The organism is Sodalis sp. RH22 (assembly GCF_047324165.1).
Lineage (GTDB): Bacteria > Pseudomonadota > Gammaproteobacteria > Enterobacterales > Enterobacteriaceae > Acerihabitans.
Genome location: NZ_CP178731.1, coordinates 1667790 through 2129162, shown reverse-complemented (window position 1 = coordinate 2129162; position 461373 = coordinate 1667790). Strand labels below are relative to the sequence as shown.

Annotated in this window: 396 protein-coding genes, 5 tRNA genes and 2 pseudogenes (2 of these 403 running past the window's edge); 221 read left to right on the top strand and 182 right to left on the bottom strand. The window is 58.5% G+C overall.

The window, feature by feature from the left end; genetic code table 11:
• The 5 genes from ACL2XN_RS09635 to ACL2XN_RS09615 form a co-directional block, all read left to right on the top strand.
• Nucleotides 1-2607, top strand: partial view of a DNA translocase FtsK 4TM domain-containing protein gene (locus tag ACL2XN_RS09635; RefSeq protein ID WP_413730719.1) — the 3' portion only. Its footprint begins 864 nt before the window's first position; the window shows 2607 of its 3471 coding nt (coding positions 865-3471); its start codon lies off the left edge, out of view; it ends in the stop codon at nucleotides 2605-2607.
• Nucleotides 2608-2817: 210 nt separating this feature from the next.
• Nucleotides 2818-3429, top strand: coding sequence for an outer membrane lipoprotein chaperone LolA (lolA, locus tag ACL2XN_RS09630; protein ID WP_410015914.1), 612 nt, complete (start codon nucleotides 2818-2820; stop codon nucleotides 3427-3429).
• 7 nt (nucleotides 3430-3436) lie between these two features.
• Nucleotides 3437-4780, top strand: coding sequence for a replication-associated recombination protein A (locus tag ACL2XN_RS09625; RefSeq protein WP_413728745.1), 1344 nt, complete (start codon nucleotides 3437-3439; stop codon nucleotides 4778-4780).
• A gap of 109 nt (nucleotides 4781-4889) precedes the next feature.
• Nucleotides 4890-6182 carry a serine--tRNA ligase gene (gene serS / locus ACL2XN_RS09620; protein WP_410015912.1) on the top strand — a complete coding sequence of 431 codons (1293 nt, stop codon included), beginning with the start codon at nucleotides 4890-4892 and terminating at the stop codon, nucleotides 6180-6182.
• Nucleotides 6183-6507: 325 nt separating this feature from the next.
• The gene (locus tag ACL2XN_RS09615; RefSeq protein ID WP_410015911.1) at nucleotides 6508-7653 is read left to right on the top strand and encodes an MFS transporter; all 1146 of its coding nucleotides are present in this window, start codon (nucleotides 6508-6510) and stop codon (nucleotides 7651-7653) included.
• 1396 nt (nucleotides 7654-9049) lie between these two features.
• On the opposite strand, the gene ACL2XN_RS09610 is transcribed toward ACL2XN_RS09615, so the two are convergent.
• From ACL2XN_RS09610 to ycaO, 7 genes are all read right to left on the bottom strand, one after another.
• The gene (locus ACL2XN_RS09610) at nucleotides 9050-10795 is read right to left on the bottom strand and encodes an ABC transporter ATP-binding protein/permease (protein ID WP_413722382.1); all 1746 of its coding nucleotides are present in this window, start codon (nucleotides 10793-10795) and stop codon (nucleotides 9050-9052) included.
• Between the two features lie 314 nt (nucleotides 10796-11109).
• Nucleotides 11110-11907 carry a pyruvate formate lyase 1-activating protein gene (gene pflA / locus ACL2XN_RS09605; RefSeq protein WP_413728744.1) on the bottom strand — a complete coding sequence of 266 codons (798 nt, stop codon included), beginning with the start codon at nucleotides 11905-11907 and terminating at the stop codon, nucleotides 11110-11112.
• A gap of 690 nt (nucleotides 11908-12597) precedes the next feature.
• On the bottom strand, nucleotides 12598-12873 hold the full coding sequence (locus ACL2XN_RS09600) for a bacteriocin immunity protein (protein WP_413728743.1): 276 nt from the start codon (nucleotides 12871-12873) through the stop codon (nucleotides 12598-12600).
• Between the two features lies 1 nt (nucleotide 12874).
• Nucleotides 12875-15067: an S-type pyocin domain-containing protein gene (locus ACL2XN_RS09595; RefSeq protein WP_413730718.1), complete on the bottom strand. Its 2193-nt coding sequence runs from the start codon at nucleotides 15065-15067 to the stop codon at nucleotides 12875-12877.
• Between the two features lie 1129 nt (nucleotides 15068-16196).
• A complete protein-coding gene (gene pflB / locus ACL2XN_RS09590; RefSeq protein ID WP_413722383.1) occupies nucleotides 16197-18479 on the bottom strand; it encodes a formate C-acetyltransferase in 2283 nt (760 codons plus the stop codon).
• A 62-nt stretch (nucleotides 18480-18541) separates the two neighbouring features.
• Nucleotides 18542-19399: a formate transporter FocA gene (gene focA, locus ACL2XN_RS09585; protein WP_410015906.1), complete on the bottom strand. Its 858-nt coding sequence runs from the start codon at nucleotides 19397-19399 to the stop codon at nucleotides 18542-18544.
• A 528-nt stretch (nucleotides 19400-19927) separates the two neighbouring features.
• Nucleotides 19928-21691, bottom strand: a complete 1764-nt coding sequence (gene ycaO, locus ACL2XN_RS09580; protein ID WP_413730717.1) for a 30S ribosomal protein S12 methylthiotransferase accessory factor YcaO — start codon at nucleotides 21689-21691, stop codon at nucleotides 19928-19930.
• 247 nt (nucleotides 21692-21938) lie between these two features.
• On the opposite strand from ycaO, the gene serC reads away from it, so the two are divergent.
• From serC to ACL2XN_RS09525, 11 genes are all read left to right on the top strand, one after another.
• Nucleotides 21939-23024, top strand: coding sequence for a 3-phosphoserine/phosphohydroxythreonine transaminase (gene serC / locus ACL2XN_RS09575; protein ID WP_410015904.1), 1086 nt, complete (start codon nucleotides 21939-21941; stop codon nucleotides 23022-23024).
• Between the two features lie 243 nt (nucleotides 23025-23267).
• Nucleotides 23268-24557: a 3-phosphoshikimate 1-carboxyvinyltransferase gene (gene aroA, locus ACL2XN_RS09570; protein WP_413722386.1), complete on the top strand. Its 1290-nt coding sequence runs from the start codon at nucleotides 23268-23270 to the stop codon at nucleotides 24555-24557.
• A 182-nt stretch (nucleotides 24558-24739) separates the two neighbouring features.
• Entirely contained in the window at nucleotides 24740-25423 is a 684-nt protein-coding gene (cmk, locus tag ACL2XN_RS09565; RefSeq protein WP_410015902.1) for a (d)CMP kinase, read from the top strand.
• Between the two features lie 111 nt (nucleotides 25424-25534).
• Nucleotides 25535-27217: a 30S ribosomal protein S1 gene (gene rpsA, locus ACL2XN_RS09560; RefSeq protein ID WP_410015901.1), complete on the top strand. Its 1683-nt coding sequence runs from the start codon at nucleotides 25535-25537 to the stop codon at nucleotides 27215-27217.
• Nucleotides 27218-27310: 93 nt separating this feature from the next.
• A complete protein-coding gene (gene ihfB / locus ACL2XN_RS09555; RefSeq protein WP_331120830.1) occupies nucleotides 27311-27598 on the top strand; it encodes an integration host factor subunit beta in 288 nt (95 codons plus the stop codon).
• A gap of 297 nt (nucleotides 27599-27895) precedes the next feature.
• Complete coding sequence (locus tag ACL2XN_RS09550; protein ID WP_413728814.1) at nucleotides 27896-30169, top strand: ComEC family protein; 2274 nt, start codon at nucleotides 27896-27898, stop codon at nucleotides 30167-30169.
• Between the two features lie 37 nt (nucleotides 30170-30206).
• Complete coding sequence (gene msbA, locus ACL2XN_RS09545; protein ID WP_410015900.1) at nucleotides 30207-31958, top strand: lipid A ABC transporter ATP-binding protein/permease MsbA; 1752 nt, start codon at nucleotides 30207-30209, stop codon at nucleotides 31956-31958.
• Nucleotides 31951-32946, top strand: a complete 996-nt coding sequence (gene lpxK / locus ACL2XN_RS09540; protein ID WP_413730716.1) for a tetraacyldisaccharide 4'-kinase — start codon at nucleotides 31951-31953, stop codon at nucleotides 32944-32946. Before msbA ends, lpxK begins: the two co-directional genes overlap by 8 nt.
• 388 nt (nucleotides 32947-33334) lie before the next feature.
• The gene (locus tag ACL2XN_RS09535) at nucleotides 33335-33517 is read left to right on the top strand and encodes a Trm112 family protein (RefSeq protein ID WP_162365646.1); all 183 of its coding nucleotides are present in this window, start codon (nucleotides 33335-33337) and stop codon (nucleotides 33515-33517) included.
• Nucleotides 33514-34269, top strand: a complete 756-nt coding sequence (gene kdsB, locus ACL2XN_RS09530; RefSeq protein ID WP_410015898.1) for a 3-deoxy-manno-octulosonate cytidylyltransferase — start codon at nucleotides 33514-33516, stop codon at nucleotides 34267-34269. Before ACL2XN_RS09535 ends, kdsB begins: the two co-directional genes overlap by 4 nt.
• Before the next feature lie 109 nt (nucleotides 34270-34378).
• Nucleotides 34379-35272, top strand: a complete 894-nt coding sequence (locus tag ACL2XN_RS09525; protein ID WP_410015897.1) for a YcbJ family phosphotransferase — start codon at nucleotides 34379-34381, stop codon at nucleotides 35270-35272.
• 65 nt (nucleotides 35273-35337) lie between these two features.
• Here ACL2XN_RS09525 and elyC read toward each other — a convergent pair whose 3' ends face one another.
• Nucleotides 35338-36117, bottom strand: coding sequence for an envelope biogenesis factor ElyC (gene elyC, locus ACL2XN_RS09520; protein ID WP_413730715.1), 780 nt, complete (start codon nucleotides 36115-36117; stop codon nucleotides 35338-35340).
• A gap of 153 nt (nucleotides 36118-36270) precedes the next feature.
• Here elyC and cmoM point away from each other — a divergent pair, with 153 nt between their 5' ends.
• From cmoM to ACL2XN_RS09485, 7 genes are all read left to right on the top strand, one after another.
• A complete protein-coding gene (gene cmoM / locus ACL2XN_RS09515; protein ID WP_410015895.1) occupies nucleotides 36271-37056 on the top strand; it encodes a tRNA uridine 5-oxyacetic acid(34) methyltransferase CmoM in 786 nt (261 codons plus the stop codon).
• Nucleotides 37053-38375: a chromosome partition protein MukF gene (gene mukF / locus ACL2XN_RS09510; RefSeq protein WP_410015894.1), complete on the top strand. Its 1323-nt coding sequence runs from the start codon at nucleotides 37053-37055 to the stop codon at nucleotides 38373-38375. The genes cmoM and mukF overlap by 4 nt, the downstream gene beginning before the upstream one ends.
• Complete coding sequence (gene mukE, locus ACL2XN_RS09505; RefSeq protein ID WP_410015893.1) at nucleotides 38356-39087, top strand: chromosome partition protein MukE; 732 nt, start codon at nucleotides 38356-38358, stop codon at nucleotides 39085-39087. Before mukF ends, mukE begins: the two co-directional genes overlap by 20 nt.
• Nucleotides 39084-43538, top strand: coding sequence for a chromosome partition protein MukB (gene mukB / locus ACL2XN_RS09500; RefSeq protein ID WP_413728734.1), 4455 nt, complete (start codon nucleotides 39084-39086; stop codon nucleotides 43536-43538). Before mukE ends, mukB begins: the two co-directional genes overlap by 4 nt.
• A gap of 529 nt (nucleotides 43539-44067) precedes the next feature.
• Nucleotides 44068-45864 carry a L,D-transpeptidase gene (gene ldtD, locus ACL2XN_RS09495; protein WP_413728733.1) on the top strand — a complete coding sequence of 599 codons (1797 nt, stop codon included), beginning with the start codon at nucleotides 44068-44070 and terminating at the stop codon, nucleotides 45862-45864.
• A gap of 182 nt (nucleotides 45865-46046) precedes the next feature.
• Nucleotides 46047-46595: a DUF882 domain-containing protein gene (locus ACL2XN_RS09490; RefSeq protein WP_410015890.1), complete on the top strand. Its 549-nt coding sequence runs from the start codon at nucleotides 46047-46049 to the stop codon at nucleotides 46593-46595.
• A 61-nt stretch (nucleotides 46596-46656) separates the two neighbouring features.
• Nucleotides 46657-47286, top strand: coding sequence for an MBL fold metallo-hydrolase (locus ACL2XN_RS09485; protein ID WP_413728813.1), 630 nt, complete (start codon nucleotides 46657-46659; stop codon nucleotides 47284-47286).
• A gap of 229 nt (nucleotides 47287-47515) precedes the next feature.
• Here ACL2XN_RS09485 and ACL2XN_RS09480 read toward each other — a convergent pair whose 3' ends face one another.
• Complete coding sequence (locus tag ACL2XN_RS09480; RefSeq protein ID WP_413728732.1) at nucleotides 47516-48706, bottom strand: amino acid aminotransferase; 1191 nt, start codon at nucleotides 48704-48706, stop codon at nucleotides 47516-47518.
• Nucleotides 48707-48745: 39 nt separating this feature from the next.
• Here ACL2XN_RS09480 and ACL2XN_RS09475 point away from each other — a divergent pair, with 39 nt between their 5' ends.
• Complete coding sequence (locus ACL2XN_RS09475; protein WP_413730714.1) at nucleotides 48746-48916, top strand: hypothetical protein; 171 nt, start codon at nucleotides 48746-48748, stop codon at nucleotides 48914-48916.
• 26 nt (nucleotides 48917-48942) lie between these two features.
• Here ACL2XN_RS09475 and ompF read toward each other — a convergent pair whose 3' ends face one another.
• From ompF to pncB, 3 genes are all read right to left on the bottom strand, one after another.
• Nucleotides 48943-50058, bottom strand: coding sequence for a porin OmpF (gene ompF, locus ACL2XN_RS09470; RefSeq protein WP_413722395.1), 1116 nt, complete (start codon nucleotides 50056-50058; stop codon nucleotides 48943-48945).
• Between the two features lie 300 nt (nucleotides 50059-50358).
• Nucleotides 50359-51759, bottom strand: a complete 1401-nt coding sequence (gene asnS, locus ACL2XN_RS09465) for an asparagine--tRNA ligase (RefSeq protein ID WP_410015886.1) — start codon at nucleotides 51757-51759, stop codon at nucleotides 50359-50361.
• Between the two features lie 211 nt (nucleotides 51760-51970).
• Complete coding sequence (gene pncB, locus ACL2XN_RS09460) at nucleotides 51971-53176, bottom strand: nicotinate phosphoribosyltransferase (protein ID WP_410015885.1); 1206 nt, start codon at nucleotides 53174-53176, stop codon at nucleotides 51971-51973.
• 304 nt (nucleotides 53177-53480) lie between these two features.
• Here pncB and pepN point away from each other — a divergent pair, with 304 nt between their 5' ends.
• The 3 genes from pepN (at nucleotide 53481) to ACL2XN_RS09445 (ending at nucleotide 57987) form a co-directional block, all read left to right on the top strand.
• Nucleotides 53481-56093, top strand: coding sequence for an aminopeptidase N (gene pepN / locus ACL2XN_RS09455; RefSeq protein WP_410015884.1), 2613 nt, complete (start codon nucleotides 53481-53483; stop codon nucleotides 56091-56093).
• Between the two features lie 171 nt (nucleotides 56094-56264).
• Complete coding sequence (gene pyrD, locus ACL2XN_RS09450; protein ID WP_410015883.1) at nucleotides 56265-57275, top strand: quinone-dependent dihydroorotate dehydrogenase; 1011 nt, start codon at nucleotides 56265-56267, stop codon at nucleotides 57273-57275.
• Between the two features lie 163 nt (nucleotides 57276-57438).
• Complete coding sequence (locus tag ACL2XN_RS09445; protein ID WP_413728729.1) at nucleotides 57439-57987, top strand: cell division protein ZapC; 549 nt, start codon at nucleotides 57439-57441, stop codon at nucleotides 57985-57987.
• A gap of 41 nt (nucleotides 57988-58028) precedes the next feature.
• Here ACL2XN_RS09445 and ACL2XN_RS09440 read toward each other — a convergent pair whose 3' ends face one another.
• Nucleotides 58029-59132 carry a YcbX family protein gene (locus ACL2XN_RS09440; RefSeq protein WP_413730713.1) on the bottom strand — a complete coding sequence of 368 codons (1104 nt, stop codon included), beginning with the start codon at nucleotides 59130-59132 and terminating at the stop codon, nucleotides 58029-58031.
• Nucleotides 59133-59234: 102 nt separating this feature from the next.
• Here ACL2XN_RS09440 and rlmKL point away from each other — a divergent pair, with 102 nt between their 5' ends.
• From rlmKL to rmf, 6 genes and pseudogenes are all read left to right on the top strand, one after another.
• Complete coding sequence (gene rlmKL, locus ACL2XN_RS09435) at nucleotides 59235-61352, top strand: bifunctional 23S rRNA (guanine(2069)-N(7))-methyltransferase RlmK/23S rRNA (guanine(2445)-N(2))-methyltransferase RlmL (RefSeq protein ID WP_413730962.1); 2118 nt, start codon at nucleotides 59235-59237, stop codon at nucleotides 61350-61352.
• 5 nt (nucleotides 61353-61357) lie between these two features.
• On the top strand, nucleotides 61358-63277 hold the full coding sequence (locus ACL2XN_RS09430; protein ID WP_413730712.1) for an ABC transporter ATP-binding protein: 1920 nt from the start codon (nucleotides 61358-61360) through the stop codon (nucleotides 63275-63277).
• Nucleotides 63278-63350: 73 nt separating this feature from the next.
• Entirely contained in the window at nucleotides 63351-64622 is a 1272-nt protein-coding gene (pqiA, locus tag ACL2XN_RS09425) for a membrane integrity-associated transporter subunit PqiA (RefSeq protein WP_410015879.1), read from the top strand.
• A pseudogene (pqiB, locus tag ACL2XN_RS09420) lies at nucleotides 64609-66249 on the top strand (intermembrane transport protein PqiB). The gene pqiA and the pseudogene pqiB overlap by 14 nt, the downstream one beginning before the upstream one ends.
• Complete coding sequence (gene pqiC, locus ACL2XN_RS09415) at nucleotides 66249-66818, top strand: membrane integrity-associated transporter subunit PqiC (protein WP_410016589.1); 570 nt, start codon at nucleotides 66249-66251, stop codon at nucleotides 66816-66818. Before pqiB ends, pqiC begins: the two are co-directional and overlap by 1 nt.
• Before the next feature lie 266 nt (nucleotides 66819-67084).
• On the top strand, nucleotides 67085-67252 hold the full coding sequence (gene rmf, locus ACL2XN_RS09410; RefSeq protein ID WP_162364658.1) for a ribosome modulation factor: 168 nt from the start codon (nucleotides 67085-67087) through the stop codon (nucleotides 67250-67252).
• A 58-nt stretch (nucleotides 67253-67310) separates the two neighbouring features.
• On the opposite strand, the gene fabA is transcribed toward rmf, so the two are convergent.
• Nucleotides 67311-67829: a bifunctional 3-hydroxydecanoyl-ACP dehydratase/trans-2-decenoyl-ACP isomerase gene (gene fabA / locus ACL2XN_RS09405; protein WP_410015877.1), complete on the bottom strand. Its 519-nt coding sequence runs from the start codon at nucleotides 67827-67829 to the stop codon at nucleotides 67311-67313.
• Between the two features lie 64 nt (nucleotides 67830-67893).
• Nucleotides 67894-69645: an AAA family ATPase gene (locus tag ACL2XN_RS09400; RefSeq protein ID WP_413722402.1), complete on the bottom strand. Its 1752-nt coding sequence runs from the start codon at nucleotides 69643-69645 to the stop codon at nucleotides 67894-67896.
• Between the two features lie 209 nt (nucleotides 69646-69854).
• On the opposite strand from ACL2XN_RS09400, the gene matP reads away from it, so the two are divergent.
• On the top strand, nucleotides 69855-70310 hold the full coding sequence (gene matP / locus ACL2XN_RS09395; protein WP_410015875.1) for a macrodomain Ter protein MatP: 456 nt from the start codon (nucleotides 69855-69857) through the stop codon (nucleotides 70308-70310).
• A gap of 70 nt (nucleotides 70311-70380) precedes the next feature.
• Here matP and ompA read toward each other — a convergent pair whose 3' ends face one another.
• Both ompA and sulA read right to left on the bottom strand, forming a co-directional pair.
• Nucleotides 70381-71463: a porin OmpA gene (gene ompA / locus ACL2XN_RS09390; protein ID WP_410016588.1), complete on the bottom strand. Its 1083-nt coding sequence runs from the start codon at nucleotides 71461-71463 to the stop codon at nucleotides 70381-70383.
• Between the two features lie 351 nt (nucleotides 71464-71814).
• A complete protein-coding gene (gene sulA, locus ACL2XN_RS09385; protein WP_410015874.1) occupies nucleotides 71815-72321 on the bottom strand; it encodes an SOS-induced cell division inhibitor SulA in 507 nt (168 codons plus the stop codon).
• Between the two features lie 209 nt (nucleotides 72322-72530).
• Here sulA and ACL2XN_RS09380 point away from each other — a divergent pair, with 209 nt between their 5' ends.
• Complete coding sequence (locus ACL2XN_RS09380; RefSeq protein ID WP_410015873.1) at nucleotides 72531-73136, top strand: TfoX/Sxy family DNA transformation protein; 606 nt, start codon at nucleotides 72531-72533, stop codon at nucleotides 73134-73136.
• 43 nt (nucleotides 73137-73179) lie between these two features.
• On the opposite strand, the gene yccS is transcribed toward ACL2XN_RS09380, so the two are convergent.
• Nucleotides 73180-75300, bottom strand: a complete 2121-nt coding sequence (gene yccS, locus ACL2XN_RS09375) for a YccS family putative transporter (protein ID WP_413730711.1) — start codon at nucleotides 75298-75300, stop codon at nucleotides 73180-73182.
• 32 nt (nucleotides 75301-75332) lie between these two features.
• Nucleotides 75333-75779: a YccF domain-containing protein gene (locus ACL2XN_RS09370; RefSeq protein ID WP_410015871.1), complete on the bottom strand. Its 447-nt coding sequence runs from the start codon at nucleotides 75777-75779 to the stop codon at nucleotides 75333-75335.
• 157 nt (nucleotides 75780-75936) lie between these two features.
• Between ACL2XN_RS09370 and helD the strand changes: the two genes are divergently transcribed.
• A complete protein-coding gene (gene helD, locus ACL2XN_RS09365; RefSeq protein WP_413730710.1) occupies nucleotides 75937-77991 on the top strand; it encodes a DNA helicase IV in 2055 nt (684 codons plus the stop codon).
• Between the two features lie 47 nt (nucleotides 77992-78038).
• On the opposite strand, the gene ACL2XN_RS09360 is transcribed toward helD, so the two are convergent.
• The gene (locus ACL2XN_RS09360; RefSeq protein WP_410015869.1) at nucleotides 78039-78497 is read right to left on the bottom strand and encodes a methylglyoxal synthase; all 459 of its coding nucleotides are present in this window, start codon (nucleotides 78495-78497) and stop codon (nucleotides 78039-78041) included.
• A 179-nt stretch (nucleotides 78498-78676) separates the two neighbouring features.
• Nucleotides 78677-79159, bottom strand: a complete 483-nt coding sequence (locus ACL2XN_RS09355) for a DUF2057 family protein (protein ID WP_413730709.1) — start codon at nucleotides 79157-79159, stop codon at nucleotides 78677-78679.
• A gap of 177 nt (nucleotides 79160-79336) precedes the next feature.
• Here ACL2XN_RS09355 and ACL2XN_RS09350 point away from each other — a divergent pair, with 177 nt between their 5' ends.
• On the top strand, nucleotides 79337-79750 hold the full coding sequence (locus ACL2XN_RS09350) for a CoA-binding protein (protein ID WP_413730708.1): 414 nt from the start codon (nucleotides 79337-79339) through the stop codon (nucleotides 79748-79750).
• 108 nt (nucleotides 79751-79858) lie between these two features.
• On the opposite strand, the gene hspQ is transcribed toward ACL2XN_RS09350, so the two are convergent.
• Together hspQ and rlmI are read right to left on the bottom strand one after the other, a co-directional pair.
• Entirely contained in the window at nucleotides 79859-80176 is a 318-nt protein-coding gene (gene hspQ, locus ACL2XN_RS09345) for a heat shock protein HspQ (RefSeq protein WP_162364646.1), read from the bottom strand.
• A 160-nt stretch (nucleotides 80177-80336) separates the two neighbouring features.
• Nucleotides 80337-81527 (bottom strand): 23S rRNA (cytosine(1962)-C(5))-methyltransferase RlmI, encoded by a 1191-nt coding sequence (gene rlmI, locus ACL2XN_RS09340; protein WP_413728811.1) that lies wholly within the window; start codon nucleotides 81525-81527, stop codon nucleotides 80337-80339.
• Between the two features lie 89 nt (nucleotides 81528-81616).
• On the opposite strand from rlmI, the gene yccX reads away from it, so the two are divergent.
• Nucleotides 81617-81895, top strand: a complete 279-nt coding sequence (yccX, locus tag ACL2XN_RS09335) for an acylphosphatase (protein ID WP_413730961.1) — start codon at nucleotides 81617-81619, stop codon at nucleotides 81893-81895.
• A gap of 1 nt (nucleotide 81896) precedes the next feature.
• Here the strand turns inward: yccX and ACL2XN_RS09330 are convergent, their stop codons facing one another.
• Together ACL2XN_RS09330 and yccA are read right to left on the bottom strand one after the other, a co-directional pair.
• Nucleotides 81897-82223, bottom strand: a complete 327-nt coding sequence (locus ACL2XN_RS09330; RefSeq protein WP_410015866.1) for a TusE/DsrC/DsvC family sulfur relay protein — start codon at nucleotides 82221-82223, stop codon at nucleotides 81897-81899.
• A 111-nt stretch (nucleotides 82224-82334) separates the two neighbouring features.
• Nucleotides 82335-82994, bottom strand: a complete 660-nt coding sequence (yccA, locus tag ACL2XN_RS09325) for an FtsH protease modulator YccA (RefSeq protein WP_410015865.1) — start codon at nucleotides 82992-82994, stop codon at nucleotides 82335-82337.
• Nucleotides 82995-83236: 242 nt separating this feature from the next.
• Between yccA and ACL2XN_RS09320 the strand changes: the two genes are divergently transcribed.
• The 4 genes from ACL2XN_RS09320 (at nucleotide 83237) to ACL2XN_RS09305 (ending at nucleotide 85713) form a co-directional block, all read left to right on the top strand.
• Nucleotides 83237-83324: transfer RNA gene (locus tag ACL2XN_RS09320), tRNA-Ser, on the top strand.
• Nucleotides 83325-83691: 367 nt separating this feature from the next.
• A complete protein-coding gene (gene nac, locus ACL2XN_RS09315) occupies nucleotides 83692-84615 on the top strand; it encodes a nitrogen assimilation transcriptional regulator NAC (protein ID WP_410015864.1) in 924 nt (307 codons plus the stop codon).
• A gap of 224 nt (nucleotides 84616-84839) precedes the next feature.
• A complete protein-coding gene (locus tag ACL2XN_RS09310; RefSeq protein ID WP_410015863.1) occupies nucleotides 84840-85106 on the top strand; it encodes a sigma-S stabilization anti-adapter protein IraP in 267 nt (88 codons plus the stop codon).
• 313 nt (nucleotides 85107-85419) lie between these two features.
• On the top strand, nucleotides 85420-85713 hold the full coding sequence (locus ACL2XN_RS09305) for a hypothetical protein (protein WP_410015862.1): 294 nt from the start codon (nucleotides 85420-85422) through the stop codon (nucleotides 85711-85713).
• A gap of 225 nt (nucleotides 85714-85938) precedes the next feature.
• On the opposite strand, the gene ACL2XN_RS09300 is transcribed toward ACL2XN_RS09305, so the two are convergent.
• The 3 genes from ACL2XN_RS09300 to wrbA form a co-directional block, all read right to left on the bottom strand.
• The gene (locus tag ACL2XN_RS09300) at nucleotides 85939-86142 is read right to left on the bottom strand and encodes an HHA domain-containing protein (RefSeq protein WP_410015861.1); all 204 of its coding nucleotides are present in this window, start codon (nucleotides 86140-86142) and stop codon (nucleotides 85939-85941) included.
• A 687-nt stretch (nucleotides 86143-86829) separates the two neighbouring features.
• Nucleotides 86830-87039: a YccJ family protein gene (locus ACL2XN_RS09295; protein WP_410015860.1), complete on the bottom strand. Its 210-nt coding sequence runs from the start codon at nucleotides 87037-87039 to the stop codon at nucleotides 86830-86832.
• A 176-nt stretch (nucleotides 87040-87215) separates the two neighbouring features.
• On the bottom strand, nucleotides 87216-87815 hold the full coding sequence (wrbA, locus tag ACL2XN_RS09290) for an NAD(P)H:quinone oxidoreductase (RefSeq protein WP_410015859.1): 600 nt from the start codon (nucleotides 87813-87815) through the stop codon (nucleotides 87216-87218).
• 502 nt (nucleotides 87816-88317) lie between these two features.
• Between wrbA and ACL2XN_RS09285 the strand changes: the two genes are divergently transcribed.
• Nucleotides 88318-88491 (top strand): general stress protein, encoded by a 174-nt coding sequence (locus ACL2XN_RS09285; RefSeq protein WP_410015858.1) that lies wholly within the window; start codon nucleotides 88318-88320, stop codon nucleotides 88489-88491.
• A 155-nt stretch (nucleotides 88492-88646) separates the two neighbouring features.
• Here the strand turns inward: ACL2XN_RS09285 and ACL2XN_RS09280 are convergent, their stop codons facing one another.
• On the bottom strand, nucleotides 88647-88904 hold the full coding sequence (locus ACL2XN_RS09280) for a DUF1883 domain-containing protein (RefSeq protein WP_410016585.1): 258 nt from the start codon (nucleotides 88902-88904) through the stop codon (nucleotides 88647-88649).
• Between the two features lie 672 nt (nucleotides 88905-89576).
• Between ACL2XN_RS09280 and ACL2XN_RS09275 the strand changes: the two genes are divergently transcribed.
• Both ACL2XN_RS09275 and ACL2XN_RS09270 read left to right on the top strand, forming a co-directional pair.
• Complete coding sequence (locus ACL2XN_RS09275; RefSeq protein WP_413730707.1) at nucleotides 89577-90296, top strand: helix-turn-helix domain-containing protein; 720 nt, start codon at nucleotides 89577-89579, stop codon at nucleotides 90294-90296.
• A 167-nt stretch (nucleotides 90297-90463) separates the two neighbouring features.
• Nucleotides 90464-90539: transfer RNA gene (locus tag ACL2XN_RS09270), tRNA-Lys, on the top strand.
• A 616-nt stretch (nucleotides 90540-91155) separates the two neighbouring features.
• Here the strand turns inward: ACL2XN_RS09270 and ACL2XN_RS09265 are convergent.
• The gene (locus ACL2XN_RS09265; RefSeq protein ID WP_410015856.1) at nucleotides 91156-91326 is read right to left on the bottom strand and encodes a KGG domain-containing protein; all 171 of its coding nucleotides are present in this window, start codon (nucleotides 91324-91326) and stop codon (nucleotides 91156-91158) included.
• A 604-nt stretch (nucleotides 91327-91930) separates the two neighbouring features.
• Nucleotides 91931-92113, bottom strand: coding sequence for a hypothetical protein (locus ACL2XN_RS09260; RefSeq protein ID WP_410015855.1), 183 nt, complete (start codon nucleotides 92111-92113; stop codon nucleotides 91931-91933).
• A 449-nt stretch (nucleotides 92114-92562) separates the two neighbouring features.
• On the opposite strand from ACL2XN_RS09260, the gene ACL2XN_RS09255 reads away from it, so the two are divergent.
• Nucleotides 92563-93594, top strand: a complete 1032-nt coding sequence (locus tag ACL2XN_RS09255; RefSeq protein ID WP_410015854.1) for a helix-turn-helix domain-containing protein — start codon at nucleotides 92563-92565, stop codon at nucleotides 93592-93594.
• A gap of 340 nt (nucleotides 93595-93934) precedes the next feature.
• Here ACL2XN_RS09255 and ACL2XN_RS09250 read toward each other — a convergent pair whose 3' ends face one another.
• Complete coding sequence (locus ACL2XN_RS09250; protein ID WP_410015853.1) at nucleotides 93935-94279, bottom strand: GlpM family protein; 345 nt, start codon at nucleotides 94277-94279, stop codon at nucleotides 93935-93937.
• Nucleotides 94280-94406: 127 nt separating this feature from the next.
• Entirely contained in the window at nucleotides 94407-94631 is a 225-nt protein-coding gene (locus ACL2XN_RS09245; RefSeq protein ID WP_410015852.1) for a DUF2594 family protein, read from the bottom strand.
• A 652-nt stretch (nucleotides 94632-95283) separates the two neighbouring features.
• Between ACL2XN_RS09245 and uvrY the strand changes: the two genes are divergently transcribed.
• From uvrY to ACL2XN_RS09215, 6 genes are all read left to right on the top strand, one after another.
• The gene (gene uvrY / locus ACL2XN_RS09240; protein ID WP_410015851.1) at nucleotides 95284-95940 is read left to right on the top strand and encodes a UvrY/SirA/GacA family response regulator transcription factor; all 657 of its coding nucleotides are present in this window, start codon (nucleotides 95284-95286) and stop codon (nucleotides 95938-95940) included.
• Entirely contained in the window at nucleotides 95933-97765 is a 1833-nt protein-coding gene (gene uvrC, locus ACL2XN_RS09235) for an excinuclease ABC subunit UvrC (RefSeq protein ID WP_410015850.1), read from the top strand. Before uvrY ends, uvrC begins: the two co-directional genes overlap by 8 nt.
• A gap of 57 nt (nucleotides 97766-97822) precedes the next feature.
• Nucleotides 97823-98371 (top strand): CDP-diacylglycerol--glycerol-3-phosphate 3-phosphatidyltransferase, encoded by a 549-nt coding sequence (gene pgsA, locus ACL2XN_RS09230; RefSeq protein ID WP_410015849.1) that lies wholly within the window; start codon nucleotides 97823-97825, stop codon nucleotides 98369-98371.
• Between the two features lie 158 nt (nucleotides 98372-98529).
• Nucleotides 98530-98604: transfer RNA gene (locus ACL2XN_RS09225), tRNA-Gly, on the top strand.
• Between the two features lie 34 nt (nucleotides 98605-98638).
• A tRNA-Cys gene (locus ACL2XN_RS09220) sits at nucleotides 98639-98712 on the top strand.
• 17 nt (nucleotides 98713-98729) lie between these two features.
• A tRNA-Leu gene (locus ACL2XN_RS09215) sits at nucleotides 98730-98816 on the top strand.
• Nucleotides 98817-99055: 239 nt separating this feature from the next.
• Here ACL2XN_RS09215 and ACL2XN_RS09210 read toward each other — a convergent pair.
• The 6 genes from ACL2XN_RS09210 to ACL2XN_RS09185 all read right to left on the bottom strand — a co-directional run bounded on the left by ACL2XN_RS09210 (nucleotide 99056) and on the right by ACL2XN_RS09185 (nucleotide 101803).
• Nucleotides 99056-99340, bottom strand: a complete 285-nt coding sequence (locus ACL2XN_RS09210) for a HigA family addiction module antitoxin (protein WP_162364622.1) — start codon at nucleotides 99338-99340, stop codon at nucleotides 99056-99058.
• Nucleotides 99340-99618, bottom strand: a complete 279-nt coding sequence (locus ACL2XN_RS09205; RefSeq protein ID WP_410015796.1) for a type II toxin-antitoxin system RelE/ParE family toxin — start codon at nucleotides 99616-99618, stop codon at nucleotides 99340-99342. Before ACL2XN_RS09205 ends, ACL2XN_RS09210 begins: the two co-directional genes overlap by 1 nt.
• A 496-nt stretch (nucleotides 99619-100114) precedes the next feature.
• A complete protein-coding gene (locus ACL2XN_RS09200; protein ID WP_410015795.1) occupies nucleotides 100115-100528 on the bottom strand; it encodes a DUF2442 domain-containing protein in 414 nt (137 codons plus the stop codon).
• Complete coding sequence (locus ACL2XN_RS09195; RefSeq protein WP_410015794.1) at nucleotides 100518-100721, bottom strand: DUF4160 domain-containing protein; 204 nt, start codon at nucleotides 100719-100721, stop codon at nucleotides 100518-100520. Before ACL2XN_RS09195 ends, ACL2XN_RS09200 begins: the two co-directional genes overlap by 11 nt.
• Nucleotides 100722-101267: 546 nt before the next feature.
• Nucleotides 101268-101399 carry a helix-turn-helix transcriptional regulator gene (locus tag ACL2XN_RS09190; RefSeq protein WP_413730706.1) on the bottom strand — a complete coding sequence of 44 codons (132 nt, stop codon included), beginning with the start codon at nucleotides 101397-101399 and terminating at the stop codon, nucleotides 101268-101270.
• Between the two features lie 80 nt (nucleotides 101400-101479).
• Nucleotides 101480-101803, bottom strand: a complete 324-nt coding sequence (locus ACL2XN_RS09185) for an I78 family peptidase inhibitor (protein WP_410015785.1) — start codon at nucleotides 101801-101803, stop codon at nucleotides 101480-101482.
• Between the two features lie 269 nt (nucleotides 101804-102072).
• Between ACL2XN_RS09185 and ACL2XN_RS09180 the strand changes: the two genes are divergently transcribed.
• Together ACL2XN_RS09180 and ACL2XN_RS09175 are read left to right on the top strand one after the other, a co-directional pair.
• The gene (locus ACL2XN_RS09180; protein ID WP_413730705.1) at nucleotides 102073-102198 is read left to right on the top strand and encodes a YgdI/YgdR family lipoprotein; all 126 of its coding nucleotides are present in this window, start codon (nucleotides 102073-102075) and stop codon (nucleotides 102196-102198) included.
• 1542 nt (nucleotides 102199-103740) lie between these two features.
• Complete coding sequence (locus tag ACL2XN_RS09175; protein WP_413730704.1) at nucleotides 103741-103893, top strand: hypothetical protein; 153 nt, start codon at nucleotides 103741-103743, stop codon at nucleotides 103891-103893.
• Nucleotides 103894-104467: 574 nt separating this feature from the next.
• Here ACL2XN_RS09175 and ACL2XN_RS09170 read toward each other — a convergent pair.
• A complete protein-coding gene (locus tag ACL2XN_RS09170; protein ID WP_410015783.1) occupies nucleotides 104468-105208 on the bottom strand; it encodes a carbonic anhydrase in 741 nt (246 codons plus the stop codon).
• Between the two features lie 663 nt (nucleotides 105209-105871).
• Nucleotides 105872-107038, bottom strand: a complete 1167-nt coding sequence (locus ACL2XN_RS09165; RefSeq protein ID WP_410015782.1) for a L,D-transpeptidase family protein — start codon at nucleotides 107036-107038, stop codon at nucleotides 105872-105874.
• Between the two features lie 232 nt (nucleotides 107039-107270).
• On the opposite strand from ACL2XN_RS09165, the gene ACL2XN_RS09160 reads away from it, so the two are divergent.
• The gene (locus ACL2XN_RS09160; RefSeq protein ID WP_410015781.1) at nucleotides 107271-107597 is read left to right on the top strand and encodes a hypothetical protein; all 327 of its coding nucleotides are present in this window, start codon (nucleotides 107271-107273) and stop codon (nucleotides 107595-107597) included.
• Between the two features lie 270 nt (nucleotides 107598-107867).
• Complete coding sequence (locus ACL2XN_RS09155; protein ID WP_413722421.1) at nucleotides 107868-108563, top strand: phosphohydrolase; 696 nt, start codon at nucleotides 107868-107870, stop codon at nucleotides 108561-108563.
• A gap of 59 nt (nucleotides 108564-108622) precedes the next feature.
• Here ACL2XN_RS09155 and ACL2XN_RS09150 read toward each other — a convergent pair whose 3' ends face one another.
• On the bottom strand, nucleotides 108623-109081 hold the full coding sequence (locus tag ACL2XN_RS09150; RefSeq protein ID WP_410015779.1) for a tail fiber assembly protein: 459 nt from the start codon (nucleotides 109079-109081) through the stop codon (nucleotides 108623-108625).
• Nucleotides 109082-109450: 369 nt separating this feature from the next.
• Between ACL2XN_RS09150 and ACL2XN_RS09145 the strand changes: the two genes are divergently transcribed.
• From ACL2XN_RS09145 to ACL2XN_RS09135, 3 genes are all read left to right on the top strand, one after another.
• The gene (locus tag ACL2XN_RS09145; protein WP_410015778.1) at nucleotides 109451-109633 is read left to right on the top strand and encodes a DUF2158 domain-containing protein; all 183 of its coding nucleotides are present in this window, start codon (nucleotides 109451-109453) and stop codon (nucleotides 109631-109633) included.
• Between the two features lie 172 nt (nucleotides 109634-109805).
• A complete protein-coding gene (locus ACL2XN_RS09140; RefSeq protein ID WP_410015777.1) occupies nucleotides 109806-109946 on the top strand; it encodes a hypothetical protein in 141 nt (46 codons plus the stop codon).
• Nucleotides 109947-109975: 29 nt separating this feature from the next.
• A complete protein-coding gene (locus ACL2XN_RS09135; RefSeq protein ID WP_410015776.1) occupies nucleotides 109976-110158 on the top strand; it encodes a hypothetical protein in 183 nt (60 codons plus the stop codon).
• 93 nt (nucleotides 110159-110251) lie between these two features.
• On the opposite strand, the gene ACL2XN_RS09130 is transcribed toward ACL2XN_RS09135, so the two are convergent.
• On the bottom strand, nucleotides 110252-111442 hold the full coding sequence (locus tag ACL2XN_RS09130) for a beta-glucosidase (RefSeq protein ID WP_413722422.1): 1191 nt from the start codon (nucleotides 111440-111442) through the stop codon (nucleotides 110252-110254).
• Nucleotides 111443-111695: 253 nt separating this feature from the next.
• Between ACL2XN_RS09130 and ACL2XN_RS09125 the strand changes: the two genes are divergently transcribed.
• The 5 genes from ACL2XN_RS09125 to ACL2XN_RS09105 all read left to right on the top strand — a co-directional run bounded on the left by ACL2XN_RS09125 (nucleotide 111696) and on the right by ACL2XN_RS09105 (nucleotide 118733).
• Nucleotides 111696-113132: a phospholipase D family protein gene (locus ACL2XN_RS09125; protein ID WP_413722423.1), complete on the top strand. Its 1437-nt coding sequence runs from the start codon at nucleotides 111696-111698 to the stop codon at nucleotides 113130-113132.
• Nucleotides 113133-113556: 424 nt separating this feature from the next.
• Nucleotides 113557-115125 carry a glucan biosynthesis protein G gene (locus ACL2XN_RS09120; RefSeq protein WP_410015773.1) on the top strand — a complete coding sequence of 523 codons (1569 nt, stop codon included), beginning with the start codon at nucleotides 113557-113559 and terminating at the stop codon, nucleotides 115123-115125.
• Entirely contained in the window at nucleotides 115118-117637 is a 2520-nt protein-coding gene (gene mdoH, locus ACL2XN_RS09115) for a glucans biosynthesis glucosyltransferase MdoH (protein ID WP_410015772.1), read from the top strand. Before ACL2XN_RS09120 ends, mdoH begins: the two co-directional genes overlap by 8 nt.
• Nucleotides 117638-117826: 189 nt before the next feature.
• On the top strand, nucleotides 117827-118459 hold the full coding sequence (locus ACL2XN_RS09110) for a hypothetical protein (RefSeq protein ID WP_410015771.1): 633 nt from the start codon (nucleotides 117827-117829) through the stop codon (nucleotides 118457-118459).
• A 43-nt stretch (nucleotides 118460-118502) separates the two neighbouring features.
• On the top strand, nucleotides 118503-118733 hold the full coding sequence (locus ACL2XN_RS09105) for a YceK/YidQ family lipoprotein (protein ID WP_410015770.1): 231 nt from the start codon (nucleotides 118503-118505) through the stop codon (nucleotides 118731-118733).
• A 45-nt stretch (nucleotides 118734-118778) separates the two neighbouring features.
• Here ACL2XN_RS09105 and ACL2XN_RS09100 read toward each other — a convergent pair whose 3' ends face one another.
• Nucleotides 118779-119159 carry a MysB family protein gene (locus ACL2XN_RS09100; protein ID WP_410015769.1) on the bottom strand — a complete coding sequence of 127 codons (381 nt, stop codon included), beginning with the start codon at nucleotides 119157-119159 and terminating at the stop codon, nucleotides 118779-118781.
• Nucleotides 119160-119468: 309 nt separating this feature from the next.
• Between ACL2XN_RS09100 and ACL2XN_RS09095 the strand changes: the two genes are divergently transcribed.
• Nucleotides 119469-119876, top strand: a complete 408-nt coding sequence (locus ACL2XN_RS09095; RefSeq protein WP_413722424.1) for a hypothetical protein — start codon at nucleotides 119469-119471, stop codon at nucleotides 119874-119876.
• 9 nt (nucleotides 119877-119885) lie between these two features.
• On the opposite strand, the gene mdtG is transcribed toward ACL2XN_RS09095, so the two are convergent.
• The 3 genes from mdtG to ACL2XN_RS09080 form a co-directional block, all read right to left on the bottom strand.
• Nucleotides 119886-121112, bottom strand: a complete 1227-nt coding sequence (mdtG, locus tag ACL2XN_RS09090) for a multidrug efflux MFS transporter MdtG (protein ID WP_410015767.1) — start codon at nucleotides 121110-121112, stop codon at nucleotides 119886-119888.
• A gap of 230 nt (nucleotides 121113-121342) precedes the next feature.
• Nucleotides 121343-122263 carry a Kdo(2)-lipid IV(A) acyltransferase gene (locus ACL2XN_RS09085; protein ID WP_410015766.1) on the bottom strand — a complete coding sequence of 307 codons (921 nt, stop codon included), beginning with the start codon at nucleotides 122261-122263 and terminating at the stop codon, nucleotides 121343-121345.
• Nucleotides 122264-122442: 179 nt separating this feature from the next.
• Complete coding sequence (locus ACL2XN_RS09080) at nucleotides 122443-123540, bottom strand: NADH:flavin oxidoreductase/NADH oxidase (RefSeq protein WP_413722425.1); 1098 nt, start codon at nucleotides 123538-123540, stop codon at nucleotides 122443-122445.
• Nucleotides 123541-123704: 164 nt separating this feature from the next.
• Here ACL2XN_RS09080 and ACL2XN_RS09075 point away from each other — a divergent pair, with 164 nt between their 5' ends.
• Nucleotides 123705-124769 carry a rhodanese-related sulfurtransferase gene (locus ACL2XN_RS09075; protein ID WP_410015764.1) on the top strand — a complete coding sequence of 355 codons (1065 nt, stop codon included), beginning with the start codon at nucleotides 123705-123707 and terminating at the stop codon, nucleotides 124767-124769.
• A 49-nt stretch (nucleotides 124770-124818) separates the two neighbouring features.
• Here ACL2XN_RS09075 and solA read toward each other — a convergent pair whose 3' ends face one another.
• The 6 genes from solA to rne form a co-directional block, all read right to left on the bottom strand.
• The gene (solA, locus tag ACL2XN_RS09070) at nucleotides 124819-125937 is read right to left on the bottom strand and encodes an N-methyl-L-tryptophan oxidase (RefSeq protein ID WP_410016582.1); all 1119 of its coding nucleotides are present in this window, start codon (nucleotides 125935-125937) and stop codon (nucleotides 124819-124821) included.
• 161 nt (nucleotides 125938-126098) lie between these two features.
• Nucleotides 126099-126353, bottom strand: coding sequence for a biofilm formation regulator BssS (gene bssS, locus ACL2XN_RS09065; protein ID WP_410015763.1), 255 nt, complete (start codon nucleotides 126351-126353; stop codon nucleotides 126099-126101).
• A 223-nt stretch (nucleotides 126354-126576) separates the two neighbouring features.
• Nucleotides 126577-126846, bottom strand: coding sequence for a hypothetical protein (locus tag ACL2XN_RS09060; protein WP_410015762.1), 270 nt, complete (start codon nucleotides 126844-126846; stop codon nucleotides 126577-126579).
• Between the two features lie 179 nt (nucleotides 126847-127025).
• Nucleotides 127026-127265, bottom strand: coding sequence for a DNA damage-inducible protein I (dinI, locus tag ACL2XN_RS09055; protein WP_410016581.1), 240 nt, complete (start codon nucleotides 127263-127265; stop codon nucleotides 127026-127028).
• A 123-nt stretch (nucleotides 127266-127388) separates the two neighbouring features.
• Nucleotides 127389-128435: a dihydroorotase gene (gene pyrC / locus ACL2XN_RS09050; RefSeq protein ID WP_413722426.1), complete on the bottom strand. Its 1047-nt coding sequence runs from the start codon at nucleotides 128433-128435 to the stop codon at nucleotides 127389-127391.
• Between the two features lie 130 nt (nucleotides 128436-128565).
• Nucleotides 128566-132255 (bottom strand): ribonuclease E, encoded by a 3690-nt coding sequence (gene rne, locus ACL2XN_RS09045; protein ID WP_413730702.1) that lies wholly within the window; start codon nucleotides 132253-132255, stop codon nucleotides 128566-128568.
• 563 nt (nucleotides 132256-132818) lie between these two features.
• Between rne and rluC the strand changes: the two genes are divergently transcribed.
• On the top strand, nucleotides 132819-133775 hold the full coding sequence (gene rluC, locus ACL2XN_RS09040) for a 23S rRNA pseudouridine(955/2504/2580) synthase RluC (protein ID WP_410015759.1): 957 nt from the start codon (nucleotides 132819-132821) through the stop codon (nucleotides 133773-133775).
• A 61-nt stretch (nucleotides 133776-133836) separates the two neighbouring features.
• Here rluC and ACL2XN_RS09035 read toward each other — a convergent pair whose 3' ends face one another.
• On the bottom strand, nucleotides 133837-134442 hold the full coding sequence (locus tag ACL2XN_RS09035) for a Maf family protein (RefSeq protein WP_413728670.1): 606 nt from the start codon (nucleotides 134440-134442) through the stop codon (nucleotides 133837-133839).
• A 139-nt stretch (nucleotides 134443-134581) separates the two neighbouring features.
• On the opposite strand from ACL2XN_RS09035, the gene yceD reads away from it, so the two are divergent.
• The 22 genes from yceD (at nucleotide 134582) to ACL2XN_RS08925 (ending at nucleotide 153424) form a co-directional block, all read left to right on the top strand.
• On the top strand, nucleotides 134582-135103 hold the full coding sequence (gene yceD, locus ACL2XN_RS09030; protein WP_331122489.1) for a 23S rRNA accumulation protein YceD: 522 nt from the start codon (nucleotides 134582-134584) through the stop codon (nucleotides 135101-135103).
• A gap of 17 nt (nucleotides 135104-135120) precedes the next feature.
• Complete coding sequence (gene rpmF, locus ACL2XN_RS09025; RefSeq protein ID WP_162364591.1) at nucleotides 135121-135291, top strand: 50S ribosomal protein L32; 171 nt, start codon at nucleotides 135121-135123, stop codon at nucleotides 135289-135291.
• Between the two features lie 15 nt (nucleotides 135292-135306).
• Nucleotides 135307-136341: a phosphate acyltransferase PlsX gene (gene plsX, locus ACL2XN_RS09020; protein WP_413722429.1), complete on the top strand. Its 1035-nt coding sequence runs from the start codon at nucleotides 135307-135309 to the stop codon at nucleotides 136339-136341.
• Nucleotides 136342-136347: 6 nt separating this feature from the next.
• Nucleotides 136348-137301 carry a beta-ketoacyl-ACP synthase III gene (locus ACL2XN_RS09015; protein WP_410015756.1) on the top strand — a complete coding sequence of 318 codons (954 nt, stop codon included), beginning with the start codon at nucleotides 136348-136350 and terminating at the stop codon, nucleotides 137299-137301.
• Nucleotides 137302-137322: 21 nt separating this feature from the next.
• Nucleotides 137323-138252 carry an ACP S-malonyltransferase gene (gene fabD / locus ACL2XN_RS09010; protein ID WP_410015755.1) on the top strand — a complete coding sequence of 310 codons (930 nt, stop codon included), beginning with the start codon at nucleotides 137323-137325 and terminating at the stop codon, nucleotides 138250-138252.
• Between the two features lie 14 nt (nucleotides 138253-138266).
• Nucleotides 138267-139001, top strand: coding sequence for a 3-oxoacyl-ACP reductase FabG (gene fabG / locus ACL2XN_RS09005; protein WP_413730701.1), 735 nt, complete (start codon nucleotides 138267-138269; stop codon nucleotides 138999-139001).
• A 154-nt stretch (nucleotides 139002-139155) separates the two neighbouring features.
• Entirely contained in the window at nucleotides 139156-139392 is a 237-nt protein-coding gene (gene acpP, locus ACL2XN_RS09000; RefSeq protein ID WP_011410921.1) for an acyl carrier protein, read from the top strand.
• A gap of 81 nt (nucleotides 139393-139473) precedes the next feature.
• Complete coding sequence (gene fabF, locus ACL2XN_RS08995; RefSeq protein WP_410015753.1) at nucleotides 139474-140715, top strand: beta-ketoacyl-ACP synthase II; 1242 nt, start codon at nucleotides 139474-139476, stop codon at nucleotides 140713-140715.
• Nucleotides 140716-140796: 81 nt separating this feature from the next.
• Nucleotides 140797-141597 carry an aminodeoxychorismate lyase gene (gene pabC / locus ACL2XN_RS08990; RefSeq protein ID WP_410015752.1) on the top strand — a complete coding sequence of 267 codons (801 nt, stop codon included), beginning with the start codon at nucleotides 140797-140799 and terminating at the stop codon, nucleotides 141595-141597.
• A 12-nt stretch (nucleotides 141598-141609) separates the two neighbouring features.
• Nucleotides 141610-142626: an endolytic transglycosylase MltG gene (mltG, locus tag ACL2XN_RS08985; protein ID WP_413730700.1), complete on the top strand. Its 1017-nt coding sequence runs from the start codon at nucleotides 141610-141612 to the stop codon at nucleotides 142624-142626.
• Entirely contained in the window at nucleotides 142616-143257 is a 642-nt protein-coding gene (gene tmk, locus ACL2XN_RS08980; RefSeq protein WP_413730699.1) for a dTMP kinase, read from the top strand. Before mltG ends, tmk begins: the two co-directional genes overlap by 11 nt.
• Nucleotides 143254-144258 carry a DNA polymerase III subunit delta' gene (gene holB, locus ACL2XN_RS08975; RefSeq protein WP_410015749.1) on the top strand — a complete coding sequence of 335 codons (1005 nt, stop codon included), beginning with the start codon at nucleotides 143254-143256 and terminating at the stop codon, nucleotides 144256-144258. The genes tmk and holB overlap by 4 nt, the downstream gene beginning before the upstream one ends.
• A gap of 12 nt (nucleotides 144259-144270) precedes the next feature.
• Nucleotides 144271-145068 carry a metal-dependent hydrolase gene (locus tag ACL2XN_RS08970; protein ID WP_413722432.1) on the top strand — a complete coding sequence of 266 codons (798 nt, stop codon included), beginning with the start codon at nucleotides 144271-144273 and terminating at the stop codon, nucleotides 145066-145068.
• 284 nt (nucleotides 145069-145352) lie between these two features.
• Nucleotides 145353-146792: a PTS glucose transporter subunit IIBC gene (gene ptsG, locus ACL2XN_RS08965; RefSeq protein ID WP_413730698.1), complete on the top strand. Its 1440-nt coding sequence runs from the start codon at nucleotides 145353-145355 to the stop codon at nucleotides 146790-146792.
• A gap of 208 nt (nucleotides 146793-147000) precedes the next feature.
• Complete coding sequence (gene hinT / locus ACL2XN_RS08960) at nucleotides 147001-147351, top strand: purine nucleoside phosphoramidase (protein ID WP_410015746.1); 351 nt, start codon at nucleotides 147001-147003, stop codon at nucleotides 147349-147351.
• Between the two features lie 43 nt (nucleotides 147352-147394).
• Nucleotides 147395-147772, top strand: coding sequence for a YcfL family protein (locus ACL2XN_RS08955; RefSeq protein WP_410015745.1), 378 nt, complete (start codon nucleotides 147395-147397; stop codon nucleotides 147770-147772).
• Between the two features lie 21 nt (nucleotides 147773-147793).
• The gene (lpoB, locus tag ACL2XN_RS08950; protein ID WP_410016580.1) at nucleotides 147794-148381 is read left to right on the top strand and encodes a penicillin-binding protein activator LpoB; all 588 of its coding nucleotides are present in this window, start codon (nucleotides 147794-147796) and stop codon (nucleotides 148379-148381) included.
• The gene (locus ACL2XN_RS08945; RefSeq protein WP_413730696.1) at nucleotides 148368-149231 is read left to right on the top strand and encodes a phosphotransferase; all 864 of its coding nucleotides are present in this window, start codon (nucleotides 148368-148370) and stop codon (nucleotides 149229-149231) included. The genes lpoB and ACL2XN_RS08945 overlap by 14 nt, the downstream gene beginning before the upstream one ends.
• 11 nt (nucleotides 149232-149242) lie before the next feature.
• Complete coding sequence (gene nagZ, locus ACL2XN_RS08940) at nucleotides 149243-150286, top strand: beta-N-acetylhexosaminidase (protein ID WP_410015743.1); 1044 nt, start codon at nucleotides 149243-149245, stop codon at nucleotides 150284-150286.
• 38 nt (nucleotides 150287-150324) lie between these two features.
• On the top strand, nucleotides 150325-150867 hold the full coding sequence (gene ycfP / locus ACL2XN_RS08935; RefSeq protein ID WP_410015742.1) for an alpha/beta hydrolase YcfP: 543 nt from the start codon (nucleotides 150325-150327) through the stop codon (nucleotides 150865-150867).
• Nucleotides 150868-151092: 225 nt separating this feature from the next.
• Nucleotides 151093-152400 (top strand): NAD(P)/FAD-dependent oxidoreductase, encoded by a 1308-nt coding sequence (locus tag ACL2XN_RS08930; RefSeq protein WP_410015741.1) that lies wholly within the window; start codon nucleotides 151093-151095, stop codon nucleotides 152398-152400.
• A 484-nt stretch (nucleotides 152401-152884) separates the two neighbouring features.
• Nucleotides 152885-153424: a glycine zipper 2TM domain-containing protein gene (locus tag ACL2XN_RS08925; protein ID WP_410015740.1), complete on the top strand. Its 540-nt coding sequence runs from the start codon at nucleotides 152885-152887 to the stop codon at nucleotides 153422-153424.
• Nucleotides 153425-153512: 88 nt separating this feature from the next.
• Here ACL2XN_RS08925 and mfd read toward each other — a convergent pair whose 3' ends face one another.
• On the bottom strand, nucleotides 153513-156962 hold the full coding sequence (gene mfd, locus ACL2XN_RS08920) for a transcription-repair coupling factor (RefSeq protein WP_413730695.1): 3450 nt from the start codon (nucleotides 156960-156962) through the stop codon (nucleotides 153513-153515).
• 210 nt (nucleotides 156963-157172) lie between these two features.
• On the opposite strand from mfd, the gene lolC reads away from it, so the two are divergent.
• From lolC to pepT, 8 genes are all read left to right on the top strand, one after another.
• Nucleotides 157173-158375, top strand: a complete 1203-nt coding sequence (gene lolC, locus ACL2XN_RS08915; RefSeq protein WP_413730694.1) for a lipoprotein-releasing ABC transporter permease subunit LolC — start codon at nucleotides 157173-157175, stop codon at nucleotides 158373-158375.
• Nucleotides 158368-159075 (top strand): lipoprotein-releasing ABC transporter ATP-binding protein LolD, encoded by a 708-nt coding sequence (gene lolD / locus ACL2XN_RS08910; RefSeq protein WP_410015737.1) that lies wholly within the window; start codon nucleotides 158368-158370, stop codon nucleotides 159073-159075. The genes lolC and lolD overlap by 8 nt, the downstream gene beginning before the upstream one ends.
• On the top strand, nucleotides 159072-160319 hold the full coding sequence (gene lolE, locus ACL2XN_RS08905; protein WP_410015736.1) for a lipoprotein-releasing ABC transporter permease subunit LolE: 1248 nt from the start codon (nucleotides 159072-159074) through the stop codon (nucleotides 160317-160319). Before lolD ends, lolE begins: the two co-directional genes overlap by 4 nt.
• 44 nt (nucleotides 160320-160363) lie before the next feature.
• Nucleotides 160364-161194, top strand: coding sequence for a Sir2 family NAD+-dependent deacetylase (gene cobB, locus ACL2XN_RS08900; protein ID WP_410015735.1), 831 nt, complete (start codon nucleotides 160364-160366; stop codon nucleotides 161192-161194).
• A gap of 606 nt (nucleotides 161195-161800) precedes the next feature.
• Nucleotides 161801-162226 (top strand): hypothetical protein, encoded by a 426-nt coding sequence (locus ACL2XN_RS08895; protein WP_410015734.1) that lies wholly within the window; start codon nucleotides 161801-161803, stop codon nucleotides 162224-162226.
• A 48-nt stretch (nucleotides 162227-162274) separates the two neighbouring features.
• On the top strand, nucleotides 162275-162466 hold the full coding sequence (locus ACL2XN_RS08890) for a hypothetical protein (RefSeq protein ID WP_413730693.1): 192 nt from the start codon (nucleotides 162275-162277) through the stop codon (nucleotides 162464-162466).
• Nucleotides 162467-162706: 240 nt separating this feature from the next.
• Complete coding sequence (locus ACL2XN_RS08885) at nucleotides 162707-163915, top strand: IS256 family transposase (RefSeq protein ID WP_413729587.1); 1209 nt, start codon at nucleotides 162707-162709, stop codon at nucleotides 163913-163915.
• A gap of 620 nt (nucleotides 163916-164535) precedes the next feature.
• Entirely contained in the window at nucleotides 164536-165783 is a 1248-nt protein-coding gene (gene pepT / locus ACL2XN_RS08880; protein ID WP_410015733.1) for a peptidase T, read from the top strand.
• 89 nt (nucleotides 165784-165872) lie between these two features.
• Here pepT and ACL2XN_RS08875 read toward each other — a convergent pair whose 3' ends face one another.
• From ACL2XN_RS08875 to ACL2XN_RS08835, 9 genes are all read right to left on the bottom strand, one after another.
• Complete coding sequence (locus ACL2XN_RS08875; RefSeq protein ID WP_410015732.1) at nucleotides 165873-166994, bottom strand: JmjC domain-containing protein; 1122 nt, start codon at nucleotides 166992-166994, stop codon at nucleotides 165873-165875.
• A gap of 147 nt (nucleotides 166995-167141) precedes the next feature.
• Nucleotides 167142-168608 (bottom strand): two-component system sensor histidine kinase PhoQ, encoded by a 1467-nt coding sequence (phoQ, locus tag ACL2XN_RS08870; RefSeq protein WP_410015731.1) that lies wholly within the window; start codon nucleotides 168606-168608, stop codon nucleotides 167142-167144.
• A 5-nt stretch (nucleotides 168609-168613) separates the two neighbouring features.
• Nucleotides 168614-169285 (bottom strand): two-component system response regulator PhoP, encoded by a 672-nt coding sequence (gene phoP, locus ACL2XN_RS08865; protein WP_162364562.1) that lies wholly within the window; start codon nucleotides 169283-169285, stop codon nucleotides 168614-168616.
• A 178-nt stretch (nucleotides 169286-169463) separates the two neighbouring features.
• Nucleotides 169464-170834, bottom strand: coding sequence for an adenylosuccinate lyase (gene purB / locus ACL2XN_RS08860; protein ID WP_413730691.1), 1371 nt, complete (start codon nucleotides 170832-170834; stop codon nucleotides 169464-169466).
• 25 nt (nucleotides 170835-170859) lie between these two features.
• A complete protein-coding gene (gene hflD / locus ACL2XN_RS08855; protein ID WP_410015729.1) occupies nucleotides 170860-171486 on the bottom strand; it encodes a high frequency lysogenization protein HflD in 627 nt (208 codons plus the stop codon).
• A gap of 152 nt (nucleotides 171487-171638) precedes the next feature.
• Entirely contained in the window at nucleotides 171639-172748 is a 1110-nt protein-coding gene (gene mnmA, locus ACL2XN_RS08850; protein ID WP_410015728.1) for a tRNA 2-thiouridine(34) synthase MnmA, read from the bottom strand.
• A gap of 121 nt (nucleotides 172749-172869) precedes the next feature.
• A complete protein-coding gene (locus tag ACL2XN_RS08845) occupies nucleotides 172870-173322 on the bottom strand; it encodes an NUDIX domain-containing protein (RefSeq protein WP_413722439.1) in 453 nt (150 codons plus the stop codon).
• A 65-nt stretch (nucleotides 173323-173387) separates the two neighbouring features.
• Nucleotides 173388-173939: a 23S rRNA pseudouridine(2457) synthase RluE gene (rluE, locus tag ACL2XN_RS08840; protein WP_413730690.1), complete on the bottom strand. Its 552-nt coding sequence runs from the start codon at nucleotides 173937-173939 to the stop codon at nucleotides 173388-173390.
• Nucleotides 173940-174074: 135 nt separating this feature from the next.
• Nucleotides 174075-174734 carry an MgtC/SapB family protein gene (locus ACL2XN_RS08835; RefSeq protein ID WP_410015726.1) on the bottom strand — a complete coding sequence of 220 codons (660 nt, stop codon included), beginning with the start codon at nucleotides 174732-174734 and terminating at the stop codon, nucleotides 174075-174077.
• A 581-nt stretch (nucleotides 174735-175315) separates the two neighbouring features.
• On the opposite strand from ACL2XN_RS08835, the gene ACL2XN_RS08830 reads away from it, so the two are divergent.
• Nucleotides 175316-175585, top strand: coding sequence for a DUF1471 domain-containing protein (locus tag ACL2XN_RS08830; RefSeq protein WP_410015725.1), 270 nt, complete (start codon nucleotides 175316-175318; stop codon nucleotides 175583-175585).
• Between the two features lie 134 nt (nucleotides 175586-175719).
• Here the strand turns inward: ACL2XN_RS08830 and ACL2XN_RS08825 are convergent, their stop codons facing one another.
• Nucleotides 175720-176841 (bottom strand): mechanosensitive ion channel family protein, encoded by a 1122-nt coding sequence (locus ACL2XN_RS08825; RefSeq protein ID WP_410015724.1) that lies wholly within the window; start codon nucleotides 176839-176841, stop codon nucleotides 175720-175722.
• A gap of 109 nt (nucleotides 176842-176950) precedes the next feature.
• Complete coding sequence (locus tag ACL2XN_RS08820) at nucleotides 176951-177400, bottom strand: DUF4385 domain-containing protein (protein WP_410015723.1); 450 nt, start codon at nucleotides 177398-177400, stop codon at nucleotides 176951-176953.
• Between the two features lie 183 nt (nucleotides 177401-177583).
• On the opposite strand from ACL2XN_RS08820, the gene ACL2XN_RS08815 reads away from it, so the two are divergent.
• From ACL2XN_RS08815 to ACL2XN_RS08805, 3 genes are all read left to right on the top strand, one after another.
• Nucleotides 177584-178375 carry an SDR family oxidoreductase gene (locus ACL2XN_RS08815; protein WP_413730689.1) on the top strand — a complete coding sequence of 264 codons (792 nt, stop codon included), beginning with the start codon at nucleotides 177584-177586 and terminating at the stop codon, nucleotides 178373-178375.
• A 139-nt stretch (nucleotides 178376-178514) separates the two neighbouring features.
• A complete protein-coding gene (locus tag ACL2XN_RS08810) occupies nucleotides 178515-179480 on the top strand; it encodes a 2-hydroxyacid dehydrogenase (protein WP_410015721.1) in 966 nt (321 codons plus the stop codon).
• 51 nt (nucleotides 179481-179531) lie between these two features.
• Nucleotides 179532-180077 carry a GNAT family N-acetyltransferase gene (locus tag ACL2XN_RS08805; protein ID WP_410015720.1) on the top strand — a complete coding sequence of 182 codons (546 nt, stop codon included), beginning with the start codon at nucleotides 179532-179534 and terminating at the stop codon, nucleotides 180075-180077.
• A 9-nt stretch (nucleotides 180078-180086) separates the two neighbouring features.
• Here the strand turns inward: ACL2XN_RS08805 and ACL2XN_RS08800 are convergent, their stop codons facing one another.
• From ACL2XN_RS08800 to ACL2XN_RS08775, 6 genes are all read right to left on the bottom strand, one after another.
• A complete protein-coding gene (locus tag ACL2XN_RS08800; RefSeq protein WP_413728663.1) occupies nucleotides 180087-181391 on the bottom strand; it encodes an alpha/beta fold hydrolase in 1305 nt (434 codons plus the stop codon).
• A gap of 48 nt (nucleotides 181392-181439) precedes the next feature.
• On the bottom strand, nucleotides 181440-182618 hold the full coding sequence (locus tag ACL2XN_RS08795) for an FAD-dependent oxidoreductase (protein WP_413730960.1): 1179 nt from the start codon (nucleotides 182616-182618) through the stop codon (nucleotides 181440-181442).
• A gap of 203 nt (nucleotides 182619-182821) precedes the next feature.
• Nucleotides 182822-183805, bottom strand: coding sequence for a toxin glutamine deamidase domain-containing protein (locus tag ACL2XN_RS08790; RefSeq protein WP_413730687.1), 984 nt, complete (start codon nucleotides 183803-183805; stop codon nucleotides 182822-182824).
• Between the two features lie 230 nt (nucleotides 183806-184035).
• Nucleotides 184036-185373 carry an argininosuccinate synthase gene (argG, locus tag ACL2XN_RS08785; protein WP_410015716.1) on the bottom strand — a complete coding sequence of 446 codons (1338 nt, stop codon included), beginning with the start codon at nucleotides 185371-185373 and terminating at the stop codon, nucleotides 184036-184038.
• Between the two features lie 689 nt (nucleotides 185374-186062).
• A complete protein-coding gene (locus ACL2XN_RS08780) occupies nucleotides 186063-187844 on the bottom strand; it encodes a sensor histidine kinase (RefSeq protein ID WP_413730686.1) in 1782 nt (593 codons plus the stop codon).
• Nucleotides 187844-188494, bottom strand: coding sequence for a response regulator (locus tag ACL2XN_RS08775; RefSeq protein ID WP_410015714.1), 651 nt, complete (start codon nucleotides 188492-188494; stop codon nucleotides 187844-187846). The genes ACL2XN_RS08780 and ACL2XN_RS08775 overlap by 1 nt, the downstream gene beginning before the upstream one ends.
• A gap of 669 nt (nucleotides 188495-189163) precedes the next feature.
• Here ACL2XN_RS08775 and ACL2XN_RS08770 point away from each other — a divergent pair.
• The 8 genes from ACL2XN_RS08770 (at nucleotide 189164) to ACL2XN_RS08735 (ending at nucleotide 194842) form a co-directional block, all read left to right on the top strand.
• Entirely contained in the window at nucleotides 189164-189712 is a 549-nt protein-coding gene (locus ACL2XN_RS08770) for a PTS glucitol/sorbitol transporter subunit IIC (RefSeq protein WP_410015713.1), read from the top strand.
• 15 nt (nucleotides 189713-189727) lie between these two features.
• The gene (locus ACL2XN_RS08765) at nucleotides 189728-190753 is read left to right on the top strand and encodes a PTS glucitol/sorbitol transporter subunit IIB (RefSeq protein WP_410015712.1); all 1026 of its coding nucleotides are present in this window, start codon (nucleotides 189728-189730) and stop codon (nucleotides 190751-190753) included.
• A gap of 23 nt (nucleotides 190754-190776) precedes the next feature.
• Nucleotides 190777-191139 carry a PTS glucitol/sorbitol transporter subunit IIA gene (srlB, locus tag ACL2XN_RS08760; RefSeq protein ID WP_413730685.1) on the top strand — a complete coding sequence of 121 codons (363 nt, stop codon included), beginning with the start codon at nucleotides 190777-190779 and terminating at the stop codon, nucleotides 191137-191139.
• Nucleotides 191140-191164: 25 nt separating this feature from the next.
• Nucleotides 191165-191944, top strand: coding sequence for a sorbitol-6-phosphate dehydrogenase (gene srlD, locus ACL2XN_RS08755; RefSeq protein WP_413728659.1), 780 nt, complete (start codon nucleotides 191165-191167; stop codon nucleotides 191942-191944).
• Nucleotides 191945-192004: 60 nt separating this feature from the next.
• A complete protein-coding gene (gene gutM / locus ACL2XN_RS08750; protein WP_410015709.1) occupies nucleotides 192005-192364 on the top strand; it encodes a transcriptional regulator GutM in 360 nt (119 codons plus the stop codon).
• 99 nt (nucleotides 192365-192463) lie between these two features.
• On the top strand, nucleotides 192464-193237 hold the full coding sequence (srlR, locus tag ACL2XN_RS08745; RefSeq protein WP_410015708.1) for a glucitol operon DNA-binding transcriptional repressor SrlR: 774 nt from the start codon (nucleotides 192464-192466) through the stop codon (nucleotides 193235-193237).
• Nucleotides 193230-194195: an arabinose-5-phosphate isomerase GutQ gene (gene gutQ, locus ACL2XN_RS08740; protein ID WP_413722452.1), complete on the top strand. Its 966-nt coding sequence runs from the start codon at nucleotides 193230-193232 to the stop codon at nucleotides 194193-194195. Before srlR ends, gutQ begins: the two co-directional genes overlap by 8 nt.
• Before the next feature lie 224 nt (nucleotides 194196-194419).
• Nucleotides 194420-194842, top strand: coding sequence for a DoxX family protein (locus ACL2XN_RS08735; RefSeq protein WP_410015707.1), 423 nt, complete (start codon nucleotides 194420-194422; stop codon nucleotides 194840-194842).
• A gap of 43 nt (nucleotides 194843-194885) precedes the next feature.
• Here ACL2XN_RS08735 and ACL2XN_RS08730 read toward each other — a convergent pair whose 3' ends face one another.
• From ACL2XN_RS08730 to ACL2XN_RS08695, 8 genes are all read right to left on the bottom strand, one after another.
• Entirely contained in the window at nucleotides 194886-196175 is a 1290-nt protein-coding gene (locus tag ACL2XN_RS08730; protein ID WP_410015706.1) for an arsenic transporter, read from the bottom strand.
• Nucleotides 196176-196309: 134 nt separating this feature from the next.
• Complete coding sequence (locus ACL2XN_RS08725) at nucleotides 196310-197536, bottom strand: MFS transporter (RefSeq protein WP_413730684.1); 1227 nt, start codon at nucleotides 197534-197536, stop codon at nucleotides 196310-196312.
• A 59-nt stretch (nucleotides 197537-197595) separates the two neighbouring features.
• On the bottom strand, nucleotides 197596-198573 hold the full coding sequence (locus ACL2XN_RS08720; protein ID WP_410015704.1) for an ABC transporter ATP-binding protein: 978 nt from the start codon (nucleotides 198571-198573) through the stop codon (nucleotides 197596-197598).
• A complete protein-coding gene (locus ACL2XN_RS08715; protein ID WP_410015703.1) occupies nucleotides 198570-199607 on the bottom strand; it encodes an ABC transporter ATP-binding protein in 1038 nt (345 codons plus the stop codon). The genes ACL2XN_RS08720 and ACL2XN_RS08715 overlap by 4 nt, the downstream gene beginning before the upstream one ends.
• Nucleotides 199608-199611: 4 nt before the next feature.
• A complete protein-coding gene (locus ACL2XN_RS08710; RefSeq protein ID WP_413730683.1) occupies nucleotides 199612-200466 on the bottom strand; it encodes an ABC transporter permease in 855 nt (284 codons plus the stop codon).
• Between the two features lie 66 nt (nucleotides 200467-200532).
• Entirely contained in the window at nucleotides 200533-201480 is a 948-nt protein-coding gene (locus ACL2XN_RS08705; protein WP_413730682.1) for an ABC transporter permease, read from the bottom strand.
• A 65-nt stretch (nucleotides 201481-201545) separates the two neighbouring features.
• Nucleotides 201546-203111: an ABC transporter substrate-binding protein gene (locus ACL2XN_RS08700; RefSeq protein WP_413730680.1), complete on the bottom strand. Its 1566-nt coding sequence runs from the start codon at nucleotides 203109-203111 to the stop codon at nucleotides 201546-201548.
• Nucleotides 203108-204298: a M20 family metallopeptidase gene (locus ACL2XN_RS08695; protein WP_410015699.1), complete on the bottom strand. Its 1191-nt coding sequence runs from the start codon at nucleotides 204296-204298 to the stop codon at nucleotides 203108-203110. Before ACL2XN_RS08695 ends, ACL2XN_RS08700 begins: the two co-directional genes overlap by 4 nt.
• Nucleotides 204299-204826: 528 nt before the next feature.
• Between ACL2XN_RS08695 and ACL2XN_RS08690 the strand changes: the two genes are divergently transcribed.
• The 3 genes from ACL2XN_RS08690 to ACL2XN_RS08680 are packed head-to-tail and all read left to right on the top strand — an operon-like array spanning nucleotide 204827 to nucleotide 207353.
• Nucleotides 204827-205795: a glycine betaine ABC transporter substrate-binding protein gene (locus ACL2XN_RS08690; RefSeq protein ID WP_413723419.1), complete on the top strand. Its 969-nt coding sequence runs from the start codon at nucleotides 204827-204829 to the stop codon at nucleotides 205793-205795.
• A gap of 8 nt (nucleotides 205796-205803) precedes the next feature.
• The gene (locus ACL2XN_RS08685; RefSeq protein ID WP_413722457.1) at nucleotides 205804-206577 is read left to right on the top strand and encodes an ABC transporter permease; all 774 of its coding nucleotides are present in this window, start codon (nucleotides 205804-205806) and stop codon (nucleotides 206575-206577) included.
• Nucleotides 206574-207353, top strand: coding sequence for an ABC transporter ATP-binding protein (locus ACL2XN_RS08680; protein ID WP_413728655.1), 780 nt, complete (start codon nucleotides 206574-206576; stop codon nucleotides 207351-207353). Before ACL2XN_RS08685 ends, ACL2XN_RS08680 begins: the two co-directional genes overlap by 4 nt.
• Before the next feature lie 85 nt (nucleotides 207354-207438).
• On the opposite strand, the gene ACL2XN_RS08675 is transcribed toward ACL2XN_RS08680, so the two are convergent.
• The 6 genes from ACL2XN_RS08675 to ACL2XN_RS08650 form a co-directional block, all read right to left on the bottom strand.
• The gene (locus ACL2XN_RS08675; RefSeq protein ID WP_413722459.1) at nucleotides 207439-208128 is read right to left on the bottom strand and encodes an amino acid ABC transporter permease; all 690 of its coding nucleotides are present in this window, start codon (nucleotides 208126-208128) and stop codon (nucleotides 207439-207441) included.
• Nucleotides 208118-208927, bottom strand: coding sequence for an amino acid ABC transporter permease (locus ACL2XN_RS08670; RefSeq protein WP_413730678.1), 810 nt, complete (start codon nucleotides 208925-208927; stop codon nucleotides 208118-208120). Before ACL2XN_RS08670 ends, ACL2XN_RS08675 begins: the two co-directional genes overlap by 11 nt.
• The gene (locus ACL2XN_RS08665) at nucleotides 208927-209757 is read right to left on the bottom strand and encodes an amino acid ABC transporter ATP-binding protein (protein WP_413730677.1); all 831 of its coding nucleotides are present in this window, start codon (nucleotides 209755-209757) and stop codon (nucleotides 208927-208929) included. The genes ACL2XN_RS08670 and ACL2XN_RS08665 overlap by 1 nt, the downstream gene beginning before the upstream one ends.
• Nucleotides 209758-209770: 13 nt before the next feature.
• Nucleotides 209771-210601, bottom strand: a complete 831-nt coding sequence (locus ACL2XN_RS08660) for an ABC transporter substrate-binding protein (RefSeq protein WP_413728654.1) — start codon at nucleotides 210599-210601, stop codon at nucleotides 209771-209773.
• A gap of 428 nt (nucleotides 210602-211029) precedes the next feature.
• Nucleotides 211030-212907 (bottom strand): phosphatidylglycerol--membrane-oligosaccharide glycerophosphotransferase, encoded by a 1878-nt coding sequence (gene opgB, locus ACL2XN_RS08655; protein WP_413722463.1) that lies wholly within the window; start codon nucleotides 212905-212907, stop codon nucleotides 211030-211032.
• Nucleotides 212908-213284: 377 nt separating this feature from the next.
• The gene (locus ACL2XN_RS08650) at nucleotides 213285-213722 is read right to left on the bottom strand and encodes a nuclear transport factor 2 family protein (RefSeq protein WP_413722464.1); all 438 of its coding nucleotides are present in this window, start codon (nucleotides 213720-213722) and stop codon (nucleotides 213285-213287) included.
• A 525-nt stretch (nucleotides 213723-214247) separates the two neighbouring features.
• On the opposite strand from ACL2XN_RS08650, the pseudogene ACL2XN_RS08645 reads away from it, so the two are divergent.
• Both ACL2XN_RS08645 and ACL2XN_RS08640 read left to right on the top strand, forming a co-directional pair.
• Nucleotides 214248-214493: pseudogene (locus ACL2XN_RS08645) on the top strand (helix-turn-helix transcriptional regulator); the annotation flags it as partial.
• Nucleotides 214494-214811: 318 nt separating this feature from the next.
• A complete protein-coding gene (locus tag ACL2XN_RS08640; RefSeq protein ID WP_413730676.1) occupies nucleotides 214812-216956 on the top strand; it encodes a TonB-dependent siderophore receptor in 2145 nt (714 codons plus the stop codon).
• Between the two features lie 115 nt (nucleotides 216957-217071).
• Here the strand turns inward: ACL2XN_RS08640 and ACL2XN_RS08635 are convergent, their stop codons facing one another.
• Both ACL2XN_RS08635 and ACL2XN_RS08630 read right to left on the bottom strand, forming a co-directional pair.
• Nucleotides 217072-218406, bottom strand: coding sequence for an MFS transporter (locus ACL2XN_RS08635; protein ID WP_410015689.1), 1335 nt, complete (start codon nucleotides 218404-218406; stop codon nucleotides 217072-217074).
• A 707-nt stretch (nucleotides 218407-219113) separates the two neighbouring features.
• A complete protein-coding gene (locus tag ACL2XN_RS08630; RefSeq protein ID WP_413730675.1) occupies nucleotides 219114-220520 on the bottom strand; it encodes an NAD-dependent succinate-semialdehyde dehydrogenase in 1407 nt (468 codons plus the stop codon).
• 263 nt (nucleotides 220521-220783) lie between these two features.
• Between ACL2XN_RS08630 and ACL2XN_RS08625 the strand changes: the two genes are divergently transcribed.
• The 6 genes from ACL2XN_RS08625 (at nucleotide 220784) to ACL2XN_RS08600 (ending at nucleotide 229654) form a co-directional block, all read left to right on the top strand.
• Nucleotides 220784-221059 (top strand): metal/formaldehyde-sensitive transcriptional repressor, encoded by a 276-nt coding sequence (locus ACL2XN_RS08625; RefSeq protein ID WP_413730674.1) that lies wholly within the window; start codon nucleotides 220784-220786, stop codon nucleotides 221057-221059.
• Nucleotides 221060-221114: 55 nt separating this feature from the next.
• Nucleotides 221115-222224, top strand: a complete 1110-nt coding sequence (locus ACL2XN_RS08620; RefSeq protein WP_413730673.1) for an S-(hydroxymethyl)glutathione dehydrogenase/class III alcohol dehydrogenase — start codon at nucleotides 221115-221117, stop codon at nucleotides 222222-222224.
• 1986 nt (nucleotides 222225-224210) lie between these two features.
• Complete coding sequence (gene scpA / locus ACL2XN_RS08615; RefSeq protein ID WP_413730672.1) at nucleotides 224211-226355, top strand: methylmalonyl-CoA mutase; 2145 nt, start codon at nucleotides 224211-224213, stop codon at nucleotides 226353-226355.
• A complete protein-coding gene (meaB, locus tag ACL2XN_RS08610; protein ID WP_410016577.1) occupies nucleotides 226348-227343 on the top strand; it encodes a methylmalonyl Co-A mutase-associated GTPase MeaB in 996 nt (331 codons plus the stop codon). The genes scpA and meaB overlap by 8 nt, the downstream gene beginning before the upstream one ends.
• A 12-nt stretch (nucleotides 227344-227355) precedes the next feature.
• Complete coding sequence (gene scpB, locus ACL2XN_RS08605) at nucleotides 227356-228141, top strand: methylmalonyl-CoA decarboxylase (RefSeq protein WP_410015684.1); 786 nt, start codon at nucleotides 227356-227358, stop codon at nucleotides 228139-228141.
• 34 nt (nucleotides 228142-228175) lie between these two features.
• A complete protein-coding gene (locus ACL2XN_RS08600) occupies nucleotides 228176-229654 on the top strand; it encodes a succinate CoA transferase (protein ID WP_413730671.1) in 1479 nt (492 codons plus the stop codon).
• Here ACL2XN_RS08600 and srsR read toward each other — a convergent pair.
• The gene (gene srsR, locus ACL2XN_RS08595; RefSeq protein ID WP_413730670.1) at nucleotides 229646-230566 is read right to left on the bottom strand and encodes a LysR family transcriptional regulator SrsR; all 921 of its coding nucleotides are present in this window, start codon (nucleotides 230564-230566) and stop codon (nucleotides 229646-229648) included. The two genes, ACL2XN_RS08600 and srsR, sit on opposite strands and share 9 nt — an antisense overlap.
• A 208-nt stretch (nucleotides 230567-230774) precedes the next feature.
• On the bottom strand, nucleotides 230775-231959 hold the full coding sequence (locus tag ACL2XN_RS08590; RefSeq protein WP_410015681.1) for a sugar transporter: 1185 nt from the start codon (nucleotides 231957-231959) through the stop codon (nucleotides 230775-230777).
• A 259-nt stretch (nucleotides 231960-232218) separates the two neighbouring features.
• Between ACL2XN_RS08590 and ACL2XN_RS08585 the strand changes: the two genes are divergently transcribed.
• From ACL2XN_RS08585 to ACL2XN_RS08565, 5 genes are all read left to right on the top strand, one after another.
• Entirely contained in the window at nucleotides 232219-233076 is an 858-nt protein-coding gene (locus ACL2XN_RS08585; protein WP_410015680.1) for a transporter substrate-binding domain-containing protein, read from the top strand.
• Between the two features lie 13 nt (nucleotides 233077-233089).
• Complete coding sequence (locus ACL2XN_RS08580; protein WP_413730669.1) at nucleotides 233090-233758, top strand: amino acid ABC transporter permease; 669 nt, start codon at nucleotides 233090-233092, stop codon at nucleotides 233756-233758.
• Nucleotides 233755-234423: an amino acid ABC transporter permease gene (locus ACL2XN_RS08575; RefSeq protein ID WP_413730668.1), complete on the top strand. Its 669-nt coding sequence runs from the start codon at nucleotides 233755-233757 to the stop codon at nucleotides 234421-234423. Before ACL2XN_RS08580 ends, ACL2XN_RS08575 begins: the two co-directional genes overlap by 4 nt.
• Nucleotides 234401-235228 carry an amino acid ABC transporter ATP-binding protein gene (locus tag ACL2XN_RS08570; protein WP_413730667.1) on the top strand — a complete coding sequence of 276 codons (828 nt, stop codon included), beginning with the start codon at nucleotides 234401-234403 and terminating at the stop codon, nucleotides 235226-235228. Before ACL2XN_RS08575 ends, ACL2XN_RS08570 begins: the two co-directional genes overlap by 23 nt.
• Nucleotides 235229-235379: 151 nt before the next feature.
• On the top strand, nucleotides 235380-236390 hold the full coding sequence (locus ACL2XN_RS08565) for an ROK family protein (protein WP_413730666.1): 1011 nt from the start codon (nucleotides 235380-235382) through the stop codon (nucleotides 236388-236390).
• Here the strand turns inward: ACL2XN_RS08565 and ACL2XN_RS08560 are convergent.
• From ACL2XN_RS08560 to fdnG, 9 genes are all read right to left on the bottom strand, one after another.
• Entirely contained in the window at nucleotides 236357-237205 is an 849-nt protein-coding gene (locus ACL2XN_RS08560) for a glycosyltransferase family 8 protein (protein ID WP_413730665.1), read from the bottom strand. The genes ACL2XN_RS08565 and ACL2XN_RS08560 overlap by 34 nt on opposite strands.
• Before the next feature lie 27 nt (nucleotides 237206-237232).
• Nucleotides 237233-238621: a D-arabinono-1,4-lactone oxidase gene (locus ACL2XN_RS08555; protein ID WP_413730664.1), complete on the bottom strand. Its 1389-nt coding sequence runs from the start codon at nucleotides 238619-238621 to the stop codon at nucleotides 237233-237235.
• 75 nt (nucleotides 238622-238696) lie between these two features.
• Nucleotides 238697-240877, bottom strand: a complete 2181-nt coding sequence (locus ACL2XN_RS08550; RefSeq protein WP_413730662.1) for an ATP-dependent helicase — start codon at nucleotides 240875-240877, stop codon at nucleotides 238697-238699.
• Nucleotides 240861-242138, bottom strand: coding sequence for a citrate synthase (locus tag ACL2XN_RS08545; RefSeq protein ID WP_410015672.1), 1278 nt, complete (start codon nucleotides 242136-242138; stop codon nucleotides 240861-240863). Before ACL2XN_RS08545 ends, ACL2XN_RS08550 begins: the two co-directional genes overlap by 17 nt.
• Nucleotides 242139-242424: 286 nt before the next feature.
• Nucleotides 242425-244473, bottom strand: a complete 2049-nt coding sequence (locus ACL2XN_RS08540; protein ID WP_413730660.1) for an NAD(+) synthase — start codon at nucleotides 244471-244473, stop codon at nucleotides 242425-242427.
• Between the two features lie 200 nt (nucleotides 244474-244673).
• A complete protein-coding gene (gene fdhE / locus ACL2XN_RS08535; protein WP_413730658.1) occupies nucleotides 244674-245588 on the bottom strand; it encodes a formate dehydrogenase accessory protein FdhE in 915 nt (304 codons plus the stop codon).
• Complete coding sequence (fdoI, locus tag ACL2XN_RS08530; protein WP_413722478.1) at nucleotides 245588-246241, bottom strand: formate dehydrogenase cytochrome b556 subunit; 654 nt, start codon at nucleotides 246239-246241, stop codon at nucleotides 245588-245590. Before fdoI ends, fdhE begins: the two co-directional genes overlap by 1 nt.
• Nucleotides 246238-247149, bottom strand: coding sequence for a formate dehydrogenase subunit beta (gene fdxH / locus ACL2XN_RS08525; RefSeq protein WP_410015668.1), 912 nt, complete (start codon nucleotides 247147-247149; stop codon nucleotides 246238-246240). Before fdxH ends, fdoI begins: the two co-directional genes overlap by 4 nt.
• A gap of 10 nt (nucleotides 247150-247159) precedes the next feature.
• On the bottom strand, nucleotides 247160-250207 hold the full coding sequence (fdnG, locus tag ACL2XN_RS08520; RefSeq protein ID WP_413722479.1) for a formate dehydrogenase-N subunit alpha: 3048 nt from the start codon (nucleotides 250205-250207) through the stop codon (nucleotides 247160-247162).
• 327 nt (nucleotides 250208-250534) lie between these two features.
• Between fdnG and ACL2XN_RS08515 the strand changes: the two genes are divergently transcribed.
• Entirely contained in the window at nucleotides 250535-251413 is an 879-nt protein-coding gene (locus tag ACL2XN_RS08515; protein WP_413730656.1) for an NAD(P)-dependent oxidoreductase, read from the top strand.
• 62 nt (nucleotides 251414-251475) lie between these two features.
• Here the strand turns inward: ACL2XN_RS08515 and ACL2XN_RS08510 are convergent, their stop codons facing one another.
• Complete coding sequence (locus ACL2XN_RS08510) at nucleotides 251476-252720, bottom strand: MFS transporter (protein WP_413730655.1); 1245 nt, start codon at nucleotides 252718-252720, stop codon at nucleotides 251476-251478.
• 160 nt (nucleotides 252721-252880) lie between these two features.
• On the opposite strand from ACL2XN_RS08510, the gene ACL2XN_RS08505 reads away from it, so the two are divergent.
• From ACL2XN_RS08505 to ACL2XN_RS08465, 9 genes are all read left to right on the top strand, one after another.
• Nucleotides 252881-253453, top strand: coding sequence for a TetR/AcrR family transcriptional regulator (locus tag ACL2XN_RS08505; protein ID WP_410015664.1), 573 nt, complete (start codon nucleotides 252881-252883; stop codon nucleotides 253451-253453).
• 169 nt (nucleotides 253454-253622) lie between these two features.
• Complete coding sequence (locus ACL2XN_RS08500) at nucleotides 253623-255773, top strand: carbon starvation CstA family protein (RefSeq protein WP_410015663.1); 2151 nt, start codon at nucleotides 253623-253625, stop codon at nucleotides 255771-255773.
• Between the two features lie 68 nt (nucleotides 255774-255841).
• Nucleotides 255842-256045 (top strand): YbdD/YjiX family protein, encoded by a 204-nt coding sequence (locus tag ACL2XN_RS08495; protein ID WP_331120216.1) that lies wholly within the window; start codon nucleotides 255842-255844, stop codon nucleotides 256043-256045.
• A gap of 17 nt (nucleotides 256046-256062) precedes the next feature.
• Nucleotides 256063-257022: a GTPase gene (gene yjiA, locus ACL2XN_RS08490; RefSeq protein WP_413730654.1), complete on the top strand. Its 960-nt coding sequence runs from the start codon at nucleotides 256063-256065 to the stop codon at nucleotides 257020-257022.
• A gap of 329 nt (nucleotides 257023-257351) precedes the next feature.
• On the top strand, nucleotides 257352-258611 hold the full coding sequence (gene otnK, locus ACL2XN_RS08485; protein WP_413728637.1) for a 3-oxo-tetronate kinase: 1260 nt from the start codon (nucleotides 257352-257354) through the stop codon (nucleotides 258609-258611).
• Nucleotides 258608-259246 (top strand): aldolase, encoded by a 639-nt coding sequence (locus tag ACL2XN_RS08480; protein ID WP_410015660.1) that lies wholly within the window; start codon nucleotides 258608-258610, stop codon nucleotides 259244-259246. The genes otnK and ACL2XN_RS08480 overlap by 4 nt, the downstream gene beginning before the upstream one ends.
• 14 nt (nucleotides 259247-259260) lie before the next feature.
• A complete protein-coding gene (locus ACL2XN_RS08475; RefSeq protein WP_410015659.1) occupies nucleotides 259261-260031 on the top strand; it encodes a DeoR/GlpR family DNA-binding transcription regulator in 771 nt (256 codons plus the stop codon).
• Nucleotides 260032-260160: 129 nt separating this feature from the next.
• Complete coding sequence (locus ACL2XN_RS08470; RefSeq protein ID WP_413722485.1) at nucleotides 260161-261516, top strand: gluconate:H+ symporter; 1356 nt, start codon at nucleotides 260161-260163, stop codon at nucleotides 261514-261516.
• 32 nt (nucleotides 261517-261548) lie between these two features.
• Entirely contained in the window at nucleotides 261549-262919 is a 1371-nt protein-coding gene (locus ACL2XN_RS08465; RefSeq protein ID WP_413730653.1) for a hypothetical protein, read from the top strand.
• Between the two features lie 79 nt (nucleotides 262920-262998).
• Here ACL2XN_RS08465 and ACL2XN_RS08460 read toward each other — a convergent pair whose 3' ends face one another.
• Nucleotides 262999-263565: a flavin reductase family protein gene (locus ACL2XN_RS08460; RefSeq protein WP_413730651.1), complete on the bottom strand. Its 567-nt coding sequence runs from the start codon at nucleotides 263563-263565 to the stop codon at nucleotides 262999-263001.
• 161 nt (nucleotides 263566-263726) lie between these two features.
• On the opposite strand from ACL2XN_RS08460, the gene ACL2XN_RS08455 reads away from it, so the two are divergent.
• The 5 genes from ACL2XN_RS08455 to ACL2XN_RS08435 all read left to right on the top strand — a co-directional run bounded on the left by ACL2XN_RS08455 (nucleotide 263727) and on the right by ACL2XN_RS08435 (nucleotide 270256).
• Nucleotides 263727-264158: an Rrf2 family transcriptional regulator gene (locus tag ACL2XN_RS08455; RefSeq protein ID WP_410015655.1), complete on the top strand. Its 432-nt coding sequence runs from the start codon at nucleotides 263727-263729 to the stop codon at nucleotides 264156-264158.
• Between the two features lie 195 nt (nucleotides 264159-264353).
• Nucleotides 264354-266006: a hydroxylamine reductase gene (gene hcp, locus ACL2XN_RS08450; RefSeq protein WP_413730650.1), complete on the top strand. Its 1653-nt coding sequence runs from the start codon at nucleotides 264354-264356 to the stop codon at nucleotides 266004-266006.
• A gap of 23 nt (nucleotides 266007-266029) precedes the next feature.
• Complete coding sequence (hcr, locus tag ACL2XN_RS08445; protein WP_410015653.1) at nucleotides 266030-267019, top strand: NADH oxidoreductase; 990 nt, start codon at nucleotides 266030-266032, stop codon at nucleotides 267017-267019.
• Between the two features lie 1683 nt (nucleotides 267020-268702).
• Nucleotides 268703-269569 (top strand): carbohydrate kinase family protein, encoded by an 867-nt coding sequence (locus tag ACL2XN_RS08440; RefSeq protein ID WP_413730649.1) that lies wholly within the window; start codon nucleotides 268703-268705, stop codon nucleotides 269567-269569.
• A gap of 150 nt (nucleotides 269570-269719) precedes the next feature.
• Nucleotides 269720-270256 (top strand): macro domain-containing protein, encoded by a 537-nt coding sequence (locus ACL2XN_RS08435; protein WP_413730648.1) that lies wholly within the window; start codon nucleotides 269720-269722, stop codon nucleotides 270254-270256.
• 117 nt (nucleotides 270257-270373) lie between these two features.
• Here ACL2XN_RS08435 and yiaK read toward each other — a convergent pair whose 3' ends face one another.
• Together yiaK and ACL2XN_RS08425 are read right to left on the bottom strand one after the other, a co-directional pair.
• Entirely contained in the window at nucleotides 270374-271390 is a 1017-nt protein-coding gene (yiaK, locus tag ACL2XN_RS08430) for a 3-dehydro-L-gulonate 2-dehydrogenase (RefSeq protein WP_413730647.1), read from the bottom strand.
• A gap of 312 nt (nucleotides 271391-271702) precedes the next feature.
• The gene (locus ACL2XN_RS08425; RefSeq protein ID WP_413730646.1) at nucleotides 271703-272803 is read right to left on the bottom strand and encodes an NAD(P)/FAD-dependent oxidoreductase; all 1101 of its coding nucleotides are present in this window, start codon (nucleotides 272801-272803) and stop codon (nucleotides 271703-271705) included.
• A 337-nt stretch (nucleotides 272804-273140) separates the two neighbouring features.
• Between ACL2XN_RS08425 and rpiB the strand changes: the two genes are divergently transcribed.
• On the top strand, nucleotides 273141-273614 hold the full coding sequence (rpiB, locus tag ACL2XN_RS08420) for a ribose 5-phosphate isomerase B (RefSeq protein ID WP_410015648.1): 474 nt from the start codon (nucleotides 273141-273143) through the stop codon (nucleotides 273612-273614).
• Nucleotides 273615-273697: 83 nt separating this feature from the next.
• The gene (locus ACL2XN_RS08415) at nucleotides 273698-275494 is read left to right on the top strand and encodes a thiamine pyrophosphate-requiring protein (protein ID WP_413730959.1); all 1797 of its coding nucleotides are present in this window, start codon (nucleotides 273698-273700) and stop codon (nucleotides 275492-275494) included.
• A 60-nt stretch (nucleotides 275495-275554) separates the two neighbouring features.
• On the opposite strand, the gene ACL2XN_RS08410 is transcribed toward ACL2XN_RS08415, so the two are convergent.
• Both ACL2XN_RS08410 and ACL2XN_RS08405 read right to left on the bottom strand, forming a co-directional pair.
• Entirely contained in the window at nucleotides 275555-276046 is a 492-nt protein-coding gene (locus ACL2XN_RS08410) for a DUF1456 family protein (protein WP_410015647.1), read from the bottom strand.
• Nucleotides 276047-276232: 186 nt separating this feature from the next.
• The gene (locus ACL2XN_RS08405) at nucleotides 276233-277696 is read right to left on the bottom strand and encodes an AMP nucleosidase (protein ID WP_410015646.1); all 1464 of its coding nucleotides are present in this window, start codon (nucleotides 277694-277696) and stop codon (nucleotides 276233-276235) included.
• Nucleotides 277697-277907: 211 nt separating this feature from the next.
• On the opposite strand from ACL2XN_RS08405, the gene mltB reads away from it, so the two are divergent.
• Nucleotides 277908-279014, top strand: a complete 1107-nt coding sequence (mltB, locus tag ACL2XN_RS08400; protein ID WP_413722493.1) for a lytic murein transglycosylase B — start codon at nucleotides 277908-277910, stop codon at nucleotides 279012-279014.
• Nucleotides 279015-279038: 24 nt separating this feature from the next.
• Here mltB and ACL2XN_RS08395 read toward each other — a convergent pair whose 3' ends face one another.
• Nucleotides 279039-279872 (bottom strand): oxidoreductase, encoded by an 834-nt coding sequence (locus ACL2XN_RS08395; protein ID WP_410015644.1) that lies wholly within the window; start codon nucleotides 279870-279872, stop codon nucleotides 279039-279041.
• Between the two features lie 216 nt (nucleotides 279873-280088).
• On the opposite strand from ACL2XN_RS08395, the gene ACL2XN_RS08390 reads away from it, so the two are divergent.
• A complete protein-coding gene (locus ACL2XN_RS08390; protein WP_410015643.1) occupies nucleotides 280089-281045 on the top strand; it encodes an AraC family transcriptional regulator N-terminal domain-containing protein in 957 nt (318 codons plus the stop codon).
• 49 nt (nucleotides 281046-281094) lie between these two features.
• Here ACL2XN_RS08390 and ACL2XN_RS08385 read toward each other — a convergent pair whose 3' ends face one another.
• The 9 genes from ACL2XN_RS08385 to ACL2XN_RS08345 form a co-directional block, all read right to left on the bottom strand.
• Nucleotides 281095-282828: a nitrilase-related carbon-nitrogen hydrolase gene (locus ACL2XN_RS08385; RefSeq protein ID WP_410015642.1), complete on the bottom strand. Its 1734-nt coding sequence runs from the start codon at nucleotides 282826-282828 to the stop codon at nucleotides 281095-281097.
• A 45-nt stretch (nucleotides 282829-282873) separates the two neighbouring features.
• Nucleotides 282874-283509, bottom strand: a complete 636-nt coding sequence (locus tag ACL2XN_RS08380; RefSeq protein ID WP_410015641.1) for an ANTAR domain-containing response regulator — start codon at nucleotides 283507-283509, stop codon at nucleotides 282874-282876.
• On the bottom strand, nucleotides 283499-284665 hold the full coding sequence (locus ACL2XN_RS08375) for a transporter substrate-binding domain-containing protein (RefSeq protein WP_410015640.1): 1167 nt from the start codon (nucleotides 284663-284665) through the stop codon (nucleotides 283499-283501). The genes ACL2XN_RS08380 and ACL2XN_RS08375 overlap by 11 nt, the downstream gene beginning before the upstream one ends.
• A gap of 88 nt (nucleotides 284666-284753) precedes the next feature.
• Nucleotides 284754-285740 (bottom strand): acetamidase/formamidase family protein, encoded by a 987-nt coding sequence (locus ACL2XN_RS08370; RefSeq protein ID WP_410015639.1) that lies wholly within the window; start codon nucleotides 285738-285740, stop codon nucleotides 284754-284756.
• 49 nt (nucleotides 285741-285789) lie between these two features.
• A complete protein-coding gene (locus tag ACL2XN_RS08365) occupies nucleotides 285790-286509 on the bottom strand; it encodes an ABC transporter ATP-binding protein (protein ID WP_410015638.1) in 720 nt (239 codons plus the stop codon).
• A complete protein-coding gene (locus ACL2XN_RS08360; protein ID WP_410016575.1) occupies nucleotides 286506-287255 on the bottom strand; it encodes an ABC transporter ATP-binding protein in 750 nt (249 codons plus the stop codon). Before ACL2XN_RS08360 ends, ACL2XN_RS08365 begins: the two co-directional genes overlap by 4 nt.
• Nucleotides 287245-288240: an ABC transporter permease subunit gene (locus ACL2XN_RS08355; RefSeq protein WP_410016574.1), complete on the bottom strand. Its 996-nt coding sequence runs from the start codon at nucleotides 288238-288240 to the stop codon at nucleotides 287245-287247. Before ACL2XN_RS08355 ends, ACL2XN_RS08360 begins: the two co-directional genes overlap by 11 nt.
• Nucleotides 288241-288318: 78 nt before the next feature.
• Nucleotides 288319-289188: an ABC transporter permease subunit gene (locus ACL2XN_RS08350; protein WP_410015637.1), complete on the bottom strand. Its 870-nt coding sequence runs from the start codon at nucleotides 289186-289188 to the stop codon at nucleotides 288319-288321.
• Nucleotides 289189-289266: 78 nt separating this feature from the next.
• Nucleotides 289267-290511, bottom strand: coding sequence for an urea ABC transporter substrate-binding protein (locus ACL2XN_RS08345; protein ID WP_410015636.1), 1245 nt, complete (start codon nucleotides 290509-290511; stop codon nucleotides 289267-289269).
• A 533-nt stretch (nucleotides 290512-291044) separates the two neighbouring features.
• Between ACL2XN_RS08345 and pqqU the strand changes: the two genes are divergently transcribed.
• The 5 genes from pqqU to amyA all read left to right on the top strand — a co-directional run bounded on the left by pqqU (nucleotide 291045) and on the right by amyA (nucleotide 300723).
• Entirely contained in the window at nucleotides 291045-293231 is a 2187-nt protein-coding gene (pqqU, locus tag ACL2XN_RS08340; protein WP_413730645.1) for a TonB-dependent receptor PqqU, read from the top strand.
• Nucleotides 293232-293311: 80 nt separating this feature from the next.
• The gene (locus ACL2XN_RS08335) at nucleotides 293312-295702 is read left to right on the top strand and encodes a glucose/quinate/shikimate family membrane-bound PQQ-dependent dehydrogenase (protein WP_413722499.1); all 2391 of its coding nucleotides are present in this window, start codon (nucleotides 293312-293314) and stop codon (nucleotides 295700-295702) included.
• A 315-nt stretch (nucleotides 295703-296017) separates the two neighbouring features.
• Nucleotides 296018-297610: a methyl-accepting chemotaxis protein gene (locus tag ACL2XN_RS08330; RefSeq protein WP_410015633.1), complete on the top strand. Its 1593-nt coding sequence runs from the start codon at nucleotides 296018-296020 to the stop codon at nucleotides 297608-297610.
• 288 nt (nucleotides 297611-297898) lie between these two features.
• The gene (locus tag ACL2XN_RS08325) at nucleotides 297899-299161 is read left to right on the top strand and encodes an MFS transporter (protein WP_410015632.1); all 1263 of its coding nucleotides are present in this window, start codon (nucleotides 297899-297901) and stop codon (nucleotides 299159-299161) included.
• An 80-nt stretch (nucleotides 299162-299241) separates the two neighbouring features.
• Nucleotides 299242-300723 carry an alpha-amylase gene (gene amyA, locus ACL2XN_RS08320; RefSeq protein WP_410015631.1) on the top strand — a complete coding sequence of 494 codons (1482 nt, stop codon included), beginning with the start codon at nucleotides 299242-299244 and terminating at the stop codon, nucleotides 300721-300723.
• A gap of 56 nt (nucleotides 300724-300779) precedes the next feature.
• Here amyA and ACL2XN_RS08315 read toward each other — a convergent pair whose 3' ends face one another.
• The 10 genes from ACL2XN_RS08315 to ACL2XN_RS08270 form a co-directional block, all read right to left on the bottom strand.
• Nucleotides 300780-302135: an MmgE/PrpD family protein gene (locus tag ACL2XN_RS08315; RefSeq protein ID WP_410015630.1), complete on the bottom strand. Its 1356-nt coding sequence runs from the start codon at nucleotides 302133-302135 to the stop codon at nucleotides 300780-300782.
• Complete coding sequence (locus ACL2XN_RS08310; protein ID WP_413722501.1) at nucleotides 302132-303082, bottom strand: serine hydrolase domain-containing protein; 951 nt, start codon at nucleotides 303080-303082, stop codon at nucleotides 302132-302134. Before ACL2XN_RS08310 ends, ACL2XN_RS08315 begins: the two co-directional genes overlap by 4 nt.
• 19 nt (nucleotides 303083-303101) lie before the next feature.
• A complete protein-coding gene (locus tag ACL2XN_RS08305) occupies nucleotides 303102-303839 on the bottom strand; it encodes an ABC transporter ATP-binding protein (RefSeq protein ID WP_413723422.1) in 738 nt (245 codons plus the stop codon).
• A gap of 80 nt (nucleotides 303840-303919) precedes the next feature.
• On the bottom strand, nucleotides 303920-304786 hold the full coding sequence (locus ACL2XN_RS08300) for an ABC transporter ATP-binding protein (RefSeq protein WP_410015628.1): 867 nt from the start codon (nucleotides 304784-304786) through the stop codon (nucleotides 303920-303922).
• Entirely contained in the window at nucleotides 304779-305714 is a 936-nt protein-coding gene (locus ACL2XN_RS08295) for an ABC transporter permease (protein WP_410015627.1), read from the bottom strand. Before ACL2XN_RS08295 ends, ACL2XN_RS08300 begins: the two co-directional genes overlap by 8 nt.
• Entirely contained in the window at nucleotides 305711-306796 is a 1086-nt protein-coding gene (locus tag ACL2XN_RS08290; protein WP_410015626.1) for an ABC transporter permease, read from the bottom strand. The genes ACL2XN_RS08295 and ACL2XN_RS08290 overlap by 4 nt, the downstream gene beginning before the upstream one ends.
• A 38-nt stretch (nucleotides 306797-306834) precedes the next feature.
• On the bottom strand, nucleotides 306835-308445 hold the full coding sequence (locus ACL2XN_RS08285; RefSeq protein ID WP_413730644.1) for an ABC transporter substrate-binding protein: 1611 nt from the start codon (nucleotides 308443-308445) through the stop codon (nucleotides 306835-306837).
• Nucleotides 308446-308525: 80 nt separating this feature from the next.
• Nucleotides 308526-309968, bottom strand: coding sequence for an amidohydrolase (locus ACL2XN_RS08280; RefSeq protein WP_413722502.1), 1443 nt, complete (start codon nucleotides 309966-309968; stop codon nucleotides 308526-308528).
• A gap of 290 nt (nucleotides 309969-310258) precedes the next feature.
• Nucleotides 310259-311194, bottom strand: coding sequence for a LysR family transcriptional regulator (locus ACL2XN_RS08275; RefSeq protein ID WP_413728624.1), 936 nt, complete (start codon nucleotides 311192-311194; stop codon nucleotides 310259-310261).
• A gap of 246 nt (nucleotides 311195-311440) precedes the next feature.
• Nucleotides 311441-312334 (bottom strand): LysR substrate-binding domain-containing protein, encoded by an 894-nt coding sequence (locus ACL2XN_RS08270; protein ID WP_413728623.1) that lies wholly within the window; start codon nucleotides 312332-312334, stop codon nucleotides 311441-311443.
• Between the two features lie 366 nt (nucleotides 312335-312700).
• Between ACL2XN_RS08270 and ACL2XN_RS08265 the strand changes: the two genes are divergently transcribed.
• Nucleotides 312701-313690: an aldo/keto reductase gene (locus tag ACL2XN_RS08265; RefSeq protein ID WP_413730643.1), complete on the top strand. Its 990-nt coding sequence runs from the start codon at nucleotides 312701-312703 to the stop codon at nucleotides 313688-313690.
• A gap of 64 nt (nucleotides 313691-313754) precedes the next feature.
• Here the strand turns inward: ACL2XN_RS08265 and ACL2XN_RS08260 are convergent, their stop codons facing one another.
• The 8 genes from ACL2XN_RS08260 to ACL2XN_RS08225 form a co-directional block, all read right to left on the bottom strand.
• Nucleotides 313755-315356, bottom strand: a complete 1602-nt coding sequence (locus tag ACL2XN_RS08260) for a gamma-glutamyltransferase family protein (protein ID WP_413730642.1) — start codon at nucleotides 315354-315356, stop codon at nucleotides 313755-313757.
• Between the two features lie 18 nt (nucleotides 315357-315374).
• Entirely contained in the window at nucleotides 315375-316250 is an 876-nt protein-coding gene (locus ACL2XN_RS08255; protein ID WP_413730640.1) for an ABC transporter permease, read from the bottom strand.
• A gap of 1 nt (nucleotide 316251) precedes the next feature.
• The gene (locus ACL2XN_RS08250; protein WP_413728805.1) at nucleotides 316252-317196 is read right to left on the bottom strand and encodes an ABC transporter permease; all 945 of its coding nucleotides are present in this window, start codon (nucleotides 317194-317196) and stop codon (nucleotides 316252-316254) included.
• Between the two features lie 24 nt (nucleotides 317197-317220).
• Complete coding sequence (locus ACL2XN_RS08245; protein ID WP_410015618.1) at nucleotides 317221-318738, bottom strand: ABC transporter substrate-binding protein; 1518 nt, start codon at nucleotides 318736-318738, stop codon at nucleotides 317221-317223.
• A 22-nt stretch (nucleotides 318739-318760) separates the two neighbouring features.
• Entirely contained in the window at nucleotides 318761-319825 is a 1065-nt protein-coding gene (locus ACL2XN_RS08240; RefSeq protein WP_410015617.1) for an ABC transporter ATP-binding protein, read from the bottom strand.
• Entirely contained in the window at nucleotides 319822-320835 is a 1014-nt protein-coding gene (locus tag ACL2XN_RS08235; RefSeq protein ID WP_413730958.1) for an ABC transporter ATP-binding protein, read from the bottom strand. Before ACL2XN_RS08235 ends, ACL2XN_RS08240 begins: the two co-directional genes overlap by 4 nt.
• Nucleotides 320832-321536 carry a FadR/GntR family transcriptional regulator gene (locus ACL2XN_RS08230; RefSeq protein WP_413730639.1) on the bottom strand — a complete coding sequence of 235 codons (705 nt, stop codon included), beginning with the start codon at nucleotides 321534-321536 and terminating at the stop codon, nucleotides 320832-320834. Before ACL2XN_RS08230 ends, ACL2XN_RS08235 begins: the two co-directional genes overlap by 4 nt.
• A gap of 352 nt (nucleotides 321537-321888) precedes the next feature.
• Complete coding sequence (locus ACL2XN_RS08225; RefSeq protein ID WP_413730638.1) at nucleotides 321889-322977, bottom strand: NADH:flavin oxidoreductase/NADH oxidase; 1089 nt, start codon at nucleotides 322975-322977, stop codon at nucleotides 321889-321891.
• Nucleotides 322978-323086: 109 nt separating this feature from the next.
• On the opposite strand from ACL2XN_RS08225, the gene ACL2XN_RS08220 reads away from it, so the two are divergent.
• The 8 genes from ACL2XN_RS08220 to ACL2XN_RS08185 all read left to right on the top strand — a co-directional run bounded on the left by ACL2XN_RS08220 (nucleotide 323087) and on the right by ACL2XN_RS08185 (nucleotide 328700).
• Nucleotides 323087-323386 carry an ArsR/SmtB family transcription factor gene (locus tag ACL2XN_RS08220; RefSeq protein WP_410015614.1) on the top strand — a complete coding sequence of 100 codons (300 nt, stop codon included), beginning with the start codon at nucleotides 323087-323089 and terminating at the stop codon, nucleotides 323384-323386.
• Between the two features lie 189 nt (nucleotides 323387-323575).
• Nucleotides 323576-324325 (top strand): FadR/GntR family transcriptional regulator, encoded by a 750-nt coding sequence (locus ACL2XN_RS08215; RefSeq protein ID WP_413730637.1) that lies wholly within the window; start codon nucleotides 323576-323578, stop codon nucleotides 324323-324325.
• A 25-nt stretch (nucleotides 324326-324350) separates the two neighbouring features.
• On the top strand, nucleotides 324351-324797 hold the full coding sequence (locus tag ACL2XN_RS08210) for an RpiB/LacA/LacB family sugar-phosphate isomerase (RefSeq protein ID WP_413730636.1): 447 nt from the start codon (nucleotides 324351-324353) through the stop codon (nucleotides 324795-324797).
• 19 nt (nucleotides 324798-324816) lie between these two features.
• Nucleotides 324817-325731 carry an NAD(P)-dependent oxidoreductase gene (locus ACL2XN_RS08205; protein WP_413728614.1) on the top strand — a complete coding sequence of 305 codons (915 nt, stop codon included), beginning with the start codon at nucleotides 324817-324819 and terminating at the stop codon, nucleotides 325729-325731.
• A gap of 10 nt (nucleotides 325732-325741) precedes the next feature.
• A complete protein-coding gene (locus ACL2XN_RS08200) occupies nucleotides 325742-326419 on the top strand; it encodes an amino acid ABC transporter permease (protein ID WP_410015610.1) in 678 nt (225 codons plus the stop codon).
• 10 nt (nucleotides 326420-326429) lie between these two features.
• Entirely contained in the window at nucleotides 326430-327116 is a 687-nt protein-coding gene (locus ACL2XN_RS08195; RefSeq protein ID WP_413722510.1) for an amino acid ABC transporter permease, read from the top strand.
• Nucleotides 327117-327134: 18 nt separating this feature from the next.
• Nucleotides 327135-327860 (top strand): amino acid ABC transporter ATP-binding protein, encoded by a 726-nt coding sequence (locus tag ACL2XN_RS08190; protein ID WP_410015608.1) that lies wholly within the window; start codon nucleotides 327135-327137, stop codon nucleotides 327858-327860.
• Between the two features lie 39 nt (nucleotides 327861-327899).
• Nucleotides 327900-328700 carry a transporter substrate-binding domain-containing protein gene (locus ACL2XN_RS08185; RefSeq protein ID WP_410015607.1) on the top strand — a complete coding sequence of 267 codons (801 nt, stop codon included), beginning with the start codon at nucleotides 327900-327902 and terminating at the stop codon, nucleotides 328698-328700.
• On the opposite strand, the gene lldD is transcribed toward ACL2XN_RS08185, so the two are convergent.
• From lldD to ACL2XN_RS08125, 12 genes are all read right to left on the bottom strand, one after another.
• A complete protein-coding gene (gene lldD, locus ACL2XN_RS08180) occupies nucleotides 328690-329835 on the bottom strand; it encodes an FMN-dependent L-lactate dehydrogenase LldD (RefSeq protein WP_413730635.1) in 1146 nt (381 codons plus the stop codon). The two genes, ACL2XN_RS08185 and lldD, sit on opposite strands and share 11 nt — an antisense overlap.
• Nucleotides 329832-330629: a transcriptional regulator LldR gene (gene lldR, locus ACL2XN_RS08175; protein ID WP_410015605.1), complete on the bottom strand. Its 798-nt coding sequence runs from the start codon at nucleotides 330627-330629 to the stop codon at nucleotides 329832-329834. Before lldR ends, lldD begins: the two co-directional genes overlap by 4 nt.
• Nucleotides 330626-332275, bottom strand: a complete 1650-nt coding sequence (gene lldP, locus ACL2XN_RS08170) for an L-lactate permease (RefSeq protein ID WP_410015604.1) — start codon at nucleotides 332273-332275, stop codon at nucleotides 330626-330628. The genes lldR and lldP overlap by 4 nt, the downstream gene beginning before the upstream one ends.
• Before the next feature lie 494 nt (nucleotides 332276-332769).
• Entirely contained in the window at nucleotides 332770-334497 is a 1728-nt protein-coding gene (locus ACL2XN_RS08165) for a non-ribosomal peptide synthetase (RefSeq protein ID WP_410015603.1), read from the bottom strand.
• Nucleotides 334498-335080: 583 nt separating this feature from the next.
• Nucleotides 335081-336034, bottom strand: coding sequence for an ABC transporter substrate-binding protein (locus tag ACL2XN_RS08160; protein ID WP_410015601.1), 954 nt, complete (start codon nucleotides 336032-336034; stop codon nucleotides 335081-335083).
• 180 nt (nucleotides 336035-336214) lie between these two features.
• Complete coding sequence (locus ACL2XN_RS08155; protein WP_413728611.1) at nucleotides 336215-337267, bottom strand: ABC transporter permease; 1053 nt, start codon at nucleotides 337265-337267, stop codon at nucleotides 336215-336217.
• Complete coding sequence (locus ACL2XN_RS08150) at nucleotides 337264-338034, bottom strand: ATP-binding cassette domain-containing protein (protein WP_413730633.1); 771 nt, start codon at nucleotides 338032-338034, stop codon at nucleotides 337264-337266. Before ACL2XN_RS08150 ends, ACL2XN_RS08155 begins: the two co-directional genes overlap by 4 nt.
• Nucleotides 338015-338338 carry a hypothetical protein gene (locus tag ACL2XN_RS08145; protein WP_413730632.1) on the bottom strand — a complete coding sequence of 108 codons (324 nt, stop codon included), beginning with the start codon at nucleotides 338336-338338 and terminating at the stop codon, nucleotides 338015-338017. The genes ACL2XN_RS08150 and ACL2XN_RS08145 overlap by 20 nt, the downstream gene beginning before the upstream one ends.
• A gap of 9 nt (nucleotides 338339-338347) precedes the next feature.
• Entirely contained in the window at nucleotides 338348-339085 is a 738-nt protein-coding gene (locus ACL2XN_RS08140; RefSeq protein WP_413728609.1) for a hypothetical protein, read from the bottom strand.
• Nucleotides 339082-339933, bottom strand: a complete 852-nt coding sequence (locus ACL2XN_RS08135; RefSeq protein ID WP_413722516.1) for a BtpA/SgcQ family protein — start codon at nucleotides 339931-339933, stop codon at nucleotides 339082-339084. The genes ACL2XN_RS08140 and ACL2XN_RS08135 overlap by 4 nt, the downstream gene beginning before the upstream one ends.
• Before the next feature lies 1 nt (nucleotide 339934).
• Nucleotides 339935-340867, bottom strand: coding sequence for a carbohydrate kinase family protein (locus ACL2XN_RS08130; RefSeq protein WP_413730630.1), 933 nt, complete (start codon nucleotides 340865-340867; stop codon nucleotides 339935-339937).
• The gene (locus tag ACL2XN_RS08125) at nucleotides 340864-341619 is read right to left on the bottom strand and encodes a GntR family transcriptional regulator (RefSeq protein WP_410015594.1); all 756 of its coding nucleotides are present in this window, start codon (nucleotides 341617-341619) and stop codon (nucleotides 340864-340866) included. The genes ACL2XN_RS08130 and ACL2XN_RS08125 overlap by 4 nt, the downstream gene beginning before the upstream one ends.
• A 390-nt stretch (nucleotides 341620-342009) precedes the next feature.
• Between ACL2XN_RS08125 and ACL2XN_RS08120 the strand changes: the two genes are divergently transcribed.
• Nucleotides 342010-343173, top strand: a complete 1164-nt coding sequence (locus tag ACL2XN_RS08120; protein WP_413722519.1) for a mandelate racemase/muconate lactonizing enzyme family protein — start codon at nucleotides 342010-342012, stop codon at nucleotides 343171-343173.
• A 60-nt stretch (nucleotides 343174-343233) separates the two neighbouring features.
• Here the strand turns inward: ACL2XN_RS08120 and ACL2XN_RS08115 are convergent, their stop codons facing one another.
• Nucleotides 343234-344166 carry a LysR family transcriptional regulator gene (locus ACL2XN_RS08115; protein WP_413730629.1) on the bottom strand — a complete coding sequence of 311 codons (933 nt, stop codon included), beginning with the start codon at nucleotides 344164-344166 and terminating at the stop codon, nucleotides 343234-343236.
• Between the two features lie 138 nt (nucleotides 344167-344304).
• Here ACL2XN_RS08115 and ACL2XN_RS08110 point away from each other — a divergent pair, with 138 nt between their 5' ends.
• The 7 genes from ACL2XN_RS08110 to ACL2XN_RS08080 all read left to right on the top strand — a co-directional run bounded on the left by ACL2XN_RS08110 (nucleotide 344305) and on the right by ACL2XN_RS08080 (nucleotide 349558).
• Nucleotides 344305-345156, top strand: a complete 852-nt coding sequence (locus tag ACL2XN_RS08110; protein WP_413730628.1) for a MurR/RpiR family transcriptional regulator — start codon at nucleotides 344305-344307, stop codon at nucleotides 345154-345156.
• A gap of 259 nt (nucleotides 345157-345415) precedes the next feature.
• Nucleotides 345416-346255, top strand: a complete 840-nt coding sequence (locus tag ACL2XN_RS08105) for a transporter substrate-binding domain-containing protein (RefSeq protein WP_413730627.1) — start codon at nucleotides 345416-345418, stop codon at nucleotides 346253-346255.
• 3 nt (nucleotides 346256-346258) lie between these two features.
• Nucleotides 346259-346873, top strand: a complete 615-nt coding sequence (locus tag ACL2XN_RS08100; protein ID WP_413730625.1) for a DUF1989 domain-containing protein — start codon at nucleotides 346259-346261, stop codon at nucleotides 346871-346873.
• A gap of 1 nt (nucleotide 346874) precedes the next feature.
• Entirely contained in the window at nucleotides 346875-347528 is a 654-nt protein-coding gene (locus ACL2XN_RS08095; protein ID WP_413730624.1) for an urea carboxylase-associated family protein, read from the top strand.
• Nucleotides 347529-347535: 7 nt separating this feature from the next.
• Nucleotides 347536-348186, top strand: coding sequence for an amino acid ABC transporter permease (locus ACL2XN_RS08090; protein WP_410015587.1), 651 nt, complete (start codon nucleotides 347536-347538; stop codon nucleotides 348184-348186).
• Entirely contained in the window at nucleotides 348186-348851 is a 666-nt protein-coding gene (locus ACL2XN_RS08085; protein ID WP_410015586.1) for an amino acid ABC transporter permease, read from the top strand. Before ACL2XN_RS08090 ends, ACL2XN_RS08085 begins: the two co-directional genes overlap by 1 nt.
• Before the next feature lie 14 nt (nucleotides 348852-348865).
• Nucleotides 348866-349558 (top strand): DUF1989 domain-containing protein, encoded by a 693-nt coding sequence (locus tag ACL2XN_RS08080; protein ID WP_413722522.1) that lies wholly within the window; start codon nucleotides 348866-348868, stop codon nucleotides 349556-349558.
• A 60-nt stretch (nucleotides 349559-349618) separates the two neighbouring features.
• Here ACL2XN_RS08080 and ACL2XN_RS08075 read toward each other — a convergent pair whose 3' ends face one another.
• Nucleotides 349619-350581, bottom strand: coding sequence for a LysR family transcriptional regulator (locus ACL2XN_RS08075; protein WP_413722523.1), 963 nt, complete (start codon nucleotides 350579-350581; stop codon nucleotides 349619-349621).
• Nucleotides 350582-350952: 371 nt separating this feature from the next.
• On the opposite strand from ACL2XN_RS08075, the gene ACL2XN_RS08070 reads away from it, so the two are divergent.
• The 7 genes from ACL2XN_RS08070 to ACL2XN_RS08040 all read left to right on the top strand — a co-directional run bounded on the left by ACL2XN_RS08070 (nucleotide 350953) and on the right by ACL2XN_RS08040 (nucleotide 357355).
• A complete protein-coding gene (locus ACL2XN_RS08070) occupies nucleotides 350953-351918 on the top strand; it encodes an agmatinase (protein ID WP_410015583.1) in 966 nt (321 codons plus the stop codon).
• A 33-nt stretch (nucleotides 351919-351951) separates the two neighbouring features.
• Nucleotides 351952-352806, top strand: coding sequence for a transporter substrate-binding domain-containing protein (locus tag ACL2XN_RS08065; protein WP_413730623.1), 855 nt, complete (start codon nucleotides 351952-351954; stop codon nucleotides 352804-352806).
• Between the two features lie 31 nt (nucleotides 352807-352837).
• Nucleotides 352838-353497: an amino acid ABC transporter permease gene (locus ACL2XN_RS08060; protein ID WP_410015581.1), complete on the top strand. Its 660-nt coding sequence runs from the start codon at nucleotides 352838-352840 to the stop codon at nucleotides 353495-353497.
• A gap of 3 nt (nucleotides 353498-353500) precedes the next feature.
• Nucleotides 353501-354223: an amino acid ABC transporter permease gene (locus ACL2XN_RS08055; protein ID WP_410015580.1), complete on the top strand. Its 723-nt coding sequence runs from the start codon at nucleotides 353501-353503 to the stop codon at nucleotides 354221-354223.
• Nucleotides 354220-355020, top strand: a complete 801-nt coding sequence (locus ACL2XN_RS08050) for an amino acid ABC transporter ATP-binding protein (RefSeq protein ID WP_410015579.1) — start codon at nucleotides 354220-354222, stop codon at nucleotides 355018-355020. Before ACL2XN_RS08055 ends, ACL2XN_RS08050 begins: the two co-directional genes overlap by 4 nt.
• A gap of 4 nt (nucleotides 355021-355024) precedes the next feature.
• Complete coding sequence (locus ACL2XN_RS08045; protein WP_413730622.1) at nucleotides 355025-355999, top strand: arginase family protein; 975 nt, start codon at nucleotides 355025-355027, stop codon at nucleotides 355997-355999.
• A 114-nt stretch (nucleotides 356000-356113) separates the two neighbouring features.
• Nucleotides 356114-357355, top strand: coding sequence for a pyridoxal phosphate-dependent aminotransferase (locus tag ACL2XN_RS08040; RefSeq protein ID WP_413730621.1), 1242 nt, complete (start codon nucleotides 356114-356116; stop codon nucleotides 357353-357355).
• A 179-nt stretch (nucleotides 357356-357534) separates the two neighbouring features.
• Here the strand turns inward: ACL2XN_RS08040 and cadR are convergent, their stop codons facing one another.
• On the bottom strand, nucleotides 357535-357966 hold the full coding sequence (gene cadR / locus ACL2XN_RS08035; protein ID WP_413730620.1) for a Cd(II)/Pb(II)-responsive transcriptional regulator: 432 nt from the start codon (nucleotides 357964-357966) through the stop codon (nucleotides 357535-357537).
• An 85-nt stretch (nucleotides 357967-358051) separates the two neighbouring features.
• Here cadR and ACL2XN_RS08030 point away from each other — a divergent pair, with 85 nt between their 5' ends.
• Nucleotides 358052-360271, top strand: a complete 2220-nt coding sequence (locus ACL2XN_RS08030) for a heavy metal translocating P-type ATPase (RefSeq protein ID WP_413730619.1) — start codon at nucleotides 358052-358054, stop codon at nucleotides 360269-360271.
• 38 nt (nucleotides 360272-360309) lie between these two features.
• Here the strand turns inward: ACL2XN_RS08030 and ACL2XN_RS08025 are convergent, their stop codons facing one another.
• Entirely contained in the window at nucleotides 360310-361542 is a 1233-nt protein-coding gene (locus ACL2XN_RS08025) for an ROK family transcriptional regulator (RefSeq protein ID WP_413728598.1), read from the bottom strand.
• 112 nt (nucleotides 361543-361654) lie between these two features.
• Between ACL2XN_RS08025 and ACL2XN_RS08020 the strand changes: the two genes are divergently transcribed.
• The 4 genes from ACL2XN_RS08020 (at nucleotide 361655) to ACL2XN_RS08005 (ending at nucleotide 368802) form a co-directional block, all read left to right on the top strand.
• The gene (locus ACL2XN_RS08020; protein WP_413730618.1) at nucleotides 361655-364972 is read left to right on the top strand and encodes a DUF5107 domain-containing protein; all 3318 of its coding nucleotides are present in this window, start codon (nucleotides 361655-361657) and stop codon (nucleotides 364970-364972) included.
• Nucleotides 364973-364982: 10 nt separating this feature from the next.
• Nucleotides 364983-366413: a sugar porter family MFS transporter gene (locus ACL2XN_RS08015; RefSeq protein WP_413730616.1), complete on the top strand. Its 1431-nt coding sequence runs from the start codon at nucleotides 364983-364985 to the stop codon at nucleotides 366411-366413.
• On the top strand, nucleotides 366391-367272 hold the full coding sequence (locus ACL2XN_RS08010) for an aldose 1-epimerase (RefSeq protein ID WP_410015571.1): 882 nt from the start codon (nucleotides 366391-366393) through the stop codon (nucleotides 367270-367272). Before ACL2XN_RS08015 ends, ACL2XN_RS08010 begins: the two co-directional genes overlap by 23 nt.
• 147 nt (nucleotides 367273-367419) lie before the next feature.
• Nucleotides 367420-368802, top strand: coding sequence for an MFS transporter (locus ACL2XN_RS08005; RefSeq protein WP_413728804.1), 1383 nt, complete (start codon nucleotides 367420-367422; stop codon nucleotides 368800-368802).
• A gap of 146 nt (nucleotides 368803-368948) precedes the next feature.
• On the opposite strand, the gene araC is transcribed toward ACL2XN_RS08005, so the two are convergent.
• From araC to ACL2XN_RS07990, 3 genes are all read right to left on the bottom strand, one after another.
• Complete coding sequence (gene araC, locus ACL2XN_RS08000; protein WP_413728803.1) at nucleotides 368949-369818, bottom strand: arabinose operon transcriptional regulator AraC; 870 nt, start codon at nucleotides 369816-369818, stop codon at nucleotides 368949-368951.
• Between the two features lie 83 nt (nucleotides 369819-369901).
• Nucleotides 369902-371275: an MFS transporter gene (locus ACL2XN_RS07995; protein ID WP_413730615.1), complete on the bottom strand. Its 1374-nt coding sequence runs from the start codon at nucleotides 371273-371275 to the stop codon at nucleotides 369902-369904.
• Nucleotides 371275-373311 (bottom strand): beta-galactosidase, encoded by a 2037-nt coding sequence (locus ACL2XN_RS07990; RefSeq protein ID WP_410015569.1) that lies wholly within the window; start codon nucleotides 373309-373311, stop codon nucleotides 371275-371277. The genes ACL2XN_RS07995 and ACL2XN_RS07990 overlap by 1 nt, the downstream gene beginning before the upstream one ends.
• Nucleotides 373312-373778: 467 nt before the next feature.
• On the opposite strand from ACL2XN_RS07990, the gene ACL2XN_RS07985 reads away from it, so the two are divergent.
• Nucleotides 373779-378533 carry an ATP-dependent helicase gene (locus tag ACL2XN_RS07985; protein WP_413730613.1) on the top strand — a complete coding sequence of 1585 codons (4755 nt, stop codon included), beginning with the start codon at nucleotides 373779-373781 and terminating at the stop codon, nucleotides 378531-378533.
• 118 nt (nucleotides 378534-378651) lie between these two features.
• Here the strand turns inward: ACL2XN_RS07985 and ACL2XN_RS07980 are convergent, their stop codons facing one another.
• The 3 genes from ACL2XN_RS07980 to ACL2XN_RS07970 form a co-directional block, all read right to left on the bottom strand.
• The gene (locus ACL2XN_RS07980; protein ID WP_413728594.1) at nucleotides 378652-379302 is read right to left on the bottom strand and encodes an HAD-IA family hydrolase; all 651 of its coding nucleotides are present in this window, start codon (nucleotides 379300-379302) and stop codon (nucleotides 378652-378654) included.
• 465 nt (nucleotides 379303-379767) lie between these two features.
• Complete coding sequence (locus ACL2XN_RS07975; RefSeq protein ID WP_413730612.1) at nucleotides 379768-380505, bottom strand: SDR family oxidoreductase; 738 nt, start codon at nucleotides 380503-380505, stop codon at nucleotides 379768-379770.
• Nucleotides 380506-380521: 16 nt separating this feature from the next.
• Nucleotides 380522-380767: an Atu4866 domain-containing protein gene (locus tag ACL2XN_RS07970; protein WP_413730611.1), complete on the bottom strand. Its 246-nt coding sequence runs from the start codon at nucleotides 380765-380767 to the stop codon at nucleotides 380522-380524.
• A 190-nt stretch (nucleotides 380768-380957) separates the two neighbouring features.
• On the opposite strand from ACL2XN_RS07970, the gene ACL2XN_RS07965 reads away from it, so the two are divergent.
• The 11 genes from ACL2XN_RS07965 to ACL2XN_RS07915 all read left to right on the top strand — a co-directional run bounded on the left by ACL2XN_RS07965 (nucleotide 380958) and on the right by ACL2XN_RS07915 (nucleotide 392180).
• Entirely contained in the window at nucleotides 380958-381902 is a 945-nt protein-coding gene (locus ACL2XN_RS07965; RefSeq protein WP_410015564.1) for an AraC family transcriptional regulator N-terminal domain-containing protein, read from the top strand.
• 166 nt (nucleotides 381903-382068) lie between these two features.
• Nucleotides 382069-382917: a VOC family protein gene (locus tag ACL2XN_RS07960; RefSeq protein ID WP_410015563.1), complete on the top strand. Its 849-nt coding sequence runs from the start codon at nucleotides 382069-382071 to the stop codon at nucleotides 382915-382917.
• 27 nt (nucleotides 382918-382944) lie between these two features.
• The gene (locus tag ACL2XN_RS07955; RefSeq protein WP_410015562.1) at nucleotides 382945-383958 is read left to right on the top strand and encodes a zinc-binding dehydrogenase; all 1014 of its coding nucleotides are present in this window, start codon (nucleotides 382945-382947) and stop codon (nucleotides 383956-383958) included.
• A complete protein-coding gene (locus ACL2XN_RS07950; protein WP_410015561.1) occupies nucleotides 383955-384392 on the top strand; it encodes a PaaI family thioesterase in 438 nt (145 codons plus the stop codon). The genes ACL2XN_RS07955 and ACL2XN_RS07950 overlap by 4 nt, the downstream gene beginning before the upstream one ends.
• Nucleotides 384389-386032: an ABC transporter substrate-binding protein gene (locus ACL2XN_RS07945; RefSeq protein WP_413730610.1), complete on the top strand. Its 1644-nt coding sequence runs from the start codon at nucleotides 384389-384391 to the stop codon at nucleotides 386030-386032. The genes ACL2XN_RS07950 and ACL2XN_RS07945 overlap by 4 nt, the downstream gene beginning before the upstream one ends.
• Before the next feature lie 4 nt (nucleotides 386033-386036).
• Nucleotides 386037-387002, top strand: a complete 966-nt coding sequence (locus ACL2XN_RS07940; protein WP_413722539.1) for an ABC transporter permease — start codon at nucleotides 386037-386039, stop codon at nucleotides 387000-387002.
• Between the two features lie 3 nt (nucleotides 387003-387005).
• Nucleotides 387006-387881, top strand: coding sequence for an ABC transporter permease (locus ACL2XN_RS07935; RefSeq protein WP_413722540.1), 876 nt, complete (start codon nucleotides 387006-387008; stop codon nucleotides 387879-387881).
• Nucleotides 387878-388891, top strand: a complete 1014-nt coding sequence (locus ACL2XN_RS07930) for an ABC transporter ATP-binding protein (protein WP_413730609.1) — start codon at nucleotides 387878-387880, stop codon at nucleotides 388889-388891. The genes ACL2XN_RS07935 and ACL2XN_RS07930 overlap by 4 nt, the downstream gene beginning before the upstream one ends.
• Nucleotides 388891-389871 carry an ABC transporter ATP-binding protein gene (locus tag ACL2XN_RS07925; RefSeq protein WP_410015556.1) on the top strand — a complete coding sequence of 327 codons (981 nt, stop codon included), beginning with the start codon at nucleotides 388891-388893 and terminating at the stop codon, nucleotides 389869-389871. The genes ACL2XN_RS07930 and ACL2XN_RS07925 overlap by 1 nt, the downstream gene beginning before the upstream one ends.
• Before the next feature lie 10 nt (nucleotides 389872-389881).
• Nucleotides 389882-391438 (top strand): class I adenylate-forming enzyme family protein, encoded by a 1557-nt coding sequence (locus ACL2XN_RS07920; RefSeq protein WP_410015555.1) that lies wholly within the window; start codon nucleotides 389882-389884, stop codon nucleotides 391436-391438.
• Nucleotides 391431-392180, top strand: coding sequence for an SDR family oxidoreductase (locus tag ACL2XN_RS07915; RefSeq protein WP_413730608.1), 750 nt, complete (start codon nucleotides 391431-391433; stop codon nucleotides 392178-392180). The genes ACL2XN_RS07920 and ACL2XN_RS07915 overlap by 8 nt, the downstream gene beginning before the upstream one ends.
• A 52-nt stretch (nucleotides 392181-392232) precedes the next feature.
• Here the strand turns inward: ACL2XN_RS07915 and ACL2XN_RS07910 are convergent, their stop codons facing one another.
• Nucleotides 392233-393384, bottom strand: coding sequence for an amidohydrolase (locus tag ACL2XN_RS07910; RefSeq protein WP_413730607.1), 1152 nt, complete (start codon nucleotides 393382-393384; stop codon nucleotides 392233-392235).
• 375 nt (nucleotides 393385-393759) lie between these two features.
• Between ACL2XN_RS07910 and ACL2XN_RS07905 the strand changes: the two genes are divergently transcribed.
• The 13 genes from ACL2XN_RS07905 (at nucleotide 393760) to ACL2XN_RS07845 (ending at nucleotide 409612) form a co-directional block, all read left to right on the top strand.
• Nucleotides 393760-394656 (top strand): LysR family transcriptional regulator, encoded by an 897-nt coding sequence (locus tag ACL2XN_RS07905; protein WP_413730606.1) that lies wholly within the window; start codon nucleotides 393760-393762, stop codon nucleotides 394654-394656.
• A 448-nt stretch (nucleotides 394657-395104) separates the two neighbouring features.
• Nucleotides 395105-396100 carry an enoyl-CoA hydratase/isomerase family protein gene (locus ACL2XN_RS07900; RefSeq protein WP_413730605.1) on the top strand — a complete coding sequence of 332 codons (996 nt, stop codon included), beginning with the start codon at nucleotides 395105-395107 and terminating at the stop codon, nucleotides 396098-396100.
• 16 nt (nucleotides 396101-396116) lie between these two features.
• A complete protein-coding gene (locus ACL2XN_RS07895; RefSeq protein ID WP_413730604.1) occupies nucleotides 396117-397157 on the top strand; it encodes a 3-keto-5-aminohexanoate cleavage protein in 1041 nt (346 codons plus the stop codon).
• Between the two features lie 58 nt (nucleotides 397158-397215).
• Nucleotides 397216-398385 (top strand): thiolase family protein, encoded by a 1170-nt coding sequence (locus ACL2XN_RS07890; protein ID WP_410015549.1) that lies wholly within the window; start codon nucleotides 397216-397218, stop codon nucleotides 398383-398385.
• 2 nt (nucleotides 398386-398387) lie between these two features.
• Nucleotides 398388-399053 (top strand): 3-oxoacid CoA-transferase subunit A, encoded by a 666-nt coding sequence (locus ACL2XN_RS07885; protein ID WP_410015548.1) that lies wholly within the window; start codon nucleotides 398388-398390, stop codon nucleotides 399051-399053.
• Nucleotides 399050-399694 (top strand): CoA-transferase, encoded by a 645-nt coding sequence (locus ACL2XN_RS07880; RefSeq protein ID WP_413730603.1) that lies wholly within the window; start codon nucleotides 399050-399052, stop codon nucleotides 399692-399694. The genes ACL2XN_RS07885 and ACL2XN_RS07880 overlap by 4 nt, the downstream gene beginning before the upstream one ends.
• A 170-nt stretch (nucleotides 399695-399864) precedes the next feature.
• Complete coding sequence (locus ACL2XN_RS07875) at nucleotides 399865-401223, top strand: MFS transporter (protein WP_413730602.1); 1359 nt, start codon at nucleotides 399865-399867, stop codon at nucleotides 401221-401223.
• A 201-nt stretch (nucleotides 401224-401424) separates the two neighbouring features.
• Nucleotides 401425-402603 carry an acetyl-CoA C-acetyltransferase gene (locus tag ACL2XN_RS07870; RefSeq protein WP_413728583.1) on the top strand — a complete coding sequence of 393 codons (1179 nt, stop codon included), beginning with the start codon at nucleotides 401425-401427 and terminating at the stop codon, nucleotides 402601-402603.
• 341 nt (nucleotides 402604-402944) lie between these two features.
• A complete protein-coding gene (locus ACL2XN_RS07865) occupies nucleotides 402945-404855 on the top strand; it encodes an FAD-dependent oxidoreductase (RefSeq protein ID WP_410015544.1) in 1911 nt (636 codons plus the stop codon).
• Between the two features lie 152 nt (nucleotides 404856-405007).
• Nucleotides 405008-405694, top strand: coding sequence for a 4Fe-4S dicluster domain-containing protein (locus ACL2XN_RS07860; RefSeq protein ID WP_410015543.1), 687 nt, complete (start codon nucleotides 405008-405010; stop codon nucleotides 405692-405694).
• The gene (gene nrfD / locus ACL2XN_RS07855) at nucleotides 405691-406629 is read left to right on the top strand and encodes a cytochrome c nitrite reductase subunit NrfD (RefSeq protein WP_413730601.1); all 939 of its coding nucleotides are present in this window, start codon (nucleotides 405691-405693) and stop codon (nucleotides 406627-406629) included. Before ACL2XN_RS07860 ends, nrfD begins: the two co-directional genes overlap by 4 nt.
• Nucleotides 406630-408015, top strand: a complete 1386-nt coding sequence (locus ACL2XN_RS07850; RefSeq protein WP_413730600.1) for an MFS transporter — start codon at nucleotides 406630-406632, stop codon at nucleotides 408013-408015. It abuts the gene before it with no gap.
• A gap of 250 nt (nucleotides 408016-408265) precedes the next feature.
• On the top strand, nucleotides 408266-409612 hold the full coding sequence (locus ACL2XN_RS07845) for a carbohydrate porin (RefSeq protein WP_410015540.1): 1347 nt from the start codon (nucleotides 408266-408268) through the stop codon (nucleotides 409610-409612).
• A 61-nt stretch (nucleotides 409613-409673) separates the two neighbouring features.
• Here ACL2XN_RS07845 and ACL2XN_RS07840 read toward each other — a convergent pair whose 3' ends face one another.
• Both ACL2XN_RS07840 and ACL2XN_RS07835 read right to left on the bottom strand, forming a co-directional pair.
• Nucleotides 409674-411167 (bottom strand): sigma-54 interaction domain-containing protein, encoded by a 1494-nt coding sequence (locus tag ACL2XN_RS07840; protein WP_413730599.1) that lies wholly within the window; start codon nucleotides 411165-411167, stop codon nucleotides 409674-409676.
• 310 nt (nucleotides 411168-411477) lie between these two features.
• Entirely contained in the window at nucleotides 411478-412644 is a 1167-nt protein-coding gene (locus tag ACL2XN_RS07835) for a metallophosphoesterase (RefSeq protein WP_413730598.1), read from the bottom strand.
• Nucleotides 412645-412995: 351 nt separating this feature from the next.
• Here ACL2XN_RS07835 and ACL2XN_RS07830 point away from each other — a divergent pair, with 351 nt between their 5' ends.
• From ACL2XN_RS07830 to ACL2XN_RS07785, 10 genes are all read left to right on the top strand, one after another.
• Entirely contained in the window at nucleotides 412996-415602 is a 2607-nt protein-coding gene (locus ACL2XN_RS07830) for a sigma 54-interacting transcriptional regulator (protein WP_413722554.1), read from the top strand.
• Between the two features lie 191 nt (nucleotides 415603-415793).
• Entirely contained in the window at nucleotides 415794-416273 is a 480-nt protein-coding gene (locus tag ACL2XN_RS07825; protein WP_410015536.1) for a PTS sugar transporter subunit IIA, read from the top strand.
• Nucleotides 416270-417445 carry a glycoside hydrolase family 88 protein gene (locus tag ACL2XN_RS07820; protein WP_413730597.1) on the top strand — a complete coding sequence of 392 codons (1176 nt, stop codon included), beginning with the start codon at nucleotides 416270-416272 and terminating at the stop codon, nucleotides 417443-417445. Before ACL2XN_RS07825 ends, ACL2XN_RS07820 begins: the two co-directional genes overlap by 4 nt.
• Before the next feature lie 24 nt (nucleotides 417446-417469).
• Nucleotides 417470-417961 (top strand): PTS system mannose/fructose/N-acetylgalactosamine-transporter subunit IIB, encoded by a 492-nt coding sequence (locus tag ACL2XN_RS07815; RefSeq protein ID WP_413730596.1) that lies wholly within the window; start codon nucleotides 417470-417472, stop codon nucleotides 417959-417961.
• A gap of 14 nt (nucleotides 417962-417975) precedes the next feature.
• Nucleotides 417976-418779: a PTS mannose/fructose/sorbose/N-acetylgalactosamine transporter subunit IIC gene (locus ACL2XN_RS07810; RefSeq protein WP_413728574.1), complete on the top strand. Its 804-nt coding sequence runs from the start codon at nucleotides 417976-417978 to the stop codon at nucleotides 418777-418779.
• Nucleotides 418772-419611 (top strand): PTS system mannose/fructose/sorbose family transporter subunit IID, encoded by an 840-nt coding sequence (locus tag ACL2XN_RS07805; protein ID WP_413728573.1) that lies wholly within the window; start codon nucleotides 418772-418774, stop codon nucleotides 419609-419611. The genes ACL2XN_RS07810 and ACL2XN_RS07805 overlap by 8 nt, the downstream gene beginning before the upstream one ends.
• A 49-nt stretch (nucleotides 419612-419660) precedes the next feature.
• On the top strand, nucleotides 419661-420620 hold the full coding sequence (locus ACL2XN_RS07800; RefSeq protein WP_413722555.1) for a hydroxyacid dehydrogenase: 960 nt from the start codon (nucleotides 419661-419663) through the stop codon (nucleotides 420618-420620).
• On the top strand, nucleotides 420599-421465 hold the full coding sequence (locus ACL2XN_RS07795) for a Cof-type HAD-IIB family hydrolase (protein WP_413722556.1): 867 nt from the start codon (nucleotides 420599-420601) through the stop codon (nucleotides 421463-421465). Before ACL2XN_RS07800 ends, ACL2XN_RS07795 begins: the two co-directional genes overlap by 22 nt.
• 329 nt (nucleotides 421466-421794) lie before the next feature.
• Entirely contained in the window at nucleotides 421795-422493 is a 699-nt protein-coding gene (locus ACL2XN_RS07790; protein WP_413722557.1) for an oligogalacturonate-specific porin KdgM family protein, read from the top strand.
• Nucleotides 422494-422527: 34 nt separating this feature from the next.
• The gene (locus tag ACL2XN_RS07785) at nucleotides 422528-423103 is read left to right on the top strand and encodes a DJ-1/PfpI family protein (RefSeq protein WP_410015528.1); all 576 of its coding nucleotides are present in this window, start codon (nucleotides 422528-422530) and stop codon (nucleotides 423101-423103) included.
• A gap of 31 nt (nucleotides 423104-423134) precedes the next feature.
• On the opposite strand, the gene ACL2XN_RS07780 is transcribed toward ACL2XN_RS07785, so the two are convergent.
• The 7 genes from ACL2XN_RS07780 to ACL2XN_RS07750 form a co-directional block, all read right to left on the bottom strand.
• A complete protein-coding gene (locus ACL2XN_RS07780) occupies nucleotides 423135-424655 on the bottom strand; it encodes a glycoside hydrolase 43 family protein (RefSeq protein ID WP_413730595.1) in 1521 nt (506 codons plus the stop codon).
• Between the two features lie 148 nt (nucleotides 424656-424803).
• Nucleotides 424804-425646 carry a VOC family protein gene (locus ACL2XN_RS07775; RefSeq protein ID WP_413730594.1) on the bottom strand — a complete coding sequence of 281 codons (843 nt, stop codon included), beginning with the start codon at nucleotides 425644-425646 and terminating at the stop codon, nucleotides 424804-424806.
• 65 nt (nucleotides 425647-425711) lie between these two features.
• On the bottom strand, nucleotides 425712-426431 hold the full coding sequence (locus ACL2XN_RS07770; protein WP_410015525.1) for an ABC transporter ATP-binding protein: 720 nt from the start codon (nucleotides 426429-426431) through the stop codon (nucleotides 425712-425714).
• A complete protein-coding gene (locus ACL2XN_RS07765; protein ID WP_413728571.1) occupies nucleotides 426428-427207 on the bottom strand; it encodes an ABC transporter ATP-binding protein in 780 nt (259 codons plus the stop codon). The genes ACL2XN_RS07770 and ACL2XN_RS07765 overlap by 4 nt, the downstream gene beginning before the upstream one ends.
• The gene (locus tag ACL2XN_RS07760; RefSeq protein ID WP_413730593.1) at nucleotides 427204-428091 is read right to left on the bottom strand and encodes a branched-chain amino acid ABC transporter permease; all 888 of its coding nucleotides are present in this window, start codon (nucleotides 428089-428091) and stop codon (nucleotides 427204-427206) included. Before ACL2XN_RS07760 ends, ACL2XN_RS07765 begins: the two co-directional genes overlap by 4 nt.
• A complete protein-coding gene (locus ACL2XN_RS07755) occupies nucleotides 428084-428977 on the bottom strand; it encodes a branched-chain amino acid ABC transporter permease (RefSeq protein ID WP_410015522.1) in 894 nt (297 codons plus the stop codon). Before ACL2XN_RS07755 ends, ACL2XN_RS07760 begins: the two co-directional genes overlap by 8 nt.
• Before the next feature lie 50 nt (nucleotides 428978-429027).
• Nucleotides 429028-430146: an ABC transporter substrate-binding protein gene (locus ACL2XN_RS07750; RefSeq protein WP_410015521.1), complete on the bottom strand. Its 1119-nt coding sequence runs from the start codon at nucleotides 430144-430146 to the stop codon at nucleotides 429028-429030.
• A gap of 517 nt (nucleotides 430147-430663) precedes the next feature.
• Here ACL2XN_RS07750 and ACL2XN_RS07745 point away from each other — a divergent pair.
• The 3 genes from ACL2XN_RS07745 to ACL2XN_RS07735 are packed head-to-tail and all read left to right on the top strand — an operon-like array spanning nucleotide 430664 to nucleotide 433429.
• Nucleotides 430664-431377, top strand: a complete 714-nt coding sequence (locus ACL2XN_RS07745; protein ID WP_410015520.1) for a GntR family transcriptional regulator — start codon at nucleotides 430664-430666, stop codon at nucleotides 431375-431377.
• 59 nt (nucleotides 431378-431436) lie between these two features.
• Nucleotides 431437-432594 carry a M20 aminoacylase family protein gene (locus ACL2XN_RS07740; protein WP_410015519.1) on the top strand — a complete coding sequence of 386 codons (1158 nt, stop codon included), beginning with the start codon at nucleotides 431437-431439 and terminating at the stop codon, nucleotides 432592-432594.
• Nucleotides 432595-432628: 34 nt separating this feature from the next.
• On the top strand, nucleotides 432629-433429 hold the full coding sequence (locus ACL2XN_RS07735; protein WP_410015518.1) for a pyrroline-5-carboxylate reductase family protein: 801 nt from the start codon (nucleotides 432629-432631) through the stop codon (nucleotides 433427-433429).
• A gap of 56 nt (nucleotides 433430-433485) precedes the next feature.
• Here ACL2XN_RS07735 and fhuE read toward each other — a convergent pair whose 3' ends face one another.
• A complete protein-coding gene (fhuE, locus tag ACL2XN_RS07730) occupies nucleotides 433486-435702 on the bottom strand; it encodes a ferric-rhodotorulic acid/ferric-coprogen receptor FhuE (protein ID WP_413722563.1) in 2217 nt (738 codons plus the stop codon).
• 325 nt (nucleotides 435703-436027) lie between these two features.
• Here fhuE and ACL2XN_RS07725 point away from each other — a divergent pair, with 325 nt between their 5' ends.
• A complete protein-coding gene (locus tag ACL2XN_RS07725) occupies nucleotides 436028-437122 on the top strand; it encodes a hypothetical protein (protein WP_413730591.1) in 1095 nt (364 codons plus the stop codon).
• An 87-nt stretch (nucleotides 437123-437209) separates the two neighbouring features.
• On the opposite strand, the gene ACL2XN_RS07720 is transcribed toward ACL2XN_RS07725, so the two are convergent.
• The 13 genes from ACL2XN_RS07720 to ACL2XN_RS07660 all read right to left on the bottom strand — a co-directional run bounded on the left by ACL2XN_RS07720 (nucleotide 437210) and on the right by ACL2XN_RS07660 (nucleotide 451654).
• Nucleotides 437210-438793 (bottom strand): rhodanese-like domain-containing protein, encoded by a 1584-nt coding sequence (locus ACL2XN_RS07720; protein WP_413730590.1) that lies wholly within the window; start codon nucleotides 438791-438793, stop codon nucleotides 437210-437212.
• Between the two features lie 46 nt (nucleotides 438794-438839).
• On the bottom strand, nucleotides 438840-440042 hold the full coding sequence (locus ACL2XN_RS07715) for an acyl-CoA dehydrogenase family protein (protein ID WP_413730589.1): 1203 nt from the start codon (nucleotides 440040-440042) through the stop codon (nucleotides 438840-438842).
• A 1-nt stretch (nucleotide 440043) separates the two neighbouring features.
• On the bottom strand, nucleotides 440044-441693 hold the full coding sequence (locus ACL2XN_RS07710) for an ABC transporter substrate-binding protein (RefSeq protein WP_413730588.1): 1650 nt from the start codon (nucleotides 441691-441693) through the stop codon (nucleotides 440044-440046).
• A gap of 19 nt (nucleotides 441694-441712) precedes the next feature.
• Nucleotides 441713-442981 carry an acyl-CoA dehydrogenase family protein gene (locus ACL2XN_RS07705; RefSeq protein ID WP_413730586.1) on the bottom strand — a complete coding sequence of 423 codons (1269 nt, stop codon included), beginning with the start codon at nucleotides 442979-442981 and terminating at the stop codon, nucleotides 441713-441715.
• Nucleotides 442978-443985, bottom strand: a complete 1008-nt coding sequence (locus ACL2XN_RS07700) for an oligopeptide/dipeptide ABC transporter ATP-binding protein (RefSeq protein ID WP_413730585.1) — start codon at nucleotides 443983-443985, stop codon at nucleotides 442978-442980. Before ACL2XN_RS07700 ends, ACL2XN_RS07705 begins: the two co-directional genes overlap by 4 nt.
• Nucleotides 443982-444794 (bottom strand): ATP-binding cassette domain-containing protein, encoded by an 813-nt coding sequence (locus ACL2XN_RS07695; RefSeq protein WP_410015510.1) that lies wholly within the window; start codon nucleotides 444792-444794, stop codon nucleotides 443982-443984. Before ACL2XN_RS07695 ends, ACL2XN_RS07700 begins: the two co-directional genes overlap by 4 nt.
• On the bottom strand, nucleotides 444794-445642 hold the full coding sequence (locus ACL2XN_RS07690) for an ABC transporter permease (RefSeq protein ID WP_413730584.1): 849 nt from the start codon (nucleotides 445640-445642) through the stop codon (nucleotides 444794-444796). Before ACL2XN_RS07690 ends, ACL2XN_RS07695 begins: the two co-directional genes overlap by 1 nt.
• Nucleotides 445639-446625, bottom strand: a complete 987-nt coding sequence (locus ACL2XN_RS07685) for an ABC transporter permease (protein ID WP_410015508.1) — start codon at nucleotides 446623-446625, stop codon at nucleotides 445639-445641. The genes ACL2XN_RS07690 and ACL2XN_RS07685 overlap by 4 nt, the downstream gene beginning before the upstream one ends.
• Before the next feature lie 15 nt (nucleotides 446626-446640).
• Complete coding sequence (locus ACL2XN_RS07680; protein ID WP_413730583.1) at nucleotides 446641-447816, bottom strand: LLM class flavin-dependent oxidoreductase; 1176 nt, start codon at nucleotides 447814-447816, stop codon at nucleotides 446641-446643.
• A 243-nt stretch (nucleotides 447817-448059) separates the two neighbouring features.
• The gene (locus ACL2XN_RS07675) at nucleotides 448060-448944 is read right to left on the bottom strand and encodes a LysR substrate-binding domain-containing protein (protein WP_410015506.1); all 885 of its coding nucleotides are present in this window, start codon (nucleotides 448942-448944) and stop codon (nucleotides 448060-448062) included.
• A gap of 87 nt (nucleotides 448945-449031) precedes the next feature.
• The gene (locus ACL2XN_RS07670) at nucleotides 449032-449460 is read right to left on the bottom strand and encodes an SDR family NAD(P)-dependent oxidoreductase (RefSeq protein ID WP_413730581.1); all 429 of its coding nucleotides are present in this window, start codon (nucleotides 449458-449460) and stop codon (nucleotides 449032-449034) included.
• 147 nt (nucleotides 449461-449607) lie between these two features.
• Complete coding sequence (locus ACL2XN_RS07665) at nucleotides 449608-450093, bottom strand: NAD(P)-binding domain-containing protein (RefSeq protein ID WP_413722571.1); 486 nt, start codon at nucleotides 450091-450093, stop codon at nucleotides 449608-449610.
• Nucleotides 450094-450196: 103 nt separating this feature from the next.
• Nucleotides 450197-451654: an efflux transporter outer membrane subunit gene (locus tag ACL2XN_RS07660; protein WP_413730580.1), complete on the bottom strand. Its 1458-nt coding sequence runs from the start codon at nucleotides 451652-451654 to the stop codon at nucleotides 450197-450199.
• Nucleotides 451655-451743: 89 nt separating this feature from the next.
• Between ACL2XN_RS07660 and ACL2XN_RS07655 the strand changes: the two genes are divergently transcribed.
• From ACL2XN_RS07655 to ACL2XN_RS07645, 3 genes are all read left to right on the top strand, one after another.
• Complete coding sequence (locus ACL2XN_RS07655) at nucleotides 451744-452358, top strand: TetR/AcrR family transcriptional regulator (protein WP_410015502.1); 615 nt, start codon at nucleotides 451744-451746, stop codon at nucleotides 452356-452358.
• 75 nt (nucleotides 452359-452433) lie between these two features.
• Entirely contained in the window at nucleotides 452434-453543 is a 1110-nt protein-coding gene (locus ACL2XN_RS07650) for an efflux RND transporter periplasmic adaptor subunit (RefSeq protein ID WP_413730957.1), read from the top strand.
• Complete coding sequence (locus ACL2XN_RS07645) at nucleotides 453540-456629, top strand: efflux RND transporter permease subunit (RefSeq protein WP_413730579.1); 3090 nt, start codon at nucleotides 453540-453542, stop codon at nucleotides 456627-456629. Before ACL2XN_RS07650 ends, ACL2XN_RS07645 begins: the two co-directional genes overlap by 4 nt.
• A 245-nt stretch (nucleotides 456630-456874) precedes the next feature.
• Here the strand turns inward: ACL2XN_RS07645 and ACL2XN_RS07640 are convergent, their stop codons facing one another.
• The 3 genes from ACL2XN_RS07640 to ACL2XN_RS07630 are packed head-to-tail and all read right to left on the bottom strand — an operon-like array spanning nucleotide 456875 to nucleotide 460566.
• Entirely contained in the window at nucleotides 456875-458080 is a 1206-nt protein-coding gene (locus ACL2XN_RS07640) for an aminotransferase class I/II-fold pyridoxal phosphate-dependent enzyme (protein WP_410015499.1), read from the bottom strand.
• Nucleotides 458081-458130: 50 nt separating this feature from the next.
• Nucleotides 458131-459438, bottom strand: coding sequence for an LLM class flavin-dependent oxidoreductase (locus tag ACL2XN_RS07635; protein WP_410015498.1), 1308 nt, complete (start codon nucleotides 459436-459438; stop codon nucleotides 458131-458133).
• A gap of 51 nt (nucleotides 459439-459489) precedes the next feature.
• Complete coding sequence (locus tag ACL2XN_RS07630) at nucleotides 459490-460566, bottom strand: iron-containing alcohol dehydrogenase family protein (protein WP_413730578.1); 1077 nt, start codon at nucleotides 460564-460566, stop codon at nucleotides 459490-459492.
• A gap of 167 nt (nucleotides 460567-460733) precedes the next feature.
• Between ACL2XN_RS07630 and ACL2XN_RS07625 the strand changes: the two genes are divergently transcribed.
• Nucleotides 460734-461373, top strand: partial view of an amino acid ABC transporter substrate-binding protein gene (locus ACL2XN_RS07625; RefSeq protein WP_410015496.1) — the 5' portion only. It continues 155 nt past the right edge of the window; 640 of the gene's 795 nt are visible here — the first part of the coding sequence; the start codon lies at nucleotides 460734-460736; its stop codon lies off the right edge, out of view.

Genomic DNA, 461373 nt, shown 5'->3' with positions numbered 1-461373 from the left:
GGCGCGGTGTCGCCGCCGGTGGCGGCCCCTGCGGCCGGCCCCGCGCCTGCCGCCGTCTACTCCCAGCAGCCCGCCGCGCCGGCCCCCCAGTCGGCGTCCGCGCAGGCTATCCCGCAATATCGTTTTGAGTTGCCGGACGCACCGTCCGTTCCTCCTTCCCAGGGCGGCTTTCCCGATGAAGACGATGATGGTCCGCAGATGGGCGACTGGCAGCACGACGGTGACGAATCGCACACGCCATACGATTTCAACGTGGCGCAGCGCAGCAGCGGGCAGGTCACTGCTTCCACGCCGCCTTATGACGCCGCCGCGCTGACCTTTATGCCGGCGTTCAGCGCCACCAGCGACGAAAATCCGCAGGTCAAGCAGGGCATCGGTCCTGAATTGCCGCGTCCTAACCGGGTACGCATCCCCACGCGCCGGGAGCTTGCCTCGTTTGGCATCAAGCTGCCGTCGCAGCGCAACGCGACGGCGACGGCGCAGCAACGCCCGCAGGAAGAAGACGCGCTGTCGCAGGCGCCGCAGTCCGAGGAAGAACAAGCCGCCGCCCAGCAGTCGGCGCTGCACCAGGAATTTCTGCAGCAGCAGGAACAACGCTATGGCGCGGCCGGGACCGAGGGCGACGACGAGGAAGAAGACGCCTGGCAGCAACAGCAGCTGGCCGCCGAATTTCAACGCCGGCAGGAGATGCGTTACGTGGCGGACGCCGACGAACGGGCCATGCCGACATCGCCGGTTTCGCCGCCGGCCGGCATTGATGCGCCTGCGGCGTTCGCTCCGCCGCCGCGGGCCGATCGGGTGGATGATACTCTCGCAGCCCGGTTTACGCCCTCCACGCAGCCTGGTCACGAGTTCGGTTCCGGCGCGTCGACCGCGGCCGGGCATGTTCCCGGCGGTTATGACGAGCAGGCTCATTCCCGCGCAGAGGATTATCCGGCCGACGATGAGGACGCGCTGTCGGACGGGCATGTCCAGCCTTCGGCACGGCTAGGGGCAGGCGCCGCGCCGGCGCCATTGCCGTCGCCGGTGGGGGCGCGCGCGGTGGTTCAGCCGGCGGCGCCCGCCATGGACAGCCTGATCCATCCCTTCCTGATGCGTAATGAACAACCGTTGCACAAGCCCACCACGCCGCTGCCGACGCTGGACCTGTTAACGTCGCCGCCGGTGGAGGACGAACCGGTGGATATGTTCGCGCTGGAGCAAACCGCGCGGCTGGTTGAAGCGCGGCTGGCGGACTACCGCGTGAAGGCCGAGGTGGTCGGTATTTCTCCCGGTCCGGTTATTACTCGCTTCGAGCTGGACCTGGCGCCGGGCGTGAAAGCGGCGCGTATCTCCAATCTGTCGCGGGATTTGGCGCGCTCCCTGTCGGCGGTGGCGGTGCGGGTGGTGGAAGTGATCCCCGGCAAACCTTACGTCGGCTTGGAATTGCCGAATAAGCGCCGCCAGACGGTATACCTGCGCGAAGTGCTGGATTGCGATAAATTCCGCGAGACCGTCTCGCCGCTGGCTATCGTGCTGGGCAAGGACATTGCCGGCCAGCCGGTGATTGCCGATCTGGCCAAAATGCCCCATCTGCTGGTGGCCGGTACCACCGGGTCAGGTAAATCGGTGGGGGTCAACGCCATGATCCTCAGCATGCTGTATAAAGCGACGCCGGAAGAGGTGCGCTTTATCATGATTGACCCGAAAATGCTGGAACTGTCGGTGTACGAAGGCATTCCCCACCTGCTGACCGAAGTGGTCACCGACATGAAAGACGCCGCCAATGCCCTGCGCTGGTGCGTGGGCGAGATGGAGCGCCGCTATAAACTGATGTCGGCCCTGGGGGTGCGTAACCTGGCCGGCTATAACGAACGTATTGAACAGGCTATCGCCATGGGCCGGCCGGTGCCGGATCCTTTCTGGAAACCGGGCGACGGCATGGCCGATTCGCCGCCGATGCTGGAAAAACTGCCATATATCGTGGTGTTGGTGGACGAGTTCGCCGACCTGATGATGGCGGTGGGCAAAAAGGTGGAAGAGCTGATTGCGCGTTTGGCCCAGAAAGCCCGCGCCGCCGGCATCCATCTGGTGCTGGCGACCCAGCGGCCGTCGGTTGATGTGATAACCGGCCTGATCAAGGCCAATATCCCGACCCGTATCGCCTTTACCGTGTCCAGTAAAATCGACTCCCGTACCATTCTCGATCAGTCGGGGGCGGAATCATTGCTCGGCATGGGCGATATGCTGTACCTGGCGCCCAACTCTTCCATACCGGTGCGTGTGCACGGCGCCTTTGTGCGCGACCAGGAGGTGCACGCGGTCGTCAGCGACTGGAAGGCCCGTGGCCGGCCGCAGTATATTGACAGCATCACCAGCGCGGGCGAAGAGGGTGAGGCCGGTCCCGGCGGCATGGACAGCGACGAGGAACTGGATCCGTTATTCGATCAGGCGGTGCAGTTCGTGGTCGACAAGCGCCGCGCCTCGATTTCCGGGGTGCAGCGCCAGTTCCGCATCGGCTATAACCGCGCCGCCCGCATCATCGAGCAAATGGAGATCCAGGGCATCGTCAGTTCGCAGGGCCATAACGGCAACCGTGAAGTACTGGCCCCGCCATCGCCGGATTAACGCGCTGGTGCCCATGACAGGCCTGCTTTGGCCGCCAGGGGGGTAACCCCCTGTGCAAAGATGCGTAAAGCGGCAGGTTTTCAGAGGATTGGCCTATGCCTTCCCGTCATTGTTCCGATAAAGTTAAGCCTATCAGGGTGCCGCCTGCCGGCCGGTCTATTTCTTGCCGGCCCGGATGTTGCGCCTTTCATTTTTCAAGGAATGCTTATAATGAATAAAAGGTTATTAGTCGCTTGCCTGCTTAGCGCCGTGGTTGCCGCGCCGGCGCTGGCCGATGATGCCGGCGCGCTGCAAAGCCGCCTGAATCGGGTCAACAGTTTCCATGCCGCATTCACCCAGAAAGTGACCAGCGCGGACGGCGGCGCGGTGCAGGAAGGCGAAGGCGAACTGTGGGTAAAACGGCCGAATCTGTTTAACTGGCATATGACCGCGCCGGATGAGAGCCTGCTGATTTCCGACGGTAAAACGCTGTGGTTTTATAATCCCTTTGTCGAACAGGCCACCGCCACCTGGCTGAAAAACGCCACCGGCAATACGCCGTTTATGCTGATTACCCGCAACAGCCCGGACGACTGGCGGCAATACAACGTCAAGCAAACCAACGATCGGTTTGAGCTGACGCCCAAGACCGCCAGCGGCAACCTGAAGCAATTTACCATCGACGTCAGCGCCAGCGGCACCATCAACAGCTTTACCGCCGTCGAGCAGGACGGGCAGCGCAGCGCCTACCAGCTGAAAAGCCAGAATAACGGCCAGGTGGATGACGCCAAATTCCGTTTTACCCCTCCCAAGGGCGTGACGCTGGACGATCAGCGTCAGTGAGGTAAAAATGAGCAATCTGTCGCTTGATTTTTCCCATAACGAATTCCAGCCGCTGGCCGCGCGCATGCGCCCAAGAACGCTGGAAGAATATGTCGGGCAGCAGCATCTGCTGGCGCCGGGCAAGCCGCTGCCGCGCGCCATCCAGAACGGGCAACTGCACTCCATGATCCTGTGGGGGCCGCCTGGTACCGGAAAAACCACGCTGGCGGAGCTGATTGCGCGTTACGGCAACGCCGATGTGGAGCGTATTTCGGCGGTGACCTCGGGCATCAAGGAAATCCGCGAGGCGATCGAGCGCGCGCGCCACAATCGTGATGCCGGCCGCCGCACCATCTTGTTCGTCGACGAAGTGCATCGCTTTAATAAAAGCCAGCAGGACGCCTTCCTGCCGCATGTGGAAGAGGGCACCATTACCCTGATTGGCGCCACTACGGAAAACCCTTCGTTCGAGCTTAACTCCGCGCTGCTCTCCCGCGCCAAAGTTTACCTGCTGAAGGCGCTTACCGCCGGGGATATCGAACAGGTGCTGGCCCAGGCCATGACCGATACGGAGCGGGGCTATGGCGGCCAGAATATCGTGCTGCCGGACGAGACGCGCCGGGTGCTGGCGGAGTGGGTGAACGGCGATGCACGCCGCGCGCTCAACAGCCTGGAAATGATGGCGGATATGGCGCAAACCGATGCCCAGGGCAACCGGGTGCTTACGCCGCTGCTGCTGAAGGAAATTTCCGGCGAGCGCAACGCCCGTTTTGATAATAAGGGCGATCGTTATTATGATTTGATTTCGGCGCTGCATAAATCGGTGCGCGGTTCCGCGCCGGATGCGGCGCTATATTGGTATGCGCGCATCATCACCGCCGGCGGCGATCCGCTTTACGTGGCGCGCCGCCTGCTGGCCATCGCCTCGGAGGATGTGGGCAATGCCGATCCGCGCGGCATGCAGGTTGCCCTGGCGGCTTGGGATTGTTTTACCCGCGTCGGTCCGGCGGAAGGGGAACGGGCGATTGCCCAGGCGATTGTCTATCTGGCCTGCGCGCCAAAAAGCAACGCGGTTTACACCGCTTTTAAAGCCGCGATGCATGATGCGCGCGAAAACGCCGATTATGATGTGCCAGAGCATCTGCGTAACGCCCCCACCAAGCTGATGAAGGAAATGGGGCTGGGCGCCGAATACCGCTATGCCCATGATGAACCGAACGCCTATGCCGCCGGCGAAGACTATTTTCCCGAGCAGATGGCGCACACCCGCTACTACTATCCAAGCCCGCGTGGACTGGAAGGAAAAATTGGCGAAAAGCTTGCCTGGCTTAGCGCGCAGGATCAAAATAGCCCAACAAAACGCTACCGATAACCAGGCCGTTGCGGTAAGGTTAGCGATAGAAAATCCGTTGCCGCGATAGTCTCTGACGGCGTCGCGAAGTCATATACATCAATCTGATAACAATAAGCACAGGACTAGCATGCTCGATCCCAATCTGCTGCGCAATGAGCTAGACGCAGTTGCCGAGAAACTGGCTCGCAGAAATTTTACCCTGGATGTCGATACGCTGCGTAAACACGAAGAGCGGCGCAAGGTACTGCAGGTCGAAACCGAAACATTGCAGGCCGAGCGTAATTCCCGCTCCAAACTGATCGGCGCGGCGAAAGCCCGTGGCGAGGATATCGAGCCATTGCGCCAGGAAGTCAACGGATTGAGCGATCGCCTCGAGGCGGCCAAATCCGAACTGGATATTTTGCAAGCCGCCATCCGCGACGTGGCGCTGTCGCTGCCTAATATTCCGGACGACCGCGTTCCCTCTGGTAAGGATGAAACCGAAAACGAAGAAATCAGCCGCTGGGGCGAACCGCGCCGCTATGATTTCGACGTGCGCGACCATGTTTCCCTGGGGGAAATGGCCGGCGGGCTGGATTTCGCCGCGGCCGTCAAGTTGACCGGTGCGCGTTTTGTGGTGATGAAAGGGCAGATTGCCCGCCTGCATCGCGCGCTGACGCAATTTATGCTCGATTTGCATACCGAGCAGCACGGCTATCAGGAAAATTATGTTCCTTATCTGGTAAACCATGCATCGCTGTTCGGTACCGGCCAATTGCCGAAATTCGCCGGGGATTTATTCCATACCCAGCCCCTGAGCGAAGAAGCCGACACCAGCGCCTATGCCCTGATCCCCACGGCGGAAGTCCCGCTGACCAACCTGGTGCGCGACGAAATCCTGGAAGAAGACCAACTGCCGCTGAAGATGACGGCCCATACCCCGTGCTTTCGTTCCGAGGCCGGCTCCTACGGCCGCGATACGCGCGGGTTGATCCGTATGCACCAGTTTGACAAAGTCGAGCTGGTCCAGGTGGTGAAACCGGAAGATTCCATGCGCGCGCTGGAGGAACTGACCGGCCATGCGGAGAAGGTGCTGCAACTGCTGAACCTGCCTTACCGCAAGATCCTGCTGTGCACCGGCGACATGGGCTTTGGCTCGAGCAAGACCTACGATCTGGAAGTCTGGCTGCCGGCGCAGAATACCTACCGGGAAATTTCCTCCTGCTCGAATATGGGCGATTTCCAGGCGCGGCGCATGCAGGCGCGCTACCGCGCCAAAGAAGATAAAAAACCACGCTTGGTGCATACCCTGAATGGCTCCGGCCTGGCGGTGGGGCGCACCCTGGTGGCGGTAATGGAAAACTACCAGTTGGCCGACGGGCGCATTGAAATCCCGGCGGCGCTGGCGCCGTATATGAACGGCCTGACTCATATCGGCTAATCACCACTGGCGTTCTCCCTTTAACACGTCAAGTGCAGGTGCGGCGTCAGCGGGCTTACCGCGCCATGGGGACTCGGTCGGGCGAAAATACCACGCCCGATTCAACCCCATTGGCACGCTCTCCCTTTAACAGGGCAACCCTACGTTCGGTACCCTGATTTTTATCCCGGATGAAGTATGCGATGTTGGCGTCAGTTGCGTCATGTGGCCGCTAATTGCCTGAACACTATCAAAAAATGCTGGCGCTTATTTCGCCTGATTGACTTTTTTTACCGTAGTGGCATGATGCGCCCAATTCCTGCGCGTTGAGTCCGGTTTATTCATCATGTCCGTCTATTCCCGCCCGGTGGTAATGCTACTCACCGGGTTGCTGTCGTTGACCATTTCCATCGCGGTATTAAATACCCTGGTGCCGCTGTGGCTGTCCCACGAAGCCATGCCCACCTGGCAAATCGGGCTGGTCGGCTCTTCCTATTTTAGCGGTAACCTCGTGGGGACCCTGCTGGCGGGAGCATTGATTAAAGCGGTGGGTTTCAACCGCAGTTATCAGTATTCATGCCTGCTGTTTGCCGTCGCGACACTGGGGCTGGGCCTTTCCATCGGTTTTGGCACCTGGGTGCTGTTCCGGTTCGTGGCCGGCATCGCCTGCGCGCTTATCTGGGTGGTGGTGGAAAGCGCCCTGATGCGCAGCGGTACTCCCCATACCCGCGGGCAACTGCTGGCGGCGTATATGATGGTGTATTATATGGGCACGGTGATCGGCCAACTGCTGCTCAGCGGCGTCTCCACCGCATTGATATCGGTATTGCCCTGGGCGACCACGTTGATGATTGCGGCGGTGTTGCCGTTATTGTTCAACCGCATTGAGGGGCAGGGCATGGATGCCCCCCGGATCGCCATCTGGCCGATGCTGCGGCGTCGCAACGCCCGCTTGGGGATCAACGGCTGCATCATCTCGGGCGTGGTGCTGGGGTCGCTGTATGGCCTGCTGCCGCTTTATCTTTCCCATCAGGGGCTCAGCGACGGCAGCGTGGGATACTGGATGGCGCTGCTGGTCAGCGCGGGTATTCTCGGCCAGTGGCCTATCGGCCGGCTGGCGGATCGCTACGGCCGTCTGATGATTTTGCGGGTACAGGTGTTTATGGTCATTATCGGCAGCCTGTCGATGCTCAGTCACGCGGCCATGGCGCCGGCGTTGTTCCTGCTGGGCTGTTCGGGTTTTACCCTTTATCCGGTGGCGATGTCCTGGGCCTGTGAAAAGGTCAGCCCGGATGAGCTGGTGGCGATGAACCAGGCGCTGCTGCTGAGCTATACGGTCGGCAGCCTGCTGGGGCCGAGCGCCACGGCATTACTGATGCAACGCTACTCCGACCGCGTGCTGTTCGTTATGATTGCGCTGGTGGCGCTGGTTTATCTGGCAATGCTGTTGCGCAAACCGGATCATCATCAAACCCCGGTGGCGACGGCCTGAATAAAACAGGGCCCCGGTTGGGGTCTTGCGGTTGCGGTCAACCGGTGCTTTTTGGTCGTGGTAGGCGGTTTGCCGCGGCGGCGGCTGGCGGGGAGGCGTATGTTGCCGCGGAGTGGGTTTCGCTGGGGGCTTGCGGGGCGGTGTATGTTATCGCGGCGTGAGTTTCGCTGGGGGCTTGCGGGGCGGTGTAAGTTATCGCGGCGTGGGTTTCGTTTGGGGCTTGTGGGGCGGCGTATGATACGCCGGAGTGGGTTTCGCTTGCCGTGCGTTAGGTGGTTATATGTAGCGCCGGGCGCCGGCAAGCGACAAAGAGGCCGTACCGCGACGGCCTCCTTGACCTCCGCGCGCCCGGCAGGTCGCGCGTCGCTGCGCGATGCCTTCCGCCGCCCATGCCCCCGTAATGCACCGGCCCGGTATGCGCTCCCGGCGCCACCGGGCCTTTCGCCGCTCCCGGCGGCTCATGCCGGGGGCACAGGCGACGTCAGCGCGCTTTATGCCGGTCCACATGTCGCTGTTGGCCATGCGTTTTATGAAGTGGCTGCGGCGCTGTTGCTTGGGACAGGACCGGCGTCGGGATAGGATTGACCATAATGGGATGCAATGGGTGTGGCATGCCACTGGCGCGGCGAAAAGCAGGTCGTACAGACGTACACTTATCGGTCAGGCAGGCATACATTAAGGCAGCAACGTGTTCATCATTCAATATTAAGCTTTAAGTTTTAACAGTAAGCATTACACTTTCAGCCACCAGCCACCAGCCACCAGCCACCAGCCACCAGCCACCAGCCACCAGCCACCAGCCACCAGCCACCAGCCACCAGCCACCAGCCACCAATTGACAACCTTCACCCACAAGCCGTTAGTCTCCGACCTAAAACAAATGTGATGTTTTTCCCGGTAAGCGCATACCGCTAAGTACCCTAACACGTTGTTTTACCTACAGACGATGGTGTTGACGTTGTGCCGGCATAAAGTGCGCCGGCGGCGAGCATCACGGCGGGATGAGCCGCCGGGAGCGGCGAAAGCTAAGGGCCGCGCCGGGAGCGCGTCCCGTGCGGTCCCAAAGCCGGGATGGGCGCTGCCGGGAACCGCGCAGCGGCGCACGATCTGCCGGACGCCAGGGAGTCCAGAGGGACCGTGCGTACGGTCCCTCTGGTCGCTTGCCGGCGCCAGGCAATACATAGCCCCCTCAAACTAAAGCAAGCGAAAACCTCACCCCGTGACAAACACCACCTCACCCCCGTGACACACACCACCCCGCCGCCGCGACATCCCCCTCACCAGCCCAGCGTTAAACAACCCATCATACCCAATCCCCGAGCTTCTTTTACCGTAGCGCCCCATCAAGGCGGCCGGTGCGCCAACCGACGCAAGGCCCCGGTTTGGGCCCGGTCAATTAGCTGCTCCGCGGCAGCGGACTCAGGTTAAGCACCGCGCTGTCCATATCCTCGCCGCGCTCGAACCGCCAGCACCGGGTATGATAACGGGCAACGCTGTTACGGTGGGCGACGCTTATCAGGGTGATCCCCGGAAGCCGCTCCGTCAGCAGGCGGTACATCAACTGTTCGTTTTCATCATCCAGCGCGCTGGTCGCCTCATCCAGAAACAGGATATCCGGTTTGATCAGCAGCGCGCGGGCAAACGCCAGTCGCTGCTGCTCGCCCGGCGATAGCCAGTGGCTCCAGTTGGCCTGCTGGTGCAGCATGGGTTGCAAATGACCCAGACGACACAGGTCCAGCATCGCGCGCATATGATCTTCTGTAAAGTGATCCGGCGCTTCCGGATAACACAGCGCTTCGAGCAGGTTACCGATAGGGATATAGCTGCGCTGCGGTAAAAACAGCACTTTTTTGCCCGCCTGCAGGCTGATATTCCCGGCGCCATAAGGCCAGATGCCGGCAATGGCCCGCAGCAGGGTGGACTTGCCGCAGCCGGAGGGGCCGGCGATCAGCACCCGTTCGCCCGGGGCGATGGCTTGCGTGGCGTCGTGGAACAGGACACGACCGGAGGGGATGGTTAAACTCAGGCCGGTCAGCGCCAGGGCGGTATCCGTCGCGTCGTCGCGCGTAATGGCCGTCTTCTGGCTGCTGTGACGCTCCACCGCGGCGTTAAACCCCGCCAACCGGTTAATACAGGCTTTCCAGTTGGCCAACTGATTAAACGCGTCGATAAACCATGACAGCGCGCCCTGTATTTCACCAAACGCCGATGAAATCTGCATCAGCGTGCCAAGCTGGATGGCACCGGAAAAATAACGCGGCGCCGCCACCAGGATCGGGAAAATAATGGCAAACTGACCATAGAAATTGCTGGCCACATTCAGCCGCCGGCTAACGCGCATAATGGACCACCAGTTGGCGCGGATGGCTTCGAACTTGTTGTCCAGCAGGTTCGCTTCCCGGGGTTCGCCCTGGTAAAGGGCAATGGCATCATTATTTTCGCGAATACGAATCAGGCCAAACCGGAAATTAGCCTCAAATTTTTCCTGTTGGAAACCCAAACGCACCAGCGGTCTGCCTACATACCAAATCAGCAGCGATCCCAGCCCGGCATATAATATGGCGAACCACACCATATACCCCGGCACGGTAAACAGATGCCCGCTCAGGGTAAACGACAGCGGTCCGCTCACCGACCATAAAATGGAAATAAAAGAAACAAAAGTCACCACGCTTGAGAGCAAACCCAGGGCCAGCGACAGGGTGCCGCTGGTCAGCGCGTTCAGGTCTTCGGCGATACGCTGATCCGGGTTATCGACCGTCTGCTGTTGCTCGGTATGGTAATAGGCATGATGATGCAGCCATTTCGCCATATATTGCCGCGTCATCCAGCGCCGCCAATACATTTGCAGGCCCTGGGTGAGGTAAATTTTATAGATGGAGATCAGGATAAATAACAATGCCAGCCAGGTGAACCTGATCAGCTGGCTTTTGAACACCGCAAAATTTTTATTTTGCAACGCGTCATAAAATACCCGGTTCCATTCATTGAACAGTACGCTGATATACACCGTGGACAATGAGAGGATAATAATCACCGCCAGCATACCCCAGGCGCGCCATTTTTCCTCAGAACGCCAAAACGGCTTAATCAACTGCCAGATTTCCCGCCAGCCCGCAGCTTTAATGGGTGAAGCTTTCATAGTTAACGTATCGTTTTCAATTGTTCAAAAAGGTAATAATACGGCATAGGCTCCCAGTTCTCTAAAAATAATGAGCCTGTTTAGCACCTAAAGGTGTAACAACTCCTGTCGTGAAAAAAGAAGACCTTACACAGCCCGGTTATACCAGGCGTCTTATGCGGGATATCACCGGCGCCGCGAAACGGCGTGGCCCGGAGCGATACCGGAGCAAGAGGGGCGGGGGCGGGATTTGGGATGAATGACCGGGTATCATCCCGGCCGGCCGTGAATGCGTGGTCGATCATATCCCCCGGGGGCAATGGGGGACATCATGATCAGTACATCACTTTATGGCCATAGCCGGCCAGGATATTCTTCACGCGTTCCATGATTTCCGTAGAGGGCGGCTTAACGCCGTCGAGCTTGTACTCTTCACCCATGGCAATCCATTTATGCTTACCCAGCTCATGGTAAGGCAGCAGCTCGATTTTTTCGATATTGGCCATGTCCTTGGTGAACTCGCCCAGCATATGCACGGATTTATCGTCGTCCGACCATCCCGGCACCACCACATAACGGAGCCAGGTACGCTTGTTGATTTTTTGCAGGTAGCGCGCAAAATCCAGCGTGCGGTGGTTGGACACGCCCACCAGGTTTTGATGGATATCGTCGTTCATTTCCTTGATATCCAGCATGACCAGGTCGGTGACGTCCAGCAGTTCGTCAATGACCGGATCGTAGCGCCGGACATAGCCATTGGTATCCAGGCAGGTGGTAATGCCCTCGGCATGACAGGCGCGAAACCAGTCGCGCACAAATTCCGCCTGCAGTATGGCTTCCCCGCCGGACGCGGTAACGCCGCCGCCGGACGCGTTCATGAAATGACGGTAGGTCACCGTTTCCTTCATGATTTCTTCGACCGTGATTTCCTTGCCGCCATGGGTATCCCAGGTGTCGCGGTTATGACAGTAGAGACAACGCATCAGGCAGCCCTGGAAAAAAATGATGAAGCGGATGCCGGGGCCGTCGACGGTACCACAGGATTCAAACGAATGGATGCGTCCTATACGTGGTGTAACTGTCTCGGCCACGGCGGAGGAATCAGTTTTAAAACAGGTTGTTACATTATTCATAGAGTGCCAACTAGTGCTAAAGGATGCTGATTGGTGGACATGATATGAACACTCCATTAAGCAGGGTGAGTAACTCCGCAGCGGGTAAGCAGCCAGGCGCAAATTCCCTTAGGCCCTCGGTTGCCGTGCCGTGGAAAGTCCCAAAATAAATATCAGTAGAATTATATTACCTCTATTCATTATACAATGCGTGGCTGATGTGTGCCAAATACCTGCAACGTCAGGTCGTTCGTTGCATCAGGCTTCGTTGTGGGGACCGTTAACCAATCATCGTCAGGCCGAAAACAGAGCCTGATTGTTCCTGTTGGCGCTAGGGGGCACTCATAGCGAAACGGGGGAGTAGGGCGTTTTTCATCCGCTATTGATATGGGCATCAATTGGGCAATCAAAAGCCGCATGACGTGAGCTTGTCCTTAAGGGTTTTATGAGCAATTGAGGGTGGCATTATCCGTGGATGATTTGGCTTGCTGGATCGCTGTGTCAGTCTGCGGATAGTGGTTTTCCACTGCGTCGCGCTGCTGATTTTAAACACAGGGAAACGACCTTGCCCGCTGGCTTGCCCTTAAACACGCGAATCGGCGTTTTCTCAGCCATTTTACGGGCATTACATGCTTACGTCATCTGATAACGATTATCTCGATAGTAACCGGGACTTGATTATTAAGGTCGACAGGTATTAAACTTAACATGCTATGCTTGTTTGAAACCTGGCTTACCGTTTTTAGCCCGCCATTCTTTCACTTCCTGGAGAACACCTCGCGGGCTGTCTTCCCTACCGGCATCCGGATAATAGATTACATCTGAGCCATAGGGGTGTTCGGTGATTTTTTTAAAATGTAAAATCATCCGATCATTTAGAGCAGAATACTCATCGCCTTCAAGTCCCGATGTATTATTAAAAAATTGCCCCAGGAACTCTAAAAATTCTTGTTCGGTATAATCTTCATAATTTTCTTTGAGTAACATTTTATTTTGAGCCTTTATTTGAATGAGCTTCGATATGTTGCTTGGGTGATAATACACGCAAATTATCAATGTCATAAACTGCCCCGTCATGTTGGATGGGCTGCATATGATGAATTTCGAATTTTCGACGTTGACCGACCCATTCAGCTTCTCGAGTCACCGGAGCTGAGCCTTTTCGCAAATTTTCACTGGCAGCTTCGCCAAATTGATTCGATAATTCTGGGCTGCTACTCAATTCAAGCCAGAATGCTTTGCGAAAAGCTTTAAAAGAGCTGAATTGCCTTCCACGCAATTTATCCGCTATCTGTGCCGGTATCGGAGCACCATTTTCAGTCGCCGCATCCCTAAGCCAATTATCACCCACCTCCTGGCCCCTTCCTGTAACCACTCCCGGCAGGTCCCGAGGCCCTTGCAGCATAACATAAACCGGCCGATACCCACTATCACTTGGGGGCACCACTATCAGGTCGTTAAAATCACATTCATCGTTAGCGGGGAAGGGCAACACCGTCGGCAGCGTGACCGGCTTTGCCTCATTACCCGTATGGGATAGTGATTTTGGCGCGTCGCTTGGTGTCACCAGTGCACCCAGGCCCTGGGCGCCCGGCGCTTTTTCGGGGGTGACGAAAATGGTTCGCCCGGGTAAGCCGCCTGCCGGTGGTATTGAGCAGCGGAAAACGCCATTGCCCGCAGGCTCGCCTTTAAACACGCGAATCGGCGTCTTCTCAGCCGTTTTCACCAGCTCAAGCTGAACCCTTTGGCCATCAATGCGTAGACGACCCCGAAATTCGGACTCGATGGTGGTGTGGTTATTCGCTGCGATGGCGAGTTCTTTAGCCGCAGGCAAATTTAGCGCATCAGCCGGAAGTGTTTGCCTGTAGTGTTTTGCGCCTGGAAGCGAACTGCCTTCACCCGCTTTTAGTGGATGTAGACCAACGGCAACGGTCGTGACCTTAGCGCCAATGGGGCTTGCGGCAGCGGAGGCTTTTAACGCCTTTACCCCTTCTTTGGTCGCCATCGAGACGTTTTGCCAATTTAATGGCGATACCAGGGTGGCGGCGTTCGGTGAGGCTGGAGTTTGTGCAAACGCCTGCGCTCGGGTGTCACTAGCTTGAGTGGCTCTCCTCGGCGCCGGGTGAGGTTTCCCGCTAGAAACCGACACGTTTAATGCCGCGTTTGCTGCCCTAACCGGCACGGCATTTAACTGCGCCCTCCTCACCAAATTATCATTTGTCGCCGGTAGTGCGGTGCGCTCCGGTCTGCGTGTACCATCACGCATCCCGCACTGCTCGCGCGTGCCTTCGCAGATTTCACCGCCTAATGCAAATCCGTTGCCGCCGTTTAACACCGCCTCGCGGCCATAGCCCGCTGCCACGGTCCCTGCTGCGTTTATCGCCGCCGCAGCAGTGGCGAGTTGCGATACATCGCGTCCCGGCACCTTATCGCTGCCTTCACCCGCCTTACCGCTATAGGCTAACAACCCCATGCCTAGGGGAAGTCTGGCCATCCCCAGCGCGGCCGCCTTGAGTTCGCTTATCGCGGCGTGTATTCCAACGCTCTGAACCCTGCTGCCGACAGCGGATGCCAGACCACCTTCAGCAACGACAGTGGCCAGAGTCGCCACCCCGCTTGAGCGCACGGCTGGCGCTATGTCTCGCGGTGCGTTAACCTCCGCCAGGGACGGTGGGACGGATGCGGAATTGGCGCAAACGCCTGCTGGGGGTTTGCCGTTTGCACTGATATCCGCTGCCGGACAATGCTGGGCGCTGTCGCAGTGCGCCGGTAACCCGCTTTGCCGCACATGCGGTGTGGCGCAATTCTTAGCATCCAGCTCAGCTTGACGCTGCAGTGCCTGTTTTTCACGTTCACAGGCTGCGCGTTCGGCTTGCAGACGCGACCACAGTCTAAAACGGTCCCGGGCCTGCTGTTGCGCTAGCCGTTGGGACTCGGCTTTATTTTTTTCCCTGGCGTCCTGCTGGCTGACCCTTTTTTCATTCAGGTGGTGGCCGAAAGTACGGCCGGCGGTTTCAATCTCGCCATGGTTGCCCTCTCCTACAGGCGTCCCGGTAGATGAAAGGTCAACGGGGTAACTAAATACGCAGCTATTGCCGTGATGATTGGTTTTCACCACATAGATATTTTTAGCCACGCCTTTGCCAGACGCGACAGGTGAAAAATTAGTGACGCTATGCACAGTATTTCCGGCTACCCAGGTACAGTCCCTGGAAAATGAGATTTTGCCGGTTGGGGAGCAGCCATTATTAAAAATGTTGTGAAAATTGCCGCAGCCGCCGGCCAATGTAATACTGGATTGATGCACGGCTATGGCTCTGTCCATACATATAGCGGGAGGGCATCGATCCGCAGTAGTCCCGTAATCACCATAGCTTCCATCTCCCCGGCCGCCGCCACCCCCCCTATCGGTTGGACAACTTCGATTGGGGCCACAGCTGCCGGCGCTCGGGCCACAGCTGCCACGCGAGCCACCGCCGCCATTAGACGGCCCGCAGGTACCTCCCATCCCTACGCCCCCACCGCCTGAACATCCGCCAGGTCCACCACCTTCACGTCCCATATGTCCTCCTTGATATATCCGTGATACTGCAAGCTGCAGGTGCGTTGACTACGTGCGCTCACCCGAACCACTTACCTGAGTGGGTTCATCGGGTTCTTTACTTGCCGCCTTCCTGCAATTTGAATTATTTTGGGTATAAATTATTTAATACACTGACGCGCTATTCTTTTTATTTAATCAAGGCGATATTTATAATGCTGGATTAATGCGAAATAAAATTTAATCACGAATAATATATTTAATGGTCGCTTCAATTATTTAACTTAAAATATTCCGATTGAGGCGGTCCATGCCAATGACCGAATACGGTAGCGGCATATCAATTTTTATGTGCAACAGTTATTTATAAATACCACTGAGCGGTTTTCCGCTAACAGAGTGCGCTGCCTTTGGTCATCAACTACATGATAAGCTCATCTCGTTAACGCTATTCTGCCGTGATAAACGCACTTTACCTTGGGATTAACGGAGAATGTATGCATTTTAGCTAAACGAATTATTTATTTCGGGGTTGTGATGTGCATTGGCGTGTTTTAGAAAAAGAATAATAATTAGATAAGAGTGGGATTTCTTACGTTTTATCAAAAAAGTCTAGATTAACCTAAAATTAACCAAAATAGTAAATGAGGATCTCATGCGCGACCTTTGTCCATCAAGAGTTAGGATTGATAACTATTTTAACGGAGAAATAAAAAGGCCCCACTTTCGTGGAGCCTTTATTTTACGCCTTTTCAGACGGTGAGGGAAATTACATTGACGCGGTGAAGGTACGGGTGATGACGTCCTTCTGCTGTTCTTTGGTCAATGAATTGAAGCGTACCGCATAGCCGGACACACGGATGGTCAGGTTAGGGTAATCTTCCGGATGTTCCATGGCTTGCACCAGCATTTCACGGTTCATCACGTTCACGTTCAGATGCTGACCGCCTTCGACGCCGGCTTCATGATGGAAATAACCGTCCATCAGGCCCGCCAGGTTGGCCCTGCGCACATCTTCATCTTTACCCAATGCTTTGGGCACGATGGAGAAGGTGTAGGAAATACCGTCTTTCGCATAGGCAAACGGCAGTTTGGCAACCGAGGTCAACGAGGCGACGGCGCCTTTCTGGTCACGGCCGTGCATCGGGTTGGCGCCCGGTCCGAACGGCGCGCCTGAACGACGTCCATCAGGGGTATTACCGGTCTTCTTACCATAAACCACGTTCGAGGTGATGGTCAGGATGGACTGGGTCGGTACCGCGTTACGGTAGGTCGGCAGTTTCTGAATTTTCTTCATGAAACGTTCCACCAGGTCGCAGGCGATATCATCGACGCGTGAGTCATTGTTACCGAACTGCGGATATTCGCCTTCGATATCAAAGTCAACGGCCATGCCTTCGGCATCACGGATAGGCTTAACCTTGGCGTACTTGATGGCGGACAGTGAGTCGGCGGCAACGGACAAGCCGGCGATACCACAGGCCATGGTACGGTATACGTCGCGGTCATGCAGCGCCATCAGCGCGGCTTCGTAGCTGTACTTGTCATGCATATAGTGAATGACGTTCAGCGCGGTGACGTACTGTTTAGCCAGCCAGTCCATGAAGTGGTCCATGCTGCTCAGCACGGTATCATAGTCCAGTACGGCATCCATGATTGGCGCGGTTTTAGGGCCAACCTGGATTTTGGCTTTTTCGTCCATGCCGCCGTTGATTGCGTACAGCACCATTTTGGCCAGGTTGGCGCGGGCGCCGAAGAACTGCATTTGTTTACCGACAACCATCGGGCTGACGCAACAGGCGATAGCGTAATCGTCGTTGTTGAAATCGGGACGCATCAGGTCATCGTTTTCATACTGTACGGAAGACGTATCGATAGACACCTTGGCGGTGAATTTCTTCCAGCTGATCGGCAGTTTTTCCGACCACAGGATGGTCATGTTCGGTTCAGGAGCCGGTCCCATGGTGTACAGGGTATTCAAGAAACGGAAGCTGGTCTTGGAAACCAGGGTACGGCCGTCAACGCCCATGCCGCCCAGGGATTCGGTGGCCCAAATCGGGTCGCCGGAGAACAGTTCGTCATATTCCGGGGTACGCAGGAAACGGACCATACGCAGTTTCATGACCAGGTGGTCAATCAGTTCCTGTGCTTGTTCTTCAGTGATTTTGCCGGCTTTCAGGTCGCGTTCGATAAAGATATCAAGGAACGTCGAGGTACGGCCGAAGGACATGGCGGCGCCGTTCTGGGATTTCACCGCGGCCAGATAGCCGAAGTAGGTCCACTGCACGGCTTCCTGCGCGGTGGTTGCCGGAACGGAGATGTCGCAACCGTATTTGGCGGCCATTTCCTTGATTTGCGCCAGGGCGCGATGTTGTTCGGCGATTTCTTCACGCAGACGGATAGTCGCTTCCAGATCTTCGCCGTTTTCCATTTTGCTTTGCAAAGAGGTGAACTGGGCGAATTTATCTTTCATCAGGAAGTCGATGCCGTACAGGGCGATACGACGGTAGTCGCCGATGATGCGGCCACGGCCGTAGGCATCGGGCAGACCCGTCAGGGCCCCGGTTTTACGGCATTTCAGGATGTCCGGAGTATAGACATCGAACACACCCTGGTTATGGGTCTTGCGGTATTCGGTAAAGATTTTCTTGATTTCCGGATCCAGCTCGCGGTCATACGCTTTGCAGGAGCTTTCAACCATCTTGATGCCGCCGAACGGAATCAGGCCGCGTTTCAACGGCGCGTCGGTTTGCAGGCCGACGATTTTTTCCAGGCCCTTGGCGATATAACCGGCGTCATGGGAGGTAATGGTAGAGGCAACATCCGTATCAAAATCAACCGGCGCATGGGTGCGGTTTTCGGTTTTGATGCCTTCCATAACCTTGCCCCACAGTTCCGTGGTGGCGGGAGTAGCACCTGCCAGGAAGGCTTCGTTGCCTTCATAGGGGGTATAGTTTTTCTGGATAAAGTCACGAACATTGACTTCATTCTGCCAGTCGCCTTTGCTAAAACCTTCCCAAGCAGTGGCTAGTTTTGTGTTCAGATCGGTCATTGTATACCTACCTTCTAATGTGGATTTCTTGAAACCCGGCTTTACGATGCGAGACAAACAGGTTAATGCTTGTTCCCACCGCGCAGATAAATCATCCAGTACGTCAACCCTACCAGTAACCCCCCGCCGATAATGTTGCCGATGGTAACCGGTATCAGATTATCGATGATAAAGTTGCTAATGGTCAGGTGTGAAAACTGTTCTGGTGCCATCCCAACGGCCTGCCAGAATTCCGGCGCTGCGAAATTCTTGATAACGATGCCCAGCGGGATCATAAACATATTGGCGATGCTATGCTCAAAACCGCTGGCAACGAACATCGCGACCGGGAAAATCATGGCGAACATTTTATCCGTCAGGCTGCGGCCGGAATAACTCATCCACACCGCCAGGCAGACCATCAGATTAGCCAGGATCCCCAGACATACCGCTTCGATAAAAGTATGGTGCATTTTATGATCGGCGGTTTGCAAAACGTTAAGGCCCCACGCGCCGTTTGCCACCATATGCTCACCGGAGAACCAAATCAGGGCGACGAAAAACAACGCGCCGAACAGGTTGCCGATGTAGACGTTGATCCAGTTGCGAACCAGCTGTCCCCAGGTGATGCGTCCGCTGGCTTTCGCCACCATGATGAGCACCGTGGAGGTGAACAGGTCGGCGCCGCAAACCACCACCAACATTAATCCCAACGAAAAGCATATACCGCCGATAAGCTTGGAGATGCCGTAAGGCATGGTGCCGGCACCGGTGGTAGCTGTAATATAGAACGCGAAGGCTATGGAAATAAAAACGCCGGCGGTAATGGCCAGAAAAAACGTTTTTGACGGTTGCTTGGTTGCTTTATAGACGCCCGCCTCTTCAGCAACTTTCGCCATGGCATCGGGTAATTTCAGGTCAAAAGGGTTGTCAGACTTCACACAAACTCTCTCGTTGGATTAATTAACGACCTAATTCTAACAAACGAGTATAGAGCAAAAATTGATATAGATCATAATGGCCCAAACTTAATCCCCCTTGACAGGCAAGATAAGACGTCTCATTTATTTCAAATATTTGATAAATAAAGAAAAAATAAATTTTAATTATTACATAAAGATTTGAAGACCACATTTTTTGTACATTTTGACGCGTTATGGAATAGCCATTAATGTGGGTAATTTGTTTCATCCGGACCTATTATTTTGCCGGATTTTACTTTCCTGAAACAATGACGCTAAAAAGGAAACGTCAATAATCGCGCGGTTATCTTCACCTCGGCTTCATATTTATGGCTCTACTATACGCGCAAGGCACAAAAAATGCAGGGTTATCTTGTGGCCCACGGGCACGGCGGGCCGTCGTCATGGCCGCCGGGCGCGATGCCCGACGGTCGTGCATGTGATGCCGGGATGTTCACCGTCCCGGCGCGGCGGATCGGCGGTTTGCAGCGGCGCGCCGGCGTAACCTTATGCCAGGCGCCAATAGCGGCGTTTGGCCGTCTGCAGCTTTTCATAGGCGGCAAGCAGGGCGCGGTGGGTGGGCAGGGCGTGCAGGTCGCTGTCGATATCGAATAAGCCGTAAAAACAGTTTTCGCCCTTAAGCGCCGCCTGCGCGCGCTCAAGCGTGGCCTGGCCGTACATGCGCGCAAAGGCAGCAACATACTGCTCCAGCTCGCGGTCCGGTTCCTGGGTCAGCAACAGCAGGCTATGCAGGCAGCGGTAAAAATTTTCGCGTTCCGGCGTAAAAACCGATGCATTGAAGTCCCTGGTCCATTCGGTCCACATCAGCGCCTGCTCCAGGTCGCCGCCCGCCAGCGCCAGCATCACCTTCAGCTCGCCCACGCGCAGGGTAAACCAGCCGTTATCCCTGCCGGTCGCCAGCCCCAGCAGTTCCCGGACGCGGGTGAAGTCGTCCAGCCCTTCGTCGTCCAGTTGCTCTATCAGCGCCAGGTAGCGCTGCTTCGGCCAGCGGCTGCCGGGCAGGCTGGTCAGGGTGGCGCGCAGATGGGCGGCCATGGTGTTATTGGCCAACAGCAAGTCTTCAACCGGATAGATATCCGACATCCCGGGCACCAGGATGCGGCAGGCATACACATCCAGATGCTCGTAATCGGCGATATAGACTTCGGCGTGCAGGCGCTGGAAAATGGCCATCAGAGTGGTGAATTCGTCGCCGGTGCTGCCGCTGAAGTCCCAGTCGGCAAAGTCGTAATCAGCATCCTGCTTAAACAGATCCCAGGAAATCAGGCCGCTGGAGTCGATAAAATGGGTTTCCAGATTGGTCTGCTCCGCCACTTCCTCGTCGTCAAAGGTCGGCGGCGTGAACACATCCAGGTCTTTCAGGCTGCGGCCCTGCAACAATTCGGTTACCGTGCGCTCCAGCGCCACGCCGAAGTCCGGATGCGCGCCAAACGAGGCGAAGCAGGTGCCGTTGGCGGGATTAAACAATACCACGCACATCACCGGATACAGCCCGCCCAGCGACGCGTCATAGGCGAAAATCGGGAAGCCCTCCTCTTCCAGGCGGGCGATGGCCTCGATCACGCCGGGATAACGGGCCATTACCGCCGGCGGGATAGCCGGCAGGCTTATGGACTCGGCGATAATCCGGTTCTTTATATGGCGCTCGAACACTTCCGACAATGCCTGCACCCGGGCTTCATTGGCGGTATTGCCCGCCGACATGCCGTTGGAGACATACAGGTTGCCGATGATGTTCACCGGGATATACACCGTCTGCCGGTCGGACTGACGCTCAAACGGCAGGGCGCAGATGCCGCGCGCGGCATTGCCTGATTGCAGGTCGACCAGCGCGGGGGCGGTCAGCTCCTGCTGCGGATCGTAAAATGCCCGCAGGCCATCGTCGAGGATGCCCGACGGCAAACGGCCATCGGCGGGCAGCGCGAACCATTTCTCGTTGGGATAATGCACGAACCCGTCATTGGCGATACTGGCGCCAAGATAAAAATCGGCAAAAAAATAGTTGGTGGACAACCGCTCGAAATACTCGCCCAGCGCCGACGCCAGGGCGGCTTTTTTACTGGCGCCCTTACCGTTGGTAAAACACAGCGGACAGTCGCGATCGCGGATATGCACCGACCACACGTGCGGCACGGGATTCAGCCAGGAAGCCTCTTCGATATTAAATCCCAGCGCGCCGAGCTGCTGGTAAAAGCGGGCGATGGAGTCTTCTAGGGCGGCGTCTTTACCGGGAATAAATGTTTGTGACATGCAGGTTCTCTTTTTATTGTCTTGAAAGGCGCATAATACGGTGTTTTCTGCCGTGCCTCCATGTATTCCCCCGATCGTGAGCGCGGCAGCGGCCGGTTTTATCCGCCCTGGCGCCGTTAAGACCGGGTGCGGGTGGCGGCGCTGAAATTACGCCCGATAAGCAATAACCGTTGCGACGCCCCGATGCGAGTGATAAAAACGATAGAATGAGTATTAACGAATTTTTTGGCCAACGTGGTGGATGGAAATGAATCAGGTGTTTAATTTTAGCGCCGGTCCGGCAATGATACCGGTGGAAGTCTTGCGGCGCGCGGAGCAGGAACTGTGCAACTGGCACGGTCTGGGTACGTCGGTGATGGAGATCAGCCATCGCAGTAAGGAATTTATCGAGGTGGCCCGGGAGTCCGAACAGGATCTGCGCGAGCTGCTGAGTATTCCGGACCATTATAAGGTGCTGTTCTGCCACGGCGGCGCGCGGGCGCAGTTTGCCGCGGTGCCGCTCAATCTGTTGGGCGACAGCGCCAGCGCCGACTATATCGACGGCGGCTACTGGGCGCATAGCGCCATAAGCGAAGCGCAGAAATATTGTGACCCGAAGGTTATCGACGTCAAAACACGGATTGACGGCCTGCGCGCGATTAAGCCCATGCGCGAATGGAACTTATCCGCCGACGGCGCCTACGTGCATTACTGTCCGAACGAAACCATCGACGGCCTGGCGATTGATGAATTGCCTGATTTCGGCGATAAAGTGGTCGTCGCCGATTATTCCTCCACTATTTTGTCCCGTCCCCTGGATGTCAGCCGTTTTGGCGTGATCTATGCCGGCGCGCAGAAGAATATCGGCCCGGCGGGCCTGACGCTGGTGATTGTGCGTGACGACCTGCTGGGCAAGGCGCGGCGCGAGCTGCCGTCGGTGCTGGATTATAAGGTGCTGGCGGAGAATGACTCCATGTTCAATACGCCGCCCACCTTTGCCTGGTACCTGTCCGGCCTGGTATTTAAATGGCTGAAGGCGCAGGGCGGACTGGTGGAAATGGACAAACGCAACCAGGCCAAGGCGGATACATTGTATCATTACATCGACCAAAGCGATTTCTACCGCAACGATGTCGCCCCGGCCAACCGTTCGCGCATGAACGTGCCCTTTTTACTGGCGGATGCGGCGCTGGATAAACTGTTCCTGGATGAATCCGTCGCGGCGGGGCTGCACGCGCTGAAAGGCCATCGCGTCGTGGGCGGGATGCGCGCTTCCCTGTATAATGCCATGCCCCTGGCGGGCGTCGAGGCGCTGGTGTCCTTTATGGATGGATTCGCCCGGCGCCATGGCTAACTCCGTACTGACGGGCAGGATGGGCCGGGTCGTTAAGCCGCGGTAAATACCGCCTTGGAAACTCCGGCGCGCCGTTGCGGCTCTCATCCGTGAGAGCCGCCCTGCGGGTCAACGCCTGTGCGTTATTTTAAGGCGTTCCCGGCGCGCCGCGCTTTGCCCTCCTTGCCTATTACCCCCGCTTCACGCTGTTGTGCGGGTTTACAATCGCCTGAGTTTTTGTTTTTGCTGGAGAACGCGCTTCACATGCTGGAATCCCTGACCCTACAACCGGTGGCACTTGTCGATGGCACCATTAATCTTCCCGGCTCGAAAAGCGTTTCGAACCGGGCGCTGTTGCTGGCGGCGCTGGCCGACGGCACCACCCGCCTGACCAATCTGCTCGACAGCGACGATGTGCGCCATATGCTCGATGCCCTGGCCGCGCTCGGGGTCGTCTGCCGGTTAAGCGACGATCGCAGGACATGCGAGATCGATGGCCGGGGGCAGGCCCTGACCGCGCCGGCGCCGCTGTCGCTGTTTCTCGGCAACGCCGGCACCGCCATGCGGCCCCTGGCAGCCGTGCTGTGCCTGGGCCGGCATGACATTACCCTGACCGGCGAGCCGCGCATGAAAGAGCGTCCCATCGGCCATCTGGTGGATGCCCTGCGCCAGGGCGGCGCGGAGGTGGATTACCTGGAGCAGGAAAATTACCCGCCGTTGCGTTTGCGCGGCGGTTTTCGCGGCGGCGATATTACCGTCGACGGCAGCGTGTCCAGCCAGTTTCTCACCGCCCTGCTGATGACGGCGCCGCTGGCCGCCGGGGATACCACCATCCGCATCAAAGGCGAGCTGGTTTCCAAGCCGTATATTGATATCACCCTGGCGTTGATGAAAACCTTTGGCATACAGGCGCGCCATGACGACTACCGGGTGTTTTACCTGCAAGGCGGCCAGAAGTATCGCTCGCCGGGCGAGTATCTGGTGGAGGGCGATGCCTCGTCCGCGTCTTATTTCCTGGCGGCGGCGGCCATCCGCGGCGGCACGGTGCGGGTTACCGGTATCGGCAAAAACAGCGTGCAGGGCGATATCCGCTTCGCCGATGTGCTGGAGCGCATGGGCGCCACCATCCGCTGGGGCGATGATTTTATCGAATGCCGCCGGGGCGGGCTGCACGCCATCGATATGGACATGAACCATATTCCCGACGCCGCCATGACCATCGCCACCACCGCCCTGTTCGCCGACGGCGGCACCACCACCCTGCGCAATATCTACAACTGGCGCGTCAAGGAAACCGACCGGCTGGCGGCCATGGCCACCGAGCTGCGCAAAGTGGGCGCCGGCGTGGTGGAGGGCGAGGACTATATCGCCATCACGCCGCCGGCCAGGCTGATATCCGCCGCGATCGACACCTATAACGATCACCGTATGGCGATGTGCTTCTCCCTGGTGGCGTTGTCCGATACCCCGGTGACTATCCGCGATCCGAAGTGCACCAATAAAACCTTCCCCGATTATTTCCGCCAGCTGGCCGCCATCAGCACCCTGGCGTAACCCGCTTTTCCCGTTTATTCACCGGCCGTGCGGCGCGCCGGTGAATGAAAACGCGCGCGCGGTGTCTTAATTTCACGATCCTGACGCCGAAGGGTAACCGTTATTCCTTATGATGCGTATAATGCATCATAGTAAATTCATTATTTATGGAACCAGAATCAAACCGCTGAGAGGAGAAAACAATGACAGCAGTAGTCCCGGTGATCACCATCGACGGACCGAGCGGTGCAGGGAAAGGCACGCTGTGTAAAGCATTGGCGGAAGCATTAGGGTGGCATCTGCTGGATTCGGGGGCCATTTACCGCGTCCTGGCCCTGGCGGCGTTGCACCACCAGGTCGATATCAACGCGGAGGAAGCGCTGGTGCCGCTGGCGGCGCATCTCGACGTACGCTTCAAGGTACAGGCGGGCGAGCTGGAAATCATCCTCGAGGGCGAGGATGTCAGCGGTGAAATCCGTAACGAGGAGGTGGGCAATACCGCCTCCAAGATTGCCGCGTTTCCCCGGGTGCGCGAGGCCCTGCTGCGTCGGCAGCGGGCATTCCGCGAGGCGCCGGGCCTGATTGCCGACGGCCGGGATATGGGCACCGTGGTGTTTGCCGAGGCGCCGGTGAAGATTTTTCTCGACGCGTCCTCGGAAGAAAGAGCGCACCGCCGCATGCGGCAGTTGCAGGAAAAGGGCTTTAGTGTTAACTTTGAACGCCTTTTATCCGAGATAAAGGAAAGGGACGAACGCGACAGGAACCGCCCGGTGGCGCCGCTGGTTCCGGCATCAGATGCTCTGGTACTGGATTCCACCCGCATGACTATCGATGAAGTGATAGCTCAGGCATTGGCGCATTCACGGCGTATACTGGCGTTGTCGTAGCCTTGGAAACAACTACCCCGTTGCAGGGACTGGCAATAGGGCGTGTAAAACAACCCCATCGAGCAGGATGCCGGATGGACGTTAATCAAAAACACCTGAAGATTATCAAATATGACAGAATCTTTTGCTCAACTCTTTGAAGAATCCCTGAAAGAAATCGAAACCCGTCCCGGTTCCATCGTGCGCGGTACCGTTGTTTCCATCGATAAAGATGTCGTACTGGTTGACGCCGGTCTGAAATCCGAATCCGCTATTCCTATCGAGCAGTTTAAAAATGCTCAGGGCGAGCTGGAAATCAAGGTTGGCGATCAGGTCGACGTCGCGCTTGACGCGGTGGAAGACGGTTTCGGTGAGACCCTGCTGTCTCGCGAAAAAGCCAAGCGCCATGAAGCCTGGCTGATGCTGGAAAAAGCCTACGAAGAAGCCGCGACCGTTACCGGCATCATCAACGGCAAAGTGAAGGGCGGTTTCACCGTCGAACTGAACGGCATCCGTGCGTTCCTGCCGGGTTCGTTGGTTGACGTGCGTCCGGTACGCGATACCCTGCATCTGGAAGGCAAAGAGCTTGAGTTTAAAGTTATCAAGCTGGACCAGAAACGTAACAACGTGGTGGTTTCCCGTCGCGCGGTGATCGAGTCCGAAAACAGTGCGGAACGCGATCAGCTGCTGGAAAACCTGCAGGAAGGCATGGAAGTTAAGGGTATCGTCAAGAACCTTACCGACTATGGCGCGTTTGTCGATCTGGGCGGCGTCGATGGCTTGCTGCATATTACCGATATGGCCTGGAAGCGTGTTAAGCATCCGAGCGAAATCGTCAATGTCGGCGATGAAATTACCGTTAAGGTCCTGAAATTCGACCGTGAACGTACCCGTGTTTCCCTGGGCCTGAAACAGCTCGGCGAAGATCCGTGGGTGGCTATCGCCAAACGTTACCCGGAAGGCACCCGCCTCACCGGCCGCGTGACCAACCTGACCGATTACGGCTGCTTCGTTGAAATCGAAGAAGGCGTCGAAGGCTTGGTTCACGTTTCCGAAATGGATTGGACCAACAAAAACATCCATCCGTCCAAGGTTGTTAACGTGGGCGACGTGGTTGAAGTCATGGTTCTGGATATCGACGAAGAACGTCGCCGTATCTCCCTGGGCCTCAAGCAGTGCAAAGCCAACCCATGGCAGCAGTTCGCCGAAACCCATAATAAGGGTGACCGCGTCGAAGGCAAGATCAAGTCAATCACTGACTTTGGTATCTTCATCGGCCTGGACGGCGGCATCGACGGCCTGGTTCATCTGTCCGACATCTCCTGGAATGTTGCCGGCGAAGAAGCCGTGCGCGAATACAAGAAAGGCGACGAAATCGCGGCCGTGGTCCTGCAGGTTGACGCAGAACGCGAACGTATTTCACTGGGCGTGAAGCAACTGGCTGAAGATCCGTTTAATAACTACCTGTCTTTGAACAAGAAAGGTACCATTGTTACCGGTAAAGTCACTGCAGTTGACGCTAAAGGTGCTACAGTTGAATTAGCTGGCGGCGTTGAAGGTTACCTGCGTGCTTCCGAAGCATCGCGTGACCGCATTGAAGACGCTACCCTGGTCCTGAACGTGGGCGACGACGTTGAAGCTAAATTCACCGGCGTTGATCGTAAAAACCGCGTTGTCAGCCTGTCCGTTCGTGCTAAGGATGAAGCTGATGAGAAAGATGCTATCGCCACTGTGAACAGCACCAACAAGCAGGAAGATACCAGCAATTTCTCCAGTGCAATGGCTGAAGCGTTCAAGGCAGCTAAAGGCGAATAATAATGGGGGAGCGGCGAGACGGCCGCTCCTGGACGGTAGCTAAGTTGGGTCGTGTTCCTGCTTTATCCGCTGGAATGCGCACTTGGAGGAACTATGACCAAGTCTGAACTTATTGAAAGACTTGCTGGACAGCACGCTCATATCCCGGCAAAAATCGTCGAGGATGCTGTGAAAGAGATGCTCGAACATATGGCGACCACCCTCGCCGGCGGTGAGCGCATTGAAATCCGTGGTTTCGGCAGTTTTTCACTTCACTACCGTGCACCGCGTGTCGGACGCAACCCTAAAACCGGGGATAAGGTTGAACTGGAAGGCAAATATGTCCCCCATTTCAAGCCCGGCAAAGAGCTGCGCGACCGCGCCAATATTTATGGCTCATAATGCCTCCGGGCGTTGACCCACCGGCGTTGTAAGCCAGCCGCAAACAAGACACCTTCGGGTGTCTTTTTTTATGCCTGGACGTCAGCGGCGGTGAAAAAAGCGCCGCCGGTTGCGCCAGGGCAAATGCGCGCTTGCGCGCAGCCTGGCGCGCCCGGCTGTTAAGGCTATCTTATTGTCCTGAAGCGGCATCGCCTTATCGCATACCCCTGATGGCGGCGACCGATGGCATGGACAATACTCGGCGTCACTGTCATGTCGCCAGGATGGCACGCCGATGATTGCCGGACCCTATTACTGATGCCGTTATCCGTTAACCATATGGCGTTTTGCGCCATAGCCGGCATAGTGCCCTTGGGCTTTTTACCCGTATTGCCGGCCCCCACCGCGCTGCATGGCGTTGCGCTGGCCGCCTGGGCCTTGCTCTTATTTCCCGCTCCAGGGTGCCGTTTAGCGGCGGTATTTCTGGCCGCGTTCGCCTGGAGCGGTTTTTGCGCCATACAATTACTGGAGCAGACGGCGCTATTATCCCAACCCAGGGCTATCGTGCGCGCCCATATCGTCAGTATCCATCATGGGCATAACCCGCGCGCGGGCGCGGTGATTAAAATAACCCAGGCCGGGGGCAAACGGGTGTTTCCGCCGGTCCATGCCGCCATCAGCTGGGCGTCGCTGCCGGAGCGCTGGTGCGCCGGGCAGCAGTGGAAAATGATGCTGAAGCTGCGCCCCCAGCATAGCCGGCTCAATCAGGGCGGTTTTGACAGCCAGCGCTGGGCCGTCGCCAATCATCAACCGCTGGTGGGCCGGGTCGTCAAAGCCAAAGTGGAAGACGCCCGCTGCGGCTTGCGGCAAAGGCTTATCGACAACGCCGCCGCCCGGTTCGCCGATCTGCGCTGGCCGTCCATTTTACTGGCGCTGGGGTTTGGCGAAAGCCGGGGCATGCCGGAGGATCTACGCCTGCTGTTACAGCAAACCGGCACCGCACATCTGATGGCCATATCCGGCCTGCATATTTCACTGGCGGCCCTGTTTGGCTGGCTGCTGGCGCGCGGCGGCCAGTTTGTCCTGCCCGGGCGCTGGGTCGGCCCGGTGATGCCGCTGGCGATCGGCTGGCTGGCCGCGGCGGGGTATGTATGGATTTCCGGCGTGAATTTTCCGGCCATCCGCGCGCTGCTGGCGCTGACGCTATGGCTCCTGCTGCGTATGCGCGGCGTGTGCTGCGGGGCCTGGCAGGTTTGGCTGTGGTGCGTGGCGCTGATAGTGGTTACCGACCCGCTTAGCGTGCTGTCAAGCAGCCTGTGGCTGTCATGCCTGGCGGTGGCGGCTCTGATTTTCTGGTTTCAGTGGGCGCCGCTGCCGGCGCGTTTCCAGTCCGGGCTGCGCTGGGCCTGGCTGCGCTGGATACATTTGCAGGCCGGCATGACCCTGTTGCTGCTGCCGCTGCAATGGGGATTATTCCACGGCGTTAATCCGCTGTCGCTGCCTGCCAACCTGTGGGCGGTGCCGCTGGTGTCGTTTATCACCACGCCCCTGATCCTGGCGGCAATCTGCCTGGGCATGCTGCCGCCGCTGAGCCGTCTGCTGTGGTATCTGGCCGACCAATCGCTGACGCTGGTCTTTATGCCGCTGGCGCCGCTACAGCGTGGGTGGCGGGATTTGCCGGAAACCGGCATCCTGTGGAGCATCGGCGGCTGGCTGGCGGTGATTATCTGGCGTTTCGGCTGGTGGCGCACCTATCGACTCAATATGCTGGTGCTCGGCGCGCTGCTGCTGGCGCCGCGCGACAGGGCGGATCGGCCTCGCTGGCGGTTGGATATGCTGGACGTCGGCCACGGGCTGGCGGTGGTGGTGGAGCGCCATGGTAAAGCGCTGATATATGATACCGGCGCCGGCTGGCGCGGCGGCGATATCGGCAAAGCGGAAATCCTGCCTTATCTGGCCTGGCGCGGCCTGTCGCCGGAAGGTATTTACCTCAGCCACAGCCATCAGGATCATATCGGCGGGCTCGGCACCCTCAAACGGGCGTTCCCGGGGGTGCCGGTCGCCAGCTCTTACCGCGGCAATGGCCATCTTCCCTGCGTCGTGGGACAGCGCTGGCAATGGCAGGGACTGACGTTCAGCGTCCTGTGGCCGCCGGCGCAGGTTAAAAAAGCCGGCAATGATGATTCCTGCGTGATCAAAATAGAGGACGGCGCGTTCAGCGTGCTGTTAACCGGCGATATCGAGGCGCCGGCCGAGCGGGCCTTGCTCAGGACCGCCCGCGGCCGGCTGCGCGCCGATATTCTCCAGATTCCCCACCACGGCAGCAAAACCTCGTCCACCCGGGCCTTTTTACGCGCGGTGCGTCCAGCGGCGGCGCTGGCGTCGGCGGCGCGCTTTAATCCCTGGCGCCTGCCCGCGCCGCTCATCAGGGAGCGTTACCGGCAGGAAGGCATCGCCTGGCATGATACCGCCCGCTCAGGTCAGGTCAGTATTCATTTTTATGACAATAATTGGGTGATAAAAGGATATCGGGAGCAAATTATGCCACGTTGGTATCACCAGTGGTTTGGCGTCCACGCCGATAATGAGTAGAATGGTCGGCTATTTAGACTCAGCGCTGGTTAAATGCATGCTTAATGATAAAGATCTCTCCACCTGGCAGACGTTCCGTCGCCTATGGCCGATGATCTCCCCTTTTAAGGCGGGCCTGATAGTCTCTGCCATCGCCCTGATACTGAATGCCGCCAGCGATACCCTGATGCTGTCATTACTCAAGCCGTTGCTGGACGACGGGTTCGGCAAAAGCGACAACAGCATCCTGGTGTGGATGCCGCTGGCCGTTATCGGCCTGATGGTGGTGCGCGGTTCAACCGGTTTTGTTTCCAGTTATTGTGTATCCTGGGTATCCGGCAAAGTCGTGATGCAAATGCGCCGCCGGCTGTTCAGCCATATGATGGGCATGCCCGTGTCCTTTTTCGATCAGCAATCCACCGGTACCCTGCTGTCGCGCATTACCTATGATTCGGAACAGGTGGCCTCCTCGTCATCCAGCGCGCTGATTACCGTTATCCGCGAAACCGCCTCGATTATCGGCCTGTTTATCATGATGTTCTATTACAGCTGGCAACTGTCGCTGATCCTGGTGGTTATCGCCCCCATTGTTTCCATTGCCATCCGCCAGGTGTCGAAACGCTTTCGCAATATCAGCAAAAATATGCAGAACACCATGGGGCAGGTCACCACCAGCGCCGAGCAGATGCTGAAAGGCCATAAGGAAGTATTGATTTTCGGCGGCCAAAAGGTCGAGAACGAACGTTTCAACCATGTCAGCAACCGCATGCGCCAGCAGGGCATGAAAATGGTTTCCGCCTCGTCGGTCTCCGACCCGGTGATCCAGTTTATCGCCTCACTGGCACTGGCGTTTGTCCTGTATGCCGCCAGTTTCCCGAGCGTGATGCAAAACCTGACCGCCGGCACCATTACCGTGGTGTTCTCATCCATGATTGCGCTGATGCGCCCGCTGAAATCGCTCACTAACGTTAATTCCCAGTTCCAACGGGGCATGGCCGCTTGCCAGACCCTGTTTGCCATCCTGGATATGGAGCAGGAGAAGGATGAGGGTACGCTGGAGATCGAGCGCGCCGAAGGCCATGTTGAATTCCGCGACGTCACTTTTTATTACCCCGGCAAGGAAACACCCTCCCTTGAACATATCAGCCTGACCATCCCCGCGGGCAAAACGGTGGCGCTGGTCGGGCGTTCCGGATCCGGCAAATCCACCATCGCCAACCTCCTGACGCGGTTTTACGATGTCCAGGAGGGCGCGGTGTTGCTGGACGGACATGACCTGCGGGAATACAAGCTGTCATCGCTGCGCGATCAGGTGGCGCTGGTCTCGCAAAATGTGCATTTATTTAACGATACCATCGCCAATAATATTGCCTATGCCCGCAAGGACCGGTTTTCGCGCGAGGAAATCGAGAATGCGGCCCGCATGGCGTACGCCATGGATTTTATCGCCAAAATGGATAAGGGCCTGGATACGGTCATCGGTGAAAACGGCGTGCTGCTGTCCGGCGGACAGCGGCAGCGCATCGCCATTGCCCGCGCGTTGCTGCGTGATTGCCCGATCCTGATCCTTGACGAGGCCACCTCGGCGCTGGACACCGAATCGGAGCGCGCCATCCAGAAGGCGCTGGACGCGCTGCAAAAAAACCGCACCTCGCTGGTGATTGCCCATCGGCTGTCGACCATCGAAAAAGCCGATGAGATCCTGGTGGTGGAAAACGGCCGTATCGTGGAGCGCGGTTCGCATCAGGACCTGCTGGCGCAGAAGGGCGCGTATGCCCAACTGCACCGGATGCAGTTCGGCAATGATTGATCGCATCTGGTTCGGCGGGTCGAAACTGTATTGGCTGCTGCTGCCGTTATCCTGGCTATACGGCCTGGTCAGCGCGCTGATAAAGCTGGGCTATCGCCTGGGATGGCGTAAAACCTACCGCTTCCCGGTGCCGGTGGTGGTGGTGGGCAACCTGACCGCCGGCGGCAACGGCAAAACACCCGTGGTGTTGTGGCTGGTGGAGCATTTGCAGCGGCGCGGCTGGCGGGTCGGCGTGGTATCCCGCGGCTACGGCGGGCGGGCCGACAGCTACCCGCTGCTGCTGGACGACAATACCACCAGCCGACAGGCGGGGGATGAGCCGGTGTTGATTTTCCAGCGCACCGCCGCCGCGGTGGCGGTGGCGCCTAAGCGCGCGGACGCGGTGGCGGCCTTGTTGGCCGGACGGCCGCTGGATGTGATTATCACCGATGACGGCCTGCAGCATTATGCGCTGGCGCGGGACATCGAATGGGTCGTGGTGGATGGCGTCAGGCGTTTTGGCAACGGCTGGTGGCTGCCGGCGGGCCCCATGCGCGAGCGGGCCGGCCGGTTGAAACGCGTCGACGCCGTGATTGTCAACGGGGGCGAGGCGTTGCCGGGTGAGATTCCCATGCGCCTGGTGCCGGGCGACGCGGTCAATTTGGCCAGCGGTGAAACCCGGCCTGCCGGGCAACTGCGCTCGGTCGTGGCGATGGCGGGCATCGGGCATCCGCCGCGGTTTTTCGCCACCCTGCGCGCCCTTGGCGTGGTCACCGAAGGTGAAATTGCCTTCGGCGATCATCAGGCTTATCGCCTGGAGCAATTGGCGCCGCTGGCCTTGCCGCACCAGACGCTGTTGATGACGGAAAAAGACGCGGTGAAATGCCGCGCTTTCGCCCAGGCCAACTGGTGGTATCTGCCGGTAAGCGCCCAGTTGCCGGAGCGGGACGCGCAGGCGCTGCTGGCGCCTATTGAGCGGGCGATTATCGCCTCGCGGCAAAAGCGCTAGCGTCAATCACGCCGGAACCGGGCGGGCTGATAAGGGGGCGTTTTTTTGGCGGCGAAAAAACAATCGGCCCGGTCATCAGGGATGATCGGGCCGAGAGAGCGATGTTATTTTTTGCTTAGCGGCTAAAATTAGCAAACAAAGCAATTATTTTATTTAATTTTTTCATGGCAGGTTTGTCTCTTATATGTCTAAAGTGTGATGTAGCTCACAAAAAATATTACGCCGTTCCTGTGCCTGGATCAACCCTATTTTGCAAAAATGTTAATAGCCTGCGTCAATCGTTGTGACGTCAATTACAGCTAATCGCCGTAACCATTCCCGCCCGCCGCCGCATTATGCTATTCTCTGGGCCATCGACGCATCGCAGGGTGTGTATGCTGGAGGAAACATGGATCACCGTTTATTGGAAATCGTGGCGTGCCCGGTATGTAACGGCAAGCTGTATTTTAATAAAGAAAAACAGGAACTCATCTGTAAATCGGATGCCCTGGCCTATCCGGTCCGGGACGGTATACCGGTATTATTGGAGAGCGAGGCCCGCGCCCTGACATTGGACGAGACAAATCAATGAGTTTCGTGGCTATCATTCCCGCGCGGTTCGCCTCCAGCCGCCTGCCGGGCAAACCCCTGGCGGATATTAACGGCAAGCCGATGGTGGTGCATGTCATGGAGCGCGCGCAGGAATCCGGCGCGGACCGGGTTATCGTGGCGACCGATCACGCCGGCGTGGTGGATGCCGTCCGCCAGGCGGGCGGCGAGGTTTGCATGACCCGCCCCGATCATCACTCCGGTACCGAACGCCTGGCGGAAGTGATCGACCGCTATCAATTTCCCGATGACCAGATCGTCGTCAATGTGCAAGGCGACGAGCCGCTCATCCCGCCGGTCATTATCCGCCAGGTGGCTGATAATTTGGCCCATTGCCAGGCAGGCATGGCCACGCTTGCGGTGCCCATCACCACCGCCGAGGAAGCCTTTAATCCGAACGCGGTCAAAGTGGTGATGGATGCCCAGGGTTTCGCGCTGTATTTTTCCCGCGCCGCCATCCCCTGGGAACGTGAACGTTTCACCGTTTCCCGGGCGACCATCGGCGACACCTTTTTGCGTCATATCGGCATCTATGGCTATCGCGCCGGTTTTATCCGCCGTTATGTGGGCTGGCAACCAAGCCAGCTGGAGCAGATTGAGATGCTCGAGCAATTGCGGGTACTGTGGTATGGCGAAAAGATTCATGTCGCGGTGGCGAAAGAGGTGCCGGGCATCGGCGTCGATACGCCGGAAGAGCTGCTGCGCGTGCGCGAACTGATGCGCCATAACCGCTGATATTCCGCTAAATCTTGATCTGAAACGAAGAAGTTTGCCGGTGAAGCCAGCATGATGGCCCGTGTTTGTTATTCACACGTTTGTCCATTATATAAAGGTTGAGTCTGTCATGGAACAGTTGAAAGCTGAGCTAAGCGCAGTATTGGGGGAATCCCTGAGCCGTCTGGAGCGGATCAGCGAACAGCCTTATGCGCATCTTTATGCTATGTATGATAAGGAAGGACATCCGCTTTCATTGCTGGCAAAAAGCTATATCTGCCAAGGCATCGCACAGCAGGAGGCGTACAAGCTTTCCATGCTGGCCCGCGAGGGCGAAGTGCGGTTGCCCACGGTCTACGGGCTGGTGGTAACCCAGCAGGCGCCGTATAAGGAACTGCTGCTGATGGAACGCCTGCGCGGGGTCTCGGCGGAAGCCCCAACCCGTACGCCGCAGCGCTGGGAGCTGCTGAAAGATCAGATTGTCGAAAGCATGCTGGCCTGGCACCGTATCGACAGCCATGGCTACGTCGGCACGGTGGACAGCACGCAGGAAAATACCTGGCCCAACTGGTATGCGCAACGTATCGAAGTGATTTGGTCGACGCTGCTGAAAGTCTCCGCGCCTCTGCTGACCTATGAAGACCGCAACCTGTTGTTCCGCACCCGCCAGAGCCGTGAAAAACTGTTTGCCGATTATCAGGAAAACAGCGTGCTGGTGCACGGCAACCTCACGCTGCGCAGCATGCTCAAGGACCAGCGCACCGATCAACTGCTCGCCATGCTCAATCCCGGCACCATGCTGTGGGCGCCGCGCGAGTACGATTTGTTCCGCCTGTGCGAGGACGGCATGGCGAACGAGCTGCTCTACCATTACCTGAGCAAGGCGCCGGTGTCGGAGGCGTTCCTCTACCGGCGCTGGCTATACGGTATCTGGGAAGCGGCGGCGCGCTATATCCACACCGGGTTGCTCGACCGCGCGGTATTCGACCTGGCCGGTCGCGAACTCGTCCCCTGGCTTGATTAAACGGACGTGCGCCGGCGATAGCGCCCGCCTTGCGCGGCGCTATCGCCCCGGTACGGCGGCATCAATCAGGATGCCGGCGCGTCGCTGTCGCCGGTTATTTTTTGCCAGGCGCGTCCCAGGGTTTCATACCAGGCGCGGTCGGCATGCCCCAGCCATAGGGGCGACGGCAGCACCTTTTCCCACGGGTTTAACGGACTGTCGATCGCCAGCTGGTTGGCCGGGGCAGGGATGGGGGTCAGCCCCCGGGCCCGGAAAAACCCCATGGCGCGTGGCATATGGTTGGCAGACGTGACCAGCAAAAACGGCGCCTTGCCCACCAGGGCGGCTACGCTTGCCGCTTCCTGGCGGGTGTCGCGCGGCGCCTCCAGCACGATAATATCTCCCGCCGGCACCCCAAGGCTTTGCGCCACCCTTGACGCCGTTTCGGCGCTGCTGACGGGATTGCCCGGCGCCGCCGCGCCGGTAAATACCATTTTGGCGCCGGGATGGTCATGATAAAGACGAATTCCTTCGGCCACCCGCGGCAGGCTGTTGTTAATCAGGTTGGAACTGGGCGCCCATAAGGGATTAAAGGTGTATCCGCCGCCCAGCACCACCACGTAGGCGATACTCGGCTGGCGCCCGTGATAGGTGGGGTATGCCGCCTCCAGCGGCGCCAGCAGGCTGTCGGCCACCGGTTGCAGGCTCAGCAGCAATAAAACCGACCAGCCCAGGGTCACCAGACCCTTACCGGTCCGCTGCCAGCGCGTGAACCACAGCAGCAATAGCCCTGCGCCCATGAGCAAAATCAGCAGCGGCAGCGGCAACAATAACCCGCCGACGATTTTTTTAAGGTCAAAAAGCATCGGAAAACGCTCCAATTGGATGAAATGTAGTCAACCAGGCGCAATCCGGCGCCATAAAGATTCATTCTAAGTCAGCCTGTGACAAAATAGTCAATTCACGGCGGGTTTATGGTAAAAACGCCTTTCCCGTCCGTCGTGCCCGGAGCATTGATTATGCAGGACCGCAATTTTGACGATATTGCTGAAAAATTTGCGCGCAATATTTACGGCACCACCAAAGGGCATATCCGCCAGGCGGTGGTCTGGCAGGATTTAGAAGGATTGCTGACGCGGCTGCCCGCCCGCCCGCTGTATATCCTCGATGCCGGCGGCGGCGAGGGCCGTATGGCCTGCCAGCTGGCGGCCCTGGGGCACCGGGTGCTGCTGTGCGATCTGTCGTCCGGCATGATTGAGCGGGCGCGGCAAGCGGCGCAGGAGCGGTCTGTGATGGATCACATGCAATTTGTGCAAAGCGCCGCGCAGGATATCGCGCCCCATTTGGAAAGGCCGGCCGATCTGATATTGTTGCATGCGGTATTGGAATGGGTAAGCGAGCCGCGCGCGTTATTGCAAGGGCTGTATGATTGCCTGGCGCCGGGTGGCGCTCTGTCATTAATGTTTTACAATAAGCACGGTCTGGTCATGCGTAATATGATCCTGGGCAATATTGAATTTGTCGCCGCCGGGATGCCGAAACGAAAAAAACGCTCCCTGATGCCGGACCATCCCTGCGATCCTGAACAGGTGTTCGGCTGGCTGACCGCCATGGGCATGACGCTCAGCGGCAAAAGCGGTGTGCGGGTGTTTCATGACTATCTGCAAAACAAGCAGCAGCAACAGGATGATTTTCCGGCCTTATTGGCGATGGAACAACGGTATTGCCGGCAGGAACCCTTTATCAGCATGGGGCGCTACATCCACGTCATGGCGCATAAACCCTCCCTGAAGGATGAATTATGAGTGAATTTTCCCAGACTGTACCGGAACTGGTCGCCTGGGCCCGGAAAAATGACTTCTCGCTCTCGCTGCCCATCGAGCGGCTGGCGTTTGTGCTGGCCATCGCTACGCTTAACAGCGAACGCATGGACGGTGAAATGAGCGAAGTCGATCTGGTGGACGCCTTTCGTCACGTCAGCCAGGGGTTTGCGCAGACCAACGAAACGGTGGCGGTGCGCGCCAACAACGCCATCAACGATCTGGTGCGCCAGCGCCTGCTCAACCGCTTTGTCAGCGAGCTGGCGGACGGCAACGCCATCTATCGCCTCACGCCGCTGGGTATCGGCATCAGCGACTACTATATTCGCCAGCGTGAATTTTCCACGCTGCGGTTATCGGTGCAGCTCTCCATTGTCGCCCAGGAATTGCAGCGTGCGGCCGAGGCGGCGGAAGAGGACGGCGATGAGTTCCACTGGCACCGCAACGTATTTGCCCCGCTGAAGTATTCGGTGGCGGAAATTTTCGACAGCATCGACATGACCCAGCGCATCATGGACGAACAGCAGCAGTCGGTGAAGGACGACATCGCGGCGCTGCTCAACCAGGACTGGCGCGCCGCCATCGCCAGCTGCGAGCAGCTGCTGTCGGAAACCTCCGGTACCCTGCGGGAACTCCAGGATACCCTTGAGGCGGCGGGGGATAAGCTGCAGGCCAACCTGCTGCGCATCCAGGACACGATCCTCGGCCATCAGCATCTGGCCTTTCTCGACAAGCTGGTCTTTGATCTGCAAAACAAGCTGGACCGGATTACCAGTTGGGGACAGCAGGCGATAGATCTGTGGATCGGCTACGATCGCCACGTGCACCGTTTTATCCGCACCGCCATCGATATGGATAAAAACCGGGTCTTCGCCCAGCGGCTGCGCCAGTCGGTACAGAACTATTTCGACCATCCCTGGGCGCTGACCTACGCCAACGCCGACCGTCTGCTGGACATGCGCGACGAGGAACTGGCGCTGCGCAGCGAAGAGGTGACCGGCGAACTGCCGCCGGACATGGAATATGAAGAATTCAACGAGATCCGCGAGCAGCTGACCGCCATGATCGACCAGGCGCTGGCGCAGTACCCGCAGCAGCATCTGCCGCTGGATCTCGGCCAGGTTATGCGTGATTACCTGGCCCGTTTCCCGCGCGCGCGCCATTTCGACGTCGCGCGTATTTTAGTTGATCAGGCAGTACGTCTGGGTGTCGCCGGATCAGACTTTTCCGGATTACCGCCGCAGTGGCAGGCAATCAACGATTACGGTGCTAAGGTACAGGCCCATGTCATCGATAAGTATTGAAGAAACCATGCCGGTCAAGCTGGCAAAAGCCCTGTCGAATCCCCTGTTTCCGGCTCTCGACAGCCTGTTGCGCTCCGGCCGCCATATCGGCGTCGAGGAGTTGGACAACCACGCGTTCCTGATGGATTTCCAGGAGGAGCTCGAGAGCTTTTACCGCCGCTACAATGTGGAACTGGTGCGCGCGCCGGAAGGCTTTTTTTACCTGCGCCCGCGTTCCACCACGCTGATTCCGCGCTCGGTTCTGTCCGAGCTGGATATGATGGTGGGTAAAATCCTGTGTTATCTCTATCTCAGCCCCGAGCGCCTGGCCCATGAAGGGATTTTTACCCAGCAGGAGCTTTACGACGAACTGCTTGGCCTGGCGGACGAAAACAAACTGCTTAAGCTTGTCAACCAGCGTTCCACCGGCTCCGATCTCGACCGGCAGAAGCTGCAGGAAAAGGTGCGCACGTCGCTTAACCGCCTGCGCCGTCTGGGCATGGTGTGGTTTATGGGCAACGACGCCTCGAAATTTCGCATTACCGAGTCGGTGTTTCGCTTCGGCGCCGATGTACGCAGCGGCGATGACGCGCGCGAGGCGCAGCTGCGCATGATCCGCGACGGGGAGGCGATGCCCATTGAACAGGCCTTATCGCTAAATGACGAGCAGGACGACGACAATGGCAATCTTAATGACGGATCGTCGGAAAGCGCCGAGGATGAACTGGCATGATTGAACGTGGTAAATTTCGCTCACTGACATTGGTTAACTGGAACGGTTTTTTCGCCCGTACCTTTGATTTGGACGGGTTGGTGACCACCCTGTCCGGCGGCAACGGCGCGGGCAAGTCCACCACCATGGCGGCTTTTATCACCGCCCTGATCCCGGACCTGACGCTGCTCCATTTCCGTAATACCACCGAAGCCGGCGCCACGAGCGGTTCCCGCGACAAGGGGCTGCACGGCAAGCTGCGCGCCGGCGTCTGCTACGCCGCGCTGGATGTGATTAACTCCCGCCATCAGCGGGTGCTGGTGGGCGTACGGTTGCAGCAAATCGCCGGGCGCGATCGCAAAGTCGATATCAAACCCTTTATGATCCAGGGGCTGCCGGTCGCGGTTATGCCTACGGAAATCCTGACCCAGGCGGTAGGGGATCGCCAGGCGCGGGTCTTGAGCCTGCAGGAACTCAAGGAGCGGGTGGAGGAAACCGAAGGCGTACAGTTCAAGGTGTTCAATTCCATTACCGACTATCACGCCCAAATGTTTGATTTAGGCGTTATTCCGCGCCGTCTGCGCTCGGCCGCCGATCGCAGCAAATATTACCGCCTGATTGAAGCCTCGCTGTACGGCGGTATCTCCAGCGCCATCACCCGCTCGCTGCGCGACTATCTGTTGCCGGAGAACGGCGGGGTGCGCAAAGCGTTCCAGGATATGGAAGCGGCGCTGCGCGAAAACCGCATGACGCTTGAAGCGATACGCGTTACCCAGTCCGATCGCGACCTGTTTAAGCACCTGATTTCGCAAGCCACATCCTACGTGGCGGCCGACTACATGCGCCATGCCAACGAGCGGCGCATCCATCTTGACCAGGCGCTGAGCCTGCGGCGCGATCTGCTCGGCAGCCGCAAATCGCTGGCGGTGGAACAATACCGCCATGTGGACATGGCGCGCGAACTGGAAGAAACCACCGGTAGCGAATCGGATCTGGAAACCGACTACCAGGCGGCCAGCGACCATTTAAACCTGGTGCAGACCGCCATGCGCCAGCAGGATAAAATCAGCCGCTATCGTGATGATATCGACGAGCTGACCTTCCGGCTGGAAGAGCAAAACGAGGTGGTGGCCGAGGCCCAGGACCTGCATCAGGACCATGAGGCGCGCGCTGAGGCCGCCGAACTGGAAGTCGATGAGCTGAAAAGCCAGCTGGCGGATTACCAGCAGGCGCTGGACGTGCAGCAAACGCGCGCCATCCAGTATCAACAGGCGTTGCAGGCGCTGGACCGCGCCCGCGAACTTTGCGGCCTGCCCGGACTTAGCGCCGTGGACGCCGAGCGGGAGCTTGACGTCTTCCAGGCGCGGGAGCAGGAAGCCACCGACGTTCTGCTCGGGCTGGAACAAAAACTGAGCGTGGCCCAGGCGGCGCACGGCCAGTTCGAACATGCCTTTAAACTGGTGACGCAAATCGCCGGGCAGGTGGCGAGGAGCGAAGCCTGGCAAACCGCCCGCGAGCTGCTGCGCGATGCGGCGTCGCTCACGCATCAGGCCGAGCGGCTGCAGCCGTTGCGCAGCCAGCTTGATGAACTGGAGCAGCGTCTGCGCGAGCAGCAGGAAGCCCAGCGCCTGCTGACGGAATTCGGTAAACGTATCGGCGCCGATTACCAGCCGGACGAGCTGGAAGCGGCGCAGCAGGAGCTGGAAGCGCGGGTGGAAACCCTGTCGCTCAGCGTATCCGAGGCGGGGGAGCGGCGTATGGCATTACGCCAGGAGCTCGATCAGATCCTGCAGCGGCTGCAGTTGCTGACGCAACGCGCGCCGGCCTGGCTGGCGGCGCAGGATGCGTTGACCGCGCTTGAGGAACAAAGCGGCGAGCGGCTTGAGAACGGCTCGCACGTCACCGAATATATGCAGCAACTGCTGGAGCGCGAGCGCGAAACCACCGTGGAGCGCGACGAGGTGGCGGGGCGCAAACGCGCGCTTGAAGACCAGATCGAGCGGCTAAGCCATCCGGGGGGCGGCGAGGATCCGCGTCTGGCCACCCTGGCGGAACGTTTTGGCGGCGTGCTGTTATCGGAAATCTATGATGATGTCACCTTTGACGACGCGCCTTATTTCTCCGCGCTGTATGGACCCTCGCGCCACGCTATCGTGGTTCCCGACCTGTCGCGCATCCGCGATCAGCTTGACGGCCTGGACGAATGTCCCGACGATCTCTACCTGATCGAGGGTGACCCGCAGTCGTTCGACGATAGCGTATTCGGTATCGAGGAGCTGGAAAGGGCGGTCCTGGTGAAGGTGGCCGATCGCCAGTGGCGGTATTCCCGTTTTCCGGCGGTGCCGCTGTTCGGCCGGGCGGCGCGCGAGAAACGCCTGGAAATCCTTAACGAAGAGCGCGACGCGCTGGCGGAACGGTACGCCACCCTGTCGTTTGACGTGCAGAAAATCCAGCGTTTGCACCAGGCGTTCGGTCGTTTTGTCGGCACCCATCTGGCGGTGGCGTTTGAAGACGATCCCGAGGCCGAGATCCGCCGCCTGGGTGGCCGGCGCGGCGAGCTGGAACGCCTGCTCAGCGATCATGAGGGCCAGAACCAGCAGCAGCGCCAGCAATATGAACAGGCGCGCGAGGGGCTTGGCCTGTTGAACCGACTGATCCCGCGCATCAGCCTGCTGGGCGACGAGACGCTGGCCGATCGTCTCGACACCGTGCGCGAAGAGTGGGAAGACGCCCAGGACGCGGTGCGTTATTTGCAGCGCCACCGCGATGCGCTGGATCAGCTGGAGCCGCTGCTTGCGGTATTGCAAAGCGACCCCGAGCAGCACGAGCAGCTGCAGGCGGATTACCAGCAGGCGCAGCAGGCGCAGCGCCAGGCTAAGCAGCAGGCGTTCGCCCTGACCGAGGTGGTGCAGCGCCGCGCCCATTTCAGCTATTCCGATTCCGCCGGCATGCTGACGGAAAACTCGGATCTGAACGACAAGCTGCGCCAGCGCCTGGAGCAGGCGGAGGCCGAGCGCAGCCGGGCGCGCGACGCCTTGCGCCAGCATCAGGCGCAGTTGACCCAGCTAAACCAGGTGCTGGCCTCGCTGAAAAGCGCCTACGACGCCAAACGGGATATGTTTGCCGAGCTGACGCAGGAACTGCAGGATATCGGCGTACAGGCCGATGCCAGCGCCGAAGCCCGCGCCAAGGAGCGCCGCGATCAATTGCACGCCGCCCTGAGCCAGAACCGCAGCCGGCGCAACCAGTTGGAGAAACAGCTGACCTTCTGCGAAACGGAGATGGACGCCCTGCGCAAAAAACTGACCAAGCTGGAGCGCGATTATCATCAGATGCGCGAACAGGTGGTGACCGCCAAGGCCGGTTGGTGCGCGGTTATGCGCCTGGTGCGGGATAACGGCGTCGAACGCCGGCTGCACCGGCGCGAACTGGCCTACCTGGAGGCGGAAGAACTGCGCTCCATGTCCGACAAGGCGTTGGGCGCCCTGCGCCTGGCGGTGGCGGATAACGAGCATCTGCGCGATGTGCTGCGGCTGTCGGAAGATCCCAAACGGCCGGAGCGGAAAATCCAGTTCTTTATCGCGGTTTACCAGCATCTGCGCGAACGTATCCGCCAGGATATCATCCGTACCGACGATCCGGTCGACGCCATTGAACAAATGGAAATTGAACTGAGCCGGTTGACCGAGGAATTGACGGCCCGCGAACAGAAACTGGCCATCAGTTCCAAGAGCGTATCGAACATTATTCGCAAAACCATCCAGCGCGAGCAGAACCGCATCCGCATGCTCAACCAGGGATTGCAGGCGGTCAGCTTCGGCCAGGTGAAGAGCGTGCGGCTGAATGTGAACGTGCGCGAAGCCCACGCCACGCTGCTTGATGTGCTGAGCGAGCAGCAGGAGCAGCATCAGGATTTGTTCAGCAGCAACCGGCTGACTTTCTCCGAGGCGCTGGCGAAGTTGTATCAGCGTTTGAATCCGCATATCGATATGGGGCAGCGCACGCCGCAGACCATCGGCGAGGAATTGCTGGACTACCGCAACTATCTGGAAATGGAAGTGGAGGTCAACCGCGGCGCCGACGGCTGGCTGCGCGCGGAGAGCGGGGCGCTGTCCACCGGCGAGGCCATCGGTACTGGTATGTCGATCCTGGTGATGGTGGTGCAGAGTTGGGAAGAAGAGTCCAGCCGCCTGCGCGGTAAGGATATTTCCCCCTGCCGCCTGTTATTCCTTGATGAGGCGGCGCGTCTTGACGCCAAATCCATCGCCACGCTGTTTGAGCTGTGCGACCGGTTGCAGATGCAGCTGATTATCGCCGCGCCGGAAAATATCAGCCCGGAAAAAGGCACCACGTATAAACTGGTACGTAAGGTATTCAATAATCAGGAACATGTGCATGTGGTGGGCTTGCGTGGGTTTGGCGGGGATATTCCGCCGGTGCCGGCGGTCGTTGCGGCGCAGGAAACCTCCTGAGGTGCTGGCCAGCTCTCCCTGTAACACGCCTGCTTTAAGTTCAGCGTTAGCGGGCCTACCGTGCCATGGGGCGCTCGGTCGGGCGGGAAAAGCACGCCCGATTCGACCCCATTGGCACGCTCTCCCTGTAACACGCCTGCTTTAAGTTCAGCGTTAGCGGGCCTGGCCTGCCATGGGGCGCTCGGTCGGGCGGGAAAAGCACGCCCGATTCGACCCCATTGGCACGCTCTCCCTGTAACACGCCTGCTTTAAGTTCAGCGTTAGCGGGCCTGGCCTGCCATGGGGCGCTCGGTCGGGCGGGAAAAGCACGCCCGATTTGACCCCATCGGCATACTCTCCCTTGAACACGCCGGGTTTAGGGCGGTTTTTTTATGCCGCGCCGGGGTAAACAGGCGCACCGGAGAAACGATTACACATTAAGCCGCATACAGACAGCGCAGAGTTGGCTTTCTGCTTATATACTAAGGTAAAGTTGAGTGTAAATAATAAGACGATAATAATTAACAATTCTGCATACAGGGGACATGGGATGTTACTCACCAATTATGTGTTATGGCGACGTGGGCTTCTCGCTTGCCTGCTGGCATCAAGCCTGATCCCGCTGGCCGTCCGCGCTCAGGTGGCCACCGCCCCCATCATGCCGGATACCAAGACGTTGGGCCACAGTCCGTCCGCATTGGCGGCGGTGCTGCCCGCCGGCGTCAAGCCCTATTATTCCGCTGAGCTTAACGCGCTTTATGCCGCCCGGCATAACCAGCCCATGTGGCAGGATCGCGATGCCATCCAGCAATTCCAGCAGCAACTGGCCGAACTGGCGCTATCCGGCGTCCAGCCGCAATTTATCTCCTGGGCGCAATGGCTGACCAATCCCGATATCAGTCCTATGGCGCGCGACGTCATCTTGTCCGACGCCATGCTCGGCTACCTGCAATTTGTCACCGGGGTGGAGCAAAACGGCGAGGTCTGGCTTTACAACAACAAGCCGTATCGCCTGGCGCCGCCGCCGGTACTGGCGGTCGAGCACTGGCAGCACGCGATTAAAGACGGCGGCATCACGCGCTTTATAGCCGGCCTGGCGCCGCAGCACCCGCAATATCCCAAGATGCACCAAGCGTTGAAAACCATGCTGACGGATAATCATCCCTGGCCCCAGCTCAATGGCAATGAAAGCCTGCGCCCCGGGCAGCTAAGCGATGATATCCCGGCGCTGCGCGAAATCCTGCACCGTAGCGGCATGATATTGCCGGCGTCGGCCACCCCGCTGCCCACCGCCGATAATATGCCGGCGGATGTGCGCACCACCCCTCCGGTGACGGATGGGCAGCAGTCGGTGGTGGTCAGCCCGGCGGCCGATTCCCTGGCGCCGTCCGCTTCGACGTCCGATCCGGCCGTGGTGGCGACGGTCGACCCGCAGGATAAGGCCTATACTCCCGATCTGGTGGAGGCGGTAAAACGCTTCCAGAGCTGGCAAGGGCTGACGGCCGACGGCGTTATCGGCCGCCAGACACGGGATTGGCTGAACGTGTCGCCGCAAACGCGGGTGACGCTGCTGGCATTGAACATACAGCGCCTGCGGCTGTTGAATAACCGTATCAATACCGGTATCCAGGTTAATATCCCCAATTTTTCGCTGGTGTATTATCAGCAGGGCGCCCAGGTGCTTTCATCGCGGGTGATTGTCGGCCGGCCAAGCCGCAAAACCCCGCTGATGCGCAGCGCGCTCAGCAGCGTGGTGCTGAACCCGCCCTGGAATGTCCCCACCTCGCTGGTGCGGCAAGATATCGTCCCCAAGGCGATGCGCGATCCCGGTTACCTGCAGCGCAACGGTTTTACCGTTCTGTCGGGCTGGAGCAGCGACGCCGAGGCCATCGATCCCGGCACCCTGGACTGGGGCATGATTTCCCCTGCCCATTTCCCGTTCCGGCTGCGCCAGAATCCGGGCGCCAACAACGCGCTGGGGCGGTATAAGTTTAATATGCCCAGTTCGGACGCCATCTATCTGCACGATACGCCCAACCATAATCTGTTCCTTAGCGATATGCGCGCGCTCAGCTCGGGCTGCGTGCGGGTCAACAAGGCGTCCGACCTGGCCAATATGCTGCTGCAGGACGCCGGCTGGGGCGATACGCGGGTCAGCGCCACGCTCAAGGAAGGCAATACCACCTATGTGCCGATACGCCACCAAATTCCAGTGAATCTGTTTTATCTTACCGCCTGGGTGGCTGATGACGGCAAACCACAATTTCGTACAGATATTTACAATTATGATTCCGCGATAAAAGTAGGGGCCAAAAGCCTGGCCAATGCGCAGCGGCTGCTGCAATAACCTGCTGAACGAATGAGAATTATTTACGGCCGGAGCGATAACGCGCCGGCCGCCTATTCTGTGAACCTTTGCAAACCTTGACAAAGCGTTGGTTGACTGCACCAATAACTGCGGTTATGGTTCCCGACGGTGCGCTTATGTGCAATACGTTCGTTTCCTTATGCCGATTGGTTATTTCGCTCATGGATCATATAAATCATCACCGCCGCAAACTCTTGACGTTAAGCTGTGCCGCAATGGGTGTCGCCTTGCTGCCCAGTACCTCCTTTGCCATGCTTTCTACGCCCAGGCCCCGTATTCTCTCGCTGAATAACCTGAACACCGGAGAAACATTAAAAACCGAATTCTTTAACGGTAAAGGGTATAATGCCTCGGAATTGTCGCGCCTTAATCATTTTTTCCGTGATTACCGCGCCAATAAAGTGACGAGTATCGATCCGCGCTTGTTTGATCATATCTACCGCCTGCAAATGATGCTCGATACCAACAAACCGGTACAATTGATTTCAGGTTACCGTTCGGTGGACACCAACAACGAACTGCGCGCGCACAGTTCCGGGGTGGCCAAGCACAGCTACCATACGCTGGGGAAAGCGATGGATTTCCATATCCAGGGCGTGCAGCTGAGCAACATCCGCAAGGCGGCCATGAAAATGCGCATGGGCGGGGTAGGCTATTATCCCAGCAGTAACTTCGTCCATATCGATACCGGTCCGGTTAGAGCCTGGTGAGCCTGTTATCGCCGGGCCCCGGGTAGCGGCGGCAGGCGAAAACAGAGAGTAATGAAGTATGATGAAATACCATATTGTCCCGGTTACCGCCTTCAGCCAGAATTGTTCGCTGATATGGTGTGACAAAACCGGCGAAGCGGCGCTGGTCGATCCCGGCGGCGACGCGGCCAGGCTTATCGCGGCGGTGGCGGAAAAACCGGTTGCGATAAAACAAATTCTGCTGACCCATGGCCATCTGGACCATGTCGGCGCCGCCGCCGAGCTTGCGGCCCATTATGGCGTGCCCATTGTCGGCCCGCAGCGCGAAGATCTTTTTTTACTGGCGGGGCTGCCGGAGCAAAGCCGCATGTTCGGCCTGGATGACTGCCGGCCCCTGACGCCGGATCGCTGGCTGGAAGAGGGCGACGAGGTCCTGGTCGGCGAAGAGCGTTTCGCCATCCTGCACTGCCCGGGCCACACTCCCGGACATATCGTATTTTATAACGCCGCCGCGCATTTTATCCTGATGGGCGATGTGCTGTTTTACGGCGGGGTTGGCCGCAGCGATTTTCCGCGCGGCAATCATCAGGATTTAATCAATTCTATTCGCACCAAACTCCTGCCCCTGGGCGACGATATCGATTTTCTGCCCGGCCATGGACCTATGTCCACCCTTGGCCATGAACGCCTAACCAATCCTTTCCTGCGATAAAAAAAACCGCCGGTTAAGGCGGTTCAGACTGTTGACGGACCCGCCTCCTGCTTATTCTTAATCAATGAGCAGGAGGCCGGTGCTTTCGCTGCCACCGGGACAATCCGGCGTCCAGGCGACGCGACATCCGCCACCCCCGCCGCCAAAACCGCGCCCGGTCAACAGACATCACCCCGCCGGCAAACCTTGCCGATGCCCGTAAACGCGCACGTTATACGATTGCACGCCGTTAAAGCACCGCCACGATGGCTTCGCATAATTGCGCCATATTCCCGGTGGTCATGCCCGCCACATTTACCCGGCCAGAGTTCACCGCATACACGCCGAACTCGCTGCGCAGCCGCAATACCTGATCTTTGGTCAGGCCGCTGAACGAGAACATGCCGTTTTGCGCATTGATAAACTCGAAATCCTGCTGCGCGCCTTTTTCCCGCAGGGTATTGACGAACAGCTGGCGCATGCGCCGTATACGCTGGCGCATTTCGGTCAGTTCCTGCTCCCACAGCGCCTTCAGCGCCTCGTTGCCTAGAATGGTGGCGACAATCGCGGCGCCGTGGGCCGGCGGATTGGAATAATTGGCGCGAATACAGGATTTTAGCTGGCTGAAGATCTTGTCGGCGGTGTCGGCATCGGCGCCGACCAGGGTGCAGGCGCCAACGCGCTCATTATACAGACCGAAATTTTTGGAATACGAACTGGCGATAATCATTTCCGCATGGTTCTCGGCAAAGATACGCAGGCCCTGCGCATCTTCTTCCAGCCCATGGGCAAACCCCTGATAGGCGAAATCAAATAACGGCAGCCAGCCTTTGCTCCGCGACAGCTCGGCCAGGGTACGCCATTGCGCCTCTGTCGGGTCGATACCGGTGGGGTTATGGCAGCAGCCGTGGAATAACACGACGTCGCCGGCCTGGGCCTGCTCAAGGCTTGCCAGCATGCCGGCGAAGTTAAGCTGGTGGCTGACGGCGTCGTAATAATCGTAGTCGGCGGTTTCAATACCGGCGGCGGCGAAGATATTTTTATGGTTCGGCCAGGTGGGGGTGCTGATCCAGACGCGCCGGGTCGTGGTATTACTGGCCAGGAAATCCGCGGCGACGCGAAGCCCGCCGGTGCCGCCGGGCGTTTGCGCCGTGCGGGCGCGGTTGGCGCTGATAATCGCGCTGCCGGTGCCGAACAGCAGCGTTTGGGTACAGCGGGCGAACGCCGGCAAGCCGTCGATACCGAGATAATTTTTGGTGACTTCGTTTTCCAGCAGCAATTGTTCGGCTTTTTTGACGCTGGTGAGCACCGGTGTCTGGCCGGTTTCATCTTTGTACACGCCGATGCCTAGGTTGATTTTATTGGGCCGATCGTCGGCACGGAAAACGTCCAGCAAACCAAGGATAGGATCGGCGGCGGCCAGGGGGATAGTTTCAAACATTATGAAGGGTTCCAGAAGGTAACTAAAGGTGAGCGTAGAGTGTTATCAGGTTACCGCCAGAAACGTGCTTTGCCAACAGGCTGGGGAAAAAAACGCTGTGACGGCGCAAGGGAATTTACCGGAAAAGGGCACAGGGACGGCATTGGCGGAAAAAAACAAAAAAAAAGCGGGGCAGCCACCCCGCTTCTTTATCTTGACCTGCAGTTATGATGCGCTGCAAGGACGTCCGTGTCGGCTTAGAACTGGTAAACCAGGCCCAGTGCGACGGTGTCGTCGGTACCCATGCCCAGCTTGTTGTTGTCATCAACTTTATTGATGATGTAGTCAACATAGGTGGACATGTTTTTGTTGAAGTAGTAGGTAGCGCCAACTTCGTAGTATTTCAGGATATCAGTGTCGCCGATGCCTTCAACGTCTTTCGCTTTGGACTGGCCGTAAGCGATGGACGGACGCAGACCGAAGTCAAACTGATACTGGGCAACCAGCAGGATGTCCTGGGTTTTATTGGCAAAGCCATCAACACCGGTGGTCACGCCGCCAGTGGTAACCGGCGCGGTGATACGGGTTGCGTTGCGGGTTTCGCCGTAGGTGGCGGCCAGGTAAATATTGTTAGCGTCATATTTAACCGACGTTGCCCATTGTTCGGCACGGTCGCCCTGGCCAATCGGCGAGGCATTCTGCGTTTCGGTACGATCGGAGGAAGCATAAGCGCCTACGATGCCTAAGCCGATAGGAGAAACGTATGATACGGAACCGCCGTAGCCGTCGCCGTTAGCGCGGCCGAAATCAGAGCCGGTACGGTCGTTTTTGCCCTGGTACTGCAAGGCAAAATCCAGGCCGTCGGCCAGGCCGAAGAAATTGGTGTTGCGGTAAGTGGCAACGCCGGTGGTACGGCCAACAAAGAAGTTATCGGAGTAGGCGGTATCACCGCCGAACTCCGGCAGCATATCGGTCCAGCCCAGAGCGTCGTACACTACGCCGTAGTTACGGCCGTAATCGAATGAACCGTAGTCACCGAATTTCAAGCCGGCAAAGCCCAGACGGGTTTTATTGCCGTCTTGCGCGTCGGAGCCGCCTTCAGTGTGGTTGGCGTTAAACTGGTATTCCCACTGGCCGTAACCGGTCAGTTGGTCGTTAATCTGGGTTTCGCCTTTAAAGCCGAGACGCGCATAGGTCTGATCGCCGTCGCCCGCAAAGCTATTGTCGTTGGAATTAGAGAAGTAATGCAGGCCGACAGCTTTACCGTACAAATCCAGTTTGTTACCGTCTTTATTATAAACTTCGGCCGCATTAGCCGCGCCAGCAGCCAACAAGGCCGGAATTACCACTGCAAGAAGATTGCGCTTCATCATTATTACTACCCTCATTGGTGTTATTCGGACACCTGCCACTGCCGCTAACATTTCTAGATGAAACATTATTGAGAGTTTGGTGTCTTCCTGTGTCTGCACGCAGTGTTCCATTCGTGGACCTGTTAATCCACATGGAAAATGCTACAAAGGTCGCAATGATGTTTCAGCGGGAAACCGTGTGTTACAAGATGTAAATTTCACGGAACTTTGTGAGAGAACTCAAACTTTGAAAAGATAAAGGCCAGCATCGCTGGCCTCCAGAAGTTATATATATGTTTTTCTTATATTTTAAGAAGAAAATTAGAAGTTCGCATTGCGCGGACTGCGTGGGAAGGGGATTACGTCACGAATATTTTGCATTCCTGTGACATAAACGATCAAACGTTCAAACCCGAGTCCGAAACCCGAATGCGGCACGGTGCCGTAACGACGCAGATCGCGGTACCACCAATAATCTTCTTTATTCAGCCCCATTTCCGCCAAACGATCGTCAAGCCGGTCCAGACGTTCTTCACGCTGTGAACCGCCGATGATTTCGCCGATTCCCGGCGCCAGCACATCCATGGCGGCCACCGTTTTGCCGTCGTCGTTCTGACGCATATAAAACGCCTTGATGTCTTTGGGGTAATTTTTTACCACCACCGGCGCTTTAAAATGTTTCTCCGCCAGGTAGCGTTCATGCTCGGAGGACAAATCGACGCCCCATGAGACCGGGTTTTCGAAGGGCTGGCCGGAGGCGATTAAAATCTCCACCGCCTCGGTATAATCAACCTGGGCAAAATCGGATGCCACAAAATGTTCCAGGCGGGTAATGGCGTCCTTATCCACGCGTTCGGCAAAAAATTTCATATCGTCGGCGCGCTCGGTGAGCACCGCCTGGAAGACATATTTCAGCAGCGCTTCCGCCAGGCCGGCGATATCATCCAGATTGGCGAAAGCGACTTCCGGCTCCATCATCCAGAACTCGGCCAGATGGCGGGTGGTATTGGAGTTCTCGGCGCGGAACGTCGGGCCGAAGGTATAGACCTTGGATAGCGCGCAGGCATAGGTTTCCGCATTCAGCTGGCCGGAGACGGTCAGGAACGCTTCCTTGCCGAAAAAGTCTTCATCAAAGTTAACCTTGCCCTGGGCGGTGCGCGGCAGGTTTTCAAAATCCAGCGTGGAGACGCGGAACATCTCACCGGCGCCCTCGGCGTCGGATGCGGTGATAAGCGGCGTGGAGACCCAGAAGAAGCCGCGCTCATCCATAAAGCGGTGGATGGCCTGCGCCAGGGTATGGCGCACCCGGGCGACGGCGCCGATCATATTCGTGCGCGGGCGCAGGTGCGCCACCTCGCGCAGATATTCCACGCTGTGCCGTTTCGCCGCCATCGGATACGTGTCGGGATCGTCCACCCAGCCCAGCACGTCCACTTTGTCCGCCTGGATCTCGAAGCGCTGGCCGCCGCCCAGCGATTCGGTCACCCGGCCGGTGATCGCCACCGAACAGCCGGTGGTCAGGCGCAGGATGTCCGACTTGTAATTCGGCAGAGTATTATTTATGACGGCCTGTAAAGGATCAAAGCAGGAACCGTCATAGACGGCGAGAAAGGAGATACCGGCTTTAGAATCTCTCCGGGTACGCACCCAACCATATACAGTGACTTCACTGTCAGCCGGTATGCGCCCTTGCAGTACATCGACTACAGGCACTACGCTCATAAATGACTCTCTTAACTCATTGTGATGGGGGATTAAACATTATCGCCGCGGCGAAAGCTGTAATATGTTACTTGGCGGGCAGAAGGACACAAGCGAAAATCATCATTTAATGACAGATTTTGCCTGCGGGCGCAAACAATCGCCGGGTAAGGGGAACAATGGGGCGCGATGCGCGCGCCGGAAGAGGAGCCGGCGCGGGATAGGGCAAGCATCAGCTGGCTTTTTTCACCAGCGGTAAATCAAAGGCCTTGCGCAGCGCACGGACGAACTCTTTGTCCTGGCACATGCTTTTACCGGGGCTGTCGGACAGTTTCGCCACCGGTTTGCCGTTGCACTCCACAAGCTTGATCACGATATTCAGCGGCTTAACCCCCGGGATATCGCACGTTAGCCGGGTGCCGATACCGAACACCAGGTTAATCCGCTGCCAGAAGTGGCGATACAGCGCCAGCGCCTTGTCGAAGTCAAGGCTGTCGGAAAAGACCAGGGTCTTGGTCAGCGGGTCGATACCCAGCTTCTGGTAATGGGCAATCGCCTTCTCGCCCCATTCCACCGGGTCGCCGGAATCATGGCGCAGTCCCTGGTAGCGCGTGGCAAAACCGGCGCCGAAATCACGCAGGAACGCATCCATGGTAATGCAATCGGTCAGGGCGATGCCCAACTGGTCGGGGTATTCGTCCAGCCAGGCCTGAAGCGCGGCGCGCTGGCTATTGGCCAGCACCGGACTTATCTGCTGGTGGGCCTGAAACCATTCATGGGCCTGGGTGCCCACCGGCGTTAACGACAGCCGCCGGGCCAAATCGTAGTTGCTGGTGCCGATGAGATAAGGGAAGTCCCGCTGCAGTTCGCGGACCACATCGTATTGGACCTGGCGCGAAAACCGCCTGCGGGTGCCGAAATCCATCAGTTTGAAACGGGAGATATCGATATCGCGGCTGCGGTCGCGGAAATGCTGCAGTTTTTGCCGCAGCTGCGTCAGCGCCATGTCGCGCACATCGAAAGGCGTGCGCCGGCGATGGACCACTTCGCTGATGACCGCCAGCAATGGCACTTCCCACAGGATCACCTCACGCCACGGGCCGGTAATGCGGATATCGAGCTTGCCGTTATGATCGCGCACCCGCACCTGGCGCGGGTCGAACCGGAACGCGCGCAGCCACGCCAGATAATCCTGGTGGAAAAAAGGCAGCGCCGAGAGAAAGGCGAATTCCTCGTCGCTCAGCGCCAGGTTACGCATCAGCTCGATTTGCGCGCCGATTTCGGCGGCGTATTCGCCCAGCATATCGTCGCCGCGGCAGCGGAACTCGGCGGTACCCGTAACATCATGGTAACGATGATAAACCGCCTGCTGCATATGCAACTTGTAGGCATCAGTGTCAAGTATCGACGTTAAAATCGGCTCAATGGCTAAAGTCATGGCGCGCTACAGCATCCTCTTGCGACACATAAATACAGTCGGATAAATGGCAAATCGACTGAAGTGTACCCGGCTTGTTCTGTAAGTGTAGTCACATCAAATCATAAATGGCGCTGCAACGTCGAGGCTTAAACGTGCCGTCCGGGCTGAAACGACATGATAAAACCCGTGGTGCAGCGTCACGATCTTTTTCAACCCCCTGCGCGGGCATTTTAACGGGCCATGCCGCTTAACAATGGCAACATGGTCTTAACAGGAATAGACTTATCACAGAGAAATCAATGACGATGCCAAAAGGTTAATTATGACTCAACAGCCGCTAGCAAAATACCGCCATGATTATCGTGCGCCGGATTATACCATCACCGATATCAGCCTGGAGTTTGATCTTAACGCCGAAACCACTACGGTAACGGCGGTCAGTAACGTTGTCAGGAAAGGACCGGCGGGAGCGCCGCTGGTATTAAACGGCGAGGACCTGCAGCTGCTTAACGTCAGCATCGATGGGCAGCCTTGGGCGCACTACCGTCAGGAAGGGCCGCTGCTGGTGATTGAACAGCTGCCCGGGGCGTTTACCCTTACCATCGTGAATGTGATTCATCCGGCGCAGAACTCGGCGCTGGAAGGGCTGTACCTGTCCGGCGACGCCCTGTGCACGCAATGCGAGGCGGAGGGTTTCCGCCATATTACTTATTATCTGGACCGCCCGGACGTGCTGGCGCGCTTTACCACCCGCATTATCGCCGACAAAACACGCTATCCCTTCCTGCTGTCCAACGGCAACCGCATTGACGGCGGCGAAATGGCCGACGGCCGCCATTGGGTGGTCTGGCAGGACCCGTTCCCTAAACCCTGCTATCTCTTTGCCCTGGTGGCCGGTGATTTCGACGTGCTGCGCGACAGTTTCACCACCCGTTCCGGACGCGAGGTGGCGCTGGAGCTGTTTGTCGATCGCGGCAACCTGGATCGCGCCGATTGGGCGATGACCTCGCTTAAGCAGGCGATGCGCTGGGATGAAGCCCGCTTCGGCCTGGAATACGATCTCGACATCTTTATGATTGTCGCCGTGGATTTCTTTAATATGGGCGCCATGGAAAACAAGGGATTGAATGTGTTCAATTCCAAATATGTGCTGGCGCGCGCTGAGACCGCCACCGATAGTGATTATCTGAATATCGAGCGGGTTATCGGCCATGAGTATTTCCATAACTGGACCGGCAACCGTATCACCTGCCGGGACTGGTTCCAACTGAGCCTGAAGGAAGGGTTGACGGTCTTTCGCGATCAGGAATTCAGCGCCGATCTCGGCTCGCGCCCGGTGAACCGCATCGGCAACGTGCGCGTGATGCGCGGCTCGCAGTTTGCCGAGGACGCCAGCCCGATGGCCCACCCGATTCGTCCCGAGAAGGTTATCGAGATGAATAACTTCTATACCGTGACGGTCTATGAAAAGGGCGCGGAAGTGATCCGCATGCTGCATACGCTTTTGGGCGAAGAAAAGTTCCAGGCCGGGATGCGGCTGTATGTTGAGCGCCACGACGGATCCGCCGCCACCTGCGATGATTTTGTCAACGCCATGGAACAGGCTTCCGGTATCGACCTGACCCAGTTCCGCCGGTGGTATAGCCAGTCCGGTACGCCGGTATTGTCGGTGCGCGATGACTATAACCCCGAGTTGCGGCAATATCAGCTGCACGTCAGCCAGATGACCCCGCCGACCGCCGATCAGGCAGAGAAACTGCCGTTGCATATTCCGCTGGATATCGAGCTTTATGATATCCAGGGCCAGGTGATTCCTTTGCGGCGCGACGGCCGGCCGGTGAACAATGTGCTGAATATCACCGACGCGGTGCAGACGTTTATTTTTGACGATGTGCCGTCGTTGCCGGTGCCGTCGCTGCTGCGCGGATTCTCCGCGCCGGTGAAGCTCGATTACCCCTATAGCGATCAGCAGCTTACCTTGCTGATGCGTTTTGCCACCGACGAGTTTTCCCGTTGGGACGCCGCGCAGAGCCTGCTGTCGATTTATATTCGCCTGAGCGTGGCGCGCGTGAGCCAGGGCCTGCCGCTGAGCCTGCCGCTGCATGTGGCCGATGCCTTCCGGGGCGTGTTGCTCGACCCCTCCCTCGACCCGGCGCTGGCGGCGCAGATCCTGACGCTGCCCAGCGAAAACGAGATGGCGGAATTATTCAGCGTTATCGATCCGGCGGCCATCCATGAAGTGCATGAGGCGCTGATCCGCTGTCTGGCGACGGAGCTGGCCGATGAGCTGCTGGCGGTTTACCAGGCCAACAAGACGCCGGTATACCGGGTCGTGCACGCGGATATCGGCAAGCGCGCTTTGCGCAATATTTGCCTGTATTACCTGGCGTTCGGCGAACACGATCGGGCGGTCAGGCTCACCACCGCGCAGTATCACGCGGCGGACAATATGACCGATGCGCTGGCGGCGATGTCCGCCGCCGTGGCGGCGCAGCTGCCGTGCCAGGCGACGCTGCTGGCCGAGTTCGACGAGCGCTGGCATCATGACGGCCTGGTGATGGATAAATGGTTTACCCTGCAGGCCACCAGCCCGGCCGACGATGTGCTCGCCCAGGTTAAATCCTTGCTGACCCATCGCTCCTTCAGCCTGAACAACCCTAACCGTATCCGGTCGCTCATCGGCGCGTTCAGCGCGGGCAATCCCTCGGCGTTCCATGCCGCCGACGGCAGCGGCTACCGCTTCCTGGCCGAAATCCTGGTCGAGCTGAATACGCGTAATCCGCAGGTGGCCTCAAGGCTTATCGAGCCGCTGATCCGGCTGCGGCGTTACGATGAGTCGCGCCAGGCATTGATGCGCGAGGCGCTGGCGACGTTGCAGGCGCTGCCGAACCTGTCCGGGGATTTGTATGAAAAAATCACCAAGGCGTTAGGTTAGACCGGCGGCGGCGGGGTTATGGCGCCCCGCCGACGCGCCATAACCCCGCCGCAAGGGGGCTTTTTTGATCTGGCGCGAGCGATCGCGCTTTTTTTACGCCGTTTGATTTCTTTTCCGCGCCCGATACTTGATAATACCGCCCCGGTTGCCACCGGGATATCAGGAGACGATATGTTTTATCCCCTCATCAGACAGGCTTTATTCCAGCTCGATCCAGAACGTGCCCATGAATTAACCTTCCAGCAGTTGCGCCGAATTAGCGGCACGCCATTCGAGTTTCTGGTGCGCCAGTCGGTGCCGACCAAGACGGTCAATTGCATGGGGATAGCGTTTAAGAATCCGCTGGGACTCGCCGCCGGCCTGGATAAAGATGGTGATTGCATCGACGCGCTCGGCGCCATGGGTTTTGGCTTTATCGAGGTCGGCACGGTAACGCCGCGTCCGCAGCCCGGTAATGATAAACCACGCCTGTTCCGGCTTGTCGAGGCGGAAGGGCTGATCAACCGGATGGGATTTAACAATAAAGGCGTGGATTATCTCGTTGAAAACGTTAAAAAATCCCATTTTGGCGGCGTGTTGGGAATCAATATCGGCAAAAACAAGGCGACGCCGGTGGAGCAGGGCAAGGAGGATTATCTGCTGTGCATGGATAAGATATATCCTTACGCAGGCTATATAGCGATAAACATTTCCTCCCCCAATACCCCGGGACTGCGCACGCTGCAATTCGGCGAAGCGCTGGACGATTTATTGTTGGCGATTAAGAATAAGCAGTCCGAACTGCAAAAGTATCACCACAAATATGTTCCGGTTGCGGTCAAAATAGCCCCCGACCTGACGGACGAAGAGCTGGTCCAGGTTGCCGACAGCCTGGTCCGTCATAATATCGACGGCGTCATCGCCACCAACACCACCACCGATCGGCACCTGGTGCAGGGCCTGAACCATTGCAACCAGACCGGCGGGTTAAGCGGCCGTCCCTTACAAGCGCGCAGTACGGAAGTGATTCGCCGACTGTTCCGTGAATTAAACGGCAAATTGCCCATCATCGGGGTAGGGGGAATTGATTCCCTGATCGCCGCGAGGGAAAAAATGGACGCCGGCGCCGCGCTTATTCAAATATATTCCGGCTTTATTTTTCACGGTCCCCGTCTGATTAAAGACATTGTTACCCATATTTGATCATTTTTTTCTCATTAAACGGCTTGGGGGGTTTATTTATTCCCCAGGCTCGTTTATCTTTTATCCGTTTGCTGTTAATTTATCCGTAGAATTATTTTCTAAACGCTAAAATTCTTTGCAGGATATTTCATAATCGATTGCGACGTGATGAAAGGATTTAAAGATGAAATTCACTCCCGGCGATAATTGGCGTTGGTTTTATGATGCCGAGCATGATCGGATGATGCTGGATCTCGCTGACGGTATGATATTCCGTTCACGCTTTTGCGCTAAGACACTGACGCCCGATGCGTTTAGCGAAACGGTATTCTGCGTAGACGACGCCGCGCTCTATTTTACCTTAGCCGAAAAGTGTCGGGCGCTGCCGTTAAAGGAAGAACAGCAGGCGGAGCTTATCCTCAATGCCCTGGTGGCATTGCGCTTCCTGAAACCGCTGATGCCGAAGAGCTGGCATTTCCGGCCGCAGCCCACGCCGTTGAACTGGCATCCCGTGATGGGCGACGACGTGCTGGTGCGCCTCAATGACAATGGCGAATATGCGCGGCTGCTGGTGGCGGAAGCGGGCGATAACGCCAGCCTGTGCGTGCTGGCGCAGGCGCAGCTTACCCTGGCCGCGCGTAAAATCGTGCTGGGCGACGCCATCAAAATTATGCACGACCGGTTATTACCTTACCCGCGCCAGGACGATATCCAGTACGCCGCCGCGGTGTAGCCGCCTTTCGGCGTATGCGGGGCGCGTATGCCGCCCGGAAGTTAGCCAAGACGCAAATCGCTTTTGGGTATGCAACTGCAGGACAGCACCTGGCCGGGTTCTTCGACCGCGCTGGCTTTCAGCGGCGCGACCTCGCCTTCAAGCAACCTTACCTTGCAGGTGCCGCAGATGCCTGCCCGGCATGAATAAGGAATGTGAATCCCCTGTTGCTCAAGCTGCTCCAGCAATACCTGCTGGTTATTGCCGCGAAAGCGCCGTCCCTGGTAATCAATCATCACCTGCCGCTCGCCGTCCACCGGCGCCGCCAGGGTTGCGCTTACCGCGCCGCCTCCGTAACGCCTGGGCTCCTGTTCCGCCAGTATTTCAATCATGTCGCCGGCGCGGATGATGCCGCTGGAGCGCGCGATCAGATTTTGGCCGAAATCCACATCGCCGTTATCGGCGGTGCGGTAGCCCTGCAAGGTGCGCAAAGGCTCCGTCGCCGGGTGTTTACGGCCCAGTTCCACGCTCACGGTGGTGAGCACGCAGCGGCTGCAGGGCTTGACCGCCTCGAACTCGACGTCGCCGATGCGAATGCGCCGCCAGCCGTCCTCGGCAAAAGGCGCCGCGCCCGCCGCCACCAAATTCGGCCGGAACTGGGTAATATTGATGCCGGCGGGACAGCGCCCCTGCAAATCCCTGAACGAAGCCTCGCCGATCAGCAAAAAGGGGTAACCGTCGGCAAACGACAGCGGTATGCCGGGATAGCGTTTGACCCGCCGGTGGCTTTGCTCCCCGGTCCAGCGTAGCTGCACCGCGCGACCTAAATAGCCGCTTAACCAGTTATTGATGGCCTCGGGTGCCACATACGCGGTAAAATGGTTGCCCCAGACTTCGGTGGGGCGGCCGTCAGGCGTGAAATCGGCAAAGCGCGCCAACATGCTTTGTCCGTCCGGCGCGCCAAGGTGCAGGCCGTTTTGTACCATCACCGGCGTAAACAGCACCATTTGCGGATATTGGCGGGCGGTAATAAAAGTACCGTCCGGGTCGGTAACCATGAATATCCGGTCAAAGGCCAGACCTTCGGCGCCCGCCAGCGCATGGGATACCTGCAAACCGCGCATTGATTTCACCGGATGAATATATAACCGCGATAAACTGACCACTTTGCCTCCCTGCCGGAACACTCTGTTGGGCCAACTTTATGACAATGGGTCGGGATTAGCTATAATGCCCAACGATTTTTCTTTTTGATGATAAGTGACATGATGAACGCACTCTTTGCCAGTACGGCACAAGGTTTAGAAGAACTGTTAAAAAGCGAGCTGGAAGCACTGGGTGCGCTCGACTGTAAAATAGCCCTGGGCGGGGTGCACTTTCACGGCGACGATCGGCTGCTGTACCAAAGCCTGCTCTGGAGCCGCCTGGCTTCGCGCATCCTGCTGCCGCTGACCGATTTTGACGTTTTCAGCGATGATGACCTCTATCAAGGGGTGCGGGGTATCGACTGGCCGGCGATTTTTTCGGTGGATAAGTCCTTTGTCGTGCATTTCAGCGGCACCAATGAGGCTATCCGCAACAGCCAGTACGGCACTCTGCGGGTAAAAGACGCCATCGTCGACAGTTTCGCCGATGCCCTGGACCAGCGTCCGGACGTGGCCAAACAGCAGCCGGATATCCGCGTGCAGGTGTTTTTGCACCGCGACCATGCCATGGTATCGCTGGACCTGAGCGGCGGCGGGCTGCACCAGCGCGGCTACCGCGACGGCGCGGGCCAGGCGCCGCTCAAGGAAAACCTGGCGGCCGCCATCGTGCTGCGCTCCGGCTGGCAGGCGGGCACGCCGCTGCTGGACCCAATGTGCGGCTCCGGCACCCTGCTGATCGAAGCGGCGCTGATGGCGGCGGATCGTGCGCCCGGCCTGCTGCGTCAGCAATGGGGCTTTTACGGCTGGCGCGGCCATAACGAATCCCTGTGGCAGGAAGTGCTGGACGCGGCGCGCGCGCGCGCCGCGGCGGGGGCCGGCGCCGCTTCACGCTTTTTTGGCTCCGACAACGATGCGCGCGTGCTGGAAAAAGCGCGCGCCAATGCCCGTCACGCAGGCATCGCCGATCTGATCACCTTCTCGGTTAATGATGTGGCTAATCTGGCCAACCCGCAGCCTGACGGCCCGACCGGCACGGTGATCAGCAATCCGCCCTATGGCGAGCGGCTGGAAAGCGAGCCGGCGCTGATCGCGTTGTATAATCTGCTCGGGCGCATCATGAAAAGCCGGTTCGGCGGCTGGCGGCTGTCGCTGTTCAGCGCGTCGCCGGTATTGTTAAGCGCGCTGCAATTACGCGCGGAGCGTTCGTTTAAAGCAAAAAACGGCCCGCTGGACTGCGAGCAGAAAAACTACCTGCTGGCCGAGACGCCGAACGTGGCGGTAGCCCGCGACATCGCGCCCGATTTCGCCAACCGGCTGCGTAAAAATATCCGCGGCCTGGAAAAATGGGCCGCCAAGCAGCATCTGGATTGTTATCGTCTTTATGACGCCGATTTGCCCGAATATAACGTCGCCATCGATCGCTACAGTTCATGGGTGGTGATCCAGGAGTATGTGGCGCCAAAAACCATTGAGCCGGAAAAAGCGCGCCAGCGACTCTACGACGCCATCTCGGCGACCCTGTCGGTGCTGGATATCCCCGCCAGCCAACTGGTGGTGAAGGCCCGCGAGCGGCAAAAAGGCAAAAGCCAGTACGAGAAGCTGGCGCAGAAGGGCGAATTTCTGCTGGTGGACGAATATGACGCCAAACTCTGGGTCAACCTGACCGATTATCTGGATACCGGTCTGTTCCTCGATCATCGCATCGCGCGTAAAATGCTGGGCGAGATGAGCCGCGGCAAGGATTTCCTCAACTTGTTCGCTTATACCGGCAGCGCCAGCGTGCATGCGGGCATCGGCGGCGCGCGCAGCACCACCTCGGTGGATATGTCGCGCACTTATCTGGAATGGGCGGAAAAAAACCTGCGCAGCAATGGGCTGGTCGGCAAGCAGCATCGCCTGATCCAGGCTGATTGCCTGTCCTGGCTTGAACTGTCGCAGGAAACCTTCGATCTGATTTTTATCGATCCCCCCACGTTCTCCAATTCAAAACGCATGTCTGAAAGCTTCGACGTGCAACGGGATCACCTGGTGCTGATGAAAGATCTGAAAAGATTGTTACGCCCGGGCGGCACCATGATGTTCTCCAATAATAAACGCGGTTTCCAATTGGATGCCGAAGGATTACAGGCCCTCGGCCTGAAGGCGCGGTCCATCACCGAGCAAACACGCTCCCAGGACTTCGCCCGTAATCGCCATATTCACAACAGCTGGCTGATAAGCCATGCCGATCAGGATCAATAAACGCCATGTCATTAATCAGCCTTTCCGGCGCCTGGCTATCGTTCAGCGATGCGCCGTTGCTGGATAATACCGAGCTTCATATAGAACGTAACGAACGCGTCTGCCTGGTCGGGCGCAACGGGGCGGGCAAATCCACCCTGATGAAAATCCTCAGCAAAGAAGTGCCGCTGGACGACGGGCAACTGATTTTCGAGCAGGATACCATCGTTGCCCGCCTGCAGCAGGATCCCCCGCGCAACGTGAGCGGCAGCGTCTATGATTTCGTCGCCGAGGGCGTGCAGGAACAGGCGCAAACGCTGAAGGCCTACCATGCCGTTTCCCATCTGGTGGAACAGGATCCCAGCGATAAAAACCTGATGGAAATGGGCCGTCTGCAGGAGATCCTTGACCACCAGAATTTATGGCATCTGGAAAAACGCATCAACGAAGTGCTGGACCAGCTGGGCCTGACCGCCGATACCGAGCTGTCGGCCCTCTCGGGCGGCTGGCTGCGTAAAGCGGCGCTCGGCCGCGCCCTGGTCTGCGAGCCCCAGGTCTTGCTGCTGGATGAACCGACCAACCATCTGGATATTGAAACCATCGACTGGCTGGAAACCTTCCTGAAAAGTTTCCCCGGCAGCATTATTTTCATTTCCCATGACCGTTCGTTTATCCGCAATATGGCGACGCGCATTGTCGATCTGGATCGCGGCAAGCTGGTGTCCTGGCCAGGCAATTACGACAAATACCTTGAAGGCAAGGAAGAAGAGCTGCGGGTACAGGAACTGCAAAACGCCGAGTTTGACAAGAAACTGGCGCAGGAAGAAGTGTGGATCCGCCAGGGCATCAAGGCCAGGCGCACCCGTAACGAGGGCCGCGTGCGCGCGTTAAAGGCGCTGCGCAATGAAAGAAGCGAACGGCGCGAGGTTATCGGCAGCGCCAAGATGCAGGTGGAGGAAGCCACCCGCTCGGGTAAAATCGTCTTTGAAATGGAAGACGTCAGCTATCGCCTAGCGGATAAAGTCTTGGTCAGCGGCTTCAGCGCCCAGGTACAGCGTGGCGATAAAATCGCCCTGATCGGCCCTAACGGCTGCGGCAAGACCACGCTGTTAAAACTGATGCTCGGCCAACTGCAGCCGGACAGCGGACGCATCCACTGCGGCACCAAGCTGGAAGTGGCTTATTTTGACCAGCATCGCGCCGAACTTGATCCCGAACGCACGGTCATGGACAACCTGGCCGAAGGTAAACAGGAAGTGATGGTCAACGGCCGTTCGCGCCATGTGCTGGGTTACCTGCAGGATTTCCTGTTTCACCCCAAGCGCGCCATGACGCCGGTAAAAGCCTTGTCCGGCGGCGAGCGCAACCGGCTGCTGCTGGCCAAATTGTTCCTCAATCCCAGTAACCTGCTGATTCTGGATGAACCGACCAATGACCTGGACGTCGAGACGCTGGAACTGCTGGAAGAGATGATCGACGGCTACCAGGGCACGGTGCTGCTGGTCAGCCATGACCGTCAGTTCGTGGACAACTCGGTGACCGAATGCTGGATTTTTGAAGGGGAAGGTCAAATCAGCAGCTTTGTCGGCGGCTATTTCGACGCCCAGAACCAGCGCCGAAATATGCGCTCGCTGCGCGCCGCGCCCGCCCATGCCGAAAAAAATCGCGTCGCCGAGGCGCCAAAGCCGCTTAATGCGAAGCGCGCCCCCGCCAAATTGAGTTATAACCTACAGCGTGAGCTGGACATGTTGCCGCAGGAGATTGAACGCCTGGAGCAGGAAATCAATGCCCTCCAGGCCGAAATGGCGGACGCGGATTTTTTCAGCCAGCCGCACGAAAAAACCCAGGCGGTGATTGCGCGCATGGCCGGCGCCGAACAGGCGCTGGAAACGGCCTTTGCCCGCTGGGAAGAGCTTGAAGCGTTAAAGAACGGACCAAAAGAGTGACATGAACCCGATCGGGAACGGTGGGAATCCCGATCGGGCCGCCAAACGGCATCGGTGCTATGAGGAGAAATGCATGTGTTCTGCCGTCCATCACCCTAAGTACGTGCTTTGTCCGCATTGCGATCTCCTGGTGGCCCTGCCGGAATTGACCGACGGCCAGAAAGGCGTCTGTCCCCGCTGCGGCAATACCCTGATAAGCCGCTGGTCCAACCCGCGCCTCCAGCCGGTGATGTTTGCCATCAGCGCGCTGATAATGCTGGTGCTGGCCAATTTATTTCCTTTCGTCAATATGAAGGTGTCGGGCATCGGACGCCAGATTACCCTGCCGCAAATCCCCGGGATCATGGTGGCGGATCATTTCGCCAGCCTGGCCAGCCTGTTCCTGTTGTTTGTCCAGCTCATCCCCGCGGTATGCATGGTCGCCATCATCCTCCTATGCCTTGGGTTTCCCCTGTCGTTTCGTCTGAAGGCTTTCCTGGCCAAGTCGCTGTTCGCCCTGCGCGCCTGGGGCATGGCGGAAATTTTTCTGGCGGGCGTGCTGGTCAGTTTTGTCAAGCTGATGGCCTACGGCGATATCGGCGTAGGCATCAGCTTTCTGCCGTTTTGCCTGTTCTGCCTGCTGCAGCAGCGGGCATTCCAATGCATCGATCAGCGTTGGCTATGGGATAACATCATGCCGGCGGTGTCGCCGGTGACCAGGGTGCGCCCGGGGGTCGGCGGCCTGGCGCAGGGGATCCGCGCGTGCAGCTGCTGCACCCTGATCCTGCCCGCCGGACAGCGTACCTGCCCGCGCTGCCGTACCCGTGAGCACGCCAGGCGGCATAACAGCCTGCAGTGGACCATGGCGCTGCTGGTGACCTCCATCATGCTGTATATCCCGGCCAATATCCTGCCGATCATGATAACCGAAGGCTTGGGCAGCAAACTTAACTCGACGATTATCGCCGGGGTGATCATCTTGTGGGATGACGGTTCCTATCCGGTGGCGATGGTGATTTTTATCGCCAGTATCATGGTGCCGACCCTGAAAATGATCGCCCTGGCCTGGCTGTGCTGGGATGCGCGCGCGGACAGAGGCCGGCGCGACAGCGAGCGGATGCATTTTCTCTATGAAATCGTCGAATTTGTCGGCCGCTGGTCGATGATTGATGTCTTTGTGATCGCGGTGCTGTCCGGGCTGGTGAGGATGGGGCAGTTAATGAGTATTACACCGGGCATCGGCGCGGTGTTATTTGCCATGGTGGTGATGATAACCATGTTTGCCGCGCAGATGTTCGACCCGCGTCTTATCTGGGATCGGACCGAAAGTAAAAACCAAAAGGAGTCTTCCGTTGACGGACAATAAGTACGACGTCGCCCAGGTGGAGAAAATCAAGCGCTGGTCGCCGGTATGGATCATTCCGATCGTGACAGTGTTGATAGGCGCGTGGATCCTCTATTACCACTTCAGTCACCAGGGTAAGGTCATTACCCTGACCACCACCAGCGCGGAAGGTATCGAGGCCGGCAAAACCGCCATTAAAAGCCGCAGCGTCGACGTCGGCATGGTGGAAAGCGTGGTGCTAAGCGATAACCTGCAGCAGGTGGAAATCAAAGCCCGCATCAATAACGGCATGGAAAAGCTGTTGCGCCGCGATTCCGCGTTCTGGGTCGTCAAGCCACAGATTGGCCGCGAGGGAATCTCCGGCCTGGGAACCCTGTTGTCCGGGGCCTATATCCAGCTGCAGCCCGGCGCCAACGCCGAGGACGCCGACACCTTTAATCTGCTTGACTCGCCGCCGCTGGCCTCGCCGGATGCCAAGGGTATTCGCGTCGAGCTCGACAGCGACCAGTCCGGGCAGCTCAATGCCGGCGATCCGGTGCTGTTCCGCGGCTTCAGGGTCGGCACGGTACAAACCAGCTACTTCGATCCGCAACAGCGCAAAATGCGCTACCAGCTGTTTATCAGCGCGCCCTACGACAGCCTGGTAACCACCAATGTGCGTTTCTGGAAAGACAGCGGCGTGGCTTTTGATATGTCCGCCCAGGGAATGCGGGTGGAGATGGGGTCGCTGACCACCCTGTTCAGCGGCGGCGTGAGTTTTGACGTACCCACCGGCTGGGATCTGGGCGATCGCGCGACTGAACACCAGTCCTTCCAGCTGTTTGATAATAAGAACAGCATCTCGGATTCGCTGTATACGGTGCATAAGGATTATCTGCTGTTCTTCAATGATTCCGTCCGCGGCCTGCAGCCTGGCGCGCCGGTCGAGTTTCGCGGCATCCGCCTGGGCACCGTCGCCCAGGTGCCGTTCCTTGAGACGGCGATCAAGCAGGCTATCGATGATAATTACCAGATACCGGTGCTGATCCGCATTGAACCAGACCGCCTGGCCGGCAAACTGGGCGACAAATTTGATATTAATTCCCGCATCAAGGAAGCCGGCGAGCACGGGCTGCGCGCCTCGTTAAAAAGCGCCAGCCTGCTGACCGGCTCGCTGTTCGTCGATCTTGATTTTTATCCGCAGGCCAAGCCCTGGGACGGCGAAAAAGTCGTTAACGGCTATCCGGTGCTGCCGACCACCAGCGGCGGCCTGGCGCAAATCCAGCAGAAGCTGATGCTGACTCTTGATAAGATCAATAGCCTGCCGCTCAACCCGATGATTAATGAAGCCACCAGTACCCTGGCGCAAAGCCAGAGTACCCTGCGCGAGCTGCAAAAGACGCTGACATCGGTGAACCAGATTACCGGTAGCCAGTAGATGCAGCAATTGCCGCAGGATATGCAGCGTACCTTGCGCGAACTGAACAGCAGCATGAGAGGGTTCCAGCCCGGTTCCCCGGCCTACAATAAAATGGTGGATAATATGCAACGACTCGATCAGGTTCTGCGGGAACTGCAGCCGGTATTGCGCACGCTGAACAACAAGAGCAACGCGCTGGTGTTCGAGGCCGATAGCGGCAAAGATCCGAAGCCGAAGAGGGCGAAATGATGAGAAAAGGGATTCTGCTGGCGCTGGCGTTATTGCTGGCCGCCTGCGGCGGCAACAGCGACAAGCATTATTACCAACTGCCGGTCGCGGCCCAGGACAACGCCGGGCAGGGACTGCCGTCCGCCGGCGTCACGCGGCATATATGGCTCTCCCGGGTTAACGTGTCGGATTATCTGGCCGGCAGCGGCGTAGTCTACCAGCAAAGCGACGTGCGTTACGTCACCGCCAGCAATAACCTGTGGGCCAGTCCGTTGGAGCAGCAATTGCAGCAAACCATGATCGCCCATTTAAGCAATCGGCTTCCCGGCGTGCTGGTGTCCGCAAGCCAGGGGCAGGGAGATCAGGATACGCTGGAATTCAACGTCACCGGTTTTCACGGCCGTTACGACGGGCGGGCGGTTATTCAGGGCGAGTGGGTATTGACGCATAATAGCCAGGTGACCCGCCACCCGTTCATCCTGACGCTGAAACAGGACCAGGACGGCTATGACGCCCTGGTCAGGACCTTGGCGCAGGGCTGGCAGCAAATCGGCCAGGAAGCGGCCGCACAAATTTCCCGGCTGCCTTAATAACAAAACGTTCTAAAACCAAAACGCGCCTCGGCAGGTTAAGATTCCTTAACTCTCCAGGCGCGCAGTTCAGCCGGTTTTCAGTAGCTTAAGCTGCCTGTAACCGCCAACCTTTTAGGCAAAATGTGCCCATTATGCATTTTTGGTATGACGCTTTTGTGAAATGCTGCGTTGATTTCTTACTCTTTTATCGCTAAAGATAAAGGGTAATTGCAGAAATGTGATTACCGTTTTCTTTCCACCAAACAAGATGAGGGAAACACGGCATGAAGAGACAAAAACGAGATCGCCTTGAACGCGCACATTCACGTGGTTATCAAGCGGGATTATCCGGACGCTCAAGTGAGATATGTCCTTTTCAGTCCCTGGATGCACGGTCTCACTGGTTGGGAGGTTGGCGAAAAGCCATGGAGGACAGGTCGGTGACGTTGTAAGCCACTTGTCAGCAAAGGAATTGACCTCCGCTTTCGCGGAGGTTTCATATCCAGGCGCTTAGAATGCGCCGGTATCTTTAAACAGACCGACTTTCAAATCGCTTGCGGTGTATATAACCTGACCATCGCACAGCAGCTCGCCATCCGCAAGACCCATCACCAGGCGACGGTTCACTACCCGACGGAAATGAATACGATAAGTGACCCGCTTAGCGCTGGGCAGCACCTGGCCGGTAAATTTCACTTCGCCCACGCCTAAGGCGCGGCCTTTGCCTTCACCGCCCAGCCAGCCGAGGTAAAATCCCACCAACTGCCACATGGCGTCGAGCCCCAGGCAGCCGGGCATCACCGGGTCGCCGATAAAATGGCAACCGAAGAACCACATATCGGGATGGATATCCAATTCTGCTTCGACGTAACCTTTATTATGGCTGCCGCCGTCTTCGGTCATTTTAACCACGCGGTCCATCATCAGCATGTTTCCCGCGGGAAGCGGCGGGCCTTCTTTACCGAATAATTCCCCGCGGCTACAGGCAAGCAGGTCTTCTTTTGTATATGAGTCGCGTTTATCTACCATGTTATCCAAACCTTTATTAATGAATCACGCACATTAACCAACATCCTTACCCGGGACAAGTCCATCAGCTCTGATTGAACCAGTTAAGCCAGCGGAATCCCCAGGGTAAACGCAGGCGTTCGTGCTGATTAATATAAGCGATGCGCTCGCGTATTGAAGCAATCAGATTGGGCTTCTGCTCGTGATCGTAGGGGATCCCGGTCAGCAACTCCAACGCCTCATCAATGGTCTCCACCGGCCAGATATGGAATTGCTCATTCCGCACCGCTTCGACCAATTCTTCGTGCAGACACAGATGGCGCACATTGGCGGCGGGAATAATCACGCCGTGCGAACCATCAAGCCCGCGGCTCTCGCACAGGGCAAAGAAACCTTCGATTTTTTCATTCACGCCGCCGATGGGCTGGACGCGGCCAAACTGATCCACGGATCCGGTAACGGCAATCTGCTGCACTATCGGTTTGCCGGACAGGGCGCTTATCAGGGCGCTCAATTCCGCCAGCGACGCGCTGTCGCCGTCCACTTCACCGTAGGATTGCTCAAACACCAGCGACGCGGAGAAGGGCAACTGCTGGTCCAGTTCCAGGGACGCCATCAGGAAGGCCTGCATGATCATCATGCCTTTGGCATGAAGATTGCCGCCGAGCTCGGCCTTACGTTCAACATCGTTGATTTCGCCGTCGCCGAGATGGACTACGCAGCTGATGCGCGAGGGCTCGCCAAACGGCAGGGGATGGCCCGGGAAATCCAGCACCGACAGCGCATTGACCTGGCCGACCATGGCGCCCTCGGTTTCAACCATGATCTGTCCTTCCGATATCTCATCCTGCATGCGCTCGGTAAGATAACTTTCACGCCAGATCCGGGTCCGGTTGCTGTTATACAGGGCCTCGGCGGTGATGGCTCCCTGCTCGCTATACAGCACCGCTTCCCTGAAACGCCGGGTCAGCCAATGCGGGCAAAGCGGCAGTTGGTACTGATCGCCGCTGTAGCGCACCGCCTGCCTGACCATTTCCGGCCAGGCGTCAGGGGTCAGCTGCGGCAGCGCCAGGGTGCGCAGCAGGCTGTTGACGTAGGCGCACCAGTTCTGCATATCCTCGGCCGCCAGGATCTTTACGTCGGACTCAAATTCGGCATACAACGCCAGTTTGGTCAGATCGGGTTCCAGATCGTTCAGGTCGGCCAGCGACTCGCGATCGCCAATGATCACCAGGCGCAGATCGAGCGGCATCGACGGTATGGACACCGGCAGCGGACGGGTTTCGTCCAATGCCAGCCAGTCGAAACGCTGCTGCAATATCATCTGCTTGAGACGCAGCCACATTAACGGCTGGCTGGCCAGGGCCTTGGCGCCCAGCACCAGCACCCCGCCATTGGCTTCATGCATCTTGCCCGGCTGCAGATCAAGTACGTCGCGGTAGCACCTGACGCAGCCGAATAACTGCTCATGTTCAATCCAGGGCTGGTACAGCCCCCTGGCGCGCCCGGCAAAATTATCGTCGCGCCGGGTAGCGGGCTGCACTGTCACGCCATTACCCGTAATGACATACCGGCTGCCGATAACGCTTTCGCCCTGGGGCAGCAGCTGTTTAACCGTCTCGGTGATTAACTGGAAATATTCCTCATCTTCCTGCGCGGTAAGCAGCAGAAAACGGCTCGGCGAGCGGGAGTGGCAAAATTGCGTCAGGCCGTCCATCAAACGAGGCTGCAGCACATCCATGGGTGCTGGCAGTGGCTGGGAGGGTTGGGCAAACACCGCTTCGAAAGGCGAAAGCTCGGGAATTAAATATTTCCATTCTAATTGTTTAATGGTCAAGGTAATCGGTAACGTCGCTAAACAGGGAAACGGGGATTATACAAGAATTCCCCTCTCCGAGTCTCACGCATCTTGCATTCATCGGCGATTCAGGGAAACTTGTCGCCGTGTATGATTAAAAAATAGGCGGAATGAAACGAATGTTAGAAATTTTACGCGCGGAACTGCTATTATCGGTCTAACGTTACACGGTCACGGGTGGGCGATATATGAAATACCAGCAGCTTGAAAATCTGGAAACCGGATGGAAATGGACCTATCTGGTAAAAAAACATCGTGAAGGTGAACGAATCACCCGGCATGAAGAAAATAGCGCGGCGGAGGAAGCGGTCGCCACCTTGATGCTTTATGAGCATCAACCGGACAACATCGTTCTCTGGATCCGGGAGAATATGAATCCTGCGCTCGACAACCGGATGAAGCAGACGATACGGGCAAGACGCAAACGTCATTTCAACGCCGAGCATCAGCACACGCGCAAAAAATCCATCGACCTGGAATACCTGGTATGGCAACGGTTGGCGGCCCTGGCGCAGCGGCGGGGTAAAACCCTCTCGGAAACCATTGTTAACCTGCTGGAAGATGCCGAGCGTAAAGAGAAATACGCCACGCAGATGTCTTCCCTGAAAGAAGATTTGAAAGCCATCCTGGGTGAAGAGGGCTAGCGGGGAAATAGGGTGGGACGGACAATAAAAAACCCCGCCAGGCGGGGTTTTTTTATGAAGCTGACAACACTTAAGCCTGCGGCTGTGTTACCACTTCTTTGATACCTTTCACTTCGATTTCTACGCGACGATCCGGTGCCAGGCAGTTGATCAATGCTGCACGCGGTTTCACGTTATCGCAAGTATTGCCGGTGACGGGGTTAGATTCGCCCATGCCACGTGCGGAAATCTTGTCGGAAGGGATACCCTTGGATACCAGGTAGGTCACTACGCTTTGCGCACGAGCCTGAGACAGTTTCTGGTTGTATTGTTCAGAACCGATACGGTCGGTATAGCCCAGAACGACAACAGAACCGTCTTTAGGATCCATCGAGCTCAGCTGGGAATACAGCTGATCCAGAGCCTGCTGGCCTTCAGGTTTCAACTGAGATTTGTTGAAGCCGAACAGCACGTCGGAACGCAGGGTAAAGTGTTTGGTCTGGACAACAGGAGCCGGTGCAGCGGCAGGAGCCGGTGCAGGAGCGGCAACTTCATCTTGACCGAAACGGTAGGAAACACCTACGCTCACGAGAGCATTGTCAGGACGGGCGCCAACGGTACCGGCATCACCGATATTGTTGGTCCACTGGTATTCCAGACGGGTTGCCCAGTTTTTGGTTACTGCGTATTCAAGACCTGCAGCCGCCAACGGAGAAACGCCAGTGTCGTTGTCGCTCAGACGACCACCGGCTCCATTAGCATAGTTAGCTTTGGAGTCAGCACGCCATACCATACCACCCAGACGGGTATAGATATCCAGGTCATCGTTAAGCGGGTAGCTCAGTTTAGTGGTCAACTGAATGCCCTGGGCTTTAAATGCACCGTTATCAACGCTGCCTTTATAGGCCATACGACCCAGCCAGTCATAACCCAGTTCAAACCCTAAGTAAGGGTTAGCCTGGTAACCAACAAAAGCACCTGCGCCGATTTGATCGTTGCGGGTTGGGCCATTGCCGATGCGGCTGTCATAACCGTTACCGTAGAACCCGGTATCGTGATACTGGGACCAGCCCAGTTTACCACCGGTGTACCAGGTGTTGTCTTTCGGAGCGGCTTGCGCTACGGTCGCGAAACCCGCCAGTGCCACTGCAAGTGCGATAGCTGTCTTTTTCATTTTTTGCGCCTCGTTATCATCCAAATAGGCAATGAGCTCTTAAAGCTAATTTAAATATTCCATTGCCAGTGTCCATGCTCTGGGTTTGTACATCGCCCTTAAAAGGCGTTATAGAGCAGCCCTGGCGAATTAAAGTCTACAACGAAGTAGGAAACTTACAAGTAAGATGTAGTAAGCCGCTAATAAAAAACAGCGTTTCATATAGGCTTTATTGATGATAGGGACGAAAAAAGTGATATCGCTTTAGGCGCCGTTGCGGGCGGGGAACCGCGTATATACTGGATTGTTCTGAGTTACAGGGGCGGAAATCACAAGATGCGACGCCCCTAATGAGATTAATCTTAAATTTACTTAATGATACAAAGTAGAATGAATCTTTAAGCCTGAAAACTGTCCAGATTTCCGGCAAACCTCATTTTGCGGGTACATGATGAACCCATAAGTGCCGCCATGCTGCGCTGCGTCACGCAGGCGAATTTTCTCATCCGCCGTCAATTCCGTCGGAAACCAGCCCAAAATGACGCTGTAATTCCCCGTCCAGAGTGCTTTCTCCATGGCGGCGACGGTATCGAACGCGGTGCGATGGCGCAACTGCACCATTTTTTCCAGGGGCAGGCCCGACTGTTCAAGCCAGGGGCGGCTCAATCTGCGAGACGACGTAAGCCAGAGCAGCCAGCGCGACTGCGTGCCCAGCAGACGCAGCAACGGCAACAGAATATTCCCCACAACCGGCTGATCCTCGAAATAAACCACTTCGCTGATAAAACCCTGCTCCGGACGGGCCGTCGTGCTGTCGATCGGCTGTTCACCCTGGCTTGGCTGCGTCCGAGAAGAATTGGCATGGTATTGAGTCTGCATTTTGTGTCCGCCCCTGTGTCACTGTATAAAAACACAGTATAGAGGTTTGGCGCGAAAATCAATCAAAAATTTAATGACCTTCGCAGAATTGCCACTTAATGATCGTCGCGCCGAGATTAAGTTGAAAACCGCTGGGAAAATACCGTATTTTTATGGGCTGTTGCGAATTTTGAGTAAGGAATCTCGCGGTCCACAACAAGGAGAAGTTCATGGAAGTACTACATAAATGCCGCATTGCACAGGCTAAAAACTGCTTTTCTCCCTTGGGTGATATTTCCACCCGTTCACAGTTCGGCGGGTACAGCATCGCCGCCGATAAAATCATGTTCGGCCTGATTCTGGACGGCGAACTGTACCTGCGCGGCACCCGGCAAAGCGAGCATATCTACCTCGGGCAGGGAATGAGCCGGCTGATTTATACCAAACGGGGCCTGCCGGTGGCGCTTAACTATTATCACGTCGATGAACGCCTGTGGGAAGACGTACACACGCTGCTGGACCTGGCGCGCCGCGCCATCGACGAGGCCAGGCAGGAAACGCGCATCAAGGCGGCCAGCTTGCGGTTAAAGGATTTGCCCAATATCGGGCAGGGTATCGAGCGCCTGTTATGGAAGGCCGGTATCAGGGATATCGATGCCTTGCGCTATTACGGCGCCAAAAGCAGCTATTTGAAACTGCGTAAAATCAAGCGGAACCTGGGCGTCACCGTGCTGCTCGCGCTGGAAGGGGCATTGTCCGGGCGCCACTATGCCGCGTTGCCCCAGGTCCAGCGCAGCGAGCTTCTGGACTGGTTTTCACGGCTCCCCTGCCGCTAGCAGCCGGTTAATGCATGCCGCCCGGCGGCGGCATGCGGCGCTATCACTGTTTTTCTATGTGCTGTTTACGCTCAATCAGTTCCGGCAGCAAATCAAGCAACAGGCTGATTTGCTGCAAAACCAGCTGTTCCCTGGCTTCCGGGTCCGGCAACAGCCGCTGGATGCGCGCGATAAGCCGTTCCCGTTCCTGTTCCACCCGCTGCGCGAAATGCTCCTGGCATTGCAGCGCGTCGTCCACATAACAGACGGCATCGTCCAGCACCGCCATCAGCGCCGGGTCAACAATGCGCTCCCGGTGCGCGCCAAGCGTCGAGATGTAGCTCAGCAGGGTGTGATTCAGGCACAACAGGCGAAACGCCGACTCCAGCAGCTCGCTGCGGGTTCTCGGCTCCGCCGCCATATTGGATACCACCGAGGCCAGCTCCGCGTCGCGGTTATGGGCATCCCGCCGCGCTACGCGGTATTCCAGGCGGTTATCCCTGCCCTGATGATACTGCACCAGAATGGCGTCAAGGTAGCGGCAGTTGGCCGCGAGGCTGTTGTTCACCACCACCGGCAGGCGGCGAAAACGCCAGTCCGGCCAGATAAAGCTGACCGCGGCCCAGGCGATGGCGCAGCCGACAAAGGTGTCGAACACCCGCGGCACCGCCACATCGAATCCCTCGCCCAGCAGGTTAAAACACAGCATCACCAGCAGGGTGATAAACATGGTCGCCTGGGCATATTGCACGTTGCGAAAGGCAAAAAACAGCGTACCGCTGACCACGATCAGGATCAGTTGACCTTCGATGGACGGGACAAAATAGAGGATCGGCAGGCCGATAAGGATACCCGCCAGCGTGCCGATTATCCTTAACGCCAGCCGGCGACGCGTCGCCTGGTAGTTGGGTTGGCAGACGAACAGGCTGGTCAGCAGGATCCAATAGCCGTAACGCATCCCGCTGAGCTGGATAAAGGCATAACCGACGCACAGCACCAGCGACATGCGCACGGCATGGCGAAACAGCGCCGAGTCCGGGCTCAGGTTGCGGCTGATGCGCATGCGGATATCGCTCCAGCCGGTCAGCTTATCGTCGGCCAGATTGTTCTCTTCCGGGCTGTTGCGGGCAACCGCCTGTTCCGACTCAATGGTGGACAACTGCGCGTCGATAGCGCGCAGGTTGTTCAGCAGATGTTTCAGCGCTTTTATCTGGCTGGGCGCCACGACACGGCCGATAGCGGCATCCAGATGACTGAAGGCGCGTTCGAAACGGCTGTCGTGCTGGTAGGTCTGGTGCAGCAGGATCGATTGTGATAGGGCTTCGCAGGCGCGCGCCTGCATCGCCAGCAGCCGCTGGAAGCGGAATAGCACGTCGCTGTAACGCAGCTGTTCGCGCAATTGCCGGTATTGCACATGGGACGAACTGGCCCGTTCATGAATATCCTGGGCCACAAAATAATAATGCAGCGTACGGCGGGTGCCGCGCTGGCCGCGATCGCCGCGCAGCCGGGTCAGCAGCGACGCTTTGGTTTGATTCAGCGCCTGCACCAGATTGCCGTTCGCCATCGCCACCTCGATAAGCGCGTCGTCGTCGTCGTCTTCGGTATCCGGGTCGAACAGGTTGGCCTTGGCATCAAGATAGTGCGCCAGGTGGCTATAACAACGGGCCAGGTTATCCTGCAATGGCCGGATGGGAAACAGCAGATGGCCGAACAAGGTCAGCAGGTTGTACCAGATGGCGCCCGTCAGCAGTAACGCCGGCTGCAGATACCAAGTCTGGTACATGGCGGCCCCCAACATGGTATACACGGCGATCAAGAGCGCGCCGAACGCGATGGTGGCGTAACGCTGTCCGAGTGCGCCCAAAAGAATAAAACCGCAGGTGGAGCCGGCCAGGCCGATACCGAATAGCCAGGGATAAGGAAACAACAGTTCAATCGATACCGCGGCGATGAAAAAACTCACCAGGGTGATAAGCAGATTGCGCAGCCGGCCGCTTAGGCGATCGTCGAGATCCGCCAGCGCCGCGGCAACCACGCCAAGGGTAAGGGGAATGGTGAGCGTGGCCATATCCAGCCACCACGGCAGCGCCGCCGCGCCGCTCAACGCAATAAAAATCCGCAGGTTGTAGCGCCAGCGGCTGCTGAAGGCAAAACGCCGCAAGCCCGGTGCAAATGTCAGCACACTGTATCCCACACTCTATCCTTATGATGGCTTCAACGGTAGAAACGGCGGTCCGGATGCGCACGCAACTGCTCAGCAAGCTCGACGGGAACCACACGGCGTCCCACCGGCCATAGGGCGATAACGGCCAGCTTAAAATTGGCGATGCCCGGGGGAATGCCGATAATCGTCAGGCATTGCGCAATGCCGGTAAGAATATGCGACAGGCACAACCACCAGCCGAACAGGACAAACCACACCACGTTAAGCAGCGTGCCGCCCGATGACAGTACCGCGCTGCGGTTTTCCGGGTAAAGTTCATCCACATGCACGGCGGTATTGCCGAAAGGCAGCAGGGAGAGTTTGGTTATCTCCCAGCAGGAGCGGGTAAAAGGCAAGCTGAAGATCAGCACCACGCTGAGCACGGTGGCCAGAAGCCACGCCAGCGTGGTAAAAAAACCACCTAAAACAAAGTTCAGAATATTAAGTAAAGTACGCATAGTCCCCAAAGTGTCAATTCACAATTCTGTTATTAAAACCGTTTATCCCGACAGGATAACGGTTATTCTACCCTGATTTCCAGGCTGGAGCAGAACAAGTTAAAATGGGTACACTACGTCCCGACGCATAAACGATACGGAACCCGGGCATACCTTTATGGAACTGAAATCCACCTCGTTCGGCAAGCACCTCGCCCAGCATCCCTACAACCGGGTGCGGCTGCTCCATGCCGGCGTCGAGGTCAGCGGCGATAAGCATCAATACCTGATTCCTTTCAACCAAATCGTCGCCATCCATTGCAAGCGGGGTATCGTCTGGGGAGAACTGGAGTTTGTGCTGCCGCAGGACAAGGTGGTGCGCCTGCATGGCACCGAATGGCAGGAGACGCAGCGCTTTCACCATTATCTGCAGAAGGCCTGGCAGGAATGGAGCCGCGAGATGAGCGGCATCTGCGCCACCGTCCTGCATCAGCAGATCACCGCCATCGAGCAGGCGACCTCCCGGGACAGCTGGTTTGCGCTGCATCAACTGGCGGCTTTGCAGGAAAGTATTCGTGAAGCCTTCGCCGCGTTGCCGCTGCCGGTAACGCGCCTGGATGAGTTCGAACCCTGCCGCGCGTCTTATCACCGCTGTCTGGCGTGGCTGGAGCAGGGGCCGGCAATGGTGGCGCAGCGCAACCAGCAGTGGAGCGAAAAAATGCTGATAGCGCATCAGGATTTTTTCAATACCGTGGAAAGCTCGCCGCTGAACCTTGCCCAAAGCCGCGCCGTCATCAATGGCGAAAACGCGTTATTGGTATTGGCAGGGGCGGGCAGCGGCAAAACCTCGGTGCTGGTGGCGCGCGCCGGTTGGCTGTTGCGGCGTCAAGAAGCGTTGCCGGAACAGATCCTGATGCTGGCATTCGGCCGGCAGGCGGCGCGGGAAATGGACGAGCGCATCCGGTCGCGATTGCAGGTTGACGGGGTCAAGGCCTGGACTTTCCATGCCCTGGCGTTGTTTATCATCCGCCAGGGCAGTAAAAAGGCCCCGGTGGTAAGCGCATTGGAAACCGATACCCTGGCGCGGCGCAAATTACTGGTCGCCCATTGGCGTGAACAGTGCGCGCAGAATAAGGCGCAGGCGAAAGGATGGCGGCAATGGATCGCCGATGAACTCGGTTGGGAAATTCCCGCGGACGATTTTTGGCACGATGAGCGCCTGGCCCAGCGCCTGGCGGTGCGGATAGAGCGCTGGATAGGCTTGTTGCGCATGCACGGCGGCAGCCAGGCGCAAATGATTGAACAGGCGCCGGAAGAGATCCGCGATCTGTTTACCAAACGTGTCCGGCTGCTGGCGCCGCTGTTAAAGGCCTGGAAGCAGGCGCTCAAGGACGAGGGCGCGGTTGATTTTTCCGGCCTGATACACCAGGCGGTGGATATTTTGCAAAAAGGCCGCTTTATCAGTCCCTGGAAACATATCCTGGTGGATGAGTACCAGGATATCTCGCCCCAGCGCGCGCGACTGCTGGACGCGCTGTATCAGCAAAACCGCAGGACGTCCCTGTTTGCCGTCGGCGACGACTGGCAGTCCATCTATCGGTTCAGCGGCGCCGAGCTTGCCCTGACCACGTCCTTTGGCGAGCGCTTTGGCGCAGGCGCGCTGTGCGCGCTGGATATGACCTACCGTTTTAACCAACGTATTGGCGAAGTGGCCAATGCGTTTGTGCTGCAAAATCCCCATCAGTTGAAAAAACCGCTTAACAGCCTTGCCAAGGGGACCAAAAAATCGGTGATGATTCTGCCGGGCGACGCCCTGGATGCGCTGCTGGACAAGCTCAGCGGCTACGCGCGCCCCGATGAGCGGATCCTGGTGCTGGCCCGTTACCACTATCTGCGCCCGGCGCAGCTGGATAAAGCCGCCACCCGCTGGCCGACGCTGAATCTTGATTTCATGACCATCCACGGCAGCAAAGGGCAGCAGGCGCAGTATGTGATTATCCTGGGATTGGCGCAAGGTAAGGACGGCTTCCCCGCGCCGGCGCGGGAATCGGTGATTGAACAGGCGCTGTTGCCGCTGCCGGAAGATTTTCCCGACGCCGAGGAACGCCGCCTGTTATATGTCGCCCTGACCCGGGCAAAAGAGCAAGTATGGCTGCTGGCGGATAATGAACATCCGTCGCCCTTTATCGATGAGCTGGCGCGCCTGGGCGTGCCGAAGGCCAAAAAACCCTAACCGTGGGGCCAGGGCCGCCCGGCTGGGGGATGGCCCTGGCCCGTGCCTTATTGTAAACGTTCCGTCAGGTAACGCTGGTAATCCGGGATCTCAATAGTGATTTCCCCGCTGAAGAGTGCCGAGCTGATAAGCAGGTCGGCGGTGGAGCGGTTGGTGGCGACCGGGATATTCCACACCGTGGCCAGGCGCAGCAGCGCTTTAACGTCCGGGTCGTGGGGCACGGCGTTCAGCGGGTCCCAGAAAAAGATCAGCACATCGATTTTCCCTTCCGAAATCAGCGCGCCCACTTGCTGGTCGCCCCCCATTGGGCCGCTGAGCATACTGTGCACCGGCAGGCCGGTGTTGCGCTGCACCAGGTTGCCGGTGGTCCCCGTAGCGTAAAGAATATGCTGCGCCAGCAGATCCTTATTGATTTCCACCCAGTTCAGCAGCGACTGTTTACAGTGATCGTGCGCCACCAACGCAATATGCTTACGTACGGCGATGGTGCGGTTAATTGACTCCATTTCCTGTCCCTTCAATAGAATAGTCTGTCTATAGACTACTGAAACTCCGTTTCACTGCAAAGCGGTAAACCGGCATTACGATAAAATAAACCCCGGCCCGGATATATCGTGCCGGACCGGCCTTGGGCGCGCCCGGGGCCAGGGGAAGACAACCTTATCCGCGGTTAGCGCCAATGGTGCTACGGGGACGCGTCCGGCTGCGGCTCCCGGTTAAGATTGTAACCACGCAGGGCGTCCAGCAATGCCTCCCGATCGGCGATAAGCCGGCTGAACGTGGTATCGATGGCGTCACCGTTCTGATCAATCAGCCGCATTAGCGGCTGGCGGCTGAAACGGTCGCGTTGCTCGGGTGTGGCCAGGGGCGGCAGTTGGAAGGTTAATTGCCGGGCATTGCGGGTGTGGAACTGGACAACAATATAAGGTGAGGTATAGGCATGCCGGCTTGCCGTGGCCGCAGACCCCCGGTCGCTGACGGTGAGCACCAGTTGATGGCGGCCCCGCGCCAGCTCCAGGCTGTCGGCGCCCCGCAGCAGCGTGCTGCCAATGGGCGCGCCGTCGACAATCAATAACTCAATCTCCGCGGGCAAACGCAGCGTCGTCGCCAGGACCGGGAAAACGGCAAACAGGCCGATCCCGAGAACGAGGGCGATCAGGAAACGCATTCTCTCTCCTTACTACAGCGCTGGCTTCATGAAGCGGAACTGATTAGCAGATAATAATGTTTTTGTATCATTTAGTCACAAATAATTTTATTTTGAAATCATTATACCGGTTCGTTTTATCAAGATTTTTGTGCCTTGGTATACACTTAACTCAATAAATGCAACCGGAGAAGCCTCATGACCGATAGTGATATTGCCGATATTCTGACTTCTGTAAAGACTATTGCCTTGGTGGGCGCCAGTGATAATCCCGCCCGGGCCAGCCACGGCGTCATGGCGTATTTACTCCAGCAGGGATATCAGGTGTTCCCGGTTAACCCGGCGCTTGCCGGCGGGGAAATCCTGGGCCAAAAGGTCTTCGGCAGCCTGGCGGAGATTCCGGTCAAGGTGGATATGGTGGATGTGTTCCGGCGTTCGGAAGCGGTCTATGATCTGACCCAGGAAGCCATCGCCATTGACGCCAAGGTACTCTGGATGCAATTGGGCGTGATTAACGAGCAGGCGGCGGTGCTGGCGAAGAATGTCGGCATGAAGGTGGTGATGGATCGCTGCCCGAAAATTGAAATCCCGCGCCTGGGATTGACAAAATAGACACCGGTTTTTTCAGCGCCATGGATTGTGCGGCTGCTTGCAGCGCAGCACTGCCTGTAAGGGGCTGACTGCGGCAACGGCGGGCGGGGCCCGCCGCAAGCCGCTGGGTCAGTTTCTCAGCCGGGGCGCCTGGAGCTGTTGGCGGATAGATTCCGCCAGATCGTCCAGGGTGGGCTGTTCGGGATGTACCGGCGTCGCCTCGTACCCCAACTGGATTTCAGCCAGGTAGGTATGGACCGGCTTTCCTTCCTCGTCCTCCATAACCACATGGTACCAGGGCGCGGAACGCAGCTTATCGTCAGCCGCAATTTCATCCAGAGAAGGTTTTTCCAATGAGTATTCAGGATCGACATCGATGACAACGCCTAAATATCCCAATAACTTATGACGAACCTGTTGTCCGATTCCAAATTTGCTGGCTATCATATCAATCCCCCGCGATGTAGTACCTGCGCGGCATAGTGTAGCGTTCTCAACAATGCCGCGAAATGCGCCCGGTATGGCGTCATGGTAAGTGCCTAAATACCGCCTTATCTTAAATATGGGGGATAAGTGGGCGATTTCAAGGGGGGACGCGCTAACGCCATCAAATGACGCGACAGGCAAATCCTTTCAAATAGAGTCCTTCAGGGTAGGGCGCCATGACCGGATGGTCGGCCGCCTGGCGAAACTGCTCGATAAACTGCATATCCCGGTGGGCATCCAGCGCGGCGTCGGCGATGATTTTCTGGAACAGATCGGTGGTCATCAGGCCGGAACAGGAAAAGGTTAATAAAATGCCTTCCGGCGCCAGTAATTGCATAGCCAGCATATTAATATCTTTATAACCGCGACAGGCGCTGGCCAGCTGGTTTTTATTTTCAACGAATTTGGGCGGGTCCATGATGATCATATCGAATTGCCGTCCCTCCTCGCGATATTTACGCAGCAGCTGAAACACATCTTCACGGACAAATTCGGCTTTATCCACATCAAGATGGTTGAGTTCAATATTGCTTTTAGCGATATCCAGCACGTGTTGGGACGTATCGACGCTGGTGACCTGCAGGCAGTCCCCCAGCAGTACCGACACCGAAAAGGCCCCGGTATAGGAAAAACAATTTAATACCCGCCGGCCGGCGGCATATTTACGTGCGGCCAGGCGGCTATCACGCTGATCAAGATAAAAACCGGTTTTATGTCCCTGCGTGATATCCACCAGGATCGCCATATCATGCTCGCTAATGGCCAACAGTTCCGGCGGTGTCTCGCCGACAATCACCCCGCTGGCTAATTCGAGGCCCTCTTTTTTCCGTACCGAGACATCGGAACGATCGTAAATAGCGCAATCGGGGTAACAACGTTGCAGCGCCAGCGTCAGCGTCGGCCGGTGATACTCCGCGCCGGCCGACAGCAGCTGCAAGACAAAAAAACGGCCGTAGCGATCGATAGTAATGCCCGGCAGGCCGTCGGATTCGCCGGCTATCAGCCGATAAGCATCCAGCCCATCCCTGGCGGCCAGCCTGGTGCGAAAATCCTGGGCAACATTCAGGCGGCGGACAAAAAACTCGACATCGATTTCTTCGTCGGCGACAAACGTCCAGACGCGGGCGCGGATTTGCGAGGATGGCGAGTACGCCGCCCGGGCCAGCCAGTTGCCCTTATCATCACAGATATCGATGGTTTCGCCAGACTGGGGTTTGCCTTCCAGGCGGTGGACGGCGCCGGAGAAAATCCAGGGGTGGCGGCGGAGCAGTGATTTTTCACGGCCTTTGGCCAGGAAAAGACGTTTTGTCATCATAAGGTATACTAAACCTGAGAAATGGAGCGCCATTTTGCGAATAAGCGCAGTCAATTGCAAACATTAGCCGACGCGAGGGGGAAATGATGGACAAGGTATGTACCGCCGTTTACGTCTATGGTGTAGTGCAGGGCGTAGGGTTTCGCTACTCAACCCAGCATCAGGCAAGACAACTGGGTCTCTCGGGTTATGCCCGCAATCAGGACGACGGCGGCGTCGAAGTCATGGTCTGCGGTGAACCGGCGCAGGTGGAAAAACTGCTGGCGTGGTTAAAACAGGGAGGGCCGCGCGGCGCGCAGATCGAGCGTATCCTGACCGAGCCGAAAAACGCCGCCGATTTTAACGGATTCCAAATCCGTCATTGATTCAGATGCAGTTGACCGGTTTAGGCAATCCGGCGATTTTGGTTGCCTGCTTGGCCGGCCCCTGCGGAAATAACCGGTACAGGTAGCGGCTATTGCCTTTCTCTTCACCGTATTTCTGCCCCATGGCTTTGACCAGCATCCGGATGGCGGGGGAGGTATTATATTGCAAGTAGAAGTCGCGCACGAAATGAATCACCTGCCAATGGGCTTCCGTCATCTCGATGTGTTCCCGCAAGGCAATCTCCCTCGCCAGCGCCTCATGCCAATCCGCGCTGTTTTTCAAATAACCCTGCGTATCGGTCGCTATTTCCACGCCATTAAACTGCATCACATCTTCCCGTTATCAATAAACGATTGCGCATCCATAATAACAAATTTTGTTCTGTTGAAAAACAAAACCCCGCCGAAGCGGGGTATCGGGAAGGGGCCGTGCCAGCGGTCAATTATTGCGCATAACGCCAAGAATGCTCAGCAGGCTGACGAAAATATTGTACAGCGAGACATACAGGCCCACCGTCGCACGGATATAGTTGGTTTCGCCGCCGTGGATGATATTGCTGGTTTCCCATAAAATGGCACCCGACGAAAACAGGATAAACAGCACGCTTATCGCCAGGGACAACGCCGGAATTTGCAGGAACAGATTGGCGATTACCGCCACCAATAGCACCACGAATCCCGCCATCATCATGCCCGACAGGAACGACATATCCTTGCGAGTGGTCAGGACATAAGCGGAACAGGCAAAAAAGACCAGCGCGGTGCCGCCCAGCGCCACCATGATCACGTCGCCGGCGCCCGAGCTAAGAAGCATGCTCAGCAAGGGACCCAGCGCATAACCCAGGAAACCGGTAAACGCAAAAGCCGCCACGATTCCCGCCGGGCTGTTAGCCAAGCGGTAGGTCAGGAACATCAGGCCATAAAACCCGACCATCATCAGGATAAGACCCGGCGCGGGTAATTGCAGCAATGTGCTGGCGGTGGCCGTCAATGCCGAAAAGCCCAACGTCAACGACAGCAGGAAATAAGTATTACGCAGCACTTTGTGTGTGCTTAATAGCGAATGCTCACGCGAGTTTGTCGCGACCAAACGATCCATGGGATAGCCTCTTAGGGTGTATTGACAGGTATTCGATTGTCAGATTAATAGGTTGCCGGCGCCCGGCAAAATCGTTTTACCCTTCTTTACGCTGCGGACGCGGGCGGCGGCGGCTTACCGCCCGGCGATGAGTCAACAGACTATAAAATACTCTCCCGCATCATTATGGATGAAATTTCAAGCGATTGGATCAAAACGCGCTTTACAACAGAAACGACTCTGTTTATAGTTCGCCTCGTTGCGGAGGAGTGGCCGAGTGGTTGAAGGCACCGGTCTTGAAAACCGGCGACGCGCAAGCGTTCTAGAGTTCGAATCTCTACTCCTCCGCCATCTTTCCCTGTATTTCCCGCCCCATCCCAAACACTATCCCAATACAATACCAGTCAGTCCGGCCTCCTGCGGCGCAATACTTATTTTCCGGACTTACCATGCGTCCTTGTCCGGCGCTAGGCGTTGTTATGGTAATCAAGGGGGATGCCATGCGTCTTTATGGTGCACAGGCACGATGCAAACGGGCTTCAACCCTGCCGTCCCGTCCGGAGAAGCGCGCTAAAAGAAGACAGTGTTCGCCATAACTTATTCTTATTTAACTGTAAACTTTGCTTAATGGTTAAATTTAAGTAAAACGATATTTTTTGGTCTGCTTCTTGCATTAATTCTCTTCGTTAGTTATGGCAAAGCTGCGACGGAGGCAGAAATGAATTTAAGACGACTAAAATACTTTGTGAAAATCGTCGATATCGGTAGCCTGACACAGGCGGCGGAAGTCCTGCATATTGCACAACCCGCGCTAAGTCAACAAGTTGCCACGCTGGAAAGTGAACTCGACCAGAAATTGCTGGTGAGGACCAAACGGGGGGTAACGCCCACCGAAGCCGGCAAAATTCTTTATTCGCATGCCCGGGCTATTTTACAACAATGCGAGCTTGCGCAAAAAGCCGTCTGCAACGTTGACCAAACCTTGAATGGGCAAGTTTCCATCGGCCTGGCGCCGGGTACGTCATCTTGTCCGCTTATCATGCCTTTGTTGCAATCCGTCAGAGACCAATATCCGCAGTTAACGGTCTATCTGCATGAAAATAGCTCTACGGTGCTGAATGAAAAGGTGAGTAGCGGGCATCTGGATTTAGCTGTTCATTATGACCCGGCCATTTATTCAGGCATTAATAGCCTGCCGTTGCTAAAGGAAGATCTGTATTTGGTGGGCACCCAGGACAATCCTGGCAAAAGTATCGAACTGCACGATGTCGCCAGCCGGCAATTGTTCCTGCCATGTGATTTTTCGGCTATCCGCAAACGCGTGGATGAGGCTTTCTCCTTAAGGCGCCTGAGTGCGAAAATCATCGGTGAAATAGATTCCATCGCCACATTGACCGCCGCGGTGGCCAGCGGCATGGGCGCGGCGGTACTGCCAGAATCCACCGCCTCGGCCGTAGTGCGTTCGGCGAACGCCTGGATGTCGCGGATCGTCAGCCCTGGTTTGCCTTTACCCCTCACCTTGAACATGTCGTCGCGCTTGCCCCTTTCCCCTTCGGCTACTGTGGTCAAGAATCTGCTGACGTCCCTGGCGACTTCCGCAAAACCCGCCCAGGAAAAACAGGCATTGCTGCTGGCCAGCTAGCCTGAGTGGACCTAGGCAGCCACGATGAAACGGTCACCCGGGTATCAACGGGTGCCGTTTTTTTTTACCTGTTATCCACATCACGCGTGTCCTGGACGCTATGCTGTCCACTATCAATATTTGCTTGATATAAATTAATCTAATCAATTAATATGCTAAAAAATGCGAGCCGCTTTAAACGTTATTAAAGCGCGCTCGCACCCGATTTCATTAAAGGAACCCTAATGAACAGCTTATTGTCCCAATTGCTGATCACGCTTGCCCAAAAAGAAGCGGCGGAAAAAGAACTGCACGCCACGGTTGAATCGCTGGAAATATTAGTCGCCGCGCTGATTTCAGCCCTGGCGCCGGCTCAAAAAAAGGATGTTATCACCACGGTGGAAACAGCCCTTGACGAGATGCGGCAACGAACGGATATTGCCTACAAATCCGATCTTGATCTGCTCGGCAGCAATATCGAGCGCATCACGGCCGTGGCAAAACGTCGTTGACAGCGCACGGTTTTCAGAACCAACCGGCATTCACTTTGTGTCTGGCGTTATATTTTTTTATATATAGCGCTATGGGGGCCCTCGCCCATCAGCCCGCTTGTGTTGCCGCCAGAAGCCGATAAAACGAGGGTTTTCTTCAGGGAAGAAATATTTTTCACTATTTAAAGTACTATTTTTAGAGAGATATTATAAATTGTTTTTTTGAGCGAGCATTCCTGGCCCTGACGAATATACTATTTTTAAGATTGAGATAATTATTGGGTCTTGCGAATAGGCCGCTCAGCTGTAGTTTTTCATTAGTAGGTTGATAATTATGAAGACACTAGGGTTAATCCTCGAAAATGCACTGGAAGAAATCTGCGCGGGTAAAAAATTGTTTCTCCCCGAAGCCGGTACTCAGGAAGCAATGGACGCCTTTCAGTCGATAGCCAAAGCTATCAGTTATGCGGACAGTGAAGGATTGGTGGAACATTGCCAGTTTGGCATTGCCGATTTTACGGAGCGATTAACCTTTTCCAAGGTGCTGGTGGCAGGCGGTATAACAGAGCTGGGCTATGAGTTTTTGCGCAAGCGTTACGACAGCGACCGCCAGCAGAAAGTGAGTTAATGCCGTTGCTGGTTAGGTTACCCGTTTGCAAAACCACCAGGGCCAACTGGTGCTTGGCAGCAAAGCCAGTTGCGTAAATTGTCATGTATGATCGTGGGCAGCTCAGCGAGAGGTGACTCTCAGGGCGCCACTGATATCGGGATGGCGGCGTCGTTGGCACCGCTACAATGAACCCTATAGCACCTGACGTATTAAAACGGCACTGTTAAGCGGGTGTTCTGACGCCTATCTCACGTATTGCCATACGGTTGGGGGGACCTTGTCATACAGTTTTCCCATCGTCAGCTCCGCAAGGCGGTGATCCGCCGCACCGTAGAATTCGACCAGTTCCGCTTCCGGCAGTCTATCCTTCATATGTTCGACGACTTTTTCCAGCGTTTCAACCGTATTGCAGCGCCTCAGCCTCATTAAAAAATCAACTTTACCCATAAAATTGCATTTATCCGTTAAAAAGAGATGATAATCTCAGAAAATGAATTGGTTATGATTGCCGGGATATTATCAGCATCAAAATACCCGCGCGGCGAATCGGAATAAAATACGCAGCCCGTTTACCTTCTTCCGGGCGTTAATCATCAGCGTCTGGTAAACATGCATCTTGGATCTATGTAATATAGAAACTAACCATTCATTACCGGCATAGCCGTCCCAAAGAGGGCTAGCATAACAGCTTCTTGGCAGCTTGGATAATGATCGCTATAAAAATATCCATTTTGCGAGGGATATTAAGTTTTTAAGCGGGCGTCTATTATAAGTTACATTAGATGATGCAACGGGAAAACGATATAAACCCTATAGTTAGCATGGGGATAGGGTTGAAATGTTATAAAAACCTTTCGCGGTTAATTTATTTTAATAACAGAGAGCCCACGGCTCGAGGTAAAAATAAAATAAGGTTTTAATATTTAATGTCACTTTTTTTGATTTTCTTTCAATGGCCTTTTACTAAATTAATTACTCTGTTTACCGGCGACTAACACCGGGCCAGCGTTTTCGTTATGAAGGCTAATGATGCCAAGGCCATCTGCACTCTATCGCGCCGGCATGGCAGTGCCCGGTGTGGCATCGTCTGTTTGCTCCTGTCACCGGGCAGATGTTTGCGAGGGTTATAGACCTCTAAACGTTTTTTCGTTCAACCCTTTCCTCACCCCAAAAAAGCGTGTCTTTCGAGGTTTTGGCGAAAGCGATTTCCAGCGCTTCATCACTGCCATCTTCCCAAATTTTCTGCGCCAGGGCCTCATCGTTATCAGCGACCTGGAAGATAGCTTCGGCAATTTCAAGGGACGTTTCCCGAATCTCAGCCCATGCTTGTATGTTATCCGCCATGGTTTCTCCTTAATGCGTTTTATAAGGTGGGTGGGTGCGAGGCATATACCTATTAATGATACAACCTGAACTATAGTGCAATTACGGGCAGACCGCCTTCCAGCCCGCATGGCCTGACAAGCGGCGCCGTGTTGGGGAACGGCGCTCGCGGCTGGCGCAACAAGGCGGGTCAGGGATCAGCTTTTCATTTTTAACGTAATACCGGCGACATATTCGCCCTGGTAACGGGCAATATCCAATTCCGGGGCCGAAGGCTGGCGCGATCCGTCTCCTCCCGCAAGCGTCGACGCGCCATAGGGCGTCCCTCCCCGCACCTGCGAGATATCAAACAGCTGTTTAGCGCCGTAGCCGATAGGCACCAGAATAAAGCCGTGATGGGCAAGCGTCGTCCAGGTAGAGGTAATGGTATGTTCTTGTCCGCCGCCGGTGCCGGTGGAGGTAAATACGCTGCCTATCTTGCCGTAAAGCGCTCCGGCGGCCCATAAAGCGCCGGTTTGGTCGAGAAAAGTACGCATTTGTCCGCTCATATTGCCAAAGCGGGTAGGAGTGCCAAAAATGATGGCGTCATAATCGGCCAGCTCCTGCGGCCTGGCTTCAGGGACATCTGGGCTGGATTTTCCTCCCGCCTGCGCAAACAGGTCCGGCGGCATGGTTTCAGGCACCCGTTTTACGGTGACCTCGGCGCCACTTACCTTGCGCGCACCTTCGGCAACCGCCTGGGCCATGGTGGCGATGTGACCGTACATAGAATAATAAAGTACCAGAATCTTAGCCATATAAGTGCTTCCTTATCGGTGAGAAGATAGGGCATCAGCCTGCTGATGCCTTGATCGGTGGGATGATAGGGTATCGCCTGATCCTGCCTGATGAATCCGCCTGATTGTCTTTAACCATAATAGTTTAGCCACACTATGCAAATGAATTATAATGGATTGGTTTTGCGGTGGCTGGCCTTACGATGAAAAGGGTATTCATAAAGCCGATAAATGATAATAAATATTTCTGATTCCCAGGGGCAATAGTAATGCCTTTCGATAAAATTTATTTAGGTTCAATGCATTACATTAGCCCGTTGAAATAATAAAGTTTTTTCATCGGTGTTTTGTTTCATATTATTAATATTTTGCCTGTCGGCTGCAGGATTAGCTATACTGTTTATCAAGGCGTTGGTAATACGCTGTTTGATTTTGTGAACCAGCGTCTTAATGAAGATAATGCTTCAAGATGATTATCTTCATTATGCCCTATGATTCTCTTAACTTAACTCGGAGGTTAACAATGACCGAACATCGTGGCGGTTCAGGTAACTTTGCGGAAGATCGTGAAAGAGCATCAGAAGCAGGCAGGAAAGGAGGTCAGCACAGCGGGGGAAATTTCAAAAATGACCCGCAGCGTGCGTCCAGAGCCGGTGAAAAAGGCGGCCGCAGCAGTAATAGCGGACGCCAGTCTTAAACCGCAATGGACATGACCACTGGCCGCCGGGGAAACCCGGCGGTTTTTTTATGCGTCAAAATTTTTTTGCGAGCAGCGGGTGCTGGTTATTATTGGGAAGCAGGCCAATTCAGGTTCGACCCCACGGTTTTTCACAGGCGAGCCGGTCGCGCGTATTATGCCGGCAGATAACTGACGGAATGCTCCGGGCTTTCGCTTTTCGCATCAATCACTACACTCCATAACCCGCTGTATGGCACGCCCAGATAGGCTGTCGCCCGGTTGCTGACCCCGGGGATATCGCTGAATCCCAGGGCGGATGGCTCGGTAGGCTGCTGATTTTCACAGAGCAAATGAATATTGCATTTCTGGGAACAATGGACAACAACCGTGTCGCCACCAAATAGTTTCAGCCGCGTGCGAATAATGGACATGGAAAAACTCCCGATCTCAATGATGAATTTTAGATAATGCAGCATTTGCGTGAAGCGCATCACTGACATAACCAACAAACCACTGACCTTATAAAATCATTGAGTGGGCATAAATTTAATGACTTTAATCAAATTTTGTTGAGTTTAAAAAAAATAGTTGAATAAAAGCGCCCGCACTTGCGACAAGAGCGCGTCGTGACGTACAAAACCTGTCAATGGAGTCGCATATGGCCTGGCACGATCCTGTCCTTTGCCCATCATAAGGCCTTATGTACCCTGAAAGGTAACTGTCATCATGTCCTGAATTTTTCTCTGGTGCCAACGCCCGGCACCGGGCCGGCCCTTTCCGCCAACCCGGGATGTTGACCGGCGCTTATTGCCTGGCGCCGGCGTTGTGTGCAGGAACATCTATGCCTGCATCTTATGCCGGCGGGCAGATCCCGTCGTTTATGTTTACCTGCGCTTTGCACATTACCCTCTTTGTCGTAAGCAAAAAACGGTGGGGCGTCAGGCCAGCTAACCGGTGTGTGCCAGCGTAATGGCCAGTCATCGCGTAACAGGTCAGAACTCACCGACCTATAACGGCTTTATTATGCTTAGGTTGAACTCTGGTCAGGTAGATATAGACGTCAAAAATAGCACGCTGCGAGATAGTGAGGACTTAAAAATTTAATGGACGTTATGCATTTTATTCTTTTCAAAAAAAATGGTTCGTTACGTGTTGAAGGGGAATGCCATATTATTAAAAAAAATTATATTGTCGTGGCGGACCAGAGAATTATCACCGGTAAACAAGATAATGACGATGCAGTCTTTATCCGCTGTTACCCGGCAGACTTATTACACTTACGTCAGGACATTATTTTCGAGGAAAATTCTCTAACAGATTCTAGGTATGCAAATAAAATCTTGTATCGGTCATTCCCTATTGATAGTTTGATTATCGAAAGTACAGAAAAACTCATGCGTATGGCAAACAGTTTACCGAGCTGCTTTTTGTACCTCTATTGCCTTGGCATTGACAAATGTTATTTTTCGCACCTGTTGCGTCAATTTGTCGGCGTCAATATGAATAATACGTTACTGGACTTTTTTGAACAAAATTACCTGAAACAGTGGGCCGTGGCCAGATATGCCAGGGAGCTGGGCATTTCCCCCCCAAAATTGAACGTTGTCTTTTATCAACAATACGGGATGCCGATCAAACAGTGGTTAATGGAAAAACGGCTCAAGAAAAGCGGTGAGCTGCTTCTCAGCACCACGCTGCGCGTGGCGGATATTGCTCTGGAGTGTGGTTTTAGCAGCCATGCACATTTTTCCGCCTTATTCCGCAGGCGTTTCCAGATTTGTCCGTCGCTATTTCGTACCATGGCAAAAAAAACCGCAAAATGATCTGTCATCAACATGGCTAATATGTAATCGCCTTTGTTAACAAGTGGTTAAGTGTGGCCATAATTCCACCAAATATAAGCTGCCAAACGCGTGTTTGCGCATTTTTGTTATAAAACACCACGAAGCGTTTGACAGGAGGGCTCAACTAGAGAATAATGCACGGCGTTGGGTCGTTAGCTCAGTTGGTAGAGCAGTTGACTCTTAATCAATTGGTCGCAGGTTCGAACCCTGCACGACCCACCAACAACCCCCTCCCTGTTGTGATCTGTATTACAATTTTAGACTCACCAAAACCCCAATATCGCCTCACGGCAATCCTGTATCCGCGAATAAAAATACCGCACATTATTAGTTCGGCTTATTATTTAAGCAGGCATAACATAATGTATGCGAATATCCTAAAAGTGTCGATATCGCTATCACGCCAACTTTTTTAAATCCATTATGGGTTTGTGGGAGAAGTTTTTTGTCGATTTCCCAGGCTGTCGTCGTGTGAATGAATGCATGCTGATTAAAAACTAATCAAAAAGTCAATGTTTACCTGATGACTGCTTCAGTGATGGCGAGTTTCAGCATGCGGTGTGAATAAGTGAGTATGGCCATATCACAAAGGCGTTGAATCCGGCGCTATACATGATCTGAAGGTAAAGTTTTCGTGGGTGCCAGGCTGTTAAAGGCGTGGGAGTTGCAAAATTTAATGCCCTTTCGCAGAGTGAAAGGGCATCGGTGATTGCTCTATTTTAATTTTACAGGCATGGATAAGTCCTTAAACATTTATTAAAATAGAGAATAAATCCGGGCTATAAGAATCTTGGGCAGGAGATTGCCATAACCCGCGGTGGGCAGAGATGAGCGGCCATTATTTATGGCTGCTGGAACCGCCTTTTTTACCAGCTTCAGATGCCTTTTCAGGATTGTTTTTGAAGCCACCGCCGCCGCTGCCGCTCTTCTGGCCGCCTTTTTTACCCGCTTCCGACGCTTTTTGTTTATCATCAGAGAAGTTACCGTTACTACCACGATGTTCTGCCATAATACTCACCTAAATTTATTAAAAACGATTAATAAGATTCATCTGAAGAATGGCAATAAAAATAGCGCCAAACCCAGATGATGAGTTGGTGGTATAAGTAATCCTTATCACCAGTAAATAAAGGTTAGAAGAGCTGGCGTAAAAGCGCAAATTTACATTTTGTTTGCGAATAATCTTACCATTTTTATATGGTATTGATTCCTTGTAGAAAATTTAAGTTTTGATCAATACCGCTAATAACGTTACTCCGTTGAATTTACATAGCAATATGAATTATTTTTATTGGCAAGTATTTGGCATTATGTTTTAATTCAATAATATCAATGCGTTAACTTTAATATAACTTTAAGTAATTATCTAAATGGAAAATTATTATTTATAATAAGTACTAGGTTTAATGACATTTTCACTTAGGGAAAATACTGTCAAGCGCACGCAGGGCTGGCGCAGCGCCGGGTCAGGAATGTGCTGGATAGCATCAGAAAACTGGCAACGAGGAAAAATATCAAATTGCGGCTAATGGGCCACTAGCTGGACATAAAACCGGATGGCGGAAATAAGCGGCATCCGGTATAACGTTTAACACATACCTACAAAAAATGAATTATTTATGTTTATTTTCGTGGGATTTTTTGTTTTGTTCTCTGTCATGACCCTGCTTGGTTTGTGCGGGTTGCGCGTTGCCTGCTTCGTTGCCGGCAGACCGGTTTTCGTTCTTGCCGTTCTTTAGCTCAGCAGTGGACGCATTGTTTTTTTTGCTTGAATTTTCAACAGGTTTCTTGGACATGCTTATTCCTTAACCATAGATAACGACATTTGCCACTCTAAATGGGTTGGCCTACGAATACTGCGCCCTTCAGCGGCCGTTATTATGGATGTAGATCAATTTTTTTGTTATTGACGGGATTTCTTAGCAATGCCGACGATGTGTTTTATGCTGTGGCTCCTTGGTTCTCGTGGCGGTGGGAAGCAAACCCTCAGGGCAATTACAGGCTTATGTTATGAATAGTGATGCGATACCGGTCGTTACTGTCAGGCGTTCACGCCGGCCCATCCTAAAAAAGATCTCTTGCAAAATAAAAAGCTAAAGATTATAGTGTATAATAATTATACTTGTTATTATTTTATGGTTGATTTCGCATCATGTCATGCCTGTTTATGATATTAGACATATAGTATGGTTGCGTCGTAGTTTATTTTCCGGCGCAGGGTCTTTTACTCGACATAAGCATTCAGATGACTAACCACAGCAGTCGTATTATCCTCGATAAATCCCTTGCGACAGAAGGCATTACATCTAAAGTCGATCGTTGGCGCTCGGGTGTTAACGCCGCCTTGCTTGAATCCAATTTTTCGCATAGCCAGGCTGAACAGCTTACCTGGAGTGTCGAGGCTCATCATTTTGATGTGTTTATTTGCGGGCGACTGAGGTCTACTGGCCAAAGTCTCATTAATTTACCGCACAAATATGATAATTTAAATGACCATTTTATTTTGATGGTCGTGGTAGAGGGGGGTATTGAAGGCAAAGCGGGGTATGTTGATATTGAGCTTTCCCCTGGGGATATTATTTTACTCGACGTATTGCAGCCGATTAAAATGCAGATGAAAGAAGGGCGCAAGTCGAATTATGTCGATGTCCTTTACGTGGCTATCCCGCGCGCGCTGCTCTCGGAAATTGATGATTGCTGTCAACTACACGGAAAAATAATTCCCCAAAAAGATTTCCTGAGCCGCCTTATCGCCACTAATATTGCCGCCTTGATGAGCCACAGTGCTAATTTCAGCGACAGTGAGGTAAACCAGGTTGCAAGGCCTGTGATCGACTTTGTTATTTCAGCCATACGCTCTACTCACGCAATCATTCAGCCCATCATGATGGACACGAAAATACATATCATCACGCGGATTTGCGACTTTATTCAAGAGCATCTCCGTTTGCCGGCGCTCGGCGCGGAATTGATCTGTCAAAAATTCGGTTTGTCGCGCTCCTCGCTTTACCGGTTGTTTGAACCTTTTGGCGGCATTGTCGCCCATATCCGCAAAAAGAGAATCGTCGCCGCAACGCGAATGTTACTTAAACCGCAATATCGACAGTGGAAGGTGGCCGAAATCGCCTATTACTGGCAGTTTGAACCGGCCGCGTTTAACCGTCTGTTTTTCTCCGCTTATGGCCTGACGCCCAACCAGGCGCGCAAAGAGCATCACGAATTGTGGGCGCTGGAAAATATGAACGAATCGCAAGTAGTCTGGCTACGCTCACTTTGAAGGCCAAGGTTCGGCTCACTATCATCCAAGCCCTGGCGTTCGCGTTATCGCAGATTCATATCAGGGTTTGGTACTCGAACCGCAAGAACAGGTTACCAGGCTGCTGCAAGTACAATTTCCGACATTTTGCGGGCTGCCTTGTGGCACCGGATCGGAAGAGGCCCGGGGTTCAACGCAGCCAGTAAGAATCGATCCCGCCAGCGCAATCATCGCTAAAAACAATGCCTTTTTCATCGTTTACTCCTGCCATTTTTTTTGATTATAGCCTGCTTTTAATTAAATCCAGTATGGATTTCGCCATGAAATCAATACGAAAATAAGATTGATAGCGGTAAGGCGGTCAACCCGCGGCATAATAGCGTTGCCAAACGATGATCACCAGCAAGGCGGCGGCCGTCCAGCATAAGACCGCACCAAATAAGGCATAGGGCAGCCGCCAGGAACCGATAAGAAAATACAGGGAGATAAGATAGATCAGGTAGGGGATCACCGCCCAAATGCCGAACAGGATGGTGGTGCGCAGCGCATCGATGCCGCGCTCGCCGCCGACAATATAATGCGCGATAAGCGCAAAGGTGGGAAAGAGGGGAAGCAGTCCGGCAAGATAATAGTTGCGCGTTTTTGACAGCACCCCGATTAATACGACAATTGCGGCGCCCAACAAGGCTTTCAGTAATAAATTCATGGAATCACTAACGTACTTGAAGTCAGGATTGGCATTTTAGCATGGTTTACTTCAGGTCCGCTGTGGCCTATGGCGCTTACCCTGGCATCGGTTAAGAGGCACCCTGCCAGGGTATGCGCCTGAACGACTACTGCTTATAGGCGTACTTGATCTGTTTTATCGTATTGCTGAAGACATCCGCCTGCGCCGGGTCTTCCAGCTCGGTGATATATTTTTCCATCTTGATAATGACTTTGCCCGCGTCGGCTTGTCCCATGGCTTTGAGTATCAATGTCACCATGGCCTTCATGCAATTGAGCTCCTGCGCCAGAACGGCGTTATCATTGTCGGTGGAAAATTCAACATTGCCCATTGGGTCTCCTGGAATTTAATGTGGTCTCGGTCGATCCGGTTGCAGTGGCAAGGCCGTATCAACACCATTTCAGTGCCAATTATAACAGATTTGTTTTGGATATTTAACGAAACACCGGAGTATCTTCAGTGAAGAGGTTAAAAAATTTGCTCCCGCCAGGGATATAATTTACCGCGGGCAAAGCGGCATGGGCCGGCGAGGCATTCATCCGCAAGCGGCAATATGCGCTCGATAGCGTAAAATGTAAGTTCGAAAGTAATAACTAATTAATATTTTAATGAATATCTTTTCAAAAAGTATGATTTATTGATATGTAATTTTATAATTATTTTTTTTAATTCATTGTTTTTAATGTCTTTTCACTATTTTGTGCGACGGTCAACTTTTAAGCGATATAAACTGTGGACTGAATACCAATACGGAAGGCGAGGGTAGCGCCATCAAAGGATTGTGAAACAGTCAAGCGAATGTTGTTAAATTCTCTTGCCGTAGCTTAACCGATCTGTCTAAAATGAGTATCAACAGGTGGCACTGCTGAATTTTTATAGTATAAGCGGATATCTATATTCATTATTTACTTAAAAAGCAGTAATATTAAGTCATAAATATTTGATTCGCTTTACATCACTCCCTTTTTTTGGAGATTTTATCTTTGATAAGCGTTTTTCTTGTTGATGACCACGAATTGGTGCGTGCAGGGATACGCCGTATTCTTGATGATATCAAAGGTTTTAAAGTGGTTGGCGAGGCGCAGTGCGGTGAAGATGCGGTAAAATGGTGTCGCAGCAACTGTGTAAATGTCGTGCTGATGGATATGAACATGCCGGGTATTGGCGGTCTGGAGGCTACCCGTAAGATCATACGCTTCTCACCTGATATTAAAGTTATCATGCTCACCATTCACACTGAGAATCCATTACCTGCTAAAGTAATGCAGGCGGGAGCCGCAGGTTATCTAAGCAAAGCGGCGGCGCCTCAGGAAGTGATTTGTGCCATCCGCTCCGTCAATGCAGGCAAACGCTATATCGCTTCTGATATCGCACAGCAAATGGCCTTGAGCCAGCTCGAGCCACAGACTGAGACCCCGTTTGAATGTTTGTCCCAACGCGAGCTGCAGATCATGCTGATGATCACGAAGGGGCAAAAAGTGAATGAAATTTCAGAACAACTCAACCTGAGTCCTAAAACGGTTAATAGCTATCGTTATAGAATGTTTAGTAAACTTAACATCGGTGGAGACGTTGAGTTAACACATCTGGCCATTCGGCACGGGTTGTTTAATGCGGAGAGTTTATTAAGCAGTGACTGACAGCTTCAATCCTAAAGAATTTCTTAAAACCGTCACCAGTCAGCCCGGCGTCTACAGAATGTACGACGCTACGGACACTGTCATTTATGTCGGCAAGGCAAAGGACCTGAAAAAACGTCTGGCGAGTTACTTCCGTCTGCAGGTTTCCAGTCGCAAAACCGAAGCCTTGGTCAAGCTCATCGCCCAAATCGACGTCACCATCACCCATACCGAGACCGAGGCGCTGTTACTGGAACATAATTATATCAAGTTGTTCCAACCGCGTTATAACGTCTTGCTCAGGGATGATAAATCCTACCCGTTGATTTTCCTTAGCAGCGATACGCATCCGCGCCTGAGCTTTCACCGCGGCGCCAAGCATGCCAAGGGCGAGTATTTCGGTCCTTTTCCCAACGGCTACGCCGTGCGGGAAACGCTTGCGCTGTTGCAAAAACTGTTTCCCATCCGGCAATGCGAGGACAGCGTTTACCGCAACCGTTCCCGCCCCTGCCTGCAATACCAGATCGGGCGCTGTCTGGGGCCGTGCGTTAAAGGACTGGTGAGCGATGAGGAGTACCAACATCAGGTTGATTATGTCCGCTTGTTTTTATCCGGCAAGGATCAGCAGGTCCTGAATCAGCTGGTCGAGCGCATGGAGCTGGCGAGCCGGGCGTTGAATTTTGAAGAGGCCGCCCGGGCGCGCGATCAGATACAGGCGGTAAGACGGGTCACCGAAAAACAGTTTGTTACGGGGGATCATGAGGACCTCGACGTTATCGGCGTGGCGTTCGATGCCGGAATGGCGTGCGTGCACGTGTTATTCATCCGGCAGGGCAAGGTCTTGGGCAGCCGCAGTTATTTTCCTAAAGTGCCGATAGGAACCGACCTTTCCGAAGTGGTGCAGACGTTTGTCGGTCAGTTCTACCTGCAAGGCAGCCAGATGCGGACATTGCCCGGGGAAATTCTGCTTGATTTTTCCCTGCCGGAAAAAGATTTGTTATCGGAATCGTTAAGCGAACTGGCCGGTCGTAAAGTCCACATCCAGTCCCACCCCCGCGGCGATCGCGCGCGTTATCTGAAATTAGCGCGTACCAATGCCGCAACGGCGCTGGTGACAAAGTTAGCGCAGCAGTCCACGATTCATCAGCGTCTGGCGGCGTTGGCGGAATTGCTGGGCCTGGATGCCATCAAGCGGATGGAATGTTTTGACATCAGTCATACCATGGGGGAACAAACCATTGCTTCCTGCGTCGTGTTCGACGCCAATGGACCCGTGCGGGCCGAGTACCGCCGCTTCAATATAGAGGGCATTACCCCTGGGGACGATTACGCGGCCATGACCCAGGTATTGCGCCGCCGCTATGGCAAGGCGCTGGAGGAAAGCAAGATTCCCGATGTGGTGATTATCGACGGCGGCAAGGGACAATTGGGGATGGCGATTGATGTGTTTGCCCAGCTGGATGTGCCCTGGGATAAATCACGTGTTATTTTGTTGGGGGTGGCCAAAGGCACCGACCGTAAGGCCGGGTTGGAAACGCTGTTTTTCAAAGCCCACGGCGAAGGCATATCGCTGCCGCCTGATTCGCCAGCCCTGCACGTCATCCAGCATATCAGGGATGATTCGCATAACCATGCGATTACCGGGCACCGCAACAAACGCGCAAAGGTCAAAAATACCAGCGCGTTGGAATTAATTGAGGGTGTGGGCCCTAAACGTCGACAAACCCTGTTAAAATACATGGGCGGTTTGCAGCCTTTACGGAACGCAAGTCTTGAGGAAATTGCTCAGGTGCCCGGTATTTCGAACGCATTGGCAGAAAAAATTTTTAATGCATTGAAACACTAACGGCGATGTAGCAACATACTCGTTATCTCCGTCCAGCCAGATAGTTAACGTGGCATTATGCAATTGAATATACCGACTTGGCTTACATTGTTGCGTGTCGTAATGATACCTTTTTTCGTCCTGGCTTTTTACCTGCCTTTCTACTGGGCGCCCCTGGCCTGCGCGTTGATCTTTATCCTGGCGGCGGTCACTGACTGGTTTGATGGCTTCCTGGCACGTCGCTGGAAGCAAACGACGCGTTTCGGCGCGTTCCTGGATCCGGTGGCGGATAAAGTCATGGTGGCCATCGCCTTGGTCTTGGTGGCGGAACATTTTCATTCCTGGTGGATAACGCTGCCCGCGGCGACGATGATCGCTCGTGAGATCATTATTTCGGCGCTGCGCGAGTGGATGGCTGAGATTGGCAAACGCAGCAGCGTCGCCGTTTCCTGGATCGGCAAGGTGAAAACCACCGCCCAGATGCTGGCGCTGGTTGCATTGCTCTGGCGCCCCGAGCAGATCGTCACCGGTATCGGCATCGCCGCGCTTTATGTTGCCGCGGTACTGACATTCTGGTCGATGTTTCAGTATTTGAACGCCGCCCGTCATGATTTGTTCGAACACTGATCGAAGCGCCGTAAAAATCAACAAACAGGCGCCTGGGCGCGATAATTCTATTGACTCGCTACGTCAGGTCAGTAGAATGCAACGCATCGAAAGCAACGACCGATTGCCAGACGATAACAGTAAAAATTAGTAAGTTAAAACAAGTAGCTTTCATCGATGCGGGAATAGCTCAGTGGTAGAGCACAACCTTGCCAAGGTTGGGGTCGCGAGTTCGAGCCTCGTTTCCCGCTCCAGATGTACAACGAAGCCTTTTTAAGAGGCAGCAAAGGCGCGTTGGCAGAGTGGCCATGCAGCGGATTGCAAATCCGCCCACCTCGGTTCGACTCCGGGACGCGCCTCCAATATGTTATTCCCCGACGCCCGGGTGGTGGAATCGGTAGACACAAGGGATTTAAAATCCCTCGGCTTTATGGCTGTACGGGTTCAAGTCCCGTCCCGGGTACCACACCAGAATTCGTAATAAAAACAAAGTAGTATGAACAAGTTGATACCGCCGATAGGCGGTTTTTTTATGGCTGTGGTTTGACTGTCGTAATAGCATTTCAAAATAAAAATACTAAAGCTCCTCTCTTTTTCCCAATGATCTGCGACCTGCAATAATAGCTGTCGAGTTGATAAATAAGCGCGGTTTAACCGGGCTACTCAAGCATCTTTACCCCAAGCTATGGGCGAGTAGCGCAGTCATCAGGCTGCAACCAACCGGTGTAGCTGTGAGGTATCAACTTCTTTCTGGGCTACCCAAAGGCTGTAATTGTCTTGGAGATTGAGCCAGAATTTCGCCGAACTGCCAAGTACCGCTGAAAGTTTCAGGGCCATTTCTGGAGAAACCGCAGAATGACCGCTCACCAGCCGTTGTGCGGTGGAAGGGGCGACATGCAGTGCGCGGGATAACTCACGAATGCCGATATTAAGATCGTCCAGGGTTTCTGCAATGATTTCACCTGGGTGCGGCGGATTAAACATAGTCATCAGTGATAATCCTCATAATTAATGACATAGGCGTTGCCATCCATAAATTCAAATGTAATGCGCCAGTTGCCCGTAACGGTTATAGACCATTGGCCTTTCCTGTCCCCAGTAAGCGCGTGAAGGCAATATCCCGGCCGGTCAATATCTTTGATATCTTCCGCCGCATCGATAACCGCTAGACGTAGGCGGAGTTTGCCAGACTGCTGCGCGTTGATACCTGCGGTTGACCCTTTCTCAAAAAACAGGCGCAATCCTTTGTGCTTAAAGCTTTTAATCATGAAGTGGCTCTGGGTGTTGCGTACTAAGGAACAATATAACACTGTTCCTCAGCACGCAACACTTTTTTGATTGTATGCTAGCGGGGGAGTGGCGGGAATGAGTATCTTCATTCAAATAGTGACTACACAATCCGCATCAGCCCAAATTAACCCGCCATCATGATTTGCAACCGGCTGATTATACGTAACTCTATGATTTCAATATCATACTGAGGGTTTTTAAATCCCTCGGCTTTATGGCTGTACGGGTTCAAATCCCGTCCCGGGTACCACGCCTGAATTCGTAATAAAAACAAAGTAGTATGAACAAATTGATACCGCGGATAGGCGGTTTTTTTATGCCTGGGATTTGCCGCCAAAACCAGAATATGACTACATCCTGACAATGCTGATTTATTGTGACGATGATATCGCCTGAAATATTAGATGAATACACTGATTTTGCAAAGATTGAACGCCACGGAGGCCATGCGGTGACGCCATGATCCGCTGGTATTCAAGCCACGTTTACTTTTTTTGGCCGACCGCCAAGCTTGCCATTCGCCTTTGAGGCAGCGCGTTTCTTCTCGGAGGTCGCGGAACCTCCTTTGCGGCCAAGTTCGCGTGCCATCCATTTGCTGGTTCCTGTATAGCCATCCATTATCGCCGGGATAAACACATCGGCGTCAATAGCCGGGAAGTAAAGTCCGTTCCCCAGAGGCGTAATCTCTATGTCTGTCAGTTCCGCAGCGCTAGCAGTGCTTAATCCCTGAACAATCGCCGGCGGTATGGCCAATTCGATACCAGATACTAATGTTACGATGACGCGTTGCGATTTGGCATCATAGCGGGCCGCAATGGCACGTAACGGGCTATTCATCGTTTCCTGGCCGCGCTGCACGGCTGCATCGATTTGTGTTTTAGTTGCCATGGATTTGCTCCCATGCTGACTGTAGTTGTGGCAGTTGTTTAAGAAGCTCCTTCTCGATCTCCGCGAGTTCCTTAGGTTTTACGCCAATCATTTCTCTCAGCTCAATGTTGTCTTTTAGCAAAACAAAAACAACCTGGCCATTGGTTCCTATAACATGTACATGCGGAGGTAAATGATCCATGGTGTAAATCATCACCCGCCATCCTTTAAACCTGAAAATTGTTGGCATGGGCAACCTAAACCTAAACGTTTGGGTTATTTTAGATGGCATTTTGTAAGAATGCAATATGCGGGATGCGCTAGTGAGAATGGCAGTTTAGCGCTGAATAATGACTACCGCCGCCGCAATCTCCCAGATAAACCCATATGATGGTTTATAAGGTGCTGTATTTATTCAACGCCTTGATTTATATAAAGCTATGAAGGTTTTTAAAATCCATCGGCTTTATGGCTGTACGGGTTCAAGTCCCGTCCCGGGTACTACACGGAATTCGTAATAAAAACAAAGTAGAAAAGCAGGTTGATACCGCCGATAGGCGGTTTTTTATGCCTGGGGTTTGGCTTTCATAATATCATTTCAAAATAAAAATACTAAGGCTACTCACTTTGTCCCAATGATCTGCGACCTGCAAAAATAGCTGTCGAGTTGATAAATAAGCGAGGTTTAACCGGGTTACTCATGCATCTTTACTCGCGAGACACACAAGTGCAGGGAAGCTATGGGAGAGTACCGCAGTCATCAGGCTGCAACCAATCGGTGCAGTTGTGAGGTATCGACTTCTTTTTGTGCTACCCAAAGGCTGTAATTATCTTGAAGATTGAGCCAAAACTTCGCCGAGCTGCCAAGCACCGCCGAAAGTTTCAGCGCCATTTCCGGCGATACCGCGGAATGTCCGCTGTCCAACCGTTGCGCGGTGGCGGGGCGGCATGCAGTGCCCGCGAGAACTGATATCAAGAACAATGGACGCTGGTGATGATGCCTTCCTTGTTGGACATAAAGTTCAGCCGTTTCGGATCAAAGTCCATAGTGACGGCTTGGCCGGGCTTGATAAGGCGCATGGGCATTGAAAAACGCATACCGTCCAGGACGCTTTCGGGTTTGCCGATCAGGTTCCTGAAATTGTTAGCCATGCAGGTGTCATCAGCGGTAAGCGGTTTGACCGCGCTTTGCGTGGCGGCTGATTTTTCCGCACCGCTGCAGGCGGCAAGCGAAAAGGCGGTAAGCAACGCGGCAAAAATTGTGGTGTGCATGCAAAGTCCGGTACGCCGTTTCATGTTTAATCACTCCTTATTGGTTTTTTTCATCGTGGCGCAAGTTTGCAAGCTCGCGTGCGGCACGATGATGCTATTTTCGGTTAATCAGTGCCATGATTAGCACCAGGGCGGGCATCAATACTGCGTCAGGTTTTCTATGCTAACTCAATAATTAAACAAATAAAGAAGCGTACTATGTATAAGGCTTTATTTATTTTATTCAGCATGGTGCTCGCAACCATGCTGGGGGTAGTTCAAGTAGCTACGCACGCAGCACTAACGACGGGCATATGATGGTAACCGAGTGTAAACCCGACATTGATAATGATACGGGCATGATCCGTTATACCGATGCCCATGGTAATGAACAGCAGAGCAATAAAAATGATGTTAAGCAGATGCTGAAGATTAATTGACCCTCCAGCCCCGGGGGAGTAGCGGACATGGACGCCGTCCCGTGGGCGCGGATGTTGTCAGAGGATAAGTGGCCGTCGTCTCCAGTATTGCCCGCACACCGCCGGACATCGTGTCCTTCTGACGGCGGTGGATACATTCTCCCGCCGCCGGCTCGATGTGCAGGCTACGGCAGCCGCCGTCATCTCAGCCTACCGCCAGGGCGATAAGAACACATAGCGTGAATAAGCCGAGCAAAAACATATGCCAATCGAATTTGACTTGCATAGTCGTTACCTCCCTTCGCGTCAGTCGCTTTATCATGGCTGATTAACGCGCTACGTGCTGTGACTTATTTACCAGAATCAAGGCGGCGTCATGGCAGGCTATAACCAGGGGTGCGCCGTCGGCATGCCGTCAGCGGGTCGGGAGAGGCGACCTGGAGGCTAAAGCAGGACAGAGTGCTGTTTTAACTCGGGCCAGCGGATGGCGCTTCGGGCGATGCGATTGCCGGCCGACGGTGAAAATGGGTGTTATTTGCCGCCGCTATTTCAGCCTGATGGTCATATCCCATGACATGTCGGCTACCTTTATCCTTTTCCAGCTGTATAACAATGTCGTCCAGAAGGTGATGCGGCGATGCCGTACTGAGGTTTTAAGGCAAAACGTATGGCTGATAAAATACCCATGCTTGCTTAAGATCCGGCTCAGGCTTTTAACCCGCCTTTCGTTAAGCAAATGCGTACAAAAACTGACCTGCGCGTAATTGTTGGTATGCAAATAATCTAATGTCCTGATAAATGATCTTATCAGCCTTATGGCGTGCTTCGGATCGGTCGGGATAGACGACGGCTTCATATGCAGAGTGACATGATTGGTCCGTTTGTCGATAAACTCATAGGATTCAAAGTGACCAGTCATGGATTTTATTCTGTAAATCAAAAAGATGATGACTGTTAGACCGATTCCTGACCCAATAAGCACAAACGCCGCATATGCCATCTTGATGACCTTGAGTGAATGAATTCTCTGTTATATCGGCACCGTATTGTGAAGATTGAAAACATACATAAAAAAATAGCAAGAAACCGGATCATATCGCCACTGCATGGCAATGGCTCGGTGGATCCATCACGCCCGAACGGATGCTACCCCGCGCGAGCCTTCCCCTGCAGTTGCCGCTTCCCTCGGAATACAGCGCAAACAGGATCATGCCTTACATAATAATGACGGGCAGGCTTGATCATGGTTAATGCTAAGGATTACATTGATTGGTAAAGACGTTGTGGCCATGAGGACAAACGTCGGTATCCGCAGGAATGATTCTGAACAAGGAGCCCGCAGCCCCACTACAGCCCGTTAACAGTAGCAGGCTTAATGCAATGGGGAGGATGAGTAATTTCATCGTAAATCCTGGCAAGTGGCAATGATCAAATCATAGCACTTATACCGAACAGATTGCGGGTCGTTTGTCAGTGTCACCTTATCCGGTGCGGAAAGGCCGGGCAAGGCGGGTATTGCTTTCAACGCTACGGCCGCACGATTTGTCCTGAGAGGATGCAATCGTGACGATATATCAACAAAACATCCCAGAGGCTGAAAAGGGACGGCATAATAGATCACTAAAAATTCTTTTTATTAACAAACTACCAAAACATTTTAAACAAGATGCCGCCAAAGATAATACCGCCAAGTACAAACAGCCAGCAGATGCGTAATAATACGTCATCGGTTTTTTGGGTTATGTCCATCATTTTTCCTTAGCTCAATTGTGATATCTGTCACTATTTTATGAGTAACTTTTGCTAAAAATAGTGACGTGCATCACATATACTTAATTTGTCATACAATTCTTGAGGAGAGTTATCCCGTTTGAAGCTGCTGAATCCTGTGCTTGGGTTTCGGGGCGGACAGGATGACCCAGCAACAGCCGGTGACAGGATAAAAAAACGGGCATAAATGCCCGTACGCCAAAGGAATCAGTAGGAAACCAAAATAAAACAAAGGAATGCGGTAAGACAATCGCATAAAATGATTAAATATTTATTAAACATAATTAAATTGGCTATATTTTAATGATTATTGAATAAAAGTAGCGCCGGGATGGCAACCAGACCGGCAATAGAAACATGAGAAGAATATTAACGATATATATGCTATTGCAATTAGCGTATTAATGATGAGTAATTGTAATTAGGGGCCGCTTACGCGCTGATGAATGAGCGTATTCTTTTACCGCGCGAATAACGAAAAATGCTAACAGCCCGGCGCTGGCTGGGCTGTAGCGACAGGTTAGGCGAAAAACTCTACCTTTCCGCCGTTCAGGTGATACATGGAACCAATGATTTTTATAGTGCCCTCGGACTCAAGTTTATGAAGAATATCGCTTTTCCTGATTTCCTCAATAGTGAGTTTTACGTTGGTCGCCGCTACCGCATCGACAAATTCATCATTACTGCTCACCCTCTCCTTGGTATATTCTGTTTTATCAATGGCTGGTTTGATTTTATCCAGCAGACCCGTCAGGTTACCCAACTCAACATTATCGATAGCGCCTTTCACCGCGCCGCAGGCAGTATGCCCCATGACCACAATAACTTTGGCCCCGGCCGCAGCACAGGCGAACTCGAGGCTGCCGAGAATATCGGCATTGGAAATATTGCCCGCGATCCTGCTGTTAAACGCTTCTCCAATGCCCGTATCCAGGATGATTTCCGCTGGCGCGCGGGAGTCGATACAGCTGAGAATCACCGCCGACGGATACTGTCCAGCCGCGCTGGCGCGTTTTTGCGCCAGGTAGTCATGTTGATGCGCTTTCCCCGTTTGAAAGCGGATATTGCCTTGCTTGAGACCCTCGATGATTTGATCCGGGGTCATCTTATCGCGCTCTGCTTTACTCAATGCGGCTGCATAGGATAGTGAGGGCAAGCCCATGCCTACAACGCCCGCTATCCCTAAAACGGAAAGACCCGCGGCGCGTTTTAATACGGTGCGCCGAGCTGGTTCGGCTGAATGCGGTATATCGGTTTGCATTATAAACTCCTGTAGCCAGGATAATCCCAACGGCTGAGTGAAGTGAAATGAAAGTGGTTTTACCCGGGCAGGGTGACACTGCGTTTTGAATACGGACGCAAATGAACCTTACCGAATAAGTTATTATCATAACGTCATAACCGCATTTATTTCATGAAGATTTCATTTTTAAACAACGCATTGTGTTGTTTTTTTATTAATTGGAATGTATGTCACGAATATTGTCTATATAAGGTAATTTATTTAAATGCTACATTTATATTATTGTTGGATTTTATTTTCTAATGTTTAATTTTTTTTATTCTGAATTTCAATGAATGAAATCAATATATTTATACCCTAAGTTATAATAACGTTCACCTTTAGCCATTGGTAAAGGATGCTATCGGCGAGCCGCCGTGCCGATACAGGCATGAAGGGGCAATTCACCGCGGGGTTGTGCGCCGGCGTGGCTATGGGCCGCGCGCCTGGCTTGCGGTTAATCTCTCTCCCACTAATCCATAAATTAAATTTACCGGCAATGTTCACCCGCAGTGATGACATCGCGATTATCCAGCGCAGGTTTTATTAACATCGGCAAAGCGACGTGGTTAACGAGGGGTTTTCGGGGGGCAAGCAAAAGCGCGCAACCCGGCGTCCATGCCAGGGTTGCCGCGGGGCGGTTTAGTTAATCGTACCGGTCTGCTGGGTTTGGCCTGCTGGCGCGGTCGTGGCCGCAGAGGCTGAGTCGGGCGCGACGGCCTGGGTGTTGGTGTCAGGCGCGGTGATGGGCGCCGGCGCCGCCTCCGGGGCTGGCGTCGTGGCGCCGGACGCCGATGCGCCGGAGCCTTGGGCGGAATCCGGTGCCGCCGCCGGGGTATTTTCCGCCGGTGCGGCAACTGGCATCACCACCGGCGGGGTGGCTGTGGCGGCAGATACGTTTACCGGGATGCCGGCGCGATTTTGCAGGGCGGCATTAACCAAATCCTGATTGACGACCTGGTCGACCAGCACTTTGCTCACGCTTACCGGCAGGGTAATGGGCACCGGCTCGTTAGAATTGAACTGCTCTTCTGTGGAAGACAGGGGATTATGCACTTCGAGATAACGGGTGCCGTCAGGTTCAACGGTCGCTTTAACCGGTTCGTCGATAAATTGCACCCGGGTGCCGACCGGGACATGATCGAAGAGATATTTGATATCGTCGGCACGCAAACGTACGCAGCCGTGGCTCACGCGCAGGCCGATGCCGAAATTGGCATTGGTGCCGTGGATGGCATACAGGCGGCCGACATAAAGCGCATACAAACCCATCGGATTATCCGGGCCGGCCGGGAAGACTTCGGGCAACGTTTCGCCGCGCGCCGCGTATTCCGCATGCATCGCCTTGGTCGGCGTCCAGGTTGGGCCATTTTTCTTGCGCTGTACGCTGGTCACCCAGTTAACCGGCGTATCTTTGCCCAGTTCGCCGATGCCGATGGGCAATACAACTACCGTATTGGTGCCTTTGGGGTAGTAATAAAGACGCATTTCCGCGCTGTTTACCACGATGCCCTCATGCGGCGTATCGGGCAAAATCAATTGATGGGGAATAATCAGCTTGCTGCCCGGCAACGGCAGGAAGGGGTCGACTCCCGGATTGGCCTCGATCATATTGCTCAGGCCCATCTGGAACTGCGCGGCAAAATGCTCCAGCGGTAACTTGCTGTCCTGGGGGATGGCTATTTCCAGATTTTCCCCTACCAGGCGGCTGGTGCCGGCCGGAAGAGGGTATACCACGGCAAAGGCTGAGTGACTGAAGGCAGCCATTGCCAGAATTACCGTAAAGATTGCACGCATATTCATTTTCATAGTTAGTCAGATGTTATCGCCACACTGGCAGTAATTGGAAAGTTTATTCCGGCTCGCGGATGACCGGATGGGCATTATATGTTCACAACGGCCAAAGAGGGAAATAATATGTGTAACCTTGGGTACAGCAGTCTGCTGGCGGCAAGCGGCGCGGCGCTGGGACATGGCCCCGCGCGCCTTGGATATTGTTATTTTCTTACAGCGGGTTACAGAGAAAATAAGAGCATTATCCATGAGCCAACATGTGGTGATCATGCTGCACGGCATGGGAAGTCAAGGCGACGGTATGGCGCCGTTGGGCGGCATCTGGCGGCCAAATCTGCCGGAAACGGCGTTTGCGGCGCCGGACGCGCCTTTTTCTTTTGAACAGGGACCGGGCCGCCAATGGTTCAGCATTACCGGCGTCACGGAACAAAATCGCCCGGAACGGGTAGCGGCGGCCAGGCCCGCATTCGATGCCACCCTGAGCCGGCTGATGACGGAACATGGCCTGGCGGGACGGGCGGACTGGGCGTGGACGTCACCTCCCATATTCCGCCCGGGCTGGGCCATAGCCTGAACGCGGACAGCGTGGCGATGGCGGGACGTTTTATCGCCCGGATACTGGCGGTTGGGCAATGACATCCGGTTATTGCGCGCCGGCGCTCCTTCAGTTTAATGCTTGAAGCGCGGCGCCGGATGTGGCTTATTACTATTAACCCCCCGATTAAACAGGATGTGGGTCGACGGCTCAGGGCCTCCCGGCAGCGGGCGGGCCTGGAGCGGGAAATCATCGGGAGAGGCATCAGCACGGGATATAATAAGCTTCTAATAGCTGGCAGGAGGAAATATGGCACTGCACGAATGGGAACGCCGGTTTAAAGAGTATTTGGAGAAACACTTTCCGCAAGACGATAAAGCGCACGATCTCGCTCATTTCAGCCGCGTATGGCATACCGCCCAGAAGATAATGCATCTCTCGGCCGCCGATGAATTAACCGTTCTAACGGCGTGTTATTTTCATGATGTGGTCAACCTGCCGAAAAACCATCCGGATCGTCATCTGGCGTCCAGGCGAGCCGCCCGGGAAACAATAAGGATCCTGGCTCAGCATTTTCCGGATTTTCCGGCCGGCGCTTATCCGGGCGTAGCCCATGCCATCGAGGCCCATAGCTTCAGCGCGGGCATCACGCCCGAGACCCTGGAGGCGAAAATCGTCCAGGACGCCGACCGGCTTGAATCGTTGGGCGCCATCGGCCTGGCGCGGGTATTTCATGTGGCGGGGCAATTGGGCCGCGGCCTGTTCCATGCGGAGGACCCGCTGGCCCTGCATCGCCCGCTTGACGATACCAGTTATACCTTTGATCATTTCCAAACCAAATTGCTGACCCTGGCCGATAGCATGCAAACGGAGATGGGGCGCAGAATGGCGGCCTACAACATTGATTATCTGGTCACGTTTATGAGTAAGCTGTGCGCGGAGCTGAAAGGGGAGTACTACCAGTTGGATGAAGAGACCCTGGCGCGTTTTCGTGTGCGGTCATAGCCCCCGGGGCCGCCGGTTCTCCGGCGCGGTTCGCCATGAGCCGGACGCCGGGGGAAACGCTATTTCAGCAGTAACGGAGGACGACTGACGATCTTGGGCAGGTGCGGCATTAGCAGGCTGGAATCGATCCATTTATCGCCATCCCAGCGATCGGTGCTATTTAACGGCGCCAGCAGCGTCATTGACGGCGGCAGCGCGGTCAGGAAATCAATGCGGATCGTCACTCCGTCGCTAATGCGATAAGCGGTCTGGCCGCGTAAATCGGCCACCGCCTCCCAACGCTTACCGTCCAGCGATCTGACCAGCGCCATATTGGCTGCGGGCAATACCGGTTTGTCCTGATAGCTAAAGGCGGGCAGTCGCGCCCCGGCGCAGAGATGTTCCACGGTGGCGCAAAGATATTCCCGCGTCACCGGATGGGCGCAGTACGCGACAATCCAGCCGGAATGCAGCGCCATGCCCTGTTTATCAAGCTTGGCATTGGCAAAATCGGTTGAGTATTTATTTTTCTGGATCATGGCGTCGTCAGGGTCAGTTATCGCTGCGTTATGCGGTAGGCTACTGGCCCGCCGCATCACCGGATAATAGTGAATAGGCGTTAAGTATCGGGCTAATTTATCAACTTGTCATCAAAAATTCACGGCAAAAAAAATTCATTTTAAAAAGTACTATAGCGTGCCATTCCCAATATAAGGCATGTGTAAGGCGCAACAGCGGTTTTAACCCATATGGGCAAGGCGTTCGCGTTGAGCTTGTGTCTCTTCAATTTCTTTTACCCTTTGGGCCTTTGACGTATGCCATCATGGCTTGTACGCTGGAAGGACAGGCAGCCGGCCTGGCCCATCCCCGGCCCGGCCGATAACCGCCCACGGGCGAGGAGGAGTGATATGGCTTTTGAAACCGGCGATGTGGTCCAGCCGATTAAAGGCGGACCGGCAATGAGCGTGGTTAAGGTAGAAAACGGCATCGTATTCTGCGGCATGATGGATTCCGGCGTGGAGAACGCGAAACAGTTCAAACCGGAAGAGCTATCGTTGTATAAGGAAGACGGCGACTTCGGGGTTTGCTGACATCAGCCTGTCCGCGGCGCCGCAACCCGGCGCGGCCCCGCGGATAATTCACGCGGCGCTGCGGACGTTGTCCCTTGCATCGCATCAATGATTCGCTTATTTTATAAGCGGTTTGCCGCCAGGTTACCCCGGCAGGTCTTCTTGTTAATATTCTGTAGAATAAAAAACCCGTGTGAAAAAGAGCCGTTTTGTTCAGCGCGACAGGGCGTATCGGGAAACGCTGGGTGACGCTCAGTTCGCGATTGCGGTACTGGCCATAGCAGCGGGTACGCTTATCAGCTTTGTCATGGTAGTGACGCTGTGGATTATTTAAGTCCGCAGCGGCAAATGGAGGGAACAGACATGGAAAACAGCAGTCTGGATGATACCAAACTGATCGCCATTATCGGGTTGTTAATATCGGTCTTAATCGTGGTGTCGGTATTATTCGGCATCGCCTATTTTTATGACGTAAGGCATAACCCCCCCGCGGTGGATGCCGGCGCCTGTTATAACGCTAACGCACGGGCGGAATCTTCGCTTTAATCCGCCCCTTGCCGGCGGGAAGGGGCGGCCGGCAAGGGCGCCCAGCCGGTTATCCGGCCACGCGCCGTGCCGGCATGCGTGTTCGCCCCTGCATCAGGCCGGCATGGCCCGCTCATCAGGCAGGCTATCTTCAAGCAGGCCTTTCAGGCGTATCTGCTGGCTGCGAATTTCCAGCGCCAGGGGTTCATAGAGCGAACGGCAGCCGTTGACATCCTGCATGCCCAGCAACCCGAACGGCTGATGCTTCTCGCCGCTCCAGCTACGGTAGTCCGCCACCGGATAAATACAAATCCCTTCCACCGCCACGTCGTTTTTCATGGCCAGGACGGTTTGCTCGAAGATATAGCGCATCCAGGGTACGCGCATATCGCTTTGCGCGCCTGTTTCGGCGATAAGCAGCGGCCGCTGATAGCGCTGGGAGATTTCCCGCAGGATGGTGGCGAAAGGCCGGTAGTGGCTGTCTTCGAAATCGATGGCCCCGCCCTGGTGGAACCATTGGTTACCGGGGCGGTAATTAACGCCCAGAATATCCAGGTAGCCAGGGCCGCCGCCAAGCTCCGGCCGCAGTTTGCCGCTGAGCATATCCCAGACGTCAAACTGGGCCAGCCGCAGCGTTTCCGCATCCAATTCCTGCTCGGGCATGCCCTCGGGCGCGTTGATATGCACCACAGGCTCAGGCTGGAGGAAGCGCGCCGATGGGTCCACCGCGCGAATGGCGTCAATGGCGGCCAGGGTCGCCTTGACCAACTGTATTTTCAACGCCTTGCCTTTATTGGCGGCCATGGGCTGAATATGCGCCATGTCGCCGCCGGCCCAGGCGAGGAAAGAAATGGCGTTTATCGGCGTATAACAGGGCGCCGCGATACCTTCGTCGCGCACCCGCGCGGCCACCGCGCCGGCAAAACGCGCGAAGCGCTCGACAAAGTCGGGTTGCCATACATCGACATGGTCCGGCCAGCCGAAATGGCACAGATCCCATATCACCTGGACATGGTTCACCTGCGCGGCATGCAGCATCGGCAAAAAGCTCGACCAGTCGTATTGGCCGGGAACCGCTTCGATCAAATGCCAGCGCAGGCCGTCGCGCACGGTGGTGAGGTTCTGTTCCGCCAGCTGCGCGTAGTCCTTCGCGGCCAGCATCTCATGGCCACTGGAGAGAATCAGGTCCAGGCGGCGCCCGTCACCGCGCACCTCGGTCGAGCAGTCAAAGCCCCCCTGCAAAAAGCTTTGGAACAGCGACGGTTTATACATGGGTGGTATTTCATGCGTGATTTGATCTTGCATCGGACTTCCCCCCTTTCCATGACAGCCTTTACCTACCGAGGCCGTACGACATATCATTTAAAGTAGACAGGTTACGATCAATAAGGTTCTGGCTATCGCCTACTTTGCGATCCTCATTACAAACTTAGCGGGCGCACAACCACCATCATTATCATCCGGGCGGGCAATTGTCCGGGGCGCGGCTATGATGAAATGTCTTCCTTTATACCTACATGGAGTATTATGGCCTCTTCTTTTTCTTCGGGCTTTTTTTATGCAGCGACTTAACGCGCGTATCGGCCAAGCCATTTCGCGTCTGACGCACGTCCACCCCGAACAATCCGGCATCTATCCGCTGTCGGACGGCCTGGATGCTTTTGCCGCGCGCATGAAGCTTGCCGATTTGGCCGAGCAGACCCTGGATCTGCAATATTATATCTGGAACAAGGACATGTCCGGCATGCTGATGTATAGCGTGGTGCAGCGCGCGGCGGATCGCGGCGTCAAGGTACGGTTGCTGCTTGACGATAACAATACCCGCGGCCTGGACCAGATTTTGCTGGCCCTCGACCAGCATCCGAATATCGAGGTCCGTCTGTTCAACGCCTTCCAGACCCGCACGGTGCGGGCGTTTTCCTACCTGACCGATTTTTCGCGCCTGAACCGGCGCATGCATAATAAAAGTTTTACCGTTGATAACCAGGCCACGATCATCGGCGGCCGCAACGTGGGCGATGCCTATTTCAGCGCCGGCGGCGAACAGTTGTTTACCGATCTCGACGTGCTTGCGATAGGGCCGGTGGTGGAGCAGGTGGGACGCGATTTCCAGCGCTATTGGGATTGCCCTTCGGTTTGCCCTGTGGCGCGCGCGGTACGCTCTTCCCGCCTGGGCGGCAAGAACAGCATCAGCAGCATGATGGGACAGATCAGTTTAAATCCCCACGCCGAACGTTATGTCAAACGACTGGAGAGGGCGGATTTTTTTGTCCAGCTGCAGGCCGGCAGCCTGCCTTTTATCTGGGCCAGGACGCGGCTGCTCAGCGACGACCCGGCCAAAGCCCTGGGGCAGGTTGCCGATCATGGCCTGCTCACCAGCCGGATAAAAAGCGTTATTGATGAACCGGAACAACGCCTGGATATTATTTCACCCTATTTTGTGCCCACCAGGGCCGGGGTGGAGCAGTTGGCCGCCCTCGCCGCCAAAGGGGTGAAAATTGCGGTTCTGACCAATTCCCTTAACGCCAACGACGTGGCGATTGTGCATGCCGGTTATGCCAAATGGCGCAGGGCGTTGCTGACCCATGGCATCGAGCTGTATGAACTGAAACGCAACAGTTCGGAACAGCACCAGCCGCGGGACCGCGGCCTGACCGGTAAATCCGGCTCCAGCCTGCATGCCAAGACGTTTAGCGTCGACAGCCGGGAGGTTTTTGTCGGTTCATTTAATTTTGATCCCCGCTCCGCCATGCTCAATACCGAAATGGGCTTTGTTATCGGCAGCGAAGAGCTGGCCGAAACCATACACCGCTTGTTTATCGGCACCCTGCGCCAGAATGCGTACCAGGTTTGCCTGGATGAACAGGGAAAAATGTATTGGCGCGAATATCAAGAGGAGCGCGAGGTGATTCACCGGCGGGAACCGGCCACCAATATAGTGGAGCGCTGGCTTATTCGCGCGCTTTATCATTTGCCGGTCGATTGGCTATTATAATCGGCAGCCGGAAAGCGGCCAATATGGCTAATACAATGTAATAAGATTTTTCCTATAAAACCGGTGAAATAAAATAATTTGCCGCCAGGGCGCGGTCGGTGGGAAAGGCCGCCCGCGCCTTTTCCCCGGTTAAGGGGCATTCAGCGGCTTTAAGGTCCTCTTTTTTTAATAACTTTGCGTTTATGTCAAAAATGATTAACCCCCCGCTGGTGGGTCAGGTAAAATCAGCGGGCGGTACCGATTGTTGGAATGTGCTGTTTTAGACTATCTTTTACCGGTAGATGAGCTTGCTTTATAGCCTATTGATCAAACGCTGACCCGGTAAGGGAAAGGTGAGGAACGATCGCTGTACCGTGCTGTCCGAGAAGTGATTTATCAATTAAAATTGCTTTGAATGATTAAGAGCACACGCATAGGGGGGGATGTGCCAAATAATAAATTTTTCGTCAAGTTACCCAAAGCGAGTCTCCGTTTGCTGGGAGCAACGGTGTTGTTGTCGTTATACGCTTTGCCTTCATGGGCATTTACTATTGACGATGTGGCTAAACAAGCGCAGGAACTGGCTGGTAAAGGTTATGAGGCGCCTAAAAGCAATTTGCCTTCTCAATTCCGTGAAATGAAATTTGCTGATTACCAGCAGATTCAATTCAATCATGAAAAGTCATACTGGCACGATCAGCAGACCCCGTTCAAACTGGAGTTTTACCATCAGGGGATGTATTTCGACACGCCGGTAAAAATCAACGAAGTGACGTCCTCCGCAGTCACCGAGATTAAATATACTCCGGACCTGTTTACCTTTGGTTCGGTGAATCATGATCCCGAACTGGTGAAGAACCTGGGTTTCGCCGGGTTTAAGATCCTCTACCCGGTCAATAAGGCCGACAAGAGCGATGAAATCGCCAGCATGCTGGGCGCCAGCTATTTCCGCGTTATCGGCAAAGGGCAGGTCTATGGGTTATCCGCCCGCGGCCTGGCCATTGATACCGCGTTGCCTTCGGGCGAGGAGTTCCCGCGTTTCCGTGAGTTCTGGATTGAACGGCCGCAGGCGAACGATAAACACCTGGTGCTTTACGCCCTGCTGGATTCACCGCGCGCCACCGGCGCTTACCGGTTTGTCATCTATCCGGGACGCGATACCAGCGTCGATGTGCAGGCCAGGGTTTTCCTGCGTGATAAAGTGGGCAAGCTGGGCCTGGCGCCGCTGACCAGCATGTTTTTATTTGGACCTAACCAGCCTTCGCCGACCATGAACTATCGTCCGGCGCTGCACGATTCCAACGGGTTGTCCATCCATGCCGGTAACGGCGAATGGATCTGGCGCCCGCTGAATAATCCCAAGCATTTGTCCGTCAGCACTTTCCAGGTGGAAAACCCGCGCGGATTCGGTTTATTGCAGCGCGGCCGTTCTTTCTCAGAATATGAGGATCTGGACGATCGGTATGATCTGCGTCCCAGCGGCTGGATTGAACCGCACGGTGACTGGGGCAAAGGGCACGTTGAACTGGTGGAGATTCCCACCGCCGATGAAACCAACGACAATATCGTGGCATTCTGGACCCCGGAAAAATTGCCGGAAGTCGGCAAACCCTTTGATATCGCCTACCGGATGCACTTTTCCCGCGATGAGGATAAAATCCACACTCCCGAGTTCGCCTATGTGAAACAAACCCTGCGTTCCGCCGGGGATGTCAAGCAGTCCAACCTGATTCGCCAGCCGGACGGCACCACCGCGTTCCAGGTGGATTTTGTCGGGCAGCCATTGCGGGATCTGCCAGACAATACCCCGGTGGCCTCGCAAATCAGCGTGGGCGATAATGCCGAAGTGGTCGAAAACAATGTCCGCTATAATTCAGTGACGCACGGCTGGCGTCTGACACTGCGCCTGCGCGTGAAAGATGAAAAACAACCCACCGAGATGCGCGCCGCATTGGTGAACGGCGATAAGACATTGACCGAAACCTGGAGCTACTTGCTACCTGCCAATGAATAATTTAACTGAACCCGGCCTCGATTATATCGAGGCTTTGCCCCTTTCTGCCGAGCAAAAAGGCACTTTGCGCGCACAGGTGCCGCCGGATGGCAGTCATTCCCTCGCATCCCTGCATGTTGATCTCGGGGGTTCCGCCCCCGGTATCGACCTTCCCGCAGATGAAGACAACGCGGCGCTGTACTCGGTAAAGTCCAGGCTGAAAATGGCCTGGCCGGACGCCGCCAGCCGCGACGATGTAGTGGTGGAGGATAGCCAGGGGCGCACCGCCATCAAGGCCATGCCCACCATTACCCGCACGCCGATGTTTCCCGAACCCTGGCTGACCAACCCCATCGTGCGCTATTGGGACGCGATGCGCGGCCACACACGTGCGCCGCGCCACAAGCAGGAAGCGGCCCGCGAAGAAGGCAACTGGCGCCGGGTAGGGACGATACGCCGTTATATCCTGCTGGCGCTGACGCTGTTCCAGACCGCCATCGCCACATGGTATATGAAGACTATTCTTCCTTATCAGGGCTGGGCGCTGATCGATCCGATGGATATGCTGAACCAGGACTGGCTGCGATCGCTGTTGCAACTGCTGCCGTATATCCTGCAAAGCGGCATCCTGATCTTGTTCGCGATATTATTCTGCTGGGTTTCGGCCGGTTTCTGGACCGCCCTTATGGGGTTTCTGCAGTTGCTGATCGGCCATGACAAATACAGTATTTCCGCCAGCACCACCGGCGACGAACCGCTCAATCCCAAGCACCGTACCGCGCTTATCATGCCCATCTGTAACGAGGACGTGGAGCGTGTGTTCGCCGGTCTGCGCGCCACCTACGAATCCGTAGAAGCGACCGGACAGATTGAGCATTTCGACGTTTATATCCTGAGCGATAGCTATAACGCCGACATTTGCATCGCCGAGCAAAAAGCATGGATGGAACTCTGCCAGGAAACCGGCGGATTCGGCCGCATATTCTACCGCCGCCGCCGCCGCCGGGTAAAACGTAAAAGCGGCAACATTGACGACTTCTGCCGCCGCTGGGGCAAGCAATACAGCTATATGGTGATCCTGGATGCCGATAGCGTTATGAGCGGCGGTTGCCTGACCAACCTGGTGCGGCTGATGGAAGCCAATCCGAACGCCGGCATTATCCAAAGCGCGCCGAAGGCGTCCGGCATGGACACGCTGTACGCGCGCTGCCAGCAGTTCGCCACCCGGGTCTACGGTCCGCTGTTTACCGCCGGGCTGCATTACTGGCAATTGGGCGAGTCCCATTATTGGGGGCATAACGCCATTATCCGCGTCGAGCCTTTTATCAAGCATTGCGCCCTGGCGCCGCTGCCGGGTGAAGGCTCCTTTGCCGGCTCGATACTGTCGCACGACTTTGTCGAGGCAGCGCTGATGCGGCGTGCCGGCTGGGGGGTCTGGATAGCTTATGATCTGCCCGGCAGCTACGAGGAACTGCCGCCCAATCTGCTGGATGAACTTAAGCGGGATCGGCGCTGGTGCCAGGGGAACCTGATGAATTTCCGGTTGTTCCTGGTGAAGGGCATGCATCCGGTTCACCGGGCTGTATTCCTGACCGGCGTCATGTCCTATTTATCGGCGCCGCTGTGGTTTATGTTCCTGGCGCTGTCCACCGCGCTGCAGGTGGTGCATACCCTGATGGAGCCGCAGTATTTTCTCCAGCCGCGCCAGCTGTTCCCGGTGTGGCCGCAATGGCGGCCTGAACTGGCGGTGGCGTTGTTCTCCACCACCATGGTGCTGTTGTTTTTGCCCAAGCTGCTCAGCGTTATTTTAATCATCGCCAAGGGCGCCAAGGAGTATGGCGGGGCGGCTATCCTGTTTTGCTCGATGCTGCTGGAAATGCTGTTCTCCGTGCTGCTGGCCCCGGTGCGCATGCTGTTCCATACCGTATTCGTGGTCAGCGCCTTCCTGGGCTGGTCGGTACAGTGGAACTCCCCGCAGCGTGACGATGACGCCACGCCCTGGAGCGAATCCTTTGTACGCCACGGTCCTCAGATGTTGTTAGGGCTGGTATGGGCCAGCGGCATGGCCTGGCTGGATTTGCGTTTTCTCTGGTGGCTGTCGCCCATCGTGTTTTCGCTGATCCTGTCGCCTTGGGTGTCGGTATTCTCCAGCCGGGCCAATCTCGGCCTGGCCTCACAGCGCGTCAGCCTGTTCCTGATCCCCGAGGAATACTCGCCGCCGAAGGAACTGGTCGATACCGAAACCTATTTGCGGCGCAACCAGGCGCGGGCGCTGGCCGACGGTTTCCGCCATGCGGTGGTCGATCCGGCTTACAATGCCCTGGCGGTGGGAATGGCCACTGCGCGGCACGGTATCAGCCAGGCTATCGAGCGCGTGCGTGACGAGCATGTGCAACTGGCCCTGCAAAGCGGTCCCGACGCCATGAGTGGTCCGCAGCGCCTGGCCGTGATAAGCGATCCGGTGGTCCTGTCGCGTCTGCATTTGCGCGTATGGTCGCGGCCGGAAACCTGGCTGGCCTGGAAGAAAAGTTAACGTCTTCCCGTCCTATACTTAAGCCGCCCTGATGGGCGGTTTTTTTTTGTCCTGATAACGGCGATGACGCCTGTTACGGTAACCGGCGGTTTCATCGGGCAAAAATAAGACGGCGTTAGCATTATTTGCTACTCGGAAGGCGCCGCTCGCCGCTAAAATTTTGGCCTTTGCGGAATAACGGGGCGCCTGATGCAATACGACATGTTGTTTATACTCAAAAAAATGGGCTCCTTTGTCTTATATGCGGCGGTGGTAGCGGCGTTTACGTCATTTTTGTTTATCGATCTCCACTTCCTGCATGATATCGTCAAGGAGTCCTCCCTGACCGAAGTCGCCCAGGAATTGGTGCTGGCGGCCATCGTCGCCCTGCACCTGTGGCTGATGCGCAATCCGGCGTTACGCGCCAGCAGCCTGCTGGTGGCGGGGTTCTTTGCCTGTATGCTGGTGCGTGAAATGGATTTCGCCTTTGATGCCATCCGCCACGGTTCGTGGTTTTGGGTGGCCACGGCGATTGCGCTGGTTTGCCTGGCCTTTGCCGCCGCGGATGCTAAACGCGCGCTGCGCGGACTGGCGGGATATTTCGGACATCCCAGTTATGGCCTGGTTTGCGCCGGCCTGCTGAATGTGCTGGTATTCTCGCGCCTGATGGGCATCGGCGAGCTTTGGCGCTCGTTGCTGGATGAGAATTACCTGCGTGCGATAAAAAATGCCGTGGAGGAGGGTAGCGAACTGTTCGGCTACTGCCTGTGCCTGCTGGCGACCCTATCCTATACGGTGGATAAACAGCGATCCGGCCGTGCCGAGCCTCACCGGCCGGTATAACACCCGCCGCCCGCTAACGGCTCTACAGGGATGACACTTCGCTATGGGTAGGATTTTGCTGTTAACGCTAGTCCTGTTCCTGCTGACCGGTTGCGGCAGCATCATCAGCCGCACGTTTCCGGGGCAAGGCCACGGCCATCAATATTACCCCGGCGTGCAGTGGGATTTGCGCGATACGCCCTGGAAATATATCACCATCATCGATTTGCCGCTGTCGATGGTGGTGGACACGATATTGCTGCCGGTGGATATGCGGCACGGCCCCTATCGCTAGACGCCGCGCCGCCGATGGATTTTCCCCGCGGGCTTGGCCGTGGGTTTAACGTTCCTCCCACTCGTCCGCGGCGGTTTGTCCCTCCTCGGTGTCCAATGACGGCTCATACTGATACTCACCTTCGTCCCATTCGTGCAGCGTGTTTTCTTCCTGCCATTCGGCGCGCAGCTCCGCTTCGTCGAAATCACCGTCGAAAATCGCCTGGGCGGCTTCACCGATGCGAAACGGCAGGGCCTCGGCGGCCTCGTTTTCATCGGCCATAAATTCAGCTTCCCACATAATCTCGCCGTCCCGCATGATATATTTTTGCAGGCTGAACTGATGTACCGCAGGGTCTTCATCGTCATTGCTGTTTTCACGGGAAGATTCGATAAACTCTTCCCGCGCCATATCGATGGCTTCTTCCAGAGTTGCGTACATGCTCATTATGGCTCTCCTGTGATCGTCGGTGTGGTCTGACTGTCGCCTCGCCCTGTTCGGGCCTAACAGTAATTGTTGTCGCAGTCTGGAAACTTTCAAGTCGGAATGGATATCAATCTTTGCTAGCGGGTCAACGACGGGGAAAACGCTACGGCGACACGCAACGGTTCGCGTAATGGAGGCATTACGGGGTGTAAGACACTGCATGAAATGTGAAGGTTAGGTAAAGGTTTGGCAAAAACGGGCGGGAAAGGCTTTGCGGCGGACCGGCACGCGCTACAGTAAAGGCTGGAATCGTCCTAAGGAGTAAAAAGCATGTCTGCTAGCCGTAAATCATTGTTAAGCGCCGCGCTGCCCGCTCTGGCCTGCACTGTCGCCGCGCTGAGTTTTTCCGTCCTGGCCGCGCCCGCGGCGCCGGACCAGGGGCCTGCCGCCGCCATGCACCAGGAAGGACCGGGCGCGGGTTATCCGGTGCCGATGCTATTCCAGCCCCCGGGCCGGCTGCCGCCGCATGAGCCGGGCTTCTGCCGCGGCGGGGAACTGTTCTGCGCGGCGGTGCAAACCGATAACCCGGCCGACACCCTGCAAAAGCTTAACGGCATTTTACCGGCGGCCAACGGCGGCCATTATCGGGTGCGGGTTTCGGTGGAGCGCGTACCCGAACATCCTATGGACAAGGGGCCTCATCCGGCCGCGGATACGCCGCCGGCGTCAGCCGGCTAAGCGCCGGCGTTATTCACCGGGTATGCGTATGCGGGACGGGCCGTATTGCAAACTCCACCATGAATAGGCCACGTTAAACAACACCACCAGCGCGGTTACGCAAAATACCGCGCGGTAGCCGTAGCTGGCGGAGACGACGGCGCCGATCAGCGGGCCGCTGACGTTGCCCACATCGCGGAAAGATTGGTTATAGCTGAATATCCGGCCGGCGACCTGATTGGTGCAGTTATAGATAAGCAGGGTCTGTACCGCGGGCAGCAGGGCGCCGTCGGTGGCGCCGAGCAAAAAACGCAGTATTCCCAATTGCAGGGGAGACTGCACGAATGCCATCGGGATCAGCAGTACGATGGAAAGCCCCAGCATGGCGATCAATATCCGCTCCGGACCGATTTTATCACCCAAGCGTCCCAGTCTCGGTGCGCTGATAAGGGCCGCCACGCCAGGTACCGCCGCAATCAGTCCGCTGATAAACGCCAGGTTCTGGATATTGCCCGCCAGTTCGCGGACATACAGCGTCAGGATGGGCGCGATGGAACCCGTGGCCACCTGGATAATCATGGTAGTGACAAACAGGCTCAGCACCAGGCGGGGTTTTTTCAGCGAAGCAAACACCTGCCGGGCGGTAAGCATGTCCTTTTTCAGCACCGGCGTGAAGCGCTCCTGCACATAGATAAGCGTGGTGATAAAGCAGATAAACAAGACCAGCGCAGTGATAAAAAATATCAGCCGCAGGCCGTAATGGTCCGCCAGCAGGCCGCCTATCAGCGGGCCAATCAGCGCGCCGCTGACGGCGCCGGTGGAGAGCGTGCCCAGCGCCCACCCGCTTTTATTGCGCGGCACCTGGGTGGCGATAAGAGCGTTGGCGTTGGGCACAAATCCCCCCAACAGGCCCAGCAGCGCCCGCAGGATCAAAAATTGCCACACATTCTGCGCCATGCCCATCAGCACCATCACGATCGACATGCCCAGCGCCGAACGCAGCAACATCAGCTTACGTCCCCTCCGGTCCGCCAGCGCGCCCCAGAACGGGGACGCGATGGCCGAAAACAGAAAAGTAATGCTGAATACCGCCCCCGACCAGATATTGAGTTCCCGGGCATCGGTTACGCCGAGCATTTCAACATAGAGCGGTAAAAAAGGCATGATCAGGCTAAAGGCGGCGCCGGTGAGAAAACAGCCGAGCCAGGCAATATACAGATTACGTTTCCAGTTGATGGGTTCCGGTACCGGCGTCATAACATCCTAATAACAAAGATAACGGCGGTCAGATACGTTGACAGGGCACGAAGGCGTTCTCGCCGGGAATTGAGCAGTAGCGTGAAAGTATGCGCTCAAACGGGGCATGGGGCAATTTGCGGGGCATGTTTTGCACCATCCGGCGGGGGCAAAACGCCGCGCCCGGCGTCCTTGGCAGCCGCAACGCCCGCGGGTAAAACGGGTGTCCGGACAGCGCCGCCGCTTCGCCGTCAGTATAGCGACGGCTGGCCCGGCGGCCGGGTCTTGAAGCGGCGGTGGAGCCACATATACTGCTCGGGCGCCAGCAGGATGGCCTGCTCCAGCACCTTATTCATGTGGGTCGCCGTGGCCACGTCGCTGTCAACGGGCAGGGCGTCCTCATCAGGCAGGATAAGCAGCTCATAGCCCCGGCCGTTCGGTAAACGCCGCGGCACAAAAGGGATAACCGCCGGTTTGGCGAGTTTGACCAGCACATGGGTGCCCGACGTGGTCGCCGCTTGCTCAATGGCAAACAGCGGCGCGAAGACGCTGCTTTTCGGGCCGTAGTCATGATCCGGCGCGTACCAGATAATTTCGCCGTTTTTCAGGGCGCGGATCATGCCCTTGACATCCGAGCGGTCCAGCATTGATTTATTGGAGCGCATGCGCCCCCAGGTTTGCAGCCAATCAATCAGCTTGTTGTTGTTGGGGCGATAGACGCCGATGCCGGGATTGTAAATGCCGAAGATGCGCGCGCCCAGCTCCAGGGACAAAAAATGCAGGCCGATTAGCAGTACCCCTTTGTTATGCTGGCGGGCCAGATCGATATTTTCCAACCCGGACACGTGAAATAAGCGCTTGACGCGCCAGTCGGGCCAAAACCACCCCATGCCGGTTTCAATCAGGCCCATCCCGACGGATTCAAAATTTTTGATGAGCAGCGCTTCTCTTTCCGTACCTGAAAGATGGGGGAAGCAGAGCTCGAGGTTGCGTCTGGCGATATGGACGCGGCGCTTGAGAAAATGCATCGACAGGCGCCCCAGGCTGGTGCCGAGACGATAAAGCAGCGGATAGGGCAACAATACCACCAGGTATAACAGGCCGATGCCAACCCAGGTTATCCAATAACGGGGATGCAGCAAAGAACGGTTAAAAGTTGGAATATGTGTCATGGGATCTCGGCATCTTAGGTGTAAAAAGCGGAATTACCGGCCAAAGACGATATTTCCGCCATACTACATTTTATTCTGGCATCTTTTTCAAAAAGGGGAAATAAACAGCCCGGCAAACAAAGTTAAATTTTCTCAAGTGAGCACATGTTGCGCCGGGCATACGGCGCTGTGCCGCCGGGTTATTCCTTGAGAAATAAATCCTTCACATAATGCGGCTCGCTGCGCCAGTACTGTTTGGGGCCGTGGACCTTGGCGCCGAGTTTCGCCGCCGCATGCCAGGGCCAGCGGGGATCGTAAAGTACGGCGCGCGCCAGGGCAATCATATCCGCCTCGCCGGTGGCGACAATGGCTTCCGCCTGCTCGGGTTCGGTGATAAGCCCGACCGCGATAGTATTCATGCCGGTGGCTTCTTTAATCTGCCGGGCAAAGGGAATCTGGTAGCCGGGACCGACCGGGATTTTCTGCTGCGGCGACAATCCGCCGCTTGAGACGTGGATGTAGTCGCAGCCCAGGTCTTGCAGCGCCCTGGCCAACGCAATGGATTGCTGGATATCCCATCCGCCGTCCACCCAGTCGGAGCCGGAAATACGCACGCCCACCGGGATATCGGCGGCTACCGCCGCGCGTACCGCCTGGAATACTTCCAGCGTCAGGCGCAGCCGGTTCTCCAGGCTGCCGCCGTATTGATCGGTACGCCGGTTGGCGAGCGGCGAGAGAAATTGATGCAACAGATAGCCATGGGCCGCATGTAGCTCAATCAGGTCAAAGCCGATGCGCTGCGCGCGCAGGGCCGCCGCGACAAAATCGGCTTTCAGCGCCTCGATGTCATCGCCGGTCATGGCCCGCGGTGGAAAGTCGGACGCGGCGAACGAAAGGGCGGATGGCGCCAAGGTTTGCCAGCCACCCGCGTCGGGATGGATATTGTCCCCGCCTTCCCAGGGGACCCGGGTCGACGCCTTACGCCCGGCATGAGCCAGTTGTATCCCCAGCGCGATGGACGAATGCTGCCTGACGGTTTTTACCACGTCCGCCAGCGCCTGTTCGGTACCGTCGTCCCAGAGGCCGAGATCCCGCGGTGATATGCGCCCCGCGGGCGCGACGGCGGTGGCTTCCACGATCAGCAGGGACGCGCCGGACAGCGCCAGGTGCCCCAGGTGAATCTGATGCCAGGAGGTTGCCTTGCCTTCATCGGCGGAATATTGACACATCGGCGCAATAACGATGCGGTTGGCCAGGGTAAGCCGGCCGATGTCATAGCGGGAGAAAAGCTGGCTCATTGCATTGCCTCTATATAGTAACCCTAATAAACATTTGATTAACAATGTTCGCTATAATGGCGATTTGTTATGTCATAACCATGGTATTATGTAACGTTAGCAAGTTAATGTGCTTTTAAACCAACGATAAATGCTTTTTTTCCCCAGCGACAGGAAAGTACACCATGCCAGTGTTACATAACCGCGTATCGAACGACGAGCTCAGGGCGCTGATGCTGGCCGAAACCGAGCCGCGCGTTACTCTCTCTTTTTACAAATATTTTCGTATTGCCGACCCGCGGGCCTTCCGTGATGATTTGTATCAAGTCATGACGGGGTTGCGCGTGTTTGGCCGCGTCTATATCGCCGCTGAAGGGATAAATGCCCAGGTCAGCGTGCCGCAAAATCGCTTTTCCGCCTTTAAAACCGCCCTGTATGCCGCCGATGCGTCGCTGGACGGGCTGCGGCTGAATATTGCCCTGGATGATGACGGCAAATCCTTCTGGGTGCTGCGCATGAAGGTTCGGGAACGCATCGTTGCCGACGGCATCAGCGATCCGACCTTTGACCCATCCAATGTCGGCCATTACCTGAATGCCGAGCAGGTCAACGCCATGGCCGGCGATCCCGAAACGGTATTTGTCGATATGCGCAACCACTATGAATATGAGGTCGGCCATTTCCAGGACGCCATCGAGATCCCCTCGGATACTTTCCGTGAGCAGTTGCCGAGGGCGGTAGAGATGCTGGCAAAGGACAAAGACAAAAATATCGTCATGTATTGCACCGGCGGCATTCGTTGCGAAAAAGCCAGCGCCTATATGCGGCATCATGGTTTTGCCAATGTCTATCATGTGGAGGGCGGCATCATCGAGTACGCCCGGCGGGCCAGGGAGCAGGGCTTGCCGCTGAAATTCACCGGCAAGAATTTTGTCTTCGACGAGCGCCTTGGCGAGCGTATTACGCCTGATGTCATCGCCCATTGCCACCAGTGCGGGGCGCCCTGCGATACCCATGTTAACTGCAGGAACCAGGGGTGCCATCTGTTGTTTATCCAATGCCCGGACTGCGCGCAACGTTATCAAGGCTGCTGCAGCCCCATCTGCCGCGACGAACTGGCGCTGCCGCCGGAAGAACAGCGGGCGCGGCGTGCGGGCCGCGAGAACGGGATGAAAATCTTTAATAAATCGCGGCAGCGTTTATCGTTGACCCGGCCCGAGGATCGGCCTGAGGAAAACGGCGGCCGTTAAAGCCGCACGCGGCGCAAGGCACGGGCTGCCCGCCAGCGGCGGGTAAGCCTTATCCGAAGCGCCGCAGCCGGAAGGGTGAAAGGTCAAAGCCGCTCTCGCGTCCGGCGGCAAACCCGGCGGCGATTTCGCCCAGCACGCTGGCGAATTTAAAGCCGTGGCCGCTCAGGCCGCTGATGATCAGCAGGTCGTCGTTGCCGGGCAGGGTATCGATAATAAAATCCTCATCCGGCGAGAGATCGTAGGTACAGGCTTCGCCGCTCAGGCAAACGCCGACCCCCGGCAAGAAATAGCGTAGAAAACCAAAGGTTTCATTGCCGTCCGCCGCATGGCTGCCGAAAGGCGTGCGCTGTCCCGGCTCGTCGATCATCTGCCCGCCGTCGTGTTTACCCACCTTGAGTTCGTTTTTGATGGCCGGGAAGCCATAATATTGACTGCCGTCCGGCGTCAGGGCGGTAAACGCCGGGAAATGATTGTCCTCGCTGAAGCGCCCGTCGGCCTGATGCCAGGAAAACACCTTACGCACCGGTTGCACCGGCAGCGACGGCAGCAGGGTTTTCACCCACGTGCCGGCCGAGACCAGCAGCTTATGCGCCTGGTAGTGGCTGCCTTCCACCGTGGTGATGTCGAAGGTCATGGCGCCATGGCTGATATCGGTAACGCCGCAGTTAAACAGCTGGGCGCAGCCGGCCTGCTCGGCCAGGCGGATATAAGTGGCCACAGCCAGCTCCGACTTGAGATAACCCGCCTGGGGTTCAAAGACCCCAAGATAATCATCCGGCAGGCTGAACGCCGGCCAGCGGGCGACAACCTGGCCGGCATTGAGTATTTCGCACGGCAGTTTATAGGCGTGGGCGCTGTCGATGGCCCGTTTGATAAACTCCGCCTGGCGCGGTCCCAGATTAAGTACGCCGCTGCGGTGAAACACCGGCGTGCCGCCCCGCGCCGAGAGCTCTTCCCAGAGCGTTTGCGCCCGCAGCGCCAGGGGAACGTATTTTTTCCCTTCGCCATAGGCATGGCGGATAATGCGTGTATCGCCATGATGGCTGCCGCCGCGGTGGGGGGGGAACGCGGCGTCAATCATCAACACATTGAGGCCGGCTTCGGTAGCGTAAAACCCTGCCGCGGAACCCACGGAACCGCTGCCGATAATAATCAGATCGTATACCATGCTCATTTTTCCTGCTGGGCCCCGCTCAAACCCTCAGGTCGAGGATACGGGGAAAAATCTGGAATTAGGAGGGCATTGTCATCTGGCGGAAACATGGCCCCAGCATAATAAAAAAAACACCCGGTGCAAAGCAGCGGGTGCCTGAGGGGTAGTGGTCGAGATTAATGTTTTCGGTGATCAATATCGTGATATTCCGTTGCTTCAATTTTGGCGATGCCCGCTTCAAGGATCGAAATCAATTGCTTCGCGACATCTGTGGTCAGCCATAGGGTTCTGTCCACTTCCGCATCTTCGGTGGCCTGGCTGGGGGAATTGATGTAATGCAGGCGGATCATCATGGCATTGTAGGCGTCTACGGTGCTGATGTCCCAGCCGACCAATGGATGGGTATGGATTATCTCGTTTTTTCTGTCCATAAATACCCCTTTTTCTGACTCGTTTAATAAAACAAAGAGTGTCTTTGAGGCTCAGTGCGGCTCCATTTTAGCGAGCAATTTAAGTATACCCTTGTTTGTCACTTTTTTTGCTAATTGAACGATTTTTTTTAACTTTTGTACTATTTCGTTAAACGCGTCATCAGAAATAGCGCGAGGCCACGACGTATTGGCTACCGTGGGCGGGGTGGGCGTGTGGATGGAATTAGACGGCGGCGGGCGGAATTACCGGGCCGATGCGTTTGGCCAGCTCTTCGGCCAGCTGGGCGAAATATTTTTGCATGATCGCATCGCGGTTTTGGTTTTGGGATTCCAGCATCAGGTTGTGGATGAGTAACTGATTGGCTTTTTCATCCAGGCTGAATGACAGGTAAGAAAACGCGATCTCCAGTACATTAAGCCTGCGCTGCTGCTCGCCAATTAATGCCAGCAGTTCGCCGAACGTCATTGCTTCTTCAGGTTTATTGGCAATCATATAGGCATTCTCCCCGGGACGGTTTGTGCACAATGCGCTGCTTGGGGTGATTACAGCCCAGAAAAACGCATTTGCCAATAGGGGAAGCGCAAAAATTCGCTAAAAGCCTCGTTTAACAGAATTTTTGGCATAAAAAAGCCGGGAATGAATCCCGGCGAAGCGACAGTACAAACTTCTTATTATTGAGAGTCAAACCAATCGTCGGCGCTTTCCCACGTTTCTTGCAGGATATCGGTGATCAGCGCCTTGTCTTCTTTACTGCCTCCCATAACGCTGATGCCGTTGGCGCCCGCATAGCGCACCTGGACATGGGAATCAGTAAACTGTTTATCAATCCGGGCCGTAAATTCCTTGGTCAATGCCTCAAGCGCGCCTGCGGGAAGCGGTGTCGCTTTAGCAAGAGTAATTTCGATACGCATATTTTTTCTCATAGTATCAACGCCTGTTTATTTATACAGTGTCGCCGTCGCCAGTGCAAGCGCCAACAGGCTTTTATTTTACAGCGGATACTGATAAAGCCCATCGGCATCGACTTGCGTCCATCAGGCTTCCACCCACCAGTGCAGCGCCTGTCCGGCCAGAAACGGCACCAGGACGTCGTCGCCCAGCGGAATACTGTCCGGCTGCAGATGGGTATGCCGACGCAGGGTAATGAAATCATCGTTCGGCGGCAGCCCATAAAAGCGTGGGCCGTTCAGCGAACAGAACGCTTCAAAGTGCGCCAAGGCGCCGATTTCCTCAAATACCGTGGCATAAGCGGCGAGAACGTTAGGCGCATTAAACACGCCGGCGCAGCCGCAGTCGCACTCTTTGCGGTCGCGGCTGTGCGGAGCCGAATCGGTGCCCAGGAACAGTCGATCGCAGCCCCCGGCAACGGCGGCGCGCAGCGCTTCCTGATGCGTATTGCGTTTCAGGATCGGCAGGCAGTAGAGATGCGGCCGTACTCCGCCCACCAACATATGATTGCGGTTGAACATCAGGTGCTGCGGGGTGATGGTGGCGGCCAGATGGCTGTCCGCGGCCAGTACATACTGCGCCGCTTCGCGGGTAGTGATATGTTCCAGGACAATTTTCAGCGCCGGAAAGCGCCGGCGTACCGGTTCCAGGATCCGATCGATAAAACACGCCTCGCGATCGAAGATATCAATCTCAGGCGCCGTGACCTCGCCGTGGATCAGCAACGGCATGCCGATTTCTTCCATGGCGCCGAGCAGGGGGTAAATGCCGGGGACACTGGTCACGCCGTGGCTGGAATTGGTGGTGGCGTTGGCCGGATATAATTTCGCGGCGCTGAAAACGCCTTGCTGGAATCCCGTCACTAACTGCGTTTTATCCAGCGTATCGGTAAGGTAGCAGGTCATCAGAGGCTGGAAACGGTGGCCGGCGGGCAATGCCGCCAGTATCCGCCCGCGATACGCAACGGCCTGTTCTATGGACGTAATCGGCGGCGTCAGGTTCGGCATCACGATAGCCCGGCCAAAGACGCGGCTGGTATAAGGCAATACGGTACGCAGCATATCGTCGTCGCGTAAATGCAGATGCCAGTCGTCGGGACGGCGGATATGGAGTTCTGTCGGCTGTGCGGTCATGAATAAGGCTCCGGCTATTGAGTACGGACAAACGGGTCAATATCAGATTAACGGCGGGGTATTAGAATAAGCATATCGGGCGGAAGTTGCATTATAAAAAAACCCGCCGCAGCGGGTTTGGATGGCAATATCAGTCGTCGTCCTTCGGCGTTGGCCGGGTCGCCGGGGCGGCGGCCTGATTTGCGGCCGCGTGGCCGCCCGCCGAACCGCGTCCCTCGAACCGGTACTCCGGACGCTGCCACTGCTTCACAGGCTCGGGGGCCGGGCTGTAAACGGGCGCAGGGGCCTTGGTCATGGGGGCGCTGACATGCTGTTTAAGAATGGGCTGCGCCTTGTCGTCTTCTGGCTGGACTTCCTGCTGTCCGTTCGGGATAGCGGGGGCCGGTTGCGGTTGCCCGTCGGCAACCGGCGTCGGCGCTGCGTGGGCCGATTGCGCCCCGGCGGCGTCCGCCGCCGGGGATGCCAGGGCCGGTTGCGTATCGGCGACGGTAGCGTGCGGTGCCACCGGGGCGCTGACCAGCGGCGCGGCTTCCGCTACTTGGCGTGGCGGCGACAGACGCGATACCTGCAAGGCGGCAATGATATCATCGGAAAGCAGGACAACGGCCGGTTGGCTCGCGACAGCCGACGGCGTTACGCTTGCCGGCTGTTCCTGTTCCGTCAGATCCGGGGCCAGCGTGGCAAACGACGCGGCGTCGGTATCCGCCACGGACGCGGCCGGTTGGGCTGCGGCCAGGGTGTCCTGCGCCACGCCGCGATCTTGCGCCTGGATGACATCGGGTACCTCATCGGCCGCCGCCAGTTGGGCCGGGGTCGGCTCAAGCGGAACCAGGGTCGCCGCGGGCAATTCCTGCGGCGCCAGGGCGTCGGTGGTGGCGACGCCTGCCGGCCCGGCGACGGTGCTGCTGTCGACAATGCTGTCGAGGGCGCTGGCCACGTCGCGGTCACGGGTGTGCTCGTTGCCGCCGCCCTGGCTGCCGGTAGCATCGGCGACCTGTGGCGGCGCGGTGTTTTCCGCCCCCGCCGTGGTCGGTTCAGGCAGCGGCATGACGTTTACCGCGGTCGTCGCGACAGGTTCCGGCAGTTCCGTCACCGTCGACGGGTTTTGTTCAAAACGTTCGACAGGCGTGATGGGATAGCTGATCCAGACCTTGCCGGACGCCATCTCGGGAGAGGCCACCGCGCCGCTGAGCGGCATCGGCGATTGCCCAAGATAACGCTCGTCACGATAACGGCGGCGACGCTGGCCGCTGACCCGCAAATGGCGCGGGGAGCGACGCGAACGGCGGGGCAGGCCCGCTTCGTTGCCGTTGCGGCCTTCCTGCGCGCTGTTGTCCAGCCCTTCGGGCGCCGGAGCGTCCTCGGTTTGGAACATGATGTCAGGGGTCGGCGCGCTGCCGGCCTGGAACCTGATATCCGGCTGCGAGCCGGTGTCTTCGCGGACGCTTTCGCCTGCGGCGGCGACCTGCGTAACGTCGGCCGCGTCATCGGTGACCCGCACTTTCTGGGACAGATTGCGACGCTGGCGGCGCGGAACGATTGGCGTCGGTTTATCGTCATCGTTCACCGGTTCGGCCAGGGCTACGGCTTCGGGCTCGATCATCTCGGGCTCGGCCTCAACCTCAACCTCAACCGGCAGGGGTTTGGCTTCCTGCGGCTGGCGCTTATCTTCCTGGCGACGGCGCGGACGATCGGCGCGCGGTTCGCGGCGTTGCGTCTGCTCCTCCTCGGTCTGCGGCTTCTCGGCTATCACGGCGTCAAGCATCTCGGTCTCGACCGGCGCGTTCTGGCGTTTGCCTTTACTACGCGCATCGTCACGGGGTTCGCGGCGTTCGCGCGGTTCACGGGGCTCACGCGCTTCACGCGGCTGGCGTCCTTCCTGCGGCGCGCGCTGCTCACGCTCGCCGTTACGATCGCGGCGGACATTCTGGCGGCGCTGGCCGCGGCGATCCTGCTGCTGGCGACGCGGCGCCTCGGCGGGTTCGGCTACGGCAGGGGTCTCTTCCTTCGGCAGGACCGGTTCGGCGGTTTTTACCGAGGTATCTTCCTCAGGATCGCTAAACCAGCTTTTCAGGCGGTTTACCGCGCGGCTGAATAACCCGGCGGAAGCCGGCTCAGCGGATTTTTCGGGCTTGGCGACGGCCTTGACGCCGGTTTCCCGGGCTACCGGCGCGGGTTCCTCAATCACCGGCTCAGGCGACATCGGCGGCGAATCCGGCATAACGAAAGCAGCCAGCGCGGGTTGTTCAGGCAGCTTACGCTCGGCCGCCGGTTCTTCGGACGGCTGGGCCATTTCCGCTTCGTGCAGTTGCGGCAACAGATAGCTCAGGGTTGGCGCTTCTTCGCCCTTGCGCACGCGCAGCACCGCGTAATGCGGGGTTTGCATTTGATCGTGCGGCACGATAATCGCCCGCACGCCGCCCTGGCGGCGCTCGATGGCGTTGACCGAATCACGCTTTTCATTGAGCAGGTACGAGGCAATCTGCACCGGCACGATGGCATGCACCTCGTGGGTATTCTCTTTCAGCGCCTCTTCTTCGATAAGGCGCAGGATGGATAGCGACAGCGACTCGTTATCACGAATGGTGCCGGTACCGCCGCAACGCGGGCAGACATGGTGGCTGGATTCACCCAACGACGGGCTCAGGCGCTGGCGCGAGAGTTCCAGCAAACCAAAACGCGAGATGCGGCCGATCTGGATGCGCGCGCGATCCTGGCGCACTGATTCACGCAGGCAATTTTCCACCTCGCGCTGGTGACGCACGGGGGTCATATCGATAAAGTCGATAACGATAAGGCCGCCCAGGTCGCGCAGGCGTAATTGACGGGCTATTTCGTCGGCGGCTTCCAGGTTGGTGTTAAAGGCGGTTTCCTCGATATCGCCCCCGCGGGTGGAGCGGGCGGAGTTGATATCGATGGCGGTCAGCGCTTCGGTGGTGTCGATAACGATGGAACCGCCGGACGGCAGGCGCACTTCGCGCTGGAAGGCGGATTCGATTTGCGATTCAATCTGGTAATGGCTGAACAGCGGAATTTCGCCGCTGTACAATTTAATTTTGCTGCTGAAGTCGGGGCGGCCGAGGGAGGCGATATGTTCTTTCGCTTTTTCGAGCACCTTGGGATTGTCGATCAGGATTTCGCCGATATCCGGACGCAGATAGTCGCGGAAGGCGCGCACGATGACGTTGCTTTCCTGATGAATCAGGAAGGGCGCGGGACGTCCTTCGGCGGCTTTTTTAATCGCTTCCCAATGCTTGATGCGAAACGCCAGATCCCACTGCAGCGCATCGGCGGATTTACCCACGCCGGCGGTACGGACGATAAGGCCCATGCCGTCGGGGAGTTCCAGCGACGACAGCGCTTCCTTCAGCTCAGTGCGATCGTCACCCTCGATACGACGGGAGATGCCGCCGGCGCGGGGATTGTTCGGCATCAGCACCAGATAACTGCCGGCCAGGCTGATAAAGGTGGTGAGCGCGGCGCCTTTATTGCCGCGTTCTTCCTTATCAACCTGGACAATGACTTCCTGCCCTTCACGCAGCACGTCCTTGATATTGGGGCGGCCGTGGGAGGCGTATTGCGCGGGAAAATACTCGCGGGCAATTTCTTTCAAGGGAAGAAATCCGTGTCGCTCGGCGCCGTAATCGACAAACGCCGCTTCAAGACTTGGCTCAATTCGGGTGATTTTACCCTTGTAAATATTAGCTTTTTTCTGTTCATGACCCGGGCTTTCAATATCCAGATCATACAGCTTTTGGCCATCTACCAGAGCAACGCGCAACTCCTCTTGCTGAGTCGCGTTAATTAACATTCTCTTCATCTTAACTTACTCTTTTTTATGCATTGGCATCAGAGCTGCGGGCAAAAAAACGCATGACCGGGCGATAACCGACGGCCCCGTGACTTGTCGCGAGCCGTCAACCTCACGGTTGTCGCTCGCAGAGGGGCGCATTGTTTCGGTAGCCTGTTTTCAGAGAGAAAGACAGCGCATTTACAGCGGGAATAGCGTCTGATAACGGTCGCCAGAACGAATTCCTTTTGCCGGCCAAGCTGCAATCCGCAGCCCGCTAACTGCCTGATTAATCACTACGTCTTACGCCATTGCTGCGTGTATGGTTGATCAGGCAAATTTAAAAATTCCACGATTTCTCGCCTTTAACGGGCGCAGAGTGGAAAGTTTATGCATTATTCCACCGCTGACACCTATATAGCAAGGCGACTTTACCTCTTGGCAACAAGATTCCGACTTATGGTTACATTTCTGCCTGGCCTGCCTGCTGCGTAGCCGAAATCCACCCGAAAAACTTTTTTACCAATTAAAGCACAGTTAAGCACAGAAAAAGGAGTGGCGCTATGCTGGCGGTATATTTAGAATCGCGTCCCATGAATGAAAATAATGCAGGCGTACAGTTTATAACCGTTTCCGCGGATGAAGCAGGCCAGCGGATCGACAACTTTTTGCGTACCCGATTAAAAGGCGTACCGAAGAGCATGATTTATCGTATCGTGCGAAAAGGGGAAGTGCGGGTCAATAAAAAACGGGTCAAGCCCGAATACAAGCTGCTGGACGGCGATGAGCTCAGGATTCCGCCGGTGCGTCAGTCCGCGCCGGATGAAAACACCGTTTCGCCGCTGCTGGACAAAGTGGCGGCGCTGGCGGAAGCGGTTCTGTATGAAGACGATCACCTGCTGATTTTAAACAAGCCTTCCGGTACGGCGGTGCACGGCGGCAGCGGCTTAAGTTTCGGCGTCATTGAAGGGCTGCGCGCGCTGCGCCCCGATGCCCGGTTCCTGGAACTGGTTCACCGCCTGGATCGGGATACGTCGGGTGTGCTGCTGGTGGCCAAAAAACGATCGGCCCTGCGTTTACTGCACGAGCAGCTGCGCATGAAAGGCATGCAGAAGGACTATCTGGCGCTGGTCGCCGGAGAGTGGCCGTCGCAGACCAAGACGGTCAGCGCGCCGTTGTTGAAAAATATCCTCGCCAGCGGCGAGCGCATCGTGCGGGTGGGCAGCGACGGCAAACCCTCGGAAACGCGCTTCAAGGTAGAAGAACGTTTTGTGCACGCCACCCTGGTAAAAGCCAGCCCGGTGACCGGCCGCACGCACCAGATACGCGTCCATGCCCAATATGCCGGCCACCCGATTGCCTTTGACGATCGTTACGGCGACGCGCAATTTGATCAACAGCTCAAGGGATCGGGCCTGCACCGGCTGTTTTTACATGCCGCGGCCCTGCGCTTCGATCATCCCGCCACCGGCGAGACCATGCGCATAGAGGCGCCGCTGGATAAAGGCTTGCGCCATTGCCTGGTTTACCTGCGCGCCAACGATAAATAAGGCGGCGCGCAGGAAATGGGGCGACGGTATCGCCATCCCGCCGGCGGTTGCTGCGGCCCTGCTAGCGCAAGCGCGCCTGCGCGTCCGTGAGCAGGGGATTGATGCCCTCGTTGCGCAGCATCCCGCCCAGCGCAATCAGCGGCAGGCCGATCAACGCATTGGGATCGCGCCCTTCCAGCGCGTCGAACAGGCTGATGCCCAGCCCCTCGCTTTTGAAGCTGCCCGCGCTGTGCAGCGGCTGGTCCAGCGCCACATAACCCGCGATTTCCGCCTCGCTCAGGGTGCGAAAAGTGACATGAAAGGGTTCTACCGTACGCTGGATCCTGCCCGTCAGGCTGTTAAGCAGCGCCAGGCCGGTATAAAACGTCACGCGCCGGCCGCTGGCTTGCCGTAGCTGGCCGACGGCGTTTTCGTGCGTATGGGGTTTGCCGGTAATGCGGCCTTCAAGCACGCAGCACTGATCGGAGCCGATAATCAGATGAGCGGGGTATCGGCCGGCCAGCGCGCGGGCTTTGCCCTCGGCCAGGCGCAGCACCATGTGGTCTGCGGATTCGTCCGCAAGCCTGGTTTCGTCGATGTCCGGCGCGACGGCGATAAACGGCAGGGTTAATTTTTCCATTAGCGCCCGGCGAAACGGCGACGATGAAGCCAAGACAATTTTGCACATATTTTTTCATCCAACGATGGCGTATTTCCGTGCGTCATTTTAAACTGTTCGCCGCTTCGGAAGCGAATATTGATAAAGGCAGGTAAATATGGCCTTTTTCTTTGACTCTATGCCGTTACAAAGTTAATATGCGCGCCCTATGCAAAAAGTAAAATTACCCCTGACTATCGATGCGGCCCGTACTGCACAGAAACGCCTGGACTATGCTGGTGTCTATGCGCCTGAGCAGGTAAAGCGTATTGCCGAATCCGTGGTAAGTGTGGATAGTGATGTTCAGGCGTCGTTGTCATTTAATATTGATAATCAGCGCCTGGCGGTGATCGATGGCAGTGCGGACGTAGCGGTGACGCTGCTGTGCCAGCGCTGCAACCAGCCGTTCGCGCATCAGGTGCACACGACATTTTGTTTCAGCCCGGTTGTCACCGACGAACAGGCTGAGGCATTGCCGGAAGCGTATGAGGCGGTTTATGTCGATGGTTTTGGCGAGATAGACCTGCTGGCAATGATTGAAGATGAAGTTATTCTTTCGCTGCCGATCGCACCGGTTCATGATACTGAACACTGTGAAGTGTCCGACGCGGAGCAGGTGTTCGGCAAGCTGCCGTCCGAGGTTGAAAAACCTAACCCGTTTTCCGTATTAGCCAGTTTAAAGCGAAAGTAATTTAAGGAGTAAGGTCCATGGCCGTACAACAGAATAAACCCACCCGTTCTACCCGTGGCATGCGCCGTTCACACGACGCGCTGACCACCTCTACCGTATCAGTGGACAAAGTCTCCGGTGAAACCCACCTGCGTCACCACATCACCGCCGACGGTTTCTACCGCGGTCGCAAAGTTATCGCCAAGTAATTCCAAGGCGATACATTGATACGTCTAACCCTGGCGTTAGATGCTATGGGCGGCGACTTCGGTCCCGCCGTAACAGTGCCTGCTGCATTGCAGGCACTGGCTTCTCATCCGCAATTAGCATTGCTGCTTGTCGGCAGTCCCGCTGCGATAAATCCTTTACTGGCAAAAACTGATTCCGTTCTACTTGAGCGATTGACGGTTGTTCCCGCCGAATCTGTTATTGCCGGTGACGCCAAACCATCCCAGGCCATCAGGGCCAGCCGCGGCACCTCAATGCGCATCATGCTTGAGCTGATCAAGGATGGAAAGGCCCAGGCCTGTGTCAGCGCCGGCAACACCGGGGCGTTGATGGGGTTGGCGATAATGTTGCTTAAACCGCTGGACGGCATCGAGCGTCCGGCGTTGATGACCGTGCTGCCGCACCAGCAGCGGGGCAAGACGGTCGTGCTGGACCTCGGCGCCAATGTGGCATGCGATGGCGAGATGCTGGCCCAGTTCGCCATTATGGGCGCGGTGATGGCGGAGGATATCGTGGGCGTGGCTAACCCGCGGGTGGCGCTGCTTAATATCGGCGAGGAGGAGACCAAGGGTCTCGATAATATCCACCAGGCCGCGGCGATACTGAGAAGTATTCCGTCAATCAACTATATAGGTTATCTTGAAGCCAACGAGTTGCTGACAGGGAAGACCGATGTGCTGGTCTGTGATGGGTTTGTCGGCAACGTCACATTAAAGACCATGGAAGGGGTGATAAGACTTTTTCTGTCTTTGCTTAAATCCTCAGGGGACGGCGGCAGGCAGGGTTGGCTGATGAAACTTGTCAAACGCTGGGTGAAAAAACGCCTCGCGCGCCAATTCGGCCATCTTAATCCTGACCAATATAATGGCGCTTGCCTGTTAGGTTTGCGTGGCACGGTGATCAAAAGCCACGGGGCGGCGAATCAGCGCGCGTTCGCTGTCGCTATCGATCAGGCAATGCAAGCGGTGGAGCGGCGGATTCCCGAGCGGATTGCCGCTCGCCTAGATGCGGTATTACCCAAGAGTGATTAAGCGTACATGTATACAAAGATTCTCGGTACCGGCAGTTATCTGCCGGCACAAATAAGGTCGAATGCGGACCTGGAAAAAATGGTCGATACCTCCGACGAATGGATCGTAACGCGTACCGGTATTCGTGAACGCCGTATCGCCGGGGTGGATGAAACCGTTTCCACCATGGGTTTCATCGCCGCGCAGCGCGCGCTGGAAATGGCGGACGTCGAGGTGGGCAAGATCGGTTTGATCATCGTCGCCACCACCTCGTCGAGCAATGCCTTCCCCAGCTCGGCGTGCGAAATCCAGCATCATCTAGGCCTTCGGGACGCCATCTCTTTCGATATGGCCGCGGCCTGCGCCGGTTTTGCCTACGCCCTGAGCGTGGCGGATCAATATGTTAAACACGGCGCGGTGGATTATGCGCTGGTGATCGGCTCCGATACCCTGAGCCGCACCCTCGATCCCAGCGATCGCGGTACGCTGATCCTGTTTGGCGACGGCGCGGGCGCGGTGCTGCTCGGCCGCTCCGAACAGCCTGGCATTTTATCGACCCATTTACACGCGGACGGGCGCTATGGCGATCTATTGACCCTGCCGTACCACAGCCGCATCGATCCGACGGCCCCTGCGTTCCTGACCATGTCGGGCAATGAAGTGTTCAAGGTGGCGGTGACCGAACTGGCCCATATCGTCGATGAAACCCTGAACGCCAATCAACTGGACCACTCGGCGCTGGACTGGCTGGTGCCGCACCAGGCCAACCTGCGTATCATCACCGCCACGGCAAAACGCCTGAGCATGAGCATGGATAAGGTGGTGGTGACCCTGGATCGGCACGGCAATACCTCCGCCGCCTCCGTACCGCTGGCGTTGGACGAGGCGGTGCGCGACGGCCGTATTAAGCGCGGGCAGCTGGTGATGCTGGAGGCGTTCGGCGGCGGCTTTACCTGGGGCTCGGCATTGATTCGGTTTTGAATTAACAGGAATTAAAAAAAAATGACAATATTGGCAATGGTATTCCCGGGCCAGGGATCCCAGACCGTCGGTATGCTGGCGGAACTGGCGGCACAATTTCCGCTGGTTGAGGCCACCTTCGCAGAAGCGTCCGCCGCTTTAGGTTATGATCTCTGGCAGATGACCCAGCAAGGCCCGGCGGAAGAGCTGAATAAAACCTGGCAGACACAGCCGGCGCTACTGGCGGCCTCGGTGGCCATCTGGCGCGTCTGGCAGCAGCAGGGCGGACAACAGCCGTCATGGCTGGCCGGCCATAGCCTGGGCGAATACTCGGCGCTGGTCTGCGCGGAGGTGCTTGATTTCGCCCAGGCGGTGCGGCTGGTGGAACTGCGCGGCAAACTGATGCAGGAAGCCGTGCCCGCGGGTATCGGCGCCATGTCGGCCATTATCGGCCTCGACAATGCCGCCATTGAGCAGGCCTGCCGCGAGTCGGCGCAGGGACAGGTGGTGTCGCCGGTGAATTTCAATTCTCCCGGACAGGTGGTTATCGCCGGCCATAAAGAGGCGGTCGAGCGCGCGAACGCGGCCTGCAAGGCGGCCGGCGCGAAGCGTGCGCTGCCGCTGCCGGTCAGCGTGCCTTCGCATTGCGCGTTAATGAAACCCGCGGCGGATAAGCTGGCGCTGGCATTGGCGGACATCGCCTTTTCCGCGCCTAGGGTGCCGGTGGTGAATAACGTCGACGTGGTGGCGCAGACGGATCCGGACGCGATACGCCTGGCCCTGGTGCGCCAGCTGTATAATCCGGTACGCTGGACTGAAACGGTGCAATACCTTGCCGCGCAAGGGGTCGACCAGGTGCTGGAAGCGGGGCCGGGCAAAGTGCTCACCGGCTTGACCAAACGCATCGCCGACACCCTTTCCGGCGCGGCGGTAAACGATCCGGCGTCGCTGGCAGCGGCGCTTGGGCAATAATCATGGGGAATGCAATGAGCTTTGAAGGTAAAATCGCCCTGGTCACCGGCGCCAGCCGCGGAATCGGTCACGCTATCGCTGAATTGCTGGCCGAACGCGGCGCAACAGTCATAGGCACGGCCACCAGCGAGCAGGGCGCCGACGCCATCAGCGCCTATCTGGGCAACCGGGGCAAAGGGCTGCAACTTAATGTCTCTGACATCGCATCCATTGATTCTCTTTTAGAGAAAATGCGCGCAGAATTTGGCGAAGCTGATATTTTAGTGAATAATGCCGGAATCACGCGTGATAATCTTCTGATGCGCATGAAAGAAGACGAATGGCAGTCTATCCTTGATACAAACCTGACATCCGTTTTCCGCATGTCCAAGGCGGTAATGCGCGCGATGATGAAAAAGCGTTACGGCAGAATCATTACTATCGGTTCTGTTGTAGGCTCTATGGGTAACGCCGGGCAAGCGAATTATGCCGCCGCCAAAGCCGGATTGATCGGCTTTAGCAAATCGTTGGCCCGTGAAGTCGCCTCGCGCGGCATTACGGTAAACGTGGTGGCGCCCGGTTTTATTGCGACTGATATGACAGATGCGTTGACAGATGACCACCGTGCGGACATTTTGTCCCGGATTCCGGCAAATCGTCTTGGCGATCCGAAAGAAATTGCCAGTGCTGTTGCTTTTTTCGCCTCTGACGAGGCGGCATACATTACCGGTGAAACGATACATGTCAACGGCGGCATGTATATGCTGTAAAAAGCACGAAAATCATTTGCGTTATTTGTGGTAAACACCGCAAAATAGCATAAAATCGTGGTTTGACCAGCCGGGATTTAGTTGCATCTTTTTCAACATTTTATACACTACGAAAACCATCGCGAAAGCGAGTTTTGATAGGAAATTTAAGAGTATGAGCACTATCGAAGAAAGCGTTAAGGCAATCATCGCTGAGCAACTGGGTGTTAAGAAAGAAGAAGTCGTAAACAATGCTTCTTTTGTCGATGACCTCGGCGCTGATTCTCTCGACACCGTTGAGCTGGTAATGGCGCTGGAAGAAGAATTTGATACAGAAATTCCGGACGAAGAAGCTGAAAAAATCACTACTGTCCAGGCAGCTATTGATTTTATTCAGGCAAGCCAGCAGTAAGCGAACATCCCTAGGCGGTCATTCGACCGCCTAAGTTTTTTGTCCCACACAGTGTCTTTTTTCCCTCCTTGGAGGACAAGCGTGTCTAAGCGTCGAGTAGTTGTGACCGGACTTGGCATGTTGTCTCCTGTCGGCAATACCGTAGAATCTACGTGGAGCGCGCTCCTAGCCGGACAGAGTGGCATCGGCCCGATCGACCATTTTGATACTACTGCCTATGCAACACGTTTTGCTGGCTTAGTGAAAAATTTTAATTGTGAAGATTATCTGTCGCGCAAAGATGCGCGCAAGATGGATATTTTCATACAGTACGGCATTGCGGCCGGCATCCAGGCCATGCAGGATTCCGGCTTGGTGGTCACCGAGGAAAACGCGCCGCGTATCGGTGCGGCAATCGGCTCGGGCATCGGCGGGTTGGGATTGATTGAAGAAAATCATACCGCCCTGGTGAATGGCGGACCGCGCAAAATCAGTCCTTTTTTTGTGCCTTCCACCATCGTCAACATGATAGCCGGGCACCTGACCATCATGTGCGGACTGCGCGGACCAAGTATCTGCGTGGCGACGGCCTGTACCACGGGTGTGCACAATATCGGCCATGCCGCCAGGATAATCGCCTATAACGATGCGGATGTCATGTTGGCCGGTGGCGCTGAAAAAGGCAGCACGCCCTTGGGCGTCGGCGGTTTCGGCGCCGCGCGCGCGCTGTCTACCCGTAATGATAACCCGCAGGCGGCCAGCCGCCCCTGGGATCGTGACCGTGACGGCTTTGTGCTGGGCGACGGCGCCGGCGTCATGGTGCTGGAAGAGTACGAGCATGCTAAAAAGCGCGGCGCGAAAATTTACGCCGAAGTGGTGGGTTTTGGTATGAGCAGCGATGCCTATCATATGACCTCGCCGCCGGAAGACGGCGCGGGGGCGGCGCTGGCCATGGTCAACGCCCTGCGTGACGCGGGCATCACCCCGTCGCAGGTCGGCTATATCAACGCGCACGGCACATCCACGCCGGTGGGTGATAAAGCTGAAACCTACGCGGTGAAATCCGTGTTCGCCCAGGATGCGTACAAGGTCATGATCAGCTCCACGAAATCGATGACCGGGCATTTGCTGGGCGCCGCCGGGGCGATAGAGTCTATTTTCAGCATACTGGCGCTGCGCGATCGGGCTATTCCGCCCACCATTAATCTGGACAACCCTGACGCCGAGTGCGATTTGGATTTTGTGCCCCATGAAGCTCGTCAGGTGCCTGGAATGGAATATGCATTATGCAACTCATTCGGTTTCGGCGGCACCAACGGGTCACTGGTATTCCGCCGGATATAATCGTAGAGTGATGCCTAATGGCCCGTTTATCGGGCCATTTTTTTATCATTGCCGCATCGGCGACCGCTTACCAGGTGAACTATGTATTGGATCAACGGAAAACCCCGGCGCCAATTGCCCGTAAACGATCGCGCCACCCAATTCGGCGACGGTTTTTTTACCACCGCGCGCATACGCGCGGGTGCGATCGATTTACTGCCCTACCATCTGGACCGGCTGGCCGAGGCCGGCGAGCGGTTGTTGTTTGCGCCGCTGGACCGCGGGTTATTAACCAGCGAAATGCGCCGGGTGGCGGAACTCCGACAGCAAGGCGTGCTCAAAGTACTCATCAGCCGCGGCAGCGGCGGCCGGGGGTATAGCGCGGCCGGTTGCGATGCGCCGTTACGTATTATGTCCCATACGGCCGCGCCGGCGCATTATGTCGCCTGGCGCGAAAGCGGCGTCAGCCTTGCCCTGAGTCCAGTCAGATTGGCCCGCGGTCCGCTATTGGCCGGCATAAAGCACCTTAACCGCCTGGAGCAGGTATTAATCCGCGCTCACCTGGAACGGGATGCCGTCGCCGAGGAGGCGCTGGTGCTTGATACGCAGGGTTTTATCGTTGAATGCTGCGCGGCGAATATTTTCTGGCGCACCGGGGATCGGGTTTATACACCGGCGCTGACCCATGCCGGCGTGGCGGGGGTTATGCGGCGTCATATCATGCACCTGCTTGCGGCCTCGCCGTTCAGCCTGCAACAGGTCGAGGCGCCGGCCGCCGCGCTCGATGACGCCGAGGAAGTGATCATTTGCAATGCGCTGATGCCGGTATTGCCGGTCAACCGTATCGCGCAGCGCCGCTATCCCGCCAGGGCCCTGTTCGACTTCGTCAGCCCGCACTGTTAACTGAGTTATTGCATGAAAAAAACGTTTTTTATCGCCATTATCCTCCTGCTGGCCGCTGGCATCGCGTTTTGCCTGTACCAGGTCAAGCATTTCGCCGCGTCGCCGCTGGTCATTAAACAAGAGACTATTTTTACCTTGCCCGCCGGCACCGGGCGCGAGGGGCTGAAAACCGCGCTGCGCCAGCAGCATATCGTCAAGCGTACCCGCTGGCTGCCGGCGCTGTGGCAACTGGAGCCGGAGCTGGCCAGCTTCAAGGCGGGCACCTACCGGTTTATACCCGGCATGACGGTGCGCCAGATGCTGGCGTTATTAGCCAGCGGCCGGGAAGCCCAGTTTTCCATCCGTTTTGTCGAGGGGTCCACGTTTAAGGAGTGGCTGGCCATCATCGCCAAGGCGCCTTACCTGAAACATACCCTGGACGGGGTGGCGGCGGATCAGGTAGCCGGCCTGCTGGGCCGGGAGCCATCGTCCACGCTGGAAGGGCGCTTTTATCCCGATACCTATCTGTATACCGCGCAAACCCCCGATATCGCTTTGTTAAAGCGCGCGGGACAGCGGATGGATAAAACGCTGGATGAAGTCTGGCGGGACAGGGAGCCGGGACTGCCGTACAAGACGCCGCTGGATTTGCTGACCATGGCCTCGATTGTGGAAAAAGAGACCGGTGTGGCGGACGAACGCCCCAAGGTGGCCTCGGTATTCATCAACCGCCTGCGCCTGAGCATGCGCCTGCAAACCGATCCCACGGTGATCTACGGCATGGGCGAGAGCTATAAAGGTATCATCAGCAAGCAAGACCTGGCGACGCCAACGCCGTATAATACCTATTTGATTACCGGACTGCCCCCCGCGCCGATCGCCATGCCGGGACAGGCGTCGCTTGAGGCCGCCGCGCATCCTGCCAAGACGTCGTATCTTTATTTTGTCGCCGACGGCAAGGGCGGCCATATTTTCAGCACCAACCTGGCAAGCCATAATCAAGCCGTACAGCAATATCGTGAAAGCGTAAAGGAAAACCATGGACAGTAAATTCATCGTGATTGAAGGGCTTGAGGGCGCCGGGAAAACCTGCGCCATCGCCGTGCTGGTGGAGACGCTCAGGGCCCGTGGCATCACTGATGTGGTTTTTACCCGCGAGCCGGGCGGAACCCCGCTGGCGGAAGCGTTGCGCCGCTTAATCAAGGACGGTATCGACAACGAGCCGGTAACCGATAAAGCGGAACTGCTGATGCTGTACGCCGCGCGCGTCCAGTTGGTGGAGAATGTGATCAAACCCGCGCTGGCGCGTGGCGCGTGGGTTATCGGCGATCGCCACGATCTCTCATCCCAGGCTTACCAGGGCGGCGGCCGCGGCGTGGATCCGCAGCTGCTGACGGCGCTGCGCGACCTGGTGCTGGGGGATTTCCGCCCCGATTTAACCCTGTACCTGGATCTCCCTCCGGCCATTGGCCTTCAGCGCGCGCGGGCGCGCGGCGAGCTTGATCGCATCGAGCAGGAGTCGCTGGCCTTTTTTGACCGCATCCGGGCGCGTTACCAGGCCCTGGCCGCGGCGGATGCGCGCATCGTTACCATTGACGCCAGCCGTTCGCTGGCGCAGGTTAGCGACGCGCTGCGCGCCAGCCTGAACTGCTGGCTGGACACGCCGGAGTCCCGGCCGTGAAATGGTATCCGTGGCTGAATACGCCCTACCGGCAGATTCTCGCCCGCTATCAGGAGGGCAAGGGCCATCACGCTTTGCTTATCCATGCGCTCAAGGGCAGCGGCGTGTCATCGCTGTTCTATGCCCTGAGCCGCTGGCTCATTTGCCAGCGGCCGGACGGCATCAAAAGCTGCGGCCATTGCCACAGTTGCCGCCTGATGCTGGCCGGCACCCACCCCGATTTTTATCAGCCCGAACCGGAGAAAGGGCGGTTGAGCCTGGGGGTGGATAATATCCGCCAGATTATCGACCCGCTCTACCATCATGCGCAGCAGGGCGGGGCCAAGGTGGTCTGGTTGCCCCACAGTGAAATACTGACCGAGCCGGCGGCCAACGCATTGCTCAAGACCCTGGAAGAACCGCCTGACCGCACCTTTTTCCTGCTCGGCTGCCGCGAACCGTCGCACCTGTTGCCCACCCTGCGCAGCCGCTGTCTGTACTGGCACCTGCCGTCGCCGGAAGAGCCGGCCGGCCTGCGGTGGCTCCAGCAGCAGGGCATCACGGCGCAAGAGCAGGCGCGCACGGCGCTGCGGCTTACCAGCGGTGCGCCGGTCGGCGCCCTGGAGCTTCTGCAGCCGGGCCGCTGGGCGGAACGTGCGGCGCTGTGCGACGGGCTGGGCCGCGCGCTTGCCGACGGCGATTTTCTGAGGCTATTGCCGCTGTTAAACAAGGACAAGGATGACGAACCGGTATACTGGCTGCTCAGCCTGCTCACGGACGCCCTGAAATGGCAACAGGGCGCCGCCGGGTTTATGCTCAACCAGGATCAGCTGGCGCTGGTGGGCGAGCTGGCCGCGCGATTCCAGCCCGGCGCCCTGCATCATCAATTGCAGCAGTGGCTCCAGTGTCGGCGGCAGTGGCGGGAGATTGCCGGTGTTAACCGCGAATTGTTGCTGACCAATCAATTGCTTAACTGGGAAAACGGCGCGCCGGACGGGCGCACCCATCCCTGGACTCTATAAAAAGGTAATGTCATGTTTTTAGTCGATTCCCACTGCCATCTTGACGGGTTGAATTACGAGACCCTGCATCGCGATGTTGCCGACGTGGTGGCCAAGGCCAAGGCGCGCGATGTTCATCTGATGCTGGCTGTGGCCACCACCCTGGCGGGTTTTAGCAAGATGAGCGAACTGATCGGCCAGCGCGACGAGGTGCTGATGTCGTGCGGCGTCCATCCGCTGAATCTGGATGAGCCCTATGATTTTGCCGAACTCAGGCGCCTGGCCGCGGGCGACAACGTGGTGGCCCTGGGCGAGACCGGGCTGGATTATTTTTACCAGCAGGATAATAAGGCCGAACAGCAGGCGGCGCTGCGCGAGCATATCCGCATCGGCCGGGCCGTGAACAAGCCGGTAATCGTGCATACCCGTTCGGCGCGGGAAGACACGCTGGCTATCCTGCATGAAGAACGGGCGGGGGAGTGCGGCGGCGTGCTGCATTGCTTTACCGAAGATATCGCCACCGCCAAGACCCTGCTGGACCTGGGTTTTTATATTTCGTTTTCCGGCATCGTCACCTTTCGCAACGCCGAGGCGCTGCGCGAGGCGGCGCGCTATGTTCCGCTCGACCGGCTGCTGGTGGAGACCGATTCGCCTTATCTGGCGCCGGTGCCGTATCGCGGCAAGGAAAACCAGCCGGCCTATGTGCGGGACGTGGCCGATTTTATGGCCGGCCTGAAAGGCGTGACGGTGGAACAACTGGCGCAGGCCACCACCGCGAATTTCGGCCGGTTGTTTCATGTTGATCCCGCGCGCCTCGCCGCGCATAGTTGAGTCCGGCGGTATTTCCAGCGCGTAATGGGGTGAAATAAACGCGCGCCGGGGCGGGTTGCGGATGTTTTAATCACCTCGCGCGTCATGGCCATGGGCGCCGGTGTCATGGCGCGTTTGGCCGGCGTCAGTGAAACGTGATTATCATCAAACACCCGGTCGGCGATTTATTTTACACTGCGTAATAAATACAACCCCAGCGGTTCATAAGACAAAAAGCCAGCGCAATTTGAGCTCGCGTCCCGGCGCGGGCGGATCCGGCATTATTACTAGGAGCATTCATCATTATGTTTAAGAACGCATTCGCCAACCTGCAAAAAGTAGGTAAATCGCTAATGCTACCGGTATCCGTATTACCGATTGCCGGCATCCTGCTCGGCGTCGGTTCCGCTGAATTCAGCTGGATACCCGCCGTTGTTTCCCATGTCATGGCGGAGGCCGGCGGTTCGGTTTTTGCCAATATGCCGTTGATTTTCGCCATCGGCGTGGCGCTGGGGTTCACCAATAATGACGGCGTTTCCGCCCTGGCGGCGGTAGTGGCCTACGGCATCATGGTGAAAACCATGGCGGTAGTGGCGCCACTGGTTCTCGGCCTGCCGGCGCAGGAAATCGCCGCTAAGCATCTGGCCGACACCGGCGTATTGGGCGGCATTATTTCGGGTGCCATCGCCGCTTATATGTTCAATCGGTTTTACCGCATCAAGCTGCCGGAATACCTGGGCTTTTTTGCCGGTAAACGTTTCGTGCCGATTATTTCCGGCCTGATCGCCATCCTGCTCGGCGTCGTTTTATCCTTTATCTGGCCCCCGATCGGGTCGGCCATCCAGGACTTCTCCCAATGGGCGGCATACCAGAACCCGGTGGTGGCCTTCGGCATCTACGGCCTGGTGGAACGCGCGCTGGTGCCTTTCGGCCTGCATCATATCTGGAACGTGCCGTTCCAGATGCAGGTGGGCGAGTTCACCAACGCCGCGGGCCAGGTGTTCCATGGCGATATACCGCGTTATATGGCGGGCGACCCCACCGCAGGCAAGCTGTCCGGCGGCTTCCTGTTCAAGATGTACGGACTGCCGGCCGCCGCGATTGCCATCTGGCATTCGGCTAAACCGGAAAACCGCGCCAAAGTGGGCGGCATCATGATTTCCGGCGCGCTGACCGCATTCCTGACCGGCATTACCGAACCGATTGAATTCGCTTTTATCTTTGTGGCCCCCATTCTTTACGTGATCCACGCCATCCTGGCGGGCCTGGCGTTTCCTATATGTATCCTGCTCGGCATGCGTGACGGCACCAGCTTTTCCCACGGCCTGATCGACTTTGTGGTGCTGAGCGGCAACAGCAGCCGCATTTGGCTGTTCCCGGTGGTGGGTATCCTCTACGGCCTGGTTTACTACACCCTTTTCCGGGTATTGATTGTCAAACTGGATCTGAAAACGCCCGGCCGTGAAGCGACAGGCAGCCAGCAGATCACCCAGGGCGGCACGGAAATGGCGGGAGCGCTGGTCAAGGCGTTCGGCGGCCGGGACAATATCACCAACCTGGATGCCTGCATTACCCGTTTGCGCATCAGCGTGGCGGACATTTCCAAGGTGGACCAGCCAGGGCTGAAATTGCTCGGCGCGGCCGGCGTGGTCGTGGCCGGCTCCGGGGTACAGGCGATATTCGGCACCAAGTCGGATAACCTGAAAACCGATATGGATGAATATATGCGCCATAGCGTGTCATGATGGCGCTATAACGCGTGCGGCAGTACCACAGGGAGGCGAAGGCCTCCCTTATAGTCTGCGGATAACATGTGCGCGCCATTGATGCTTTTGCCCACCGTGCCCGCGCGTACCGTCCCTCTATGTAATAAAACCATCCCAAGGTTGAAATAATGGGGGTAAGTCGCTCATACTCCATGCACTAACCTGTTTTGATACAAGGAAAGATGTCATGGCTGAAGAAACTATTTTCAGTAAAATTATTCGCCGGGAAATACCCTCGGAAATCGTTTACCAAGACGAACTGGTTACCGCCTTTCGTGATATTACCCCCAAGGCGCCAAGCCATATCCTGATCGTACCCAATATCCTGATCCCAACCGTAAACGACGTTACCGCCGAACACGAGGCGGCGCTGGGCCGCATGTTTACCGCCGCCGCCAAAATTGCCCGGCAGGAAGGCATCGCCGAGGACGGCTTTCGCCTGATAGTCAATTGCAACCGCCACGGCGGCCAGGAAGTCTATCATCTGCATATGCATCTTCTCGGCGGCAGGGCGCTCGGTCCGCTGGTGAATTTTTGAGCGGCCGCAGGGCGATGGGACACACAAGCAATCGGGGAGGCCTATGCGTTTTACGCCGCCGTTTTTAGCCATGCTGCTGCTTATCACGGGTTGTACCGCCAGTCATAACAAGACGCTGATGATTAACGATCGGCAGACGCTGATTATGGATCCGTCGGTAATGACGGCCGGGATTACCGCCGAAGCGCCCACCATCGGCGACGACCAGGGCCGCCGCCGTGCGCACGCCACGATCGGCAACGGACAGGATCATGCCGTTACCGTCAATTACCGGTTTTATTGGTACGACCCGCAGGGTCTGGACGTACTGCCTTTCCCCGCTACCCGTACACTGGTGATCCCGCCGGGCGCCGATGTCACCGTTGAATCCATCACCGGTAATCTCGAGGCCAGGCGCGTTCGCCTCTATCTGTTTTTGTAACCTATGTTTGAGTGATGGATGATGAAAAAGTATCTCTTTGTCGCATTAGCCGCGCTGGTGCTGACCGGATGTCCGACGCGCGCGCCGGAACCGGAGCAGCCGCCCGCCACTATTGAACCGGCCCAGCCGGTGCCGGCGCCTGAGCCGGTTCCGTCGCAGCCGCAGCCGCAGCCGGTACCGCAGCCGCCTAAGCTCAGGACCCTGGATTGGCCGGCAAGCGTCGCGCCGCTGGTCAAGCAAATGCTTGGCGCCCAGGGGATCGCGCCTGGCAGCGTACTGTTGATCAATAGCATGAAAAACAATACCAATGGCAGCATACAGACCGGCAAAGCTACCGCCGCAATCTACAGCGCCCTGGCGGCGGATAAGACCTTTACCATCATCAGCCAGGACCAGATGGCGTCGGCCAAGCAGACCCTGGGACTGTCGGTGGACGATAGTCTGGAGTCGCGCAGCAAGGCGGTAGGGTTGGCGCGCTATCTCAATGCGCAATATGTGCTTTACAGCGACGCCAATGGCGATGCAAAACTGCCCGACATCGAGATGCAGTTAATGCTGGTGCAATCCGGCGAGATTGTCTGGTCGGGTAAAGGACTTGCGCAAGAGTAGCGTCTCCCTTGATGTTCTGTTGACGCAGGTGCCGGCGATGAATGTCGCCGGCCGGCGGGTGGCGCCGGTGCATGGCCTGACCGGCGCCAGCTGGCGGGTCAGCGCCGCGGGTGGGGATCTCATCGCGCGGGAAGCGACGCCGTCTGAACGGCTGCTGGGCGTGGACCGGCGGCGGGAATATCGCCTGCTGCGGCGCTTGCCCGCCGGCACCCCGGCGCCAAAGCCGCTGGCCGGCACGGCGCAATGGCTGCTGTTGGAGTGGCTGGACGGGGAATGCCTGACGCCGGCCGGGTGGCAGGCGGCGGTTGCCGGAGGCCAGCTTGCCGCCGTGCTGGCGCAATTGCATCGCGGGCCGCGCCACGGCTATCCTATTGCCCTGCGGGCCCGGTACGCCGCCTACTGGCAGGCCAGCGATCCGGCGCGCCGCTGTCCGGCCTGGCTGCGGCTGCAGCAGCGGTTTATGCGCGCCAAAATGCCCGCGCCGCTGTGCTGCGCGCCGTTGCATATGGATATCCACCCCGGCAATGTGCTGCGCGCGCCTGACGGCGGGCTGCGGCTGATTGACTGGGAATACGCCGGCGACGGCGATATCGCCCTGGAACTGGCGGCGCTGTTTCGCGGCAACGGGCTGGACGAAGGTCTGCAGGCGGATTTCCTGCGCGCCTACCAGGCCGGCTCAGGCTCACCAGGCTATGCCACGGCCGTTCTCCGGCGGCGCATTGCCGCCTGGGCGCCGTGGGTCGATTACCTGATGTTGATGTGGTACGAAGTCCGCTGGCGGCAAACGCGCCAACGGCATTTTTTGCGGCATGCGGCGCCGCTGCGCCGCCATTTGGGTTTACCGTTTTGAACGAGGTTGTCGTGGGTCCATTGATGTTAGATGTCGCCAGCTATGAGTTGGATAACGAAGAGCGTGAAATATTGCAGCACCCGATGGTGGGCGGCGTGATTATTTTTACCCGCAACTATCACGATCCCGATCAGCTGGCGGCGCTGGTAGCGCAAATCCGCCGCGCGTCGCGCCAGCGGCTGGTGGTGGCGGTGGACCAGGAAGGGGGCCGGGTACAGCGTTTTCGTGAAGGATTTACCCTCCTGCCCGCCGCCCAGGCGTATGCGGCGCTGCGCCCCATGGCGCAGGCGACGGCCCTGGCCCGCGACGCCGGCTGGCTGATGGCGGCGGAAATGACCGCCATGGATATCGATATCAGTTTTGCGCCGGTACTGGATATCGGGCATGGCAGCCTGGCTATCGGCGAACGCGCCTTTCACCATCAGGCGGAGCCGGCCATCGAGCTGGCGGAAAATTTTATCGCCGGCATGCATCAGGCCGGCATGAAGGCCACGGGCAAGCATTTCCCCGGCCACGGGGCGGTGACCGCCGACTCGCATAAGGAAACGCCCGTCGACGGCCGTCCCCTGGACGAGATTCGCGCCCATGATATGCACGTCTTTACCACGCTTGTCGCGCGCGGCGCGCTGGACGCCATTATGCCCGCCCATGTGGTTTATACCGAGGCGGACCCCCTGCCGGCCAGCGCTTCCGCTTTTTGGCTGAAGACGGTTCTGCGCCGCGAGCTGGGCTTTGCCGGTATTATTTTTTCCGATGATCTCTCCATGGAAGGCGCGGCGGTGATGGGGGGCTATGCCGAGCGGGCGCAGGCTTCGCTGGATGCCGGCTGCGATATGATTTTGGTGTGCAATAACCGCGCCGGGGCCATCAAGGTGCTGGATAATCTGTCACCGATCAAAGTCGACGTTCTCGAGACGTTATACCATCGGGGAGTGATTTCCCGTAAGGAACTGCTCGGCTCCACGCGCTGGCGGCAGGTGCATCAACAGCTTACGCTGCTGGGAGCGCAGTGGGCCGAGGAAAAACAGCGGCGGATAGAATTCCCGGACCACTGACGTTCAGCGTCCGGACTTATTGAGCGACGAGGATAGTGATGATTATCTATTTGCATGGTTTTGATTCCAACAGTCCCGGTAATCATGAAAAAGTGCTGCAGCTTCAGTTTATCGACCCCGATGTGCGGCTGATAAGCTACAGCACCCGTCATCCACGCCACGATATGCAGCATCTGTTAAAAGAAGTGGACAAGATGCAGCAACTGACCGATGACGAGCGTCCGCTGATTTGCGGCGTCGGACTGGGCGGGTTCTGGGCGGAGCGCATCGGGTTCCTGTGCGACATGCGCCAGGTGATCGTTAATCCGAATTTATTTCCGGATGAGAATATGCCGGGCAAAATCGATCGTCCGGAAGAGTACGTGGATATCGCCACCAAATGCGTGGAGAACTTCCGCGAGAAAAACCGCGACCGCTGCCTGGTGTTGCTTTCGCGCAATGATGAAGCCCTGGACAGTCGCCGCAGCGCGGCGCTGCTGGCGCCGTTTTACGAGATTATCTGGGATGAGGAGCAAAGCCATAAATTCAAAAATATCGCCCCCCATGTGCTGAGGATCCAGAGTTTCAAGGCGCTGGGTTAAGCGCCCCGGCCAACCGGCATCAGGGCGCCTGTGCGCGGGTGCCCGGTTGCGTTTTTATTCTCTGCCTTATTAGGCCAAAATTGATTTATATCAATTTTGGTATGACCAAATGACCCTTCATGGTAATCTTGCAGCAACAACAGTTTATTTGAAGGTAACCACGTGTTTTATAAGGGTATTTATTTTTACTCTTAGTTAACGATTGGTTTACATTTGGAGGTTATTTTGTCATTACCCCTGAAGCAGATTGTTATCGTTGGCGGCGGCGCCGGCGGCCTGGAACTCGCCACCCGTTTGGGATCCGCCTTGGGCCGCAGTAAAAAGGCGGACATCACCCTGGTGGATCGCAATCACAGCCATTTATGGAAACCTTTGCTGCACGAGGTGGCCACCGGTTCGTTGGATGAAGGCGTAGATGCCATCAGCTACCTGGCCCATGCCCGCAATCATCACTTTTTTTTCCAGATGGGCAGCCTGAGCAATATTAACCGCGACGATAAAACGCTGCAGCTGGATGAAATCCGCGATGCCCACGGCGATCTGCTGGTGCCGGTGCGCCAGTTGCCTTATGACATCCTGGTGATGGCGCTCGGCAGCGTATCCAACGACTTCGGCACCGCCGGGGTGAAGGAAAATTGTATTTTCCTCGACAATCCCGCGCAGGCCCAGCGGTTCCATAATGAAATGCTCAATCTGTTCCTGAAGTTTTCCACCCAGCCGCATGGCCCGGATGAGCGCGTGAATATCGCCATCGTCGGCGGCGGCGCCACCGGCGTGGAACTGTCGGCCGAACTGCATAACGCGGTTCAGGAATTGCACAGCTACGGGTTTAAAGGCCTCGATAACCAGGCGCTGAACGTAACGCTGGTCGAGGCGGGCGAGCGTATCCTGCCGGCGTTGCCCGCGCGTATTTCCGCCTCGGCTCACCATGAGCTGGGAAAAATGGGCGTCCGGGTCCTGACCAAGACGCTGGTGACCAGTGCCGGGCCAGGCGGGCTGACCACCAAGGACGGCGAGTTTATCCCGGCGGAACTGATGGTGTGGGCGGCCGGCATCAAAGCGCCGGATTTCCTGAAGGATATCGCCGGGCTGGAAACCAATCGCACCAATCAGCTGGTGGTGACGCCCACCCTGCAAACTACCCGCGATCCCGCGATTTTCGCCATCGGCGACTGCGCGTCCTGTCCGCAACCCGCCGGCGGGTTTGTGCCGCCGCGCGCCCAGGCCGCGCACCAAATGGCGAGCCGGGCGTACGCTAATATCCTGGCGCTGTTAAAAGACCGGGAACTGAAACCCTATGTCTATAAGGATCACGGCTCCCTGGTATCGCTATCCCGGTTCAGCACCGTGGGCAGCCTGATGGGCAATCTGATGCGCGGCTCCATGATGATAGAGGGCCGTATCGCCCGCGCGGTGTATATTTCTCTGTACCGCATGCATCAAGTGGCCCTGCACGGCCTGTTCAAAACCGGGCTTATCGTGCTGGTGGGGCGGATTAACCGTGTGATCCGGCCGCATTTAAAACTGCATTAATTGCAGGCAGGCATTCCCTCTGATACGGCTGCGCCGGGTTCGGCGCCAGCCTGCCGCCGGGCAGGAAAATCTGCCCGGCTAATGCCTCTGCGCCCCCTTTCCCTGCAATATGCCCAAGCTGACGCGGCAATCACACGGTTTGCGGCGCTAACATATTGTATTAGCAATGCTTACCCTTAGCATAAAACGCCGATAATGGCGCTTAAACCCCTAGGAATTATCCCAAACTGGCTTTGGCGCATGCATAAATGCCCTATTTTGGCTATTAGTCTTATTGCCGCTGTCGCCTGCTTTGTGCAGACTTCGGTTCATCCGGTGGGCGAATCACGCACGCCGTGCCGGAGGAGTCCATGAGTTCCGTTTTGCGCTAGCGTCCGGAGAGGGCCGGCAGTCATTAACCCAGGCGTAGTTAGCGTAATCGACTGCCTCTGGGATCCGGTTGCTGCCAGTGAATGCGTGGGTTATTACTTCAGGAGGATTTCCCATGAATAAATCAATGTTGGCCGGTGTCGGTATCGGGATTGCCGCGGCGTCAGGGATTGCGGCGGTTGCCGGACTGGATGTGTTCTCCTCTGGTCCGCGATATGCGCAGGTAGTCACGGCAACGCCAATCAATGAAACCATTAAAACCCCCCGCCAGGAATGCCGGAATGTCGCCGTTACCCATCGCCGTCCGGTGCAGGACGAAAATAAAATCGCCGGTTCTTTGCTCGGCGCGGTGGCGGGCGGCGTCTTAGGGCATCAGTTCGGCGGCGGGCGCGGCAAGGACGTGGCCACGGTGGCGGGGGCGCTGGCGGGCGGATACACCGGCAACCAGGTACAGGGCAATCTGCAAAATCGCGACACCTATACCACCACCCAGCAGCGCTGCCAGACGGTTTATGATAAATCGCAGAAGCTATTGGGTTACGATGTTACCTACAAGATCGGCGATGAACAGGGTAAAATCCGCATGGATCATGATCCAGGCACGCAGATTCCCCTGGATGGCAAAGGCCGTCTGGATTTGAACAAACAGGTCTAGTACCGCAATCGCAACAGCGCCGGTGGCCGTCATCCGCATCGAGCCGCTGCGTGACTGCCCGGGACAAGCCGTCCGGGCAGTCACGGACTCAGGCGGGAACCTGATGTTGATCCAGTCCCGCCAGCAGTTGATCCACATACTGCAGTCGTTCCAGCCGTTCCGGCAGTGGCTTGATGAATTTCAGCCGCGTCGGGCCGTCGAGACGGAAGGTCTTGGGATCGCGCTGCAGCAGGCCGATAAGATAGACCGGATCCACGGTGTTTTTCTCGCTAAATTCAATAAACCCGCCTTTTTCATTGCCCTCGATGCGTTTGATACCCAGTTTGCGCGCCCGTTGCCGCAGGCCGGCGATATCCAGCAGATGACGCGCCGGATCGGGCAACAGCCCAAAGCGGTCGATCAATTCCACCTTCAGCTCTTCAATTTCCCGGGTATCCGGCGCGCTGGCGATGCGTTTATAGAAAGATAAACGGGTATTGACGTCGGGAATATAGTCTTCCGGCAACAGGGCGGGCATGCGCAGCTCCACATCCGTGAGCTGGCTGGTTAAATCCTCCAGCGAGGGTTCGCGCCCGGCCTTGAGCGCGTCCACCGCGCTCTCCAGCAGTTCCATATATAACGAAAACCCAATGGTTTGCAACTGGCCGCTCTGGTCTTCTCCCAGCAGTTCGCCGGCGCCGCGAATTTCCAGATCGTGGGTGGCCAGGGCGAAACCCGCGCCCAGATCCTCCAGCGACGCAATGGCCTCCAGGCGTTTTAACGCATCCTGGCTCAGGGCCTTGGGCGGCGGGGTCAGCAGGTAGGCGTAGGCCTGGTGATGGGAGCGCCCCACACGGCCGCGCAGCTGGTGCAATTGCGCCAGCCCGAAATGGTCGGCGCGCTCGATGATAATGGTATTGGCATTGGCGATATCAATACCGGTCTCAATAATGGTGGTGCAGACCAGGACATTGAAACGCTGGTGATGGAAATCGTTCATCACCCGCTCCAGATCCCGTTCCCGCATCTGGCCGTGGCCGATGGCGATACGTGCTTCCGGCACCAGTTCCTGCAGGCGATGGGTGGCTTTTTCAATATTTTCCACATCGTTGTACAGATAATAAACCTGCCCGCCGCGCAGCACTTCGCGCAGGATAGCCTCGCGCACCACCAGGCTGTCGTATTCGCGCACAAAGGTTTTTACCGCCAGCCGGCGGGCGGGCGGCGTGGCGATGATGGACAGATCGCGCATACCGCTCATGGCCATATTCAGGGTACGCGGGATGGGCGTGGCGGTCAGGGTCAGGATATCCACATCGGCGCGCATCGCCTTGATGCGTTCTTTATGGCGCACCCCGAAGCGATGTTCCTCGTCGACAATCAGCAGGCCCAGATCGCGCCATTTAATCTCGTTTTGCAGCAGCTTGTGGGTCCCTATCAGGATATCCACCTTGCCGTCGGCGGTCTGCTCCAGGACCTGGGCCTGATCCCTGGCGCTGCGAAACCGGGAAATCATCTCAATGCGCACCGGCCAGTTGGCGAAACGATCGCGGAAATTATCGAAATGCTGCTGGGCGAGCAGGGTGGTCGGCACCAGCACGGCCACCTGCTTATGATTCTCAATGGCCAGGAACGCGGCGCGCATCGCCACTTCGGTTTTGCCGAACCCCACATCGCCGCACACCAGGCGGTCCATGGCCAGAGGCTGGCACATATCGCTTAACACCGCGTTAATCGCCTGTGCCTGGTCGGGCGTGGGCTCAAAGGGGAAACCCTCGCAAAACAGCTGGTAATTCTCGCGGTTTTGCCGGAAAGCAAAGCCCACCTTCGCCGCCCGTTGCGCATAGATATCCAGCAGTTCGGCCGCCACGTCGCGCACCCGTTCCGCCGCTTTCTGCCGCGCGCGCGACCAGACGTCGCCGCCGAGCTTATGCAGGGGCGCGTTCTCCTGGGCGCCGCCGGAATAGCGGCTGATCAGATGCAGCGAGGAAACCGGCACATACAGCTTATCGTGGCCGGCATAGGTCAGGATCAGGTACTCGGCCTTGATGCCGCCGGCTTCCAGGGTGGTCATGCCGCCGTAGCGGCCGACGCCGTGCTCCAGATGCACCACCGGCTGGCCCGGATGCAGTTCCGCCAGGTTGCGGATCAGGGTATCGGCATTAATGGCGCGGCGGTTATCCTGACGCCGCCTGCTTACCCTTTCCCCCAGCAGGTCCCCTTCGCATATCAGGGCGCGCCCGCGGAACTGATCGATGAAACCGCGTTCGCTGGCGCCGATAATCAGGTAGTTGCCGGGGCCTTGGGCATCATCGAGCCGGGCGATTAATTTGGGGTTGATCTTGATGCGCGCCAGCAGTTCCTGCAGCGTTTCGCGCCGTCCCTCGCTTTCCACCGAAAAAATCACGCAGCCGTCGAACTGCTCGCAGAACCGGCGTAATTTATCCATCGGCGCTTTGTTTTGCGCCTCCACCGCCAGGTCCGGCAGCGGCTGATATTCCATATTGATATTGGCGGCTTTCGCGTCCAGCCGCTCGCCGATCAACTGTACCCGCGGCCAGTTTTTCAGCTCGCTGAACAGCCCGTCGACCCGTAGCCACAGCGTTTCGGGCGCCACCAACGGCCGCATCGGGTCCACCCGGCGGTTTTCATAACGCGCCACGGCATCCGCCCAGAACCGCCCGGCCCCGGCTTCCAGATCGCCGGTATTGACCAGCAGGGTATTGGCGGGCAGGTAGCTGAACAATGCCGGCAGCGGTTCGCTGAAAAACAGGGGTTGCCAATATTCGATGCCCGGAGGCAAGGTGCCCTTGCTCACCTGCTGGTAGATATGCTCGGCGTCGCGCCGGACCTCGAACTGTTCGCGCCATTGGCTGCGGAACAGCTCAATGGCCGTTTTGTCGGTGGGAAACTCATGGGCCGGCAACAGGTTTATCTGATCCACTTCGTGCAGGGTGCGCTGGCTGTCGACATCAAAAATGCGCAGGCTGTCGATTTCATCATCGAAAAAATCGATCCGGTACGGTTCTTCGCTGCCCATGGGATAAAGATCGAGCAGGGCGCCGCGCGTGGCGTACTCTCCGTGCTCCATGACCTGATCCACGCTGCGGTAGCCGGCCTGCTCCAGCTGCGCGCGCAGCTTGTCCCTGGAGAGGCGCTGGCCTTTTTTCATCACCAGCGCGTGGCCGTGCAGGAATGAATGGGGGCATATCCGTTGCATAAGGGTATTGATTGGCAGGATAATGACCCCGCGATCCATGGCCGGCAGTTGATATAATGTCGACAATCGATCGGATATGATTTCCTGGTGCGGGGAAAAATTGTCGTAAGGCAGGGTTTCCCAGTCGGGCAGGGTAATCACCGGATGGCGCGTAAACTGCCGGATTTCGTCGTGCAGGCGCAGGGCGTTTTGCATATCCGGCGCCACCAGCATCACGGGACCGGGGTAGCGATCGACAATGGCGGCGCATTCGACGGCGCAGGCGGCGCCGGTGAGTTGACCCAATAAACGTTGTTCACCGGGTTTAGTGGGTAAGGTATAACGATATTGTTCGGACATAAACAGTGGTCAGATCTCTTCTCTTGCGCCGGAGCCAATACGATATGGACTATGGCGAAACGTGCGTGCATTGAGCATGATGGCTTATGTTAGGCAGCCTAACAAGAATAAAAGCCGGCGGTAGCGGCGGTTAGTAGTTCCATAATAGGGTACGACCCTTTATTATCCTTGATCACTTTGCTTTGGCAACCGGCATCCAAACGGAATTCAATGTATCAACCTGTCGCATTATATATTGGCCTGCGCTACATGCGCGGGCGGGCATCAGACCGCTTCGGGCGCTTTGTCTCCTGGCTATCCACCATCGGCATTACCCTCGGCGTCATGGCGCTGGTCACCGTATTATCGGTGATGAACGGCTTCGAGCGCGAGCTGGAAGGTAACATTCTCGGCGTCATGCCCCAGGCATTGATTACCACCCCCGGCGGCTCGCTTGATCCTAAACGCATTCCACCCTCGGCGCTAGGTGCGCTTAAGGGCGTCAGCCGTATCGTGCCGCTGACCACCGGCGATGTGGTGCTGCAAAGCGCGCGCAGCGTAGCCGTCGGGGTCATGCTGGGCGTCAATCCGCAGGATCCCGAACCGCTGGCCCGCTACCTGGTCAACATCCATATGGATGCGCTCCAGCCCGGGAGTTACCAGGTTATCCTCGGCGAACAGCTGGCGGGACAACTCGGCGTGAAACGCGGCGATCAGCTGCGGTTAATGGTGCCAGGCTCAAGCCAGTTTACGCCGATGGGCCGCATTCCCAGCCAACGCCTGTTTACCGTGGCCGGCACCTTTGCCGCCAACAGCGAGGTGGACCAATACCAGCTGTTGACCAACCAGCAGGACGCCTCGCGCCTGATGCGCTACCCGGCCGGCAATATCACCGGCTGGCGCCTGTGGCTGCAAAAGCCCCTGGACGTCGAGGCGGTCAGCCGCCAGCAGCTTCCCGAAGGCACCCAATGGAAGGACTGGCGCGAGCGCAAAGGCGAGCTGTTCCAGGCGGTGCGCATGGAAAAGAACATGATGGGCCTGCTGCTGAGCCTGATAGTGGCGGTGGCGGCGTTCAACATTATCACCTCGCTCGGCCTGCTGGTGATGGAAAAACAGGGTGAGGTGGCCATTCTGCAGACCCTCGGCCTGACCCGGCGCCAGGTGATGCTGGTGTTTATGGTGCAGGGCGCCGGCGCCGGCATTATCGGCGCCCTTCTGGGCACCGGCCTGGGCGTGCTGCTGGCCAGCCAACTGAATAATTTAATGCCGGTGATCGGCGCTTTCCTCGATGGCGCGGAGCTGCCGGTCGATATCGACTCACTGCAGGTTGCCACCATCGCCGTGCTGGCGATGGTCGTGGCGCTACTGTCCACGCTTTATCCTTCCTGGCGCGCGGCCGCCGTTCATCCCGCTGAGGCTTTACGTTATGAATAATGCTCCTTTGTTGCAGTGTAACAATTTGAGTAAGCGTTACCAGGAAGGCAAGTTGTTTACCGATGTACTGCGCGACGTGTCCTTTTCGATGCTGCCGGGCGAGATGATGGCCATCGTCGGCAGTTCGGGCTCGGGTAAAAGTACCCTGCTGCATTTGCTCGGCGGCCTGGACGAGCCGACCTCCGGGGAGGTGATTTTTGAAGGCCAGCAACTGACGGCCTTATCCTCCCAGGCGCGCGCGGAGATCCGTAACCGCCGGCTGGGGTTTATCTATCAGTTCCATCATTTGCTGCCGGATTTCACCGCGCTGGAAAATGTCGCCATGCCGCTGCTTATCGGCGGCACCACGCCGCAGCAGGCAAAGGCTACCGCGCGGGAAATGCTGGCGTCGGTCGGGCTGGATAAACGCGGCCATCACCGTCCTGCCGAGTTATCCGGCGGCGAGCGGCAGCGGGTGGCGATAGCGCGCGCCCTGGTCAACCATCCGGCGCTGGTGCTGGCCGACGAGCCTACCGGCAACCTGGATCAGCGCACCGCCGACAGTATTTTTGAACTGCTGGGCGAACTGAATATGCGCCAGGGCACCGCGTTTTTAGTCGTCACCCACGATCTTCACCTGGCGCGTCGCCTGAACCGTCAGTTGGAAATGCGCGACGGCCAGCTGCGGCGGGACGGCGACCTGCTGGGGGCGCAGGAATGAGGGGATTTCCGCTTTCGTTGCAAATTGCGCTGCGTTTTAGCCGCGGCCGGCGTCGCGGCGGCATGGTGTCGCTGATTTCGATTATCTCCACCGTCGGCATCGCGCTCGGCGTGGCGGTACTGATTATCGGCCTGAGCGCCATGAACGGCTTTGAGCGCGAATTGAATAACCGTATTTTAGCGGTAGTGCCGCATGGCGAAATCGAGCCGGTTAACCCGCCTTTTACCGACTGGCCGGCGATATTAACCCGGATTGAAAAAGTGCCGGGCATCGCCGCGGCGGCGCCCTACATCACTTTCACCGGCCTGGTGGAGCGGGGTGTTAAGCTCAAGGCCATCCAGATCAAAGGCGTCGACCCGCGGCAAGAGTCCAACCTGAGCGCGCTGCCGCGCTATGTCCAGGATAATGCCTGGCAGGCGTTCAGCGCCGGTAAGCAGCAGATCATTATCGGACAGGGGGTGGCGCAAGCCCTGGATGTCAAGCAGGGCGACTGGCTGACCGTGATGATCCCCAACAGCGATCCGCAGATGAAATTGCTGGAGCCAAAGCGTATCCGCCTGCAGGTGAGCGGTATCCTGGCGCTCAGCGGCCAGCTGGATCACAGCTTTGCCATGGTGCCGCTGGCGGATGCCCAGCAGTACCTGGATAAAGGCCAGGACGTCAGCGGCATCGCCATTAAGGTGAATAATCCCTTCATCGCCAATAAGCTGGTGCGGGACGCGGGCGAGGTGACGAAAACGTATGTGTATATCCGCAGCTGGATGGGCACCTACGGTTATATGTACCGGGATATCCAGATGATCCGCGCCATCATGTACCTGGCCATGGTGCTGGTGATTGGCGTGGCGTGCTTTAACATTGTTTCCACGCTGGTGATGGCGGTTAAGGATAAAAGCACCGATATTGCGATATTGCGTACCCTGGGCGCCAAAGACCGCTTAACCCGTGCTATTTTTATTTGGTATGGCCTGCTTGCCGGCCTTACGGGCAGCCTGAGCGGCGTGGTGGCCGGCGTGCTGGTGGCGCTTAACCTCACGGATGTGATTAAAGGGATCGAACGTTTGCTGGGGCATAATTTATTATCCGGTGATATTTATTATATCGATTTCCTGCCAACCGAACTGCATTGGCTTGACGTGGCGATCGTGCTGGGCACGGCGCTGCTGCTTAGCCTGCTGGCCAGTTGGTATCCGGCGCGGCGGGCCAGCCGTATCGACCCGGCAAGAGTGCTCAGCGGTTTATAAATGCCTTGCGGCCTATCCGTGCCATGCATTAAGGAATCAGCAGCATGCGTATTCATCGCCGGTTAATCCGGTTTCGTAAAAGTAAACGGCTCAGGCAGCAGCGATTGCGCTCACGTATTTTTCACCGTGACACCATGGCGGTAACCAAGATGAAAAAACCTTTTGTAGTGGTGCTTACCGGCGCCGGGATCTCGGCTGAATCGGGTATTCGTACTTTTCGCGCCGCCGATGGCCTGTGGGAAGAGCATCGGGTCGAGGATGTCGCCACTCCTGAGGGCTTCCAGCGTAACCCGCAGCTGGTGCAGGCGTTTTATAACGCCCGCCGCCGCCAGCTGCAGCAGCCGGAAATCAAGCCCAACGCCGCCCACGTGGCGCTGGCGGAGCTGGAGCAGATGCTGGGCGATAATTTTCTTTTGGTCACGCAGAATATCGATAACCTGCACGAACGGGCCGGCAGCCGGCGCGTGATCCATATGCATGGCGAATTGCTCAAGGTGCGCTGCGTCAGCAGCGGCCAGATTATCGAGTGGACCGACGATATTACGGAAACCGACCGTTGTCATTGCTGCCAGTTCCCGGCGGTGCTGCGTCCGCACGTGGTCTGGTTTGGCGAAATGCCGCTGGGCATGGATGCCATATACGACGCCCTTGGCAAAGCGGATTATTTCCTGGCGATCGGCACCTCCGGCCATGTTTATCCGGCCGCGGGGTTTGTCCATGAGGCGCGAATAAGCGGGGCCAGGACGGTGGAGCTCAACCTCGAGCCCAGCCAGGTGGAGAGCCAGTTCGAGGAGCGGATTTACGGTCCGGCGAGCGAATGTGTGCCGGCATATGTGGCGCGGTTTATTGAGGGCTTTGTGGAGCAGCGGGGATAAATCGGGACGCTGTAGCGCGTTGAGGAGAATTGCCGCTGCCAGGGATTGGGACGCGCGGCGAGGGTAAGGTTTGCTTTGGGCTTGGTCGGGATCTGGTCGTTCGGCGAGGGTTTCGCTTGCCATGACTGCGCCAAGGGCAAAACCTGCCCCACGTTACAATGCTTATTGAAGCATCAGGTCTGAAGTTTTATTCGTATTGTTCTTCTCGATGACGCCAGGATTAAACGCCATTTCTTAACGGGAAAGCGATATATTACGACGACAATATTACTGTCGCCTACGGTGAAGGATTATAAAACGCCTATTAATTAAAATATAATGCTTAATTAAAATGGTCCCAGAAGACTCCCCTACACCAATAACTGCGAGCCGCAACATTATCTGTCCCGCCCATTATCTCATCCAGCCTGAGCAATCAATTATTGACATTCCTCACATTTTCTTTACAAACCCAGAATGTTTTATTGCTTAGATATCAATAGGTAAACCATTATTTTTTAAATTGTGAAGATAAATTGTTGGATATTAATTAATTTCATGTTACAAAAATTTATGATTCGTTTGGCTCGTTTGTTTTTTTTACTATAGGAATATCTGGAGATAAAAATGAAAAAGGCTGCTTTTGGCTTGATGGTGGTACTCGCGCTTACAGCTTGCTCGGGTGGAATGATGGGAGGGGAAGATAAGTTCAGCACATCTTACGTTGAGTCTCATATTATCAAGGGTAAAACCACGCAACAGCAAGTTCAAAGTTTGTATGGCGTACCGGATTCAAATGAGAAATCATCCAATGGCGTCACCTGGGTTTATCATAAAAACGGCGCGCTAAGCGATGCATCCAGTTTAACCGGTTTTATTCCTGGTACCGGCGCGATTTCCAGTGCCCTAGGATTGGCTGGTACAGCCAGCTCAGCCTCTTCTCAAGCTAACAAGGTATCAGGGAAAATGAGCGGCAATACTGAAATCCACGGCAATCGTTTCTATGTCACCTTTGATAATAATAATATTGTGGACTACTGGAGTCTAAATTAACTGTTATATCAGTGGGTAAATACGTGCATGCGGTGCGAAAGTCTGGTCATGCAAGACAGTATTTCCACAGACTTGCCTAAGGTCATCAATCTGATTTTATTTTTGATGTTGATGTTGATGTTGATGTTAATGTTGACCTTGACCTTGACCTTGACCTTGACCTTGACCTTGACCTTGACCTTGACCTTGACCTTGACCTTGACCTTGACCTTGACCTTGACCCGGCATCAAGCGCGCTGACGGCAGGGCGGACGACCGGACGAGCCGCAGGGAGGCGGCGAGAGCACGGTTCGCGCCGGGAGCGCGTACCGTGCGGTCCCAGGGGCGGCAGCCGGGACGGAAGGCACCGCGCAGCGGCGCGCGATCTGCCGGAAGCCCGGGATTCGAAAGGGCCGGGGCGACTGCCGGGAGCCTGTACATAAGATTGTGTAATCGCCTGATTTTGATATGTTCAATCCATCATTAGAATTAGGTGAATTTATGGACGAAAAATTGCTACAGGCTCTCGCAACTGAGCTGGCTAAAAGTCTCAAAACCTCTGAGGATCTGAGCCAATTTGATCGGTTTTTAAAAAAATTAAGTGTTGAGGCTGCCCTTAAAGCTGAACTGACTCACCATTTGGGGTATGAAAAAAATCAGCTCAAATCGGGTCCCAACGCCCGTAACGGTTATTCCTCTAAAACGGTTACCACAGGTGATGGCCCGCTGGAGCTGAGGACACCTCGTGATCGCGAAGGGACCTTCGAGCCCCAACTAGTGAAGAAAAATCAGACCCGTATTACCGGAATGGATGACCAGATCCTGGCGCTTTATGCCAAAGGCATGACCACCCGTGAGATATCGGCGATGTTTAAGGAAATGTACGATGCGGATGTCTCGCCAGCACTGATATCGAAAGTCACTGAGGCGGTTCTGGAGCAGGTCACTGAATGGCAGAATCGCCCACTCGATACGCTCTATCCCATCATTTACCTGGACTGCATCGTGGTAAAAGTTCGCCACGACGGTCGCGTCATCAATAAATCCGTGTATCTGGCGTTGGGAATTAACATTGAAGGCCAAAAGGAACTGCTGGGCATGTGGATGGCAGAGAACGAAGGCGCGAAGTTCTGGCTAAGCGTGTTGACCGAGCTTAAAAACCGGGGATTACAGGATATTTTTATCGCCTGCGTCGATGGCCTGAAAGGCTTTCCTGACGCTATCAATACGGTCTACCCGAGGACCTGCATTCAGCTTTGTATCGTACACATGGTGCGTAACAGCCTGCGCTTTGTCTCCTGGAAAGACGCCAGAGCCGTCATGCGAGACTTGAAGGCAGTGTACCAGGCACCGACGGAGGAAGCGGGACAGCGGGCGCTGGAGACGTTCGCCAGCGTATGGAACTCCCGTTATCCGCAAGTAAGCCGGAGCTGGCAGGCTAACTGGACTAACCTTGCGACATTCTTCGCCTATCCGGAAGACATTCGCAAAGCGATCTACACCACAAACGCCATCGAGTCGCTAAACAGCGTGATCCGACACGCTATTAAAAAACGCAAGGTATTCCCGTCAGACGAATCGGTAAAAAAAGTGGTGTGGCTGGCCATCCAGGCGGCGTCAAAAAAATGGTCGATGCCGGTGAGGGAGTGGAAGATGGCATTGAATCGTTTTAGTATAGAATTTGGAGATCGTTTAGGTGGTCATTTATAAAAAGGCGTTTACACAGATTCCTAAACAGGCTCACTGCCGGCCCTTCGTCGATTGCCCGCACGGGCCGACATACTCCGCCCCGCTGACGGCAAGCGAAACCTCCCCCAGCCAACACACGCCACCCCGCTGACGGCAAGCGAAACCTCCCCCAGCCCACATACGCCGCCCGCTGACGGCAAGCGAAACCTCCCCCAGCCAACATACGCCACCCCGCTGACGGCAAGCAAAACCTCCCCCAGCCAACACACGCCGCCCCGCTGACGGCAAGCAAAACCTCCCCCAGCCAACACACGCCACCCCGCTGACGGCAAGCGCAACATCCCCCAGCCAACATACGCCGCCCCGCTGACGGCAAGCGCAACCGCCGATCCCAGCCTACACACTATATGCCCCCCGCAGGCTGCCAATGGCATTCTCCGGCAACACCCCTTTCCCGCCAGGATATAAAATCATGCTTCAGGTCAAACCCCGCCGGTTTAGGTTCTGCCGGCAAACGGAATACGCTATGCTTAGGCAATTATGCTTTTTTGCAGGTCAAAACCATGAAAACTGACCTGACACAATATTTGCAAAATCATCGCTACCCATAATAGGTGCCAGTGATGCGACAGGCGGAAAAAATGGACAAATTACTCGATCGTTTTCTACATTACGTTTCCATCGATACCCAATCAAAACCGGGGGTTAAACAAGTCCCCAGCACCGAAGGGCAATGGAAACTGGCTCATGTGCTGCAGGAAGAGCTGTCCGCCCTGGGATTTGAACAGGTGACATTAAGCGATCATGGCTGCCTGATGGCGACGTTGCCTGCCAATGTCGCCTGGCCGGTGCCGGTTATCGGCTTTATTTCCCATATGGACACCGCCCCGGATTTTACCGGCAAACATGTCAATCCGCAGATCGTCGAGAATTATCGCGGTGGTGATATCGCCTTGGGCAACGGTGATGAAATACTCTCGCCGGTAATGTTTCCTGTTTTGCATCAGCTGATGGGCCATACCCTGATCACTACCGACGGCAAAACGTTGCTTGGGGCCGACGATAAGGCCGGCATAGCGGAAATCATTACCGCTATGGTGCGCATCAAGGAGAAACAGCTGCCCCATGGCGATATCCGTATCGGCTTTACCCCCGATGAGGAAGTCGGCAAAGGCGCGCAGTTTTTTGATGTCGAGCGTTTTGGCGCCCAGTGGGCCTACACCATGGACGGCGGCGGCATCGGTGAGCTGGAATATGAAAACTTCAACGCCGCGTCGGTGCTGGTAAAAATTGTCGGTAACAACGTGCATCCCGGCACCGCCAAAGGGGTAATGGTGAATGCCTTGACGCTGGCCACGCGCTTTCACCAGCGCATGCCCGCCGACGAAACGCCCGAGGCTACTGAAGGCTACGCAGGTTTTTATCACCTGAACAGTATGAAAGGCAGCGTCGACCGGGCGGAAATGCATTATATCGTGCGTGATTTCGACCGTCAGCGTTTTGAAGACCGCAAGCAGTTTATGATCACCACCGCCGAAGAACTGGGGAAGGGGCTACACCCGGATTGCTATATCGAACTGACTATTGAAGACAGTTATTACAATATGCATGAGCAGGTGGCGCAGCATCCGCATATCATCGAGCTGGCGCAGCAGGCCCTGCGCGATTGCGGTCTGGAACCGATAATGAAACCGATCCGCGGCGGCACCGACGGCGCTCAGCTGTCGTTTCGCGGGCTGCCGTGTCCGAATTTATTTACCGGCGGGTATAACTACCATGGCAAACATGAATTTGCCTCGCAGGACGGCATGGAAAAAGCGGTGCGGGTGATTATGCGCATCGCCGAGCTGACCGCGTTGCGCGCGAAAGGCCTGCCGCATAAGGCATAACGAAAAAGCCCGGTGGAAACCGGGCCTGGTGTACGTCGGCCTGCAGCGGGTTTGACAGCAACCCGCGCTAGAGGCTGCAATCCATTGTTTTAGTTCTTGAAATACCAATAGCCGCTATTGATCAGCGCCGTCAGCAATGCCAGGAACGAAGGATCATCCAGCGCCGCGCCAAACTGCGCGCCGCTAATGACATAAGCGCCGGCCAATACGGCCAGCGCCTGTTTATGCTGGGTGACAATCTGTTCGCCGTTGACATAACACTCTTCGCCAACTTTTAATACGCGCAGGCCGCCGAGACGGTGCAATTGGTCGCCCTGTTGCAGCAGATCGTATATTTCGCCGGCCTGGTAAGGCGGTTCCGGCGGGGCGATATCCAGCTCATGGCGCGACTGGGAAATAAACTCGCCAAACCAATGATTAAATCTGTCCGGCTGCTGAACCAGATCCATCATCATGGCGCGCAGCGCATCGATCTCCTCCGGCAGAACGGCGGACGGGTCGGCGCGCGGTGTCAGGGTGGGATCGCTATAGCGTTGGCTGCCCAGTTCCTGCGCCAGGACATAATCGGCAAAACCGCTGACCAGCTCACGGCCGCTGGGGGCGCGAAAGCCTACCGAATAGTTAAGCGCATTTTCCAGCGAATACCCTTCGTGCGGATAACCGGGCGGAATATACAGCATGTCGCCCGGCTCCATTTCTTCATCAATAATGGCGTCGAAAGGTTCTACCTGCAGCAGATCCGGATGTGGGCTGTGCTGTTTCAGCGCCTTTTTATCGCCAACCCGCCAGTGACGACGGCCCTGTCCCTGGATAATAAACACGTCGTACTGATCAAAATGAGGGCCGACGCCGCCACCGGGCACGGCGAAAGAGATCATCAGATCATCGATCCGCCAATCGGGCAATTGGCGGAAAGGGCGCATCAGCGCGGCGGAAGGTTCATGCCAATGGTCGACGGCCTGGACCAGCAGGGACCAGTTGGTCTCGCTCAGTTTATCAAAACTCTCAAAAGGCCCATGGCTGACCTGCCAGCGCCCGTCCTCATGGCTGACCAGGCGGCTGTCGACCTCGGTTTCCATTGCCAGGCCCGCCAGTTCATCCGGCGTTAAGGGATCGATAAAATTCTTGAAAGCGCGTTTAATGATGACCGGCCGCTTTTGCCAGTAGCGCTGTAAAAAGTCATTCCAGTCAAGATCGAGTTGATAATCCATAGCCTATTCCACCGTGAGGGACCCTGTCTGGATTATAACGGAAGCCGGTAGGCTACGGGGGTTAAATTATCCGACATGCCGCAAAATACCGCTATAAAATAGGCCAAGGACGCGCTTCTTTATCAAAATATAGGCCGCTTGCGTAGATCAGTCGTCGTCCTGGTAACCCTGCTGGCGCTTGAAGATCACTTCCACCAGGGCGCCCCCCAGCGCGCTTTCGCCGACGATGATATCGCCCTCATATTGCTCCAGGATTTCCGCCGCAACCGAGAGACCCAGGCCCTGTCCCGGGCGCAGGGTATCGGCGCGCTGACCGCGCTTGAAGATCAGGGTGCGTTTAGAAGCGGGAATGCCAGGTCCGTCGTCTTCGATAAGCAGGTGCAGCTCTTTTTCGTTCGCGCGCGCGCTGATCTCGACAAATTCCAAACAATATTTACAGGCATTGTCGAGGATATTGCCCATCACCTCCATGAAGTCGTTCTTTTCGCCGATAAAGGTCAGTTCAGGGGAGATGTCCAGTGAAATGGAGACCCCCTTGCGCTGATACACTTTGTTGAGCGCCGAGCACAGGCTGTCCAACAGCGCCGGTACGGAATGCAGTTCGCGGCTGAGCACGTTATGATCGGAATGCACGCTGGCACGGTGCAGGTAATAGCCGATTTGCTGCGAGATACGACTGATTTGCTCCAGCATGATCGGTTCCACCAGCTCGATATTGGTTTCCCTCCCGGTGCGCAGGGAGCGCAGCGTCGTCTGCAGCACCGCCAGCGGCGTTTTCAGACTATGGGTGAGATCCGACAGGGTGGAGCGGTATTTTTGGTAACGCTGGCGCTCATTGTTCAGCAGAATATTCAGGTTGCGCACCAGAATGCCCAGTTCGCGCGGCGGATTTTCATCCAGCCGGTCCCGTTCGCCGCCCTCCAGTTCGCGGACCTGCTGCACCAGGTCCTTGATCGGGCGCAGGCTCCAATGCGCCGCCAGCCACAGCAGCGGCACCACCAGCAGCAGGTTGGCCAGCAACACATAGCTGAACCACTCCCAGACCAGGTCGGTGCGCTGCAGTTCATGGGGAATGGTATCCACCACCACGATGGTCAGCGGGGGCAGCCGCCCGGTCGCCGGGTAACGATTCACCGCCACCGAGTGCGTCAGCGCGTTGCTGTCGCTGCTGTCGAAATCTTTCAGTTTGTCCTGCGCGGTGGGATTGTCGCCCAGCACCGCGCTGCTGGTGCGGGTATCGGTATCCAGCTCGAAATAGCCGGTTTTTGCCAGCCACTCGGGTTTCAGCCGTGTTTCCAGGGCCGGCACATAGCGCTGGCGCCAAAGGATTTGGCCTTTATCGTCATAGATGAGCACCAGGGCGGCAAAGTTAATGTCGATGTTGGGGGGAACGGCGATAGTCAGCTGGTTGTCTTTCCACTGCGCCAGGCTGAAGAACAGATTGCTTTCACCGCGCAGAAGGCGAAACGAGGTTTTGTCAAAGCTGACGCTGTAGCCGATGACCGCCACCATGCCGTAGCATAAGGAAAGCGCCAGAACCACGCAGGCGGTAGCCAGCAGGAATCTGACGCGAAGCGAGAAGGGCTTCTTATGTTGATAAGGGAAGTGGGCCATAGATCTTAATTAACATCAAAACGATAACCCTGCCCACGAACCGTTGTGATCACTTCATACGGATAATCGGCCTGCATTTTTTTTCGCAATCGCCCCATCAGGACATCGATAGTGTGACTTTCGCGCAATTCCGCGTCGGGATAAAGTTGCAGCATCAGGGAGTCCTTGCTGACTACTTTGCCGGCGTTGCGGATAAGCGTCTCGATGATGGTGTATTCAAACGCGGTCAATTTGATATGTTCGTTATTGATCATCAGTTCGCGGCGCGACAGATCAATCTGGAACGGCGGCAGGGTAATGACCTGCGAAGCCAGTCCGCTGTTGCGGCGCATCAAGGCCTGCATGCGCGCCACCACTTCTTCCAGATGGAAAGGCTTGGTCACATAATCGTCCGCGCCCGCTTCCAGCACGGTGACTTTATCTTGCCAGCCCTCGCGCGCGGTGAGTACCAGAATGGGGATTTTTACCTGATGGGTGCGCCAGCGGCGTATCAGGCTCAAGCCGTCTTCATCGGGCAGGCCGAGGTCGACAATGGCGATATCAGGTGGGTGTTCATGCAAAAAATAATCCGCCTCTCTGGCATCGGCGGCGGCATCGACCTGATGACCCATTTCACGCATTTGTACTGTCAGGTGATGTCGAAGAAGAGAATTATCTTCTATAACCAGAACTCGCATCGCAACTCCTAAGTTAAAGCACCAGTAACGAGCCTGAATCACCCGTCTCTGCCAATCTGTAAAAACAATCCCCTGGGCTGATGGACGTCTTTTGGGAGAGTATCCCAGAGGATGGCTAAACTTATGTTCAACGGAGCTTTAACCGGAGCGTTCGCTAGGGCATTTCACACGCCGGGCATTATTTCAGCTCATCGACCATGGCAACGGCGCGTCCGATATAGTTGGCCGGCGTCAGCGTCTTCAGCCGGATCTTTTCCTCTTCCGGCAGCGGCAGACCGTCGATAAAGGCCTGGATGCCGGCGGCGTCAACGCGTTTGCCCCGCGTTAACTCCTTAAGTTTTTCGTAGGGTTTTTCAATGCCATAGCGGCGCATCACCGTTTGGATCGGCTCCGCCAGCACTTCCCAGTTCTGATCCAGCTCCGCCAGCAAACGATCGCCGTTGACTTCAAGTTTGCCGACGCCCTTGAGCGTGGACTGGTAGGCGATTAAGGCATAACCGATGCCGACGCCCAGGTTACGCAGCACCGTGGAGTCGGTCAGGTCGCGCTGCCAGCGTGAAATCGGCAGTTTGCCCGCCAGATGGCCCATGATGGCGTTAGCCATCCCCAGATTACCTTCGGAGTTCTCAAAATCGATCGGATTCACCTTGTGCGGCATGGTGGAAGAGCCGATTTCACCGGCCACGGTGCGCTGTTTAAAGTGGTTCAGGGCAATATAACCCCAGATATCGCGGTCGAAATCAATCAGGATGGTATTAAACCGCGCCATGCAGTCGAACAGTTCGGCTATATAGTCATGAGGCTCGATCTGGGTGGTATAGGGATTCCAGTGAATACCCAGCGAGGTGACGAATTCCTCACTGAACCGGTGCCAGTCCACCTGCGGATACGCCACGATATGGGCATTGTAGTTGCCCACGGCGCCGTTGATTTTACCGAGGATTTCCACCTGCGATAGCTGCCGGTACTGACGCTCCATACGATAAGCCACGTTCGCCATTTCCTTGCCGACCGTGGACGGGGTGGCGGGCTGTCCGTGAGTACGCGACAACAACGGAATATCCCGGTACAAATGCGCCAGCGCCTTGATGCCGTCGATGATTTTACGCCAATAGGGCAGGATCACGTCCCGGCGGGCGGTTTGCAGCATCAGCGCATGCGACAGGTTGTTGATGTCTTCCGACGTGCAGGCGAAATGGATAAATTCGCTGACCGCGTGCAACGCCGGTACCGACGCCACCCGTTCCTTGAGGAAATACTCCACCGCCTTCACATCGTGATTCGTGGTGCGTTCGATGGTTTTGATGCGCGCGGCATCCTGTTCGCTGAAGTTGGCGGCCAAATCATCAAGGTAAGCGATTGCGTGGTCGTCAAATGCCGGGACTTCGCTGATATCGGCGCATGCCGCCAGTTTTTGCAGCCAGCGCACTTCCACCTGGACGCGGAATTTCAGCAAGCCATATTCACTGAAAATAGCGCGCAAGGCGTCGACTTTGTCGCCGTAGCGGCCGTCAACGGGGGAAACGGCGGTCAGTGAGGATAATTCCATCGATTGCGACTCCTGGGATAAGATTTCAACATTGTGCAAGGATTTGCCGGGCCTGTTCAAACAGGCGATTGCGGGCGAACATCAGTTGCAAACGGCCGCCGCCCACCTGTTGCCACAGCACGGCGGAACGAATGCCGGCCAGTAACGCTGCGCGCACCTTGGCCTGTACCTGCAGGTTCTGCAGCATGGCCGGGGCGCCGGTCACCTGGATACGTGGACCCAGCGGGCTGATGACGTCGACATAAATTGACGCCATGGCGCTTATCAGGGTCTCTGACATTAATTCGAAATGAGACAGCTGGCGGTCAAGCTGGCCGATGCGCTTCGCCAGTTCGTCCAGGGCGCCTTTATTGGCATGCAGTTTACGCTCCAGCACCATCAGGCTCAGGGTATAACGCGTTATCTCCGCTCCCACGCCTTCGCGCGAGGCGTTAAGCATGCCCGCCATGGCTTCCAGCCCGGGCTTGAGATTCGCCGGCCGGTCGCCGTATACCCTAAGCGTCGTGGGCGGGTTAAGATCAAGCAGGCTGCGCAGCGAGACTTCGAGCGCGTCGTCGTCGCACACGCCCTTATTGGCCAATTGCCGGACTAATAACGCGCTTTGGCAGATCCCGGCCAATGCCAGCGTAATATCATAATAATTCTTAGCCAAGGTTACTCCTGTACACTTCCCTGATGATGCGGCGGCGTTTAATCACGCATGGGGGCATTCAGCCGCCGGCCGGACTTATCCCGGCGATAAAATGGTTGTCGTGTCTTTGCCGCCGATCATGCCACAAATCGCGTGGTAAACCCAGATCAGGATCACTCCTGCAGCGGCAACCGGGCCTCGATAACGCCGCCGCCCAGGCACAGTTCACCCAGATAGAACACCGCCGACTGTCCGGGCGTGACCGCGGCCACCGGCGCGTCGAACAGCACGTTGATCCGCCCGTCCGCCAGCGGCTCTACCAGGCAGGGCACATCCTGCTGGCGGTAGCGGGTTTTCACCACGCAGCGCAGGGGACCGGCCAGGGGCCGCCTGTCCACCCAGTTCAGTTGCCCGGCGACCAGGCCCACCGACATCAGCCGCGGATGCTCATGGCCTTGGGCCACCACCAGGATGTTATCATCCATCAGCTTGTCCACCACATACCAGGGCTCGTCATTGCCGTCACGGGTGCCGCCGATGCCCAGCCCCTTACGCTGGCCCAGGGTGTGGTACATCAGCCCCTGGTGCTCGCCGACCCGCTGTCCGTCCACCGTCAGGATCGGGCCGGGCTGGGCCGGCAGGTAGCGGCCGAGAAATTCGCGGAACCGGCGCTCGCCGATAAAGCAGATGCCGGTGGAATCTTTCTTGGCCGCGGTGATAAGTCCCAGCTCCGCGGCGATGCGCCTGACCTCCGGCTTGGCCAGTTCGCCCACCGGGAACAGGCACTGCGCCAGTTGGCTGTGGCCGAGGGTATATAAAAAATAACTCTGGTCTTTATTGTCGTCGAGACCGCGCAGCAGCTGGCTTTTACCCGCCTCATCCCGGCGGCGCACATAGTGGCCGGTGGCGATGAAATCAGCGCCCAGGTCCTCGGCGGCGAACTCCAGGAAGGCTTTGAACTTAATTTCTTTATTGCACAGCACATCGGGATTGGGCGTGCGCCCGGCCTTATATTCGGCCAGGAACAGTTCAAACACGTTATCCCAGTATTCGGCGGCGAAGTTCACCGTATGCAGGGGAATGGACAATTTATCGCAGACCGCCTGCGCATCGGCCAGATCGCTTGCCGCGGTGCAGTATTCCTCATTGTCGTCCTCCTCCCAGTTTTTCATAAACAGTCCCTCCACCTGATAACCCTGCTGCTGCAACAGGTAGGCGGAAACGGAGGAATCAACACCGCCGGACATACCGACGATCACTTTAAGCTGACTGTTTTCTGACATGGGATTCTCACAAACGGGCGCGCGCGCCTTGATGTCACATTGCGCGCTGATGATACGAGGGGGCGGATTTTACCACGCCAGGCACCCCGCGCGCCACCGCGCCGGGGTGACGGAAAGAGCGTTAGAGCGCGAAGGGCCATTGAAACGCGGTGAGCATCTCCAGCGGATAGCGTTTATCCTGTTGATAGCACAGGATGCTTTGCGCCACCAGCGGCGAGCGCAGCAAATCCGAGGCCAGGATTTCATCCGCCGGCAGCCACAGGCAACGATCGATATCGTCGTCTTGGGGAATGGCGGTCATGCGCTCTGGTAAATCAATGGCGAATAAAAAGCGCAGAAACGGTGTCTTATCGGGCGCGATCCATTGATGGATGCGCAGCAGGGCCTGGGGCTGGGCGTGGATGCCCGCTTCCTCGTACAATTCGCGCCGCGCGGCCTGGATGATGGTTTCGTCCGCCTCCAGATGGCCCGCCGGCTGGTTCCAGCGGGGATTGCCATGAATGGTTTCCTCGACGATAAGGAAATGATTTTCCGCCTGGACTACACAGGCAACGGTGACATGCGGCTTGAACATGCGCGCTCCTTAACGCTTGCGGATTGCGGGATGCCCTGGTCGGGCATCCGTGATGGTATTTTTGCTTACAACTGCACTTCACGCCACTCGCCCGGCGCCAGGTCCGCCAGGGTCTGATCCGCCATTTGATAGCGGATAAGCCGCAGGGTAGGGTGGCCGATATGGGCGGTCATGCGCCGGACCTGACGGTTACGGCCTTCATATAAAGTGATTTTAAGCCAGCAGGTAGGGATGGCCTTGCGCTCGCGGATAGGCGGCGTGCGCGCCCAGAGCCAGGCCGGCTCCTTCACGCGCTGCGCGCCGGCGGGCAGCGTGGGGCCATCGCTTAAGGTGACGCCGGTACGCAAGAGTTTTAACGCGGCGTCTTCCGGCTCGCCCTCCACCTGCACGTAATAAATCTTAGCCGTTTTTTCCGCCGGCTGCGTCAGCCGGGTCTTTAATTTGGCGTCGTTGGTCAGGATCATCAGTCCTTCGCTGTCGCGATCCAGGCGCCCGGCGGCGTAGATATCCGGTACCGGGATATAGTGTTTCAGCGTCAGGCGTCCGGCGTCGTCGGTAAACTGCGGCAGGACGTCGTAAGGTTTGTTGAATAAAATGACGCGCCTTGGCCCCCGCATCGGGGCGGGAGGACGGCGCGGACTGAATCGGGAAAGGCTATTATTTTTGATAAAAAGCTCGCCATAAGTGTGCGGTGGAGGGGATTGGCGGCATTATACTGCAAAACGGCCAGAATGCGGTTAGCTTTGGCGGGGCTAGCGAATGTCAATCTTATGCATCCCCTCAACGCCCAGCAACTGGCGATAGACTTCCACCGGTTTATAGCGGGTGCGCATCATGACTTCCAGCGTCATTTTGCAGTCTTTGGCGTCGTTCTCGTTACGTACTACCGACGACCGCACCACACGGATATGCAGTTTTCTCAAGGCCTGCATGGCGAGTTCAATGCTGGCGGGGGACAGCGACAGCATGATCATATAGCGCCGCCCGATAAGCCGGTTGCTTAATTGGCGAATGCCCTCGAGCACCAACAGCGTCATCAGGGTGCCGAAAATGCCGATGGCGTACATGCCGCTGCCGACAATCAGTCCGATGGCGGCGGTGACCCATAGCCCGGCCGCCGTGGTCAGGCCGCGGACGAACTGCTTATTGAGCATAATGGTGCCGGCGCCGAGAAATCCGATGCCGCTCACCACCTGGGCGGAGATCCGGCTAGGGTCGAGGGTGATATTATGGCTGTCCGCCAGAAGGTCGGCAAAACCGTATTTGGAGACAATCATAAACATCGCGCTGCCGATACATACCAGGATATGGGTACGCAACCCCGCCTCCTTGGCCCGAAGCTGGCGTTCCACCCCGATCAATGCGCCTAACCCGCCGGCCAGGGCGATACGCAGCAATAATTCGGTATCCATGTTATCTCCTTAAACATTGATATTGCACACCCGTCAATTTTATGCGGATACAGGCTAAGTATCGGATTTACCGGCGGGTTCATCAATAAAGGAATATGTTGAAATTTGTTACCAAACCGCTTGCGGCGGTCAGGGGCGTTCTCGGCGGGAAATGGGACACGGCCTTGTCATTAATATAATGCCGATTATAAATACCATTGTAATATTCAAACCATCTGTGAGCCAATGTATCTTATTAAGGTAAATATTTGTCAACGCTGTATAACGCTGACATGAACCCTTCTCGGTGAGAATGGGCATAGATTTAAAATATGATGATTTTCAATAGTAAAAAAAGGAGAGGCCCGCTTGGGTGTAAATTAAAGGGGAAAAGGAGACGTATAAACTTTGTTAATATATGGCCAACGTTAAATTAAGTTACATTCACCCGATATCAGTGGACGCCGTCCTGGCCTACTCTTATTTTTACCGCTATACCGTTCTGGTGTAACGCTGTTATTACCAAGCCTCGATGATCGCACCGCGCCGGCACCAGAAAACGGCGCGGGGGCCGATGATCCCGTCTCACTGAGGACCTGATTATGAAACTATTACCCTATCTATTTACCGCCATCGTCGCCGGTATCTCTTTTTCCAGTCAGGCTGCGCAGGAAATCAACCAGCAGCAGGCGGCCGGGCATCAAAGCATCGGCACGGTGTCAGTGTCCGGGCTGGCCGGTTCCACCGATGACGCGGTGCACGCGCTGCGGCAAAAGGCCAGGGAGGAAAATGCCCCTTACTACCGTATTATCGGCGTGGATAACCCGGGTGATTCCAGCACGTGGTCGGGCGATGCCGAATTGTATCGCTGAATATTTCGTGACGACGCGCCCCGCGCCTGCGCGGGGATACGCGCCGGTGATCCCGGCCGGTAGACCCGCGGCAGCGTGGCTGTCCCCGGCCGGCATTATCAACACGCTTCCTGTCTTTTATATCCCGGCGTGATTTACTGCGGCGCCGCCGTCTTTTCCTGCAATCCTGGCTCCAGTACCTTTATCTGCGGGAATTCCCTTTCGGTAAATAAAATATTTTGCGTGGGTATCGCCAGCTTGATATCCATTTTTGCCAGTTCCTCCATCAGGCGAATATTGATTTCCTGCTGGATATCCATGTATTTATTATAATCGGCGCTGGCGACGATATGCACCACTTCATAGGTCAGGCGGAAATTATCGAATGACAGGAAATGCGCGCGGTCAAAACGGGTTTCCTCAATCTCTTCGATAATGCGTTTAATCATCGGCCCCACCAGGCGCAGCTTATCCGGGGGCGTGGAATAGGCCAGGCCGAAGGTGAACACGATGCGGCGTGTCTGCATGCGCTTATAGTTATGGATGGTCTGCTGCAGCAGTATGGCGTTGGCGCAGACAATCTGTTCGCCGCTCAGGCTGCGGATACGGGTGGTTTTCAGCCCGATATGCTCGATGGTGCCGGCGATATCATTGAACACCACGAAGTCGCCAATAACAAAGGGCTTGTCAAAACCGATGGCCAGCGAGGCGAACACATCGCTCAGCACGGTCTGGATCGCCAGCGCAATGGCGATGCCGCCGACGCCGAGGCTTGCCACCAGCGCGGTGATATTGACGCCCACATTGCCGAGGATGGACAGCAGCATCAGCGCCCATATCAACAAACGAATCATTACCCCCAGGATCACCATGGTCACGGTATTGCGCACCGCGCCGGGCTGATTGACCACCTTTTGCGACCAGACATGGGCGGCGCTGTCCAGCCACAGGGCAATCTGGATGGCGAATACCAGGAACCAGCCGTGCGCCAGGGCGCTGTGCCATGTGCCGGGCAGCTCGATAAAACGCATGCTGATCAAAAACGCGGTGCACAGAATCAGCAACCGCTTGGTGTTGTCCAGCATCTCAACCGCAATTTGGTACAAGGCGCTGTGCCGCCCGGTGCTCCACTGCTTCACCCGGCGACCCACCAGTTGGATCGTGCGCGAGATAATCCAGTGGATGATCAGGGTGGCGGCGATAATAATGGCGATGTTCAGCCAAAAATCGCCGGAGGTGATAAGGCGGAAAAAATTCAGGTTCCTCAACATCTCCATTCGGTGTCTCCCAAGTTGACCATCAAAAATACAAACCCATTATAAAAATTATAGTGATGACAAAGTGGCACATCATCAGCGAGGCGGCAAATGGGGGCTGGGCACGCGGTCAGCCGTACAACCGCTGATGATGTTTTTTGCGTTGCTGGTAATCCTCATCCGCGCGCAGCAGATCCCAATAGTGTTTAAATACCGCGGCGGCATCGGCTTTTTGCCTGTCAACGATGTAAGGCAGCACGGTACCGTCGGCGGCGTATTTTTTGCCGCCCTGATGATTGGCGTAACGCCGGGCGCGGGTATAGCCCATCTGGATAAATTTGCGCGCCATATCCATGCCGACAAAATCATCCTGGCGGCGGTATTGCTCGAAAAGAGCATGGATTTTTTCCGCCGATGTTCTGGCGATAGCGGCGTTTTTAAAACGCCAGTGCGGCAGAATCTCGCTTTTATAAGGCTCGACCAGCAGTACGCCCTGCTCGCCGCGGCCTACCTGATACCGTTCGGGATGGCGGCGGAAATCCGTATTGGCAAAATCCTGTTGGTAATTAAAGGGGCACATAACGTAGTACGATTTCTGAGGTTTTTCTAAGGATAGCCAAAGGGTAAAAAAATGTCTCTCCAGCCGCCGCCCAGACGTCCCGCCGCGTTCCGGAAGATTCCGGCTGAAAGGCTATACTTTTGAAACCGACAATTGTCCTGAAACGATAAAGATATTCGCGTCGGTTTATCAGAGGAGAGCACCATGACTCAGTCTGCAAGCAACGTCGCCGTGGTCACGGCATCGGACTCGGGGATCGGCAAAGCCTGTGCCATCGCCTTGGCAAAACAGGGTTTTGATATCGGCATTACCTGGCATTCAGACCAGCGTGGGGCTGAGGATACCGCCGGTGAAGTGTTAAAACTTGGCCGCAAGGCCCGGGTATTGCAGCTGGATCTGACCCAGTTGCCCGCCGCGGCGGAGGTTATTGACCAGTTCAGCCGGTCTTTCGGCCGTCTTGATATGCTGGTAAATAATGCCGGGGCCAGTGCCGGTGCGCCGTTTCTGGATTTGTCATACGAAGATTGGCGCTCGACGTTCTCCATTGTGCTGGACGGCGCTTTTCTTTGCGCGCAGCGCGCCGCAAGACACATGGTCAAACAAGGGCAGGGCGGGCGGATAGTCAATATCACGTCGGTTCATGAACATACCCCATTGCCCGCGGCCGTCGCCTATACGGCGGCAAAGCACGGGCTTGGCGGCCTGACCAAATCCATGGCGCTGGAATTATCTCCCTACGGCATACTGGTCAACTCGGTGGCGCCCGGCATGATAGCCACGCCAATCAATGATATGCGCGAAGAGGATGCCTGGACCGCCAAAGAGCCCGGCATCCCTTTGGGACGCCCGGGCCATGTCGATGAAATAGCCTCGATGGTTGCCTGGCTGGGGTCCGAGGGCGCCGCCTATACCACCGGACAATCGTTTATTATCGATGGCGGCTTTATGCTGGTGAATCCCCAGTTCAAGGCGCAAAAAGCGCAGGCAGGGAAATAAGCGCCGGTACACCCTAAAGGTGCGTTCAGGAAACGGCATCGGCCTGAAGAAGTCAGGCGCTATTTAAGAGCATGGCTACTTTTATGCGTCATCTATCTCATGTATGGTTATAAATATGCTTCGTTTTCTCCTGTGACCTATGCCTATTTCGTTATTGCTGCATGTCGATATCCCCGCCGCGTTCCGTCCCGCCTTCGAGCGGGCCGGTTTCCGCCTGTGTCCCGCGTTGCGCGAGAACGAGCATAGTCCGATCCTGCCGGCTGAGGGCAGCATAGACCCCGCCAGGGTGGAGGCCGTGCTGACTATCGGCTCCATCGGCCTGAGTGCGGCGCATATCGCCGCGTTGCCTAACCTGCGGCTGATTTGCTGTCAGGGGGTGGGATTTGAAAAGATCGATCTGGACGCCGCGCGGGCGCGCGGCATTATGGTCACCAACGGCGCCGGCACCAACGACACCGCCGTCGCCGACCACGCGGTGGCGCTGCTGGCGGCGATAGTGCGCAATATCCCCGACCTTGATCGCGCGGTCCATCGCGGGGAATGGCAGCAGGCGCGGCGAACCCGGCCGCAGTTGACCGGGCGGCGCGTGGGGATCTTGGGTCTGGGCAATATCGGCCTTAAAATCGCCCAACGCTGCGCCATGGGGTTTGATATGGACGTGGCCTACCATAGCCGCACACCGCGCGCCGACAGCGATTACCGCTATTGCGACAGTCTGGACGCGCTGGCGCGCTGGGCGGATTTCCTGGTGGTATGCACGCCGGGAGGCGCGGCGACCCGGCATTTGATCAATGCCCAGGCGCTTACGGCGCTGGGTGCGGACGGTTTTTTGGTCAATGTGTCCCGCGGCAGCGTGGTGGATACCGGGGCGCTGATCGCGTGCCTGCGCCGCCGCGCCATCGCCGGCGCCGCGCTGGATGTGCTGGAGGGTGAGCCGGAGGTGCCCGCCGCGCTGCTGGCATTGGACAATATTATCCTGACGCCCCATGTGGCCGCGCGCTCGCCGGAGGCGCTGGACGCCATGTTTGAACGGGCGTTGGAGAATTTAACCCGCTTTTTCGCCGGCCGGCCGGTGTTGACGCCGGTGCCGGGCATGGCGATATAATCTTTCAGGCTCAAGACGCTCAACGTCTTTTTGTCATAATAAGGAACCGGCATGCTGGATTACCGTGAACTTATCAGTCCTCCCTCGCTCATGCTCGCGTTACAACAGGAAAGCGACGCGCAGGCCCTTTTTGACCTGGTGCATGCCGAGCGTCAACGGCTGGGCCGCCATTTGTCCTGGCCGCCGCTGATTAATAACGTCGGCGATACCCTGGCTAATATCCGCCATAACCGCGCCGATTTCGCCGCCGGCCGTTCGGCCGTGTATGTGGTGCGCTGGGACGGGGATATCGCCGGCATCCTCTCCTTTAACACTATTAATGATAAACAGGCGGAAATCGGGTATTGGCTGGCCGCGCGCTTTGAAGGCAGGGGCGTGATGTCGCGGGCCGTTAAGGCATTGATGTCCTGGTATGGCGAAACGGGCAAGCTGGACACTTTTATCATCCGCTGCGGGGTGGCAAACCGCCCCAGCAACCGGCTGGCCCAGCGGCTGGGGTTTGAATTCGATTATTGCCAGGTGCGGGCGGAAAAAATCGGCGATCGCTATGTCGATCATAATGTCTATTGCCTGCAGTATCGACCAGGCCAGGACTAGCGGTCCGCTTTAGCGGATGGCCCCGCCGCGCAGGCGGATATCCTCCATGAGCCGGGTTAGCACCGACGCCGACTGGCGCAGGCCGTCGTGCTGGTATTCATTGGTCACCCAGGCCTGCAGGTTGCCGACCCTGGCGGCGGTATCCAGCGATAGCCCGGCATCGACAAACATATCGTCGTGATAGATAGCCGCGGCCACCGGCACCTCGTTGGCCGCCAGCCGCAGCGGGTCGTACAGGGGCGGATAGCCGCCGCGTTCGGCCAGTATCCCGGCCACCTCGCGGAAGGGGCGCAGCGATCGGATCTCTTCGAACATCCAGGGATACATCATTTCACCGGTGAACAGCAGCGGGCGGCGCTGCGGGGAAAATTCGGGAAACGACGCCCGGATGCGCTCCGCGCTCCAGCGGCTGGCCTGTTCGCCTTGGCCGTAGATAATTTCCTGCAGCACGGCGTAGAGCGGGTTACCGTCATAGGAGGTCAGCGCCATGACCGCGGCGAGGAAATGGTCGGATAAGCGCGTTTCCTCCACGTCGCTGAAGGCCTCCTCCACGAGCCAATGAATATTTTCAAACCCCGGCGCCAGGCCGAAATCGTTGCCCAGGGTTTGCAGGCGGCGCACGCTCAGGCGATCGCCGTCCGGCAGGTGGATATCCTGCGCCGCGATAGCGTCCGCCAGCCGGGCGATGCGCGCACCATCATCCGGGTAGCGCCGATAGTACTTCTCATTTTTTGCGGCGACCCGGGGATAGGTGCGGCGATAGACTTCATCCGCATCGGCGTCCAGCCCGGCCAGGCCGCCGGTAATATAGCAGGCCGCCAGGCCTTGCGGCGCCATGGAGAGGTAGCTTAAGGCGATAAAACCGCCATAGCTTTGTCCAAGGATTTCCCAGCGGCCGCCGCCGAATACGCGATCGCGCAGGTATTCGTAGTCGCGCACGATACTGTCGGCGCGAAACAGCCAGAGATAATCCGCGGCGGCGCCGGCATGCGCAAACGCGGCCAGGGTGGCGGTTTCCACCCGCGTGCTGCGGCCGGTGCCGCGCTGGTCGACCAGGATCACGCGGTGGGTTTTCAGCGCCTGCGCAAGCCATACCGGCCCGCCGGCGGACGGGCGCGGCCCTTTGCCGCCGGGGCCGCCCTGGATATAGGCCAGCCTGGGTAAATCAGCGTCGCGCTGCATCGGATCAACCACTTCTCGGGCGAACACCTTGATGGTACGGCCGTCGTCGGGATGCGCCCAGTCCAGCGGCACCGTGACCAGGCGATCGCGGATCAGCATGCCGGGAATAATGAATTCGGACAATATCAACATCGTCTCCTTATGGAATAAATGACCGGATAATGGGCCGGGGCGGGGTGTCTACCGGGATGCGCCGGGTCTCGCCGAAGGCAAGGGCCGGGGAAGCTCGCGGCGAAAACCCAGCCCGATAATGCGCCCGGCGATCGCCGGCACCCAGGGCTGACGCCGCATCCAGCCGCCGATGGCGGATGGTTTGCGCGCGGGATCCCGCGGCCGGCTGTTTTTGCCGGTGAGCATAATTTGCAGCGATTGTAACGCCCAGGTGGGAAAACGCCTGCGCCGCTGCACCTTATTTAACTGACGCAGGGTGACCCGGCCCCGCGACAGCGGAAAGCTGAGAAGGTTGGCCGTCGCCACGGCATCCTGGATGGCCAGATTGACGCCGACGCCGCCGATGGGCGACATGGCATGGGCGGCATCGCCGATGCACAAGACCCCCGGCGCGGCCCAGCGCTGCAGACGATCGATGCGTATCACCAGCAGTTTAAGCTGCGACCAGTCGGCGACGGCGCCGGCCAGGCGGTCATAACCGAACGGCGCGACCTCCGCCACCCGCCGCAGCAGGGCCGCCAGTCCTTCCCCGCGCAGGGTGTCAAAACTGCCTTTGGCGATGCTATAGCCGCACTGCCAGTAGTCGCCGCGATCGAGCATGATAAAATTATTTTTCGGGCCGCCGTGGCCGCTGGCCTGTTGCGTGTCGTCGGCCTGCTTGGGCAGCCGCAGCCATATCACGTCGCGCGGCGCGCCGAATTCACGTACCGGCAGGCCGGCGGCGGCGCGTACCATGGATTGCCGTCCGTCGCCGCCCACCACCAGGGCTGCGTGGATACGCAGCGTGATACCGTCCGGCCCGGTCGCCAGCACGCCGCGCACTTGCCCGCCGGCAGTAAGCAGTTCCCGCGCCGTGGTGGCGCGCAGCAGCGTAAAGCACGGCAGGGCTTCGGCGCGCTGCGCCAGGAAATTAAGAAATTCCCACTGCGGCATAAACGCCATAAATTTACACCGGGTCGGCAGGCGGGAAAAGTCCGCCAGGGTCACGGTCTCGCCGTGGAATTCGCCGCGCAGTTTCTCCACCCGCTGGTGCGGCAGCGCCAGGAAGTCCGTCAGCAGACCGAGATGATGCAGTATCTCAAGCGTCGAAGGATGAATAGTGTCGCCGCGGAAATCGCGCAGGAAATCAACATGTTTTTCCAGCACCGTGACGGCGACGCCGGCCCTGGCCAGCAGGTAGCCCAGCATCAGGCCGGCCGGCCCGCCGCCGACGATACAGCAGCCGGTATGGATATCCGGCCGGGGCGTGTCGCCGGTGGACAGGTCGGGACGGGAAGGATTCACAGCCATAATAGGTGCCGCGGCAATAAAATGATGATAATTGATAATACGTATCAATTATCATCTTGCAAGTGAATCAGCGCCAGAACGGGCCGGCGCCAGGATGCGGCTTACCGTTTTGCGGATAGGGGGAAGCCGATATCGGCCAGGGTAATAGCGCCCTCGTCGGCCGACATCGGGCCGATAAACCGCAGCAGCTTCTGATATTTGGTGCCCTGATCAAGGGTGCCATCGAGGAGGATGTGAATTTTTTTCTGCGCGTCAATCAGATGGAGGGTATCGCCGGCTTTGACAATATTGACGGCGTGCCCGTCCACCGAGCTGAACAGCTTGTACCAGGACGGTCTCCTCAAGGCCACTACCGCATTAATATCGCCGCAATTCTTGAGTTTATCGGCTAACTGCGCGACCGAGTCGTATCGCGTCATGGCGACGTCCTGGCAGGTTTCAAACGTATTGAGGCTACCGCCGCGCATATCGGGTATTGCACCGTGTAATGTGCCCGTTTTAAACGTGTCGGCCACCGCGGTGGCGCATGACACGCAATTGGTTTGACCCACGCCATGAAACCCCAGCCAGGAGGCGACGGTGGCCAGCGGCCTTAACCAAAACGGCGGTCTGCCGCGATGGTTAACCTCCGTGAGCAGCGTATCTTGGATATAGGTTTCGAGACGGATGTTATAAATGGCATTTTTCCCCGAAGATTGTCGAAACTCTGGCGGTTGAAGGCCACCCGGCAGCTCGGTATTGCGGCAGAGTGCTTTAACGGGAGACGTGTCGCCCGCGCCTGGCGCCGGAACGTCAAAAATGCAAAATTCATCCTCTTCGTTGCTCGTGTCAGGGCCGGGGAGGGGCGCCGCTTCATTCAGCCCTTGCTGCACGATGGCCTTTGACCAAACCGCGGCGTGCTTCGACCCCGGATTATCCACAGAATGTGATGTGCTATCGAGAATTTCTTTATTAAGTGAAGTGGTGCCGCCGTTATTGATAGCGGTGATTTTGTTGGTTAAGGAAGTCCCATTATTACCAGTGATGGAAGAAAGGGCATTATCCGTTGGCAGGTAATTTGTAGCGTTCTCGTTTTCAATAAGCATGGTAACTATTTCTGCAAAGTAATAAACCATGCCTTTAATACGCTAAAAATAACGCGGAGTAAAATAAATCGGGTTTTATGGAAATTGAATTTACTGTAGCTATATTGTTAGGGTAAATAAATTAAATACAAAATGAACGATATTTGACGTGGATTATTAACGGTGGCAGGCGGTGCGGCTGATAACCCACGCTGATAATACAGCGCCGGTTATCAGAAAATATCATACTATTATTTGCCGGTCTTATCCTGCAGCTGCGGCAGGCCGCTGTTGTCGCTGGCGGACAGCAGGCCGGTGCTCATATAGTTGATCAGCTTTTCGCGGGTATCGGCGATATCCAGGTTGCGCATGGTCAACTGGCCGATACGGTCTTCCGGCGAGAAGACGGAATCGCCTTTTTCCATGGTCAGGCGCTCCGGCATATAAGTCAGGTTATCCGATACGGTATTAAGAATGGAATAATCGTTGCCGCGGCGCAGTTCCAGCGTGACTTCGCCGGTGATCTCGCTGGCAATCCAGCGCTGCGACGAGTCGCGCAGCATCAGCGCCTGGGAATCGAACCAGCGGCCCTGGTAAAGCAGGCGGCCGAGCTGGCGTCCGTTGGCGTGATATTGCGCGATGGTATCCTCATTATGGATGCCGGTCACCAGGCGTTCGTAGGCGATATGCAGCAGCGCCATGCCGGGGGCCTCATAGATGCCGCGGCTCTTGGCTTCAATAATGCGGTTTTCAATTTGGTCGCTCATGCCCAGCCCGTGGCGGCCGCCAACCCGATTGGCCTCCAGCATCAGCTCGACCTGATCGCTGAAGACGACGCCGTTAATCGCCACCGGCAGGCCGCGCTCAAAGCGCAGCGTCACTTCTTCCGCCGTGACCCGCACGCTTTCGTCCCAGAATTTGACGCCCATGATCGGATTGACGATTTTTACGCTGGAATTAAGAAACTCCAGTTCCTTGGCTTCATGGGTGGCGCCAAGGATGTTGGAATCGGTGGAGTAGGCTTTTTCCGCCGACATTTTATAATCGAACCCGGCCTGGGCCATAAATTCCGACATTTCATGGCGCCCGCCCAGCTCATCGATAAAGTCGGTGTCCAGCCAGGGTTTATAGATTTTCAGCTCGGCATTGGTCAGTAAACCATAACGATAGAAGCGCTCGATATCGTTGCCTTTGTAGGTGCTGCCGTCGCCCCAGATATTGACCCCGTCTTCCTTCATGGCGGCCACCAGCATGGTGCCGGTGACGGCGCGGCCCAGCGGCGTGGTGTTAAAGTAGGTGACGCCGGCGGTGCTGTTATGAAAGGCGCCGCACTGCAGCGCGGCGATGCCCTCCGCCACCAGTTGCCGGCGGCAATCGATAAGGCGGGCCTTTTCCGCGCCGTAGGCCAGCGCCTTGCGCGGGATGGCGTCGTAATCGTCCTCGTCCGGCTGGCCCAGATTGGCGGTGTAGGCATAAGGGACCGCCCCTTTCTGGCGCATCCACAGCAGCGCGGCGCTGGTATCCAGGCCCCCGGAGAAGGCGATACCTACGCGTTGGTTGACCGGAAGGTGCCTGAGAATCGTTTCCATTAATTAAGCCCTATAAGAAAAGTACAGCAAAATGTGCCATCGCCCGTCATCGCGTCACCCCTGGGATCCTCAATGCGAGCCAATCCTTTTTGCCATCAGATGATACCTTCATCTTAAGGAAACTGAAGCGTAAACGCTACCCTGCAATGCATTGCCCGCGCGCCGGCGGCGATGCGCCGGTTTTTATCCCGACGGCCCGCTGCCGGTAGGGGGCGCTTGGCAATAGAACCTTGGGGGAGGAAGCCATGAAAGAATAAGGGGTGGGAAATAATAAAGAAAATATTCCACCCCGTGTCGCCACCGGGTGGAATAGCTTTTGCCTTTGTAAGGATAATCCTATTCTTAATGAAATAGGCGCAACCGTTTTCTGGCTTTGATTTCGGTATATCTGTTGGGTAATCTTGTTTTGCTTTTATTTTTTTGATGCATTAATAATGAAAATACCATTAAAACCATTAACAAGATTAAACCTATTACAGGTAAAATGATTTGCATTTTATCACCTAGTGCAATATTAACGTAATCTAACTATGCTGTGTATCTAATGATATAACCTGCAGTAAACGCAGCATGCCCACAACCTGCCGCGCAATGTGCGGCAACCAGCATCCTACTGACGCAAAGTGTACGTAATCAAGGGTGGGGGCGCATACCCTGTTTACGGTATTCTCCTGATTATAATAAAGACGCTAGCCCAAAAACGGCAGATATAACGCCACTTCGGTACCCCCCGCTCCACCCTGTACCGTCAGGCGCATGCCAAGCTTACTGGCGCGCGCATGCATGCCCGCCAGTCCGCGCGAACCCGGCCGGATAAGATCGGGCAGCATGCCGTGGCCGTCGTCGGCGACCCGCACCATGACCTCATCGCCTATCGGTTTGACCTCGATGCGGATCCGGGAAGGCTGCGCATGTTGCAGCGCGTTATTAATGGCTTCCTGCACAATTCGCAGTATGGATAGCGCCGACGCCGGCGTCAGGTAGTTTAGGGCGGGAATGGGCGCCACATCCCATTCCAGGGCAATGCCCAGCGCCCTCAGGCGCGGCTGCAGCCGAAAGCGCAGGTTGCCCAGCAGCGGCAGCAGATCATGCTCGGCCAGGTCCAGCGAGTCGATAATCAAACGCAGGTCCTGTAACGACTCCTCGATATGGCGGGCCAGTTCCTCCGGGTCGGTGTCGCGGCGGCGCGCCAGGCGCAGCGCGGTTATCAGCTGCGCTCCCATACCGTCGTGCATGTCCTGCAGGATGCGCGCGCGTTCGGCGATAATTGCCGCGCGCTTTTCGATCTGGCTGCCTTCACGATCGATGATAAACCGCTCGGCAAAAAAATAGATCATGACAAAACAAAACGGCAGCGCGCCGACAAAACTCCAGCGAAAACTGTCCCAAGGCAACCATTCCATAATAATCAAATAAGACTGGGCGACGCTGAGCGTCCATATCAGCGCGGTCAGCGACAGGGCGATAAGCTTTACCGAACGGGTTGACCAGCCCCGCGCCAGCAGCAGGGCGATGGGCACCAGGCGCAGCAGTACGTGGGGCCAGGTTATCAGCCAGGCGCGATCCGTCGCCTTGCCCAGCAGCATCAGCGCCACGACGCTGATAACCGTCAGCAGGGTGAGGCCATGCAGCAACGGGGGGAACCAGCGCAGCCGCGCGCCGCAAAGGCGATAACCCGCCACGCACAGCGCCCAATACATAATGGTGGTGATCATCACCCGCAGCCCTTCCTGGGCCCCGAGGGGAATAGCCAGGTCGGCGAGATAGGCGAGCAGCGTGGCCAGCGAGGCCAGCAGGGCGAATTGGATGATGAACACGCGCTTTTGCCGCCAGGTGTAGGCCACCAGGAAACACAGGGAACCGGCAATCAGCACCAGAAGGACATAGGGGACGATGACCTGCAAAAGATACCGCTCAAACCACAGGTCACGCAGCGCCTGCGCGGGCCCCAGGCGGATGGCGGAAAGCCCGCTGCGCAGCGCGCTGTCCCCTTCCAGCCTGACGGCCAGCTGATTGTCGCCGCTGCGGAACAACCCGGCCGGCAGCACGATATATAATGGCGATTCCTTCATGGGTTCAACGTGGCGGCCAGCGGCATCATTGAAACGCACGCCCGGGTTAAGCAGCGAACCGTTAAGCCAGACTTCCCCGGCCACGGAGAGATGCGGCAGGTATAAGGCCAGCGGCTGCGCCGGCGGCGCGTCAAGATGGAAATCCAGCCGATACCAGGCAATGCCGCTAAACGCCGGGATGCGCAGACGCCAGTTATCCGGTAATGCTACCGTCTCGCCATGCCGTGCGGGCGGCGTGGCATCGCGGCTGTAGATAAACTCCGCGCGATCCAACAGCCGCGTTGCCAGCGCCGCGTCGGCGCCGCCGGCCGGGGAAGAAGACGCATCCGCAGGCGGGGTCAGGCTTAGCAGCAGCGCCAGCCCGGCCCACAGCCCGCGCCGCCGAAGAAACGGGCGCATTAGATCAGGCCCTGGTTCCGCGCCTGGATAATGGCCTCCACGCGATTATGAACGGCCAGTTTGCTATAGATATTCTTGATATGGGTGGCGACGGTATGCGTCGAGATATTCAGCATGCGTGCGGATTCCGCCACGGTAAAACCCTGGGAAATATGCCGCAGGATATCGATTTCCCGCGTCGTCAGGCCATCCGGGCGCACCGCGGCGCTGGATTTTTCCGCCGGTTCGAACCGTTTAAGCAAATGGCGGGCGATCTGCGGCGATAGCGGGGCGCCGCCGGCGTGCACCAGCTCCACCGCCCGGGCGAATTCATCAATGGCGGTATCTTTGAGCAGATATCCGCGCGCGCCGGCCTCGATGGCGCGGATAACATGGGCCTCGTCGCCGAAGATGGTGGCGACCAGTACCGCGGTGCGCGCCGCCTGCTGCTGCAGCGACTTGATCAATTCAATACCGTCGCCGTCATGCAGGCCCAGATCGATGATGGCGACATCGGGAACGGTATGCCGTAGCAACGCCCACGCCTCGCCCAGGGTGGCGACGCTTCCCGCCAGGGTCAGGCGGGGATGGCTTAACACCATGGACTCGAACTCCATGCGCATGGGTTCGTCGTCTTCAACCAGTAAAACCTTAATGCTGGAAGTATTCATGATTACGCCAAGGGGTAGCAATTAAATTAATAAGCCCAAAGAGGATGGGGAATGGTCTGCTCCTGGAGTGACCCTCCTGACACCAGGCCGGTTTATTTATTTTTTGTGATGAAATCGGCGGATTCAGTTTTACATGGAATGGCGGTATTGTGAAGAACCCGGTAACGGCGGGTTAACATTCTTATCGCTATCTTTACTTCATCAGGACGGCGGCAACGCGTAGTTGAGGCGCATGGCGAGGGGCATCCGGTTGGCGATGATTTTTGTGCGAAATAATCTGCTGATGCTGATGTTGAACTAAAGAGAATATAGGGTTTTATCACCGGCGCAGGAGCAACATAAAAGCCGTCGCTTTCAGATTAACCTCAAGTGAAAATGTCCGGATGGCGCCGGTATCGGTTTTGGCGCTTAACGCGCGCTGTCTTGTTCCTTCTTCAGCCCGTTCCGCCGGTCCCAACGGGGCCGTGATCCCCGCAATGTCATTGTCAGTATTTCATTAAGATTACAAAAACGATCAATAATATTTCATTTCAAAAGAAATAACTTTCAAAACGTGACGTATATCTAACAAACCATAACCTAAGTCGCCTATCTTAAGCAGCGCAGTACATCGACGCCCGTATTGCCAAAGGTGCTTTTCCTTGTTCGTACCCCGAAATGGAGAAAATTATGATTGACGTGATCGCCCACGGCGCCGAGTGGTTTATCGGCCTGTTTCAAAAAGGCGGTTCGGTGTTTGTCGGCATGGTTACCGGCATCCTCCCGCTGCTTATCAGTTTATTGGTCATTATGAATGCCCTGATCGTTTTTGTGGGCCAGAGCAGGATTGAACGACTGGCGCAGCGCTGCGCGGGTAATCCGCTGTCGCGGTATCTGCTGCTGCCGGTTATCGGCACCTTTGTCTTTTGCAATCCCATGACCTTAAGCCTCGGCCGCTTTATGCCGGAAAAATACAAACCCAGCTATTACGCCGCCGCCTCTTACAGCTGCCACTCCATGAACGGCCTGTTTCCCCATATCAACCCCGGCGAATTGTTTGTCTATCTCGGCATCGCCAATGGGCTGACCACGCTGAACCTGCCGCTGGGGCCGCTGGCGGTCAGCTACCTGCTGGTCGGCATGTTCACCAACTTTTTCCGCGGGTGGATAACCGATCTGACCACGTCGATTTTTGAACGCAAAATGCATATCCAACTTGATCAGCATGTCCGCTTGTAATCCCAGGAGAAGGCGATGAATACATTTATCCGTATTGAAAAAGGCGAAAGCGGCTGGGGCGGGCCCTTGCTGATTGAGGTCGTGCCGGGCAAAAAAGTGGTGTATATCACGGCGGGCACGCGTCCGGCGATTGTCGATCGCCTGAGCCGGCTCACCGGCTGGCCGGCGGTGGACGGATTCAAGGAAGGGGAACCGCCGGCGGATGAGATAGGCGTGGTGGTGATTGACTGCGGCGGCACCCTGCGCTGCGGCATTTACCCCAAGCGGCGCATTCCCACGGTCAATATCCATGCCACCGGCCGCTCCGGTCCGCTGGCGCAATTTATCCTGGAGGACATTTATGTCTCCGGCGTGCGTGAGCAGAATATCCAACCGCTGGCGGATGATGATACCCAGGCGGCCAACGCGTCGCCGCAGCCGCAGGCCGCCAACGAGCGCGTCAGGGATACCGGCACGGCGGCCAAGGGCGCCGGCCGTGATTACGACACCAGCAAAAAAATTACCGAGCAAAGCGACGGGCTGCTGGCGAAAGTCGGTATGGGCATGGGATCGGTAGTGGCGGTATTTTTCCAGGCCGGGCGCGAAACCATTGATACCGTGCTGAAAACCATACTGCCTTTTATGGCCTTTGTCTCCGCGCTTATCGGCATCATTATCGCCTCGGGACTGGGTGATTTTATCGCCCACGGCCTGACGCCGCTGGCCAATAGCCCCATCGGCCTGGTGACGCTGGCGTTGATTTGCTCCTTTCCCCTGCTATCGCCGTTTCTCGGCCCGGGGGCGGTGATAGCGCAGGTTATCGGCGTCCTGGTCGGCGTACAGATAGGCCAGGGCCATATTCCCCCCCATCTGGCGCTGCCGGCATTGTTTGCCATCAACGCCCAGGCGGCCTGCGATTTTATCCCGGTCGGCCTGTCGCTGGCCGAAGCCAAGCAGGATACGGTCCGGGTGGGGGTGCCGTCGGTACTGGTCGGTCGTTTCCTGACCGGCGCGCCGACCGTTCTGTTGGCCTGGGCGGTATCCGGTTTTATTTACCAATGAAGTCTTTTGATGAGGGTGTTTGTATGCAGACGATTTACCAGACCATCTTTACCCGCGTCGGCGAAAACGCGCGCGAGTCGCTGGCCGACAATATGCTGATTACCTTCCGCGAGGGCGCGCCGGAAGATATCGAGGCCTACTGTTTTATCCACCGCCACGGCGATATGCAGGGCGAGCTGCGGGCCGGCGAGACGCTGACCCTGGCGAACGAGGCGTTCCCCATCACCGCGGTGGGCGACGTGGCGACCAGTAACCTGCGCGAACTGGGCCATATCACCATCCGTTTTGACGGCGCCGGGCAGGCGGAATATCCCGGCACCGTCCATGTCGCGGGACCGACCCCGGCCGATATCCCCGTCGGCAGCGTATTAGCCATTTTGTCTTGATTTATTATTCTGTAGGAGCACGTGTATGAAGCAGGTTGCGGTAGTCATTGGTGGTGGTCAAACCCTCGGCGCCTTTTTATGCGCAGGGTTGGCGCAGGCCGGGTACCGGGTGGCGGTGGCCGATTTAAATGCGCAGCATGCCTGGCAGGTGGCGGCGGATATCAACGATCGCCTGGGGGAGGGAACGGCATTTGGTTTTGGCGCGGACGCGACGAACGAAGAGAGCGTGACGCGTCTGGCGCAGCAGGTCGACCAGCAGTTCGGCCAGGTCAACCTGCTGGTGTACAGCGCGGGCCTGGCCAAGGCGGCGCCTATCACCCAGTTTGCACTGGTGGATTTTGATCTGTCGTTGCAGGTGAACCTTGTGGGCTATTTCCTGTGCGCGCGCGAATTTACCAAACTCATGATCCGTGACGGCATCGCCGGGCGGATTATCCAAATAAACTCCAAGTCGGGTAAAGTGGGCAGTAAGCATAATTCGGGCTACAGCGCCGCCAAGTTCGGCGGCGTGGGACTGACTCAATCGTTGGCGCTGGATCTGGCGGAGTACGGCATCACCGTTCACTCGCTGATGCTGGGCAACTTGCTTAAATCGCCGATGTTCCAGTCGCTGTTGCCGCAATATGCGAAAAAGCTTGGCCTGCGCGCGGATCAGGTCGAACAGTATTATATCGACAAGGTGCCGTTGAAACGCGGCTGCGAGTATCAGGATGTGCTGAATATGCTGCTGTTTTATGCCAGTGACAAAGCCTCTTACTGCACCGGGCAATCCATTAATATTACCGGCGGGCAGGTGATGTTCTGACCCGCACCCACCCCGCCGGAAGCCTCCGGCGGGGCAATTATTCCTGGAGGAGATGCCCGGATGAGTGCAACGGCGCTGCTGGTGTCAATCGCGATCGTGGCCTGGATAGGCCAGATTATCCTGGGCGGATGGCAAATCCGCAGTTTCAACCGCGCTTTCGACGCCTTGTGCCTGCGGGGACACGTGGGCGTGGGCCGTTCCGCCGGCCGCTTTAAGGCCAGGGTGGTACTGGCGCTGGCTTTTGACGGCGAGCAGCGGGTATGCGATGGTTTTATCCTGCGCGGCATCACGGTATTTGCCCGGCCACGGCGGCTGACGGCGTTAATCGGCCTGTCAAAAGCACAGCTCATTCCGTATGTCATATTTCCGCGCGATCCGGCATTGCAAACCGCGCTGTCTTTAGCGATTGAACCGAAATGATGATATTTTCATTTTAAAAGGTGGTATCTTTCATTTGGAATGGTATTCAAGGTATAATCTCCGTCAGTGGCTATTTCGCCAATCGATTCGGAAATTGTTATGAAACCAAAGCAACGCCATGCGGCAATTCTGGAATACCTGCAAACGCACGGTAAAACGGCCGTGGAGGATCTTGCCAGTCGTTTTGCCACCACGGGTACCACTATACGCAAGGATTTAACCCTGCTGGAAGAAGAGGGGGCGGTTATCCGCACGTATGGCGGGGTAGTATTAAGCCGGGAGGAGGGCGATCAGCCCATCGACCGCAAGACCCATATCAATACCGCCAAGAAAAAGCAAATCGCCCGCCGGGCCGCCGGCCTGATTAACGACGGCGATTCCCTGATCTTCGATGCCGGCAGTACCGTGCTGCAAATGGTGCCCTATCTGGCGCAGTTTAATAATATCACCGTGATGACCAATAGCCTGACGATTGTCAATGAACTGGTAGAATTGGATAACGATCAGACCATCCTGATGCCGGGGGGGACTTATCGTAAAAACTCGGCATCGTTTCACGGCAGCCTGGCCGAAGCGGCGTTTTCCCATTTCAGTTTCGATAAATTGTTTATCGGCGCGGACGGGGTGGACCTGAACGCGGGCGTGACCACCTTCAACGAAGTCCACACGGTTAGCCAGGCCATGTGCCGCGCGGCGCAGCAGCTCATCCTGCTGGTGGATTCCTCTAAATTCGGTCGTAAAAGCCCCAACGTGGTCTGCGAACTGGACGCCGTCCATCTGCTGATCACCGATCGCGATATTAACCCGGTGTACCTGGCCGCGCTGCGGGAGAGGGGCATTGAAGTGATGCTGGTGGGAGAAGACGATGAGTGACCGGTTGCTGGCGTACGCGCGGGAAACCCTCGATATCGAGATCGCCGAAGCGCGGCGCCTGCGCGACCGCCTGGACGACAGCGTAACGCGCGCCTGCCGGCTGTTGCTCGGCTGCCGGGGAAAGGTGGTGATTTCCGGCATGGGCAAATCGGGGCATATCGGTAAAAAGATCGCCGCGTCGCTGGCCAGTACCGGCACGCCGGCGTTTTTTGTCCACCCCGCCGAGGCGCTGCACGGCGATTTGGGCATGATAGGCAGCCAGGACGTGGTGGTGTTTATCTCCTATTCCGGCCGCGCCCAGGAACTGAGGCTGATTTTGCCGCTGCTGGCCGAAAGCGGTATCCCGGTGGTGGCCATTACCGGCAACCTTGATTCACCGCTGGCGCAGGCCGCCGCCTGCGTGCTGGATATCAGCGTTGAGCGGGAGGCCTGCCCGATGGGGCTGGCGCCCACGTCAAGCGCGGTGAACACGCTGATGATCGGCGACGCGCTGGCGATGGCGTTGATGCGTTACCGCGGATTCGATGCCGAGCAATTCGCCCGATCGCATCCCGGCGGCAGCCTGGGGGCCAGTCTGTTGAACCGGGTGCATCATGTCATGCGCCGCGACGACCGTTTGCCCAGGATCAAGCAGCAGGACAGCGTGCTGGACGCCATGCTGGAACTGAGCCGAACCGGTCTTGGCCTGGTGGCGGTATGCGATAGCGAAAATCGGGTAGCGGGCGTATTTACCGACGGCGATCTGCGCCGCTGGCTGGTGAAAGGACATGGACTGGACGAGTGCGTCGGGCATGCCATGACCCAGCCGGGCTATCGGTTGCCGCAGGAATGGCGGGCCGGGGCGGCGCTGGCGGCGTTGCACCAGCACCATATCACCGCCGCGCCGGTCGTGGATACCGAGGGACGCCTGGTCGGCGCGCTTAATCTGCACGATTTGCATCAGGCGGGGATCGGCTGACCGGGCGCGGCTATAATCCATCGCGGTATTATTACCCACGGCAGGTTGAACTATTTTCCTCATGCTTTTATTTATCAACCGCGACAATATTGCTGTCGGCGTCATCAGATTAAATAACATGATACTTTTTTGACTATCTCTATCAGTTTATTTGATTAGATGCCGGAGAGGATATCGGTTAACGTAGCCCTACATTGTGACGAATATTATTGAAGATAACCCTTATGCTTACTGCTATTAATAACGGATTTGCACGTTTTGTGGATGGCCCCAACGCGGGTAAGCTTCTGTTACGCCTGACCTTCGGCATATTACTGTTATTTCATGGTTACGCCAAAACCCAGCACGGCGTCGGCTGGATCGCCGATTTATTGCAAAGCCACGGGTTGCCCGGTTTTATCGCCTATGGCGCCTTTATCGGCGAAATTATTGCCCCCATCATGATTATTGTCGGGTTTATGACCCGGCCGGCGGCGTTTATTATCGCTTTTAATCTGCTGGTGGCTACCCTGCTGGTTGGCATGGGGCATTTTTATAAACTCACGAATGTCGGCGCCTGGGCATTGGAAACGGAAGCGCTCTACTTTTTCGGCGGCCTGGTGATTATGCTGATAGGGCCGGGTAAATATGCTGTAATGAAAAACTGATCTTCCGGCGCGGCCGGCGAATAGCCGCTGGCCGCGCCTGGCATTAAAAGGGTAACGACAGGCGCAGGGCCAATGCCGCCAGCGTCACCAGCAGTACCGGCAGCGTCATTACCACTCCCACGCGAAAATAATAACCCCAGGAAATGCTCAGATTCTTTTTTGCCAGCACATGCAGCCACAGCAAGGTGGCCAGGCTGCCGATGGGGGTGATTTTAGGCCCGAGATCGCAGCCGATGACATTGGCGTAAATCATCGCCTGTTTAACCACGCCGGTGGCGGTGCTGCCTTCCACCGACAGCGCGCCGACCAGTACGCTGGGCAGGTTATTCATCACGGAAGATAAGAACGCGGTCAGGAATCCCGTGCCGAGCGTCGCCACCCACAGGCCCTGGCTGGCGAACCGGCTTAACAGGGCGGACAGCGCATGGGTCAGACCGGCGTTGCGCAGGCCATACACCACCAGGTACATCCCCAGGGAAAAAATAACGATTTGCCAGGGCGCGCCGCGCAGCACCCGGCCGGTATTGATGGCGCGGCCCTTTTTCGCCACCACAAACAGGATCAGCGCGCCGGCGGCGGAGATCAGGCTGACCGGAACGCCCAGCGGTTCCAGGCCGAAAAAGCCCCCCAACAGCAGGATCAGCACCACCCATCCGGTACGGAAGGTGGCCGGGTCGCGAATGGCATCCTTCGGCGCAGGCAGGCGCGCGACGTCATAGTTTGCCGGTATTTCACGCCGGAAAAACAGGTGCAGCGTAATAAGGGTGGCGGCCACGGCGGCAATATTGACCGGCACCATGACCGAGGCATAGGCATTAAAACCCAGTTTGAAATAATCGGCCGAGACGATATTCACCAGGTTCGATACCACCAGCGGCAGGCTGGCGGTATCGGCGATAAAACCCGCCGCCATGACAAACGCCAGGGTGGTGCTGCGCTTGAACCCCAGCGCCAGCAGCATGGACATCACGATTGGCGTGAGGATAAGCGCTGCGCCGTCATTGGCGAACAAGGCGGATACGGCGGCGCCCAGCAGAATGGTATAGCTGAACAGCAGCCGGCCACGGCCGTTTCCCCAGCGGCCGACATGGAGCGCCGCCCAGGAAAAAAAACCGCACTCATCGAGCAACAGACTGATAATGATAATAGCGATAAAGGTGGCGGTGGCATTCCATACTATCCGCCACACTACGGCGATATCAGCCACCTCTACCACGCCGCTCGCGAGCGCCAGCCCGGCGCCGAGCATGGCGCTCCAGCCGATGCCCAGTCCCTTGGGCTGCCAGATAACCAATACGATCGTGAAGATAAAAATTGTTACAGCCGCAGCCATGGCGCCCCGCTTAATCCGCTAAATAAACAGCGGCGGACAGAACATGGGTTGCCGTAAGGCCGCTGAACTATCGGTAGAATATAACCGCTGGAGGGCGAAAATCCTTTTTTTTTTAATCCATCATCCGCAAAATTTTATTTGCTGATGACCCTTAACGGCAGCAGCAGCGGCAGCACGCCGATAAGCAACAGCGCCACGATATTCAGCGCGGGAACGATACCAATACGATCGCCGAGCGCGCCGTAGACGATAGGCATCAGGGCTCCGCAGCCAAGGGAGATGGTATAAAAAATGGAAAAAGCGCGGGTTTGCTGGCCGGGTTTGGCGAGTTCCGCCACGGTGCCGTACAGGATGGAAGACGTGCCGTTTAGCGCGATGCCTAAGGGAATCAGCAACAGATAACTGGCGGTTAACGGGGTAAATAACAGAGCAATAATAAGCGCGGCGGTGAATATTTCACTGACGGCCACGGTGCGTAATACCCCAAGCCTGGGCGCCAGTGCGCCGCAGACTAATTTGCCGCAGGCGCCGCCGATAAAAATGGTGGTCAGCGCGAAGCCGACGCCGGCGGGCGTCGCGCCCTTGGCGGCCAGTAAAAAAGGCAGGAACGTCAGGGTGCCGGCGCGCGTGGCGTTATCCAGACTGCCGATAACGCATAAGGAGATAAAGGCTAACCGGCGTCTGGCCTCGGGGACGCGGGGCAGCGGCTGATAGGCGGCGCCTTCCCGTCCCGGCGACGGCGCAACGCCGGCTTGTCCGGCAACGCGTTGGGGCAACAAAAAGCGCAGGCCGACGGCCACCAGGATGCCCGTAACCGCGATGACCCGTACCGACCAGCCCCAGGCGATGAGTAATAATAAACCAGAAATGGCGCTGGGAATCAGGCACTTGCCGACATCGCCGAAAAAGTTATAGGTGCTTAGCGCCAGCCGGGTCTGCCGGACGGTAAAATACTGTGAAATATAGCTTGATGCCAACGGGTGCTGCACGCTGGCGCCCATGCCGCCCACGATAATCAACGCCATCAGTGGCAGGATGCCGCCGGAGAAACCATATAAAAATAACGCCGCGGACAACAGCAGCGTGCCGGCGATTAACAGCCTGCGCTCGCCAAACGCTTTGCCCAGTTCGCCCGCCGGAATCTGCCAGACGGCCAGCGAGCCGGAAAACAGCGTCTTGAGCAGCCCGATTTGCATCATCGACAGGCCGAACTGCTGCTGCCACACGGCAAACAGCAGGTAGTGCATGTCGGTCGCGCCATCATGATATAAATGCGCCAGGCTGGCCGCGCCCAGCACTTTGCGGCCGGCGCGGGCGACCGGTAAAGCCTGTTCAGGGGGGTTATCTTTCACAATGGTCATGACAATCCAGATTGGTTAGAAAACATGCCCGCCCGCCCCGGCGTTGCGGCGCGCGCCGATCAGCCGGCAAGATGGCAGGCAACATGATGCCTGTCGCCGACGCGGCGATCAATCGGCAACTGTGTAAAGCAGCGTGGCATCGCGTGCGGGCATTTGCCGCTGAAGACGCAGCCCCGGCCCGTATGCGGCCCCGTATCGGCGCGGAGGGCGGGCGTGGCGGCGACGGTTTTCAAACGCGGATGCGACGGCGGTATCGAGGCCAGCAGATAGCGGGTATAGGGATGCCGGGGGTCGGCAAACAGCGCATCCGCCGGCGCTTCCTCCACCAGGCGTCCCCGGTACATGACGCCGATGCGATCGGCGATATGGTGCACAACGCTGAGATCGTGGGCGATAAATAAGTAGGCAAGACCATTTTCCCGCTGCAGTTCCAGCAGCAGGTTCAGGATCTGCGATTGAATCGAAACATCCAGCGCCGAGACCGGCTCGTCGCAGACGATAAGCCGGGGATTGAGGATCAGCGCCTTGGCGATGCCCACGCGCTGGCGCTGTCCGCCGGAAAATTCGTGCGGATAGCGTTTGGCGTCCGCCGGGCTGAAACCCACCCTGGCGAGCAGTTGCCCGACGCGGGCCTCGCGTTCGGCGCTATTACCGATACCGTGGATAATTAACGGCTCCGCCACGCTGTAACCGATGGTACGCTTGGGATCCAGGGAGGACAGCGGATCCTGGAATATCATCTGTATATCTTTGCGCAGGGCGCGCAGGGGCGCCGCCGACAGGCTGAAAATATCGCGGCCGGCAAAATCGGCGCGCCCCGCGCTGGCGTCGGTGAGCCGCAGCAGCGTCCTGCCGGTCGTGCTTTTGCCGCTGCCGGATTCACCCACCAAGGCGTAGGTTTCCCGCTCATCAACATGAAAACTAACGTCATCCACCGCGGTGATCCAGCGAGTGCGCAGACCCTGGCGGACTTTGAATTTTTTCGTCAGGTGACTAACGCGCAACAGCGGCGGCGGGTAAACGGCAGTTGGGTTCATAATACTGTTTCCCGGTCGAGTTCTTCGGCTTTCCAGCAGCGCACGGCATGACGCGAAGCCTCCGGGCCGGCGGTCGCGCCGCCATCCCTTATCGCCGCCAGCGGCGGATGACGCCGGCATATGGCGCCGGCAAACGGGCAGCGGGGGGCGAAGCCGCAGCCGGCCGGGCTGTCGGTAAGCGGGGGCACGCTGCCCTTGATTTCCGTCAGCCGGGATTGACGCGCGCCGCGCAGCGACGGGATTGCCGCCATCAAACCCCGGGTATAGGGGTGCCGGGGCCGGTCGAATAAGGTCATGACGTCGGCTTCCTCCACCACTTCACCCAGATACATGACGATTACCCGCTGGCACATTTGCGCGACGACCGACAAATCATGGGTAATCAAAATGATGCCCATGCCGTTGGCGGCCTTAAGCGACTCCAGCAACTGCAGGATTTGCGCCTGAATCGTCACATCCAGGGCGGTGGTCGGCTCATCGGCGATAAGCAGCGCCGGATGGCAGGCCACGGCCATGGCAATCATCACCCGCTGGCGCATGCCGCCGGAAATTTCATGGGGATAAGCGGCGCAACAACGCGCCGGATCCGGGATGCCCACCTGTTCCAGCAGCGCCATCACCCGCGCGGCCCGCTGCCGGCGGGACAGGTCGGCGTGCAGTTGGAGGCTCTCGCCGATCTGGCGGCCGACGGTAAAGAGCGGGTTTAAACTCGACAGCGGATCCTGGAAAACCATCGACAGGGTATTGCCCTGGATGGCGCGCCGCTCGCGCTGCGATAGCGCCAGCAAATCGCGGCCGTTAAAGCGTACGCTGCCCTGCGCCTCGGTGATGCGGGGGTCCAGCAGCCCCATAACGGCTTCGGCGGTGACGCTTTTACCACAGCCGGATTCGCCGATAATGCCCAGGGTTTCATGCGCCTTCACGGCGAAAGAAATACCGCGCACCGGCCTGACGACGCCCTGTTCAGTGGCTATTTTGACCACCAGGTCATTCACCGCCAGCAGCGGGGCGCCGGGTATCATACTGTCTGCCATAACGCTAAGGCCTGTCTCTTAACATGCCCAACACGCGTCGCGGCAAGGGGCGGATGGTGGGATCCAGCAGGTCGCGCAGGCCGTCGCCGAGGATATTAAGGGCTAAGATCAGGATAACGATCGAGATGCCGGGAAAAAAGGTCATCCACCAGGAGGTAAAGATCACTTTTTTACCCTCCAGCAGCAGATTGCCCAGGCTGGGCATCGGCGCCGGCACACCGGAGCCGAGAAAACTTAACGCCGCCTCGGTAAGAATGGCCACGGAAAAAATAAAGGTGATCTGCACGATAAAGGGCGACATCACATTCGGCAGGATATGGCGCCAGATCATGCGCCCGTCGGTGGCGCCCTGGGCCCTCAGGCCCTCGATATAATTCTTTTCCTTAATCACCAGCGCCGCCGAGCGCACCACCCGCGCGATGGAGGGGATATATACCAGTGACAGCGCCAATACCACATTCAGGGTGTTCGGCCCCAGGATGCCGACGATGGCAATGGCCAGCAACAGGGAAGGGAAGGCAAACAGGCCGTCGCAAACGCGCATGGCGATCAGATCCACCGGCCGGTACCAGGCGGACAGCAGGCCGGTTATCAAGCCGAATACCCCGGCGGCCGCGGCGACCGACATGCCCACCAGCAGGGAGATGCGAATGGCGTAGGCCACGCGCGTCAACACATCGCGGCCAAAGTTATCGGTGCCGAACCAATGCTGCGCGGTCGGGCTTTTTAACCGGCTGAGCGGATCGAGGGCATAAAGATCGTAGGGGCTGAAATACCCCGCGGCCAGTGACAGCACGACCAGCAGCAGCAGTATCACGCCGCCGGCCAGCATCATTTTATGACGCGACAATCCCGTCATGGCGCGGCCCTCCTGGTTGCCATGGCGCGGGCGCCATGCGTTGCGAAAAAGCGGGGTGGCGGCGCATCACGCCTTCACCTTAAGGCGCGGATCGATCCACCCAAACGACAGATCGACCAGCAGGTTAATCACTACGTAGCTGGTGGTAATCAGCAGCACCGACCCCTGGATCACGGTAAAATCCCGCCGCTCGATGGAATCGATAATCAATGACCCGACGCCGGGAATGCCGAACACGCTTTCAATCACGATGGCGCCGGTGATAAGCGATCCAAAGGATTCGCCGCAGATATTCAGTACCGGGATCCAGGCGTTTTTAAACGCATGGCGCAGCAATACCCCCCGTTCGGGAACGCCTTTGGCCCGCGCGGTCTTGATGTAGTTCTCATGAAGCACGTCCAGCATGACCGCGCGGGTCATGCGCGCCAGCAGGGCGGCGATGCGGATGGCCAGCGCCAGCGCCGGCAGGAACAGGTAATGCAGGTTTTGCCACAGGCTGAGTTGGCCGGATTTATAGCCGATCACCGGAAACCAGCGCAGATGGACGGCAAAAAAGAAAATCAGGAACAGGCCGAGTAAAAAGCCCGGAATCGACAGCCCGAAGGTCGCCAGCGCCATAATCAGGCGATCGGTAAAGCGCCCGCGCCGGTAAGCCGCCGCGATGCCGCCCAGGATACCAAGCAGCATGGCCATGCCCTGCGCCAGCAACGCCAGCGATAGCGTGGGTCTAAGATGCTGCATGAACAGCGTGATCACGCTTTCCCGCATAAACAGGGAGTACCCCAGATCGCCTTGCAGGATGCGGGAAAACCATAGCCAGAACTGTTCAACCAGCGGCCGGTTAAGGCCGAGCCTGGCGCGCATCGCCAGCACGTCTTCCGGCCGGGCGTCATTGCCGAGAACCACCAGCACCGGATCGCCCGGCGCAAGATGCACCAGGCAGAACACCACCACCGCCACCACCAGCAATACCGGGATCAGCGCCAACAGCCGGTGTAACGCATACCATACCATTTGTTTATCCTTGCCCGCCGTAACCGGGCCGTCAGCGGGCCGCTAAAAAACCGACCGGGCAAAGGTTATTTATCCGGGACCTGCACATTCCATAAAATCGGGCCGATCAGGTCCGCGTAGCCCTTGACGCCGTCCTTGACGGCAATGGGTTCAGGCTGGGTATGGCCCAGCACAATCACCGGCAGGTATTGCCAGGTCAGGACGTGCAGTTGGTCCACCAGCGGTTTGGCATCCTGTAGCGAGGGCGCCTGCTTAATGCGATCCAGAACGCTGTCGATGTCCGGGCTGTTGGACCAGCCGGGGAAATTGGCCCGCGAGTCGAGGAAGGGATATTGATGCAGTACCTGGCGCATGGAGAATTCCAGGGCGCAGAGATCGAAATTTTTCGGGTCCTGGCGACGCTGCAATACCGTCGGCCAGTCATAGACATCCAGCCGGGATTTAACGCCGATTTGTTTCAGCACCTGTTGGGCCACGATCGCCAGGTTATAGAGTTCGGCATATTCCTTGGTGGCGATAATCACCACCTCCTGCCCCTGGTAGCCGGATTCCTTGACCAGCCTGCGGGCCTCGTCGAGCTTATTGACGTTATAGTAAGGTTTGCCGGCCCCGCTATACCAATCCACCTGCTGCGGAAATCCCAGGGAGGAATCGGCGCTGAAAAAACGCGGGTCGCTATAGCCGGCCAGCAGGACGCTGTTGACATCCAATGCGGTATTAAACGCCTGGCGCAGCTTGACGTCGGCGAAGGGTCCGGTTTTCTTATTGAACAAATAGGTGATAAGCGAACCGCCGGATTCCGGGGCAAATAACTGAATGCCCGGCGCCTGTTTAAGCTGGTCGATATTGTCCTTGGGCAGGTTAAACACCAGATCGTACTCGCCGGTCAGCGCGCCGGCCAGCCGGGTGGATTCATCGGTAACATACCGGAAAAAAATATCTTTCACATAGGCGTTCTTTTTGCCCGCCAGGCCGCTGGCCGGTTCACTGCGGGAAACATAACCGTCAAAGCGGGCGAGATGCAGATATTCGCCCTGTTTGAACTCCGCCAGCTGGTAGGGACCGGTGCCAATCAGCTCGGTCACCGGGCTTTTCGTCTCGTTGGCCTTATCTATGATGCTTTTTGGCATGATGGCGGCAATATTCTTCACATCGGCCAGAATATTCAGCGTGATAAGCGACGGCGTTTTCAGGGTCAATTGCACGGTCAACGGGTCGATTTTCGTAAAGGCGGCGCCCGGCAGGTTGGCTTTACCCTGGGTGGACAACGCCAGCCAGCGGTTCATGGAGGCGACAACGTCGTCCGCGGTCAGCGGCTGGCCGTTCTGGAACACGATATGGTCGCGCAGGGTAAAGGTATACACCAGCCGATCGTCGCTGAGCTGGTAATGATCGACCAGTTCCGGCACCGGCTCGAACTTATCGTTAATCACGAACAGCTCTTCGAAAATATGACGGTCGACATCCGAGGTGGCGTTATTGGTGGTCAGATAAGGATCCAGGGTGCCGGGCCGGTTGCCGTAGGCGATATTCAGGGCGCCGCCGCCGGTGGCCGGGGCGGTGTACCCGGGCAGGGCCGCGCACAGTAAAAACAGGGCGGCATGGAACCGCATGGTATTGATTAAGCTCATGCTTGCTCCTGCTTGATACGTTCGAGCAGATGCGCGTCGGTCAGCAGCCGGTAGCCGGTTTTAGCCAGCACCCGGGCGCCGGTCACCAGCGCCTGGTAGCCGCGTGGGGAATTGGCGGCTTCGCGAAACGCCACCGTATGGCCTATCAGGTCATCGGGACCTATCTTGATATAGGGATGCGCGGTAGGCACGGCATGGCTGATATCGCCGGCGTCGGTGGACCCCAGACCTTCTTTAGGCGTGAGATCCACCTGTTCGCCATGGGCGGACAGGACATCCAGCAGCAGGGTATTCAAGGTGTGGTTAATGCGAAAATCGCGCGGACCCACCTGGTGTTCTATCTCCACGCGCGTGCCGGTGGCCAGCGCCGCCCCCTCGGCAATGGCGCGGATGCGCGGCTCCAGCGCTATCACTTCCTCGCGGGTATTGGCGCGGATGTAATAATGCGCCGCGGCGAATTCCGGGATCACATTCGGGGCCTGGCCGCCATCGGTAATAATGCCGTGTACCCGAACGCTCGCAGGCAGCTGCTGGCGCAGTACGCTGATGCCGTTATAGAGCAGCACCACCGCGTCCAGGGCGTTGATGCCCAGATGCGGGGAACTGCCCGCATGGGAAGGCTTGCCGTAAAAATTAAAATAAAGATGATTATTGGCAAGCGACGGGCCCGACAGGCGCGTGCGGCCGGCGGGATGGATCATCAGCGCCGCGTCCACTCCCCGCAGGAAGCCATGTTCGACAAAACGGGCTTTGACATTGCCGTTTCGCCCGCCCGGTCCCTTTAGCCCGCCTTCCTCCGCCGGGGTGCCCAATACCACGATTTTGCCGCCGGTTTCCGGCAAGGTTTCCGCGAGCGCAATGGCGGCGGCGATGCTGGTCACGCCGATAATATTGTGTCCGCAGGCATGGCCGATGCCGATCAGGGCGTCGTATTCCGCCAGATAGGCCACCGTCGGCCCGGGTTTGCCGCTATCCCTGACGGCGTGAAATGCGGTTTCATGCCCGGCCACGTTGGATGTCACCGTAAATCCCGCCGCGGTCAGCAGGCCGGTAAGGATCTTATTGGCGTAATATTCATTATTGCCGGTTTCCGGATGCGCATGTATATCCTGGCTGACGGCAATATACGTTTCCCGCTGCCGATCAATGGCATCGTCAATCCGTTTGATCAGGGTATCGGTGGTCATGGGTAACCTCATAATGAGATAAATAGTATTAGGACATGCGCAAAACCATACACTATTTCGCAATTGAGCTTAAAATGAAAATAGCGCATAACCTTAGTGAATTTCTGGACGAAGGTTGCCGTGCGGTTATTTTTTAGAAATAAGCGGAATATTACCAAAGCGCCCAATTCGTGGGGTCCTATTATTTGGTTATAATCAAGTCAAAAATATAAAAAGTATAAATTTCAGTCTATTGAAAAGAGATTGATGAAATAATATTCTCTTTTTCTACAGCGTTGACGGAAGAGAAGAAGAATTATTTTTCACGACTGCCTAATTTATCGCCATATCGACGGTGTTGAGCGTATTGGCCGGCATATAGTCAGTTATTCACTTTGAATATTCATATCTTAGCTAAATAAGGCAGAGCCTTTGCCTTTATACTGTGCCCCGTGCTACTGGCCTAACAATAAAATGACTCGCTTTCATTTCACAGGATATTTTATGCATAAAATAATAACGGCGGCGTTTGGCGCGGCCAGCTGGTTAATGTCATTATCCCCGTCCTTTGCCGCTGCGGCGGTGCCGCAGGAAGTGCGGATTGCCTACAGCGGCGGTTCGCAAGTGCTGATGTTGGCGAAGGCGGACGGCAGTCTGGAAAAAGCGCTGGGCACCAAGGTGAAGTGGGTGCAGTTCGCCTCGGGCGCCGATGCGCTGAATTATTTCGCCAGCGATGCCATCGATATCGCCAATTTTGGTTCCAGCCCGGCCACCGCCGGCATCGTGCGCAAGCTGCCGGTGGAAATCGTCGGCATTTCCGGCGTCATTGCCACCTATGAGCGCCTGATCGGCAAACCGGGCATCAATAGCCTGCAGGATATCGAGGGCAAACGTGTGGGCTACCCGCCCAACTCCACGTCCCAGTACGCGCTGGAAGCGGCGATAGCAGTGCATAAACTCGATCGCGGCAAGATTACCCTGATCCCGCTGCGCCCGGCGGAACTGGTGGCGGCCTGGAAACGCGGCGATATCGACGCCGGTTATGTCTGGGCGCCTTTTGCCCAGGAGCTGGAAGCGTCCGGCGGCCATCAGGTGTTCGCCACCAAGGATCTGCAAAAGGACGGTTATCTGATTTATAACAACTACGTGGTACGCAAAGCCTTTGCCCGGCAATATCCTGAGATCGTGGCCAACTTCCTGAAGGTACATCAGCAAAAGGTGGATGAATTCCGCCGCGACCCCGATGCCGCCGCCGCCATTGTCGCCCGGGAAGTAGGCGCGCCCGTCACCACCGCCACCAATACCCTGTCCGGCCTGGAATATCCCTCCATCGCCGAGCAGGGCACCGCCGCCTGGCTGGGCGACGGCACCAATACCGACGGCAGCGGCATCGGACAGGCGGTGAATAAAACCGCCCATTTCCTGGAGAGCACCGGCGAGGTACGTCAACGGGATATCCCGGCCACCTGGAGCGGGGCGATTAATTCCAGCTATATCCGCCAGGCCGCGGGTAAATAAATACCGTTATGAAAGTTGTTCATCATCTTGCTATCAGCGTCGCCTCGGTGGCGCTGTTTTTCCTGCTCTGGCAAATCGCCGGGGAACGGCGCTGGGTCGACCCGCTATTGCTGCCGCCTTTGTCGGATCTGGCAGAAACTACGGTTGAGCTGTTGCGCGACGGCTACCGCCAGGTGCCGCTTTGGGAGCATATCGCGGTGAGCCTGGCGCGGGCGCTGAGCGCTTTTGCCGTCGCCATCGTGTGCGGCATCCCGCTGGGTCTGCTGATGGGGTTGTCGGCGCCCATCGCCGCCGCGCTCAACCCGTTTGTGCAGTTTTTGCGGCCCTTGCCGAAAATCGCCCTTATTCCGCTGGCGGTGGTCTGGCTGGGTATTGGCGAGTCGTCGAAATTTTTCCTTATTTTTATCGCCACTTTTCTGAGCGTGGTGGTGGGCGCCGCCGCCGCGGTGGAGCGCATCGGCGATGCCCGCATCCGCGTAGCGCAGACGCTGGGCGCCTCGCGCCGGCAGATTTTCTGGCGGGTGGTCTTGCCGGATACCTTGCCCGAGCTGTTTACCAGCGTGCGGCTGTCCATCGGCGTCGGCTGGACGTCGCTGATTGCCGCCGAACTGGTGGCGGCTACGTCGGGCCTGGGGTGGATGGTGATCAACGCCAGCGCCTATCTGCGCACCGATATCGTGATGATAGGCATCCTGCTGCTCGGCGCCATCGGTTATATGCTGGATCTGGCGATCGTGGGAGTACAGAAATGGCTGGTGCCCTGGGCGGGGAAGGACGCATGACGGCACATATCGCTGTTGAGCATATTACGCAGGTTTTTACCGGCAGGCAGGCGCCCCTGACGGTGCTGGACGATGTCTCGCTGTCACTGGCCGCCGGGGAGTTCGTGGTATTGCTCGGCCCCTCCGGCTGCGGCAAATCCACCATCCTGAATATGATTGCCGGCTTTACGCCGGTACGGCAAGGGCGGATCCTGTGCGCGGGTCGGCCGGTCAGGGGGCCGCATCCCAGCCGGGGCATGGTGTTCCAGCAGCCCAATTTATTTCCCTGGCTGTCGGTGCTGGCTAACGTCACCTTCGGCGCGCGCATGGCGGGCCGGAAAAAGGCGGCGGCCGATGCCGACGCCAATGCCTGGCTTCAGCGGGTGGGACTGGCGGGTTTTGAACAGCATGCGCCCTGGCAGCTGTCCGGCGGCATGAAGCAGCGGGTGGCGCTGGCGCGGGCCTGGCTGCCCGACCCCGACATATTGCTGATGGATGAACCCTTCGGCGCGCTGGACGCGCAAACCCGGATGATGATGCAGGAACTGCTGCGCGCCGCCTGGAAGCAAACCGGCACGACGATTTTATTTGTCACCCACGATGTGGAAGAGGCGCTGTTTCTCGCCGACCGTATCCTGGTGATGTCGGCGCGGCCGGGGAAAATCGTTGAGGAAGTGCGGGTGCCGTTCGGCCCGGAGCGGGATATCGAGACCCTGGCGCAGGCCCCAGGCTACAGCGACATTAAACAACAGGTGCTTCACCGGGTGCGGACCGAGGCCCGGCGCCATATGCTGTAATGGTGCCCGGCGCGGGAGCGAATCCGGTGAAGCACCCGCGCCGGGTAAGGATGGCGCAGCATCCGCCCACGCGCCGGGCGGGGCGCTACCGGGACAGCGGCTTCGGCGCGCCCAGTCGGGTGGCCAGCAGGGACAGGCCATAACACAGCAGGTAATAAATGACGCCGATAAAGATAAAAATCTCGGTGGGATAGATCTGTTCGCGGTTATTGACCTGGCCCGCCACGGTGGTCAGCTCCGGCACGTTAACGATAAACGCCAGCGAGGTGTCCTTGATCAGGGAGACCATCAGCCCGATATAAGACGGCAGCAGATTGGGCATGGCCTGCGGCAATAAAACCCGGCGCAGGATTTGCCACTCGCCCAGTCCCGAGGCAAGGCCCGCTTCCACCTGTCCCGCAGGCAGGGCGTTCAGGCCGGCGAGCGTGGTATGCATCACCGCCGCCGAGGTAAACCAGGCCAGGGCCAGAATCACCGTCAGCGGACCGGGTATCGAGCCGCCGAACAGGATGGGCAGCAGGAAAAACAGCCAGAAGATAACAAAAATCAGCGGAATGCCGCGAATGATTTCAGCCCAGATAAACAGCGCCCGGCGCGTCCAGCCCGGATAGCGCCAGGCCAGGCACGCCAGCGTGACGCCGAGCGCCAGCGCCAGCGCGCCGGCGCACAGCGCCATCATCAGCGTCAGCAGCACGCCGCCCGGCTGGCCGTCGGCCAGGCGTCCCCATAGCAGGTAGGTCAGGTTAGCGAGGATCACGTCGATATTAAAGGTCATGGCGAGCTCCGCTTATCGGATTGCCGGCCGGCGGCGCATCGAGGCCGGCCGCGGGCAACAGCGGTTGCCTGCCGTCGCGGCGCTTTGGGCCCATATATATCAGCAGGGATCCCATCGCCACGCCCAAGAGCAGATAAAGCCCGGTGCCCACCGCAAACGCCTCAAGCGCGTGGGCGTTAAAACTCTCCACCCGGCCTATCTGATAGGTCAATTCGGCGAAGCTGATGCCGCTGGCCAGCGACGAAAGCTTCATCAGGTTCAGGTATTGTCCGACCAGGGGCTGCCAGGCATTGAGCAGTCCCTGCGGCAACAGCACATGGCACAGGATTTGCCACTGGCTGAACCCTTGCGATAGCGCGGCCTCCGTTTGTCCCGGCGGCACGGAGTTCAACCCCGCCTGGATTTCCTCCAGCAAAAACGCCGCGCAGAACAGCGACAATCCCCAGGCGGCGCAAAGGAATTCCGGCGCCAGCCACAGTACGTTGCCCGGCAGAATCGACCAGGGGTGCATATCGCCGATGTACAGGCGCACGCCTTGCGGCAGCGCGCCCCAGGCGGCAAAATACCAGAACAATAATTGCACCAGCAGCGGCGTGTTGCGAAACACCGAGACAAACGCCGCCGCCAGGGCGCGGCCAATCGGCCCCGGCGCCAGGCGCAGCGCCAGCATCAATAGGGTTATCAGCGTCGCCGCCAGGCAACCGAACAAGGTGACGTACAAGGTGGCGGCAAAGCCGGACAGGATCCATTGCCAGGGCTGGCCGGTCAGCACGCCGGCCCAATCCAGGTGCCAGGCCATCAGCTCTCCTCCAGGCGCGCATGCAGCGGATTAAGCACCTTCTGCAAAAAACGCTGCGCGCGCGGGTGCACCGGCGCGCTGAAAAAAGTCTCCGGGTCGGCCTGTTCCAGGATGACGCCGCCGTCCATAAACACCACCCGATCGGCTATTTCGCGGGCGAAGCTCATTTCATGGGTGACCACCACCATGGTGATGCCGCTATGGGCCAGTTCCTGCATTACCTGCAGCACTTCGCCGATCATTTCCGGGTCCAGCGCCGAGGTCGGCTCATCAAAAAGAATCAGCGTCGGGTCTGTGACCAGGGCGCGGGCAATCGCTACCCGCTGCTGCTGGCCGCCGGACAGCTGGGACGGCAGAAAAGACGCCTTATCGCCCAATCCCACCCGCTCCAGCAGACTCTGCGCTTTGTCATGCGCTTTCGCCCGCGTCCAGCCGTGCACGGTGATCAGCGCCAGGCTGACATTATCCAGGGCGTTAAGATGGCCGTAGAGATTAAACTGCTGGAACACAAAACCGATATGGGTGCGAAGTTCACGCAGCGCGCGGCCTTTCAACGCCGAGGTGGGATGGCCGTCGATCAGGATTTCACCTCCGCTTACGGTTTCCAGCTGGTTGATCAGGCGTATCAGGGTGGATTTCCCCGACCCCGAGGGGCCGCAAATCGCCACCACCTCGCCGCGTCCGACGCTGAAATCCACCTGGCGGATCACGTAGTGGGGGCCGAAAAATTTATCAACCTGGCGGAACTCGACGGCGGGGATGGTATGTGGGGCAGGGGTATCCGCCACCGGGGCGGCGGATGGTTGCAGATTGTCGTACTGGGATTGCATTGATTCTGCCTGATTATTTCGCTGTTATGGTAAACAGACGCGGTTGAGGCGATTTGGTCTGGGGTCCGAACCAATTATTATAGATGGAGGTAGCCTGGCCGTTTTTTTCCAGTTTCAGCAGCTCGTTATTAACGAAGGTGAGCAACGCGGTCTCGTCTTTTTTCACCCCGACGCCGATCTCTTCTTTACTCAGCAGCTCCGGCAGCACTTTATATTTGGCTTTATCCGGCGCGCCGTCGAGCAGGCCGGCGAGGATGGTGCTGTCCTGGGTGATGGCCTGCACGTTGCCGTTGCGCAGCGCCGTCAGCGCCAGCGGAATATCATCATAGGACAAGACGCGCGCATTCGGGAAACGATGATGCAATTCCTGCTCGCCGGTGGTGCCCTTTACCGCGCCGATACGCGCGTTGGCGTAACCGTCCAGTTTATCCGGCGAGTTTACCGGCACCAGGAACTGCTGCCCGGTGACAAAATAGGGAATGGAAAAATCAATGACCTTGGCCCGCTCCGGCGTGATGGTAATGTCGGCCACGATAATATCGGCTTTACCCGACTGCAGCAGAGGAATGCGGTTGGCCGGATTGGTGGGCACCAGCTCCAGCTTCACGCCCAGCGCGTCTGCCAGCGCCTTGGCAAAGTCCACGTCGTAGCCGACGATATTATGGGTTTTGGCATCGACGGAACCAAACGGCGGGTTGGAATCGAAGGTGGCGACACGAATAACGCCGGCCTGCTTGATATTGGCCAACTGGTCGGCATGGGCGGCAACGGAGACGATACTGCCTAACGCTAACACAGTCAGCAGCGATAACGCTGAAGGCCGGCTATTAATGAATAAGGCCATTTGCTTTTCCTTGATATAATTTTAATATAATTTAACCACTTCATGGGGTTATTCCATGGCGCTGGTTTTCTGCTGAGGAATATTACATAGGCAACGATAATTAACCACGTATAAAAAAGCATATGTTTATCACCACTAAGCATAAGAATAACTTATGACCTATCGGGCCAGTGGCCGGCGGGCATTTATGCCAGTGAACACGGGGCGCGGGCGCGGCACCGCGCGCGATTCAAATAAGAATAATAATTATTACTCAAGATAATAAGAAATGAATTGAAGCCGGTGGCGCGGGATATTTTATCAAACCGCAGCATGAGGATGTTTAATAAATAACCATCGCTGCGGCATTTTATCGCCGGGACAGGGGCGGCAGGCTAAACCGGCGGGCGCTATCACCGGCGCTGCAACCCCCGTCCGGTGCCAGGGGGTTAATTGGTCGCGGGAGCGGATAAGTTCAGTCTGCCGACGGTCTGCTCAAACTGCGCCTCATCGCCCTGCGGCAGTTTTTTGAACGACACCTTGCCGCGATACACGTCGGAGTCGATTTTAACGATGTTCGGCTGGGTGCTCAGGTTGCCGACGGCGACACAATAATTGGTTACCTGGCTCAGCGATGGATCCCAAATATCGGCCATTTTATTACAGTCATCAATCCATAAAAATTTATCCCGGGCATTCAATTTCGCCAATTGCTGTTTTAACGGTGCGGATAAATACACGTCGAACATCGGCTCAATATTATTTTTATCAATTTTTAAAATCAACGGTATTTTAAATTGAACGCCGGAAAAGCCGATGGTTTTGGCATTTACATCAATTTTATATTTTTTTATCTTGGTCGGGAAATCCCACTGCCGGATAACATCCGGTATCCATGCGGTTATCTTATCATCGAGATTTAAAAAATAGGTTGATAACGATGTGGAGGATAAACTGCTCCGGCCCAGGCCGATATAGTTATCGCCCCCCAGCACATCCAATACAGTCGCGCCGTTATCCAGCGTGCTGCGCTTGACATTACTGACCTGGGGCTGCTCCTTGTCGCCGCGCAGGATAAAGAACAGATCCTTTCTGTCGTGCTGATTTAAAATATCATAGGCGGTATTGTTCATGGCCAGGTGATCGGAAGACACCACGATCACCGTGTTTTTGAAATAGCCCGATGCGCGGATTTTTTTGATAAGCCCCGCGATATGCTCCTGGCTGCAGGCCACGGCGCTTAGGGAGCTGTTTTCCATATTGTCATACGCATAGGAGCGATTGGTGCAGGATCGCGAAATATATCCGTCCGGATGATGGGTGTCGACGGTCAGCGCAAATAAGGCAAACCGCTGTTTTTGTTGCGACAGCGCAATAAATTTATCATAGACCAGATCCAGCAGGGTATCGTCATACCAGCCCCACTCGTTGCGGTAGTCGGGATCCTTGACCAGTCCCTTAAGCTCCTGGAAACCATAGATATGCTCAAAACCATGGGACTTCAGGAACAGGCCTTTACCGGCAAACGCCATATCGGCCCCCTGGTAAAAATAGGTATCGTAACCGGAAGCCTGCAGTATATCGCCCAGGCAAATATCATGGGGGTAAAAGGTCGATAACGAACTTGAGGCATTGCCGTCAAAGGGGGCGAATAACGGAATGCCGCACTGCGACGCCACCATTCCGGCAATGGTGTAGCCGGTGCCGGGCAATTGGGTAGTATTGCTGAAATCTATAGCATCGTTTTTCTGACTGTTAAGCTCGGTGGTTAAACCGGCAAAGGCGTCCTGATCGAAATAGGTTCTTTCCAGGCTTTCGGCATAGATATAAATAAGGTTGGGGCTGTCTTTCGCCAGTGTTTTGGACGGGGTTCTGTAATAGGTATTAAAGTCCGTATCGCCGCTTGCCAACTGGGATTTAACCAGGCCGGCAATTTCACCGCTGGCCGGCGTGGCAATCACGGCGACCACGGCCAAAACGAGAGCCAGCAGGCCGTAAGCCGTACGGCCGCCGCCGGCTTTTCTGAATAGCAACAGCCATGACATCAGGCTGAACACCAGCAGGGAAGCCAGGATGAAACCGGCAAAGGGCAGGATGTACTTGCCTAATCCGGCGCCGGTTAAACTGCTGGTCAGGGTATACAGCACCGAATCATTGATGCCGGCGCCGGTAAAGTAATTACTGGCGACCCTGACTAAATTAAGCAGAATATAAATACCTAAAACAAACAGCACTAATGAAAACAAATATTTATTTTTTTTGGCTTTCGTTGAATAAATAATAACCGCCGCTATAAATAATACTATCGACAGGGTTTCCGCTGACATTGTTCTCCCTCCATCGGGCAGTAAGGGAAATACCTCCGGCTATAGCAGCAGCGTTTCAAGGCGGTCTTCCGGTAAGGGATGGGTGATAGTTATCTGTATAGCAATTAATCCGCTACGGCGCGAGATTTCATTACCGTTTTGTGACAAGCCGCGCCGGCGGGTGGTGCGGGTAAAAAGAATTGAACGGCGAAATACAAGAAATTATTTTTTTAATCAATTGATTTAAAACAGTAAAACTTCACCGCTCGGCTAAAAAGCAGGAGATGAATTCTTTTTGCGTTGACAAAAAGTTACATTTTTTTTACAGCGGAAAGCCCGGTGGGCGCGGGGAAAACGACGCAGCGGCCCTCATATCCGAGAGCCGCGCTGGCAGGGGTTTATTTAGGCAATGAATAGGCCTGGCGCGCCAGGAGCTTCCAGGCGCCCGCCGCATTTTTCTGCCATACCTGCATGACGCCGATTTTCACTTCGCCCGGCTTGCCGCCGTCTGCGGTTTTCGCCTGCAGGATATGCCTGACGATGGCCACGTCGCCGTCGACCTGCACGGTTTGGTCTTTGAGATCCAGCGTCAGGAATTTGGATTGACCGGTGACGATGGCATCGACAAATTCGGCGTTGTTCTGGATTTTACCGCTGGAGTGGCCGTAGCTCAGCGTCGGCGCGCCCACTTTCTCCAGATCGGCTTTCTTGGCGCTGACCATGGCCTGACGCATGGTTTCCACCGCCTTGGTTACCGCCGTGGCATCGGCGCTTTGGGCGAAACAGCTGCTGCTCAACAGCAATGAAAGAAGGGCCGCGCCTGCAATTTTATACATGGTTATTCCTTACCAGTGACATCGTTAAAGAGGGGCAATGCTAACCAATTTCATGAGGTTACCGTTGTGACTGATCTCATGTATTTCAAAAAAAATAGTTTTTATTTATTTTTAATAAAACATTGTTTTGAAATTATCTCAAGCAATTGTCCGCGGAACATTGTGCGGGATGGCGGCAAGCGTTTCAATGTGATTAAACTCACAATTTTTGGCATTAATAAATTATTACTACCACGGCAATCTGTGCCACCGGGTGTAAACCCCTGATTGACATTGCGTGGCGGTCATAGCAATCAGAAAAGATCAAAAAACTCGGAAATTATTAAAAGCACGGGATTTTTGCGGGGCAGGGGAAATTTACTGAGTGGAATGATGGCGTTACACACAGCACAAAATCAGGCCGGCAATTGCCGGCCCTCACCCTGATGTGTGTTCTATTCTTATAAAGTGTTTAGTTATTCTAAACAACTCTGATGTTAAGTGATGCTAAACAGATTATCAAGCTAACTTTACTCATATTTGAAGATGATTCCAAAACGCCTGAAAGAAGCCCGGCACAGGGCCCAGCTGACACAGGAAAAGCTGGCGGTCATGGCTGGCATCGATGAGTCCACCGCCCGTTCCAGAATTAGTCAGTATGAAAATGGGATATATCGTCCCAATTTTGAAACCTGCTGTGCGTTTGCCCGCATCCTGAACGTACCCGAATGCTATTTCTACACGCTGGACGATGAGTTTGCCGCCGCGCTGCTGGCGCTGTATGTCTCGCACGCGGCATCGGCCAATATGCGTCTGGCGTCGAATGAAGGAGAAGAAGAAAAAGAAGAAAAAGAAGAAAAAGAAGAAAAAGACGCTGCCGACTGGCAAAAACGGGGTTAAGCCTACCGCCGCCAGGCCATCTTAGACTAACCCTTTCCATTGCCGTATCGAGGCGTAGCAACGTCTCGCAGCCGCCATCCCGCCCCGCGTAAGCCTTGCCGTTCCGGCCAATTCCTTAAATGTGTTAAATTATTTCTTGAATCAATAAATAAGAAAGATAATAATTCTCATTTAGTTTCAATTTCATTCACCTGTCAATGGAAAGATATAATGAGAAGGGTCTTGCGCTTAACACGTTCCACTCTGCTGTGTTCACTCGCTTTCGCGGCGCCGTTATTCACCTATGCCGAGGATACCCTGGTGGTTACCGCGGCCCAGACGGCCGACAGCGCCGATGCGCCGACCCGGGGCTACACAGCCAACACCAGCCGCGGAGCGACCAAAACCGATCAGCCGCTGATTACCACCGGCCAGTCGGTGTCGGTGGTGACGCGCCGGCAAATGGACGATCAGGCCGCCCTGACGGTGAACAGCGCGTTGAATTATACGCCGGGGGTATTTACCAACTTCGCCGGCGGCGCGACCCGCTACGAGACCGTTTCCCTGCGCGGATTCCACGGCGGCGATACCAATAATACCTTCCTGGACGGCCTGCGGTTGATGAGCGACGGCGGCAGCTATAACAACCTGCAAATCGATCCCTGGTTCCTGGAGCGCGTCGATGTGATTCGCGGTCCGTCGTCGGCGCTTTACGGCCAGACCATTCCCGGCGGCCTGGTGATGATGACGTCCAGACGCCCCCGTTTTGCCAGCGAAGGGCATATCAAGCTGATGGCCGGCAATAACGCCACCACCGGCGCGGCGTTCGACTATACCGGCGCCGTCAGCGATCAATGGGCGTTCCGCCTGACGGGCATCACGCGCCATAGCGATACCCAGTACGATCACCAGCGCGAGGAACGCTATGCCATCGCGCCGTCGCTGTTATGGCAGCCGGACGGCAACACGTCGCTGCTGTTAAAAGCCTATCTGCAAAAAGATCCGTCGGGCGGTTATCACAGCGCGGTGCCGGCGGACGGCAGCCTGTACGCCAGCAGCGGCGCCAAGCTGGACCGCGGGTTTTTTGACGGCGAAAGCAGCCTGAATACCTTTAAGCGCCGCCAGCAAATCTACGGCTATGAATTCGACCATAGCATCGACGACGTCTGGTCAATCCGCTCCAACGGCAGTTATACCCATGCCAACGTCGACCAGCAGCAGGTTTACCAGATTGGCTGGAACAGCGATCGTACATTGCTTAACCGCTATTATTCCGGCGAATCGTCCTCGCTTGCCGCTTACGCCATGGATAACCAGCTGGTGGCCGATTTCAGCACCGGCGACCTACAGCATAAAGTGGTGCTGGGCGGTGAATACCATGAATATACCAACGACCTGTGGGACGACAGCGCCTACGCCACCCCGCTCAATGCGCTCACCGGCGTCAGCGGCGGCCCGGGGCTGTTCACCGACTACGGCCTGACCGTGCCGGGCGTCACGCGCGTCGATGCCAAACGCCGCTACTCACAAAGCGGGGTCTATCTGCAAGATGAGATGACGCTGGATAAATGGCACCTGGATCTGTCCGGGCGCTACGATCGCATCGTGGCCAAAAATACCACGTTCAATACCGACACCACCTACCGGCGCCAGGACGATCATATCAGCGGCCGCGGGTCGCTGCTGTATGCCTTTGACAGCGGCATTTCGCCTTATGTCAGCTTTAGCCAGGCCGTCACGCCGCAGGCCTTGTCCGGCGCCGACGGCAACCTGTTGAAACCGACCACCAGCGAGCAGTACGAAGCCGGGATAAAATACCAGCCCCCCGGTACTTCGTCGCTGTATACCCTGGCGATTTACGACCTGACGCAAAAAGATGTGGCCAACCGTATCGTGCAGGGCAGCTATTATGTCCCGGCGGGCAAGGTACATTCCCAGGGGATTGAACTGGAGGCCCGCACGCAGCTCACCGAGCGTCTGGCCGGCATAGCCGGCTATACCTATAACCGGGTACGCTTCAGGGACGCCGTGGACGGCAACGACGGCAACACGCCTTATGTCACGCCGGATCAGATGGCGTCGCTCTGGGCGCAGTACCAGGCGGATTACGGCATCAACCTGGGCGGCGGGGTGCGTTATATCGGCCGGCAGTGGGCAGATAATGAAAACACGCGGCGCGTGCCGTCGGTGACCCTGCTGGATGTTTCGCTACGCGCCGATCTTGCCGCCTGGAACCCGCAGTGGAAGGGGGCCTATGTGCAGCTTAACGCCAATAACCTCACCGATCGGAAATACGTGGCGGCCTGTTATGGCACCGGCTATTGCTATTGGGGCGCGGAGCGCTCGCTGGTGGCCACCGTGGGCTACGATTTCTGATCAACAGGCAAAAGGCACGGGCCGGGGAAAGGATGTCCAGGCGCGTCAAGGGGGAGGGGAGAGGTAAAATAGGCAGATGAGGGGGGGCGGGTTTCCCGCCCGCCCCTATACAGGATTACGCCGGAACGTTTTTCAGCACCAGCCGCTGGATTTTACCCACCACCAGCAAATAGCACAGCATCGACATAATGGCCGAGCAGCCGACAAAAATCAGCGCGCTGTTAAACGAGTGCAGATTCTTGACCAGAAAACCAATCAGCAACGGGGTGACGATGGAGGCGACATTGCCGAACACGTTGAAGATGGCGCCGCACAGGCCGATCACCTCTTTCGGCGCGGTATCCGCAATCACCGGCCAGCCCAGCGCGCCGAAGCCTTTACCGAAGAATGCCAGCGCCATCAGCGCCACCACCAGCACCGTATTATCGGTGTAGTTGCAAAGGATCATGCTGGATGCGAGCAGCATGCCGAACACGATCGGCGCCTTGCGGGCAAAGGTAAGCGAACAGCCGCGCTTAAGCAGGAAATCCGACACCACGCCGCCCGAAATACCGCCGACAAAACCGCATAACGCCGGAATGGAGGCGATGATGCCTACCTTAAGGATGCTCATCCCTTTTTCCTGCACCAGATAGATGGGGAACCAGGTCAGGAAGAACCAGGTAATGGTGTTGAGGAAATACTGGCCGAAAAAGATGCCCAGCATCATACGGCTGGTGAGCAGTTGCTTAACGTAGTTCCATTTCGGTCCGTTATCCTTCGCCTTTTTGCTGTCCATATTGACCACGCCGCCGCCCTGCTCGATATAATCCAGCTCGGCGCGCGACGCGTAGGGGGATTCAAACGGGTTATGGACAAATTTTATCCACAGAAACGTCAGGATAAAACCGATGACGCCCATGACGGTAAAGACGTGTTTCCAGCTCCACGCATAGACCAGCCAGCCCAGGAAAGGCGAAAAAATCGCCAGGGAAAAATACTGCGCGGCGTTGAAAATCGACGACGCCGTGGCGCGCTCCTTGGCCGGGAACCACGCGGCGACAATACGGGCATTGGCCGGGAAAGCCGGGGCTTCGGCGAAGCCCAGCAGGAACTGCAGCATAAACAGCGAAAAGACCGCCATCGGCACCGACAGCACCCCGACGAATCCTTGCAGCAGGGTGAACAATGACCAGAAAAACAAACTGTAGCTATAGACTTTAATCGACCCGAACCGGTCAAGCAGCCAGCCGCCGGGGATTTGCATCAACAGATAGGCGATGCCGAACGATGAAAAAATCATGCCCAGGTTGACCACATCCAGCCCCAAATCGTGGGACACCGCTGTGCCGGCTATCGACAGGGTAACCCGGTCGGCATAGTTAACCGCCGTAATAATAAATATAAATAACAGCACCACATAACGTACGTGGGTCCTGCCTTTTTGGTCCAAAGTGGACTCGATTGCCATACGATGTCTCCGCGTTAACGCTGCGCGCCTAAGGCATTTATTCCCGGCGAATTGTCGCCGCCGCCATAGGCCTCATAATTAAAATACTGTCTGTCGGTAGGGGACTGGGTATACGTTGAATGGGTATCGGCGCGATACGTAAAAAAGAAGAGGTATCAATCGCCATCCGTAATTTGAGCAGGCAGTATAAAAATGGCGCCAGGGTAAGTCATTATGCAAATGACCAATATTAGAGCCGGGATTAGGACTATTTTTGTGGGAACATGGAGTCTGTGCGGTGGATCATAAATATGGGTTTTAGATAATTTTTAATTTTAATATTGCGATGGTGATCACAATTTATAGGTATTTCGCCGCATAATAAATTAAAAAATTATGGAGAGAGATGTTTTTGCCCAACTGCGGCATCCCTTTTTCGGCCGGGTTAGTATTCCACGATTAGTTGATAAATTAAACTAAATTTGTAATGGCGTGGATATTCTCCGTGCGGCAAAGCACGGCATTATTCATATTCATAATAATGAAATGCCGTTTTAATTTAAAAACACCGGTAATTATCACGCTGATATCGGCAATAAGCGCAGGCGCGGTCAACGGTCGGCGCACGGTGAATCCGCGGGGGGAATGAACCGGGCAGCCTGTTTCCCCCGGCGCGTTAGCCGCAGGAAACAGGCGTGATTTACGGGCCATGCCGGCCCCGGGTAGGATCAATAAGGCGCGTCGGGCGTGGTGATGCGGATCAGCTTTTCATTGACGAATTCATGAATCCCCGCCGGGGATTGTTCGCGGCCATAGCCGGAGTTTTTGGTGCCGCCAAACGGCAGCTCCGGGGCAATACCTGTGGTATGGTTGATATAGACCATACCGGAATCGATTTGCCGCGCCACCGCCACGGCCCTGGCGGTATCGGTGCCGAAGACGGTGCCCCCCAGGCCGAAGATGGAGTCGTTGGCCAGCGCAATCGCCTGCGCCTCGTCCTTGACGGCATACACGCACAGCACCGGTCCGAAGATTTCCTCGGCGTAGGCCGCCATGCCGGGTTTGATGCCGGTGAGGATGGTCGGTTCCATATACGCGCCCGGCCGGTCCACGCGGTGGCCGCCGTAGATCAGTTTGGCGCCTTCCTTCACTGCGGTTGCCACCTGCTCAACGATCTCCCCGGCCGCTTTTTCACTGCTGAGCGGGGCGAGCTGCGTGGACGGATCCAGCGGGTCGCCGATCCTGATCTTTTCATAAATGGCCCGCGCCTTGGCGATAAATGCCTCGGCGACGTCTTCCAGCACGATAATACGCTTGGGCGACACACAGACCTGGCCGGCGTTCCATAAACGTCCCATGGCGGCGGTTTTTACCGCCAGATCAAGATCGGCATCCGCCAGCACCACAAAGGCGTCGCTGCCGCCCAGCTCCAGGGTCGATTTCTTGACATGTTTGCCGGCCTCGGCGGCAAAGCTTGATCCCGCCGCCTCGCTGCCGGTCAGAGACACGCCCTTGATGCGCTTATCGCCTATTAATTGCGATACCTTGGCGCCGGGCACGAACAGATTAGTGTAAACGCCCACGGGCGCGCCGGCATCGATAAAGATACGCTCCATCATGGCCGCGCACTGCGGTACGTTGGAGGCGTGTTTCAACACCATGGTATTCCCGGCCATGATATTCGGCGCCGCCGAACGGGTGATCTGGTAGAAAGGGAAATTCCAGGGCTGCACGCTCAGCAGCACGCCGAGGGGGTCATAGCTGAGAAACGCGCTGCCAATCCCGGTTTCCAGGGGCTTGTCGGCCAGGAACCGTTCGCCGTGATCGGCATAATAATCAAATATATCGGCGCACAGTTGCACTTCGCCCACGCCTTCGGCGTGCAGTTTGCCCATTTCAATGGTACACAGCTTGCCCAGCTCATCCTGGCGATCGCGCAAAATGGCGGCCACGTTATGCAGCAGTTTGGCCCGCTCGGCGAACGGGGTTTTTTTCCATTGCTGGAAGGCGGCGTCGGCGGCGGCCAGGATCTGTTCGATCTGCTGGTCGGACATAACGTCGAATTGTTTTTCGATTTTATTGGTGGCGGGATTAACCGTTTTGATCGACGACGGTGCGGCTGTCTGTACGCTCATGATAATGCTGTCCTTATGAAACGACTGGTAATATGAAGGATCTAACGCGACATCCTGTGCATGCAGTATAGTCCCCCGCGGAATTATTCCTCAATGTATTACCCTATCGAAGCCATCGGCCGATTGACGCCCGCACGCGTGTTTTCATGCCCGCTCCCGCCCGGAACAGGCGGTTAGGTCGCGCGCCGCGCGCTTATGGCTTGATGTTTTTTTCTTTATATATACTATACCCCCCTATACTATATTTTCATACGGGTCGGGAAATGCCTCGTTCAGCTGAAGATAAAAAACGCGTCCTGCTGCGGGTCCGGCGCATCAAAGGGCAGGTGGAGGCGCTGGAGCGCGGCCTGGAAACGGGCGTCGACTGCGGCGCGCTGCTGCAGCAGATCGCCGCCATCCGCGGCGCTTCCCACGGCCTGATGTCTGAAATTATGGAAATTCATATCCGCGACGAACTGGGCGAGAAAGACCTGACGCCGGCGCAGAAGGCGGCCCGGCTTAACGATGTCGCCAGCTTGGTGCGTTCCTATTTGAAGTGATGACGCCGTCAACGGTAAGATGTTGACCGGTGCTGTTTATGATTGGAGAAACCTTATGAAATCTCGTGCAGCCGTTGCCTTCGGGCCGGGCCAGCCTCTCAAAATCGTTGAGATTGACGTTGCGCCGCCGCAAAAGGGCGAGGTGCTGGTGAGGATTACCCACACCGGCGTCTGCCACACCGACGCTTTCACCCTGTCGGGAGACGACCCCGAAGGGCTGTTTCCCGTCGTGCTGGGCCATGAGGGCGGCGGCATTGTAATGGAAGTGGGCGAAGGCGTAACCAGCGTAAAGCCCGGCGATCATGTCATTCCCCTTTATACCGCCGAATGCGGCGTCTGCAAATTCTGCACCTCCGGCAAGACCAACCTGTGCCAGGCGGTACGCGTTACGCAGGGTAAGGGCCTGATGCCGGACGGCACCACCCGTTTTTCCTATAACGGTCAGCCCCTTTATCACTATATGGGCACCAGTACCTTCAGCGAATATACCGTGGTGGCCGAGATTTCCCTGGCGGTGATCAATCCCCAGGCGCCGCTGGAAAAAGTCTGCCTGCTCGGCTGCGGCGTCACCACCGGCATCGGCGCGGTGCATAACACCGCCAAGGTCAAGGCCGGCGACACCGTCGCCATTTTCGGCCTGGGCGGCATAGGCCTTGCAGCGATCCAGGGCGCGGTGCAGGCCAAGGCCGGGCGGATTATCGCCGTCGACACCAATCCGGGTAAATTTGATCTGGCCCGCTCGATGGGCGCCACCGATTGCATCAATCCCAAGGATCATGCGCGGCCGATCCAGGAGGTGATTGTCGAACTCACCGACGGCGGCGTGGATTTCAGTTTTGAATGCATCGGCAACGTCGATGTTATGCGCGCGGCGCTCGAGTGTTGTCACAAGGGCTGGGGCGAAAGCATCATTATCGGCGTAGCCGGCGCCGGCAAGGAGATCCGCACCCGTCCGTTCCAACTGGTTACCGGCCGGGTATGGCGCGGGTCCGCCTTCGGCGGCGTCAAGGGGCGCACGCAGTTGCCGGGCATGGTGGAGCAGGCCATGGCCGGTGAAATCAATCTTGATCCCTTTATCACCCATACCCTGCCGCTGGAGCGGATTAACGACGCGTTCGATTTAATGCATGAAGGTAAATCCATTCGCACCGTAATCCACTTCTGACGCCGTCCCACGCGCCGTCGCTGGATGTAACGCCGGCGGCTCGGGGGAGGCTTATAGCCCCCGCGGCGAGGGTTCGTTTGCCGTGCGTTAGCGGGAGGCAAGGCTTATGCCGCCTCGGCGAGGGTTCGTTTGCCGTGCGTTAGCGGGAGGCAAGGCTTATGCCGCCTCGGCGAAGGTTCGTTTGCCGTGCGTTAGCGGGAGGCAAGGCTTATGCCGCCTCGGCGAGGGTTCGTTTGCCGTGCGTTAGCGGGAGGCAAGGCTTATGCCGCCTCGGCGAAGGTTCGTTTGCCGTGCGTTAGCGGGAGGCAAGGCTTATGCCGCCTCGGCGAAGGTTCGTTTGCCGTGCGTTAGCGGGAGGCAAGGCTTATGCCGCCTTGGCGAAGGTTCGTTTGCCGTGCGTTAGCGGGAGGCAAGGCTTATGCCGCCTCAGCGAGGGTTCGTTTGCCGTGCGTTAGCGGGAGGGAAGGCTTATGCCGCCTCGGCGAAGGTTCGTTTGCCGTGCGTTAGCGGGAGGCAAGGCTTATGCCGCCTCGGCGAAGGTTCGTTTGCCGTGCGTTAGCGGGAGGCAAGGCTTATGCCGCCTCGGCGAGGGTTCGTTTGCCGTGCGTTAGCGGGAGGCAAGGCTTATGCTGCCTCGGCGAAGGTTTCGCTTGCCGTGCGTTCGGTGGTTATATGGCGTGTCCGGTGCCGGCAAGCGACAAAGAGGCCGTACCGCGACGGCCTCCTTGACCTCCGCGCGTCCGGCAGGTCGTGCGCCGCTGCGCGGTTCCCGGCATCACCCATCCCGGCTTTGGGACCGTCCGGGATGCGCTCCCGGCGCAGCCCGGACTTTCGCCGCTCCCGGCGGCTCATCCCGCCATGATGGGCGCTGCCGGCGCACTCTATGCCGGCACCACGTCAACACCATCGTCTGTGAGTAAAACAGCGTTTTTAGGTTTCTTGCGGCATGCACTTACCGGGAAAAATATCAGCACCCATTTTGGGATAAGAACTAAAAGCTGACGCTTACTGCTAATACTCAATACTCAATACTCAATATGCAAAACAGAATAATGAATGTCTTACTGCCTGACTGCATTTTGCTGTGCCGACGGCATTCCATCGCCATTGCATCCCTAATGGTCAATCCTATGCCGACGCCAGTCCCTATCCTAAGCAGCAGCGCCGCAGTCACTTCATAAAACGCTTGGCCAACAGCGACATGTGGACCGGCATAAAGCGCGCTGACGGCGCCTGTGCCCCCGGCATGAGCCGCCGGGAGCGGCGAAAGGCCCGGTTGCGCCGGGAGCGCTAACCGGGCCGGTGCATAACGGGGGAACTGGCGGCGGAAGGCATCGCGCAGCGACGCGCGACCTGCCGGGCGCGCGGAGGTCAAGGAGGCCGTCGCGCTACGGCCTCCTTGTCGCTTGCCGGCGCCCGGCACTGCATATAAACACCGAACGCACGGCAAGAGAAATCCCCGCCGTGGCAACATAAACCCCCCAGCTACGGCGATAAAAATCCCCCGCCGTGGCAACATAAACCCCCCAACTACGGCGATAAAAATCCCCCGCCACGGCGACATTCACCCCAGCGGGCATCCTTATTGCCAGACCGCACCCGCCCCATGGCGCGCTTGCAATCAAAAAATAAGCCCCGCAGGCCCCGCCCGCAACGCAGACGCGTTAAAGAGTGAGCGAACCCGCCAAATCCCGCTATTTCCCATACGGCAAATAATGATTGCTCAGCATGCATTTTTTGAGGCTGTAAAACTCGCCCGGCGGTGCTATTTATAATCCCAGGTATTTCATCGAAAGTTATGCGGGCCATCATGACGAATTAACGCAGGGCGTTTTAATCGCATTGGTTTTAAATCACGAAGATAGCAACGCCTTATTGTATTTAACCTCACAAGGCTGGATGGGGATTATCCGCCAAGGCGGACTATTGCCCGGCACTGGCAGACCGATGAAATAAACATAATTCTATTCCATCCGGAGAAATATAATGTCGCAAACAGAGGCATGGGAAAAACTTGCCAATAAAGAATTGGGACGGCTGGGCAAAAGCGTCGACGATTTAACTACCCTCACTGCGGAAGAAATCAGCATCAAGCCGCTTTACACCGCCGACGACCTGTCCGACCTGGAGGTCACCGGTTCGCTGCCGGGCATGGCGCCCTTTGTGCGCGGTCCCCGCGCAACGATGTACGCCGCCCAGCCCTGGACCATTCGCCAGTATGCCGGGTTTTCCACCGCCACTGAATCCAACGCCTTTTACCGCCGCAACCTGGCGGCCGGCCAAAAGGGGCTCTCCGTCGCCTTCGATTTGCCTACCCATCGCGGTTACGACTCGGATAATGAACGCGTGGCCGGCGACGTCGGCAAAGCCGGCGTGGCTATCGACAGCGTCGAAGACATGAAAATACTGTTCGACCAAATCCCGCTGGATAAAATGTCGGTGTCCATGACCATGAACGGCGCGGTGATCCCCATCATGGCGTTTTATATCGTGGCCGCCGAAGAGCAGGGCGTGCCGCCGGCAGCGCTGACCGGTACCATCCAAAATGATATTTTAAAAGAATACCTTTGCCGCAATACCTATATTTATCCGCCCAAACCCTCGATGCGCATTATTTCCGATATTATTGCCTACTGTTCCGGCAATATGCCCAAATTCAACACCATCAGCATCAGCGGCTACCATATGGGCGAAGCCGGGGCCAACTGCGTACAGCAGGTGGCGTTTACCATCGCCGACGGCATTGAATATATCCAGGCGGCGCTGGCCGCCGGCCTGGATATAGATGACTTCGCGCCGCGCCTGTCGTTTTTCTTCGGCATCGGCATGGACCTGTTTATGAATGTCGCCATGCTGCGCGCCGCCCGTTATTTATGGAGCGAGGCGGTAAGCGGTTTTGGTTCCACCAACCCCAAATCCCAGGCGCTGCGCACCCATTGCCAAACCTCGGGCTGGAGCCTGACGGAACAAGACCCCTACAATAATGTCATCCGCACCACCGTCGAAGCGCTGGCGGCGGTACTGGGCGGCACGCAGTCGCTGCATACCAACGCCTTTGACGAGGCGCTGGGGCTGCCCACCGATTTCTCCGCCCGCATCGCCCGCAACACCCAAATTATTCTGCAGGAAGAATCGGCGGTGTGCCGTACCGTCGATCCCCTTGCCGGTTCGTATTATGTGGAAAATCTCACCGACCAGGTCGTCAAGGCGGCGCGGGAAATTATCCGCCAGATAGGCGAGGTGGGCGGCATGGCCAAAGCCATTGAGGCCGGCCTGCCCAAGCGCATGATTGAAGAAGCCTCCGCCCGCCAGCAGTCGCTTATCGACCAGGGCAAACGGGTGATTGTCGGGGTGAACAAATACAAGCTGGCGCAGGAAGACGCCACCTCGGTGCTGGAAATCGATAACGTCAAGGTGCGCCAGGAACAGGTCGAACGCCTGCGGCAAATCCGCGCCGCCCGCGACGGCGCCGCCGTTGCCGACGCGCTCGGCATGATCAGCCGGGCGGCGCGCGACGGGGGCAACCTGTTGGAAGCGGCGATCCACGCCGCGCGGAGCCGCGCCACGCTCGGCGAAATTTCAACCGCCATCGAGGACGCCTTCGGCCGCTACCTGGTGCAGACCAACTGCGTGACCGGCGTTATCGCCAACAGTTACCACCAGAGCGCGGAAGGCGCGGCGGAATTTGATCAGATCAAGGCCGCCACCGACCGCTTCCTGGCCGAACAGGGGCGCCGCCCGCGCATTCTGGTGGCTAAAATGGGCCAGGACGGCCACGACCGCGGGGCCAAGGTGATTGCCAGCGCCTACTCCGACCTCGGGTTTGACGTCGATCTCAGTCCGATGTTTTCCACGCCGGAGGAAATCGCCAAGCTGGCGGTGGAAAATGACGTGCACGTGATCGGCGCCTCTTCGCTTGCCGCCGGCCATAAGACGCTAATTCCGGCGCTGGTGGCTGCGCTGGCCGGCTACGGCCGTCAGGATATCAAGGTGGTGGCGGGCGGGGTGATACCGCCGCAGGATTATGATTTCCTCTACCGCCGGGGCGTGGCCGCCATCTACGGGCCGGGCACGCCGATGCTGGCCAGCGTGCGCGATGTGCTGGATAAAATCGGGCTTTGCCATGCTTAGCGCCGGCCAGTTGGATCAGACTGTCGGGCAATTGCTGGCGGGCGATCGGGTGGCCCTGGCGCAGGGGATGACGCTTATCGAAAGCGTCCACCCCGCGCATCAGGCGCTGGCCACGCAACTGCTCGACCGCATCATGCCCCATACCGGCCGGGCGAAACGGCTGGGTATTACCGGCGTGCCGGGCGCCGGCAAAAGCACGTTTCTCGAGGCCCTGGGCGGTTACGTGCTGACGCTGGGCCTGAAAGTGGCGGTTATCGCCATCGACCCCAGCAGCCCGCTCAGCGGCGGCAGCATCCTCGGCGATAAAACCCGCATGTCGCTGCTTTCCCGCGCGCAGCGGGCGTTTATCCGCCCGGTGCCCACCGGCGGCTACCTGGGCGGGACCAGCCGCCGTACCCGCGAACTGATGCTGCTGTGCGAGGCGGCGGGCTATGACCTGGTGATCGTGGAAACCGTGGGGGTCGGGCAAAGCGAAGTGGATATCGCCCAACTGGTGGACTGTTTTCTCTCGCTGCAGCTGGCCGGCGCCGGCGATGAACTGCAGGGCATCAAAAAAGGCATTATGGAAATGGCCGATATTATCGTCATCAACAAAGATGACGGCGATAACCGCGCCCGGGTGGCGCTCACGGCGCACATGTACCGGGCCTCGCTCGCCATCATGCGGCGCAAATATCCGGCCTGGACGCCGCCGGTGCTGACCTGCAGCGCCCTGGAAGCGCGGGGCATCGCCGAGCTCTGGCGCGCCGTCGGCGATTTTTATGATCGGATGGCGGTGGATAACGGACTGATGGCGCTGCGCAAACGCCAGCAGCTGGATGCCATGCGCAGGCAGATCGAGGAAAACACCCTGGCGGCCCTGTTCGCCCGCGGCGATATCCAGGACCGGTACCGGCAGGCGCTGGAGCAGGTGGAAAACCACCGTATATCGCCGCGCGCCGGCGTGGACAACGTCACCCACTTTATTGTCGAAAAATTAAACCATTAAGGGAAATGAATTATGGCGTACGAATTTGTCAAAGTGCTGATCGAAAACCGGGTGGGTATTATTGAGTTTAACTATGCCAAAAAGCTTAATGCGCTGAGCGCGGTGTTTATCCGCGATATCCTGCAGGCGCTGGAAGATCTGAATAATATCGATATCCGCTGCGTTATCCTGCGCGCGCCGAAAGGCTCCAAGGTTTTCTCCGCCGGCCATGATATCTATGAGTTGCCGAAAACCCGGCGCGACCCGCTGGCCTACGACGACCCGCTGCGCCAGATCACCCGCGCCATCCAGAAATTTCCCAAGCCGATTATCTCCATGGTGGAAGGCAGCGTCTGGGGCGGGGCGTTTGAACTGATCATGAGTTCCGATATCATTATTTCCAGCAACCTGTCCACCTTCTCCATGACCCCGGTCAACCTGGGGGTGCCCTACAACCTGGTGGGCATCCATAACTTGATTCGCGACGCCGGTTTTCATATCGTCAAGGAGCTTATCTTTACCGCCGCGCCGATCTCCGCCGAACGGGCGCTGAACGTCGGCATTCTTAACCATATCGTCGATCCATCCGAGCTGGAGTCCTTCACGATGCGCATGGCCTGCGTGATTGCTGAAAAGGCGCCGCTGGCGGTGGCGGTGATCAAGGAAGAACTCCGGGTGCTCGGCGAAGCCCATACCCTCAATTCCGATGAGTTCGAACGTATCCAGGGCCTGCGCAGGGTGGTGTACGACAGCCAGGATTACCAGGAAGGGATGGCGGCCTTTATGGAAAAACGCAAGGCGAATTTTATCGGCCACTAAGCCGCGCGGTGAACCGGCGCAAGGAGTGATCAGGATGAACCAGGATTTTACGGTAATGACGGCGGATGAAGCCGCGCAATTAATCTCCCATGGCGATATGGTGGCCTTTAGCGGCTTTACCCCGGCCGGCGCCCCCAAAGCCCTGCCCGCGGCCATGGCCCGGCGGGCGATAGCGCTGCACCTGCGGGAACAGCCTTATCGCATCAAACTGCTCACCGGGGCGTCCATCGGCGCGCTGGCGGACAACCAGCTCGCGGAAGCCGACGCCGTGGAGTGGCGCGCGCCGTACCAGACCGCGCCTGCGCTGCGCGATAAGATAAACCAGGGCGCGGTGAATTTTGTCGACCTGCATCTTAGCGAAGTGGCGCAAATGGTCAATTACGGCTTTTTCGGCCCGATTGATATCGCGGTTATCGAAGCCTCGGCGGTGACCAGGGAAGGTCGGGTGTACCTGACCAGCGGCATCGGTAACGCGCCGGTCTACCTGCAGCAGGCGCGGCGGGTCATTATTGAGCTTAACGACTATCATTCCCCGCGCATCCGCGAGATGAGCGATATCGTTTCCCTCGGCGCGCCGCCGTTGCGCATCATGGTGCCGATTTTCCATACCCTGGATCGGGTTGGGGAAAATTATGTGCAAATCGACCCGCAAAAAATCATCGCCGTGGTGCCCACCCACCTGGCGGACCAGATTACCGAGTTCGGCAACGAGAATCCTCTGTGCCTGCAAATCGCCCGCAACGTCGAGCAGTTTCTGCTGAAGGAACTGCACGCCAAACGCATTCCCGACGGGTTCCTGCCGTTGCAGAGCGGCGTCGGCAATATCAACAACGCGGTGCTGAAGGTGTTGGGCCGGAATCCGGATATTCCGCCGTTTATGATGTATTCAGAGGTGCTGCAGACCTCGGTCATCGAACTGCTCGAGCAGGAGCGGATTATCGGCGCCAGCGCCTCGAGCCTCACCGTGCCGCCCTCGGTGCTGGAGCGGATTTATCAGAATATGGACTTTTTCAGCGAGCGCATCGTGCTGCGGCCGCAGGAAATTTCCAATAATCCGGAAATCATCCGCCGTCTGGGGGTCATTGCCCTGAATGTCGGCCTGGAGTTCGACATCTACGGCCATGCCAATTCCACCCATGTGGCCGGCGTCAATTTAATGAACGGCATCGGCGGCAGCGGCGATTTCGAGCGCAATGCCTATCTATCCATCTTTATGGCGCCGTCCATTGCCAAGGGCGGCAAGATCTCCACCATCGTGCCGATGTGCTCCCATGTGGATCACAGCGAACACAGCGTGAAAGTGATTATCACCGAACACGGCGTGGCCGACCTGCGCGGGCTGTCGCCCATCCAGCGCGCCGAGGCCATTATCGGCAACTGCGCCCATCCGATGTACCGGGACTATCTGTATACCTACCTGGCGCGGGGTAAAAGCGGCCATATCCATCACGATCTGGCCCATGCCTTCGATTTGTACCAGAACCTGGAACAGTACGGCAGCATGCTAGTGTGAGGACGGCGGCTCATCGGCGGTGGTGCCGTTGCGGTCATGCTCAATGGCATCCACCAGCCGGCCGAGGGTTTTACAGTTGCGCAGCGAATAGAGATATTCCGGCATGTACATCGGCTTATTGGGCGCGTCAAAGTATTTCAGGCTGGCGGGATTGACAAACCGGTAGGCGAAATGGGGCACCACTGTCAGGAATTGCCCGCGGCTGACGGCGCTGATCTTGGCCAGGAAGCTGTAGGGACGATAGATAATGGTGGGGGTAATGCCGGCATAACGGAAATGCGAGTCGATAAGCGACTCGAAATTGGCCCGGTGCTGGAACCGCATCTGCAGCCAGGGCAGGGTATGCAGCAGCACGCTGGCCTGCACATTGTCATGGATGCGCGATACCAGGAATCCCAGCCGCAGCGGTTCAAGCGGCGTTATCAGCATGCTGGACATTTCGGCGATGCGCGTCGAGGCCTGCTGCGGCGAGATAATCATGTCCACGTCATGGTCCAGCAGGCCGGAAACCAGATCGTTTTCATTAAAATCGAAGGGTTTGGTGGTGAAGCCGTCAAACTTGTCGCCCAGGCTGATAAGCTGATCGAAGATCATCGTCGGGTAAGCGGTGTCGATGCCGATAACGCAGTGTTTCTGATGGTGGCTGGCGGCCAACATGATATCCGCGTCGATGCTTGCCAGACGCTGGTAGATGGGATAAAGCATCTGGTACAGCTCCTGCCCGGCCTTGTTCAGGCTGATGCTGTTATCGGTGCGCGAGAACAGCTCATAACCGACCATCTCCTCCAGCGCGGCGATGCTTTTACCGAAGGGCGAGGCGGTCATATGCAGTTTTTCGGCGGCTTTGGCGATATTGTTGGTCTGGGCCAACACGATAAAATTCACCAGCTTCTTGGAAACAAAAATACTCATAAGTGCTTTTCACGCCCTGCCGCCGATACGTCTGTCCCGCCGCCGCGCCGTCATGGCCGGAAAAAGCCCACGACAAAACGGCCGCCACGCCATGCCTGGTTTAGAAGTAACAAAATCCCGGCGTGCGAAACGAGAAAGCCATCACACATTGCCGTCCTTGACGATTTTTTGCTATCGGCCATGCCCGCGCCGCCGGCGAACCGAACGGTCAGGCCCGGCGCAGCTCCGCGGCGTAGCGGCGGAAGATAAACAGGCACCATGCCAGGGACACGATAGCCAGCAGGGCGCCGAGATAGCCGATATACGCCAGATCCGCGCGCAGGATAAACTGGTTGCCCAACAGCGCGCCGGCGCCGATGCCCAGATTGAAGATGCCCGAGAACAACGACATGGCCACATCGGTGGCGTCCGGGGCCAGCGCCAGTACCTTCACCTGCATGCTCAGGCCGATGGCCATAAACGCCATGCCCCAAATCACGCTCAGGCCGGCAAAACTGATTTTATACCCGGCGGCGGGCTGCAGAACCAGCAGGCAGACGACCACCAGCACGATAGACGTGACCAGCAGGGCGGTGGGATATTTATTGCTGCATACGCCGAACACCACGCTGCCGATAATGCCCGAACCGCCGAAAATCAACAGCAGTAAGGTGGTGTAATCATCTCCCAGCGCCGCCGCATGGCGGATAAACGGCTCGATATAGCTGTAGACGGTGTAATGCGAGGTGACGATCAGCACCGCCAGCAGGTAAAGCGACATCAGCGCCGGGCGTTTTAGCAGCATGGGCACGCTTTTCAGCGAACCGGAGTGCTCGCTGGGCAGCTTGGGCAGCAGTTTGATAATAAAGACCAGGGTCGCCAGGGCGAAAATGCCAATCACCAGGAAGGTGATGCGCCAGCCCAGCAACTGGCCGACAATGCGGCCCAGCGGCAGTCCCAGCACCATGGCAAGGGCGGTGCCGGTGGACAGCATGCTCAGCGCCTGGGTTTTTTTACCCATCGGCGCGACGCGGATCGCAAGCGATGCCGTAATAGACCAGAATACCGCATGCGCCAGGGCGATGCCGATTCTGGATAGCACCAGTACCGTGAAGTTCCAGGCCACGAACGAGAGGATATGGCTGGCGATAAACAGGGCAAAGATCATCACCAGCAGGCCGCGCCGTTCAATATGGCTGGTCAGCAGCATAAAGGGCAGCGACATCAGCGCCACCACCCAGGCGTAGATGGTCAGCATCAGCCCGACCTGGGCGGTCTCCATCTGAAAACTCTGGGCGATATCGGTCAGCAGGCCGACCGGCACGAACTCGGACGTGTTGAAAATAAAGGCGGCAAACGCGAGGGTAATGACTCTTAGCCAGGCGGTCGAACGGGAAACATCTGGAGTATTCATTGAAATCAGCAGGCTATTTTTTACGATCGATTGGTTAACGTTCAATCAAGGTTAGACGAGGTCCGGCGGTTCTATCTGCAAGACGACGTGCTGGCGCGGTAATGATAATAAAATGAACGGCTGCCAAATGCCTAACGTTAGTTGCCGCCAGGCCGAAAAAGTCTTTTTTACGCTTTCAATTCATTAACCATTCAATTACAGAAAGTTAATCTATCCTCTTCGGCCGCGCCGCGCGCCATTTGTCCTGACGGGAGTGGATATGATCTTGCGAAAATACATCATGACCTTTTGCGCCGCCGCGCTCTGCGTCGCCGGCACGCTGATCCCGCCGGCCATCGGCGCGGATTTGCTGGCGCGCGTTAAAGCGGAAAAAGTCCTGACCGTGGCCACCGAGGCCCGCTACGCGCCTTTCGAAATGGTGCGCGACGGCAACATTATCGGCTTTGACGTGGATCTGATGCATCATATCCTGCAAAAACATTTGCCGGGCGTGCGCGTCAGACAGCTGGATTTGCCTTTTCAGGGCATCCTGCCCGGGCTGGATGCCAAAAAATTCGATTTCATGATCACGGCAATGATGGTGGACCGGCCGCGGATGGCGCGTTTCGCGTTTACCGTGCCGGTGGGCGAATCCACGGTGGCGCTGCTAAAGCGCGAAAACGACGCCGCGCTGACGACGCTTGCGGATCTGAACGGTAAGGTGGTGGGCACCGTGGCCGGCTCGAGCCACCTGCGGGTGCTGCAGGCGGTCGACCAGCGGCTGCGGGAACAGGGCATGACGGGCGTTAAAGAGATCAGGCAATACATCGCCTTTGACGAGGCCTATGCCGACCTGGCCAATCAACGTCTCGACGGCGTGGCGCAATCCCTTGCCAATCTCGGGCCGCTTATCAAGAGCCGCCCCGGCGTGTTCGCCGTCATGCGGCCGATGCTGGGGCCCACCACCTATTTCGCCTGGGCGGGACGCAAGGATGCCGACAGCGCCAGCCTGGTGAAACTGTTTAGCGACGGCATCGCCGAGGCCAACCGCGACGGTACCCTCAAGCACCTGCAGCTGAAATGGTTCGGCGTGGAAACGCCGCTGCCGCACGATAAAATGCCGGTACCCGATGTGTGACAAGGCGCGCGGCATGGACGACTTAACCGAGTTTTGCCACCTGCTCGCCTCCTGGCTGCCGATGCTTGCCGGCGGGGCGGCAACCACTGCCTCCCTCAGCGCTGCCGCCATGCTATGCGGCTTTTTCGCCGGCACCGGCATTTATTGTTTGCAAAGCGCGCGTCGGCCTGCTTGCCGCGGCCTGGCCCGCGCTTATGTCAGCGTGTTTCGCAGTACGCCGGTGCTGGTCCTGGTGCTGCTGTGCTATTACCTGCCCGGCGAACTGGGCGTTGAGGCCGGCGCCTGGGCCGCCGCCGCCGTGGCGCTCACCCTTAACAGCGCGGCCTATCAAGCGCAAATCCTGCGCGGCGGTTTTGCGGGCGTTCCCGCCGGGCAACAGGACGCCGCCCTGGCCTGCGGCCTGGGACCCTGGCAGGCGTTCTGGCATATTCGCCTGCCGCAGGCGCTGCGGCCGACGCTGCCGGCGTTTATTTCGGAGATGATTGATGTGATCAAAGCGTCGGCGGTGGTCTCGGTCATCGCCATCACCGATGTTATGCGGGTCGGGCAGCAACTGGCGTCCGCAAGCTACCGGATGCTGCCGGCCTATCTCGCCGTCGCCCTGGTCTACCTGGTGATGACCAGCCTGCTGGCCCTGGCGGGCCGCCATCTGGAACAGCGCTGGCGCAAGGAGCCTTCGTGAGCGATATCCTGCTGTACCTGCCTGATTTTGCGCAGGCCATGGCCATGACCCTGGCCCTCAGCCTGAGCGCGGCGACGGCCGGCGCCCTGGGCGGTTTTACGCTGCAGGCGCTGTGCAGCCGCTGCCGGCTGCTGTACCCGCCGTGGCGCGTTTATGTGTGGCTGATACGCGGCACGCCCTTTTTGGCCCAGCTATCGGTGATCTATTTTGGCCTGCCGGCGCTGGGGGTGATGCTCGGCGCGCTGCCCGCCGCCATTCTTTCGCTGACGCTCTACAGCGCCGCCTATTTCGGCGAAATTTTCCGTGGCGCCTGGTTAAGCATCGGCCGCGGGCAACTGGACGCCGCCCGGGCCCACGCCATCTCCCCATGGCAAAGTTTCTGGCATATCGAGACCCCGCAGGCGCTGCGTTTCAGCCTGCCGCTGCTGTGCAACCAGGTGATTTTAACCGTGAAGGAAAGCGCGGTGGCATCGATTATCACCCTGCCCGAGCTGACCATGGCCGCCGGACGCATTGCCGCCAGCACCTATAGCTATTTTTTGCCCTATGCCCTGCTTATCGCCGGTTACTGGCTGCTGGCGCAGGGGATAAGCCTGGCCGTCGGCTGGCTTGGCCGCCACTTATTTTCCGGAGGATACCCCTATGACCGGGCAACCCATTCTTGAACTGCGCGGCGTCGGCAAGTCTTTCGGCGCCCGGAGGATACTGAACGATATCACGCTGCAGGTGCACGCCGGTGAGGTGATAACCCTGATCGGGCCGTCGGGATCGGGCAAGACCACCGCGCTGCGCTGCATGAACTTCCTGGAGGCCTATGACCGGGGGGAAATTTTGATCAAAGGCCGCCTGCTGGGCTATCGCGGCCCGGGCCGGGCGGCAGGGGATCGGGACGGCGCCGCGGGTATCGCGCGGGTGCGGCGTCCGTTGGCCATGGTGTTCCAGCAATTCAACCTGTGGCCGCATATGACGGCGCTGGAGAATGTCGCCGCGCCGCTGATCCTGGGAAAAAGGCGGCCGCGCGCCGAGGCGCGCCGCGCCGCCGCCGCCGCGCTGGCGCAGGTAGGCATGGCGGAGCATGCCGGCGCCTGGCCGGCCCGGCTGTCGGGCGGCCAGCAGCAGCGTGTCGGCATTGCCCGCGCGCTGGCGCTGGAACCCGAGCTGCTGCTGCTGGATGAGCCCACCTCCGCCCTGGACCCGGAACGGGTGGAGGAGGTGCTGGAGGTTATCGGCGGGCTGGCGCGCCAGGGCATCACCATGATCATGGCGACCCATGAAATGTCCTTTGCCGCCCAGGTATCCACCCGGGTGGTGTTTATGGCCGAAGGCGCCATCGTGGAAAGCGGCGAGCCGGGGCGGTTGTTCCGCCACCCGGCGACCGGGCGCCTGACATCGTTCCTGGCGCCCTGGCTGCGGCGCCCGCTGCAATTTGGCGGCCCCGACGACGCAGAACCTAGGGCGCCGCGCGGGTGACGCGGTTTTTTTTACCGCGGCCCGCTTTAGGGCGGATCAAATCACGGTAACATAGTGGCGCGGCCTGACGGCGACGCCGGATAAAAGGAGGTTTATGCGCCGCAGGAAGGTATATTGTCACGGTATGCGTGAATGATAGCGACGAGGGCTTATGGATTATCCGCTGACCAGCAACACCCAGCAACTGAAGCTGATTAACGTTGCCCATGTCATTGAAACGATGAAAGCGCTTCGGCGCGGCACCAAAGCGACCGTGGCCCAGGCGACGGGCCTGAGCTTGGCGACCTGCGGGACGATATTGAACAGCTTATGCGCCAGCGGTGAAATATTGCACGAGGCGCTTGAGGCGTCCAGCGGCGGACGACCTGCGCAGCGTTTTATCTATAATGAGCATTTTTTTTATGTGTTCAGCCTCGCGGTGGCGGGGGAGCATGGTCATTACGTCTACGGCTATACGCTGACCACGGCTATCGGCACTCTCGTCGCCGGCGGCCGTGAAACGCTGCCCAGCGCCGATACCGCCAGCGTTATCGCCTTTATCCACGGCAAAACGGCGCAATACAACGTGCGCGCCATAGGTATCGGCCTGCCCGGCGTGATAGTGGACGGGCGGGTGCTGACCTGCGATATCTCCGCCTTCGAGGCCGTGGCGCTGCGCGATATCCTGGCGGCCAGGTTCGCCGCCTTTATCCGCATCGGCAACGATATGAATTTTACCGCCTACGGTTTTTATAAAAACCGGCGCCTGAGCAAAGACCAGCCCCTCGCGTACCTGATGTTTCCGGAAAAACACTGCCCCGGCTGCGGCATTATCGTCGGCGGCAAGGCGCTCGAAGGCGCCACGCAGTTTGCCGGCGAAATTGCCCATTTGCCCTGCCTCAACCACCCCGGCGCCGGGCGGGCACTGGCGCGCACCGTGGCCGATACGGTTATTTCACTGATTTCCATTATTAACCCCGGCACCATCGCCGTGACCGGCGCGGGACTCGGGCCGCAGATGACGGCCGATATTTTTCGCCTGTGCCGGGAAACCATCCCCAGGCAGCATGTGCCGGACATCATCTACCGCGAAAGCATGGATGACGACTATCTCCGGGGCATCGCCGAAATTACCCTGGAAAGCGCCAATTACCAGCGACTGTTCGGCGCAAGCCGGCGATAGGTCATCCACCAACGCTCGATAAGGGGATAATACGGATCGTGCCGGGCGTCAGGCTGATCCGGGGCGTATTGCCAGGGTTTGTCCAAGATAAAATGCAGGTTTTTGACCTGCGGCATCCGCCACATGGCCGCGTGGTGAACCGATAGCGTTTTCAGGGCGTTATAGCCGTACGGCAGCGCCAGCCAGCGGCCCTGGAAATACGCGTTGAGCAAATCCTGCTCGGGAAAGGGATACGCGGCGAGATCGGTAATGGCGGCCACCTGGCCGGCCAGTTCGTCATAGGTTTTTTCCCCAGGCGTCAATACGATAATACCCGAATTAAAATACGGCGAAAAATCAGCGGGCAGCGCGGCGGGGTTGGCGCTGTAGGTATAATAACAGTTTGCGGGCACCCAGCTTTTGGGATAGGTGGCAATATGGTTGGGATTGCAGCGGCAGGCGTGGCAGGCGGCGATCCCGCCCGCCGGCAGGGGGATATCGAACAGCTCGTCCATGTTTTTCAGCGCCAGCATATCGGCGTCGAGCAGCACCAGCCGGCTGAACCCGGTCAGGCGCCAGGCGCACAGCTTGCTCCATACCTCGGCGAAACGGGCGTAGGCGTAGCCGCCGGCCACCCCGTCCCGCGGGCGGAGCGGGGTAACGGCGCGCACATCGCAGCCCTCGGCCGCCAGGTCGTCACGGATCTGTTGGCCAATCCCGGCGGTCACCATGACCACCAGTGGATAACGCGTATGCGTGTCCTGTAATGATTGATGCAGCGTCCTGACCCCGGCCAGGTAAGCGGGATCGGTCAATAAGGTTATCCAGGCTTTCATCGTCGTTCCTCGGGCCATATCACGCGGTCATGACGTGAAGAGATCCGCGATAAGCGCGTTAGTGAATTTTCCGTGCGGATCGAGGGCGGCTTTCACCTGGCGGAACTGTTCCCAGCGCGGATAGCGCTCGCGCCACTGATAAAGGGCGGGATGGTAATATTTTCCCCAATGCGGCCGTCCCCCTTCGTTTGCCAGCAATTTCTCCACTTCATTGAGAAAATGCACGCCGTCCCGCGACAGGGTGCCGTCCTCGGCGTAATACACCACAAAACCAAAAAAGCAGGTGGCTTCGCCATGTGCGGGACTGAGCCATGCGCTCGAGGGACCGGTACAGCGCAGGATCACCGGGTAATGCATATGGGGGTGCGTTTGCCGGTACCAGCGTTTTATCTTCTGGATCACCTCGCCCGCGCGGCGAAACGGGATGCCGATTTCAATATTGATTTGCGGTGTAGCGATACCGCGACAAAACAGCTGGTAGACATCGCCGGTAATGTCGGAAAAATCCTTGAAACGCGCCACGGTTTTAAACGGCGTGCCGTCCCGGCCGCGGATTTTGGTATCGGTACGCATATGGCCCAGCGTGCGCTCCACCGTGGCGTTCATCGATTGATCGCCGGCGGAGAGCGACAGGGTGCGGCAGCCGTTTTCCCGGTAGCGTTTTCCCTCGGCGTCATTGGCCTCGCGGGCGGACCAGACGTGGACTTTGTCCTCCTCAGGAAACCACCACGCCTTGCTGAGCGGATAGCCTTCATTCCAATCGTACAGCAGGGATTCAAGCTCGCCGGCGCCGCAGGCGCTTTTGAAACAGGTGAACAGCGTCGCCGGTATCGTGCGCAGCGTGACTTCGGTCACCACGCCCAGGGCACCAAGCGCCAGTTGCGCGGCGCCGAAATAAGGGTGATCGCGATCAAAGCCGGCGATGCTGCCGTCGGCCAGCACCATGCGGATATGCAGCGCCTCATCGGCGATGGAGCTTTGCCCCAGTCCTTGCCCATGGGTGCCGGTGGCCATGGCGCCGGCCAGGGTTTGCAGGGCAATAACGCCGGGGGAGGAGGGCAGCATGCGGCCCATCGCCGTCAGGGTTTGATAAACCTGCTGCAGCGTGGTGGCCGCGGCGAAAGTGACCGTATCCGCGGTCGAGTGGATAAGCCCCTGCATTTGGCCGGCATCCAGCAGTATATCCTGCGGCCCGTCGGCGCGCAGCAGGCTGCCGGTGGACAGCCGGCTGCCCATGATCCTGATTTTACCGCGCGCATCGGCGACCAGCGTCTGCAGTTCCGCTTCGCTCCCCGGCCGGCGTACGTTCGCGCGCGGGCCTAGCGTGGCGTTTTGCGCCCAGTTCCAGACCTGCCGATCGCTCGCTACCGGTTGGGTGTGTCTTGGGGGAAATTGTTCTTCGGCGTAGTCCAACATTGCACTCCTTTTGCAATAAAAATCTATTTCATTATTCAGTGTAGCCCAGACACTCTGGCCCGGCTTGCGCCGGCGTTATTCCAGCCGGATCAGCGGCGCGCCGAACTGGATGCTGCGCTCGGTGGGCAGTCCGTCGAATTTAATGGAATAGGCGCTTTCATACCCGTCCACCGCGATAACAGTGCCGCAGCCAAAGACGCCATGGGACACCCGATCACCCGCCCGAAAGCGGGACGCGCCGGCGGCGGGCAACGCCGCGTCCGCGGTCATCACATTGTGTCCGCCGCTCATCAGCGCCTGATCCAGCGGAACATCAAACGCCACGTTCTCGCTGCCGGCATCAAAGATAAACCGCGACGGATATTTGAAAATACCGTCATTGGCCACCCCTTCCGAGTCGCTCAGATACAGCCCGTCCATGGCGCGGGTCATGGCGACATAGGCCAGGCGGCGCTCCTCCTCCATCTCTTGCGCGGAGCTTATCTTGCGCCCGGGAAATACCCCTTCGTTCAGGCCGCAGACAAACACATACGGGAATTCCATACCCTTGGCGCCGTGAATGGTCATCAGCTTTACCGTGTCGGTCTTGCTTTCATTATCCAGACTGGTAAATAGCGCAATCCGCGCCAGGAAGTCCTCGAGCGTCGCCTCTTCGTCTTCGCCTGCGGCCTGCACCGCGCGTTTAAGCTCCGCCACGTTATCCAGCCGCTCCTGATCGCCCTGCAGGCGCAGGAAAGCCTCATAGCCGCTCAGATCCAGCAGCGTCTGCAGGGTATTGCCCAGCGACCACCCCGCGCGCTGCGCCCGTACCTGTTCGATGGCGGCCACATATTGCCTGACCCCGGTGCCCGTCAACAGCGCCGCGTCCAGGTTTTCCTTCAGCGCCTGGTACAGGGACAGGCTGCGGGCCTCGGCATAGGCGGCCAGCGTTTCCAGTCGTTTTTTACCGAATTTGCGCGCCGGCACGTTTACGGTGCGCAGAAAGGCCACGTCGTCGCCGGCGGTCACCATGCGCAGATAACAGATCACATCCTTGATTTCACGCCGGCCATAAAACTCGATACCGCTGAATATTTTGTAGGGCAGGCCGCGGTCGATAAACCGTTCCTCCAGGGCGCGCGTCAGGTAATGGGCGCGGTACAGGACGGCGATATGATTTGGCGGTACGCCGGTATTGCGCAGCCGGGTAATTTCGCCGGCTATCCATTCCGCTTCGAGCTTATCGCTTTTGGCGTGAAAATACCGCGGCCGCCAGCCGCCGGGTTTCACCGCGTGCAGCGTCTTGGGAAACCTGACCTCATTCTTTTCAATCAGGCAGTTGGAGGCGGCGAGTATTTCCGGGGTGGAGCGATAATTGGTGCCGAGCGCGATGGTTTCCGCCCCCGGGTAGGCCTTGTCGAAATCCAGGAACAGGCGCAGATGGGAACCGCGCCAGGAATAGATGGTCTGGTCGGGATCGCCGACGATAAACAGGTTGCCGTGCCTGCCCGCCAGCAGCCTGGCCAGCTTGTACTGCCGTTTGCTGACGTCCTGGAACTCGTCCACCATGACGTACTGCATCCGGTTTTGCCATTTTTGCCGCACGGCGGGAAATGTCTCCAGGATCCAGGTGGCGAAATTAATCAGATCGTTAAAATCGCAGCCAAAGCATTTCTTCTGCTCATACAGGTAGCGCAGGAAGATTTCCTCGTCGCGATCCCGGGCATCGGCAAAGCGCGCCTTCAGCTGTTCGTTGTTGAGCTGATAGATATCGTCGATATAGGTGGTGGCGTACAGTTTTTTGGCTTCCAGCACCTCGTCCAGGGTGCGTTTCACGGTGGTGTCGCGCAGCGTCAGTCCCATATCGGCGAAAATCTTCAGCAGGATCTGCTTCAGGTCTTCCATGTCGAGGATAATAAAGTTGCGCGGATAGTTGAGCAGATGGATATCTTCTTTCAGCAGCTGTACGCAGAAGGCGTGGAAGGTGCAGATAGTGCCGAGATCCCGATCGCCCAGCACGGCGCGCACCCGCCGCTTCATCTCATTGGCCGCCCGGTTGGTGAAGGTCACGCACATGATATTCCTGGGCGCGATGCCAAGCGTCGAGACCAGGTAGCAGTAACGTTCCGTCAGGGTGCGGGTTTTGCCGGTGCCGGCGCCGGCGATGACCCGCAACGCGCCTTCGGTGGTGACCACCGCCTGGCGCTGTTCTGGATTCAGGGTAGCGAGGGCGCCGGCCACGGACGGCGCGTCGCCGGCGTCAGAGTTTGGAGACAAAATCACGGCGTTCCTCACCGGTATAGACCTGGCGTGGCCGGCAGGTTTTCAGCGGTTGGCTGTGCATTTCATTCCAATGGGCAATCCAGCCGGTGGTGCGTCCTACGGCGGTAATCACCGTAAACATGGACGACGGCAGCCCCATGGCCTTGAGGATCAGGGCGGTGTAGAAATCCGCGCTGGGGTAAAGTTTGTTTTCCAGGAAAAAGGCATCGGTCAGCGCGATGTGCTCCAGCTCCATGGCTACCTGCAGCAGGTTGTCCTCCATGCCCAGCGCGTTGAGCACTTCATGGCAGGTTTTGCGCAGGATGGCGGCCCGGGGATCGAAATGGTGATAGATGGAATTGCCGAAGCCCATCAGGCGAAAGGAGTCGTGGCGATCTTTCGCCCGGTTGACAAACGCCGGGATGCGGTCGACGGTGCTTATCTCCTCGAGCATGCGCATACAGGCTTCGTTCGCGCCGCCGTGCAGCGGTCCCCACATGGACGCCAGGGCCGCGGCGATGCAGGCGAAAGGATTGGCGCCGGAGGATCCCGCCGTCCTGACCGTGGTGGTGGACGGGCACTGGCCATGGTCGGCATGCAAAATCAGGATGCGGTTCATGGCCCGCTCAAGCACGGGATTCACCTCGTACTTTTCCGCCGGGATGGCGAACAGCATATGCAGGAAGTTACCGGTGTACGACAGCGCGTTGCGCGGATAGACCGACGGCTGCTCGATGGAATATTTATAACACATGGCCGCCACGGTGGGCATTTTCGACAGCAGCCGCAGCGCCGCCAGTTCCCGGTCCTCGGGCTTGCCCACATCCAGCGCATCGTGATAGAACGCCGCCAGCGCGCCCACCACCGCGCACATCAGCGCCATGGGATGCGAATCGCGGCGAAAGCCGCTCAGCATACGGGTCATCTGCTGATGAATCATGGTATGGCGCGTGATGGACTCGGTAAAGCGGTCATATTCGTCCCTGGACGGCGCCTGGCCGTGCAGCAGGATATAACAGACCTCGGGAAACGTGCAGTGCTCAGCCAACTGGTCGACCGGAAAACCCCGGTGCAGCAGGATGCTGTTGCGCGCATCGATATAGGTGATGGCCGACTCGCAGCCGGCGGTATTCACGAAACCCGGGTCGTAGGTGTAGAGATCTTCCTGGCGAAACGGGCTGATATCCAGGGCCGCGGGGCCATACGAACCGGCATTGAAATCCAGTTCGATGGAACGTTGCGCGTCAAGCGCGAGGGTGGCTTTGTTCTCGGTCATGTTTAAATCTCCAGCCTGGATCTAATGGAAAAAAATAAATGCGATGCGCGCCCGTATACCAGCAGGGTCTAATGATTTCACATTACTCGCGTGGCGCGGACTTGACCAGAGCGGAGATAAGCGTAGCTGAATTAACGCATGGCGTCGCGTGAATGAGAAGGACGGCGCAAACCGGCGCCGACATGTTTTTATGCCGGCATAAGCCGGCATCGTGTTCAGGCGGATCCCCGTCGCTGACATGGCGGAAGATTGCCGGCCGTCAGTTGAGCCAAATCTTCTGGTCGTCTTATTGCTCCGGCACTTGCGCCTCCAGCTCCTCAATCCAGATTCGGGCGTTGCCGTCCGACGGCGCGCGCCAGTCGCCGCGCGGCGACAGGCTGCCCCCGGCGGTGACTTTCGGTCCGTTGGGCGAGGCCGAGCGCTTAAACTGGCTCAGGGTGAAAAAGCGCACCAGGAACACTTTCAGCCAGCGCCGTATTTCCGCCAGCGGATAGGCGCGGCGTTTCTCCTGCGGGAAACCCGGCGGCCAATCGCCGGCGGCGGCATCCCCCCAGGCGTGCAGCGCCAGAAAGGCGATTTTTGACGGCCGGAAGCCGTAGCGCAGGGTATAAAACAGGCTGAAATCCTGCAGATCGTAAGGGCCGATAAGGGATTCAGTGCTTTGCAACCCGCCGGCGTCGTCGGCGGGCACCAGCTCCGGCGAGATTTCCGTCGCCAGAATGGCCTCAAGCGTGGCCATGACCGGCGCCTCGAACTGGCCGGACGCGATCACCCAGCGAATCAGATGCTGGATCAAAGTTTTCGGCACGCCAGCGTTGACATGGTAATGGGACATCTGGTCGCCGACGCCGTAGGTGCACCAGCCGAGCGCCATTTCGGACAAGTCGCCGGTGCCCACCACCATGCCGTTTTCGTGATTGGCCAGGCGGAACAGGTAATCGGTGCGCAAACCCGCCTGTACGTTCTCAAATGTCACATCATAGACCTTTTCGCCCCGGGCAAAGGGATGGCCCAGATCCTCAAGCATGCGCTGCGCAGCGGGGCGGATATCGATTTCACGGTGGGTGACGCCGAGCGCGTTGATAAGGCTTGCGGCGTTGTTATGCGTGCCGGCGCTGGTACCGAAGCCGGGCAGGGCGCAGGCGATGATATTTTCGCGCGGCAGCCCGAGCCGGTCCGCCGCCCTGGCGATCACAATCAGCGCCTGGGTGGAATCCAGGCCGCCGGAGACGCCGATCACCAGCCGTTTAATGCCGGTGGCGGTGATGCGCTGCGCCAGGGCGGCGACCTGGATGTTATAGGCCTCGTAACAGTCCTGGGCCAGCCGTTCCCGGTCGGCGGGCACAAAGGGAAAACGCTCCACCCGCCGCTCGAAGCCGATATCGCGGGCGACGGGCGCCAGGTCGAATGAAATCCGCCGGAACGCGCCGACCCGTGCTTCGTGGGTACGGCGGTTATCGTCAAAGGTGCCCATGCGCATCCGTTCCTGGCGCAGCAAGTCCAGATCGATATCCGCCACCGCGCTCTGCCCTGCCACGGCGAAGCGTTCGGTTTCCGCCAGCAGGCTGCCGTTTTCATAGATCACGCACTGGCCGTCCCACGCCACTTCGGTGGTGGATTCGCCGGTGCCCGCCGCGGCATACAAATAGGCGGCGAGACAGCGCATGGATTGTGAACGGCACAGCTGGCGGCGGGTATCCGCGCGCCCGATGGTGATGGGGCTGCCGGACAGGTTGGCCAGCACGGTGGCGCCGGCCAGCGCCGCTTCGGCGCTCGGCGGGATCGGCACCCAGAAATCCTCGCAAATCTCCACGTGCAGCACGAAGCCGGGCACATCCCGCGCGCTGAATAGCAGATCGGGACCGAAAGGCACCTCCTGGCCGGCCAATGACAGGGTGCCGCGCGCCATATCCCCCGGCGCGCACTGCCGCCGTTCATAAAATTCCCGGTAGGTGGGCAGGTAGGATTTAGGCACCACCCCCAGCAGGCGGCCGCGGTGCAGCACCAGCGCGGTGTTATAGACGCGCCCGGCGTGGCGCAGCGGCGCGCCCACCACCAGCACCGGCGTCAGGCCGGCGGTAGCCGCGAGCAGTTCCGCCACCGCACGCTCCACCGCGTCCAGCAACACATCCTGCAACAGCAGGTCTTCAATGGAATAACCGCACAGTGATAATTCGGGGAAAATGGCCAGCGCCACGCCCCGGGCGTCAAGCCCATTGGCGGTCTCGGCTATGGCGCGGGCGTTGACCGACGGCTCGGTAAGGGCGCAGGGCAGGGTGCAGGCCGCCACGCGGGCAAAACCATGCTGGTAGAGGGAATGGAAGTTGTTTGACATAAGCGGCTCTTCTCACGTTGGACTGATGGTCATCGCAGAATAAATCCACTATAGCAGAAGGAGACGCCGGTTCGGCAACACCCGGCTGATTGCCCCGGCGCGCCAATTATTGTTGTCATGCGGTATCAAGGCGTCCGTCCCGTAAAGAACAGACACCCCCCGCGCGCGGCGCTAAAGCAACACGCGGGACGGGAGGCGTTTTAGCCGGCGGGGAATAAAAACGGATTAATGCCGCTGCGGCTAAAGCCTTTTTCTTCCAGTTTGGCATCCAGGATAACCGAGGCCAGATCGTCGGCCAGGCTTTCGGCGCAGGCCTCCTTATCCTGGCGGATCACTTTCAGGTAGCTGCGGCAATGACCGCAGCTTTCCGCGGTTACCGCCGCCTGGGTAGCGTCCAGCGACCAGTAGGCCAGGTCGTCGGTCTGCTCGCAGCTGCTGCACACCGCCCGCACCAGATGCCATTCGCTTTCGCACAATGCGCAGTGCAGGTAGCGCAGGCCGGGTACGCCGCCTTTGCCGTGGATGACGCTTGCCGCCGGTGCGGTGCCGCAGAGCGGGCAATATTGCCGCCGGCCGCCGTCGGCCACGGCCTGGCCGCCGATCCGCCCGGCCAGCTGCGCCCAGTACAGCGACAGGGCCGCCCATACGAATGGCGCGCGGGCGCTGTCCGCCCGGGCAAAATCCCCGCTCAGCAGTGCCTGCGCCTCGGCCTCCAGCATGCTGTCGGGCAGCGACGACAGGGTGTCCAGCGCCTGGCGCACGGCGGGCGCGGCGTCGGGCAGCAGCAGCGCGATGAGCGCCCGCAGCATGTCGCGCCACTGCGGCGTGCGCGCAAACGTCGCCGCATCCAGCGCAAGCGCGCCTTCAGCCGCAGCGGGCGGATTAACCCCGTCCGCCAGCGGCCGGGTCTCGAGCACGCGGCGCTGCGCCCGCGCCACGCCGGCGGCAAAACGCAGGTAATCACCGAACGGGTGATCCGCCGCCAACTGCAGCAGCCGATCGGCGCGCTGTTGATACAGACGCGGCAGGTCGGCCGCCAGCAGCGGCCTGATCGCCGATGTGGCGGCTATCTGGCGGGCGGATAAGCGGTGTTCGGGCACGATATGGATTGCCATCAGCGCCCCTCCTTGCGGCTGGCCGCCGCCAGGGCGTTTTTTTCCTGCAGCTCGCGATACCAGCGCGGATGGTGTTTTTTCGCCCAGGCCGCCGGCACCCAGCCCTCCACCATGGCGGTAATGGTGCCCTTGACCCACAGGGCGGCATAGATATGCACCATAATCACCATAATCAATCCCACCGCCGCCAGCGAATGCACCAGCAGGGCGGCGCGGATAAGCGGGATGGGGAAATACCCGGCAAACCAGGGCCGCCAGATCATCACGCCGCTTACCAGCAACAGCGCCAGGCTGATAATCGCCGCCCAAAACACGCATTTCTGGCCGAAATTATACCGCCCGGTGTCGCCGACTTCCTGGTTAAGGGCGATTTTATGAATGTTCTTTGCCCAGTAGATATCATCGCGATTGATCAGGTTATGCCGCCAGTAACGCAGGAACATCAGCATAAAGGCGCAAAACATCACCACCCCGGCAAACGGATGCAGGATCCTGGCCAACTGCGGCGTGCCGAAGATATTCATCAGCCAATTGAACGAGGGGAAAAAAAAGCCCAGGCCGCTGAGCGAGACCAGGACAAAGCAGAACGCCACGATCCAGTGATTGATCCGCTCCGGCGCGCTGTAGCGCACAATCCGCTGTTGCTGTTTCATTTTCGTGGCTCCTGTTCGTGATCAGGTTCGTCATGCTGATGGTTATCGTCATCTTCGGCGCGGTTCGGCCCCACCCCGACATAATGGAATACCGTGGCGGCGAAAATGGCGGCGAAGCCGACGGCGGCCAGCGGTTTCCATACCCCTTTCCAGAAGGTGACCGCGGGACTGATGGCCGGGTTGTCCGGCAGGCCATGGTAAAGCTGCGGCCGGTCCGCGTGATGCAGCACATACATGACGTGGGTGCCGCCGACCCCGGCCGGATCATACAGGCCGGCATGATGAAAACCGCGGGTATTCAGCTCGGCCACCCGTTCCGCCGCCAGGGTGGTCATATCCTCTTTGCTGCCGAAATGGATGGCGCCGGTGGGGCAGGTCTTGACGCAGGCCGGCTCCTGGCCCACCGCCACGCGATCAACGCACAGCGTGCATTTATAGGCGCGGTTGTCCTGCTGATTGATACGCGGCACGTTGAACGGACAGCCGGCGATGCAGTAGCCGCAGCCGATGCAGTGCTCGGACTGGAAATCCACGATGCCGTTGGCGTACTGGATGATAGCCCCTTCCGCCGGGCAGGCCTTCAGGCAGCCCGGGTCGGCGCAGTGCATGCAGCCGTCCTTGCGGATCAGCCATTCCAGCCGGCCGTCCTGTTCCACCTCGGAAAAGCGCATCACCGTCCAGGATTTTGCGCTCAGGTCGAGGGGATTGTCGTAGACGCCGACGTTGATGCCCACCTCGTCGCGCAGATCGTTCCATTCCGAACAGGCCACCTGGCAGGCTTTGCAGCCGATGCAGGTGGTGACGTCGATAAGCTTGGCCACCGGATCCTGGAAATCCCGCGCGCGCGGCGCGGGGGTTAAACCGTTGGTGGCGGATTTACGGATAATATCCTGTGATTGCATTGCCATGTCCTATCCCCTATACCTTTTCCACATTGACCAGAAAGGCCTTATATTCCGGCGTCTGCGAATTGGCTTCGCCGACGTGGGGCGTTAGGGTATTGGCAAGGAATCCCTTTTTGGTGGTGCCCTCATAGCCCCAGTGACAGGGGATGCCGATGGTATCGATTTCCCGGCCGTCCACCAGCAGGGTGCGGATCCGTTTGGTCACCACCGCCTTGGCCTTGATAAAACCGCGCTTGGAGGTGATCTTGACGCTGTCGCCGGCCTTGATGCCCTTGCTTGCCGCCAGCTTCTCGCCGATTTCGATAAATTGCTCCGGCTGGACGATGGCGTTGAGGCGCGCATGCTTGGTCCAGTGGCGGAACAGCTCGGTAATGGAATAGGTGGTGGCGACATACGGAAAATCGGCGGCTACGCCCAGGCGCAGGCGATCGGCGGCGAACAGGCGCGCCGCCGGGTTCATTATCACCGCGGCGTGCAGCGGATTGGTGCCGATGGGCGATTCCGCCGGTTCATAGTGTTCCGGGAAGGGGCCGTCCACCAGCTTATCGATGGCGTACAGACGGCCCATGCCTTCGGCCTGCATGATAAAAGGACCCACGCCGCTGCCCGGCGCGGCGTTGCCGTAGTCGGGAATATCAATCCCGGTCCAGCGGGCGCCGTCCCAGTGGATCAGTTCCCGTTTCGGATCCCACGGCTTGCCCTGGGCATCGGCCGAGGCGCGGTTATACAAAATGCGGCGATTTTGCGGCCATGCCCAGGCCCAGCCGGGCGTGCAGCCCAGCCCCGACGGATCGCTGTTATCGCGCCGCGCCATCTGGTTGCCCTGCTCGGTCCAGCTGCCGGCGAAAATCCAGCAGAAACTGGCGGTGGATCCGTCATCGCGCAGCTGCGAGAAATCGGCCAGCTGCTGGCCTTTTTTCAGGATAACCGTACCCTGGTCGTCCTTCAGATCCGCCAGCGCGCGGCCGTTGCTTTCGCGGGCCAATTCCTCCGGCGTCGGGTCAGCGGGATCGTGATAATCCCAGGCCATATTCATCAGTGGCGCCGGATTGGCTCCGCCCTCGCGGGCGTACATCGCGCGCAGGCGCAGGAAAATCCCCGCCAGGATCACCCCGTCGTTACGGGCTTCTCCCGGCGGCTCGGCGCCTTTGAAATGCCATTGCAGCCAGCGCCCGGAGTTGACGATGGTGCCGTTCTCCTCGGCAAAACAGCTGGAGGGAAGCCGGAACACCTCGGTCTGGATGGCGGCCGGATCGACGTCGTTAAATTCGCCGTGGTGCTGCCAGAAACTGGAGGTTTCCGTCGCCAGGGGATCGATGATGACCAGGTATTTCAGTTTCGACAGCGCGCCGGAGGCTTTATTTTTATCGGCAAACGCCGCCACCGGATTAAAGCCCTGGGCGATATAACCGTTGACCTTGCCCTCGCTCATCATCTGCGTAAAGTTAAGGGCGTCGTAGCTTTGATCCCATTTCGGCAGCCAGTCGAAACCCCAGTCGTTGTCTTTGGTGGCGTTGGCGCCGTAAAAGCTTTTCATCAGGCTGACAAAAAACTTCGGCGTGTTTTTCCAGTAATTCACCTGATCCGGCAGCAGGGCCTTGGGCGTCGCCTGCGCCAGGTAGTCGGCGAGGGTGGTCTGTTTTTCCGAGGGCAGGTCCATATAACCGGGCAGGCGCAGGGACAGCAGGCCGAGATCGGTATACCCCTGGATATTGGAATGGCCGCGCAGCGCGTTGACGCCGCCGCCGGCCATGCCGATATTGCCCAGCAGCAGTTGAATCATGCCGGCGGTGCGGATAATCTGCGCGCCGGTGGTGTGTTGGGTCCAGCCCAGCGCGTACAGGATGGTGGCGGTTTTGTCCGGCGCGCTGGTTTCACCCAGGATGTGGCAAATCTTCAGGAAATCCGCCTGCGGAGTGCCGCAGATGCGCGCTACCATTGCGGGGGTGTAGCGGCTGACGTGCTCTTTAAGCATATTCCAGACGCAACGCGGATCGGTTAAGGTGGCGTCGCGCCGGGCAAAGCCGTTGTCATCCAGCTGGTACTGCCAGGAGGATTTATCATAGCGGTGCTTGTCGGCGTCGTAGCCGCTGAACAGGCCGTCGTCAAAACGGTACGCTTCGCCCACCAGCAGGCTGGCGTTGGTATAGGCTTTCACATACTCCATCTGCACTTTATTATTGCTCAGCAGATAGTTGATTACCCCCAGCAGGAAGGCGATATCGGCGCCGGCGCGGATGGGCGCGTAAAAATCGGCCACCGAGGCGGTGCGGTTAAAGCGCGGATCGACCACAACCACCTGGGCATGGTTCTTGGTTTTGGCTTCCATCACCCATTTAAAGCCGACCGGATGGGCCTCGGCCGGGTTGCCGCCCATCACCAGCACCACGTCGGCGTTTTTAATATCCACCCAGTTATTGGTCATGGCCCCCCGGCCGAAGGTCGGCGACAGGGCGGAGACGGTAGGGGCATGGCACAGCCGGGCCTGGGTATCAATGGCCAGCATGCCGAGCGCGCGGGTGATGCGCTGGTCAAGCATGCCGGTTTCATTGCTGGCGGCGGACGAGCACAGCATGCCGGTGGTCACCCAGCGGTTCACCGTCACCCCGGCGGCGTTTTTCTCGACGAAGTTGGCGTCCCGATCGGCCTTCATCAGGCGGGCGATGCGCTCGTAGGCGTCCTCCCAGCTGATGCGCTGCCAGGTATTCGAACCGGGCGCGCGGTATTCGGGATATTTCAGCCGCTGGTCGCTGTGGATAAAATCCACCAGGCCGGCGCCCTTGGGGCACAGCGATCCCCGGCTCACGGGATGGTCCGGGTCGCCCTCGATATGGAAAATCGCGGCTTTGGCGTTTTTGGCGCCGTCGCCCAGGCTATACATTAATATACCGCAGCCCACGGAACAGTAGGTGCAGTTATTCCGGGTCTCGTGCGCGCGCAATAACTTATATTGACGGGTCTCCGCCAGCGCGATATCCGGCGCAAAACCCAATGCGGCGGCGGTGGTGCCCGCCATTCCGCCCGCGCAGATTTTAAAGAATTGCCGTCTGCTGAATTGCATGAACGCTCCTGAATACGACATGTGTCACATTATAATTCCGTGAAACAAAACCCGGATTTACCGTGGCGGGCCGGGTTATGCGCTGCGCTTAATGAGAGTGCTTTACGCCTTATTTTTTGTGTGGGTATTATCATTCAAATTAACGGGGTTGCAAATGCTTTTCACGGTTGTTAAAGGAAATATTAAATTGTTATTGGCGGGAAAATAACCACCGCGCCTGTCCTCCCGCCGGACGTCCCGCCATGCCCGTCGCGGCGGCGACGATTTTGCCGATAAGCGCTAACCTTGGTAAAGTTATGCTAAATCGCAGACAAAAGGATCGTTAACATGAACACGCTTCCCGTCGTTGCCGTGCTCGGCCTGGGCGCCATGGGCCATGCTTTTGCGGCCAATCTGGTTAAGAAAAACTTTACCGTCCGCGCCTGGAACCGCACCCCCGGGCGCGGCGAGGATCTGGCGGCAGCGGGCATGACGCTGTGCGATTCCGCGCGGGAGGCGGCCGGGAACGCCGACGTGGTTATCGTGATGCTCACGGACGCGGCGGCCACCGAAGCGGTGATCACCGGCGGGGACGGGATACTCGCCACTCTGAAAGCGGGCGCGGTACTGGCGCAGATGGGCACCATCGGCGTCGAGTCCACCGACCAGCTTTACCGGGCCGTCACCGCGGCGCGTCCGGACGTGGTGTTTATCGACGCGCCGGTATCCGGCACCAAGGCCCCGGCCGAAAACGCGCAGATCACCGTGCTGGCCGGCGGCGATCGCGCGCGCGCCGCCGCCGTCGAGCCGGTATTCGCCGCCATCGCCAGGGGCACGCAATGGCTGGGGGCCGCCGGCGCCGGCGCGCGCATGAAACTGGTGGTCAACGCCTGGCTGATTGCCATGATGCAGGGCGTGGCGGAGAGCGTCGATCTGGCGCAGGCGCTGGGATTTTCACCGGATAATTTCTGGGATGCGCTGGAAGGCGGCCCGCTGGCGGCCCCCTATGTTAAAAACAAACTCGCGATGATCAAGGCCGACGACTATACGCCGCAAATGCAGCTGTCGCTGGCGCTCAAGGACGCCAATCTGGCCCTTGACGCCGCGGGGAACCGCGCCATGCCAGGCCTGCGCACTATCGCCGGCGTATGGCGCCAGGCGGTGGACGCGGGTCTTGGCGCCCAGGATATCGCGGTGGTGTACCGTTATCTGGGCACGAAAAAATAGCCCTTGCCGTCCTGCCGCCGGCAGGCGCCGGGACAAGGGCGCGCCGGTGGACGCGGGCGCAATCAGCTGTTTGCGGGGCACGACGGCCGCGGCATGATCCGGCTGCGCCGCCGGATGGCCAGCGCCAGCGCCATCGCCGCCAGCGATAAGGCGATGATGACCGTCCCGTAAATATTGGCCGTCGCCAGCAGGCCGGCGCGGCGCACCAGGAAGCCGGCGGCAATCGCCGGCAGGCTGTTGGCGAGATAGCATTCCACATAAAACGCGGCCATCAGTCCGGCCCGCTCGGCGGGGGCGGCCTGCGCCATCACCGTGCGCAGCGCGCCGAGAAAACCCGCGCCGAACCCCACGCCGGCGATAACCGATCCGGCCAGCAGCACCGATGCCATGCCATGGTTGGCCCCCAGCAGGATCGCCAGCACGCCCGCCACCAGCATCACGGCGCCCGCCAGCAACGAGGCGAAAGGGGTACGGCCACGGGTCGCCATAATCGCCGCGGCGCCGCTGAGCGTCAGCGCCGCCACCGCCAGTCCGCCCAACCAGACCGACGCAGACTGGGTAACCTTGGCGATAAGCGACGGCATCAGCGACAGATAAAAACCGCCCAGCATCCAGATGGCGACATTGACCGGCGTTACCGCCAGCAGGGCGCCGCGCGCCTGCGCGGGAATAACCACGCTGGGCCGCAGCGAAGCCCAGGCCCCATGACGGCGCTCGGCGGTTTCAGGCGTGCCCCAGGTCAGCGCCGCTTCGGCCGCGAAGACCAGCAGCAGCAGGGCATAGACCAGATGCAGCGGCGCGGGCGCGAACTGCAGCAGCGCGCAGGCGCCCAGCGCCCCCAGGGCCATGCCGGTCATCGGCGCAATGCTATTGGTCAACGCGCCGCGCTCATGATGCAGGTCCAGCAGCGCCGCGCCCAGGGCCGCCGACGCCAGTCCGGTGGCCAATCCCTGCAACGCCCGCGCGACGATAAGCCAGACGGGGCCGGCGGCGCCGAGGAACACCCCCATGGCCGACAGCTCCAGCAGCAGCGCCAGGCTGATGACCGGACGCCGGCCGATATAGTCGGACAGGGCGCCGGCGCTCAGCAGCGACGCCAGCAGGGCCAGGGCATAGGCGCTGTAGATAGTGGTCAGCAGCATCGGCGAGAATGCCCACGAGGCCTGGTAAAGCCGGTAGAGCGGGGTAGGGGCGCTGGACGCGGCGTAAAAGGTTATCAGCGTGGCGGTATGTACCGCCGCGGCTACATCAGGCTGGAAACGGCCCGGGACGGTGCGGTTTGACGCGGTAACGGTTGATTTGGGCATGGCGGTGCTCGTATAATAAACGCAAATTATTAGCTTTTATACATCCTAGAGGATACCCGGCACTAACGCAAATATTTTGCTTTAGTGCCGGGCGGCAGTACCCTGCGGCGCGCCTGGGACGCCGGCGGTCATCCTCTGGCAGGAACAGGAGTCATCAGCCATGGCTGACAAAAGTGGTGTCCGTCCCGGCGGCCGCAGCGCCCGCATACAGGCGGCGGTGCACCGGGCGGTGCGGGAATTACAGCAACAGGAAGGGCCAGGCGAACTGACGGTGCCGGCCATCGCCGCCCGCGCCGGCGTGACGCCGTCCACCCTCTACCGGCGTTGGGGCGATCTGGCGCAATTATTATCCGATGTCGCGCTGGCGCGGGTGCGTCCCGATGGCGAGCCGCGCGATACGGGGTCGTATCGGGGAGATCTGCGCGCGTGGCTGGAACAATACATCGATGAATTGGCCTCCGAGACCGGCCGGGCCATGATGCGCGATATCCTCGGCTGCGCCGCGCCGGGCAACGCCGGGAAATGCGCGGAATTTATCCGCCAGCAGCTCGATGTTATCCGCGACCGCGCCCTGGCGCGCGGCGAGGCGATTGTGGACAGCGATACCCTGATTGACCTGGTGGTGGCGCCGGTGGTTTATCGCCTGCTGTTTTCGCTATCGGCGCCTTCCGTTGAGCATGCCCTGGCGCTGCTGGACCATACGCTGGGCGCCGCCCCCAGGCGCGTCGGGTGACTTTTTGCCGGCTCCGGGCGGCCGCGCCGGGGGCTAAGCCCGACCGTTCGCCGGGCTATTTAACCGTTCGCCCGCGTATATGACCGCTTAATAATAATTTGCCTCTTTTTTCATCCATTCTGGCCTAGAGTACGCGCACATGTACCCTATAACAGAAGACCGCATCGAGATGAAAAATAATATCCTCAAGCATATCCCCTGGCTTATCATCGGCATTATCGGGGCCTGCTGCCTGGCCGTCGTGGCGTTGCGCCGGGGCGAGCATGTCAGCGCCCTGTGGATCGTGGTGTCGTCCGTGGCCGTTTATCTGGTGGCTTACCGCTACTACAGCCTGTATATCGCCACCCGGGTGATGGGGCTGGATCCCACCCGTTCGACGCCGGCGGTGGTCAATAACGACGGCCTGAACTACGTGCCGACCAACAGGAACGTCCTGTTCGGCCATCATTTCGCCGCCATTGCCGGCGCCGGTCCGCTGGTCGGACCGGTACTGGCCGCCCAGGTGGGCTACCTGCCGGGCACCATGTGGCTGCTGGCCGGGGTGGTTATCGCCGGCGCCGTGCAGGACTTTATGGTGCTGTTTATGTCTTCGCGCCGCAACGGCGTGTCGCTGGGCGAGATGATCAAGGAGGAAATGGGCCCGGTTCCGGGCACCATCGCCCTGTTCGGCTGTTTCCTGATTATGATTATTATCCTGGCGGTGCTGGCCCTGATCGTGGTGAAAGCGCTGGCCGAAAGCCCGTGGGGCGTGTTTACCGTCTGCTCGACGGTGCCCATCGCCCTGTTCATGGGTATTTATATGCGCTTCCTGCGTCCCGGACGGGTGGGCGAAGTGTCGGTTATCGGCGTGGTGGGGCTGCTGCTGGCCATTTGGTTTGGCGGCGTGATTGCCCACGACCCGTACTGGGGACCGGCGCTGACCTTTAAAGACACCACTATCACCTACACCCTGATTGGCTATGCCTTTGTTTCCGCCCTGCTGCCGGTATGGCTTATCCTGGCGCCGCGCGACTACCTGGCCACCTTCCTGAAAATCGGCGTGATTATCGGCCTGGCGGTGGGGATTGTCATCATCAATCCCGACCTGAAGATGCCGGCGATGACCCAGTTTATCGACGGCACCGGCCCGGTATGGAAAGGCGCGCTGTTCCCCTTCCTGTTTATTACCATCGCCTGCGGCGCCGTATCCGGTTTCCATGCCCTGATTGCCTCAGGTACCACGCCCAAACTGCTGGCCAGCGAAAGCGATACCCGTTTTATCGGCTATGGCGCGATGTTGATGGAATCATTTGTCGCCATCATGGCGCTGGTGGCCGCGTCGATTATCGAACCCGGCCTGTACTTCGCCATGAACACCCCGCCGGCGGCGCTGGGCATCACCATGCCCGACCTGCATCGCCTCGGCACCTCGGACGCGCCGCTGATCCTGTCCTCGCTGCGCGATGTAACCACCCATGCGGCCGCCACCGTCAGCTCCTGGGGTTTTGTTATCTCCCCAGAGCAAATCATGCAAACCGCGCAGGATATCGGCGAGCCTTCGGTGCTTAACCGCGCAGGCGGCGCCCCGACGCTGGCGGTGGGCATTGCCCATGTCTTTAATAAGATTATCCCGGGCGCCGATATGGGCTTCTGGTATCATTTCGGCATTCTGTTCGAGGCCCTGTTTATCCTGACGGCGCTGGATGCCGGCACGCGTTCCGGCCGCTTTATGCTGCAGGACCTGCTGGGCAATTTTGTCCCGTTCCTGAAAAAAACCGACTCGCTGCTGGCCGGCATGGTGGGCACCGCGGGCTGCGTGGGCCTGTGGGGCTATCTGCTGTACCAGGGCGTGGTCGATCCGCTGGGCGGGGTAAAAAGCCTGTGGCCGCTGTTCGGCATCTCCAACCAGATGCTGGCCGCCGTCGCGCTGGTATTGGGCACCGTGGTGCTTATCAAGATGAAACGCACCCGCTATATCTGGGTAACGGTGGTGCCGGCGGTTTGGTTGCTGATCTGCACCACCTGGGCGCTGGGGCTTAAGCTGTTCAGCCAGAATCCGCAGCTCGAAGGGTTCCTGTACCAGGCCAGCCTGTACAAGCGCCGCATCGCCGAGCAGGGCGCCGGGCTAACGGAACAACAGATTAGCAACATGCATCACATAGTCGTCAATAACTACACCAATGCCGGCTTAAGCGTCCTGTTCCTGATTGTTGTCTACAGCATAATCTTCTATGGTATTAAAACGGCGCTGAAAGCCCGCGGCAACGCCGCGCGCACGGATAAGGAAACGGCGTATGTCGCCGTGCCGGAAGGGGGTATCATCACCTCAAGCAGCCACTGATACGGCATCATAAGCCCTGTCCCGCATAACCGGTGGTTATGCGGGCGTTTTTACACTGGAGATACCGCATGTTTGGAAATTTGGGTCAGGCAGGTAAGTATTTGGGACAGGCTGCCCGGATGTTGGTCGGTATTCCGGATTATGATTATTATGTCCAGCATATGAAGACCAATCATCCCGATCAGCCGGTCATGGACTACGAAGCGTTTTTCCGCGATCGTCAGGAAGCGCGCTACGGCGGTAACGGCAAGGGCGGTTTTCGCTGCTGTTGAAACACGAGGATTCGAGCATGGACCAGCCGCTGCCGGCCACCATCCTGACCGGCTTTTTCGGCGCGGGGAAAACCACCCTGCTGCGCCATATACTGCATGCCGACCATGGCGAAAAGATCGCCGTGATAGAAAATGAATTCGGCGAAGTCCCCATCGACAATACCCTCCTGGGCGATCGCGCCACCCGCATTACCACCTTAAGCAACGGCTGTATTTGCTGCTCCAGCGCCAACGAGCTGGCGGATGCCCTGCTGGATTTACTGGCGGGCATCGATCGCGGCGAGGTTGATTTTACCCGCCTGGTGATTGAATGTACCGGCATGGCCGACCCGGGACCGGTGATCCAGACCTTTTTTTCCCATCCGGTTATCAGCGAGCGTTTCCTGCTTGACGGCGTGATCGCCCTGGTGGACGCGGTGCACGCCGACGGACAGCTAAATGAGTTCGCCCTGGCCCAGGCCCAGGTGGGATTTGCCGATCGTATCCTGCTCACCAAAACCGATATCGCCGGCGAGAGCGGCGATTTGATCGCGCGCCTGCAGCATATCAACGCCCGCGCGCCCGTGTACCGGGTGGTCAATGGCGAGATAGGGCTGGACCGGCTGTTTAACGTCGAGGGTTTTATCCTGAATGATAACCTGACCGTGGCCCGGCCGCGTTACCGGCCGCTTATCGAGCCGCAAAACGCCATCCGCTCCATCGTGGTGAACCTGGCGCGGCCGCTGGCGCTGCAGACGGTATCGGACATTATGGAAGGCCTTCTGGCGACTTATGCCGATAATCTATTACGCTATAAAGGCATTTTAGCCATCGAAGGCGACCCCCGGCGCCTGCTGTTCCAGGGGGTGCAACGCCTGTATAACGCCGATTGGGACCGGGAATGGCGCGATGACGAGCAGCCGGCCAGCGTGCTGGTGTTTATCGGCGTCGGACTGCCGGAGTCCGAGATCCGGGACGCTTTCGCCGCGTACAGGTAAGCCGGCGTTTAACGTGCAGGGTAAGAGTATTGCCGCCTGGCCATCGCCTCAGGCCCGCCCGTGAACCGGGCGGGCCTGATTGTTTTAAGGACCAGGCCTGGACAGCTGGGGCGCCGCACGGCAGGGGGATAAAAGGCGCTGTTCCGGCTGATGCGAAGATTCACACATTGTTGTGAAAAGCGGATAAATGATTAAATATACTATTATCAATTAGTTAATTCCAATTAAGCGCTATAATTCCGTTACGCTTTTGTGATGGCCATCATCTCAATGTGAAGCCAATACGTACAAAATTTCACACATGTTCACAACAACCCGGATGACAGGAAATGACGTTATCGTTAGGCGTTATTGCTGATGATTTTACCGGCGCCACCGACATCGCGAGTTTTATCGCGCTGGCCGGTTGGCGCGTGGTCCAGCTTAACGGTATCCCGCAGCAGCCGCTGCCGCTGGAAGACGTTGACGCGGTGGTGATTTCCCTGAAGACCCGCTCCTGCCCGGCGCCGGAAGCCATAAGCCAGTCGCTGGCGGCGTGCCGGTGGTTGCGGGTACAGGATTGCCGGAAGATCTACTTTAAATATTGCTCCACCTTCGATTCCACGCCGCACGGCAATATCGGCCCGGTTACCGATTCCCTGCTGGCCGAGACCGGGGCTGCGCTTGCCATCCTGTGCCCGGCGCTGCCGGTCAACGGCCGCACCGTGATCCACGGCTATCTGTTTGTCAACGGGCGGCTGCTGAACGAATCCGGCATGCAAAACCATCCCCTCACGCCGATGACCGACGCTAATCTGTTAAGGGTGATGGACGCCCAGGCCGCGGGTAAAACCGGGCTGCTCCCGCTCGCGACGCTGCGCCGGGGGACCCGGGCCGTGCGGGAGCGCCTGGAGGAACTGCGGCGCGAGGGGCGGCGCTATCTCGTTGCCGATGTGCTCGACGACGCTGATTTAACGCTTCTGGCGCAAAGCCTGCCGGACGACCTGCTGCTGACCGGCGGTTCGGGCCTGGCCGGCGCATTGGCCGCGCTTTCGCCCCGCGACGGCGACAGCGCGGCGGCGCAGGCCGTGCCGCCGGCCACGGGTCGCGCCGTGGTGCTGTCGGGCAGTTGCTCGCGCATGACCAATACGCAGGTTGATCACTATCGCCGCCAGGCGCCCGCCCGGGCGATCGACGTCACACGCTGCCTGGAGAACGGCGCGCTGTATGCGCGGGAGCTGGCGCAATGGGTGATGGATCAACCCCCCCGGCCGGCGCCCATGCTGTTCGCCACCCAGGCCGCCGACGTGGTCAGGGCGGTACAGGCCCGCTACGGCGTCGCCGCCACCGGCGCCGCCATCGAACGATTGTTTGCCGATATCGCGCTGTCCCTGTTTCAGCAGGGTTTTGGTAAATTTATCATTGCCGGCGGCGAGACCTCCAGCCTTATCACGCAACGGCTCGGCGTGAGCGGCTTTGCCATTGGCCGGACTATCGCCCCCGGCGTGCCCTGGGTCAGGGATATCGAGCGGCCTTTATGGCTGGCGCTGAAGTCCGGCAATTTTGGCGAGACAGATTTTTTTAACCAGGCACAGGAGCTTTATCAATGACGGAAGCCGAATTACGCGCACAAATGGCGACGCTGGCCCATTCCATGTTTATGCGCGGCTACAGCAGCGGCGGGGCGGGAAATCTCAGCTGCCGCCTGCCCGACGGCGGTTTCCTGGTGACGCCCACCAACTCCAGCTTCGGCGCCCTGGACCCGGCGACGCTCAGCAAACTCAACGCCGCGGGAGAACATATCGCGGGCGCCAGGCCGTCCAAGGAATCGGTAATGCACCTGAATTTCTACCGGCGACGCCCCGATATCGGCGGCGTGGTGCATCTGCATTCGCCCGCGCTGACCGCGCTGTCCTGTATGCCCGGCCTGAACGCCGAGAACTGCCTGCCGCCGATAACGCCCTATTACGTCATGCGCGTCGGCAAGCTGCCGCTGGTGCCGTATTTCCGCCCCGGGCATCCCGGCCTTGCCGAGGCGATTGGCGATCTCGCCCCGACGCATAACGCCATGCTGCTGGCTAACCACGGGCCGGTAATCGGCGGCGCCGGCCTGCTGGAAGCGGTGTTCAACGCGGAAGAACTAGAGGACACGGCGCGTCTGTATATTACACTGCTACCTTATGGCATGGTGACATTAACAGGTGAACAAGTTGCAGAGCTGGAACGGACCTTTAAAAAAGCCTAACGCGGGGCGTCGCGATGTTGCCCGATGAACGCCGTAATTTTATCTACAGCCACCTGCATCAATATGCCAGGGTGACCATCGGCGATCTGGCCAAATTGCTGGATGTGTCCCATATGACCATTCGCCGCGACGTGCAGTTTATGGAGAACGAGGGCAAGGTGACGGTGATAAGCGGCGGGGTTAAACTCAACGAGGCGCTGAAACAGGAACTGCCCTATGTGGAAAAAGCGTTATTGCATCACCGCAGCAAACGCCATATTGGCGCGGTGGCGGAAATACTGGTTGAGTCGGGGCAGGTTATCTATCTGGACGCGGGTACCACCACCTTTGAAATTGCCCGCTGTATCGCGGCGAAATTAAAAAAGATAACCATTATTACTAATGATTTCACAATTAGTGATTTTTTAATGAAAATGCCGCACGTCAATTTATTTCATACCGGCGGCCAGGTGGATATGCGCAATCGATCCTGCGTCGGCAATAGCGCCGCGCAGTTTATTCGCGGCCTGAATATCGATATTGCGTTTATCAGCACCAGTTCCTGGGATATTGAACACGGCCTGTCCACGCCCGACGAAGGTAAAGCCCAGGTCAAGCAGGCGGTGCTGGCCTCCGCCAGGCGCAATATCCTGGTGACCGACAGCAGTAAATACGGCAAATATGGCATGTTCCATATATGCCCACTGGCGCAGCTGACCGATATTATTTATGACGATCAGCTGCCCGATGACATTGAAAACCGATTGCGGCAGTTGCCGATCCGGTTACATAAAGCCATTAGTTAGGAGCATGCCGGAAAGCCTATGGGAAAAAGTCATATACCGTTAAGCCAATAATTTATAACACACCGCGCCAATCATTCTTGGGCGATTAAAAAATAATAATGATCTGTACTCTATCTGTCCGGAGGGGATATGCAATTCGATATTTCGCAATTTTTTGCTTTAATCAGCGCCATTGCCTTGTTAATTGTCCTTATTACCTATTTTAAATTTCATCCTTTTTTAGCCCTGATAATCACCGCCGGATTTTTAGGACTGGCGGCGGGCCTTAGCCCGACGGCCACGATCAAAAGCTTCGAAAAAGGCTTCGGCGGCGTATTGGGATCCACCGGGCTGGTGGTCGGGCTCGGCACCATGCTGGGCGGATTATTGCTGGAATCGGGCGGGGCGGACAAAATCGCCAATACCTTTATCCGCCTGGGGCCGGTGCGCGCCATACCGGCCACTATCTGCGTCGCGGCGTTAATCATCGGCCTGCCTCATCTGTTCGACGTCAGTTTCGTGATGCTGGTGCCGCTGGTGTACGCCATTGCCCGTCGCACCCATAGCCAGCTGCTGCGCATCGGCATTCCCATGGCCGCCGGTTTGTACGTGGCGCACGGTCTGTTGTTGCCGCACCCGGCGCCGACGCTGGCCATGACCACCTATCATGCCGATGCGGGCATGGCGATGTTTTTCGGCCTGATTATCGCGGTGCCCATGGCGGCCTTGTCCGGCCCGGTATTCACCCATTTCGCCATGAAATACTTTCCGGAGCTGGGGCGCCAGAGCTTCGGCGCCGGGGACGCGCAGGAAGAACAGCAGGCCGGCAAAACCACCCGCAGCCCGTCGTTCTGGCTGGCGATGCTGACCATTCTGCTGCCGCCGCTGTTAATGATGACGCGCTCGCTGTGCATCGGCTTTATCAGCAAGGAGAATCCGCTGTATGAAGCGGTTAACGCCATCGGCGACCCGATTGTTTCGCTGTTGATCGCAGTGCTGTTCGCCCTCTACGCCCTGGGGATACGCAGCGGTTTCACCATGGCGCAGTTGCAGAAGATGCTCGGCAAGTGTCTCGGCCCCTGCGCGGTGATTATCCTTATCCTGGGCGCCGGCGGCGGCCTGAAAGAGATGCTGCTGGCCACCCATGTCAGCACCCTGATCGCCGATTGGGCGGTACACTGGAATATTTCGCCGCTGATCCTGGCCTGGCTGGTGGCGGCGCTCATCCGCATCGCCATCGGCTCCGCGACGGTTGCGGTGGTCACCACCGCCGGGATTATCGCGCCGCTGGCCGCCAACAGCGGCGTCAACCTGGAACTGCTGGTCTTGGCCACCAGCACCGGCGGCCTGATGCTGTCGCACGTTAACGACTCCGGTTTCTGGTTGTTTAAAGAATATTTTCATCTCACCGTGGGCGAGACGCTAAAAAGCTGGACGTTGCTGGTTTCCTTCCAATCGGCGCTGGGACTGGCGTTTGTCCTGCTGCTTAACCTGATTGTCGGCTAACGCCGCCCTACATTTAATCCGAGGTAAGCGTAATGAACTACGAACTGTTATTTGACGAACTGAAAGGGCGCCGTATCCGGCTGGCCATTACCGGCGCCTGCGGCGGTTTCGGCCGCTCGCTGCTGGTCCAGTGCCGCAATATTCCGGCCATCAATATCGTGGCGCTGTGCGATATCAATACCCAGGGCACGCGGGATCTGCTCGGCGATCTGCGCTACCGCCATGATAAAAACCGGCTGTGCGGCACGCCGGCTGAAGCCGCGGCGGCCCAGGCCGCCGGGGAAACCGCCATTATCAGCGACTTCGCGCTGCTGGACGCCCTGGATCTGGATATGGTGGTCGAATCCACCGGTAAACCGGATATCAGCGTCAGCATCGCCGTCAGCGCGTTAAAACGCGGCGTCCACGTGGGTATGGTCAGCAAGGAAACCGATTCGGTCGCCGGCCCCTGGCTTAATCAACTGGCGCTTAAACACCACGCGGTCTATACCACGGTGGACGGCGATCAGCCCAGCAACCTGATTGGCCTGGTCACCTGGGCCAGGGTGCTGGGGCTTGAGATTATCGCCGCCGGCAAGTCCAGCGAATATGACTATATCTACCATCCGGCCACCGGCAGGCTGGATTATACCAGCACCCAGGTGGACGCCGCCGCGCTGGCCGATCTGTGGCAGCTGGATGAACAGGATATCAAAGGCACGCTGCGCCGGCGGGCCGAGGCCTTGGCGATGCTGCCGCAAAGCGCCACCCCCGACTATTGCGAAATGAACGTGGTGGCCAATTCCATCGGGTTCGTGCCCGCTACGCCGGCGCTGAATTATCCCCTTTGCCATATCGGCGAGCTGGCCGATATCTTTATCCCCGAGGAAGACGGCGGTATTTTGACCCGGACCGGCGTGGTGGATGTATTCAACTGTCTGCGGCGTGATGACGAGGTCAGCTTTGGCGGCGGGGTGTTTATCATCGTGCGCTGCCAGGACCCGGAGACCTGGCGCATGCTGGCGGATAAAGGTCATGTGGTCAGCAAGAATCTGAAATACGCCTGTATTTACCTGCCGTACCATATTATGGGACTGGAGTCGCCGCACAGCCTGTTTTCGGCCGTTCTGCACCGCCGGGCGTCCGGCGGCGTTAACCAGCAGGTCCATGCGGTGATGGCGGGTTTCGCCGAGCGGCCGCTGAAAAAAGGCGAAACCCTGAGCATGGGCGGCCACCATCACTCCATTGAACATGTCAGCGCCCGCCTGCTGGCCAGGGCGGATGCCAAAGGCGTCGCGCCGTTCTACCTGCTGGCCAATAAAACCCTGACGGCGGATGTGGCCCAGGGGGAGCTTATCCCGCTGTCCGCGCTGCCGGCGGATGATTCGCTGCTATACCAGGCCTGGCAGCAGACCGGCCTGTGATTCCACGGCCGGCTGACAAGAACGCACGCCCGGGAAACCGGGCTTTTTGGGTTATGGCGTACACCCGCCCCGGCGGCCGTCAGGGGTATAACATATCCGGACGGAACAGCCCGCGCCGGCTGATAACCTTGCCGGCCACCATAAACACGCCGTCGCCGGTATAGTGCAAGGTTTCCGGGTGCTTTGGCGTCGCCGCGGCGTGCGCCTTGACTATCTCGAAAATAAAAAAATGATACCGGTCCACCATGGCGTCGTCATGCAGGCGGCATTCAAAATGCGCGTGGCATTCGCGGATAAGCGGCGCCTTCACCCGGCGCGCGGGCGCCGCCGTCAGGCCGAAATGGCTGAATTTATCCATATCCGCCCCGCTGGTATTGCCGATGCCCACGACGGTATCGGTCAGGGCGGTGGTGGGCAGGTTGATCACGCACTCGCCGCTTTGGCGGATCAGGTCGAAGCTATGATTGCCGCCGGAAATCATACAGCCGACCAGCGAGGGGGAGAATTCCAGCACCACGTGCCAGCCCAGGGTCATGATATTGGTTTTGCCCTGCCAGGCGGAGGTAATCAGGACAATGGGCCCTGGTTCCAGATAATATCGCGCCCGGCTGACCGGGAAATCGCTTTTACGGGGAAATGCGGTCATGTCAGCTCCTGTAGCAGTTTTGTTTGCGCCTGCTCTAAGGGTAACAGCTGATGGGCGGGAGGAAGAGATACTGTACCGCCGCTCACGGGACAGGGCATAAAAGGAGGCGATCCGGCGTGCCGATGTGATACCCTTTTATCCATTACATCGCAGGTACCGTTATGAAACTCACGCGTTATACCGATTATGCCGTCAGGGTGATTATTTATCTTGGCGCCCATCAGGGCCAATTGTCGTCCATTGCCGAAATTTCGCGCCAATACGCGATTTCGCATAATAACCTGATGAAAGTGGTGCAGGATCTGGCCCGGCTGGGTTATATCGACACCCTGCGCGGGCGCAACGGCGGCATCCGGCTGGGCCGCGCGCCGCAGGATATCAATATCGGCGCGCTGATCCGCCACACGGAGAAAGGCGACGCCCTTATCGACTGCGCCAACTGCGTTGTCGCGCCGGCTTGCGGCCTGCCGGGGGTGCTGGCCCGGGCCACCAATGCCTTTTACGCCGTGCTGGACGGCTATACCCTGGCGGACTTATTAAGCCGGCGGGGGCAAATCGAAGAACTGTTCACCCTGATCGATATCGAAGGCTAAACACGCTGCCATAATCTTATTTACCGTTAAAACAAGCGGTTGCTTCATCCCTGCGCCGTATCGTCTTTTTCCCGCGCCGCCAAATATTGCGTTATATCAAACAAGTGGTGGATAGCGGCAAAAGCCCTGTCATTCCCGTCCCTCCGCGTTTAACCTTAAACATGCATTTAAAATGAATAATATAAGGAAGCGATCATGTTTTGTGTGCAATGTGAACAAACCATCCGTACCCCGGCCGGCAACGGCTGCTCCTATAGCCAGGGTATGTGCGGCAAAACGGCGGAAACCTCGGATCTGCAGGATCTGTTGGTGGCCGCGCTGCAGAGCCTGTCCGCCTGGGCGGTCGCCGCGCGCGGGCTGGGGATTATCGACCATCGCATAGACAGTTTTGCGCCGCGCGCCTTTTTTTCCACGCTGACCAATGTCAATTTCGACTCGCCGCGCATCGTGGCCTATATCCAGCAAACCCTGGCTCTGCGTGATGAGCTGAAAGCCCGCTGCCTGCGGGTTGAACCGACGGTTAACCCCGGGCATCCGCTGGCGGAACTGCAATGCCCCTCGCTGACGCTTGCCGATTTGCAGGCGCAGGCGCAGCGTTTCGCCCTGAATACGGATAAGGACGCGGTAGGCGAGGATATTCACGGCCTGCGTTTGCTGTGCCTCTACGGGCTGAAAGGCGCGGCGGCCTATATGGAACATGCCCATGTGCTGGGCCAGTACGATGAGGATATTTACCGCCAGTATCATGACATCATGGCGTGGCTGGGTACCCGGCCGGCCGATATGGGCGAGCTGCTGGCGCAATCGATGCAGATCGGCAAAATGAACTTTGCCGTAATGGCCATTCTCGATCGCGGCGAGACGCAGGCCTACGGCAACCCCGTACCCACCCGCGTTAACGTGCGGCCTGTGGCGGGTAAAGCCATCCTGATTTCAGGCCATGATCTGAAGGATTTGCGCCTGCTGCTGGAGCAAACCGCGGGACAGGGCATCAATATTTACACCCACGGGGAAATGCTGCCCGCCCACGGCTACCCGGAACTGAAAAAGTTCGCCCACCTGGCCGGCAATTACGGCAGCGGGTGGCAAAACCAGCAAACGGAATTCGCCCGTTTCCCGGGGCCGGTGGTGATGACGTCCAATTGTATTATCGATCCGAGCGTCGGCCACTATAACGACCGCATCTGGACGCGCAGCATTGTCGGCTGGCCGGGCGTTAAACATCTGGACGGCGAGGATTTCGCCCCGGTGATCGCCCAGGCCCAACAGATGGCCGGCTTTCCCTATGATGAAATCGAACACCTGATTACCGTCGGCTTTGGCCGCCAGACGCTGCTGGATGCGGCCGATACCGTTATCGACCTGGTGGCGCGCAAAAAACTGCGTCATGTGTTCCTGGTCGGCGGATGCGACGGTAGCCGCGATGAGCGCAGCTACTATACCGATTTTGCGCGCGACGTTCCCGATGACTGCCTGATCATGACGCTGGCCTGCGGCAAGTATCGCTTCAATAAACTGGATTTCGGCACCCTTGAGGGCCTGCCGCGTCTGCTGGACGTCGGCCAGTGCAACGACGCCTACGCCGCCATTATGCTGGCGGTAAAACTGGCGGAAAAACTGGGCTGTGGAGTGAACGATCTGCCGCTGAGCCTGGTGCTGTCCTGGTTCGAGCAAAAGGCGATCGTTATCCTGCTGACCCTGCTTTCGCTGGGCGTCAAGAATATCTATACCGGACCGACGGCGCCCGGTTTCCTGACGGAAAACCTGATGGCGGTGCTTAACGAGCAGTTCGGCATGCGCTCGATTACCACCGCGACCCAGGATCTGCACACTATCCTGGCCGCCTGAACCGGACATAAGGAGAGGCTTTCATGACGACGCCGTCATCGCTGTGCCCGTACCGCATGCAGGTACATCATATCATCCAGGAAACGCCCGATGTCTGGACGCTGGCGCTGATAAACCATGATTTTTATCCCTACCAGCCGGGGCAGTACGCCCTGGTCGCCATCAACGATAGCGAGGACGTGCGCGCCTATACGCTGTCCTCCGCGCCCGGCGCCAGCCGGTTTATCACCCTGACCGTGCGCCGGCTGGCGGACGGCGCGGGTTCAGGCTGGCTGACGCAGGACGTCAAGCCCGGCGATAACCTGTGGCTGTCGGCGGCGCAGGGCGATTTCAGCTGCCTGCGGCATGTCGATAACCGCTACCTGTTCCTGGCGGCGGGCTGTGGCGTCACCCCAATCCTATCCATGTGCCGCTGGCTGGCGGCCAATCGCCCGCAAGCGGATGTGCGGGTTATCTACTGCGTCCGTTCGCCGCGGGATATCATCGCCGCGTCCACCTGGACGGCGTTAGGGAAATGGCTGCGGCTGACGGTGTTCGCCGAGCAGGGCGCCGCCGGAGATATCCTGCCCGGCCGGCTGGCGCGCGACGCGCTGCGCGAACTGGCGCCGGATATCGCCGCACGCACGGTAATGGCCTGCGGCCCCGCGCCCTGGATGGCGCAGCAGGAGGCGGACGCGCTGGCGCTGGGCGCAGGCCGCTTCCTGCAGGAGCGTTTTCATACGTCGCCTGCCGACGCAGGCGCGGGCGGTGGAGCCCGGCTGAAGATCACCCATCCCCGCCCCCTGCAAACGGTGGACGCGCCGGTGGGCGTGTCGCTGCTGGCGGCGCTGGAGTCCAACGGCATTAGGGTAAACGCCGCCTGCCGCGCCGGGGTGTGCGGCTGCTGCAAAACCCATATCGCGCAGGGAGACTACCGTACCACCAGCACCATGACGCTCAGCGAACAGGACATCGCCGCCGGCTATGTCCTGGCGTGCAGCTGCTATCCGCAGGGCGATATCGTCATTGCCTGAGTAACCGTCTTGCCGGGCCACGGTTTTGTCCGGTCATGGCCCCATTATTTTTGTTTTAGGGCTGCGGCGCGGGCAGCGTGCCATGGGCAAATGGCCAGGCATTGACTCCTGCATTTACTTATAAAGCGGCTGACTTGGCGGGGGGCCGGCGGCTTGCGTGGGGCTTATATTGTCGTGGGGAAGGTTTCGCTTGCCGTGCGTGAGGGTGCCATGCGTTAGGGTGCGCCAGGGCATATGTCGCCTTGGGGAAGATTTCGCTTGCGGTTTGCGGGGAGGCTTATGTTGCCTCGGGGAAGGTTTCGCTTGCGGCTTGCGGGGCGGCTTATGTTGCCTCGGGGGAAGGTTTCGCTTGCCGTGCGTGAGGTGTTCATAGGTATTGCCGGGCGCCGGCAAGCGACAATGAGGCCGTACCGCGACGGCCTCCTTGACCTCCGCGCGTCCGGCAGATCGTGCGCCGCTGCGCGGTTCCCGGCATCACCCATCCCGGCTTTTGGACCGCACGGGACGCGCTCCCGGCGCGGCCCTTAGCTTTCGCCGCTCCCGGCGGCTCATCCAGCCGCGATGGGCGCCGCCGGCGCACTCTATGCCGGCACCACGTCAACACCATCGCCTGTGAGCAAAACAGCGGTGTAAGGTACTTAGCGGTATGCACTCACCGGGAAAAACAGCGCTATAAATTTGGCCAATTTGGTATAAGTCTCGCAGCCTGCTAGCTATAGCTCACTGCCGCACGTTTATGCCTGACGCCTGTCTACAGGGTGGTATGACTATAATTGCCGGCAGCATGAAATACCGACTTCCTGACTTCCTGACTCAATGACTTAATGACTTAATGACTTAATGACTTAATGACTTAATGACTTAATGACTGCTGGCTGTGCGAATGCCGTCTGCATTGCATTACCATATGAATGCTGACGGCATGTAAAATGGTATGTATGACTTGCCTGTCGCTGTGCCTTTCGCTTCTTTGTCTACTACACCTTCGCCTTTCACTTAGCCCACAGCGGCGCCGATGCCCTATACATCACATCGCTGACCGCGACCTATGTCCCGGCATAAAGCGCGCTGACGGCGCCTGTGCCCCCGGCATGAGCCGCCGGGAGCGGCGAAAGGCCCGGTTGCGCCGGGAGCGCTAACCGGGCCGGTGCATTACGGGGGCATTGGCGGCGGAAGGCATCGCGCAGCGACGCGCGACCTGCCGGGCGCGCGGAGGTCAAGGAGGCCGTCGCGGTACGGCCTCATTGTCGCTTGCCGGCGCCCGGCAATACATATGAACACCTCACGCACGGCAAGCGAAACCTTCACCGAGGCGACATATGCCCTGGCGCACCCTAACGCATGGCACCCTCACGCACGGCACCCTCACGCACGGCAAGCGAAACCTTCACCGTAGCAACATAAACCCTGCCACAAGCCAAAGCACCGCAAACGAAACCCCCGCCGCGGCAATGTCGCCCGCCCCAGGAACCGCCATTCCGCTTTACGGCATGGCATCGCGCCATGATGGTTAAAATTACCGGCCCGGATAGGCAGGGGCGCGCCGGCGATCGTAAACGGTTTTGTTGCCATCATGTTGCGGAAAGTTATCAGTTTGCGAGGCACATCGCCTAACCGACCGGCTTCAGCGGCTATGCTTAGGTGAAAATCCGCTATGGATTGACAACCGCAACGGAACAGAACATGAAAATAATCGCCCTGGGAGAATTGCTGTGGGATTGTTTTCCCGGCGGCCGCGAAATCGGCGGCGCCGCGGGAAACTTTGTCTATCACGCCACACAGGCAGGCGCCGACGCCCGGCTGATTTCCGCCGTGGGGCGGGACAAGGCGGGCGATGCGCTGGTGAGCGAACTGGCGGCGCGCGGCGTTCCCGGCCATATACAGCGCAGCGCCCGTTATCCCACCGGCACGGTGGAGGTGACGCTGGACAGGCGCGGCGTGCCGCACTACGACATTATCGGCCCGGTGGCCTGGGACGATATCCAATCGGACGTCACGCTCTTCAACCATCTGCGCACCGCGGATGTATTGTATTTCGGCAGCCTGGTGCAGCGCTACGGCCCCAACCAGCGGCTGCTGCGCCAGTTGCTGGGGCTGCTGTCGCCACAGGCGAAAATCCTGGTGGACATCAACCTGCGCGCCGGCCATTACCAGCCGCCCACCCTCGGTTTTTGCCTGCGTCACGCCCACCTGCTAAAGCTTAATGACGAGGAACTGCCGGTCATTGCCGCCTTGTTCGGCCTGCCGCGCGACCCCGAGGGGTTCTATCAGCATTTGCGGCGCCATGAACAGCTCGAGATGCTGATATATACCCGCGGCGATAAGGGCAGCCTGCTGCTGCGCGGCGATGACAGCCACCGTCATCCCGGCCTGAAAGTCACGCCGGTGGACACGGTCGGCGCCGGCGATGCCTTTACCGCCGTTGCCGCCGTCATGGCGCTGCGCGGCGCGCCGCTGGCGGACATTAGCCAGGCGGCCAACACAGTGGCGGCATATGTCTGCACCAGACCGGGCGCCATGCCGACGATGCCCGCCCATTCCGGCGGGTAGGGCGCGCGCCTGCCGCAGTGTTATGGCGGTTATGCGCATGAAAAGCCGGGATCCCGTCGGAATGAGTTAAAATAGCAGCGTAGTTAAGGACGTGCAGGCTATTGGCTTGGGCGAAATAAGCCGCCGGCGCTATTGTAAGGATTCCAAACCATGATAAATAAAATTCACCTGTTGCAAGGCGATATCACCACAATCCCCGCGGACGCCATTGTTAACGTCGCCAATTCTTCCCTGCTCGGCGGTGGCGGCGTGGATGGCGCCATACACCGCGCCGGCGGGCCCGCGATCCTGGACGAATGTCGTGACATCAGAAACCGGCAGGGCGGTTGTAAGACCGGCTGCGCCGTGATTACCGGCGCGGGTAATCTGCCGGCAACGTATGTGATCCACGCGGTTGGCCCGCACTGGAGCGATGGTAAACACCAGGAAGCGGAATTATTGAAACATACCTACCTGAGCTGTTTTGCACTTATCGAACAATACCCGATCAAAACCGTTTCATTCCCCAATATCAGCACCGGCGTCTATCACTTCCCCAAGCGGTTAGCCGCTGAGATTTCGTTAGAGGCTATCGCCGCCTGGTTAGATACTTATCCGGTGATCGAAGCTATTCATCTCGTGTGTTTTGACCCGGAAAATTTCACCCTCTACAGTGATTTACTAAAAAATAAATATACTGATAATTAATCATTTTATAAGCGGCTGGTTGTCCTTGTCGCTGCTCATGTCCAGCCTCTCGTCGACCGCGGACGGTAGCGCAACGCCGGATTTTTTAAGGCGTAATATGACCCGTCATCATGACGGTTACCGTTGCGCCAGTTGCTGCACCTCAGCCCATACGCTGTCATCCGCGGGGATGCCGTTGGCGGTGAAAAACGCCCGGTTTTTCATCGACGTTTCCCCTGGAAAGAACACCTCACGCTGATTTTCCGCCGGTTCCGACGTCTTGACGTACTGGGCGACGCTTGCAGCCATATTTTCGCTGAATTCCCTGCCGCCGAAATGGGTGGGATCGAATACCATAAAGACCTGGCTCGCGCCGGTGCAACTCCCTTGCTGAATGTTATCGATCTCATTGGTTGGCGCGCCCGCCGTCAGGAAAGCCGCCATCGTGTCCAGCAGCACCGCCATGCCGGAGCCTTTCCAGTAACCGGTGGGCAGAATACGCATCGACTCTTCCACCGGCCCCGGTTCATCGGTGAGATTGCCGTCTTTATCAAATCCCCCCGGAAAAGGCAGTTTTTCCCCTTTCAGGCGCGTCACCTGCAGCTTGCCATAGGAATACTGCGACATCGCCATATCAAGGACCAGGGCGCCTTCTTTCATCGGCACCGCCATGACGAAGGGATTATTGCCGAGACGTGGTTTTTTCGCCCCCCACGCGGGCATGCAGGATTCGGTATTGGTCCAGCACATTGCCGCATACCCATTCTCAGCGGCTTTCCAGCCATAGGTGCCGCCGCGCATCCAGTGCGTCGTGTTGCGTAGGCCCACAATGCCGGCGCCATGCTCGGCGGCCAGCGCCATCGCTCGTTCAACCGCAAACAGGGCGTTGGTGATGCCGATACCGCGCTGTCCGTCGTAAATTTCGATACTGCCGAGGGATTTGACTTTTTCAGGCGCGGCGTGGATATCAACCCACCCCTTGTTGACATAATCGATAAAACGCGCGACGCGGTTAAGGCCATGCGAAAAAATACCGTCACAGCTGGCTTGCGTATGAACCTGAGCGCAGGTATCCGCCTGTACTTCATTTAAACCGGCATTCAGGAACGCCTGTTTAACGGTGTGTTTCATTTCGTCAAATGTCACCAGTGGCATAGCATCTCCTGTTAACAACGAATCGGTTTCCAAGGCATGCCTGAGGGCTGCCCGTAAAGCTCAAATTACGTGCGCCGGTACTACCATACAAGTATGTGAAAATAAAAATTAGAATGGCATCACAAAATTAATCGTCTCTTGCATGGATTGCAGACGTGACCGGCTACCGGGAATTAATAGCCTTATTCCTCATAACGTCTGCAGCGAAAACAACAGGACGGCCCATCAGGCAGCAAGCGCCGGCGCTGTCGATAGGCGACAAACACGGCGGCCTGCTTTATCATTTCAGCTCAGCGTCAGGGCCAGCAAGGGCTATGGGGACTGGAATCTGCCGGGCCGGAACGGCGCCAGCATGGGGTGCAATTCACCGGTGGCGATTTCCCGGCCGAGCAGTTCGCCGATAATCAATGCCAGCGTGGCGCCTGAATGGGTAAAGGCGACATAGCACCCCGGGGCTTGCTCAAGCTCGCCGAGTACCGGGAAACCATCGGCGGGAACAGGTTTCCAGCCGGCTTTATAACCGGCAAGCTTAAGCGGTGAATCGGTATTCAGCACGTGATCACCCTCGGCTAACAGCTGTTGCAGGACATCGTCCGGCACGGTGCAAACCCCATGCTCATCTTCTTTGATATCATCGGTACACCAGCCGTGTTCCACCGCCAGCGTATTGCCGGGATTGGGCCGCATGGCCACCCTGGGGGTATTCAGCACCACGGCGGGGCGACTGTCCGCAGGCTGGGTAATGGCAAGCATCGATAACACCGACCCATCCGGCAGAGAGATGCCCATACCGGCCAACACCTGGACGGTGGAGGGGCCGCAGGCCAGCAAGACTTTGTCGCACGCATAGTCGCCTTTGCGCGCTGAGGTGACGCCGTTTGCCACCCCCCGCGCATCGATCAGCGGCACGGTTTTGCCCGCATCTTCGATAATGGCGCCACTACGTTCGCTAAATTCCGCCGCCATATGGGCAATCAGATCGGGCAGGCTGACCCAGCCTTCCCCGGCATTATAAATGCCATGGGTTTTGACCGCGCCGGGAACGATGGCGGCATCGAGCCGGTTAAGATCATCAGCCTGAATAAGCATGGAATCATAGCCGCGCCGTTGCTCAATCGCATGCCATGCCAGCACTTCATCTTCATCAGACCAGAATATCCCGCCATCGAATTTTAGCCAGTCTACCGCGGGATTGCTGCGGTACAGGGTGCGGTAGCGATCGATGCCCGCCATCCTGAGCCGGTAATAATGGTCAGGCCAGGGGCCCGCGGCGTTTAACCAGGAAAGTGAACGGCCCGAAGCGCCGGAAGCCAGCTTTTTTTCCGTCAATAAGCTGACCTGCATCCCGGCGCGCGCCAGGTGCAGCGCGCATGACATCCCGATCACTCCGCCACCGATAACGGCTATTTTCATTCTTACCTCCCTCCGGATGAGCCACTATGCATTCCCCTTAACCATAGCCGTAAAAAACCGCGCGCCGGTAATAACCTAAACTTATCCCGGAGGCAACGCTGGGAAAAATGACGGGTTAAATTCACGGAATAGTTTATTTTGAAAAGAATGATAACGGTGTCGCCAAGGGATGTTTTTAAAATGGCTGATTTATATGAATATAATAATTATATTGCTTATTTGACTGTTCTCACAAAATAAAAATATCACATAAATTACAATTTTTGTAAAGTTTTCCGGCTGTGCCTTCCTCCAGCGCAGCGCGGCCGCGAACATCGTTTTAACCCAGAGGCGAAAAATGAAAATAGCGATTGGCTGTGATCACGTCGGGCTGATTCTCAAGCCGGATATCATTGAATTCCTGCAATCGGCATCGATTGAAGTGATTGATAAAGGAACGCATTCCTCCGATCGCACCGATTACCCCTTATATGCCGAACGGGTCGCCGGCGCCGTGCTGTCAAACGAGGCGGACCTGGGCATCCTGATCTGCGGCACGGGCATCGGCATTTCCATCGCGGCGAATAAAATCGACGGCATCCGCGCGGTGGCATGCAGCGAACCGTATTCCGCCAAACTGTCGCGTGAACATAACAATACCAATATCCTGGCTTTCGGCTCGCGTGTCGTTGGCAGCGAGCTGGCGAAGATGATCGTCGGGCAATGGCTGGCGGCGGAATTTGAGGGCGGGCGCCATCAACGGCGGATTGATTTGATTAAGAGCCTGGAGCGGGGCGCATCGCTGGATAAAAATGACCGCCACGACGGCTAGGAAAAACAGCGGCGCTTAATCACTCACGGCAGGGTCGTCTATCCTTAACAGTTCAGCGGCACATTCTGAACGCGAGGATTATGATGACCCAGTTAACCAGCGATTTTTTTGTCGAACGCCTGCAGGCATGGGGCGTGACGCGTATTTATGGCTACCCTGGCGACGGTATCAACGGCGTGCTCGGCGCATTGCAGCGCGCCGGGAAAAACGGCCGGGGCATCGAATTTATCCAGGTGCGCCATGAGGAGATGGCCGCCTTTATGGCCTGCGCCCATGCCAAGTTTACCGGGGAGCTTGGCGTGTGCCTGTCCACCGGCGGCCCAGGCGCCACCCATCTGCTTACCGGGCTGTACGACGCCAAAATGGATCATATGCCGGTGCTGGCCATTTCCGGCCAGGCGGAAGCCACCGCCCGGGGTGCAAATTATCAGCAGGAGCTGAACCTCGATCGTGTTTTTGCCGATGTGGCCAATTTTGTGCAGGAAGCCGCTACCTCCGCTCAGCTGCGCCACCTGGTCGATCGCGGCGTGCGCATCGCCGTGGCCCAGAACGGTGTTACGGTGCTGATTTTACCGAAAGACGTACAGGACGAACCTTGGCAGGAGCCGCGGCAGGCGCACGGTTTTACCCGTTCCGGCCCCGGCTACCAGCGTCCGCGCGTCGTGCCGTATCCGGCCGATTTACAGCGCGCGGCCGACGTGCTGAACGCGGGCAAAAAAGTGGCGATCCTGATTGGCGCCGGCGCGCGCGCCGCCGCCGTGGAGGTGGTACAGGCCGCTAATCTCCTGGGCGCCGGAGTGGCGAAAGCCCTGCTCGGCAAGGACGTGCTGCCGGACGATGCGCCCTTTGTCACCGGCGCGATAGGGTTGCTTGGCACCAAACCGTCATGGGATATGATGCAGCAGTGCGATACGCTGCTGATGATAGGCACCGGTTTCCCCTGGGCGGAGTTCCTGCCCGGTGACGGCCAGGCGCGCGCGGTGCAAATTGATATCGACCCGTCCATGCTTGGGCTGCGTTATCCCGTGGAGGTAAACCTGCACGGCGATGCGGTGGAAACGTTGCACGCCCTGCTGCCGCTATTGACGCACAAAGCGGATCGCGGCTGGCAGGAAGATATTGCCCGTAATATCAAACAATGGTGGCAGACCCTGGAAGAACGCGCCATGGCCAAGGCTAACCCCGTCAATCCCCAGCGCGTGGTGTGGGAAATGTCGCCTTTAATACCTGATAACGCCATCGTCACCTCCGACTCGGGCTCCTGCGCCAACTGGTATGCCCGCGATTATCGGGTGAAGCAGGGACAGCGCTCCTCGCTGTCCGGGGGCCTTGCCTGCATGGGCGCCGCGGTGCCTTATGCCATCGCGGCGAAATTCGCCCATCCGGCGCGACCGGTGGTGGCCCTGATCGGGGATGGCGCGATGCAGATGAACAATATGGCCGAGCTGATTACCATCCAGAAATATTGGCAGGGCTGGCAGGATCCCCGGCTGGTGATTTGCGTCTTCAATAATGAGGATTTAAACCAGGTGACCTGGGAACAACGGGTGATGGAGGGCAATCCACGCTATCCGGCCACGCAGTCGGTGCCCAACGTCGGTTATGCGCAGTTCGCCGAGTCGCTGGGACTGAAAGGCCTGTATGTCGACGATCCCGACGCCCTGGCGCCGGCCTGGGCGGCGGCACTGGCCGCCGACCGGCCGGTGGTGCTGGAAGTGAAAACCGACCCCGAGGTGGCGCCGCTGCCGCCGCATATCACCTGGCAGCAGGCCAAGGCCTTTATGTCCTCGCTGGCAAAGGGCGATCGCGGCGCGGGGCAGGTGATTGCCGATACGGCGCATCAAATCTTCGACGGCATCCTGCCGGGTAAAAAAGCCTAGCGCCGGTGGCGTGGCGCTGCGGCAACGCCGCCGTCAAGGGTCCGGCAGGCAGCGTTGCCGCTAGGTGCCGGCGCCCGGCGCGGCCGCTCCGCTTTTACGCAGCCGGGCGGCCAGTCCTTTTAGGAAATAGCGCAGGAACTGGTCGCCGCACAAACGGAAATTTTTATGATCCGGCGCGCGCAGCATGGCGGTCAGCTCCGGTTGGGAAACCTTGAAATCCTGTGACTGCAGGATATCCCGGATATCGTCGGTCTTCAGCGCAAAGGCGACGCGCAGCTTTTTCAGGATAATATTATTATTGATTTTACGTTCAATTTTCGGCGCCGGCCGGCTGTCGTCCTTGCCGCGTTTATGGATAATCAGGCCATGGAGAAAATACCCCATCACCACATCCGGACAGGGCAGGTAGCCCGGTTCGTCTTCTTTTTTCACAAACGCCGCGATTTCCTGCGGCGTAATCACTGTGTCCGCCAGGGCCAGAATGGCCAATAAGTGGTCATTATGCAGGTTCAGCATATAGCGCACGCTGCGCAGCACATCGTTGTTCATCATTACCGGATTTTTCCCGCGCTCCAAGGTGTATGGCCGGCAGTATAAAGGTATCCGCCGGCGAACGCGAAATTGTTGCGTCCGGCATGCCGGACTCCGGAAAAGCGCCCACCGCGACGTGTGTGACAATGTCACTTAAGCGGCGGGCGAGGCGGGGCGCTCGGCGGGGTGATTGTTACACCGTCACTACTAGCGAAACGGCGGTTCGTTAAAGGTGCGCAGCTTGCGTGAGTGCAGGCGATCGCCCTCGGCGCGCAGCTGTTCGATGGCGCAAATGCCGATTTGCAGATGCTCGGATATGGCGCCCTCATAGAAGCGGTTCGCCTGCCCCGGCAGCTTGATTTCGCCGTGCAGGGGTTTGTCGGACACGCACAGTAAGGTGCCGTAGGGCACCCGGAAGCGATAGCCCTGGGCGGCGATGGTGGCGCTTTCCATATCCACCGCGACCGCCCGGCTGAGATTAAAGCGCAGCGCCGAGGCGGAATAGCGCAGTTCCCAGTTGCGGTCATCGGTAGTCACCACCGTGCCGGTGCGCAAACGCTGCTTCACTTCTTCGCCCGGCATGCCGCTGACCATCTTGGTGGCGTCGTAGAGCGCGCGCTGCACTTCGGCGATGCTGGGGATGGGAATATCGGGGGGCAGCACCGCGTCCAGCACATGATCGTCGCGCAGGTACGCGTGGGCCAAGACGTAATCGCCGATGGTCTGGCTTTCGCGCAGGCCGCCGCAGTGGCCGATCATCAGCCAGGCATGCGGGCGTAGCACCGCCAGGTGATCGCAGATGGTTTTGGCGTTGGACGGGCCGACGCCGATATTGACAAGCGTAATCCCCCGGCCCTGGCGCGAGATCAGATGATACGCCGGCATTTGATGGTTTTTCCAGGCCAGGTCCGATACCGCCTGCTCGGGGTTGGCCGTATCGGCGGTGACAAAGGTGCCGCCGGCGCAGGACAGCGCCTCGTAGGGGCTGTCCGGATCGGCAATCTGGCTGCAGCCCCAGCGCACGAACTCATCGACATAACGCGTGTAATTGGTAAACAGCACAAAGGGCTGGAAATGCTCCACCGGCGTGCCGGTATAGTGCCGCAGGCGCGCCAGGGAAAAATCGGTGCGCAGCGCGTCGAAGTGGGACAGCGGATAGACATTGCCGGAGGTGAACAGCCCATCGGCGGTTTCATCGCCGATTTGCGCCAGCTCGGTGGTGGGGAAATGCTGCGCTATTCCGGCGCTCATCGAGCGGTCCAGGGCCAGGTCCGATCCGTCGATAACATACGGAAAGGGAATTTCCAGCCGCGACGGCACCACATCGATGGTGGCGGCATATTCCCCCGCCAGCAGCGCCAGTTGCTCCGCCAGATAGCGACGAAACAGCGCGGGACGGGTAATGGTGGTGCTGTAGCAGCCGGGATGGGTAAAGCGGCCGAAGGCCCGGGCCTTAGGATTGCCGGGCGTCACGCCGTCCCAGGTGACGCGCAGTTCGGGATAGCTGAACGCCCCCCCGGCGCGCGCCTGGGCGTCGGGCAATCGGCCCTGGGCGATATAGGCCTTGATGGCCTCGCGCAGCGCCGTCACCGCGCCGTCATACAGTTCATCGAGTTTATCAAGCGCCTGGGAGGCAGTGAGGTTTTTTCCTGCATCGTTATTGTTCACCATGACTCCTTTAGTTTCCAAATGCCCGCTCGGGAGCAATATTGTCCATCATAGCATCGCATGGCATTATTGCAGACCGTCGCGGCAGGAAGAAAAACGTAACGGAAAACGCATTTGCCCCTTTCATACGCCCGGGATTATTTTTCTGTTTGTTCGCGCCAGGCAATGGCTTACCATAGACACCAACTTAATTAGCGTGGTTTATGGATCTCCGATGCGTTACCTGGCGACACTGCTTCCCCTGCTCGCTTTACTTTCCGCCTGTAGCAGCAAGCCGAAGCCGGCGGAAAATCTTCCTATCGGCAGCCCCGCCCAAGGCGGATTCCTGCTGCGGCCGGAGCATACCGGCCCGCTCCTGGCCGGGGATTTTGCGTCTAACCCGGCCACCGAGGCTTTTATCGATAAAATGGTGCGCGAGCACGGCTTCGATCGCCAGCAGTTGCATGATGTCCTGGCTCAGACCCAGCGCCTTGACTGGGTGCTGCGGCTGATGGATCGCCAGGCGCCGGTCGGCCTGCCGCCGTCGGGCCCGAACGGCGCCTGGCTGCGCTACCGCAGTAAGTTCATTACCCCCGACAATGTGCAAAACGGCGTGGCGTTCTGGAACCAGTATAGCGATGCCCTGGAGCGTGCCCGCCAGGTCTACGGCGTGCCGCCGGAAATTATCGTCGGCATCATCGGCGTGGAGACCCGCTGGGGCCGGGTCATGGGCAAGACGCGCATTATCGACGCCCTGGCCACCCTGGCCTTTGCCTATCCGCGCCGCGCCGATTATTTTGCCTCCGAGCTGGAAACGTTTCTGCTGATGTCCCGCAGCGAAGGGGACGACCCGCTGGCGCTGCGCGGGTCCTATGCGGGCGCCATGGGCTACGGGCAGTTTATGCCCTCGTCGTTTAAAAGCTATGCGGTTGATTTTGACGGCGACGGCCATATCAACCTGTGGGATCCCGTGGACGCCATCGGCAGCGTCGCCAACTATTTCAAGGCCCACGGCTGGGTCGAGGGCGGCGCGGTGGCGGTGCCCGCCAGCGGCCAGGCGCCGTTCCTCGACCAGGGTTTCCAGACCCGTTATCCGGTAGCCACCCTGGCGGCCACCGGCCTGAGCCCGCAGGGATCCCTCGGCGGTTATCAGGAAGCCAGCCTGCTGCGCCTGGATTTCGGTACCCAATATCAATACTGGTATGGACTGCCCAATTTTTACACCATTACCCGCTACAACCACAGCACCCATTACGCCATGGCGGTATGGCAACTAGGCGAGGCGGTCGGGCGGGCGCGCCAGGGCGGCGCGGGCCCTCTGGTCACCCTGTCGTCCAGATAACCACCGCGTTGGCCAGGGGATGCGCTAGCCGTCCGTCGACCGCGTCACGTTTTCCCAGTCGTCGATCTGCGCCGCATAATCCTTAAGCTTGGCGCGCACCAGGGCCAGCGCGTCGCTGCCCAGCAGCAGATGCGCCGGCGGCCTGGCGCTGGCGATCAGCGCCAGGATGGCATCGGCCGCTTTCAGCGGGTCCCCCAACTGGCGCCCGCTTTTCTCTTCCCGCGCCTTGCGCATGGGATCGAACAGGCCATCGTAATCGGCAATGCTCCTGGGCGAACGCACCATGGAGCGGCCGGCCCAATCGGTACGGAACGAACCGGGCGCCACGGCGGTGACCGCGATGGAAAACGGCGCCAGTTCTTTGCCGAGCGTCTCTGAAATCCCTTCCAGCGCAAACTTGCTGCCGCAATAGTAGGCAATGCCCGGCATGGTGATAAAACCGCCCATGGAGGTGATATTGATAAGGTGCCCGGCGCGCCGTTTACGCATATACGGCAGCACCGCCTTGATCATGGCGACGGCGCCGAACACGTTTACGTCGAACTGGCGGCGCATTTCCTCCAGCGGCGATTCCTCCAGGATGCCTTCATGGCCGTAACCCGCGTTGTTGACCAGCACGTCGATGGGGCCGACGGCGGATTCAATGTCATCCACCACGCGGTTAACCGCGGCAACATCCGTGACATCCAGGATGCGGCCCACGGCATGCGCCGGATCCCGCGCGATAAATTCCCGCCTGGCCGCGTCACCGCGCACGGTCCCGACGACGCGATGACCCGCCGCCATGGCCCGCCCGGCCAAGGCATGACCGAAGCCGCTGCTGACGCCGGTAATAAAAATTGTTTTTACATCACTCATAGCCTGCTCCCCTGATTGGATATTCAATCCGGCCGGCGCGGCAAGGATCATCGTCCCGAACCGGGAGAGGTCTTAACCGGCGCCGCCGGTGATTTGCATAGTAATAGGATTGGCAGCGAATGGAGATGCCCTTTAGTCGGCATATGTTGCCTGAAACTATAAATATGCTATTTTCTCAGGCTAGGGTATTCAATCAGCGCAGAGCGGACGGCGCCCATGACAATTGACCATTTTGCCGCGAATGACCGCCAGGATCGCATCGTGGCGTTACTGGCTAAACTTGCGCCCGCGGAGGGCTATACGCAGTCGCCGTTGCCGGATGTGCGCTTCCTGCGTTCCGACCGGCCGCTTAGCCGGGTACCGGTGCTGTACGATCCGGGTATTGTTATCGTCTGCCAGGGCAGAAAGCGGGGCTACCTTGGCGACAGGATCTACTGCTATGACGCCCGGCACTACCTGGCGGTGGCGGTGCCGGTGCCGTTTACCATGGAAACGGACGCCAGCGCGCAGGAGCCGCTGCTGGCCATCTATATGCACCTGAATTTTACCGTCGCCGCCGACCTGATGCTGCAGATTGACCAGCTGAAGACGGACGCCGGACCCCCGGCCAAACCGGAAAGCCTGATGTCGACGCCGATGGACGGCAAACTGCGCGACGCCGTGCTGCGCCTGCTGGAAGCCATGGACGATCGGATGGAGGCGGAAATCCTCGGTCCGGCGCTGATGCGGGAAATCTATTTCCGGGTGTTGAGCGGGCCGCAGGGCGGGGCGCTGCGATCGGCGCTGGCGATGCGCGGACAGTTCGGCAAGATTGCCCGGGCGATCCGCCGCATTCACGCCACCTTTAACCGGCAGTTAACGGTTGAGCAGTTGGCGAATGAAGCGGGCATGAGCGTGCCGGGGTTTTTTTCCCACTTCAGGGCGGTGACCCATACCTCGCCGAAGCAATACCAGAAATCCTTGCGCCTCCATCAGGCCCGCCTGCTGATGGTGCGCAACAATATGACCGCGGCGGCGGCATGTGTCGAGGTAGGCTACGAAAGCGCATCGCAGTTCAGCCGGGAATTCAAACGGCTGTTCGGCCTGAGTCCGGTGGACGAGGTCCGGCGCATGAAAACGCATTTTGCCGTGCCGCCGGCGCAGCCCGCCGGACTCTATATCTCGTCCCATTAATAGTAAGGGCTGACATCCTGCCGGCGGCGCAGGATTTTTCCCCACGGGGTTACTTGATCAACCCCAGATAATGGTGGGGTTGGCGCATCGCCACCAGGTCCTTGCGGCGCGTGACGTTGGTGGGATAAGCGCCGCCGGCGGCCGACGCGGTATCGATGGTTTGCGTCGCCGTTCCCTGTTCCCGCCACATCACGCGCTCCTGCCTGGGAAAGACGAAGGTTTCGGGTTGGAATACGCCGCTGAAGCCTCCCGCGTCGCCGGCTTCGTTAATGCTGTTGGCAAACGCGAGATAGACATTATTTTCACCGGCGCGGGTACGCAGCAGATGCCAGTGGAGCGGATCGGCGCCGGTAGGGATCGGGTAATTTTGCCGTACCCGGCTGCCGGGATGCGCGCCGGTAAAGCCGTCTTTCAGCGCGGCCGAGCAGGCGAGGATATCACAGCCCATCAGCGCCAGGATCCTGCCCGGCTCCGGCAGCAGCGCATCATTGCCCAACATCAGGCCGATACGGCCCAGGGGGGTGTCGAACGCCCGCCAGTCATCGCCGGCGTTGGCCCATGCGCGGTCCTCGGCGGACAGATGCATCTGGCGATAGCTGCCCACCATGCCCGCGGGACCGAGCAGAAGCTGGGTGTTGTAGCAGCCGTTGTCGTCCCGCTCCGCCATGCCGATCACCAGATGTACCCGCAGGGTCATCGCCAGGCGGATCAGCGCGCCGACCGCCGCATCGTCAAGCGGCAGCGCGCCGGCGCCGCCCGCGAGCGGCCCGGTCAGCGCACGCTGCGGGAAGACCACCAGTTCGCTGCCATGCCGCTCCGCCGCCTCCCGCGCCATGGCGCTGATGCAAGCCAGGTTGTCGGCCACCCGGGCGCCCGGTGAGAACTGGGCCACGCTGATGCGGCTGGTCTTACCGGCAGGCAGGGGGCGGTGGCCGTACAGCCCGAAAAAATCCTGCGGATTCCACAGGAAGCTGTCGCTGAGCAATTGATGATAACAATCGGGGCGGCGCTGGCTGAACACCGGCTCGCCCAGCACCCGGCGCTCACGGCTGCGCGCCAGGTCTATTTCCCCCAGCGCGATGCCGTCGCCGTAATCCACCACCGCCGCAATGCGCCCGTCCGGTTCGATAAGGCAGCTGCCGCCGCTGAACTGCACGCCGCGCTCCAGTCCCCAGCGGTTGCTCTCCAGCAGATAGCAGCTGTTTTCCATGGCGCGGCTGATCCAGTAAGGGGCCGGGGCGCGCTCCGCCAGCCAGTTGCTGATATGGCAGATAATATCGGCGCCGTCCAGGGCCAGCAGGCGCGCGGTTTCGGGAAAATGAATATCCATGCACACCAGCATGCCGATGCGGCCAATAGGCGTATCGAAGACCTGATGCCCGCGATCGCCCGCCGCCGCCCACTTCGGTTCGGAAATATAGGGATGGCTTTTACGGTGGGTGCCGACGATCCCGTCCGGGCCGATAAGCACCGCGCTGTTGTAATAAAGCGTGGTTTCCTCATCCTCCTCCGGCATGCCCAGCACGATATAACACCGGTAGCGCGCCGCCAGCGCGGCGAACCGCGCCGTCGTGGCGCCTGGTACGGATTCCACCAGCGGCGCTATCTCCCGCCGGTCATACCAGCAGTAGCCGGTCGTGGCCATTTCCGGCGTGGTAATCAGCCGGGCGCCCCGTTGCGCGGCCTCTTCCACCAGTGCGAGCAGGCGTTGGATATTGTCTTCTTTGCACGCAAGCGTCGGCTCAAACTGAACGGCGGCGGCAAGATAAGGGTGTGCAGGCATGGTTATCCTCTTCATCAGTCAGTGTGTCGCCGTCATGACGGCGTGTTATTTCCGGCCGCCGGGCGTGCCGGGCGTCGTCCAGGAAAAGATATCGTTGGCCTGGATCAGGGCGCGGGCCATCTCCTCCACGGTGATGCGTTTATCCATGGCCTGATGGCGCAGGATCTCATACGCCTGCTCCTCGCCGATGCCGTGCATGCGCATCAAAATAGCCTTGGCCTCGCCGACCTGGCGCAGGCCCAGCACTTTTTTCTCCAGGCGCTCGATACGGTCGGACATCTGCCGCCGCCGATGGGCGTGATGCAGCGCGAACACCATGGCCGAGAGCAGGCCGGTGGCGCGCACCGGCGTGGTGAGCGTGGTGCCGGCGCCCAGCCGCAGCGCGGTATCGATAAAAGTGGGGTTTTCGTACTCGATCACCGATATCAGCGCGTGTTTGCCCAGGTCCAGCCACGGCACTTCCGGCTCCGGCAGATCGGATCGCAGCGCCAGGAAAATCAGATCGGTATCCGCAGGCAGGTGTTCCGGCACCGGCCAGAAGGCGCGCACCTTGAAACCCATGCGGCGCAGGTGATTGGTCAGGGTTTCGCCGTCCTCGTTATCCGGATGCAGCACCGTACAGCGGATGCCGCGGCTTAATAACAAGGCGTCCGCGCTGGTGCGCGACGTATTAAGGCGCATTGGGCGGCTCCATTTTCGTCTGTTTGGTGATCCAGTCGCCCTGGATCTGATGCGTCATATACGGGTCGGGCGCCACCCGGCGACGCGACTCCTGGAGAATGGTGAACTGGCCGGCCGCGTTCGCCTGGCCGATACGCGGGTAAAGGCTGGTGTGCTGGTTGAGCGGATCGATGCGCACGCGTCCCTGGGGCGCGTCGTATTCGCAGCCGCGCAGCGCCGGCATCAGGCGCGACAGCCGATCGCTGCGGCATTCCCTGGCCGCGCGCGCGAAAAGATGGACCTGGCTGTAGGACGCTTCCCAGTTCATATCGGTGGGAATATCCTCTCCGAACTTGGCGTGGAAACGGCGCAGCGCCGCGGTATTCGCCGCGCTCTCCACGCTTTGGAAATAGGTGGCCGAGGTAAAATGGCCGACGCCGAGCGCCGCGCCCATGATGGCGATTTCAGTTTCAGAGGTGTTCAGGCTGCCGATGGGCATGCGTTCGGGGTCGATGCCCGCGGCATGATAAGCCTGGTAAAGAAAAGGCACCGTCTGGCCGACCACGGTACTGAAGATAAAATCCGGCCGCTTGTGTTTTATCTCCGCCATGATGGGCGGAAAGGCGTCGTAACTGGCGTCCATCGGCAGATAGCGCTCGCCCACCACCGCGCCGTCCGGCCGCTGCAATATCAGCTCCTGCATATTGCGGTTGCATTCGTAGGGGTAGACATAACGCGAGCCAATCATATAAACCCGCGCGCCAAAACGGCTGGCCAGGTAGTCCGCCAGCTGCACGCAGTTCTGGTTGGGGGCGGCCCCGCCGTAAATGATATTCTCGGAAAATTCGAACCCCTCATAGAACTGCGGATAGAACAGCAGACGCTGGTATTTCTCCACGACCGGCGACATGGCTTTACGGCTGCTGGATGTGTAGCCGCCGAAAATCACGTTGACGTTGTGTTCGACAATCAGCTGCTCGGCCAGCTGGCGGAACCGGCTGTCCTGCGAGTGGGGATCGAGATGGATGGCATTCAGCATCCGGCCGTGGATCCCCCCCTGCTGGTTGACTTCTTCGATGGCAAGCGTGGCGCCGCGCATTTGCGACTGCTCCTGCGCCGCCGTCACCCCGAGGGTGGAGTAGAGTAAGCCAATATTAATCGGTGTTGCTGAACCCATGTGCACCTGCTTGTTGGCCGGGACGGAACCCGGTGGAAAGGGTCGGAAGCCGTATCCCGGCACGCGCCCGCGCCGGGACGTAAAGAAACTACGCCAGCAGATGTTTATCGAGCATGGCGCCCACGGTGTATTTCGGATCCACCATATTGCCCAGGCGGACTTTGCCGCACTGGCTGAGCAGCATATAGGCGTCCCACTGCTCGAAGCCGAAATCTTCCACCAGCCAATAGATAAGGTCGCGATAGGCGATGCGGGTGGCGTCTTCCAGCGGGCGGGCGCTGCCGATGCTCATGATCGAGGTGGCATTTTCCATGCGCGGCCACGCCAGCCGCCAGCCTTTGATAAGATCGACCCGGATGGTGGTTACCGAGGCGTATTCCACCGCGGTGCCGCAGATTTCGCCGTCGCCCTGACAGGCGTGGGCATCGCCGATAAACAGGCGTCCGCCCGGCGAGCGTACCGGCAGATAGGTAATGCTGCCCGGACCGATATCCGGCACATCCATATTGCCGCCATGATTATCCGGCGTCAGCGAGTTGATGGAGTCGATTTCAGGCGAAACGCTCAGCGTGCCGATATGCGGTTTATAGGGCAGGGTGTGGCGTTGGCTCCAGTAGACTTTTTCCCCGTCGAGCTTAATCATGCGCACTTTTTCCGGCAGGGGATCGTTGAGCATGGCGGTAAGATCGGTGCCGGTCAGCCCGCCGAAATGCGGGATCATGGCGCAGATGCCATACGGGTTGGCGCCGCGCGGCAGCATGGATTCGATATGCACCGCCAGCACATCGCCTTTCTCCGCCCCGCTGACCATGATCGGGCCGTTTTGCGGATTCAGAAACGGCATCTTCAGCAGCTGGCTGGGGATATCCTGCTCCGAGCTGATGGCGCCCTCAAAGGCATCGCGCGTATCGACAATCACCCGATCGCCCGGTTCTATGGTCAGCACCGGCGTGGAATAAGGTCCGATAGTGTAGTGAAATTCTTTCTGCATCTCTTCCGTCAGATGATGCGTGACGGGCGTGCGGCCGGAACCGACGCCGCGTTGGTACATAATTGAATCGTCAAGCCATTTCATCAGGTCGTCCTCTTCTCAATCATAATGGGCCCGGCGCGGGCCGTCGGGGTTAAAGCGCCAGGTGGCGCCGCATGATCTGGTCATCGCAGAGCTGGGCTTTATCCAGCGTGTCGACCACCCGGCCTTTATCCATCACGCAACAGCGCCGGGCCGCCCGCTGGATCATGGCGATATCCTGTTCCACCAGGATCACCGCCACCCGCAGCTCCTGCGCGATGCGCAGCAGCGTGTCGGCGATGATATGGACAATCGAGGGCTGTACGCCCTCGGAAGGCTCGTCGAGCAGCAGCACTTTCGGCGCGCCGACCAGGGCGCGCGCAATCGCCAACTGCTGCTGCTCGCCGCCGCTCATGGTGCCCGCTTTCTGCCGCAGCCGCTGGCGCAGGATCGGAAAGTAATCCAGCACCTGCTCCAGCAGGCCATCGGCCAGCTCGCGGTGCTCGCGCACGAACTGCATGCCGACGCGCAGATTTTCCGCCACCGTCAGGCCGGCGAAAACCTCGCGCCCCTGCGGCACATAGCCGATGCCCAGCCTGGCCCGACGCTGGGGGGCGGCGGCGGTGATATCCGTTTCCCCCAGGAATATGCTGCCCTGGCTGAGCGGCATCAGCCCTATCAGCGCGCGCATCAGCGTCGTTTTACCCACGCCATTGCGCCCGATAATGCCCAGCACCTCCGCCGGGTAAAGCGATAAACTCGCACCGTTCAACACCAGGCTGCCGCCGTAGCCGCCGCTGACCTGGTTGACTTGCAAAAGGACGTCATTCATCCGGCTTTCCCCAAATAGATATCCGCGACATCGTCGCGCGCCAGCACCGCCGCGGCGTCGCCGTCGGCGAACACCCTGCCGCCGTGCAGCACGGTCACCCGCGAGGCAATCTGGCGCACAAAGGTCATATCATGTTCCACCACCATCAGCGTCAGCCCGTCCCGCTGCATCTGCTTGATCAGTTCGCCGGTAAGATAGGTCTCCTCGATCGAGAGACCGGCCACCGGTTCATCCAGCATCAGCAGGCGCGGTTGCAGCGACACCGCCATGGCGATTTCCAGCCACTGCTTTTTGCCGTGGGAAAGATTACCCGCCGTCTGGCGGACTTCGGCGGTCAGCTTGAACCGCTCCAGCAGTTCGTCAACGCCGGCGGCATTCGGGCGCGCCTCCGGGCGCAGATGGCTTAGCGACAATTGCAGATGCTGCGCCACGGTAAGGTCGGCGAAGATGCCGGGAATCTGGAACTTAATACTCATTCCCATGCGTATGCGCTGGAAGGGGGCCAGCTTATCCAGGCGCCGCCGGAGAAAATGAATCTCGCCGTCGCTTGGGGCGTGCTCGCCGGTCAGCAGTTTAAAAAAGGTGCTTTTACCGGCGCCGTTCGGCCCGATAACACAGCGCACCTCGCCCTGGCGGATTTGCATATCCACGCCGTCGATGACCCGGATGCCGCCGAAGCGTTTGCTTAATCCCCGGCTTTCCAGGATGGGTTCCCGATCCGTTTGGTCCGCCCTATCAAGACTCATCATGCGTCTCCTTATCTCTGCCGGCGGCGCGCGTGATTTTCCCGCCCAGCCAGGGCAGCAGGCCGTTTGGCGCCGCCAGGACCACAAACAGCAGAATGGCGCCCAGCAAAATCATCGCGTATTCGCTGCCGTAGATGGCCAGCCATTGGGACAGCCATACCAACAGGGCGGTTATCACCACGGTGCCGAAAATATTCCTGCGCCCGGCGGTCGCCACCCAGATAACCGGCATGGCGGCCGCGGTCAGACCCATCGAAGAGGGGGTGATATACGACCCCCACAAGGTATAAAGCGCGCCGGACAGCCCCGACAACACGCCGCCCAGCACAAACACCAGCAGCTGATAGCGGCGGATGTCTATCCCCAGCATTTCCGCCCGCCGCGGATTCTCGCGGATCGACGCCAGCGTCAGGCCGAAGTTTGAGCGCAGCAGCCCGCGCACCGCGGCATACACCGCGGCCAGCAACAGGACCACCAGATAATAAAAGGCATTGTCCTCCAGCGGGAACGACGCGCCGTCAAACCACGGCAGCGCCAGCGGCGGCATGCCGGACATGCCGTTGAAGCCGTTGAGCCGCGCGGTGCCGATAGCCCATTGCGGCCCCGCGGTCTGCGACATAAAGGTTTCCATGACCAGCGTAAACGACAGGGTGACGATGCCGATAAAAATGCCGGTCACGCCGCCGTAAAACATCAGGTAGCCCAGCGCCGCCGCGACGGCGGCGGCCACCGCCAGCGCCACCGCCAGCCCCGCCCAGGTGGAGAGGGCGCCGTCGCCGAAATTTAGCGTCATGACGCCGTAGGTATAGCCGGCCAGTCCGAAGAACGCCGTCTGGCCGAAGGAGAGGATGCCCGCGTGGCCCCACATGGCGGCAAGGCCAATGGCGCAGAATGTCCACAGCAGGAAATAGGAAAAGTCACCGACGGTGGCGCCGTCGACCACCAGCGGCAGCGCTAATGCCGCCGCCAGCACCAGCAGGGCAATCGTTGCGCGCCGGCCGCAAGCCGGTCTTGTCGCGGCGTCGGCCGCGGGGGAGCGGGATAATAAGGTCAAGGTCAGCTCCTATCGGTTGCGGGTAAACAGGCTGCCGACGCCGTTGGGCAGCAGGCGGATAACCAGTACGGCGGTAACCAGCAGGCCGATTTGCCCGGCGAGCTGCCCGTACCATGAATTCAGGCCGGTTTGAATGGCCCCCAGCGCCACCGCTGCAGGAATGGTGCCAACCAGCACATTGGCCCCGCCCACCACCACCGACACGAACGCCTGCACGATAAAACTGCTGCCCATGGTCGGGACGGCGGTCAGCGTCGGCGCGTAAATCGCCCCGGCCAGACCGGCCAGCCCCGCGCCCAGGGCAAAGGTCAGCGTATAGATGCGGTCGGTTTCCAGTCCCAGGCAGGAGGCCATGCGGGCATTCTGGATCGTGGCCCGGGCGCAGACGCCGTAATTGGTATGGAAGAACAGGGCATAAAGCAACAGCAGCACCGCGATGGCGATCAGCGGCAAAATGGCGCGGTAGGTGGCAAAGGAATAGTCGCCGAGCGTAAAGGAGCCGAGCGGGGTGGACAGCCCCTCGAGGGACGGGCCGGCGATCAGCAGCATGGCCTGCTGCACGATCAGGCTGATGGCCCAGGTCGCCACCACCGAATCATGCAGCCGGCCGTAAAGATGGCGCACCACCAGGCGCTCTATTACGCCGCCGGCAAACGCGGCCGCCAGCGTGCCGAGCAGCATCGATACCGGCAGGGGCAGACCGGCCTTGGTCATCAAGATGGTGACATAGGCCCCGCACATGATGAACTCGCCATGCGCGAGGTTAATCACCCCCATCATGCCGAAAATCACCGCCAGCCCCAGCGCCGCCAGCACCAGATAAGCAAAGTTATCGCCGAACTGATAAATCATTGAATAGATAAACGAGAGCGTGAACATCCGCTGGCCATCCTCATCAATAGGAATAACGTCGGGGAAGGCCGCGTCCCGCGGCGATTTCCCCGTTACAGTCCCGCGTTACGCCTTGGGCGGATTGGACGGGGTGTACTGGCTGGCGTCGGGTTTCACCGGCAGGTTGCAGCCCGCGTCCCCCAGCCAGTAAGGCTTGATATCGTTCCATACCTTCGGGATTTCGATGGAGTGATCGGCCTTCACATGCGCCAGGTAGATGGTATGGCTCAGATGGTGGCTCTTTGGATCGATGCAGACTTTGCCGGAAGGACCGTCGGTACAAATATCGCCGCTTTCCAGCGCCTTGCGCACCGCCGTCATATCGGTGCCGCCGGCTTTTTCCACCGCGGCCTTGTAGAGGTAAACGGCATCGTAGGCGTTGGCGGCCTCCTGATTGATATAAGGCTCGTTCGGGTATTTGGCGTGGAAGCGTTTTTTGAAATCGTTACTGGCGGGGCTGTCGACTTCCTCGATATAGTTGGCGGTGACATACATATCCTTCAGCGCCGGCGCTTTAAACCTCTTGTGTTCGTAAGCCTGGCCGACGTTCACCGAGCTGCCCATCGGCAGGTTGAGTTTGGCCGCCGCCGCCTGCTCGTAATAGGAGGATTGGTTGGCGCCGACCAGCAGCGTCATCACAAAGTCCGGCTTGGCTTTCTGGATGTTCTGGATGGTCTGGCCGAACTGCGATACGCTCAGCGGAATAAACTCTTCGCCCACCATGGTGCCGCCGTTTTCCTTAACGATCTTGCGCACCCATTCGGCGGAGATCTGCCCGAAATTATAATCCGCCGCGATGGTGTACACTTTTTTGCCGTACTTCTCCATCATCCAGGGGATCAGGGTCGAGAACTGCTGTTCAGGCACCGCGCCGGTGACGAAGACGTTGCTGTCGCATACGCCGCCCTCGTACTGGTTGTTGTACCAGTAGAGCTGTTTTTCGCGGTCCATGATCGGCCTGATGGCTTCACGCGAGGCGCTGGAGAACGCGCCGAAAATCACATCCACCTTGTCGTTTTTAATCAGGCGGCGCGCCATTTGCTGAAAGCGCGTATTGTCCGATTGGGTGTCATATTTCACCAGTTCAACCGGGCGTCCCATGATACCGCCCTTGGCGTTGATTTCTTCCACCGCCAGCTCCGTGGCGTGGATCTTAGGAATAACGGGCAGGGCGAAGTTGCCCGACGCGTCTTCCAGCAAGCCGATTTTAATCGCTTTTTCCGCGGCGCCCGCCACACCCGGGCAGGTTATGGCCAATGCGGCCGCCAAGGCGAGTGAAAGCGTAGCGTAGTGACATTTCATTCTGGACATAGTTACCCCGGGCGTTGAAGGTCTGAAAAAAAAGCAAAAAAAAACCCAGCAACGTCACATGACATTGCAGGGCTCTATTGCCATAACCACAAGCCGACATTGTTGGCGTTCTTGCGGATAAGTCAGGCTCACTATAAGAAGGAAAATATGGCGTTGTCAACGCCGTTTTTTCAATAAAAAACAAGGGGTAAAATTATTTCTCCCTGCACCGCGACAGGGATGGCGCTGCACGGAAACTGCGCATTTTTCTCCCTATGTCCCGGCGCGCCTAACCTACTGGCGCCACAGGTAAAACCCGCCGCCGCCGCCAAGATGGCGCGCCGCGGTCGCCGCGGGCGCGGGCGGGGATGTTAATACCTTGCACCGTTATGGCGATTTTTGCTCCCGGACGCCGGCCCGCCGCCGGCTTAAGCCGGCCACAGGCGGCAAGCATTAACATTTCCTCAACATCTTTACATAGCTTGACACTAAGGCAAAATGGTAAAGTCGCTCTATACTTTTGACCTATAAACTTTTCTTACCGAATCACGCCATTGAACACGAAAACATCCGCGCTGCTCCTGACACCATTGTTTCTGTTACCGCCGGCGGCGGTATGTTTTGCGCAAGCCGCCGGCACCGGGACACCGGCTGGCGCCCCGAACGGCGGCGCGACCGCCGATTCGCCGTCCTCGACGCTGATGGTGGTGAAACCGCGCAGCGGCCTGTCCGAGCTGTATACCCCGGCGGCGGTCAGCGTCGTCGACGGCCAGGATTTGCGCAACGGCAGCCCTCAGGTAAACCTGTCGGAAGGACTGGGCAGCGTGCCTGGCCTGCAAATCCAGAACCGGCAAAACTATGCGCAGGATCTGCAGCTGTCGGTGCGCGGCTTCGGCAGCCGTTCGATGTACGGCGTGCGCGGGGTGCGCATTTATGTGGACGGCATTCCGGCCACCATGCCGGACGGGCAGGGACAGACCTCGAATATCGATCTTAACTCGGTGGATAAGGTGGAGGTGCTGCGCGGCCCGTATTCGGCGCTGTATGGCAACGCATCCGGCGGCGTGGTGAATATCGATACCCAGACCGGCGCCCAGCCGGCGACGCTTGAGGCCGGCACCTACTACGGCAGCTACGGCACCTGGCGCAACAGCGTCAAGGCCACCGGCGCCACCGGCGACGGCACCCAGGCCGGGGACGTGAACTACGCGGTATCCGCCTCGCGCTTTACCACCCACGGCTTTCGCGATCACAGCGCCACGCAGAAAAACCTGGGCAACGCCAAGGTGGGCGTGCGCCTGGATGACGTCAGCACGCTGACGCTGATGTTTAACAGCGTGTCCGTGGACGCCGGCGATCCGGGCGGCCTGACGGCGGACGAATGGCATGACAACCCGCGCCAGTCGCCGCGCGCGGACCAGTACAACACCCGCAAGACCCTGGACCAGACCCAGGCGGGGCTGCGCTATCAGCGCGAGATGGGCGCCAATGACCAATTGACCATGCTGGCGTACCATGGCGAGCGCCATACCACCCAGTACCAGTCCATTCCCCTGTCGGCGCAGCTCAACCCCAACCATGCCGGCGGCGTTATCGTGCTGGAGCGTAAATACCAGGGCATAGATACGCGCTGGCGCCACCAGGATAACCTGGGGCCGGTACCGGTCACGCTTACCGGCGGGCTGGATTATGAAACCATGACCGAGCGGCGCCAGGGGTTCGAAAACTATCTTGCCCGGGACGACGGTATCACCTACGGGGAAAAGGGCGCCCTGCGGCGCAACGAGAAAAACCGTATGTGGAATCTCGATCCCTACCTGCAAACCACCTGGAACCTGACCCCGCGCTGGACGCTGGATGCCGGGCTGCGCTACAGCACGGTCAGCTTTGATTCCCGCGATTACTACATCACCGGCGCCAACGGCGACGACAGCGGCAGCGCCCGCTATCATCGCCTGCTGCCGATGGGCTCGCTGAATTATGCCGTCAACCCCGCCTGGAACCTGTATTTCTCCGCCGGGCGCGGTTTTGAAACGCCCACCATTAATGAACTCTCCTACCGCCCCGACGGCCAGCCGGGCCTGAACACCGCGCTAAAGCCCGCCACCAGCGATACGTTTGAACTGGGCAGTAAGACGCGTATCGGCTACGGCTTGCTGACCGCCGCCGTGTTCCAGACCAATACCGACCACGAACTGGTGGTCGCCGAGAGCACCGGCGGGCGCACCAGCTACGCCAATGCCGGCAAAACCCGCCGCCGCGGCCTGGAGCTGGCGCTGGATCAGCAGTTTGCGCTGGACTGGCGGCTGAAAATGGCATGGACGCTGCTGGACGCCACCTACCGCAACGCCACCTGCGCGTCCGACGGCTGCACGCCGGATGAACGGGTGCCGGCGGGCAATCGCCTGCCGGGCATCGCCCGCAATATGGGTTATGCCGCGCTGGAATGGCGGCCCGAGGCGGGGTGGCATGCGGGGGCCGAGGTGCGTTATATGAGCGCTATCCAGGCCGATGACCAGAACAGCGCCCAGGCGCCGTCCTATACGGTCGCCAGCCTGAATACCGGCTACCGGGTGAACTGGCGTAAATGGTCGCTGGATGTGTTTGGCCGGGTGGATAACCTGTTCGATCGCCGCTACGTCGGCTCGGTGATCGTCAATGAAGGCAACGGGCGCTATTTCGAGCCGGCCGAGGGCCGCAACTGGGGCGGCGGCGCGACCCTAAGCTACGTTTTTGAATAATCATGGCATAACAAGAGCTATTTGACCTATCTAGCTTAATCTTTACATCATCGACATGACATTTTGGTAAGGTGCATCCTATGCAAAAACAGACAGTGTTATCACGGACACTCGTCATACTGACGGCATTATTCGCCGCGCTGAGCGGCCTCTACCTGCTGATCGGCGGCGTTTGGCTGGCCACGCTTCACGGCTCGCCGTATTACATCATCGCCGGCCTGGCGATGCTGCTTACCGCCTGGCTGCTGTACCGGCGCCGCCCCGCGGCGCTGTTGCTGTACGCCATTTTCCTGCTCGGCACCACGGTTTGGGCGCTCTGGGAGGTCGGCACCGATTTCTGGGCGCTGACGCCGCGCCTGGACGTGACGTTCTTTTTCGGCCTGTGGATCGCGCTGCCCTTTATCTACCGCCGCCTGGCGGCCAGGGACGCGCTGGCGCGCGGCTCCCTGCTGGCCTCGCTGCTGATTACCGTGCTGGTGCTGGTCTACGCGGTCTTTAACGACCCGCAGGAAATCAACGGTACCCTGAGCGCCGACCAGACGGCGTCCTCCGCCCAAAGCGCCAACGGTATCGCCAACGGCGACTGGCCCGCCTATGGCCGCACCCAGGAAGGGACGCGCTATTCGCCGCTCAACCAGATCAATGATAAAAACGTCGGCCAGCTGAAGGAGGCCTGGACGTTTCGCACCGGGGATATGAAAACCGCCGCCGATCCGGCGGAGCTGACCGATGAAGTGACGCCGATTAAAATCGGCGATCTGCTTTACCTGTGTACGCCGCACCAGAAGCTGTTTGCCCTGGACGCCGCCACCGGCAAAGAGAGATGGCGCTTCGACCCGCAGTTGAAAACCGATCCGTCGTTCCAGCATGTCACCTGCCGCGGCGTGTCCTACCATGAAACGCCGGATGCGGCGCAGGCCAACGCCGCGGGCCAGCCGCCGGCGCTTTGCGCCCGCCGCATCTTGCTGCCGGTCAACGACGGCCATCTGTATGCGCTGGATGCCCAGAGCGGCAAACTCTGTCCGGATTTCGCCGACAACGGCAAGCTGAACCTGCAAAACAATATGCCGTTTCCCAAAGCCGGCGGCTACGAGCCTACCTCGCCGCCGATCGTCACCGGTAATGTGATCGTGATTGCCGGCGCGGTGACCGATAACTATTCCACCCGCGAGCCGTCAGGGGTGATCCGCGGTTTTGACGTTAACAGCGGCAAGCTGCTGTGGGCGTTCGATCCCGGCAGCAAGGACCCCAACATCATTCCGGAAGGCGCGCAGCTCTATACCCCGAACTCGCCCAATTCCTGGGCCCCGGCCGCCTATGACGCCAAGCTGGATTTAGTCTATCTGCCGATTGGCGTCGCCACGCCCGATATCTGGGGCGGCAACCGTACGCCGGAAATGGAGCGGTTTGCCAGCGGCCTGCTGGCGCTGAACGCCACCACCGGCAAACTGGCCTGGTTCTACCAGACCGTGCATCACGATCTGTGGGATATGGACGTGCCGGCGCAGCCGACCCTGGCGGATATCACCGATGAAGGCGGCAATAAGATACCGGTAATTTATGTGCCGGCGAAAACCGGCAATATTTTTGTGCTGGACCGCCGTACCGGCAAAACGGTGGTGCCGGCGCCGGAAACCCCGGTGCCGCAGGGCCCGGCCAAAGGCGATCGCCTGTCGCCCACCCAGCCGTTCTCGGAATTGACCTACCGTCCCAAGCAAAACCTGAGCGGCAAGGATATGTGGGGCGCCACCATCTACGATCAGCTGATCTGCCGCGTGATGTTTCACCAGCTGCGCTATGAGGGGCCGTTTACGCCGCCTTCCGAGCAGGGCACCCTGGTGTTCCCCGGCAACCTCGGCATGTTTGAATGGGGCGGTATTTCGGTTGATACCGACCGTCAGATTGCCGTCGCCAACCCGATGGCGCTGCCCTTCGTCTCGAAGCTTATCCCGCGCGGTCCGGGCAATCCGATGGAGCCGGATGAGGCCAAGGGGGGGACGGGTTCCGAAGTCGGCATCCAGCCGCAATACGGCGTTCCCTACGGCGTGACGCTGAACCCCTTCCTCTCGCCGCTGGGTTTCCCCTGCAAACAGCCGGCGTGGGGATATATCTCCGCCCTGGACCTGAAGACCAATGAGGTTGTCTGGAAAAAACGCATCGGCACCGTACGCGACAGCTCGCCGCTGCCGCTGCCGTTCAAAATGGGCATGCCGATGCTGGGCGGCCCTATTTCCACCGCCGGCAATGTCGCCTTTATCGCCGCCACGGCGGATAACTACCTGCGCGCGTTTAACGTGGCCAATGGCCAGGCGCTATGGGAAGCGCGCCTGCCGGCGGGCGGCCAGGCCACGCCGATGACCTATGAGGCCAACGGCAGGCAGTACGTGGTGATAGCCGCCGGCGGCCACGGTTCATTCGGCACCAAGCTTGGCGATTATCTTATCGCCTATGCCTTGCCGGACGCGAAATAATATCCTCCGGGGGCCGGCTATTATATTAATAGCCGGCCCCCGCGCCGCAATGGCCCGTCATCGCTAAATAATGGTGGACCCCTGAGTATATTCTTAATAAACCCCGCCGCCGCTTTCATTATTTCCCGCCAGCGCAAGGCTATTATTTATTGCCGCAATGTTATTGATTTGTAATAATAAATATTAAAACCATTATTTAATGCCGCGTTAAGGATAAATAAGCCCATCGGCTGAAATAATAATAAAGTTTTTGCACCTCGGGCCGATTGAGCTGAAGCCCCCGCGTCTATTTATCCGCCTATTAATGAGGTGCAGATGAGAATTAACAATCCCGTTACTCTCAGTGAGTATAAGATTGACAGTGAAACAACATTACAATCCGCAACCGATCTCCAAGGTACTATTTTTTATGCCAATGCGGCGTTTGTCAGCGCGTCTGGATACCACTATCAGGATTTAGTTAATCAGCCTCATAATATTGTCCGCCACCCCGATATGCCGCCTGCGGCGTTTGCCGATATGTGGCATACGCTGCGGGCGGGGCATTCCTGGTCGGCGCTGGTCAAAAACCGCCGTAAGAACGGCGACTTCTATTGGGTACGCGCCAATGCGACGCCGACGGGCCATAACGGCCAGACCACGGGGTATCTCTCGGTGCGCATCGCCCCGACCGCCGAGGAGGTCAGACAGGCGTCGGCCTTATATCAGGATATGAATTCCGGCAGGGCCGGTCGCCGCCGCCTGGCGCTGTACCGGGGACTGCTGGTGCGCACCGGTTGGCTCGCGCCGCTGTCGCTGCTGCAAAAAATGCCCTTGCGCTGGCGTTTGCGCCTTGCGCTGTTGATGGCCGCCGCGCTGCCCGCGGTGGGCGCCGGCGTGTTCGCGCTCGGACCGGCGGCGCTTGGCGCCGTCACCCTGGGCGGATTGGCGGTGACCTCCGGCTGGCTGCACCGGCAGGTGGGAAAACCCATAGCCGTCATCCTGGCGCAGGCGCAAAGACTGTCGTCCTGCCAGAGAGGGGAATATGTCTATTTCAACCGGGTCGATGAAATCGGCTACCTGCTGCGCAGCGTTAACCAGATGGGCCTGAACCTGCGCTCCCTGACGGACGACGTCAGCGGCCAGATCAAGGATATCAGCAACGCCAGCGGTGAAATCGCCGCGGGGAACCGGCAGCTGAAAGTGCGTACGGAGCAGGCGGGCGATAACCTGCAGCAGATTATCAGCGCCACCGAGCAGCTGATGGCGAGCGTCGGCAACAGCGCCGACAGCGTTAATGAAACCCGGTCGCTGGCGGCAATGAGCAGCAGCGCCGCCGAAGAGGGCCGGGAAAGGATGACCGAGGTCATCAGTACCATGGGCGCCATCAGCGATTCCAGCCGCCGCATCGTGGATATTATCGCCGTTATCGAAGGGATTGCGTTCCAGACCAATATCCTGGCGCTTAACGCCGCGGTGGAAGCGGCCCGCGCCGGCGAGCAGGGCCGCGGGTTTGCGGTGGTGGCCGGCGAGGTCCGCCTGCTGGCGCAGCGATCGTCCATGGCGGCCAGGGAAATCAAGGATCTGATTGAAACCAGCGTTGAGCGGATAACGGACGGGAGCAAACTAGTGCAAAACGCCGGCGACACCATGGATAATATCGTCCAGCAGGCGGGCCAGGTGGCGAGCCTTATCGGCGAGATCAGCACCTCCTCGCAAGAACAGACCATGGCCCTGACCCTGATAAGCCAGTCCATCGGCCAATTGGACCAGACCACGCAGCAAAACGCGGCCATGGTGGAGCAATATGCCCAATCCGCTGAAGAATTGTCCCATAGCACGGTACGCCTGGCGGCGGCGGTAAACGTCTATCGCCCCCATCAGGAACCGCGCGCGGCGTCGCCTTCCCTTGCGCGCGGCGGGTCCTGACGCCGCCGTTTTCCGCGCCGGCGCGGCGGCGGCCGGGCCACCGGCGCTGTTGCTAACCGCTTGATTAATTCGCCGCCGCCAGCGATATTGTTAGCGGTGGCGGCGGGTCTTCCCGCCGCCGCCACGTTTGGCGTTGCCGCTTTCGGTAGCGTCGCTATTGCGCCGGGCAAATTTATAACGCTGTTTTAGCAAACAATCGCTTATTAAACTCCCCGCATTAACCGGCCCGGCCGGGGGCATGTCCTTCGGCCGGATCAGTCTGTTCATTACCGGATAACAGGATTGGCCATGCATTCTTCCGCTTCCGCCAGCTCGGACTCGCTGCTGCGGCATCCGTCTTTTGTCGCATTCTGGCTGGCCCGCACCGGCTCCGCCTTCGGTTTCCAGATGCTGTCCATCGTGGTGAGCTGGCAAATCTATACCATGACCGGACGCGCGTTTGACCTCGGCCTGATTGGCCTGGCGCAGTTCCTGCCGTCGGTGCTGCTGGCGCTGCCCGCCGGCCATGCTGCCGACCAGTTCGATCGCCGGCGCATCGTATTATTCGGCCAGATAACCGAATGGCTGGCCATTGCCGCGCTGGCGGCGCTGACCCTGATGCATTATGCCAATGAGCTGGCTATCCTGGGCCTGGTGTTTTTTATCGCCGTGGCCAAAACCATGGAGGCGCCGGCACTGCAGTCGATGCTGCCGGCGCTGGTGCCGCCGTCGATGCTGGCGCGCGCCATGGCCGCCAATGCCGCCTCCGGCGAGGCCGCGATGATGGTGGGTCCGGCGCTGGGCGGTTTTCTTTATGTCGCCGGGGCCGGTACGGTGTATATCGCCATCGGCGCGCTGTACCTGGTGTCGATCTGGATGGTCGCCCGCCTGCGCTACGAGCAGGCGCCGCCCAAACGCGTACCGGCCAGTTTCGCCACCCTTTTCGCCGGGGTGCGCTTTATCCGCGCCCGCCCCGATGTGCTGGGGGTGATCTCGCTGGACCTGTTCGCCGTGCTGCTGGGCGGCGCCACCGCGCTGCTGCCGATTTTCGCCAAGGATATCCTGCATACCGGCCCCTGGGGGCTTGGGCTGCTGCGCGGCGCGCCGGCGCTGGGCGCGCTGCTGGTCGGTTTCTGGCTGAGCCGCCGGGCGCTTGAGCGGAACGTGGGCATGATCATGTTCCTGTCGGTGGCCGGGTTCGGTATCGCGACCCTGGTGTTTGCGCTGTCCACCGCGCTCTGGCTGTCGCTGCTGGCCTTGTTCGCCCTCGGCGGCTTCGATATGGTGAGCATGGTGATTCGCGGCGCGCTGGTCCAGCTGGATACCCCCGACGCCATGCGCGGCCGGGTCAGCGCGGTCAATTCGATATTTATCAATACCTCCAACCAACTGGGCGAATTCGAGTCCGGCCTGTTGGCGGCATGGCTGGGCGCGGTGCCGGCCGCGGCCCTGGGCGGTATCGGCACCCTGGTGGTGGTGGGACTGTGGATGGCCTGGTTCCCCAATCTGCGCCGGCGCCAGCGGCTGCATAACGAGGAAAGGATGCAGGAAGGGGCCGCCGATACCCTGTAGCGGGCGGGCGGAAAAATAAGTGCGGTGGTCGCCCGGGTTTCTTCCATACTGTCTTTATCCTGTTAATGATGGAGTCCCGGATGCACAACCCGACACTGATGCAGTTTTTTCATTGGTATTATCCCGCCGGCGGTACCCTGTGGCATGAAGCCGCCGAACGGGCGGGCTGGCTGGCGGACATCGGCATCAGCCTGGTATGGCTGCCCCCGGCCTATAAAGCGGATACCGGCGCGCAGTCCGTCGGTTACGATACCTATGATTTGTTTGATCTGGGCGAGTTCGATCAAAAGGGCGGGCGGGCCACCAAATATGGCGACAAAGCGGCGCTGCTGGCGGCCATCGCGGCGCTGAAATCCCATCATATCGGCGTACTGCTTGACGTGGTGCTGAACCATAAAATGGGCGCCGACGAGCAGGAACGCATTCAGGTCAATCGCGTTGAAATCGAGGACCGGGAAGAAATAGAAGACCAGGCGATAGATGCCACCGCCTGGACCCGTTTCACCTTTCCCGCCCGGCAGGGCCAATATTCTCAGTTCGTTTGGGATCATAAGTGCTTTAGCGGCATCGACCTGATAGAGGATCCCGCGGAAAAAGGCATTTTCAAAATCGTCAATGACTATACCCGCGACGGCTGGAACGAAGAGGTGGACGACGAACTGGGTAATTACGATTATCTGATGGGCGCCAATATCGAATTCCGCAATCCGGCCGTCACGGCCGAACTGGCCCACTGGGGCCGGTGGGTGATGAATGAAACCCATTGCGACGGTTTTCGCCTGGATGCGGTCAAACATATCCCCGCCTGGTTTTACCGCGACTGGATCGACCAAATCCAGGCCGATGCCGCGCAGCCAATGCTGGTTATCGCCGAGTACTGGTCGCATAAAACGGCGATCTTGCTGCAGTATCTGGAGCAGGTGGCGGGGAAAACCATGCTGTTCGACGCGCCGCTGCAAATGAACTTCCATCATGCCTCGACGCAGGGCGCGGAATTTGATTTGCGGCAGGTGTTCAGCGATACCCTGGTGGCCGCCGACCCGGCCCATGCCGTCACCCTGGTGGACAATCACGATACCCAGCCGCTGCAAGCGCTGGAGGCGCCGGTGGCGCCCTGGTTCAAACCGCTGGCCTATGCGCTGATACTGCTGCGCGAGCAGGGCGTGCCGACGGTGTTTTATCCCGATCTGTTCGGCGCGTCCTATGAGGATAAAGACCAGGAGGGCAATGTCCGCGCCATCGAGCTGCCGGCGATCCCGGGGCTGGAGGCGTTAATCCGCGCGCGGCAGTTGTACGCGCACGGCCGGCAGACCGACTATTTCGACGATGCGCACTGCGTGGCCTTTCACCGCCACGGCACCGGCGAGCGGCCGGGCTGCGTGGTGATCATGTCCAACAGCGGCGAGGGCGAAAAACGCCTGCGGCTTGGCGCTGATTTTGCCCATGGGCGCCTGCGGGATTACCTCGGGCAGCATGAGGCGACGGTGACGCTGGATGAGACCGGCGCCGGTATCTTCAGATGCCGCGCCGCCGGCGTCAGCGTTTGGGTTGATGCGGGCTAAGCGGCTATCGGGTCCGCGGAAAACCGCGCTGTCATAGGGCGCATGGCGCCGCATCGTTATCCCATCATCAGCGCCTCCAGCGCGCCGAGATCCCTGGCGTTCCCCAGGTTTTTCAGCCCGTCGAACAGGGCGGCCGCGTGATCCAGGTCCGTGCAGCAGTCGATAAATTTTTGCCTGCGCTCGCCTTCGCTAAAAGGTTCCGCGTTGCTGCCTTTCGCCAGGCGGCGCTCAGCTTCCAGGCGGCGTCCGTCGCGCAGGGTGAGGGTAACGCGGTGCGGCAGCTTGTCGCCGGCCGGGACAGCGGCCTCTTGCTGCGCGCTGTAGGCGCGCATGCTGACGCGGGCCAGGCGCGCCGGATCGCTTTGCCGCGCTACCCGTGCGGGGGTAAAATCCTGTACGCTCAGCGCGCCGTGGCGCAGCCAGGTATCGACGCAATAGTGCATTGAGAAACGCGCCTGCATCTCATTTTCCGGTACGGTATAGGCCAGGTTGCGCCGGTTGGCGATGCCGACCAGCGTTTCTACCGAGACCACGTCGGCGTCGGTAAAATCATGGGCCTCCCGCAGGTCGGACAGCGTATCGACAATCATATGCGTCGAGCCGCAGCAGGGATGGCGCTTGGGCATTACCCCCACGCCGTCAATACTGTGCAGCCGGGTGCCGAGGATGGCCGGGATGTCCCAGCCGGCGGGCGCGGCGCCGCCGAACATTTCACCAAATCCCTGCGGCGCCTCGAGGATATCGATTCTGCCGCGCATGCCCTGTTGCGCCAATACGGCCGCGTCCACCGCGTTGCGGGCCGCCCAGCCCGCATGCAGCGGTTTGATGGGCGTGCCGAACTGGCCTTTGATGCCCGACGCAAAACTGACGGCGTTGCTTAAGGCGCGGGCAATGCCGTCCTGGTCCAGGCCCATCAGCCAGGCGACGCCCGCCGCCGTGCCGATGCAGCCGACCGTCGACGTGCCGTGCCAGCCGGCGGTGTAGTGCGCAGGCCCCACTCCCGCGCCGATAAACGCCTGCGCCTGCAGGCCGATCAGATAGGCGTCGATCAGTTGCCCGCCGCCGGCGTCGAGTTCATCCGCCACCGCCAGCAGCGCCGGCACCAGTACCGCCGAGGCGTGACTCATGCCCGGCCCGAAGTTGTCGTCATAGTCGATGGCGTGTGCCGACGTGCCGTTGATAAACGCGGCAATCGCCGCCGGGGCGCGGCCGCCGCCGATCACGCGCGCCCGGCCGCCGTGGCGCAGGTACATCTCGCCCGCCGCCCGCACGGCGAGCGCGGAAAAATCGCGCCGCCCGGCATAAAGACAGGCCAGCGTGTCGACAATCGCCAGGCGCGCCCGCTCCCGCGCCGTGTCGCTGAACCCGGTCTGGGCGCGGCTCCAGGCGGCAATGGCTTCAATCACGTTCATGTTTGTTCTCCCGAAAGTGCGGCCAGGAACGCCAGCACCGCATTGATTAACTGGCCGAATTGGAAACGGTTGACCTCGCGCCCCGCGATGTCGGTATTCACACGGTGGACCACCACGGCGTCCAGGGCGGGCAGTATCAGGCAGTAATGTCCCCCCGCGCCGTAGGCGAAATAGCTGCCGCTTGGGAGTAGGCATCCGGGCAATGCCACGCCGTCACGGGCCAGCCACCACATATAGCCGTAGGCACCGCGATCGCCGGCGTGGGAATAGGGCAGCAGGCTCTGGCGCACCCATTGCGCCGGGATAATCTGTTTGCCCCGCCAGTGGCCCTGTTGCAGAAACAATTGGCCGAAACGGGCCAGATCGCGGGTCGACAGGCGAAACGGATAGGCCGCGTGTCGCGAATGCGCTCCCGGTTCCATCCAGCCGTCCTGCGGCCTGAAGTCGGCCATACCGATCGGTTGGGCTATCTGCTCGAAAAACGCCCGGTGGATATCCATGCCGGCCAGCTGTCGGTAAGCGCTGCCCAGGGCGTTGAAATCCCAATTGTTATAACTCCACCGGCAGCCCGGCGGCTGGCTGTGGCGCGGGGGTTTGATCCGCGTCATCCACGGTGTTTCATAGTTGGCCGGGTGGTAGATACCCGATCGCGCCGTCAGCAGGTCATAAAGCGTGGCGCTGCGCTCAACGTCGCTCAGGGCGTTTATATCGTTGATATCGAGGGCGGCCAGCGTCAGCGATAAGTCGAAGCCGCCGCGCGCTACCTGGATGCCGATAAGCGCGCTGAGAAAGCTTTTGCGCATGGAATGGCAAAGAAAGCGCCGCCGCATGTCGCCATATTCCAGCAGGCTAACGCCGCCGCGCAGGATCAGCAGCGCGTCGCTGTCCAGGCTGTCGCAGCGCAGCAGCAGGGCGTCCCTGGCCTGATTTGCGTGAGTCGTCGTCATAATAACCGGCTCCTGGGCGCTAAAGGCTGCTGGCGGCGAGAAACTGCCGGGTGTAGGGCTCGGTCGCCTTGGCGCCCCGGATATCGTCGGCAGTCATCTCCTCGATCAGTTTGCCCTGGTGCATGATGGCCACCCGATCGCATAAATGGGCCACCACCGCCAGATTATGCGTGACCATCAAATAGGTCAGGTTGCGCTCGCGGCGCAGGGTTTTCAGCAGGTTGAGGATTTCCGCCTGCACCGACACATCCAGCGCCGATGTCGGCTCGTCCAGCAATAACACCTGCGGCTCGATAATCAGCGCCCGGGCCAGCGCCACGCGCTGCCGCTGGCCGCCTGAGAGCTGGTGCGGATAGCGATAGCGAAAGGCGTCGCCGAGGCCCAGGGCATGGAGCACGTCGGAGATACGCGCCTCGCGCCGATCCATGCCGTGAATCACCAGCGGCTCCAGCAGGGTGTGATACACCATCTTGCGTGGGTGCAAAGACGCGTAGGGATCCTGGAATACCATCTGGATCCGGCGGTAAAACGCCTTGTCGCGCACCGGATGCTGCTCGCGGTTCTGGTAGAGGATGGCGCCGGTATAATGGGCGTTCTGGCCGGTCAGTGCGCGCAACAGGGTGGATTTGCCGCAGCCGGATTCACCGATCAGGCCGTAGCTTTCGCCGCGCGCGATGCTGAAGGAAACGCCGTCCATCACCTGCTTGCGCAGGCGCCCCTTGCCGAAGGCGATGCCTAAATCGACGGTTTCGATCATCCGCTCGGCGGCAGGCGGCGGGGTATAGTCCTGCGCCTGGGCCGGCGCCGGGCGGGAAGGGTCGTTTATCGCGCAGGTCATCAGCATTGTTCTCCATAGCGATACACCGGGCCGGTCAGCCATGCCGGATCGCGCGCCGGGATCGCCAGCATATCCACCGGATGGCGCAGATCGGGCTGGCTGGCAAGCAGCGCCCGGGTATAGGGGTGCCGGGCGTTATGCAATTGATCGGCGGCGATTTCCTCCAGAATGCGCCCGCCGTACATGACCAGCGCCCGGTCACAGAACTTTTCCACCAGGCCCAGGTCGTGGGTAATAAACAACAGGCCGGTTTTACGCCGCTCCAGCAGGGCGTCAAGCACCCCCAGCACCTGCTGGCGCACGGTGACGTCCAGCGCCGATGTCGGCTCGTCGGCGATGATCAGATCCGGTTCGGGTATCAGCATCATGGCAATCATGATGCGCTGGCCCATGCCGCCGGAAATCTCATGCGGATAAAGCCTGAAAACCCGCTGCGGATCGCGGATGTTCACCGCGTCCAGCATCAGCAGCGTCTTGGCCCGCGCCTCGTGTTCGCCGACGTTAAAGTGGGTACGGTAGGCCTCGTTGATCTGCTGCCCGACGCGCATCAGCGGATTAAGTGAAAATTTAGGATCCTGCATTATCATCGAAATGCGTTTACCGCGGATTTTGCGCATCCCACGCTCGCCGGTAAGCAGGAGGTCGGTATCGCCCAGCCGCATTTTTTCGGCGCTGACGCGGGCGCCCCGCGGCGTGAGTTTCAGCAGTGCGCGCCCGGTCAGCGATTTACCGGAGCCGGATTCACCGACCAGGGCCACTTTTTCGCGGCCGATGGCGAACGAAATATCGCGTACGGCGTGGTGTTCCCGATGAGGGTCTTTAAACACCACGTTGAGGTGGCGCACTTCCAGCAGGGTATCAGTCATGGCGCAGATCCAGAACGTCGCGCAGGCCGTCGCCGAAGAGGTTAAAGGCCAGGCTGGTGAGAAGAATCGACAGGCCGGGAATGGCGGCAATCGTCCAGTTGGTCATCATGAACTGTCGCCCCGAAGACAGCATCGCCCCCCACTCGGGACTGGGCGCCTGCGCGCCTAGCCCCAGAAAACCAAGGCTTGCGGCAGTGAGGATAATCCCCGCCATGTTCAGCGTCAGGCGTACCACTACCGACGGCAGGCACATGGGGATGATATGGCGCAGGATAATGCGCATCTGCGATGCGCCCTGCAGGCGCACGGCGGCGACGTAATCCATTTTGCGGATCGACAGCGCTTCCGCGCGCGCCAGCCGGGCGATGGGCGGCCAGGCGGAGAGCGAAATGGCGATGATGGCGTTTTCGATGCCGGGTCCGAGCGCGGCGACAAACCCCAGCGCCAGGATAAGGCTCGGGAAGGCCAGGAAGATATCCACGATGCGCATCAAGAGGGTATCGGCCCAGCCGCCGAGGGTGCCGGCGATGGTGCCGACCAGCAGGCCTATCGGTCCGACGATCAGCGCCGACAGGAAGGTGATGTACAGCGTAATGCGCGCGCCGTAGATCAGGCGGCTGTAGATATCGCGCCCGAGTTCGTCAGTGCCGAGCCAGTAGCCGGCGCCGGGCGCGGCAAGGCGCAGCTGCAGGTTTTGCGCGTAGATATTATGGGTCGCCAGCCAGGGGGCGAACAGCGCGGCGACGGTAATGATCATCATCACCGCCAGGCCGAACAGCGCCGGGGTATTGCGGCAAAAACGGCGCCATTGATTGAGGCTCTGCTGCATACGCGCCTGCCAGGGCGTCGCGGGGACGGGGGCGTCCAGCCAGGCGCGCAGCGCGCGGCGCGACTGCCGGGTCAGCCGGGGTTTAGCCGAATCGGTCATGATTGCTCCTGACGGGTGCGCGGGTCGAAAATGCGGTAAAGCAGATCGCAAAGCAGGTTAATCCCCACGAAGATACTGCCGATCAACAGTGAACAGCCGACCACCGCGTTCATATCGCCGGCCAGCATGGCGTTGGTCAGATACCGGCCGAAACCGGGCCAGGCGAAGACGGTTTCGGTCAGCACCGCGCCTTCGAGCAAAAAGGCGTAGGAGAGCGCCACCACCGTCACCACCTGCACCGCCACGTTGCGAAACGCATGGACCCATACGCTGCGCGCCCATGACAGCCCCTTGACGCGGGCGGTGATGACATATTCCTGCGACAGTTGTTCAATCATAAAGCTGCGGGTCATGCGGCTGATGTAGGACAGGCCGCTGAGGCCGAGGATCGACGCCGGCAGGATCAGATGACTGAATACGTTGCCCAGCGCCGCCCAGTTGCCGGCAAGCAGGGTGTCCACCAGATAGAACCCGGTCACGCTCTTCACGTCGAATTCATAGATAAAGTCGATGCGCCCCGGCCCGCCGATCCAGCCGAGCGTGGCGTAGAACAGCACCAGTCCCATCAGCCCCAGCCAGAAATTCGGCGCGGAATGGCCGAGCAGGCCGATAAAACGGATGCAGTGATCAAACCAGGTATTGCGGTACATGGCGCTGAACACGCCGGCCGGAATACCCAGGCAGGTGCCGATGATCGCCCCCAGGCTCGCCAGCTCCAGGGTGGCGGGAAATACCCGGCCGATATCCTCGATGACCGGGCGTCCGGTGGTCAGGGCGTTGCCGAAATCCAGCCTGGCGACGTGTTGCAGATACAGTAAAAATTGCTGCCACAGCGGTTTATCCAGCCCCAGCAGGCGATACATTTTTTGGTAGGCTTCCTGACTGGCGTTATCGCCCAGCACCGCCACCACCGGATCAATGGGCAGCAGACGGCCGATAAAGAAAGTTAGCGCCGCCAGTCCCAACAGCGTGCAAAGCACGGAAACCAGCAGCTTGCCCAGCCGCGCGCCGTGCCCGCCCAGCCTGAGCCAGAGCGGGTCGGCCGGGTGTTCGGCCGTGGCGGCCGGATCGATTAGCGACATCGGTGACTCCTTGCGTGAAAACGACCCTATCGTCGTGGTTATTTAGCCGCCATGGCGTAATACACGCGAAAACCGTTCCAGGTCCAGTCCTTCACCTGTTTGGTCAGCCCGGCGGTGTTGTACATCTGGAACATGATCGCCATCGGGCCCTGCTGCATCTGCTCTTCCTGCAACTGGTGATAGCGCGCGATACGTTTTTGATCGTCCGGCTCCAGCAGGGCGTCGGTGACCTGCTGGTTCATCGCCGGGTCAAAATAGGCCGCGCGCCAGCTGGGATATTGCGTATTTTTGGCCTCCTTGCCGTTGTCCGGATTGAAAACCAGGCGCGAGGCGTTGCCATAGGCGTCCGGTACCGAGGTCTGCCACGCCATCATGGCGCTCTGGAACTCACGTCCGCGCACGCGGCTGAACAATTGGGCGTTGGCCATGCTTTCAATCGTGAGTTTCACGCCGATTTTCGAGGCGTTTTCCTGGGTGCTTTGCGCGATGGGGGCGGAGTGCGGCAGGGTGCCGATAATCAGTTTGGCGGTAAAGCCGTTGGGATAACCGGCTGCGGTTAACAGCTGCCTGGCTTTATCGAGATCGAGCCTGAACGGCTGTCCGGCGTCTTTATCCAGCGCGCCGTAGGCGCCGAGCTGGGCGAAGCTGGCGCGGGGCACGCCGAGGTACGGCATCACGGTGGACGCCAGCCCCTGGTAATCAATCAGGTAACGCATCGCCAGGCGCACCTGGGGATTTTTGAAAATGGGATCCTCATTGTTAAAGGTCCAGAAAAACAGCTGCGGCTTGAGCACCTTATCGACGCGCACCTGGCCGCCCTGGTCCAAATCACGCAGGTCGTCCGGCGCAAGGTCGCGCGCGATATCCACGTCGCCCTGGGTCAGCAGTAAACGCTGGGTGCCGGTTTCCGCCACATGACGGATCAGGATGCGCTGCAGTTTGGGGGCGGCGCCCCAATAGGGCTTATTCGCCTGCAGCATGACGCCTTCACCGGCGTTCCAGCGCATCAGCTGGTAGGGACCGACGCAGGCGGTATGGGTGGTCAGGTATTTATTGCCCATATCGCCGTTAACGGCGTTTTGCTCGACCAGCGCGCGATCAAGGGTGGTGGAGACGTTATTGGCCGCAATCGCCTGCAGCACCAGGTTGGCCGGATACGACCGGTCGAAGGTCATCACCAGCGTATTGTCGTCCGGTGCCGTGATACGCTGGGTAACGTTGTCTTTGTTAAAGCCGAATTCGGTCAGGGTGGCTGAATTGCCGAAGCCCAGCAGCACCACCCGCTGCAGCGACCAGGCGACATCCCGCGCCGTCGCTTTATTGCCTGACGGAAACGCCAGCCCGCTGTTGAGATGGAAGGTGATTTGCCTGTGGTCCGCCGCAATGTCCCAGCTTTTCGCCAGGCGGGGTATCACGTTGGCTTCATCTTTGGGGTCGAAATCGACCAGCGTATCGCAGGTGTTCTTAATGATTTCATTGGTGACCACCTCCCCGATCTGCGCCGGGTCAAAGGTACTGATGGCATCGATATTCCATGCCATCACCAGTGAATCCGGCGGCGTTTGCGCGTGCGCCGCCGGGGGCGGCAGGGCGTATCCCAGCGTCAGCGCGATCAGGGTGTTCAGGGTACGTCTGCGGGTAGTGCGCATAAATTCCGCTCCTGTGAAGAGAAATGGCGAATCGCCGAAAATGCGCCGCGGCATGACGGCGACGGGACAGACAAAAACCGTCATTCGGCCGGGCGCGGTTGCAGCGGCGGTTGCACGTCGGCGGGAATAGGGCAGACATAAGGCGTTTGCGCGGTGAGTTCGTAGTGCGCGGTTTTCGCCTGCGCCAGCAGGACCTTATCGGTCAGGGTATCGATGGCGGTGGCGGCCATCACCTTGGCGGCGTAGGCCAGCCCCTTATGCGCGGCGGGCATCATGCCCTGCGCGGTCAGTTGCCAAGAATGGCCCGGCGTGCCGATGGCGTAGGTGGGGACGTGGGCCTGTACGGTCGGCAGCACCCAACTGATGTCGCCAACGTCGGTGGAGCCGAGCATCAGTTCGCCGGCCGCGTCCAGGGGCACGATGAATTCGCACAGCGCGGCGGCCTGGGGCGGTGTTTTCATGCCGATGCGGCGATAGGCGCTCTGTATATCCTCCGGGGACAGGGTGGCCTGGATGTCGGCGGCAAAGGCTTTGTCGGCATCGTCGAAGGCGAGGGGACCCAGCAGGTCGAAATTACGCTGCATGGCGTCCTCCAGCGGTTCGTTGCCCAGCAGGTTGGCGACGGCGCTCATGATGCTGATATCCACCGTAGTCTCGGTCATCATCGCCGCGCCCGCCGCCACTTTTTTCACCCGTTCATTAAGGGCGAACATGGCATGGACGTCACGGGAGCGGATAGCGTAACGTACCGCCGCGCGCGCCTGCACCACGTTCGGCGCGATGCCGCCGGCGTCGAGCATGGCGTAGTGAATGCGCGAATCAGAGGGCACATGTTCACGCAGGTAGTTGACGCCGACGTTCATCAGTTCGACCGCGTCCAGCGCGCTGCGGCCCAGATGCGGCGACGCGGCGGCATGGGAGGCGCGGCCGTGGAAAACAAAGTCCATACGGGTATTGGCCAGGGATTCGGCGCGCGCCACTTCGCTGAAGGCCGACGGATGCCAGGTAATGGCGATATCCACGTCGTCAAACGCGCCGGCGCGGGCCATAAAGGATTTTGCCGCGCCGCCTTCCTCCGCCGGGCAGCCATAGTAACGTACACGGCCCGGCGCGCCGGTTTGCGCCAGCCAGTCCTTAATCGCCGTAGCGGCGAGCATGGCGGCGGAGCCGAGCAGGTTGTGACCGCAGCCATGGCCGTGGCCGTTGCCGGGAATCGGTTCCGGACGCGCGATGCCGGCGACCTGGCTCAGTCCCGGCAGCGCGTCGTATTCACCCAGTATGGCGATGATCGGACCGTCCTGGCCGGCTTCCCCCATGACGGCGGTGGGAATGCCGGCGACATTTTCCGTGACGCGAAAACCCTGGGTCTTGAGCATGTCGGTATGTTCGGCCACCGAACGGTATTCGGTATAGGCGATTTCAGGCATGCCCCAGATACGATCGCTCAGGGCGGTGAACAGGTTTTTCTTTACATCGACCAGGTTCCAGACCAATGCTTTCTGCTGCGCTGTTGCGTTATTCACCTGAATATCCTCGTGCCGGTGGATGGGGTTGTTGTTGATGTGTCGGGCCGGAAAAATAATGGGAACCCGTTCAGGATGTGGATATCGGCGGCAAAGATCCAATGAGACTTTCAACTGGCCTATTCCAAAATTGCATAGCGTGCCGCGGCATGGTTTTGTGGCGTTAGGGGAAATTATTTATTTGATATATAGTGTTTTTATCACGGAAATAATCGCCCGCCCCGGCCGTTGAAAGGCAGGGAAACAGTGGATCGCCAGGCTGATTAAACCGCCCGGCGCGTGGGCGCGGCTCAGGCTGCCGCGTGGGTCCGGTGCAGCAGGGCGGCCCGGTTCCACAGGCGCTCGGCCTGGATGTTGCGGAATTTTTCCAGCCGGTAAAGGCGAATGCCGGCCTGGATATCCCAACTGCGGTCGCCCGCGCGGATCAGGGTACCGGCGGCGAGTTCTTCATCGATCAAACTTGACGGCAACCAGGCGGTGCCGCAGCCGGAAATCGTCATGGCCTTCAGGCCGCTGGAGATTGAATTTTCATAAATGGTCTTCAGCGGCAGCGGGCGCGTGGCGAACAGCGCGCTCAGCGCATGGGCGAAAAATGAGCGTTTGCCATAGCTAAGATAGGGGATAGGCGCCTGGACGCCGTCGGCGGCCCGGCTCTCATCAATGGGATAAAGCGGCTTGCCGCCGCTGTCCGGCGCGCAGACGGCGATGGCCCGTTCCTCGCCCAGTTCGAGATAAGGAAAACGTTGCAACTGTTTCATCAACGGCACGGAGTCGTGCGCGTAGGTCAGTAAAAAATCGGTTTCACCGTCGAGCAGGAGGGAGATATTGCCGCTGAAGGAAGGTTGCTGATCGCATAAACGGATATAGCCGTATTGGTGGGAGGGTTCGACGGCGTTAATCCAGGACGGAAAAAACGTCAGCGACAACGTATTCAGCGTGGCGAAATGCACGATGGCGTGCTTATGCATATGACGCTCGCGGATATCGTTGCGTAGCCGGGTCATGGAAAACACCATTTCCGCCGCGGTTTGCAGAAAATCCTGCCCCTCTGCCGTCAGGCGGATCGGGTAGGCCTTGCGATCAAACAGCGGCACGCCGAGCCACTCTTCGAGCTGCTTGATCCGGCGGCTTAGCGCGGACTGGGTAATGTTTCTCTCATTAGCCGCCCGCGTAAAGCTATAGCACTGAGAAACGCTGAGAAAATCTTCCAACCATTTCAGTTCCATCGGATAACCCCTGGCTAGTTATGATCACCCTATCTATGGGAGAAAGCGCATTGCGCCCGGGTCGTTGCTTGAGAAGCCATATGGCGACTTAACCTGCAGCAAGATCCACGCCAACGGCAAAAAAGAATGAGTGTCTTTGTTTTTCAGGGGATTACGCGAACAGGCCGGCGTAATGCTTGTCATGGCCCGGCTTGGCGGCGGACGGGTTGTCGCGCGCTGCACCGTCAAGGGGCAGCGCGCGCGCGGTTATTGCTGAAAGCGTATCGCGTCGATAAACAGGGCAAAGGCGGTGGTATGCTGTTTACGGCTGGGATAATACAGGTAATATCCCGGGAACGCGGGGCACCAGTCTTCCAGCACCCGGATCAGCTGTCCGCTCGCCAGGGGTTCTTGCACCGTATCATCCGGTACGAATGCCAGACCGAATCCCGCGATGGCGGCATCAATCCGCTGACGCAGGCAGTTAAAGGTTAACTGGCCGTCGACGCGGACCTTTAGCTCATGGCCCGCTTTTTCAAATTCCCAGGCATATTTGCCCCCGAGTGTGGGCAGGCGCATATTAATGCAGCGGTGATGCTGTAATTCCTGCGGCGTCGCCGGTATGCCATACCGGTCCAAATACGCGCCCGCGCCGACCACCGCCATTCGCATCATCGGCCCGATACGCACGGCGACCATATCCTTGGCGACCTGTTCACCCAGGCGTATGCCGGCGTCATAACGCCCGCTGACGATATCCGTCAGGCTGTTATCCACGGTAATTTCCACATTGATATCCGGATACCCCGCCAGGAAGCGTTTCAGGACCGGCCACAGGACATAATCCATCGCATGTTCTCCGGCGCTTATCCTGATATTGCCCGCCGGCTGGTCACGCATTTCACCCAGGGCGTCCAGCTCGCTCTCGATGTCGGCGAAGCGCGGACCCAGCGAATGGAGCAAGCGTTCGCCCGCTTCGGTCGGCGCCACGCTGCGCGTGGTGCGCGTTAACAGCCTGAGCCCCAGGCGCTCTTCCAGGCTGCGCATGGCGTGGCTTAGCGCCGACTGGGAAACCCCCAGTTTCGCCGCCGCTTTTGTGAAGCTGCGTTCCTTTGCCACCACCAGGAAAGAAATGAGGTCATTGAAGTTTTCTCGTAACATTACGCCGCCTGCGTTGTGCGCATCATTTGCATTGCCCTTATTCTATACATATATGCTTGGCTGCGTTCAGACCTCAGTCCGGGAGATTGCAACAACATTTATGAATCCATTTCATAAGCTCATTTCCTTCGCGCCGCTAACCCCGCCACCGTCCTTCTGCTAACGTTAACGGGCGATTGAAGATCACCCGGCGCAAAGCCGCCCCGCCTTAAGGTATTGAAAATAACCTATACCAGGGCTTTTCATGAACAGCACGCCATCCCCACGGTCTCGTTCGCCAGCGTCGTGGCGTTTGCCATCCGCCAGACGGGGATCTTAACGAAATCCTGTTCCGTCCGACCAGCCAGGAACTTTAAGGAGTAAAAAATGCAAAAGAGAAAACTCGGCAACAGCAATCTGGAAGTCTCGGCGCTGGGCCTGGGCTGCATGGGCCTGAGCCATGGCTATGGCCCGGCGAAAGACCGGCCTGAGGCCATCGCGCTTATCCGCGCCGCGGTTGAGCGCGGCGTGACCTTTTTCGATACCGCGGAAGTGTACGGTCCCTTTACCAATGAAGACGTGGTGGGGGAAGCGCTGGCGCCGTTTCGCCATCGGGTGGTGATTGCCACCAAATTCGGTTTCGACCTGCCGAGTCCGGACGGCAAACAGCACCTCAACAGCCGGCCGGAGCATATCCGGCAGGTGGTCGAGGCGTCGCTAAAGCGCCTGCGGACCGAGGTGATTGACCTGCTTTACCAACATCGCGTCGATCCGGACGTCCCCATCGAGGATGTCGCCGGCACGGTGAAACAGTTGATCCAGGAAGGCAAGGTGAAGCATTTCGGCCTGTCCGAGGCGGGCGCGCAGACTATCCGCCGGGCGCACGCGGTCCAGCCGGTTACCGCCCTGCAAAGCGAGTACTCCTTATGGTGGCGGGAGCCGGAGCAGGAGATTTTACCGACGCTTGAGGAGCTCGGCATCGGTTTTGTGCCCTTCAGCCCGCTCGGCAAGGGGTTTCTCACCGGCGCCATAAGCAAGGATACCGCCTTCGACGGCAACGACTTCCGTAATATCGTGCCACGCTTTACACCCGAGGCGCGTGCTGCCAACCAGGCGCTGGTGGACGTGCTCGGCGAGCTGGCGGTGGGCAAGCAGGCCACGCGCGCGCAGATAGCCATCGCCTGGCTGCTGGCGCGCAAACCCTGGATTGTGCCCATCCCGGGCACCACAAAACTGCACCGCCTGGAGGAAAACCTGGGCGCCGTCGAGGTGATTCTCACCCCCGATGATTTGCGCGCCATCGAAAGCGCCGTGGCCAATATCAACGTACAGGGCGAGCGTTATCCGGCCGACATGCAAAAGAACGTCGGCCGCTGAATGCGGGCCGGCGCCGCAACGGCTGCGCAATGTCGACATCCCCGCCGGAGGGGCGGGCTGTGGGTTAATATACCAGCGCCTGCCCGTCCTTGCGGCTTTCAGTGGCGGCGATATACACGCCCTGCGCGTCGCGCATAATGGCCTGGGCGCCGCCGAAGCTGTGGATCTGCATCGGGTCCTCGACGCTTATCTGGTGTCCCATGGCGCGCAGGGCCGCCAGGGTATTGCGGTCCAGCGCCGGTTCCACCATCACCTCGCGTCCTCGCACCACCCGCCAGCGCGGCGCGTCAATGGCCGCCTGCGGGTTTTGCCGGTGCTGCATGATGCGCAGCGCCATCTGGACATGGCCCTGCGCCTGCATGGATCCCCCCATGACGCCGAACGACATCAGCGGCTGTCCGGCGCCGTCCAGGGCAAACGCCGGGATAATGGTGTGGAAGGTGCGCTTGTTGCCGGCGAGGCAGTTGGGATGTCCCGGCTCCAGCACAAAACTGGCGCCGCGGTTTTGCAGGCTGATGCCGGTGTCCGGCACCACCACGCCGGACCCGAACCCCATATAATTAGACTGGATAAAGGATACCATCATGCCGCCGGCATCGGCGGCGGACAGATAGACCGTGCCGTTTTGCCGCGGCGCGCCGAAGACAAAATCCCCCGCCCGTTCGGGATCGATTAACGCGGCGCGCTGTTGCAGGTATGCATCGCTTAATAAATGCCTGGCCTCGAATTCCATATGATCGCTATCGGCCACATAACGTTCCAGGTCGGCCAGCGCCAGCTTCATCGCCTCGATGGACAGATGCAGCGCCGCCGCCGAGTCGGGATGATAACGGCCGATCCCGCAGTGCTCCAGGATGCCCAGGGCTATCAGGGTGGCGATGCCCTGGCCGTTGGGCGGGAGTTCATGCACCGATCCGCCGGCAAAAGGACGGGACAGCGGTTCGACCCATTCCGGCCGGTGATTGTTCAGGTCCTCAAGCGTTAGGCCGGCGTTATGCTGCCGGGCGAAAGCGGCAATTTTCGCCGCCAATTCGCCGCGATAAAACGCCTCGCCCTCGGTTTGCGCGATCAGTTCCAATGTCCTGGCCTGGGCCGGGTTGCGGAATAGCTCGCCGATGGCCGGCGCGCGTCCGCCGGGCGCAAAGCACGCCATAAATCCCGGCTGATCGCCAAGGCGCTCGACGCCGCGCTGCCATAATGCGCCAATCAGGGGCGATACCGGAAAACCGTCGCGGGCATAATCAATCGCCGGCTGCGCCAGCGTCGTCAGCGGCAGGGAGCCGAAGCGGCGGGCGAGTTCCACCCAGCCGGACACCGCGCCGGGTAGGGTGACCGCGTCCCAGCCCAGTTCCGGCACGGCCGGCAGATGGGCGTAATCTTCATATTTCCAGGCGGCGGGAGAGCGGCCGGAGGCGTTTAAGCCATGCAGCCGTTTGCCGTCCCAGACGAGGGCGAACGCATCGCTGCCGATGCCGCAGCCGGTGGGTTCCACCACCGTCAGGGCCATGGCGGCGGCGACGGCGGCGTCCACGGCGTTGCCGCCTTGCAGCAGCATGCGCAAACCCGCCTGGGCCGCCAGCGGCTGGGAGGCGCAAACCGCGTTGCGGCCCATCATCGGCGGCCGCAGGGAGGGGTAGGCTACCTGGAAATCCAGTGGTGATGTCATCGTGTAATCCTGTGTTGGTTAATTGTCGCGCGGATCCAGCGCATCGCGCAGCCCGTCACCCAGCAGGTTGAAACCCTGGACGGTAAAAAAGATCGCCAGTCCGGGAAAAATCGACATCCATGGCGCTTGTTCAAGGTAATTTTTCGCGGTATTGAGCATGGCGCCCCAGGAGGGAGAGGGCGGCTGTTGCCCCAGTCCCAAAAACGACAGGCTGGCTTCGGTAATGATGGCCGAGGCGATGGCCAGCGTCGCCTGCACCATAATCGGCGACAACACGTTGGGCAGCACATAACGCAGTACGATCCAGCGGTCGGGCAGGCCGATGGCCCGGGCGCCCTCGATATACTCCTCGTTGCGGATGCTCATCACCTGCCCGCGCGTCAGGCGGGCGAAAATCGGCATCACCGACAGGCCGATGGCGATCATCGCATTGATAAGGCTCGGGCCGAGAAACGCCCCCAGCGCGATGGCCAGGATCAAAAACGGACAGGATAGCAACGCCTCGATAACGCGCGAGATAATCCCATCCCATATTCCCTGCCAATAGCCGGCGACCAGCCCCAGCGGCACGCCGATAAAAATGGCGATAATCACGGAAATACAGCCGGCCGTCAGCGAAGTGCGGGCGCCCCAGATAAGGCGGGAGAGGATGTCGCGGCCCAGTTCGTCGGTGCCGAGCCAGTAGATCGCCGACGGCGGTTTGCGTACCGCCAGAAAGTTGGCCTTGATGGGGTCGAAGGGCGCCAGCCACGGCGCCAGCAGGGCGATGATGACAAAGATCAGCACGATGGCCGCCCCGATCACGGCGCTTTTATTGGCGATGAATTTCTTTATCGCCCGGCTGCCCGCCCTGGGCGTAGCCGGCGCGGCCGCGCCGGTGAGCACCTGCGACATATTATTCTCCTCTCATGCGCGGATTGATCAGCACGTATAGCACGTCGGCCACCAGGTTAAGCAGCAGGAAAGCCATCGCCACCACCAGCACCACCCCCTGCACCACCGCGTAATCGCGGTTGAACACCGAATCGACAATCATCTTGCCGAATCCCGGTATGGTGAAGACCTGCTCGGTAAGCACCGCGCCGCCAAGCAGCTCGCCAAACAGCAGGGTGGTGAGAGTGACGATGGGCACCAGCGCATTGCGCAGCGCGTGTTTGAGTATCACCCGCCCGGGCAGCAGGCCCTTGGCCTTGGCGGTGCGGATATAGTCCGCTTTCAGCACGGCGATCATCGCCGCCCGGGTATGGCGCATCAGCGTCGCCGCCAGCCCGGTGCCGAGCACCAACGCCGGCAGCAGCAGGGTGCGCAGGTTTTGCGCCAGGTCTTCGGTCAGCGGCACGAACCCCGAGGCCGGCAGCCACTGCAGCTTGACGGAAAACAGCAGGATCAGCAGCACCCCCAGCCAGAAGTTGGGGATGGAGATGCCGGACAAGGCGATAAAGTTGGCGCTGTAATCCACCCAGGTTCCCCGGCGCACCGCCGCGATAATACCGGTGGTGATGCCGAGCGCCATGGCGATGATCATCGACAGCAGCGTCAGTTCGACGGTCACGGGCAGCTTGCTGGCGATAAGCGTGGTCACCGGTTCCTGGGTGCGCAGCGAAATGCCCAGGTTGCCCTGCAGCGCGTCGCGCAGCCAGTAAAAATACTGGGCGGGAATGGGGTCGTCCAGGCGGTATTTAGCGCGCAGCATGGCGATTACCGCCGGGTCGCGCTCTTCGCCGGCCATGGCCACCACCGGGTCGCCCGGCAGCAGTTTTTGCAGCGAAAACACCATAATGCTGACTAAAAACAGGGTGGGTATCGCCAGCAATACGCGCTTGCCAATCAGTTCTAACATCATCGCTCCCGGATTCTCGATGCGCTACGGCGCCAGTTGCATACCCGCCAGGCGGATCAACCCGTCGGGATAGGGTTTGAATCCCGTTATTTTTTTCGTCATGCCGAAAATGCGCGGCTCGAAATACAGATAGGCCAGCGGCATATCCTGCTGCAACTGCGCCACCACCTGGCTATAAAGGACTTTGCGTTTGGCCTGGTCGGAGGTGGCGCGGGCTTGTTGCAGCCAGTCGTCCACTTGCGGGTTGCTGTAGCGCCCGTCATTCAGGTTGCCTTTGCTGTGGATAAACGAATAGATGCTGCCGTCCGGATCCGGGCGGCCGGACCAGCCCGACATGCTGACCTGGAAATCTCCCCGCTGCTGGCGATCCAGCAGCGTGGCGAATTCAGAGGTTTGCAAATGGACATTAAACCCGGCTTCGCCGGCCATGGCCTGGATGACCTGGCCCACCTGCTGGGCATCCGGTCTGTTGGCCACCAGGAGGGTGGTTTCCACCGGCGTGGCGACCCCGGCGGCGGCCAGCAGGGATTTGGCTTTCTCCACATCCCGCGCCGGCACCGGCAAATCCACATGGTAAGGGCTGACGGTGGAGAACGGCTGGTTAGCCGGGGTGTATTGCCCCTCGAAGGCCACCTGGTTAATGGCGTCGCGATCCAGAGACAGGGAGAACGCTTCGCGTACCCGCGCATCCTTGGCAAACGGATCGCTGGGATTGGCCTTGCCGTTGGCGATATTAAAGGTCAGCCCCATATACCCAAGCCCAGTCACCTTGGCCAGGGCGAGCGTGGGATTGGCCTCGACGGTTTTCACATCGCTGGCGGCAATGCCTTCGGTCAGATCCAGATCGCCGGCGCGCAGGTTGGCCAGGCGCACCGAGGAGTCGGGAATGGGCATAAAAATCACTTTATCGAAGTGGTAGGCCTGTTTATTCCAGTAATTACCATAGCGCGTCAGCACAATGCGGTCCTGCTGCACCCGGCTGTCGAACTGGTAGGGACCGGAGCATACCGGGTGCGCGGCGAAGTTCTCCTTTGCGGCGGCCTGGGGCGCCAGCATGGTGCCCGCCCGGTCGGTGAGCTGGGAGAGCAGCGCGGCGTCGGCGTTCTTCAGGTGAAACGTCACGCTATAGGGGCCGGTGGCCTCGACGGACGCCACCGAGGACAGTTCGCTTTTGCGCAGCGATCCCGGCAGGGTCAGCGCACGATCGATATTAAATTTCACCGCCTGCGCGTTAAAGGCTTCGCCATCCTGAAACGTCACGCCCTGGCGCAGGTTCATGGTCAGGGTTTTGCCGTCATCGCTGTACTGCCAGTCGGTGGCGAGGCCGGGCACCACCTGCAGCTTTTCATCCACATCCACCAGCCGGTCGCACATGGCGGCGAAGACAAATCGGCCATAATAGGTCCGGGCCAAGTGGGGATCGAGCATGTCGGGGTCGCTGCCCAGACCGATACGTAAAATGCTTTCGGCATACGGCTGGCCGCTGACGCCAAGCAACACCAAACCACTCAGCGCGGTATAAAGCTTGTGACGGGAGTTCATGAGCATAGATTCCTTGTGGCAGTTAGGGTTTACGGGCCGCGGCGTCGACAAACAGCGCGCGCCGCCGCAGGAAAGCCGCCGACGGCGGCGCCATGACGATAACGCTGCGATCGCTGTTCAGTTCCCGCCAGCGGTGACACGCCACCTGGCGCCGATCGCCGGCGGGTTCCAGCGGCGGTTCATGCTGCCGGCAGACGTCCCTGACGTGGGGACAACGGGTATGGAAACGGCATCCCGACGGCGGCTGCGACGGGTTGGGCAAATCCCCCGTCAGCAGCGGTCCGGATTGCCGGCCGCCTGGGGTTAACTGGGGCGCTGAAGCAATCAGCGCCCGGGTATAGGGGTGCAGCGGCTGATCGAAAATATCATCGGCGGCGGCGATTTCGACGATTTGCCCCAGGTACATCACCGCGACGCGATCGCTCATATGGCGGATCACCGCCAGTCCGTGCGCCACCACGATCAGGGTCAGGCCGAACTGTTCTTTCAGGCTCTCAAGCAGGTTGACCACCTGCGCCTGTACCGACACGTCCAGCGCGGAAACCGGCTCATCCCCCAGCAGCAGCGTGGGTTTGGACGCCAGGGCGCGGGCGATGCCGATGCGCTGGCGCTGCCCGCCGGAAAATTCATGGGGAAACCGCCGGGCGTACAGGGCCGGCAGCCCGACGGTGCGCAGCAGTTCGGCCACCCGTTCGCGCCGCTGCGCCCGGGAAATCCGCTCATGCAGCCAGATGGGCTCGCCGACAATCTCCTCCACCGTCATGCGCGGATTGAGGGAGGCGAACGGATCCTGGAAAATGATTTGCAGCTCGCGCCGCAGCTGGTTCAACTGCCCGGCGGGCAGCATGCCGATATCATTGCCCTGGTAGAAAACCCGCCCTTCGGTGGCCGTCAGCAGGCGCAGCAGCAGCCGGCCGAGGGTGGATTTGCCGGAGCCGGATTCGCCGACGATGGCCAGGGTTTCGCCCGGCCAGACCTTCAGTGATACCCGATCCACCGCGTGCACCTGGCGCTGGCGGGTAAACAGGCCTTTGGGGCCCTGAAAGATTTTCGTCAATGCCACGCTTTCAAGGATCGGCTGGCTCATGCTCTGGCTCCCGGCGCGAAATGGTGTTCAAGCGGCGCGTAAAAACACGCGGCCTCATGGCCTGCGGCGACCGGACGCAGATCGGGCCGGGAACGGTGGCAGCGTTCGTCGGCGAACGGACAGCGGGTAGCGAAGCGGCAGCCGGCGGGCATGGCGTCCGCGGTGGGCACCGACCCCGGAATGGTGGCCAACTTGCCAATGCGGGCCGACAGGCTGGGCATCGAGGCCATCAGTCCGATGGTGTAGGGATGCTGCGGGTCGCTGAAAATGTCGTCCACGCTGCCGGTTTCGACAATTTGGCCGGCGTACATGACCGCCACCTGCTGCGCCACTTCCGCCACCACGCCGAGATCGTGGGTAATCAGTAAAATGGCGGTGCCGGTGTCCTGCTTGATTTGGTTAAGCAGGCTGAGGATACCGGCCTGGATAGTGACATCCAGGGCGGTGGTGGGTTCGTCGGCAATCAGCAATTGCGGCCGGTTGATCAGCGCCATGGCGATCATCACCCGCTGGCGCATACCGCCCGAAAGCTGGTGCGGATACGACTTCAGGCGCAGTTCCGGCGCCGGAATCTGCACCAAAGCCAGCATCTCCCCGGCGCGCGCCATGGCCTGGCGATAGCTGCCGCCCTGGTGCCGTATTACCGTCTCCGCCAATTGGTCGCCCAGGGTAAACGCCGGATTGAGGGACGTCATCGGCTCCTGGAAAATCATGGCCAGCTGATTGCCGCGCAGGTTGGCGTATTGCCGCGGCGACAGGGCGCGCAGGTCGTGTTGGTTAAAATACAGATCCCCCTGGTCGATGCGGGCGCTGTCGGGCAATAACCCCATTAACGCCAGCGAGGTGACGCTTTTGCCGCAGCCGGATTCGCCCACCAGCGCCAGGGTCTCCCCCGGCTGGATATGTAGCGAGATATCGTCGAGCACGCTGGCCGGCGAGCCGTGGAAGCGCACCCGCAGATGGGCGATATTCAGCACCGGCGGCGCGGGGGATGTGGGGATCGTCATCAGGCTTGAGGCTCCTTGTCGATGGACAGGACAGTGGTCAGCGCCTGTTGCAGCGCCAGAAGATGTTCGGTCATGACGGCGGCGGCCTCCTCGGGCCGGCGGGCCTGGAGATAGCGGATCAGGCGCTGGTGCTGCCGGTTATAGTTGTCCAGCCGCGCCGGGTTGCGCGCCTTCTCGCGCTGATGGCGCCAGCTGTCGTCGCGGCGTATGGCGTCCAGCGCGTCAAACAGGCCGAGCAGCAGCCGGTTGCCGGCCGCTTCGGCCAGCGTCCGGTGGAAGGCGCTGTCCCACAGTTCGTGCTGATCGCTGTCATCGGTTGCCAGCACCTGCATCCGCTCCTGGAGGCGCGCCATCAGCGCCAGCTGTTCCGGCGTGGCGCGCAGGGCGGCCAGGCGCGCCAGCCCCGGCTCCAGCTGCAGACGGGCTTCCATCACCTCCAGCAGCGTCGATTGGCGCGGCAAGCCCTGCAGCACCAGCGGTTGCGATGGGGCATCGGGACCCAGGAAGGTGCCCTTGCCCTGTTTGCGCCACACCCTGCCTTCCATCTCCAGTACGTCCAGCGCGCGGCGGATCTCCCGGCGCCCGACCTGATAGCGTTGCGCCAGCTCCCGCTCGGTGGGCAGCGGCAGCTCAGGCGCGGGGTGTTGCAGGATCAGCGCGCGCAGCTGTTCCAGCGCGGAGAAGGACGACGGCTGTTTTGTCATGACTCACACCCTGATTTGCCATAATCGTGTCGATAACGCCCTGATGGCGCGCTGTTCCGCCGGAACGCACGCCATCACTCATTACCTTTCATCACCATCAAGCACAAATCGAACCAATTTTTTATTGGTTCGCTCTTTTTTTAATCGAACGTTGCAGATGACTGGAATTTCAGGGGATTTGTTGCGGGCGTGCGAAGTGCCCGGCCGTCAATGCCGGGGATATCATTAAGGCAACCGCCATGGAGGGAGAGGATGCACCACGGGTGGGCACACCACGCACCGCGCTGCATCAGGAATTGCCGCTCTCAGGCTAACCGCCGCCCTGATGCCGGGACGACGGTTAGCGCCGGCGTCAGTATCTTTCCAGCCAGTGGGCGTAGGGGGCGGGCAGCGTCCAGGAGGGACGTTCAATCTTCAGTTCACGGGCGGCGTAATAACTCCAGTGGGGATTGGCCAGATGGGCCTTGCCCACCATGACCAGATCCAATTGCTGGTCCTGAACGGCTTTTTCGGCCAGGTCCGGCGTACCGAATCCCCAGGCGGAGGCGACCGGGATATCCGCTTCCCCGCGCACCCGCTTGGCGATCGGGCCCATAAAAGCCGGTCCCCAGGGAATAGTGGCGTCGGGGGTGGAGAACCCGATGCTGACGCTGAGCATATCCAGGCCGGCCTGTTTGAAGCGCGTGATCAGGTCAATGGATTCAGTCAGGGTCTGCTCGTCGCGCCCGTCGAACTCCAGCACGCCGAACCGGGCGGCCAGCGGCAAATGTTCCGGCCAGACTTCGCGTACCGCCGCCAGGGTTTCCAGCAGGAAACGGCCGCGGTTAACGGCGCTGCCGCCGTACTGGTCGTCGCGCTGGTTGGAATGGGCCGAGAAGAAGCTCTGGGCCAGGTAGCCGTGGGCGAAATGCAGCTCCAGCCATTCGAATCCGGCGTCGCGCGCCCGGCGGGCGGCGGCCACGAAATCATCACGCACCCGGGCGATATCGTCAAGCGTCATGGCCTTGGGCACTTTCGGCAAATTGGCGCCAAAAGCGATGGCGGACGGCGCAATGGTCTGCCAGCCGCGCGGGTCGCTCTCGGCGATATGGTCATCGCCCTCCCAGGGCCGGTTAGCGCTGGCCTTGCGGCCGGCATGGCCGATCTGGATGCCGGGCACCGCGCCCGCCGCTTTGATGGCCCGCACCACCGGCACAAAGGCCTGGGCCAGGGTATCGTTCCAGATGCCGGCGCAGCCTGGGGTGATACGCCCCTCGGGGGAGACCGCGGTGGCCTCGACGATCACCAGCCCGGCGCCGCCGCGGGCGAGGGCGGCCAGATGGACCTGGTGCCAGTCGTTGATCAGGCCTTCATCGGCGGAATACATGCACATGGGCGGCACCGCGATGCGGTTGCGCAGCGTAACATCCTTGAGTTTAAAGGGTTGAAAGAGTGCTGACATGGTTCGGGTTCCTGTATTTGTTGGCGCGATGATTTACTGTAGCCTTATTCTGTAATTCGATAATATTCGAATTATGGCTTTTTGACAAGCCGTTTGCTATAGTCGCCCCATGCGCCCCTTTAAACATCCGTCGATAAATGAATTCGCTCTCGAACGCGTGCTTTACGCCTTGAGCGACCCGTTGCGCCTGGACATCGTGCGCCGCCTGGCTCAGTTGGGCGAGGCCAGCTGCGGCGAACTGGACGGCGGCCGCCCCAAATCCAGCGTTTCCCATCATTTCCGCGTGCTGCGCGATGCCGGGCTGGTCTATACCCATAATGTCGGCACCACGCACATCAATACGCTGCGCAGCGATGATATGCAGGACCGCTTCCCCGGCCTGCTGACGACGATCCTGGCGCAGCATTAACCGCCCCCCGCTTCGCCAATATCGCCTAATACGCCCCACCACGGCCTGAATCTCCCCTTTTCCGTTTTCGCGGCAAATCTGTGATCGCCATCTTATTGACCAAAATGCAACTGTGAATAACATCACATTAATCTTTCGTTAACATATCTACCATTGGTATTACCACTGGTTAAGGCTGATGAATGACAGATGACGATTAAACGCGGGAACGGGAAACAGGACACCGGCAACGGCTACGATCGGGTCGTCGGATTTCTGCGCGAGCAACTGCTGTCGGGGGAGCTCAAGGCGGGGGACTGCCTGCTGCCGGAGCGTGAGCTTTCCGCCCGGCTCGGCGTAAGCCGGCCGGTGCTGCGCGAGGCCTTGCGCGCCCTGGCGATGATTGGCGCGGTGGAGATCCGCCATGGTATCGGCACGGTGGTGAAAAAACCCAGCGTGTCGATTCTGGGTGAATTTTTCACCTTTGTACTGGCCCATCAGGCGGATGTGATTGACGACGTGATGCAGGCGCGTATTGCCATTGAACGGCAGGCGGTGCGCCTGGCATGCCGCCGGGCCACGCAAGGGGATTACGATCGGCTGGCCGAATGCCTGCGCGCCATCGTCGACACTATCCATACCCCGGAAGTCGGCGGCCTGGCGGATTTCCACTTTCATGAAGCTATCGTGCTGGCGTCCGGCTCGGCGACGCTTATCAGTATTTACCAGTCCATCAGCGCGCTGATGATGCGTTCGCACCTGGACCGGCGTGAACAGATTATCCAGGTGGACGGCATCGAGGAGTTCCTGATCGATCACCACCGGCTTATTTTTGCCGCCATCGTCGGGCGCGACGAAGCGCGCGCCGACGAACTGCTGGCCCGCCATTTCGAGATCGGCGCGGACTTTCGCCGCCGCGCCACCATCCGCATGGCAGGCGCGGCGCCTTTTACCGACTAAACCACGACCGCAGAAGGAAACCCGAATGAATATCGTTATTGGCAGCGATCACGCCGGCTTCCGGCTGAAGCTGGAACTGGCCGACTGGCTGCGTGCCGCCGGCCATGAGGTGGACGACATCGGCAGCCACACGCCCGACCCGGTCGACTTTCCCGATATCGCCCATGCCTTGTGCGCTAAGGTGCGCCAGGACGCCGGGCGCCGTGGCCTCCTGGTGTGCGGCACCGGCGTGGGCGCGGTGATCGCCGCCAACAAAATCAACGGCATCCGCGCCGCCGTGTGCCACGACATCCATTCAGCGCACCAGGGGGTGGAGCACGATGATGTCAATGTGATGTGCATGGGCGCGCAAATCGTCGGATCGTGGCTGGCGCGCGATTTGGTCGACGCGTTTTTGCAGGCCCGGTTTGTCCGCGATAAGGACTTTGTCCGCCGGGTCGACAAACTCAACCGTCTTGAACAGCAGGACTGATCCTGGGGGACGCAATCACATGAATGAGTTAACACCAAAAGGTAATGTCGGTTTCCTCGGCCTGGGCGTCATGGGACGCGAGATGGCGCGTAACCTCGCCCAGGCCGGCTTTAGCGTGCGCGCCTATGATGTGCTGCCGGCGGCCGTTGCGGCGCTGGCGGCGTATGGGGTACAGCCGGCGCGGGATATGGCGCACGCCACCGCCGACGCCGATATCGTGATCTCCATGCTGCCCGACACGCCGCAGGTGGAAGCCGTGGTGCGCGGCGACGGGGGACTGTTGGCGTGCCCTCCGCGCGGCGGCCTCTACGTGGATATGAGTACTATCGCGCCGGAGGCGACGCGCGCCATGAGCCGGGCGCTGGCGGCGCAGGGCGTGATCATGCTGGACGCGCCGGTATCCGGCGGGCCGGCGGGGGCGAAAAACGCCGCCCTGAGCATTATGGTCGGCGGCGACGCCGCGGGATTCGCCCGCGCCGTACCCTTTCTGCGGGCAATGGGCACCACCATTAACCATGTCGGGCAATCCGGCGCCGGTCAAACGGTGAAACTGTGCAACCAGCTGATATGCGCCATCAATATCCAGGCCATTTGCGAGGCGCTGGCGCTGGGGCGCGCCTATGGCATCGATCTTGGCCAGATGCGCGAGGTGCTGCTGGGGGGGTCGGCGGCGTCCTGGATGCTCGACAAACTGGGCTCGGCCATGATCGGGGGCGATACCTCCGCCGGCTTTCGCATCGATTTGATGATGAAGGATTTGCGTCTGGTGCTGGACGCGGCGCGAGAGCGTCCGGTGCCGCTGCCGGCCACCGCGCTGGTGGCGACGCAATACCAGGACGCGCAGGCCCACGGCGAGGGATCTAACGGCAACCAGGCGCTGTTCAGGGTTTACGACCGGATCACCGGGCGGGAAACGGCGGCGGCGACAAAATAGGTAGCGGGTTATGAAGCTTGATTTCACGGCGATATTCACGCAATGGCAGATGCTGAGGGACGGCGCGCTGCTCACCGCCGAGCTGGCGGTCATCACCACCGTTTTCGGTTTTCTGATAGGCACCTTATGCGCGGTGGCGCGCCGTTCCGAGTGTGCCTGGTGTTCCCGTATCGCGGGGGTGTATATCGAAGCCATTCGCAATACGCCGTTTCTGGTGCAGATCTTCCTGGTGTATTTCGGGTTGTCCAGCCTGGGTTTTTCGTTTACGGCGTTCACCGTCTCGGTGATCGCGCTGACGATAAACGTCGGTGCCTATACGGCGGAGATCATGCGCGCCGGCTTTGAGTCCATCCATCCGGGGCAATGGGAAGCGGCGGAAACGCTGGGGTTATCCACCTGGCAGCAATATTGGCATGTGGCGCTGCGTCCGGCGATAGAACGGGTTTATCCGTCGCTGACCAGCCAGTTTATTCTGTTGATGCTCGCCTCGTCGGTGACGTCGCAGATTTCGACGGAGGAACTGACCGCCACGGCCAATTTTATCCAGTCGGAGACCTACCGGCCGTTTGAAACCTTTTTTGTCGTCGCCGGTATTTACCTGGCCCTGTCGTTCCTGATGCGATTTGCGTTCTGGCTGGTGGGGCTGGCGGCTTTTCCCCGCCGCCGCCGCCTTGGCACCCCGCTTTGAGGAGCGAGACATGAATTCTTCCCTTAATCCCGCGCATATCCAGTTCCTGCTGCAGGGCGCCTTCTGGACCCTGATCCTGTCGCTGATGGCCTTCGGCGGCGGCGGCCTGGTCGGTTTCCTGGTGGCCCTGGGGCGTATCGCGCCGCTGCGCGGCGTGCGTTTTCTGGTGAGCGCCTATGTCCAGCTTATCCAGGGCACGCCGCTGCTTATCATTATGTTTATGATTTATTTCGGCCTGCCGTCGCTGGGGTTCAGTATTTCCCCGTTGTTTGCCGCCGGGGTGTCGCTGACCCTGTACGCCAGCGCTTACCTGGGGGAAATCTGGCGCGGCTGCCTGCAGGCGGTGCCGCGCGCGCAGTGGGAAGCGGCGGAATGCCTGGCGCTGTCCCGCGCCCAGCGCCTGTTCAAGGTGATACTGCCGCAGGCCGTGCGGCTGGCGACGCCGCCCACCGTGGGATTTTCGGTGCAGATCATCAAAAATACCTCCCTGGCGTCGGTGGTGGGTTTTGTCGAGCTGGCGCGGGCCGGGCAGCTTATCAATAACTCGATCTTCGAGCCGTTTATTACCTATCTGATTGTCTCTTTGCTCTATTTTTGCCTGTGTTTTCCGGTGTCGGTATTAAGCCGCAGGCTTGAACGCCGCGCCATGGTTAAAAAAACGGCGCGGCAAAACGCGGCGCTGACCAGAATGGCCTAAGCGTTAAAGGAAATCATTATGTCGATTATCGTGCTTGATAAGGTGCAAAAAAGCTTTGGCGCGGTGCCGGTGCTTAACGATGTGTCTTTTTCCGTGGATCGGGGGCAGGTGGTGGCGTTGATTGGCGCCAGCGGGTCGGGGAAAAGCACCGCGCTGCGCTGTATCGATCGGCTGGAGAAGATTAACGGCGGCAGCATCGAGGTGTGCGGCCATCGCGTCGAGGATCCCCATCTTGACCTGCGTAAGCTGCGTCAGGATGTCGGCATTGTGTTCCAGAGTTATAACCTGTTTCCCCATCTCACTATTGAGCAAAATATCACGCTGGGGCCGATGTCGGTTAAAAAACAATCGAAAGCCGACGCGCGGCGCCTGGCGCATTCGGTGCTGGAGCAGGTGGGTCTGGCTGATAAGGCGGATAGCTATCCGGAGCAGCTTTCCGGCGGACAGCAGCAGCGCGCGGCCATCGCCCGTTCGCTGGCCATGAAGCCGAAGGTGATGCTGTTCGACGAGGTGACCTCCGCGCTCGATCCCAAGCTGACCGGCGAAGTGCTGCGTGTTATCGAACGGTTGGCGGGCAGCGGGATGACCATGATCATGGTGACGCACGAAATGAATTTTGCCCGGCGCATCGCCGACAAAGTGGTGTTTATGCACCAGGGCGCCGTGCATGAAAGCGGCGGCGCCGCCATTTTAAAACAGCCCGCCACCCCGGCGCTGCAGGATTTTATCGCCAACGAGCTGTAGTCGGCGGCGTTGGCCCGTCAGGTAACCCTGGAGAAAACTATGCGATATATGAAACGATTGGCTTTGTTGGGCACCCTGTTTTTGTGGCTGGCGTTTAATCCCGCCGCGGCGGCGACCAACGCCTGGCAGGAGATCAAGGAACGGGGCACGCTGCGGGTGGCGACCGATTTGTCCATTCCCCCTTCCGGGATGCTGGACGCCAGCCTGAAGCCGATAGGGTCGGATGTGGAAACCGCGCAGTTGCTGGCGCAGGATTGGGGGTTGAAACTGCAGTTTATCGAGACCACCGGTCCGACGCGGATCCCCAATCTGCAAACGGGTAAGGCGGATATCGTCATATCAACCCTGTCGGTAACGCCGCAGCGGGCGCAGGTAATCGATTTTACACGCGCTTATGCCGGATTGCGGTCGGTTATCGGCGCGCCCGCGGCGACGAAAATCGGCGGCTGGGACGACCTGAAAGGTAAAGCGATTACCGTGACGCGCGGAACCACCCAGGATACGCAGCTGAGTACGGAAGCGGCAAAACGGGGTTTTACCGTGCAGCGTTATGACGACGACGCGACGCTTGTGACTGCCGCGGTGAGCGGGCAGGCTTTTGCGGTGGCGACGTCGGCCACCTTGGTTAACCAGATAAAAAAACAGAACCCGAAGCTGGCGTTTGAGCCGAAAATGACCCTGCAGGTGTTCGATTTGGCGATCGGGGTGCCGAAAGGGCAGCCGGAGCTGAAAGCCAAACTGGACGAGTGGATTGCCGCCAATCTGAAAAACGGCAAACTGAACGCTATTTATCAAAAATACCATGGCGAGCCGATCCCGCCGGAAATCATTAATCGATAGAATGCCGGACCAGCGACTCGCGCGTGATCTCGGCGATGGCGCGGGCGCCGGTGAGGGTCATGGCCACGCGCATTTCCTTGTCGATAAGCGTGAGCAGGTTGGCCACCCCCTGTTCCCCTGCCGTTGCCAGGGCATAGATATACGCGCGCCCCAGCAGCACGGTGTCGGCGCCCAGCGCAATCATGCGCACCACGTCGAGGCCGTTGCGAATGCCGCTGTCGGCGAGGATAGCGATATCGCCTTTGACCGCGTCGGCGATGGCGGGCAACGCGCGGGTGGAGGAGAGCACGCCGTCGAGCTGGCGTCCGCCGTGGTTGGACACCACGATGCCGTCCGCGCCGAAGCGTACCGCGTCCCGGGCATCCTCCGGGTCAAGTATGCCTTTGATGATCATGGGGCCCTGCCAGAATTCCCGGATCCATTCCAGGTCGCTCCAGGAGATGGACGGATCGAAGTTTTTCGCCAGCCAGCCGATATAGTCTTCCAGGCCGGTGGGTTTGCCCACATACGCGGAGATATTGCCGAGCACGTGGGGACGTCCGCGCACCCCGACATCCCAGGCCCAGGCGGGATGGGTTATCGCCTGCAGATAGCGGCGCAGCGCCGCGTTCGGCCCGCTCATGCCCGAGTGGGCATCGCGGTAGCGGGCGCCGGGAACCGGCATGTCCACCGTGAACACCAGCGTCGAGCAACCCGCGGCCTTGGCGCGCTCCAGCGCGTTGCGCATAAAGCCGCGGTCCTTGAGCACATAGAGCTGGAACCACATCGGCTGTTTTATGGCGGAAGAGACCTCCTCGATGGTGCCGACCGAGACGGTGGACAGCGTAAAGGGGATGCCCTTGCTTGCGGCGGCCCTGGCGGCCTGGACCTCGCCGCGCCGGGCATACATGCCGCAAAGTCCGACCGGGGCGAGGGCGACCGGCATGGCGAGCCGCTGGCCGAACAGCGTCGTCTCCAGGCTCAGCTGCGACATATTCCTGAGCACCCGTTGCCTGAGCGCCACCTGCGCCAGGTCCTCGACATTGCGCCTTAAGGTGTATTCGACGTAGGCGCCGCCGTCCAGGTAGTGAAACAAAAAGGGCGGCAGCTTACGTTGGGCCGCCGCGCGATAATCGGTTGCAGCTGAAATGATCATGTATCCTGTTCTCGCATCATGTCGGTGTCGGTATCCTGATAAGCCAGGCGGGTAACGCGCGCCTGCCGGGCTTCGTCTTCGTGCAGGGCTTTCAGCGTGGTATGGACGCACTCCAGATGTGTTATCGCCGCGCTGCGCGCGCGTTCGGGGTCGCCGGCCAGTATGGCCTGCAGCAATTCATGGTGTTGTTCGGTTAATTTGGCGAAAATCACCGGCACCGTATACATGCGCCGCCGGCTTTGCATTACCGAGGATTGCAGCAGCTCGAACAAACCGCGCATGGTTTGCAAAAGCACCAGGTTGTGCGAGGCCTCGGCAATGGCCAGGTGAAAACGCACGTCGGCCTGCGCGGCCAGATCGGGATCGTCGCTCTCGCTGACCCGCAGCGTGGCGTCAAAACACACCCGCAGCCGTTCCCTGTCGGTATCGGTGGCGCGCCGCGCCGCGTGCCATGCGGTGCTGGCCTCGATAGCCAGCCGCGCTTCCAGTACGTCATAACGATAATCAGGATCCTCGGCCATCAGCATTTTCAGCGGCAGGACGATGCGCTGCCCGGACCATTGATGAAAATCATCCTGAACGTAGGTGCCGCCGCCGCGACGGCTGACCACCCACCCCTGGCTGCTGAGTTGCTGGATGGCCTCGCGTACCGATGAGCGCGATACGCCAAGCTGGGATGCCAGCTGGCGCTCGGCCGGCAGGCGCATGCCCGCGGCCAGCCCGCGCTCCGCTATCAACTGCTTGAGACGCAGGGCGATATGGTCGGCCACGCGGATATCATCAGGTAAGGTCATGGGATCATCCAAGGCAAAATATACGCCTGCAGGGTAGTGATAGCCCCGACGATACTGCAAAAAATCAGGCTGTGCTTCACCGTAAAGCGAAATAAATCCGGCTCATGGCCCACCAGCCCCGCCGCCGCGCAGGCGATGGCGATGGACTGCGGCGAAATCATTTTGCCGGTGACGCCGCCGGTGGTATTGGCCGCCACCAGCAGCACGTCGGATACGCCGATCTGCTGCGCGGTGGTGGCCTGTAGCGCGGCGAACAAGGCGTTCGAGGCGGTGTCGGACCCGGTAAGGAATACGCCCAGCCAGCCGAGGAACGGCGAGAAAAAGGTAAACGCCCGGCCGGTATGCGCCAGGGCCAGGGCCAGCGTCGCGGACAGGCCGGAATAATTGGAAATAAAGGCAAAGGCCAGCACCATGCCGATGGAGTAGATAGGCAGCGCCAGATCCCGCAGGGTCTCTTTAAATGTCGCCAGCGCCGCGCGCGGCTTCATGCGCAGATAGGCGATCGAGATAAAGGCCGCCACCATAATGGCGGTGCCGGTGGCCGAGAGCCAGTCGAACTTATACACCGCCGGGTACGGCAGGAACGTCGCCACCACCGGCGGCGTTTTTGCCACCAGCTTATCCAGGAAGGGCACGGAAATGCTTACCACCCAGCTTTGCAGCGGGCCGCCGGCGGCAAACAGCGCTTTAAACGGCGGCACGCTCCAGAGGGTTACCGTGGCGGTCAGGAAAATAAACGGCATCCAGGCGCGGACGATTTGCCCGGCCGTATAGGTCACGGCCGGCGCCGGCTGGGCCGGCTGGCCGCCGTCGCTGAACCGGAAGATGTGCGCCGGATGCCAGACGCGCAGGAACAGGGTCAGGCATACCAGCGATACCAGCGAGGCGATAATATCCGGCAGCTCGGGCCCGATGAAATTCGAGCTCAGATACTGGGCCAGGGCGAAGGAGATCCCCGCCACCAGGACCGCGGGCCAGGTTTCCCGGATCCCGCGCCAGCCGTCCATGATCGCCATGATCCAAAACAGCACGATAATGGTCAGGAACGGCAACTGTCTGCCGACCATTTGCCCGATAGTAAAGGGGTCGATATTGGCCACTTGCCCGGCGACGATAATCGGCACGCCCATGGCGCCGAAGGCCACCGGCGCGGTATTGGCGATCAGGCATAAGCCGGCGGCGTACAGCGGCTTAAAACCCAGCCCCACCAGCAGCGCGGCGGTAATGGCCACCGGCGCGCCAAATCCGGCGGCCCCCTCCAGGAACGCGCCGAAACAAAAACCGACAATCATCATTTGCAGGCGCTGATCGGGGGTAACCGACAAAATAGAGGAGCGGATGATATCGAACTGGCCGGTCTTGACGGAAATCTTATAGACAAAAACGGCGGCGATGATAATCCATGCAATCGGCCATAAGCCGTAGAAAAAGCCGTAAACCACCGAGGCCAGCGCCCGATCGAGCGGCATGCGGAACAACAGCAGCGCCACCAGCAGGGCCAGGATGGTGGTAATAGTGCCCGCCAGGTAGCCTTTCAGGCGTAATTTAATCAGCGCAAAAAAGAAAAACGCGATGGGAATCACGGCGACCAGGCTCGATAGCCAGATATTGCCGAGCGGGTCGTAATTTTGTGGCCAGATTGGCATGTCATGCTCTCCTGTGACTCGATGTCCGTCGGTGGGTATGCGCCGGGCCGCCCGGGCGCGTCCTGCCCGGCGAATAGGGTTGGCGCAGACAGCAAACTTGGCCTTGGTCATGAAAAAAATGTGAATGAAATGGTCGCCAACGGGCTGGCTGTTACACAAAATTGGTCCTACCAAAACATTTAAGCAATTCTCTTGATACATAAAATTAATGAATCGATAACAAATAGCAACGCTTCATGGGCTTTTTTATTGATTTGCCTGCAATAGTCACAATTTTTTTGTTATTGGTCGGACCAAAAGGCGTGGCGTAGTATTTCGCAGCGGTACATTTGGGCGAGGATAGGCGGGAGACCGTCTTGACGCGGGCCGGTTGCCGCGCGGCGTGCGGGAGAGGCTGCGCGCATGATGCCGGCCGACCTGTTGCGAAGCTGCGCGTAATATCGCCCTATATCCGCGCTTTTCCACGTAGAATATAAGGCGGTGCGCGCTAGAAGTTAATGATAAGGCGCCAGTAGTAAATTAATCGTTGGGCGCGCGCACAGGTCGTGCAAATTAATATCGGGATATAATTGTTTCAGCTCAAGATGGAAGGAGACCAATTGGATGGAGGACAGGCCGCGATGGAAAAAATTATCATTCAGCGACATACCGTCAATATTTATATAATGACCCAATATATCTATTAATGGATGATTTAAGGCGTCTTTTCCCGGCGCGTTTTTTTGCCCCATCACAATGTGCTCCATTTCTTTGATCTTGGTTTTGGTCATGGTGATCAAGGCTTTTTTATCCAGCTTGCCGCTGATGGAATAAGGCAAATCGTCAATAGGATAAAAATAGCGCGGAATCATATAATGACCCAGCTCATTTTCAAGTTCCAGGCGGATGGCTCCCGTATCAATCCCTTGCCCTGGTTTGTCCATTTTCAGCCAGCCGACGATCACCGATTCATCATCCCCATCGCCTTCCAGGACAACGACAGCCGCCGCCGCGACGCCGGCGCATTTCTCCAGGGCGTCCACCACTTCGGCGCAGTCGATACGGTACCCGCTGACCTTATAAAAATCGCCATCCCGGTACAGGTAATTCAGCACGCCTTCCGCATCGATTAAACCGATATCGCCGGTATCATAAAAACGCCCCTCTGTCTGCTCGCCGGGAAGAGCAATGAATTTTTCGGCGGTCAGGGCAGGGTTGTTAAGGTATTCCAACGCCACCCCGGCTCCGCCGATGAAAATATTACCCGGTTCCCCCGCCTTCATCTCGCGCCGCGCGTCATCCAGAATTTTTATCTGCGTATGGTCGATTGGACGACCGATGCGGTTATCGCCGGCGCGGGTGATGACATGCGCCGTTGACCAGACGGTGGTTTCCGTCGGCCCGTAGAGGTTGCATAACCAGCGCGCGCGCGCCGACAGCCGGGCGGATAACTGCCGTCCCAAGGGTTCTCCTCCCACCAGGAGCCGGTTGAATCGCCAATCATCCTGCAGATAGGGTAAAAGACATTTGAGCATGGACGGCGTCGACTGGAAAATATCGGGCTGACAGCGCATTAACTGCCACGCAATCTCCTGGACTGAATGCGTTTGCGCATCGTCGAGCAGAAACAATGTCCCGCCGTTGGCCAGCGGCACGGCATACTCCAGGTAGAACATATCAAACGACACCGAGGTTGCCGACAGCCAGCGGGTCTCGCCGCCGGCCTCGAGCAACCGGCTGAAACTGTTGATCAGGTTACTGCACCCCCTATGCGCCACGCTGACCCCTTTCGGCTCGCCCGTGGAGCCGGAGGTATAAATACGATAAGCCGCCGGCGCCGGATTTTCCGCGGGAACGGGTTTTATCTGCGCAACGGCGCTAAAGGTCGCCACATCAGCCCCGTCCGCGCCGCCGATATGACCCGCGCGGCTGTCGTAGGTCAACAGGCAGGACGAGGCCGCCAAAATTTTCATCACGCGGCCTGGCGCGGTGCAAATATCCAGCGGGATGTAGGGTACCCCGAGGTAATGGCAGGCCAGCAAGGATGCCATCAGTTCCACACCTCGGGGCAGGCACAGGAGAATGCCGTCCGTTTTGGCGTCCATTTTATGCGCCAGCTGTTGCGCATAATGGCCGGCCATGTGCTGCAACCGGGCGTAGCTGATGGATTGGTCATTCACCACCAGGGCAATAGCCTGCGGAGTGCGCTTCGCCGCGGCCTCGAAGGCATGAATAAAATGCATGTTTCCAGCGCAAGGGGAATTACTCACCATTCTCGAATCTCCATTTCATAATAACGCAGTTAATATCAACGTGATTAACGTTGTCACACCGATAACGCCGGTTACAACGCTAATCAGCGCTATAATCAGCAATTATAATGTGCAAATTAATAATTATGCTTAATAAAAAATATCGCTGCCTCCTTAAATGCCCGCCTGCCGGATAAGGGCTATGACACCCTGGCTGCGGCAGGCGTTAATCAGTTATTCACTGAAAACTTAAATGTAAAATGCTATTTTCACAACCCGGCAGTGGCGGATCGGCCATAATAAATACAAGCTGCTAAAAAAACGTATTCCTGAAAATTTAACGCTAAAAAAATAAGTTAAATGGCGGAATAAACCAGCATATGGCAATATTTGTGCTTTTTAAAAAAACATATTAATTAATTAGTATTGGTTTTTATCCACTGCCGGGCTGGTAGTGGGCAAGGCAGGCTGATGGGCAACCGGCGGGCTTCCCGCCACGGGGCGCCGGATGCGCGGATCGATGATTATTCGTCGCGGCCAGGGCGCCGTTAAGCGGCGCCACCAGCGCCGGCGCTTATTGGCAGTCGGCTTTATATTCGTATTTATCGGCTTTTTGACGATCGTTTTCAGTAATGGTCACCAGATCGGTCAGCGTCTGTTTCGGCACCGGCTTGCCGGCCAGCAGCGCCAGCGCGGTGGTAATGACCGCTTCGCCTTCCTGTTTGGGGTTCTGCGCAATCAACACGTTGATGGTGCCGTTTTTCAGCGCGCTCACTTCGGCGGTGGCGGCGTCATAGGCCACCACCTTGACTTTTTTCGCCGCGCCCGCCTGGCGCAGGCCGGTTACGGCCCCGATGGCGCCCTGATCGTTGGTGGAAAATACGCCCGCCAGCCGAGGATGGGCGGAGAGGGTGGAGGTGATGATTTCCGCCGCCTTCTGCGGGTCGTCGCTTTGATACTGCGGGCCGAGGTAGGTGATGCCGGGATAGGTTTTGATCTGTTCGGCAAAACCTTTTTCACGCGCGTCCTGGGCGCTTGAGCCCGGCGGCTGGGTAATAACCAGCACTTCGCCTTTGCCGCCGAGCAGCGTATTCATCGCCTCGGCGGCCATTTTACCGCCGCGCTCGTTGTCGGAGATGATTTCCGTCGCCAGGAAACCATTGTCATTGAGCGTCTGGTCGACGGTCAGCACTTTTGCCCCGCGCGCCGCCAGCTGTTTCATCGGCGCCACCAGGGCCTGCGCATCGGTCGGCACAATCGCGGCCACCGCCGGCGCGGTCGCCGTAACGGCGTTCACCACCGGGATCTGGCTGTCGGCGGCAAACTGATCGGGGGCGGAAACCTGCAGGGTAACGCCCATCTGCCGTGCTTTTTCCTGCGCGCCGCACTGTAATGCCTGATAAAAGGGACTCCCCTTCACCCCCAGGACCAGCGCGACGGTATGATCTTGTCCGGCGGCCAGGGCGGGAGGCGCCAGCGCCAGGGTTAAGGTCGATAAAACAGCGAATGCCATGGTGTTACGCATCATGATTTCCCCTTAGGAAGTGATTGAAACCTGAGTTGACTGATAATAAAACCGTGCCTGCGGGCGGAATGGCGAACCGCGTGGTGGCCATGCGCGCACGGCGCATGGCCATGGCGTGCGAAACCCCGGCCCTTCCTATTCGCGACGCAGGTCAGGCAAACGTGCCTGTAGCGTGACCTGCGGTTAACGTCGATCCCGGGCCCGGCGTTTGAGCTGATCAATCCAGACCGCCAGGATCAGTACCATGCCCATCGCCACGGTTTGCCAAAACGGCGGGATGCCGAGGATGACAAAACCGTTTAGCAGGATAATGGGGATAAACACCCCGATAATGGTTCCGGCGACGCTGCCGATGCCGCCGAACAGGCTGGTTCCGCCCAGCACCACGGCGGAGATGGTCGCCAGGTTATCCATGGCGTGGCCGCCGATGGTGGTGGTGGAAAAACGCGCGTTGGACATGATGGCGGCCACGCCCGCCAGCGCGCCGGAAATCATGTAAATGGCGACCAGGCGCGCTTTAACATTGATGCCCGCGCGCCGCAGCGCTTCCAGGTTGGAGCCGACGGCAAAGACATGCAGGCCGAAGCGGGTGAGGTGCAGTACAAAAGCGGCGACGGCCAGCACCGCCACCGCGATCAACACCAGCACCGGAATACCGGCGACGGCGCCGCCGCCGACCACATCCACCAGCTTTTCCGGCATGGCGCGCACATCGATGCCGCCGGAAAATACCTGCGCCAGCCCAAGCGCCATGCCGAAGGTGCCGAGGGTGACAATCAGCGCCGGGATTCTGGCCACGGCCACCAGGAAACCGTTGAGCGCGCCCCACAGCAGCCCGGCCGCCACCGCCACCAGGCTGCCGGCGGCAATCACGCCCCAGCCGGCGTCAGTGGTGCCGAAGGTATTGCCCGCCTGGCCTGAGAGAGACAGCATCGCCTGGGCGGAAACCACCGAGGAAAACACCAGAACCGCGCCCACGGATAAATCAATGCCGGCGGCGATGATGACGTAGGTTTGCCCCACCGACAGCACCAGCAAAATGGCGGCGTTAATGGCGATTTGCGCCAGGTTGTAGGCCGAGCCGAACTGTTCGGGGCGCAGCAGGCCGAACAGCGCGATAAGCGCTATCAGCAGAATAAATATCCAGCCGCCGCCGATCAGCCGCGCCAGCGTATCACGCGCTCCGGCGGGGTGTTCAGCGCCAGGCGCCGGTTTATTTACTAAGGTTTTGTTCATGGCGCCGCCTCCGCGCTGCCGTAGGTGCCGCTGGTCATGGCCGACACCAGATCTTCCACCCGCAGGCCCTTGGTCGGCATCTGCGCCACGCTTTTGCCCAGGCGCAGCACCTCGACCCGGTCGGCGATTTCCAGGACCTGCGGCATATTGTGGCTGATCAAAACCACCGCCAGGCCGGCGTCGCGCACCTGGCGCACCAGTTGCAGTACCCGCTCGGTCTGGACGACGCCGAGCGCGGCGGTCGGTTCGTCCATAAAAATCACCCGTCCGGCCCACATGGCGGCGCGGGCAATGGCCACCGACTGGCGCTGGCCGCCGGACAGCGAGGAAACCGGCACCGACAGCGAGCGCAGATTGACGCCCAGGCGGGCGAACTGTTCCACCGCTTTGCGGCGCATGACGGCGCGGTTGAGCATGCCCAGCCTGCCCAGCGGGCCGCCGCGCAGTTCCTCGCGGCCTAAAAACAGGTTTTCCACCGGCGTCAGCTCCGGGGCCAGGGCCAGATCCTGATAGACCGTGGAGATGCCGCTGTCCTGGGCCGCCCCCGGCGAGGCGAACGCCACCTCGCGGCCGTCGATTTTAATCACGCCCTCATCGGGCCGATCGGCGCCGGAGAGAATTTTCGTCAGCGTTGATTTCCCCGCGCCGTTATCGCCGATCAGGGCGCAGATTTCACCGGGATAGACGCGGAAATCCACGTGCTCCAGCGCCCTGACGCCGCCGAAGTGTCGGCTGATGGCCACGGCTTCAAGTACCGGGATGGTCATTTTCGTGTTTCTCCACCGCAAGACCAATGTTATTGGCAAACGCGAACCACTGGTTGTAGGCCGCGCCCGTCAGGCCGGACCAATACTGGAAGGCGGCTTCCGCGTCGGGAAAACTCCACACTTCGACGGTCTCGAAATCATGCTGGCCGCGAATATGGTAGCGGCCCATAAACCGCGCGCCGTCGGTCGCCGCCCGATCGGCAAGCGCTTGCCACCGGGCCCGCTTTTCCTGTTGTTCGGCATCGGTCAGTAAATACCAGCGCGGGCGCGGGCGGGCATAATGGATCCAAATACTCTCTGACATAGGGGCTCCTTAAGCGCCGGCGGGCAACAGCAGGTCGGCCAGCGGGCGAACCTTGCCGGTGACGTGGCGTGAGGTGGTGAATTTAAAATCCGCGGCGTCCTGATGGCCGGTAATGGCCCGGGAGACGCTGTCCAGGCTGTCGGTTTCCCAGATGCCGAGGTGATGCCAGCTATGCGCCCAGTCCAGGCGATGACGGCCGGCGATATTGATATTCAGCGCCAGATCGCCTTTAAACGCGACGTCGCATTCAGCGTCATATTCCGTGCGTTCGGCGGGCGTCGCCTCGCACCAGGCGTCGTTCCATTCCCACAGCGCCATAAACCCCCAGGGGCGCCGGATATCCGCACCGCCGCCGTTCACGGTGGCGAATTCACGCGGACCTAACAGCCACTGCGTGGCGAACAGCCGCGACCAGCCCGCCTGTTCAAGACGTACGGTTCCCGCCAGCGCGGCGTCAAGCGATGGCGCCTCAAAGGCGCCGGCCATATCCCATTCGTGCAGGGCGCCGCTGTCGAGCGCCGTCGCCGGGAGGGTCTGGTCGGCCGGCGTAAACATGGCGCGGAAAGACAACAGCCAGCCTTCGCCGCGCAGCTGATCCAGCAGCGTCATCAGCGCCTGATAATGTTGCCGCTGATACACCGCGTCGCCCGCGTCCGTCTGGCGTTTGGCCAAAAATGCCACCACGCAGCGCGCCGAGGTCGACGGCTGGGAAGAGAATACGTCGGTTTCACCGGTCAGCAGCGTCATTTGCCCTCCCGCACCAGCATCACCGCCTGCATTAACTGCGCCACGCGGCGGGCATCCACCGGTTTCCACCAGGCGCCGTCGTGCTTTAGCCATTGGCCGATAATGGCGCCGTCGGCCGCGCTGAACAGCGCGGGCACCTGGGCCGGCGACAGGCCGGAACCGACGATTACCGGTAAATTGGTGCCGTTGCGCACGTCGTTCACCTCGGTCGGTTCGGTGGGCGATCCGGTGCGGGTGCCGGTGGCGATCAGCACATCGGCGTCGAACCATTCCGCGTCGGTGGCCTGCTCGGCGATGCCGCGGTCGGCGGTAATGGCATGGGCGCCAAACTTGACGTGCACGTCGGCGAAAATGGCGACATCGCGGGCGTCGATCATCGACCGGTAGCGCATCGCTTCCGGCGCGGGACCGTTGATAAAGCCCTCATTGGCCACATAGGCGTTGACCCATTGATTGACCCGTACCCAGCGCGCGCCGACCGCCTTGGCGATGGCCAGCGCGGGAATGGCGCCGTTGGCCACGCAGGTGATGCCGATGGGCGTCGCCACCGCGGCGCGCACTTCCATGCAGGCGGCGGTCAGCGCGGCCACCGTCTCCGGGCCGATATTTTCCGGCCGGCAAAAGGGCAGATCGCTGGCGTTTTCAATAATAATGCCGTCGATGCCGCCCTGCGCCAGGGTTTTGGCGTCGGCGACGGCGGCGGCGAAAATGTCTTTCATTGCCTGCCCGTTATAACGCGGCGCGCCGGGGAGGGCCTGCAAATGTATGACGCCTATTACCGGTTTTTTTACCGGGAACAGCGCGGCAAGCATGTCGGGTTTTTGGGGAAGTACCTGTGGTCCGGCCATCTTATCTCTCGTCTGTCGGGGCGCGGGCATCGCCATCGGGCATGCCGGCGCGTTGATAATGCATAAGCTGTGCGTGGCTGGGGTAGGAGGGCTGCGCGCCCATGCCCCCGCAGCTGTAGGTGGCGGCAAAGACCGCCCGCGTAAGCGACTGGTGTAGGGATTCGCCCGCCAGGCGCCCGGCGATAAACCATCCGGCCAGGCAATCGCCCGCGCCGGTGGTGTCCACGATGACCGGGTCGAAGGGTACGCGGGCGCTCACGTCATGAACCGCGGAGACGTAGCGCGCGCCCTGCGGGCCAAGGGTGCACACCACGGCCGTTACGCCCAGCGCCAGCAGCCGCGCCACGGCGTTATCGCCCAGCTGGCGCAGCGCGCGCTGGTTGCAAAACACCACCTCGGCGCCGGACAGCAGGGGATAGAGGGGTTCCAGACCGCCGGCGAAGGTGGCGGGCTCCAGGTCAATCGACCACTTGCAGCCGGCCCGGCGGCACTGTTCAATCAGGGGCCACGCCCCCTCGCCGTACACGGCGGTATGCACCCAGTCGATACCGCGTAAATCGAGGGCCTGCACCCATGCCAGGCTGGGATACAGCGAGACGCCCGGCTCCAGCAGCAGCCGTTTTTCGCCGTGCGGCTCAAGGAGGATTACGGCGCGGCAGGTCCGTCCGGGCCTTTTGCGGCTGATAATCCGCAGGCCGGATTGTTGCAGGCCCCGCAGCAGGGGATCCGCCACCAGGTCGTCGCCGGTTTCAACGGCGAGCGTGACGTCCGCGCCCGCCAGGCGGCAGGCCAGGGCGGCGTTGCTCACCACCCCGCCGGCGGACTCGCTGTTGATGCGCGCCAGGACTTTTTCGTCGGGCTGCGGGATATGATCCATGCCGAAGGTGGTATCCAGGCTGATATCGCCGACAAACAATCCTTTGCCGGCCATCATGATTTACGCACCAAATCGATGGTAAAGCTGTAGCGATCGGCGCGGTAATGCACCGTCACATATTCCACCGGGCGCTGGTCCGCGTCGTAGCTCAGGCGCCGGGCGACCAGGCAGGCGGATCCCCTGGCCACCTGGAGGGCGCGGGACAGTTCGCCGTTGAGCAGGGCGGCGCTGATGGTTTCCTGGCCGCCGACGATGCGGCAGCCGCACCGCTGTTCCAGCCAGACATACAGCGACTGGCGGTCAAGGTCGCCGGCCCCGGGCGTCGGGTGATGGACAAAAAGGGCGGGCGACAGCCAGCTGTGGGAATACGCCATCGGCATGTCATCGGCTTTTAACAGCCGGGTGGACATAAAGGCTTTTTCGTTGGGCTGCAGGCGCAGGGCGGCGGCAATATCGGCGGGAGGAACCGCCATGCGGGCGCCGAGGGTCTGGTAGCCGGCGCTGAAACCGCGCCGCTGCATATCTTCCGCGAAACTCGACATCTGGCTCAGCGGCTGGACCACCTGCGGCGGCAGCACGATGGAGCCTTTACCTGCGCGGCGGCTGATTAAGCCCTCCTGCTCAAGTTTATCCAGCGCGGTGCGCGCGGTGGTGCGGCTGACCCCGAACACCTGGTTAAGCAGGGTTTCCGAAGGCAGGGCCTCGCCGGGCTTAAATCCGCCGAATTCGATTTCACGGCGTAATCTGTCTGCGATTTGCCACCATAATGGCTGCGGGCCGGAAACAAGCCCATGCTGATCCCAATGCATGTTTATTCTTTCTGGTTGCCGATAGGTTGTCATGATAATTGAATGACATGACAATCCCTGTCAACCGGCTAATTCACAGAAAAATCATTAAAATCAATAGGGTTGACGCAACTGAAGGGTAGGTGCATTTGCTTTTTTATCGTCAGGAAACAGTGAATTAATACCAGACATTTGACCGTCGTCGGCGCGGATTTTACGGCGGCAATGCCGTCATAGGAAATTAGTATGATTGTGATCTCCGTGTTAAATCGGGCAATGCGCGCGGTCAACACGCGCCCATCCGCCATGCTTTGCGCGCATAGCGACAATAGCAACCGGCATTAGCCGCCGGCGCACCCCGGGGCTACAATCGCCGCGACATCCGAACCAGTATCCCCGGGGTAGATAATAATGAAAATTCTCGACGTGGTTGAAATCACCAAACCCATTGCCTCGCCTATCCGTAATGCCTATATCGATTTCAGCAAGATGACCACCAGCCTGGTGGCGGTGGTCACCGATGTGATTAAGGACGGCCGGCGCGTGGTGGGCTACGGCTTTAATTCCAATGGGCGCTATGGCCAGGGCGGCCTTATCCGTGAACGTTTCCGCGACCGTATCCTGCGGGCGGATGCCGACGCCGTGCTTAATCCTAACCGCGATAATCTCGATCCCCACCGGATTTGGGACCTGATGATGGCCAATGAAAAGCCGGGCGGCCACGGCGAGCGTTCCGTGGCCGTGGGCACGCTGGATATGGCGCTCTGGGACGCCACGGCGAAAATCGCCGGCCAGCCGCTGTTCCGGCTGCTGGCGGACACCCACGGCGTAGACGCCAATCCCCGCGTATTTGTCTACGCCGCCGGCGGTTATTATTATCCCGGCAAGGATCTTGTCGCGCTGCGCCGGGAGATGCGCGGCTATCTGGACCGCGGTTATACGGTGGTGAAGATGAAAATCGGCGGCGCGCCAATCGACGAGGATCGCCGCCGTATCGCCGCCGTACTGCATGAGATCGGCGACGACGCCCGTTTGGCGGTGGACGCCAACGGGCGCTTTGATCTGGAAACCGGCATCGCTTACGCCAAAATGCTGCGCGAGTATCCGCTGTTCTGGTTCGAGGAGGCCGGCGATCCGCTGGACTATGCCCTGCAGGCCGCCCTGGCCGGCTTTTACCCGGGCGCCATGGCGACGGGTGAAAATCTGTTTTCCCACCAGGATGCGCGTAACCTGCTGCGCTACGGCGCCATGCGCCCGGACCGGGATTATCTCCAGTTCGACTGCGCCTTGTCGTATGGCCTGGTGGAGTATCTGCGCACCCTGGCGGTGCTGAAGGAGTTCGGCTGGTCGGCGTCGCGCTGTATCCCGCACGGCGGTCACCAGATGTCGCTGAATATCGCGGCGGGGCTGGGGCTTGGCGGAAACGAAAGCTATCCGGATTTGTTCCAGCCCTACGGCGGTTTTCCGGATGCGGTGACCGTTGACAACGGCTATATCACGATGCCCGAGCTGCCGGGCATCGGATTCGAGGGGAAATCCGAGCTGATAAGCGTGATGCGCGCGCTGGCCGAATAATCGCCCGCGCGCCCGGTAACGCATGATACCGCGCCGGCATGGCTGTCCGCGCATCCCGCGTCAGCGCGGGCCCTGGCCGGCGATGGCCTGCCATAACCGCTCCGCCGCCCGGGTCATCGACGATGCCGGGCGGAACACCCTAATCTGCACCGGTACCTCGAGGCGCCGGTCCCGTACCGCCGCCGCGACCAACGCGCCGCTGAGCAGATCCGCCTGCGCCAGCGTCCTGGGCAGCCAGGCCACGCCGTCTCCGGCCCGGGCCATGGCGAGCAGGGTGGCGGCGAGATCGGAGGTAAAAACCCTGTCCATTTTTGCCAGCTGCGCGGTCATGTGCCGTTGGGTGGCGATTATCCGGCCCAGCCCTGAATCAGTGCTGTAGGACAGGTACGGTATCGGCCGGGCCATGTCGTCCAGGGACCATTTCGGCCGTTTGCCGGTGGCGTCGGGCGCGCAAAGCGGCAGCAGGATATCCTCGCCGACCTGGACGCTGGTAAAGTGCGCGTTCTCCAGCCCGCGGCCGGCATCCGGATGGGAATGGCACAGCAAGAATTGCGCATCGCCGCGCAGGAACAGGCGTTCGCAGGCCAGCAAGGTGTCCGACACCAGCTTTACCTGGCCATCCAGAGGGGTGATGCCGCTTTCACGCAGCCAGTGGGGGAAAAACAAAGAGGACAGCGAATGGGTTGCGCAAAAAATGATCATCTGCGCGCCTTTGCCCGCCGCTTCCAGCGTTTTCGCCCGCAGATCCTGAATCGCGCGCAGAAGGGCCACCGCCTGCGGGTGGAACACCTCACCGGCGGCCGTTAGCCTGACGCCGCCCCGGCTGCGTTCAAACAACGGCGTGCCGGCCCACTCCTCCAGCGCCTGAATGCGCCGGCTGAACGCCGGCTGCGTCACATGCCTCAGCTCCGCGGCCCGTGAAAAATTCAGGCTCTCGGCCAGGGCCGCGCAGTCTTCAAGCCACGCCAGCTCAATGTGGGGATGATTCATCATACCTCGGCTCCATGGCGTCCGACGCCTCTTGTCAGCATGCGCTGCCGCCATTATCGCACAGCCGGCGCGCACTTTCCTGATGACAAGTCGGCGCACTCTGTGCAGGATGAGATTTATTTATCCAGGGCAACAAATCTGATGAGTGTGAAAACCGCCTCCCTTGAGAACCGCATCCGTCAATGCTGGGAGCAGCTTTCCAGCCATGAGCAGCGGCTGGCTGACGTGATTCTGGCCGCGCCGGGCCAACTGGCGATGAATACCGCCACCGAGCTGGCGCGGAGCGCCGGCGTCTCAAAAGCCACCACCACGCGTTTTTTCCGCCATCTGGGCTATGACAATTACGACGCGGCCCGGCGGCAGGCGCGCGATATGCAAAACAGCGGCTCGCCCCTTTACCTGCAGCAATTTCAATCCGGCTCGCCGCTGGATGCGGTGATCCAAAACCATCTGGAGCGCGAGGTGGCCAACCTGGTCAATACCTACCGCTCGCTGGACGCGCAGCAACTGTGCGACATCACGCAAGCGGTCGCAGGCGCCCGCCGGGTGGTGGTGATGGGCTGGCGATTCAGCCAGACCATTGCCGCCATGCTCTATCGCGATCTGATCCATGTTCACCACGACGTGAGGCTGCTGCCGCGCGCCGGCGATTCGCTGGCGGAGCACCTTGCCGTGCTGGGGCCGCTGGACGTGGCGATCTGCGTCGGCCTGCGCCGCCGGATGCCCGCCCTGGAGGCGGCGATGAACGCCATGGCGGAGCTGCGGGTGCCGATGCTGTACCTCTCCGACGTCCTTTCCGGCAAACCCTCGAAACAGGCGACCTGGATTATTCGCTGCCACACCGAGGGCAGCCTGATCTTTGACAGCACCGCGTCGCTCTCGGGGGTATGCAACCTGCTGTGTTCGCTGGTGGCGCGCGAGCGGGGCAAAGCCCGCAACGATCAGCTGGCGCTGATCGAATCCGTGCACCAGTGGCTTGATGAGCTGGAATAACCGATCGTCATGGTGCATTAGCGCAAGATTTTGCCCGGGGATGGTGCGCCGGCTGCGCGGCAACCGCCGGTCCGGCGCGGCTGTAACAACCCTTAAGAAACAAAAGAAATAAAATATAATGATAAAGAAACAATAGTTTCACTCTGATTTTATACAGAAAAAAGGGTTTCTCTCCCGGCGCGGATAACGATGGCGGTAAAAAGTGGCATGAAAGCTGCCTAATTGTTAGACACCGCCACCACACCAGGATATGACCCTTATGAATAAAATCGCCTTTTTCGCCGCCGCGCTGCTGGCCTTAGGAGCTTACTGCGCCACGGCCCAGGCGGATACGCTGGCCGATATCAAATCCAGCGGCAAAATGACCGTCGGTATCGATCCCACCTTTCCCCCCTACGAATACACCAACGACCAAGGCGAGGTGGTCGGCTACAGCGCCGCCATTATGCAGTCGGTAGCCAAAGAACTGGGGGTGAAACTGGAGTTTCAGAAAACCGCCTTCAGCGGCATTATTCCCGGGCTGATCTCCGGCGCCTTCAACGCCGAAGGTTCCTCCCTTAACGTCACCGCCGAGCGGGCGAAGAAGGTGCTGTTTACCGTGCCCTTCAGTAAAACCGTCAACGGTATCCTGGTACGCCAAGCCGACGCGGGCCATTTCAGCGCTAAGCCATTGAAAGTGGAAGACCTGGCGGGGCTGCGCGGCGCGGCGAAAAGCGCCAGCGTGCCGGAACAACTGCTGAAAACCTTTAATGACCAACTGGCAGGCAAAGGCCTTAAACCTATCATCATCATCAGCGTCGATACGCTGGACCAGACCGTCAGCACCCTGATGACCAAACGCGCCGACTTTGTGATTGACGATATCGCCGTGCTGGCGCCTGTCGCGAAAAAATATCCCGGCAAGGTGGCGCAGGTGGGCGAGATAGGCCCATCGCAGTGGATGGCGTGGGCCACCCGCAAAGAGGACGCCACGCTGAACAAGGTTATCAGCGACCGTATCCTGGCGATGCAGAAAACCGGCGAACTGGCACGGCTGCAAACCCAATACCTGGGCACCACCTTTACGGTGCCGGCCGATAATTTCATTCCGCAGGAGTAAGGCATGTGTCAGCAACAGGTTCATGTCCCCGCCGGGCACGGCCGGGCATTCACCGTCCGTAAAGGGCAATATCTCACCATTATCGACAGCGAGGGGCAGCAGGCGGCGGATTTTGTGGCGGTAAACGCAGCGAATGCCGCCGAGAAGCTGTCGCCGGTGCATACGCGCCAACACCTGCGCTCGCTGTTCTTTAAGCCGGGCGACGCGCTTTGGTCAAGCGATAACCGCGCCATGTTGCGTATTATCGACGACAGCATCGGCATTCACGACGCCAACGTGCCCGCCTGCGACCGTACTCGGTTCAGCGTGGACTTCGGCGTCGAGGGGCATCGCAACTGCGTCGATAACCTGCTGGAAGGCATGCGCGGCTTTGGCGTTACCTACTACAGCCTGCCGGAACCGTTCAATCTGTTCCAGAATGGCCCGGTCACCGCCGACGGCCGAATGGAGGTGACCGATCCGCATAGCCGGGCGGGGGACCGCATTACCTTCCTGGCATTGTGCGATCTGGTCTGCGCCGTGTCGTCCTGTCCGCAAGACATTATTCCCGGCAACGGGCTACAGGTGACCCCCATCGATATCCTTATCTCCGATCAACCCAACGCCGGCGAGGCCTGATATGTTACTGATGAAAGAGGATGTTGCCGCCCAAAAAACCACGCGTTCGCTGGCGGAGCCGGTCATGGTGACGCCGGGCGCGGCGGGTGCTATCCGCGTAGTGCGCGGACAGTTGCTGCGCATCACCGCGCTGGGCGACGGCGCGGTAGCCTCGCTATTTGGTTTCAGCGTCGACGATCCGGGGATCTGGCTGTCGGTGCATCACACGCGCGTCTTTAGCAACAGCTATCTGCTCGGCTCGGGCATGCGTTTGGTCAATAACCGCCGCCGGCCGGTTATGGTGCTCGGCAAGGATAGCGTGCGCCGCCACGATCTGCTGCTGCCGGGCTCCACCACGGCGTGGCTGGCCGGACGCGGTTACGCCGGGCAGCAGGGCTGTATGGACGCGGTGGCCGCCGAACTGGCGCGCCTGAAGATGCCAGTGCCGAAACTGCCCGACCCCGTCAATTTATTTATGCATGTGGACCTGGAACGCAATGGCGCTATCGCGCCGCGGCCTAATGAGACACGGGCCGGCGACAGCATCACCTGCCGGGTGGTGATGGATACGCTGTTTATCGTCAGCGCCTGCTGCACAGGGATCGAGGGTAATGACTGTCCGGCGCCGCTGCGGCTATCGGCGGCGGAAGCGTTGACCGATTTTCCGGCTCAGTGAGGTAGCCATGGGGCTGGATGCTGAGGTCAGCGCCGGATTGCCGGAGCTGGCGCGGGGCCTGTGGGTCACCCTGCAACTGACGATGCTGGCGGCGCTGCTGAGCCTGGCGCTGGGCCAGTTGGGCTGCTACTTGCAGTTGCGGCGGGGCGGGGTACCGCGTTTTGCCGGCCGGCTGTATGTCAGCCTGATGCGCGGCACGCCCGCCATCGTCCAGCTGTTCGTGGTGTTTTTTACCTTGCCCAGGCTCGGGCTGGGCGGGCAACCGCTGCTGGCGGCGACGATCGCCATCGGCATGAACAGCGGCGCCTATGTGGCGGAAATCCTGCGGGTCAACCGGCGCCTGGTCACGCCAGGACAGCTGGAGGCGGCGCGCACGCTCGGGCTTGGACGCTGGCTCACCTGGTGGTATGTGGTCAATCCGCAGGTGATGCGCGCCAGCCTGCCCATGCTGGTCAACGAATTTACCCTTTTGCTGAAAACCACGCCGCTGGCGTCGGTGGTGGCGCTGACCGAGCTGACCTACGCCGGGCAGATCGTCATCGCCCGCAGCTACGAGCCGGCCCAAGTGCTGCTGCTGGTGGCGCTCGGCTATCTGCTGATTGCCCTGCCGCTGCTGCGCGCGGCGCGTTATCTCGAAGGCAAAGGGAGACCGGTATAATGGACTGGCATGCCATTGCCTCGTCGGCTCCCGCGCTGTGGGCGGGGATGCAAATCACGCTGTTGCTGAGTCTTATCGCCGCATGGTGCGCGGGACTTGCCGGCGCGCTGCTGGCGTGGTGTCTGCTGCGCGCGCCGCCTTTCTGGCAGCCGCTGCTGCGCGCCTATCGCGCGCTGACCCTCGGCCTGCCGCTGCTGGTGGTGATTTATCTGCTGTATTTTGTGCTGCCTGAATATGGCATCACGTTCTCGTCGCCCACCGTGGGCGTGCTGGCGCTGACGCTCTATTACGCTCCCTATGTCGCGCAGGTGATCCTGGCCGCGATGGCGGCCCTGCCGCGCGGGCAGTGGGAAGCCACGCGGGTGCTGGGTTTAAGCCGGACCCGCGCCCTGGTGGACGTGGTGCTGCCGCAAACCCTGCCGCAGATGCTGTCGCCGCTGACGGGCCTGCTGATTGGCCTGATCAAGGACTCGGCGCTGCTGTCGATTGTCTCGGTGCGGGAATTTATGTACGCCGCCAAGCAGGCCATCTCGGCCACCTACGCCCCGCTGGAAATCTATCTGGCGGTGGCGCTGTGTTATTGGCTGCTTAACAATGTTATCGACATTCTGGCCCGGCGGGTGGAGCGGCGCATGACGCGCTATAGCCGCCGTACGGCGAATTAACCTGGAGAAGACCAATGGAAGCACAATTTACCTGCCGCGATGAGCGGCTGATCCCCGCCCGCCACGGCAAGGCGATCCGCCTGGCCGCGGGTGAAGCGGTGCAGTTGATTAACCTGCACGGCACCCAGGTGGCGGACTGCTGGGCTTATAACGCCCGCGACGTGGGCGAGTACATGTGCATGGAGGCGACGCGGGTCTGGAACCAGCGCCTGAATCCGGTGGTGGGCGACAGTTTTATCACCAATCAGCGCCATCCGATCCTGACCCTGGTGGCGGATACCTCCCCGGGCGTGCACGACACCTTTATGGCGGCCTGCGACGCGCGCCGCTATGAGCTGCTGGGCTGCACGGAGCCGCATCGCAACTGCCACGATAACCTGCATCAAGGACTGGCGGAACTGGGCGTTGCCCTGCCGCACGGCAATCTCGCCTCGTTTAATGTGTTTATGAATATTCGCGTGCAGCCGGACGGCATCACGCTCAGCACGCTGCCGACGGTGACGCGTCCGGGGGATTACATTATCCTGCGCGCCGAAATGGACTGCTACGTGGCGTTTTCCGCCTGTCCACAGGACATCGTCAGCATCCAGGGGCAGGGCGATAACACGCCGCGCGACATGCTGTTGCGTATTCTCACCGGCGATTTTCCCGGCGGGGAGGTGAAAGGGCCATGGATACCGGAGACGGCGGCGCCGAGCAACCGGTAATACGCGTGGCGTGGCTTGGCCCCGGCCGCGTCGCTGGCGGCACGGCACGATAGGCGGGCGTTAGCTGGCCGCCTTCAGCGGGAACCCGCCGCGGGTATCCTGGTGCATTAAATTGAGCAATAAACGCATAAAACGCTGGCCGCTGGGGGGCAGGGGATGCCCCCGCAGCGACAGCAGCGAAAACGTCACTTCATAGGCGAACGTTTGCGCATCCGCGACTTCAACAAAACAATAGAACTGGGACAGCGTCTGCACGTAATGGGTCGGCAACAGTCCCACATAACCGCCGGCGGCAATCAGGGTGGCGACCGCCTCCAGTCCAGAGGCAACGGCCTTGCGTTTCATATTAAGCCGCTGGCTTAACCGGGAACTGTAGGGATCGCGATCGCGGGTGACCAGGACATAATTCTGGTCAATCAAATCCGCCATCCCGGGCGACGGCTGGCCGAAGGGGATGGCCACGTAGAGGCGGAACGCCTCGTTGAACAATGGCACGCTTTGCAACTGCCGGTTGGTCTCCGGCATGCCGCTGATGCCAATATGCAATTGCCGGTCAAGCATGTGCGTGAGCAGCGAATCATGCTGATGGATAGACAGATGCACGGTGACGTCCGGCGCGATGGAGCGGAATGCCGCCAGCGCCTCGGACACCTTGGAGCCGGAATTGGACAGGCAGTTATCGGCGATGCCGATAGTCAAATCGCCCGCCAGGATATTACGCGCGTCGTTCAGATCGTCACGTATTTTTTTCAGCGTATCGTCCGCCAGGCTGGATGCCCTTAAGACACTTTCACCGAATAGCGTCAGTTGAAAACCGGCCGGCCCGCGAAAGCAGAGTTTTTCACCCAGCCTGGCCTCCAGGTTCTGGAGATGGCGACTGATGGTGGACCGCTCGATGTTCAGCGCCTCCTCGGCCGCGGTCAGACCTCCGGCCTCGGCGACCATGCGGAAGATGCGCAGCAGTTTAAGATCGGCCTCCGTCAGAGGCGGCACGGGTTTAAGATTTTTGGCGGATTGATTCATGTTTCGCTGCCTAACGTCGGGGCTACATCGGAAGGCGCGCTTAACGTGCGCCCTGAGAGCGGTCAGAGTGGGTCTAACAACGGACCCTGCAACAAAAACGTGCGCAAAAAACGACGCGCAAAATACAACATGCAAAAGACAACATGCAAGATAAATGCCATGCCGGGAGACGGCGGTGATGCGTCACCGCCGGCCACGGCTGCTCTTTATCTGAGCAGGCATGCCCCATCCTGGGGCTCGGGAGCGGGCCGGATGCATGTTGCCGGCGAAAAGGGTGTACGCCATACACGCATAGGTTCACCGGCGGTTACCAAGCGCGGCCGGCAACCGATCTATACTCCCAAGCGTTACCCATCCTTCAGGAGCAGCACATGTCGCAACCCCTTACCGTTCCGCCCTCCCACGGCCCCCAGGGCTTCCTGCGATCGCCGGTGTCCACCGATCTCGACCACCTGGACGCGCATATCGCCATTATCGGCCTGCCCTACGGCAATGCCTACGCCCCTCATGCCATCAGCAACGATCAGATCCATGCCCCCGACGCAGTGCGCGCCGTAAGCGACACCGTCAGCAAGGGCAAGGATCAGTATGATTTCGACGTCGGCGGCCCGATCCTGGATAACCGGCCGATCAAGCTGGTGGACGTGGGCAATGTGCTGGCGGATCCCGCCGATCTCAGCAGCCATACCCCGCGCGCCGAGCAGGCGATCCGTAAAATCCTCGCGGCCGGCGCCATGCCCATTACTCTGGGCGGCGACCACGGCATCCCCATTCCCATCCTGGCGGCGTTCGAGGGCCGGGGGCCGATTACCCTGATTCAGATCGATGCGCATATCGACTGGCGCAATGAGGTGAACGGCGTACGCAACGGTCTTTCCAGCCCCATCCGCCGCGCGTCAGAAATGGCCCATATCGGCGAAATCTTCCAGATCGGCATTCGCGCCCAGGGCAGCGCCCGCACCGAGGAAGTGGACGCGGCGCTGGCCTATGGCGCGCATATCATTCCCGCCTTCGAGGTCCACGACGCGGGCATCGACGCCGTTATCGACCGCATCCCCGACGGCGGTCAATTCTATATCACCATTGATGCGGACGGCCTGGATCCTACGGTGATGCCCGCGGTGGAAACCCCGGCGCCGGGCGGCCTCACCTTTCATCAGGTGCGCCGCCTGATCCATGCCCTGGTACGCAAGGGCAGAGTGGTGGGCATGGATATCGTCGAAATTACCCCCGCCAAAGATGTGAATCATATCAGCTGTATTACCGCCGCGCGCCTGATGGTGAATGTGATCGGCGCGGCGGTGCGGGCGGATTATTTTGTCACGGCGCAGTCTTGACGCCACCTTACCGGTCCTCAATGGGAGTTAATCATGCGTAAAACCCGTCACCTGTTTATTGTCCGGCTGGTACTGCTGTGCGCCGGCCTTGGGCTGCTTGCCGGCCAGGCCTCGGCTGAAACCGCGCTGGAAAAAATCAAACGCACCGGCACCGTTACCGTCGGCACCGAGGCGGCGTTTCCCCCCTTCGAGTTTGTGCAGGATGGCAAAATCGTCGGCTATGGGTCGGATATCCTGGTGGAAGTGGCCAAGACGCTGGGGGTGAAGGTAAAACAGCTGGATCTGCCCTGGCAGGGCATTTTGCCGGGGCTGCTGGCCGGTAAGTTTGATTTCGTCGCCACCACGGTGGGAATTAACGAAGAGCGCGCCAAGCGTTATGCCTACACCCTGCCCATTGCCAACGGCGCGCCGTATCTGCTCAAGCGCAAGGGTGACGCATTGGCCAAGCTGGCCGATCTTAACGGCAAGGTGGTGGCAACCCAGCTGGCGTCGTCCACCGAACCCGTGGCGCGCGCCCTGGACGCCAAACTGAAGGCCGACGGCGGCGCGGGGTATAAGCAGCTCAAGCTGTTTACCGATTTCCAGGGAGCGTATATGGCGCTGGCCAACGGCGAGGTGGACGCGGTGGTGCAATCGTTGCCGAGCCTGGCGGTATTGGTAAAACAGCGGCCGGATACCTTTGACCTGATGACGGCGATTCCCAACCAGGGCGGCTATGACTACCTGGCCTGGGTCACCCGCCCGGAAGATAAGGATTTGCGCGATGCTATCTCCGGCGTTATCCGCAGCATGCGTGATGACGGGCGCCTGGCGACACTTCAGCAAAAATGGTTCGGTTTTACCATGGACATCCCGGATAGCGGCTATCTTCCCCCCGGCGCGCAATAATTTTCGTTAAACCGAACGCGGAGACCCGGCGATGAAATTCAGTTGGCAAACGTTATTTTCCAGTTTCCCGCCTTTACTGGAGGCGGCATGGGTCAACCTTAGCCTGGCCGTGATTATTTTTTTGCTGGTGCTGGCTTTCTCAACCGGGTTTACTCTGTTGCGGGCGAAAAAAATCGTCTGGCTGGGGAGGGCGTCCGCGGTGCTGATAAGCTTTGTGCGCGGCACGCCGCTGCTGATCCAGATTTTTATTTGTTATTACGTATTGCCGGCCCTGGGGTTGGACCTCAGCCCCGAGGCGGCGGGCATAATCGCCATTACCCTCAACAGTACCGTATTCCTGGCCGAAGCCATGCGCGGCGGCCTTGCCACCCTCGATCCGGGGCATATCGAAGCCGCCGCGGCGCTCGGCCTGCCCCCACGCGCCATATGGCAATGCGTGGTCTTACCGCAGCTGTTCCGGCGGATGATTCCGGTCATTGTCAACGAAGCCACGATTATCGTCAAAGGCACCGCCTTGCTATCGGTCATTACCGTGGTGGACGTGCTGCGCACCGCGCAGCAAATTGCCGGCGGTAATTACCGGCCGTTTGAAACGCTGCTTGGCGCGGCGCTGATTTTTCTGGCGATCAATCTGGCGTTCAGCGCCATCGGCAGCTACCTGGAGGCCAGGGCAGCGGACGCCCGGGTATAACGTATGCATATTGATTTCACCGTGCTTTATCCCTACTGGCCGCTATTATTGCAGGGCGCCGGCCTGACACTGAAAATCACGCTGATAGCCTTTGCCATCGGCTACCTGCTGGGCATGGCGGTGGCGCTACTCGGCCTGGTGCCGCTGCGGGTGGTGGCCGCGCCGATCGGTCTCTATATCGCCTGCCTGCGCAGCGCGCCGTTTATTATTTTTCTGTTCGTGGTGTATTACGGGTTGCCCTATACCGGCCTGCGTCTGCCGGCCGAGGTGGTGGGTACCCTGGCGCTGGCGCTCTATGCCAGCGCTTACTACGGCGAGATCCTGCGCGCCGGCATCCAGGCGCTGCCGCGCGGCCAGTTTGAGTCCGCCCGGGCGATAGGCATGTCGCCTGCGCAGGCCATGCGCCATATTATCGCGCCGCAGGTCCTGCGCGCGGTGGTGCCGCCCACCACCAATATGACGCTGACCATGATGAAGGAGTCGGCGGTGCTCAGTTCCATCACCGTGCCGGAACTCACCTATCAAGGCCTGGTGGTGCAGGGCGCCACCTTCGCGCCGTTCGAGGTGTTTATCGCCATTACCGCCCTGTACTGGCTTATCGCCGCGCTTGTCGCCGAGATTGCACGCCGCGTGGAGCTGGGCGGCGGGCAACCCAGCCGCCATGCTATCCAGCGCAGCGCCATTGCCCGGCGTTACCTCTCCCTTGACTGGCGGAACATGCCATGAATAATCCGCCCGCTCTGCGCGTCACCGCTGTCAGCAAACGCTTTCGCCAGGTCTGCGCCGTTAATCAGGTGTATCTGGATATTGCCCCGGGTGAAATTGTGGCGCTGATTGGCCCCAGCGGCTGTGGCAAAAGCACGCTGCTGCGCTGCGTGACCTGGCTGGAAACGCCGGATGAAGGTTTTATCGAGATCAACGGCGCCCCTTTCGGCCGGCGGCGGGAAGGGGAAATCATCCGCCACCAGTCCCGGCGCCAGATCGATATGTTGCGCCCCCGGCTGGGGATGGTATTCCAGCAGTTCAATTTGTGGCCGCACCTCACCGTACGCGAAAACATCGTCACGCCGCAACGGGTGGTATTGGGCCGCGGCGGTGAACAAGCCCACGCGCGCGCGGAACGGCAAATGGCGCAGTTTGCGCTGTCCCAGGTAGCCGACCGCTATCCCTGGCAGCTCTCCGGCGGGCAGAAGCAGCGCGCCGCGATTGCCCGGGCGCTGGTGATGGACCCGGCGGTGATGCTGTTCGACGAGCCCACCTCGGCGCTTGACCCGGAGCTGGTGGGCGAGGTGCAGACGCTGCTGCGCTCGCTGGCGCAGGGCGGCATGGCCATGCTGATTGTCACCCACGATATCCGTTTTGCGGTGAACGTTGCCGGACGTCTCGCGTTTATGTGCGAGGGCGGCATTGTCGAGGAAGGGCCGGTGTCACAGCTGGTCGGTTCCCCGCGCGATCCCCGCCTGCGGCAGTTTCTGACCCTGACCTATGCGTCGGGGCGCGATAATCCCTCTACCCAGGAGTAACATCATGTCCCGAGTCAACCGGCCGTTTGTCGGCATTCCTTCGTTTTTACGCGCCAGGATTGCGCCTGATATCACCCAACTGGACGCGGCCATCGCCATATTGGGCATTCCCTTCGATGAGGGCTCGCCCTTTATGCCCGGCACCCGTATGGCGCCGCGCTCCCTACGCGAGCACTCGCTGCGTTTTTGCAGCGAGCATCGCGGTTATTATTCCCCGGAGGCAAAGCGGGAATTCCTCGGCGAGGAGGTCCGCGGCGGGCTGATCGTGGACGCCGGCGATGTGGATATCCATCCCACCAATGTTGAAAAAACCTTTGAGCTTATCACCGACGCGGTTAAGCACATCCTGGACGGCGGCGCGCTGCCGGTGATCCTGGGCGGTGACCATTCGATTACCTACCCGGTGTTCCGTGCGTTTGACGGCGATATCCACGTACTGCATTTTGATGCCCATACGGATTACGGCACGCTGGAGCAGGATATGCAATACACCAACGGCCACGCTTTCCGCCATGTGGTGGAGCGGGCCAAGGCCAGCAGCCTGACGCAGATTGGCATCCGCAGCCTGCGCCACAGCGCGGAAATCGTTGAGCAGGTGATTGAGGGGGGAAACCGGGTGATTCCGATGGGCGAGTTCCGGCGCATCGGGCCGCAGGGTATCGGCGCGCTGCTGCCGGAAAACGCCAGGGTGTATGTCAGCATCGACGTGGATGTGCTGGATATGTCGCTGGTGCCGGGCTGCGTCTCGGCGGAGCCGGACGGCATGACCTACGCCGAATTGCGCGACAGCCTGAAGACGATAGCCGAACGCTATCAGGTGGTGGGTTTTGATTTTGTCGAGGTCAACCCGCTGCTGGATGTCGGCTCCGGCGTGACGTCTTACCTGGGCGCGCACGTGGTAATCGAGTTCCTTGGCAATATCTGCGACCAGCCGCGCTGGCGCGAGTCACGGCGCGCGCGGGAAGGCGCGGCGGAATAATATATTGCCGGCGGGATATCAGCGCGCCGGCCTCCCTTTTTCAGCCGAACGTTGTTAATCTGGGGCAATCCCGTGACGACGGTCACGGCCGTTCATCTTTTACAAGGCGAAGACATGTCACTGTCAGACGATGGCGCGCTGCCGCCCGACCCCGATGATGCGCCGCTGATGCGGTCCGGCGTGCGCGATCTGCGTTTTTCCGCCATCCGCGAGGTGGCCAACGCCGCTATTGGCCGCGAGGATATCCTGCCGTTCTGGTTTGGCGAACCGGATCGCAGCACGCCGGAGTTTATCTGCGCCGCCGCGCAGGCGTCGCTGGCGGCGGGGGAGACGTTTTATACCCCCAACCTGGGCGAGCCGGCGCTGCGCGAGGCGCTGGCGCGTTATCTGTCGTCCTGGCACCGGCCGGTGGACGAAAACCGCATTGCCGTGACCAATTCCGGCGTGTCGGCGCTGATGCTGACGGCGCAGGCGCTTTACCGTCCCGGCGACCGGGTGGTGGTGGTGACGCCGGTGTGGCCGAACCTGGTTGAAATTCCGAAAATTCTCGGCGCGCGGGTGGCGGAAGTGCCGCTGCGGCTGCTGCGTGAACCGCAAAACGTCTCCCGCTGGCACCTGGATATGGAGACGCTGCTTGCCGCCCTGACGCCGGGCACGCGGGCGCTGGTGATTAACTCGCCGAATAATCCCAGCGGCTGGGTAATGTCGGCGGCGCAGCAGGCGATGGTGCTGGCGCATTGCCGCCGGCATGGTATCTGGATTGTCTCCGACGAGGTCTACGGCCGCATAGTGTTTGACATGCCCGCAAACCGCTGTGCGCCGTCGTTTCTTGATATTGCCGATGCGCGGGATCGACTGATCGTGATTAACAGCTTTTCCAAAAGTTGGATGATGACCGGCTGGCGGTTGGGATGGATGGTGGTGCCCGATACGCTGATAGAGGATATGGGTAAATTAATCGAATATAACAGCAGCTGCGCGCCGGCATTCGTGCAAAAGGCGGGCTTGGCGGCGGTCAGCCAGGGGGAGGCGGCGCTGCGCGACACCCTGTCCCGATTCCAGGCCTCGCGGGATTTTCTCTACCGCGAACTGAGCGCCTTTGCGCAGATAGAAACGCCCTTGCCCCAGGGCGCCATGTATCTTTTTTTCCGTGTGGCGGGGCTGCGGGACAGCCTGGCGCTGTGCAAGGCGCTGGTGGCCGACGCCGGGCTGGGGTTGGCGCCGGGGAGTGCGTTCGGCCCGGCGGGCGAGGGCTGTATCCGCTGGTGTTTCGCCAGTTCGCAGGACAGGCTCGCACAGGGGGTGGCAAGGCTGCGCGCGTTCCTGGCCACGGGCTTGGCAAAACAACCACGCTGAGTGGCGCGGCATCCTGCCTCCCGGCGGAGCCAGGGTTTGACCGTCATGTCGCCAACCGCGAGGGGTAAAGCGGCCGATGCCGGCCCCGGCAATGTCCTCGTCCTGCCGACGGCGTCAGGCGTCTAAGATAATTAGCGCTGGGCGGCGGGTTACCCCGTTCATCCGCCGAGATCGGACATTCAGCCCAAATGCGTATGCCGCTCCGGCGCCGGCCCGGTGTCCATTGCCGCAATGCCCTGTACGATGCCGCAGCCATCCACCCGCTGTTCCCGCCGGCAGCGCCGGCGCAGGTCGGTAAGCTGCCCCTTAAGCTGGGTAAGCTCTGCGATGCGCGCCTCCACGTGGGCGATATGCTCCTCCAGCAGATGGTTGACCGCGCCGCATCCGGCATCGGGCTTTTCAACCAGCTCCAGCAACTGGCGAATTTCCCCGTGGGTCATATCCAGCACGCGGCAGTGGCGGATAAACCGCAGGCGTTCCACGTGCAGCGGCGTATAGCTGCGGTAATTGGCCGCGGTGCGCAGGGGCGCGGGCAGCAAACCCTGTTTTTCATAAAAACGCACGGTTTCCACCGTGCAATGCGCCGTTAACGCGACTTCACCGATTTTCATCACGGGCTCCTTTATTATATGGCTTGACTCTATAGTAGCTTCAGGGTGTGCAATACGCCATAACGGATGCTAACAGGAGCACAACATGGCTTTTCAGCGCATGACCCCCATCACCACCCCCCGCGACTGCTGTCGCGCCCGCGTTTCAGGGCCATTAGGCCAGGATAACCCGCCTCAGCCCTGCTGCCGGACGGATGCGGCGCACTCCGCCACCGCCGGCAGCCTGATCAGCCGCCTGTATATCGCCCAGATGGATTGCCCGACGGAAGAGGGCATGATCCGCAAGGCGCTGGGCGGTATGCCCGGCGTGCAGGGCATGGAGTTCAACCTGATGCGGCAGGTGTTGACCGTCGCTCATAGCGAAGGCGCCCTGCCCGCCGTCGAGGCGGCGATCCGCGCGCTGGGCATGGACAGCAGCCCGGTGGTGGACGCTCGGCCGCCGGAGACGCCGGCGGCTAAACCCTGGTGGCCGCTGGCGCTGGCGGGCGCGGCGGCGCTGGGCGCGGAAGCGTGCCACTGGGCGGGATGGCCCCAATGGGCGGGGGCGGTATTGGCGCTGGCGGCCATTGCCGTCTGCGGCCTGGAAACTTACCGGAAAGGCTGGATTGCGCTGCGCCACGGCAATCTGAATATCAATACGCTGATGAGTATCGCCGTCACGGGGGCGATGTTGATTGGCCAATGGCCGGAAGCGGCCATGGTGATGGTGCTGTTTACCCTGGCCGAGCTTATCGAGGCCAAATCCCTGGACCGGGCGCGCAACGCCATCCGCGGACTGGTGCAGCTCAGCCCTGAACTGGCGACGGTGCGGCTGCCGGACGGCGGCTGGGCCGACGTGGCCGCCGGGGATATTGCGCCGGGCCGGATCGTGCGGGTAAAACCCGGCGAGCGCATCGCTCTCGACGGCGTGATCACGGACGGCGCCTCAAGCGTGGATCAGGCGCCCATTACCGGTGAGAGCCTGCCGGTGGAAAAAACCGCCGGCGATACGGTGTTCGCCGGCACGATTAACGGATCGGGCGCGTTTGAGTTCCGGGTGACGGCCGCCGCCACCCAATCCACCCTGGCGCGCATTATCCATGCGGTCGAGGAAGCGCAGGGCGCGCGCGCGCCCACCGCGCGCTTTATCGACCGGTTCGCGCGGATCTATACGCCGGCGGTGTTTGTCCTCGCCCTGGCCATCGCCCTGGGGGCGCCGCTGTTGTTCGGCGGCGGGTGGTACGAATGGGCCTACCGGGCGCTGGTGATGCTGGTTATCGCCTGCCCGTGCGCCCTGGTGATCTCAACGCCGGTGACCATCGTCAGCGGCCTGGGCGCGGCCGCCCGCCACGGTATTCTGATCAAGGGCGGCGTCTATCTTGAGGAAGGCCACAAGCTCGCCTGGCTGGCGCTGGACAAGACGGGCACCATTACCCATGGCAAACCGGCGCTGACCGATACTGTGCCGCTGGCGCAAGGGGAGGGGCGGGACCCGGTGCTTGTCGCCGTCGCCATCGCCTCCCGCTCCGATCACCCGGTCTCCCGCGCCGTGGCGACGGCGGACCGGGGCAATGACGCGCCGCCGCCGGACGTCGCCGATTTCGGCGCGCTGCCGGGACGCGGCGTGCGCGGTACGGTGGATGGCGTACAGTACCAGCTTGGCAACCATCGGTTGATTCATGAACTGGGGGTGTGTACGCCCGAGCTGGAGGCGCGGCTTGGCGCGCTTGAGGCGCAGGGCAAGACCGTTATCATGCTCAGCGACGGCGAACGGGTACTGGTGTTGTTCGCGGTGGCGGATACCGTAAAGGAAAGCAGCCGCGCCGCCATCAAGGCGCTGCAGGCCCTGGGCATCAAAACCGTGATGCTGACCGGCGATAACGCCCATACCGCCCGCGCCATCGCCAGCCAGGTCGGCATCGACGAGGCCCTGGGCGATCAACTGCCGGAGGACAAGCTGCGCGCGGTGGAGGAGTACGCGCGCCAGGGCAAGGTCGGCATGGTGGGCGACGGCATCAACGATGCCCCCGCCCTGGCCAGGGCCGATATCGGTTTTGCCATGGGGGCGGCGGGCACGGATACCGCCATTGAAACCGCCGATGTGGCGCTGATGGATGACGATTTGAATAAAATCGTGCGCTTCGTGCGCCTGTCGCGCACCACGCGCCGGGTGCTGGTGCAGAATATTACGCTGGCCATGGGCATCAAGGCCGCCTTCCTGATCCTGGCCATGCTGGGCATGGCCACCATGTGGATGGCGGTTTTCGCCGATATGGGGGCCAGCCTGCTGGTGGTGGCGAACGGACTGCGCCTGACGCGCCAGTAGCGCCGGCGGCCGTTTTCCGCCGTTCGGGCGCAGCGCGGTCACTCCTGCCGCGCCTGGACCTCCGGCGCGGCGCGATCGAACAGTCCGTTTTTCAGGATGTCCTCGGCATAGAGAAAACCGATGCCCATCACCTGCTGTTGCCGGCTCAATCCGCCCACCAGAATCTGTGTCGCGTTGTCTATGGCGGTCTCGGCGTGATCGAAGGGATTATAGCGGGTTTGCTCATGGATGATCGCCAGCCAGTCGGCGCCGAATTGACAACTGCGGCCGTAGAGATAAATACGGTTGATATTCAGGATATTGAGGAAATTATACAGGCTCAGCCCGATCGCCCGCGCCGCGTTCTGCACCAGCAGGCGCACCGACGGGTTGCCGGCGTGGAATTCACTCAGCAGCCAGGCGGTGGTGATCTGCTGGTTTTCCAGGTCGTTGTCCGGGGTCATTTTTAACTGCATCCTGACCTTTTTCTTCAGGGAAGAGAGCGAGGCGATGGTCTCCAGGCAACCGTAGCGCCCGCACGAGCAGGCCGCCCCGTCGGGATCGATAATGGTATGGCCGATCTGGCCGCTGCCGAACAGCGTACCGCGATAGATGTCACGATCGATAACGAAGGATGAGCCGATGCCGTAATCGACGTTGATAACGCAAAAATCACCGGCGTTAGCCCGGTTCTGCCATTTCTCCGCCAGCGCCAGCATCACGCAATCATTGTCCATCAACAACCGGGTAGCCAGTTTCTCTTCCAGCAGATAACGCAGTTCAACGGGCTCGTGCCACAACGCCTGGGGCATTCTTTCCGACACGCCGGTGCGCGGATTGACCTGGCCGTGGATGGACAGCGCAATGCGCAGCGGCGTCTGTGGATCATGCTGGCGATATCCATGGTACTGCCGCTCGATTTCCTGCGCCAATTGCCCGGGCGTGGCAATCCGCGCCGGCTGCTGCCGCAGGGGCTGCAGCGGCTGGACCAGACCATCCACCAGGACGCTTTCAATCAAAAAAGGCGAGATATTCAGGCACAGGATATTGCCCCGGGTGGCGATTTGGAAGCTGCCGCTGTTGTTGCCGCGCTTGTGCAAATTGCGTGCTGAACGGCACAAATAACCCTCCGCAAGCAATTCATCCAGAATATTGCTCACCGCCTGGATGCTCAATTGACTTAATCGTGCCAGCGTAGACTTGCTGGCGATTTTTTCGCGGTATAAGTGGCTGATTATTACTGCTTTATTATGACCGCGCATCATATGGCTGTTCATGCCGCAGAGGTTCATTCACTCAACTCACTTAACTGTATTGCGTGACCGCTTGACGAATATTGACCACAAACTGTCCTTTATACTGCCTCCTCTGATTTGTTTAATCAAAACTTTAATTGAGGCGGCTATGACAGGTACAGTGAAGATGTGGCGGGAAAGCGTGTCGATTCCCACTTACCTGACCGGTGGGCAGGATACGCATCCGATGTTTCTGGAACATCGGGTGTACCAGGGATCGTCCGGCGCGGTCTATCCCTACGGCGTAACGGATACCCTGACCGGGGAAAAAGCGCCGCGGGAATATCAGGCGCTGTGGCTGGAAAACGATTATCTGCGGGTCATGCTGTTGCCGGAACTGGGCGGGCGTATCCAGCGCGCCTACGACAAGATCAAACAGCGCGATTTTGTCTATCACAACGAGGTGATTAAGCCCGCCCTGGTGGGCCTGCTCGGGCCGTGGATATCCGGCGGCATCGAATTCAACTGGCCGCAGCATCACCGGCCGACCACCTATATGCCGGTGGATTACCGGCTGCAACAGCACGAGGACGGCGCCTGCACGGTCTGGCTGGGCGAGCTGGAGCCTATGCGCGGCCTGCAGGTCATGACCGGGTTTACCCTGTATCCGGATCGGGCGTTAATCGAAATTTCGGCCAGGATCTTCAACGGCAACGATACGCCCCGTCATTTTTTATGGTGGGCGAATCCGGCGGTAAAAGGCGGCGACGATCACCAAAGCATCTTTCCGCCCGATGTCACCGCGGTATTTGATCACGGCAAACGCGATGTATCCACGTTTCCCATCGCCACCGGCACCTACTATAAAGTTGATTATTCCGCCGGGGTGGATATTTCCCGTTACAAGAATATCCCGGTGCCCACCTCGTATATGGCCTATAAGTCGGACTACGATTTTGTCGGCGCTTACAGCCATGATGAGCAGGGCGGCTTACTGCATATTGCCGATCATCATGTGTCGCCCGGGAAAAAACAGTGGACCTGGGGCAACGGCGAGTTCGGCCGCGCCTGGGACGCTAACCTGACCGACGCCAATGGCCCTTATATTGAATTGATGACCGGGGTATTTACCGATAACCAGCCGGATTTCAGCTGGCTGGATGCCGGGGAAGAAAAGCGCTTTGTGCAGAATTTCCTCCCTTACAATACCCTGGGCACGCTGCAAAACGCCAATACCACCGCCGCCCTGAAACTGGAAAGAACCGCGGCGGGATTGATATGGGGGCTCTACGCGGTGGCGATACTGCATGGGTATCGTTTGGTTATCCGCGACCAGCGCCTGCCGGCGCCGCTACTGGATATCACGGTGGACCTGACCCCCACCCAGGCGTTACAGGAAGAATTAGCGGGCGATTTTTCCGGCCGGTTGTCCATCGAACTCAGGGATACGCAGAATAACGTGGTCCTCAGCTACCTTGAGCACCAGCCCACGGACGCGCCTTTGCCGGCCCCGGCCCAGCCTCCGCGCCCGCCCGCCGATATCGACAGCGCCGACGAAGCCTGGTTTATCGGCCAGCACCTGGAACAATATAACCATGCCGGACAGGGCGCGGACGAGTATTACCGGCGAGGGCTGGCCCTGGACGCCGGCGACTACCGTTGCAACCTGGCGCTGGCGATAAAAGAGTATAACCGTGCCGGCTATGAGCAGGCGATCGCCTATGCCGATGCCGCTTTAGCCCGTAGCCATCGCCTGAATAAAAATCCGCAGGACGGCGGCGCCAGCCTGATACGCGCCTGCGCCTGGGAACGCCTGCGGCAATGGGATCGCGCCTATGAAGATTTTTATCGCGCGACCTGGAGCGGCAACGGCAAGGAAGGGGGCTTTTTCGGTTTGGCGCGCATCGCCGCCCGCCGCCGGCAGTGGCGGGACGCGTTAGCCTTTGCCGACCAGAGCCTGCTGAGCAACGGCGCCAATTATCCGCTGCTGGCGCTGAGGGCCGTCCTGCTGCAACGCACCGGCCAGCCGGCTGAAAGCCTGGCGTATATTGAACGGCAACTGCAGGTCTATCCCCTGCATTATGTGCTGTTTGCCCTGCGTTATCTGTTTGATAACCAGGAAGCATCGCTTGCCGAGCTGCGCCGGGTCACCGGCGATCGGGGCGTTAACGCCCTGGGCATCGCCACTACCCTGCTGTCGTTCGGCCTGCGTGACGAGGCCCTCGCCATCCTGACGCTGCTCGACAGCCGGGAAACCCTGCCGCTGTATTTACGCGCCGTCCTGGCAAAAGGGACGCTTTCGCCAGAGCAATACCTGGCGTTACTGCAGCAGGCGCGGGATAACTTCGGCCGCTTGGTGCGGTTCCCCAACCAACTGGCGGAAGTGGCGATGCTGGAACAACTGCCTGAGTGCTATTTCGCCCAGTATCTGCTGGGGTGCTTCCATTACAGCAAACGCAACTACCCGCGGGCGGTGGACTGCTGGCGGCGCAGTCTTGCGCTGCAGCCCGCTTTTGCCGGCGTCTGGCGCGACCTGGGGGTTTTCTATTTCAATAAGCAACAGGATCGCCGGCTGGCCGCCCGCCATCTGGAACAGGCGTTCACCCTGGCCCCCACCGACGCGCGCCTGCTGTTTGAAGGGGATTGCCTGCGCAGGTTATGCGGGGTCAAACCGGCGGAACGCCTGGCCAAACTGACGGCGCATATGCCTGTGGTCCTCAGGCGCGACGACCTGATTGCCGAGCTGCTGAGTTTATATAATCAGCTCGGGCAAGTGGAAAAAGCGCTGTCGGTGCTGTTGTCCCATGTCTTCCACCCCTGGGAAGGCGGCGAGGGTAAAGTGACCGCCCAATACCTGATCGCGCAGCTTCGCCAGGCCCATGGCGCGCTTGCGGCGGGTAAGCCGCATACCGCGTCGTTAAGCCTGCAGGCGGCGCTGCGCTATCCGCCGAACCTGGGGGAAGGGCGGCTGGTGGGGCAAACCGACAACGATATTTACTTCTGGCTGGGCATTTGCGCGCAGCGCCTGGGGGACGACGTACAGGCGCGGGCGCATTTTCAACGGGCGGCACGGGGCAACGGCGAGGTCAATGAAAGCCGTTATTACAACGATCAGCCGGTGGATTATGTGTTCTACCAGGGCGCGGCGCTGGCGCGCCTGGGCCGCGTCCGGGAGGCGCACGACCTCTTTACCGCCCTGCGGCACTGGTCCGACGCCGCCCTCGACCGGCCGGCGGCGACGGACTTCTTTGCGGTATCCCTGCCCGATTTAGTGGTGCTGGACAATGACCCGGCACAAAACCACCGTCAGCACTGCCTGTTTGTCGGCGCCCTGGCAGCCCTTGGGCTCGGCGATACCCTGCGCTGGCAACAGCAGCTCGACGCCTTGCTCGCCTGTAATCCCAACCATGATAAGGCGCAGTTATTCGCGGTGTTGGCCCCTACGCTGACCGGCGAATTGCAGGACTGCTCACAACAAAACCAATAGGGGTGGTCTCATGAAAAGCACAAGTCCGTTGAATTTACCCTACGTCTGGGCTATCTGCCTGGTGGCCGCCTGCGGCGGTCTGCTGTTCGGTTATGATTGGGTGGTGATAGGCGGCGCCAAGCCGTTCTATGAAGCCTATTTTGGTATTACCAATCCGGCCCAGTCCGGCTGGGCGATGAGTTCCGCCCTGGCGGGCTGCGTGGCGGGCGCCATCGCCTCCGGCACCTTGTCCGAGCGCTTTGGCCGCAAGCTGCCCCTGCTGCTGGCGGCGGTGATGTTTACCCTGTCGGCCTGGGGCGCGGCGATGGCGCATAATTTCTCTTTATTCGTGGCGTTTCGCATTATCGGCGGGCTCGGCATCGGCCTGGCGTCGGCATTATCGCCGATGTATATCGCCGAAGTCAGCCCGGCGGAAAAACGCGGTATTTTTGTCGCGGTGAATCAGTTGACCATCGTTATCGGGGTGCTGGCCGCCCAATTGGTGAATCTGATGATCGCCGAGCCGGTGGCGGCGCATGCCGGCATGGCCGACATCGCCCAGTCCTGGAACGGCCAGATGGGCTGGCGCTGGATGTTCGGCTCCGGCGCGGTGCCGGCGGTGGCGTTTTTGCTGCTGCTGTTTATGGTGCCGGAGTCGCCGCGCTGGCTGGTGAAAGTGGGCCGTTTCGACCAGGCGGAAAAAGTGCTGGCCAAAATCGGCAACGCCCAATACGCCCGCACCATGCTGGCGGAGATCCGCCAGTCCATGGCCGGGGACGATACCCGCCGGGTACGGTTGCCGCAGTTGTTCTCCCGCCGGGTAAGGCCGGTGATGATCATCGGCATCGTGTTGGCGGTATTCCAGCAATGGTGCGGCATTAATGTGATCTTCAATTATGCGCAGGAAATTTTCGCCTCCGCCGGATTCGATATCAACGATACGCTCAAATCCATTGTCGCCACCGGCCTTATCAACCTGATTTTCACCCTTATCGCCCTGCCGCTGGTGGATAAGCTGGGCCGCCGCAAGCTGATGCTGCTGGGGTCGCTGGGGCTGACCATTATCTACGGTTTAATCGCCGCCGCCTACGCCATGGGCATCCTGGGCCTGCCGGTACTGTTGCTGGTATTGGTGGCCATCGCCATTTACGCGTTGACCCTGGCGCCGGTCACCTGGGTGCTGCTGTCGGAAATCTTCCCCAACCGGGTACGGGGCATGGCGATGGCGGTCGGCACCTTTTCCCTGTGGGTGGCCTGTTTCCTGTTGACCTACACCTTCCCGCTGTTAAACGCCGCGCTGGGCGCGTCGGGCAGTTTCCTGCTCTACGGCGTTATCTGCCTGGCGGGTTTTGCCTTTATCTGGCGCAAGGTGCTGGAAACCAAAGGCGTCACGCTGGAGGCGCTGGAACAACGCTTCGGCGACCAGGCGGAGCTGGATTATGAACAGCATCACGCTAAGTAACGAGGCGCTCGTCTTGCGGTGCCGGGCGCAGGGCGGCGCGGTATTAAGCCTGGCCACCCGCAGCGGGATCGCGATCCTGCGCCCGGCACGGGATCCCCTGGCGCCGCCGGGGGAGTGCGCCTTATTCCCGATGCTGCCGCTGGCGAACCGGGTGGAGGGCAATGCGTTCAACTGGCGGGGGCGGACGATCACCTTTCCCCGCTCGCCCTGGGACGAACGGTTTTTTTTACATGGCGACGGCTGGCTGTCGGCCTGGACGGTGGCGGACTCTGCGCCCGACGCGGTGGCGTTTTCCCTCTCCCGCACGCTGACGGACATCTGCCGTTACCGTGCGCAGCTGAGCTATCAACTGCGGGACCATGCCCTGCTGGCCACCCTGAGCATCACCAATACCGATGCCCAGCCGTTTCCTTTCGGGCTGGGGTTTCATCCGTTTTTTTGCAAAACCCCGGCCATGACGCTGTGGTTTCAGGCGCGGGGCTACTGGCCGGAGCGCGCCCATCACCTGCCGGCGGACTGGCGGGAAGAGGTGCCCAGCGGCTGGGATTTCGCCACGCCCCGCTTGCCGGGGGCGGGCTGGATGAATAATGCCTTTTCCGGCTGGACCGGCAGGGCGGTATTGCATGATGCCGGCAGCGGCGCCACCGTTACCCTGGACAGCGCGACGGATATCCTGATGGTCTATCAGCCGCAAAACAGCGATTTTATCTGCCTGGAACCTCAAACCCATCCGGTGAACGCCCATAACCAGCCCGGCATGCCGGGACTGGCGGTGCTGGCGCCGGGCGGGACCCTGCGGCTTGCCATGCGCATCGGCTGGGCCGGGACGACGGCGCGGCGGCGGTCCTCCCCGGGCTAACCGGCGTCACGAAGGCAATCCGGGCAGCGGCGATACACTATCTTGCTAAAGGGAGTTGTTTCCCGCAGTAAAAAGCCATTAACATGCAAGCTTATGTTTGTTATGGCAGGGTTAACGATGAGTGACGCGTACGTTTCAAATGCCGAGATGGCGGCCCCATTAACCATTTATGAAGAAGATTTATCGGTTCGCATCGACGCCTTGCCGGCAACCGCCGGCCTGTGGCGGTTTATCATACTGCTGGCCCTGGGCGGTTTTTTTGAGCTGTATGATTTGTTCCAGACCGGCTATATCAGCGGCGGACTGGTGGCGGAAGGCATTTTCCATACCGGCGCGCAGGGGGTGTTCGGCGTCTCCGATCAGGCGGCGTTCGCCTCGGCCACCTTCCTCGGCTTGTTTATCGGCGCCAGCCTGCTCAGTCCGTATGCCGACAGGTATGGCCGCCGGCTGACCTTTATGTTCGCCCTGGCCTGGTACGGCCTGTTTTCGTTATGCCTGGCTTTTCAGCATCAGGCGGAGTGGATTATTTTCCTGCGTTTTATGGTGGGCGTGGGGTTGGGCATCGAACTGGTGACCATCGACACCTATCTGGCGGAATGGACCCCGGCGGGTCTGCGCACCAAGGCGTTCGCCTTTTCGTTTTTCATCCAGTTCCTGTCGGTGCCCGCGGTGGCGCTGATGTCCTGGTGGCTGGTGCCGCAGACTATTTTCGGCTTGACCGGCTGGCGTTATGTGGTCATCGCCGGGGCCGTGGCGTCGCTGGTCATCTGGCTGGTGCGCAAGAAATTGCCGGAATCGCCGCGCTGGCTGGTGCAGCAGCGGCGCTACCGCGAGGCGCGCGAGGTGATGCTGGAGATGGAAAGACGCTGCGGCATTACCGCCGCCGTTGATTTCCCCCGGCGCGACCAGGCGCCGGCGACGGCGAAAGCCGGCACCTTCCGGGACATCTGGTCCGCGCCCTATCGCGGCCGGACCCTGATGCTGTCGGTGATGAATTTTTTCCAGGCCATCGGCTTTTTCGGTTTCGGCAATTGGCTGCCGGCGCTGCTGGCGGGCCGGGGCGCCACCATTACCCACAGTCTGCTGTACGCCTTTTTTATCACCCTGGCGTATCCGCTGGGTTCCCTGTTATGCAGCCTTTACGCTGATAAAATGGAAAATAAATGGCAAATCGTTTTATCCTGCCTGGTGACCGTTATTTTCGGCGCGCTGTTCGCGGTGCAGAATAATCCGCTGCTGCTTATCATATGCGGTTTTTTTGTCACCTGGTCCAACGCCTGGCTGACCTACAGCTACCATTCCTATCAGTCGGAGGTGTTTCCCACCTTTATCCGCGCCCGCGCCGTGGGGTTTTGTTATTCCTTCAGCCGGCTGTCGACGGTGTTCAGCAGCATCATTATCGGCCTGTTGCTGCAGCATGCGGGCGTGCAGGGCGTCATCGCGTTTATCGTGGTCAGCATGCTGATTGTGATGGGCGTGATTGCGGTGTTCGGCCCGAAAACGCGTGGTCTTGATCTGGAAGATATCTGATCTGATGCCGCCTCGTCACGGGCTATACAATCAATCCGCGGGTGTCGCTGCGGATCTTCGCCCAGCGGACGCTTTTTCAGAAATGATATGTGCCTTGGGCGCCGGCGTGGCCGCGTCCCAGATAGCCGATAATCTGGTGGGCGATGTCATATACTGGGCATCTTCTCGAACTTTTTGCGATAATCGCGTGGACTGACGGCCAGATGATGGCGAAATATGCGGGAAAAATAGAGCGGGTCGTCATAACCCACCGCCAGCGAAATCTGCGCAATGGACAGATGGGACTTCTGCAATAAATCGCAGGCGCGGGAAACGCGCTGCTTTTCCCGCCAGGCAAAGATGGTTTGTCCCATTTCGCGCTTGAACAGATGCGCCAGGCGCGACGGCGATAAAAATGTCATGCGCGCCAGATGATCGATGCGGATTTCTTCGTCAATATGTTCATTAACGTACTGGCAGAGCGACTTCACCCGGGGGTCGAGATTATGACGATTGCTTATGGGCTGCCGCTCGAAGCACATCAGGATAATGCGTTCCAGGGCATTCATCGCCAACGCGTCCGCCAGCGATTCGTTGGCCGCGTTGTGGTGGATGACCTCCTTAAACAGCAAGGTCATGTCCTCGACATTGCCATCCAGCCGCAATCTGCCGATGCCGTCCCCGGTTGCATCCCAATGCAGCCAGTCGATCCAGTAGGGGCGGGGGATAAAGTAAATCCACAGATGGTCCCAGGCGTTGCTGCCCTCGGCCCGGCCGTAGTGATGAGGAATGCCGGGGGGGAACAGCAGCATATCATCCTGGCGACAGATAAAAGGCTCGGAAGGGGTATGGATCAATCCTTCGCCCTTCTGCGTCAGATGAAGCATATATCCTTTCATGCCGTTGGGCCGGTTTATGAAAAAGTCCAGCTTGCTGCCGGGTGAAATTGGCGTAAACCCCGATACCATATAGGCATTGAAGGTAAAACTTTTCATCAGCGGCGAAAAATTTACCATATCGGCATCATTCATCTTCACCATGGGTAATCCCCGATATCCTGTCTGTCCATTGCATTATGATAATAGCTACAATATCTGTTTATCTGTTTTTGCGCCCGGTATCAATCAGGGCGATAGCGCCCTGCCGATAAATCCACCGCCAGATGGTCATAGATAGCATCCAATTTATAAAAATACAAAATCAGTAAATTAATTGCCGCCAGGATAAGCGGGAAGAAAATAAACATAAACTCGATGGTATACACCACGCTTTGCGGTTGGACGGCGGCGCCCCCGCTGACGAAACCGACGGCGCCGAGTACCCAGCCGACGCTGGCGGTGCCAAGCCCCATGCCGAGGGTCTGGCCTAGGGTGCCGGCGCTGAACAGGATCCCTTCCAGGCGCAGTTTGGTGGTCCATTCACCATAATCAATCGTATCCGCCAGAAAGGCGAACATGGTGGCGCCGATACCGCAAAAGCCCACGCTGCGCACCGCGGTGGAGATGATAATAAACAGCGAATCCTGCTTATTTAATAACGGGATCAGATAGGCGACGCAGCATATCACCAGTCCCAGCATGGCCAGTTTGCGCTTGCCCAGGTGCTTCATCAGCATGGGGATTACCAGCAAGGTAAGCAATCCTGGGATGTATTGCGCCATGCTGATATAGGATATAAGCGTAACATCCTGCAGAATATATTTGGAATAATAAACGCTCACGGTCGTCAGCGCCGTCAGGCTGGTAAAGGTAACCAGCAGGTAACAGAAAATCATGATCCAGTAACGGTTGGCGCGCATCGAGCGCACTACCTGTCCCGCGGTAATATGGCGGGTATTGTCCTGGCGCACCGGCCGTATCCTTTCCCGGGTGCCCATACCGGTTATCAGCAAAAACAGCGCGGTAAAAAAACCGTAAATGCCGAATACGATGATCCATGACGTGGCCGAATTGCCAAAGAAAGCCACTAACGGCAGGGTACAGACACCGACGGTCAGTGAACCGCAGGTGGAAAGCCCTTTGCGGAATACGCTGAGGATGCCGCGTTCATAAGCGTCGCGGGTGATCAGCGCCAGCATGGATCCATAGGCGATGTTATTGGCGGTAAAAAAGATGTTGGCCAATAGGTAGGTAACGCAAACGTAAGCCACCTTGGCGCCGTAGCTAATATCCGGCACGGTCGACATCAGGAACGCCGACAGGCCGAAGGGCACCGCGGTCCATAACAACCAGGGGCGGGCTTTGCCGTAGCGGGTGTTGGTTTTATCAATACGAATACCGATAAATATACATATTACGCCGTCAAGAGCACGGGCGAAAAACATCAGCGAACCCACCACTACCGCGGAAACGCCGACAACATCAGTATAAAAATACGCCAGAAAGGTCACCATCATGGTATACGTCAGATTGGTGCCATAATCGCCGATTCCAAAAGCCAGCCGTTCGGAAAACCTGATTTTCTCTAGGTCCTCGTTTTGAATTCTTTCGCGCATTACTCCTCCTCCACCAAAATAATGGCAACGTCCCAGTCATTGAGATTTATAATGTCGCCTTTTTTTACCGCATTATTATTCAACAACGTTGTTCCCCGGCGGCACGGCACGGAAAATTGCTGCGGTTGATGTGAATAGTTCAGATAGAACAGCACCGTTTCACCCCGGCGCGTCTCGGCGCGTTTGCGGATCACCGGGAAGCGATGTCCGGACAGTTCCGCCGCCAGCGGAAGATCGCCCAGCACATAAGCGTACAGTTGTTCCAACGCGGCCGGCGAAAGCGGACAGCCGATATACACGGCGGAACCTTTGCCGTATCGGTTGCGGGTAATTGCCGCATATTTACCCCAGTACTGATGCTGGTAGCGTGCGATCACTTCAACGCTTGGGGTGTCGGCTTCCAACAGCTCCATCCAGTCCTCTATCCTGGCGTCTGCGGCGTTTAATTGCAGCACATCGGAGCTGAGAGACACGCTTTCCGGCGCGGCAAACAGCTGATAGGTCACGCCGCAGGCCTCAGAAATAATGCCGGGTTGGGGTAGGGTCCTGACCTTCAGATGCTCGTTGGCAAAGCCGGATTTAAAGGAGTAAATCATGTGGCCGCCCGCGGCGACATATTGGTTCAGGCGGGTCAGCACCGCGTCCGATGCCGCGTAGAGTAGCGGGGCCACCAGTAAATCGTAGCGGTCGATGCGCGCATCGTCGGCGCTGAGAATATCCACTTCGATATTAAGACGGTATAAAGCGTCATAATATGCGCGGAACACATCATTATACTGATGCTCCGTGGGTCGGCCAAACTGATGACCCCGGTAAGGATGCCAGTCAATAGCCGTCAGGCTATCATTACTGACCAGCAACGCCACGCGATTGGTTTTTTTCAGGCCCACAAGCGCCGGCGACAATTGCGCCAGCTCTCGCCCGATACGTTGCGCTTCATGATAAACCGGGTTGGGCCGCAGATCGTGGCTAAGCAACCCTTTCCAATAGGTTTCATAGGAATTGTGAATGGAGTGCCAGTGCCAGTAGCCCACCAGCCTGGCCCCGGAGGCGATATGGCTAAAGGCTTGCAACCGCAACTGGCCCGGATAAGGCGTCCATTCCTTGAAGGCCTGCGCCTGCGTTTCCAGCACCAGGTAATTATCGTCCTTTGTGGTACGGGCAATATCGCCGGCAAAGGCGATTTCCGCCCCGGTCAGGCGATCCTGGCTGGGATGATAAACATCAATGCCGGTAATAGTCAGCGTAGCGGCCGCCGCAAAATGGTCCACTTCACTTCGGATGCCAAAAGAATATGTGCGCCAGTCAAAATCGAAATTATGGGTAATAAACTGCGCGTCTGATTTATATTCTCCGACAATACCTGCCTGCCAGTGGAGAAAATCCGTAACCAGCCCGCGCTGGAACTTTTGAAATTCCGCTCCCAGGCTGGCATTGATGGTGCCCTCCACGGAAGGGAAATCCTCCCAGGCATCGACGCGGTTGCTCCAGTAATCAAGACCGAACGCTTTGTTTAACCGATCAAGATCGTTATTAAAAATTGATTTCAGATATTTAACGAAATCTTGCTGCACATGGCTGCCGGATGTTTCGTAATATTTTGTTTCATTATCAATTTGAAAGCCAATCACGGCGGGATGATGTGCTGTCGCCGCCATCAGCTTGCGAATAATTCTTTCCGCATATCGCAAATAAATAGGGCTGGTAATATCCATTTTTTGTCGAGGCCCGTATTTATTGATGCCATGAGGCGTCGTGGCCATTACTGAAGGATGTTTTTTTACCAGCCATGCCGGGATGGCGTAAGTGGGTGTTCCTATTATAACGGCAATGCCGTTTTTATGCATTTTATCCATTACTGTCAGTACAGATGAAAAATCAAATATACCATCCTGTTTTTCGTAAGTACTCCAGGTGCTTTCCGCTATACGTACATAATTTATTCCAGCGTCTTTCATCATCTTGATATCATCATCAAGTCTTTCTTCTGGCATATATTCACGATAATAAGCGACGCCATATAAAAATTTATCCATTAATATCCCTTAGTGGCGGTGATTGCTAGGGCTAACATATCCCAATTGCTGCTGATAAAAATTAAATTAGCTGCCGCAGACATAGAGAAAACTGCTGCCGGGAATTTGTTATGATCCGCGTCACAAAACGCCAATGCCGGCCACGCGGCCGCCGCGCGCGCCTGGTCATGCCCAGTCTGTGCCGGGTCGGCTGGCTTTTCACTCTTGACTACAAAAATAGCGGGGGTTTTGGTTTAAGATTTTTGTAGAAGGTTATCAACGATATCACTGTAAAAAGACATGGCGCCGGCGGCAAGGTGCTAAGCTTTTATTTGTTGCCTGCCAAGTCCCGCCTCTACTTGCCCGCCCCGGGGGCGGGAAGGCGGTGGTGGTTGGCTTTACGGAGCTTAAAAGGAACGTCTTGCCATGTCTTTAACTCTTTATCCCCGCCATGGTTTCATTACTGCGCCGTCAGGCGCTGGCACGCGATGCTGACGTCAGGAGAGACAGCGCCCGATCCCCTAAGCCGGTTCCAGCCCGCCACCCGGGACTGGTTCGCGGCCACCTTCGACGCGGCCACGCCCGCGCAGCAGGCGGCCTGGACGGCGATTGGCGCCGGCGACAGCACGCTGGTCATCGCTCCCACCGGTTCGGGCAAGACGCTGGCGGCCTTTCTGCACGCCATCGATGGATTGTTCCGGGAGCGCGAACGCGACCCCGGCCGCGCGCGCCAGACCGCCACCCGGGTGGTTTACATTTCGCCCATTAAGGCGCTGGGCGCCGATGTGCGGCGCAACCTGAGCGTGCCGTTGGATGGCGTCAGCGCCAGGCGCCGGCGGCGCGGCGATCCCGAGGTGACGCTGACGGTGGGTATGCGCACCGGCGACACGCCCGCCGCTGAACGCGCCGGCCTGCAAAGACGGCCGCCGGATATCCTGATCACCACGCCCGAGTCGCTGTATCTGATGCTCACCTCCAGGGCGCGCGAGACCTTGCGCGGCGTGACCACGGTGATTATCGACGAGATCCACGCGGTGGCCGGCGGCAAACGCGGTTCGCATCTGGCGCTGAGCCTGGAGCGCCTGGATGCTTTGCTGCCCGCGCCGGCGCAGCGTATCGGCCTGTCGGCGACGGTGCGCCCGGTGGAACGCGTGGCCCGTTTCCTGGGCGGCGCGCTGCCGGTGACGGTGGTTAACCCGCAGTCCAGGCGGCCCCTTGCGATGCGCATCGTGGTGCCGGTGGAGGATATGACCGCGATACCGGCGCGCGACGACGCCGCGCCGGAGATGCGGGCTACCGGGCGCGCGGGGTCGATCTGGCCGCATGTGGAAGCCAGCATCCTCGAGCAAATCCTCGCCTGCCGTTCCACCATTGTCTTTACCAATTCCCGCGGCCTGGCCGAGAAACTGACGGCCAGGCTCAATGAACGCTATGCCGAGCGCGCCGCCGCCTCGCCATTGCAGCAGGAGACGGCCGCGCATTACCTCTCAAATTCGGGCGGCACCGGCAAGCGCGCCGCCGGCGAACCGCCGACCGTCGCCCGGTCCCATCATGGCTCGGTGTCGAAAGAGCAGCGGGCGGAAATTGAAATGGCGCTTAAATCCGGCGAGCTGCGCTGCGTGGTCGCCACCTCCAGCCTGGAACTCGGTATCGACATGGGACTGGTGGATCAGGTTATCCAGGTCGGCGTGCCGCCAACGGTCGCCAGCGCGCTGCAGCGGGTGGGGCGCGCCGGCCATCAGGTGGGCGGCATTTCTTCCGGGGTGGTTTATCCGCGAACCCGACGTGATGTGATCGATGCCGCCGTGACGGTGGAGCGCATGCTGGCCGGACGGCTGGAATCCGTGGCGCCGCCGCGTAACCCGCTCGATGTGCTGGCGCAGCAGACCGTGGCCGCGGTGGCCATGGAACCGCTGAATATCGAGGAGTGGTTCCTGCGGGTGCGGCGCGCGGATCCGTTTCGCGCCCTGCCGCGCAGCGCCTTCGACGCCACCCTGGATATGCTGGCCGGCCGCTATCCGTCGGAGGCGTTCGGCGAGTTTCGACCGCGGCTGGTCTGGGATCGGGCGAGCGGTTTGCTTACCGCCCGCCCGGGGGCGCAGCAATTGGCGGTGATCAGCGGCGGCACCATTCCCGATCGCGGCATGTTCAGCGTCGTCTTGCCGCAAGGCGAGGAAAAAAGCGGCGCGCGTCGGGTCGGCGAGCTTGACGAGGAGATGGTCTACGAGTCGCGGGTCAACGATGTGATAACCCTGGGCGCCACCTCCTGGCGCATCCAGCAGATTACCCACGATCAGGTGGTGGTGGTCCCGGCGCCGGGCCGCTCCGCCCGCCTGCCGTTTTGGCACGGCGACAATGCCGGCCGGCCGGCCGAACTGGGGGAGGCCATCGGCGTCTTCCTGCGCGAGGCGGAGGCGGCGACGGCGGGCATCCGCGGCCCGTTGGCGCAGGACCACCCGCTGGCGGCGCGGCTTAAGGCCGCGGGTCTGGATGATAACGCCATCACTAATCTGGTCGAACTGGTGGCGGAGCAACGCGAGGCCACCGAGGTGCTGCCCACCGATCAAACGCTGGTGATTGAGCGCTGCCGCGACGAGAGCGGCGACTGGCGGGTCATGCTGCACTCGCCTTATGGCCAGCGCGTGCACGGCCCCTGGGCGCTGGCCATCGCCGCGCGCGTCCACCAGCGTTTAAAAGTCGATCCCGCCGTCGTCGCCAGCGACGACGGTATTATTGTCCGCATACCGGACAGCGTCGGCCGACTTCCCGGCGCGGAACTGTTTGTGTTCGATCCCCACACGCTGCCGCAAATCGTCACCGATGCGGTGGGACAGTCGGCGCTGTTTATCGCCCGCTTTCGCGAATGCGCGGCGCGCGCCTTGCTGCTGCCGCGTCGGCGCCCCGGCAAACGCTCGCCGTTGTGGCAGCAGCGCTTGCGCGCCGGTCAGCTGCTGGAAATTGCCCGGGAGCATGACGATTTTCCGCTGATCATCGAGACCGCCAGGGAATGTTTGCAGGACGTATATGATCTGGGGGCATTGCAGGCGCTGATGCAGCGCATCAATGACGGCGCGGTGCGCATGCGGGAGGTTACCACCGAGATCCCCTCGCCGTTTGCGGCTAATCTGCTGTTCGGCTATGTCATTGAGTTTATGTACCAGGGCGATGCGCCGCTGGCGGAACGACGGGCGTCCGTACTGTCGCTGGACAGCGGCCTGCTCGGCGAACTGCTGGGTCAGGTGGAGCTTGGCGAGCTGCTCGACCCCCGGGTGGTGGAACGGGTCGGTCAGGAATTGCAGCGCACCGCCGCCGCTCGGCGCGCAAAGGGCGCTGAAGGGGTGGCCGACCTGTTGCGCGAGCTCGGTCCCCTGTCGCGCCCGGAAATCGCCGCGCGCCTGGCCGATGGCGACGGTGCCGGCGATTATCTGGCGCAGCTGGCGGCGGCGGCGCGGATTATTCCCGTACGCATCGTGGGCGAGGCGCGCTGGGCCGGCATAGAAGATGCCGCCCGCCTGCGCGATGCGCTGGGGATAGCTTTACCGCCGGGCATTCCGGCCGCGTTTTTGCAGGCGGCCGGCGATCCCCTGCGCGAGTTGCTCAGCCGCTATGCGCGCACGCACGCGCCTTTTACCCCAGCGCAGGCGGCGGCGCACTTTGGGCTGGGCGTGGCCATTGTGAATGAGCAACTGGAGCGCCTGCGCGATCAGGGCAGGGTGTTACCCTGCAACGTCGCGGGCGGGCCCGGACCGGACACCGACACCGGCGCGCCCGCCGACGGCGGCCAGCAGCGCCGGTGGGTGTGGGATGAGGTATTCCGCCGTTTGCGGGCGCGCTCTTTGCAGGCGGCGCGCGAGGCGACCCGGCCGGTGCCGCGCGAGGCCGTGGTGCGGCTGGTGCTGGAGCGCCAGGGCGTACTGACCGACGCCGCCGCGCCGGCGTCGGATCCCGACCCGTCCGCCGCGCTCGGCGCATTTGAAGGCGTCGAGGGCGTCGCCCGGGTCATCGAGCAACTGGCGGGGGTCGCGTTGCCGGCTTCACTGTGGGAACGCCAGATTTTGCCCGCCAGGGTCCATGACTATCATCCGTCGATGCTGGATGAGCTGATTGCCGCCGGCGAGGTGGTTTGGGCCGGCCATGGCGCGCTTGGCGACGACGATGGACTGGTCTCCCTGCATCTGCGCGAAAACGCCGGCGCAACGCTGCCGCGGGTGAATGATGAGGCCGGCGCGTCAACCGCCTCCGCGCTGCAACAGTCCATTCTCGCCGTGCTGGCCGATGGCGGCGCCTATTTTGTCCGTCAGCTGGCGCCGCTCGTCCAGGCGCGCCTGGCGGCCGGGCCCGGCCAGGAGGCCGGGGCGGAAATAGCGCCCGCTGAAATGGCGGAAACCGTTTGGGATCTCGTCTGGCAAGGCCGCCTCACCAGCGACACCTGGTCGCCGCTGCGCGCGCTGACGGGGATACGCCCGCCCACCCGTTCGCGCCCGGCCCGCGTCCCCCGGCACCGGCGCCAGGTGGCGGGCTGGGTACCGGTGTGGGCGCCGGCCAAACCGGTATCGGCGCGGAACGCCCGGTTCGGCGATGCGGTCCTGGCCGGCCGCTGGTCATTGCTGGCCGGCGAGGCGGCCAGCCCGACCCTCAGGATGCTGACCCAGGTCGAGAATCTGTTCGACCGCTATGGCGTGGTAAGCCGCGGGGTGGCGATGGCCGAGCAGGTGCCGGGAGGCTTTCCCGCGCTGATGCCGGTGCTGCGGCGGATGGAAGAGGCGGGCCGCGTGCTGCGTGGGCGCTTTATCACCGGCCTGGGCGCCGCGCAGTTTGCCGATAAGGACTGTATTGAACGCCTGCGTGAATTGGCGCAAACGGATGCGGCGTCCGGCGAACCGGTGGCGCTGTCGGCCAGCGATCCGGCCAATCCCTTCGGCTGGCTGTTGCCCTGGCCGTCCAACCCGGCAGACCTGCGTCCGGCCCGGCGCGTCGGCGCCATAGTGGTGATCTGCAACGGCAGGCTGGCATACTATCTGGCGCAAAGCGGCCGCCAGCTGTTAACCTTTATCGATAACGACGACATCGGATGGCGGGCCGGTGGTTTGCGCGCGCTGGCCGCCGCGCTGCAGCGCGAGAAACGCCGCGTGTTTACGCTTGAGGATGTCGACGGCCGGCCGGCGCATGGCAGCCCGGTCGCGGACGCTTTGTCCGCGGCCGGATTCTCGCGCGTGCCCAAGGGATATGCCTGGTATGGGTGAACCGGGCGCGCGGGGAGGGCCACGGCGCGGTATAGCGCCTGTGGCACCCCAGCCCAGGTTCCGCAGGAAGGGTTGGCAAGGCTTACCGCACCCGACCTGGCCTTGCCGCCGCCCTGATTTACCGCCGCGCCAGTATCAGCCCGCCGGTATCCGCCGCTGCCCGGTATTCGCCATAATCCGCCAGGGCAAGGTGGCGAACCCGCATCGGATGGCGGTGCGTCGCCGTGATGACCACCACCCTGGCCCCCGCCGCTTCAGCCGCGGCAATCCCGGCCGGCGCGTCTTCGAACACCAGGCACCGGCCGGCGTCGACCCCCAGCCGATCGGCGGCCATCAGGTAGCAGTCAGGCGCGGGTTTGCCGCGGACCACGTCTTCGGCGCTTATCAGCAGCGCAGGCACCCTCAGTCCGGCGGCCCGCAGGCGGCGCAAGGCCAGTTCCCGCGGGGCGGATGTAACGATAGCCCAGCGGTCCGGTGGCAGCGCGGCCAGGAAATCCGGGGCATGGGCAATCGGGACGATGCCGTCGGTATCCTCGATCTCCGCCTGGGTGATTGCCCGGGCCTCGGCCTCGGGGTCTACGCCCGGCAGGTTCAGGCGGCGAATGGTTTCGACACTGCGCACCCCGTGGATGGTGGGCAGAAACGTCGCCACGTCCAGCCCGTGCCGCGCGGCCCAGCGCGACCAGACGCGTTCGGCCGAGGCAATGGAGTTGAGCAGGGTGCCGTCCATATCGAACAGGAAAGCGGCAAAGCGCTGGTCTGAGTACATAGTCTCTCCGGGATAGGTTTGCGGCGCCCCGCCTATGGCGCCGTTGCGGGCGGGACAATCCGGGCGTATGCCAGTATCAACGACAGTCTCGGCAAGATCAACGGCCGCAATAGCCGACATGCCAGCGCCGCAATATCAGGCGGCCGTCTTTTACCTCATTCCCCCCCGGGCCCGTTAAATGGCGCGCGCAGGCGGTCAATCGGTGAAGTCGGTCGCTTGCGCCGTTCCCTGCCAGGCATCGATGTCTGCACGCACATCCTGCATCTTCTGCAATGCCAGTTCATTGGCGATGCCTTACGACGCACCCGTAATGAACCCTATTTTCTCAGTTGTTTTCATGATATGTCCCTTGATTAAGGTCATGGCCACCGCGCCGACGGGATAGCCTGCTTTGTCCATGCTGGACGTTTTGCGTGATATTCCGGATATCCCGCGCACCCCTTGCAACTGCGAAGGGTTGATAAATCAGTAGGGACTGGCCGTGGGTCGAACGACTATTTCGCTAACGTCGACATCGTCGGGCTGCGCGATCGCATAGGCTATGGCGCGCGCGACGGCATCCGGCGTTAATGCGATGCGGCGGAATTCGCGCATGGCGTTGCGGGCCGTTTCGTCGGAAATCTGGTCGGCCAGTTCCGATTCGACCACGCCCGGGCAGATAACCGTTACGCGGATCGCGTCGGACTCTTGGCGCAGGCCGTCGGAGATGGCGCGTACCGCGTATTTGGTTGCGCAGTACACCGCCGCCGTGGGCGATACCGACAGCCCGCCGATGGAAGACACGTTGATCACCTGGCCATGGCCCTGTTGCGTCATGATGGGCAGCACCGCCGCGATGCCGTGCAGGACGCCGCGGATATTCACGTCGATCATCCGATCCCACTCGTCCACCTTGCGCGCGGCCAGAGGCGAAAGCGGCATGACGCCCGCATTGTTGACGATGACGTCGATGCGGCCAAAGGTCTCTTGGGCAAACCTGGCAAAGTCATCGACGTCCTTTGCCGATGTGACGTCGAGCGCCCGAAAGCAGACCGAGCCGCCGCCGGCATGGATCTCCCCGGCCAGCGCGGCCAGCCGCTCCGTGCGGCGGGCGCCGATGACGAGCTGGTGTTTCTGGCTGGCGAGAAGCCGCGCGGTGGCCTCGCCGATGCCGCTGCTGGCGCCGGTAATAAGGATGACTTTGGATTCTGTAGCTACGGTCATAATGGCTGACTCCTTTTCAGTGGGTTATCTCGCGGCGCAGCACCATGCCGGCGTGGTATAAAACGCCGTCACGGAAGTCGCCGTCGGCGGAAAAGCCGGTATCGTCGCAATACAGGATATGATCGCCTTCAATGCGGTAGCTGCCCTGATAAGCGCTTTTGCGCGTGCCCCGGGCCTCGTCGTAGCGGCCGTTGGCAAGCAGCTCATGGCGAATGTAGCCATCGGCTGTCACCCAAACGCCGACGTACCTGTTGTGATTCATGACGGGTGCCTCCTGTGTCCTGGCAACAATAACGGGCCGAAGGCCTATAGTAGGAGCGGGGCGCCGTTGCGGGAATAGCCATGGCTATTGCATCATTGCCTATTCCTATTGCGCTGGTGATTTATTTCCCTTAAGGTTGGCGAAACGATGGCTGATTCCTCTGAACGGCCGCAACGGGAGACGATGGCATATGGCGGCAATCGAGGACACCACCACCCAGCGGATGTCGGCGCTGCTGATGCAATTGGCGCCCAATGAGGGCTACACGCTGTCCGCGCTGGATGCCGTTCGCTTTATGCGCTCGGACCGGCCTTTGGGACGAACGCCCGTTTTATACGAACCGAGCATCGTGATTGTTTGCCAGGGACGTAAGCGCGGCTTTCTGGGCAGCGATGTTTATGTTTATGACGCCCAGCATTACCTGGTATTGTCGGTGCCCTTGCCCTTTTCCACCCAAACCGAGGCGAGCGCATCCGAGCCGATGCTGGCCGTCGCCATAAGCTTAGATCTGACGCAAGTGGCCGATTTGATGTTGCAAATAAATCATTCTGGCCCACAGGCCGTGCCCGGCATGCCCTTGGGTATCGCCTCAACCCCGCTGAGCGGCGCATTGGCCGATGCCACGCTGCGATTGCTTGAAATCATGACCTGTCCGCGCGACGCGCACATATTGGGCCCCGCGGTGGTGAGGGAGATTTATTACCGCGTACTGGTCGGGGAACAAGGGGGCGCCATGCGGGCGGCTTTGGCGCATCAGGGCCAGTTCGGCCGCGTTGCCAAGGCATTGCGCCGGATCCATGCCGATTATGCGCAGTCATTGGATGTCGCGCATTTAGCCGGCGAAGCCGGCATGAGCGTGCCTGCCTTTCATGCCCATTTCAAGACGGTGACCCAAACATCGCCCATCCAGTACATCAAGTCGACGCGATTGCACCAGGCCCGGCTACTGATGATCCGTGATGGCCTGACCGCGGCATCCGCTTCGTCCCGGGTCGGCTATGACAGCCCCTCGCAGTTCAGTCGCGAATTCAAGCGATTCTTTGGCCGCAGCCCCATGGAAGAGGTTCGCGATATGAAGGCGTCGTTTTCGTTGTCCCCCGCAAAGCCCCTTTCCGAGTTTACCCTGGCGCACTGAGCGCCGTCCCTGACGTCCAGCAATACCCTGACGCATCCACACGACTGGCGGCGATTCGGTTAGCCGGTTTCCGGTTAACCTTTACCGGATTTGTACTTTTGCATCCGTCCATGCCTTGGTTAGAGTTATACCTCTGTTTAGTTATTGGATAGTCAGGTAAAAGTTAATGGATGCCTTAATTCCGGTAGTGGATCACGCGGTGATTAACGTCGCGGGCAAGCTTGATGAAACGCAGCGATTATTTACGCTTTTAGGGTTCCAGTTGACGCCGCGCGGTCACCATTCCCTGGGCTCCAGCAACCATCTGGCCATTTTTGGCGAAAACTATTTTGAGCTGCTGGGGTTTGAGGCGGGCAACGCCGATAAACGCCAGGACCTGTGGAACGCGCCCCTCGGGCTCACCGGCCTGGTGTGGAAAACCACTGACGCCGATGCGGTCTACCGCCATCTGCAATCCGTCGGTCTGGCCGGCGATCCCCCCGCCTCGTTTTTCCGTCCCGTGACGCTGCCCGACGGCAGCCGGCCTGAAGCCCGTTTTCGTACCGTCAGGCTGGCCGCCGGGCGGATAAAAAACGGCCGCAGTTTTTTTTGCCAGCATGAAACGCCGGAACTGGTCTGGCGCGCCCCATGGCGCCGGCATCCCAACGGCGTCGTCGATATCAGCGCCTTTGTGATTGCCGCGGCCGACCCCGCGGCGGTGGCCGGCCTTTACGGCACGCTGTTTGGTCATAAGGCTATTCATGACGACGGCCAGGGCGGCTATTGGCTGCAGGCGGGCAAAACCCGGGTGCGATTTATCACCCCGCAGCGGGCCGCCGGGCTGTATGGCCCGGTCCCGGCAGGCGAAAACGGCGCCGAGCGCATGGTGGCGCTGGAATTTGCGGTCTCGTCGCTGAGCGCCACCACCGACTATTTTCAGCGCAGCGGCATCCAGGCCTTATCCCCGGCGCCGGATACCTTGCTGGTTAGCGCCGACCACGCTTTCAATGTCGCCCTGCTGTTCGCAGCCTCTTGATTTTCTTTATTTTAAGGTTCGTTAAGCATGAAAGCCATCGTATTACGTGAACATGGCGGTAATGAGAAGCTGCGGCTGGAAAACGCTTTTCCCGATCCCATCGCCGGCAGGGGGGATGTGGTGCTGCGCGTGCGCGCCTCCTCACTCAATTACCATGATGTGTTTACCCGGCGCGGCATGCCGGGCATTACGCTGCCCCTGCCGCTGATTATCGGCCTGGATGTGGCCGGCGAGATCGTCGCCCTGGGCGAAGGGGTGACCGGTTGGCATATCGGCGACCGCGTGGTGGTGGACCCGATAAACCGGGTTGACGGCGGACTGGTGGGCGAGACCACCCACGGCGGCCTGGCCGAACTATGCCGGGTGCCGGCCCATCAGCTGATCGCTTTGCCCGATGAAATCAGCTTCGCGGAAGCGGCGGCGCTGCCGGTGGCCTACGGCACCGCCCGGCGCATGATGGTGACTATCGGCCAGATACAGGCCGGGGAAAAGGTCTTGATCCTCGGCGCCAGCGGCGGCGTAGGGGTCTGTTGCGTGCAACTGGCGAAGCTGGCCGGCGCGCAGGTGATTGCCTGCGCCGGCAGCGAGGAGAAAGCCGAACGCCTGCGCGCCGTCGGCGCCGACCATATCATCCGCTACACCGAACAGGACTTTGCCAAAGAAGTGTTCCAGCGCTTCGGCAAGCCCGCGCGGTCGCGCCACGCCGCCGTGCCGGGCGGCGTGGATGTGGTGGTCAATTTTACCGGCGGCGATACCTGGGTTAAATCCCTGCGCTGCCTGCGCGTGGGGGGGCGGCTGCTGACCTGCGGCGCCACCGCCGGTTTTAATCCCGTCGAGGATTTGCGCTACATCTGGACCTATGAATTGCAGATCCGCGGCGCCAATGGCTGGGAGCGCGATGACCTGCATCAGTTGCTGGATCAGGTGCGCGACAAACGGCTTAACGTCCTGATCGATCGCCAATGGCCGCTGGAGCAGGGCGCGCAGGCGCTGGCCTCGCTGGAGCAACGCCAGGTGATCGGCAAGGTGGTGGTGGTATGAGCGCGCGGCTGAGCAAAACGCAAATCGAGGAAAAGTTCCGATTATCGCCGTTTATCGCATGGCTGCAGCTGCGCGTGGAGGCGGTGGATTACGATCAGCAGACCCTGACGGTAACGGTGCCGATGCGGGCGGAGTTCGAGCGCAGCGCCGGCAGCGGCCAGTGGCATGGCGGACCGCTGGCCTCGATTATCGATACCGTCGGCGACTTCGCGCTGGCGATGATGGTCGGAACCGGTTTGCCCACCATCAATTTTCGTGTCGATTACCTGCGCCCGGCGGTGAATACCTCCCTGCGGGTGGTGGCCCGCGTCAGGCGCTCAGGCCGTACCGTCGGCGTCGCCGACGTGGACGTATTTAACGGACAACAACAATTACTGGCTATCGGCCGCGCAAGCTACGCCACCGGCGTTGCACAACCGGGAGTTTCATCATGAACGGACATTTTTCACGGCGTAAATTCCTCGGCATCCTGGGGGTGGGGGGATCGCTTGCGGCGTTGTCCAGCGGCATCCCCGGCCTGGGGCTGGCGACCAACGCCAGCGCCGCCGAGGTGGCGGGCGGCGCGCCGCGCCGCGGCGGTACCCTGGTCATCTCCTGGGGGGGACTTGAGCCTCAGGCGCTGTTTGTGCCGGGCGGCGGCGGTTCATCGCCTTTCCAGACGTCAACCAAAATACTGGAGCGTTTGCTGAAGCTCGACAATACGCTGCATTTTCAGCCGGCGCTGGCCGAATCGGTGGTGCCTGCCGCCGACTATAAAAGTTATGACATCACCCTGCGCCAGGGAGTGAAATGGCATGACGGCGCCGATTTTACCGCGGACGACGTCGTCTACAACGTTGTCGAGCATTGGAAGGCCATTTCAGCCGGTATCGCCCTGAAAGCCCTGAACGCCGCCACCGCCCTGGATGCCCATCACGTACGGCTGAGTTTTGATCATCCGGTACCTGAATTTTTCCTCAAATCCATACTGGCGGGCCAATACCAACTGCTGCTGCCGAAACATTTATACGCGGGCAGGGACATTCTGACCCATCCGCTGAATAACCAGCCGGTAGGCACCGGCCCATGGATTTTCGATAAATGGACGCGCGGCAGCTATGTGCAATACCGCCGCAACGATAGCTATTGGTCGCCCGGCCAGCCCTATCTCGACAAACTGCTGGTCAGGTGGTGGAGCGACGCGGCGTCGCGTACCGCCGCCCTGGAAACCGGGGAACTGGGACTCGGCTATTCGAACCCCGTGCCCGCCAGGGAAATCGACCGCTTGCTGAAAACCGGCCAGGTGGTGCTTGATACCAGCGGGTATGAAAACAGCGCCTGGACGGTAACGGTGGAGTTTAACCAGCGGCGCGAGGTGGTTAAGCGCCGTGAAGTGCGCCAGGCGATCCTGCATGGCATCGACCGTGATTTCATCGTCAACACGATCTATTTTGGTCGGGGGAAACCGGCGGTGGCGCCGATTTTCAGCAGCAACAGCCTGTTTTTCACCGACGACGTGCCCCGCTATGAATTTGACGTTAAAAAAGCGGCCGCCCTGCTGGATGCCGCCGGCCTGCCGGTGAAAAACGGCAGCCGGTTTACCGTCAACCTGCTGGCGGCGGCCTGGTTCGAGGAGAACGCCAAGCTGGGCCAATACCTGAAACAGGCCCTGGAAGATCTCAATATCACCGTGCGGCTCGATTCGGTGGATCGCGCCACGGCGCTGAAACGCATTTACAGCGATTACGATTATGATATCGCTATTTCCAACTTTACCGCCCCGCTGGAGCCGGTACCGACGGTAACCCAGTTTTTTACCAGCGACGGCATCGTTAAAGGCGCCGCTTTCCGCAACGCCACCGGCTATAGCAATCCGGCGATGGACGACTTGGTAAGCGCTATCACAGTGGAGGTGGACGAGGCCAAACGCCGCGCATTGATCCAGCAATTTTCCCGGCTGGCCAGCACCGACGTGCCCATCGTGCCTCTGGTGGAAATGCAGTCCTACACCCTGGCGCGCGCCAACGTCCGCAACTTCACCACTGATGCCAATGTCCAGGGCACGTCCCTGAACGACGTCTGGCTGGCGGGGTAGCGGCATGATGCGCATTATTCTGCGCCGCCTGTTGCAAGCGGTGCCGCTGCTGCTCGGGGTGGTCATCATCAATTTCGTATTGATGAAATGCGTGCCCGGCAGCCTGCTGGACGTGATGACCGCAGAACAGCAGGTTACCGACCCGGCGATGATCGAGCGGCTGCGCGCGTTATACGGGCTGGATCAGCCGGCCTGGCTGCAGTTGCTGAAGTATATCGGCGCGGTGGCCCGGCTGGATCTGGGTTTTTCCTACCGGCACAACCTGCCGGTGCTGGACGTCATCTTATCGCACCTGCCCGCCACGTTGCTGCTGATGCTGGCAAGCATCGCGGTGGCCCTGATGGTGGGCGTCGGCGCCGGCGTGCTGGCCGCCATAAAAGTCAACAGCGCCTGGGACACCCTGATATCGGCGCTGGCGGTGCTGTGTTTCGCCGCGCCGGGTTTCTGGCTCGGCATCATGATGATTATCCTGTTCTCGGTAAAACTCGGCTGGTTTCCGGTGGGCGGGATGGAAACCATCGGCGCCGATGAGCGGCCCTGGGGACGGGTGGCGGATATCGTCCATCATCTGGTGCTGCCGGCGCTGACCCTGGGCCTGTTTTATGCCGCGACCTACGCGCGGGTGATGCGCGCCTCGATGCTGGAAATCGCCCAGCTGGATTTTGTGCGCGCCGCCAGGGCCAGGGGCCTGAGCCGGCTGCGGGTAATAACCGGGCATATGATGCGCAATGCCCTGTTGCCGGTGGTAACCCTGTTCGGCCTGCAACTGGGCACCGTGCTGGGCGGCAGCGTCGTGGTGGAATCCGTGTTCAGTTGGCCCGGCATCGGCCAGGTCCTGTTCGACAGCGTGATGAGCCGCAATTTTCCCGTGGTGATGGGGGTGCTGGTGCTTAGCTCGCTGGTGGTGATCGTGGTGAATATCCTGGTGGACGTGGCGTATTCCCGCCTGGACCCGCGGATTGGGAGCTGAAATATGTCTGTAGTCGTCCCCCTGTTGCCCGCCGCCGCGCCGCGCCTGGCGCTGCTGCGCCGGTTTTGCCGCCATCGCGGCGCGGTATGCGGCGCGCTGATTGTGTTGGTCATCGCCGCCGCCGCGCTGCTGGCGGGCTGGCTTTATCCCGTCGACCCGCTGCGCATTGTGGCCATGCCGGAGATTTGGCCCTTTACCGATTGGCGCTATCCGCTGGGCACCGACTCCCTGGGTCGCGACATCATGGCGCTTATCGTCCACGGCGCGCGCGCCACCCTGCTTATCGGGCTGGTGGCCAGCCTGGTGGCCACCACGCTCGGCGTGGCCGTGGGAGCCGCCGCCGCCTGGTTTGGCGGCTGGATCGACGAAGTGCTGATGCGCATCGCCGAGCTGTTCCAGATCATTCCCAACGTGGTGTTTGTGCTGACCGTGGTGGCGGTGCTGGGCCCGCGGATAGAAAACATTATTATCGCCGTCGGCCTGGTTTCCTGGCAGCCCATCGCCCGGCTGACCCGGGCCGAATTCCTGTCCTTCAAGGATCGCGAGTTCGTGCTCGCGTGCCGGGCCTGCGGCATGGGCAATCTGCGCATCGCCCTGGGCGAAATCCTGCCCAATGTCATGCCGCCGGTGATCGTGCTGTCGTCGCTGGTGGTTGCCGGGGCGATCTTGTACGAATCCGTTATCTCCTTCCTCGGCCTTGGCGATCCCAATCTGGCCAGTTGGGGCCGGCTGGTGGGGGAAGGGCGCACGCTTATCCGCTCCTCTTGGTATATCTGCGCGGTGCCGGGCGTGGCGATTATGCTGGCGGTGCTGGCGCTGAACCTGATTGGCGACGGGCTGAACGATGCCCTGAACCCGAAGCTCAGGGATCGCCTATGAGCAGCGTGCTGGAGGTCAGCGACCTGCGCGTCGAACTGCGCGGGCGCCAGGGCAGCGTGACCGCGCTGGACGGTATCTCTCTGACCCTCGCGGCTGGCGAAACCCTGGCGGTGGTGGGCGAGTCGGGCTGCGGAAAATCCCTTACCGCGCTGGCGCTGATGGGGCTGCTGCCCACCCCCCCGGCGCATTTGAGCGGCGGAGAAATACGGTTTGAAGGACAAAACCTGGTGGCGCTGGGCGAAAGGCGGATGCGGCAACTGCGCGGCAATCGGCTGGCGATGATTTTTCAGGACCCGATGAGCTCGCTTAATCCGGTGAAAACCGTCGGCGATCAGCTGGGCGAGGTCTTGCGGGTGCATTTAGGCCTGTCGCGGCGCGAAGCCTGGCGCCGCGGCGTCGCCCTGTTGGAGCAGGTACATATTCCCGACCCGGCCAGGCGCATGGATGAATATCCGCATCGATTATCGGGCGGCATGGCGCAGCGGGTCATGATCGCCATGGCCATCGCCTGCAAGCCGGCGGTATTGATCGCCGACGAACCCACAACCGCCCTGGATGTGACCATACAGGCGCAAATACTGGCGCTGCTGCGGGAGCTGCAGGCGGATACCGGCATGGCGCTGATGCTTATCACCCACGATTTGGGCGTGGTCGCGGCCATGGCCCAGCGTGTGGCGGTGATGTATGCCGGCAAAATCGTCGAGGAAGCGCCGGTGCTGGAACTGTTCGACTATCCGCTGCATCCCTATACGCAGGGACTCTTGCGCGCCACGCCGACCCCGGGACGGCCGGATGAGCGGCTGGTGGATATCCCGGGACGGGTGCCGGCCCTGGCGGAATTACCCGCGGGCTGCGCTTTTGCGGCGCGCTGCCGGCAGGCAACGCCCGCGTGCGCCCTGCAGCGGCCGGAGCTGACGCCTCTGCGTCCGGCGCACCGGGCCGCCTGCCTGGTGGCGCAAGCGCAGGCGCAGCCCGCGCCGCTACGCTGGGTCAACGGAGGCCGGCACTGATGAAACCATTGCTTAGCGTAAACAATCTGCAGGTTGGTTATCCCACCCGCGACGGGCGGGTATTCGCCCTGTCTGGGGTGGATCTGACCCTCAGCCGCGGTGAAACCGTCGGGCTGGTGGGGGAGTCGGGCTGCGGCAAATCCACCCTGGGCAAGGCGGTGATGCGGTTAATTCCCAGTACCGGCGGCAGCATACATATCGGCGATGCCGACATTACCCATTTAGGCCGCAAAGCCTTGCTACCCTATCGGGCGGATATGCAGATGATGTTCCAGGACCCGCAGGGGTCGCTTAATCCGCGCCAAAGCGTGGGAAAAAGCATCGGCCGGCCGCTTGAGGCGGCGGGCTGGCAGGGGGCGGCAATCCGGCGGCGGGTCGGCGAGCTGCTGGAACTGGTGGGATTGCCCGCGGCGGCGTCCTCACGGTTTCCCCATGAGTTTTCCGGCGGCCAGCGTCAGCGCATCGGCATTGCCCGGGCGTTAATCCTGGAGCCTAAGGTTATCATCTGCGATGAGCCGGTCTCCGCCCTGGACGTATCGGTGCGGGCGCAGGTGATTAACCTGATGCGCGATATCCAGCAGCGCACCGGCGTGGCCTACCTGTTTATTTCCCACGATCTTTCCGTAGTGGAATATATCGCCGACCGGCTGCTGGTCATGTACCTGGGACGCATCGTTGAGAGCGGTCCCACGCGCCAGGTGTGGGCCAAACCCGCCCATCCTTATACTTCCGCGCTGCTGGCGGCGGCGCCGGTGGCGGATCCCCGCGCAGCGCGCGGCCGCAACCTGCTGACGGGCGAATTGCCCAGCCCCATTTCCCCGCCGCCCGGCTGCCCGTTTCACACCCGCTGCCCGCGCGCCAAAGAACGTTGCCGGGTGGAGCGTCCGCCGCTGCGCGCCGGCGGCGACCAACGACAGGTCGCCTGCCATTTTCCCTTATTTGACGTTGACGCCGCGCAATTACCGCCACCGGCGTTATAAAGGAGTCGCTATGCCGTTTCATCACCACAACCTGGGCGATCTGATCGTCCGCCGCGGGGATTTACAGCGTGATGCGCTGATTGACCTGGGCGATCCCGCCCGCCCGCGCCATTGGAGCCATCGGCAGATTGATGAGCTGGCCGGCGGCGTCGCCCGCTACCTGAGCGATCTTGGCCTGCCCCGGGGCAGTACCGTCGCCATCGCCTCGCTTAACAGCGCGCAATACATTGCCGCGTATTTCGGCATTATGCGGGCGGGGCTGGTCGCGGTGCCGCTCAATATCAAAGTACCGATCGAGACGCTGGAATACCTGGTGGCCGACGCGCAAATTCGCCTGGCGTTTGTGGACGAGGCGCGTTACGCGCTTTTAAAAGGCAAACTGCCGCTGGTGAACTTTGACGGCGACGGCGAGGACGCTTTCCGGCGGCGTATCAAGCCGCAGGCTTTCGACACCGTGCAACCCCTGCCGGGGGAGGTGGCGATGATTCTTTACACCTCCGGCTCCACCGGCCGGCCGAAAGGCGTGCCGCTGACCCACCAGGGGCAGCTGTGGGCGCTGGAGGCCACCCGCAGCGGCGGCGTGGAGCCGGACGCGCCGCAGGCGCGTTACCTGTTGGCGCAGCCCTTGTTTCATATGAACGGCTTATTTCTCACCAAACGGGTCTTTGCGGTTAACGGCTTGCTGGTGGTGCTGCCGGCATTCGACGCCCAGCGCTATGCCGCCGCCCTTGCCGATTACCGTATCAATATCGTCACCGCCGTGCCGACCATGTTCGCCCGGCTGTTGCGCGATCCGCGCCTGCTGGCCGGGCGGGATTACTCCGCCCTCAACCGCCTGATGCTCGGGTCCGCCCCCATGTCGCTCTCGTTGCTCAACCGTATCCAGCAGGCGTTTCCCACGGCGACCATCACCCACGGTTATGGCACCACCGAGGCGGGGCCGGCGGTGTTCGGTCCTCATCCCGACGGGTTGCCCACTCCGCCGCTGGCGCTGGGATACCCGCTTGCGGCGGGAGAAGTGAAGCTGGTGGACGGGGAAACGGAAAACGACGGCGTGCTCTGCATGCGCAACCCGGCGGTGACCCCGGGTTATCTCGGTCTGCCGGAAAAAAGCAGCCAGGTGTTTCGCGGGGGCTGGTATTACAGCGGTGATGTCATGCGACGCGATGAACAGGGATTTTATTATTTTACCGGCCGCGCGGATGATATGTTTGTCTGCTCCGGCGAGAATATTTTTCCGGTGGAGGTGGAGAAAACGCTTGAGTCCCATCCCCATGTGCGTCAGGTCTGCGTGGTACCGCTGCCCGATGAGGAGCGCAGTCAGGTGCCGGTGGCGTTTGTGGTGCTACAGCCCGACAGCGCCCTGAGCCCGGATGCCTTAAAGCAGTATGCCCTCGCGCACGGCCCGGCCTACCAGCATCCGCGGCGTATCGCCTTCCTGGCCGAATTGCCCTGGGCGGGCACCAATAAAGTGGACCGCCATGCGCTGACGCAACTGGCGCGCCTGCTGGAGGCGCGCCAGGGGTGGGATAACCCCCTGGCAGCGACGGAGCCGGACCATGCCTAAAATAGCCCTGGTCACCGGCGCCAGCCGCGGTATCGGCCGGTCCATTGCGCTGGCGCTGGCCCGACAGGGCGTGGCGGTGGCCGTGCATTATCGCCGTGCGCGGGAGGACGCGGCGCGCGTGGCCGATGACATTGAACGGGCGGGCGGCCGCGCCTTTATCCTGCAGGCGTCGCTGGAAGAGAGCACGGGCGCGCAGCTGCTGATGGACCGCCTGCAGGCTGAGTTGACCCGGCTTTTCGGCGCGCCGCGGTTTGATATCCTGGTCAATAACGCCGGGCAGGGCGGACGGGCGGCTATCGCGGAAGTCACGCCGCAGCAGCTGGCCGATACGCTGCAGGTCAATTTTATTTCGCCGTTTTTCATTATCCAGCGCGCCATCCCGCTGCTGCGGGACGGCGGGCGGATAATCAATATTTCCTCCATGAGTACCCGGGCCGCTTTCCCGGAAATGGCGGCCTATGCGCCCGCAAAGGCGGCGCTGGAAAGCCTCGGCGTGTTGCTGGCGGCTGAGCTGGGAAGCCGGGCCATCACGGTGAATGCCGTATTGCCGGGCGCGACCGCCACGGCGATGAACCCGCGCGCCGCCGATCCGCGGTCCGCGGCGGTGATCGGCCAAAGCGTGGCGCTGGGCCGGGTGGGCCAGCCGGAAGATATCGCGGAGGTGGTGGCGTTTCTGGCCGGCGAGGGCGGCCGCTGGATAACCGGGCAGCGCATCGACGCCAGCGGAGGCCAGCGATTGTAGCCGGCCCCCGGCGCCGCGCCTGAGCGCCGGCCGCGCGCCATCGGCTCCCCGCTCAGCGCCGCAGCTTATGCAGCGTCTCATGCGCCAGGCGCGTGAAATAGCGCGCCGCCGGGGCGATGAGCGCTTCCGCGGGATCGAAACGCGGATGATGCAGGCCGAAGGCGCTGGCCGAACCGATATTGACGAACGCGCCGGGCAAGCGGTGCAGATAAAAGGCAAAGTCTTCGCCGCCCATCAGCGGCGGCAGATCGTGGACCCGATAACCCTCCCGGGCCGCCACGTCCTTGGTGAAATCCGCCCATTCAGCGCTGTTTACCAGTACCGGCGGCCCGGCGTGCCAGCGCAGTTCGGCATGGGCGCCGAAGCCGGCGGCGATATGTTCAATCAGGCGGGTGATTTTTTCCGGCATCCTGGCCCGGACCGCCGTATTATGGGTGCGCACTGTGCCCTCAAGTTCCACCTGCTGCGGCAGCACATTCCAGGTATTGCCGCCGTTGATGCGCGTGACGCTTAACACCACCGATTCCAGGGCGCTAAAGGCGCGGCTGGGCAAGGTTTGCAACGCGGTGATGATATGCGCCGCCAGCACGATGCTGTCGACGCCTTCCTCGGGACGGGCGGCATGGGCGCCTTTACCGTTAACCAGGATTTCAAAGCGGTCGACGTTGGCATGCAGCGGTCCGGAACGGGTGCCGAATTCGCCCACCGGTAAATCGGGGGCGTTATGGCCGCCGAAGATCACGCTCACGCCCTCCAGCGCGCCGGCGTCGATAAGTTGCCGGGCGCCATCGAAGGTTTCCTCGGCCGGCTGGAACAGGATCCGGACTTTACCGGCCAGATCGGCCTCCCGCTCCTTCAGCAGCAGCGCGGCGCCCAGCATAATCGAGGTGTGGATATCATGACCGCAGGCATGCATGACGCCGGGGTTACGTGAACTGAACGGCCGGTCCGATTGCTCATCAATGGGCAGGGCGTCGATATCGGCGCGCAAGGCGACGATCGGCCCGTCGCGACGGCCGATTTCCGCGACCACGCCGGTGTTCAGCGCGAGCGGCAGGAGAGGGATGTCCGCTTCGCTTAACCATTGCCTGATTTTTTGCGTCGTCTGGAATTCGTGATTGGATAATTCCGGATATTGATGCAGCTCCCTGCGCCAACCCACCAGCTTCTCCCCGAAAATATCCGTTAAAACCTCAGATGTCATGGTCTGTCATCCCGCAAAGGCTATTTCTTTTGTCAGACAAAAAAGCTAACAACCCCGCCAGCGCGGGTCAAAGATTAAATATGGCTGAGCTTAGGCATGAAATGGAAAAGCAAGGACGGGCGTCACCCGGTAACAGGGCGAATATTTGGCCGGGCATCCTACCCTGGCCCTATCACGCAACCTGCGCCCGGCAGTACACATTTAACTCACATTTTAATTACATCTGTCTGACTTATGCCGTCGTTTAATGGCGATTATGCGAAAACTTCATAACGAAAGCCCTGGCGGAGTAAAGCCTTTGATGAGTCTCACGGTTTAGCCGGTGGCTCTCCAGTAGGATAAGGATATGTATTATTCAGTGGCTAGAGAACTATTATGGAAACACAACTTTTACATGAATTCGTTTTATTATCGAAAACACTGAATTTTAGTAAAGCCGCGCAGCAGATGAATATCACCCAGCCGGTATTAAGCCGGCATATGAAATACTTGGAAGAATATTTTGGCGCCAGTTTTTTTAAACGCGATACACATAAAGTCGAACTGACCACCGCGGGGAAATTATTTACCGAAGAAGCAGGGAAAATATTATTACAGTATGAGACGTCCATATCGGCGATCCATTCTTTTACCGGCAAAAGCCGGCGCCGGCTTGCCGTGACGTTTCTGGGGGAAGCCATCCAGAAATTCTTGATTACTTTCCTGACGCAGTTCCGCGCCACCCATAGCGATATCCTTATAGAATGCCGCGACAGCGAGCTGGATGAGGCCCTCGCGTTACTGGATAATCACGCCAGCGACATGGGATTTCTTATCAGGCCTAATTTTATGGCCAATGAATCGAGATTTTGCACGCTGCCTTTTCAAACCGATCCGCTGTGCGCGGTGGTCAATAAATGCCATCCCCTGGCCGGACGCGGCAGCGTTTCTTTGCGCGAGGTCAGCGAATGGCCGATAATGCGCATTGATCCACGGGAATTTTCCTTGTCCGATGAATACAGCACCCGTTTCTTGACCATTCGTAACATTGATTTCACCCTGGATAAAGAATACCCCAATCTTAAGACCTGCTGCTTTAACCTGGAATTTAGCGACCGCGCGGTGCTCCTGATGCCCAGGCACCGCGGATACCTGACCGGCCAGAACTGCGTTATGCTGGACATTGCCGAACAGGACTGCTGGTTTAACCTGGAACTGGTGTGGGACAGCAAAAATACCAATCCCTCGGTGGCCATATTTTTGAAAGAGTTTAAATCTTTCTTAAAACAGTAAATTAAGATGCCATCCCGCTTACCCTCCCCAATGCGCTATATCAAACCTTCATTGCATTTTATCATATAGCTATATATCTCTTTATGGTCCTCTTGCGCGTAATATTTAGCCTCCTCTTTCCGCCTGTGAAAGAATTTAATTTCCTATTGATAAATATGCTGAATATAGTCCAGTTCCCTTAACGGCAATCGGCATGCGCAATACGCTATTTTCTTGTTTTTTATGATGCGGGTCACCTATGTTCTTCAGGCAAAATCTGCGCCTGCGGTAACATCGCCACAATGGTTATGTCGAAAATGCATAGCCGGAAAAATAAAAAGAATTTCCACCATTTGTACAGCGATGGTACGTTTTTATTGCCCGAAAGCACCGGACCGAAAATGTATATCACATCATTTAACTTGTGTTGCTTCCAAGAGATTCTAATAAAGCTATAAAGGAGTAAACCATGGCGATTAAAGCCAATTACGAGTCTGATCACGGAAAACGAAAAGAAATGTCCCATAAGGAATTGGGAACAATTCCCCATATGCGTTTCGAAGAGTATGCGGAGAAACTGAAACACTGCTTCACCATGAAACGGGAAAACGGCATTCTCGAAGCCCGGCTGCATACCAACGGCGACAGCCTGCAATGGGGGGCGCCCGCGCACCAGGCTCTTCACTACTTTTTCGACTGGGCCGGCAGGGATCCCGATAACGAGGTCATCATCCTGGGCGGGACGGGAAAGGACTTTATGAAGGGCATCGGCCGGCTTGACGATAAGGGCAACTGGGGCCCGGCAACCGAGTTCAACTCCGCGCCGGAAGAAGCCTGGAAGATGTACGAGTATCAATACTATGACGGTACCAACGATATCGAAGGTCAAGTATTCGATGTGGAAGTGCCCACCATCGGCGTATGGAACGGCGCCGCTTTCCATACCGATCTGGTGCTTTTCAGCGATCTTACCCTTTGCACCGAAGATGCGTGGACCACGGATATGCACTTTCGCGTCAACATGGTGCCCGGTGACGGCATCGGCATCGCCTGGCGGGAACTGATGGGCCGCAAGAGATATGCCTATGCGGAACTGACCGGCGAGATCATCACGGCCCGCAAGGCCCTGGCCCTGGGGATGGTTAACGAGATCTGTCCGGATACGGAATCCTGCTACGCGCGGGCGCAGGAAATCGCCGAACTTATTATGCGTACCGGCAGCCGGGTCACCCGCCGCATTACCACCCAGCAGCTCAGGAAAGCGTGGAAGGAAGATATCGCCAACGAGCTGCGCAACGCCTTCTCCACCGAAATGTTCGTCACCGCCACCGAACACAGCCCCCACGAAGTCAATTACTGGCACTGGGCGCACGAAGAGGCTGAGCTGGTCAAGGCGGCCGAGAAGAAAGGCAAGGTCATACGTCCGCGCGTCAACGGCGGCCAGGAAGAAGACGAAATCAGGTAACAGGGCCGATCCGGCAATGGATGAACCGCCATTGCCTATCGCCGGCGGCGGCCAGTCGCCGGGTCGCCGTACCGGAAAACGACACGGCGCATTTGATTATTGTCGCCGCGGCACCGTTGCCGGCGGCGCGCGTACCGGCACGTCACGTTGCCTGCCGGTGCGTCCGGGCATCCTTTTGCCGGCAAAAATTCCTACCAATCGCAAGCGGGGCAGGTCCATGAATACAGGGAACGACGTCATCATATCCGCCGCATTGACCGGCGCGGTGACACCAAAAGACATCAATGAAAATATTCCGCTGACGCCCGAAGAAATTGCCGCGGACGCGTACCGCTGCTGGCAGCGGGGCGCCGCCATCGTTCATCTCCATATGCGCGACGATCGGGGGCTGGGTACGATGGACAGCGGAAAATTTGCCGAAACCATCCGTCTGCTGCGCGCCCGCCATGACTGCGATGTGATTATCAACTGCACCACCTCCGGCGACCATCGGGCCAGCGATAAGCAGCGGCAGGAGCATGTGGCCAACCTGAACGGGATAGAAATGGCGTCCTGGGACGCGGGTTCCTTTAACTGGATGCCCGGCGGCGTGTTTATCAATTCCCCGCAGTTTTTAGGCGCTCTCGGCGAGGTGCTGACCGCCCGGGGCATCAAACCCGAAGTGGAGATTTTCGATGCCGGCATGCTGGGCATCGCCGGGTATTTTCTCGAACAGGGCAAGCTGGCCGGGCCGCTGCATTATCAATTCTGCCTCGGCGTGCCGGGGGGAATGCCCGCCACGGTAGAGAACCTGCTTTATCTCCGTGAGCACATCCCTCCCGAGGCCACCTGGTCGGCATTTGGCGTCGGCAAGGCGCATATGTCCATGCTGTACGCCGCCATAGCGTTGGGCGGGCATGTCCGCGTGGGGCTGGAAGACAACGTCTATTTCCGCAAGGGCGTAAAAGCGTCCAATGCGCAGTTGGTGGAGCGCGCCGCACAGGCAATCCGCTTGTTCGGCAAAGAGGTGGCCACACCCGAACAGGCAAGAAAACTGCTGGGGCTCCGGCCGTTATAAACCAGGCCTTACCCGGGCCCGCCCAGCGGGTCCTGCAGGCATGCAAAAGAAGGTTGTTATGAGAGACGCAGTCATAGTATCGGCGGTTCGTACCCCGGTGGGTAAATGCCGCGGCGTGTTGGCGGCGGTACCGGCGCATATCCTGGGCGCACTTACCGTCAGGGAAGCGGTGGCCCGCGCGAACATCGAGCCGGAAAGCATTGATGATGTGATATTCGCCAACCTGATGAATAACGAAATCAATAATATGGGCCGCATGGTGGCGTTGGAGGCCGGGCTGCCGGTTTCCGTACCGGGGATAACTCTGGACCGTCAGTGCGCCGCGTCGCTGAACGCGCTGGCCTACGGCGCTATCCAGATCGCGGCCGGTTTCGCCGACGTTATCGTCGCCGGCGGGGTGGAAAGCGATTCCCGCCGCACCTGGCAGCTGGAAAAAACCGACAGCGCCTATGCGGTACAGCCGCCGCGCTTTGTCGATATCCATACGTCGCCGGATAGTCTGGGCAACCCGCCCATGGGCATCACCGCCGAAAATGTGGCCGCCAGGTACGGTTTGTCCCGCCGCCAGCTTGACGAGTTCGCGTTGCGCAGCCACCGGCTGGCCGGCGCCGCCTGGCAGGCGGGCCGGTTTGAGGAGCAGATTGTGCCGGTGCCCGTAACCGACAAAAAAGGCCGGCAAACCCAGGTGTCGCGCGATGAGCCGCTGCGCACCGATTGTTCCCTGGACGCCCTGGCTTCCCTGCGGCCCAGTTTCAAACAAGACGGCGTGGTGACCGCCGGCAACAGCTCGCCCATGAGCGACGGCGCCGGTGCCATGGTGCTGATGGAACGTTCGCTGGCGGAAAAAAACGGCCACGCGATCCTGGGCGTCTTTCGCGGCTACGCGGCGGCGGGAGTGGATCCCAACCTGATGGGACTGGGACCGGTTCCCGCCACCGCCAAACTGCTAAAGCAGGCGGGACTGGCGGTAGGCGATATCGATTTATGGGAGCTGAACGAGGCGTTCGCCGCTCAATCGCTGGCCTGCATCCGGGAAATCGGTATGGACCCCGCACGGGTCAATCCCAATGGCGGCGCCATCGCCCTGGGACATCCCCTGGCGGGCACCGGGGCAATCCTCACCGCGAAAACCCTGTATGAAATGAAGCGCCGCAACCTGGACAAGGCCGTTATCGCCTTCTGTGTCGGTGGCGGCCAGGGCGTGGCGGTTTTGCTGACGAGGAATTAATCATGCCGGGAAAATATGCCTTAGCCGATGACATCACCCGTCTTTTTCAAGACGGCCAGACGCTGATTTGCGGCGGGTTCGCCAATTGCGGCGTACCCAATCACCTGATCCAATGCGTGATAGACAGCGGCGCCAGGCACTTCACGCTGATTGCCAACGATTCGGGCGACGCCGACCTCACCATCGGCCGCCTGATTCATCACGGTCTGGTGGATAAGCTTATCGCCTCCCATATCGGCCGCAATACCGAAACCGTGGCGCTGGTGGCGGCGGGAAAACTCCAACTGGAACTGGTGCCCCAGGGCAGCCTGGCGGAGCGGATCCGCTGCGGCGGTTCGGGATTGGGGGGCGTTCTGACCAAAACCGGCCTGGGTACCGTAGTAGAGGAAGGGAAACACCGGGTGGTGGTAAACGGAGAACTGTATTTGCTGGAAACCGCGTTGCGGGCGGATATCGCCCTGGTGCGCGCCCGTACCGCCGACCCGCTGGGCAACCTGACCTATCGCGGCACCATGCGCAACTTCAATCCACTGGTGGCCAAGGCGGCGAGGGTAACCCTGGTGGACGCGGACATGCTGGTGGACCTGGAGGAATACGGCATGGATCGCATCGTGACCCCGGGCGTCTATGTGGACAAGATCCTGACAACGCGAGGAGAAAGACAATGAATGCCCGTGAAAGGATAGCAAAGCGTGCCGCAGGGTATTTTTCCGCCGGCGATGTGGTCAACCTGGGCATCGGCATTCCCAGCCTGTGCGGCGACTACGCGCAGCCCGGCGTAATGTTCCATACCGAAAACGGCCTGGTGGGCATGGGCCCGCTCACTTCGGGCATGCTGGCGACGGAAGGATTCTGCAATGCCACCGGCATGCGTTTTGTGCCGGTGCCCGGCGCCAGTTCATTCGACAGCGCGGAGTCCTTCGGCCTGGTCCGTTCCGGCAAACTGGCGGCGTCGGTGCTGGGCGCCCTGCAGGTGGCGCAAAACGGCGATTTGGCCAACTGGGCGCAGCCCGGCCGGGTGTTCGGCATGGGTGGGGCGATGGATCTGGTGAACGGGGCCCGCAAGGTCATTATCACCATGGAACTTTGCGCTAAAGACGGCGCGCGAAAAATCGTCAACGCCTGCAGTTATCCCCTGACGGGCAAAGGCTGTGTCAATCATATCGTTACCGAACAGTGCGTGATTGACGTTACCCAGGACGGGCTGGTGCTGGTGGAACTCCTGGCGGGATTGGCCCCACAGGACATCCAGCGTCAGGTCGAGCCGCGGCTGATTGTGGCCGATGTCTTGAAAACCATGGAAATATAGCGTCCGGAGGACACCGTGATAAAAAGCGCTCCAGGTAGATTTGCGCCAGATCACGACACGGGCGATGACGTCGAAACCGGGGCGGAAAACCGGCAACCGTGCGCAACATCCCGATAAACCCACTACGCATCCCCGGGCGCGGCCCGACTGCGTACAACGAGCTGACCATTATGACTGGGCAAGAAAAACACCTGGCGCTGCCACAGAAGACTGTCGATCTTACTACCCGGGGGGACGATCATCTTTCCGCCACCAAATGCAGTTTCGGCCCCCATGGATGGACCATTATCTGTTTCCAGGCCCTGATGTTCTGGCTGGCCGCGGGCGCCGTAACGCATGGCTTGAATGTGATCCTGCCCGCCTTATCCAACACCTTTAACCTGGAGTACAACGCGCTGCTGGCGCTGGCGACCCCGGCCTCCTGGGCTTCAATCCTGGCGGGGCCCCTGTGCGCCAAGCTGTGTGAAAAGAAGGGACCGAAATTTAATATCGTTTTCTGCCTTATCGCCTGCGGCTTGTGTTTCGGCCTGCTGGGCTACTGGGGGACGCTAACCGGTTTTACCGTACTGTTTGCCGGGGTCTGTTTTTTCGGCACCGGTTTCGCCTATCTGGGCGGAACCGCTCTTATCGCCAACTGGTTTATCCGTAAACAGGGTCTGGCGCTGGGCTGGTGCACCATGGGGCAAACCTTTTCCAGCGCCTTTTTCGTGCCGGTGTTGGCCGGGTGTTTCTCATGGTTTGGCGTGCATAACGGCTTTTGGGGCGTCTCGCTGCTGATGTTCGCCACCGCGCTGCTGGTGGCGCTATTTGCCGCCAACAAACCGGAAGACATCGGCCGCGCGCCGGACAATGCGCCCATTACCGCCGAGGAACTGGCCGAACGGATTCGCGCGCATTCAGACTACATTTGCCCGGTCACCACCGGTCAATTGCTTCGCATGAAGGACGTCTGGTTCATGGGCATCGCCACCGGCGGTATCTATATCATGCTGGTGGGGGTGGTGAGCCAGATTGTGCCCCGCCTGATGGGCATGGGATTTGAACTGGGCACCGCCATCTTCTATATGACCCTGGCGGCGCTGTTTGGCACCTTCGGCGCCTATGGCTGGGGTTGGCTAAACCAAAAGGTGGGCATTAAAGCGGCCATCTCCATTTACACCTTGTGGTGGATGGTATCGGTGGTTATCAACATCGTCCAATTTAATGCGCTGACCCTGTGGATTTCTCTGTTGATGATCGGTTTTAGCCTGGCGGGCGCCACCAATTTAAGTACCGCGCTGATTGCCACTAAATTTCCGCGCAAAGCCTATATCCGGGCCATCGGCATTATCGCGCCCATCCAGTCCATTGTACGCTGCTTCGCATTTTCCATTCTGGCGCTGGGATTGACCTATCTGGGCGGATATACCGGCGCTTATCTCCTCTTGGTAGGGGTCGGTGCCGTGACATTGATTTTGATTTGGCAAACCGATGTGACGCCGATAGGAACATTGACGCCAACATCCGGCGAACACCCCGGCCTTCGTTAATGGCGAAAAGAGAATCAAATAGGTTTTTACCCCAACCTGAAGAGGATGAATTTATCAAAAACAACCGCCGGCAATGTGCCGGAAATAATAATTGCCGCGATTATTCATCGGGATAAAGCGGACGCTGATTAAATCGTAACAGGCATTCTAATAAGACAGGGTTTCCTGGAGAAATATAATGAGATTCAGCAGGAGGTCAATATGACGGGAATTGTTATTGCCAGTGCCGTGCGTACCGCAATCGGCAGCTTTGGCGGCAGTCTGGCGTCGCTGGCCGCCCCCCGTTTGGGCGCGCTGGTGGCGCTGGAAAGCCTCAGGCGCGCCGGTATCCCGCCTGATATTATCGACGAGGTTTTCCTGGGTAATGTCCTGCAGGCGGGATTGGGCCAAAACCCGGCCCGTCAGGCGATGCTGCATGCCGGCATTAATGAAAAGACCCCGGCGACCACCGTCAATGTCGTCTGCGGGTCCGGCTTGAAAAGCGTCATCCTGGCGTCCCAGGCTATCGCCGCGGGCGATGCGCAGATTGTCCTGGCCGGCGGGATGGAAAATATGTCGGCGGCGCCTTATCTGTTGGATAAAGCCCGCTGGGGCTACCGGATGGGGGAAGGCGCCATTATCGACAGCATGGTGCATGACGGACTGTTTTGCAGTGTTAATCAATACCATATGGGCATCACCGCGGAAAATGTCGCCGTCCGGTATAACATCAGCCGGCTGGAGCAGGATCAGATTGCCCTGCGCTCGCAGCAGCGGGCGGTGGCGGCCATTGGCAACGGCGCGTTCCGTAATGAGATTCTGCCCGTGATCTTGCCCGGCAAAAAAGGCGACATTATTTTCGATACGGATGAACATCCGCGCGGGGATGTCAGCGCCGAGGGCCTGGCCAGGCTGCGTCCGGCCTTTGCGCCTGAGGGCAGCGTCACGGCGGGGAATGCCTCCGGCATCAATGACGGCGCGGCCGCGCTGGTGGTAATGAACGAAGCCCGGGCCCGCGCACTCGATATCAGGCCGTTGGCGCGGATCCGCGGTTATGCCACCTGCGGCGTCGACCCGGCGTTTATGGGTATCGGGCCGGTGCCGGCGGTGCGCGCGGCACTGAAGAGGGCTGGTCTGGGTATCGGTGATATTGACCTGTTCGAGGCCAATGAAGCCTTTGCCGCGCAGTTCGCCGCGGTGGGCCATGAGCTGGGGCTGGATGAAGACAAAACCAACGTCAATGGCGGCGCCATCGCCCTGGGCCATCCCATCGGCGCCTCCGGCGCCAGGATATTGGTAACGCTGCTCTATGCCCTGGCGGCCCGGGACAAAACCTTCGGCGTGGCAACCCTGTGTGTCGGCGGGGGATTAGGGGTGGCGATCGTGGTGGAACGCCTGTGACATATGTCTTACCGTCAGGGGGAAAATAGGGGCTTAAAAAATAAAAACGGGAATAATTTAAGGCCGAGTACAGGTCTTAATTCATAAATGCATTAAAAATACAAAAATGGATGATTACTGTTTTTACGGGCTGGTTTTATATCCCGGCTTTGACGATATTTTTTATAGCCAGGATTGAAAACCGACATAATAAGTGCGGCGAAGTTGGAAATGACGCGTAATAAAGCCAATTGCAATCATTTTAGGTCATGCGCCGATAAATTCGGACGTGGATTAATATTGGCACTAACTTTGCTCAATATCGCGGGTAGATAAAACTTATATAAGCGGAACGATATTCTATGAAAAACGATTACGTGAAAAAAAGCTTATCAGCACTGGTTGCGCTCATTCTGGGCTGCTCTGCGGGTCTGTCGGCCAACGCGGCTGTTACCGCCGGCGATTATACGGCTGCGGCCAAAGGCAAGGAAAGTGATGTCAGGGTCACGGTTTCCATTGATCAAGCGGGAACGATTAAAAATATCGTCGCCGACGCATCCGGAGAAACCCCTGAACTGGGCGGCGTGGCGGGACCTCTGGTCGCCAAGTCCATCCTTGATAGGCAAAGCCTGGACGTGGACGGCATGACCGGCGCCACCGAAACCAGCGATGCCGTTAAGCAAGCCGCCAAGGCGGCCTTGCTGAAGGCCGGCGCGGATATCGGCAAATACACCAGCGTATCGGCTAAAACCGCAGACCCTGTCGCCGATGAGGAGAAAACGGTGGATGTGGTGGTCATGGGGGGCGGCACTTCCGGCACCGCCGCCGCGCTGGCCGCGGCGGAAAAAGGCGCTAAGGTGCTGGTGATTGAGAAATCCGCGGTGGTGGGCGGCAGCGGCAATATGGCCAGCGGCTTTTTTGCCGTGGGATCGGCGCTGCAAAAATCCTTAGGGATGAAATATACCCCGCAGGACCTGACGCACCGGCTGCTGGATTACAACCACTTTTTATCCAATGGCCCGCTGACTAAAGCCATTGTGTATAAGTCCGGTTCAACGGCTGACTGGATGGAAAAACATGGCGTGAAGCTGGAGATTAAGACCGCCGCCAAAGACACCAACCAATTACAGCAGGCGCACATGGATGATCCTATCAAGTCTGATATTTACCACCATTATCTCAATACCAATGCCGCCTATAAAAGTCTCTATGCCGACTTCCAGCAATATGGCGGAGAATTGCTCAAAAGTACCGCTGTGACATCATTGATTCAGGAACAAGACGGCAAAGTCACCGGCGTCATTGCGCAAAAGGCGGACGGTGGCAAATTACTCGTCCACGCCAAGGCGGTTATCATCGCCAGCGGCGGGTTCGGCGGTAATGAAAAATTAATACGGGACGTGATGGATACACCGAATATTCATATCCTGGCCTGGCCGAATCAGGGCGAAGGCCTCAAAATGGCCTGGGCCGCCGGCGGGGCGGAGTGGAACTTTCATTCCGCATTGATTCACGCCTGTAAACTGGTGGGAATTACTTCGTCAGCTTCCGCCGATAAAGGCAATGCCGAAAATGATAGTCCCCTTATTTGGTTATTGAAATCACCATTATTATGGGTGGACGCCAACGGTGAGCGATTTGGCGATGAAGGCCTGGTGTATGATTCGGCGTACTGGGCAAATGTGTCTTATTCGGTGGGCGGTAAATATTACATTATTCTCGATAATCAGACGCTGAATGCTTTTACCAAAAAATCATTCCCCTTTCCTTTATCCGGCGCCGGTCCGGCCAATCCTCCCAAGGGCGGCGATTTCACGGCGCTGGCGGATACCGCTGTCGATGGGGGTAAAAGTAAAAATATTTTCAAAGGACAGACACTGGAAGAACTGGCAAAAAATATGGGTGTGGAGGCCGGCCAATTGGAGAAAACCGTTTCCCGTTATAACGATCTGATCAAAGCCAAAGTTGACGCGGACTTTGGCAAAAAACCGGATTATCTGATTTATCCGGTGAAAACCGGACCCTTCTATGCGTTTGAAACCCAGGTGGTGAGTTTAAGCAGCATCGGTGGGGTAAGGGTTAACGCCAAATTACAGGTCACCGATATTAACGCCAAACCTGTCCCGGGATTATATGCGGTGGGCAATGTCGCCGGAGGTTTTTACAGTGGACCCTCTTATCCGCCTTATGAAGGCTTAGCTAATGGCTTTGCGCTGAATTCAGGCCGCATTGCCGGGGAAAACGCGGCGGAAACCATCGCGGCCGCTCATTAATATCAGCAGGGCGAGAGGGCTAAACAGTGTCTTCAAACTGTACCCTATACAGTCAAATGGGCTGGTGAAATACAGGAGCATAATACCTTGCTTCGGGATACCGGCAAGGGATGAAGCATTGCTCGCGCATTATATTTAAATAAGGGGTCGTTATGGGCGTGTCGCGTCGCGGGTTTATTATGGGAATAGGCGGAGCTGTGCTGGCGGCCAATTCAATTAACCGTATTCTGGCGGAGGTCATTAATCCGCAAACTCTCATTGTGGGTAATATCCGCTACGGCATGATCCATGACGAAACCCGCTGCATTGGCTGTCGTGCCTGTGTCCGGGCCTGCCACAAAGTCAATAATGTTCCGGAGGAAGTCACACGGCTGGATATTCTGGATAACGGCACGTACCGGGAGATGGATAAAACCTCGCGGCAGTTCAAGCGTAAATCCTGCCAGCATTGCGATAACCCGCCGTGCGTTGCGGTTTGCCCTACCGGCGCTTCTTATAAAGACGCTACAACGGGCATAGTTGATGTCCACCACGATCGGTGCGTTGGCTGCCGGTACTGTATCGCCGCCTGTCCCTATCATGTCCGCTTCATCCATCCGCTGACGAAAACGGCGGATAAGTGCAATTTTTGCCGGGATACCAATCTGGCCGCCGGCAAGCCCCCCGCCTGCGTGGCGATCTGCCCGGTGAAGGCGCTGACCTTCGGTAATCTGGACGATCCCGACAGCGATATCGCCAAACTTATCGCCAGCAAAACGGTATACCGTGAAAAAGTATATTTAGGCACTCACCCCAAGCTCTATCATATCGCCGGCAAATTTGGAGAGATACGAGGATGAACACTGCGTTTCATTTCGCTACCCTGGTCTGGGATTGGCCCATTGCCATTTACTTATTATTAATAGGTATTTCATCAGGCATGGTCATCATAGCCGTTTTGCTTAAAAGGCAACTCCTCGTGGCAAATGCCGGCAGCGACGGCATTATCAAGGCGACGGTAGTTATTGCGCCTTTAACGGTTGTTCTTGGGCTGGTGATCCTTATTTTCCATTTGGCGCGTTCGTGGACTTTTTGGTATTTGATGGTGTTTTATAATCCCCATTCGGTTATGTCGCTGGGGGTAATGTTATTCCAGGTTTATATGGCGGCGCTCATACTCTGGATTATCGCCATCTATCAGCAATACCTCCTTGATATGATTAAATCAAGATGGCTGAAACGGATTATTTTTTTCATCGCGGGATGGGAACGCCGGCTTGATATGGCGGTATTTTTGTTGGCCATTCTGCTCGGGGTCTATACCGGCTTCCTCTTGCTGGCCCTGAAATCCTATCCGTTATTGAATAACCCGGTATTGCCTCTGCTTTTCCTGGTCTCCGGCCTGACATCAGGGGTGGCCATGGCGATATTTTGCGGACTGGCGTTCTGTAAACAATCGGTTTATTCGCCGTCCCTGGCTTTTATTCACCGACTGGAACCGCCGCTTATCTTGACCGAGCTTGGCCTGCTGGCGGTTTTCTTTATCGGCCTGATTTTTGGCGGCGGACAAAAGGAGGCCGCGGCATTAAATGCCCTGAGCGGTTTTTGGGGGGCCGTGTTTTGGCTTGGCGTGGTGGGACTGGGTATGGTATTGCCTATGGCTTTAAGGTTGCTGTGCGCAGGCCGTATCACCTCCCATAAAGTTTATTGGCTATCGATGTCGGGCGTCGCATTGTGCAGCGTGTTTATGCTGCGCCTGTTTATATTGTATGCGGGACAGATGGTAATGGCATAAATGAACAACTTAACCTGGCTTGTGAGCGTTGCATCATTAACTTTTTTTATGCAATCTTTGGATACCACCATGTTATATCTGGCTATCCCCTCCATGGCGCAGGCATTACATCAGTCCTCCCTTAGCATGGGGATGGTGGTGGTGTCTTATATGCTGACAGTGATGGTTTTTACGCCGGTATGCGGCTGGCTGGCGGATACATACGGCTATCGGCGAATCTATCTCTTAGCGTTGGGCTTATTTAGCCTTGGCTCGTTTTTGTGCGCCGCGGCGGATACGTTAACCGCCATTATCCTGGCGCGTTTTTTACAGGGCATTGGGGGAGCGCTAATGCTGCCGGTGACGCGCGTGGTCATTTTAAAAACGACCCTCCCGGCGGAAAAATTATCCGCCTTAAATAAGATCACGTTATTGGGGTTGGGCGGAACGCTGCTGGGACCGCCGCTAAGCGGACTGCTGATAACCACATGCTCCTGGCGCATGATTTTTCTGGTAAATATTCCTCTATGCCTGATCTGTGTCGTCCTGGCAAAAAAATATATGCCCGAACAGCTAACATCAAGTATGCGGGGAAAATTCGATACCATAGGATTTATGCTGGTGGTACCGGCATTGTTATTAATCTTGCTTGGCTTGTTGGGCATCGGTAAACACTATTTTACCGGAATGTGGGTAATTATATTCTTCCTAATAGCAATGCTGTTGTTATATCGCTATAAAAACCACCAAGATAATACCAATGATCCGCTATTCACTCTTTCGCTGTTTCGTCACAGAACCTTTGCCGTAGGCATAGCCAGTAATATTTGCGTGCGGATTTTTATAGCGTCGGTACCTTTAGTCCTGTCGCTGATGCTGCAACGGGAATTTAACTATTCACCGAGGGGTGTCAGTATCATTATGCTGTCGCTGGCGTCGGGTTCGATAAGCGCCCGGTTCCTGCTGCGCCCGGCATTGATATGGTGCGGCTACCGGTGTTTGTTGCTTATCGCGACGACGGTAAGTGCTGCGTTAATCTATTCTTTGACTCTTCCTGGGCTGAACGGTTCGCTGGATAGCGTCGTTATATTGATATTTATTCTGGGGGTGTTTACTTCTGTCCTGTATGCCACCATGAATACTCTGACGTTCAGCGAGTTAACTGATGAGACCTATCACGCCGGCAACAGCTTGCTGATACTGAGCCAGCTGCTTTCAATCATAATAAGCGTTACGTTAACATTTACGGTGCTTCATTATGTTAACTACGCCGCTAACGCCAGGGGGCTGGAAAATTACCATGTGTCATTTTTATTGATGAGTTTTGGTTTGTTTTTATGTTGCTTTATTTTTTTACGCCTGGATAAAAACGATGGCGATGTTTTTGTGCAGGAAACGCAGAAGTAATAACGCGGTTATTTAAAGAATAATCCTGACTGCCAGTAATATTAGGTAGTTATGACATCTGATGTTTTAACAAAATGTAATTATCGATGATAACCAGAGCCGGAAAAACAACGCGCTGATAACGCGCCCGGAATAGGGCATGCTATCGCGGTTGGGCCGTCATTGAATATATTCGTGGCCGGCCGTTTCCGTCCTATTACCTCAATGGGATAGAACAATGAAAATAACGCCTCATAATATATGGAATCGAATGCTATGTTCCGGCGCGATCGCCTGCGGCATAGCGCTGACGAGCAGCGCGGCGTTTGCCGCCAGCGACGCGGAATCTTCAGGACGGCCGCTGTCCGATGCCGGGGGATGGCTGTCGGAGCACGGCGTTACCCCACATATCATGGCCTCTCAGCTTTGGCTGGGCAACCCCAGCGCGGGGACTTCCACCGACGAGCAGCAGGCCTACACGATGTTTTTTGCCGGCGCGGATTTCGATCTCGATCGTATGGGATTCATACCCGGCGGCACGGTCCACTTTATGCAACTATGGGTGCCCTTCGCCCATAATACTCTCTATGGCAATAACGCCGGCGGCATGTTGGCCGGCGATCCGCCGCCCTATATCCCCAAGGTCTCGCATTTGCTGCGTTTCGGTTATGAACAGCAACTGTTTAACGATCGACTCTCCATTGAACTGGGCAAGAGCAATCCCGGCCAGTTTGTCGGTTTCAGCAACTGTAACGTGCCGTCGTCCTGTATAAATACCGTACTGAATAAAACCGCGGGGTTCGCCCCCGCGCCTTACGCCGGCTGGGGCGCACGCGCCAGCTATCACTTTACGCCGGCGCTGGAGTCCAATATCGGTGTCTGGCGTACCTACCAGGCGTTTCCGTTCACCAACGGCTGGGAACGGTGGGACGACGACTTAGATACCGGCAGTACCCTGCTGGTCGCTAATTTAGCGCGGCGCGCCAGCTGGCGGCAGGAGCCCTATCCCTTCAACTGGGAGGTCCTGGCGTTCCACAATAATTTGCAATACAACGATGCCTACGCCACGGTGAACGGCACCTCGAAGGTATACGACGGCAGCTCGGCGGTGATTACCCATAAAGGGGTTTCCGGCTTTTATCTTACGGCAAAAAAAGCCTTATGGCGGCGTGATGGCGGGGCCGATCCCCACAATCCCGCGCCCAGCGCCGTAAGTCTGCACGGCAGCTGGTCGCAAACCCTGCAATCGGATGCCTACACGGGAATAGCCACGTTGGCTGATGTCGGGCTTATCTGGTCGGGCCCCTGGCAGAGCCGTCCCGATGACAGCTACGGCCTGACTTTCCGCTGGGGCAGGCTGACGGATGGCGAACACCGTTATTTGCAGGATATGTACGATTCCCTGGGCGGAACGGGGTGGCAGGTGCCGCGTAACGAACAGCAGTTAAGTATCGACGCTTCCTTTATGCTCACGCCGGAGGTCAATTTAACGATGACCGGGTCTCGGGTCTGGAACAACACCAATTACCAGTATGCCTATACCAACGTCAAACCAGAGGATGGCTACACATTCTGGATCCAGGTCAACGTCATGCTGGAAAAACTGCTTGGTCTGTGAGGGCTGCGAACAGGGAAAACTGCCGGCCCGTCCTGGCGCCGGCAAAATGTGTTTACGGTTATCATTGCTGATGGCAAATCATATTCGTATCCGTACCGAACCTTCTGCGTCCCAGCCCCAGGGATTGCATTTTCCTGACGATGGTGGGCTGGGATACGCCCAGGGCGGCGGCAATATGATAGGTGGTTTTATATTTATCCTGGGCCAGCGCTAATACAGTCCTTTCAATTTGCGACAGAATATCCGGCAGGGTATGGTTAAGGCGCAGTTGCCTGGCGCAAAAATTCAATGCTTCGTCATCCAGATGGTCAGGTTGCGGATGCTGTTCATTCTTGCATAGCAGCGGAGAGATGATTTCTTCGGTAATGAAATTTTCCTCGGAACAAATATACAAATATTCAATGATGTTTTCCAGTTCGCGGATATTGCCCGGCCAGGCGTAATTGACTAACAGTGTCAACGTCGGGGCGGGGAATCTGATTATTCTGTTATAAAGAGCATCAAATTTATGCAGGAAATATTCAGTCAGTAACGGAATGTCGCTTTTTCTTTCCCGTAAAGGGACGAGATGAATCGGAATAAGGTTAATGCGGTAAAAAAGATCTTCACGGAATTTTCTCTCGGCGACTTTTTTATCCAGATCGGCATTGGTGGCGGCAATGACGCGGACATTAAGTTTGACAGGTTTAGTTCCGCCTAAGCGGACGATTTCTTTTTGCTGCAAGACGCGTAACAATTTCGCCTGGGCCTCGAAGGGTAAATCGCCGATTTCATCCAGGAATATTGTTCCGCCGTTGGCCTGCTCAAAAAAACCGGCTCGTCCTGAACCGGCGCCGGTGAATGCGCCTTTTTCATAACCGAAAAGCTCACTTTCTATAAGGCTGACCGGTATTGCCGCACAATTAAGCTTGATAAAAGGCCGGTCTGCCCGCGCGCTTAGTTTTTGGATATTCTCAGCCACCACTTCTTTACCTGTGCCGGATTCTCCGCGTATTAAAACGGATGCATCTGTTTTTGCGACCCGCAGCATAATCCGCTTCAGTTCTTCCATCGGTCTGCTGACACCGATAAAATTAGCGAAAGGTGGGGAAGCCGGCCCTGTTATTTTTTCCAATGGTTCATGATAGGATTCGAATGAATAAATCGGATAGTTGAATTTGGCATGCAGTTTCTGGAAAAAAGATTGCGCATACAAGATAGACACCACATGTTCAATCTCGTTTTCCTCATCAAGCACCGGCATACCTGACACAAAAGCCATTTTTTCCGGTAACAGATGATGAACAAAAAACGCCATGGCCTCTTTCTTTTGTTTGAGGACTTCGGTGGTAATCGCGCTTTTGAAATATTTTCCTTCTTTAATAATATCGTCAATGCTCCGGCCAAGGATGGCATCAGCCTCTATGATGGGGTTTTCACGCAGGTAAGCCAGGTTGATATATTCCGTTACGCCGCTGGAGTTGGTTATGTAGATAGGGCATTCCAGGGTATCGACGATTTTCTTGAAATCTATCCCAGCCTCGTTAGCCGTTTGGAGAAAATTTGCGCTGGACATGATGGGCCTCTTGAAAACCGGTGATGGTAAAACAGACTATACCGGCTCAAGGAACCAGCGAATGTTAGATCAAGTTATAAATAAATTTGATGGCTGGATATGTGAAAGAAATCACATATCGTTCCGGTATTAAACAGCATTTTTATTTATGTTAAGAAGTCATAAATCAGAGGTAAAGATATTGAAATAAGATCCAGCATATTAGGCAAAAGCATCTCTTTGTCTTTTATATTGGCGATCGATCGGGCTTCCCATCGCCTCCATGGGCGATAGGTGCGCACATCGCCGCGCCCCATCAGGGCGCCCGCCATCAACCGGCAGGCGGATGCGCCACCAGACGCAGGAGCGTGACTTCAGACGGTGCGGCCAGTCGTATCGGCGGTCCCCAATAGCCCGTGCCGCGGCTGGTGTATACCCAAAGATCGTTGAGCTTGTCCAGCCCGTGTACGAACGGCTGCTGCAAACGGACAAAGAACTGCCACGGCAGGAACTGGCCTCCGTGCGTGTGGCCGGACAATTGCAGCGTGAAGCCCGCTTCCGAGGCGGCCGTCGCAGAGCGTGGCTGGTGGGCAAGCAAAAGCCGGAACAGAATATCGCCAGGGGCGCCGCGCATGGCTTTCTGCGGATCGCTTGCGTGCGCCGGGTCGAAGTTGCCGCCGCTGTAATCCGTCACGCCCGCCACGATGGCGCGCGCGCCGCCGTGGTTAACCACCACATGTTCGTTCATCAACACCTGGAAGCCAAGCCGGCGAAACTCAGCGATCCAGGTATCCGCGCCGGCATAATATTCATGATTGCCTGTGACGAAGAAGATCCCGTGCCGCGCCGATAACGCGCCAAGGGGGCGGGTATCCGCCTCGAGCTGCGGCACGGATCCATCGACGACATCGCCCGTCACCGCAATCAGGTCCGCTTCAAGCGCATTCACGGTTGCGACGATTTTCTCGACATAGCCGCGTTTAATGGTCGGGCCGATGTGGATGTCGCTGATCTGCACGATGCGAAAGCCGTCCAGCCCCGCCGCCAGTCCCGCGATAGGGATGTCGATATTTTTCACCGGCGCATTCCTGCGCGCGTTGTAAACGCCCAACAGCGTGAGGAGTATGGCAACGAGCGGTACGCACAGCGCGCTGACGGCGGTGAACTCCGCCGTCGCCGCAGTGACGCCCGGCAAACTGTCCACGGCATGCAGCAAAAGCAACACTATATCGCGCAGCGCTGTCAGCACCAGCAGCGACGAGAAGAAACCCATCGTGAGTAATCCCGCCCACGCCAGCCGGTCCGACAGCGGCTGTTTTTTTATATTGCGCGCGGCCATGCCGACCGGGATCAGCACAGCAGACATCGCCAGCAGCAGCGCCGCGAGCCATTTGAATGGCGTGCCGACAGGCAAGGCGGCAATGAGCCGCACGCCGATATACACATGCAACAGCGTGACTATGCTGATGAGGCGAATGAAAAATGCGGAACGGAGCATAGATAATCTTTCCTTGTTACATGATATCACCTCTCTCAGGATAGCCGAATTCACTCTCCCGCGTCAGCGTCTGACGTTATCCCCCAGCGGGCGGCGGGGCACTGCTGACGCCGTTTAAGGACGTGCAGATGCCTGACGGTATAGCCGGTTATGACGGCACAGAGACGGCCGGCGGGCATAGGCCGGGCCGGCACAGGAGGGCAATGGTATTGTGAAGGAGATCAAATAATAGTTAAAACACGGTTTCATTTTTTTATAGTTCGGTGGAGAGTGCTCAGTGTTTAACGGGAAAAGTAGTGTCTAGTGTCTAACTATTCCTTCCGGGCATCGTTTCTCTTACGGATTGTCACCATGACCATGTCAGCAAAAGATAAACTGTACCAGTCCATATTGACCCATTATTCGGGCAATCACAGCGGTTTTACCGCGCTGGATTGCGCGAATTTAGTGCCGATCGGCCGCAGTGTAATCAGTCATTATCTCAATCGGTTATGCGATGATGGGAAATTAATCAAAGAAAACACCCGGCCCGTACGTTTTTTTGTCAATACGGCACAAACACGATCCGTGCTGGCGCGGGTGGAAAAAAAAGCACTGGATGCCTTCAGCCGTCTGATTGGCGTTGAGGGAAGTCTGGCGCAAGCGGTATTAATGTGCCGCTCGGCGGTAGATTATCCCACCGGCGGTCTGCCGGTGCTGCTGGCCGGTGAAAGCGGGGTGGGTAAAAGCCATCTCGCCAGCGTGATATATGACTACGCGCTGGAACGGGGCGTTATCGCGGCTGATAAACCGCTTATCGAGCTGAATTGCGCCGATTATGCCAATAATCCTGAGCTATTGTCCGGCACATTATTTGGTTATATCAAGGGGGCGTTCACCGGCGCCGACCGGGAGAAGCGCGGCGCCTTCGATGAGGCGGACGGCGGTTTTTTATTTCTTGATGAAGTCCACCGGCTCTCCGCCGAAAACCAGGAAAAGCTGTTCCTGTTTATGGATAAAGGCTATTTCTACCGCCTCGGTGATAATCGTACCCGTCGTCCGGCCAGCATTCGGTTTATTTTCGCCACCACAGAAAATATTGATACCGTGTTGCTCAATACTTTCCGCCGCCGCATCCCGGTGCGCGTCACGCTGCCGAATTTCATCTCACGTCCGCTCACTGAACGGGTGGCGCAGGTCGAGTATTTTCTGCATTGCGAGGCACGCAGCCTGGCAAGGGATATTCATCTGGATGCCGCCCTTATGCATCAACTGGTCATGTCGCCGATCAGGGGCAATATCGGCGAATTGAAAAACCAAATTAAGGTGATGTGCGCCAGCGCATGGAGCGACGGGGATAACGCGAAATTTATCACCCTGAATTCGCCGCACCTCCATTCCGGCGGCGGTGAAATGCTGCTGATTTCCCACCGTGACCGGGCCGGTGACGTTGATGTGTCGATGTTGCTGCCTAAAGCGATGCGCGATGACGTCATTTTTAAAGAGTTCTGCCACAGCGGCAATACGCTGTTGCTCAATCGCAAGCTGGAACAATTGCTGACGACGATCGGCGGCGTTCTGAATCCGGCCTCGCCTTACAGCGGTTATGTCTGGCAAAACACCATGCATGCCATCAATGAGCTGGAGAACTTAACCGGCCTGACGTTCAGTCAGGATCACCGCAAAGCTGTCTGGCTGTGCCTGAATTACGCGTTACATCATGCCGGCGGCGCAGCACAGGCCGATGAGCTGCGGGCGATAACCGATTATGTTTCCAGCAAGGCGCGGTTGCTGGCCGGTGAGTGCGTAGACCTGTTGCGACAGCACGTCGTTAATGAGGCTTTTTTACTGTTGCCGCCGCTGCTCGGCAGCGCATTTAACACCCTGGCCGGTGACGATGACCTCATCCAGGGGGTGATTGTTTCCCACGGACGCTCCACGGCGTCCAGTCTGGCGGGTATCGCCAATCAGCTGACCGGCGGTTATATATTTAAAGCTTTCGATATGCCCAACGCGACCTCGACACGCGAGATCATTGATATGCTGATCAAGCACCTGGACGCCATCAAGCAGAGCGCCGGATTGATAATCCTGGTGGATATGGGGTCGCTGAAGGCGATTTATGAGGAAATAAAACTCCATCTGCATGGCGAACTGCTGGTGATCAATAACGTCAGCACCGCCATGGCGCTGGATATTGCCTCAAAGATCCAGTCACGCCTGGCGATGAAGGACATTATCGACAGCGTCAAAGGCGCCTATGAAGTGGAAACCCGCTACTACGCCGGCGTGCTGCCGGGAAATAAAATTATCATTACCTGTATTTCCGGCGAAGGCATCTCGCACAAACTCAAAGATATCGTGCAGCGTTATCTGGCCTGCGATCAGATTGATATCGTCACTATGGAATATGACGATGTGAAATGGAAAATCGCCCGCTCTGACCCGGCGCTGAACGGCACGCGGCTTATTATCACTACCACCGATCTGGATGCGGGCTATATTCCGCTGTTAAGCGTGGAACAACTGATTAAAGAGAAAACCGCCGTATTGCGCCGCGACTATTTTACCGATCTGCTGACCTCGGACGGACTGGAAACAATGATTGACGAGGTGGTTAAATTATTTACTGTGGAAGGCGTTGCCGGCAGGCTTAACTTTCTCAATCCGGTGGTGATCATTGATGAGGTGGACGCGGTCATTAAGCAGTACGAATCCTTTTATAAAATACATTTCGAAAGTTATCTGCGCATTAATTTATTTATGCACCTTGCCCTAATGATTGAACGCGTCATGGTCAATGCCGGGATGCGTAACCGTGATGACGCGCAGCTAACCGCTGACCAACACGCCTTTGTCGCAGGGCATGACACCTTTTTCCTGGCGCTGAACCGCAAATATCACATCGCGCTGCCCGTCACCGAGGTTCTGATGATTTATGAAATCATGGAGCCCTGGATCGCCCCACAGCCGGCGTGACCCTGTCCTTTGGCCTTGCGGCATACTTTACCGTCGGGCACATGTTTCCACACTCGGTTTTCCAGTGCTTTAAACAGAAATATTAGTGTGGAAAACAATAATTAATCCTTTGTTTTTAAACAAAATTTATTTAATGGCATAGCTCTTGCATTGCCAGGGCGGGTTATCAGTAATCATTTAAGGAAAGCGGAATGCGAGAGGTCTTTATCGCCAGTCATGGCCAGTATGCTAAAGGCATTATTTCCGGGCTTGATTTACTTATCGGCAACGATCATGGCGTCACTCCCATATGCGCTTACTGTGGCGACATTGGCTCCACGGCTGATTTGACACGGCGCTTCAACGCTATCGCGTTGGAAGCGGCGCGGCGCGGCAATGAGCTGGTGCTGTTTACCGATATGAAAGGCGGTAGCGTTAATAATACGGCGATTCAAGTGATGATGAATTTTCCCCATATGCATGTGATTAGCGGCGCTAACCTGATCATGCTGATGGAGTTCTGCATGTCGGAACTCGCGGAAACGGCGGCGCGCATCGCGGAAGCTATCCATATGGCCACCCAGGCCATGCAGTATATGAATACGCTGCCGGAAATTGTCAGCGCGCGCCAGAATCTGGGCGGCGCTAACCGCGATGATGATGATTTCTTCGCCGCGGAGGAAAAGCAATGAGCGTCGTGCTTGAATCCCTGGACCCGCGTTACGCTGCGGGGCAATCCTATTTGACGCCGGCATGGCTGCAGGCCGCGATTGGCGACGTGCTGAAAAGCATCGATGCCATGTTGCCGCGTTTTACCGCCACGTTCCCAGCGGCCAGCGCGCGGGACGGGCGTTACCCGGCGGTAGAGAAAGTGGACTGGACCGAGGGCTTTTGGACCGGCCTTCTATGGCTGGCGTGGGAGGTCACCGGTGACGACAAATACCGCCGCTGCGCGCAAGGGCTGCTGGTAAGCTTCGAGGAGCGTCTCGACCGGCTGATCAAAGTGGATACTCACGACCTGGGTTTTCTGTATCTGCTTTCCTGCGTCAATGCCTGGACGCTGACCGGCAATGAACGTGCGCGCGACCTGGCGTTACGCGCCGCGGAATTTCTGTACCGCCGCTTTAACCCCACCGCAGGCGTTATCCAGGCGTGGGGGGATTTAAGCGATCCGGCGCGCCAGGGGCGCATGATTATCGACTGTAATCTGAATGTGCCGTTGCTGTTCTGGGCGGCGAACGAAACCGGCAACCGGCAGTGGCGGGAGGCGGCCCGATGCCATTTGGCGCAGGCTTCACGTTATCTGGTGCGCGACGACGCCTCCACCTTTCATACCTTCTACCTGGATATCCACAACGGGCAACCGTTGCGCGGCGATACCCATCAGGGGGTCAGCAATGATTCCTGCTGGTCGCGCGGGCAGGCTTGGGGGATGTACGGCTTTGCGCTCGGCTTTAATCACACCGGCGATGCCGCCTATACCGAGCTGTCGCGCAAGCTGAGCCACTACTTTCTTAACCGCTTGCCTGATGACTATGTCTGTTATTGGGATTTGATATTCAAGCCGCAGGACCACGCATTCCGTGATACCTCCGCCGCCGCGATCGCGGTGTGCGGGCTGGCCGAATTACTGAAACAACTGCCGCTCAGCGATCCGCTGCGCCCCGCTTATATCAACGCTATCGGCCTGATGATGCGCAATCTGCACCATCATTATTTCGCGCATCATGAAGATGGCCTGCTGCGCGAGGGGGTATACAACCATGGCCGCAATATGGGCATTAATGTGCCTAATCTCTGGGGCGATTATTTCTATTTCGAAGCGCTGGTGCGCCTATCCCGTATCTGGACACCCTACTGGTAAAGACGAATAACAGGAGAAAAAAACATGATTTCATTGGTTCGTATTGACGATCGATTAATCCACGGCCAGGTGGCGGTGGTATGGACTAAGCACCTGGGCGTGAACCGCATTCTCGTGGCGAACGACCAGATCGTGGCCAACGACGTGCAGAAAATGTCGCTGCGCATGGCGGCGCCGGATACGGCGAAATGCGCCATCATGGCGGTTAAGGACGCCGGGGATACCCTTAACGATCCGCGCTCCGCGGACATGAAAATCCTGGTGATCGTCAACAATGTGGCCGATGCCCGCCGCCTGATTGAGCAAGTACCCGCCATCAAGCACCTGAACGTCGCCAATTACGGACGTATCACCGATAACCTGGCGGCTAAAACCAAAATCAGCGACACCGTTTATGTGACGCCGCAAGACGTGGCGGATTTCCTCGCCATTGCCGGGTGCGGCGTAAAAGTGGACTACCAGGTGTTGCCTTCCCACCAGGTGAAAAATCTCATTGAGATGCTTAATAACGCCTGAAAAGCGAGGACAGTATGTTAACTCCGGCATTACTTGTTGCTCTGGTGATGTATATCGCCAAATTCTTCGACCACACCCTCGGCCAGCCGTTAATTGAACGTCCGCTGGTCTGCGGCGCCATGGTGGGATTGGTGTTGGGCGATTTTCAGCAGGGCATCATTATCGGCGCCAGCCTGGAACTGATTTTCCTCGGCACCATCACTATCGGCGGCTCGGTGCCCGCCGATCTGGCGGTGGGTTCGGTGCTGGCCACCGCCTTTACCATCCTGACCCATGCCGAACCGGCGGTGGCCGTGGCGCTGGCATTGCCGATAAGCCTGCTGGCGGTGTTTGTCTACCAGGTGCTGAAGCTGGTGTACACCGCTCTGGTGGAAAAATATGACGCCCTGCTTGAACAGGGCCATGATCGCGCGGCGCTTGGCCTGACCTTCGGCATGACGATGTTTTATGGCGTGCCGTTTGCGATCATCGCCTTTTTCGGCGTGCTGTTCGGCACCGACGTTATCCGCAGCCTGGTGGAGAACATCCCCGGTACCGTGATGCGCGGCATGACCGCGGTGGGCGGCATCCTGCCGGCGCTGGGGTTCGCCATCCTGCTTAGAGCGCTTTGGCATCGCAATATCGCCGCCTTCTTTTTTATTGGTTTTGCGCTGGCGGCGTATTTGAAACTGCCGATCATGGGTATCGCCATTATCGCCGCCTCCATAGCGGTTTACCTGTGCTTTAACGAATTCAATCAACTCAAATTAAACAAACAAAACGCCGGCAATGCGCATGCGGTTTCCGTCGACGATAAGGATGGGTTCTTTAATGACTGATATCCAGATAAGAGACACTGTCGCCTATAGCAGCGATAAAGACGAAAAGAAAATGTTCCGCCAGTTATTTATCCGCCAATTCCAATTGCTGGGGGCGATGAATTTTACCCGCATGGAGGGCTTGAACTATGGCTGGGCGCTGGCGCCGATGCTGCGCAAAATCTATCCAGAGCCTCATCGCTATCTGGATGCGCTTAAGCGCAATAGCCAATTTTTCAATACTAACCAGCATCTGGCGCCGTTTATTATGGGTTTGACGTTATCGATGGAAAAGGAGAATGCCGGTAATCCGGCATTTGATACCTCGAGTATTAACGGCATTAAAGTGGCGCTGATGGGTCCATTTGCCGGTGTAGGCGACTCATTTTTTTACGGCGTGCTGCGTATTATCGCCACCGGCATAGCCATTGGCTTGTCTTCGCAGGGTAACCCTCTCGGGCCGCTGTTGTTCCTGCTGATATACAACATTCCCAGCTATTTGATTCGATATTACGGCGGGGTCATGGGCTACCGGCTCGGGTCGAAATATATCGCCGAGGCCACCCAATCTGGGCTGCTGGGGTGTATCACTAAGGCGTCCTCCATCATGGGGTTGATGATGGTAGGGGCGATGAGCGCCTCGATGGTAAAGTTCACCACCACGTATAAAACCACCATTGCCGGGCAGCCATTCGTGTTGCAGGAGATCCTCGATAAAATTTGCGTTGGGTTGATTCCGCTCCTGCTGGTGCTGGTTTGCCTGCGTCTGCTGAATAAAAAGGTCAGCCCGAACAAAGTGCTTATTGTCCTGATTGTGCTTGGCTTCGCCGCCGCCGGCATCGGCATTGTCTAACCCCCATCCCCTTTTCATGCGAAGAGGGGATGACTTATGGACTCAGGATATGCTTTGTCACGCCGCCTGCTTTTCCAACCAGCCTGAAAAATTTTTGCACGTTTTCTCCCGTGGCCGTTGGCAACGGCTTTCCGCGCTATGCCGGCTTTACCCGCGTATCGTGACGCAGGATATGCTGGCGCAGGAATTACCAAAGCTGGCGCAGGTTGAGGTGATCTTCTCAAGTTGGGGAATGTTTCCACTGAGCGAACGGCAGCTCGATCAATTACCAAAACTGAAAGCGGTGTTTTACGCCGCCGGGACGACGCAAACGTTCTCAGCGCCATTGCTGTCGCGGGGGATAACCGTGGTCAGCGCCTGGCGGGCCAACGCCGTGTCGGTGGCGGAATTTTGTCTGGCGCAGATCCTGCTGGCTTGCAAAGGCTATTTCCGTAATCATCGCGACTATGGCGCTCCCGCGGTATTTGATGACCTGAGTAACCGGCATCCTGCGCCCGGCGCTTATGGGGAACAGGTGGCATTGCTCGGCGCCGGAGCGATAGCACAAACGTTAACCGGCTTGCTGGCGCCATTCGAGCTTGACGTCGTCAGCGTGCCGTCGCGCGCTGCGCGCCGGACGGTATCGCTGGAGCAGGTGTTTGAAACGGCGTTCGTTATCAGCAACCATCTGCCGAATCGTCCCGATAATGTCGGCGTGCTGAATGGGAGTTTGTTTCGCCGCATGCGCCCTGGGGCGGTGTTTATCAATACCGGGCGCGGCTTACAGGTGAATGAGCCGGAGCTGATTGAGGTATTCAGCCGGCGCCCGGACCTTACCGCGTTGCTGGATGTCACCAAACCGGAACCACCCGTGGCCGATTCGCCACTCTACCAACTGCCGAATATCCAATTAAGCAGCCACATCGCCGGCGCGTTGAATCATGAAACCCAGCGCCTGGCTGACTGTGTACTGGCGGAATTCAGTCGTTGGCTACAAGGAGAAGCCCTTTGCCATCAGATAATGACATAACCGCTGCTGCGAGAGGTAGCTGCTATCGCCTGGTCGTTTTTGATCTGGATGGTACGGCGTTGACCCCGCAAAAAAAACTCACCCCGCGGTTCAAAGACGCGGTACAGCGCGCAGCCAAGCTTGGCGTCACGATCGCCCTGGCCTCGGGACGTTCATTGGACAGCGTGCGCAATGTGCTGCGGCAATTACCGTTGGGCGATATGCCTGGTTACGTCATCGCCTGTAACGGCGCTATTATCTGGAGCCAGCAACAAAGACAGTGTATTGCCGAGGAATGTCTCGACCACCGCGATGTCCTGATATTGAGTCAGCTCGGCCGGCGGTTGGGGTATGCCTGCTATATGCTCGAAAATAATCAGCTACTGACTGATTTTCCGCTCACCTCAGACGCGGGCGGGCATCTGTTTAGTCAACTGCCGGTGATGACATTGCCAGACGGTTGGCAGAATACGCCGCGCCGCCCGCCAAAAATGATGTTTATCGAGCAAAAGGAAAAAATCGACGCGTTACCGATATTGATCCCTGCGGATATCGCCGGATGCTATCATTTTGTTCGCAGTGAGCCTAACTATTATGAAGTGATGAAAAAGGGCGTACATAAAGGTTCCGCCTGCCGAACTTTGGCCGCACGTCTGGATATTCCAGCGAGGCATATTATCGCCGTGGGCGATGAACAAAATGATAAAGAAATGCTTTTCTTTGCCGGCGTAGGGGTGGCAATGGGCAATGCTGCGCCAGAAATAAAATCACTGGCCGATTGGGTGACGGATAATAACGAACATGATGGGGCGGCAAAGGTTCTTGAGCATTTTGTTATTAACAGTAAATTATTTGAGTGTGATTAGGTTCAAATTTAGTGTTGATGATTGCCCTGAGTTTTTTAAACACAATGTTATAGCGGGCGTATTATTTTTGGAGTGTAGAAAAAATAACGATATATACAAATAACCCATTGTAAATAAAGCAATTAATAATCTGGCATAACAATTGCTTTATTGTCATGTCGGCGAAAAGTTTTAACTTTATTTCTTTTAGCCGATAAGGATAAGGTAATGAATTTTTTGATGAGATAAATAATATCGTTGTCATTTAATAAGCTGATACACGGAATGGCTGTTTCCGTGGGTCCCTGTTTATCACAAATGATCAAACAAAAATAAGAGCAGGATAGAATATGAAAAAAATAACTTTTCTGGCCATAGGTCTGCCTGTGGCCTGCTGTACCCTGAACGCCATGGCATCCGCTACCTGGATCGATAACCGTTATGCACATACCACCGCATCAGAGAAAAACCAGTATAAAATTGGCGCCGGTCATATTTTTGATAATGGGGCTGGTGTGCTGGTCTCGTCAATGTATGATTTGGGCCAGGATTTCGGTCAGTTGAGAAGTTCTTTTCAGGAATATGAGGGATGGTATCCGGTACCTTTAGCCGATAAATGGAGTATTACCCCAGGCGGCTTAACGGATATTGATAGTGGCGGCACCAAACTGGCGCCCTATGTCAGCCTGGATTATAAATTCAGTAAAGTTTTTAATGTATCAACGCGTTATCGTTATAATCACATGACCCACCAGGAAAGGGACTATAATAATGAAATGGATTATAATGATAGTCATCAAATTGATCTGTTCCTGAACTATCAGGCCACGGATAAATTATGGCTACAGCTTAATCCTGAGTTTTTCATTAATACAGGCGATTATTATGCTTCCAATGGTAAAAAAACCCATTGGGAACCGAGCATTGTCGCCCGTTACCGTGTTAATCAGCATTGGATGCCCTATGCGGAAGTGGCATGGCTGGACCAGGATCAAAATAATGATAATCAGGTGCGGTTCCGTTTAGGAATTCGCTATTATTTATTCTGATAAAGGGGGTGGGTGAGCGGCCCACCCAAACGCTATGAGAGTAAAACAGGTGGCGCTATTATTGGCGCCGGGATTTGAAGAGGCCGAGGCGATTATTATCCTTGATGTGCTAAAGCGGCTTGATATAGCGGTAACCATGCTGGCCTGCTGCGCCACTCGCACGCTGGTCAGCTACCACGGCCTGCATGTAACGGCTGATGCGTTAATCAGCGAAAGTCCAACGGCGCTGTACGACGCGGTCGTGATCCCGGGCGGCCCCCTCGGGGCGCAAAACCTCGCTGAGAACCAGGCCGCGATCGATTTTATTCGTCGCCATGATAATGCGGGAAAATGGCTTTGCCCGCTATGCTCAGCGGCCGCACGCGTCCTTGCCCCGCATAAGCTGTTAAAAGGACGCCGTTATGTCTGTTCCGGCACTTTGTCGGCTACCGTTACTGACGGCGTGTATGTCGACGCCCCGGTAGTGGAAGACGGTAATTTATTAAGTGGACGGGGGCTGGGGACGGCGTTCGATTTTGCCTTTTCCATTGCAATGCGTTTAACCGGCGATGAGGCGCGGATACGCCGGCAGGCCGAACATATTTACCATCGCTTATCCCTTGGGCTGTAGCGTCTGTGGGGCGGATTTACCGCCCCCGGCGTTATTTTTTCTTAACTGTAAAATAGTCAAAGTGGATATTTCCGTTGGAATGGTGATTCGTTGAAGCCGCATAGATACCCATTTTAGCGCCGACCCATTTTCCCGCGCCGGCGGAAAACCGTGGCGATACCGTTGCCCAGGCCTGCCCTGCGGCGTGATAGCGGAAATGGCAAATCCCGTCATCGCCGACATCGCAGGCCAGCGCCAAAACCCGATAATCGGTGACATCAGCGACCGGCACCCTGTGCTCCGTCAAGATACCGCGCTCGCTTATCCAGCCATGGCGCAAGCCAAGCCATAGGCGCTTTTGTTCTAGATACAGCGTCAGCGCGGCGTAGCGTTCTCCATAAACCATCAGCCCGCCTTCATCCCCGGGTTGCAGAAAGTGCGGGGTAACGCCGCAGCACACGGAAAAACGGACGGCTGGAAATTTCTGCAGCAGGAGCTGTGGCGTCGTATATAACGCCGGTACGCCATTCCAGGCAGCTAAGGGCGCGCAGCGCAGCCGTAGCCCCGGCCGGCCGGGGCTTATCCAGTCGTCAGCGGGATTGGCCTGCCATTGCCACTGCTTACCGGGGCGGCCGTCGGCAAAATCATCGCTGGACTGGATTTCGCCGGGGCAGTAAGGCAAATCGGGTATCGGATGTATGAGCACCGGTTGCCCTTTGCCGGGTTCGTCGCTGGTCTCGCCGATCAGCGGCCAGCCGTCGTCGAGCCAACGCAGCGGCTGCAAATGAACTATCCGGCCATACAGGCCTTTATCCTGAAAATGGAGAAACCAATCCTCGCCATTCTCCAGCGCCACCCAGCCCCCCTGATGTGGACCGTTAACAGAGGTGTCGCCCTGGTGCAGTACATCGCGACTTTCCCACGGCCCCTGAAGGCGGGCGGCGCGCAGCACGGTTTGCCAGCCGCGTTTTACTCCGCCGGCCGGAGCGAATATCCAGTATTCGCCTGCGCGTTTGTACAGCTTTGGCCCCTCAAGCGTCGGATGGGAGGGCGTGCCGTCAAAAATAATCTGCCCGTCATCCAGCAAACGCGAGGCATCCGGCGCCATCTCGATTAACTGAAGCTTATTTTTGATGCCGCTGCGGCTATAGGCGAAGGCATGGACCAGCCAAGCGCGGCCGTCGTCATCCCAGAACGGGCAGGGATCGATCCAACCGGACACTTTTTGCAGGCAATGCGGCGCGCTCCATTCCCCCAGCGGATCGGTGCTGTGACAGACAAAAATACCCTCGTCCGGGGTACTGAAAAAAACCCAATAGCGCCCGGCATGATAACGAATACTGGGGGCCCAGATGCCCTTGCCGGGTTGCACTGCGTTATAGCTGGCAAACGGCAGCCGCGGCACCACATGGTTGACCAGCGTCCAGTGGATCAAGTCGCGCGAGTGCAGCAGGGGCAGGCCGGGAACGTGATTAAAACTGGACGACACCAGCCAAAAATCGCCGCCGGTCCTGATGATATCCGGGTCGGCATAGTCGGCGTGGATAATGGGATTTTTATAAAATAAAGACATTGGCCTGTTCGCTGTTGTGTAGAACCTGACAGGATGAGAAGCAATTTTTACGCCAAGAATTAAAATTCATATATATCAATATATTGAGATTTGTCATGACCAGTAATCGCCCTGGGCGGCCTTGTGTTGAATGCCTGCGCCTTACAACTTACTCGCGAAAACTCAGCGTGACCTTAAATGCCGCGGCCGGGGAAACAACAACCCTGTTATGGGTTGCGCTGAACCGGATATCTCCTTTCTCCAGGACGGCTCTTACCTGTGCCAGGGACGATACCCGAAACTCCAGTGCGCTCATTCTCGTTTCCCCGGCGTAATCCTCCGGCAGGGCGATAAACGCCTGTCTGGCTTGCTCGGGAGTGATAAACCGCAGCCGGGTTTTCCCCGCCTGCAGGAAATATTCCCCGCCCATTTTGCTGAACTCATGTTGCGGCCCGAACAGCTGCGCATAGATCTGCATGGCGTTTTCCGTATCGTCCGCCACCATCACAAACCCGCAGAGATCCTGCACGCCATTCGGATGTTGCTGCCACGCTGGCTGCCATACCGCATCGGGCGTCAGATGCTGGCAGAAAAAACTGAAACCGTTGGGGATCCGGCGGGCATCGATACGGGTGATGCAAAACCGGGCTTCAACAATGCGGCTATCGGGCAGGGTAACCCGGCGGGAAAAAACGGTCGGCGGCTCGGCTGCCAGCCGGCAGGCTTGTAACTGCTGAAAGACCGCACCGGCATCGCCCGTTTTCCAGACCAGACCGGCTAAGCCCAACGGCGGTTGCCACAAACCTTTAGCGGCGCCGGTGTTATCTTGTTCATAGCCCAGCAGTTCCAGGTAGTTTTCGCCAAAAATCGCCAGATGATTACTCGAACCCATCGAGTGATGCCCGCGTGCGGTCAACTGAAATCCCAGGCGGAGAAATAACGCCCGCGCGTCGTCAAGATGATCGTCAACATTGATCACCGCGTGATCGATCACCGGGGTTAACTGAGACATAGCCTATTCTCCCAATCTGTTTGTATTGGCGTCGTTGAACATGGGGTGGAGGATAAAAGCATGGTTTACGCGGTGCGCCCTCCAAAGTAGAGTTCGCTCATGCGCGCATCGCTAAGTAAATCACGGGCATTGCCGGTCAGCGCGACGTTGCCGAGCGCAAGAATATAGGCGCGGTCAGAGATATGCAGGGCTTCCATCGCATTTTGCTCGACCATCAGAATAGTGACTTTTTCCAGCTGGCGGATGGCCTGAATCGCGCTGAATACTTCGTCGAGCATTTTCGGTGACAGCCCGGCTGAAGGCTCATCCAGCAGCAAAATGGCCGGTTCGGGCATCAGCGCGCGGGTGAGGGCCAGAATCTGCCGTTCGCCGCCGGACAGCGCCGAGGCCGGCGCCTGCCATTTTTTCCGCAACAAAGGATACATTTCGCAGAGTTGTTCCATGCGCCGTTTACGTTTGGCCGGCGGCAAAAACTGGCCGCCGGTTTGCAGATTTTCCGCCACGCTCAGGCTGTTGAACACATTATCGAGCTGCGGAACAAAACCCAGCGAGCATTCGCGGACTTTGCGGTGGATCGGGATGCTGCCGGTTTCCTCGCCGTTAAGACGAACCTCGCCATGGCGCGGCGTCAGAAACCCGGCGATGCATTTGAGCAGGGTGGATTTCCCACAGCCGTTCGGCCCGAGCAGGGTGACGATTTCCGCCTGGGAAACGTCCAGCGAAATGCCCTGCAGAATATCCACGCCCGGGGTGTAACCGGCGACGACATCATGAATTCTGATCATACGGCCTCCTTCAGGGCTCGGCTTGCGCCGCCGAGATAGGCATCCAGCACTTCCTGGTTTTTAGATAAATCATCGGGATGGCAACTGGCGACGATATGCCCGCGATCCAGCACAATGCAACGCTCGCAAAGCGATGTTATAAAGTGCATATCATGCTCGATGATAACCAGTGAAATACCGTTGCCGCTAAGGGTTTGCAGCGTCGCCACCAACTCCTGACGCAGTGTCGGGTGTACGCCGGCCATCGGTTCGTCAAGCATCAGGATGTCCGGATCGCCCATCAGCGCACAGGCAATGCCCAGCAGTTTTTTCTGGCCGCCGGAAAGCGCCGCAGCGGGCAGATCCCGTACTTTGGTCAATAGCAGTGTGTCGAGCAATCCGGTGGCTTTCATATGATCTTTCCTCTCAGCCCGCCGCCCGGAAGGCAGTGAAAACAGCCCGTTCCAGATACCGTGATGACGGGTGCCGGCGGCCATCACCACCTCCATGACCGTCATTTTCGCCGGCATGGCCGGGAGCTGGAAGGTGCGCGCAATGCCTGCCCTGATGATGCGGTGTGGGGGCATTTTGTCGATGCGCTCTGCGCCGGCGGTAATCGTGCCGCTGTCGATGGCGGTAAACCCGGAGATCGCGTTGAGCAGGGTGCTTTTTCCGGAACCGTTCGGCCCCAGCAGCCCCAGGATCTCGCCTTTTTGCAGGCTAAACGTGACCGATTTCAGCACCTGATTGCCCCCGAAGGCTTTGCTGATGTTGTCCACGAACAGAGATATCGTCATGGCATGATCCTCAGCTTTTCCGGCAGAATACCGCCCGGACGCAGTAACAATCCGATCAGCATCACCAGCCCCACCAGCCCGAGGCGCAGCGCGCCGGTCAGATCAGAACTCATATGCAGCCAGTCTTTGGCGAAGGGAATAAAGTTGTATAACCCTTCGACCACCACCACCCCAGCCAACACCCCGCGCACATTGCCGATGCCGCCGATCATCACCATGCTCCAGATAAGGAAGGTTTCGGAAGAAAGCAGGTAATCCGGGCTGACGTAGTTGGTGTACCAGGCAAGCAACATCCCTGCGATAGCGCACATTACCGCGCTGCACATCAGTGCCCGGCATTTGAGCCACAGCAGTGAATATCCCAGGCACATCGCCAGTTGCGGCTGTTCGCGCATCAGCCGTAAAGCACGCCCGAACCGGCTGTTGCCCACGCGTACAGAGATAACAGTACAAAGCGCGATACACAGCAGGACCAGCACGGTGAAGATCAGTACATCCTGTTGTTGCAGACCCGTAGACCACGGCGCAGAAATGTTGCCGATCCCCTGGCCGCCGCCGGTCAGTCCTTCTTCGTTGATCACCGCAATACGGATGATTTCCGCCAGCGCCAGCGTGGCGATCCCCCAGTAATCGGCGGAAAGCTGACGCCCGAGCAGCGCCATGGCGGCGGAGACCATCATGGCCAGCACGATCCCGGCCGGGATCACCAGCCATAAAGGCAAGGAAAACTGGCTGCCGATCCCGATGGCGTAAGCCCCGATACCGACAAACGCGATATGACCGAAGTTGAGCAAACCGGCATAACCGGCCTGCAGGTTAAGCGCCAGCGCAATCATCGCGTAAATGCCGGCGATGCAGAAAATATGCAACAGAAATTCAGACACGGCGCACCTCCCGGTTGAATAAGCCATAAGGGCGTAGCAGCAGGGCCAGCAGCAGCATCACGAACGACGCCGCGTTAATCCAGGTAGTTGGCATAAACACCATTTCCTCGCCATACAGCCATCCCCAGTTAATGTTGGTGACCAGTGTTTCCGTCACGGCAATCAGCAGCGCGCCGAAAATGGCGCCCATCGGGTTGCCCAGCCCGCCGAGAATGGCGGCTGCCAGTACCGGTAGCATCAGGTCATTTCCCTGGTTGATATACGCGCTGCCGTTCATGGCGATCAACGCGCCGCCGACGGCGGCGATCATGCCGGCGATCATATTGACGGTGTGGATGATGGCTTTGGCATTCAGACCGGATGCCGCCGCCAGCTCGCGGTTACTGGCCAGCGCGCGAATGGAACGCCCCTGCGGGGTGAAAAACAGTAAAAAGTTGAAGATAAGAATGATGGCGACCGTGGCGACGAGGCTCCAGCATTCGTCAGCGGAAATGCGGATTTCGCCCCACTGCCAGGTATTGCCGATCGGCAGGTGATAGCTGACGGGCGCCGATCCCTCGACGCCTAATATCAGTGCAATCATGACCATCGAGACGGCGAGGGAGCCTATCATGGCATTCGCCGCCCCGGCGTTAAGCAGGCGCTGAAACACCCAGTGATGCAGCAGCACGGCTAAAATGCCGCACGACAGCGCTGAAAACAACACCGCCAGCGAAAAAGGCATGCCCATTTTCATGCCGCCGGCGGTCAGGAAGGCCCCGACCATGGCGTACTGTACATGGGCGATATTGGCAAACCGTACCAAACCGTAGACCAGGCTCAGCCCGAGCGCGACCAGGGACAAATCGGCGGTGCGGATTAGCGTATCAACAATAAACTGCAACATGATGCTTTCCTGAACAAAATGACACAAGGAAACGATCGCGGCCGGTGACCTTAGCGCGCTACGGGTTCGCCGTTAAAGGCTTTCACCTTCAGGTAAGGTTGGGTCTGGCGCTGATTATCAGCGTCCAGATTCAGCGTGCCGGTTATGCCGGTAAATGTCGGCGCGACCGTTTTCATGGCGGCGATCAGCGCCGCCGGGCTGGCGTCGTGGGCTTTATCGATGGCCGCCGCAGCCAGCATGATGCTGTCATAGGCGTAGCTGCCGTAGACGGAACGGGGTTTTTCGTGGAAACGCTGCTGATAGTTGTCGCCGTAACTCTGGCCGTCGGTTTTTTGCGCCATGCCGGACACTTCCATGCCGATCTGCCCGTTGGTGTATTGCGCCGGTGAATCGGCAATCGCCATGGTCAGATACATGCCATACCACGGCGTTTTGCCCATGCCCAGTTCCCAGGCTTCACGGTTCAGGACGATGGCGTCCTGGCCGTAGCTGGTGTAGACATAGGCGTCAGGTTTGGCGCGGGATAGTTGCTCCAGTTCGCGGCGGTAGGAAGGCTGGCCGCTGGCGTACAGCACTTTCGCCGTCACTTTACCGCCCAGCTTTTCAAACGCCTGCCTGAACTGCTGCGCCATGCCCTGGCCGTAAGCGCCATCCGGCGCGATAAAAGCGACATTGTGATAACCCTGTTTCCACACGTCATCGGCGGAAAAACGGGCGGAAAGATCATCCAGGCCGATCACGCTGTAAGAGGATTGGCCAATTTTTCGTACATCCGCGCTGGTGCCGGAAATGTTGATGTGGACCAGATTGTTCTTCACCAGATACTGGCCGATGGGAATGGTGACGCTTGAGGAAAAATCGCCCACGACCAAGGGCACTTTATCCACCTGGGTGAGTTTCCTGACCGCATTCAGCCCTGTTACCGGGCTTCCCGCCGAGTCTTCCACCACCACATCCAGCTTTTGTCCCGCGACGCCGCCTTTGGCATTGAGCTTCTCAACGGCCAGTTCAATACCACGACGCTGATCTTCACCAATGCTGGCGCTGGTACCGGTTAAGGGCAGGATGGCGCCCAGTTTGATATCGGCTAAAGCGGGAGGAACGGCGCTCAGCAACGGCAGGCTGGTCAACGCAGACAGAATAACGATACGGCGAAAGCGGGTTTTCATTAGTGTTCTCCGGAGCTTTTAGTACTACGATAAAGTGAATAAACAAGTGAATACACTTATGTTCAAAGGCAAGTTTTATGCCATGTGTACACTTATTAAAAAAACAACGCGTGAAGGGTGGGGCAAAAAGATCAAATAATGAAGGAAAACAACGGAAAAAGGTGTAATGAAAAAGGTTAAACCGGGCAGGGCGCTATGATTCATTTATCCAGATTTAAAATATCTCTTTCCGCGACAGGACTATTTTTTCACTTTTTTAGAGCAACAGTCGCACTGCAATAGTGCAACTTGATAATTAATGGATAAATAATAGGCTTAAATAACATATTATTATTAATTACCTGATATATAAGTATTAATTAAAGTGAACGCAAAAGTGTATGCAAACATGTGTTGAGTGGAATTTATTCCTGTGATATCACTTTAAACATTACCTATTATTGAATATCTGCTGCAATGTTAAATATTGAGTATTAGCACGGTGTCAGCAAAAAAATTAAGCGCAACAGGAGACTCAGTGATTGTTCCAAAGAAAAAGCCCCGCAGTGCCGACAGCGTTGAGAAGGTTTACGAGAAGGTCAAACTACTGGCTATCGACTACCACTTCCGACCGGGCGAACGTGTTAATGAGGTCGAGCTGTCCGGCCAGCTCGGTGTGTCAAGAACACCCGTACGGGAAGCGCTGAACCGCCTGTCGAAAGAGGGTTTTATGCGTTTTGTCCCCAATCGCGGATTTTATGCCCGTGACATTACGCCGGAAGGCGTGCGCGAATTATATGAAGTACGCATGGTGATTGAGCAGGCGACATTCCGCTTTGCCTGCCAGCGCGCGACGGATGAAGAAATCGCCGTGACCGCCGCTATCTGGGAAGCGATCAGCGACAAACAGCCGGACGCCGGTGAGATCACTGACTGGACGGAAATAGCCAAAGCCGATGAGAAGTTCCATATGGAAATTGCCCGCATCTCGCATAACTCGCGTCTGTACGAGATGCTCGACAGCCTCAACTCACTCATCCGTTTCTTCCGCCGTATCGATCTGGAAACGCCAAGCCGCCGGATTAACGCCTACGATGAACATGTCGACATTATCTCCGCGCTGCGTCACCGCGATGCTGTCAAAGGCGCGCAGTTAATTGAACGGCACGTCTCGCTCAGCGCGGAACATGCGGTTGAAGTGACGAAAGAAGGGCTGGCACGTATTTACTTCGGTAAAAAACAGACGCTGTGACGTTGTCGCCGGATTTGTGAAAAAACCGATATATCAATGCAGATCACCACAGAGGATCTATGGTCGTCATTTCCCAACACATTATCGACCAGGCAAAACAGTTGCGCCGTGAATTCCACGCCCGGCCTGAGCTGGGTCTGAAAGAACACGGTACCGCCAGGAAAATCAGCGAGCGTCTGTTGTCCTTCGGCCTGGAAGTACACAGCGGCATTGCCGAAACCGGTATTGTGGCGACGCTGCGCAACGGCGCAGGGCCATCGATTGGCTTACGCGCGGATATCGATGCGCTGCCGATTCAGGAACTGAATGATTTTGCTCATATCTCGCAAAACCCTGCCCTGATGCACGCCTGCGGTCACGACGGACATACCGCCATTTTGCTTGGCGCGGCGCGTCATCTGAGTGAAAACCGTCATTTCCGCGGCACGGTGCATTTCATTTTCCAGCCTGCTGAAGAAAATGCCGGCGGCGGGAAGATGATGGTGGATGAAGGGCTGTTTGAACGCTTTCCGATGAGCAGTGTTTACGCGCTGCACAACTGGCCGGGTTTGCCGGTCGGCGACGTCGCCGTTAGCCAGGGGCCGATGATGGCCTCCCAGGATAATTTCTATATCACGCTGACCGGAAAAGGCTGCCATGCCGCCATGCCGGAGCTCGGCGCCGATCCGGTGGTTGCCGGCGCGCAACTTATTTTGTCGCTGCAAAGCCTGATTTCACGCCGCTTATCGCCGCTGGAACAAACGGTGATCAGCCTGACGCAGCTTCAGGCGGGGGAGGCTATCAACGTGATTCCCGAAACGCTGCATATGTCCGGTACATTGCGCTGCCTGAGCAACGAAACGCGCGTCACCTGCTGGCGGCTGATTGAAGAGTACGTCAACGCCGTGCCGTTGCCCTATGGCGTGCGAGGCGAGGTCCGCTGGGAATGGGGTTATCCGGTGACAAAAAATCATCCGGAGCAGGCGGAAGCGGTGCGCGCGGCGGCGCTGCATTCCCCCGGCGTGACGCGGGTGCATTTCAATAATGCGCCGTCGATGGCGGCAGAGGATTTCGGCTATCTGCTTGAGCGATGTCCCGGCGCGTATTTCTGGCTGGGCGCCGATGGCGCAACCCCTTCTGCTTCCCTGCATAACGCGCGTTATGACTTTAACGACGATCTTATCCCGCTGGGCATCGGTATATGGGCAACGCTGGTGAACAGATTGCTGAAAGACTAATTCTCACACTGTTTTCATTTTTACGGAGTCAATTATGAGTCAGATTCATTTTGTCGGCGCCGGTCAGATGGCGGAAGCGATTATTCGCGCAGCCCTGAGCCGCCAGGCCGTTTCGGCCAGCCAGATTACACTTATGGATATTGATGCCGGGCGCATTGCCGCGCTGCGCGAGCGTTATCAGCTTGCTTCGCCGCTGAATGACGGCGAAGCGCTGGCGGCGGCGGAATACATCGTGCTTGGCGTCCGTCCGCAGGACGATATTGCCGGCGTGGCGAAGCATATCTGCCAGCTCGCCTCGCCTCAGGCGACCATCATTTCGATCATTGCGGGCGTTACCCTTGAACGGCTGGGCACACTGTTTGGGGCTACCCGCCCGATTGTGCGCACCATTCCCAACACCCTGACTGACACGGGTTTTGGCTACAGTGGCGTGGTGTTCAATCCGCACGTGCAACCCGAGCCGCTGATGCCGTTTCTGGAAAGTTTCGGCAAAGTGATGCTGCTTGAGGAACGGCTCATTGACGCCTTTACCGGTTTTGCCGTCGCCGGGGTGAATTATGTGTATTACTTTATTGAATCGCTGACGGATGCCGGCGTGTTGAGCGGATTGTCGCGGCCGCAGGCCAGTAAAGTGGTTTGGGAGAATCTGATCGGCGGCGTGGAAATGCTGAAAGCCAGCGGGAGGCATCCGCGTCAACTGATGGACATCAACAATTCGCCTGCCGGTGTGGGAATCAACGGATTGTACGAACTCAACAACAGCGATTTTGCCGCGGGGTTGCAGCGCAGCGTGATGACCGCAGTCAGAAGAACGACGGAGCTTTCTAAAGGTTAGACCGACTATAAATAAAGCTACCGGGCCCTGTTAAGCCAGGGCCCGGTGGTTCTGCATCAGAATTGATAAGACGCGCTGACCGAGAAATTACGCGGCTCGCCGTAAACGTAGTTGTTCATATAGGTGTAGTAGGTACGGTCAAACAGATTATTAACGTTTGCCTGTATAGCTACCTGTTTGGTGACCTGGTAGCGTGCAAACAGGTTCGCCAACGGGTAGCTGCTCTGATAAACGCGCCGGGTGCTGCCATCCGGCCCGGTCACATCTTCAAACACGCGGTTCTGCCAGTTGATGCCGCCGCCAATGGCCAGGTCCGGCAACATGGGCATTTGATAACGCGTAAACAATTTGAAATCGGTTTGCGGCTGGTCCGGATTATAACGGCCCTCTTTATCGCGCGCGACATAACGCGTCGCGCCAAACGTCAACTGCAGATTATCGGTGAGCGCGCCGTTCAGCTCAAATTCCGCCCCTTTGCTCCGTGCTCCCTTGGTTGCCTTGTAGGCCTGCTCACTGCTGTTATTGACATAAACACCATTCTGTTCAGTACCGACGCTGTTCTGCTCGATACGGAACACCGCGACCGAGGCGGTCAGGCGCCCATCCAACCAGGCGGATTTCAGGCCGGTTTCATAGCTTTTACCGGTAACCGGCGACAGATAGCGGCCGGCGCTGTCGCGATAGGTCTGCGGCTGGAAGATCGAGGTATAGCTGGCGTAGGCCGACCAGGTATCGTTAATGTCATACACCAGGCCCGCGTACGGCGTGATGTTGTTTTTTTCCATATCGCCGCTGCTGCCATTGGTGCTCCATTGGGTATAACGCGCACCCACAATCAGCGCCAGCGGGTCCGCCAGAGAGAAGCGCGCGGCGGTATACGCTGATTTCTGGCGGATCACATCATCCGCGTTCAGATACCAGCCCTGCCATTCCGGCTCGGCGATATTGCCATTCCAGCCATTGTTAAACGCGCCCATATCGCTGGCGGCGATGTTGTAATTGTCGGGATCGGTAATGCCGTCCTGGCTGTAGGTGGCGTTATGCTGGCGGCTGTAGCTGATTCCGGCCATCAACTGATGCCGGCGACCAAACGCCTTGAACGGACCGCTGGCGTAGCCATCCACGGAGGTCAGTTCACGCTTGCCTCGGTCCATGCTGCCGTAACCGGTCACACCTTCGCCGGTGCTCTGGTCCGGATAATCCATGACATAGAGCAGATTATCGCTAAAGGTGTTCTGCGCGTGGGTGCCATTAACGTGGACGTTCCAGCCGTTATCAAAGCTATGTACCAGGTCGGCATACGCTTTGCGCGCGTTGGTGTGATAAGACGTCCAGTCGGCGGAGGAGTTCAGGCTGCGGTTGTAGTGCGTCAGTGAACCATTGCTGTAAAACATCGGCAGGCCGCCCCAGGTGGGGTTTGCGGTGTCGGCGTCCTCATAGTCGTAGCCAAGCGATAGGGTGGTGTGATCAGTGATATCCGCATCCACCACGCCATAGAGAAATTTTTTGTTTTTCTGATATCGGTCCAGCCAGCTGTCCTGATCCTGGTAGCCTGTCACCACACGACCTCGCACCGATCCATCATCATTCAGCGGGCCGGCAACATCGGCAACATAGCGTTGTTTGTTCCAACTGCCATAGCTGGCGCTTACCGTGCCGGTGGGCTCTTTACTGTCCGCATGCTTACGTACCATGTTAACGGACGCCGATGGGCTGCCTGCGCCGGTTATCAGGCCGGTGGCGCCGCGTACCACTTCAATACGGTCATAAATCGCCGTATCTGAAGCGGCGTCGCCGTAGTTCCACGCATCGCCAACCGAAGTGGGAATGCCGTCAAAGGTGAAGTTGGTGATTTTGAAGCCGCGGGAAAAATACTCGGAACGTTCGCTGTCAACCAGGTTGCTGGTGATACCTGTAGTGTTATTCAGCACATCAGTAACGGTTTGCAACTGCTGATCCTGCATACGCTGCTGAGTTATCACGCTGACGGACTGCGGCACATCGCGTGGCGTCAGCAGCAGTTTGGTCCCAGCGCGCGTGGTGGGTACCTGGTAGTCCTGTTTTTCTTCTGCAACCTTGTTGTCGGGGCTTGCGTACACCACCAGCTTTTGCTGGTCATCGCCGGTGGTTGTCGTGTTGTCTGTTTCGGTTGCCTGCGCCGGCATTGGGTTGAGCAGGGCATGTACCACCATTGCCAGCAACGACATCGTGAATGTTTTACGGATGTCGGACGCGCGTGATTCAGCGCGAGTTTCCTTGCGATTCAAAGACATAACCTTACCCGTCAGAAATAAGCGTGACCCGCTGTCATAATGCTTTTGTTGTTTTAGGTGGTGACCCCGAAATAGCGGGAGAGGATTGCCATTGCGAAGCCCGGAAAGTAAAAACACGCACCAGTTGAGAATACCAATGATAATCATTTGCTTTAATAATTATTAATAAGTTTCATTTCTAAATGTAAATGGACGCGGCGTTGCGGGTTAGCGATCGATTGGATTTGCTTAGTTTTCGCGAATGTGTATTATTCTCATTCATTCTTTGACCTGTCCGTGCGGCGATAGCCCGCCGGAAACCGTTCATCCATTGATGGAGTACAGAATGAAATCGTTTTTCAGTCCGGGCAAAGCCGCGGTTGCTGCTGCGGTCGTTGCCTCTTTAAGTCTGACTGCTTGTCAGATGCCGGCCAAAAAAGCGGAAAGTCCGGTAGCTGCTGCTGCGGCAACACCGGTTGATCAGACAGTTAAGCAGCGTGTATTAGGTGATGGGTTGTATGAACTGGCGTATTCCGCGGCCGCCAACGCATTGTATGTTGCCAGTGCGCAGAGTTTTAAGGACGTGAACGGCGGCATACTGTATCGCCTCGACCCGGCTACCCTGGCGACCAAAGGCGAGACCCATACCGATCTGAAAAACTTCGGCATGGCCATCGATGGCGAGGGTAGCCTGTTCTATACCACCAATTCACTGGATGGTAGCCTGTCCAAAGTGGATGCGCAGAGCGGCAAAGTGCTGCAACGCCTGATGTTGGGTGGCGGTAAAGATAAAGACGGCGATGCGGTCGGCGCACGTGAGATATTCCTGCACGGCAACGAGTTGTATGTCGGTCGTGTGGCTGATCCGGGCTTCATTACCGTGATCGACACCCACGCTTTCAAAGTAAAAACCACCATCAAAAACGCAGGGAAATGGGTGACCGGCATTATCTATTCGCCGCTGACCGATCGCATTTATGCCGCCAATGGCGCGGGTGAGATTGTGGTTATCAATCCGCGCAGCCACAAAATTGAGCAACGCTGGAGGCCGGATAATGGCCAAGAGTATCTGTTTCTCAATATGGCGGAAGACCCGGCCACCGGCCGCCTGTTCGTCACCGATGACTCGAAAGCCAAAACCACGCTGGTGCTTGATGAGCGCACAGGCAAAGTGATCAAACGTATTGAAGGTGATGCGTTGGGGATTAAATTCAACGCTAAACGCAATGAGATCTACATCAGTCAGCGTGGGTCGAAGAAAGTGTTGCAACTGGATGCCACCAGTTATGCGCTGAAAAAGAGCTGGTCGTTCGACACCCATCCGAACAGCCTGTTGGTATCAGCAGACGGTGAAACGCTGTATGTTTCTTTAAAACAGGCGTTTAACAAAGATAATTCTACCCAAGGGCCGGATAGTGTCGCCCGTATTGCGCTGAATTAAATCCGCCAGAGGAGGCCTGAGGGCCTCCTTGGGGTTGCGCCTCGATCCCTACAGTGGCGCGGTGAATAAATCTAACCCGGCCGGGCATTATTCCCCGGGCAGGGGTTTAAATACCGCCCGTTCCCGGGCGTGTAATCTATCCCATAAGCCCTGTTCCCAGGCCAGGTATTGCCTGGCGGCGTCTTTATTGCCCGCGTGGCGGTCATGGGTGAAAAACAGATAATCAATGCGTTCGGCGTCAGCGGGCGCGTCGGGGGTGACGGCCACCGGCAGGCCGCCGTCCCGCCAGGCCGCAAATCCCCCGGCCAGCAAATACACCCGGGCCTGCAATGGCGCGGGGATATCGGCGGCGGCCCAGGCGGCCAGGGCCGCATCCTCCGCCAGCAGGACGATTTTTGCCGGCCCGGCGGCGGGCAAGCGATCCAGCAGCGGGCGGATCGACCAGCGGCTGCCGGGGATATGGCCATTGCGGTAGTGCTGGCTGGCGCGCAGATCCAGTATTTCCACCGGCTGCCCCCGGTCCAGCTCGCCGGCGAGTTCGCGCGCGCTCACCGTTGGCCAGGCGGGGACCCCGACGGGTTGCGGCCGGGGCAGGGACACCCCGTCGGCCAGCCCTTGCGCCAGTCCGCCTTTCAGCACAAAGGCCTGATGCCCCAATTGGCGCAGCCAGCTCGCGGTGACCGGCGCCCGGACGCCGTCATTATCGAATAACACCACTTTGGCGTTTCGGACCCCCAGGTATTGATCGGTGGCCTGTTGCAACTGTCCGCCCGGCGCATGGCGGGCGCCGGGCAAACTTCCGCTGGCAAATTCCTCGGCGGTGCGCACATCCAGCAAAAAGACGGTATGGTTTTTTTGCCGCCATTGCCGGATATCGCGCGCGCCGATCCACGCCGCGCCGGCCCGGGCCGCCAGGCGTTCCGCGGCCCGGACCCGGGCGTTATCCGCGTGTAGCGCGTCGGGATAACGCCGCTGCTGCCCATGTTCCAGCGGCCGGTCCGCCAGCATCCAGCCTTGGGTGCCGTTTTCCAGCGCCAACACCGGATTGGCGATCCCCAGATCGATCAGGGTCTGTGCTCCAATGATGCTGCGGGTGCGCCCGGCGCAATTAATCACAATGGTGGTGGCCCGATCCGCCACCAGGGCGTCGACCCTGACGCCCAGTTCGCCGTTCGGACAGCAAATGCTGCCCGGAATGCTCATTTGCCGGTATTCTTCAAACGGGCGGCCGTCGAGCACGATCAACGGGTCGCCGGCGGCCTGCCGGCGCGCCAATTCGTCGGCGCTCAGGTGGGGGGTGGCGCGCCGTGTTTCCACCCATTCGCCAAAGGTTTTGGACGGCAGGTTAACCCCCTGGAACAATGTGTAGCCCGCCGCGGCCCAGGCCTGGGCGCCGCCGGCCAGCACATGCACCGCGCTGTAGCCCAGTTGCCGCAAACGGCGGGCGGCCCGCTGCGCCACGCCTTCGCCCGCATCGTACACCACCACTCTTACCGACGGGTTGGGCGCCAGCTTCGCCGCCTCGGGTTCCAGCCGGCTGTAAGGCAATGATGCGGCGAAAAACAGATGCCCTTCGCCGAATTGTCCATGTTCGCGCACATCAAACAGCGCCAGTTCGCCGCTGTCGTCCAGCCATTGTTCAAGGGTGCTGGCAGTTATAGTGTTAATCATAGGGTCTCTGAATTGTCTGGAAACGGGTTATCCCACCATAACGGCATCAATAGCCATAACCGATGGGGGGCGCCCGGTGGTTCAGCCGATAATCGCCGATCGCCCGGTATTTATAGGCCACGGGATCGTGGGTGGTATGGGTGCGGGCATTGCGCCAGTGCCGGTCGAAATCATGCTTACGCAGCGTGGTGGACGCGCCGCCCACGTCGAATAAGGTCTGGCCGGCGAACAGGGCGGCCTCAGTGGCGATAACTTTCGCCTCGGCGGTGGCGATGGAGGCTTCCACGGCCAGCCGCTCTATCTCTTGCGCGCCGGCGCCGGCGAAACGCGCCCGGGCGGCCAGCTCGATTTGCGCCGCCGCCGCCAGCACCAATGCATGCGCTCCGTGGGTTTGAGCGGCGATTTGCCCGACATAATGCAGCAGATAAGGATCGTCCCGGCCGCGGCTGACGCCGCTTTCCTTCACCGGCCGCACGCCGCCGCGCGCCCAGGCGGCCGCATCATCCAGCGCCGCCATGGCGATGCCCACTTCGATGGCGCAATGGAGGATTTGCGAAGCGGCGCCGGTGTGATGCCGTTCGGTTTGCCAACGCTGCGCCCGCATGACTTCCGCTTCATCCACCAGCACGTCATTTAGTTCGGTGCGGCCGCTCAGGGTGCCGCGCTGGCCCATGCCCTGCCAGTCATCGTGGCGGATAATGCCGGGGCGATCCGCCGGCACCACTGCCAGCACCGTCTCGCCCTGTTCATCCACCGCCAGCACTTTCAGCAGGTCGCCCATCAGCGCGCCGGTGCTGTAATGTTTCAGGCCATTGAGGCGATACGCATCACCGTGCCGGCTTAGCAGCGTGCGCACCTCGCCGCGGAACGCGCCGCCCAATTCCGCCGATGCGCCGCCCACCAGTTTCCCCTGCGCCACCTGGTCAAGATAAGCAGTGATTTGCGCCGGCGTACCCATCAACAGCGTGCGCTCGACAAACACAAAATGCGGCAGCAGGGATTGCGCCACCGACGGGTCGCCTTTAGCCAGCGCAATCATCAGCGCCACCACATCGCCGATCTCGCCGTTGGCCCCGCCATAGCGGCGGGGAACGCGCATCGCGCCAAGGCGCAGCCGGCGGATATGCTCGAACGCGGGCATATTGGCCTTGGCCAGGCGGTCATGCTCCGCCGCCTGGCAGGCCAGCTCGTGGCCCAGTTCGCGGGCCCGGGCCATTAATAATGGGGGTGTCAGGGACGTCGTCGGCATGTTATTTCTCCAGCCAGGCGTCGGCCAGGCTTGAATAGAACAGCATGGGCCCTTTGCGCAGGCCCTGGAGTTTTTTGGAATAAAACCCGAAGAACTTCAGCTCCAGCAAATTGATCGACGCGGCATCGGTTTGCACCAATTCCTGCATCTGATCGATATACTGTTTGCGTTTGGTCACATCCCCTTCCTCCTGGATGCCTTCAATGATGCGATCCATTTCCGGATTGGAGTAACCGGAGCTGTTGCTCGACGGGGTGCCGGGTTTGATATTCTTGGTCCAGAAACGGCGGGTGACCCCGATTTGCGGGTCTGGATAGGCGGAATACCATTGGGAAAACGTATCGAAATCATATTCCCCGAAGACCCGGCGGATCATGGCCGCCAGCTCCAGATTGACCAACTCCATTTCGACGCCGATATGTTTGAGCTGCTGCTGCATATATTCCGCGGCGCGCAGGTAGACCTGCCCGTAAGAGACTTCGGTAATATGGTTAATCCGCAGCCGCACCCCGTCGGCGCCGCGTTTCAGCCCGGCCGCATCCAGCAATTGCTCGGCTTTTTTCGGATCGAATTCATACTGCGGCAAGCCGGGCTTGAAGAATTGTTTCTGGAAGCTCGGCACGCAGCTTTCCGCGACGTTGGCCAGGCCATACCAGACAATCTCCGCCAGCCCCTGCCTGTTGATGGCGTGGGCGAAGGCCTGCCGGACGCGGATATCCTGGAAGGTTTTGCGCCTGAAATTAAAATCGAAAAAGAAAATCGGCGCGGGGACTTCCCAGCCGCGGGTATCCAATTGCAGCGCCGGGTTTTGGCTCAGGCGCGCCACGTCGCTTTCGGCCACTGGATTATTGGGCGCGTATTGGATCTCATTGCTCTCCAAGGCTACGCCCCTGGCGCCGGCGTCCGGCAACATTTTAAAGATAATGCGATCCAGATAGGGTTTGCCGGTATCCCAGTAATCCGGGTTGCGCTCCAAAACGATATGACTGCCGCGCACCCATTCCTTGAATTTGAAGGCGCCGGTACCGATGGGCTTGGCGTTCCAGGGGTTGGTCAGCGGATTGGTGCCTTCATATAAATGTTTGGGCACAATCTGGGTTTCTGTGCCGAACAGCACCGACCAGAGCACCGGCGCGGGGCCGCTGAGCCGGAAAATTACCGTATAATCGTCGGGCGTTTCCACGGCGGTGACTTTGGCGAAGTTGGAGGCGCCGCGGGGATGGGTTTTCTTCACCACGTTCAGAATGGAATAGTGCACATCGGCGGACGTAAAGGGATGGCCGTCGTGCCATTTGACGCCCTGGCGCAGCTTGAAGGTGATGGTTTTGCCATCGGCCGATTGTTCCCAGGATTCGGCCAACTGCGGCTGGGGCCGGTAGTTATTGTCATAGCTTACCAGCCCGTCGAAAATGCTGGACGAGACCACGACCGCCGGGCTGGAAATATTAATGCCCGCCACCAGGCCGGCGGGCTCGGGGTTTACGTTGGCAAACAGCGTTCCCCCTTTGATGATGCCCTCCCCGGAGGCGGCGACGGACACCTGGGCCGCCAGCGCCGACGGCAGGAATCCCGAGGCCGCCATGGTGCCTGCGCCAATCGCCATCAGCTCCAAAACCTGACGGCGGCTAAACTTGCGTGGATCGGTTGTCATAGGTTTTCATCCCGGATGATTAATAAGAAAAAGTCAGCGGCGGCAAGGTGCCGTTAACGTAGAAATCTCCCAGCGCGCGGTATTTGTAGGCAATGGGATCGTGCGTGGTATGGGTGCGGGCGTTACGCCAATGGCGATCGAAATTGTGCGTGCGCAAGGTCGTGGAGGCGCCGCCGATGTCAAACAGCATTTGCGCCACTTCCAGCGACACGGTGGTCGACCATATCTTGGCCTCGGCCACCGCCAGCGAGGCATGGCCGGCGGCCGCTTCGCAGGCGGCCAAAGAGGATTCGCCCGCGGCGCCGAAGTGGAGCGCGGCGGCGGTTTCCAGCAGATCGGCGGCGCTGAGCACTATCGCTTCGGCGGCGCGGGCGCGGGCCGACATGCGTCCCAGCGCATGCAGGATATACGGGTCGTCGGCGGCCTGCTGCACGCCGCTCTCTTTCACCGGCCTGACCCCCCGGCGCGCCCAGGCAACTGCATCGTCCAGCGCCGCCAGCGCGATGCCTGCGTCGATGGCGCAATGAATGATCTGGGCGCTGGCCCCGCCGTGATGGCGCTGGGTTTTCCAGGCCTCCATCGGTAGGATTTCCCCGGCGAAGACCGCCACATCCCGCAGCTCGGTCGTGCCGCTGGCGGTGCAGCGCTGCCCCATGCCGTCCCAGTCGTCCATACGCACGATGCCCGGGCGATCCGCCGGCACCAGCGCCGAGATCATGGCGCCGTCCCCGTCAATACAGCGGATTTTCAGCAGGTCGGCATACCATGCGCCGGTACAATACTGCTTGGTGCCGTTGAGCCGGTACTGCTCGCCGTCCCGGGTCAGGCGCGTGGCCAATTCGCCGCGGTACTGCCCGCCGCGTTCCGCTGTCGCCGCGCCGAACAGTAAGCCCGCCGCGGCCCGCGGCAGATACGCCTGCCGCTGCGCTTCGCTGCCCATCAGTCGTATGCGTTCCACCGCCACGAAATGAGAAAGAAAGGCCTGGGCGATATTGGCGTCGCCGGCGGCCAGACGGAGAAACAGGCGCGCCACGTCATGCCAGGTGCCGCCGGCGCCGCCGTAGGCGACGGGAACGCGCAATGCCCCCAGGCGCAGCCGGCGGATTTGCGCGAAAACCGCCACCGGCAGTTCGCGGTTGGCGTCGCGTCCGGCTGATGTTTCGGCCAGTTGCGCGGCCAGGCGATCCGCTGCGGCCAGCAGGGCGTCGACGGTGGGCGGACCGTCCTGGCCGGCGGGGGTCGCAGGCGATCCCGGCACGCTGTCCGGGGCATGATGAGGGGGGTTCACGATAGGCTACTCCTGATAATGATATGGGCGGGCTCCGGGGGGATAATCGCCGGATTGTGCAAATGGCAGGCCACCGACTGCGTCTTATCAAGGGGAAGCAGTTGCGGGACGAGCGCACGGCAAACCGGCTGCACCAGCGGGCAACGTTGCTGGAAACGGCAGCCCGGCGGCAGGGCGTACGGGCTGGGCGGCTCCCGATCTTCCGGCGGGATGGCCTGCAGCCGTCGCGTATCGGGGCTGGCGCCGGGGATGGAATTGAGCAGCAGGCGGGTGTACGGATGCGCCGCCCGGGTCCACAGGCGATCTTTGGGCAGGATCTCGACGATCTGGCCAAGATACATCACCGCGATCCGCCCGGCGATATGCGCCACCACCGACAGGTCATGGCTGATAAATAAAAACGACACGCCGGTGCGCTGTTGCAGAGAACCGAGCAGCGCGACGATTTGCGCCTGCAGGCTGACATCCAGTGCCGAAACCGGCTCATCGCAGACAATCAGCTCCGGCGCGGGGGCCAGCGCGCGGGCGATATTTAACCGCTGGCGCTGGCCCCCGGATAACTGATGGGGAAATCGCTGCAATAATGCGGTCTCCAGCCCCACTTGATCGAATAATTCGCGAATGCGGGCCTGCCGGCCGGCGCGGTCGAGCCTGGTGTGCAGCCGCAGGGGCAAATCGACGGCTTTATACGCGCGCTGGCGCGGATCGAGCGCCGACAGCGGATCTTGGAACACCATCTGGATCGCCTGGCGCCAGGGACGTAATTTGCGCCGCGACAGCGGGGCCAGATTAACCTCGTGGAACAGGATTTTCCCGCCGTCGGCCTTCTGCAGGCCCACCAGGGCTTTGCCCAGCGACGTTTTACCGCAGCCGGATTCGCCGATCAGCGCCAGCGTTTCGCCGTAGCCGATATGAAAACTGGCGGCATCGACGGCGATCAGGGTGCCGCTGGCGGTATGATGGCGCACATTGAGATCCCGGACATCGAGCAAAACAGGATTCATGGCCGGCCTCCCACCGGCGGCCGGGCCGCCAGCAATTGCCGGGTATAGGGGTGACGTGGCGCGCGGTACAGCGCGGACGCGCTCTGGAGCTCCAGGCATTCGCCGTAGCGCAGCACCGCCACCCGGTCGGCCATTTCCGCCACCACCCCCAGGTCGTGGGTAATGAGCAAAATAGCCATCCCCAGTTCCCGTTGCAGCGTCAGCAGCAAACTGACGATTTGCGCCTGGATGGTGACGTCCAGCGCCGTGGTGGGTTCGTCGGCGATAAGCAACGAGGGATTGCCGGCCAGCGCCATGGCGATCACCACGCGCTGGCGCATGCCGCCGGAAAGGCGGTGCGGATAATCGTCCAGCCGGCTTTCCGCCTGGGGAATACGCACTTTTTGCAGCAGCGCCAGCGCCTGCTGGCGGGCGGCGCGCCGGTTGACGCGCTGGTGTATCCGCACCGCTTCGGAAATTTGATCGCCCACGCTCATCAGCGGGTTAAGGGCGGAAAGCGCATCCTGAAAAATCATGCCGATCCGTCCGCCGCGGATCTGCTGCAACCGGCGTTCGTCCGCCCGCAGCAGATCGGTGCCTTCAAAACCCAGGCGCCGGGCTTCGACGGCCGCCGCCGCGGGCAACAGGCCGAGCAGGGCATAGCCGGTGGTGGTTTTGCCGCTGCCGGATTCGCCGACCAGCGCCAGCGTTTCGCCCGCGGCCAGTTCAAAGCTCAGATCCTTGACCGCGGGGGCGGCGGGTTCGCTGCCAGGGGCGCGATAAGTCACCCGCAGGCCTTCCACCTGCAGCAGGGGTGTGGTTAACGTCATTATGGCAATCTCCCGCGCTGCGGATTAATCCAGTCATTAATGGCGCCGCCCAGCAGGCTCAGCGATGCCACGGTAAAGAAAATCGCCACGCCGGGGATGGCGCTCATATACCAGGCGCTTCGCAGGACATCCCGCCCCTGGCCGATCATGCTGCCCCAGGACACGACGTTCGGATCGCCAAGTCCCAGGAACGATAACGCGGCTTCGGTTAGGATTGCGTGGCCCACCAGCATCGCCAGCATGGCCACCACCGGCATCAGGGCGTTGGGCAGGATATGGACAATCAAGATGCGATAATCGCTCATCCCCATCACGTGGGCGGCTTGAATAAAGTCGCTGTTGCGCAGGCGACGGGCTTCCCCCCGGGCCAGGCGCGCCACGTTCGGCCAGGACGTGGCGGCGATGCCCAGCGTCAGGGTATTGACGGTCGGGCCCAGGATAATCACCAGCACCAGAGTAAAAATCAGCGACGGCATAATTTGAAACAGTTCAGTGAGCCGCATAAGCTGATTGTCAACCCAGCCGCCGAAATAGCCGGCGACCGCGCCGATCAACAACCCGACCAGCGCGGTGAGCAAGCCGGTGGTTAAACCGATCCGCAGCGATAGCCGCGCGCCGTAGGCGATGCCGGCCCAGATATCCCGCCCCAGGGTATCGGTGCCCAAAACATGGGCGATATCCTGACCGGGGAACAGATAAGGGCGCGCCACCATGGCCTGCGGATCGTCCCCGGTCAGCAGCGGGGCGAACACCGCGATAGCGACCACCAGCAACAGGCTCAATCCCCCCAGCCAGGCGCGGGGCCGTTTGCGTAATGCGCCGGGCAGGGCGCTCAACAATTCAGTCATCGGCTACCCGCCAATCCGGTGCGGGGGTCCAGCGCGGCGTGCACCACCTCGGTGAGCACATTCACCATCACCACAAACAGGGAGGTGACGAACAAAATGCCCAGCAGCAAATTGACATCCCGAGTCGTGACGGCGGACAGCGCCAGCTGACCAAGGCCAGGCCAGGCAAACACGGTTTCAATGGTCACCGAGCCGCTGAGCATGGCGCCGAATTGCAGGCCGGTCAGCGTGACGATGGGCAGCAGGGCATTGGGCACGATATGCCGCCAAATCAAGCGCCGGCGGCTACAGCCTTTCGCCTTGGCTGTGCGGATGAAATCCTGCAGCGCCACGGTAAGTACGGATTCCTGCATCAGCCGGATATACAGCGCCAGATAGCTGAAGGTCAGGCAGCCGGCAGGCATCGCCAAATGTTTTACGGTATCGGTAATGCGGGCGAAGCCGCGGTGATCGGCCCCCATTTCGCTCATGCCGCTGGACGGCAGCCAGCCCAGGTGCACGGTGAACAGTACGACAATCATCAGGCCCAGCCAGAATACCGGCATGGAAAACCCTAGGGTCTCCAACAGCGCGATCAGTCGTTCAACATACGGGCGTTTGGTGACCGCCGATATCACCCCCAGTATCATGCCCAGGATCACCGCCAGCACCAGCGATACTCCCATCAGCAGCAGCGTGGCGGGCAGCCGTTCCAGGATCAACTGGCTGACCGACGCGCTATAGCGGAACGACCAGCCTAAATCAAACTGCGCGATGTGTTTTAAATACGAAACGAACTGCACGGCCAGGGGCTGATCGCTGCCGAACTGCGCGCGCAGCTGGGCCATAAACTCGGGCGTCGCCGCGCCGGCCTCGCCGGCGATAACATCCGCCAGATCGCCCGGTACGCTTTTTAGCAGGAAAAAATTGAGCACCACCACCATCAGAGCGATGGGAACGGCCTGCAGTATCCGCCGAGCTATGAAATATAATACTGTCATCATGGTTACCCAGCCGGTTCAGCGCCGTAAACCCGCGTCTTTAAGCAGGGGGAGTACCGCCTCGCCGAAATACGCCAGGTCAGGTTCGAAATCATAAAACGTCAGCTGCGCGCCATCGCACCCGGCGGCTTTCAGGCGCTGGAGATAACGGGCGATTTGCGCGGGGTCGCCCACCAGTTGGATATTGCCGCCGACGGCTTTTTGATCGCGCTGGTGGCCGAGGAAGGCCTGGCTGTCGCGCTTTTTCAATGAGGCGAAAAAGTTGTCCACCGCCACGTGGTCCTGTGCGGCGACAATGGCGTCGTGGTACTCCCAGGCTTCCCGCTCCGTCGGCCGGCAAATCACCATAGGGTTGATTAACGTGCGCAGGGTGCGGTTGCGGGCGGCGGCGGCGGCCCGGATTTTGGCGGTATGGGCGGGCAGCGCGGCCAGGGAGGCTTCGATCTCCGCTCCCGCCGGGCTGGTGATAAACACCAGATCGGAATGGCGCGCCGCATATTCTATGCCCGCCGCCGAGCCGGTGGCGTTAACCAGCAGCGGCCGTCCGTATTTGGGCTGCGGTGAAATATACGCCTGTTCGGTGGACCAGAATTCCCCGGTAAGGGTGATATTGTCCTCGCTGCTCCAGTAAGCTTTGAGGAAGTCGATAAATTCTTCCGCCATGCGGTAGCGGGTATCATGTTCAATCTGCGGACTGCCGAACATTCTGGCATAGCTGTCCTGGTTGCCGGTCACCATATTCAGTCCCCAGCGGCCGCCGGTAATACTGTCAAGGGTGGCGCCAAAGCGCGCCAGATGCAGGGGATGCCATGGCCCATAAAGGATATGCAGGGTGGATATCAGCAGGATGCGGCTGGTTACCGCCCCCAGGGCCGCGGTGGTGATAAACGGGTCCAGGCTGTTGGTCCGGTAGCCGATCTCGCCGCCATAGCCGCCTTTTTGATTCCACTCCGCCAGGCCGAACACCAGATCCAGCCCTAGCGCTTCGGCTTTCAGGGTCAGGGCTTTGTTGTATTCAAAGTGCCAGTCGGTGGTGCGGGGCAGCGTCGACGGGCTCCAGCCGCCGCTTTGGATGGGTAGAAATAACCCCAGCAGGAAAGGCTGTTTAAGCACTTCATAAAGCGGACTGCCCGGGATCTCCGCGGGTGTCCTGGCGCGGGTTGCACGTTCTGCGCCGGATAAGTGTCTGTTCATACCGCTCCACACGGCCAACATGGGCCTTTTTTAAGGTGAAGCAATACTAGAGGCGGCCGGGAAAAGCGGAAAATGCGAATAACGGATATATTTATGCGTTTTTACCGCTTAAAGGGCCAGCAATGCAGAGAGGACTTAATAACATTATGTTTTTAATAGATAAAAATAAAATCGTTTTGAGCGATCATGACGGATATACATCCGGAATGCTAATAGATAAATTTATTTCCCTTAACCATTCCTTTAACGGTTGGCATGCAGCCGTTTTTGCCCCGACAGGCTGTTGGCCAGCACGTCGAATGCTTGCCGCACCAGGGTATTACCGCTGCCCGGCCGGCACCACAGATAAAACTGCGTGTCCGGCAAGCGCGGCAAACCATCCCCTTCGCCGAGTACGCGCATATCGCCGTCCAGCATCTCGATGCTGCGCGCGGTGATGCCCAGCCGCGCTTTGATTGCCGCCTTGATGCCCAGCAAATTGGAGGTGGTGTAAGCCTGGTGCCAGCGCACCTGGGCCGCATCCAGCGCCTCCACCGCCACCCGGCGAAAAATGCTGGGATAATCCGCCAGCACCAGCGGCAGCGGCTCCTGCGGCACATGCACATACTGGGCGGCGCACACCCAGACGGTGGGGGAGGTGCGCAGCAAAATCCCGTCCAGCGCCGGGTCCAGCCGGGTGGAAATGGTCATGTCGATTTCACCCCGGTGCAGCGCTTCCATTAAAAACGGACTGCGCCCGACGTCCAGTTGCAAACTCAGCTTCGGCGCCCAGCGGGCGATATGGCTTAACAGCGGGGGCAGCAGCGTTTCCGATACATCGTGCGGGGAGCCGATGCGCAGCACGCCGGAAAAACGGCTGTCTTTCAGCGATCGGAAGGCGTCATCGTTGAGGATCAACAGATCCCGGGCGTAGCTTAATAATTGCCGGCCCTGCTGGGTGAGCTGCTTATTGCGCCCTTCTTTTTGAAACAAGGTGGTGCCCACCAGCGTTTCCAGCCGCTGCATTTGCTGGGTGACGGCCCCCTGGGTACGGCCGACCTGGGTACCCGCCCGGGAAAAGGTTTGTAAATCGGCCACCGCGACAAAGGTTCGTAACAATTCAATATCCAGATTTTCAGTATTCGTCATGTTCAGGATCGGCCATTGTTTTTCGCGGGTTGCAATCCGCCCGGGGAGATTGTCGTCGGGTAAGGTAAAAGATGTCAAAGAACATAATTAACTAACTAATGTTGCACTACTGACTCTGTTTTCGTGTTCTGCTATCTGATTACAAGGCCGCAGGGCAGTCACACTCACGATATCCAGATTAATCATGTCCAGCGTCTCATTGAGTGGTTGATCCCGAAAGCTGCCCTGTAAACCTTGGCCAGCATTATTAATAAGAGTATCAACCACAATATTTCGTTGCGTTAATCGACTGTGCAGATCGCTGATAGCAAACATATCGGATAGATCTACCTGTTCAACGATCACTTCAGTTTTGTCACTTTCGCGTAATTCCTGTGCCATAGATTCAAGCTTAGTCAGTCGCCGTGCCACCAGAATGAGCGATTTTTCCTGAGCGGTAAACTGACGCGCACACTCTTCACCAAATCCGCCAGAGGCTCCGGTAATAAGTACCCATCCCTTATTGATGGTTGTCATATTAATCACTCAAGTTGTGTCGTGTAAGGTGTGCCGGAAGCTGTTGCGTTCACCGCCTATGGTTACGTCATTGGCCGGTGTTATTTTCTATAATAAAGGCTGTACTTTGTCATTGCCGTGAAACCCTACCTATCCCTCACTGGTCATCTACGGCTGAATACCGGCCAAAAAATCAAATTCCGCATCGGTAGTCATTACGCAGGCCTGGCCCAGCAGGGAACAAAAACGCTGTGTTTTTTCACTGGCGTTTGTCAGGAGCACTATCGGTTTATCGATGTCTAAGCCATAAGCCAGCTTTATCCTGACGCAGTCAGAGTGCCGGAACAAAATGCGCAGGGTCTGACAGGAAACATCCGGTACCAGAGAAATTAATGTCTGTGTACTGCGCATTTTCAGCTGCTTTGCCATATCCGCTAAGGCGTGGGGGGCAACGCTGAGAATGATGATTTCAACTTCATCAGTTACCGCCTGATGATCGTCCAATGTCCAGCATGGGAATGCCCTTGCCAGCCTTTGAGCCCGCTCACCGTTTCCGGGCGAGAGAAATACCTGCAGGTCGGGCACGGCCAGAAATAATGCTGTTATTATTTTTTCGGATAACGCATCTACACCAAGAATTCCTATCCTGCTCATGACGCCCCCGGCTATCAGTATCTTTACGCTGTGTTATCAGCGGTAAAAGTGGGCCACCTCTGCGGCGGTAAATGCACTCGGGTCCCTGAAAATAGGCTGCATCTCATGGCGTCTCAGTTTGGGTTGCTGGCGGCTGCCAGCCTCCTCCGAGCGCCCTGAACGCGGCGACAGCGGCGCGGGCAGACTCAGTCTGAGCCTGCGCACGGGTGTCGGAAGCCTGCAGCAGAGTTTCATCATCATGGAGAACATCAATCAGACTCGCCGTCCCTTGCTGGTAGGCGATAAAAGACGACTGGCGAGCGCTTGCCAGGGCGTTTTCACCGCTCATCAGCAAGGCGGTCTGCGTTTCATGGTTGACCAGAGCGGAGAAGGCATTTTCAACATCTTCAGTGGCGCGTAACACCGAAAGACGGTAGGCGGCGAGCGCCTCCGCTTCCTGGCCTTTCGCCTGGTCTATCTGGGCGTTGATACGGCCAAAGTCGAAGAGCCGCCAGCGTAGTCCCAGTATTCCTGCCGACTGGCTGGCGCCGCTGGAGAATAGATTGTCGCCGGAAACCGCCGTCGCGCTGCCGAGTAATGCGCTGAGAGAAAACGTCGGGTAATACTCGCTGACGGCGGCGCCTATACGTGCATTGGCGGCCGCCAGATGGCGCTCCGCCACGATAATATCGGGTCTGCGGCGCAGCAGGTCGGCAGGTGTGCCCGTTGCGGTGATCTGCGGGGCCTGCGGGATGGCCTCCTGCGTAGCCAACTGGGTGCGATGGGTGCCGGGCGGGGTGCCAAGCATAACGTCTAATGCATTCATCGCGGCATCGATGCCTGTCCGCAGAACCGGCACGGTGGCCTGAACCTGTGCCAGCGCCCCTTCGGTCTGGCGCACCTGATACTCGGGAGCCAGTCCTTTATAGTGGAGCAGTCGCACTTTCTCCAGCAGCGCCTGTTGCGTACTGATCTGCTTATTCGCGATGGCCAGCCGGGCCTGTAACCCGCGCAGGGTGATATAGATATCAGCGGTCTGGGCCGCAACGGCAAGGCGGACCGCGGTAACGCCTGCCTCGGAGGCCTGATAATCAGCCAGTGCGGCCTGGCGACCGCGTCGCAGTCCCCCGAAAACGTCAATCTCCCAGCTGGCATTCAAATCGGTTTCATAGCTGTTGCCGTAGCGATTATAATCCGGCGTTGAGCTGAGGACCTGGCCCAGCGGCGTTTCGACCGACTGATACGCCCGCGCGGCCTGTCCGCTGATGTTACCGGACGGCAGGAGGGCAGCGGTTGCCGCGCCAAGCCCGGCGCGGGCCTGTGCCATTCTGGCCGTTGCCTGAGCGAGATCGAGATTCTGGGCGAGCGCGTCAGACACGAACGTACTTAACCGGGGGTCGTTAAAACCTTCCCACCAGACAGCAAAACTGGCGGGGCGGGATACCTCTCTCTGCGTCACGGCGGGCTGAGAAAGATATTGCTTTGAAAGCGGTGCATCGGGACGATGATAATCCGGCCCGACGGCACAACCTGCCAGTAAGCCGGTACTTACCGCCAGGGCAAGAGTACGCAGGAGGAACATTGGTAAGCCTTGAGTCAATTTTGTATTGTGACTACATTACCAAATGGTCACGTGTTGTCAATCGGGGGCTATTGAGCTAAGCTGGAAAAATGACAAAACACACAACGGTACATCCCCCACGGGGACCTTCGGACCACAGCGTTCGGGATCAGGTCGTGGAAGCCGCCACGGAGCACTTCGGGCATTTCGGCTATGAGAAAACCACCGTGTCAGACCTGGCTAAAGCAATTGGTTTTTCAAAGGCTTATATTTATAAGTTTTTTGATTCCAAGCAGGCAATCGGCGAGGTGATCTGCTCTAACCGGCTGGACATGATCATGGCGATTGTCAATTCAGCGATCGCCGGGGCGCCGACGGCATCCGAAAAGTTAAGGCGCCTGTTCAGGGCGCTCACTGAAGCTGGCAGCGATTTATTTTTTCACGATCGCAAGCTTTATGACATCGCGGCTGTGGCAGCGCAGGATAAATGGCCTTCCGCTCAAATACATGAAGAACGTTTGCGGCAACTCATTCAACAGATCATTCAGGAAGGGCGGCTTACGGGCGAATTTGAGCGGAAAACGCCGCTCGATGAGGCTACCCATGCCATATATCTGGTCATGCGACCTTATATCAGTCCGGTACAACTGCAATACAACCTGGAGACGGCCCCGGCGGCCGCTGCACTTTTGTCCTCACTCATACTGAGAAGCCTATCGCCCTAGATTGTGACTATTGACATTATTAGTCACTAGTCTGAGAATGAGGTTACTGTCCAGTTGACTTCATTAAGGGAACCCATGCTCAGGCTTAAACCCGCCACCTTAGCTGTTTGCCTGCTGCCGCTTGCCCTGGCGGCATGCGGCGACACTACCGGCACCGACGATCCACGTACTCAGCCTCCTCTGGTCAGGGCTGCGACCGTGGTGAGCGCTGTCGACGTCTCCCGCGCATTCACCGGCGTTGTTGTCGCCCGTATTCAAAGCGATCTCGGCTTCAGGGTACAGGGTAAAATTCTCGAACGTCTGGTGGATGCCGGTCAGGCCGTTAAACGCGGTCAGCCGCTGATGCGTCTGGATCCCGTGGACCTGGGCCTGCAGGCGCAGGCGCAGCAACAGGCTGCCGCGGCGGCGCGCGCGCGCGCCAGACAAACTGCTGATGACGCAGCCCGTTACCGTGGTCTGGTCGCTGCCGGTGCCGTTTCCGCATCGGCCTACGATCAGATAAAGGCCGCGGCAGATACGGCTAAAGCTGAACTCAGCGCTGCCCAGGCTCAGGCTAATGTGGCGCAAAACGCGACGGGTTATGCCGTGCTGCTGGCCGACGCCGATGGAGTGGTCATGGATACGCTGGCTGAACCGGGTCAGGTGGTCAGCGCCGGGCAGCCTGTCATCCGGCTGGCCAGGGCGGGCCAGCGCGAGGCCGACGTACAGTTACCTGAGACGCTAAGACCTGCGCCGGGCAGCGAGGCTCAGGCAACGCTCTACGGCACCGGTAATCAGCAGGTTGCGGCAAAACTTCGCCTTCTTTCCGATGCGGCTGACCCGGTGACGCGCACCTTTGAGGCGAGATATGTGCTGGAGGGCGCGCTGGCTAATGCCCCGCTGGGGTCTACCGTGACGCTTCACATTGCCGAAGACAAAACAACGCTGCCGGTCATGCAGGTGCCCTTAGCGGCACTCTATGATCCTGGTAAAGGGCCGGGCGTCTGGGGCATTTCCGGTCAGCCCGCAAGGGTGTCCTGGCGAACGGTTCAGGTGCTCGGCCTTGGGGATGACGCCGCAAGGGTGACCGGGAGTCTTAAGCCGGGTGAACAGGTGGTCGCCCTGGGGGCGCACTTGCTGCATGACGGTGAAACCGTACGCACGGCTCAGCAAGGCGATGACAGCGTTGCGGGGAGTAAGCCATGAGTAGCGGGCGCTTTAATCTCTCGGCGCTGGCCGTTCGCGAGCGATCCATTACCTTATTCCTGATTATCCTGATTACGATCGCCGGTATTGTGTCGTTCTTTGCACTGGGGCGGGCGGAAGATCCCCCGTTTACCGTAAAACAGATGACGATTATTTCCGCCTGGCCGGGCGCGACAGCGCAGGAAATGCAGGATCAGGTGGCCGAACCGCTTGAAAAACGTATGCAGGAGCTCAAGTGGTATGACCGTAGTGAGACTTACACGCGTCCGGGTCTGGCGTTTACCATGCTGTCGCTGCAGGACAGCACGCCGCCTTCACAGGTTCAGGAAGAATTTTATCAGGCGCGTAAGAAGCTCGGCGATGAAACAAAGAACCTGCCGGCAGGCGTGATCGGGCCGATGGTCAATGATGAATTTTCCGACGTGACCTTCGCACTCTTTGCGCTGAAGGCGAAAGGGGAGCCGCAGCGGCTGCTGGTCCGCGATGCGGAATCGTTGCGCCAGCGTCTTCTGCATGTGCCGGGGGTTAAGAAGGTCAATATTATTGGCGAGCAGGCCGAGCGCATCTTTGTCTCCTTCTCGCATGACCGTCTGGCTACGCTGGGCATTTCTCCTCAGGATATTTTCGCCGCCCTTAACAGCCAGAACGTACTGACGCCAGCCGGTTCCATTGACACCAGCGGACCGCAGGTCTTTATCCGTCTGGATGGCGCCTTTGACAAACTGGAGAAAATCCGCAAAACGCCCATCGTCGTTCAGGGCAGGACGCTGCAGCTTTCGGACGTGGCAACCGTTGAACGGGGTTACGAAGATCCGGCGACCTTCATGGTCAGAAACCAGGGCGAGCCGGCCCTACTGCTGGGTATCGTTATGCGTGAGGGGTGGAACGGTCTGGATCTGGGTAAGGCGCTGGATGCGGAAACGGCTAAAATCAATGAAGGCATGCCACTGGGCATGACGCTGACGAAGGTGACCGATCAGTCAGTCAACATCAGCTCCGCCGTTGACGAGTTCATGATCAAATTCTTTGTCGCGCTGCTCGTGGTGATGGTGGTCTGTTTCGTCAGCATGGGCTGGCGGGTGGGGGTGGTGGTCGCCGCTGCGGTGCCGCTGACGCTGGCTGTGGTTTTTGTGGTGATGGAGGCTTCCGGCAAAAACTTTGACCGTATTACGCTGGGTTCCCTGATCCTGGCGCTGGGATTACTGGTGGATGATGCCATCATCGCCATTGAAATGATGGTGGTGAAAATGGAGGAGGGCTACGACCGCATCAAAGCTTCGGCCTATGCCTGGAGCCATACGGCCGCCCCCATGCTTGCCGGCACGCTGGTCACGGCCGGCGGGTTTATGCCTAATGGGTTTGCGCAGTCCACCGCCGGTGAATACACCAGCAATATGTTCTGGATAGTGGGTATCGCCCTGATTGCTTCCTGGGTGGTGGCGGTGGTGTTTACGCCTTATCTGGGCGTGAAAATGCTGCCAGAGATCAAAACGGTCGAGGGCGGACACGCGGCCATCTACGACACGCGTCATTACAACCGCTTTCGCCGCGTGCTGACTCGCGTCATCGCGCGAAAATGGCTCGTGGCTGGTACCGTTATCGCCGTCTTTACTGTCGCTATCCTCGGTATGGGGCTGGTAAAAAAACAATTCTTTCCCACCTCTGATCGACCGGAGGTGCTGGTAGAAGTGCAGATGCCTTATGGCACCTCTATTGAGCAGACCAGTGCCGCAACGGCGAAAATCGAAAGCTGGCTGAAACAACAGAAAGAGGCAAAAATCGTTACGTCCTACATAGGGCAGGGTTCGCCGCGTTTTTATCTGGCCATGGCGCCAGAGCTGCCCGATCCGTCGTTTGCGAAAATTGTCGTGCTGACGGACAGTCAGGAGGCGCGTGAGACGCTCAAGTTTCGACTCCGTGACGCGGCCGCCGGCGGGTTGGCTCCTGCGGCGCGCGTGCGCGTGACTCAGTTGGTGTTCGGTCCGTATTCACCTTATCCGGTAGCTTACCGTGTCATGGGGCCTGATCCCGCCACACTGCGCGAAATCGCAGACCAGGTGGAAAGGGTGATGCAGGCCAGCCCGATGATGAGGACCGTCAACACCGACTGGGGGCCGCGGGTGCCGACGCTGCATTTTACGCTCAATCAGGACCGTCTCCAGGCGGTAGGGCTGACATCAAATGCCGTTGCTCAGCAGCTGCAGTTCCTGCTCTCCGGCGTACCCATCACGTCGGTGCGTGAAGATATCCGTTCGGTGCAGGTTATGGGACGTGCGGCAGGAGATATAAGGCTCGATCCGGCAAAAATAGCCGGTTTTACCCTGGTGGGGTCATCAGGTCAGCGTATCCCATTGTCTCAGATTGGGCATGTGGACGTGCAAATGGAAGATCCCGTTCTGCGTCGTCGTGATCGTACCCCGACCATTACCGTACGGGGGGATATTGCTGAAAACCTGCAGCCGCCGGATGTCTCCACGGTAATCATGAAGGCATTGCAGCCTGTCATCGCTACGCTTCCGGCAGGATACCGGATAGAGCAGGCCGGCCCGATAGAAGAATCAGGCAAAGCCACCAAAGCGATGGCGCCGTTGTTCCCTATCATGATGGCCATGACGCTGTTGATTATTATCCTGCAGGTGCGGTCAATGTCGGCAATGGTGATGGTATTTCTCACCGCGCCCCTGGGGTTGATTGGGGTGGTGCCAACGCTGTTGCTGTTCAACCAGCCTTTTGGCATCAATGCGCTGGTGGGGTTGATCGCGCTGTCGGGCATCCTGATGCGTAACACCCTGATCCTGATAGGGCAGATCCATCACAACGAGCAGGAAGGGTTGGCGCCATTCCATGCGGTAGTCGAGGCGACGGTGCAGCGAGCCCGACCGGTATTGCTGACGGCGATGGCGGCCATTCTGGCGTTTATACCCCTGACGCACTCGGTGTTCTGGGGAACGCTGGCGTATACCCTGATTGGCGGGACGCTTGGCGGCACCATTATCACGCTGGTCTTCCTGCCCGCAATGTATACCATCTGGTTCAGAATACGTCCCGATCAACAGGCGTCCGCTGAAAACAAATCTACGACGTAATACCGACTGCATGGGGCCGCTGGCACGACGGGCAATAGATAAAATTATGAGGATCTAAGCGGTTTATTTTCCTCAAAGAACGCAAGAAAACCAGCGGCTTGATGTGCCGCCGCAGGCGGACAGGCCGGCTCGTGCGGCCCCAGGCAGCGCTCTTCGCGCGGCAGGTGGGCCGGACGGGGCGACGGGCCGGAGAGTGGCGTTAAGGCCGCCCTGTAACGACGCGATGGAGGCCTGGGTAGCAGGGCTTAGCTTTTAAGCGCGGCGCAGGCGGCGGCTATACGGCGCCCCGCCTCGGCAACGGTGGCATCATCGGTGGCGATGGAAAGGCGGAAATAAGGTGACAAACCATAAGCGCTGCCGCCAATGCCTGATACGCCGCGCTCCAGCAGGTAATCAAGCACATCCGCCTCGTTTTCCAGCCGGCGGCCGTCCGGTCGCCGTTGTCCCAACAACCCCGCGCAACGGCAAAATACAAAAAAACTGCCTTGGGGCGGCAGCAGTTCCAGTCCATCCACGGCGCTAAGATATTCCACCAGCGTATCCCGGCGCCGCTGATAGCTGGCCACCTGCGGCGGCAGGAAATCCAGGCCGCCTTCAAACGCCGCCAGGGCCGCCGCCTGGCTCACCGAGCTGGCGCCCGAGGAGATCTGCGACTGGGTGACCACCATGGCCTGCGTCAACGTGGCCGGACCGGCGCCGTAGCCGATGCGCCAGCCGGTCATGGCATAGGTTTTCGACACGCCGCCCACCAGCAGCGCGCGGTCGCGCAAATCCGGCGCGACGTTCAGCAGCCCGATATGCCGGCGGCCGTCGAACAGGATATGTTCGTACAGTTCATCCAGCATCACCAGTACCTGGGGATGGCGGCGCAGCACCGCCGCCAGCGCCTCCAGCTCCTGGTGGGTATAGACCGCGCCGCTGGGATTGCCCGGGGTATTCAGCACCAGCCAGCGGGTACGCGGCCCGATGGCCTGTTCCAGCTGCGCCGGCAGCAGCTTGTAGCCCTGCTCCAAAGGGCAGGGCAGGAAACGCGGCTCGCCACCGTTAAAACGCACGCTGTCGGGGAAGGTGGGCCAGTATGGGGTAGGTACCAGCACGTCATCCCCATCATCCAGGGTGGCGGCGAATGCGTTGAAAATGATTTGCTTGGCGCCGTTGGCGATAACCACTTCCGCCAGGGGATAGATCAGCCGGTTTTCCCGCGCCAGCTTGCGCACAACGGCTTCCCGCAGTGCGCGCACCCCGGGGGTGGCGGTGTATTTGGTTTCACCTTTGGCGATGGCCCGGTAAGCCGCCTGCTTGATGGCGTCGGGAGTATCGAAATCCGGTTCGCCGGTTGTCAGGTCAAGGATATCCACCCCGGCGCTTTTTAATTCATTGGTACGTTGCTTGGCGGCGGCGTTGGCGGAGAGGGTCACCCGCTGGACACGGCGCGAAAGTTGGATACTCATTGTGGTTCCTCTGAAAAACGTTCTTTACGGGCGGGGCTCTTGGGCCGCGCTCAGGTCGCCGCCGGTAGCCCCAGGTTCTCGCGCAGAGTGGCGAAAGGGTAGGCGGTACGGAACAATCCGCGGCGCTGAAGTTCCGGGATCACCAGTTCAATAAACAGATCCAGCTGTTCCGGCATGATCGCGGGCATCACGTTAAAGCCGTCCGCCGCGTCCGCCTCCAGCCACTGCTGGAAGTCGTCGGCGATATCCCCGGCGCAGCCCACCACCACCCGGTGTCCACGGGAACCGGCGGCCACCGCCGCCAGCTCGCGCAGGGTCAAGCCATCGCGCGCCGCCAAATCGGTCAACAGCTTGATGCGACTTTGATTTCCCTCGCCGTCCGGCACCGGCGGTACCGGCCCGTCCAGCGGGTAGGCGCGCAGATCCAGACCAAAGCGGGCGGAGAGCTGGTCAAGCCCGTTGTCGATATCCACCAGCGCGTTAAGCTGACGCCAGGTTTCCCGGGCCTCCTCACGGCTGCGGCCGACGATCGGCATCACCCCCGGCAAGATCAGCACTGCTTTGGGATCGCGTCCGGCGGCCGCCACCGCCTGTTTCTGGCTGCGATAAAACGCCCGTCCTTCCTCTAGGGAGGCGCTGGCGGTGAACACCACCTCGGCGGTCTGCGCCGCCAGCGTCTGGCCATCGGCCGAGGACCCGGCTTCAATAATCACCGGCCGCCCCTGGGGGGAGCGGGAAATGTTCAGCGGTCCCTGCACCGAAAAATGTTCGCCGTGATGGTTGATCGGCTGGATCTTGTCGTCGTCGAAATAGCGGCCGCTGGCCCGATCGGCCACTACCGCCCCATCCCGCCAGCCGTTCCACAGCTTAAATGCTACCTCGAGGAATTCACGCGCACGGGCGTAGCGCGTCGCGTGGTCGGGCATATCTTCCCGGCTGAAGTTGCGCGCCACATCAGTGGAATACGAGGTCACCACGTTCCAGGCGATCCGGCCCCGGCTGATATGATCCAGTGATGAAAATGCGCGCGCCAGCGTAAAGGGATCGCTGAAAGTGGTGGAGGCGGTAGCCGCCAGACCGATATGACGGGTGGAGACCGCCAGGGCGGCCAGCAGCGTCAGCGGCTCCAGCCGCGCCATGGTGGACGGCAGGCGGTGTACGCTGGTGGCCAGCGCGTCACCGACAAAAAACAGGTCAAATTTGGCGTCTTCGGCCTTACGCGCGATGCGCGTCAACCAGGCGATATCCGTGGGCGAACCAAGGTCGCCGGTGGCGCGCCAGCCGCCGACATGATGGCCAAGCGGCTGGACAAACAGTCCCAGCCTCAGTTGACGCGGCGGGGAAAGTTGAGATGACATACACACTCCTGTAAGGTCAGGTTCGGCCGGCGTATCCGCCGGCCGCCCTCGTCAGAACGTCTGGTCGGCGGCGGTGATAACAGCCCGTTCGATGGCCGCGGGCGCAAGCGAAAAGGGCAACAACGCCGCGCTGGCGGACGGAAACTTAAAACTGGCGGCAATATAGCGCGCCGCTTCGGTAAGACGATCGCCCAGGGGGATAAGATGCAGCGGCGCGTCATAGCGGCGCAGTTGTGTCAGCAGTTCGGCATCCGGCCCGTCGTTGCCCCGCGCCAGCAAGGATTGCACCAGCAGGCCGAACCCGACTTTTTCGCCGTGCAACCATCCGTGCAGTTCCGGCAGATGGGTCATCCGGTTGTGAATGGCATGAGCAACTCCCGGCGACGGGCTGTCGTCGCGCATGCTGTTGGCCAGGCCTGCCCCGGCGATATTGGCGTCGATCACTTTTTGCAGCGCGGGCGTTACCTGTTGGCGGGCGTTGGCCGCCAACGCCTGCTCGCCCCAGGTGTTAAAGATATCGCGCGCAAAGGCCGCCGCGTGGATTTTAAAATTGAGCGCCAGGCTGTCACCGTTTTTCGCCCGGTAGGGCTGGAATTCATACCATTTGGCCAACGCGTCGACAATGCCGGCTTTGAGGTAACGCACATCGCTGCGCGCGATGATTTCGCTGTCCACCAGCACCAGCGCCGGCATGCGTTTAAGCGCCAGGGTTCCTTCATGGCCGCCGCGTTCGTTATACATAATACTGATCGGGGACCAGGCCGCGCAGGTCGCGGCGATGGTGGGCATGGTGGCGACATTGCCGCCCTCCAGGCCGTCCGCCACCGCTTTCGCGCAGTCCAGCACGCGTCCGCCGCCGATGCCAATCACAAACGGCGCCGGCTGCCCGGCCAGCCGCGCCTGATGTTCAGCCACAGCAGCCCGGGTACATTCGCCTTGCAGATAACTCACGTCATAACCGATGCCGCTGGCCTCAAGACTGGCGGCGACCTGCGACGCCACCGCCTGCCAGGCGCGCGGGCTGGTAATGATGGCGACCCGGTCGGCATAGGGCGCGATAAGGCCGCCCACACCGGCGCACAGTCCCGGTCGGGAGTAATAGGTTTGGGGCGATTTAATTGCGAGCACGGTATTACCTTAGTCGATTTCTTAGGAGTGCTTACCATAAGTCAGCAAGAAATAATAAAATCTCCTCACTCATTTGTAACCTTATTAAAAGATATAACTTATAGCGGGTGAATATAAAAGCGCCCGGCGCGACATGGTATATTCCCGGCCATTCTTCATACAGGACAATGAAAATGGCTTTTAATACGCGATGGGCCGCGCTGGCGCTGGTTATGGGCGTGGTTACTATGCTGATAGGCTGCGATAATTCGGGTTCGGCGGGGCAGGATAAGGTGATCCGCATCGGCGCCACGGGACAAAGTTTCCCCAGTTCCTATAAAGAAAACGATAAACTGGTGGGCTACGATGTGGAAGTGGCGGAAACCATCGCGCACGACCTGGGCTATAAAGTCGTCTGGACCACGGCCGATTTCAGCGGCCTGCTGGGACAATTGGAAGCAGGCAAGCTGGATAGCATCGCCAATAATTTCGTGGTAACGGCCAAACGCCAGGAAAAATATAATTTTTCCACTTCCTACCTGACCTACTCGTCGCAGATCGTCACCAGCACGCAGAATAAAGATATCAACTCGCTGGACGACCTGAAGGGCAAGACGGTGGCTGGGGTGCTGGGGTCGAATCATATTACCAACCTGCGCGCGGCGTTCCCGGACAATAGCATTGTCATACGTACTTATGAAACCCGCGACGGCGCCATGAGCGATACGCTGAATAACCGGGTGCAGGGCTATGTTAACTCCAAGCCGGTGCTGCTGGCAGAAATCAACAAGCATCAGCTGCCGCTGAAGCTAGTGGGCCCGGCGCTGA

Coding starts and splice junctions, on each gene's coding strand:
- ACL2XN_RS08290 (WP_410015626.1), bottom strand. CDS start 306,796: ATGTCGCTAATCGATCCGGCCGCCACGGCCGAACACCCGGCCGACCCG.
- pepN (WP_410015884.1), top strand. CDS start 53,481: ATGACTCAACAGCCGCTAGCAAAATACCGCCATGATTATCGTGCGCCG.
- lolD (WP_410015737.1), top strand. CDS start 158,368: ATGAATAATGCTCCTTTGTTGCAGTGTAACAATTTGAGTAAGCGTTAC.
- ACL2XN_RS08095 (WP_413730624.1), top strand. CDS start 346,875: ATGTTACTGATGAAAGAGGATGTTGCCGCCCAAAAAACCACGCGTTCG.
- ACL2XN_RS08695 (WP_410015699.1), bottom strand. CDS start 204,298: ATGACCACCGATACCCTGATCAAACGGATTGACGATGCCATTGATCGG.
- ACL2XN_RS08720 (WP_410015704.1), bottom strand. CDS start 198,573: ATGAACCCAACTGCCGTTTACCCGCCGCCGCTGTTGCGCGTTAGTCAC.
- ACL2XN_RS07635 (WP_410015498.1), bottom strand. CDS start 459,438: ATGTCATCTCAACTTTCCCCGCCGCGTCAACTGAGGCTGGGACTGTTT.
- ACL2XN_RS08515 (WP_413730656.1), top strand. CDS start 250,535: ATGAACACGCTTCCCGTCGTTGCCGTGCTCGGCCTGGGCGCCATGGGC.
- ACL2XN_RS08710 (WP_413730683.1), bottom strand. CDS start 200,466: ATGACGGGATTGTCGCGTCATAAAATGATGCTGGCCGGCGGCGTGATA.
- lpxK (WP_413730716.1), top strand. CDS start 31,951: ATGATTGATCGCATCTGGTTCGGCGGGTCGAAACTGTATTGGCTGCTG.
- ACL2XN_RS08560 (WP_413730665.1), bottom strand. CDS start 237,205: ATGAAAGCCTGGATAACCTTATTGACCGATCCCGCTTACCTGGCCGGG.
- ACL2XN_RS07700 (WP_413730585.1), bottom strand. CDS start 443,985: ATGAATCCTGTTTTGCTCGATGTCCGGGATCTCAATGTGCGCCATCAT.
- ACL2XN_RS08925 (WP_410015740.1), top strand. CDS start 152,885: ATGAATAAATCAATGTTGGCCGGTGTCGGTATCGGGATTGCCGCGGCG.
- ACL2XN_RS07885 (WP_410015548.1), top strand. CDS start 398,388: ATGCCGGGAAAATATGCCTTAGCCGATGACATCACCCGTCTTTTTCAA.
- ACL2XN_RS08060 (WP_410015581.1), top strand. CDS start 352,838: ATGAAATTCAGTTGGCAAACGTTATTTTCCAGTTTCCCGCCTTTACTG.
- ACL2XN_RS09150 (WP_410015779.1), bottom strand. CDS start 109,081: ATGATCCAGAAAAATAAATACTCAACCGATTTTGCCAATGCCAAGCTT.
- yiaK (WP_413730647.1), bottom strand. CDS start 271,390: ATGCCACTGGTGACATTTGACGAAATGAAACACACCGTTAAACAGGCG.
- ACL2XN_RS07905 (WP_413730606.1), top strand. CDS start 393,760: ATGGAAACACAACTTTTACATGAATTCGTTTTATTATCGAAAACACTG.
- hspQ (WP_162364646.1), bottom strand. CDS start 80,176: ATGATAGCCAGCAAATTTGGAATCGGACAACAGGTTCGTCATAAGTTA.
- ldtD (WP_413728733.1), top strand. CDS start 44,068: ATGTTACTCACCAATTATGTGTTATGGCGACGTGGGCTTCTCGCTTGC.
- rluC (WP_410015759.1), top strand. CDS start 132,819: ATGAATGAAAATAATGCAGGCGTACAGTTTATAACCGTTTCCGCGGAT.
- ACL2XN_RS08570 (WP_413730667.1), top strand. CDS start 234,401: ATGACCGGGCAACCCATTCTTGAACTGCGCGGCGTCGGCAAGTCTTTC.
- ACL2XN_RS07740 (WP_410015519.1), top strand. CDS start 431,437: ATGGTCGTCATTTCCCAACACATTATCGACCAGGCAAAACAGTTGCGC.
- ACL2XN_RS08055 (WP_410015580.1), top strand. CDS start 353,501: ATGCATATTGATTTCACCGTGCTTTATCCCTACTGGCCGCTATTATTG.
- ACL2XN_RS08890 (WP_413730693.1), top strand. CDS start 162,275: ATGCAAGACAGTATTTCCACAGACTTGCCTAAGGTCATCAATCTGATT.
- ACL2XN_RS07920 (WP_410015555.1), top strand. CDS start 389,882: ATGCCGTTTCATCACCACAACCTGGGCGATCTGATCGTCCGCCGCGGG.
- ACL2XN_RS09550 (WP_413728814.1), top strand. CDS start 27,896: ATGCCGTTATCCGTTAACCATATGGCGTTTTGCGCCATAGCCGGCATA.
- ACL2XN_RS08250 (WP_413728805.1), bottom strand. CDS start 317,196: ATGTTAGAACTGATTGGCAAGCGCGTATTGCTGGCGATACCCACCCTG.
- ACL2XN_RS07990 (WP_410015569.1), bottom strand. CDS start 373,311: ATGGATAAATTTTTATATGGCGTCGCTTATTATCGTGAATATATGCCA.
- ACL2XN_RS07830 (WP_413722554.1), top strand. CDS start 412,996: ATGACCATGTCAGCAAAAGATAAACTGTACCAGTCCATATTGACCCAT.
- ACL2XN_RS08185 (WP_410015607.1), top strand. CDS start 327,900: ATGCGATATATGAAACGATTGGCTTTGTTGGGCACCCTGTTTTTGTGG.
- asnS (WP_410015886.1), bottom strand. CDS start 51,759: ATGAGCGTAGTGCCTGTAGTCGATGTACTGCAAGGGCGCATACCGGCT.
- ACL2XN_RS08715 (WP_410015703.1), bottom strand. CDS start 199,607: ATGGCAGACAGTATGATACCCGGCGCCCCGCTGCTGGCGGTGAATGAC.
- mukB (WP_413728734.1), top strand. CDS start 39,084: ATGATTGAACGTGGTAAATTTCGCTCACTGACATTGGTTAACTGGAAC.
- ACL2XN_RS08700 (WP_413730680.1), bottom strand. CDS start 203,111: ATGAGCTTAATCAATACCATGCGGTTCCATGCCGCCCTGTTTTTACTG.
- ACL2XN_RS07780 (WP_413730595.1), bottom strand. CDS start 424,655: ATGTCTTTATTTTATAAAAATCCCATTATCCACGCCGACTATGCCGAC.
- gutQ (WP_413722452.1), top strand. CDS start 193,230: ATGAGTGACCGGTTGCTGGCGTACGCGCGGGAAACCCTCGATATCGAG.
- msbA (WP_410015900.1), top strand. CDS start 30,207: ATGCTTAATGATAAAGATCTCTCCACCTGGCAGACGTTCCGTCGCCTA.
- ACL2XN_RS07685 (WP_410015508.1), bottom strand. CDS start 446,625: ATGATGACAGTATTATATTTCATAGCTCGGCGGATACTGCAGGCCGTT.
- srlR (WP_410015708.1), top strand. CDS start 192,464: ATGAAACCAAAGCAACGCCATGCGGCAATTCTGGAATACCTGCAAACG.
- ACL2XN_RS07835 (WP_413730598.1), bottom strand. CDS start 412,644: ATGCTCCGTTCCGCATTTTTCATTCGCCTCATCAGCATAGTCACGCTG.
- ACL2XN_RS08435 (WP_413730648.1), top strand. CDS start 269,720: ATGATAAATAAAATTCACCTGTTGCAAGGCGATATCACCACAATCCCC.
- cmoM (WP_410015895.1), top strand. CDS start 36,271: ATGCAGGACCGCAATTTTGACGATATTGCTGAAAAATTTGCGCGCAAT.
- ACL2XN_RS08350 (WP_410015637.1), bottom strand. CDS start 289,188: ATGTTCACGCTCTCGTTTATCTATTCAATGATTTATCAGTTCGGCGAT.
- ACL2XN_RS08085 (WP_410015586.1), top strand. CDS start 348,186: ATGGACTGGCATGCCATTGCCTCGTCGGCTCCCGCGCTGTGGGCGGGG.
- ACL2XN_RS08130 (WP_413730630.1), bottom strand. CDS start 340,867: ATGATGGCCGGCAAAGGATTGTTTGTCGGCGATATCAGCCTGGATACC.
- hcp (WP_413730650.1), top strand. CDS start 264,354: ATGTTTTGTGTGCAATGTGAACAAACCATCCGTACCCCGGCCGGCAAC.
- ACL2XN_RS07870 (WP_413728583.1), top strand. CDS start 401,425: ATGACGGGAATTGTTATTGCCAGTGCCGTGCGTACCGCAATCGGCAGC.
- ACL2XN_RS08030 (WP_413730619.1), top strand. CDS start 358,052: ATGGCTTTTCAGCGCATGACCCCCATCACCACCCCCCGCGACTGCTGT.
- ACL2XN_RS07900 (WP_413730605.1), top strand. CDS start 395,105: ATGGCGATTAAAGCCAATTACGAGTCTGATCACGGAAAACGAAAAGAA.
- ACL2XN_RS09145 (WP_410015778.1), top strand. CDS start 109,451: ATGGCTTTTGAAACCGGCGATGTGGTCCAGCCGATTAAAGGCGGACCG.
- ACL2XN_RS08875 (WP_410015732.1), bottom strand. CDS start 166,994: ATGGATTATCAACTCGATCTTGACTGGAATGACTTTTTACAGCGCTAC.
- ACL2XN_RS09205 (WP_410015796.1), bottom strand. CDS start 99,618: ATGATTAAAAGCTTTAAGCACAAAGGATTGCGCCTGTTTTTTGAGAAA.
- ACL2XN_RS08690 (WP_413723419.1), top strand. CDS start 204,827: ATGTCATTATCCCCGTCCTTTGCCGCTGCGGCGGTGCCGCAGGAAGTG.
- ACL2XN_RS07930 (WP_413730609.1), top strand. CDS start 387,878: ATGAGCAGCGTGCTGGAGGTCAGCGACCTGCGCGTCGAACTGCGCGGG.
- ACL2XN_RS07805 (WP_413728573.1), top strand. CDS start 418,772: ATGACTGATATCCAGATAAGAGACACTGTCGCCTATAGCAGCGATAAA.
- ACL2XN_RS07815 (WP_413730596.1), top strand. CDS start 417,470: ATGATTTCATTGGTTCGTATTGACGATCGATTAATCCACGGCCAGGTG.
- ACL2XN_RS07940 (WP_413722539.1), top strand. CDS start 386,037: ATGATGCGCATTATTCTGCGCCGCCTGTTGCAAGCGGTGCCGCTGCTG.
- ACL2XN_RS08295 (WP_410015627.1), bottom strand. CDS start 305,714: ATGACCGATTCGGCTAAACCCCGGCTGACCCGGCAGTCGCGCCGCGCG.
- ACL2XN_RS08140 (WP_413728609.1), bottom strand. CDS start 339,085: ATGACGCTGCTGACCGGTGAAACCGACGTATTCTCTTCCCAGCCGTCG.
- otnK (WP_413728637.1), top strand. CDS start 257,352: ATGACGTTATCGTTAGGCGTTATTGCTGATGATTTTACCGGCGCCACC.
- ACL2XN_RS08730 (WP_410015706.1), bottom strand. CDS start 196,175: ATGGCTGCGGCTGTAACAATTTTTATCTTCACGATCGTATTGGTTATC.
- ACL2XN_RS08285 (WP_413730644.1), bottom strand. CDS start 308,445: ATGCGCACTACCCGCAGACGTACCCTGAACACCCTGATCGCGCTGACG.
- ACL2XN_RS07665 (WP_413722571.1), bottom strand. CDS start 450,093: ATGAGCAGGATAGGAATTCTTGGTGTAGATGCGTTATCCGAAAAAATA.
- lolE (WP_410015736.1), top strand. CDS start 159,072: ATGAGGGGATTTCCGCTTTCGTTGCAAATTGCGCTGCGTTTTAGCCGC.
- ihfB (WP_331120830.1), top strand. CDS start 27,311: ATGACCAAGTCTGAACTTATTGAAAGACTTGCTGGACAGCACGCTCAT.
- ACL2XN_RS09380 (WP_410015873.1), top strand. CDS start 72,531: ATGGAAGTACTACATAAATGCCGCATTGCACAGGCTAAAAACTGCTTT.
- dinI (WP_410016581.1), bottom strand. CDS start 127,265: ATGCGTATCGAAATTACTCTTGCTAAAGCGACACCGCTTCCCGCAGGC.
- ACL2XN_RS09100 (WP_410015769.1), bottom strand. CDS start 119,159: ATGAGCATGTACGCAACTCTGGAAGAAGCCATCGATATGGCGCGGGAA.
- fabD (WP_410015755.1), top strand. CDS start 137,323: ATGACAATATTGGCAATGGTATTCCCGGGCCAGGGATCCCAGACCGTC.
- ACL2XN_RS08775 (WP_410015714.1), bottom strand. CDS start 188,494: ATGAATACTTCCAGCATTAAGGTTTTACTGGTTGAAGACGACGAACCC.
- ACL2XN_RS09105 (WP_410015770.1), top strand. CDS start 118,503: ATGGGTAGGATTTTGCTGTTAACGCTAGTCCTGTTCCTGCTGACCGGT.
- ACL2XN_RS07660 (WP_413730580.1), bottom strand. CDS start 451,654: ATGTTCCTCCTGCGTACTCTTGCCCTGGCGGTAAGTACCGGCTTACTG.
- ACL2XN_RS07945 (WP_413730610.1), top strand. CDS start 384,389: ATGAACGGACATTTTTCACGGCGTAAATTCCTCGGCATCCTGGGGGTG.
- ACL2XN_RS07850 (WP_413730600.1), top strand. CDS start 406,630: ATGAACAACTTAACCTGGCTTGTGAGCGTTGCATCATTAACTTTTTTT.
- ACL2XN_RS07865 (WP_410015544.1), top strand. CDS start 402,945: ATGAAAAACGATTACGTGAAAAAAAGCTTATCAGCACTGGTTGCGCTC.
- ACL2XN_RS08790 (WP_413730687.1), bottom strand. CDS start 183,805: ATGCTTATTGAAAACGAGAACGCTACAAATTACCTGCCAACGGATAAT.
- ACL2XN_RS08150 (WP_413730633.1), bottom strand. CDS start 338,034: ATGACCATCCCGGTACTTGAAGCCGTGGCCATCAGCCGACACTTCGGC.
- cmk (WP_410015902.1), top strand. CDS start 24,740: ATGACAGCAGTAGTCCCGGTGATCACCATCGACGGACCGAGCGGTGCA.
- mfd (WP_413730695.1), bottom strand. CDS start 156,962: ATGTCCGAACAATATCGTTATACCTTACCCACTAAACCCGGTGAACAA.
- ACL2XN_RS07735 (WP_410015518.1), top strand. CDS start 432,629: ATGAGTCAGATTCATTTTGTCGGCGCCGGTCAGATGGCGGAAGCGATT.
- ACL2XN_RS09255 (WP_410015854.1), top strand. CDS start 92,563: ATGACTAACCACAGCAGTCGTATTATCCTCGATAAATCCCTTGCGACA.
- ACL2XN_RS09195 (WP_410015794.1), bottom strand. CDS start 100,721: ATGATTTACACCATGGATCATTTACCTCCGCATGTACATGTTATAGGA.
- ACL2XN_RS07675 (WP_410015506.1), bottom strand. CDS start 448,944: ATGACGAATACTGAAAATCTGGATATTGAATTGTTACGAACCTTTGTC.
- ACL2XN_RS07965 (WP_410015564.1), top strand. CDS start 380,958: ATGGCGGCAATCGAGGACACCACCACCCAGCGGATGTCGGCGCTGCTG.
- ACL2XN_RS08425 (WP_413730646.1), bottom strand. CDS start 272,803: ATGAAAATAGCCGTTATCGGTGGCGGAGTGATCGGGATGTCATGCGCG.
- ACL2XN_RS08080 (WP_413722522.1), top strand. CDS start 348,866: ATGGAAGCACAATTTACCTGCCGCGATGAGCGGCTGATCCCCGCCCGC.
- ACL2XN_RS08050 (WP_410015579.1), top strand. CDS start 354,220: ATGAATAATCCGCCCGCTCTGCGCGTCACCGCTGTCAGCAAACGCTTT.
- rluE (WP_413730690.1), bottom strand. CDS start 173,939: ATGCGGGGGCCAAGGCGCGTCATTTTATTCAACAAACCTTACGACGTC.
- ACL2XN_RS08830 (WP_410015725.1), top strand. CDS start 175,316: ATGAAACTATTACCCTATCTATTTACCGCCATCGTCGCCGGTATCTCT.
- ACL2XN_RS07985 (WP_413730613.1), top strand. CDS start 373,779: ATGCTGACGTCAGGAGAGACAGCGCCCGATCCCCTAAGCCGGTTCCAG.
- ACL2XN_RS08075 (WP_413722523.1), bottom strand. CDS start 350,581: ATGAATCAATCCGCCAAAAATCTTAAACCCGTGCCGCCTCTGACGGAG.
- ACL2XN_RS07810 (WP_413728574.1), top strand. CDS start 417,976: ATGTTAACTCCGGCATTACTTGTTGCTCTGGTGATGTATATCGCCAAA.
- acpP (WP_011410921.1), top strand. CDS start 139,156: ATGAGCACTATCGAAGAAAGCGTTAAGGCAATCATCGCTGAGCAACTG.
- ACL2XN_RS07955 (WP_410015562.1), top strand. CDS start 382,945: ATGAAAGCCATCGTATTACGTGAACATGGCGGTAATGAGAAGCTGCGG.
- pncB (WP_410015885.1), bottom strand. CDS start 53,176: ATGACTTTAGCCATTGAGCCGATTTTAACGTCGATACTTGACACTGAT.
- sulA (WP_410015874.1), bottom strand. CDS start 72,321: ATGCAGACTCAATACCATGCCAATTCTTCTCGGACGCAGCCAAGCCAG.
- ACL2XN_RS09160 (WP_410015781.1), top strand. CDS start 107,271: ATGAGCCAACATGTGGTGATCATGCTGCACGGCATGGGAAGTCAAGGC.
- ACL2XN_RS08440 (WP_413730649.1), top strand. CDS start 268,703: ATGAAAATAATCGCCCTGGGAGAATTGCTGTGGGATTGTTTTCCCGGC.
- ACL2XN_RS07925 (WP_410015556.1), top strand. CDS start 388,891: ATGAAACCATTGCTTAGCGTAAACAATCTGCAGGTTGGTTATCCCACC.
- ACL2XN_RS09080 (WP_413722425.1), bottom strand. CDS start 123,540: ATGAGCCAGCTTTTCTCCCGCTATGACATCGGCCGGCTTACCCTGGCC.
- ompF (WP_413722395.1), bottom strand. CDS start 50,058: ATGATGAAGCGCAATCTTCTTGCAGTGGTAATTCCGGCCTTGTTGGCT.
- ACL2XN_RS09245 (WP_410015852.1), bottom strand. CDS start 94,631: ATGGGCAATGTTGAATTTTCCACCGACAATGATAACGCCGTTCTGGCG.
- matP (WP_410015875.1), top strand. CDS start 69,855: ATGAAATACCAGCAGCTTGAAAATCTGGAAACCGGATGGAAATGGACC.
- ACL2XN_RS07975 (WP_413730612.1), bottom strand. CDS start 380,505: ATGACCGTAGCTACAGAATCCAAAGTCATCCTTATTACCGGCGCCAGC.
- ACL2XN_RS09135 (WP_410015776.1), top strand. CDS start 109,976: ATGGAAAACAGCAGTCTGGATGATACCAAACTGATCGCCATTATCGGG.
- ACL2XN_RS08780 (WP_413730686.1), bottom strand. CDS start 187,844: ATGCGCCCGTTTCTTCGGCGGCGCGGGCTGTGGGCCGGGCTGGCGCTG.
- solA (WP_410016582.1), bottom strand. CDS start 125,937: ATGGTATACGATCTGATTATTATCGGCAGCGGTTCCGTGGGTTCCGCG.
- ACL2XN_RS07950 (WP_410015561.1), top strand. CDS start 383,955: ATGAGCGCGCGGCTGAGCAAAACGCAAATCGAGGAAAAGTTCCGATTA.
- ACL2XN_RS08665 (WP_413730677.1), bottom strand. CDS start 209,757: ATGCAATCCCAGTACGACAATCTGCAACCATCCGCCGCCCCGGTGGCG.
- ACL2XN_RS08590 (WP_410015681.1), bottom strand. CDS start 231,959: ATGAATACTCCAGATGTTTCCCGTTCGACCGCCTGGCTAAGAGTCATT.
- ACL2XN_RS07765 (WP_413728571.1), bottom strand. CDS start 427,207: ATGACGATATCTCTGTTCGTGGACAACATCAGCAAAGCCTTCGGGGGC.
- ACL2XN_RS08370 (WP_410015639.1), bottom strand. CDS start 285,740: ATGAAATGGCTTGACGATTCAATTATGTACCAACGCGGCGTCGGTTCC.
- ACL2XN_RS09075 (WP_410015764.1), top strand. CDS start 123,705: ATGCCAGTGTTACATAACCGCGTATCGAACGACGAGCTCAGGGCGCTG.
- ACL2XN_RS07935 (WP_413722540.1), top strand. CDS start 387,006: ATGTCTGTAGTCGTCCCCCTGTTGCCCGCCGCCGCGCCGCGCCTGGCG.
- ACL2XN_RS07650 (WP_413730957.1), top strand. CDS start 452,434: ATGCTCAGGCTTAAACCCGCCACCTTAGCTGTTTGCCTGCTGCCGCTT.
- ACL2XN_RS08835 (WP_410015726.1), bottom strand. CDS start 174,734: ATGGATACCGAATTATTGCTGCGTATCGCCCTGGCCGGCGGGTTAGGC.
- mnmA (WP_410015728.1), bottom strand. CDS start 172,748: ATGTCAGAAAACAGTCAGCTTAAAGTGATCGTCGGTATGTCCGGCGGT.
- pyrC (WP_413722426.1), bottom strand. CDS start 128,435: ATGACCGCACAGCCGACAGAACTCCATATCCGCCGTCCCGACGACTGG.
- ACL2XN_RS08345 (WP_410015636.1), bottom strand. CDS start 290,511: ATGTCCAGAATGAAATGTCACTACGCTACGCTTTCACTCGCCTTGGCG.
- ACL2XN_RS07640 (WP_410015499.1), bottom strand. CDS start 458,080: ATGAGTATCCAACTTTCGCGCCGTGTCCAGCGGGTGACCCTCTCCGCC.
- amyA (WP_410015631.1), top strand. CDS start 299,242: ATGCACAACCCGACACTGATGCAGTTTTTTCATTGGTATTATCCCGCC.
- ACL2XN_RS08335 (WP_413722499.1), top strand. CDS start 293,312: ATGCAAAAACAGACAGTGTTATCACGGACACTCGTCATACTGACGGCA.
- ACL2XN_RS07710 (WP_413730588.1), bottom strand. CDS start 441,693: ATGACAACCGATCCACGCAAGTTTAGCCGCCGTCAGGTTTTGGAGCTG.
- ACL2XN_RS08195 (WP_413722510.1), top strand. CDS start 326,430: ATGAATTCTTCCCTTAATCCCGCGCATATCCAGTTCCTGCTGCAGGGC.
- ACL2XN_RS07770 (WP_410015525.1), bottom strand. CDS start 426,431: ATGATCAGAATTCATGATGTCGTCGCCGGTTACACCCCGGGCGTGGAT.
- ACL2XN_RS07980 (WP_413728594.1), bottom strand. CDS start 379,302: ATGTACTCAGACCAGCGCTTTGCCGCTTTCCTGTTCGATATGGACGGC.
- ACL2XN_RS07910 (WP_413730607.1), bottom strand. CDS start 393,384: ATGACATCTGAGGTTTTAACGGATATTTTCGGGGAGAAGCTGGTGGGT.
- ACL2XN_RS09330 (WP_410015866.1), bottom strand. CDS start 82,223: ATGCAGTTTAATGGCGTGGAAATAGCGACCGATACGCAGGGTTATTTG.
- ACL2XN_RS08325 (WP_410015632.1), top strand. CDS start 297,899: ATGCATTCTTCCGCTTCCGCCAGCTCGGACTCGCTGCTGCGGCATCCG.
- ACL2XN_RS07790 (WP_413722557.1), top strand. CDS start 421,795: ATGAAAAAAATAACTTTTCTGGCCATAGGTCTGCCTGTGGCCTGCTGT.
- ACL2XN_RS08705 (WP_413730682.1), bottom strand. CDS start 201,480: ATGGTATGGTATGCGTTACACCGGCTGTTGGCGCTGATCCCGGTATTG.
- ACL2XN_RS08405 (WP_410015646.1), bottom strand. CDS start 277,696: ATGGTGAACAATAACGATGCAGGAAAAAACCTCACTGCCTCCCAGGCG.
- meaB (WP_410016577.1), top strand. CDS start 226,348: ATGCTTAGCGCCGGCCAGTTGGATCAGACTGTCGGGCAATTGCTGGCG.
- ACL2XN_RS08970 (WP_413722432.1), top strand. CDS start 144,271: ATGTTTTTAGTCGATTCCCACTGCCATCTTGACGGGTTGAATTACGAG.
- ACL2XN_RS08025 (WP_413728598.1), bottom strand. CDS start 361,542: ATGAACCTCTGCGGCATGAACAGCCATATGATGCGCGGTCATAATAAA.
- ACL2XN_RS08675 (WP_413722459.1), bottom strand. CDS start 208,128: ATGACCTTTAATATCGACGTGATCCTCGCTAACCTGACCTACCTGCTA.
- mukF (WP_410015894.1), top strand. CDS start 37,053: ATGAGTGAATTTTCCCAGACTGTACCGGAACTGGTCGCCTGGGCCCGG.
- ACL2XN_RS09155 (WP_413722421.1), top strand. CDS start 107,868: ATGGCACTGCACGAATGGGAACGCCGGTTTAAAGAGTATTTGGAGAAA.
- ACL2XN_RS09535 (WP_162365646.1), top strand. CDS start 33,335: ATGGATCACCGTTTATTGGAAATCGTGGCGTGCCCGGTATGTAACGGC.
- ACL2XN_RS09210 (WP_162364622.1), bottom strand. CDS start 99,340: ATGACTATGTTTAATCCGCCGCACCCAGGTGAAATCATTGCAGAAACC.
- lolA (WP_410015914.1), top strand. CDS start 2,818: ATGAATAAAAGGTTATTAGTCGCTTGCCTGCTTAGCGCCGTGGTTGCC.
- yceD (WP_331122489.1), top strand. CDS start 134,582: ATGCAAAAAGTAAAATTACCCCTGACTATCGATGCGGCCCGTACTGCA.
- ACL2XN_RS09200 (WP_410015795.1), bottom strand. CDS start 100,528: ATGGCAACTAAAACACAAATCGATGCAGCCGTGCAGCGCGGCCAGGAA.
- ACL2XN_RS08815 (WP_413730689.1), top strand. CDS start 177,584: ATGACTCAGTCTGCAAGCAACGTCGCCGTGGTCACGGCATCGGACTCG.
- ACL2XN_RS08230 (WP_413730639.1), bottom strand. CDS start 321,536: ATGACAAAACAGCCGTCGTCCTTCTCCGCGCTGGAACAGCTGCGCGCG.
- ACL2XN_RS08580 (WP_413730669.1), top strand. CDS start 233,090: ATGGACGACTTAACCGAGTTTTGCCACCTGCTCGCCTCCTGGCTGCCG.
- ACL2XN_RS09305 (WP_410015862.1), top strand. CDS start 85,420: ATGAAGACACTAGGGTTAATCCTCGAAAATGCACTGGAAGAAATCTGC.
- ACL2XN_RS08545 (WP_410015672.1), bottom strand. CDS start 242,138: ATGACCGAGAACAAAGCCACCCTCGCGCTTGACGCGCAACGTTCCATC.
- ACL2XN_RS08680 (WP_413728655.1), top strand. CDS start 206,574: ATGACGGCACATATCGCTGTTGAGCATATTACGCAGGTTTTTACCGGC.
- ACL2XN_RS08135 (WP_413722516.1), bottom strand. CDS start 339,933: ATGGCCGGACCACAGGTACTTCCCCAAAAACCCGACATGCTTGCCGCG.
- pqiA (WP_410015879.1), top strand. CDS start 63,351: ATGTGTTCTGCCGTCCATCACCCTAAGTACGTGCTTTGTCCGCATTGC.
- ACL2XN_RS09265 (WP_410015856.1), bottom strand. CDS start 91,326: ATGGCAGAACATCGTGGTAGTAACGGTAACTTCTCTGATGATAAACAA.
- ACL2XN_RS08505 (WP_410015664.1), top strand. CDS start 252,881: ATGGCTGACAAAAGTGGTGTCCGTCCCGGCGGCCGCAGCGCCCGCATA.
- ACL2XN_RS09285 (WP_410015858.1), top strand. CDS start 88,318: ATGACCGAACATCGTGGCGGTTCAGGTAACTTTGCGGAAGATCGTGAA.
- ACL2XN_RS08810 (WP_410015721.1), top strand. CDS start 178,515: ATGCCTATTTCGTTATTGCTGCATGTCGATATCCCCGCCGCGTTCCGT.
- ACL2XN_RS07720 (WP_413730590.1), bottom strand. CDS start 438,793: ATGATTAACACTATAACTGCCAGCACCCTTGAACAATGGCTGGACGAC.
- ACL2XN_RS08565 (WP_413730666.1), top strand. CDS start 235,380: ATGGATTATCCGCTGACCAGCAACACCCAGCAACTGAAGCTGATTAAC.
- hcr (WP_410015653.1), top strand. CDS start 266,030: ATGACGACGCCGTCATCGCTGTGCCCGTACCGCATGCAGGTACATCAT.
- ACL2XN_RS08895 (WP_410015734.1), top strand. CDS start 161,801: ATGAAAAAGGCTGCTTTTGGCTTGATGGTGGTACTCGCGCTTACAGCT.
- ycaO (WP_413730717.1), bottom strand. CDS start 21,691: ATGTCACAAACATTTATTCCCGGTAAAGACGCCGCCCTAGAAGACTCC.
- ACL2XN_RS08255 (WP_413730640.1), bottom strand. CDS start 316,250: ATGTCGCAGGTGCTCACCGGCGCGGCCGCGCCGGCTACGCCCAGGGCG.
- ACL2XN_RS09600 (WP_413728743.1), bottom strand. CDS start 12,873: ATGTTACTCAAAGAAAATTATGAAGATTATACCGAACAAGAATTTTTA.
- yjiA (WP_413730654.1), top strand. CDS start 256,063: ATGGACCAGCCGCTGCCGGCCACCATCCTGACCGGCTTTTTCGGCGCG.
- rlmKL (WP_413730962.1), top strand. CDS start 59,235: ATGAACGCACTCTTTGCCAGTACGGCACAAGGTTTAGAAGAACTGTTA.
- ACL2XN_RS08300 (WP_410015628.1), bottom strand. CDS start 304,786: ATGACTGATACCCTGCTGGAAGTGCGCCACCTCAACGTGGTGTTTAAA.
- ACL2XN_RS09275 (WP_413730707.1), top strand. CDS start 89,577: ATGGACGTTATGCATTTTATTCTTTTCAAAAAAAATGGTTCGTTACGT.
- ACL2XN_RS08685 (WP_413722457.1), top strand. CDS start 205,804: ATGAAAGTTGTTCATCATCTTGCTATCAGCGTCGCCTCGGTGGCGCTG.
- ACL2XN_RS08385 (WP_410015642.1), bottom strand. CDS start 282,828: ATGCCTGCACACCCTTATCTTGCCGCCGCCGTTCAGTTTGAGCCGACG.
- ACL2XN_RS08215 (WP_413730637.1), top strand. CDS start 323,576: ATGACGATTAAACGCGGGAACGGGAAACAGGACACCGGCAACGGCTAC.
- ACL2XN_RS09130 (WP_413722422.1), bottom strand. CDS start 111,442: ATGCAAGATCAAATCACGCATGAAATACCACCCATGTATAAACCGTCG.
- ACL2XN_RS07785 (WP_410015528.1), top strand. CDS start 422,528: ATGAGAGTAAAACAGGTGGCGCTATTATTGGCGCCGGGATTTGAAGAG.
- ACL2XN_RS08020 (WP_413730618.1), top strand. CDS start 361,655: ATGACAGGTACAGTGAAGATGTGGCGGGAAAGCGTGTCGATTCCCACT.
- ACL2XN_RS08105 (WP_413730627.1), top strand. CDS start 345,416: ATGAATAAAATCGCCTTTTTCGCCGCCGCGCTGCTGGCCTTAGGAGCT.
- ACL2XN_RS08625 (WP_413730674.1), top strand. CDS start 220,784: ATGCCTCGTTCAGCTGAAGATAAAAAACGCGTCCTGCTGCGGGTCCGG.
- rpiB (WP_410015648.1), top strand. CDS start 273,141: ATGAAAATAGCGATTGGCTGTGATCACGTCGGGCTGATTCTCAAGCCG.
- mltB (WP_413722493.1), top strand. CDS start 277,908: ATGCGTTACCTGGCGACACTGCTTCCCCTGCTCGCTTTACTTTCCGCC.
- ACL2XN_RS09085 (WP_410015766.1), bottom strand. CDS start 122,263: ATGACACATATTCCAACTTTTAACCGTTCTTTGCTGCATCCCCGTTAT.
- ACL2XN_RS07655 (WP_410015502.1), top strand. CDS start 451,744: ATGACAAAACACACAACGGTACATCCCCCACGGGGACCTTCGGACCAC.
- ACL2XN_RS08110 (WP_413730628.1), top strand. CDS start 344,305: ATGAGTGTGAAAACCGCCTCCCTTGAGAACCGCATCCGTCAATGCTGG.
- ACL2XN_RS09350 (WP_413730708.1), top strand. CDS start 79,337: ATGACCGATAGTGATATTGCCGATATTCTGACTTCTGTAAAGACTATT.
- rpsA (WP_410015901.1), top strand. CDS start 25,535: ATGACAGAATCTTTTGCTCAACTCTTTGAAGAATCCCTGAAAGAAATC.
- ompA (WP_410016588.1), bottom strand. CDS start 71,463: ATGAAAAAGACAGCTATCGCACTTGCAGTGGCACTGGCGGGTTTCGCG.
- ACL2XN_RS08885 (WP_413729587.1), top strand. CDS start 162,707: ATGGACGAAAAATTGCTACAGGCTCTCGCAACTGAGCTGGCTAAAAGT.
- ACL2XN_RS08460 (WP_413730651.1), bottom strand. CDS start 263,565: ATGACCGCATTTCCCCGTAAAAGCGATTTCCCGGTCAGCCGGGCGCGA.
- nrfD (WP_413730601.1), top strand. CDS start 405,691: ATGAACACTGCGTTTCATTTCGCTACCCTGGTCTGGGATTGGCCCATT.
- ACL2XN_RS09295 (WP_410015860.1), bottom strand. CDS start 87,039: ATGGCGGATAACATACAAGCATGGGCTGAGATTCGGGAAACGTCCCTT.
- pflA (WP_413728744.1), bottom strand. CDS start 11,907: ATGAATAATGTAACAACCTGTTTTAAAACTGATTCCTCCGCCGTGGCC.
- ACL2XN_RS08640 (WP_413730676.1), top strand. CDS start 214,812: ATGAGAAGGGTCTTGCGCTTAACACGTTCCACTCTGCTGTGTTCACTC.
- ACL2XN_RS09625 (WP_413728745.1), top strand. CDS start 3,437: ATGAGCAATCTGTCGCTTGATTTTTCCCATAACGAATTCCAGCCGCTG.
- ACL2XN_RS09170 (WP_410015783.1), bottom strand. CDS start 105,208: ATGCAAACCGATATACCGCATTCAGCCGAACCAGCTCGGCGCACCGTA.
- ACL2XN_RS08155 (WP_413728611.1), bottom strand. CDS start 337,267: ATGAACAAAACCTTAGTAAATAAACCGGCGCCTGGCGCTGAACACCCC.
- ACL2XN_RS08220 (WP_410015614.1), top strand. CDS start 323,087: ATGCGCCCCTTTAAACATCCGTCGATAAATGAATTCGCTCTCGAACGC.
- mltG (WP_413730700.1), top strand. CDS start 141,610: ATGAAAAAAACGTTTTTTATCGCCATTATCCTCCTGCTGGCCGCTGGC.
- ACL2XN_RS08190 (WP_410015608.1), top strand. CDS start 327,135: ATGTCGATTATCGTGCTTGATAAGGTGCAAAAAAGCTTTGGCGCGGTG.
- ACL2XN_RS08795 (WP_413730960.1), bottom strand. CDS start 182,618: ATGCTGGGCTACCTGCTGGCCAGGGCCGGCGTCGCCGTCACGGTGCTG.
- ACL2XN_RS08455 (WP_410015655.1), top strand. CDS start 263,727: ATGAAACTCACGCGTTATACCGATTATGCCGTCAGGGTGATTATTTAT.
- ACL2XN_RS07825 (WP_410015536.1), top strand. CDS start 415,794: ATGCGAGAGGTCTTTATCGCCAGTCATGGCCAGTATGCTAAAGGCATT.
- elyC (WP_413730715.1), bottom strand. CDS start 36,117: ATGCTTTTTGACCTTAAAAAAATCGTCGGCGGGTTATTGTTGCCGCTG.
- srlB (WP_413730685.1), top strand. CDS start 190,777: ATGCAGACGATTTACCAGACCATCTTTACCCGCGTCGGCGAAAACGCG.
- ACL2XN_RS09360 (WP_410015869.1), bottom strand. CDS start 78,497: ATGGAGTCAATTAACCGCACCATCGCCGTACGTAAGCATATTGCGTTG.
- argG (WP_410015716.1), bottom strand. CDS start 185,373: ATGGAAACGATTCTCAGGCACCTTCCGGTCAACCAACGCGTAGGTATC.
- pgsA (WP_410015849.1), top strand. CDS start 97,823: ATGCAATTGAATATACCGACTTGGCTTACATTGTTGCGTGTCGTAATG.
- mdoH (WP_410015772.1), top strand. CDS start 115,118: ATGAATAATTTAACTGAACCCGGCCTCGATTATATCGAGGCTTTGCCC.
- ACL2XN_RS08275 (WP_413728624.1), bottom strand. CDS start 311,194: ATGGAACTGAAATGGTTGGAAGATTTTCTCAGCGTTTCTCAGTGCTAT.
- ACL2XN_RS09480 (WP_413728732.1), bottom strand. CDS start 48,706: ATGTTTGAAACTATCCCCCTGGCCGCCGCCGATCCTATCCTTGGTTTG.
- phoP (WP_162364562.1), bottom strand. CDS start 169,285: ATGCGAGTTCTGGTTATAGAAGATAATTCTCTTCTTCGACATCACCTG.
- purB (WP_413730691.1), bottom strand. CDS start 170,834: ATGGAATTATCCTCACTGACCGCCGTTTCCCCCGTTGACGGCCGCTAC.
- ACL2XN_RS08955 (WP_410015745.1), top strand. CDS start 147,395: ATGCGTTTTACGCCGCCGTTTTTAGCCATGCTGCTGCTTATCACGGGT.
- ACL2XN_RS08305 (WP_413723422.1), bottom strand. CDS start 303,839: ATGATCGAAACCGTCGATTTAGGCATCGCCTTCGGCAAGGGGCGCCTG.
- ACL2XN_RS08765 (WP_410015712.1), top strand. CDS start 189,728: ATGAATACATTTATCCGTATTGAAAAAGGCGAAAGCGGCTGGGGCGGG.
- ACL2XN_RS08260 (WP_413730642.1), bottom strand. CDS start 315,356: ATGACATCACCACTGGATTTCCAGGTAGCCTACCCCTCCCTGCGGCCG.
- lolC (WP_413730694.1), top strand. CDS start 157,173: ATGTATCAACCTGTCGCATTATATATTGGCCTGCGCTACATGCGCGGG.
- ACL2XN_RS08245 (WP_410015618.1), bottom strand. CDS start 318,738: ATGAACTCCCGTCACAAGCTTTATACCGCGCTGAGTGGTTTGGTGTTG.
- ACL2XN_RS08635 (WP_410015689.1), bottom strand. CDS start 218,406: ATGGCAATCGAGTCCACTTTGGACCAAAAAGGCAGGACCCACGTACGT.
- ACL2XN_RS09370 (WP_410015871.1), bottom strand. CDS start 75,779: ATGCGTACTTTACTTAATATTCTGAACTTTGTTTTAGGTGGTTTTTTT.
- ACL2XN_RS08330 (WP_410015633.1), top strand. CDS start 296,018: ATGAGAATTAACAATCCCGTTACTCTCAGTGAGTATAAGATTGACAGT.
- ACL2XN_RS08065 (WP_413730623.1), top strand. CDS start 351,952: ATGCGTAAAACCCGTCACCTGTTTATTGTCCGGCTGGTACTGCTGTGC.
- rmf (WP_162364658.1), top strand. CDS start 67,085: ATGAAGAGACAAAAACGAGATCGCCTTGAACGCGCACATTCACGTGGT.
- ACL2XN_RS07715 (WP_413730589.1), bottom strand. CDS start 440,042: ATGCCGACGACGTCCCTGACACCCCCATTATTAATGGCCCGGGCCCGC.
- srsR (WP_413730670.1), bottom strand. CDS start 230,566: ATGAGTATTTTTGTTTCCAAGAAGCTGGTGAATTTTATCGTGTTGGCC.
- ACL2XN_RS07875 (WP_413730602.1), top strand. CDS start 399,865: ATGACTGGGCAAGAAAAACACCTGGCGCTGCCACAGAAGACTGTCGAT.
- ACL2XN_RS07755 (WP_410015522.1), bottom strand. CDS start 428,977: ATGTTGCAGTTTATTGTTGATACGCTAATCCGCACCGCCGATTTGTCC.
- ACL2XN_RS08120 (WP_413722519.1), top strand. CDS start 342,010: ATGAAAATTCTCGACGTGGTTGAAATCACCAAACCCATTGCCTCGCCT.
- ACL2XN_RS08365 (WP_410015638.1), bottom strand. CDS start 286,509: ATGAATGACGTCCTTTTGCAAGTCAACCAGGTCAGCGGCGGCTACGGC.
- ACL2XN_RS09015 (WP_410015756.1), top strand. CDS start 136,348: ATGTATACAAAGATTCTCGGTACCGGCAGTTATCTGCCGGCACAAATA.
- ACL2XN_RS09310 (WP_410015863.1), top strand. CDS start 84,840: ATGAACAGCTTATTGTCCCAATTGCTGATCACGCTTGCCCAAAAAGAA.
- ACL2XN_RS07680 (WP_413730583.1), bottom strand. CDS start 447,816: ATGAACAGACACTTATCCGGCGCAGAACGTGCAACCCGCGCCAGGACA.
- ACL2XN_RS09280 (WP_410016585.1), bottom strand. CDS start 88,904: ATGTCCATTATTCGCACGCGGCTGAAACTATTTGGTGGCGACACGGTT.
- ACL2XN_RS08660 (WP_413728654.1), bottom strand. CDS start 210,601: ATGGCCTTATTCATTAATAGCCGGCCTTCAGCGTTATCGCTGCTGACT.
- ACL2XN_RS09615 (WP_410015911.1), top strand. CDS start 6,508: ATGTCCGTCTATTCCCGCCCGGTGGTAATGCTACTCACCGGGTTGCTG.
- pyrD (WP_410015883.1), top strand. CDS start 56,265: ATGTTTTATCCCCTCATCAGACAGGCTTTATTCCAGCTCGATCCAGAA.
- ACL2XN_RS08310 (WP_413722501.1), bottom strand. CDS start 303,082: ATGACGACGACTCACGCAAATCAGGCCAGGGACGCCCTGCTGCTGCGC.
- ACL2XN_RS08510 (WP_413730655.1), bottom strand. CDS start 252,720: ATGCCCAAATCAACCGTTACCGCGTCAAACCGCACCGTCCCGGGCCGT.
- ACL2XN_RS08010 (WP_410015571.1), top strand. CDS start 366,391: ATGAACAGCATCACGCTAAGTAACGAGGCGCTCGTCTTGCGGTGCCGG.
- pepT (WP_410015733.1), top strand. CDS start 164,536: ATGGACAAATTACTCGATCGTTTTCTACATTACGTTTCCATCGATACC.
- gutM (WP_410015709.1), top strand. CDS start 192,005: ATGAGTGCAACGGCGCTGCTGGTGTCAATCGCGATCGTGGCCTGGATA.
- ACL2XN_RS08380 (WP_410015641.1), bottom strand. CDS start 283,509: ATGCGCCTTAATACGTCGCGCACCAGCGCGGACGCCTTGTTATTAAGC.
- ACL2XN_RS08410 (WP_410015647.1), bottom strand. CDS start 276,046: ATGATGAACAACGATGTGCTGCGCAGCGTGCGCTATATGCTGAACCTG.
- ACL2XN_RS08470 (WP_413722485.1), top strand. CDS start 260,161: ATGCAATTCGATATTTCGCAATTTTTTGCTTTAATCAGCGCCATTGCC.
- ACL2XN_RS07750 (WP_410015521.1), bottom strand. CDS start 430,146: ATGAAAACCCGCTTTCGCCGTATCGTTATTCTGTCTGCGTTGACCAGC.
- mukE (WP_410015893.1), top strand. CDS start 38,356: ATGTCATCGATAAGTATTGAAGAAACCATGCCGGTCAAGCTGGCAAAA.
- ACL2XN_RS08205 (WP_413728614.1), top strand. CDS start 324,817: ATGAATGAGTTAACACCAAAAGGTAATGTCGGTTTCCTCGGCCTGGGC.
- rne (WP_413730702.1), bottom strand. CDS start 132,255: ATGAAGAGAATGTTAATTAACGCGACTCAGCAAGAGGAGTTGCGCGTT.
- ACL2XN_RS09485 (WP_413728813.1), top strand. CDS start 46,657: ATGAAATACCATATTGTCCCGGTTACCGCCTTCAGCCAGAATTGTTCG.
- ACL2XN_RS07840 (WP_413730599.1), bottom strand. CDS start 411,167: ATGTCCAGCGCAAATTTTCTCCAAACGGCTAACGAGGCTGGGATAGAT.
- srlD (WP_413728659.1), top strand. CDS start 191,165: ATGAAGCAGGTTGCGGTAGTCATTGGTGGTGGTCAAACCCTCGGCGCC.
- ACL2XN_RS08005 (WP_413728804.1), top strand. CDS start 367,420: ATGGCGGCCCCATTAACCATTTATGAAGAAGATTTATCGGTTCGCATC.
- ACL2XN_RS09610 (WP_413722382.1), bottom strand. CDS start 10,795: ATGAAAGCTTCACCCATTAAAGCTGCGGGCTGGCGGGAAATCTGGCAG.
- ACL2XN_RS07800 (WP_413722555.1), top strand. CDS start 419,661: ATGCTTTGTCACGCCGCCTGCTTTTCCAACCAGCCTGAAAAATTTTTG.
- ACL2XN_RS08270 (WP_413728623.1), bottom strand. CDS start 312,334: ATGTTACGAGAAAACTTCAATGACCTCATTTCTTTCCTGGTGGTGGCA.
- ACL2XN_RS08265 (WP_413730643.1), top strand. CDS start 312,701: ATGCAAAAGAGAAAACTCGGCAACAGCAATCTGGAAGTCTCGGCGCTG.
- ACL2XN_RS08360 (WP_410016575.1), bottom strand. CDS start 287,255: ATGAGTCTTGATAGGGCGGACCAAACGGATCGGGAACCCATCCTGGAA.
- lldP (WP_410015604.1), bottom strand. CDS start 332,275: ATGCCAATCTGGCCACAAAATTACGACCCGCTCGGCAATATCTGGCTA.
- mdtG (WP_410015767.1), bottom strand. CDS start 121,112: ATGACGCCGGTACCGGAACCCATCAACTGGAAACGTAATCTGTATATT.
- ACL2XN_RS09490 (WP_410015890.1), top strand. CDS start 46,047: ATGGATCATATAAATCATCACCGCCGCAAACTCTTGACGTTAAGCTGT.
- pflB (WP_413722383.1), bottom strand. CDS start 18,479: ATGACCGATCTGAACACAAAACTAGCCACTGCTTGGGAAGGTTTTAGC.
- ACL2XN_RS08165 (WP_410015603.1), bottom strand. CDS start 334,497: ATGCATTTTATTCATGCCTTCGAGGCCGCGGCGAAGCGCACTCCGCAG.
- ACL2XN_RS07995 (WP_413730615.1), bottom strand. CDS start 371,275: ATGCGCGAAAGAATTCAAAACGAGGACCTAGAGAAAATCAGGTTTTCC.
- ACL2XN_RS08210 (WP_413730636.1), top strand. CDS start 324,351: ATGAATATCGTTATTGGCAGCGATCACGCCGGCTTCCGGCTGAAGCTG.
- ACL2XN_RS07645 (WP_413730579.1), top strand. CDS start 453,540: ATGAGTAGCGGGCGCTTTAATCTCTCGGCGCTGGCCGTTCGCGAGCGA.
- ACL2XN_RS08800 (WP_413728663.1), bottom strand. CDS start 181,391: ATGTTGATATTGTCCGAATTCATTATTCCCGGCATGCTGATCCGCGAT.
- helD (WP_413730710.1), top strand. CDS start 75,937: ATGGAACTGAAATCCACCTCGTTCGGCAAGCACCTCGCCCAGCATCCC.
- ACL2XN_RS09355 (WP_413730709.1), bottom strand. CDS start 79,159: ATGCGTTTCCTGATCGCCCTCGTTCTCGGGATCGGCCTGTTTGCCGTT.
- lldD (WP_413730635.1), bottom strand. CDS start 329,835: ATGATCATTTCAGCTGCAACCGATTATCGCGCGGCGGCCCAACGTAAG.
- ACL2XN_RS07845 (WP_410015540.1), top strand. CDS start 408,266: ATGCTATGTTCCGGCGCGATCGCCTGCGGCATAGCGCTGACGAGCAGC.
- ACL2XN_RS09250 (WP_410015853.1), bottom strand. CDS start 94,279: ATGAATTTATTACTGAAAGCCTTGTTGGGCGCCGCAATTGTCGTATTA.
- ACL2XN_RS08415 (WP_413730959.1), top strand. CDS start 273,698: ATGACCCAGTTAACCAGCGATTTTTTTGTCGAACGCCTGCAGGCATGG.
- ACL2XN_RS09185 (WP_410015785.1), bottom strand. CDS start 101,803: ATGAAACGGCGTACCGGACTTTGCATGCACACCACAATTTTTGCCGCG.
- opgB (WP_413722463.1), bottom strand. CDS start 212,907: ATGTCAGCGGAAACCCTGTCGATAGTATTATTTATAGCGGCGGTTATT.
- ACL2XN_RS07695 (WP_410015510.1), bottom strand. CDS start 444,794: ATGACGTTAACCACACCCCTGCTGCAGGTGGAAGGCCTGCGGGTGACT.
- ACL2XN_RS08145 (WP_413730632.1), bottom strand. CDS start 338,338: ATGTCAGAGAGTATTTGGATCCATTATGCCCGCCCGCGCCCGCGCTGG.
- lldR (WP_410015605.1), bottom strand. CDS start 330,629: ATGACCTTACCTGATGATATCCGCGTGGCCGACCATATCGCCCTGCGT.
- ACL2XN_RS08090 (WP_410015587.1), top strand. CDS start 347,536: ATGGGGCTGGATGCTGAGGTCAGCGCCGGATTGCCGGAGCTGGCGCGG.
- kdsB (WP_410015898.1), top strand. CDS start 33,514: ATGAGTTTCGTGGCTATCATTCCCGCGCGGTTCGCCTCCAGCCGCCTG.
- ACL2XN_RS08480 (WP_410015660.1), top strand. CDS start 258,608: ATGACGGAAGCCGAATTACGCGCACAAATGGCGACGCTGGCCCATTCC.
- ACL2XN_RS08200 (WP_410015610.1), top strand. CDS start 325,742: ATGAAGCTTGATTTCACGGCGATATTCACGCAATGGCAGATGCTGAGG.
- ACL2XN_RS09180 (WP_413730705.1), top strand. CDS start 102,073: ATGATGGTAACCGAGTGTAAACCCGACATTGATAATGATACGGGCATG.
- phoQ (WP_410015731.1), bottom strand. CDS start 168,608: ATGGCCCACTTCCCTTATCAACATAAGAAGCCCTTCTCGCTTCGCGTC.
- ACL2XN_RS08115 (WP_413730629.1), bottom strand. CDS start 344,166: ATGATGAATCATCCCCACATTGAGCTGGCGTGGCTTGAAGACTGCGCG.
- wrbA (WP_410015859.1), bottom strand. CDS start 87,815: ATGGCTAAGATTCTGGTACTTTATTATTCTATGTACGGTCACATCGCC.
- ACL2XN_RS07970 (WP_413730611.1), bottom strand. CDS start 380,767: ATGAATCACAACAGGTACGTCGGCGTTTGGGTGACAGCCGATGGCTAC.
- ACL2XN_RS07880 (WP_413730603.1), top strand. CDS start 399,050: ATGAATGCCCGTGAAAGGATAGCAAAGCGTGCCGCAGGGTATTTTTCC.
- ACL2XN_RS08620 (WP_413730673.1), top strand. CDS start 221,115: ATGAAATCTCGTGCAGCCGTTGCCTTCGGGCCGGGCCAGCCTCTCAAA.
- ACL2XN_RS09525 (WP_410015897.1), top strand. CDS start 34,379: ATGGAACAGTTGAAAGCTGAGCTAAGCGCAGTATTGGGGGAATCCCTG.
- ACL2XN_RS08240 (WP_410015617.1), bottom strand. CDS start 319,825: ATGAGCCAGCCGATCCTTGAAAGCGTGGCATTGACGAAAATCTTTCAG.
- ACL2XN_RS07670 (WP_413730581.1), bottom strand. CDS start 449,460: ATGACAACCATCAATAAGGGATGGGTACTTATTACCGGAGCCTCTGGC.
- cobB (WP_410015735.1), top strand. CDS start 160,364: ATGCGTATTCATCGCCGGTTAATCCGGTTTCGTAAAAGTAAACGGCTC.
- fhuE (WP_413722563.1), bottom strand. CDS start 435,702: ATGTCTTTGAATCGCAAGGAAACTCGCGCTGAATCACGCGCGTCCGAC.
- ACL2XN_RS07890 (WP_410015549.1), top strand. CDS start 397,216: ATGAGAGACGCAGTCATAGTATCGGCGGTTCGTACCCCGGTGGGTAAA.
- ACL2XN_RS08040 (WP_413730621.1), top strand. CDS start 356,114: ATGTCACTGTCAGACGATGGCGCGCTGCCGCCCGACCCCGATGATGCG.
- rlmI (WP_413728811.1), bottom strand. CDS start 81,527: ATGACAAAACGTCTTTTCCTGGCCAAAGGCCGTGAAAAATCACTGCTC.
- ACL2XN_RS08390 (WP_410015643.1), top strand. CDS start 280,089: ATGACAATTGACCATTTTGCCGCGAATGACCGCCAGGATCGCATCGTG.
- ACL2XN_RS08475 (WP_410015659.1), top strand. CDS start 259,261: ATGTTGCCCGATGAACGCCGTAATTTTATCTACAGCCACCTGCATCAA.
- ACL2XN_RS08375 (WP_410015640.1), bottom strand. CDS start 284,665: ATGGGTTCAGCAACACCGATTAATATTGGCTTACTCTACTCCACCCTC.
- ACL2XN_RS07725 (WP_413730591.1), top strand. CDS start 436,028: ATGAAATCGTTTTTCAGTCCGGGCAAAGCCGCGGTTGCTGCTGCGGTC.
- ACL2XN_RS08465 (WP_413730653.1), top strand. CDS start 261,549: ATGAACTACGAACTGTTATTTGACGAACTGAAAGGGCGCCGTATCCGG.
- ACL2XN_RS08650 (WP_413722464.1), bottom strand. CDS start 213,722: ATGTATAAAATTGCAGGCGCGGCCCTTCTTTCATTGCTGTTGAGCAGC.
- ACL2XN_RS08100 (WP_413730625.1), top strand. CDS start 346,259: ATGTGTCAGCAACAGGTTCATGTCCCCGCCGGGCACGGCCGGGCATTC.
- ACL2XN_RS09300 (WP_410015861.1), bottom strand. CDS start 86,142: ATGGGTAAAGTTGATTTTTTAATGAGGCTGAGGCGCTGCAATACGGTT.
- ACL2XN_RS08820 (WP_410015723.1), bottom strand. CDS start 177,400: ATGTGCCCCTTTAATTACCAACAGGATTTTGCCAATACGGATTTCCGC.
- ACL2XN_RS08600 (WP_413730671.1), top strand. CDS start 228,176: ATGAACCAGGATTTTACGGTAATGACGGCGGATGAAGCCGCGCAATTA.
- aroA (WP_413722386.1), top strand. CDS start 23,268: ATGCTGGAATCCCTGACCCTACAACCGGTGGCACTTGTCGATGGCACC.
- fdxH (WP_410015668.1), bottom strand. CDS start 247,149: ATGGCAATGCAATCACAGGATATTATCCGTAAATCCGCCACCAACGGT.
- ACL2XN_RS09060 (WP_410015762.1), bottom strand. CDS start 126,846: ATGATTGCCAATAAACCTGAAGAAGCAATGACGTTCGGCGAACTGCTG.
- lpoB (WP_410016580.1), top strand. CDS start 147,794: ATGAAAAAGTATCTCTTTGTCGCATTAGCCGCGCTGGTGCTGACCGGA.
- ptsG (WP_413730698.1), top strand. CDS start 145,353: ATGTTTAAGAACGCATTCGCCAACCTGCAAAAAGTAGGTAAATCGCTA.
- ACL2XN_RS08725 (WP_413730684.1), bottom strand. CDS start 197,536: ATGACCATTGTGAAAGATAACCCCCCTGAACAGGCTTTACCGGTCGCC.
- ACL2XN_RS08540 (WP_413730660.1), bottom strand. CDS start 244,473: ATGTCAAACAACTTCCATTCCCTCTACCAGCATGGTTTTGCCCGCGTG.
- bssS (WP_410015763.1), bottom strand. CDS start 126,353: ATGGACAGAAAAAACGAGATAATCCATACCCATCCATTGGTCGGCTGG.
- ACL2XN_RS08500 (WP_410015663.1), top strand. CDS start 253,623: ATGAAAAATAATATCCTCAAGCATATCCCCTGGCTTATCATCGGCATT.
- ACL2XN_RS08125 (WP_410015594.1), bottom strand. CDS start 341,619: ATGCATTGGGATCAGCATGGGCTTGTTTCCGGCCCGCAGCCATTATGG.
- ACL2XN_RS09445 (WP_413728729.1), top strand. CDS start 57,439: ATGAAATTCACTCCCGGCGATAATTGGCGTTGGTTTTATGATGCCGAG.
- hinT (WP_410015746.1), top strand. CDS start 147,001: ATGGCTGAAGAAACTATTTTCAGTAAAATTATTCGCCGGGAAATACCC.
- ACL2XN_RS08630 (WP_413730675.1), bottom strand. CDS start 220,520: ATGAGCGTACAGACAGCCGCACCGTCGTCGATCAAAACGGTTAATCCC.
- ACL2XN_RS08770 (WP_410015713.1), top strand. CDS start 189,164: ATGATTGACGTGATCGCCCACGGCGCCGAGTGGTTTATCGGCCTGTTT.
- ACL2XN_RS08395 (WP_410015644.1), bottom strand. CDS start 279,872: ATGAGTGATGTAAAAACAATTTTTATTACCGGCGTCAGCAGCGGCTTC.
- rpmF (WP_162364591.1), top strand. CDS start 135,121: ATGGCCGTACAACAGAATAAACCCACCCGTTCTACCCGTGGCATGCGC.
- ACL2XN_RS08495 (WP_331120216.1), top strand. CDS start 255,842: ATGTTTGGAAATTTGGGTCAGGCAGGTAAGTATTTGGGACAGGCTGCC.
- ACL2XN_RS09095 (WP_413722424.1), top strand. CDS start 119,469: ATGTCTGCTAGCCGTAAATCATTGTTAAGCGCCGCGCTGCCCGCTCTG.
- ACL2XN_RS09125 (WP_413722423.1), top strand. CDS start 111,696: ATGCAGCGACTTAACGCGCGTATCGGCCAAGCCATTTCGCGTCTGACG.
- ACL2XN_RS08045 (WP_413730622.1), top strand. CDS start 355,025: ATGTCCCGAGTCAACCGGCCGTTTGTCGGCATTCCTTCGTTTTTACGC.
- ACL2XN_RS08070 (WP_410015583.1), top strand. CDS start 350,953: ATGTCGCAACCCCTTACCGTTCCGCCCTCCCACGGCCCCCAGGGCTTC.
- ACL2XN_RS07895 (WP_413730604.1), top strand. CDS start 396,117: ATGGATGAACCGCCATTGCCTATCGCCGGCGGCGGCCAGTCGCCGGGT.
- ACL2XN_RS08555 (WP_413730664.1), bottom strand. CDS start 238,621: ATGTTGGACTACGCCGAAGAACAATTTCCCCCAAGACACACCCAACCG.
- ACL2XN_RS07915 (WP_413730608.1), top strand. CDS start 391,431: ATGCCTAAAATAGCCCTGGTCACCGGCGCCAGCCGCGGTATCGGCCGG.
- ACL2XN_RS08735 (WP_410015707.1), top strand. CDS start 194,420: ATGCTTACTGCTATTAATAACGGATTTGCACGTTTTGTGGATGGCCCC.
- serC (WP_410015904.1), top strand. CDS start 21,939: ATGAATCAGGTGTTTAATTTTAGCGCCGGTCCGGCAATGATACCGGTG.
- pqiC (WP_410016589.1), top strand. CDS start 66,249: ATGAGAAAAGGGATTCTGCTGGCGCTGGCGTTATTGCTGGCCGCCTGC.
- pabC (WP_410015752.1), top strand. CDS start 140,797: ATGTATTGGATCAACGGAAAACCCCGGCGCCAATTGCCCGTAAACGAT.
- yccA (WP_410015865.1), bottom strand. CDS start 82,994: ATGGATCGTTTGGTCGCGACAAACTCGCGTGAGCATTCGCTATTAAGC.
- tmk (WP_413730699.1), top strand. CDS start 142,616: ATGGACAGTAAATTCATCGTGATTGAAGGGCTTGAGGGCGCCGGGAAA.
- ACL2XN_RS09430 (WP_413730712.1), top strand. CDS start 61,358: ATGTCATTAATCAGCCTTTCCGGCGCCTGGCTATCGTTCAGCGATGCG.
- fdhE (WP_413730658.1), bottom strand. CDS start 245,588: ATGGCAATCCATATCGTGCCCGAACACCGCTTATCCGCCCGCCAGATA.
- ACL2XN_RS07960 (WP_410015563.1), top strand. CDS start 382,069: ATGGATGCCTTAATTCCGGTAGTGGATCACGCGGTGATTAACGTCGCG.
- ACL2XN_RS08225 (WP_413730638.1), bottom strand. CDS start 322,977: ATGTCAGCACTCTTTCAACCCTTTAAACTCAAGGATGTTACGCTGCGC.
- ACL2XN_RS08315 (WP_410015630.1), bottom strand. CDS start 302,135: ATGAACGTGATTGAAGCCATTGCCGCCTGGAGCCGCGCCCAGACCGGG.
- ACL2XN_RS08670 (WP_413730678.1), bottom strand. CDS start 208,927: ATGGCCTGGCACCTGGATTGGGCCGGCGTGCTGACCGGCCAGCCCTGG.
- ACL2XN_RS09035 (WP_413728670.1), bottom strand. CDS start 134,442: ATGTGCAAAATTGTCTTGGCTTCATCGTCGCCGTTTCGCCGGGCGCTA.
- fdoI (WP_413722478.1), bottom strand. CDS start 246,241: ATGAAACAGCAACAGCGGATTGTGCGCTACAGCGCGCCGGAGCGGATC.
- yccX (WP_413730961.1), top strand. CDS start 81,617: ATGGACAAGGTATGTACCGCCGTTTACGTCTATGGTGTAGTGCAGGGC.
- ACL2XN_RS08825 (WP_410015724.1), bottom strand. CDS start 176,841: ATGGAGATGTTGAGGAACCTGAATTTTTTCCGCCTTATCACCTCCGGC.
- cadR (WP_413730620.1), bottom strand. CDS start 357,966: ATGAAAATCGGTGAAGTCGCGTTAACGGCGCATTGCACGGTGGAAACC.
- ACL2XN_RS08585 (WP_410015680.1), top strand. CDS start 232,219: ATGATCTTGCGAAAATACATCATGACCTTTTGCGCCGCCGCGCTCTGC.
- ycfP (WP_410015742.1), top strand. CDS start 150,325: ATGATTATCTATTTGCATGGTTTTGATTCCAACAGTCCCGGTAATCAT.
- ACL2XN_RS08015 (WP_413730616.1), top strand. CDS start 364,983: ATGAAAAGCACAAGTCCGTTGAATTTACCCTACGTCTGGGCTATCTGC.
- scpB (WP_410015684.1), top strand. CDS start 227,356: ATGGCGTACGAATTTGTCAAAGTGCTGATCGAAAACCGGGTGGGTATT.
- ACL2XN_RS07775 (WP_413730594.1), bottom strand. CDS start 425,646: ATGTCTCAGTTAACCCCGGTGATCGATCACGCGGTGATCAATGTTGAC.
- ACL2XN_RS07860 (WP_410015543.1), top strand. CDS start 405,008: ATGGGCGTGTCGCGTCGCGGGTTTATTATGGGAATAGGCGGAGCTGTG.
- fdnG (WP_413722479.1), bottom strand. CDS start 250,207: ATGCAATTCAGCAGACGGCAATTCTTTAAAATCTGCGCGGGCGGAATG.
- ACL2XN_RS07690 (WP_413730584.1), bottom strand. CDS start 445,642: ATGACTGAATTGTTGAGCGCCCTGCCCGGCGCATTACGCAAACGGCCC.
- ACL2XN_RS09165 (WP_410015782.1), bottom strand. CDS start 107,038: ATGAAAATGAATATGCGTGCAATCTTTACGGTAATTCTGGCAATGGCT.
- ACL2XN_RS08160 (WP_410015601.1), bottom strand. CDS start 336,034: ATGATGCGTAACACCATGGCATTCGCTGTTTTATCGACCTTAACCCTG.
- ACL2XN_RS08845 (WP_413722439.1), bottom strand. CDS start 173,322: ATGTTCAAGCCGCATGTCACCGTTGCCTGTGTAGTCCAGGCGGAAAAT.
- serS (WP_410015912.1), top strand. CDS start 4,890: ATGCTCGATCCCAATCTGCTGCGCAATGAGCTAGACGCAGTTGCCGAG.
- scpA (WP_413730672.1), top strand. CDS start 224,211: ATGTCGCAAACAGAGGCATGGGAAAAACTTGCCAATAAAGAATTGGGA.
- ACL2XN_RS09110 (WP_410015771.1), top strand. CDS start 117,827: ATGCAATACGACATGTTGTTTATACTCAAAAAAATGGGCTCCTTTGTC.
- ACL2XN_RS09260 (WP_410015855.1), bottom strand. CDS start 92,113: ATGTCCAAGAAACCTGTTGAAAATTCAAGCAAAAAAAACAATGCGTCC.
- nac (WP_410015864.1), top strand. CDS start 83,692: ATGAATTTAAGACGACTAAAATACTTTGTGAAAATCGTCGATATCGGT.
- fabG (WP_413730701.1), top strand. CDS start 138,267: ATGAGCTTTGAAGGTAAAATCGCCCTGGTCACCGGCGCCAGCCGCGGA.
- ACL2XN_RS07820 (WP_413730597.1), top strand. CDS start 416,270: ATGAGCGTCGTGCTTGAATCCCTGGACCCGCGTTACGCTGCGGGGCAA.
- fabA (WP_410015877.1), bottom strand. CDS start 67,829: ATGGTAGATAAACGCGACTCATATACAAAAGAAGACCTGCTTGCCTGT.
- ACL2XN_RS09190 (WP_413730706.1), bottom strand. CDS start 101,399: ATGGCGCTGAAACTTTCGGCGGTGCTTGGCAGCTCGGCGAAGTTTTGG.
- ACL2XN_RS08805 (WP_410015720.1), top strand. CDS start 179,532: ATGCTGGATTACCGTGAACTTATCAGTCCTCCCTCGCTCATGCTCGCG.